Source organism: Leptolyngbya sp. NK1-12 (genome assembly GCF_032598965.1).
Taxonomy (GTDB): domain Bacteria; phylum Cyanobacteriota; class Cyanobacteriia; order Elainellales; family Elainellaceae; genus Elainella.
Genome location: NZ_CP053586.1, coordinates 4,997,605 through 5,458,977 on the forward strand (window position 1 = coordinate 4,997,605; position 461,373 = coordinate 5,458,977).

Genomic DNA, 461,373 nt, shown 5'->3' on the forward strand with positions numbered 1-461,373 from the left:
CAAAAATTGTCGCTGGAGCCAAGCAGCGTCAAGCCGAGGTGACGGCTGGCATCGCTAAACAAAAACACGAGGCTGCCGTTGCCAAAGCGGTGCAAAAAGTTGCAGATACTAAGCTCAGAACCACCAAAGCGGCACAAATTCAGTTGGAAGAAACCAGCCAGAAGCGGCGACAGTTGATCTGGGTTGAAGCAGCTAACCTGCAATTGGGCGATCGCACCTTGATTGAGGACATTCAACTTCAGATTCGGGTCGGCGATCGGATTGCGGTAGCAGGTGCCAATGGATCGGGCAAGTCTAGCCTGGTCAAAGCCATCCTTGGTTTAGATGCGGCTCGGTTGACGGCAGGTGAATGGTCACTGGCTGCAAACCTAAAAGCCGTCTACCTCGACCAAACCTATGCCCTCGTGCAGCGCCACCGCACCGTGCTAGAAAACCTCCAGGATGCAAATCCAGATTTGCCCTATCAACTGCTGCGTCAGCAGCTCGGCCATTTCCTCTTCTTTAACGATCAGGTTTACAAACCGGCGGCGGTATTAAGCGGCGGTGAATTGGCCCGACTGGCGATTGCTATACTCAGCGTTGCTGAACTAGATTTGCTAGTTCTGGATGAACCAACCAATAATCTCGATATCGAAACGGTAGATTATTTAGTGAAAGCAATTAACAACTACCAAGGTGCATTATGGGTGATTTCCCACGATCTGGATTTTCTCAGTCAAATTCAAATTACTCAGGCGCTAAAACTGTCTGGTCAAAGGTTGCAGCCAATGTCCCATCTTCCTCACGAGACTGAGGCATACTATCAAGAGCTATTGGCCGATTTTCATACTCAGATCTAGCCAGGTAGAGCGGGTAATTGGAGCGCTGCTGGAAATATAATCGACTCCGGTTTCAGCAACGACTCGAATTGTGCCTAGCGTAATGTTGCCAGAGGCCTCGATTTTGATGCGATTATTCGTGCTTCGAATCATCTCCACAGCGTGCCGCATTACATCAACTGACATATTATCTAACATGATAATATCAGCATTTTGCTGTAGAGCTGCTTGCACCTGCTCTAGCGTTTCCGTTTCCACTTCAATCGTGAGCGGATAGGGAATGCGGGTGCGAATTTGGGCAATGGCAGCGGCAATACCACCGGCAGCAGCAATGTGATTGTCCTTGATCATCACTCCGTCGTCCAATCCCATGCGGTGATTGGTGGCTCCTCCGACTTGCGTGGCGTATTTTTCTAAGATTCTCAGCCCTGGTGTAGTTTTGCGTGTGTCTACGAGCTGGGTTGGCAGATCAGCAATTTGCATCACGTATTTGTTCGTCAGAGTAGCAATACCGCTCAACCGCATGGCTAAATTCAGCGCCACTCGTTCGCCGGTTAATAGGCAATCCAGCGGACCGGCGAGTTCGGCCACCACCTGCCCCCGCTCGCACCACTGCCCCTCGGCCACCAACGCCGTGAATTTCATTTCTGGGTTAAGCAGCTGAAACACGCGCGCGGCTATGGGAAGTCCGGCAATGATGCCCGCTTCTTTGACGATCCACTGGGACTGCCCCAACGGCGGCTGACTGGAAAATAAACTTTGCGTGGTTCGGTCCCCCCGCCCGATATCTTCTAGCAACCAATCTTGCAACAGGCGGTCGAGCAGCAACAGAGGAGGTAAAACAGCGTTCATTGCCAAACAGGTTAGTAGGCGGACAGCATCCTGATCCTAGCTGATATTGGGAGCAGCCCCGTCTCCTGGCATAGGATAGCTATAGTCTTTCTAGCAATTGATTGTGATTAAAACGAAACGCTTTTGGATCGTTCAGGTCTGGCTTGCTCTGGGGTTGGTTTTGTTTCTGGGGCTGGCTTATAGTCCTGCTGCTGCGGCCACGGTTCTCTATACGGCGGATACCTCCAGTGCTGTGATTGTGCAGTCGCGGCGGACATTGCGAGACCAAGACCACCACAGTTGGCAGGTGATTGGTTTCAAACCTATTCAAGCGGATGGACGCGAAGGTGGGATGGCGCTGAGGTTGGTTGGCTTTCCTGGCGCGGTTGCAATTGACCATGCGCAGCCAATTACCTTTACCGACCCCAAAGGCCATACCCTGCCTGTCCACGACATCTCGAACCAAATTGGCAAAGATGTGCCGCTCCAGCCCCATGTTGCGCAGTACGATCTGCCAGCCGTTTTATCCGAGTTGCCAATCGACTATCGCTTACGGCTGGAAGTTCCCACCCTAACGCCTCCACCAGTAGTGCTGCAAATTCCGCCTGCCTTGATTCAGGAATGGCAAACGGTCGTCAACACCCACAGTCGCGATCTGATTGATGCCTGCGACAAATTTCCGGCAGAGGCTCGTCAGAATCCGGCCTTGCCGGCCTGGGTGGGCTGCTCATCGGATTAGCCTTTGACGCAGACGATTTGCTTCAGCGTCGCCACGACTTCGACCAGATCCGACTGGTTTTCCATCACCTGCTCAATGGGTTTATAGGCAGCTGGAATTTCGTCGATCACGCCTTCGTCTTTGCGGCACTCGATTCCGGCTGTTTGCTGAATCAAATCATCCAGCGTGTAGGTTTTCTTGGCCTTGTTGCGCGACATTAGGCGTCCGGCTCCGTGCGAGCAAGAGCAGTAGCTGGCGCAGTTGCCTTTTCCCTTCACAATGAAGGACTTGGCTCCCATTGAACCCGGAATAATGCCATAGTCGGTCTCCTGGGCACGCACTGCTCCCTTGCGAGTCACATACACCGCTTCGCCGTAGTGGACTTCTTTTTCGGCGTAGTTGTGGTGGCAGTTGACCTGGAGCAGAGGCTTGGTGGGTTTGCCGCCCGCCCCATGCGTTTCGATGATCCGCTGGAATCGGGCCATCATCACCTCGCGGTTGAATTTGGCATAGTGCTGTGCCCATTGCAAATCGTGCCAGTAGGCTTGGAATTCGGCAGTGCCCTGCACAAAGTAGGCCAGGTCGGGATCGGCCAGCTTGGTCTGGCTCAGTTTCATCAATTCCTTTGCGGTTTGGATGTGGTACTGGGCCAACATGTTGCCAATGTGGCGAGAGCCAGAGTGCAGCATTAGCCAAACTTGATCCTCTGTATCAAGGCAGACTTCGATAAAATGGTTGCCTCCCCCCAGCGACCCCATTTGCTTCATCGCTTTGGCTTCTAGATCTTGCACGCCGGGATGCAGATCTTTGAACTCGCGCCAGCCCTGCCAGTTGGTCACGGCTTTCTCCAGGTCTTTGTTCTCATTGAAGCCGACTGGAATCGCAGCCTCAATGTCGCGGCGAATTTGCTTCAGTTTGCCGTCGAGCTGATCCGCCGTGAACGGTGTTTTGATCGCCGACATGCCGCAGCCAATATCGACACCCACCGCCGCCGGCAGAATTGCATCTTTGGTAGCAATCACCGAGCCGACCAGCGCGCCCTTACCGAGGTGAACATCCGGCATTAACGCCACATGCTTGAACACAAACGGCAGCGAGGCAACGTTCTTTGCCATTTGAGCTTCGTTTGGCCCCAGTTCGTGGTTCGCCCAGGACAGAATTGGGGTTGGGGTTGAATAGTTGAGCGGTTCGTAAGGCATGGATGGATTCCTTCCAAGTTCTATCTTCAAATTTTGTTACTGACTCGCAGTCAGAGAAATCGGTATTTTTCCCGTGATACAACGGCTTAGCGATGGTCATATTTGGGATGATGGCGCAAGGATTTTGTGATCTGCTTCCACCGCGCTTTTTCTTCTATCTGCATCCGGTGATCCTGTTTGCGATTGAGGTGGTGAATTTCTTGCTGCAGCTTTTGGTAATTGTGCCAACGCGCTTCATCTAAGCTGCCCTCCTCTAGTGCCTGCTGGATCGCACAACCCGGTTCTCCGGCATGGCGGCAATCGCGAAACCGACAATCGAGCGCCAAAGTTTCAATATCGGTAAAGGTTTCTTGCAGGCTCTCTTCTCCCGCCCAAACCTGAAGTTCCCGCATTCCAGGCGTGTCGATTAGTAAGCCCCCTCCCGGCAAGCGAAACAATTCCCGGTGAGTGGTAGTGTGTCGGCCCCGATCATCGCCCAGTCGAACTGGCTGTACGGCCTGCGCAGCTTTGCTCAACAACTGATTGGTGATCGTCGATTTACCGACACCCGATGACCCCAACAGCGCCACTGTTTGACCAGGTGCAAGATAAGCACGCAACGGCTCCAAGCTCTGATGCTGTAAGGCACTCAAGCAGCAAATCGGCACCCCCAGCGCAATTGATTCTACGTCTTGCACTCTCTGCTCAATTTGATTCGACAAATCGACCTTGTTCAGCACAATCACCGGATTCGCGCCGCTCTCCCAGGCCAGGATTAGATAGCGCTCGATTCGTCGCAGATTGAAATCCTGATCCAAGCCTGATACTAAAAACACAGTATCGATATTGGCCGCCACTACCTGCGCAGTTGTTTTGGCTCCAGCAGTTTTGCGACAGAACTGGCTTTTGCGGGGTAAAACTCGCTGGATGATGGCGGTTTTCTCAGTTGTGCTAGGGGTTTCAGGGATTTCAGACTGAATCGCAGATTGAATCACCACCCAATCGCCAATCGCAGGACGCGCCTCTTGGTGCCGTAATTTGCCGCTGATCGTAGCCGTGAGTTCCCCGGTTGCATTGTACAGCCTGTAGTGGCTTTTGTGTTCTAACGCGACGCGAGCCACGCTGTAGCCAGATGCTAGATCCGATGTATGTTGGGCGAAAAACTCGTTCCACCCTAATTCCTGTAACGTCATAAGATTCCTTGTGAAGTAGTGATATTGATTGCAGGGAAACTACGTTCACAGAGGAATAGCAGCAATCTTCAGGAAACTCTAAGAGGATTTTTAAAAAGTATCAAAAGTTCTGCATTCGCCCCCTAAATCCCCCAATTCTGGGGGACTTCCAATCTGGTTCTCTCCAAAGTTGGGGCCTAGGGGGCAGTTCGGGCACAATTTTGGCTTTTCAAACACTCTCTAAAGTAGCACTAACCGGCTTCTAGATTGCTTTCTAGAACGATCTAAAAAATTTGAGTTGATTCCTCTATGACCGTAGGGAAACTTGGACACTGACCGAGGTATTCATCGATTCAAACATGGCTCCTCCTGATGTAATCTGAATGCTGATAATCTCAGTTGAAAAATTTCCCCTATCCCACCCTCACCAATTGCAACAGACCAGTACGTGGTAGTACGCTGTGCTCAGTACCCGTTAACGTGTGACATCTACTGGGCTACTCTGTCATTTGAACAGCGCCCCGACTGCCACATTCACCGTTCTCACACGGCCTCTTGCATTTACAGATCCATCAAAGAAGCCGTGATTTTGACCAAAGGTGGCCTTAATGACCTCTCTATACAAATTGGATTTGATTCTCAGCGTATCGCGTTCTGCCAAAGCGTCTGCCAGAGTTCCTAAATTAGCAAATGGCGTCTGCGAATTGGTGCGGTTGATCTGCTGGATCAACTGAGTCAGGTTCTCAATAATCCGATCCACTTCAGCTAACAGAGTTTGTGGATCTTCGGCTAGCGAATCGCCTTCTTCCACTTTTACCACTCGCTCTAGCCGCTCACGCAACTGTGAAATTCGTTTCTGACAATCGGCTCTCAAAATCAGGGCTTCTGCTAATTTCATATCGGTTCCTTCGATGCTTAAGACTGACCAAACTTGGAGTCGTTTTTTAATTACTGTGCTTTTTACAACTACGCTAAAACCCGTGTAGAGCCAAGGCTGAGCTTTGAATGACGCCTGATACTATATACTTGTAGTATTTTTGTAGTATTACTGTCAAGAGTGTGTAGCAATTTTTTTAGATACACAATTGGCTCTGCAATTTCTGGAGAAATTCACTACACTGCGGATGGAATTGGAGAGAATTCTTGGAGAGAATTCAATGACCGTTCGCCAAGACACTTTATTCGAGCGCTTCCTTGCTCCCATCTTCGGCTTTTTGATCGACCGAGAAGCGTTATTGCGCTATCGCAACAGCAAAGACTGGGAACGGGAGAGCGAGCGCTTCCGCCAGCCCAATTTCGCTTACCCTACCTACTACAATCAGAACTTTCATGGCGTCAAAAACGGCTATCTCAGCCCCGATGCAGCCGTAACCTACGATCCAATAACCCAATATGTGCTGCCGCCTAACGAAGAATGGGTCCGCAAAGGCTTGATCGAACGAATTCGCTGTCAGCCGCGCCGGATTCTCGATTTAGGTTGCGGTACGGGTTCCACGACGCTGCTGCTGAAGCAAGCCTTTCCCTTTGCTGAGGTGATTGGCATCGATCTGTCGCCCTATATGCTGGTGGTGGCCGCCGACAAAGCCGAACAATCCGGATTAAAGGTTAACCTGAAGCAGGCCAATGCCGAGCAGACTGGATTTGCGGATACTAGTTTTGATCTGGTCACAGCCTCACTTCTGTTTCACGAAACTCCGCCCCTCGTCTCCTGTAACATTCTGCAAGAGGCATTTCGCCTGCTGAAACCGGGCGGTGAGGTGCTGATTCTGGATGGCAACCAGTCTACTTTGCGCCAAACCGAATGGCTGACGCAGATCTTTGAAGAACCCTACATCAAAGACTACGCGGCGGGCAATGTGGGCGACTGGATGCGAACCGCTGGCTTTGCCGATGTGCAGACTGAGGAGGTGTGGTGGGTGCATCAGGTGACGCGCGGCGTAAAGCCGTTGCCCTACCGAAAAGTTGAGTTTGAAAGTACGCAGGTAGAAGGCTCGTGGGTCATGGGTTGAACTAGAAGGAGCGCAACAAGATACTGATGAATTCTTCTGGTGTTGCAGTTGGAGCGGACCGCTCCGGATGCCGGCTTCCCCATAGCCCCGATTGTACAGATCATGAATCGCGTAGGCAATGACCTGTTTGGAACAGAAGAAAGCTGATAGGGAATTGTACCGTTTCCTAGCAATTTGGCTGCACAAATCTAGGGAAGCGCAATCGAGAAGGCATTCCGTCCGAAATGCCCTATAGCCGACGTGAATATCTAAGCAGCCGATTCACTGCATCTGGCGGTTGGAAACGCGAAGCGGTTAATTTGAGGGTGCGCGTAGCTGCAGGGTTTAACCTGTCGGTCAGCTTTAATTCTGGGCAAGCTATGAAAAGTTCTAGCTAAGGCAAGGCCGTTTTGCCTGAAACGCTCCTTTCACAATCGAACTGTTTAAACGATACAGAACCCAATTTCATGACTATGCAATCTCAACACCTGACGAATCTTGCTCGACTTTCTTGTGGTGCGCTGCTCTTAACGAGCCTTGTCAATGGGCTATTCACCCAATCTATTGCTCTAGCCAGCGAACCAGGCAACGTTCAAATTGCCCAATCTCAGCCGCAAGGACGGTTGCGCGTCGCCGTGTTGGATTTTGACTATGCCAGCACCGGAGCTGACTACTGGTGGTACAGCAATCCCAATGCCGCTCAAGGGGTGAGCGACCTGCTGACAACCAAACTGTTCCAGAGCGGCAAATATACGGTGATTGAGCGCAGCCGGATTGCCGAAATTCTGCAAGAGCAAGATCTGGCCGCCTCCGGACGCATTGATCCCAGCACCGCCGCCCAAATTGGCCGAGTCCTGGGCGCAGATGCAGTTGTGATTGGGTCCGTGACCCGCTTCAACTTGGATGAGGAAGGCGGCTCTGTTTCAGTTTTCGGCATTGGTGCTAGCAATCGCACCCGCACTGCCGAAGTAGCGCTAACTGCCCGGATCGTCAATACCACCACGGCAGAAATTGTTAGCGTGGCCGAGAGTTCCGCATCCGCCGATCGCAGCAGTGGCGGCGTTTCGATTTCGATTCTTGGCAGCGGTGGCTCCAGCGCTAACAATGATAGCGAGCTGCTGAGCACGGCAGCCGAACAGGCCGTCAGTGATTTGGCCACTCAACTCGCCTCTGCCGCTCCCCAACTGGCCGCTCTGCCCCAAATCACGCCGGTCATCGACGCTACCGTAGCCGATATTTCCGGCAATACCGTGATCATCAACAGAGGTTCCCAAGATGGCTTCCGCACCGGCATGAGGCTATCCATTGAGCGGGTAGACCGCGAAGTCACCGATCCGGAAACCGGCGAAGTGCTGCGGCGCGTCACCACGCCCATCGGCCAGATCGAACTGACGGAAGTGGATGCCCGGTCCGGCGTCGGGCGCATCATCAGCGGCACTGGATTCCAAGTCGGCGATAAGGCCAGAGCCGTGCAGTAAATCCTGCGATTCGTTCATGAAAACAGGCGGAACCTGTATTTGGTATCTCTGCTGGGCCGATCAAACCGAATGTATACAACTAGATTCTCGGCATAGGGATTCTCGAATCCAACTGTCCGTAGTCTATCGCTACCTTTAAACACTCGACTGCCAGCAAACTGGGGTCTGATGCCCAGCGCCGGAACCGCACCAAATAGAGAATAACGAATTGTGCCTCGATCAACTTTGAATGAATAACCGCCATTGGGTAGCGTCACGCCACTCGGTACAGTGAGAGCGTAGATGTCTACCCGGTCTTTTTTGCCAAGCGTATCGTTAATTTTTAGATCCAGTTTGCCGCCCCTATAGATACCTAAACTGCGGGCTGTAGCGAACCGATTATCTGATTGATTATTATCTGAGCGATTGGTGCTGCTGCGCAGCCGTCCTAGTTGCGAAGCGGGCCTGCTCTCCGATCGGTTGAGCAAACTGAAGTGAGAATTTTGCCAAGATAAACCACGATTAGCCGCTTGCTTAAACGACTGATTAGAAGAGACATCGGTTAAATAATTAGAAAACAGCATTTGAATCTCGCAATCAATAGAAGTGATTATTACAGATCTATCGCAAATTGTCGTGAGCTGACATACTCAAAAAATACTTAAATAAAAAGATGCAGATCCATGCTGCACCTTTTTCTAACATTTGAGATTGAATTACATTGAATTAACTGGTTACAAAATTAATCTGATCAAATCTTGGCTAATTGATCGCTCATTTCAGCAGAATATTGGTCTGCTCCCAAACCCACAATCAAATGTAGTTTGCCGCCCGGTATGCGCAAAATGCCTTGGACTCCGGCGGCTTGCAGTGCTTCCTCATTCACTTTGGCACTATCTGCCACTTCTACCCGTAAGCGAGTCAAGGCAACTGGATCAACCCGGCGAATATTGCCGATGCCACCCAGAGCTGCAATCATGGCCCGCACTTTGGCTGGCGCATCTGGATCGATGGTGGGTTCACTGATCACCGTGCCGACCGAACCCGACATCGATTCGGCTGCTGCAATTTCTGCCATATTCGGCTCGTAGGCTTCGTCCGCTTCGGCTCCAGCATGGCGCAGATACTCGACCATATCGGTCTTGAGACCTTCAGAGCGCGGTCCAAAAATGGCCTGAGCGCTGTTGCCTACCTCCAGAACGCCCGATGCTCCTAACGCCTTCAGGCGCGGCTTGTTCACTTTCTTCATATCGTTGACCGTAATCCGCAAGCGGGTGATACAAGCATCGAGGGTGGCAATATTGCTGCGTCCGCCAAACGCCCGCACCAGTTCTCGGGCCATCTCAGTTGCCCCACCAGACAACTGCACTGCATCCCCGTCTTCCACTTCTTCATCTTCTCGGCCAGGTGTCTTGAAATTGAAGTGTTTGATACCAAAGTAGAAGATCACGAAGTAGAGCGCAAAGAACAAAGGACCGAACGCCAAGATCAACCAGGAGCGAGTGCCCAAACTATTAAATAAGATAAAGTCAATTGCTCCTTGTGAGAACGTAAAGCCCATTTTGCCGCCCATAGTCTGAAACAACCACTGACAAAAGCCAGCGATTAAGGCATGAACGCCATAGAGCAGCGGTGCAACAAACATGAACGAAAACTCTAGTGGCTCAGTAATTCCGGTTAGAAACGAGGTGAAGGCCGCCGAAAACATCAAACCGCTGACTCGGCCTCGATTTTTGGGATAGGCCGCTCGCCACATCGCAATTGCTGCACCTGGTAGCCCAAACATTTTGAACCAGTAGGCTCCACCCAGAATGCCTGCTGTTTTGTCTCCGGCAAAGAAGCGGCGAATATCGCCCGTCACTACTTGATTGGTCGCTGGATCAACAAAGCGGCCAATCTCGAAGAAGAAAGGCACGTTCCAAATGTGATGCAATCCGAACGGCAGCAGCAAACGTTCTACTACGCCATAGACAGCAGCCGTTATGGCTGTGTTGGCACCACTAGCTGTCACATTCGCGGCCACATTAATAGCGTTGCCAATTGGCGGCCAAACCACGCTCATAATGATGGCTAGCAGGATGGCGCTCAGTCCCGTCACAATCGGCACAAAGCGTTTACCCGCAAAGAAACCCAGGTATTGGGGCAACTGAATCCGGAAATACTTGTTAAACAAATAAGCGGCTAGGCAGCCCACCAACAGCCCACCAAATACACCGGTATCCAGGGTATTGATTCCCATTACCGGTTTTAGAACATTGATGGTTTCGGGCAGCCCTTTGGCGACCAGCTCTTCTGGACTCAAGCGCGTCACTGTCGTTGGGTCTAGCCCTTTAGCAATAATGTCCTGTGGCGACAAGTAGCCAAAAAAGGTTTGGGCCGCCGCACCCAGCGCCGCCAGAAACACCGCAAACCCAACGATAGCAGCCAGAGCGGAAGCCCCGTCATTGCCAGTAAACGCAATGACCACTGCAATTGCAAACAGCAGGGGGAGATTGGCAAAAATCGCATCTCCCGATTGTTTCATGATGGTGGCCAACCATTCTGGCATCCACCAAAAGGCTTCTGGCTTACTAAACTTGGCCGAACCAATACCAAGCAGCAGACCAGCAACGGGCAGCACTGAGACCGGCAGCATCAGCGCCTTTCCCATCTGCTGCAACAAGGCAAACATTCGTTTCCACATTTTTTAATCCTCCATTGGCATCAGATCCCGCACTTCCGCACCCGACTGTAGGGTGAGCGCTCGTTCGGCTAGGCGTTGACAGTCATTGAGGCTGAACTCTCGAATCTGGGCTTTGACGCTGGGAATGGTCGGTACACTGACGCTGAGTTCCGTGACGCCCAAGCCAACCAGAATTGGAATCGCCTGGGGATCGCTGCCGATGCCGCCGCAGATGCCGCAGAATTTGCCGTTGGCGTTGGCCGCTCTAGCCGCCATGCCAATTAGTGACAGCACTGCCGGATTCAGACCGTCTACATAGGGAGCCAGTTTGGGATGGCCGCGATCCATTGCCAGGGTGTACTGGGTCAGGTCGTTGGTGCCCACCGAAAAGAAATCGACTTCTTTGGCAAACTGCTCAGCGCTCACCGCCGTGGAGGGCACCTCCACCATGATGCCAGCCGCAATCGGAGCCACACCTAATGCCTGTCGCTCTTCTTCCAGCATTGTTTTCGCCATCCGCCAATCCTCTAGCGTGGCGATCATCGGAAACATGATTTTGACGTTGCCGTGGGTCGAGGTCCGCAAAATCGCCCGCAGCTGGGTGCGCAGAATATCTGGACGGTCAAAGCCAATCCGCACCCCCCGCACGCCCAAGAAGGGATTCTCCTCATGGGGCAAAGGCAGATAGGGCAGGGGTTTGTCGCCACCCACATCCAGTGTGCGGATAATCAAGGGGCGACCGTCGAGGATGCGAGCAATGGTGGAATAGATCTCGGTTTGTTCATCTTCACTGGGGGCGCTGTCGCGTTCCATAAACACAAACTCCGAGCGCAGCAAACCCACGCCTTCACCGCCGAGGGAAACCGCCTTTTCCGCTTCTTCCGCATTGGCAATATTGGCGACTACTTCGATGCGGTGACCGTCCCTAGTCTGAGCGGGCAGATGGGCCGAAGCTAGTTCAGTTTGGCGTCTGGTTTTGAGACGAGCCTGTTTTTGCCGCACCCGCTCCATTTCCTCTAGGGTGGGATGGAGGCGCAGTTTGCCTTTGCTGCCGTCTAGGATTACTGGCGTCCCATCGGGCAGATCCGTAATCCGCGCTTCCGCACCAGCAATCGCTGGGATATCCATTGCCCGCGCCAGAATCGAGACATGCGAGGTGGCTCCGCCGCCTACGGTACAGAAACCCAGCACCTTACCCCGCTCCATGGTGGCCGTATCGGATGGAGTCAGATCTTCGGCCAACAGAATGCAGTTATCGGGATAGGAAACCCCTTCGACCGAGGTACCTGTGAGAATCCGCAGCACCCGTCCGCCTACATCGCGCAGATCGTTGGCTCGTGCCGCCAGGAGTTCGTTCTTTAGCTGGCTCAACTGCTCGGCTTGGGTTGTATAAGCCTGCTTCCAGGCAAAGGCCGCACTTTTGCCCTTATCAATCAAGTTCGTGGTCGTGTCGGTTAATTCCGGGTCTTCGAGCAATTCCAGATGGGCTGCAAAAATGGCGGCTTTTCCGGCATCAGCCTGTCCGTGCACCTTAGCCCGCAGCGCTTCGATTTCGGCCTGGGCCTGCTCGATTGCTCGCTCTAGCTTGCGCCGTTCCTGGTTAGGATTGGCCGCCGTCTCCGTAACGCGGATGTCCTGATGCTGGAGTCGATAGGTATAGCCCACCGCCACACCGGGAGAGGCCGCCACCCCCAGAATCAAATTCGGATCATCGGACCGAGGCCGGGGAGGAGGAGCCGCTGCAGTGAGGGAAGCCACACTGGCCGGAGAGGCTAGTGGTTTCGCCCCTTCTTCACCCAAGCCAGAGCGCAGTGCTTCACTCAGTTCGGCAATCGCGGCATCGGCATCGGAACCGTCGGCAATCAGCTGCACCGTATCACCGTGGTTCACCTCTAGCCCCATCAACCCAACCACGCTGCGGGCACTGACCTCTTTGTCCCCCCGCTTGAGGCGAATATTGGACTTATATTTTTTAGCGAGATTGACCAATACTGCGGCAGGACGAGCGTGCAATCCGGTGGGATTCGGCACAATGATCGGGGCAGAAGTCACCGTTACCCCAGAATCGGCTGTAACGACTGCATCGCTACCGGCTAGAGACAAATCCAAAATCACATCCCGCCCCACTGTGACATTGCCGGAGTATGGCGTGAATTTAGCCACCTGATCGCTGTTGCTGATCACAATTTGTGTCAACAAACTCTTGGCGTGGAGTGCTACATAGTCTGCATCAAAATCGATCAGCGGATCGCCAGCCCGCACCCGATCCCCCACCTTCACCTTGGGATCAAACCCTTCACCCCGAAGCATGACGGTATCGAGGCCAATATGCATCAGCACCTCAATGCCTTCGGCTGTTTTGATCGTCACCGCATGACAAGAGGGATGAAGCTGCACCACCTCACCATCACAAGGAGACAACAGGGATTGGCTGACCGGATCAATCGAGATGCCATCACCCACCATTTTTTCGGCAAACACCGGATCGGGAACTTTTTCAATTGGCACTAATCGGCCTGACAATGGCGCTAGCAACGAAACACCGGCAGCAGTTGTCTGAGCCGATGGAGCAGTATAGGTCATCGTTGTCTCCTTAAACACTGTTTCTTCTATTTCTTCTATGAAGGCAGACGCTCTGCGCGGGGGATGGCAGGGAATGATGCTTAAATTCTTTACCCTTATCGTTAATTGGAAGTTATGGCTGGCCGGAGTTCGTAGATTTTAATGTCTTATTAAGGTTTTATTATTGCCGCCGTTACATCTTGTTAAGCTGTGGTAATTTTCAGTAATGTTGTAAAAGCGTTCTGCTTCAATCCAACAACGTTGTTGATTAGACATCTAAAATGATCTCAATAAATGTCTAAATCTGCGGCCTCAGTGTCAAATTCAGCCTGCTGATGGAATGGCTCGAGTGTTTGTTTGGTAGTTATCGGTTTCACCGTCTTCATCGGTTAGTGAAAGTCCTAAAGAGATCTCCAATCTGCATAGGTACCCAGCTCGTGGGAAATATCAGATAGTAAATCAATCGAATTAGCAGATCAATAGAGTGCAGGCAATTCGCCTGCTGCCAATAAGGCACTAGACCCTAAAGGATCTGAACAAATCATTAGGTTGAGTTACTTAATTGCTTAGCGACAGTCCACTAATCTAATTCACCGCAAACGCCATAGCAAACACTATGTTGATTTTCGAAGAATATTTTCAGGACAATCAGCACAATTGGAGTTCGCGCAGCTCTGATGAATGCAAGCTGGGCGTAGAAACCAATCATTATGTCTTTGAACATAAGCGAACCGGAAATAGCTGGTGGGTGGCCTGGAACTCAGCCGATTTTTTTTACGACAAACCCGATTTCCGCATTCATGTTGTACTGGAGAAGGTATCAGGAGCAAACCACGGCTTCGGCTTTGTCTGGGGTTTGGTGGACACCCACAATTTCTTTAAGTTCGTGATTGCTGACAACGGCCACTACCGCATCGCTAAGTGCGAAAACGGCATTTTCAAAGACCTGGTGCTCTGGAAACGCAGCCACACCATTCAGTATCCCAACGCGATCAACATTCTGGAAATTCGCCGTAATCGAGATAGCGTCGAGTTTTATATCAACAGCACGCGGGTAGAGACGCTGGAAGCCGAGTTGGTAACGCGGGTCGATGACCACAAATTTGGGTTTATTGTTTTTGACAAAATCAAAATCAAAGTGCATAGCCTGCTGATTAGTGTGGCCGACAACAGTACCAACAGTACCAACAGTACCAACAGCACCAACAGTACCAACAGTACTAGCCGGATTAGCCAATCTGATAGCGCTACTACAGCCAGTTTTGCCGAGCATGAACCGCCCGACAACGATACCTTAGAAGCAATTTTTGCCGATATTCGCGCCTTGATTGGGCATGACCACACCAAGCAAAAGCTGTTTGCCCTAACCAATTTTCTCAATGTGCAGACAGAACGCAAAACACGCGGCCTCAAAACCCTAGAACCTTCTCTACACCTTGTGCTATACGGCCCTCCTGGCACGGGAAAAACTACGATTGCTCGCCTAGTAGGGCGTTTGTATAAACAGATTGGCTGTCTGCAGCGCGGCCATGTGGTTGAAACCGACCGGGCCGGTATCGTTGGAGCCTACATTGGTCAAACGGCGATGCGGGTCGATCATGCGGTCAGACAAGCCCTAGACGGAGTGCTATTTATCGACGAAGCCTACACCCTGGCACCCAAAGGCGGCTCATCGAACGATTTTGGTCTAGAAGCGATCCAAACCTTACTCAAGCGCATGGAAGACCACCGCGATCGGTTTGCTGTCATCGTAGCGGGCTACACCGAAGAAATGGAATATTTCATTCAGGCCAACCCAGGACTGCAATCGCGCTTTACTCGCCTGTTCTACTTTGACCACTACAGTCCCAGCGAACTGCTGCTAATTTTCAAAAAATTCTGCATCGACTACGGCTATAGTATCGATCTAGCTGCCCATGGGAAGCTGCAAGCCCACTTCGAGCAAGCCTATGCCCAGCGCAACAAACACTTCGGCAACGGACGCTTTGCCCGCACCGTATTTGAGCGCAGCATCGAACAGCAAGCCAATCGCATCGCCACTTCCCTCAAGACCCTAGACAACACCGAAATTTCTCTGATCACCGCCGCAGACTTGCAGCTAGACGATCTCTAGCGCCGTATAAAAAATCACCTTTGCCTCTGCTTTATTTCTGCTTTATTTTTGCGTAATTTTTTAATGGACTTAGCTTTCAAGCGAATTTGCAGAATTTAATCTGGCTTAGAATTTCCGTACATTCACGGCTATTTCGCAAATTCGACTGCAAAAACTATAGCAAGTTATGAAAGTACGGTATTGCTACGCAAATTTGATGCAGACCAGTTTCCTGTTGATTTCCCTGAGTGCGGCCACAATCCTGAGCTGGGTCATTCTGCAATCATGGTTGGCTAAAGCTGCTTACACCACCGTTCATCCCACCGGCATTCCCTGGCTCGAAACCCAAGCCGACTGCGAGAAAAGCGGTAGAGTGTGGCAAGAAAACAATTGTTGGGATAGCGAGCATGATCCGACATTTTGAGGAGTTAGGAGTTAGGAGTTAGAAGTCAGAATTCGTCGATGACGCAAATCCCTTTCGATCAGTTAGCCAAAGAGTTTCTACAAGAACTGCTGGCTCCATATCGCGATACACCTCTTGACTCCTAGCTCCTAGCCTGCCGTCTGTGGCACTAACCGACTCACACCCTGTTTTACTAAGTTTTGCAAAAATGCCGTCCGTTGGTTTTCTTGGAACACCTGCTTCAGTTTTTGGGTTAGGCGCTCTAGTTTGAAACCAGAGGCCGCTTCGGTTGCTTGGCTTTGCTCCTCGAAATATTCCACCAAGCTCAAGCCTGCCAGTCGCGTTAGATAGGCGGCACTGATGCCTTGGAGCGTACCACCTGCCACATAGGTGAGGGCATGGCTCTTGAGTAGGGGCGTAATTGCTTGACTCGCCATCTCGACTAAGCCCAGTTTCACCATCTGGCTGGCTAGGCTACCCGTGACATTTTTAGCTTGATCTAGCGAGAAGGGCTGCTGATAGAGCGCGCCCAAATCCACAATCATCTGCGCGTTGATCGAAGCGGTTGCCAGCAGATCCAGACTTGGAACTGGGTTAGCAAAGGCTGCGGCTGCCGCAATCCACTGATATTGTTCGATAATGGGTAAGGCCCGTAGGCGGCGCACCTGATTGAGTTGGGTTTGTACCGTCGCGGTCAAAGCCTGAGCTTGCCGATAGGTTGTAGCCAGAATTAGCGACTCGGTTTGGGTCGTCAATACGGTGGCCAACCGTTCTTGTAGAGCGCCTAGATCCGGCTGAGGTTGCTCGATCCGCTCTTGCACGGTTCCATCGGCCTGATGCTGCCGCACCTTCACCGGAGCCGGTTGGGCCGTTACCGCCAATAGATCTTCTGCCGGAATTAGATCCTGTAGCCGCTGACGCAACTGTTGCAAAATCACAGGCCGATCGGCAGGCAAATATTGATCTTGCTTGTTGAAGACCAGCAGCACCCGGTGGTGATTCTGGACTAACTGCTGCACAGTTTGATATTCCGAATCGGTTAGGTCGCCGGTGACGACAAACAAGACGAGATCAGCGTTTACCACCTCCTGATTCAAAGCTTCTTCGGGCCGCAGGGTTGCTTCCGCCCAGTCTGTAGAGGTTTTAGTAGCGGTCTCAGACTGAGAGACATCTAGGTTCAATGCGTTTACCAGGGTCGTTTTACCCACAGCCCGACTGCCCAGAACCGCAAGCTGTAGTTCTTGACGATTGAGTTGAGCTTTCAGCGCGGCGAACTGATGCTGCAATGGCTGGAGAGTTGGATCTGCATCGGTCGTTGCCAACTCTTGCTGCAACTGAGCTAGACGAGCCTCGACCGTTGCAAAGGCTTGTTCGACCAAGGTGCGGTCAATCGTTTGCAGCCGGACTGGCTCAGGCTGAAGCGGCTTCGGCATCTGGGACTTCAACCACCAAATCCCTGAACCCACCGCAATCGCACCCCAAACAGCGGTGCCACCAAAATGCATTACTGCTGGATCGATTCCATGCAGCAACCATGCGCCTGCCGTTAATCCCAAGCCACCAATCAAAATCGGGCGTCGCCACAGATCAAAACTCATCGTGCCTCACCAACTCATGCCAACTCTATCTTAGTGAATCTCTACCGCTTTCATTTGCCTAAAAGCCACCCATTTTTTGGTTGAAATCTCTACTTCGAAGCTGTGAGCAGAACTCGTTAAACCAGATCATTAATGTAAACTTGTCAATGTTTATATGATTAAGAATTAATAACAGAAATCTGTCTAGCGGAGTAGGGCTGGATGCTCGAACCTGTCTAGGATTGGAAATGCAGCTGAATCACTGCTTCTACAAAGCTCAAATTTGGACTACGGCAGGTTTATGGGGTCACCGACTTGAGTTGCTGACTAGGCTAGGGGCCGAATTATTAAGGAGACAGCAGTGAAGAAAGTTTCAATCGGCATCCTTGGTTACAACGAGGAATATGGTATCGCCCATCTGTTAGACTCACTGCAACTGCAAACGCTGCTTCAGCAGGACTACGCTTTGGAAATCATTGTCATTTCCAACGGCTCGCAAGACCAGATGGCAGCGATGGCAAGAGCTAAGTTAGCAGAATTTGACCAGCTTAAAAATCCGATCAAGAGCCAGGTTATTGAACTCCCGATCGCAGATAAATGCGCTGCGTGGAATCACTTCATCCATCAAGCCGCAGATGTCGCCGATTACTATATTTGCCTTGATGCAGATGTGGTCTTGGTGCAGCCTACCGGGCTAGAAGAGCTGCTTCAGACGCTGATTACTCATCCTGAATGCCGAATTTGCGGAGGTAAAGTCCTCAACAAACGAGGCGAAATCACAAATCATCATTTTATTGACGGGAAATGTTATGCCATTCGCGGTGAAATTGCTCGTAATATTTATATCCCCAATGGCGTCATTGCGGACGATGTTTATGTAGCCGCAACAGCCCTAACGAATTGGTATAAAACAACACCAGAAGTTGGAGAAGCCAAGGGTTATACCCGATTAACGGAGAAGCCAGTGGTTCGATCGGGTGATACGCCCCGTGATCGCGACAAGAGCTATTGGATTGCTTGCCGCAAACGGACCATTATGGCCGAATATGCGCAACGCCGCCTCGATTACTGTATGCGCTCAATTTTTGGTGGCGGTGACTTGGCTAAAACGATGGTATTGAAGCTAGCAACGACTCATCCAAACTGGTTTCTTGCCTATCTTCATCAGGTGAGCCGCAGCGATTTTGCTCCCCAGTTCAATCCACCTCATTTGAAACCGCCAATTTCTATTTATCAAGTAGCGCAGTTTTTGGTGTATTGCTATTGCTATTTGCTGTCAGTGTTAGGCATCCGAAACCAGGAATTTGGCCATCTAGCCTGGAAGCTGAAGCATCGGTACTGGTGACGTTTCAAATTAGCCCCATCACCTATCACATAAGGACTGTTGCATCGAGCAACAACAATAAGTAATTCAACTGAATTAAAACCAAGGAGTGTTGTCGCGCCGCCCGAAGGGCGGCGACAACACCTCCTTTGGGTTTCATGTTTAATTATGTTGTTCTACTTAACAAAATTCTGTTTGAGGGCTTACAAGATTGACTGAAAGGCTTGATTGCTCAACTCTGGAGCTGCCCAAACGTCTAAATGTGATAAGTCCCTGCATTCATTACTGAACACAGGGACTGATTCAACGCTTGGTGGCGGGGAGCGGATTTGAACCACTGACCTTCGGGTTATGAGCCCGACGAGCTACCAGACTGCTCTACCCCGCGATGACCTTTCCTACTATAGCGAAGGACTTTCGAAACTGACAACTTAAATTGAAACTTTTTTCAAAGTGGGCGGATGTAGCAGCGACTGACAGAATATTGCTGATAGATTCTATCGATTTACCTTGGCTATGCGTTACCTGTCGTTGACCGGTTTATTGACCGTTGCTCTGCTCACCGTTGTGGGAGTTTCCGCCACTACTCAAGCGCAAAATTGTGATTCGTCCTATCCCACAGTTTGTATTCCGTCTCCACCGCCCGATTTAGACTGCGGAGACATTAGCCACCGCAACTTTACAGTCCGCCCACCAGATCCTCACCGGTTTGATGGGGACAGGGACGGAATTGGTTGTGAAGCATAAAAAAAGCGGCTCGGTTCAACTAAGTTAAACCGCAAGCCGCCAAATTGCAATGGAACCAACAGATGGTTAAGCAGGATATTAGCGAACCGACCCTTCTAGTCGAGCTGTATCAATCGGCTTCATCAGGTAGAGCCGCAGCATGTTGACGGCAATCTTGGCGATGTGGGGAAGCTGCCGGAGGGTTTTGATTGGCTTGGAAGCCGTAGAATTATTCGCTTCCATCAGCTTCAGGTTCGCAGCAGCGGCCTCATCCATCAGCTCAAAGAACTTGGGATGGTCCACATTCAGAATCAGTGGAAAGACGCGGCCTGCCGTTTCGTTTGTTTTACGAATCACATGGATGTCGTAATCACGAGCATCTAGACCCAACGAGGCGTAGAAGCCAGAGCGCTGAATGTCGTTGAGATACATGGTGGCAAACACCGACAGCAGGAAGAAGCGACTCCACAGCCGTGCCTTCCAGTCGTTGAGGAACTGGGGCTGAGACCGCATGATGGCATCGAAGAAATCACCATGCCGGTTTTCGTCTTGGCACCAGTTCTCAAAGAACCGGAAGATGGGGTAGATGCGATGCTCAGGATGGGCCTCTAGATGGCGATAGATCGTGATGTAGCGCCAATAGCCGATCTTCTCCGAGAGGTAAGTAGCGTAAAAAATAAACTTGGGTTTGAAGAAAGTGTAGTTCTTGCTTTCGGTCAAGAAGCCCAGATCGAGCTGCAGCCCAAAGTCGGCCATGGCTTTGTTCAAGAAACCGGCATGGCGCGCTTCGTCACGCGACATTAGCAGAAAACACTCAGCCAAAACGGGACTTCTGTCCTTAAGCTTGCGAGATAGTTCCTTGTAGAGCAAAAAGCCGGAAAACTCAGCCGTACAGGAACGCTCTAGAAACTCGATAAACAGTTGTCTCGTTTCACCATCAATCTGATCCCAAGACTGGTTAAATTCCTCAGTCCGGACAAAGTGATGACGGTTGTAGTCAGTTCGGAATTCTTCTAAAATTGCCCGCAACTCATCCTCGTTTGCGGAGATATCCATCTGCGCCATCTCCTCAAAGTCCGTGGTGTAAAACCGAGGAGTGAGAATCGTATCCTGCGCAGGACGCTTAATTCCGGGGCGCAGCTCTTCCAGTTCTGGTTTTTTGAGGGAATCTACCATGTGTACCGTTTCTCTCGCTTCAAGGATGGGGTTGGACCCCGCAATCTTAAATAACTATAAAAACACTGATGCCATCCACTGGATTGATAGAGCTGACTGAATCGTTCAGATTGAATCGGTTTAATTCAGCCAGTTAATTCAGCCAAATCTGGCCAAACAGTGAATACTCAAGCTTTACGTCCTTTAGTCTACCAAGCTCTGGGACTGGCTCAAAGGCCATAACGTTAAGAGTTGCAACAAAGAGTAAGACTCTATGAAAGAAAGTTTTGAGTTTTAAGGTTTGAGCTGGGGAAGGTTCAAGGTTTGTAGCTTGTTGCTGCATGTCGCGGTGGAAGCAGTAGTGGGAAGCAGTAGTGGGAAGCAGTAGTGGGAGGCAGTAGCAGTGTTTTAGTGCGTACCCTGTGCGTTTAGCCTAGAGCACCTAATCCAACTTCTTATAGCAATTCAGCCCAATCCCCCTGCTCAAAGAAAACAGCAGCCCTCACCAACTCAAAACTTAAAACTCAAACCTCAAAACCTATTGCATGTTTCCAAATTTTGGATAGAGTTAGTGGCTAGGCTTTTTTCGATGGTGAGCGAGAAAAAATTGCAGCAGTCAGGCAGGGTTGAAATCTGTCTGATCTAGTAGCTCTCAAGGGTGCTGGCATGACGGACAACGACTAAGACTTAAGCTTCCAGAATTTACGGTTTGTAGGTGAAACGGCTTTGAAACTCCACTGGCTAGTTCCAAGTTTGATCGGCGCTTTCTGCCTCACAGCTCCAGCCCAAGCTGGGCAACTGACAACCTGGCAATTTCACTCCAACCAAAATCGGCTAGAGTTTACGACCGATGAAGATGTGCAGCCACGGGCGCAGCTTGTGTTTGACCCAACTCGATTGGTGATTGACTTACCGGGAATGCATTTGGGTCAAGAACCAGTTAACCAGCCGATCGGTGGCGCAATTCAAAACATCAGAATTGGTCAATTTGATGCTCAAACCACTCGGATTGTGGTGGAACTTGCACCCGGATATACCCTCGATCCGCAGCAAATCCGCTTTCGCGGTCTGTCTCCAACCGAGTGGAGTGTGCAGTTGCCTCAACCACAGCGAATCGATGCTGCCAATCCACCGGTCCAGTTTCCATCCTCGGCTCAGCCTACAACCGCTTCTTCTGTTTCAGCAGCCACCTCTTTTCCTAGTCCATCCGCAACGGCGGCTGGCTCTACTGCTCCATCTCGCTCACAGACGGCAGTATCCACCACCTCTCGATCCACTGCCTCTCGAGCAGGATCCACAGCTCGGAGTACTTCATCAACCACCCGATCCACCGCCGGCTCATCCACTGACTCCAGTGCAGAATCCATAGCGCAAATTGAATCTGTACAGGTGACTAGCACTGGTTTATTGCTTCGCACTGCCGCAGATGAACCAGCCGGAGATGAACCAAAAGTTTCGATTCAGCGGAGCCGCAGCCGTCGCACCATTACCATTCGGTTGGAGAATGCCCGCCTATCGCCGCGATTGCGCGACCGGGAACGCCAGATCAACCGCCACGGCATTGATGATCTAGAAATCGACCAGGATGCTGATGCTGATACAGTGGTTGAAATTAAGCTGGATGTATCGCGTCGCAGCCCCGACTGGCAGGCCGAAGTTAGCGAAGGTGGCATTTTGCTGCGTCCCGTCGAGGCCGAAACAGCGACTGCTAAACTCTCTGACCCAGAACCGCCGGTCTCGCTGCCTTCCAGTGTCTCCACCAGTACTTCCACCACCGTACCAACTCCTAACGCTCCCACGACCGTAGCCGAGCAGCCCTCTCCGGCACGATTAACGGCTCCTTCTGATAGGTCTAATAGGTCTAATAGTGTTCCAAGGATCCAGACGGCAACCATTCAAGGCGTTGACCTCGACGTGAGCGGCAATCAGCTTTTGATCCAAACCGATCGCCCGGTTGCCCATCAGGCTCGTTGGCAGGGTGGTATGTATATCATTGAACTGTCGCCGGCTCGTTTAGCCGGACGGGTTTCAGGACCCCAACTCACCCCAGCGGATCCACTGCGGCGAATCCGCTTACGGCAGGACGATGAGCAAAAAGTCGTGATCACAATTCAGCCGGCAACGGGTGTCCAGTTTGGTGAGATCAATCTAATCACCCCGCAGATACTGGCCCTAACCATGCAGCGAGCAACCGCACGGACAACCTCTAACAACTCGAGCCGGTCTCTGCCTAATGTTGTTCCCCAAGGGCGGTTAGTGGTGGTGATCGATCCAGGTCACGGCGGAGTTGACGTCGGGGCAGTGGGTGTCGGCAATCTATATGAGGCGGACGTAGTGCTGCCCATCGCCCAACAGGTTGCCACCTTACTACAACAACAGGGAATCCAAGCTGTTCTCACCCGCAATAGCAATGTGGAAATTGATTTAGAACCGCGAGTGCAGATGGCCGAACAAGCTCAGGCTAATCTGTTTGTCAGCATTCACGCCAACTCGATGGGGATGGAGCGACCCGATATCAACGGCGCAGAAACCTACTATTACGCTAGTGGCGAGGCGCTGGCTCAGACGATTCAATCCAGCATCGTCAGCAGTTTAGGCATGAACGATCGCGGGGTTAAGCAAGCTCGCTTTTATGTGCTGCGGCGAACCTCGATGCCATCAGTGCTGGTAGAAACAGGCTTCGTCACCGGCAGCGAAGATGGACCTCGTCTCGCAGATGCCAACTTCCGCAATCAGATGGCTGTGGCAATTGCTCGCGGCATTCTTCTATATATTCAGCAACAGGCAATGGCGGGTAGTCGCTAGGAAAATCCAGGGGACATTGTTTAGGCTGAAGAGCTTTCGCTAAATCGTTTGGTGCGTCTGCAACCAGGTTGTCAGATCAGCCAATGTTGCAAAATCCAGCAGGGCTTCTCCAAGAGCTTCTAGTTGAGGCAGCGACAGAGCTTGAATCTGAGCCTGAAGTTCGGGAGGAACCGTACCAAATCGCCGAGTTAACACCCGCAGGATAATCGACCGTTCTCCTTCTTGTCGCCCTTCCTGTCGCCCTTCTTGATAAATTTCTTGGTAAATTACAGACTCGCGCATAAAGGTGCCTCTAAACACTTGCTGAATTGTCTCCTTCTCAAATCTTAGCCCTGCTAACAGTTGCGTATAGGCAGAGAGGTTGCGCTGCTGTCCAATATCTTCAATACGGCTTACTTGATTCGCTACTTGTTGTAGGAGCGTTGCAGGAGAATCAGTCCGGGCAAGCACGGCTAAGGGCAATAGGGCTGGATCAGCAAGTAGCGGCGTTGGGTCTTGCTCCCACAGGCGAATCACCCGATAGCGATGCAGAGTATTTTCCGCCTCGAACCGCTCCACCTGCAACGCTTCAGATTCAGTGGGCTTCAGGAAAAGCACAATTTGCGTAATTGCACAGCGATGCTGCCGATAGAGCCTGACCCAATAGTCCAACATGCGAAACGGCAGGGGCGGCTCTGACTCTGGCGTTGTTTGAAACTCCAGATGCAGAATCCGACTACTCAGACGCAGAAACGTAACAGCATCAGCCCGAATTGGTTCCAGGCTGAGTTCAGTCTTCAGCACTTGAACAGGATCGGAGATACCAGCTTCAGCCCCAAGCAACCAGCGGACAAAATTGACTGGATATTGCTCCGCCAGCGTTTTGCAAACATTGTCAAAAGGCACCGTCGTTTACTGCATACCAGTTCTATACATTAAAGCGGAACAGCATCACATCGCCTTCCTGCACGAGATACTCTTTGCCCTCACTGCGGACCAAACCTTTTTCTTTCGCTGCATTCATCGAACCAGCAGTCACCAAATCCTCGTAGGCAACCGTTTCGGCTCGGATGAAGCCCCGCTCAAAATCGGTATGAATCACGCCAGCCGCTTGGGGAGCCAGCATCCCTGCCTTGATCGTCCAAGCGCGAGTTTCTTTCGGTCCCGTCGTAAAGTAGGTCCGCAGTCCTAATAGCTCATAGGTCGCCTGAATCAGTGACTGGAGACCACCTTCCTCGACGCCCAGCGACTCCAGGAACTCAGCCCGGTCTGCCTCAGGCAACTCAATCAGCTCCGACTCGACCTGAGCTGACACCACCACCACTTGGGCCTGATCCTGAACCGCCACAGCACGCACCTGCTCTACCCATGCGTTGCCTGTAGCCAGATCGTCTTCCGAGACATTAGCTGCATAGATCACGGGCTTGCGTGTGAGTAGCCCCAGTGGTTTCACAATCACTTCTTCCTCGTCAGTCAAAGCTACCTGGCGGGCTTGCTTCCCTTCGTTGAGGGCAACCTGCAGCTTTTCCAAAATTACCAGTTCCACCTGTGCCTCTTTGCTCGTCTTAGCCTGCTTGCGCGTGCGTTCGATGCGTCGTTCGATTTGGGCCAAGTCAGATAGGGCCAGCTCCAGATTAATCACCTCAATGTCGCGCACTGGATCGACCGACCCTGACACATGGATAATGTCATCGTTCTCAAAGCAACGCACCACATGCACAATCGCATCGACTTCACGGATATTGGCCAGAAACTGGTTGCCCAAGCCTTCGCCCTTGCTGGCTCCCTTGACCAATCCAGCGATATCGACAAACTCAATTCGAGCCGGAACAATTTCTGCTGACTCTGAAATCTGCGCTAGCACCTGCAGCCGCTGATCCGGAACCGCCACCACCCCCACATTTGGCTCGATGGTACAAAACGGAAAATTTGCTGCCTGGGCCTTCGCGTTGGCCACAACCGCATTAAACAGCGTTGATTTTCCGACATTGGGTAGTCCAACAATTCCAGCTCTTAACATGACTGTTTACAAAGCACAATAATCCAATCTTCAGTTTGACAGGTTTTATTAGTTTTGAGTTTTGAGTTTTGAGTTGGGCAGCGCATTAGATTTCATAAAAGAGCTAGGTATTCTACTTCAAGACATAGACCTTATGGTTCTAGCCAGCTACAGGAGTATACAGAACTCAAAACTACGCGCTCTGCTCAACGGCAGCCCATCGCCAATACGCAAACTCAAAACTTAAAACTCAAAACTTAAAACTCAAAACTCCCCTACCCCCACCCCATCGGCCCAGAGGCCAGAAATAGCTCTTTCAGTCCGCCAACGCCAATTTCAATCGCTAGGGCCGCCAAGAGAAAGCCCAGGAGTTGGGTAGCAATAATGGCCCCTTCCGCTCCGATCCAGCGGTCGATAAAAGCCGATTGCCGCATGATGAACCAGGTCACCAGCATGGCCACTACAATGCCAGCCACAACGCTGATGTAGTTGGAGTAGAGGTTGCCACTGTCGTCGGATACCAGCAGCATGACTGTAGTTAGGGTGCCGGGACCCGCCAGCAGTGGCAGCGCCAGAGGTGTAATCGCCACATCTCGATTCGGCTCGGTAATCGGCTCATCTAGTTTACCTCGGAGCATATCTAGGGCAATCAGTAGCAGCAGCAAGCCTCCAGCCACTTCTAGCGACGCCATGCTGATGTGCAGGTAATTGAGAATCGGCTGGCCGATCAGGGTAAAGGTGATTAAAACCGCCGTCGCCACCAGCGCAGCCCGGGTAATCACGCCATTTCGTTCCTCTGGCTCCATGCCTTTAGTAAGAACCAGAAATACAGGCGCATTGCCCAGTGCATCGGCTAAAACAAAAACGGCGATAAACGCTCTGACGAACAGAGATACATCCATTTACGTAGAGGAAAGAGTCCTTGGGCTTGAGTCAGTTGAATTTGGTGATCCTGTAGGGCCTATAAACGTCTCGCTGACGCCAAGATGTTTGCGCTCTGCACAGGCGATGCGAACGCACTGGCTTGATTGTTTGGTTGAATTACTTAGTATCACACTTTGTATCCAAACCGCTGCTGCCATCTCAACTTGTTCACCCCAATCTTCAATCTGGTCAAAAATCCGATCAAGCTATCAACGTCTATTTCACTAGAGCAAATTATGGGCAAACCGTGGACAAACCATGGGCAAATCGAGGGCAAATCAACAGAAGGCAGGAGCATGGCTGGACAAGACCAGACAAGATCGAATAAATGTAATGATTTCTAGACATAACGTAACAAAAACTTAACAAACAAGTAAACTTATATAGAGCGCATCTGAGCTAAATCGTGGCTTCCTAAGCCATATCTATTTTCGAGAGCTAAATCCAGAGCTAAATCTGGCAGTCGGCTGAATCCGTACTTGTCTAGATGCTCAACTAGAAACGCAGAGACGAAGGGAGTATTGCATCAATGAGTCTTCAGTCCGTCAAGGCAAAGTTGCTGGCAGTTAGCCTGTTTGCTCTATCTGCCTGCGGAACAGTGGCGTTGTTCAGCGCTGTACCGGTGATTGCTCGCATCCTTTCGGATGGTGCTCCGTCCACTCCGCCTCAGTTTCAAGCTTTTCCTCAGCCGTCTGTTCGGCCAACCTTACCACCGTCGAGCCGCTCCAAAACCAATGTCCGCTGGTAAGTATCCCCTCCCCAGGTATGTTTAGCTACAGGCGATGAGATAAGATAGCGGAGCAAACGTGAACAGTAGCTTGAGCGGGAAAGTTTGGTGTAATGCCAACGCTGTGCCGCAACTGTGAGAAAAGTTTTAGGTTCTAAGTTTTAAGTTCTAAGTTAGTCATTCAAAACTCAAAACTCAAAACTCAAAACTTTTTTAAGCCAGAACACCGTCTTGCTGCTTTTTCACTCTATTTCCTGCGTTGCACAGGGAAGGAGTCCGCTCTCTCCATGACTTTTACTAATAGTAATCAGTTGATTCAGGTGTTCCCGGCTGACACCTTGCCCTTCATGCAGTCTAATGACTCGATAGAGCTGTCGCCACTGCCGCTCCAGCGTCCTGTCCTGTTGATTGGGCATGGGAGCCGGGATCTAGAAGGACGCCAGGGTCTGCTCGATTTTGCCACTGCCTATCAAGCGCTCGATTCGTCCCGTCCGGTAATTCCCTGCTTCTTGGAGCTAACCGAACCCACGATTCAGCAAGGAGTTGACCAATGCGTTGAGCTGGGCTACACCGATTTATCGGCACTGCCAATTCTGCTGTTCGCGGCTCGCCATAACAAGTTTGATGTTACGAACGAACTGGATCGCGCCCGCCTGCGCCATCCGCAAGTGAAATTTCACTATGGCCGCCACTTTGGCATCACTCCTGCCTTATTAGACCTGTGGCACACGCGGCTGGAGGAATTAGACCGGCCAGAGTGGAACCCCAGAGGCATCGCTCGGCAAGATACGGTACTGCTGTTTGTGGGGCGTGGTTCCAGCGATCCGGATGCCAATGGCGATGTGTTCAAAATGGCGCGTATGCTCTGGGAAGGCAGCGGCTATCAAACCGTGGAAACCTGCTTTATTGGGATTACCCACCCCCGGTTGGAGGAAGGTTTCCGTCGCGCTCGGCTATACGAACCAAAGCGAATTATTGTCCTGCCCTACTTCCTGTTTACAGGAGCACTCGTCAAGAAAATCTTCATGATTACAGCAGAGCAGCAGGAGTTATATCCAGACATCTCGATGGTTTACCTGCCGGAAATGGGGCTGCATCCCCAGCTATTTCAGGTATTGCGGGAGCGCGAAATCGAAACCCAGCTTGGGCAGGTGCAGATGAACTGCGAAATGTGCAAGTTCCGTCTAGCTGCCGTTGGTCAGGGTGGCCATCACCATCATGACCACGCGCACGACGACCATGCGCACCACCACGACCACTCCGATAGCCCGCGCTCCCATAGCCACAACCCCTCTCATGGTGATCGCCATGCCCACAGTCATGACCACGCGCACAGTCATGACCATCCGGCTAGCGACCCCTACGCTGAGCCAGAGCAATATCATCAACGCATCTGGCAAGTACCGTAAGAAACCGTAAGAAAAGTTTTGAGTTTTGAGTTGGTATGTGGCGTACTTCGCTCTGTCTACCACCGGCAAGACATTTGTGAGCATTTATTGTCAGCGTTGTAGGATCTGAATGTAGGCGCTAACCAATTTGGTTCACTGACCTCCTCACTGACCTAACTCAAAACTTAAACCTTTTACTATGTCTGATGCTAAAGAATTTAATGTGGGCGATCGGGTGCGAGTGATTGCGCTGCCTGCCTATGTTAAAACGGCTGAACCGATGCCGATGCTGCGTCCACCCAACGTGATTCAATTGGGCGAAGAGGGAGTGGTGCTAGATCGGCGTCCGGGTGGGTTTTGGGGCGTGCGGTTTGCCAAAGGCGCGTTTCTGATGGACAGTCAGTACATTGAAGCTGTTAGCAACTAGAACAAGCCCAGAACAAGACCCATTCAGCCACAGCAGGTAGGCAAATCCGTACGACCAGAATCGTGCGTTTCACTGTTGTATTCAGGCCATAGCCGATACAATTCAGATAACTATCAATTTGTCGCATCTGGATGGTTTAATACAGTATTCACTGGGGTTATCGGTATATGAATCAAGCTAAAACCGTTGCGCTATTAGGGTTACTGAGTGGGTTGCTGATTGCACTGGGCTACTGGATCGGGGGATCCGGCGGTGCGCTGATTGGGTTGATCATCGCAGCAGTGACCAATTTCGTCTCCTGGTACTCTTCAGACAAAATTGCTTTGGCGGCCTATCGTGCTCAGCCGTTGAGTCAGGCACAAGCGCCCGAACTGTATGCAATGGTGGAGCGCCTATCTCAACGGGCTGGTCTGCCGATGCCGCGTCTCTATGTGGTGCCATCAATGGGAGCCAACGCCTTCGCTACCGGACGCAATCCGCAAAATGCTGCCGTGGCCGTAACGCAGGGCATTGTCAACCTACTGCCAGCCGATGAACTCGAAGCCGTGATTGCCCATGAACTGAGCCACATCAAAAATCGCGATACCCTAACTCAGGCCGTAGCTGCGACCGTGGCTGGAGCGATTTCCTATCTGGCCCAGGTGATGCAGTTCGGCATGATGTTTGGCGGAGGACGAAATCGGGAGGGCGGCAATCCGTTTGGCATGCTGTTTGCGATTATTTTGGCTCCGTTGGCAGCTTCCGTAATTCAAATGGCGATTTCACGGACGCGGGAGTTTGAAGCCGATGCGGGAGCAGCCCGTTTGACTGGAAATCCCCGCGCTTTAGCCAGAGCCTTACAGCGGTTAGAAGCGGGCGCTCGCCAAATGCCGATGCAGGCAAATCCAGCTTTTGAACCGCTGTTGATCATCAATCCGTTTTCCGGTCAGTTTTTGGCCAACCTATTTGCTACCCATCCGTCTACAGAAGCTCGGATTCAAAATCTACTGCGGGTAGAACAGGAATTGGGAATCAGCGCTTAATCGACTCGTCAAGCCTATCGATGCAGGTGGGACCAAGACGACGCAATCGGATCAAAATACTGACCGTGAAAATCGAACGGCAGATGATAAGGCAACTGGACCCGCGCCATTTCATCCCAAGAGTGAGCATTCAAGATTAACAGGAACGAGTTCTGAGTTTGGCTGTCTAGTCCAACCGATAAAATCACTCCTTCATCCTCGGTTGCCGCATCGGGGGCTGCTACAAACACGGGTTCACCAGGATAACAGTCGGATTGATGCCAGATCTGAGCGTTTCGGTTCTGGACATCAACCTTGACGAGTTGATCAATAAAGTGACCTGATTGCGAACACCCAACGCCATAGACAAATTGATACTGGCAGGTATTGCAGCGTTGATAGTGAATTCGAGGTAACTCGATTGGTTCCTCAACAAGCACCTCATAGGTGGCAGTTGCCCGATTAAGCCCCAGATGGTATTGCGGGAGTTCTCCTGCCGCAATCACCTGATCAGAATGATGAAGTAACGGTTCCAAATATAGGGATTGAATCACCGAGGAATCAGGATAGGCCACCAAATCAACCACAATCTCGTTATCCTGCTCGAAGGCATTGACATGGTGAAAGGCAAAAACTGCCTCGCTCTCACCAGTGTGAACAACTTTGCCATCACTTTTGCGAATCACCAAAAAGCGCGTACCTTGCTCTGGCTGCCAGTTGTAGTTTTCAATATAGGGCTTACCGCTAGTACCTTCCTGATTTGCAGCTGCGAAGCCCAATGCGTAAGGAGCAACACCCATAGTCAATTCGTGGCGAAACACTCCGACGCTAGCATTGAAAGATAACAACTGATATGAATCAGAAGATGGATTTATCAACTGGTGCGCCGGACACCAACGTGCTGAAGGCAGAAACCCTAATCAACCTGGCTGCAACTCATCTTGATCGTGATCCAACCGCACTTCAACTTGTGCCGATTGCTACCGGCAAACATAATGCTTCCTTTTGGGTGATTGCGGATTACGATCGCTGGGTTTTGCGAGTTGCGCCCCCCGATTCTACGGGTCTGCTGTTTTATGAACGGCGGATGATGCAGCAGGAGCCGCCCTGGAGACGACCTAATGGGTTAATAATCAAACGAATTTGACTCTCAATATCAATTACTTACAAATCTCAACCTTTTGCAATTTTTGTATCCGGCCTTTCCTGACCTTTTCAGACTGACATAGCCCTGGAAGTCGCTTATCCTATAGATATCAATGATGCAGCTTGGGTTTGATGAATATTAGCTAAATGGTCAGCCTGTTAATCGTCTTTGTGATGATCTGTTAGCAACTGTTGACAGTAGCTCAACGGTTCAAGATCTACAGCCTCTTCCAGGCTAATGAAGTAGAAAAAATGGGGTGCAGGGGCCGTGGCCCTGCGTGGAGGCTTCACCCCACATCCCTCGCACCTTACCAGAGTGGGAAAAGCTATAGTTAGAGTAAATTAGTGAATACCATTTTGTATAAACCAGGAGAATTATTATGACATTATCAAAAGATACCGATTCCGGTCATTTTAATGCTTTTGATGCCAGCTCTGCTCAGAATTCAGCCGAGATTATTACAATTCGCCCTGAAGCTGAGACCTTAACCCGTCAGCGTTTACCCTATTTTGTCGGCGTCTCTAAGGCCACGGTTGGCTCTCAAGGAATCTCGATGAATTTGGTGATTATTCCACCGGGTGGAGCTGCCGAACCCCACTTCCATCGGGATTATGAAACGGCGATTTATCTCCTCAAGGGCCGCGTGGAAACCCGTTACGGTCAAGGACTCAAGCAGTCTGTGATCAACGAAGCTGGTGATTTTATTTTTATTCCGCCAGGTGTTCCCCATCAACCATTCAACTTGAGCACGGATGAACCTGCTCAGGCAATTGTGGCTCGCAATGATCCAAATGAACAGGAGAATGTGGTGCTTTACGATCCAACGTCGGAGAGCTGAGGCATTTCAGACGATAATACAAAAATCGGGATGACTGGATTCGAACCAGCGGCCCCTTCGTCCCGAACGAAGTGCGCTACCAAGCTGCGCTACATCCCGTAAGCAAGTTTTAGATTAATCAAGATCAAGCTGATGCAAGATTGCTATAAGTTTACCTGTTAAAAGGTCACTTTAGCAACCTAGAAGAGAAAGCCTAGAGCCGAGCGGAGGATAACCCTAGCGTCAAGGGGAGACTAGCCCTTCGTTCAAGACGAAGGAGCCGCATGCGATCTACCCATCTTCCTGTTTCGCTTTTAAGCGATTTCTAGCCCCTGTATAGCCTGAGATCCTAGCAGCTAGGGGCCTCGTCAAAACCGCATCAGCGATCATTCGAGCAGCGACAGAAAAGGGGAACCGATTACCCTAAGCATAAACACTCAGTTTACAGAAGTTCACTCTTATCATAGCAACAAGAGGAATTTACAATACTGTCATCAAAATGCTATAGGCTGTACCGAGTAGTTAGAGTTAGCCTTGTTATTGAACCAGCTAAAGGAACTCATCATGGATAGCGATTATGAGGACTTACTCGCTAAACGGGCTGAAACACTGGCAACGATCCGCTATTTGATCGACTACATCCGCTCATTAATTACATCACTTCAAACTGAATTAGAACCTTCCCTTCATGGCTAGAGCCATGAAGGGAAACAACCTGAGCCTGTAAACGAGATTCAACAAATGTGTAACTGTTGCGGTTCGGATCGATATAAGTTTTGAGAGTAATAGATAGGTATTTATTCACTCTTCCTCTTCCTCTTCCTCTCTAGCCAGGTTAAACCGCTCTATCACGGCCTGAATCTCGTCTCTTGAGAGAAAATCAGTTATTGCTAGCTACCGATAGACAACCGGAATCATAATGTCATAGGCTATATTGGCCTATGTCTACTTGCCTACTGCAAATGACAGTAAAGCAGTACAACACTCCATCACATCTGCCTACGGCGGGGCAAAGCCCTACAGCAACAAGTAGGGCCGAAAGTCGTTGAGCATTGGCATGGCAGGCCTCTAAATCGCAGCCTCCCGCTCAAGCACTTCCGCAAAACCGATAGAATTGAGCATGTCCCTTTTGCTCACGACCCATGTCTCAATCCCCCTCTGATGTTGGCATTCTTGCCTCCGCTCCCTTTTCTGCTGCCGAAATTGCTTCCGAAGGCATCAAGCCCGACGAATACGGGGAAATTGTGCGGCGATTGGGCCGCCATCCTAACAAAGCGGAGCTGGGCATGTTCGGGGTAATGTGGTCAGAACATTGCTGTTACAAAAACTCGCGGCCTTTGCTGAAGCAATTTCCCACCAGCGGCGAGCGAATTTTAGTCGGTCCGGGCGAGAATGCGGGTGTGGTGGATATGGGCAATGGGTTGCAGCTTGCGTTTAAGATCGAATCGCACAATCATCCATCCGCCGTTGAGCCGTTTCAGGGAGCTGCGACTGGCGTTGGTGGCATCCTACGCGACATTTTTACGATGGGTGCTCGCCCGATTGCGGTGCTGAACTCGCTTCGATTTGGCGATTTGCAAGATGCCCGCACCCGCAGATTGTTTAACGGCGTAGTCGCTGGAATTGCCCATTACGGCAACTGTGTGGGTGTACCGACTGTGGGCGGCGAAGTGTATTTTGATCCAGCCTATAGCGGGAATCCGTTGGTGAACGCAATGGCGATTGGTTTAATGGAAACCCCAGAGATTGTCAAATCGGGTGCAACCGGAATTGGCAACCCGGTGCTGTATGTGGGTTCCACCACGGGACGAGACGGCATGGGCGGAGCCAGCTTTGCCAGCGCCGAGTTGAGCGACGAATCAATCGATGATCGTCCGGCAGTGCAGGTGGGCGACCCGTTTCTAGAGAAATCGCTGATTGAAGCCTGTTTGGAAGCGTTCAAGACCGGAGCCGTAGCAGCAGCACAGGATATGGGAGCCGCAGGCATCACCTGTTCTACGGCAGAAATGGCCGCCAAGGGTGGGGTCGGGATTGAGCTAGATCTAGACAAAATTCCGGTGCGGGAAACGGGCATGGTGCCCTACGAATACCTGCTATCGGAATCGCAAGAGCGGATGCTGTTTGTCGCCCACCAAGGCCGAGAACAAGAGCTGATCGAGATTTTCCAACGCTGGGGATTGCATGCCGTAGTAGCCGGAACGGTAATTGCCGAACCGATTGTTCGCATTCTGTTCAAAGGTGAAACAGCGGCAGAAATTCCAGCAACTGCCCTAGCTGACAATACGCCCATCTATCACCGCGAACTGCCAGCAGAGCCGCCGGAATATGCTCAAAAAGCATGGCAATGGCAGGCCACGCAACTACCAGAATGTATGATTTCAGGCATCGAAATCAATCATAAATTTTACACCTGGAATGATGTTCTGCTGACATTATTAGACACACCCACAATCGCCTCTAAACGCTGGGTCTATCGCCAATACGACCATCAGGTCCAGAACAACACCGTCCTCGTCCCCGGTGGAGCTGACGCTGCCGTTGTGCGCTTACGTCCCCAAGAAGTTGCTAAAACTCAAAACTTAAAACTTAAAACTCAAAACTCTATATTCACCGGCGTTGCCGCCACCGTAGACTGCAATGCCCGCTATGTCTATCTCCATCCCTACGAAGGGGCAAAAATGGCGGTAGTGGAAGCGGCCCGCAATTTGAGCTGTGTGGGAGCAGAGCCGCTGGCCGTCACCGATAACCTCAATTTTGGCAGCCCAGAAAAGCCGATTGGCTATTGGCAGTTGGCCGAAGCCTGTCGGGGATTGGCTGAAGCCTGCCGCGAACTTTCGACGCCGGTAACGGGGGGCAATGTCTCGCTCTACAACGAAACGTTGGATGCCGAAGGTAAACCCCAGGCAATTTACCCAACGCCGGTCGTGGGTATGGTGGGACTCGTGGCCGATATTCGCAGAGTGTGCGGTCAGGGCTGGCAAGCGGCAGGCGATATCGTCTATTTGCTGGGTTTATCAGTGAGTGGCGATCCCAATAGCACCCCTTCGCTGACGCTGGGTGGCTCCGAGTATCTGGCCATGCTGCACCAAACCGTGGCCGGGATGCCTCCAGTCGTAGATTTTGAGTTGGAACGGCGGGTTCAGGCGGTTTGTCGCGCTGGGATTCAACAGGGATGGGTGCGGTCAGCCCATGACTGTGCTGAAGGTGGACTGGCCGTGGCCCTAGCCGAATCCAGCATCAGCGGTCAACGTGGGGCCGACCTCTGCTTGGTCAGTCTGGTAGATAACGACTCCTGGCGTTGGGATCAGCTTTTGTTTGCTGAAGGCGGTGCTCGAATTGTGGTCTCGGTTGCCCCTGACGCCGAACTGGAGTGGGAATTGTATCTAGAGACCCATCTGAAAGACCATTGGCAGCGGCTGGGTCAAGTTGGAGATGCCCATACGCCTTTGCGATTGACAGTCTCAGTTGGGGCAGCCGAACAGGTTTTAATCGAACTGGATGGGGCAACGATGCGGGATAGCTGGACCAACGCGATTGAGCGACGGTTAGAGGCTTAATGCTCACTGATGAGATTCAAGCTGCTCGTCCCAGAAGGCGGCTTCTATCTTGTGACCATCTGGATCGCGCACAAAGCAGCCATAGTATGGCTCACCGTAGGCAGGTCTGCCACCGGGGGCACCGTCGTCTTTGCCTCCTGCCGCTAATGCGGCCTCATAGAAAGCATGGACGGCCTCTTTTGTCGGAGCAATAAAGCCAATATGGGTGCCATTGCCAACGGTTGCGGGTTGCTCATCAATCGGGGTTCCCACCCAAAATTCTGGGTACTGCTTGCCATAGGCGACGGCACCAGGGTGTTCCATCAACCGCTGACAGCCCAACGTAGGCAGGACTCGATCGTAAAATGCAACTGCTTGTTCAAAATTATTGGTGCCGACCGAGACATGCGAGAGAATGCTAGGATTACTATCCATATTACTATCCATATCTGACCTCTTATCGCAACACTTTTTTGAGATACTGACCTGTATAGGAACGTTGATTCTTGGCAACTTCTTCGGGTGTACCTTCGGCCACAATCTCCCCGCCCCGGTCGCCGCCTTCTGGTCCTAGATCAATAATCCAATCAGCGCAGCGAATTACATCTAGATTGTGTTCGATCACCAAAATCGAATTACCCATATCAGCTAGCCGCTGCAACACATCCAGCAGTTTATGCACATCGTAGAAAGATAGACCCGTCGTAGGTTCGTCGATCAGATAAAGCGTTTTGCCTGTCGCCCGCCGCGATAATTCGGTTGCCAATTTGAGCCGCTGCGCTTCTCCACCCGATAAAGTAGGAGCCGTTTGCCCCAATCGGACATAGCCTAAGCCCACATCCACCATGGTTTGCAGTTTGGCAGCCGCCTTGGGCACATTCACAAAGAACTCTAAAGCTTCCTCTGCCGTCATATTCAGCACGTCAGCAATCGTTTTACCTTTGTATTTCACTTGCAGCGTTTCGCGGTTATAGCGTGCGCCTTTACAAACTTCACACTGCACATATACATCCGGCAAAAAGTTCATCTCAATTACGTTTACGCCCTGACCACCGCAAGCTTCACAGCGACCACCTTTGACGTTAAACGAGAACTGGCCTGACTTGTATCCGCGTGCCTTCGCTTCAATGGTTTCAGCAAATAAATCTCGAATTACATCAAACACACCCGTATAGGTAGCTGGGTTAGAGCGAGGCGTGCGGCCAATTGGCGACTGGTCAATCACAATTACCTTATCGAGCGCATTCAACCCATCGAGGCTATCCATTTCTTTGGGTAGCGGCACTTTGTGACCAAAATGATGCTGTAACGCAGGAAACAGCAATTCATTCACTAACGTCGATTTGCCCGAACCGGATACGCCAGTGATACAAACCAGTTTCCCCAGCGGAATTTCAACGTCAATATGCTTGAGATTATTGCGGTAAGCGTTGCGAATATAGAGGCTGCGGCCATTCCCTTCTCGGCGCTGCTCTGGTGTCCGAATCGCTCGTCGCCCCGATAGGTAAGCCCCCGTCAGTGATTCTTTCGCCCGCAAGATATTATCCAGATTGCCTTCGGCGACGATGCGGCCTCCGTGGATGCCTGCTCCTGGACCGATATCAACCAGGTAATCGGCAGCGCGGATCGTGTCTTCATCATGTTCCACGACCACCAGCGTATTGCCCAAATCCCGCAGCTTGAATAGCGTATTTAACAACCGATCATTATCGCGCTGATGCAAACCGATGCTCGGCTCGTCTAGCACATACAACACGCCAGTCAAACCCGCACCGATCTGGGTCGCCAAGCGAATCCGCTGTGCTTCTCCCCCCGATAGGGTCATGGCCGTGCGGTCCAAGGTCAAATAATCCAGACCCACATCCAGCAAAAATTGCAGCCGCGCTTTGATTTCCCGCAGCACCAAGTCACCGATTTGCGCCTGCCGGGAGGTGAGCTGCATCTCGTTGATCCGCTGCAAACATTCCCGAATCGAAACGCTGGTCAACTCCTTAATTCGATACTGCCCAATCCGCACGGCTAGCGCTTCTGGTTTGAGCCGATTGCCGCCGCACACCTCGCAGGGTTGATCGACCAGATACTGCTCTAATTTTTGCTTGTACAGGTCGGAGGTGGTTTCTTTATACTGCCGTTCCAGAATCGGGATCACGCCTTCATAGCGGCGGTAATAGCCTTTACCATCGCCATAGCGCGAATCGGATTCGATATAAATCTTTTCATCCGAGCCGTATAGAATCACATCCTGCTGATCCGGAGTGAGTTGATTCCAGGGCGTCTGAATCTCGAAGCCAAATGCCTGCCCCAAACTATACAGCATCGAGAAATAGTAGGTATTGTCCTTATCGGACCAGGGAGCAATCGCCGCATAGACAGGCAGTTTTGGATCGGGAACAATTAACTCTGGGGAAAAGGTACGCAGACTGCCCAAACCATGACAGTTGGCGCAAGCGCCGTAGGGCGAATTGAACGAAAACAGGCGGGGCGATAATTCTTCCATCACCGCGCCATGCTCCGGACAGGCAAAATTTTCCGAAAACACCAGCTCAACCGGACTGGGCTTGTCCTCGTCTTTGCCGTAGCGTCCTGCCGGTTCTGCCGCCATGCTGGGTAATACCGCCAACTGCAGGTCAGGATTCAGCGGCACCACATTGTTTTCGTTCGGCATCACTTCGATCACCGCCACGCCTTCCGAGCGCTTCAAACAGGTGGCCAGCGAATCGACCAAGCGCTCCTGGATGCCATCTTTCTTGACTAACCGATCCACCACGATCTCGATATTGTGAAACCGATTTTTGTCCAGCTCAATCGCGTCTGACAGTTCCCGCACCTCGCCATCCACCCGCACCCGCACAAATCCCTCTGCGGCCAGACCAGAGAGCAGCTTTTTATGGGTTCCCTTCTTGCCCCGCACCACCGGAGCCAAAATCTGGAATCGCGTCCGGTCCGGCAACTGCATGATCTGATCCACCATTTGATCGATCGTCTGGGGTTCGATGCAGCGGTCGCAGATCGGACAGTGGGGTTCCCCAGCTCGCCCGTAGAGCAGACGCAGGTAGTCATAAATCTCGGTGACGGTACCCACGGTGGAACGCGGGTTGTGGGAGGTGGATTTTTGGTCAATCGAAATGGCCGGACTCAGCCCTTCGATCGCGTCTACGTCAGGCTTGTCTACCTGTCCCAAAAACTGCCGTGCGTAGGCACTGAGCGACTCAACATAGCGCCGTTGCCCCTCGGCAAAAATGGTGTCAAAGGCCAGCGAGGATTTGCCCGATCCTGACACGCCGGTAAACACGATCAGCCGATCCCGAGGCAGCTCCAGGTCAATATCCTTCAGATTGTGCTGCCGCGCCCCCCGGATTCGGATTACGTTCTGGGCTGCTTTGGGGGTTGATTTGGCCTTGGCTCCCTTCCCGCCATTCGATTTGCTCGCTTTGGCATGATTTCCATTGGTTGACTTGGCGTTAGAATTCACTTCCGAAGCCAATACAGACGCAGGCTGCGTCTCCAGGTCAAAATTATCGTCAGTGCGCTGGGGCATAGGGGCAAGCAAGAGATCGCAGCAGGAATAGTTCGCAGAGATTCTCAACGATTGTACCGCTACTTCTTCTAGGAGTGGGGGTTTGGATATGGAGCTAGAAGCAGAGCGCTACAGCGTTAAAGCTGATCGTGGGAGTTGATCAGGAGTTGAGGGAACCGCAAGTGAACAATATCAGTTGTTTATCCTAGCGCGATTTGCCGATTTAGTACATTCGTCCTGATGCCTGGTTCAAAATTCAGGTGGTTTGCCTTCTAAGTAATTCAGCTTAAGACAGCCTTAAGCCTAAGTAGATATATGGCTTGATCGATGTCTCTTTGATAACCATCATTGGTAGTTATCTATGGCTACAATTTGTGTCTACCTAAATTCAACTAATTTTTTTAATCTAATCTTGTAATTGTAATTCTCGCTTGAACTGTCAAAATTGTATTTTGCTTATCTTAAAGTGTTTCCCAAACTGTTTTACTTCATCCATCTGAAATCTGCTAATCTTGCCTCTCTAACTATTCCTGTGATTGCCACAAGACCTGAAAATCCTGACGAACGGCAAGAATTGTGCGATATCCTACAGTTTTTTCTAGATAGCTGAATTATCGGTAGATGCGGCTTGTTACACCTGCTAATTGCAGCTAATTGCAACTACTATGTCAACCGCAGAATTGTTTGCGGGAATATTACTTACGGAACAAACTCACGCAAATTACTCAACCATCACTTGGACTGAGAGACGTCAGATGGAAATAAGCCAGTTAGCACGACAACGCATGTTGGCATTAGCTCTGCCATTCGGATTAGCAGCGATCTATTACGGCACCGCTAAACTTGGAATGTTAGTTGCGCTACCCATTCCCCCTGGCAATGTGACGCCGATCTGGTTTCCAGCTCCAATTGCCTGGATCGGCATTTTCTGGTTTGGCTATCGCATGATTCCGGCCATTTGGCTGGGCGATTTGCTAGCCAGCACACCGAGCTTTTATCAAGCTAGCCAAAACTGGGGAGTAGCGATTGTCGTTGGAGCAATCTGTGCAGCCAGTCCCGCCTTAGAAGCCGTATTGGGCAATTTCCTGATGCAGCGGCTGATCCCGATGGGGCATTTCTTTAGCTCCATCAACCATGTGTTGAAGTTTGCGCTGATTGCAGCCCTCAGCCCAGCAGTGAATGCAACGATTGGCGTAACGACCTTCTGTATCTTTGGCATGTCTGGCTGGAGCGATTTTGGTTCCGTTTGGCTGACCTGGTGGATTGGCAACATGATCTCGCTGATTGTGCTGCTGCCCATGTTTCTGGCCTGGGACGAGGTATCCAAGGGGCGATCACGCATGGGGCAACTGATCGAGATGCTGCTAATGCTGGCACTGCTGTTTGGAATCAGCAAATTCGCCTTCTGGATGGCCTATCCCGTAGAGTACCTGCTGATTCCCTGTCTAATTTGGGCCACCTTTCGGTTGGGGCCACGGGGCGCGACGACCAGCGTAGTTGTGGTGGTGATGCTGGCAATTTTTGGGACGGTTTACGGCAAAAGCTCCTTCATGCGGGCGTCGTTGAATGAATCGTTGCTGCTTTTACAAACGTTTATGGGCACCGTTGCCATTACCACCCTCGTGTTAACTGCCGTTCTGTCTCAGCAGCGACAATCAGAAGCCGCGTTAGCGACCGCCAATCAGGAATTAGGGTTGCGGGTAGAAGAACGCACAGCCGCCTTCGAGCAACTACAAAGCCAGCAGCGACAGCTAGAAGAAACGCTGCAAGCCCTGAAGCAAGCCCAAACCCAGCTCGTGCAGACTGAAAAAATGTCGAGTTTGGGGCAACTTGTAGCGGGCATTGCCCATGAGATCAACAACCCAGTCAACTTCATCGCCGGGAATTTGCTGCACCTGGAAGCCTATTGTCAGGATGTGATGGCCTTGATCGAATGTGAGCAAGCGGGAGATGGTCAGCAATTTGCAGCTCTCGCCGCCGAGTTTGATCTGGAGTTTCTCAAAGCCGATCTGCCCAAGGTGCTGGGATCGATGAAATTAGGGACCGACCGCATTCAGCGGATTGTTACTTCACTGCGCAACTTCTCACGCATGGATGAAGCCGAGGTGAAAGCGGTTGATATCCATGAAGGCATCGACAGTACCCTATTGATTTTGCAGCATCGCCTCAAAGCGACCTGCGACCGTGCCGCGATTCAGCTAATCAGACGCTATGGAGACTTGCCGCCGGTGGAATGCTATGTCGGCCAGATGAATCAGGTATTTATGAATATTCTGGCCAACGCCATCGACGCTCTAGAGGAAGGCATGAAACGAGGGCAGATCGAATCACCTACTATTACCATCACGACAGAGAAGCGCCATGATGCAGTAGCCATCGGAATTGCAGACAACGGTATCGGCATTCCCAACTCAGCCAAAACCAAGCTATTCGATCCGTTCTACACCACCAAGCCCATCGGCAAAGGCACCGGTCTCGGTTTAGCCATCAGCTATCAGATCGTCACCGAAAAACATCACGGCAAACTCTACTGCGACTCCCAACCCAACCAAGGCACCGAGTTCTGGATCGAGATTCCGGTGCATCAACAACTCGACAAATGAAGGGTTTCTAGCAGAAGTGTTTTAGCAAAAGGGGCTTTAGCAACAGCCACCACCGCTGTAGTGCCAGGTTGAATCAGTGATCAAAATTTCGCCAAAGCGCTCCAACTTCCTCGCCGTTTTGTCGCAGACCGCTGTGGGAATGCCCCTCGGCAAAATATGCCCAGCCTGATCATCAAACGCCGCTTCTGTCCCGGTATAGACCGCCGTTTTTCCCGTAAACACGCAAGCTCCATCGGCGGGAATCGGTACCTTAAACGAAACTGTATCCAGGCTTTCCAGCAACAAATGAGTCTCTAGCCCATAGGTTTGGCGATCCAGCAACCGATAGGGACGACGAGCGCGTACCTCAATTTGCCCGAAGCCAGCTTCAATCAATTGCTGGATGTAATCCTCGTAGGGCAGTGCTCCCGATAGACACATGGCCCGCAGGCGTTCGTCTTGCTGCAAATGGGCTGGAATCGGTCGAGTCGCGATTGGGTCACTCATTAACAGGCGGCCACCCGGCTTCAACACCCGCACCACCTCAGCCAATGCCTTAGCCAGATCCGCTGGCTCAAAGATATTAAATAAACAGTTCTGCGCCACTACATCAATCGAACTGTCGGCTACAGGTAAGGCAAACGCATCCCCAGCCCGAATCTCCACAAAACTCGGCTCGAACCAATCGTTAACGGCTGCCGCTGCCCGCAAATTGTCTGAGGCTGCTCGCCGCATTTCCGCCACGGGTTCAACCGCAATTACGCCTGCCGTTCGCCGGGAAAAATAGGCAAATTGCAGCGCCTCCAGTCCACCCCCCACGCCCACATACAAGACCGTAGGTTGATTTGCCAGTTCTGCCGCGTGCACCGTAGTCCCGCAGCCATAATTCATCTCCTGCATCCGTTCAGGAATCCGCAGCCCCGGAAAATTCAAAGGCGCACTCTGGACGCAGCACAGGCCCACATCAGGGGTTTCGGCAACTTGGGCGTAAAATTGGGCGGTGGTTTCGAGGTAGGTCATGGGGGTGGGGGAGTAGGGGGTGGGGGGTGAGGGAGTAGGGGGTCGAGGTTGCGTTCTGAGTTGGTTGACTGCTTGGATGGGGCTGTTCAGAGTTTTGGGTCAATCCAGGGTTTGACTTCGCACTTCTCCCAGCCGCGAATCCATTGCGGGCTAATCGGGGAAGTTTGCTGTAGGCGCAGCCTTCTCGCAGAGTAGCAGACGAAGCAAGAGGTTCAGTGCACTACCCTGCAGGAACGCAAGCGTATAGTGGACTTGCTTCATTAGCCCGCGATTCATCTGTGGGCTGCGGGCAGCTCAGGCAACGAAGTGACACAGAGCCATTTACAGATCCGCTTGGCTTGCATTTTGCTTGCCTCACTTGCCTACACACTTGACCAACTCAATTGATTGACTAACCAAGTAGCCTCATGCAGTCTAGCCGCTTCTATCCACGCAATTTCTATCTACGCAATAGCACGGCCAAATGCTGTTTCAGCTCGCTCTAGTATCAATGCAACAATTTATTCACCGCATCCCCATTGACTGTACCACCCCAACCTGAGATTTAGCTGAATCCATCCCCCTCACTCCCTCACCCCTCACCCCCCACCCCTCACTCCCTCACCCCTCACCCCTCACTCCCCACTCCCCACTCCCCACTCCCCCTAAACACCTTCCCACCGATCCCCACTCCTGATAGACTTTTGACTAGGCACAAATACTGCCTGTAGACGCAAAATAGCAGTCGGGAGGGAATTTCCGGTGGAAGCGACACTCGGTTTAGAAATTATTGAAGTAGTTGAGCAGGCGGCGATTGCCTCGGCTCGGCTGATGGGTAAAGGTGACAAAAACGAAGCCGATCGGGTTGCTGTGGAAGCAATGCGCGAGCGGATGAACAAGATCTACATGCGGGGTCGCATCGTAATCGGAGAAGGCGAGCGGGACGAAGCGCCCATGCTCTACATCGGTGAAGAAGTCGGGATTTGTACGCAACCCGATGCTAAAAGCTACTGCAACCCAGACGAATTGCTGGAAATTGACATTGCGGTTGACCCTTGTGAAGGAACGAACCTCTGTGCCTATGGTCAGCCAGGTTCGATGGCCGTCTTGGCGATCTCTGAAAAAGGTGGTTTGTTTGCCGCACCAGACTTTTATATGAGGAAATTGGCGGCTCCTCCGGCAGCCAAAGGCAAGGTCGATATCACAAAATCCGCCACCGAGAACCTGAAGATTTTGTCGGAATGTCTCGATCGGGCGATTGATGAACTCGTTGTTGTCGTGATGAAGCGAGAACGCCACGATGACTTAATCAAAGAAATTCGGGAAGCGGGTGCTCGCGTCCAGTTGATCAGCGATGGTGATGTGGGTGCAGCGATCAACTGCGCCTTTTCTGGGACCAATATTCACGCACTGATGGGGATCGGGGCTGCTCCTGAAGGCGTGATTTCAGCGGCAGCACTGCGCTGCATCGGAGCACACTTCCAGGGACAGTTGGTCTATGATCCGGCGATTGTGCGCACCAAGGAATGGGCCAACAAAACGAAAGAAGAAAACCTTGCCCGCCTTAAGGAGTGCGGTATCACCGACCCTGACAAAATCTACAATGCCGATGAATTGGCTTCGGGGCAAAATGTCCTGTTTGCAGGCTGCGGCATCACACCGGGCAACATCATGAACGGTGTCCGGTTCTTCAAAGGCGGCGCTAGAACCCAAACATTGGTAATTTCTAGCCAGTCTAAAACAGCTCGCTTTGTGGACACGATTCACATGTTTGGCAATCCGAAGTACGTGCAGTTGCACTAACAGTTGCACTAACCCGTTGCGCAGAACAAAGCTGCATTTTTAGCAAGGCTTTTAGCCGAGCCTAAATAAATTGACATAATGTCAGAGAGGCGTTGACAATCAGCGTCTCTTTAATTTTGTCAGCCCTTGGAAAACTCGAATTCACAAAAATTTACGCCACAATAACAAATAGAGCCGCGCTTCCTTCCTCAGAGCGTGACATTGAGTTGGTAGACTTTTCTTTAAATTGATGTTTGAGTGATGTATTCACTTACTCTATTGCTGCAAATTGTGCAAACAATTGTGAAAACCCAGTTGATTTATAGCCTGATTAATGGTGGGCATTGCATAAACAAATTCTTTGGGAGGACGGATGAATATTGTTGTTGTCGGACTGAGTCATAAAACGGCTCCGGTGGAAGTGCGGGAAAAGCTCAGCATTCCAACCCCACAAATGGAGGCAGCCCTCGCCCACCTCTGTAGCTATCCTCATATTGAAGAAGCAACGATTCTCAGCACCTGTAATCGCCTAGAGGTTTATGTGGTTGTTAGCGAAACCGAGCAGGGCGTGCGAGAAGTGACGCAATTTCTAGCCGAACATGGCAAGATCCCAGTGCATCAATTGCGGCCTTACCTGTTTATCCTGCTGCATCAAGACGCCGTTATGCACCTGATGCGCGTTTCTGCCGGTCTGGATAGCCTGGTGCTAGGAGAAGGCCAGATCTTAGCTCAGGTAAAACATACCCATAAAGTGGGACAGCAATACAACAGCATCAAGCGGATTCTCAACCATCTGTTCAAGCAGGCGATCACGGCCGGTAAGCGAGTCCGGACCGAAACCAGCATTGGTACGGGGGCCGTTTCGATCAGCTCCGCCGCGGTTGAGTTAGCCCAAATCAAGGTGCAAAACCTGGCTGCCTGCCGGATTGCCATCCTGGGAGCCGGAAAGATGTCGCGTCTGGTGGTGCAGCACCTGCTCTCGAAAGGCGCTACCCAAATCTGCATCGTCAACCGCTCGCTGGAAGGCGCGAGGGAACTGGCTCAACAGTTCAAAGATGTGGAGCTAAAGCTGCATACCCTGACCGAGATGATGCAGGTCGTCACTAGTTCGGAGCTGGTCTTCACCGCCACTGCCGCTACTGACCCCTTGCTGGATCGAGCCAAGCTAGAAGCTTGCTTGGAGCCTCATCAACCCCTGCAGCTATTTGACATTTCGGTGCCGCGTAACGTCCATTCTGATGTCAACGAGCTACCCAATGTGCAGGTGTTCAACGTCGATGATCTGAAAGCCGTGGTGGCTCAGAACCAGGAGAGCCGCCGCCGCATGGCAATGGAAGCTGAGGGCATCCTGGAAGAAGAAGTCGAAGCCTTTGAGAGCTGGTGGCGTTCGCTGGAAACCGTGTCTACCATTAGTAGCCTGCGCGATAAAGTCGAAGCAATTCGGGCACAGGAGCTAGAAAAGGCACTGTCTCGCCTCGGTTCTGAGTTTGGCGAAAAGCATCAAGAGGTAGTCGAAGCCCTGACTCGTGGCATTGTCAATAAAATCCTGCACGAGCCAATGGTGCAACTACGTGCCCAGCAAGACATCGAAACTCGCCGCCACGCCATGCAAACCCTGCGCATGCTCTTCAACCTGGAAGCGACCTCGAATGAGCAGTACGGTTAGAAAATTTTTCTCTCGTCCTTGCTGAATTTGTCATCTAAATGTCATTTCCTGACCATAGGTTTGTCAAATCAGCTTGGTAGTTTAAAACTACAGGTGAATGAATGCTGCGGAGGAGTAGTTCAGCATCAGCCTTAGATCTTTGATCGACGGCTGGGAACTGTTCCTCTTTTTTGTTGCGCTGCTTCAACTCAAAACTCAAAACTCAAAACTCAAAACTCAAAACTCAAAACTCAAAGCTATCCCAACGTCACATCCAGACACATCATCATTACAAACCCAACCATCAGGCCAATTGTGCCGGCCTTTTCGTAGCCCAACCGGTTGGATTCTGGAATAATCTCATCGCTGATCACAAACAGCATGGCACCCGCTGCAAAGCCCATCGCAATTGGCAAAATGGGTTGGGCAATAGTCACCATAACTACACCAACAAGCCCTCCCAGCGGCTCAACTAGTCCGGTTAAGAAGCCAATCCGAATCGCCTGCCATCTCGTGTAATTTTCCGCCACTAACGACAGCGCCACCACCAAACCTTCCGGGATGTTTTGTAAGCCAATTCCAATGGCTAGAGCAATCCCATTAGAGATATTGTCGCCGCCAAAGCCCACACCCACCGCCAGCCCTTCCGGAAAGTTGTGGATCGCGATCGCCAAAATAAACAGCCAAACCCGCTTCAGGTTGACCACACTGCTGCCCTCACGCCCCTTGAAAAAATGCTCATGGGGAAAATACTGATGGGCAAACCACAAAAAGGCTGCCCCTAAGAAGATGCCAAAGGTGACGGCTGTGGCCGCATAAAACGGGTTCTGCGTTGCTGCTTCCGCCGCCGCCAGTCCGGGCACAATCAGCGAAAAGGAAGTGGCTGCCAGCATTACGCCTGCCCCAAATCCCAGCATCACCCCTTGCGTATTGGGTGTAATCTGCCGGATAAACAGAACCGGTAAGGCTCCAACTCCGGTTGCTAACCCAGCCAGGGTACTGCCCAGCAAACCCAGATACAGATTAGAAACGTCCGCCATATCCTCAAGTGATCACAGGCCGCTATTTTAGCGTTCATGCCCCAGACTATACTGCCGCCCCCGCCACTGAGTGGGAGTCCGCAGTGAAGACAACAAAATCCGGTAAACCGCGAGCGGATCGGCTAAGGGTGATAGCCAAAAGGACCAACCCGCATTTGCTTGGCTAAAGTCATACGAGGGCGCAATTCCCCAGAGCAAGGCAAACCGAATTAGCAACAGAGTGGCGTTCATCCCCAGCAAAGCCAGTAGCGGCAGACTGGTGTAGCCCAAGCCGAAACCAATCGCGCTAGTCAGGGTGATGATCAACGGCAGTCCTTGCACGGCCAGTAAGAATCCCAAATCGCCCCATTTCTGTGCGACCGACGAGGCATCCTTCAAATCCAACGAACGACCCCATTCGCGCCAGGTTTCCAATGCGCCTTCGTACATCCGCACCTTTAGGAGCTTGGCTCCATCCAGAAACCCAACTTTCGCACCCAATCGGGCAGCGTTGCGGGCCAGCGTCACATCATCGCAAAATGAATTCCGCGCACTGCTGTATCCACCCAAATCCGTCAGCAGCGACCGCCGACACAGAAAGCATTGCCCATTCGCCATCACCCGATCGGCTGCCTCAGGCGCACTTCCCGTTGCCCCAAACCGATACACGAGCGTGATCAACAAAGCCGGCTGCAGCCAGAACTCGCCCAAATCCTTAAGGATGAACTGGGGCGACAGTGAAATCAAGTCATAGCCCTGCTGCTCGGCGGTAGTAATCAAGCTTGCGACTAAACCTGGCTGGGGCTGCGTGTCGGCATCGATGCCTAGGATCCAATCGCTGTGCTCCGAGCTGTGCAGAAATCCGCTATGTAAGGCCCACGGGCGTCCTACCCAACCTGCTGGCAATGGGTCATCCTGAATCAGACGGAAGCGGGGGTCGACAGCTTGAGTGCGTTTCACCAGATCGGGAGTACCATCGGTGGAATGGCTATCTACCACAATCACCTCTCGTACCTCGTAACTCTGACGGCCCAGCCCTTCCAAGCAAGGCGAAATTCGAGCCGCTTCATTCAAAGTCGGAACCACAATGCTGACCTTGCCCAGTAAATCAGGAGTTGGGGACTGTGGCTTCAGGGGTGGATAACGGCGAGGAGCCTGGAGCAACCGGGCCAAGAGGATGGCAACCGCCGGCAATTGGCAGACTATGAGCAGCAGGGCAATACTACTGATCCAGATCTCTGAGAGGTCTGACGGAGACAAAATCGGCACAGGTTTTTACTCGATGCAACTAGGTAGGTGCAGTTGGGTAGGTGCAGTTGGGTAGGTGCAAGTTAGATAGGCGAAACTAGGCAGCAATTCGCTCAATTCCGTCTTCTAGGGGTTGGGGTTGCGCGTCGGCAACCGCCAGGGAAACAGACGCATGGGGTGACTGTGCCCACTGCCAGCACAGCACCGCTGGAGTTACACCCAGCAGCAAACCTAGCAGCAAAGGAATCCAAAATCCAGCACCGATACTCATGACGGCAGCAAAGGTAAAATTACCCAAATAGACTGCCAGCGGCAAATTCAATTGGGCTGCTCGCAGAGCAGGAGCCTGTTTCCGCCATAGCAGTGCTGCTACGGTCATGAATACGGTTCCGGTTCCCATCCAGCCCACAAAGTTTTGATAAGGCATACCAAAGAAAGCGCCGGGTTGGTGCCAGTACCAGAAGGGAAGAGCCGTCTGACTCATCGCGGGATCAAGCACAAAATCCCAGGAGGTCAACAGCAGCGCGCCCAACAGCACCGCGCCTACCTGTCCCAGCCAACCCAAGCTACCCGAACGACGGGCCGCTAATGCCTGCAATCCCGATTTTGCCAGTAGATAGGACGAGAAACCCAAATAGAACCAGGACAGGGGGATCGTAAATGGCACTAGTCCAGCAATCTTATACCCCAGCCCACTCAGGTAGCTGTAGTCACCAAACGGGAATCCAGTGCTGGTCCCCAGCAATTCACTGCTGAGGGAAATCAAAATCGCCGGCAGCATAAACATCAGCCAACGACTCAGTCCCAGCGTGCGATAGGCGTAGATGGAAACCGCAGCCGCACCCAGCAGAATGTAGACTACGCCGCCGCCCGCCATACTCCAGCGAAATAAAGTCTGTCCTGCTGGAATCAATGAAAGCACTTCAGGATGGGGCATCACCCACAGTAGACCTGCCAACCCAAAAGCCATTGAAACCAGATGTCCAGCTAAACAAATGCGCTCGATCCTAACCAATTGCCTCATGACAGACTCCAAACAAACCTTGATGGCACAATGCGAACTCTTGGAATGGCCCGACAATTTCAATTGTTACAGAATATTACTCAAAATCCTAAGCTTTGTAAATTTAACGCTCAAGCTATCTTGAAGCTATTTTGAAGTTCGGTTGTGCTTGAGTGGTAAAGGGCAACGGTTTTCAGGAAAATTTTTAGAATTACTTTCAGGATTAGGAAGATAATTGCAGCAGCTGCCTGAAGCAGGGTTTTCGAGCAAACTCCTCAGAAAAACTCGGTTTTCATCCTTGTCTTTAATCCTTTTTTAATTTAACTGGGACTATTGAATCGACTCTATACCTATGGATATAGCTTAGGTTCGACGTCCTTTTAGCCAGTAGGTGGGCAGCTCGCCATAGCCGCGGATTAGAAGCATACCCCGTGGCTCTAACCAATAGCGGTGGCACAGCCGCTGATAAACCGAGGGAGAGACCTGAATGTGTCCCGCTATACCTTGACTTTGTAAACGACTTGCCAAATTGACCGTCTCTCCCCACAGGTCGTAGGTAAACTTCTTTTTGCCAATCACACCCGCCACCACCGCGCCTGTATGGATGCCAATTCGCAACTGAAAAGGTTCTCCCTGGTCGGATCGAAACTGTTGGACAATCTGTTGCATCGCTAGGGCCATCTCGGCCATTGCTTCGGCGTGATCGGGCCGGGGAAGTGGCAATCCTCCAGCCACCATGTACTCATCGCCAATCGTTTTGATCTTCTCTAAGCCAAACTTTTCTACAAGCTGGTCGAAGGCAGAGAAAATCTGGTTTAGAAAATTGACGAGTTCAACCGGTGTGACTCGTGTAGAGAAGGCAGTGAAACTGACCAAATCGGCAAATAGTACCGTGACATCAGAAAAACTGTCGGCAATTGTGTCGGGTTTGCGTTTCAACTGTTGGGCAATCGACTGAGGCAAAATGCTCAGCAGCAAGCGTTCTGATTCGCGGCGCTGATAGCGCAATTCGGCTTCAGTTTGTTTGCGTTCGGTAATGTCCTGCACGGTGCCTTCGTAGTAGCGCAGCGACCCGTCTTCAGCTCTGACGGCCCGCACGTTTTCCGAGATCCAGATGCGGCTGCCATCTTTGCGATACACCTGCGACTCGAATTCAGACACTTCTCCATACAGCCGCAAATAGACATCTAGCTCCTCTTGCCGACCCCGACGGACGTAGAAATTGCGGTGGCTATCGGCCATCAGCACTTCGGCAGATTCGTAGCCATAGATTCGAGCCAGAGCTGGATTGGCACTCAGGTAACGCCGATCGGGACTGAGTTGAAAAATTCCTTCCAGGCAGTTCTCGAAAATGCTGCGGTATTTTTCCTCGGCTCGCTGGCGTTCGCGGATCTCGTGTTGCAGTCGGGCATTCTGGACTTCCAGCTCTTGCCGCAACCGGCGAATCGTGAGATGGGTTTCGACCCGCGCCAAGACTTCCGCTAGCTGAAACGGCTTGGTAATGTAATCGACTCCACCAGCAGCAAAGGCTTTCAGCTTGTCTACCACTTCATCTAGGGCGCTGATAAAGATAATCGGAATTTCTCGGGTTTCTGGATTCACTCGCAACTGCCGGCAAACCGTGTAGCCATCCATTTCTGGCATGCAGATGTCGAGCAAAATTAGGTCTGGTTGCAGCTTGGGTACCGTTGTCAGGGCCGCCATGCCGCTCGTAACGGCCTCAACCGCATAGCCCTTTTGCGTCAGCAGGCGGGATAGGAGCACGAGGTTGGCTGGTGTATCATCAACAAGCAAGATCTGACCGAGGCACCCTGCTGAGGCTGTATCCATGACATGAACCGAGAGTAGGGAACTAATGAAGAATAACGAGGCCGAAGCAGACAAACGCCTGGGGCAGCGGGGCAGTCAGCGGTCCTGACGACATGGGGGCAAGCCCAGTCTGTTCGATTTTTATCCCTTACAGTACTGACAGTTTAACGCCCGGAAAGGGTCGGATCAGGGCAATTGGCTGCTGGAATTAAAAACCAAAATTCAAAAACATGCATGCAAAACTCACGCAGTTCTATAGACTGTCTAATGAACAATCATCACTGCTTAAACGCGGTATACAGCTATGGGGATTGCACTGAGCATTTTGGCGCTGTTAATAGGCTTGGCACTGCTGGCTTTCGAGTGGGGGTATCGCCGCCGTGTGGGCAACAAATTTGAGCTGACGCCGGGTAACTGGAAGATTATCACCGACGACCCAACCCACTATGTGGCCCTTGGCAACTTAGAGCTGATCAACCTGACCGAGCGGCGAGAAATCATGATTCCGGAACTGAAGGCAGAAGTGACGCTGCTGTCGAAGGGCAGTCTGGAAGGTATCACATCGAGAGTGCAAGTGGTGCCGCGCCATTACGATATGCCGGCTCGTCCCGATGGCTACTGGTTTGCCTACATTGTTAAGCAAAAACCAACCCATGCTGAAGTGGTATTAGATTTGCGAGGGGAAGACCTATCCCAACTGCAGTCAGCCTGGATGCGGATTCATTACATCACCTATGGACCGCAGGGACGGATCCCCAAAGTGCGACACATTGTTTTACCACTTCAGTTTCCAGCTGTTGAGGACTCCAAGCACTGGCGGTCTGCTGCTAACGCCAATCTGCTACCAATCCGGACTCACCTGCTGACCCATCTCGATCACCCGGTCGAGATCATCAAACGCTATGTGTTGCCCCACGCCCAACCCGGTGATGTGATCACGCTGGGAGAAACCCCGGTTGCTCTGATGCAGGGGCGGTTCCGGCACCCGACTGAGATTCAACCCGGCTGGCTAGCGCGGCGAATTTGCTACTTCTTTTTGCCCACATCGAGTCTGGCGACCGCCTGCGGCATGCAAAGCCTAGTGGATATTGTTGGACCCGGACGAGTTTTGCTAGCGTTTATATTAGGGGCGTTGGCTAAAAAGTTTCTGAAACAGCCAGGGATGTTTTATCAACTCGCGGGTGAGCAGGCTCGTTTAATCGATGATGTTACGGGTACGCTACCTCCCTATGACCAGTTTGTAGTGCTTGGTCCGGATAATCCTCAGCAGGTGGTGGATCAAATTCAGCGAGAGACAGGGCTGGCCGCAGCCATCGTAGACGTGAATGATCTAAAAGCAGTTAAGATATTGGCAGCGAGTCCTGGTGTACCTTCTACTTTTCTGGAACAAGCTTTAGTGACTAATCCTGCTGGTAACGCTGATGAACAAACTCCTTTGGTCTTGATCCGTCCGGTCTGATAGTCCAATGAATTTGCCCATCGCGCCCAGTCCGGTCCTCTAGTCTGACCTTTTACTCCCTCTCACCTATGACTTCGACCATTCCCCAAACCACCGTGATCAATATTCGCCCGATTCAATACCGAGATTTAGAAGACATTGCTCGGTTAGCTGGTGAAGAAGTTGGCGCAGCTGAGAGCAGTAATGTCGTTGATCTAGAGCAGCAACTTCGGCAACTCCGCCGCTGGTACGGGGTGTTGAAGTGTGTCAGCTGGTTCCCCAATCCGCTGCGTTCCTTTTTCTGTGCTTACGTGGCTGAGCAAAACAACCAATTGCGGGGTTTGATTCAGGTCTCACCGTTTAACCGGACGCGTAGCACTTGGCGGATCGACCGGGTCATGGTGGACCGGGCCGCTAATGCCACGCCCAGCGAAATTGGCTCCCAACTGTTGCGCCACTGTTTTCAGGCAATTTGGGAGGCCCGCACTTGGTTAGTAGAGGTCAATGTGAACGACAAAGCAACCTTGGCCCTCTATCGCCAGAATGGCTTTCAGACTTTGGCCCACATCACCTACTGGACGATTTCGCCTGAAATTTTGCAGGTACTGGCCCAGCGCGAGCCAGATCTGCCGAATCTATTGCCGGTCAGCAATGCCGACGCCTGCCTGCTCTATCAACTCGACACCCAGTCGATGCCGTCGTTTGTACGGCAAGTGTATGACCGTCACATCGCAGATTTCAAAACTAGCCTGATGAAGGCGATTGGCAGCGGCGTTACCCGCTGGTTTCGCAAAACCGACCTTGCCAACGGCTATGTCTTTGAGTCGCAACGCAAAGCAGCGATTGGCTATTTTCAGCTCCAGCTCTGCCGCGATGGCAGCCAGCCCCATACGGCGCAGTTGACGGTTCATCCAGCCTATACATGGCTCTATCCAGAGCTGTTGACTCAGATGGCGCGAGTTACTCAAGAGGTACCGGCTCCGCTCCAGTTGACCTCGACCGACTATCAGCCTGAGCGCGAAGAGTTTCTCGAACAAATCGGCGCTACTCGCACCGAGCATACCCTGATGATGTCTCGTTCGGTCTGGCACAAGTTGAGAGAATCAAAGTTTTCCCTAGAGGCTCTCCAATTAGCCGAAGTGCTGCAAGGGCTACAGCCCGCTCGTAAGCCGGTGCCCGGTCGGTTCTCCTTTGCTGAGAATGCCACACCTGCTCAGTTGGACAACCGCGATAGCACGACTCAATCCCGCAGTGATGCAGACGATACCACCCGCTAGTTGAATAGCTATCTAACATATGGTGCAGCGGCGTATATCCGCCTTGGGGCTAGATGTTGGCAGAAAGCGAATTGGGGTCGCTGGATGCGACGGCACTGGGCTGATTGCAACCGGACTCACCACGATTGAACGCGGCTCCTTTCAAGATGATGTTGCCGCGATTCGTACCATTGTGGCAAATCGCCAGGTAGAGGTATTGGTTATTGGTTTGCCCTTCACCATGAGCGGCGAGTTAGGTTTTCAGGCCAAACAGGTACAAAAGTTTGCCACTCGCCTCGCTCAAGCCTTGCAGCTGCCGATCGAATATGTGGATGAACGCCTGACTTCGTTTCAAGCCGAGCAGTTATTGCATGCGGAAAACCGCTCGCCCTCGCGCCATAAAGCGCTGATTGACCGCAAAGCGGCTGCCATTATTCTGCAACAGTGGCTGGACGAAAAACGAGCGCACCGCCGCGACGAAAGCAACGATGGTGCGAACAATGACGGTGAAAGCGACAATGGTGGAAGCAACAGCAATGAAAGCACAAACCTTTAGCAGCGGCTGTATACAGTGAAACTTGCTTTAAAGATCCCATCCTGCGGGATACTTGGGAAATGACTCAATACTAGACTTTTAGCCAAAATGCGATTTAATAGCATGAACAATGCCCGATCCAAAATTGGCTGAGACTCTGGATCAATTTGCCGTTTAACATGATGTGAGCAACCATGACTAGAAAGAACTTCGGAATGGACGAAGCTGCGATGGAAGATGATGTACCCACTCTAAGCCTGATCGATGAAGAGGGCCGGTCACTCCTCTGCTATGTCGAACGGTCGCTCACCGTGAAAGGGACAGACTATGTGTTGCTGATGCCAGTGGACTCGCCAATTGAAATCTTCGCTTGGGCAGCAGACGAAGAAAACGATGACGAAGAAATGTTGATCGACATCGACGACGACGAACTCGATGAAGTGTTTTCCACCGCCAGAGCCGTTTTGGCCGAACAAGACCTGATCTTGCACCGCACAGCATTGACCCTAACAGCCAGCGGCGACCTCCCAGACGTGACCGAAGACGAGTTGATTACCCTCGATATTGAGTCTGATAGCGAACCAAGCTACGAACAGTTTCAGCAGCTAGCCGCCTTTTTCCATGAGGAACAGGAATATGTGGTTTGCAGCCCGCTCGATCCACTGTTGTTTTTTGCCCAGCTCGATGAAAAGGGGCAGCCTCAGCTCGTTTCCTTAGAAGAGCTACAGACCCTACTCGAACTAGAAGAATTCAAGGAGTTGCGGGCACAGCTAGAATCCCAAGCCCAGCTCTTTGAAGACATGGATGATTAGCTCGAAACCTCTCGAAATCTCTCGAAATGATCTCGAAACGGCCATGAAAACGCTCTCTCGAATTTCTAGGTGGTTCTTCTACCTGCTGTTGCTGCCGGTGGTGTTGGGTATCAGCGGCTGGCAAGGTTGGGCTTGGTGGAGTTGGGCGAGTGCACCGCCGATTGCTAAAGCCGATGCGGCGAATGCAGCGAATCCCAACGAAAGCCAGGCCATTCAGATCGAAATTCCGGAAGGCACGACCGCTCAGCAAATCGGTGAGGATCTAAAGTCCGCCGGACTAATTCGCTCGCTTTCGGCTTGGAATCTTTGGACAAAGCTACAAACGCTGCAAAATCGGGACGGCAGCTTTCAGGCCGGGATTTATGAACTGTCGCCTACCGAGCCGATGGAGAACATCGCTAACAAGATCTGGAATGGCGAAGTCATGCAGCGCAGCTTCACCATCCCTGAGGGTTGGTCGATGCAGCAAATGGCCGACTACTTTGCCGGACAAGGTTACTTCACCAAAGAAGCTTTCCTAGAAGCAGCCAAACAAATTCCCCGCGACAAGTTCCCTTGGTTGCCAGCCGATATTCCTCATTTGGAAGGGTTTCTCTATCCCGACACCTACAAATTCACCGGCGAACTGACGCCCCAACTGGTGATCAATCAAATGCTGAGTCGCTTTCAAGAACTGGCGCTGCCGGTCTATGAGCAGGGGAAGGGCACGACGCCCTACAGCCTGTTGGAATGGACGACTCTGGCTAGCATTGTGGAACGAGAAGCTGTCGTTGGCTCAGAACGGCCTCAGATTGCCAGCGTTTTTGCGCGTCGGCTGCGAGAAGGCATGCCTCTAGGTGCAGATCCAACCGTGGAGTATGCCCTCGGCATCCGTCAAACGCCCGATCAGCCTCTGACTTGGGATCAAGTCCGCACACCTTCGCCTTACAACACCTACGAGAATACCGGCCTACCTCCAACCCCCATTTCCAGCCCTGGGATTGCTAGTCTAGAAGCCTCGCTAAATCCGAGCAACACCGAATATCTGTACTTTGTTGCCCGTTACGATGGCACTCATGTCTTCAGCAAGACTCTGGCCGAGCACGAGGCCGCCCAAGATGCGATTCATGACGGACGAGAGGCTGCGCAATCTGAGCCTAAACCTGATGCAAAAAATGCAAACTAAACGCCTGAGGTCAGTTCATCTCAGCCGAATTATTGCAAAATTGAGAAAACCGCGTTTCCTCTGGGGATAATGAGCAAAGTATCCCAAAGGCATTAAGAAGCATCCAAAACTATCTAAGCTGTTTTGCCCTTTTGGGGTTTTGAGTCGAGATTTCCACACCTGAAGCCGGCATCTTTCAGTTCATGGTTTTTCTATCTTGATAGAGTCAACCCACATCGAGTCAACGCACCAAAACCCAATCCTATCTTATGTCCTGGGGCAAATTACTACAGCCTGATTTAATTCTTGGCGATTCCATTCTTAATTTAACGTCAGAGATCCTACAACAGCACAATATCCGGGGGTTAGTGCTGGATGTAGATGAAACTCTGGTGCCGATCAGCATGAGCGAGACCTCACCCGAACTCCAGCAGTGGATTCAGTCTCTCAGCCCTTCCATTCAAGTCTGGTTGGTCAGCAACAATATCAGTCAGATGCGGATTAGCCGCATTGCCAAATCGTTGAATTTGCCCTACATCTTGGGTGCTCGTAAGCCCTCTCGGCGCAAGCTGCGCCAAGCTGTGGACTCTATGGGGCTACCGTTTGAACAGGTGGCAATGGTGGGCGATCGCCTATTTACTGATGTACTGGCCGGCAACCGTTTGGGGATGTTTACCATCTTGGTCGAACCGATGGTCAATCCAGCCAAAATTCAAAACCGCTATCTATTACGCGATATCGAAGTCTGGTTCTCTCAAATCCTGGGCGTCTCTCTGATCCCCTGGCAGCAAATTCAACAGAACATTACAGATCCTGACAGATCTTAATATTTTCTAGCAAAAGGTAATGATTCTGAAGAAAACGTTAAGGAATTCTGATACGGGATGTAGCCCTGCTAACATTTTGGTTAGATAAAACGAGGTCATCTAGTATAAAGACCTTGAGCATAAATCTCCGTAGATACTTCGTAAAGCGTCGGTCCTCACTATATAGAGGGCGGGCGCTTTATGATTTGGATTTATGATCAGGAACGTTGCCTTCGATCCTTTCCCCTATGTCGCAGACGATCGTCGTTAAAATCGGTACTTCTAGCCTGACGCAACCTGATACTGGCTATCTGGCTTTAGCGACTATTGCCCAAGTGGTGGACAGCCTCAGTCGCCTACGCAAGCTGGGCCATCAGGTGATTTTGGTATCTTCGGGGGCTGTGGGTGTGGGCTGCATGCGGTTGGGATTGACGGAACGTCCGCGCACCATCTCGATGAAGCAAGCCGTTGCCGCCGTGGGGCAGGGACGGTTGATCCGCACCTATGATGATTTGTTTACCGCCCTCCAGCAACCCATTGCTCAAGTTCTGTTAACTCGCAGCGATCTGGTGCAGCGCAGCCGCTATGTCAATGCCTATCGCACCTTTCGCCAACTCCTCAAACTTGGCGTAATTCCTATCGTCAATGAAAATGATACGTTAGCCGTTGAGGAATTGAAGTTTGGCGATAACGATACCCTGTCGGCGTTGGTAGCTAGCTTGATTGGAGCCGATTGGCTGTTTCTGCTCACTGATGTCGATCGGCTTTACTCAGCAGATCCGCGCTACGATCCCAACGCCCGCCCAATCGCCCTTGTCAATCAAATTGATGAGCTGGAAGCGCTGCATGTAGAGGTGGGAGACCGAGGTACTAATTGGGGTACAGGCGGTATGGTGACGAAAATTTCAGCTGCCCGCATTGCCACCACAGCCGGAGTCCGAACCGTAATTACCGAAGGCCGTTCACCTCAAAACATCGAAAAAATTCTCCAAGGCGAGGCGATTGGTACCCTATTTGAGCCGCAGCCCCAGCCCTTTAATGCTCGTAAACGCTGGATTGCTCACGGACTGTTGCCAGCGGGCAAACTTTACCTCGATTCCGGAGCTGTTAACGCCATCCGCCAAGCGGGCAAATCGCTACTTGCCGCCGGGATTAAAGAAGTCGAAGGCGAATTTCAAAGTCAAGATGCTGTGCAGCTATGCGACAGCCGTGGACAAGAAATTGCTCGTGGCATTGTCAATTATAGTAGTGTTGAATTACAAAAAATTCGCGGCTGCCGCTCGGAAGATATTCCTAGCATCTTGGGGTATGAAGGAGCAGAAACCGTGGTTCATCGAGATAATTTGGTACTGAGTTAAGTGTGGATAGCTAAACTTGATTTCTGTTGGTTTGCTGAGCATCTTTTTGCAAAGTATTGAAATATTTTGCACTAGCTTGCTTTGCTGGTATCTCTATAATTATTTCGTGACATCCTCCCGACGCTCTACGCCTACGGCGGAGCGAAGCTCTACGGAGTAACGATAGAGCGCGGGGCTTCCCGTCTAATAGCTAAAGTGTTGATAAACAAAATTGCACTTTACAGCCTTTTTCAGGCTAGTGAAGTACGAAAAACGCTGTATATTCATCAAGAAGAATGCTTGCATTCCCTATTCAATTTTTTCACTGCTTTATTAAAACCTTGTGGGCTTGTTTTTTAGTGCTTTTGATTTGGCTCGTTCCCCTCAGCACCATCGCCGCAGAATTACCAACTTCAACGAATCAAACTAACATTGAAACCGAAACCTCTTGGTTGGGGCAAAACTTAGATACCGATGACATTTCTGCTGAGAAAATCAGTCAATTTGTACAGGCTTATTTGCAAGTGCTGAGTTTGATTGAACAGCGAGAGAATGAGTTGCAGGGCGCAGAATTAGAGTCCGAATCACAGCAGATTCAGCAGGAAATTGAAGCTCAGGCTGTGGAGCTAATTCAAGCATCGGGCTTGACATTGCAAGAATACTTGCAGATTTTGAGTTTGACGAATATTGTTCCAGAATTTGGCGAACGAGTTGCCGCTCAGCTGCAAGAAGCCAGCAATTGAACTCAATAAGCGCCCAAACATTCACTCAGCAACCGGTCAAGCATGGTTTCTTGCTGGCCTGTCATGGGCATGGCTTTCTAGTCCTAGCGTGATAGTCACTCCCAATTGGCTTCAACGAAACTTCACCCTAGCTTGATGGAAACCCTACCAACAATTCAATAATTGCGTCAGGAAATAGCGATACAAGTGGTGTAGATGAAGGTACTACCTAGAACCCGATCAGCTCATTAAACCAATTCGTCGGATCGAATTAGCTGATTGCATAGGTGGGTAAGACAATGCTGCTAGGTCAGTTTTGCGGTGAAACTTTCGGCCTCTTTTATGAGTCCTGGTAATCAAACCGCAACAGTGGGAATACTAACAGCAGGCAATGAAACAGCCCCCTTGTTACCTGGAGCAATCGAGATAAGTACTATGCCAGCAAGACCTTTTTTCGCTGATCCAGAATATGACGAGTCCTCTAGCGAAATGCAGTTTCAGCTCAGTGATGGACCACAGCGCGCTGAATTGGAAGCAGAGGGAATGGAAGATCTGGAGTTAGATTATACCGACGCCGCCAATCTTGGTCGTAACGCCGGACGCCGCACAACCGACTTAGTTAGACTCTATCTCCAGGAAATTGGGCGGGTGCGCTTACTTGGGCGCGACGAAGAAGTTTCAGAAGCTCAAAAAGTGCAGCGTTACATGCGTTTAGTGGAGCTGCGCAATCAAGCTGCGGCTGAGAACCCTGAGATTGGTCAATATGTTCACTTGATCGAAGTGCATGACCGTTTGGCTTCTATGCTAGGGCATCGTCCTTCTTGGGAACGTTGGGCCAATGAAGCGGGTGTAACAGTTGCTGAACTCAAGCCCATCCAGGCTGCCGGGAAACGGGCTTGGGCCGAACTGGCAAACTTGTCAGTTGCCGAACTAGAGCAAATCATGTCCGACGGCACCAAAGCCAAAGACCACATGATTAAGGCCAACCTGCGGCTGGTGGTTTCGGTGGCTAAGAAGTATCAAAATCGCGGACTAGAGCTGCTGGATCTGATTCAGGAAGGCACTCTGGGGCTGGAACGCGCCGTCGAGAAGTTTGACCCCACTAAGGGCTATCGCTTTAGCACCTACGCCTACTGGTGGATTCGCCAGGGCATTACCCGCGCGATTGCTACTCAAAGCCGGGCAATTCGACTGCCGGTTCACATTACCGAAAAGCTGAACAAGATCAAAAAAGCCCAGCGCAAAATCTCCCAGGAAAAGGGGCGGACACCTACCATCGAAGACATTGCTGCCGAGCTGGATATGACCGCACCTGCCGTGCGCGAAGTACTGCTGCGAGTTCCTAGAGCCGTCTCGCTGGAAACCAAAGTCGGTAAAGAGCGCGATACCGAACTGGGAGAACTGCTAGAAACCGAGGATGTCACGCCCGAAGAAATGCTGATGCGGGAGGCCCTACAGCGTGATTTGCAGCAGCTATTAACTGACTTAACCAGCCGGGAACGGGATGTGATTCAGATGCGGTTTGGTCTAGATAATGGTCAACCCTACTCGCTAGCAGAAATTGGTCGAGCGCTCGACCTCTCGCGGGAACGGGTTCGCCAGATTGAAGCCAAAGCCCTGCAGAAACTCAGACAGCCCAAGCGCCGCAATCGGGTGCGGGACTATCTGGAATCCCTCACATAAAGCAGGTTAACTGAGTTCACGCTATTCTTACTGGATGCTAAATCAACGGGGATGGAGCCTATTCATCTCCGTTTTTTGTTTGCCTGTGTGTATTCATGTTGCTAACTCGTGGAACAGAATCAATGATGCGAGGAGCTTTGCATTCAGGCTGTTGTCGCCACTACAGCAATACATTCAATTTCGACCCGTACATCCTTAGGTAAACGAGAAACCTGCACACAAGCCCGGGCTGGGGCAGTTGCTTCCTGAAAATATTTGGCATAGACGGCATTCATAGCAGCAAAATCATTCATATCGGCCAAAAAAACCGTAGTTTTGACCACATCTTCGAGTTTTGCCCCGGCTGCTGCCAGAATTGCCGTCAGGTTCGCCATCACCTGCTCGGTCTGCTCAACCACATTACCCTCACCCACAATTGCACCTGTTTGGGGATCCAGTGGAATTTGTCCTGCTACAAAAACCATCTGTCCAGTTGCTGCAATGGCCTGATTGTAGGGGCCAACTGGGGCAGGAGCTTGATCGGTGCGAATAACTTGGTGAGACATGGCAATTTTGATTTTCTAGCTCTTAATTCTGAGTTGATTAGGCGAAGCGGCTTTGTCAGAGGGAAGGTCTTAAGTTCTGAAATTTCTATGGGCTTCAGTATCGTACAAGGCGCAGCTTGGGTAGAACTGCCATCCATGATTTTACTACCAGGGTATTAATTCAAAATTAATTCAAAGCTTAAAACTCCTTGCTCCGTGCAGGCTATTGCCAACGGCAGGCTGCGCTAACAAAACTTGCTACTTCAGCAGCCGTGGTCTTAGGCCGTAATGCCGGTAATAGCAATAATCACGCAGGATGTGGTCGTGGTCGAAGCAGAGCTTGGTCGGAAGCTGCCACAGTTCAAAAACGCCGAGAGCCTTGGCATCGTCTTGGGCTTGGGGTTCACCCTTGGCGATTGCCAGAAACACTACACTGAGCGTATGTTGGCGCGGGTCTCGATTTGGGTCTGAATAGACCTGAAACTGTTCGATTAGCTCGACCTGCAAGTTGGTTTCTTCCTCCGCTTCGCGGCAAGCTGCGGTTTCAACCGATTCGCCATAGTCTACAAAGCCGCCAGGTAAAGCCCAACCAAGAGGAGGATTTCGGCGTTCAATCAGAACAATTGGACGCTGGGGACGATCCACTAATTCGATAATGATATCAACGGTTGGCACTGGGTTGCGATGAGCCACGGTCTTACTCAGATCACTTCCTTTTCAGGATAAGAGGAGTAAGGTTTTGTTTGCACTCAGCTTTTACCGTTGCCTTAACCCGTGAGTATGTACCCTACTGAACTCCCCCAGATGGACGATGAGGCTTAGCTGATCAGCGTGGCACAGTCGAGGAGTTGGTCTAACGATGAACCCTGATGAAACTAGAATGGAACCCTTTACGACCTACCTGCGCGTGCGGCGCTACGAAATGGACGTGCATGGCCATGTCAATAATGCCGTCTATCAGCACTACCTAGAGCAGGCGGCGATTGAACATTCTGAATCGTTGGGGTTCACAGCGGCTCTATACGAGAAATTGGGCGGCACCTTTGTGATGCGGCGAATTACTATCGATTATCTGCGTCCCGCTTTTGCCGGGGATACGCTGGCATTGACGACATGGCTACAAGAAATGCGCGGATCACGGGCCTTGCGTCGCTACGAAATTCGCAGGTCATCTGACTCTGAACAGGAATCAGATCTGATTGTGACAGCAGAAGCACTGTGGGTTTGGGTGGACATACAGACGATGCGACCCAAAGCCATTCCTGACCAAATTCTGGAAACATATGGACTGTTAACCAGTCAAAACCAAGGGCGGAAGTCGCAGCAAATCAAGCAGCAGATCAAAGAGGTGAATTGAGATGACCACTTCCCAATTGCAGCACGAATTTATTGTCAGCAATGGCCTGCGGCTCCACTATGTTACTCAAGGGGAAGGGCCACTGATGCTGATGCTGCACGGGTTTCCTGAATTCTGGTACTCTTGGCGGCACCAAATTCCCGAATTCGCACAGCACTACAAAGTGGTAGCGCTCGATCTGCCCGGTTACAACGAAAGTGACAAGCCCACCAATCTATCGGCCTATCGCCTGAGTGAACTGGTGCAAAATGTGCGCAGAGTGATTCAGGGCTTGGGCTATGACCGTTGTGTACTAGTCGGGCACGACTGGGGCGGTGCGATTGCCTGGAACTTTGCCTACGCCCATCCTCAACTAGTGGAACGCCTGATCGTGTTGAACTTGCCCCATCCGGCTAAATTTGCTGCCGGGTTACGCACGCCGCAGCAGTTGCTCCGCAGTTCCTATATTTTCTTTTTCCAAGTGCCGCTACTGCCAGAATGGGTGGTACAAACCTTTGAGTATCAGCCAATTGCGGCAGGACTAAGCAATGTCGCGGTCAATAAAACCGCGTTTACCGCTGCCGATCTGGAAGCCTATAAGCAAGCCGCTGCTCAGCCGGGAGCCTTGACAGCAATGCTCAACTACTACCGAGCCAACTTCTGGCAGCCAGAGCTAACCTCCCAAAATTGGGGTATGCTGACGACTCCGACGCTGCTGATCTGGGGAGAAGATGACGTGGCTCTGGGTAAAGAGCTAACCTACGGCACAGAGGCCTATGTTGCTGATCTGACAGTGCGCTACATTCCCCAATGCGGACATTGGGTGCAGCAGGAAAAACCTGACCTCGTAAACCAATACATGCGGGAATTTTTGCAGCTACCGCCCGCTTAGCCGCTTCATCTTCCAGACTCCTAACTTTAAAAACTCTAAAATTCGGTGTGAGGAAAAGCCAAATGAGAAATTTGTTGGATTCAATGCGGCAAACTCAACAGCGAATTTATCGAATTTGCCGAGGCCGCTCGACTTGGTTCGCCATCTTGCTAAGTTTGCTGGCCAGTGCGCTAGTGATTAGTGGGCCGCAGACAATTGCTTGGGGACAGATACCTAGCCCCAATCCGACGGAAATTCTGTCTTCCCCGCTGCGTCAGTTAGAAAATCGGCTGCCGGTTCTGGGGGATCTGCTCGATACAGCCGAGATAACTCGTGGGGTCGTGCGTTTGGATGGTCGCCGGCTGTTTACAATCGCGGTTCCTGCGCTTCAGGATCAGGCAGATTCACAGGAAGACTCGGCCTCGCTGCAATCTCGCGTAGAGATTATTGAACGGCGACTCCAGCAAATTGTCGATCGCGGATTTGACCCGGAGAGTTTAGAGATCACAACAGAAACTGACTCTAGCAGTGGACAGCCTGTAATTTATGTCAGCTACCGTCGCGATGGTGAATCCAACTACGATCAGTTACTCACAGTTACGGCGCTTGACGCCCAGATCAACGGTACCAACCCCTCTGCGTGGGCCGAAGAAATTAGCGCCATTGTAGAAGATGCTCTGCTCTCAGCTCAGCAGGAGCGACAGCCGCAGTTTTTACAGCAGCAGGTCTGGTGGGCAGGAGGAATTTTGTTAACTACGGTGATTGGCAGCTTGTTGTTATCGCTCTGGCAGCGCTACTTAAGGGCCAAGCGCAAAAAACTATCGGTTCAATCCCACTCTGAGCAAACCGATTTGTCGGTGGCTGCTAATCCGGAAACCTCGCCTGAAATCACCACGGTTTTACTCCAGCGCCAAGCGCTAGTGCAGCAAAAGCGTCGGTTTAACGACATTCAGTGGCGGCTCTCTCAACTTGCCCAACTGCTGCTTTGGGGCATTGGCTTATTTGTAGTTTTCGGCCTGTTCCCCTACACGCGCTGGCTTCAGCCCGTCATGGTGCAGTGGGTGCAAATTCCGATTCGGCTGTTGATGGTTGTTTTGATGATCTACCTAGCCATTCGGTTCAGCGAGGTGATTATTGATCGGCTGTTTTGGGCACTGCAAAGCAGCACGAGTTTAGCAACGAACACCTCTCAGCGGCTGATGCTGCGATTCACCACCTTTTCGCGAGTCACTAAAAGCATTGCAGTACTGGTGTGGGGCAGTGTGGGCATTATTGCAGCCCTCTCCACGCTGGGAATTGCTATCAGTCCTGCCTTGTTAACCTTAGCTGGGGTGGTGGGTGTGGGGATTTCGCTGGCATCCCAAAACCTGATCAAAGATGTGATCAATGGGTTTCTGATTTTGCTAGAGGACCAGTACGGCGTTGGCGATGTGGTCAAGATTGGCGAGATGAGTGGCTTTGTCGAGAATATGAATCTACGAATTACCCAACTGCGCAGCAATGAAGGGCAGCTAATCACCATTCCCAACAGCGCCATTAGCGTTGTGCAAAACCTTTCTAAAGAGTGGTCTCGCGTCGATTTGGGCGTTAGCGTTGCCTATGAAGCCGACCTCGATCAAGCCTTAGCCGTCACCGAGCAGGTCGCTCAAGCGATGAGCCGCGATCCAGAATGGCAGGAGCTGATTTTGGAGCCGCCGCAGGTTCTGGGGGTAGACAATCTCGACTATGCCGGGGCGACGATTCGTCTTTGGATTAAAACTCAACCGCTGAAGCAGTGGGAAGTGGCTCGCGAATATCGGCGGCGGCTTAAGATTGCCTTTGATCAGGCTGGAATTCCGATTGGTATTCCGCAACAGTCGCTGTGGCTGAGCAATGTGGTTGGCGATGGCGACAGTCAACTTCCCCGCTCCCCTCAAGCAATGACTGGTAAGGGTAAAGGTTGAGCCAATCAACAGCCCAAGGTTGACTGAACTGAGGAACTAGCGGGTCGGGCAATGTAAGCCCGCCAACCGCCCCATGCCGTGATTTCTGGCTGATCTTGACAAATCACTGCTTCTGCTAAAACACCTAAAACCACCTCTCCATCGGCCAGAGCAACTTTACCGATACACAACCCAGCCGGTTCTTGCTGCAAAATTTCGCATAGCCCAGCCGCAGGCACCGCCCAGACCTCAACTGCAATCGCCTGCCCCGCTACGGCCACTCGCTGCATCGCCGGGTAGGAATCGCCAATCGACCAAAGTCGGTAGACTGGAGCCGTCTGGGTCGCTTTGACAAAGGTTGCACCAACCTGTTGCAGATTGCTATTCAGCTCCAAGCCCCGCATCAGCGTTCCATTCACAGCCAACAGCACCGAGTTACTCATAATTCAAACCAAAAATTGCAGATAGACAATGATGGCGTTTGCTGGGTTGATTGTATGCTAATAGTCAAGACGTGAATTAATCTAACTTTACAGATTTCCACTAGCTCTCAATATTTTGTTGCCTCGTCAGCAATATGGCTAGTTACAATCACCCGGATAGACGATGTTGAGCGTAGAGGCTTTGGGCTAATCTACTGCTCACGCCCTGTTTGATTCAGTGTTAATTTAATTTGCGCATTTCAAGTCCTTCTATACTTAACGCAAACTTTTAGCCTTAACGCAAAGCATGGTGCATTTTGGCTAAGTGGTTTGGCTAAGTGGGCTGCTCGACAAACGGTTCTGGTTGTTTTTAATTAATTGGCTTTTGACCCCTGGGGTGTCGATAGCGTGCTGGGTGAACTTTGTAGCATCAATCCCCTTCACTGCCGTCCTCTCCCCCGCTTCCACCCCTCATCTCGGTTTTTCCCATGTTTGTCAATTACTTCATCAAGCGCCCAGTTTTCACCGCTGTCTGTTCGATTGTGATTGTGTTTCTAGGCGCTATCGCTGGATTCACATTGCCCATTGCCCAGTTCCCAGAGATTACGCCGAAACAGGTGGTTGTCACGTCCAACTACACTGGGGCGGATGCGGAAACGGTCGAAAATGCCGTGACTAATGTCTTAGAGCGAGAGATCAATGGCGTTCAGGGCATGCGCTATATCAGCTCTAGCAGCGGCAGTGATGGCACCAGTCAAATCACCGTCACCTTCGGGGCTGATCAGGATCCAGATATTGCAACTGTCAACGTCCAGAACCGGGTTTCCCGCGTGCAGCCGCTGTTGCCCGAGTCGGTGACGCAGACTGGCGTGATCGTCAATCAACAGTCCAGCAACTTCTTGATGGCGATTGCAATCTATCCTGAGGATGACCAGTATGACAGCCTGTTTCTGAGTAACTATGCCGATATCTACATGGTGGACGGGCTGAAGCGGATTCCAGGCGTGGGGTCAATTGAGATCTTTGGCGAACGCAAGTTTGCTATGCGGTTATGGCTAGACCCAGCTCGCCTTGCCAGTCGGGGTCTGACGCCGCAAGATGTTACTGATGCAATCCGCGAGCAAAACATCCAGGTGGGGGCCGGTCAGATTGGGCAGCAGCCGGCTCCAGACGATCAGCAGTATCAGTTCAACCTGCGGGCCATTAGCCGCATGACGGATGTGTCTGAATTTGAGAACCTAGTATTGAGAACTGGCCCTGGTGGAGCCTTGACTCGTCTCAGGGACGTGGGCCGGGTCGAGCTGGGTGCAGAAAATTACGGCACTTTCCTAACCTACAATGGGCAAGAGGCGATTGGTCTAGGAATCACTCAGCGCCCTAACACCAACGCCTTGGAGACAGCTCAAGCCATTCGCACTGAGCTAGAACGCCTGAGCCAAGATTTTCCTCCCGGTCTGAAATACGCCGTCGCCTTTGACACCACCATGTTCGTGTCAGCTTCACTTCGGGATGTAGTACTAACCCTGCTGGCTGCCGTGGCGCTGGTGGTGCTGATTATCTTTGTCTTTTTGCAGGATTGGCGCACGACCCTAATTCCTAGCATCACCATTCCGATCGCTCTGATTGGTGCGTTCATTTTCACCAAAGTCTTTGGCTTTTCTCTCAACACCCTCACTCTGTTCGGCATGACTCTGGCAACCGGGGTAGTAGTAGACGATGCGATCGTTGTGGTGGAAGCGATTGCCACAAAAGTACAGGATCAGGGCATGAATCCGGTTCAGGCCGCAATGGAAGCAATGCGGGAACTGACCGGAGCCGTGATTGCCACGTCCCTCGTCCTGATGGCGGTGTTTGTGCCGGTAGCCTTTTTCCCAGGCACAACCGGAGCGCTCTATCAGCAATTTGCCTTAACGATTGCCTTCTCGATCGCCATTTCTACCTTTAATGCCCTCACGCTAACTCCGATGCTATCAGCTCTGCTGTTACGGCGGCAGCCCGAGCACGAGGGTCCGTTAGCGGGACTGTTTCGGCGCTTCAATCGCTTTTTGGACGCAACCCGGCGGCGCTATCGGCGCTCCTTGGGATTTCTGACGCGGATTCGCGGCTTGATTGTGATTGCATTTATTGCCTTGCTGTTTGTAACGGCTTGGATGTATCGAATTGTGCCCTCAGCGTTTTTACCCGAAGAGGATCAGGGCTACTTCATTACGCTGGTGCAGGCTCCCGAAGGAGTTTCACTCAACTACACCAAGAAAATTCTCGATCGCGCCTCTGAGGAGGTACGTCAACTGCCCGATGTGGAATCCAATTTTGCTGTTACCGGCTTCAGCTTTGCTGGGGTTGCGCCCAACCAAGGTATCATGTTCACCCTGCTAAAACCCTGGGAAGAACGGCCTCGGCGTGAACAACAGGTACAGGCATTGATTCAGCAGGCCCAAATGCGCTACTTCGGCATTCCCGAAGCCAATATCTTTGCCCTCAATCCACCTGCGATTCAAGGACTGGGCAACTTTGGCGGCTTTCAGATGGAACTGCAAGACCGTCGCGGTAATCTGCCGCTGGCAGAATTTGTGGCCAACTTTGGTAACTTCCTGGGCGCAGCTAATCAGAGACCTGAGGTGCAAGGCGTCTTTTCTACCTATGCTGCCAACACGCCCCAACTTCAGGTCACGGTGAATCGGGAGCAGGCCAAGGCGCTGAACGTAGACATTGACACCGTGTTTGAAACGATGCAAACGCTGTTGGGATCCCAATATGTGAATGATTTCACGCTGGATCGGCGCAACTATCGCGTCTATGTCCAGGCGGATGAACAGTTTCGCTCTAGACCAGAAGACATCAACAAACTCTATGTCCGCTCCCGAGACGGCGCGATGGTGCAGTTGAGTAATTTGGTGACGGTTGAGCAAACCACGAGTGCCCAAACCATTAGCCATTTCAATCTGTTCCGCTCGATTTCGGTGCAGGGAGCGGCGGCTCCAGACAAGAGTTCGGGTCAGGCGATTACCGCCATGGAGCAAACAGCGGCTGAAGTGTTGCCCCCCGGTATGGGCTATGAATGGAGTGGCACCGCCCTAGAGGAGATTGAGTCGGGCGGTCAGGCTCCCTTGATCTTCGGCTTGGGCTTGGTGCTGGTATTCTTGGCGCTGGCGGCTCAGTACGAAAGCTTTATTGATCCGACCATCATCATGCTGACAGTACCGCTGGCAATTTTGGGGGCACTTACAGGTGTGTTTGTGCGCGGCATTCCCAATGATGTCTACTGCCAGATCGCGCTGGTGATGCTGATTGGTTTAGCCAGCAAGAACGCGATTCTGATTGTGGAATATGCCAACCAACTGCGCCAAGACGGTTTGACTATTGTGCAGGCCGCCATTGAGGCCGCCCAGGAACGGTTGCGCCCCATTCTGATGACGGCTATTTCCAGCTTGATCGGGTTCTTTCCGTTGGCAATTGCTAGCGGAGCTGGAGCAGCTAGCCGCCAATCCTTGGGTACAGCGCTAGTGGGTGGCTTCTTGATTGCGACATTCCTGAGCTTGTTTGTGGTGCCGATTTTGTACATTGTGATCAAGCAAGGGACGGAGCGGTTTACGCCAACAGGCAAGAAAAAGTTGTCAAAACCAGCTCTGCCTCCAAGCGAAGTGGGGTCGCGCTAGAGCTTGGCCCTGAACCCTGCCGGTTCCAGATAGAATGGGGCAAGGTCGCTGTTATTTTGCTGTAAGAACCCATGACCGTTCCTCCCGATCTAGACGATCTAGAAACTGCGAATTCTACCGCTCAGAATGGTCAATCGATTACCTCCAATGGACCGGTAGATGCCGAGCAGGTGACCCCTGACTCGACCGACCCAGACGACTACCTCGATGAAGTGCCAGACGATATGGAAATGTCGCTGTTCGACCACCTCGAAGAACTGCGGCTGCGCATCTTTTATGCCCTGATTGCAATTGTCTTGGGCATCATTGTCTGCTTTGTCTTTGTGAATCCGATTGTGCGGCTTCTAGAGGTCCCTGCTCAGGGTGCCAAGTTTTTGCAGCTTGCTCCTGGAGAATATTTCTTTGTGTCTCTGAAGGTCGCAGGCTACAGCGGCATACTGGTCGCCAGCCCGTTTGTGCTGTATCAGATTGTCCAGTTTGTGCTGCCCGGTCTGACCCGACGCGAGCGGCGTTTGCTGGGGCCGGTGGTCCTGGGATCTACGGTGCTGTTTGTGGCTGGACTGGCCTTTGCCTACTATGCTCTGGTGCCCGCTGCGCTCAACTTTTTCATTACCTATGGTGAAGGCGTGGTCGAGCAGATGTGGTCGATCGAACGCTATTTCGAGTTTGTGCTATTGCTGATGTTCAGTACGGGCTTGGCCTTCCAGATTCCGATTATTCAGCTTTTGCTGGGGGCACTGGGCATCGTATCGTCTCAGCAAATGCTGACCGGTTGGCGGGTGGTGATTTTAGCAGCCGCGGTGCTAGGAGCGGTTTTGACGCCCTCTACCGATCCCGTCACCCAGAGTTTACTGGCCGGAGCCGTACTGGGGTTGTATTTTGGCGGCATCGGGCTGGTGAAGCTAGTGGGGCGCTAAAATGCTCTGTCGGAGTTGCGCCTGAAGCTGGTCCTCTGAGCGGGCCGGTTCCTGACAGCTCAAGCCCTGGCAAACCATCGCAATCGCCCCGTCTGGCAGGTCAGCCGATCGGTGATACACAACGGTTGGCTGGTACTGAGTGGCAAGAGTACCAATCTGTTCTGATCTGGTACGCACCAATGTAGGATGCTGGAACCAGTCTAGGGCCGCAAACAAACTGGGGCAGGTTTGAGGCCGTTCCTGCATGACCGTGCTGAAGGCTTGCAACGTTTGCTCGGCCTGATCCAGGTAGCTGACCTGTTCCAAACTAAGAAACAGTCGTACTAGATTGGCCACCGCTACACCATTTGCAGAGGGAATGGCATTGTCTTCATAACTGCGTTCCCGCACAACCAGATCGCCACGCGCATCGGTGTTGTAGTAACCGCCTAACTCAATACTCCAGAGAAACTCGTCAAACTCGGTTTGCAACTGTACAGCCTGATCTAACCAATCGGCGGAGATTGCCAAGGCCGAAGCCGCCTGATCCAGATCGAGCAGCGCTTTGATAAATAGGGCATAGTCCTCCGACTGGGCCAAAACGCTCGGCGCACCCTCATAGTTAAGACGATGGAAGCGGCCCTCAACCTGTTGGTGCTCCAGGATAAACTGAGCCGCTGTTGCCGCCAGCCGATAGTAGTCCAATTGCTGGAAGACGGCGGCGGCCCGAGCCAGTCCAGAAACCATCAGGCTATTCCAGGCCACGATCATCTTGGTATCTGTCACCGACGGAATTCGGCCCGGCCAGGATTGCTGTTTGGCTTCCTGATTATTGCGAGCCGGTGGAAAGGTGGACGTAGCGGCAGCAGGTGTACCGTAACGAGCCCTAAATAGTTTGCCGAGAGCGGTTTCTAGCTGGGCAGAAAGCTGCTCTGCATCGCGGCGTTGCAGCACGATCTTGCCCTCGAAATTGCCTTGGGGTGTGATCAGAAATCGGTCGCTCAGTTCGCTTAATTCATTAGGAGTGAGGAGTTGCTCTAGCTCGCTGTAGGACCAGACATAGAAAGCACCTTCTTCTGGCTCAGCTTCGTCAGGTGTGACAAAACTATCGGCATCCTGAGCGGCATAAAAGAACCCCTGCGGTGCGGTCATTTCCCGCTTCAGCCACTGTACTGTGCCCACAATTGCCCGTTCAAAGGCAGGCTCCTGGATACCCACGGCCCAGAGGTCAGCCAGGTATTCAACAATTTGGCCGTTGTCGTAGAGCATTTTTTCAAAGTGGGGCACCGTCCAGGTCGGGTCAACCGTATAGCGATGGAAGCCACCACCCACATGGTCATAAATTCCGCCCAAAGCCAGATCGGTACCGCGTTGTTGACAGACACTGAGCGCATCATAGCGCCGATCGGGAAAGTCAAATCGGTGGCCGCGCAAGGCCGTACCAGCATAGGGAATCATCGGAAAGCTTGGCCCCATGCCTTTGGCCGCCAGAATGCCAGCGCTATACTCCAACCCTAACCGCAGCAAATCTGCCGTTAAGTCCTCACCTTTGGGTAATTGAGTAGACTGCTGGAGCCGGTTCAATAGCCGCGACTTCACCGACAGAATGTTCTCAGCTTCAGTGGTGTAAATGCGGTGAATCTCCTGCAGGAGCCGCAAAAAACCAGGCAGATTGTAGCGCTCTTGCAGCGGGAAATAGGTACCGCCATAGAAAGGAACCAGATCCTCTGGAGCAAGAAAGACATTCAGAGGCCAGCCGCCTTGTCCGGTCATCAGCTGCAACGCCTGCATATAAATACTGTCGAGGTCAGGTCGCTCTTCCCGGTCCACCTTAATCGGCACAAAGTGGGTGTTCATGTACTCGGCAATTTCCGGATCCGAGAAGGCTTCCCCTTCCATTACCGTGCACCAGTGACAGCTCGAATAGCCGATGGATAGGAAAATGGGCTTGTTTTCTTGCTTGGCCTTCTCAAGGGCAGCGTCGCACCAGGGCCACCAGTCGATTGGATTTTCGGCATGCTTGCGCAGGTAGAGGCTTTGGGCTTGAGCAAGACGATTCGGCATGGGGCTAGCTAGAACTCGGCAAGGGTAGATTCCCTCTTTGAGTCTAACCCTATCTCATCCTCCCCTCTCATCCTCAGTTCAAGACTCGGCAGCGGCTCAGCGCTTGATGTAAACTGTCCAACCGCAGCGGTTTACTGAGGTAATCATCCATCCCGACTCGTAAACATTCCTCCCGATCGCCCTGCATGGCGCTGGCCGTTACCGCAATGATGTGTGGACGCGGTTGGGGCAGCCGATTAATTTGCCGAGTTGCTGCTAATCCATCCATTTCTGGCATTTGCACATCCATCAAAATCACATCATAGACCTGTCGAGCCAAGGCATCCAGCACCTCTAGCCCATTGCGGACCACCTCGGCTTGGTAGCCCAACCGTTGCAGCAGCTTGAGAATCACTTTCTGATTCACCACATTGTCTTCCGCCACCAGAATCCGCAGCGGTAACTGCTCAGCTAGCTGTTCTGTTTGCAGCAGAGTGATCATACTAGCGTCGAGGGCCGGAGTTCTGACCAAATTATCCAGCAGCACCTGATAGAACTGGGACTGTTTAATGGGTTTGTGAAGATAGCTGAGATTGGCAGAATCGGTTTCTGATGGAATGTCGGTAGAAGGACCACGGCTGGTTAGCAGAATCAGGGGCAAGTGCTGACCGACAGGAAGTTGGCGAATTGCCTGGATGAGCCTCAAGCCGTCTAGGTCGGGCAGATAGCTGTCAATGAGTACCAGGTCAAACTCCTGTCCCTGTTGCAAGCAATTCAGAGCGTCGGCTGCTTTCGCAAACGCTTGCACACTCATGCCCCAGTTACGGGCCTGGAGCACTAAATTTTGCCGACTGGTACCGTTGTCGTCTACGATCAGCAGTTTTTTATTGAGCAGCAGGGAGCGATGCTCCAGCGGCATAGGGCTGGTTGCAGGCTGGACTGCCGTTGCCACAATTGAAAAACAGAAGGTGGAGCCGCGTCCGAGTTCACTGTCCACCCAAATTCTGCCGCCCATCATCTCGCTCAAGCGCTGGCTAATCACCAGCCCCAAACCGCTGCCTCCGTGCTGACGGCTAATCGAAGAATCCACCTGGCTAAATGGCTTAAACAAGCGATTCAGTTGGTCTGAGCGAATGCCAATTCCGGTGTCTTTAACAGCAAACCGAATCGCGTAGATGCTTGGCTCTGGGCTAGCGCATGAGTTCACGGTCGCAAGTTTAGCCTTTTTGAGTTTGCGGGCTGCCACAGTAATCGTAATTTCACCTTGTTCAGTAAATTTGATGGCATTGCCTACCAAGTTAGTCAAAATTTGCCGCAACCGGGTGATGTCGCCCAAGATCTGTGGGGGTACGTTGGGATCGATCAAATAGGCTAGCTCTAGCCCTTTTTCTGACGCTTTGGGAGCCAATAAATCTAAAACCCCTTCGATGCAGGTGCGCAAATCGAGCGGGCGCTGCTCCAGATCCAACCGTCCAGCTTCAATTTTGGAAAAGTCAAGGATGTCGTTGATGATGGTAAGCAGGGTATCGCCGCTGGTGCGAATGGTTTCGACAAAATCCTGCTGTTGCAGTGTCAATTCAGTCTCTAGCAGCAGTTCGGTCATGCCAATCACCGCATTCATGGGAGTGCGGATTTCGTGACTCATCGTGGCTAGGAAGTTGCTTTTGGCCTGGTTAGATGCTTCTGCTTCCCAGCGAGCCTGTTCCAACGCCGCATTTTTTAACGTCAACTCCTGCCGCTGCCGCCGTTCTTGGTCCAACAATCGGGCTTGGGCAATCACGACACCAACTTGGGCTGCCACTGCTTCCAGTAAATCTACTTCATCCGCAGTCCAGTGGCGGACTCGATGACATTGCTGCAAACTGATTACTCCATTAGCTTCCCCTTGATAGGAGGTGCGAACGGCTAGCAGCGAGCGAATTTGATAGCGATGGCAAACCTGAACCATGCCGTGCAGCAGGGGTTCGGTGGTGACATCCGCCGAGGCAATCGCCTGATCGCCCGCTAACAGTCTGGCGACATAGGTATTATTTGCAACGGGAATCTGCAAGTTACAAGTAGCGTCATAGCCCGATTCCACATACTCGCTAATTACGCTCAACTGAGGTGCGGGGTCACTGGTGTAGCTGTGGATCAGGCAGCGATTCACCTCAAAGGCTCGGCCAATCTGAGTCACCGTCATTTGGAAAATTTTTTGCATATCCAAACTCTGGCGCATAGCGGCAGTAATTTGTTCGAGCAGATGGGTGCGGCGTCGCAGTTGCTGCACTAAAGATCCAGCAGAACCAGAATCAGCAGCCTGCTCAGCTTCACAGCTATTTTCTGAAGCTAGATTAGCAAAGGGGGTGACTGGATTAGCAGTTGCTGGACTCCCTGCAGGGATGGGCAGCTCATCCGCTGAACTAGAAACCGCTACAGCTTGAATGGAGAGTAACGCCTCATAGCCTTCACTTTGGGAAGCTGGTACAGCTGTGATCGTGATTTGACACTGATGGGTAACAGCAAGATGGGGCAAAAATAACGGCAGAAGCTGCTTGAGCGACAGTTTGGTTTTCTCTCCTAGGAAAATAGATTGCAATAGCGCCTGATATTCAGGCTGATTAAAAACCGGAAAATAGGAGCCAATGCCGTGCCCAATGATTTTTGTTCTTGGGAGATTAGTCCACTGCTCCAGACAAGCGTTCCAAAACAAAACGCGATAGTCCGGATCCAGCACACAGGCTCCAATCGGCATTAAATCAAGGAGGTGGTAAGTCTGCTCAGCTTTCTGCAACTGATCCATTGTTACGTTACTTGTTAGATCACGATTTAGATCACGATGGCCGTTTCGGGGCATTACCCGAAAGAATGAACAAATTCTCAGCTGGACCTCGGTGGATACAGGGGGGCATAGATGGACTGATCTGCGATCTCTTTAACTCAAACTGTGTAACTCAGACTGCGTAACTCAGACTGCGTGAAGGCTAACGGTTCGATTGACAATTTGCACCAGCTATTCCAAACCGTTAGCGACCCATGAAGCAATAAATGCTAGAAACAGGGAGGTTAAGTTCTATTGTTCACTGCCTCATCAGTTTTCGATCTTAAGAATTCCACAATTTTACGGAAAAATTTCAGTACAAAGTAAGTCAAATTGCCGAAGCGTTAGAAAGCATGGGTGTTACTGCGGTTTTTTAGATAATCCAATTCAGGGCAACAGGCCACCAATCATGCCACAAGCCAGGCTACAAACCAGAGTTGAGTTTCTGTGGCATGATGAGGCAAAGCATTTGCTGCTCTCCACCCTGAGGTAAGTCATGTCTGACCTGCAACAACCTGAACCCCAGACCTCTGAATTTCAACCATCTGAATTCCAGTCCTCTGAGCTAATGACGCGGCTCGCTGCGATTGAAACCCAACTACAACAGTTTGGTCAAATTCTCACTACCATTAGTGATCGGTTGACTCGCTCAGAAAATAGTTTGATGCTAGTGACCGATGTGCAGCGCTACCAAAAGCTACAGGAGCTGCTAGCCGCAGGGGATTTCCGGGAGGCTGATTGGGAAACCATTCGCGTGATTCAGGCCGTGACGGGTGAGCCTAACCTAGAAGACATTACACCTGATGATATGCGGCAGTTTCCTTGCAGCACGCTGCGAGTGATTGACAATCTCTGGCAGACCCACAGTCAAGGTAAGTTTGGCTTTAGTGTGCAAATTAAAATCTATCAAGACGTGGGCGGAACCCTAGAGACCACCATTGCCCAAGATCGAACGATGATTGAACGGTTCGGTGAACAGGTAGGGTGGCGTGCGAGTGAAAAATGGATCAAATGTGACGATTTAGACTATACGCTGAGTGCACCTCTTGGCTGTCATCCGTCTCGCTGGTGGAACTCACCGTTTGGTTCTAAAATGACCAACTATTTCTTTAATCGGCTGCTCACCTGTGGACTGTAACCTGTGGACTGTAACCTGTGGACTGTAGGATGAACAGCAAAGATTCAACCCACGCCTAGATACCTCGTCAGCTACTCAAAACCAAGCAGATGCACCACGGCCAAACCTGCCGCAAAGGTGGCTCCACCTAGTCCGATGCAAACTGGTAAAGTCAATATCCAGGCCAGCAGAATGTTGCGTACCGTTGTAATTTGCAGCCCCGATCCATTCGCTGTCATTGTACCTGCAACCCCAGAGGAAAGGACGTGAGTTGTGCTCACCGGCAAACCAAACGAATCAGCCGCAATGATGGTTCCCATTGCCACCAGTTCGGCTGAAGCGCCTTGCGCATAGGTGAGATGTTCCTTGCCGATTTTTTCACCGACTGTAACCACAATCCGCTTCCAGCCCACCATCGTTCCAATACCTAAGGCGATCGCGACTGCAACCTTGACCCAGATCGGAATGAACTGAGTTAAACTAGCCAACTGGCAGCGATGGGTTTGCACTAGGTCGGTATCTAAAGCAACTGGCAGTTGGTGGAGCCGCTCCAGTTTTTCCAGCGTGCTTGAGATCAGGTAAACATCACTGCGAAGTTGGGATCGCTGTGGAGTAGAAAGTTCAGTCAAACTAGCTCCAGTGAGCATTTCAGTAATTTTCCTTTCTTTTACGGCTAAGGCTGTTAGTGTATTCTCGCTAATATCTGCGCTCGTTTTCAAGAAGCGAGACAACTCGTTCGTTGCCTGTTCATTAGTTGTGATCTGCGAGTTGTCCACCAGCAAATACTTGATCTCATGTAAATGATCCTGTTCGATTTGTTCGAGTTGATTGACGATGGTTTGCGCAGAGGATGTGAGCTGGTTAACCGCCTCAGGAGTTAGAGTCAGATTTAAGGCATAGAGACCTGGCAGAATGCCAACCAGAATTAGCATGATCAACCCCATGCCTTTTTGACCATCGTTCGAGCCGTGGGCAAAACTAACGCCGGTGCAGGTGAGAATCAGCAAACCTCGAATCCAGAGCGGCGGCGGTTTTTCCTCATCTGGCGCAGCAAAGAGTTCAGGTTGTGGCAACAGGAATTTGCCAATCAGCAACAGCAGTGCCGCGCAGCAGAAGCCAATCAGCGGCGAGGTCAGCAAGGCAATCAATACCTCCTCAGTTTTTGCCCAATTGACGCCCTCGCCAAAACTCTCACCTAGCCAAGCATTTGCCAAGCCCACGCCCAAGATGGAGCCAATCAGGGTATGGGAACTGGAGGCCGGTAGGCCCAGATACCACGTACCCAAATTCCACAGGATCGCGGAAATCAGCAGGGCAAACACCATGGCAAATCCAGCCCCCGAACCCACATTCAGCACCAACTCTGCTGGCAGCAGCGCCACGACGCTAAAGGCCACCAAGCCCGTCGAAGTGAGGACGCCAATCAGGTTCCAGATCCCAGACCAGATCACAGCCACGATGGGTTTGAGACTATTGGTGTAGATCACCGTAGCCACTGCGTTCGCCGTATCGTGGAAGCCGTTGACAAACTCAAAGCTCAACGCCAACCCAATTGCCAACGCCAAAAAGCTGCTGCTAGTTACCGTCAGTTCGCTGCCCATAGGTTTGCTTCTGCCAAGCAGCCATTGAAGCAGTCAGAGTTCAATCTAGCCCAGGCTAGGACTCTTGTAGAATGGCCGCTTCACTACCGTAGCAGGATACAGCTTGCCGCGGATCTCAACGTCTAGCGATTGGTTAAGTTTGGATAGTTCCGTAGGCACATAGGCCAGCGCAATTGGGTAGCCCAGCGTCGGTGAAAGGGTACCGCTGGTGACTTTGCCGATTGTGGCTCCGGCCTGCACAATTGGGTAATCGTGGCGAGCAATGTTGCGTCCACTCAATTGCAATCCCACCAAGCGACGGGTTAGGCCCATCTGCTTTTGTTGCTCCAGCACCGAGCGGCCCATAAACGCCTCCACCCGGTCCAAATGCACCAACCAGCCCAGACCCGCTTCTAAAGGCGTTGTGGTTTCATCGATGTCCTGACCATAGAGCGCCATTGCCGCCTCCAACCGCAGCGTATCCCGTGCCCCCAACCCGCAAGGCACAACCCCAGCAGCCACGAGCTGCGGCCACAATTCCAGTCCTATTTCTGGATCTACCATGACCTCAAAGCCATCTTCGCCAGTGTAGCCAGTTCGAGCCAGGAAACTGGATTTACCCAGTACTGGAGCTTCGATGTGACCAAACCGCTGCACGGCTAACAGATCCGCGTCTACAAACCGCTGCAACTGAGCAATTGCCTGCGGTCCCTGCACGGCTAAAAGCACCCGGTCGGCAGATAGATCGGCTAAGGCCACCTGCTGCGCATCGAGGTGAGCCAGAAACCACTGCTTGTCCTTTTCCAAGGTGGCGGCGTTCACAATCGTCATCACCCGTTCTGTGCCATCGGCATCAGTACCCTGGTAGTAGATGATCAGATCATCAATGATGCCAGCTTCGGGATTGAGCAGCACCGTATACTGAGCTGCTCCGGGCTTCAAGCGGCTTAAATCTGAAGGGACCAGAGCCTGGAGCTGAGCCAGCAAATTGCGACCCCGAAACTGGAACTTGCCCATGTGGGAGATGTCGAATAGACCCGCCTGTTCCCGCACGGCTTGGTGCTCTTTGCTAATGCCGCTGTACTGGACCGGCATTTCCCATCCGGCAAAGGGGACCATGCGGGCGTTGAGTGCCAATTGCGCGGTATAGAGAGGTGTGCGGCGGAGAGGAGTGTCAAGTGAAGTCATACTAAGCATCCGAAAAGGGCGGCAACCAGAAGGGGCGTGTTGCTAATCTGCGCTTAGCCCATTCTTGTCTATTGTCCTCTGGGATGTCCGGATCGCTGCTGCAATTTGGGCAAAATTCTGCAAATATTGCGCCATTCCTGTAAAGGATTTGCCAGATCTCGCGGCACCGGATCTAACAGTGCTTAGCGGCGAAAGGTGGGCTTAATGTCAAAACTGGTTGCTTCAACGGGTTTCAAGGCTAGAGCTAACACACTGCGCCATGTCGCCAGATTGCTAGGAAAAGTCAGAGCTGAGCGTACTCCAGTCGAGATGGCCTGCCAGCGCTGGCCTGCTTGATGCTCGTACCAAGCCCGCCACAGCAAAAACTTTTGGATATGTTGAGCCGCAGATAGAGGACGGCAAGACGGTGAGATTGGCGGCGGTGGTGGCACAATGCCCCGCTGGAGGTCATCCATGCCAGTTGTTTGCCGCTGAGATTGGAATTCGCGGGCAATGGCATCAAAAAACTCGCGTTCGGTCGAACTCTTGGTGTGGGTAATCGAGGCGCGGTGCAGGCGGTAATAGTAGTGGATTCCTGGCTCATACCAGACGCGACAGGCTTCTCCTAGGCGCAACTGGAGATCAATATCTTCTGCCGTCTTGAAGTAGGAACGAAACCCACCCAACGAGCGCAGTACATCGGTTCGGATCGCATAGGTACAAAGATGGGTGCGTGCATAGCCAGCACAAAGCTCTAGGGTAATTTCTTCGGCGATTGGGCTATCGTCGAACTGGACCAGCGGCGATCCTTTCGGGGCAATGGCAGCATACCCACCGCAGATGGCACCAAACTCAGGATTTTGGCTCAACCAATTCACCTGCTGGGCAATTCGGTTCGCAGGGTACAGGTCGTCTGCGTCGCATCGCACCATATATTGACCACGAGCTACAGCCAACCCGGTATTGAGGGCATCGGCAATGCCTTTGCCTTGATTCTCGATAATCCGCAGCCGCGGATCGCCTAGCGCCCGTGCTCGCGTTAGCGAAGCATCGGTCGAGCCATCATTGACCACAATTACTTCTAGGGGTACGGTGTGTTCCTGCAAAATTGAAGACAGGGCAGCAGCAATGTAGCGTTCGGCGTTGTATACGGGCACGACCACACTGACAAGCACCGACTGGTTTCTAGATTGCACCACAGACCTATTCCTCCCTTCCTATTGGGTAGCGGCCACCTGAAAAGCGTCGGAGATAACTAGTAAATCACAAACCCAACTCCCTTCGCCGTGATTTGACGCACTTTAGCTCAAAATTTTTTGCAAGCCTCCCCGTAGATCTACGTAACCAATTATCTAAAAATTAGCATCTACCTTAGGTTATACCTGGAACTTGCGGAAAATCTAAATCTAGAATATAAAATTTTATACAAATACCCTAGTCATATACGGGGGCAAGCAGTGAAATGGCAGCGGCTTCTGGGATTTTTAAGCCATTGGGCTGCCCTGCTAGCTTCATAGCAGTGCTTCATTCCCCAGTTCCTTGCTTGGCTGGCTTCGGTAAGGGCTTCAGCAGGGCGCAGCTCACCAGAATCCATCCGGCGCGATGCCAAGGCAAGGCTCGAATCGCTTTTAGGCCGTAGATCAAAGCCGTTTGGCGCTCACCGCTATTGAAGGCCCACCAGCCATATTGCATCCAGAAGCGGTGTTGCGAGCCATGATCCTTGCCCGGACGCCACAGCTCACCGGCCTCAAACCCGCCCTGGATACCCCGCCGCTGCCACGCTCGCTCACAGGCTTCGAGGGCTTTTTGTCGCTGGAGGGCACAGTCCTGTTCACTGACGGAGTTGGCATGGAGCCGGTATTGCACCAGTGCCTCTGGTAAATTTGCTAACTCACCCACTTCTCCCAACCGCAGCCATAGATCGAGATCTTCAGCCTGGGTCATGGTTTCGTCATAACCGCCAATCTGCAACACCACCGAACGACGCAGCATCGCGCAGGGCTGGAAGATCGCGGCATGTCCGGCCAGGATTTTCGTCTGAATCTCATCGTTGTGCAGCGGCACAGGCAGCTGAGTGAGAAACCGGCCTTTGGCGTCGATCAATTCAAAGGCGCTGCCCAGGCAAACCACTTGGGGATGCTGCTGAAGAAACGCGACCTGTTGGGCTAATCGATCCGGTCGGGCAATGTCGTCGGCATCTAGGATGGCGATCAGTTCGCCGCTGGCTCGGGCAACCAGTTCGTTGCGCGTGCGGGGAATGCCGCGATTCTCCCGGCTGATCAGGCGAATGCGCTGATCCTGATCGGCTAACTGCTGCAAAACCCTGAGAGTCCCATCCGTAGAGCCATCGTTGATAATAATCAGCTCCAAATCCGGCCAGGTTTGATTCAGGATACTGGTAACGGCCTGGGCCACATAGCGTTCGCTGTTATAGGCGGCCATTAAGACAGAAACAAGCGGCATAATCAAAACTTCTAATCTGGTATCGGTTTAATTAACGTGCAGGCCAAAAGCCGCCAGCCATCGGGGTTCCAGGGCATGGTGCGGATGGCTTTGAGGCTGTAGATGAGGGCGTCGGCACGGTTGCCGGCTTTGAAAAACCACCAGCCGTACATGGTGATGAACTGGTGGCGCGAAGCTCGGTCCACCGGACGCCAAGGTGGTGCCTCGTGGAATTGGCCCTGGATGCGGCGGCGTTCCCAGGCTTGCTGGCAGGCATGGCGGCGCTGCTGGGTTTGTTGGGCTTGCAGGCGTTCACTGACGGACTGGTCGTGTTGCCGATAGCGGAGGACGGTCTGCTTCAGATTGGCGAGTTGGCCGATTTCGCCTAGCTTCAGCCACAGATCCAGATCCTCGGCTGGATGCATCGATTCGTCGTAGCCACCCACTTGCTGCACAGCCCAGCGCCGCATCATGGCCGAAGGATGGTTGATTGGGGTTTGGCCGCTGAGGGCAAGCTGTTGAATTTCGTCGTTTTGTTCAGCTTCGGGATGATGCAACAGAAACCGTCCGGCCTCATCGATCCAGTCTTGGGCACCGCCGACGCACACTACGTCTGGGTGCTGTTGCAAAAAGTCCACCTGCTGGGCCAACCGATCCGGCAGCGCGACATCATCGGCATCCATGCGGGCAATCAGTTCGCCTTGCGCCAAAGCCAACATCTCATTCAGAGCTTGCACATATCCGGTATTGGGCCGGCTAATCAGGCGAATCCGGTTATCTTGAGCGGCATAGCGCTGCAAAATCTTCAAAGACCGATCAGTCGAACCATCGTTGACAATCAAAAACTCAAAGTCGCGGTAGGTTTGCTGCAAAATGCTTTCCACAGCTTCAGCCAGATAGCGCTGAGCGTTGTAGACGGGCATTAGAACCGAAACCTTGGGTGGAGTCATACCGATTTTTCTGGCTGTAGGACAGTTTGGAGATTAGAGACAGGTTTGGGAATGGGTTTGATCAAAGCGCAGGCCAATAGTTTCCAGCTTTTCAGCGTGGTGGGTTTAGCGGCAATCGCCTTGAGGCCACACTCTGCTGCCGTGAGCCGAAAACCGTTGCAAAAGGCCCACCAGCCATAGTGATGCCAGAACTGCTGCTGGGAATCTGGCTCTGGCAACGGGCGATACCAGGGCTGGGGCGAATCGTAGTAGCCGCTAATACCGCGTCGTGTCCAGGCTTTCTGACAAGCTCGCTCCGCCATTTGCGACTGAAACAAAATATTTTGGGCACTAACCGAATTGGGGTGAAAGCGGTACTTCAGCACGACGTCCGGCAGGTTTGCCAACTGACCAATTTCACCGAGCCGCAGCAGCATGTCCAGGTCTTCGACGGTTTTCATGTCCGGGTCGTAGCCGCCGATTTGTTGCAGGGCCGAGCGCCGCATCAGGGCACAGGGATGGTTGATAATCGTGCGTCCAATCAGCAGCATCTGCTGGATCTCATCGTTGTGTTCCGGCATCGGAATCCACTGCACCGTGCGGCCTTGAGGGTCAATCAAATCAAAGGCACCGCCGACACAGACTACCTCTGGATGCTGGCGGAGAAACTGCACCTGAAGCGCCAACCGATCGGGCGTGGCAATGTCATCCGCATCCATGCGGGCCAAAAATTCGCCGTTGGCTTGCTCCAGCATTTCATTGAGGGTGTAAATCAGACCTTTGTTCTCACGGCTGAGCAGGCGAATCCGAGTATCTTGGGCTGCATAGCTTTGCAGAATCTCCAAAGAACGGTCGCTGGAACCATCGTCGGTAATCAACAGCTCGAAGTCTGTGAAGGTCTGGGTCAAAATACTTTCGATTGCTGGTCCTAGATAGCGTTCCGCATTGTAGACGGGCAGTAGAACAGAAACAAGAGGCATGGCAGATTCAGGGTTTGACTGGGATGGGCTTAATCAACGCACAGACCAACAGTTTCCAGGCTTCCAGATTCCGTGGTCCTGTGCTGATGGCCTGAATGCCGCAATGACGAGCTACATCGCGCTGGCCGTCCAGAAAATTGTTCCAGCCACAGCGCAGCCAGAATTGATGCTGCTTCAGGTGATCGGCCGGTTGGCGAATGAACTGGCCCTGAATACCGCGTCGTTTCCAAGCTCGTTGACAGGCGGCTAAGGCATCATCAGCTTGTCGCACCTGTTTGGCGTGGGTGATGGAGTGGGGATGGAGACGATAGCGCAGCACGGTATCGGGTAGATTGGCGAGCTTGCCGATTTCTCCTAGCCGCAGCCACAGATCCAAATCCGATGAGGCAATCATAGTTTCGTCGTAACCACCAACTTGCAGCAGAGCCGAGCGTCGCACCATGGCGGTAGGATGATGCAGCAGCGAAATGCCACCCAGCATCAGGGTTTGCAGTTCCTCATCGGTTTGTGGCATCGGACAATGGCCTAGTAGTCTGCCTTTTTCGTCGATCCAGTCCAGCGCGCCGCCCACACATACTACCTCCGGGTGCTGGCGCAGAAACTCCACCTGTAGCCGAAACCGGTCGGGTAGGGCAATGTCATCCGCGTCCATGATGGCAACCAGTTCTCCCCTAGCCTGAGTCAAGAGCTGATTGCGAGTGCGGGGAATGCCGCGATTTTCCCGACTCGTGAAGCAAATCCGAGCATCTTGGGTCGCATAGGTTTGCAGAATTTCAGCCGAGCAGTCGCTAGAGCCATCGTCAATAATCAAGAACTCAAAGTCGCTGAAGGTTTGAGTCAAGATGCTGTCAATCGCCTGGGCCAGATAGCGCTCGCTGTTGTAGACCGACATCAGGACGCTAATCGTGGCAGGGGTTTGATTGTCCTGGAAGCCACGCTCAATTGCTTCACTCATATCAACGCTTCTGAGCTAATTCCTGCACAAACGTATGGAGTAGTCATGGATAGGGTTCTCTGTCTAATAAGCTGCCTATAAATCGTTTTCGGTTAGCCCGGCATCTTTAAGGATGTTCCTTAGAGTTCCAATTGGTAGATCTCGACTGCTATGCACAGGAATAACCAGGATGGTTGTAATGTCCTCTTGTGTGTAAATGTGATGACTACCTGTCACTCTCTTAAGCACCCAACCTCGCTTCTCAACAATCTTATGAGGGACTTACCAGAAACAGATTTCATAGCGATAGCTCAATCAGCTGTTTTTCAGGCTCTAGTTCTTGCTGTTGACTGGCAACATCCAACCATCCTTGAATAGCATCTTCTAACATTTCCAGTAGTTGCTCGTAGCTCTCTCCCCAAGTATGGCAACCTGGTAAAGCGGGAACCGAGCCACACCATACACCATCTTCTTGCCAAATAACTGCTTTAATTTTCATCACCAACTCCTTAGAGCTTGTTTGTAAACAAAGATTGAGATCCCCCTACATCCCCCTTAAAAAGGGGGACTTCAGAGATTTAACTCGGTTCCCTCCTTATTTAAGGAGGGTTAGGGAGGATCAGATGTGAAGTCGATTCTAGCCTCTTAAAATTCATTTACAAACAGTCTCTTAAAGCTAATAATCTGAGGTACAGGAAAAAGGTGTACTTTAATATAATTCAAGGGACAAGAGTGTTAGTTGGTCAGCGCCCTCTGCATCAGCAGCTTCAGTTATTTGCGCGTCGTTCGTTGCATTGATTAGTGGCAAATAGTAGCGAACAGTTATTTGCATTCTAATCTAGGTTACTAATCTGCCATTGGCGCGGCTGATAGTACTGTCCCCGATTCAGCTTGTCCGAGCCATTCACGGTAAAAGGAATCGACTCGTGGGCATCTAGCATATAAAGCGAGCCGTCTTTAACATAGACACTCAGCGTGTAGGAACCGGGCAGCAGTCCCAGATAGGGCAAGTCCACCCGCAGCTCATACTCGCCCGCTTCGACTGCAAAAGTTTCCTGGTCATAGGCACTGCTGAGGTGCAGCACCAAGCTGTTATCTTTGGCGGGCTGGTAGATCGCCACAAACAGGCTGGCAGCTTGAATCGGGCAGCGCACCAGACAGCGGGCACAAATCGACAGCGGTTCGCCACTCACAGGAGTTTCGATCAACTCAGCTTTGGCATCTTTGAAGTAAATCAAGGCCAAATCGGCCCCCGTGCTTTCCGTCGCGGTTTTTGCGGGCAGGGCCAAGGGAAACCGGGTTGCTTGCCGCTTAATCGAAAACAGATCCTGCTCGTAGAGGTCCATAATTTCGCGGGCACTGCCAGCCGCCACCAGATTGCCCTTTGAGAGGTAAATACCCTGATGGCAGGTGTTGAGAATGCCTTGAAAAAAGTGGCTGACCAGCACAAACGAGGTGCCATTTTGCAGCAGTTCGGCCAGTTTGCGTTCGCACTTCGAACGAAACTTGGCATCGCCCACCGCTAGCACTTCGTCGATTAGCAAAATGTCTGGATCGGTATGAATGGCGCAGGCAAATCCCAATCGAGCCGCCATCCCGGAACTGTAGCTCTGCACCGGCGCATCAATGGCGTCCCCAATTTCGGCAAACTCGACCACCTGCTCAAACCGGGCGTCAATCTCTGACTTGGATAGGCCCAAGATCGACATGTTGGCGTAGATATTTTCCCGTCCGGTCAAGATCGGGCTAAAGCCAGCTCCCAGGGCAATCAGTGGCGCGACCCGCCCCTTCAGCCAGATCGAGCCGGTATCGGGCCGAATTAAACCGCTAATAATCCGCAACAGCGTTGTCTTGCCGCTGCCGTTGGCTCCTACTAAGCCCAGCGCTTCGCCGCGTCTGAGGGTAAAGCTGACATCCTTGAGCGCCCAAAACTCGTTATAGCGGAGCTGGGGATTGGGCTGACGCAGACCCACTAGCTCGGTGGCAATATCCTGGATGCCATAGAACAGGGACCGCTTGAGGCTGCGGCAGAACTTTTTGGAAACCCCCTGCACCGACAGCACAATCTCGCTGCTCTCTGGTTGGCCGAGCCGTGAGTCAGACGACGAGTCAGCAGGGAGATCGTTCCAATGGTTAGATGGCGAGTTGGGCACCGGGTAATTTGTCAAACGCTCAATCATGCGCTGATTCGCTCGATTACAAACGGCATGGCAATACGATAAATCAACCAGCTAATCAGCAAGCCTCCCATCGCTAGCAGACTGGCTAGCCAAAAGTGAACGGGAGACGAGACGACTCCGGTTGTGGCTAACTCGCGTACCGTCACCAACAGTGGCGTCACCGGATTCCACTGTACCAGCAGGGCAAACAAACCACTCTGCGGCGGTGGATAGATCACGGGCGTAAAGAACAGCCAGGCGCTCGTTACCAGCGTCAACCCACGGGTCACATCTTCGTACAGCGTGCCGAGCGGAGCCAGCAATAGCCCGATGGCCGTTCCCAAAGCGATCAGGTGAACCAGCGCCACCGGAGCCAGCAGCACCGTCCAGGTTATCGGAATCCGAAACCAGAGAAACATGACCGTAATCAAAATCAGCTTCACTCCAAAGTTGAAGCCGACCTGACCCAACTGGGACAAAATAATTGCCTCGCGGGGAAAATTGATTCGCGCCAACATGGGTTTCGCCGCAATTACCGCCTGCACCGGCCCCGTAAGCGATTCAACAAAGGTCTGCCACAGCGCCATGCTGAACATGACATAGGCCGGATAGGGCAGATCGGTTTCGCCAATATTCAAAATATCAGCATTGTTGGCCAGCGTTAGCCCAATCGCAGCCACAATCGGCGGCACAAAGGCCCAAAACACTCCCAACAGCGACTGTCGGTACTGGCTACTCAAATCCCGCACCAGCAGCCGCCAAGCCAGCTCACGCGATGCCAGCAGATCCCGTTTCATATCACGCCACAACTGTTTGGGATGGCGAATGCGGCTCTCTGGCGTATAAAGAGTTTCCGGTAAATCACGATTTAGGTGACGATTGCGCCCTGTCATGGATTCGCTTTAATAGTCCAAACTAGCTGCCGATCAGTTTGCTGGCTCTTATTCTCAATTTTTCGTCCTGCCTGACCTACCCAAATCAGCACTACTCCTCTGACCTGAGTGAGATTGATTGCAATTGACGTTGAGCTAGGCTCTAAGGGGCATTGACGCTGACCAGCCAGCACCCGTTCCTAGGTGATTGTAAACCTGTCGATCTAGAACTAGGGCAAGCGCAATGTGAAGACTAAATGAACCTCAACCGCAAAATTCCGGAAGTCAAGATTTGTTGACTAGATCGCGAGGATTTGGCAATTACGGGAATCCTGCTTGTAGTAGTATCTGAAGTTACAAAATAATAAATATTAACCTTTTCTCAGAATTGACTGTACATGCGTTTGTCAAGCTAGGTGATGGGAAAGGCATTTTCAAAAGTCAAAATCAATAGAATTTGCAAGGATTTTGCGAACTTCGATAATTCTGTTTAGGTAGCGTCTAGGTTGCGGTAAGGGTTTACAAGCTTTAAGGAAGAGGAAAAATCTGATGAATTCACAGCGTTCTTTAAATAAGTTGATTAATTCTGACATTGGTGGAGGTTATTCCTCTCAACCCGTCGCTACCCCAGAGTTAACTGACGATGCGTCCGCAGACGCTCTCATCGAAGATGCCTCAGCCGAACTCTACCCAACGCTGCCGCCGGTTACGGTCAAAAAACATAGCCCTGACTTCATTTCTCAACGTCTTAAGGTGCGGAAAATTGCCGAAACGCGATTGCTACATCTTGCTGATGAGCTGTCTAAGCTAGCTGATGAAGTGCGCTATCACCATCCGTTGATGGCTGAAATCCTGGATGAGGCCTGGGATGCGACCGAAGAAGCGCTGGCTTTGATGTCGGATGGTGATGCTTAAGCGATTGTTGAGAATGCTAATTGGCTGCTAGAGAGCGGTTGCTAGAGAGCGGTTGCTAGAAAGTTCAAGACCAAACTTCAAATTGTTCACCTGAGCCACGAGCTACCTGCGGTGGGGGCTGGTCCTGCTTCGTAGAGGTAGAGCAACGCTTCGGCAAAGCTATCGCCATTGGGACCGTAGACCTCTAGATAGGCATTGATCTGGTCTGGGCGAGCACCATCCCGATAGATCACATAGGTGTAGCCCTGATTCCGAAAGACTAGCTGACGGGCTTCTTCGGGATTGGCACTCGTAATCCGTAGGCCACTACTGCGATCTTTGGCCTGACTGATGTAATACTTGGGTTGCCAGGGGTCGTATTCTTCCGAACAAATTTGGATTTCGTAGTTGCTACTTTCGGCAAAGGCATAGGGAGCCGAATCTGCTGGACAATTGACAATCAGGCGGCTGGGATCGAGATTGCGGATATGGTCCCGTACTGTCACTCTGCCGGTCGTGGGCAGTGGTGTTGTAGCGGCATAATCCTGTTGAATTGTGGCCCGGTCTACCTGGTTTGCAGGCGGACTCACAACCTGCGCCAAACTGGAATTTGCCACTGGAGCCGCCGGTACAGGAGCGGCTTGGGTTAATTGGGCTGGGGAGATGGGGCTAGGAGCAGAGGTCGGAGTTTGGGAGAGGGTCGGTGAACTACAGCTAACGCAGCCTAGCAACAGGAGCCAAATGGGGTATTTCATATCAACTTTAAGCAACTTATAGGTTAAGCAACTTACAGGCAGAATCACAGTTCGTGAATGAGCATAGCGAGTATCGCTGCAGGTAACTACGGATTCAGAGAAGCTGTTTTCTGAGAACTTGTCAAACGAGCTGCCGAAACCGAATTTTTAAACTGCTTGGGCTGGTGATTCGATTGGTGAATCCGACGCGGTAACTCGATCCGAAACTCCGAGCCTTGACCAACTTGACTTTTGACAGTAATCGTACCCTCCAGTTGCTGCACCAGCGCGGCTGTCACCGCTAGCCCTAACCCAATGCCGCGATAGTGGCGCGTATTTGACTGATCCACCTGACGGAACGGCTCGAAGATGTGGTCTAGCTCTGCCGATTCGATGCCAATGCCCGTATCGCGAATCACAATTGCAATTCGATCCGCACCTACTTCCGCCGCTTCGATTGTGACCGAGCCGGTCGCGGTAAATTTAAGCGCATTGGCAATCAGATTAAAGATCACCTGCTGCAAACTGGTCGGGTCTGTGACAACAATGGGATCTGCCAAATCGAGCTGGAGATTGAGGGCCAAATCCTTCTGAGTAGCAGTTTCTGCCAGTTCTGTCGCCATCGCCCGAATCAAATGCGCTAGATTGAGCGCCTCAGGATGCAGTTCAAGCTGACCGGCTTCAATTTTGGAGAAATTAAGGATTTGGTCAATCGCAGCCATTAACTGTTCGGCGTTCGCCAGAATTCGCTCCACCATATCGCGCTGCCGGGCACTAAGGGCTGCTTGCGTCCGCCATAGCAGTTTGGAAAAACCCAAAATCGCATTCATGGGCGTCCGCAGTTCGTGGGAGACCATTGCTAGAAACTGGCCTTTCACTTTGGTGGCTTCCACAAGCTGCGACTGGAGCTGTCGGATCTGCTGGTCTTGCTTTTCAAGTTTTTGCTGCTGGTACCAGAGAAGCTGGTCATTTCGCCGCAGTCGTTCGCTCGCGAAGTGATACTGCTGCTCTGCCTGCCGCACCCGCATAACGCAGCGCAAGGTTTGACTGAGCGATTCTGATGTGAGCTGAGAGGGTGGCAAAACATCCCATACTCCTGCTTCTCGCCATTGCTCTAGTAGCTGCGAATCGGCGCAGTCGCTAATCAGAACAACGATTGGGGCCGGACGCATCGTTGTTTTCACCTCATGCAGCAACTGTAACGACATGGCCTCGCTCTGAGGCAGATGCCAGAGCACACAGTCAAATGAGTGATGCTCTAGTTGGGCCAATGCCGTGGCTAAGTCAGAAACTGGAATCGTTTCGATGGGTAGGTCACTACCTGCTAGCCCCTCTAGCAATAAATGCAGGCTAGATTGCAGCGTTTTGACATTAGTTTTGTTATCAATGATCAGGACTCGCAACATTGTTCCTATAACCCTTGCAAAATCGACTGTAATTTCCCAAGCTCGAATGCGAGCGAACATCTAGGCTAGGTCTGGAATGCAGCAGAGTTGACTCAGAAATTCAGAAATCTAGAGGTGCCAGCTTCCAATCCCCCATTTTTTAAAGTTTTGTTACTGATAGTACAATTTTGTCGAAAAGTCGCCTGCGTTTACCTCAATCTGGGGTTAGAGGTATGGGCTAAAGTCAGAATGAATGGCAAATTCAGGCGCTTTTTATACCTGGAGTAGGAGAATGGTTGCTAGACCGAACTGATTCTTACCTCTATTGGTGGAGGCAGCAGCTGACAATATCCTCCATAATTCTGATCAGTCTCTTCTAGAAGAGGTATTCATCGGATAGGAGCAATGGGTTAGGAGCAATGGGTGAAATTTCCGTCGCATTAATTGAAGATCACGATTTAACACGAGTCGGTTTAAAGGCTGCCTTACAGCGACAAGAGGGAATTCGCGTGGTAGGCGAAGCAGCCAATGCCGGACAAGGGCTACAGTTGCTGGAGGCATCCAAGCCCGATGTGGCTATTGTTGATATCGGTTTGCCTGATATGGATGGCATTGAGCTAACACGCCGCTTTAAACAGGCCCATGCCGAAGCCGGCGACCAGCGAACCAAGATCTTGATCTTGACGATGCATGACAGCGAGGACTCGGTGCTGGCTGCATTTGCGGCGGGTGCTGACTCTTATTGCATGAAAGATATCAGTACGGATCGTCTCGTAGAAGCCCTGAATGCAACCTATGACGGAAACTCATGGATTGATCCGGCCATTGCGACGATTGTGCTGCGGCAAGTGCGGCAAGCTCCATCGGGAGCCGAGGTAGAGGCAGCCAAGAAGGTTTCGATTGGCGCAGTTGAACCTGAATACGAGCAGCTTTTAGAAAACTATCCGCTGACAGAGCGCGAATTAGAAGTATTGGAGCTGATAGTGGCTGGATGCAGCAATGCCGCCATCGCTGAAAAGCTCTATATCACTGTAGGCACCGTTAAAACCCACGTTCGCAACATTCTCAACAAGCTCTGTGCCGATGACCGCACTCAAGCGGCGGTACTGGCTTTGCGTTCTGGTTTAATTGGTTGATTTGCCTAATTAATCAAGTTGCTTTAGCTTGTCAGGTGCATCGTTCACCAAGCCCGTTGCCCGGTGCAGCGGGTTTATTGTTGCTGGATAAAGTGCGACCTCTGTGTCTCTTGTATCTCTGTGATTTGAGATCCTAAGTGATTTGGGATTCTAGGTGACCCAAAATTCTAAGCCTTAAGGTGAACTGCTAATCTACCGCGTGAGGGATTGGTTAAATAGCATCGCTCGCTACATTAAAGGTATTGCACTTTACTAATGTAGTTTACCGTTATAACACGAGGTAATTATGAGCGCAGAAGATAAAGCAAAAGCAACTGCTAAGAACGTTGAAGGTAAAGTTCAGGAAGCTGCTGGAAACGTAACTGGTGATCCAGAAACTAAAGCTGAAGGTAAGGCTAAGCAAGCCGAAGCCGAAGTGCGTCATTCAGTCGAGAACGTAAAAGATAAGGTCAAGAAAGCAATTGACTAGGTTAATTGCAATTCCGATTCGTCATTCTTATAAGTCAACGGAATGACGAGAGAGCGAAGTACATAAGTGAAAACTGAATTTCCTAGTCTAGGTAGCTTCTGCCTAGACTTTTTGATGTTTGAGTATCCGACTACCCGTCATAAATATTAGTGATTCCAGAGGTCAGGCTAAGTCCAGAAGTAGAGACCAAAGGATAGAGAAATTGTATTTTTCTTAACATATATCTCTAACTCCTGATAGACGAAGCAAATCGGGTTTAAGGAGATGATAAGCGTATAACATTGCAGAATTTGGGATGTATAAACTATGAGCACACATGAAGATGTTTCTGTAGATACTTATGACGCTCACATTGTTCCGGCAGAAACCGCAGCCCGGAAAGAACGTGAAGGTGAAGCATTTAAGCATACTCCTCACCAAGCTGAAGACGAAAGTTTAGACACATCCGCTGGCTACACAGTTGACAAAGAAGGGTTGGTGAACAACTTTGCAATTGAACCGGAAATGTATGTCAATGAGCCGGGTGACCTGCGCCAGGAAGAGGAGGAACTCAAAGCAGAACGTGCTCAAGAAATATCCGAAGTGAACGATACTGATAAGCAGGGTGAATTGACCGAAGACCACGACAGTCGTGGTAAAGGCACAGGCATTATCTAATTCAACTCTTTTCAATCTTTTAGGTTGATGTCCCTTGACTGATTGGGTTTATAGCTTGGATTTACACAGTAGCTGCGGGGTAAAGTTAGGCTTTACCCCTTTTTTGGGTAAAGCAGCCCCAATATTGGTAATTCGCTGGCGTGTCCTCGATGTACGATCTCTCGACACACAATCTAGGGAATTGCCAGTAATGAAACTACTAGAAAACTGTTGCAACCTAAAACAGGTGGATAGATTTACCCACCTGCTCGACAAACAAGATTGCTATTAGATTGTTGCTATCGTTGGATTAAGTTCTCGTTCAAGCCAAGCACGTAAGTTTCGCCATCTAGGCTCAATATGTTTGAGTTGGCGCTCTAGAGTTGACGATTTAGTTGCTGTTCATGCTTCATGATTGCCCAAACGGCATGGATGCTACCTGGGAGCCATCCCAACAACGTCAGCAGCAGATTGATGATGAACGTGGGACCCAACCCAAATGTGAGAAAAACTCCTAGGGGAGGAACAAGAATGGCAAGTAGGATGCGTAGTAAATTCATAGCACTTCCCATGTTGTAGGTGACATTGTTTCATTCTCCAAAACTTCTGCTGAAATGACCTCCCCCAAAGGAATTAATACAGTTTGCTCGCTATTTTGTTCACTGCGCTATTTTGTTCACTGTTTCAGGATGCATCTCGCTCTCAGCACTCGAAACCCATCTCTTTGAACTGAGCAGGCGGCTGGAATTTGCGACAAAGCTGGAACTACCCCCGCTGCAAGCTGGGCTTTGATTGGCTGAGTCTCGACAGGGAATTGGGCAAATAGTTGAGTCAGATAGGATTTGGGATTGTTAAAGTCAGGCTGGAAGGATTCCTGATCCAGTAACCAAAAATCTACGTCATAGCGGTCGATAAACGCTTTTACCTGGTTTAGATCGGGGCTGTATTGGGCTTGAGCGGTATCGAGCAACTTCTGGCTGAGCTGCTGAAAGTACTGGGGATGATAGGGCAGTAGATAGCCTTCGCCGCCCGCTAGCAACGACCGCTGGGAAAAGGTAGGAATTTGATTTGCTGCTTCGCTCAACGAGGCAATTACAATATCTTTGGGTTGATTGGCAAAGAATCGATAGAGGCTAGGAGCATCGCCCGTCACATAGCCCGTCACCGGAAAGGGTTCATGATCGATTTCCAAACTGTAGGGATAGAACACTAGGGTGGCAGCGAGTAGGGCCGTCAGGCCAGTGGCTAGCATTGGCTTTCTAGACAGACACCATTGAAACAGCCTATCCCATAAACTTACTAGCGTCATGCCTGCGGCTAAAGCAAGTAAAATCCGAAAGCTATGTTCGGTATAACGATTCGGTAAATGCAATCGAAACGCTAGAATATGGGCAATTAGAAATAGCCCAATTGATACCAACAGAGCTTGCCAAAGCACTTGCCAATGGTGTGTCAACCGCTGGGCCAACGGAAAGTGATTGCGAGCCAGCAACACCACTGGAAACAGTAACCCCAACCAAACGGAGGGGAACCGTGCTAGCAGCCATGGACGGGCTATATCCTGCTGGTCTTTCGCCAAATCACACCATTCAGTTGGGATCATGCCACTGCGCTTGCCGCATAGCCAAAACTGCACAAAATTATCAGAGAAATAGGCTGACCAGCCAGTGGGAGCAAAGGCTGGTAAGGTTTTGGCTTCAGCTAGGCGGATTACGGCACCAAATTCAGATGATTTGAAGGCATAAAGCACCATTACCAAAAAGGCGACTCCTAAGCCGATCGAGCTGAAGCGGATTTGGCTGTGATTCAGCCGCGGCTTCGTGATGTCGCTCCAATCTAGTAATCGCAACAGCAAAATACCAGCCGATAAAAACACACTCTGAGGATAGAACAGTCCCTGTAATGCTATCGTAAACAGGCAAGGTATTAGCAAACAACGCAGCAGATAATATAAAAACGCCAAAAAAATTGGATAGAAAAAAGCCCCTGGTGTGGCTGAGCTGAGATCATCACGCATCCAGAGATTTTGGTTTAGTAAGGTGGCAGCGGTAAATCCAGCAATGGGTATTGGTAAAATTTTTAGGGCGACACCAAAACAAAACCCTGTAGTAATTAGCCCCAGAATCAGCGGTAGTACTTTACTCAATTCCACCGGATCGATGCCGAACCAGGCAAACAAGCGGTACAGGCTAGCATAACCCCAGGGCGCAACCGACTGAAAGTAGTCGGCCATCAAATCCTGGGGAAATAAGTCCGGATCTAGAAATCGCCGCATCCAAAACACATGCTGTCGCGCATCATCTTGGATTACATATTCGCCGCTCCAGGCTTCTCGCAGAGCCGGAACGCTGTAGACCAATGAAACCAGCAGACTCAATCCCAGCCAAAGCCAGATTTGAGTCCGGGTGGGTTTAGCGGTAAGGAACTGGTAGAGACGAGTTGCGGACATAAATCGAAGATTCTAGACAGCAATTGCAATGCTTCAACGATTATTCAAGCGGGTCGTGCTTGATTGCACCGTTGCCAGATATTGATGCAAAAACGGTAACCCCCCAAGGGCAGGCAGCAGGTAGCGAGAGGTGCACAGTACCCCCAAAGCAGCAGCCGTGGCGGCATCAAAGTAGGGAGCATAGAAGGCAATTAGGGCTGCATCGCGAGTGCCAACCCCGGCAAAGGTGAGGGGCAGCAGTCCAGCCAAGATGGCGAGGGGTGACAAGGCCAAACTGGTGAGAAAGGGCGTCCAAGCGTTGAGCGCCAAGATAAAGAACCAAATTTGCAGCAGGTGCAGAAACCATAAGAAGATCGACGTTGCGGTAATTTTGCCCAGGTTGCCTTTGTCGCGCCAGAAGTAGTCGTGCATTTCCTGCCAGGAGTAGCTGAGTTTACCCAATTTAGCTCGCAGCTTTTTAGGCGCTAGCTTTTGGCTGGTGTCGAAGAAAAATCGGGCAAACTGAGGAACACTGAGCAGTGCTATGCCCAGGACTAACCCCACTACTACACTCACGGTCATGATGGCAAACAACCAGTCTTTGCGGGGGTAGAGCAACAGACCAAAAGCGCACCACAGCAACAGCGATAGCATATCGCAAGCCTTTTCGAACACCACCAACGAGAGCGCTAAGGAGCCACTAAGATGCCCTCGATCTCGCATAAAATAGGCTTTGGCAATGTCACCCATTTTAGACGGCAGCACCATATTCAAAACGCTAGCTGCCAAAATTAATCGGTTTGCCTCCCCAAAACTTAATTGTCCGACTACAGGCATGAGCTGCTGCAATCGCCAAGCCGTAATCATCGTAATTGGCACCACCATACCCAAGCTGATCATCATCCAGAGCCGGTCACAATCACGAAACACCTGGATCAGCCCAGCAAAGTCAATCTTCCAGTAAATTGCCGCCAGGATAATCGCGCTGACCAAAATTGAGAGCAGTCGCTTCATAATCAGTTCCTCACTTGGCAATCAGGAGCGTCATTGGAAGCAGGCATCCCCGAACCAATTGAACTAATCAATAGACTGCGAATTACCGCTAGGGCCATAAGAATCTGGAGTTTTGAGTGGGCTGCTTTCGTAAGATACCACTTGTTGTCATCTAACAGGCACCACTTTCCCAGTTACGGCTATATTTGCCTGCGGGTTGAAAACGCAGCGAGCACAAAACCATCTTGATTTTCTTCTCGATAAACCTTTCGCGTACAACGAGGCTGGCTCTGCTGCGGTTAAGCTTTTGGCTCCAGCGATGTTAGCAGATTGATGGGTCATCGTTGACTGGCATTGAGAATAGTCAATCCAACAATCTCCTCCTCATCGTCATAGCGAATCACAATATCATTGTCGGTCAGTTCGCTGTTACTAGAAGGTTTGGGTAGGCTATAGAAGTCGATGTAAAGGACATCTGCTTCTGAGTCATAGAGCAGCAGAAACGGACGTTTGGGTAAATCCTGTAAAACAGGCAAAAACCTGAGATAGTCCTTCGCTGCTTGAAAGTTGGTTATTGCCATTGTTATCCCACCGCAAACTCGGTAAATTGTCGTTTGAAGGGAGAATGAAACCTCAGCACAATGTCTGCTTTGGGTACGCCTTTTGCGACTAGCTCATTCGCGATACCGCCTTCTGTGCCATCATGCTGAATCCAGATTTTGCCATCTTTGATGTCTAGATGTAGAACACAGCCGTAAACGCGGCGTTTATTCGCCCAGCCAACATGGACAACTTGGTAGTGATCGCGTACTGTATCGAAGATTGCTTCTGCCTCAACTTCTTCGTTGCTAGCTCTGATCTCACTGTATTCCTGTAGCAGTTCTTGAATGATTTGCCGATAGCGTTCTACTTTTTCCATAAGACAATCACCTCTTCTGCGGGTTCATAAACGATCAGATGGACTTGATAGCGCTGAATTAGCAATCGCGGCAACTCTAGCGTGAAGAATGAGTCATGCTGCGTGCGTTTGCGATTAATGCGATAGCCACACGGTTGCAGGAATAGAGCCATTTTGCGACTGCCGTAGCACGGGGTCTCCAGGTATTGCTGGTCAATCAAGCGCAATAACTCTAACTCCTCATCCACAGGAGCTTTCGGCTGATAGTAGAGGCTGGAACGAGCGATTTGGAGCAATTGACATTGTTGGACAAGGCTCAACTGAGGATGGTCAGGCATCACCAAGGCTTTTCTAGCTTCAAGCCCAACTGTGCTGACCTGTTGGCTAAAAAATCCCGCTCCACCTTCAATTGCCCGATTTGTCTATACGGTTCATCAATCTGAGCTTGTTAGTCTCCCGCAGCAGGAGACGATGAGTTGCCCTGTTCAAAAATCTCATCCGCTCCCTCCAACAGTTGCCGTTTCCAGTTATTGATCATCGTGGGATGAATCTCAAACTGGCTTGCTAACTCTGCCACAGTTTTCTCACCTCGAATCGCAGCAAGGGCAACTTTGGCTTTGAACTGAGCACTGTATTGTTTGCGTTTATTTGCCATGAATTTCTCTCCAATTTGGGGAGTATTCAGAGCTTAGCAACCTGTCCAGTTTTTGGGGTCCACTTCAGTCCGCTCCGCCTGTGTGATCAATCTATAACAGCCCAAGCTTTTCAGGATCAGAACAGAGTTCGCAGGCACCGTCTCTATCTTATTTCTTTGGCTAGTGTTCGGGCATATCATACCTGATGCTGCTTCCATCCCAATCCATAGCTTATGGAATGATCAAAGGCTTTAACCTATCAAGCAATCGGTTGGCTATCCTTTTGTAACCGCTCCAGTTAGGATGAACAGAACCATATGGATCTTTCTGAATAGTCACAGAATCTCGAAATGTGTTGACCCACCGTAAATTCTCACTGATAGCATCATCTGTATCTATAGAGCCTTGACAAATACTATGCCCTACAAAGCTATTTGCAATATTATCAACAAGAATCCAGCCTTGATTACGATTATCACTGACTGCGGCTGCAACAGTTCGATTCAGAGGACGAAGGATATTTCTTTCAATCCATTCAGATTCTGCGGCAAAAAGATGCTCCATTGAAGCTCCAACGGGATAATTCCACAGAAGTGGTGGTAATTCATAGCCAATCAGTTGACCGTAAGTGTAATGTTGGGGTGCCACCGTAAAATTGTCTCCAAAGCCTCCTAAGCCAATAGCGTTTTTACCACAGTACTGATTCCGCCCTTTCAATCCTGGGTTTGGATACTCTGTGATCAGGACATACCTTGGATTCAACTCTTCAATTTTCTTTGCTAAACGGTTATAGGCTTCTTGTAGGTTCTCTGCCCCTATTAGTATGGTGTTATTTTCAGGAGCACCGCGTGTTACCCACTCTAATAAACGTTTGTCATTGTCACATCCTAAAGGTGTGAGTGGCCCCAAACAAGATTCAATTGCAGCACCAAAACCTACGTCATTTCCACCAACGCCCACAATTAAGATGTCTAATCGGGGAGCTTGCTTTTCAATCAACCAATCTCGCAGTTGATCGATCTGGGGAGGCAAGGCTGGCCTAACCTCGTAGCCATGAGGCACCCCTCCATAGGGACCCAGCAATCCGACGTTGATCGTAGCTCCAGAACAGGAAAAATCTCCGAATTCAATTTGAATCTTGCTTCCACTCCGACTTAATAGAGTCTTTAAATCGTTGACAGCAACATTTCTACTATTGTGTTTAGAACGATGGCACTGTTCGCTGATCCAAGTGACTGCCCCAGTAGACCAATTTCTTTCAGGTGCACCTTCCCCAGCAGCGTAGGAATCACCGATTGAAGCTATATAGAGTTTACCTTGCACAGCATAACGAGCTGTCGTCACGTCTGAAAATAATTCTTGCGCCACTGGTGGTCTGATTGGAATTCTAACAATGGGCCTACCAGTAATCGGATCTCTTACGACTTCTCTACCATCCTCTGGTTCAATCGTCAATGGAAATGGATCAGGACCTTTCACCTTGAAATAAATTGTTTTTTCTGTAATGCCTGAGCTAAGTATATATAAAATTTCATTTTTGTAGGTTTGCCACCTTGCACCAGAAAAATTTGGAGACTCGCTCACCATGTAATGGGTCACATTCCCTGAGACTTTGGGTTTGAGCAAGACCATTTGATAGCCAAACACATCTCTTGCTTCCGTATTACATTGTCTATTTGAGGAACTACAAGCAACTACATCAAAACGAGTAATTTTGGGGCGAGCTTGTTGGCGCAAGTTGGTGATGACCGATTCAACTCTGGTTCTGACTTCTTGTTCCCTCAGTTGTAAGTCAGGTATACTTATCCCCGTTTGCCCAACTGCAACTTTTGCAATCGATGCCAAAATTAGAACAATCAGAAAGGATCCAAGGATGTACTGGCGAAATCGTGGACGTTGCACGTTTGTGCTCCTTCTGAGGCTAGAAGATAGAAACTGAAAAATCAGATCTGCTTATGTTGGTTCAAGTTCAAGGGCGAGCGTTGGGAGTGTGAATGTTACTTTCTGGCCCATAATTTCCACCTCTCCTAATTTGACTTCATTGATTTTGATTTTGTACCTGTGATTGATGCCGTGAATAATTACGTTTTGAATCACCAAAATTACGAAGATAGCTGTAACCATTGCCGCTATAATTGCGATGATTGCCACGAGTTCAATCGCGGGATTAATGTTCACAACTGGCATACCAAACGCATTCTTCGTTAGCTTCCATTCGCCCTTATTAAATAGGCCAGTTGCAACCAACTGCATTGCAATCTCACCTTCAAAGCACAAAACTATCCGTCGCCGGCTCTGCATTAGTGATGCTAAGCGCTCGGCAGATTGCATGTCCCGGACAAAAAGGACTTCGACATCCGGGGGAGAAGGTCGCGGCGTTTTAGGTCGTGAGTAACCACGCACCTGGTATCGAGTCACTCCACCCGGAGGAACCATATGGTCTATCTTCACTTCAACTTGTCCCTCTGTAGCGATGGCAGATTGGCTGGAAATAGACGCTACAGCACCGGGTGTGGAGGGTGGCAGGGTGATTACCACTGCGCCTTGATACTCATGATCTAAGGGCACTGTCATTTTGAATGTATCAGTCCCGCTATGCGGCAATTTAAATGATTTAGCTAGTCTAACTAGCTCTGCACTGGGTAAGCCTGGGAGAAAAGTTCTACCAGCCGTTATCGGAGGTACATTTGGTAAGGTTGCCGAGGTGGGGTGATAAATAGTCTTGGTTTCCCTAAAAAACTGTGTCGCCATCTACGCCTCCTGTAACCAGTTAGTGAACGTTTATGTGGTAGTTTACGTTGCTTAGTTTCAATGAACAATTGGTCATTTAACGAATTCTTTTATTAAGCAAATGCAACAAAGTTTTGCTTGAATCAAAAAAGCTGAGATAATTACAATATTTTCTTAGAATCGCCGTAATCTCGCTTTTCCTTCGCTCTAAAGGAGAAAATTGCGATGGCACAGCTTTCAGCGCAGGATTATGAGCAGGTACTGATCTTTTTACACGGTTTATATGCACCTGACAGTCTAGCCGACTGGCCAATCCACCTGCCCGTACAGGTCTCCAAGCTGGTTGCAGCGGATATATCTGGCTGTTGCAAGATTAACTTTCCGCAATCTCAATTTATTGATGGGACATCAATTCCTAAAATGCCCCATGAGCAAATTCTGGAAGTCAGCAACCAATACCTGCATGAACATCCATTTGCAACTCACTACTTAGAAACTGGAGATTGTCGGGCTTATAAGCTGTCAGATTTTGTGACTGAGCCACAGCTTCATCGTATGGAGGGAGTTTATCAAAAGTTTCTCCGCCCAATGGGTATGGAAGAACAGCTAAAGCTTACCTTGCCTGACGATAATTCAAATACTGTGGATGTCCTCGTTTTGTTCAGGAACGAAAGGAGCTTTACAGAGCGAGATCGGACGATTCTCAACCTCCTGCTTCCCCATCTAATGCAGGCCCGTCGAACTGCTCAAGTCTTCTCTCAAGTGCATCGAGAGAATCAACAACTGCGCAATTCCCTGAATATAGCTGGAGGTATTGTTATCTCTAAGGAAGGGCATATTCAGTTTATGACCCGGAAAGCAGAGCAGTGGCTACAGCAATATTTTCCGTTTAAACGTCTAGGTCAAGCGCTACCAGACTATCTACAGCGGTGGGTTAATTATCAAAAGTCGTTTTTCGCCAGGTATGGAACGCTCTTAAAACCTCGACTGCCTTTGAAGATAGAGCAGGAAGGAAAGCAACTCACAGCACGCTTTGTCGCTGACCCTGACCAAGACCAATATTTGCTTCTCTTAGAGGAACATCAACAGCCAAAGCTATCGGCTGAGGATTTTGAATTATTGGGCTTAAGCAAGCGAGAGTCCGAGGTCCTATATTGGGTTGCTAAGGGCAAAGAGAATCTGGAGATTGCTACAATTTTACATGTTGGCGTGACTACAATCAGAAAGCATCTAGAGCATATTTACCAGAAACTAGAGGTGAAAACTCGCGCATCGGCAATTGTGGAAGCTTTGAAACGTTTAGGAAAATTGAATTACGAGTAGGAATTCACCTAGGGGTGATGTCCGTGGGTTAAACTGAGCTTCTGTCTTCAGTATCTCGATTTCCATCTCAGCTCGGTCTGATGTTGTGATTGAGGTGGAAGACGTTGTCGGGGTCGTACTTAGCTTTGACGGCGGCTAGTTGCGCATAGTTATCGGCACCAAAGCCAGCGATTACCCGGTCGTGACCTTCGTTGCCGATAAAGTTGAGATAGACAGCACCACTTGCCCACGGCTTTAGATCGGCGCGGAGGTTGTGCACCCACTGTCTGCCGCGTTCGTCGTCGTTGGGGTCTTCCCAGAGGCCGAACGGATGGGCACACCAAGGAGACTGCCGCCACGGAATCGGATAGCCCGATGGTCCCCGTGCGATCAGTCCGCCCTGCGGAATCATCACCTGCTGAGATGGAGACGGTACAACCATGTCCCGAGAGCGGGAACAGAAGAGATCGACCGCCGCATCCGGAAACGCATCCAAATACTCAGCCGACTTATAGTTCCGGTAACCCGGCGGATCGTCTAGCATGCACTGGAGTTCAGCATAGGTCAGCTCGGAAATCAACTCTCCCTCATGGCCCAGGGTGAGCAGCGGAGCTGTAACGTCGCGCATCTCAGCTTCTGGTCCGGCATAAACCACGAGGATCACGAACGCCAATTTGCCAACCAGGTGACTGGGGATGAACTCCTCGGCGGGGCCGGTCACATACAGGGCTGCGCCTCCAACCTTGTCCGGAGCCGATGCCATAAACTCACGGTAAGCACGCAGAAGGTCAGGGGCCATATCGGGTTGCCACAGCAACAGGGCGGCTGTCACCACCGGCAGTTCGTGCAGGCGAAAGGTAAAGGAGGTGGCCACCCCAAAGTTGCCGCCGCCGCCGTGGAGCGCCCAGAACAGCTCAGGGTTCTCGCTCTCGCTAGCCCGAACCACATCGCCTGTCGCAGTGACCAGCTCCACCGCTAAGAGATTGTCGCAGGCGAGACCCATTTTGCGAGCCAGCCAGCCGTCACCGCCGCCCAGGGTGTAGCCGCCAATTCCGGTGGTTGAGACTCGCCCTCCGGTTGTAGCAAGGCCATACGGCTCTGTCGCTCGATCGAGATGGCTCATGGTGGCACCCCCAGCAACAGTAACCGTGCGCGTCTCTGGATCGACCGTCACGGCATGCATCCGGCGCAAGTCGATCACGATGCCGCCGTTGGTCAGGGCCATGCCCGCGACACTGTGTCCGCCACACCGCACTGCAATCTCGAACTCGCGCTCGCGCCCGAATCGGATTGCCCGGATCACGTCATCGACCGTTTCGCATTGGGCAATTACCGCCGGACGCTTATCGATCATGGCATTGAAAATGGCTCGCGCCTCCTCATACCCCGCATCGTTGGGCATGATCAGGGTGCCGCTAAAGCTGTGACCCAGTTCCTGCAACGCTCCATCGTTGAGCATGTGAGATGTCATGGTACGGTTCCTCCTCGTGAGGCTGCTCGTTGACATCATGCTAGGAAACACCCGTGTGAAACAGCGTGTGAAACAGCGTGGAAGAAGGTAAAAGAGCGTGTAAAAGCGTGCGTCAGGCCGATCAGGAACTGGCCGCAAACAGGGCAGCATGAAGAGCCGGATTGTCGATGGTAGCCACTAAATCACGGGCGACCTCAAAAGCAGCGGCTTCGCCCAGACTAGCTCGATGCAGTAGGGCCTTGACGAGGAGTTCGCGCATTCCGCACCGGGCCGCTAGTGCTTCTAGGTCGGCAATCCAGCGAGGGGCCGCCGCTTGGCCCTGCTCAACTGCGACTGCACACAGGGCGTCAAGGCCATAGCCCTCAATCCAGCGATAGCTGTCTGGCAAGCGTCGCGATAGGCGCGGGGCATCAACCAGCAACCGATAGCCCCGGCTGAACTGGCCCTGAGCCACGGCCACCAGCCCCAACCCGCGTATCGCAATACTCTCCAAACAGGGGTCGTCGAGCTGACGTCCCATGACAAAGGCACGCTCGAGTCGGGCTTCAGCCGCTTTGAGGTCACCGGTTTGCATCTGCACTTCAGCTAGCAGGGAATCGGGTAATGGGGACAGCGCCATCCAGCAGGTTCGCGCCTCCCGCCATGCCTGTTCGAGGACCCGCGCTGCATCCGACCACTCCCCCCGCAGCAGGTGCAATCGCCCCATCCAACAGCGGGCAAACACCATCGCCTCGGAAGCATCGGTCTGCTCCGCCCGTTCGAGGGCCGAGCCAAGCACCTCAAACGCCTGACGGTGGCGACCCTGATCGCTCAAGCAGGCACCCGCGATGGATTCGATCCAGGACAGTTCGACGGCATTGTCTGCGGCCAAGCGTGTCGCCCGATCTAAAAACTTCTGGACACGGTCATAGCGCCCCCGCTCCAAGTCGGCGAAGGCCAGTTCCCGATAAGCCGCCGCCGCCACCTGGACATCGCCCGCCTCGAGCGCCTGAGTAGCGGCCTCATGCAAAGCCGCACCGCCTTCCTCATCACCGCCTCTTCCCACATGCACAAGGGCATGGCCCAACGCCACTAGTATTCGAGCCAGCATGGCGCGATCCTGACTTTGGCGGGCCAGCGCAGCCGCTTCGCGCAGAGTTTGCAAGCCCTGGCTAACCGCACCCGCAGCAACTGCCGCCTCTCCCGCCTCAAGCAGCGCCCGTAGGGAGTAAGGACGGGCATCGAACAAATTGAGCGTCAGCATCCGACCCGCCTCTCGCAGCGCCGAACTTGGCTCGATTCCCAGTTCCCGCAGAAAGAGGTCGGTGCATCGCGCCACCTGTTCAGCCGCTCCAGCATGGTCGCCAGCCGCTCGTAAGCACTGCACGAGCAGAACATGGTGGGCCTCGTCGAGGGGGTTAAGGTCCACCAGCCGCCAAGCATAACCAACGGCATCGCTGATCCGCCCTGCTGCTAAACAAGCGAGAGTAGCCTCGTGCAACACTGCTTCCGCCGCACCGCTGAGACGCCGTCTCTCACTAGCTAGCCAAAGATCGTAGGTAGCACTGCCCGATACGCTGACGCCTTCCAGCAATTCCCGGTCCAGGCCGCGCAGCTCAAGCGCTTCGTCCCAGTGACCTCGAAACACCAAATTGACATCAACAACTGCAGTAGACGGCAACTCGATGACAACCGGATCTCCATAGAGTTGGCAGTCTGGACCAAGCACACGGCGCAGATCGGACATGCTCCAGCGCAGAGCACCCAGCGGATCATCAGCCTCAGGAAACAGCAATTCGGCCAACCGCTGGCGTGATGGTCGGTTTGCCAACAGCAGGTAGGCAAGCAGCCCCCAACTCTTGCGGCCCCGAGGCTGCAACTCTACAGCATCGCGTACTATCCGTGGGGATCCGAGCAACTCAATCAAGAGCACCGCACTCATTCCTCCCCGCTAACTTGAACGCAAGTCATAAATCAAGCTTACATGGCCAATCGATGAACAGGGGCAGTAGTTGATTCATATTAATTTTGTATTCCTAGATGTTTACCGCTGATGTAAATTAATATTACATTTGTGTAACGCCATCACCAACAAACCAGTTTCCAACCTAACCTCTACCCTGACAGCGGCATTTCAAATTCATCCGGCCTTCTGGCTCCTAAGCATCAAGAAGCCAGACATTAATTTAAATCTCAACCTCTACAACCAAGAAGCTAGAAGCCAGAAGCTCTCCTGGCTCCTGGCTCCTGACTCCTGACTCCCGTCGGCTGACGCTCTGGGAAGCCTGACTCCTAACTCTTACTCTTGAATCATCAAGGCGAAGTAGAAAGCGTAACCCGGTAGCTGTTGTCGCCGTCAGTGAAGTAGGATTTCAGGTTCAGCATATAGGTTCCAGGTTCCAACTCGCCTGATAGTTCATAGGTTGGTTGGGTCAAGGCATCGATACCAGCACTGATAGAAGCGCCAGCCGAATTCTTCCAGAACAGGCTTTGGGGAGCCAAGCCATCGATCTTGCTCAACTGGTGGTGAATCCGCGCTTTGTCAGTGTTACCAGTTCCCAGCCGCTCAAATTTGATCGACAAGGTTGTTTTGGCCGAGGTCTTGAAGGTGTAGTTATCAGCAATGTCCCCATGACCAACATAGTCAGTAAACGAGAAGGATTGCCCACTTGTATTCAAGGGCTGGAGGTTATTGATAACCAGGGCTGTCTCTTTAGTATGGCCGGCATTATCGGCGATGGGGGTGGCAGAGAGATCGAGATTATAGTTGGCTTTGCTGTTGGGATTGACCGCTCCCACTTTGACAAAATAGTTGCCAGGAGCGAGTCCAAGGTTGGTATTGGCTAGCGGATTGCTGTGGCTATTGTAAGCAACAACATTGGCGACGGGATTCGAGAAGTTGCCAGCGCTATAAACTCGGGCATACACTCCAGCATCACCCTTGAGGGCTAGATTCAGGCGGTTGCTGGAGAATCCAGATTCCCCAATGCTGAAGCTATACCAATCGGCATCATCTCCGCCACCTACCACATCGGTGATTTTAGTTAAGCTGGAGCCGATTTTTCCCCAAGGCGTTGCTGTAGCTGAGGAGTTGCCGCCCAGGTCAGGCTTGTTGATTGGTGCAGGGCTAATTGGAACCGGAGCTTGGGGGGAACCCGGATTGGTAAATACAGGAGAATCCAGGACGATACCAGGCCGGGGTGTGCTGCTGAAGCTGAGGCGATAGCGGGTCTGCTGTCCGCGCTTCAGAATGGCTCGCAGCTTGTAGTTCCCTGGATCTAGATTGGCCTCCAACGTTTCTGGTCTTTTGCCTGGTTTACGAGAAGCAGCGACCACGACGCCTTGCTGGTTCACCAACTCCAAATCTACGTTTGCCTTGCGAGAAATTCCCTTGAGGGAGGCACGAAATTGACTAGTATTCGGCAAATTAACATTGAACACATCAACTCGATTCTTGCGGCTCAATGTATCCAGTATCGGTTGCGACAAACGGTTGCGCAGTTGGGCTTGGGTGTTGCGAGTGGAGTTCATCATAGTGGGCTTATGAAGAGATGCGTGTAAAGGTTTAGCAGGGGGAGACTATTGAACGAATCACTGAACTCGAAAAATAATTTAGAAAAGTAACTCAGCAGTAACGCGATAGGGGAAGCCGCTTTCTGTGGGAAACTCTAATTTAGGGGGTATGATTTTCTACCTTATTCATTGCCTGGGGTTACGTAATCTGTCGTTAGTGGAAGTCCTTGTGTAGCAAAGCTTGTTTTCTAAGAACTAAATCCAAATCCGTTTCAGGCGTTTCCGCACAAGATTCCTAATTTCTCTGTTGCCTTCTTCATTTCTTTAAGTTCGTAAAGGCTTAACCTATTTAGTGCGAACAGCTTGATCTAGGACAATTGAAAAACTGCCACAGTAGGTAAGTGAGCGCTAGCAGCAATGCGCTCCGACCCCTCTCAGCGCGCTCTGCATCATGTCTGAGCTATATCAGGAGAATGCCAAGGTGATAGACTCAGGTATTTTGGCAGACGCTAATACTACTTTAGATTTTGGATCTTTCTTGCTTCTACTTGTTGCCTCTACTCGTCGCTTTGTCGATAGTCGTTGAGTAGGGTAGGCAGATGATCGTAGCCATCAACGCCAATTACAGGAATCAATTGGGGACGCAGCTGCCGTCGCAGTTGCTCAAACCCCACTTCTCCCAACTGGCCCTGCAAAATCGTCAATAAGCCAGCCGACTGCCGCCATTCCGTCGCAGAGATTTGATTCAGCAAATACATGCTGAGGAGTGCCGCTAAAACGGTTTTCTCCCGCTCGTCTAAGCTGTAGTATGCTTCTGCCAAATAGGTCAGATTTAGCCCTTGTAAATAGAGATCACCTGAGGCTTGGGCCGCCTGAACGCCTTTTTCCAGATAGGCAATGGCCTGCTGGGGCTGATTCAGAATCACATAGGCAATGCCCAAACTGTTGTAGCAAAGCGACTGGCTCTGGCGATCGCCCAGCTTCTCCGAGAGCTGCAACCCTTGCTGTAGGTAACCGACCGCCATATCGTAGCGGTCGCTGTCGATCCGATCTAGCTCGCGAGCCGAAAGCACCTCACTGTAGCCAAAATTGGTCAGAGCGTTGGCCTCACCCAACCGATCGCCGACTTGCCGAGCCAGAATTAGGGCACGTTGGCTGTAATTGATCGCCTCAACGTAGTTTTTCTGAGCAACATAGATCCGGCTTAAATGGTTGAGGTTGGCAATTTCACAGGCTTGATCAGCTGCCGTGCGAGCAATTTCGAGGGCTTGCTGATGGAAGCCAATTGCCTGTTGGTACTGACCCAAGGCTCGCTGCGAGTAGCCCAACAACGTCAGGATACGCGCTTTTTCCTGCGTGCCTGCTACCTGTCGCAAGGGTTGATCCAGATACTGGAGGGCATCGGTCAAATAGCTGCCGGAAAACAACGCAAAAATACCGCCATAAAGTGGGAAGTAAGGCTGCTGTGAAAAGCCGCGTAGTACTTGCAGCAATGCTTGAAAACATCCCTGAGCCAATGCTTGGCGACTGTTAGTGTTAAGATTCACAGCTCCACCGATCCCCTGCAACAGCTCACACCAAATAGCGGCAAAGGTGAGGTAGGTGGCAATGGACTGCGTCTTGCCCCATTTAGAGCTATAGGGTTGCTTTTCAAACCAGGCCACCAACGAACGTTGCAGAAATTGCAGCAGCACCGCTAGCTCAATCCATTCCCTGATTCCTAAAGACGATTGATGCACCCAGTTAGCAACGGATTGATTTCCGGCCAGCGTCTGGAAAAGTTGCTTGGGCACAGGGGACTGTACCTGCTCTGCCCAGAGTTTCCAAGGGCCAACCGTGGCACTCCCCTCAAAACCAATGGAGGTGACGGGTTCATAAATCCAGCGAATTAGAGCATCTTCTAACCGCTGGCAGGACACTAGCCCATCGCGGATGCCAGTCGTGAGCAGTTGGATTTCTGAGCTGAGGTTGTCATCCGTCGCCCACTCTCCAGATTGCACCGCCCGATCCAAGGCTTGAGCTAATTGCTTCAGAGCTTCTGGATTAAAGCGGTTTCCTTGATTGGGGTCAACGTAAGTTAACCAAACGCTCAACCGCTCGGTAGATGCAGCCTGCAAAATTGCCTCGGTTGCGCGGGTCAGGGCATTCGATGCCTGCTGCTGTTTCTGATAGCGCTCCCACTCGCCTTGAATTGTCTGCATGGCCCGGAGGCTGCGGCTAGCTCTAGCTTGCTTCAATTCATCATCAGCCTGCTCGACCTGAGCTTGGGTAGCTTCTAATCGTTCGGTCAGGCAGCGCTCAAAAATTTCCCCCGTGCCAACTTCCACTTCCTGCACTAACTGCTGATAGATCTGCTCCTTTGATCGCAGTTGCCCCTTCAGGGTAATTGTCACAATCTGGTCAATCAGGGCGATATATCGATCGCGCAGAGAAGAATTGGGAGTGGAAGAACTTTCCGGTTCTGGGGCCATCGCCTGCTGTCCTCTAGCAAGTGAGCATCTTGATCAATCCTAGCGATCAATGGCTCAGTTTGGGTTTAGCTTGGGCTTGGCTTAGCCTGGGCGCTTAGTCTAGGCTCAGTTGGCGGCAAAACCGGACTGATGTCCCTATCATACTTCCAGGCATTCAGCCGGTCAACTGAGTCGTAATTAACGTAGGTAATAAGTAGAGTCCCTGGAATAGTCTGACCGCTGGCATGGCGTGAGGAAAATCTCAGCCATTGAACTAGATCGCTAAATTCGACACCAAATTTAATAGAACTGACCAGCAACCGCAACTCCCCTAGCTCAGCGGCTCAGCCTAGAATTGAGAACAAGTTAGGGCACTTAGCATTCAGCTAACATTCAACCATCAGCAACCTAATCTATCTTCAACTCTATTTCGAGCAAAACTTGCAACTAGAGGAGTTCGTTGCGGTTCCACATGCCGGTTGATCCTGTAAACGAAGGACACCTCAGCAAGATGCACCGGTGGAAAGATGAAGCGAGATGCACCCAAGCTTTGGGTTAAACTAATGGGTTAAACTAAACAGCGCGACGGGTCATCAAACCCCATAGGAAGATGGCGATGATAGCACCAATCACTGCGATGATTAAACCGGGGATGCTCAGGCCAGTCGCCGCCAATTGCAATGTTCCTGTAGTGAGCAGCGTGTAGAGGCTACCACCAACAAAGGCACCGAGCACACCCAGCACGATAGTTGCCAAGATACCGCCGCCTTGATGTCCTGGATAGATCGCCTTGGCAATTGCTCCAGCCAATAGACCCAAAAGTAACCACGCAATGATATTCATGATTTCACTCCGTTTTAGTTTTCTCAGGTTTACTTACACATCTACGTTACCAATTTTGATGACAAAACCCTTCTACCTCAAGAAGTAACTAGACTCTTGAGCATGCTTCTGGGTATTACCTGGGTATTACAGATAACGTCATTCACACGCACGCTAACTGTGAACCACCGCTCGCAGCGATTCTCATCAGCTCCTTAATTAGTTTTTCAACTAATTCTCTTAACTGTGATACAACCCTGGTATTTGCAAGGGCGTGATTCTCAGGGCGGGTTCTCGTAGCGCGATTCGTATCTATCTATACAGACGACTAGTTTAGCGCTGAAATCCAGTGCCCGTTTTAGACTTAATCTTTTTCTTAGATTTATCTTTGCTGACTTCGATAACTGCTGCTTGGAATAAGTTATGTAAATGAATTGGCACGCTGGCAATCTCAGGTAATTCGGGTTCTAACGGCTTACCAAATTCCTGTAAAACTTTGTCTAAATCCTGCAACAAATTGAAGTCTGGGCGCTCAAGTACCCGACGCAAAACCACCTCAAGCTGGGTCGGATATTGTTCGGCTAACTGATGCCAAACAAAAGCGGGAATCGCTGGATCTTCTAAAAACTTCCGCGCTAATGAGTCTGCGGTTGAATCGGCAGTTGAGTCGGGAGCCGTATTTTCGGTTGAAGGACTGGTCGAATTGGTGGTCAAGGCCGCTAAGCTAGCTTTGAACTGAGCGTAGTGGGGTGAAAACACTTGGCCCCAGCGGGGGTCGGTGAGAACTGTAACTTGTTCTGCTTTTTTCAGAGCAGGTGGCAATTCAACTTTGGGTGCCATCATTTTAGTTGGCTGCTTGGTATCAAGCATTTGGTTGACCACCTTGGCATCGGCTCCCATTGCCGCAGCGGCTTCTTCCAACTCTTCCTGAGAAATGCCTGCTTCTTCAGCTAACTCCTGCACCGATTTAGAGTGATCAATGCCGGAGCGCTCAAGCTGTTTTTCGGTCATCACTTCTTGAAATTCAGCCAGTTTTTTGCTGAGCTGATAGCCCGACATTGTAATTTCGCCACTGCCAAAGAAATCAGTAAAATCTTGATGGTATCGCTCTACCGACTTCCACGCTTCTTCTAATAGATCTGGAGCATCGCTATAGAGGTGCTCTTTATAGTTTTGCTTAAAGTTACCAATCGCCACCGCTAGCTTGGGTTTGCCCAATTTTCCTAAAGCAATCCACTTACTGGATACCATCCAGTCCGAATCGGACAGGGGCACAATTTGGGTCAATAAAATATCCCCTTCTTTTAGTTTGGCGGCAGCTTGTAGCTCTGCCTCAGTCAGCCTGACTGTGTAGGTTTTGGCAGTTGTCCAGTTCATTAACTCCAACCCATCTGGAAGCACCTGGGTCACTGCAAACAAGCCAACAAAGCTACGTTGCCAGCGCTGAAGCAATCGCCGATCAGATTCGGTTAGATCGGCCTCCTGAGCAATAAACAGGTCAATCGGCGTTTGCTCGCCAATCTGGGCTTCCATCAAAAACCGATCGACCACCAACTCCCGCCGGTACAGGTCAGTTTGCTGGCTACGGGAAAGTTGAGCCGCACTGTAGGTTTCTAGGGCTGTTGCCACTTCGTCTTCCGCATCCAAAACAAAGTCTGTCAAGGCCAATTTCAGCTCTTTGGCACGGGTAAGTGTATCCATAATCCCTTTACTCCAATTCGTAGGTCAATTATCAAGCATAGTGTGAGCAATAGTGCGAGCGATAGTGTGAGTGACATAGTGAGCGGCACAGACAGAAATTGAGTACCCAAATTTGGATACTCAATCTTGTCCACCTTCATCTAATCTGAATCAAGCGAATCTTAACGTTCTGGTGATCAGGCTTCGGTTTTAATATTGATATCAGGATTACGCTCAGCAAAATAGCGATTAAGCAGTGTGCTCACAAAGGTAAGCACAACCGGGCCTAGCAAGAAGGCAATCAAACCCTGAACGCTGAACCCCGGAACTAACACCGCTGCCAACCAAAAACACAATCCATTCACTACAAATGAGAACAAGCCAAGCGTTAAAAAGTTTAACGGCATCGACAACGCAGATAGGATCGGCTTAATGGATGAGTTGATTAAACCGATGGCTAAGGCTGCTATCATGGCCGCTGGGAAGTTGGCTAAATCAACTCCAGGAACAGCGAGATCAACGATCAACAAGCTTAGGGCAGTTGCTAAAGTCGTTAAGAAAAATCCAAGCATCTTTTCTCCCTCAATCTAGACGAAAGCGTGGCGCGCCTGTCTTACTATCCACCTAGAGTATTGCCTCAGCTTGGATTTCTTCATCTGCCATCAGGGGGATTAAGGAGATGCGGCTCGATGGCACTCCTGGATAGCCACTCAGATTAGGATCTGTAAATCTTTCTGTGTCGCTCTGTGTCGCTCTGTGTCGCTAGGCTGCCCAACTCGTCCGCATCAGATCCTACCCGATCAACCCTGCTGGCGGTGTAATTTCGATGCGGCGTTGTTCAAGGTCTACAATCGGCACGATGGCTTCGACGAAGGGAATCAGTACTTTGGAGCCGTCGGTGAGGGTAACTTCTAGAAGATCATTACCGGCAGGGATGACCTCGGTGACGCTGCCAATCAGAGCCTCAGTAGTTTGATCAAATACGGCTAGGCCGAGCAGATCCGCAACGTGAAATTCTCCTGCTTCTAGGGTAGGACGATCGGTTTGGGGAACCAGCAGGCGAGAATCGCGCAGGGCTTCAGCTTGGTCACGGTTGGTGATGCCTGCAAAGGTGACGATATAGAGTCCTTTGTTGGCTAAGTACCGTCCTGACAGGAGCTGAATCGGTTCGGGATCGGTTGCGCCCGGACGCAGCAGCCAGCGTTGGCCCGGTTGTTGAAACCGCTCGGGAAAATCTGAGTCGGGATAGACCCGCACCTCCCCTTTCAAACCTTGAGCGGCTACAATGCGGCCTATTTCTAACCAATCTGATGCCGGCATGGAATCAATCAAACCTCTGTCTTACATCACTCGATACACCTCACCACTCTGGATTTTAGAGGCAAATGGGAGCGTTGATGACGGGTATAAGGGAGCAGGCTTTAGAGTAGCTAGGGCCAAATGGGAATCCTACCAGTAGGGTCAGCCAATTATAGGCCAAAAAGCTATAGGCCAAAAAGCGCAATTCAGGTCTAGCCCTGCTCAGGTTGTAACGGAGGCAGTATGTTTCAGGTTGTTGTAGGCCACAGTGAAGATCCGGATTCCCAGGCGGCAGTTGAAGAAGTTTTACTACAATGTCGGCAAAAGCTGGCTGGCATCTCGCCTCAAGCTGGGATCTTGTTTGCGGCGATTGACTTTGACCATGCCGTGATTCTGCGCCAGATCCAGGCCAGCTTTCCAGACCTAGAGCTGATTGGCTGCACCACCGATGGAGAAATGTCCTCCACGTTAGGCTTCCAGCAGGACTCGCTGACGCTGATGCTGTTCTGCTCCGATACGGTCGAAATTCACGCTGGAGTGGGCTATGGCCTGCGGGAAAATCCGGGCACGGCAGCGCAACAGGCCGTAGCACAAGCAACCCAGAAAAGTAGCGCAACGGCTCAACTCTGCCTGGCCTTACCGGCTAGCTATCTGACCGACGGCACCACTACCAGCGGTGGGGCGATTTTAGAAGCGCTCAAGCTGGTCTTGGGCAACCAGGTGCCGATTGTCGGCGGGGCAGCTGGCGATCAGTTTCGCTTTCAGACTACCTACCAGTTCTTTGGCAGCGAGGTATTGACGAATGCTCTGCCGGTATTGATTTTCTCCGGTTCCATTTTGTTTTCCTACGGAGTCGCCTGCGGCTGGCAGCCAATTGGCCGCAAAAGCCAGATTACCCGAGCCGAGAAGACGGTCCTCTACGAAATCGACGGCAAACCAGCGCTGGAGTTCTATCACCGCTATCTAGGCAATCGCCCGCCCACGGCTGAAAACCCACTAGCCGTGTATGAAGATGACAGCGATCGGTATTATATGCGGGTTCCCAACACCTATGATGTTGAGACCGGCAGCATCAACTTTTTGGGAGACATTCCCGACCAGGCTACCGTTTGTGTCACCGAAGCCAGCCGCGATCAGATCGTTGCCGCCGCCGAAAGCAGTCTCACAATGGCGCTAGAGTGCTATCCCGGTACTCAACCTGCTGCCGCTCTGTTGTTCTCGTGCTGTTGCCGGCGCTGGCTGTTGGGGACCCGTGTGAACGAAGAATATCAGCTTGCTCGCAAACGATTGCCCAGCAATTTGCCGATCTGTGGGTTTTACACCTACGGAGAGTTTGCGCCCTTAGAACCCCAGGGCGTCACCTACTACCACCAAGAGACATTTGTGGCGCTGCTGTTGGGTGTGCAGTAGGAACAGGGAGGACTAGGGCGCTAGGGCGAAAGTATGTAGAAGCGAGAAAAGGCTGGATAGAAACGGATGCATCTGACGGATGACGAGGATCAACTCAGGCAGTTAGAAAAAACGGTGCGAATTCTGCAAAAAAAGCTGGAGCGCTCAGAAGCAGACCGACGGCAGCTAGAGCAGGCCAGCGAGTTGAGAGAACTGCTGCTCAAAGCGGTGATCCGCGAGCGCGAAGAGTCCCAACTGGCCCTAGAACAGCGGAGCCACGAACTGGAAACTGCCCTGGAAAACCTGAAGACACTGCAATTGAAGCTGGTTGAATCTGAAAAGATGTCGGCTTTGGGTGTGCTGGTAGCTGGCATCGCCCATGAAATCAACAATCCCGTCAGTTTTATCTATGGCAATATCGGGTTTGCAGAAGCTTATTTTCGTGATTTGCTGGAATTATTGCAGCTATATCAGCAGCAGTATCCTTATCCGACAGCGGTGATCCAAGCAAGACAGAATGCAATTGATTTCAATTTTGTTACCGCTGATTTGAATAAACTGTTGTCGTCGATGCGAATTGGCGCAGAACGTATCTATGAAATTGTGCGCTCCCTGCGGATATTCTCTCGTCTAGATGAATCTGAATACAAAGCTGTAAATATCCATGAAGGCATTGATAGCACGCTTGTAATTCTGAATAATCGCCTCAAGCCTAATGCAGCCTGTCCTACTGGAATTCAAGTTATTTGCGAATACGGAGAACTGCCTTTCGTGCAATGTTTTCCTGGTTTATTGAATCAAGTATTCATGAACATTTTGGTTAACGCTATCGATGCATTAGAGGAAAACAGCAGTAATTGTCAATCCCAACCTCGGATTCGCATCCAAACGACTCAAGTAGGCGACAAGATTACTATCCGTATTACTGATAACGGTCCTGGCATTAGTGAAGCGTTGCGCTCTAAGCTATTTGATCCGTTTTTCACCACCAAAGAAATTGGTAAAGGCACCGGATTAGGCTTAGCAATTTCTCGACAAATTATTGTTGAGAAGCATCATGGCAGCCTGGAAGTCGAGTCAACGCCAGGGCAGGGAGCAACCTTTGTGATTACGCTACCGATTAACAATCAGGCAGACTCAGGTTAGCTGCTACAGGTTAGCAGCTTCTATTCCTGAAGCCGCTTTTCGTACACCACCTCATAAGGTTGATACCCAGCTTTGCGATAAAACTTAGCTGCCGGTTCATTGCTAGCTAGCAATCCCACCCTCACAATGCTCAGGTTCAGCTCTAGGCAATGCCGTTCTGCTGTCTGCATTAACGCTGCACCGATTCCGTGCATTCGCATCTCAGGCATCACATACAGATCAGAAATGTAGCCATATTCTCGCTCGGATTCAATCACATGTAAATCTCCGGCATCCAGCTTTTCTACAAAACAAACAACAAAGCCAAGAATGCCGCTTGAGCATTCTGCAACTGGAGATTCTGCCACATAAATCTGCCCCCGCTGTTCCCGAACTAAGGTTTCCAGATAGGCGAAGTGGGCATCGGCCATTTCAGCTCCTGAGGTTCGATTCGAGTGTAATTTTCGTTCTGTCTCTTGCAGCGCGACCATTAGCCCGACGAGAACCGAGCGATCTTCGAGCTTGGCAAGACGAATTGTGAAATTAGCTGGCATCAGTAACCGCTCATCTAGTAACGCAAAAACTAAAATCAAATATAGGACAAACTCACTAGGCGCTTTTATTAAGCTAGAGCACCTAGAGCACTTTCTAGCAACCATTGCTCTGTATCTGAAACTGCTGTACCAAAGCCAGCTTTTACCCATCCACCCCTTCCCCCAGTCCAGTTATGAGTGAAGCCTCCATTCGTCCCGCCTTAATTACCCATGTTTTGCCCGATTCGATTGCCGCCGAAGTTGGGTTTGAAGCGGGGGATCGTCTAGTCGCGATCAACGGGCAGCGGCCACGGGACTTGATTGACTACCAGTTTCTCTGTGCCGATGAGGTGTTGGAACTAGAGGTATTGGATGCCAAAGGCAAAACCCACACCGTTGAAATTGAAAAGGACTACGATGACGATCTGGGGCTAGAGTTTGAAAGCGCCCTCTTCGATGGGTTGATCCAATGCAACAATCGCTGTCCCTTTTGCTTTATCGACCAGCAGCCGCCTGGTAAGCGACAGAGCCTTTACCTCAAAGATGACGACTATCGCCTTAGCTTTCTCTACAGCAGCTATTTGACCCTGACCAATTTGACTGACCGCGAGTGGGAGCGGATCGCTCAGATGCGGCTGTCGCCCCTATATGTTTCTGTGCATGCTACCGAACCAGAGGTACGCATCCGACTGCTGAAAAATCCACGGGCCGGACTGATTTTGGATCAATTGCGCTGGTTTCAGAGCCAGCGGCTGCAAATTCATGCCCAAGTGGTGTTGTGTCCGGGAATTAACGATGGTCCGCATCTGGAGCAAACCCTGCTGGACTTGGCCCGCTTCCATTCAGGGGATATACCGACGGTGGCTTCGGTGGCGGTGGTGCCGGTAGGGCTGACGCGGTTTCGTCCGCCGGAGGATGAGTTGGTGTCCGTAACGCTAGAAAAAGCCCGCGAGGTGATCGCGCAGGTGCAGGCACTACAAGCTAAGTTTCACCGCCAGTTTGGTACCAACTTTGCCTGGTTAGCGGATGAGTGGTTTCTGATTGCCCAGCAACCGCTGCCGCCTGCTGCCCACTACGAGGACTATCCTCAGATCGGCAATGGAGTTGGCTCGATCCATCAGTTTCTCAGTCAGTTTCATGCTGCTGCTGCCCAACTCCCAGCCCACGTTGATCAGCCCCGCCGCCTGATATGGGTAGTGGGAAATGCGGTAGAGTATGCATTTCAGCCTTTAGTAGAGCGATTAAACCAAGTAGAGGGCTTGACGGTGCAGATGGCAGCACTGCGCAGTCTCTATTGGGGACAACAAATCACCGTAACAGGACTGTTGACAGGTGAAGATTTGTTACAGGGGCTACAACCCCTAGATCTAGGGGATGGGATCCTGCTTCCTACCTTGATGTTGAAGCATGACCAAGCTTGTTTCCTAGATGACATGACGGTGGAGCAAGTGCAGGAACGGCTGAAAACCCGGATTTGGCTGGTCCACAGTGTAGAAGAGCTGCTAGCAATCTGTGTGTCTCCTCAAGAAAAATTGTTAAGGAAGTAAATTTCCATAGACGTTACTTACGATTTGTAGGCCAAGTTGAAGATTGTGTGAGCGGAGGATTAAAGTTCCGCAATTTTTGTGATGTGGGATTACCTTAGGTAGGACTACTATCTTGAGAGTGAAATTTCATAGTGGGGCAACCTTTTCTTCATGACTAGCTTGAAACGCAACGCTAGACAGATTCAGTTTACCGGTGATCCTACTGATATTACAGGCAGACTTGGTAAAAAGAAGGACGTTTTCTACCGATTTAGACTGGCTCGCAGTAGCGATATTTCCTTGACTTTAGATGGCTTTGCAGCCAAGGCGAATGTCGATCTGTTCCTACTAAATCGAAAAAACCGCGTTCTGCGCAAATCCACCAAACCTGGAAATGCGGCTGAATCTATTAGCACTGCCCTGAAGCCTGGCGAATATTTGATTCGAGTCCAGAATAAGCGCAGCAAGACGAAAACCAGCTTTCAGCTCCAAATTGCCACAACGACGCCTCTATCCGCTCCTACGCCGTCACCCTCTACTACACCATCACCAACTGGAGAGGTCAAATCACTGACGGTTCAACGTGGGCAAACGCTTCCGCTCAAGTTCAGTCCCTTGGCCGGTGCTAACCGTTCCGGCTCGGAGCAGCGCTATGTGATTACTCAATCACCCCGCAACGGCTTCCTCCAACTCGATGGCAAACCCCTCGCGGTTGGGCAAAGCTTCAATCAGGCCGATCTCGACCAGGGACGTGTCACCTATCGCAGTGCTAGAGCAGGCGTGACCGTAATCGGCAATGGCACTAAACCGCTAGTCTCTGGCTCCAACATGGTTTGGCAAGGACCAGGTGGCAGTGATGGAGGTGCTGATAACGAAATTTTCTTTTCTGACGGTATAACTACCAAGCAGTTAACCCAAAATGCGGTCGATGACAAAGTGCTGGGCATTAGCGGCAACCGTGTGGTTTGGGCCAGCCAAGTTGGAGCAGCCGACTCAAAAGGAGCCACCTACGAGCTGTTTGAGTCCAATGGCACCACAACTAACCGCCTCACCAATAACGCTGTCAACGAAGAATTTGTTGGGGTTGATGGTGAGCATCTGTTCTGGATCAGTCCAATTGGCCCCTTGAATCAGTACGGCTATCCTACCCATGAAGTGTTCTATGCCAAGAATGGAGCGGTTCGCCAGTTGACAAATAACCGTGTTGATGAGACGGTAAGCGACTTTGAAGCAGGCACAGCCGTATGGGAGGCAGCGCTTGGTCCGGTGAATGCCGGTCGAGCCACGAGTGAAGTCTTCTATTTCAACGGCAATGATGTACAGCAAATCACCAATAACAATGTGGATGACCTCGCTCCACGCCTAGACAATGGCAGAATCGCTTGGTCCTCTAGAGTTGGCGTTTCGGAAGTGGGGGCACCCAGCACTGAGGTGATGCTATTTGATGGCACATCAACCCAGCGGATCACCTTCAACAACACCGATGACTTTGTCAGCGATATGAAGGGGAATCAGCTCGTTTGGTTGAGCCGCAGTGGTCCGTTCAACGGTATGGGTTTAAGAACCTTTGAGCTTTTCCGATTTGATGGAGCTACTACCCAACGGTTGACTACCAATGCCACCGATGAATCGCTGGTCGATATCAGTGGTTCAAATCTGCTGTGGATGGGGGGTGGCCCTGCCGACGCCTCTGGCCGGGGGACAATTGAATTGTTCTTGTTTAATGGCAGCCAAACGCTGCAAATCACCCGCAACCAAGTGGACGATGTGCCAGTCGGTTTGTTTGGTTCTAAGGTCGTTTGGAGTAGCAGAACTGGCCCGAGCGGCCCCCAAGGCGCTCCGGCTCGCAAACTCTTCTACTTTGATGGCACTAGCGCCAAGCCGCTTACCAGCGATGCCCGCAATGATGACACCCCCAGTTTCTCAGAAACCACAATTGCCTGGGCGTCTAGCGACGGAGCGACCTCGCAGATTGTCCGCTATGACTTGGGCGATGAGTTTAGCTTCAAAGCAACCGATCGCCGCAACCAAGCCGGGGCGGATCAGGTCGTCAAAATCAACTTTGTCTAGGGAATCCTACTGAGCTGCGGCAATCATTGACGGGCCTAACTTAGCCAGCCCAACAAGCTTAACAACAAGCTTAACAAGGAGTTTGGTTCAGCCGTTGCCGATCAGAGTAGACTTCTGAACCGACGTCGCCTCTGCGGAATCAGCTTCGATGGGTGGACGCACCGCCAAATAGATCGAGGCTCCCAGCAACGGCACCAAACTGACAGCCCAAAACCAGCGGGAATCCGTGATTCCTCGTCTAGCCAGATCGTCGCCCAGCAAACTGGGAACCAAGAGGCAGAGCAAACAAAAGTCCAAACTCATGACGTGAATAAAGCGATCGGTGCGCCACTGCTGCACAAACTCTGCCCAGTCGCCAGCGATTAGCCCATAGGCCAGCAACCCCACCGTTCCAATCGCCAAAACTAGGCCCGTCCAGCGGGAATCCAGCAGCTTCAGCCACAGGTTCTTTTCTCCAGTAAAGCGAGGATTGGGCTGGCGTAAAGCCAGATAGGGCAATAGCGCGAAGGCTCCCACACCAAACGAACCCACCGCAAACGGCCAAGCCGGAATTTTCTGCCCCCGTCCATCAAAGAACAGCAACCCGCTGTAGATCAAGGGCCAGACGCCCATAATGTTGAACAAGGCGATGATCAATGGATTAATGCCCTGCCATTGCCCGGTCGCCAGTCGTTGAATCAAATCAAATGTGTCGGGCTGATTCGGCGGAGCCAGAAAAAAGGCATAGACAATCAATCCTAACCACAGTCCACCAAACAACAGTTTTCGCATAGGTTCCGCTTCGATATTCGACCAGTTCATTTTGGCAAGTTCATTTTGGATTGTACGATTCAGATCGGCAACGATCTATCTGGCTTAGAGTAGAAGTAGTGCCACATCGATGAGATTAGGTCCGATGGAGCAGAAAGCACAATTTGCACAATTTGGCATTGTTTTCGTCACTGCCGCTTCCCAAGCCGAAGCCGAAACCTTGGCTGATGCCCTAGTGGAGGCAAAACTAGCCGCTTGTGTCAGCGTTCTGCCGATTCGTTCGGTATACACCTGGAAAGGGGAAGTGTGCCGCGAGCAAGAATGGCAGCTCCTGATCAAAACCGATTTGAATCGCTTTGCCGATCTAGAAGCCAAAATTCGCGCCATTCACTCCTATGAAACGCCCGAAATTATCGCTATTCCTCTTGTGGCTGGCTCACAGCCTTACCTAGAGTGGATGGCGGCCCAGGTGCAAGGGGCATAGCGGCTCGCGTTTAGTTTGCTTTAACCGCACCATCGACAGATTTGCCCAATTCTCGGTAAACTAGTGGTAGCACGGATGTGTTTAATTCAAAAATTTTGGCCAAAGCTTTGAGTTAAATGAATGTGACTAGTCAACGCTGTGCTTTTGTGTAGTCAATTGTTGAGTTAAGTAGAATCTAATTTTTATGCTGTCGCTGTTCACGTATGGTCTGACATACGGGGTCGCTGAGGCTCAGTCAGATACAAAGGAACTAGGTCTGAAGCTAACTTCTTTCCGGTCTTTTGATCCATCTACCGACGCTGCTGATTTGGCTAGCGATCGTCCCTCAGAAAGTCCCCGCAACTTCTTTCGGCGTCTCTTCCGCCGCTGGGGTGAGGGAGGTTAATTTATCTCGCTCTGCTCTCGCTTTGCGAAGTTTTTCGGCCACCGCAGGCGGATTGCGATGGCCGGGCTTCGCGCATCCTTTCACCCTAGGCTAACCAGTTTGTCAAACTCCCATGCGAAAAACGTGGGTTACTGAGAAGAATTAGGGAGGCATTGAGGAGTATCAACTTCGGAGTTATGGATCGCCTGTTGTGTGTTAATTTTCGTTCTGATTGATCTGTTGATATATTACTCGCATCAAGTATTGGGCCGTCATTTCTCGAAAGTCATTGTCATTCATGAGGCGCATAAAAGGAATGCCCTCATCTTGTAGTTCAGGAGTTTCATGAGGACCATCAGTTATTGGCAATGCCAATGCAAATTTGATTGGCATAACCGTTCACGTAATTGGAATATCACCCAACCACTCAACCCCAGAATCCTTAGATTCTGTATAAGCCAAATATCCACCCATTTCGCTTCACCGTGCTTCTAGTAACTCTTCAATCGTTAACTCAATATCACTGGCAATCTGCCGTAACAATCGGGGTGAAATATCACGTCCCTTATGGAAAGGAACGGTCGTTGCTCGACCATCTGCATGGCGAAACTGCTTGTGTGATCCCCGCTGACGCACCTCCACAAATCCAAGATTTTCTAAAATTCTGACAACTTCCTGCAGTTTCAGAACTGGAATATTACTCATGATCTAGCCGACTACAATTTGTTGTGTTCCAACAAACTCCGTCTCGAATATAACGGGTTCCTCTTCTAGCAACATCTCAATTACTTCGCGCAGATTTTCTTTTAGCTCATCCAGCGTTTCACCCTGAGAATGCGCCCCAGGAAATCCGGGAACATATCCTACATAAAGATTCGTGTCTAAATCTCGCTCAATAATGGCGGTAAAAGATTGCATAGTGTTCCTTCCTCTTCAATATCCTTCAACATCCTTTAATTGTGCTGGTTGTGCTTTCACTGAGTCAGTTACTCCCTCCAGTACAATTTATTTGTCCCCCTTACCCTGACTAAACGATTGTCCCCAGCATTTTCACTATATCCGCCTCTAGCTGCTTGATGTCGTCCTCAATCTCCTCCAGCGGGCGCGGCGGCTGATAGACGTAAAAATGGCGGTTTAACGGAATCTCATAGCCGACCTTCGTTTTGCTGTGGTCGATCCAGGCATCGGGGACATGGGGCAAAACCTCTGCTTTCAGATAGTTTTCGCAGTGGTCGCGCACCAGATCGAGAAGCTGATCCAGCCCCGTCTGCTTGTCATCGTATCCTAGCGGTAGGGGCAGCGCGATATCGTCAACGGCACAATCTCGGTATCCCGCAGATCCGGGTCGGGTTCCGGGTTGCCGCCACTGTCTAAGCAAACCTCAGCCGTCAGGTCACGATCGCTGAACGCCGCCAGAACTGCTTTCTTCACCAGGGCGCTCAACTTAACACCCGCTCCTTTCAATGCTGCATCCAGCACCTTGAGAAACTGAGGACGGGACTTGTATAGCGTCTCCCCATCCATTTGCTGAAGGGCAGCAACGATCGCCTCTTGCTGCTGTTTCCCCACCTCCAGTTCCATCTGGATCGCCTTGTCATCCTTGCGCTTTTTGCTCGTCGCCAGATTAATAAACGCTGACTGTTCCCAGAGGCGAGCGATCCGCTCCTGGCTTGCCTGAAAGTTCAGCCGTCTGGTTGACTGACAAATCTTATGGCTATGGCGGTTCTAGTAGGTGAGGCTTTAGCCGCCAGCATCCAGAGTTGTGTCAGTCAATCAGGTAATGTATCTCAAAACTGGACGAGAGTGAGAGAGGCAAAAATCAACCTGTGTATACGCAATGATGACGCAGAATGGTACGGATAGGTTATGACTCTGCCTCGATTTGACGAACGACTGTGAGAGCCGAATAGCTAACGCCAGCCGTTCCTTCTCCTGGATGGGTCGAGTCGCCTACAAGCCACAGGTGATTGATCGGGGTGCGGTTAGCAAACCCAAACGGACCGAAGGTGGAAATGCGTTGACCGATACCGCCAACAATGCCCTGATCGCGTCCGGTATAGTGGGCGAATGTGCGCGGAGTCGCGGCTTCTACATGCACAATTGTGTCGGGGGTGAGGTGGAAAAATTGGCCTAGACGCTGAATCGCTGTGTCGGTATAGTGCTGCTTTAGCGATTGGTAGGAGTCCGATGCTGCTTCACCGTTCCACCAAATGGTTGGATGGGTAAACGAAGAGGCAATCACCGTGGCATATCCCTCTGGTGCCCGTCCATCGCCGGGATGACTGACCGAAACAAATAGGGAATTATTTTCGCCAATCGGACCATCATAGTCGTAGAGGAACTGTAAGTGCGGCGGACAGTTGGCCGGAATCGCGTCCTGCTTGACGCCCAGATAGATCACAAAGGCTCCGGAAGCCGTAGGCAGCTTGTCTACTCGCCGGCGATATCCCGTTGGTACAGCATCACCCAGCAATTGCACCAAGTTTTGCACCGTAACATTCGCAATGACGTGATCTGCCGGTTCAACCCAAACGTCGCCTGTTTTTTGATTGCAAATCTCGATTGCTGTGACCCGATTATTCTCAGTCAGAATTCGCTGAACCGTATGCCGCATTAATAGCTTGCCGCCATCGCGTTCTAGTGCTTGCACCAAACAATCACTCAACGCCTGCATACTGCCCTGCAAATGATAGAGTCCCTGTGGCTCCTGGGAAACGCCTAGTGCCGTTGCGGCATAGAGCAGCGCGGTTTCATCGGCATCGACTTGGGAATAGAGCTTGAGCTGTAGGTCCAAAAAAGTCTTGAGGCGACGATCGGTTAACCCATAGGCCCGCAGCATTTGCCCTACAGTGGTGAAGGTATGGGGTAGGGTGAGAAGCGTATCGGGGCGCACCGCCTGCACCAGTTGAGCTAAATCCCAAAGATCGCGCGGCGGCAACACCGGATCACGCGACTGAAAGGCCCAGCTATAGCGAAACAGATCGGCCAGCAACTGCCAAAACGGTTCGCTACCCGGAAACTGACGCTGACGCTCGGCCTGCCATTGCTGCGGATCACGCCAAACCTGAATGGGCGCGGTTTCGTGGGGGAGATACACGGCACAGGCCGGATCGCATGGCGTTGCAGCGGGTGGCTCGATGCCTAGCTCCGAAAAGATGCGGTGATGAATGCCGCCCGGTTCCAGTCCGGCCACCTGAGTTGCACCCACATCGAAGGTGAATCCCTTGCGCTTGAATGTAGACGCACAACCCCCAGGGACGATCGCCTGATCCAATACCAGAACCGAGTAACCGCGATGGGCCAGCAGTGCCGCTGCTGTCAGTCCACCAATTCCGGCCCCAATCACCACTATCCGCTGAGCTTTTGCTTGCCGTATTCCACCAGAGCGCATCGTCTATATCTTTACATTTCTTTACTTTCTATCATACAAGCGTCCTGTCCAATCAGGCGGCATGACTTCAACCGGTTGACTCAGTTTTGATTCCAATGGCCTGTCCAGTTGGGCAAAGGTCCAGCACGGCACAGCGATGGCAAGCCGGACGGCGGTAAAAGCAGCACTTTTGCCCATGCAGCATGAAGACCTCGTGGTGGTCGTACACCTGCTGCGCCGTCCAGGATTCAGGCAGCTGGGCTTCCAGAACCGCATGGGCGGCTGCCACATCAACCTTGGCCGGAATCAAGCCCAACCGCACCGCGACCCGATGGTGGTGACTATCTACTACTAATGCCCGACGGCGTAGCCGACTAAAGCACAGCACGGCAGCACTGGTTTTGGGGCCTACTCCCGGCAGGGATTCCAACCAAGCTCTGGCCTCCGGAACCGGCATCTCACCCAGAAAATCCAGCGACCAATCTGGGCAGCGTTCGCTGACAAGCCGCAGCACCTGCTGAATCCGAGGAGCCTTTTGTTCGGGCCAAGTGCTAGCTGAAATGGCCGCTTCGATTGCGGCGGTAGGAGCGTCGCGGACCGCTTCCCAGGTAGGAAATTGCTGGATGAGCTGCTGAAACGCTCGATGCGAGTCAGCATTTTTCGTCCGGTGAGACAGCAAAGCTGAGACTAACTCACTCAGCGGATCGTGATTGCTGAAGTAGGGAATCGGACAACCAGAGACCCCACAAAGACGCTGATGCACTAATAGCAGCTTTGGCACAGAATGATGGAATTGGTCAGATGGGAATGAGGACAAGATAGGGCTAGGTTAAAACAATCCTATTGATTTTAGTCACCTCTTGAATCAGGTTTCCTCTATCCCCGGAAGCGATTGGCTAAGAAGCACCCATCCACCGTTCGGCTGAGCCGCTCACGGCGAAGCCCATCCACTCATCACAAAGAACGAACCCCTGACAAACCCTTACAATAGAAAAAGCAGAAGGCAGGAATTCGATCGTAATCTCCTTCTCAATGGAGATGAATTCATTGATTTCTATGGGTTCCAATGATATTATTCCTCGCCCAACTGCTTTAACGTTAACTGAATGATTTGCACAGCCTATGCCTCCGCGTTGGTCTCGAATTCCGACTCGTCAAGATCCCGATTATCGTAAGTTAGATGACCGCATGAACTTTGCCGTTCACGTTGCTGTCTTTGCTGCCATTAATTCTGGTGCCTGGTTTGTTCGTACTTTACAGCATCAAGACTGGAGTTGGACCGTTTGGTTGACCGGCATCTGGCTAACGGCATTGGTGGTTCACGCAATCTACATCTTTGCTATAGCAGATTACTCGAAGTGAAGGTAAGGCTGGATCATCATTCAAACTGAACTAGAGGGTCATCATGTCAAGTGAAGCAATTGAAAAACTAGCTGCCTCGATTGGTGAGAACGTCTATATTGATGTGGCCAAATGGCACCTGTATCTTAGCGATGCCCACCTCCACACTACGCTAGCCGAGCAGTTCTATCCGATGCTGCAAAAGGGCAGCGTTTCGGAGAGTGAGGTCAACACTGTGCTGAAAGGCATCAAGGTGAAGCTGGGCGGTGGCAAAGTCGAGCTACCGTTGTCCGATCTGCTGCCGATGCAGTCTCAGGTGCATTTGATGGATGCCCTAGAAGAATTTCAGCGCGATATGTAGGCTTTCACCGCTTCAGCAATTCGTTCGGAGGCATGCCCGTCGCCAAAGGGGTTGATCGCATTGGCCATTTCCTGATAGGCCGCAGGCTGGCTTAAGAGGCGTCCGGCTGCTTCCGCAATGGCTGTAGAGCGAGTTCCCACGAGTTTGGCGGTTCCAGCCATCACGGCTTCGGGTCGCTCGGTGGTTTCGCGCAGCACCAACACAGGTTTTCCTAGGCTAGGAGCCTCTTCCTGCAAACCGCCGGAATCGGTGAGCAGCAGATACGAGCGCTGAATCGCTCCCACCAACTCAGAATAATCGAGCGGTTCAGTTAAAAATACCCGCGGATGATTCCCCAAAATTGCCTGTAATGGTTCCCGCACGGTTGGGTTACGGTGTAGCGGCAGTAACAGAGCTGTATCCGGGAATTTATCCAGAACTTGCAGAAAGCCTTCAGCAATCTCGCGTAGCGGTTCGCCCCAATTTTCGCGGCGGTGTACCGTAGACAGAATCACGCGATACTGGTTCCAATCGAGTCCAGGCACCGGACAGTCAGGATGCCGGGCCGCAACATTGAGGAGAGCGTCAATTACCGTGTTGCCGGTGTGATAAATTTTGCCCACCACGCCCGACCGCTCCAGATTCTCGACCGAACGGGGCGTAGGTGCAAAGTGGAGCTGAGTGATCTGGGAAATCAGCCGCCGATTCGCTTCTTCGGGATAGGGATTATAGATATTGTCGGTGCGCAGCCCTGCTTCGACATGACCCACTGGGATTTGCTGGTAAAAGGCAGCTAGAGCGGCAGCGAAGGCGGTGGTGGTATCCCCCTGCACTAAGACGATCTGCGGCTGAAGCTGCTGAAACAGTTCCTCTAATCCGCGCAAGCTGCGGCAGGTAATGTCGGTCAAAGTCTGACCATGCTGCATGATCGCCAGATCGTGATTTGCTTGTAGATCAAACAAATCCATCACCTGCGCTACCATTTCCCGATGCTGTCCGGTCAGCACCACCTGCGTCTCAAAGGCCGGATCGTGCTGAAAGGTTTGAATCACCGGAGCCAGTTTGATTGCTTCCGGACGGGTGCCAAGGATAATGCAGACGCGCAGGGGTGAGATGGTCATGATAAAACCGGATGAAATCGTGCAATAGCTTAGCAAATTTCAGGTTGGATTGGAGTCTATGATTTTTTTGGGTTCGTTTGTGGCGTCGCTTACCTGTTGACGCGCGGGTGGGCAGTGACGAAGCGAAACAAGAAGCGAAATAATCGGATTGACACAGCCTTCTGCCTCTTGGATGGTGCTGATTTAGTTAAGCTGATGTACTGTCTTCTGAGCGAGTCTGGCTCTCAATCAATTGCAGAAATTGCGAAATTTGTTTCGTTGATTTGATGTGGTAAACCTGTTTGGTACTGCGGGACTGCTCGACATACTCGCGATATTTTGGGGTCAACCGTTTATGGCACAACCAGAGCGCACGGTAGCTGCTGATCGAACTCTTTAGGATTGGACTGTTTTCGGGCCAACCTTCAGGGGATTTAAGGTAGCCCGTCAGCAATCGCTTAGTCACCCACCAGAAATGCACAGACAGCGGTAAATCCACATACACCAAGCTATCGGCTTGATTGAGACGCGGCCAGAGGGTATCGATAGAGCCAAACCCGTCAATGATCCATTGCTCAGTCGCCAAAATGTCCTGATGAATGCGCCTGTAGTCTTCATCGGAAACCTCAGTGCCTCCTGGTTGGAATTTAATCTTGTCCAAAATGTAAAGTGGCAACCCCGTGATTTCTGATAATTGCCTGCTGAGGGTGGATTTGCCGCCGCCAGCATTGCCAAATACAGCTACTTTTTGCATTGTGAACTTTTTCTGATCAGGAGTTGCGCTCATACTGGATAATGGAAGGGTTTTCACTCAATTTCCCACGTTGTAGCCTTTTCAATTTACTGCCATGCGAACCCATTATTGCGGTCAACTTCGGGCCGAACAGGTTGGACAAACGGTGACTCTCTTCGGTTGGGTCGATCGTCGCCGCGATCATGGGGGCGTGATTTTCATCGACTTGCGCGACCGGACTGGGATCGCCCAGATTGTCAGCGACCCAGAACGTACACCGGCGTCCTATGACACTGCCGATGCTCTGCGCAACGAGTATGTGGTCAAAGTGGTAGGACGGGTGACGAAGCGGCCACCAGAGTCGCTCAATCCTCGCATCCCCACGGGCGAAGTCGAAATCTATGCCGATCAGATCGAGCTGCTGAATGCGGTGCGCAAGCAGTTGCCGTTTCAGGTTTCCACTGCCGAGCCAGAGCCGGTGCGAGAAGAGCTGCGCCTCAAGTATCGCTACCTCGATTTGCGGCGGGAACGCATGAGCCAGAATCTGCAGTTGCGGCATCAGGTGGTCAAAGCAATCCGGCGCTACCTGGAAGACGAGCAGGGCTTCATTGAAGTGGAAACCCCGATGCTGACCCGCTCTACGCCCGAAGGGGCGCGTGACTTCCTGGTGCCCAGCCGCGTCAATCCGGGAGACTTTTTTGCCCTGCCGCAATCGCCCCAGTTGTTCAAGCAACTGCTGATGGTGTCCGGCTTTGACCGCTATTACCAAATTGCCCGCTGCTTCCGCGATGAAGACCTGCGGGCCGACCGTCAGCCAGAATTCACCCAGCTCGACATGGAAATGAGCTTCATGACGCAAGACGAAATCATCGAGCTGAACGAGGGCCTAGTTTGCCACATTTTTAAGCAGGTCAAAGGCATCGAGCTGCCCCGTCCCTTTCCGCGTCTCACCTACGCCGACGCCATGGATCGTTACGGTTCTGACAAACCCGATACCCGCTATGGCTTGGAACTGGTGGATGTCTCCGATCTGGTCAAAGATTCCGGCTTCAAGGTATTTTCGGGCGCGGTGGCCAGCGGCGGTATTGTGAAAGTCTTACCGATCCCCGGCGGTAACGAAGCGATCTCGAATGTGCGGATCAAACCCGGCGGCGATTTGTTCAACGAAGCCACCGCAATGGGAGCCAAAGGCTTGGCCTATATCCGCGTGCGCGACAACGGCGAGATTGATACCATCGGCGCAATTAAAGACAACCTCTCGGACGAGCAGAAACAGGAATTGCTCAGCCGCACGGGTGCAGAGGCCGGTCATCTACTGCTGTTTGGGGCCGGTGATGCGCCTACCGTCAACAAAACCTTGGATCGGCTGCGGCAGGTCGTGGCCCGCGAACTCAACCTGATCGATCCCAGCAAAATCAACTTACTCTGGATCGTCGAGTTTCCCATGTTCGAGTGGAACCCGGATGAAAAGCGGCTGGAAGCCCTGCACCATCCCTTCACTGCCCCAATGCCAGAGGACCAGCATGACCTGAAAACGGCCCGTGCTCAAGCCTATGACCTGGTGTTTAACGGGTTTGAAGTGGGCGGCGGCAGTCGGCGAATTTATCAACCGGAGGTGCAGCAGCAGGTGTTTGAAACCATCGGGCTGTCCAGCGCGGAAGCCTACGACAAATTTGGCTTTTTGCTAGAAGCGTTTGAGTACGGCACCCCTCCCCACGGCGGCATTGCCTATGGCTTGGATCGCTTGGTGATGCTGTTGGCCGGTGAAGAATCGATCCGCGATACGATTGCCTTCCCCAAAACCCAACAGGCCCGCTGTCTGCTCACCAACGCACCTTCGCCAGTGGATGTCAAGCAGCTCAAGGAACTGCACATCAACTCAACCCACAAACCCAAATCCTCAGCGTCCTAAACGCTCTGCTCATCCCACCTCTCTCCATTGCCCCTTCTCCATTAACCCATGTACGCCCTGATCTCCCGCGAGCGCATCCAGCTTCCACCCGGAACCGTCGTCCGGATGCCGGGAACTTGGCAGGATTACCGTGCCTTGTGCGACAGTCGCGGCGATGGTTCGATTCCTCGCATCAAGTACCGCAATGGAGAAATTCTGCTGAGAGCGCCACTGCCTAAGCATGGTCGAGAAGCAAATATCGTAGCTGATGTGGTTACAGCCATCCTTGACTAGCAAAACCGCAACTACGAAGCCTTCGATCACCATGGAACTGTCGGAAGCAGGCGGCATCGAGCCGGATTACTGTTTCTATATCGACAATTGGCAAGCTGCCGTAGGCCATGACCACTTGCAGTGGGGCCGTGATCCGGCACCGGATTTGGTAATCGAAATCGACGTCACCACCTACACCGACGCCAACGATTACGCTGCCTACAACGTACCCGAAGTATGGCTGCTGCAAAAAAATCGCCATCTCGCCATCTATGGTCTAGAAGTAAACGCCTACCAACCGCAAACCACCAGCCGTTATTTCCCAGAGTTCGATCTACCCGCTCTAGTTGCTGAGTGCCTGACTGCCGCTAGTGAACAAGGCACCGGAGCAGCCATTCGACAACTGCGACAACGCTTAGCGACCAATTTAGACACAGTAGAGTAGAACTGAGGAAAGGCCAGTTCAGGAATTGGAGGGAATGCGATGGCAACTGCAACCCAATCTCACCAGCCCAACCTATACGAAACCGATTACCTGCAATGGATCGAGACCACGTTAGAAAAGCTGCGCCAGCAAGACTATGCCGCCATCGACTGGGACAATCTAATCGAAGAAATTGCAGACATGGGGCGCAGTGAACGACAAGCGTTTGAGAGTAATTTAATTGTTCTGCTGCTGCACCTACTCAAATGGCAATATCAGCCTTCGATGCGCAGCGGTAGCTGGAAAAGCAGCATTGTCGAGCATCGCAGACGGATTCGCAGGGCTATCCAAGATTCTCCGAGCCTTAAACCCTATTTGGAAAAAGTTTTTTCAGAATGCTATGCAGACGCGGTGGAGCAAGCCAGCGCCGAAACCGGACTGCCAATTGCTTCCTTTCCTAGTGAATCCCCTCATACTCCAGCGCAGGTACTAGATGCCAACTTCTTTCCAGAAGCCTAATTTTGTCAGCTCAGTTACCGTAGGGTAGAACTAAGACGAGGGTCACATCAGGAGTCGGAGAAACGCAATGGCCATTGAAATCCAATCGCACCAGCCCAGCCTATACGAAACCGATTACCTGCAATGGATTGAAATCACGGTCGAAAAGCTGCGCCAGCAAGACTATGCTGCCATCGACTGGGACAATCTAATCGAAGAAATTGCAGACATGGGGCGCAGTGAACGAAAAAGCCTGAAGAGTAACGTAACAATTGTTTTGCTACATCTGCTCAAATGGCAGTATCAGCCCCAATTTCGCAGTGGAAGCTGGAAGGGCAGTATTGTCGAGCATCGCCAGTGGATTCGAGATGACCTGGCTAGTTCTCCCAGCCTCAAGCCCTATCTACACGAAATTTTTTCCCAGTGCTACATCGATGCCACAGAACAAGCCAGTGCCGAAACCGGACTGCCAATTGCTTCCTTTCCTAGCGAATCTCCCTATACCCTAGCGCAAGTTCTCGATGCGGCCTTTTTTCCAGAAGGCTAACCTGAGTTAAACACCCGCTATCCTCTCATCGCTCCGATTCATCCCAAGCACGCCTATACTGGTACCTTGACCTCTGCTGTTATGCTCCATGACTGTGCTCCATGATTAGCTACCTCAAGGGCGTGATTGCCAGCATTCATAAAGTCGCTAGTGGCCGCGTAATTCTGACCCTCGATGTGAATCAAATTGGTTACGATTTGCAAATTACGCCGCGCCTGCTGCAAACCTTACCCGGCATCGGTGAGACTGTGCAAATTTTTACCCACCAGCAAGTCCGCGATGACCAAGTGGTGCTGTTTGGGTTTGGCTCCCTGGCTGAACGAGATCTGTTCCGGCAATTGACCGGCGTCAGCGGTGTCGGTCCCCAAATTGCAATGGCGCTGCTCGACGGTATGGGTCTCCCCGATCTGGTGCAAGCTATTGTCTCTGGCAACACCCGCCTCTTGGCCCGCACTCCCGGCATTGGAGCCAAAACCGCCGAACGCATCGCCCTAGAGCTAAAAAACAAGCTAGCCGAATGGCGGCTACAATCGGGCCTCAGCACAACTCCCGACGCTGGCCCTGCCGGTACGGTGCAGGAAGATGTAGAAATGACCCTGATTGCCCTCGGCTATACCAACAGCGAAATCATGCAAGCCCTGCGAGCAGTGGGGCAAAAAACAGCCCTCTCCAAAACCAACGACGCCGAAGCCTGGATTCGGGAAGCCATCGCTTGGCTAAGCCAATGAGTTAAGTTTTGAGTTTTGAGTTTTGAGTTTTGAGTTTTGAGTTTTGGCTTCCGGTGAGTCAGCCGAACCGAGTTTTGAGTTGATGAACCCCTCGGTTTGGTCTCTCTAGCTGCTAAATCTTGACGCTGCCACCAAAACTTAAAACTCAAAACTTAAAACTCAAAACTTACTATTAGAATAAGCCTGTCGGCCTGCTGTCTGTTAGGAGTCGGGAGTCAACGTAGTGAATCTTGGTCAATGGCTCAGTTTTCTTTGCCTGGTTATTGTGCTGGTGTTTTTGTGGCAGATTCGTCAGGTGCTGCTGCTAGTCTTCACAGCAGTGGTGTTGGCAATCGCCCTGAATGCGGTGGCTCGACAACTGCAAAAACTAGGGATGTCGCGAGGCAGGGCAGTCTTACTGACTGTGAGCTTATCGCTTCTGCTGGCTTTTCTGATTTTCTACTTGATTGTGCCGCCGTTTGTGGATCAGCTCTTGGAACTGGGAGCACTCGTACCAGTTGGCTTCTTGCGGGTGGTGTCCTGGGTAGAAACGTTGCTAAACAATCGCCCGGACTGGTTGACGGATGTGGAATTACCCAGTCCTTCTCGCCTGATCGATGAGATTCAACCATTTTTGCGCGATGTTTTGCCTAACTTTTTCGCTATTTTCTCTGGATCGCTGGCTGTTCTGTTACAGGGGCTATTGCTCATCGTCTTTACCTTGATGTTACTGGCTAATCCATTAGCGTATCGTTATGCTGTTGTGCAGCTTTTTCCAGCCTTTTACCGTGAACGGATCGATACCGTGCTGGGCAAATGCGAAGTGGCTTTAGGAAGCTGGTTAGGCGGGGCCTTGATTAGCTCTACCGTCGTGGCTCTCCTGTCAGCGATTGGACTATGGGCACTGCAAATTGAATTCGTGCTGGCTCAGGCGCTGTTGGCCGGGTTGCTCAATTTTATTCCCAATATTGGTCCGACGCTGAGCATGGTGTTTCCGCTTACAGTAGCGGCTCTAGATGCGCCCTGGAAAGTGCTGGCTGTATTGATTCTCTATATCGTGATTCAAAATCTAGAAGCCTACCTGATCACGCCAACGATTATGGCAAACCAGGTTTCGCTGCTGCCCGCCATGACGCTAGCCGCCCAGTTGGTGTTTGCCCGCTTTTTTGGCTTTCTAGGACTCCTGCTGGCCCTACCGCTGGCCGTAATTGCCAAAACCTTTATTCAAGAAATTCTGGTCAAAGATATTCTGGATCAGTGGCGCAGTCCCAATCACCGCAATCATCGCGATGATTACCCGACCAATCAGCAGGCTAAACTCCACAGCGCCAAATCGACAGCTGAAGTCGAAAATCCGTTCAAACTGCCGCCAGATGACTTGTTTCATGACTGACAGGACATAGATCGATGCCCAGCAGATGCCCAGTAGGTGTCCAGTAGGTGCCAAGGCCGATGAAACCGCTGAATTCTTGGGAATGTTAGAAGTGGTTTTAGCAAACTGGAATTGTTGCCTGCTGCCATGTTACCGACCAGTGCATGTCCCAATCTATCACCTGGCCCGTCACCTGACCTTGTCGGCTACTCCATCGTTGAGCAACTCTATGTCGGGACTCGAACCGTCGTGTATCGAGCCGTGCAGCAGTCCAGTCAGCGCCCAGTGATTATTAAACTGCTGCACCCCGATTATCCTAGCTTCAACGACTTATTGCAGTTTCGCAATCAATACACCATTACCAAAAATTTGGATATTCCTGGCATTGTGCGCCCCTACAGCCTGGAACCCTACCGCAACAGCTACGCGCTGGTAATGGAAGATTTCGGCGGTGTTTCTCTCAGAGATTATGCTCAGGCCCAGAGCCTTTCATGGCCGCAAGTCCTGCATATCGCTCTCCAGCTCAGCCAGATTTTACATCACCTACATAGTCACCGGGTTATTCACAAAGACATCAAACCCGCTAATATTCTGTTTCATCCAGAGACCCAAGAGATCAGACTGATCGACTTTAGTATTGCCTCTCTCTTACCCAAAGAGACCCAGGAGATCAAAAATCCGCAGCGGCTGGAAGGAACACTGGCCTACTTAGCTCCTGAGCAAACCGGACGCATGAATCGCGGCGTTGATTACCGGGCTGATTTCTATGCGTTGGGAGTGACGCTGTACGAACTACTGACCGCAGAGTTGCCTTTTCAGACGGATGATCCATTGGAGTTGGTGCATTGCCACATAGCAAAAGTACCCAACCTTATCCATCAAATGAATTCCAATGTTCCGCCAATCATTTCTGAAATTGTCGCTAAACTGTTAGCAAAAAATGCAGAAGATCGCTATCAGAGTGCCTTGGGATTGCAGCATGATCTGCAAACTTGTTTGGCCCAATGGCAAGCCAACGGCGCGATTCAGCCCTTTGTGTTGGGTCAGCAAGATCGCAGCGAACGATTTTTGATTCCCGAAGCACTCTACGGGCGCGAGCAAGAAGTGCAAGCCCTGTTGGCCGCCTTTGACCGCGTCAGCCACGGCAGTTCGGAATTACTGCTGGTTGCAGGTTTTTCGGGAATTGGCAAAACGGCAGTCGTGAATGAAGTTCACAAGCCGATCCTGCGCCAGCGGGGCTATTTTGTTAAGGGCAAGTTTGAGCAATTTAATCGCGATATTCCCTTTTCTGCCTTTGTTCAGGCGTTTCGGGATTGGGTGGGGCAGGTGTTGAGTGAAAGTGATGCCCAGTTGCAGAGCTGGCGGACCAAACTGTTGGAGGCTCTGGGCGAGAATGGGCAAGTGATTATTGACGTAGTTCCTGAGCTAGAGCAAATCATCGGTCCCCAGCCTGCTGCACCGGAGTTGTCGGGTAGTGCTGCCCAAAATCGGTTTAATCTGCTATTCCATAAATTTATCCAGATTTTGACCACTGCCGATCACCCATTGGTGATGTTCCTAGACGATTTACAGTGGGCCGATTCAGCCTCGCTTCAGTTGCTCAAACTGTTAATGAATGACAGTAGCTATTTGCTGCTGCTGGGTGCCTACCGAGACAATGAAGTGTCACCAGCTCATCCCTTCATGTTGACGCTGAAGGACCTGAAGCAAGCTGGGGCAATCATCAACACAATTACGCTAGCACCGCTGACAATTCAGGATACCAATCGCTTAGTTGCAGATACACTTCATTGTTCCACAGAGCGTGCCCAACCCTTAACCGAATTGATTGATCGCAAAACCCAGGGTAATCCTTTTTTTACAACCCAGTTTCTCAAGGCGTTATACGAAGAAGGACACCTTACCTTTAATCGCGAGCAACGCTACTGGGAATGCGATATGACCCAGGTAAATGCGCTATCCCTCACCGACGATGTGGTGGAGTTTATGGCGCAGCGCTTGCAGAAATTGGCCCCTGAAACTCAGCAAGTTCTGCAATTAGCGGCTTGCATTGGCAATCAGTTCGATTTGGCAACACTAGCCATTGTCTCAGAGCAGTCGCCAACCCAGATTGTTGCCCTATTGTGGGAAGCATTGCAGGACGGCCTCATGGTGCCAACCAGTCAGCTCTACAAATTTTTTCAGGCGGAAGATTCAGATCTGGCTAACCCCCAGAGTTCGATCAATCCCACCTATCGGTTTTTGCACGACCGCGTTCAGCAGGCAGCCTATTCCCTGATTCCAGAACCGCAAAAACAAATCACCCATCTCAGAATTGGCCGGCGATTGTTGCGTGATACGCCTGAAGCCAAACGAGAGGAGCGGGTATTTGTCATTGTCAATCAGCTCAACATTGGGCGTGACTTGATTGACCAACCCAGTGAACGTACCAACTTAGCTCGATTGAACCTGATAGCAGGTCGAAAAGCGAAGGTCTCTACGGCCTATCATGCGGCGTTCACCTATTTGTCGGTTGGGATTGATTTACTGGCACCGGATCAATGGCAAACCGAGTATCCACTGCTGCTAGCCCTGCATCAGTTAGCAACAGAGGTTGCCTTTCTCAAAACAGAGTTTACCCAGATGGAACGATGGGCAGCAACGGTGCTGCAACAGGCAAAAACACTGCTAGAAACCATCAAAATTCGTGAAATTCAAATCCAGTTCTATCAGGCCAATAACCAATTAGAGCAGGCTGTTTGGCTAGCACTAGAGGTGCTGCAACAATTGGGCGTAACGCTTCCGAAACAACCCGACGACGACGCAATTCAATCGGCTTCAGCAGCGCTCCAGGCACGTTTGGCAGGCCAATCAATCGAGAGCTTGATCGATCTGCCGCAGATGACCAAGCCAGAAATTCTCGCGGCGATGCGTCTGCTCTCCTGCATGAGTTCGTCGGCTTACATCGCGGTTCCCCAACTCTTTCCCCTGATCATTCTCAAAGAAATTGAATTGTCGATTACCTACGGGAATGCGCCAGCCTCTGCTCTGGCCTATGCCGACTATGGCGTTACCCTCTGTGGTGTGGTGGGCGATATTGCCACAGGGTATCAATTCGGTAATTTAGCGCTGCAACTTTTGCAGAAAAGCTCTGATCCAACCTATAAAGCCAGCACCCTGACCGTCGTGAATGGCAGCATTCGCCATTGGCAAGACCCGCTAGCCGCAACCCTGACTCCGTTGATCGAGGCTTATACCAGCGGCTTGGAAACCGGAGATGTGGAATTTGCAGCCTTAGCTGCCCACATGTATTGCTATCACGCCTATCTGGTTGGGCGGGAATTGCCAGATGTAGTCCAGGATTTGCAGACCTACAGCGAGGCGATTGCTCACCTGCAACAAAAAACCATTCTTTACTTTAATCAGATCTACTGGCAGACGGTGCTCAACCTGATGGGACAAGCTGAGGACCCTTGCTGCTTGGTGGGTGACGCTTACGATGAGCACCAGATGCTGCCGCTGCACCTCCAGGGAAATAATCATACCCTGTTGTTCTATTTCTATTTCAACAAAGCCAGCCTGCTGTATCTATTTCAAGATTATGCTCAGGCGGTTGAACAAATAGTCTGCGCTCGCCGGTCTCTGCATGGTGTGACCTCAAGGCCGCTGGTGCCGCTCTTTTATGTCTACGAGTCGCTGATTTTATTGGCCGACTATGCGGAACAATCAGAGATAGACCAACAGCAGCGGTTGGCCCAAGTCGTTGCTAACCAGGAACAAATCCAGCGTCACGCCCAGTACGCTCCGGTCAACTATTTGCACAAGCTACATTTGGTCAAAGCAGAACAGGCCAGAGTTTTGGGTCACAGAGCAGCAGCGATTGACCTCTACGATTGCGCCATTGCTGCTGCTAAAACAAACGGCTACCTGCAAGAAGAAGCGCTAGCCAACGAACTGGCAGCCAAATTCTATCTGGACTGGGGTAAAGTTGGCCTTGCGGCTGACTATATGCAAGCTGCCTACTATGGCTATGCCCGCTGGGGTGCCAAAGCCAAAATTCAAGACCTGGAGCACCGCTATCCCCATCTACTCGCGCCGATTTTGCAGCAGCAGCGCATGCCGCTATCAGCGACTGAAACCATGTTTGCCGCAGAAACGCTGTCTCACCTGACGCTTGCCGGTACTCAATCTGCGTCCTCTGGCGGTATCAGTGATTCCGATAGCCTCGACTTGGCAAGCGTCCTAAAAGCCTCGCAAACCCTCTCTAGCGAAATTGAACTCGATCAACTGCTGACCACCTTGCTGCACACTGCGCTGGAAAACGCTGGAGCTGACAAAGGGGCCTTGATATTGCCACGGGAAGATCAATGGTACGTAGAAGCCGTCGCTAGCCTCAATTATTCAGCCCAAGCGCAATCCATTCTCCTACCGAACAGCCACGAGGTGCCTCAGTCCCTGATCAACAGCGTGAAGCGGAGCCTCAAGCCCGTTGTCGTCATCGATGCAGTTATCCATCCCACCCTGGCAACTGACGCCTATGTCGTGCGGCAGCAGCCCAAAAGTATGCTTTGTACGCCAATTTTGCAGCGGGGCGAACTAGTTGCGATTTTGTATCTAGAGAACCAGGCTACGGTTGGAGCCTTTACCAACAATCGGGTTGAAGTGCTGAATGTCCTCTGTGCCCAAGCTGCCATCTCCCTCGAAAATGCTAGGCTCTATTCTCGGGTCCAAGACAGCCAACGCCAGCTAGCGACCCTGTTGAGCAACCTACCTGGCATGGCCTACTCCTGTGCTAACGATGCCGACTGGACGATGAAATTTGTTAGTGAAGGATGCTTCACTCTCACAGGCTACCGGCCAGATGAACTGATCCACAATCGCTGTATATCTTATGGTACATTGATTTGTTCCGATTATGTAGAACTTGTGAATACAGCGGTGCAGATTGCTTTGGCGCACCGCTGCCCATTCCAGATCACCTACCAGATACGAACTAAGACAGGAGTGAAGAAATGGGTGTGGGAACAGGGATGTGGGGTTTTTGACGCCAATGGCAATTTCTTGAGTATTGAAGGGTTAGTTCTGGATATCAGCGATCGGAAAGCGGCTGAGGCTATCAGCCTACAAAAATCGCAAGCTCTAGAGCAGGCACTTCAGGACTTGCAAAGCACCCAGCTTCAGTTAGTGCAAAACGAAAAGATGGCCTCGCTGGGAAATTTAGTCGCTGGGGTAGCTCATGAGATTAACAATCCGGTTGGCTTCCTCAACGGCAGCATCAACAATGCCAAAGACTATGTACAAGACTTACTTTCCCATCTGCAACTGTATCAGCAGCACTATCCACAAGCTGTAGCCTCCATTCAGGACCATGCTGAACAGATTGACCTGGACTTTTTGGCCGCCGATCTGCCCAAGCTTCTAGATTCCATGCAGGCAGCGATTGATCGGATTAAAACGATCAGCACCAGCCTGCGCACCTTTTCCCGTGCCGATACCGAACACAAAGTCGCAGCTAACTTGCATGAAGGGATCGATAGCGCTTTGCTGATTCTCAAATATCGCCTCAAAGCCAACGAGCAGCGCCCAGCGATTCAGATCATTCAAGATTATGGAGAGTTGCCGCTAATTGAATGCTTTCCTGGTCAACTGAATCAGGTATTTATGAACGTTATAGCAAACGCTATTGACATGTTTGATGAACTGGCGCAACAATCCTCGTTTGCCGAACTAGCAGCCAAACCCCAAACCATCACGATCCAAACCGCTGTGCTGACCAATCAAAATGCGGTAGAAGTGCGGATCCGCGACAACGGGAAAGGCATGACCGAAGCGGTGAAAGCCAGAATTTTTGATCACCTGTTTACGACCAAAAGTGTGGGCCAAGGCACTGGATTGGGGTTGGCGATTGCCCGTCAGATTGTCACCGAAACCCATGCGGGTAGCATCGAAGTTCAGTCAGAGTTGGGACAAGGCAGCGAGTTCTGTATCCGATTGCCGATCTCAGGCAGGTAAGTCAGATCTTGCACCATAATGCTCCATCAGGTGATTGTTGACACTGGGGTTTTGATAGCTTTGATTGATCGGCTGGTGGCTCCTGTCTTGCTATTTAGAACAGAAAATAGCGCTGGGCCATTGGCAGCACGGTAGCCGGTTCGCAGGTCAGCAGTTCGCCGTTTGCTCGCACTTCGTAGGTTTCCGGGTCTACTTCCATGCGGGGCATGGCGTCGTTTAGCTTCATGTCGCGTTTCGTGAGCTGGCGAATATCCGACACCGCAACGGCGGTTTTTTTCAGGTTCAGCCGTTCAGGAATATCTTGCTTAAGCGCCGCCTGCGACACAAAGGTGAGAGAAGTGGCGTGCATGGCCCCACCAAAGCTGGCAAACATCGGACGCATATGAATCGGCTGAGGCGTGGGAATGCTGGCATTGGCATCGCCCATCTGTGCCCAAGCAATCAGGCCACCCTTCAGCACCAGTTCGGGCTTGACGCCAAAGAAAGCCGGACGCCAGAGGCACAAATCCGCCAGTTTACCCACTTCTACTGAGCCAACATAGCCAGCAATCCCGTGAGTGATAGCAGGATTGATCGTGTACTTAGCCACGTAACGCTTAGCCCGGAAGTTATCGTTCCTGTCACTATCTTCAGGTAATACACCCCGTTGTTCCTTCATTTTGTGCCCGGTTTGCCAGGTGCGCAAAATCACCTCGCCGATGCGGCCCATCGCCTGCGAGTCGGACGACAGCATACTAAAGGCACCCAGGTCATGCAGAATATCTTCCGCTGCAATCGTTTCTCGCCGGATGCGCGACTCAGCAAAGGCTACATCTTCGGGAATACCGCGATCCAAGTGATGGCAGACCATCAACATATCCAAGTGTTCTTCTAAGGTATTCACCGTGTAGGGACGAGTGGGATTCGTAGACGAAGGCAATACATTCGCTTCGCCGCACACTTTAATGATATCGGGAGCATGGCCGCCGCCCGCGCCTTCAGTGTGATAGGTGTGGATAACGCGATTTTTGAAGGCTGCAATCGTATCTTCGACAAACCCGGCTTCGTTCAGTGTATCGGTGTGGATGGCGACCTGAATATCATACTCATCGGCCACTGAAAGGCAGGTATCGATCGCCGCTGGAGTTGTGCCCCAGTCTTCGTGCAGCTTCAGACCCATTACGCCTGCTTCTACCTGTTCAACTAACCCTTGAGGCTGAGCCGCGTTGCCTTTTCCCAAAAAGCCCAAATTCATTGGAAAGGCATCGGCTGCTTGCAACATGCGGTAGATATTCCAGGGACCGGGTGTACAGGTCGTGGCATTGGTTCCCGCCGCTGGTCCGGTGCCGCCGCCAATCATGGTAGTGACGCCAGAGGCAATCGCCACTTCAATCTGCTGCGGACAAATAAAGTGAATGTGGGTGTCAATACCGCCCGCCGTGAGAATCATCCCTTCACCAGCAATGGCTTCGGTACCGGGACCAATCACGATGTTGATATCGTCCTGAATATAGGGATTACCCGCTTTGCCAATCGCGTAAATTTTACCATCCTTGATGCCAACATCCGCTTTGACAATACCCCACCAGTCGAGAATCAGCGCGTTGGTGATCACCGCATCTACCGCACCCTCGGCATTACTGATGGGAGATTGCCCCATGCCGTCCCGAATTACCTTACCGCCGCCAAACTTCACCTCATCGCCATAGGTGGTATAGTCCTGCTCGACTTCAATAATCAAATTTGTATCGGCAAGACGCACCCGATCACCCACCGTTGGCCCAAAGGTTTCGGCGTAGGCGCGACGGTTCATCCGGTAACTCATAGCAATTTCCTTACTTGCAGATCAATTCTCTGAGCAACGGTAACACAGAGTTAGGTCTGAAAAGGTAGCATTTGAGCAAAGTTTAATTCTTCGACAGCCAAAGTCGCAATCATTGTTTTGATTCCCTCAATTGGTCGTGCAACCTGCGAGCGCTTAGATTTGAATAACCAAGAGCATAATCAGGGGGCAGTTGCTAATTAAAAATTTATTAAATCTCAGTAAATCTTTGTATCAAAAAACACTATCTCCTAGAATACCGTTAGCGCTTCATCAAAGCTGGGCAGACTAGAACCGTTAATTTACCTAAGCAAAGTAGCATTCAACACTATCAAGCTTAGGTACAGTCTAGTTCCCGGTTGAGAGCGGCATGGACTTTTTTAGACGATACAACCGTATTATTGTCAGGACTTCTATCGTTGTTGCGCTGGTCTCGCTCGGCCTGTTTGGATTTCAGTTTCAAGCGCTGTACTCCCATGAGGTGAAAACCATCCGCAGTCGCTTGAATCAAACGGCCAGCAATTTGGATGCAGCTCTGCAAACAACGATTGATCATGTCGAGGTATTGAGAAGTCACGCCGAAGCCAGTCTAGTGCTGCATCCAGTCCAGCCCGCGGTCCATTCACCGTCCTTATTGTTTAATCAACTGCGCGATGGCTTTCCTGAACCAGGCTATTACGCTCTGCTCGCTGGAGGTAAGGCTCAGCGACACGGACTGATGAGCCGACTGGAAGGCAAAGGCAATTTGGTCAATAGCTCTCCCGAACTACGACAAGAAATCGAGATGGCGCTCAGCCTCAATTCCCTTTTCAAAGCGACCATCCGCAATCTTGCCAATGCCACCTGGGTTTACTATATCTCGCAACGTTCGTTTATTAATGTTTATCCATCTCCTCTGCAAGATTTTAGATACAGTGACGATTTTCATACTCAAGATTTTTACGCCCTAGGGCTACCCAACCGTAACCCCAAACGACAATACTTTTGGACAAAAGCCTATATTGATCCAGCCGGGCAGGGTCTCATGGTGACTAACGGTGCTCCCGTCTACGAAGCCAATCAGTTTCGCGGTACCGTTGCGATTGATATTACGCTCAATTTACTCAATAGCTTTATCAAAGATCGGATTTATCCGCAAGGCAGTTTGTTTATTGTTGGCGAAGACCAGCAGTTATTGGCCCATGCCACCCTCGTCAATTCAGCCGACACCGCCGTTAAATCAGCCGTGCTTGCCTTGCCCAAACCGATGCATCAACCCGTTGACCAGATTTTGTCGGGGGCAGCCACTCAAAAACTCGGCTCCTATTTACTGTTTCAGCAGCGGTTGCACAATGCTCCTTGGCAAATTGTGTTTTGGGTGCCCCGCTCGGCCATTGTTAGCTCCCTGCTAGGTCAACTCCTGCTGGGAACGCTAGTGCCGCTGCTAGGGCTGGGGTTGGTGCTGGCTTTGACACACCGATTAACGCAACGAGAATTTATTCAGCCCGCACAGCAGTTGGTCAACCACATCAAGCATGAAAGCCGCAATTCCCGTATGCCCATACCGGCGGTGCCAGCCAATTGGCAATCTGTATTTCATGCCATCTCTACCGCGTTTCAGGAAAACCGCAGTTTGCTAGCAGAGTTGGAGCAGCGGGTCGAAGAACGCACCCAGGCGCTACGAGCCTCAAACGAACAGCTCCTCACCGAAATTGCCGAACGCACCCAAATCGAGACGGCACTACAGCAGCAAACCCGGCAGTTGGAGCAAACCCTGGAGCAGTTGCAATCCACCCAGACTCAATTGATCCAAACGGAAAAGATGTCGAGTTTGGGGCAGCTAGTAGCCGGGATTGCCCATGAGATCAATAACCCAATTAACTTTATCCAGGGCAATTTAAATCCAGCCAGACAGTACATTCAAGACCTGTTGGGGCTGCTGCATTTGTATCAGCTAGCCTTTCCCGAATCAACACCCGAAATTCGCCAGTGGGAAACCGAAATTGATCTGGAATTTTTAGAAGCCGATCTATCCAAGTTGCTCAATTCGATTGCCGTTGGCACGCGACGAATTCAGGACATTGTCAAATCACTGCGCACTTTCTCCCGCCTAGATGAAGCCGACAAGAAAATTGTTGACATTCATGAGGGCATCGAGAGTACGCTAATGATTATTAGAAACAGACTCAAGGCAAAGCCAGATCGGCAGGAAATTTTTATCAACAAGCATTATGCCGATTTACCAAAAGTAGAATGCTATTCGGGCCAATTAAACCAGGTCATCCTGAACTTACTGAGTAATGCAATTGATGCAATCGAAGAGTCTGCCAAATTTTGCTTAAACAACTCAGAACATATAAATAATCAAATAAATAGCAATCAAACAAATAGCCCAGCCCAGCCTGTAATTGCAATTAAAACTGCAATTGCGAATCAGGAGAACCAACAGTGGATCACTATTTCCATTGCAGACAATGGTATTGGCATGGCAGAGGGCATCAGTCAACGCATTTTTGATCCTTTTTTCACCACCAAACCAATCGGCAAGGGAACCGGGCTGGGGCTTTCCATCAGCTACCAGATCATCACCCAAAACCACGGTGGTCAATTGTCTTGCAGCTCCACTCTAGGCGAAGGCAGCGAGTTTGTGATCCAAATTCCCTTACGGCCCCAGTTCCCTCTCACAAAACACCTATCGCGCGATCAGATGCCTGCTCAGATATCTTCAAATAACAGTGACAGTGTGGTTTCTCCAGCAGCGACCTGACTAACGCATTCAGCGCCACCGCGGCTAATAAACCACCGCCCAGAGGTCCGCTTGTAGTGATAAACTCAACGCCTGTTTGCTGCAACCGACGTTTCGCAGCAGGGGCATGGCTGAAACCAATCGGCATCCCAATCACCAAAGCAGGACGGCACTGGTTAGCCTCAATCGCTTGGCACAATCCCATCAGCATCGAAGGGGCATAGCCCACCACCCAAATACAGCCAGCGGGAATTTGCTTCAGGCGCTGCGACCAGTCAGTTTTCTGCCACAGCAGAGTTTCCGCTTCGCTGATCGTGCTAATGTGGGGGTCATCCAGAAAAGCCGTTGCTTGACAACCCAAATGCGCTAACCGCACCTGATCCAACGCCGATAGAATCACGGGTACATCCGTGACAATCTGACAACCCGCCTTGAGGGCTTCCCGCGCCGCTTTGATTGCTAGGTCACTCAATCGCACAAACGCCACGAGGCTGACATCTCCACAGGCCAGCACCAACTGAGACAGCAAATCTACTTCGATTTCAGAACGGTCGCTCAGGTCAGGCAACAGCTTCTGCAGTGCATCGGCAAAGCTTTCGGGATGGTCTGCTGCCGCCGCATCGAGGTGTTCCCAAAACTCGTCTGAGATATTTTGGGCTGCTAGAATCCGAAGCTGAGCCAATGCTTCCGCCTGTACTGATTGACAGTGCCGGTCTCGCCCTAATAATCCTTCTAGAGCCGTGGCGGTTCGCCGCAAGCGCACCATCTGCTGCATCACGGTTTGGTACTGCTGCTGCAATTGCCCCATCCAAGCCTCGGCCGGTTCTGTGGTTTGGTCTGCTTCCAGCACTCGCTGGATATGGGACAACTGAAACCCCTGCTGCTTGAGCGCCACAATCCGCCGCAAGCGCTGCACATCCTCAGAGGTGTAGAGGCGATAGTTGCCTCGCGAGCGTTTCGGTGACGGCAGCAGCCCCAGTTTGTGATAGTGCCGCACCATCCGAGGGGTGACATTGCCAACCGCATCAGTCAGTTCCTTGATTGTGAGGTAAGACATGGGGAGAAGCAACCTCGACACCTTTCAGGATAGCAAGATGCTCAACCCCATTTACCCAAATTTGCCGCTGGCTCGACCAGCCAATTCTTCCCTGCTGTTCCAATTGGTTCAGGAGGCGGGTTACGGTTACACGAGTGGCTCCAATCACATCAGCCAGATCTTGATGGGTCAGGCGCAAATCGATCAGCCAGCCTTGGGTAATGCGATGCCCGAAACGCAGAGCCAGCCACTGCAGCAGGTTTAATAGCCTTGTATCAATGCGGCGGGCATGGACAATTCGCAGCAGTTCTTGAGCTTGTTGAATATGGGAATTGTGGACATCCAGAGCCAATAGTTCTGGCGGGTTTAACGGCTTACAGGACAGCAAGCTAGCTTCCACAGGCGTTAAGCACTCGATTTGATAGGGATTCACCCCAGACAACGCTTGACCCACTACATCTCCCGCCCGCCAAAACCCTAGCGTTACCAGCAGACCTTCCTCATCCCAGGTGATCGTGCGAGCATAGCCGGTCTCAAGCCGCCAAAGCCCTTGTGCACCAAGCGGCAGCAATTCCCGGCGAGCAAAGCGGTAATGTCTGGAATTTGGCAGTGGATTCAGCATCGCGTCACATCCTACCATTCGGCTTAGCGCTTGCAGGTTTGCGAATAGGTTTTAGAACAGGGTAAAGGCGACATCGAACTCGGTACAAAATCCCGACAGTCAATTGCTGCTTCGGTCAGAGCGGTACAGGGGTTGACCGCACATTTGAGGCGATAGTCTCCGGTGAAGTAGCAACAGCGAGAGCAGGGAACTTGGTGCAGCCGCTTCAGACGCACCACTCCATCTCGAACCGCGAGGCCAATACTCCAGAGAAAAACTGTCAGAGAACTCCAAACACAAATTCCTAGAATCGGAGCTGGAATCGGTTGTGATACCTGATTAACAACGAGATAACTCAGCATAAGAATGTAATTTCAAATTGCAGCAGCACGTCAGATCTGTGGTAGGAGCAGCTCAGAAGTTAATCAGAGAAAAATGATTGGAAAGTACCGAAGTCCAGAATTCGATCAGCTTTGTCGCAACTAGCTCTGGATAGGAAAAATCAAAGAAATGGCAGCCATCCGGACAAATCCACAACCGGTCCTCGGTTTTCAGATAGTCTTGCCAGCCGTACAATTGATTCGGATCAACCACAATATCCACTTCACCGCCGCATACCATCAACGGCACCGCAACATTACCAGCCGCTATACTCACTCGCCGAAACAAGCTATGGGGCGATAGCGAGTTTTCCAGATCCCGCTTCAGCATCCGCACTAGCCGGCGAGTTGAAAGCTGCGTCTGCTCTCCAAACAAATAGGGAGTCATCTGCGCCAAAATTGCCTCCTGCTTGCAAGACAGTAACTGGCGATGCACATAGTAATGGGCTTGCCAATCCACCGCAGGATGCACGCCGACCGACAGGAGCGATAGGGTTTTGACATAGTCAGGATATCGACGGCTATACAGCAGTGCTAACAAGCCGCCAGTCCCGTGACCAATCAGATGCAGCGGTTGGTCACAGATTTTGAGATAGTCGTGCAGCAGGGTTATGGCCGTTTCCAGGGAGCAGGCTTCGTCTGGGGTTTGGCAATAGTCCCAACAAGCCACCGTAAACTGGCTAGATAGATGACGCAATAGGGGTTGATGAAATCGCTGTAAACTCGGACTCACATTCAACCAAAGTACTTGCGGAAAATTGCTCATGGTTTGAACCTGGTGAAGAGGAAAGCAACCACCAGAAATCAAAACTAATGGTTCAGTCAGCTCTAATGATTAAGCTAGTCATCAAGCCTTGATTCCTGATGGTATAGTGCTGTTTAGATCATGTTGCTTGTGGAAATTTAGATGGTGAGTCAGGGAACTAGACGCCAAACTCTTGCCGCAGTTGAGCAACCCACTGCTTGATCCGACCTGCCGTTAGCTCTGATTGATTATCGTCATCTAGGGCCAAACCAACAAATTTGCCATTCCGGACTGCTTTTGAGTCACTGAAGTCATAGCCATCGGTGGGCCAATATCCCACGGTTTGACCACCCAGTTCCGAGATTTTTTCTTCCAAAATTCCCATTGCGTCTTGGAAATTGTCGGAATAGCCTACCTGATCACCAGGCCCAAAATAAGCCACTTTCTTGCCGCTAAAATCAATGCTGTCTAGTTCTTCGTAGAAGCCTTCCCAGTCGGCTTGCAGTTCGCCAACGTTCCAGGTGGGGCAACCAATAATCAGATATTCATACTCTGCAAAATCATCGGTGCTGGCATTGGCAACATCATGCAAGTCAACAACATTGCTGCCCAATTCCTTCTGGATCATCTCCGCAGCCGTTTGGGTATTGCCGGTTTGGGTGCCATAAAATAGACCGATCTTAGCCATACTTAACCTCTGTCGCCAACGTTCAAGTAACTTACACAGAATGTACTGAAATAAATTGGTGTAACCTATTGGATAGGAGCAACAATCTGACCACTCCCGGCAGGCCAAACTGCTGCCCTATCCTGCGTCAACCTTGTCTAGACAAGAGTTTCTACTGCGGAAGCAGAGAGAATTTTAGAGAGTTCAATTAGCTTTCAACTGTGCTCAGGGCGCGCTCAACCCGGCGGAAATCGAAGCCCATGGCCCGCAGTGCGTGCCAGAGATGACCTTGCAAGAAGAAGAAAGCTAGGAAGAAGTGGGCATTCGCTAGCCAAGCCCGCGAGGTATGGGCACCCAATGGTAACTCAACCGTATCCGCGAAATAGGGTGTAATCCCCAGCTTCACCTGCAATGGTGCACCGTAGAACTCCACCGGATAGGCCAATGTATTTACAGCACAGAAATAGGCCGCCACAAAGCCAGCTAGAGCAATGCCACCCAGAGAGTAGGACAAAATCGCTTCACCGGAGAAATCGAGTACTTTTTTGGCCCAACCCAGCGGCGGCACCAGAATATGCCACACACCGCCCGCAATCAGCATCAAGCCAACATAGATATGACCACCAACCAAGTCCTCTAGGTTATCTAGGCTGGCAAAGTGGGTCTGGTAGCCGTAGATCACCAGTGGGTCGAGAGTCGGTGCAGTCACAGTGCGAACGGCCTGAATTGTGGGGTCATACAGTCCACCCCAAAACATTGCCTTTGCCACCAGCAGCAGGGCACCAGCTCCCAAGAAAAGCAGGTGATGCCCCAGAATCAGTCCTAACTGCTTCGGATCACCCCACTCAAAATGAAACTTGCGAGCGCGGCCTGTAGCCTGCCTCAAATCTTCAGGAGCCTTGAAGGTATGGAACAGCGCTCCAGCCCCCAGCACCGCTGACGAAATCAGGTGTACCACGCCTACCACAAACATGGGATAGGTGTTTACCACCTCGCCACCTTTGCCGATGCCCAGCCCCAGTGAGGCTAGGTGGGGCAACAGAATCAGCCCCTGCTCTCCCATCGGAACGGCGGGATTGTAGCGGGAGATTTCAAACAGAGTAAAGGCACCAGCCCAAAAAGTAATCAACGCCGCTTGGGCCACATGGGCTGCAATAAACAAGCCTGACAGATTGGCAAACCGGGCATTACCCGCCCACCAATCATATTTCACGCTCGGATTATCGTAGGTTTGCATTCAACAGTCCTCCCAGTATTGGAAACGAGTTTAGAAACAGACCGGCGGCTGCAAGCACAACCGCACCGGTCTGAGGGAGCCACGAACTTCCTGATTTGGAAAATGCCGACATGATGCCAGTCACACTCACAGCGCCAGTAAGCCGCCAGTAAGTTGTTGCAAAGTATCTTCAGGAAGCTTGCAAGCTTAGCTTATCAGAAAATTCGGCACACTTGAGAATTACTCTCATTAATTTCAGATAATATTTTTCTATCTACTCTGGATCTAGGACTAAAATTTGTGATATTTAAGCAGTAAAAGTGCTTCTAATTAAGGATCACAGCGATTTTGGTTACTTGAACACAATTGCGCCATTGCCAGACAAAGGTGCAACTACTGTTAAAGTCAATGGGTAACTACTGCCACTATTCTCATCTGCTCTCATCTGCGCCAAGCACATCTCATTCCTGATCTGCCGATTCCGAGCCATTCTCCAGTCGGGACTCCAATTGACTCAAGGATTGGGCAACGTGACGGCTCTGCATCGAGCGACTGCAAATCCAATCGCGGGGCAAGGTGTGACTCCAACCCTGTTCCATCGCCTCTGGACAGATGACATAGACTGTGAGCTGACAATCCAGCAGGTGGTAGCCTTCGATTTCAGCCTGTTTCGAGCCAATCCGGTCAATCAACTCACTCTCAAACTCCAAGGTTTGGTTACACTGCACGCAAACCAGATGATGATGCTGATGGCGGTTGGGTGCGTTTAGTTCATAATGCTTGTGCCCTTCCGCTAGCTCTAGTTCCCGCAGAATTCCCATGTAGGTCATTAGATGCAGGGTTCGATAAACCGTTGACAAACTGATGCGCTCCCCCTGCCGCCGCAGAATCTGATACAGATCTTCGGCACTGAGATGGTCACCCTGAGATAGGGTCTGAAAGATATGCAGAATTACTTGCCGCTGAGGAGTCAGCCGAAAGCCACGTTCGTTCAAGAAGGCTTTGAGGGAAGCCGGAGTATTAGGAGACATGTAATTCCTCTGGCGGTCTTAAATTGGCAGTCCTTAGATATTCTGATTGACCCGATTTGGGCTGCAGCCAGATCTAATGAAAATCATTTTCATTAGTTTCGGGAATTCTGTAAAGGGCTTGGTGCAAGTTTTTATCATTTGACCTGATTTATGCCTGTGAGAGAAGTCACCCTAGTCGGGTAGCAAAAATTCCAAGATGGAAGCTGGGAAACCAATCTTGGGCATATTGCAAGCAAGGTTTTTCTCGATTTCATCTCTGCTGGTTACGGCTGCCCCCGGCCAACTCCAGCTCTATCGGCGGCAAAGGATTAACGCTATGGCATTTACACTCAAACCCGTAATTGATACCTGGCTCAAACTCAGTACAGCCCAGGGGGCTACCCTTCCCGATGAGCAACGGCAACTGATTGAAGCGGGCACCGTATTGCCCCTCTCCAGCTTTGAGCTAAGCAACGCTGACCATTTGCAGATTACCCTAGGGCGCGACACCCAGGGGCAACAGCTTCAGTTCAAAGGCCGCAACACCTGGTATGTCTACCGCCCCGCCGTTCAAATCCTGCGAGATGGACAAGTCATTGCTCTGCCCGATCCTCCTGCGAGTCCCGCACCTGCACCTGCACCTGCACCTGTATTTGCTCTCAAGCCAATCAGCGATACCTGGTTGAAGCTCAGCACGGCCCAAGGGGCTACACTACCCGATACGCAACGGCAATTCATTCGCGGTGGTGAGGCACTGCCCCTAGAGAGTTACGCCACAGCCCCTGACGATCACCTCAAAGTTACGCTGGGAAAAAATGCTCAGGGTGAACAGGTGTTCTTTAAAGGACGCAATACCTGGTATGTCTACCGTCCGGCTGTGCAGGTACTCCGCAACGGTCAAGTCATTCTAGCTCCCAGCCCTACACCCCAACCTACTCCTCGACCCACTCCTCAACCCACTCCCCGACCCACTCCTATGCCAACTCCCACTGCCACATCCTACGCGCTCAAAACTGTGATTGATACCTGGTTAAAAACAAGTACAGCTCAAGGTTCTGCCTTACCAGAAGACCAGCGCCAGTTCCTCAACAGCGGGACGGTTTTGCCCATTGTCAGCTATGCTCCAGCCGAGGATGACCACTTCAAAATTACCCTCGGTAAAAATGCGCAGGGCCAGCAGATCCAGTTCAAGGGCCGCAATACCTGGTACATCTATCGTCCGGCTGTGCAGATTCTGCGAGACGGCAGGGTGATTGTCGCGCCTCCTGCTCCTGCTCCGACCCCTACTCCCACCCCTCCCGGCCAGCGCAATATCAACGCTAAGGGACTGCGGCTACTGAAATCCTTTGAAGGTTTACGATTACAAGCCTATCAAGATTCGGTCGGTGTCTGGACGATCGGCTATGGCACGACGTCTGGCGTGCGTCCCGGTATGGTGATCACTGAAGCTCAGGCCGAGGCATTATTACGGCGCGATTTGGACCGGTTTGAGCGGGCGGTCAGCGATTTGGTCAAGGTCCCCCTGTCAGATGACCAGTTTTCGGCCTTGGTTTCTTTTACCTACAATGTCGGCGAAGGTGCACTAGCCAGCTCTACCCTGCTGCGACTGCTGAACCAACGCAACTACCAGGGGGCCGCCGATCAGCTACTGCGTTGGGATAAGGCTGGGGGAAGCACCCTCCCCGGTTTGACCCGTCGTCGCAAAGCCGAACGCGCCCTGTTTTTGGGACAAGACTATACGGTGTTTCTTTGATACCGTAGGAAGCGGAGCATTTTGGAATAAATTCGGGATAAATTCCTCCACGTTTCTCTTTTCTGAGAAAATTAGGAGCATCCTAATCATCGGGAGGAATTGCTATGTCTCTAAGAGAGCAGCTTGATGCGATCGTGGCGCAAAAGCACCTACTGACCCATCCATTCTATGTGGCCTGGACCGAAGGAAAGCTGAGCCGCGATCACCTCAAGCAGTATGCCAAACAGTATTTCCATCACGTCTTGGCCTTTCCCACCTACATCAGCGCAGTGCACTACAACACGCCCCACCTCAGCGTTCGGCAAGAACTGCTAGAAAACCTGGTGGGCGAAGAGCAGGGCGAGAAAAACCATCCGGCCCTCTGGCGCAATTTTGCCGTGGCGCTGGGAGCCGGTGCCGAGGAGCTGGAAACCGCTGAGAAGCTGGCAACCACTACCAACCTGATTGACACCTTCCGGCGGCTCTGCCTCCACTCACCCTTTTACGCGGGACTGGCGGCTCTGCATGTCTACGAATCGCAAATTCCCGAAGTGGCAAGCGTCAAAATTGAAGGCTTGAAGCAGTTTTACGGCATGGATAACCCAGCCGACTACGAGTTCTTCAGCGTGCATCAGGTGGCTGATGTTTATCATGCTGAATCAACCGCCAAGCTAATCGAAGCCTATGCCGTTACGCCAGAGCAGCAAGCCGACGTGAAACAAGTGGCCGAAACAGCAGCGACTGCCCTATGGCAATTCCTCGATGGAGTGTACGAAACCTACTGTCAAGACATTGCGGCTGAAAAAGCCGCTGCTTAAAGTGCTCAGGATTTGAAATATCAGGTATCGTTTCTGATACTTGTACTTAATTGATTATCCTGGCTATTCAGCCTGATATTTTCGGTTAATTGGGTGCGGCATTCGCACCTTTTTTATTAAATTCTTTATTGATTTGCTTTCAGCGACAACCTTAATTCTACTTCTTCTATATTGCTTCATCTTTTCTTTATTAACTAATTCACATCAATGAATCAGACGTGAACTTCAATCGCAGTTGATGCAAGTATCATCTAGCACCAGTACAATAATAGAATGATAGAATGACGAAGTTGCGTTCCCCCGCTTCACAACAATTCCCCCGCTTCATAACTCAGTCTTTGGTTCAGCTTCTTTTTACTTAGGGGTGCAAGGTTAATGCACAACAGACGATTATTCGACCGCATTGTTTTCTCCACCCTTGCCGCCTCTTTAATACTCTGGCTGGCATCGAATTTCTTTGTAACCGTTTGGTACGCCAGAACGCCCCTTATAGCAAACGATAGACAAAAGAGAGATGCCTTTGGAGCGGAAACTGCAATTGATAGAGACACAATTGTGGTGGGAGCACCTCGGCATAGTTTTGGTAATGCCGTTGCAGGAACCGCTTATGTATTTGTACGCTCTGGCTCAAGCTGGGTACGGCAAGCAAAGTTGGTTCCGAGCGAAGAAACCCCTTATGAGTGGCAAGGCTTTGGCGAGACTCTCAGCATCAGTGGTAATACAATCGCAGTTGGAATCCGTGGTGTCAAAGGGAAGGTTTACATCTTCACGCGCCAAGGAACCACCTGGACACAGCAAGCCAAGCTTACACCTCCAGCTCAATCTAAGGTTTCTTTTGCTAGTTCAGTAGCCCTCGACGATGACGTATTAGTGGTTGGAGATCTTGGTATGGCTCATGTGTTTCTTCGAGATGCTGCTACGAACAACTGGTCTTACCAAACCACACTGACTCCTAATCCAGTGTTGGAGTACGAAGAAGGGGGTTCAGTTGCTATTAGCAATGGTGTGATTGTGATGAGGGGCAGTGGTAGAGCGCTGGTGTTTACTCGTGCCTCAGATGGCAGCACTTGGCAACAGCAAGCGGAACTCATCATGCCTGCGGGTCGAAAAGCTGGAGTCTGTACCGTTGACATTTCAGGCGACACGATTGTCGTTGGTGCTTGCAGAGAGCATGTTGGTTTTGATATCACATCGATTGGGGCTGCGCATGTGTTTGAGCGTGACCCACAAACCGACAAGTGGACTCACCGAACAAGGCTCACACCACGTGGAGTGCGACGAGGTGAAGCCATCAATGTGACTCGCTTCCTCAGCCCCTATGGATTTGGTAGTAGTGTGGCGATTGATGGAGATGTCATTGTGGTGGGTGCCCAGAACCAAAGCTCCCTGATGCCAAGTCAAGAGAGCGCTGCCTATCTGTTTCAACGCAATCGAACTGGGCGATGGGTGCAACGAGCTAAGCTTTTTGCTGACAACGAGAAAGTTGCGGGTGATGCAATTTGGAATGTCAGTGTTGCCAACAAGGATGTAGTTCTGGGTGGGTTTTGGGGCACTTTTGTTTTGAATATCGATGCTCCATCAGCTTCCAAGCGATGAATCAAGCGACTGAGCAGAGTTGTCATTGATAGAACGAGTTACATCTGTTTTGTAAGTTCTCACCTCCCTGTAATTCATTTCAAATTCCTGAATCCGTTGCAATATTACTTGCTGAAGCAATCTACTGAGCTTGTCTCTTGCTAGTAATAGTTTTGTTCTGCAATGGTTCAGAGTGTCGTGCCTTCACAAGGCATCAAGTTTGTTGTGTCCGTTATCCAATAACCGAACATCTTTAACTGCAAAGATAAGTCATTATGCCATTAGATCCCAACTTTTCAATTGATGCACCCCTTATCGCTACTGGAGGTGATCAGAGTATGCCTCCCTCTGACGTTGACCCACAACAGCGAGTAGTGAGATTAAATTCTTCCAACAACAGTGCAGGTAATCTAAATCAATGGGATGGCAGACGAACTTGGATTATCAGTCATGGCTGGAATGGAAATTACGGAAGTTTTGCAGACCTTGCAGCCAATATTCTCACTTCTAATCCTCAAGATATCCTTCTAGTACTAGATTGGACGCAAGCATCGGGGGGACGTAATGCTGATGGACAAGGTTCCGACGTAGGAAGTATTTACGACGGAGGAGTTTTTGTTGCTGGTAGTTGGATTGCACCTGTCGCTGAAGTAGTTGCCCAGCAGTTGAAGGATTGGGGGATTGATCCTAGTTCACTTAATCTGGTGGGACACAGTTTGGGAACCCTCCTGTGTAGTGAAATTGCTTGGCAACTCAAAAACATACATGGCTTAGGAGATGTTGGTACAATTACTGCCCTTGATCCTCCATCTGCAATTGGGCCGCGTCCACAAGTTCCGGTTATAGATCCAGATACAGGAGAGCCAGTTATAGATTCAATGACAGGGCTTCCAATCACTGTATCTGATCCTAGATATGATCTTGGATATAGGTATCGGAGAACAGGTGAGAGTGTAGATGTTGGACCAGTCAGATTTGATGAAGTCTCTACCTTCTCTAGATCCTTTTTAGGCCGCTCGTCAGTTGCAGGCAATGCGGAGTTTGCAAGTTGGACAGACGAGGCAATTATCATTGATTTTGGTTCTGGTGCTACGGTGAACCCCAATGGACAACATGGTGCCGTTTATCAAGTTTTTAACAGTCTAGTCAACCAAGATCAAACGAGCTTCCATTTAACACGTGGCTTGTTTGGTTCAAAGGACTTCCCCGGACTTCCAGATTATCAACGCAACCCAAGTTTTCAAAACAATGCTTTTGCTGCAAATGGTTCTGGAACCGATTTTGAGGGGATTCTGCTTGCAGAAATTCCTGACGAGAGTGACAATTTTGCTCGTGTTTTCGGTTTTTACGCAGATGCACCTGTAGGCTCAAGCTTTGATCGCATCGTCTATGGTACAGATGGCGCTGACCAAATTGATTCTGAGAAAATTAATGACCGAGAGGTAGACAGAATCCTTGTAGCTCGTGGTAGTGCTGGCGGACTAGCTATTGGTAATAATCTCTATTACTTAGGCAAAGGAAACGACGAAGTTACGGCTGGTAGTGGTGATGACAGTCTCTATGGAGACGAAGGGAATGACATCCTTAACGGTGGTTCTGGCACTGATACCGCCTTCTTCACTGGCAATTTCGAGGATTACGATGTTTCCGTTTCAGAGGCAGCAGGCATAACATATACCACTTTCATTCACCAGCGTGGAACTCTGACTGACGGTATAGATACTCTACGGGATATCGAATTCGCTCAGTTTGCCGACGTTCGCATCCCGCTCATCGGGATCAAGAACGGGATGTTTGAAGATGATCTTGATCACTGGAACGTTGAAGGAGACGCCAAAACGATTGATCAACTGGGGTCTATCTCCACAATGCAAGGGCAGAAGATGGCGTTTATTAGCACGGCGGACAGCCTCAGCTCGATCTCGCAGAGCTTCTTCGTGCCTACATTTGCTCAAGGTTTAGCGTTTACCTACAATGTTATCTCTACCGAACCGTTAGAGTTTGTCGGTACTGAATTTGATGACCAGTTTGAAGCATTGTTGGCTTCAACTACAACCCCATCGCAATCCGTTTCTATTGTTAGAGAAACAATTAACACCTCTAGTTGGCAGCCAATTGATGGCGTTACTTTATCTGGCGATGACACAGTATATCAGGTAGGTACTCGCACTGTTCTATTTGACTTAACTCCGTTTAGAGGGCAAACAGTCAACCTCGTTTTCAAAGTTTTTGACCGAGGGGATGAAGTCTTCGATACAGTCGCGCTAATTGATAATGTCAGTATCACATTTACAGATATTTCAAGCCCCAGGCTTCTCAATGGTACTCAAGATAGGGATGCCCTAACTGGTGGAACAGGAAATGACACAATCAACGCAGAAGGTGGTAACGATACAATCTCAGGTCAAACTGGAAATGACGAGCTGAACGGTGGAGAAGATAATGACACACTTTATGGTGGACAAGGAAATGACTCCCTAAATGGCGGAAATGGGACTGATTCACTTTTTGGAGATTTAGGCGATGATTCCCTAAACGGTGGAAGTGGAGCCGATTGGCTTTTTGGGGGGCTAGGCAACGACCAACTGATTATAGAAGATTCTGGAGAAGGAGATGTTTTAAGCGGCGGATTAGGCGACGACTATTATCGCGTCAATTCTGCCAACCAATTTGTGATTGTTGAGCACAATGGACAAGGCAATGATACTATAGGCACTTTAGTTGATCTGGATCTGAGCCAACTACAAGATAACTATGACAATCCGCTAGAGATTGAAAATCTGGTGGTTGCTCATCCACTCAGCAGCTCAGTTGTGCTGCGAGGAAATCCTCTCAACAATTTGATTACTGCCAGCAACGGCCATGATACGCTCGATGGCGACATAGGCGACGATACATTGATTGGTGGTGCAGGAAATGATACGTATATCGTCGATTCGGTAAACGACATAGTGGTAGAAGAAGCCAACGGTGGTAACGATACCATTCGCGCTAGCTGCAACTACTCGCTAATGGATATAGCTGAGGTAGAGAACCTAGTGCTGATTGATTATAGCTTCGATGGTATAGGTAACACCCTAAATAACACAATCACAGGAAATGCTCGCAATAACTTGCTTTCGGGTGCAGCAGGCAATGATCATCTAGATGGCAGGGTAGGTGCAGATACCCTGAATGGGGGAGTTGGTTCCGATCTGCTAGTTGGCGGAATTGGCGATGATATTTATGTAGTTGACTCCACTAGCGATACAGTTGTCGAAAATGCTAATGAGGGTACAGACATTGTGCAGTCCTCAGTCACCTTTACCCTTACTAGTCTCACCAGCGTTGAAAACCTCACTCTCACTGGCAGCAATGCGATTAATGGCACCGGCAATGCCCTCAATAACGTCCTTAAAGGCAATGCTCAAGCTAATATCCTCACCGGCAATAGCGGCAGTGATACCCTCGAAGGACTAGGCGGAAGCGACACCCTACGCGGTGGTGGCGGCGATGATATCTACATAGTCGATTCAACCAGTGACTTGATTCAGGAAAACGCCAACGAAGGAAACGATACGGTGCGTTCCTCGATGACTTTCACGCTTGCTAACCTAGCCAACGTCGAGAACCTAGTTCTTACAGGCAACAGTGCCATCAACGGCACGGGCAACGATCTCAACAATGCGCTTACAGGCAATGCACAGGCCAATCGGCTCACTGGTGGTAATGGTAACGATGCAATTTCAGGTAACGCAGGTAATGATACATTGATTGGCGGCACCGGCAATGACCTCTATATTGTCGATTCTACTACCGATACGATTGTTGAAAATGCGGCTGAAGGAACCGACACGGTGCGCTCCTCGGTCACTTTCTCGTTAGCAGCCCTCACCAATGTGGAGAACTTAACTTTGATCGACACGGCCAGCAATGGCACTGGTAATACACTCAACAATACCTTGCGAGGCAACACTCAAAATAATACATTGAATGGCGGCAGTGGTAATGATATTCTGGAGGGCAACGAAGGCAATGACAGCTTGATTGGCGGTAGCGAAAGCGACACACTCACAGGCGGGTTAGGAAACGACTCGCTCACAGGTAACGATGGCACAGACTTCTTTGTCCTCAATGCTCCTGGGCAAGGGATTGATACGATTGCTGACTTTCAGGTTGGGCAGGATAAGATGCGAGTCTCTGCGGCAGCGTTTGGTGGCGGGCTAATTTCAGGAACCACAATCACAGCTAATCAATTTCGTGCTGCTGCCGGAGCAACTACAGCGACAAGTGCCGAACACCGTTTTATCTACAACTCAACGACAGGTGCGCTGTTCTATGACGCTGATGGCAATCGAACCGGATTTGGTACTGTGCAAATTGCCACATTGACCACCAAACCGTTGCTCAGTCACAGCGATATTGTGGTTATTGCCTAGCTCCAATACATTTGACTTCCGAGTACAAGCGGTACTTCCTTGACTACTGCTACACCTCCTGCCAAACCGATACCTAATCAACCGAATTTGACCTAACTCCTAACTCCTGACTCCCAGATCCTGCTACAATCTAGTACAAACATTCTACCTCGCCAATCATGCCTACTGAAATCTGCCGCTGCGATTGGGTGCATGACGATCCGCTAGAAATCGCTTACCATGACCTTGAGTGGGGCGTGCCGGTGCATGACGATAGACGCCTGTTTGAATTCTTGATTTTAGAAGGAGCACAAGCCGGACTGAGTTGGATTACGATTTTGCGCAAGCGAGAATCCTACCGAGCTGCATTTGATCAGTTTGATCCAGAGAAAATAGTCCGTTACGATGACGCTAAAATCACGGAACTGTTGGCCAATCCGGGGATTGTGCGCAATCGGCTCAAGGTGGCCGCTGCCATACAAAATGCCCGCGCTTACTTAACCATCCAAGAGCAGTTTGGCAGCTTTGACGCCTATATCTGGCAATTCGTAGAGGAAAAACCAATTATCAACGCCTGGAAAACGCTGGCCGAAGTTCCGGCTGAAACGGCTGAATCTAAAGCCATGAGCCGAGACCTACGGCAACGCGGATTTAAATTTGTGGGGTCAACTATCTGCTACGCTTTCATGCAGGCTTGCGGTTTAGTCAATGATCACCTAGTTGACTGTTTTCGGTATCAAGAGATTCATCATTTTTGACTCTGGTTGTTATCAAACATTGATATACTGACTCACTTCCCAGGAAGTCACCTCAGCATTATGGGCATCCCACTCCTGATATTTGAAATCCAGATAGGTTTTAGCGGCAGCTTCTCCTAACGTTTGCATCAACAGTTCATCTTTCTCTAGACTACGCAATGCTTCTAATAAACTACTCGGCAATGTTTGCAGATCGGTAAACTCAGAACCGCGGACAAACATATTTTCATCGAGACGATCACCGGCACTGAGATTTTGGTTGATTCCCTCTAAACCAGCCGCCAGCAAACCAGCCTGAGCCAGATAGAGCGTAGCAGCACCATCCACCAAACGACATTCAAACCGGCCCTTATCGGGAATACGGATCATGTGGGTGCGGTTGTTGCCACCGTAGGACAAATAGCGCGGACTCCAGGTACTGCCAGATGTAGTCATGGTCGCACCTAAACGACGGTAGGAATTAATCGTAGGCGCACACAGAGCCGCCAATCCCCTGGCATGGTTCAGTACCCCAGCCAAAAAGCCATAGCCCAAGTTAGACAGCCCCATTTCATCGGTTTCATCGGAGAAAGCATTACTGCCGTTGTTCCACAAACTCATGTGCACATGGGCACCATTTCCCGTCAGATGGCTGAAGGGTTTTGGCATAAACGAAGCTGTTAACCCGCGTTGTTCAGCTAGAGTTTTCACCATATACTTGAAAAACACATGCCGATCTGCCGTCGTCAACGCATCGCTGTAGGTCCAGTTTAATTCAAATTGTCCGTTGGCATCTTCGTGATCGCACTGGTAGGGTTCCCAGCCCAGTTGTTCCATATAGCTCACTAGGGTTGCAATCAAATCAAACTGGCGCATCAGATTGAGCTGGTCATAGCAAGGCCGAGCTGCTGTATCCAACGAATCCGCAACCGTATAGCCCTGCTCGGTTTTTTTGAGTAACAAAAACTCCGCTTCTACTCCAGTTTTGTAGGCATAGCCTGATGCTTCACACTGCTGAAGCATTCTCTTGAAAATCACCCGTGGCGCTGCCGCAAACGGTTCACCGTTCATATAGACATCGCTAGCCACCCAACCCACATTTGGCTGCCAAGGCAACACAATTAGCGAATTAGGGTCGGGAATGGCAGCGATATCGGGGACCTCAGGACCCAACCCCAAGTTCGAAGCAAAGGGTGCAAAAAACGCGCCTTCCACCTCAACGCCAGCAATCTTACTGGCTGGAACCAGCTTGGCGCGAGTTCCCCCTAGCAAGTCAGTGTAGGAGACTAAGAAAAACTCCAGACCCAGCGCTTTGGCCTGCTCAACCAAGCTTTGTGATTTCGGTAAGGTTCCAACCATAGGAGTAGCTAAGTGGCTAATAACGGCTAAACACAGCCTGTGGCTTTTAGACAGATAGCTTTCAGTAAAACAACCTTAATGCGGAAAAATTGTATGACTCGATACCTAATCTCAGCCGATCGATCGATTAAAGATCTAATCAATTCAGTAGGATGCATTCAGAATCAATGTTGCTAAAGCTTTCTAGTCACAGACTTACTAATCACAGACTTACTAATCACAGACTTACTAATCACAGACTTACTAGCCACAGACCTTAACAGCCGCACAGAGGATAGCTATGAACCAGAAAGTCGAGCTTAAAACCTTTACCCAGGAAGAGGTGCTGCTAGCTGCGGAAACCTTAAACACCGCAGGGATCGGCAAACGCCGAATCATGCTCACCTCCGAAAGCTTTTCAGCCCTAGAAGACCAGATCCGACAATTACCCAACACTCCCGGTTTACCACCTGGCGAAATCGTGCCCGGCGTCGGAGGCTACCTCTACAACATTCCAGTCTTTGTCGATCCCAACAATGACGGAAATTACATGATTTGAGCACCCATCTACTCTTACAGCCTGCGATCACTACGCACCCAGTCGGCAAACTGATCGGCAGTCAATGCTTCACTGAACAGAAATCCCTGCATTTCGTCGCAGGCATGTTCTCGCAAAAAGGCTAACTCTGCGGCGGTTTCTACGCCTTCAGCCACTACTCGCAGATTCATCTGACGAGACATGGAAATAATCGCAATCGCAATGGCGCTATTTTTAGCGTTGGAGTCAATGTTGCGCACAAAGGAGCGATCCAGTTTGAGGGTGTCGAAGGGCAAGCGATGCAGATGACTGAGGCAAGAGTAGCCCGTACCAAAATCATCCATGGCAATTTGCAGTCCCATCTCCTTCAGCCCTTGCAATTGCTGGGAAGCCATTTCAATGTCTTCGATCAGCGTACTTTCGGTGAGTTCGAGTTCCAACCTTTGGGGATCGAGACCCGTAGTGTGCAGGATGCGTTGAATTTGCTGGTAGAGATGGGGCTGTTTGAGCTGATAACCCGACAGGTTCACCGCGATGGTCAAATCGTCTAACCCGACCTGTTGCCACGCCTTGAGCTGTCGGCAAGCGGTCTGCAAAACCCATTTTCCCAATGGCTCGATCAAACCTGTGACTTCCGCAATAGGAATAAACTGAGCCGGCGACACGAGGCCACGAGTGGGATGCTGCCAACGAACCAGTGCTTCTGCTCCGACGATCCGGCCTGAGAGCAACTCTACCCTAGGCTGATACACTAGATGGCATTCCTGTCGATCCAGTGCCCGCCGCAGATCCATTTCTAGACCAAGATCCTGCTCAAGGGCCGCTTTTGGACGCGCCAAGACTTCACAATTAATCAGCGAATGCAGGTAGTTGAGCTGGTCTTCAGCCGCTCGCAGTTGAGCCGCATAGCGCACCCGGTCAGCAGCCACCGATCGATGTTTTTGCAGCGCTACTTCAATGGTTGTCTTCAGGTCATGGGGCTTAAAGGGTTTGACCAAGTAGCCATAGGGATCGGTTTGTTTCGCCCGTTCCAGGGTTTTATCGTCGGCGTAGGCCGTCATGTAGATCACAGGCAGATGACATTGAGCATTGATGGCACTAGCAGCCCGGACACCATCAATCTCGCCTTGCAGCATAATGTCCATCAAGATCAAATCTGGCTGAGTTTGGGCAGCCTCAGCAACAGCGGCTTCACCAGAATCAACAATGGCAACAACCAGATAGCCTTGCTGATTGAGATGTCGAGCAATGTTTTCTGCGACAATTAGTTCATCCTCAGCAATGAGAATTTTGGGTGGAGTCGCGGGAGCAGTCATATCAACCAGTTAATATCCTCGAATCTCGCAGTTTTCAACCCCTAAATTCAACCTCTACTTCCATTTCTCGCTGAGAAGCTGTTTGAAAAGGATCTTGTCGTCTGGATCCGCCCCCTTTTCTAGGATGCCCGCAGGGCCATAATCCCCCAGAATGGAGGACTTTGGACAGCGACGGTTCGGGAAAGTCCCCCATTCTGGGGGACTTAGGGGGTTTTTCAAACGGATTCTGAAACTCAGCTCCTAGATGTTGAAAACCGGCTAGTGTCACCATTAGCACATCGTGGTCATTATCACTGAGGCTAGTTTTCCCGCAAATTGGTTTCAATCAACCAAGCGGCAATTGAGGAGCGAAACCTACGGAATTTACGGAATCTGCGGACGACAGACCCAAAAACCAGTCGAGTTGGCGGATGGGCTAACTTGCCGCCTGGATATTCAATGAGATACAACTCTGAAAGTGCAGGGTGCACCTCAACTGCTCAGTATTTCATTGCTGCATCTCGGTTTTTTGCATCTTAGTTTTTTGCATCCCATTATCCACCTTGTCTCAGATGAATCCACCGCGCCACTCTTCTGAATCGAATCCATCGAACCGGTTTGTTCCGCCTAGTCGCAAGCCGCGATTTAGCTTTTTCCCAGGGCTGCGAACCCGGATTAACCTCTGGCGTGGTAAAAAAAACCTCAGCGGTGCAAACCTGAGAGGCGCAAACCTAGGCCGGATGCATTTTATCGGCACATTACTGCTGTGGGCCAATTTTGTCTGGGCCACCTTGCTGTGGATGTCGCTGACGGAAGCTCGATTTGTTGGAATTATTTTGATTTGGGCTAATCTGCTGTGGACCATTTTGGTTTGGATCAACCTGCGGGAAACCAACACTCAGCAGATGGGCAGTTGGCTGAAGAACATTATTCTGGTTGGGATTATTCTGATTTGGACGACGCTGATCTGGTCGATTGTGGTCGTAGACGAATCGAGCTATTCATTTCTGGTCTGGGCTAACCCCAATATGGCGTTTATCCTTTGGGCACTGCTCAGCAAAGTCGATCTGAGCCATGCCGACCTCAGCCACACCGATCTGAGTCGAGCCAACCTGAGCCGAGTCGATTTGCGAGATGCTAACCTGACCCATGCCTATCTACAAAAAGCCAACTTGCGTGAAGCCGTTCTCCGGGGCGCAAATCTGAGCCATGCCGACCTGCGCGGCGCTGACCTGAGTGATGCGGACCTGCAAGAGGCGGTCTTGTTTGGGGCCAATTTGAGTGGGGCTGACCTCAGCGACGCCAACCTTAGCGGCACCGATTTGCGCGAAGCCGAACTGCACCGAACCAACCTGAGTGCTGCTAATTTAAGCTGGGCAAGGCTGAGTCGAACCAATTTAAGCTGGGCCAATTTAAGCTGGGCCAATTTGGGCCGGGCCAAGTTGACAAATGCCACACTCAACGATTCAGACCTCAGCGGTGCCGATTTTCGGGAAGCCACCCTTCATGGTGCCACCATGAACCGTGTAGACCTGAGTGCCATTTTGGTCAAAGGGGCAAAGTTTGGCCAGAACGAAGGCTTAAATAATAGCGATCGCATCAAGCTAAAAGCAAGAGGAGCTATCCTGGAAGGGCGGATCAATCCACTCAGGGATAACTCCTAACTGATGCTACTAGGTCGATATCGTAGAGCAACCGACCTAGGATTTTCCAGGCTCGTTCGCATGAATTAGCTCTGGCTCTGCCTCAAGCGACGGACGATTGATCATCTGCTGGACAGAAGGACGCTTTGAACGATCTAGGTCGGCCAGACGTACCGGCTGACCCGTTTTGATCGACTCGTACAGCACTTGAATGATCTGCACATCGATCAGGCCTTCTTGACCCGACGGCTCAGGATCTTTGTTTTGCAGAATACAGTCCGAGAAGTAAATGAATTCGGCTGCCAATTGGTCATGACCGGCAAAGGATTGTTCTTCCGTTTCACCTTCAACCGTAATTCGGTGGCTAATCTCGCCCTGCCAAGTATAGGCCGGTTCAACCTGCAAGTCGCCTTGCGTACCAATCACCCGATAGCTCGATGCCTTTGCTGCGCCAAAGCTAACCGTAAACGTGGCTAGTCGGTCCTGAGGAAAGCGCAGGATGGCACTGACCATTTCATCTACTTCTTTGAAGCGCGCTTCGCCGTTATTGGCACTGGTGGCAAACACTTCAATGGGGTCATCCTGAAACAAATAGCGAGAAGCATTGATGCAGTAGATGCCGATATCATCCAGTACACCGCCACCTACTTCTTTACGTAACCGGATATTATCCTCATCCTTTACCTGTTGCGTAAACACCGAATTAAAGATGCGCGGTTCGCCAATTTTACCAGATTTGATTACTTCAATCGCCCGCAGATTTGCTTCCTCTAGGTGCAGACGATAGGCAATCATCAGCTTCACGTTACTATCCCGGCAAACTCGAATCATCGCTTCGCAGTCTTCTGGCGTCACGGCCATTGGTTTTTCGCACAGTACATGGACACCCGCCTTCGCCGCCCGCTCGGTATATTCTCGATGCAGATGATTCGGCAGTGCAATATAAACCGCATCCACTTCATCGCTGTTCAGGCAAGCTTCATAGTCATCATAGGAATAGGTTTTAGCAATCCCATACTGCTGACCCAGTTCCTGTCGTTTCACTTCGTCATCCGAAACCAAGGCCACCAGCTCCGAGTTTTCTGCGTGGGTAAAGGAGGGCAGCGCTGCCGCTTGCGCAAACCATCCTAAGCCAACCACCGCATAGCGGATTTTTTTGGCGTTTGTTGAATTATTTTTGGGTTTAGCTTGAGTAGATGTCGCCATAGTTCCTGTTTGCCTCCTGTCCTCTAGTCACCCCCATAGTAGGCAGGCAGTCCGTTTTGGTCGTCCAACCAATGAGGCAGAATTTTGAGCGAATTGGTCTATCAGAAGAGAGACCACTGCAACACAACCCAGCTTTTTCATTGCGCTCTAAAACGGCGTGTAGATAATCGAAAAGTAAATGCCGTTCTCTTGCCAGGTCCGCTTTTCCCCTTCCACATCCACCAACGGAATGCCCCAATCTAACCGAGCCGAGAAATCGTTGTGCTGCCAGAGCAGACCCACTCCCGCCCCGATTAGCGTGCTGGGATCCAACTCCACATCTGGGTTGTTCCACGCCGTTCCCACATCAATAAACGGCACAATTTGCAAGACGCCTTGAATTTCGGGCACCCGCAAAACCGGCACTCGTACTTCTGTCGAGAAGAGGGCACCATTGTTGGTCAGGATGGCATCTTGCCGATAGCCCCGCACACTCTGAGCGCCGCCAATGCTGAACTGCTCCAGCGACACTAACGGACTGTCGGACAATTGCACATCGGTACGCACCAGCAGCAGCAGATCGGGAGCCAGCAACCGCACCCACTGGCCCTGCCCCCGCCACGCTAAAAAGCGGCTATCTGCTGTTTCATCACTCACCGTTGCCCCTAGCCAATCCACCCCCAGACTAAACTGAGACCGCACAGCAAACACATGCTGACTGCTGCGTTCCGTCCATTCTTGGAAGAAGCGTAATGCCGAAACCTTGGTGCGGCCCTCTTCGTCGGCATCCAGCGATAGGGGAAACCCTTCTCCGTCAATTTGGGTTTGGCTCTCTTGTCGAGACGCGGTGAAACCGAGCGAGAATTCTTCGGTAGGGGTCTGGATCAGGGGCTGGCGTAGGGTGATTTCGTAGTACTGGGAGGGCGCATCAATATTTAGCTGATCAAAGGGTTCCTCGATCACTTCGCTGTTGGCGCGACCGGCGGCAAGTCTCAGGGTGCCGTTGCGCGGATTCAGCGGCAGAGTGTAGCTGGCATTCACCTCGTTGCTGCCGTCGGTGTTGGTGTAGCCGACACTCAGGGCATCGCCTAAGCCCGTCAGGTTGCCTTGATCAAACTGAATCTGTCGCCGAAAGCTGCCGACGCTGGGTGAGCGACCATTATCAGCACTCAGCTGCACATTAAATGAATCGGCTTCTTGCACTTCGACCTGCAACACGCTTGTTCCGGGACGGGTACCGGCCTGCAAATCGGCAGAAATAGTCTGTATCAAGGGATCCAGTTGCAGCAGCTGTAAGCCTTCTAGCAGCCGATTCTGGTTCAAGGGGGTACTGGCGGCCAGCGCCAAGCGACTGCGGACATAGCCTGGATTTAAGCGGCGGGTACCGGTGACGTTGATTTCTTCCAAACTGCCTTCCAGCACCTGAATCGTCACAACGCCGTCTTCAACCGTTTGGGGCGGAATGAAGGCACCGGAGGTGATGTAGCCTTGGTCCACATAGAGCTGAGTTACCGCTGAGCGGGCTTGCAGCAGTTCGGCAAAGCTAATTTCGCGACCGCTAAACGGAGCCGTAGCCTCAGCCAATTCCGCTTCGGTAAATACGGTACTGCCCACCACGTTGAAGCGCTCGACAAATACGGTGGCCGGCACATCGCCCGGCAGGTCTTCGGGCTGGACGGGGGCAGGCGTGGGTAACAGGTCTTCTGGAGCAGGCAATTGGGGCAGTGGCTGTTCGGGCAAAGGCGGTGTGGGGCGAGGTGGCGTGATGCGGGTAGGCTGATTGGCGGGTAGGTCTATTTCGGGTAGCGGTGCAGAGGGCACCAAGGGATTAACCTGCTGAGCAATATCCTGTTCTGGCAATGGCACAGCTAGTGGAACTGAATTCGGTGATGGAGTAATCGGTAGAACCTGGAGCGGGGCTGATGCCGCTAGAGCCTGAAAAGGATCTAACCCAATTGCTGCCAGTTCAAGCACTACGGTTGTTCCAACTCCCCACCATCGCTGCTCTGACACGTGTTTCTCCTCCTCAGACAGGCTGCTTGTTAGAAATATTACTGTACTGGGAGGGGTTAATAGCAGGACTGAGTGAGTTGGGGAAGGTATTGAGGGGGCAGGAGGCAGGAGAGGGGGTTGACGCTGAACGGTCAACGGAGTATTGATTGACTCAAACTCAGCTATAGAAGTCAAGATAAATGCTGACTCCTAAGCTCTCAATTCTGGTTCTGTGAGGGATCTGTGAATTTTTCTGTGTTGCTTCGCTGCCTGACCCGCCCGCAGATGAATCGCTGGCTAATGAAGCAAGCCCGCTATGAGCAGAAATCAGAAATCAGGAGTGGGGAGTGGGGGGTGGGGGGTGGGGAGTGGGGGGTAGGGCTTTCTAGAACGCCAACCGACATTCTGGCTCCTTTGCTCCTGGCTCCTAACTTCTGACTCCTATCTCCTGATTCTTACCTCTCGCTTTAGCGAATCAACACCGTCATATACTTGCCTTGATCAAACGGCGATGGAATCAATGGACTGAATTTGTTGCGATCGGTGACAAACTTGCGGGCACAGAATTCATTGATCTGGTGATTCACGCGGTCTCGGGTACCGATAATCCAGATTTGCACTTTTTCGTCATCATGGATATTCAACAATTCGTTCAATTCAGTAGTCATCGTAATACAGCCTCGCTTTTCAGTTTCGAGAAGAAACAGCTCAAGGCTTGATGCCCTGACTACTCCTGACCATTACGGTCTGCATCAAGCGAGGCCGCGAGATTGTACAATCAACACAGCCTTGCTCTCTGGTAGGTTCAGAGAGTCAGGTGAGCTGGTCCATGAGTGTTGCGAGCACTTTTGGATCAGCGCCCTAGGTTGTCCTTGAGCTAAATTACTGATTCTCTTTAGGGCAAAGAAAAACCAGTACTGGACAGAATAAAACATACGCTCCATAAACACAAGCGTATTGCAGCAGTTGTTAACAGTTGTTGATTTTGGTTTGCAGTAATGGGAGAGAAAACACTGACAATCTCAGGCAAGGATGGAGATGATGTGCCGCTCTACATAGAAAAACAACATAGAAAAACAACTACAGCGTTTTTCACTCATGTGAGGTATGGGGGTGTGGGGGCAGTGCCCCTGCACCCCGTTTTTCGTACTTCACTAGCCTGAAAAAGGTTGTGGAAAAATTGCTTGCTGAGCTAAAAAATTTAAGTGAGGAGGACTGATGAATCGGTGTAGCATGATCACTCAATGGTCTGATGAAGAACAGCTTTTCTTAGTCACAATTCCAGAGTTTGTCGAGCCAGTTGTGATGCCATGTACATGATGCCATGTACATATGGAAAAACCCGCGAAGCAGCCATTCGTAATGGAGAAGAAGTCATGGAAATGTATCTGGCAGCGTGGCAAGCAGAAGGTGAAGCAATTCCCGAACCTAGCACAGTGCAAGTCCCATGAACATTCGCGTTGCTGAATTAGACGATACCGAAACTTTGTTTGAAATTAGAACCAGCGTGATCGAAAATTACCAATCTCGTGAAGAGATTGCTGCGCTGGGCATTACTCCAGAGTCCGTCGCCCAAATGCTGGAAACTGATTGTTGCGCCTGGATTGCTGAAATTGATGAGCAACCAATTGGCTTCTCGATTGCCAATGCCACGGAAAAAATGAAATCATAAAGTAAACTGTTTGCTCAAACCAATGACGGCTTCAACTCAAATTCTCTCACTTGAAGAGTTCCTCAAACTGCCCTCCATAGGGGATTCTCCAGCATGGGAATATGTGGATGGAGTCGCTGTGCAAAAGCCAATGCCCGAGACTCGCCACTCAATCTTACAAAAGCGTCTTCTGAACACAATTGACAATCATACTGATACATATACTGCTCTACCTGAGTCGCGATGTACGTTTGGTGGGCGTTCGATTGTTCCAGATATTGCGGTAATTGCCTGGAATCGAATCCAAATCAATGAACGAGGTGAACCAGAAGATGACTTTACCGCCGCACCAGACTGGACCATTGAAATTCTTTCACCGGATCAGAAAGTCAATCGTGTGATTGACAATATTCTGCATTGTTTAAGCTATGGCAGTAAATTAGGCTGGATGCTCGATCCAGATGATTATTCTGTTTTAATTTTCACCCCCCAACAGGCACCGAAAGTTTATAGAGGAGAGCATTCGCTCAAAGTAATAGAAGACCTTCAGTTGACCCTAACCGCTCAACAAATTTTTGCATGGTTAAAGGTTGGTCAGAGCAAGTAAAACTAGCAGAACTCCGTGACCTATGCTGATCTACTTTCACGGCGCAAACACCGTCAATCCTCCCGGAATGCATTCAATTTCTACTGGTGTAGTGCCAATGACTTCACCATCAACCACAACTTTTTGCGGCGGATTGGTAGTGACCTTGAGGCGACGCGCTCCCATATGCACAACGTTGGGGCTATTCACTGGTTTCATCAAGGCTGCTCCAAGCAGTTGGGTCATTAACCGAATGGCCTCCAGTTTGCTGCTGGCGCTGGCAATCGTCACATCCAGCAGGCCATCGTCAAATACGACTTGGCCAATCCCTTGAGCCAAAACCGAGGTAATCGGAGCCGCATTGGCAATCGTAATCGCTCCAGCTTGGAAGCGTTCGATCTTGCCGTCCATTTCAATTTCGGTGTCAAATAGCTGCTGTTCATCGAGTTGCTGCCAGCCCGCCATCAGGTAGGCCAATGCGCCCCAACGATCTTTGGTTTCCCGGTCGGCTCGTTCTACTACTTCGGCTTCGAGGCCAATTCCCGCCAGTAATACCATCGGCAGGCCGTTACAGTAAGCCGCATCCACATTACGGGTTTTTCCAGCCAAAATCACCTGACAGGCATTGCGAATCGGCGTCAGGGTGGCAGAAATTCCCAGCGCTGCCGCAAAGGCATTGGCTGTACCGCGAGGAATGATGCCTAACGGCGTTTCTGTACCAATCAGAGCACCCGCCACTGCAGAAACCGTGCCATCGCCGCCGGAAGCAATCACCAAATCGGCATGCGCCGCCACCGCCTTTTCCGCCAAATGCTCAGCGCATACTTCCACGCTGGTTTGGTGCACCTCCAGGTGAAAATGGGGTTCCAGCATCCGCTGAATCAGATCCAGTTCCTGTTCCGAATTGCCCTGTCCCGCAACTGGATTAAAGATCAAATGGGCTACCCGCGTGCGAGCCAAGCTGCCAACAATCGCCATAGCGGTTGCCAAATTGGTGGCTAGCGGCACGTTATGCAAATCGCACATCTGGCGCAGTGTCTGAACTGCCGGATCGACAGATGAGGTTGCAGCGTCTACCAAAAAAATTGCCGCCGCTATATTTCCCGCCGCCACCTCTGCCGCAATCTGGACTTCGCCACCCGACGCCTCGGCCAGCAACAGTTCTACTGCTAAATTCGGCACTGTTTGCAAGCGTTCACCTGTAACCTGGGGAGCCAACAGCCGATAGCGCGCAAACACAGGCTGATACTCGCGCACAAGAGCGACGAGGGCATCACGATGGCGATCATGGGCCAGCAGGGCAAGGGTGGCAGTCATAAAGAGATCAAGAAGGGCAAAAAATAGAGGGAAGATATCTAGATATGTCGTCAGACCAACACTAGGCTTCAGTTTCGCACAGTTTCACAAAAGTTGAGATTTATCTAGAAATCTGTCAATCGAAGGGTGATAAGGTCATTATGAAGAAGGTAGCCGGTTTTGACCATCTGACTGGAGTTGGATTTTGTAGAATGGTTGCCGGCAGCCGCTTTGGAACTGGCTGAATTGAAGTTCATTCCAAATCACCAAATCAACCTTCAAACGCGCTATGCAAGAATTGACCCGTCCTGTAACCCAACTGACCCGTGCCGATTTGGAAGCCTTCTGGATGCCGTTCACCGCAAACCGGCAATTCAAAGACAACCCGCGGCTGTTCGTGGCGGCCAAAGACATGCACTACACCACCATCGACGGGCGGCAAGTCCTAGACGGTACAGCCGGGTTATGGTGCGTCAATGCGGGCCACTGTCGGCCCCAAATCGTTGAGGCGATCCATCAACAGGTAGCTACGATGGACTACGCCCCGGCCTTCCAAATGGGACATCCGGGCGCATTTACGCTGGCCACCCGCCTGGCCGAGCTGCTGCCAGGCGATTTAAATCATGTCTTTTTTGCCAATTCTGGCTCCGAGGCAGTCGATTCTGCCCTCAAAATTGCTCTGGCCTACCACCGTGCCAAAGGCGAAGGCACACGGCAACGCTTGATTGGGCGAGAACGGGGCTATCATGGCGTCGGGTTTGGCGGCATTTCCGTGGGCGGCATTGGCCCCAACCGCAAGTTTTTTGGCAGCCTGCTCACCGGTGTGGATCACCTGCCCCACACCCACAATTTGCAGCAAAACGCCTTTAGCCGCAACCAGCCAGAGTGGGGCGCACACTTGGCCGACGAACTAGAGCGCATTGTGGCACTGCATGATGCGTCTAACATTGCAGCTGTGATTGTAGAACCCGTAGCTGGCTCAACCGGCGTGCTAATTCCACCCAAGGGCTACCTAGAGCGACTGCGGGCGATTTGCGACAAGTATGGCATTCTGCTGATTTTTGACGAGGTGATCACCGGCTTTGGGCGGCTGGGCGCGGGTTTCGCGGCAGACTATTTCGGCGTCATTCCCGATATGATTACCGTCGCCAAGGGCATCACCAATGGCACCGTACCGATGGGAGCCGTATTCGTGCGTCAAGACATCTACGATACGTTCATGCATGGTCCAGATAACGCGATTGAATTGTTTCACGGCTACACCTACTCTGGCCATCCGGTGGCCTGTGCAGCCGCCTTAGCCACTTTAGATATTTACCAACAAGAAGGCTTGTTTGACCGCGCTCGCAGCCTAGCCTCCTACTGGGAAGAGGCCGTGCATTCCCTCAAGGGGCTGCCCCATGTAATTGACACCCGCAACTTAGGGTTAATTGCCGGCATCGAGCTAGAATCGATTCCCGGCAAACCAACCGCACGCGCCTTTGAGTGCTTTTTGCGCTGCTACGAGCGGGGTCTGCTAATCCGCACCACTGGCGACATTATTGCCCTTTCACCCCCGCTAATTATCGAGAAGCAGCACATTGACCAGCTCTTTAGTATGTTGGCCGATGTTTTGAAAGGATTACCGTAGGGTGATATTAGGGAGCCAGGAGTCAGAATACAGAAGGTTTCTTGACTCCTGTACTGGCAGGATTATCCGTTGGTAAACCACTGACCGTTATCTCACGGCAAAACCCGCTCCCAACTCCCAACTCCCAACTCCCAACTTCCCATAAAAAGCTTCCCCAGTTGCCTCCAAATCAAACGATACAATGAAACCATTGCCCCGCCTAAGCCAATCAGACTGGAGCGGGGCGGTTGATTAGTTGGAGTGCTCATGCTGCCGCGAGAAGAACTACTGAAATCAGTCGAAAATCGTGATACGGTGGCCCGCATCATTGATCAGGCTGAACAAGCGATCAAAACCTGGGAAGTGGTTTGCACCGATTTCCTGGCTCCGCCTGAGTTAGCCGAAGTGCAGCAAATGTTTGGCCGCCTCACCGAGGTGCAGTTTTTGGCATGGGGCGGCTATCCACAAGCTGAACGACAGCGCCTTGCCATTAGCCGTGCCGAACTGCCGCTGGATCAGACTCAGGTTGAGGTGGCCGCTATGGAGATCGCGGGCAATTTCTTGTTTGACCCAGCCAGCCATCGCGATTTTTTGGGCGCAATTTTGGGCACCGGCATCGTGCGGGAAAAAGTCGGCGATATTATCGTGCTGGGAGAGCGCGGCGCACAGGCGATTGTGGTTCCCGATATGGTGGAGTTTTTGACGCTGAACCTGAAGCAAGTCCGTTCGGTGCCGGTCAAAACTCAGGCCATCGACTGGAGCGAATTAAAGGTGCGAGAACCAAAGAAAAAAGAGCTGACCACGGTAGAAGCCTCGATGCGGCTCGATGCCGTTGCCTCAGCTGGGTTTGGCATGTCTCGCAGCAAAATGGCCGATTTGATCAACGCCGGGGATGTGCGCGTCAACTGGAAGGAAATTACTCAAGCCAGCTATGTCCTGAAACCGGGAGATCTGGTTGCCATTCGTGGCAAAGGTCGCCTAGAGATCGGTGAGGTGGCCGTTACCAAAAAAGACCGCTACCGGGTGCAGTTAACGCGATTAGTCTAGTGGTTTAAGCGGTCATGAAAACGAACGCAGTTCGCATTCTCGATACCTTGGGCATTGCCTATCAGCTTTTAGCCTACGAGGTTGATCCCAATGACCTAGCGGCAGAAAGCATCGCTGAGAAAGTGGGATTGCCGCCAGAACAAGTGTTCAAAACGCTAGTGACGCGAGGAGACCGGACTGGCGTTTGTTTGGCCGTGATTCCAGCAAACTTACATTTGAACCTAAAAGCATTAGCTAAATTAACCGGAAATCGTAAAATCGAACCCGTTGCCCTGAAAGACGTGCAGCCCTTGACCGGATACATTCGCGGCGGCGTCACAGCCTTGGCCTGTAAACGCAACTACCCGGTCTATATAGACGAAACCATTGGGCTGTTTGAGCAGATTGCCGTTTCAGCTGGAATGCGCGGGTTGATGATTCAGCTCACACCTCAGGACTACTTGCAAGCCGTTAATGGCACGGTAGGAGACATTGCTCAGGATAAAGCTGATTGATTGTATTTCCATAATTAGACTGATCCCAATCCTTACCATCCGGTGGATGCGATATATCTAACCTGTAATTCAGAATAGGACCGCAGGACTAGGCAGGATGAAGCAGGGCTATGGGGTTGAAAACGCGGTTGAAAACCATCGTCGGTTTACTGAAAGAGACGTTTCAAGAATGGCAGACCGATAGAGTGTCATTGTGGGCAGCGGCCTTGGCCTATTACACGATGTTCTCATTGGCTCCGCTGCTGCTGATTGCGATTGCAGTGGCCGGCAGTATTTTTGGGGAGGAGGCCGCTCAAGGCGAACTAGTGACCCAGATCCAAGGGCTAATTGGCCGGGAGGGAGCCGAGGCGATTCAGGCCATGATCCAGAATACACAGCGAACCGAATCGGGTGGTGTAATTGCTACGCTAGTCGGCGTTGGTACTCTGCTGTTTGGTGCATCTGGCGTATTTGGTCAACTGCAAGATGCTCTCAACACCATTTGGAATGTCAAACCAAAGCCAGGATTAGGCTGGAAAAGCTTTGTTAGATCCAGGTTCTTATCCTTCGCGATGGTGTTGGTAATTGGATTCCTGCTGCTAGTTTCTTTAATTCTCTCAGCTGTTCTAGCTGGCATTAGCACCTTTTTTACTAATCACCTACAGGATTTCGCAGCACTAGCTCGTTTAATTAACTTTGCAATTTCATTTGGAATTATCACGCTCCTATTTGCCTCAATCTACAAATTTCTACCAGACGTGCGTTTGCCCTGGAAAGATCTGTGGGTTGGTGCTGCTGTGACCGCACTGCTGTTCAATATTGGCAAGTACCTGATTGGCCTCTATCTGGGCAGTAGCGGCGTTACTTCTACCTACGGAGCTGCGGGTTCCATTGTGATCATCCTGCTGTGGGTCTTCTATTCTGCCCAAATCCTGTTGATTGGAGCCGAGTTTACCCAGGTCTATGCCAGGCGGCGCGGCAGCGGCCTCCGACCCAGTAAACACGCGGTGCGGGTGAAAACTGTAGAAGAAGAGGTACCGCCCAGGGAGGAGGATTGAGCGGTTCTCAACTAAAATCCCGCAGCATTTTCTTGATTTCTAGGTTATGCATTTCCTCCTGCCCAATCATGGAACGAGCGAACTCCTCTAGATAAATGCTGGCGTCCGTTACTACATCTAGCAGCTTCTTGTACAAGTCTAGGGCGCGCTTCTCGTGGTTAAGGCTTTCCTGCAAAATGTCCTGCACCGAGTGGCGATGAGATTCTTCGATTGGGGCAATCCGCAGTGAAGGATGGCCCTCCAACCCGGTGAGGATTTCGCCGACCTGCTGAGCGTGCAGCAACGACTCGGTCGCTTGGGTTTTAAAGAAATCGACGATTGGAATCCGATTGGGTCCTGTGACCATCAGCGAATAGTGGGTATAGCGCACCACTCCCGCCAGTTCAAACTCCATAATCGTATTCAGCAGTTCGGTGGTTTTCTTGATATCTAAATCTTTCATCGCTGGGTGGGTGATCAGGCTCTAAACTACTAACTAACCAGACAGCTCTTCAGCTTATCACCTGATGCTAGCAAACCGTTGGAAGAATGCAATTTCTTTGGATTTCGCATCCACAAAAATCCGCTGTCAACCCTATTCTTTAACCACACTGAGTCGCAGCTGAGGGATAGTTTGAACTAGTGGAGGAGCGAGACCTTCAAATCGCTCCCGCGTGTCCTACTGCTTCACAAACGTCCATTCCAAAACCTTGATCGGCGCTTTCTGCAGCGCTTCCACCAAGGCATCATTGCTGTCATACTTCAGTTCCGAGAGCTGACAGGCTTCTACATTGACGGTAAATTCCTTCTCCCCAAACGGCCAAGGCTCAACTGTGAGTTTTCCATCTGCCAGTTGCCGGACATCATACCGCTGCCCATCGATGCCGCTGGTGATTTCCAAGGCTCGCCCCCCTTCCGGCACCATCCGCTTTGCCAGAATCAACGATAGCTGATCGCACCACAGCATAAATTGATAGGCTCGTTCGGCGCTTTCCGCATCAATGTCTAACTCACGGCAATACTTCTGCTGAAGTTTGAGTTGCTGCTCCAGAAATTCATCCCATTCTTTAGAAGCACCCCGCTGGCTCTGGTTCAAAAAGTAGAGATGCTTGGAGGTGAGAAACGTGACCCAGCGACCTCGATAGCGAGCACTTTCAATTTGTTTTCTTAACTTATCAAGGGAACCATCTTCTACATTTTCCAGCGTGAAATCTAGCGGTGCACCTACTTCAGTTAGATGGTTGCCCTGCCACTCTCGCTCTAAGTCATCATGGTGCGAAATCGCTGCAATGGTTTCATACAGCCGCTCTGGAGCATCAGATCGACGCCAGTGACCAGCAAGCTGCGCTGCTAGCAAGGCATGGGCACGATGATAAATCACTTCCCAGCCGTTTTCGACTAAATTCACGATCATGTAACACTTATTCCTTGAATAATTGAGTCAAATTAATGTTTAATTCCCCCACAGAACAGACGTAGGGGGGAATTAACCTTACACCGGGCAATCGCTTTAACTCGATGCCAATGTTCCTCCTAGAGCTGCTGCCGCAGCCGACACTAAAGCTGTTGCAAACAGCCACCACGCCGCTACTGCTGCCGCCTTACGGGTTTCTTCGAGCTGATGTTGCGCCTGTTGTTTGACAGCCTCTAGCCGACGTTGTGCTTCTAGCTGAATCCGCTCAGCTCGCTGTAGCACACCCGTCCGGGCTGCCTCGATCTGATCGATGATACGGTTAGCGTCGGCTTCGGAAATATCCTCCCGCGAACTCAGCAACGCCACTAGCGTACCTCGGTCAACCTGACTCAATCGAGAACGAAGGGCCTCAAACCCAGCCTGCGGATCTTCAAATAACTGTCCGATATCGTGCTTGATACCGTCGTAGTTCAGTTCTGGACGCTCTAACGAATTGAGGTAGTTGCGAATGCGGGCAAAAATGCCATCGATCACAGCCTGAATTCGTGCCTGTACCTGCTTCACCTGCGCCAGCATCTGATCCCGCACCGACTCAATATTCGAGACAATCCGCTCGGCTTCTTCGGGCGTCATGTCCTGCCGCTGAGATAGCAGGGCAATCAACGTCGAACGATCCATGCGAGACAACCGCTCACCTAGACTCTGCACACCCAGCTTCGGCGACTCGACCAGCAATCGCAGATCGCGCTTGATGCCTTCTGGATTCAGCTCTGCCTTGTTGGTTTTGCGCAGATACTCTTCCAGACCGGCTTCAAAATCAACTACCCGCTGTTGAGTCCGCAACGCTAACCGACGAGGCGAGCGAATGATTTGCTGAATCGATCCTAAAATCTGATCAATGGTGCGGTTGACCTGCTCTTCACTTAGATCGGGTCGTTGACTCAGCAAGCGCACCAACGTTTCTCGATCGATTCTAGATAGTCTCCGCCGCAGAGCTAGCGCACCTTCTTGCGGATTTTCAAATAGTCGCTTCAGATCGCGCTGAATTCCATCCGGATCGAGTTCCTCTAGGTTGGTACGACGTAGATAGTCTGCCAAGGTAGACAACGTTTGATCGTATTGGTCTTTTACCGTCTGCACTACCGTACTCGGGGCATGCACCACGCTATACCAAGTCGATTCCACCTGATCGAGAATTTGATTGATCTCAGTCTCACTCAAGTCTTGTCGTTGATTCAGCAATTGCACCAGTGTATCGCGGTCAAACTGGGCCGCCCGATAGCGTAACGCGGTCATTCCTGTGGCTGGATCGCTAGCCAGAAGCTGCAAATCTCGTTTGATTCCCTCTGGGTTCAGTTCCGATTTGCCGGTGTTGCGCAGATAGGACTCTAGCTGTTGCTGAAATTCGCTGTAGCGTTGCTTGGCTTGATCCCGGAGTGACTGCGATTCAAACAGTACCTGTTCGCGAGTGCGGTCTAACGCATCCAGAATGGCGTTCCGCTCTGAAATAGTTAAGTCCTGACGCTTCAGCAAAATTTGCTCCAGCCCAGTACGGTTGTAGCTCGCCAAACGCTGTTGCAGAATTTCGGGTTCTGCATCCGCATCTTCAATAATGGCTCTAAATGCCGGCAAGGTATCGGGCGAGACCAACTGTTCTTTCGGCGTCACGGTCAGATAAATATCGATGCGCTGCTGCAGGTCTACCGCAATTTCGCGCTCTCGTGCCGCTTGGGCAGTTGACAGAACCTCCCGCCGCACGGCTTCCAACTGGTCAGCAATTTCCTGAATCCGCGACTGGGTAAACACTCCCCGCGAAGTCAACAATTCTACAAACCGACGACGATTTAACCGCGAAACAGCCTCAATTACCGCATTAGGATCGGCAGATGGGTCATACAAAGTATTGCGGAAGTCTCTGTTGATCGAATCCCGATCCATTTCCCAGGAGTAGGTATTCAGCAGATACTGCTCCACATCCGTTTCAATCGGGCTATAGCTCGTCTGGTCACTACCGACCTGCCCCACCAACGACTGGGTTTGGTCCGTAACCTGAGCCGCAGTTGATTGCAGCCGCTTCAAAATGCGCCCCAGATCCATATCGTTGAGATCAGTACGGCCCACCAATAGGCCAATCGCAGTGTTTAGACCAGATTGCAATGTTTGTTGGATCGGGCCAGTCTGAGCTGCATCGGCGGAACTGGTCTGTTGCTGCCGTTCTGCCAACAGCCGATCTACCTTCGCATTAAGCTCTTCTAACCGCAGTTGCCCTGACTGAGTAGAACGCAGATATTCGACCAATTCGGCAGTGCTATCCGAGGTTTTGCGCTGGCCCAAGCTTTGCTGCCAAGCTGCTTCCAGCAGATCGGCCAGTCGATTCACTTCTTGCTTTGATAAATCCGTCCGTTGGCTGATCAGATTGAGAAAGGTCTGCCGATCGATATGGCGCAATTCCCCTTCTTCCGCTAGTCGGGTCACTTCTGGATCATTGAGTAAACTAGTCAACTCGCCCTGAATCCGATTTAGATCTAAACCGGGGCGGCGCAAATTCCGGACATAGGTTTCGATTGAATCTCGAATAGTCTCCGAATCGACACCCGCCCCTAACTCGTTCCGCACCGCTGCTGCTACGGCTTCTGCCGTCGAAACTGCCTGACGTTTGGCAGCCTGTCCACCTAGTGCTGCGGTAGCCGTACCCAATACCGCCTGAAAGCCAGAGGTGGCCGCTTGCACCACTGAGCCAATCAGCGAGCCAACCGTGGTAGAGCTAACCCAAACCAACAGCGAAAAGTAGGCGGCCCAAATCACCAAACCAACAATTGCTCCTAGGTTGGCGCTAGATAACAGACTCAGCTGCACCGCCAAATAACAAGCAAAAAACAGAGCGATGCTAACGCTAATCAGAGTCCAGATGCCGACGCCAAAGCTGATTTTGCGAATTGTGGCCCCCACGCCACTATCGTCGCTGCTAGTGTCTCGACTGCTATCCGAAGAGGATCGGCCTCCTAAGAAGGAGATACCCGCAGCAACAGAAAGATTCGTCAGCAATAGCTGGATCGCGAATGCCAACAAAATTCCTGAAACCAGGGCAATGAAAAATTGCGGTCCTGAAAACAGAACCGACGCAGCTTCAGGTGTACCGATGGCAGGGCCGGGTGCTCCTATTCCAGGAGTCGTGACCTGTGCTAGTCGTGCTCCCCATCTCTCTACACCTAGTGACACTAACATGCTTAAGTTCATATCCTCTCCTATGCGCCAACAATTCGCTCCAACAGAAATCGCCGTAATCAGCAACAAGCGCACCTCTGTAAAACCTGATATGTCTTTAGTCTAAAATTCGCTTGAATCATTGGCTTTAGCATCTTTCTCAAGAGAGAAACCCTCTGATTTTGCTCGAACTGATAAAACTTCAAACACTGCTAGCTATAGACACAAAGCAGCTCTATGGAGAGATACCATCAAATTGCAGATCTGACAGTTCGGCAATTCTGCCATCCGAGAGAGGTTGAGTTGCAGCAATCTGCCTACATTACAGAGCAATAGCAACCAGACTGGCTGAGCAATTTTGGTCAGTTCATTGATGACTGATGTTAGACATAGAATTCAGGAGAAAGCTACGATGCTGACACTAGAGAATTTGCCGCAAGATGTCAAAGAGTCCCTACCGCAGGAAGCCCAAAGAATGTATTTGGCTGCCTATAACAGCTTTCTAGAAAACAGCAAGGATGAACAAGCCGCTGCTCGTGTAGCATGGCAAACCATCGAAATGAATGAACACTACACCCGTGGTGAAGATGGCAAGTGGCATCGACGTAAGCCGGAAGAAGATGGCGGTGCTGGCGATAAAGCCCTCGGTGTAGCTCCTCAGAGCTAATTGACCAACGAACTAATTGACCAGAAAAGTTTGGGACGACCAAGCTGAACTAGCCAGGATTGGTGTTGCTGAATATAGAGTTTTGCCCCTTTCTCCACTCATAACCCCACGGTATCCAGGTCGTGGTATCCAGACGAGTATCTCCGCAAGGGGAAAATCATTACTCTCCATAGCTGTTGCAAGCTTACTCTACGGGAAGCCCGCAACAGAAGAGATTATCTCTCTATAGGCATATTGGAAAAGGGAGCTGGCCGAAAGTTCTAGCCCCAGCGATTTATACTCTAATTCAGCAACGCCTTCTCACGTCCCTCTGAACCAAGTGAAAAGAAGATCGGGTTGTCAGAGTTCTCAACGAAGAACTGCCCTACTCCCCTGGTTTTGATGAACAACCTTACCAACCATATCCAGACGCAACTTCATCCCCCAGACAGCAGCCCATTACACGGTGTAGAAAGGTCAGCTGATTCAGCTAAAGTAGTTATATTATCTGGTTCAGCAAGGTGACATCAATAATGGCATTTGAACAGCAAGGAAGTCTCGCGACCAAGAGCATTGAATTACGTCAAAAGTTAAATGCCTTATTAGAAGCACGCGACTCTAATGCTGCTATTCAATCCGAGCAAATTATTTTCGATCGCTTAACCTCTTCGGAACTAACACTGCTGAATGCGGATGTAATCGTAACCGCCAATGAAGTTAATCAGCGACATGGAACCGGCGTTTTAATTAATAAGATCTTTGGTAGCTGTGCAAATATTTTTTCAATTCGTGCTCACAATCATTATGATGCAGAGCATGATTTCGGCGATCTGAGTGCTGTTATATCGGTACAGGAACTCAGCCGTAAAAATGTATTTTCCAATGTTTTACAAGCTTTTGCTCAGTGTACGCCTCGTCAGGTAATTTGCATTCCGTTTGATCCAGATGAAATTCTAATTGCGATTGCGATTAAGGAATTGTTTGATGTGCCCCTCTGCATGTACATCATGGATGACAACAATATCTACGCCAAAGGCATTCCTGATCCCCTGATGCAAGAAGCACTGACCAAGTCCTCACTACGATTGGCAATTTCCCCAGAGTTACAGCAAGCCTATCAACACAAATACAACCTCAAATTCTGGCTTCTGCCTCCAGTAGTTACAGGCGAATTGATTCACACGGACATAGGCACAGTCCCAAAACCGCGCAATCCCAAAACCGGAATTATTGTTGGCAACATTTGGGGACAACGCTGGCTAGACTTGCTGCGGCAGACTGTCAAAGGCTCTGGTATTACGATTCACTGGTACTGTAATGCAGCGTCTAAAAGCCGATGGTTGCAGTTTGACCCCGCTGAACTAGCACAAGATGGCATTTTCTTTCGCGATCCGCTGCCCGAACCCGAACTGGCCGAAAAGCTGAAAGAATATGCCTTTGCCGTTCTGCCTTCTGGAGTTTTTGACAGTACAGAAACTGAAAATAATCAGGCAGTAGCGAAGCTTAGTTTACCAACGAAGGTACCGTTTATCACGGCAACATCGAATACGCCAATCCTTGTCCTGGGGAGCCGGGAGTCTGCTGCCGCTCGTTTTGTGGAACGCTTCAATTTAGGTATCATTTGCGACTATCATCCCAACAGCTTTCAGCAGGCGATCGAACAGATTACAGGCTCAGAGATGCAAACATTGCTGCGGCAGAATGCGCAGACGATTGCTCCTTCCTTCTCAGACGTAGGTATTCCCCAGTGGATTTTTCAGTCGCTTCAACGAGGTGAACCAATTGACCATCGATTTGAACAGTTCGTATCGCCTCTAGAATCTACCGAATACTAAAGCCCTTCGCTAGAGAAATTCAGGCTACCCTCCCTGACTAAAGCATTATGGGCTAGTTGAATGTGCTACATCGGTGCATTTTGCTCCAGAAGGATGGTCTTTCACGAGTGAAAGACTTTTGGTGAATGACCGAAAGTTGTAAAATAGTCCAGTTTTACAGAACCGGATCTGAGGAGTGAAGGTGCATGTCCACGGTTATTATTACTGGTTCAGCCGGTCTAATCGGCTCGGAATCAGTTCGATTCTTCGCCAATTTGGGATTCAACATCGTGGGTATCGATAATGACATGCGAGCCTACTTTTTTGGTGAGAAAGCTTCTACAGTTTGGAACCGCAATCTGTTGAAAGACACCTATGGCGATCAATATCAGCACTATGATGCCGACATTCGCAATCGTGAGCAGATTGAGGCTATTTTTAAAACCTATTCTTCAGATATCAGCCTGATCATCCATACAGCAGCTCAACCTTCCCATGATTGGGCTGCTAGTGATCCTCATGTCGATTTCACTGTCAATGCTAACGGTACGCTAGTCCTGCTAGAAGCGACTCGCCAGTGCTGTCCCCATGCTGTTTTTATTTTTACTTCTACAAACAAAGTTTACGGTGACACACCTAATTTTTTGCCGCTTGAGGAATTAGAATCTCGCTGGGAAATTTCTCCTGAGCATCCCTACTACATTGGAATTGACGAATCAATGTCAATTGACAACTCCAAGCATTCACTGTTTGGAGCATCCAAAGTAGCCGCCGATGTTTTAGTACAAGAGTACGGTAAGTACTTCACGATGAAAACAGCCAGCTTTCGAGGGGGTTGTTTGACCGGCCCTGCCCATTCGGGTGCAAAGCTACACGGGTTCCTAGCCTATCTGATGCAGTGCACCATTACTGGACAGCCCTACACGATTTTTGGCTACAAAGGCAAACAAGTGCGGGATAATATCCATAGCTTTGACCTCGTCAATGCGTTCTACCACTTCTACCAAAATCCCCGCTGTGGCGAAGTTTACAACATAGGCGGCTCCCGCCATAGCAACTGTTCAATGCTAGAAGCCATCTCAGTTTGTGAAGAACTGGTCGGTAAAAAACTCAGCTACACTTACACTGACGATAACCGTTCCGGCGACCATATTTGGTATATTTCTGACGTTAGAAAGTTTCAGCAGCACTACCCAGACTGGCAGTACAAATATACTTTGCAAGATATTTTGCAAGACATTTATACTGCTCAAGTGCAGCGTTTTTAGAGCTTGTCGTTTCAGCTCAGCAACTTTAGCTCAACCTTTAGCTCAACAATGTTTGATGTGCTTCTACCAAGCTAAATGAGCTGTGGCGCATTAGACAACGTGGATTAAGCAACCTAGATTAACAAACCGGAAATTTGCCCTGCATGGATTGCAGTTGAATTATGAATACGTTGACCCAACAGGCACAGCTACGGCAAAAACTCTCGGCTAGGCTTGAGCAATTGAGAACAGCTCAGCAAAAACCTCAACTCGATGCAATTGTTACCCACTGTGAGATCAACGAACGGCAAGGCGTGGGCATTTTGCTACAGCGAATTGGCGAACAGAACCAAGACATTTTGACCATCCGCTCCCACAATCTCTATGACGGTGTGCAAGACTTTGGTAAGTTCAATTTCTGCTTAAAACACGATAGCCAAAACCAGTTTTATATCCTCAATCGGGTCAGCCAGACACTCAAGGGCCACCAGATCAGAAGAATCCTGTCAGTGCCTTATTTTACAGATGATGTTCTCTCTACAATTGCTCTCAAAGATTTGTACGACGTCCCCCTGTGCACATATTTGATGGACGACCAAAATATTTATGCCAGAAATATTCCTGATCGGTATATTCGAGAACTGCTAGCAAAATCAGATTTGTGCCTAGGTATCTCCAGAGAGCTGTGTCAGGCGTATCAGCAAAAATATCAGGTCCAATTCTGGTGGTTGCCACCAGTCATCCCAGGCAAATTTATTCAACCTCAATCCCAACTGTTGTCATCAGACCGTTTAGCAACTCAGCGTGGAATTATTGTCGGCAATATCTGGAGTCCAGCTTGGCTAAATCGACTTCGGGGTCTGACACGAACCACAAGCATTCCCTTAGATTGGTATGGCAAGCCCAATCGAAACTGGCTGAAATTTGAAGATCATGAGCTTCAGCAAGACGGAATTACCTTTCGGGGTTATCTACCTGAAGCCGAACTGGTGGCTCCGTTGCGTCAAGCTCCTTACGCGGTAGTGCCTACAGGAGCAGGTGACGATGATGACGACAGGCCCGAAATTGCTAAGCTCAGCTTACCTTCACGAATCAGTTTTATTACTGCCGCCGGAAATACTCCTATCCTTGTGGTAGGCCGACGCGATAGTGTAGCAGCCAAATTTGTTGAAGAGTTTGAGATCGGAGTCGTCTGCAGCTACGATGCAAATGAGTTTCAGGACGCAGTCGAATACCTCTGTTCTGCTCAAGTGCAGCAGATTATGCGCAGTCGGATCGCGGAGTTAGCCAGCGCCCTCTCAGCTGATGGCATCGGTGAATGGATTTGGAATTCGCTGGCCCACGGTAGACCGATCAACACTCGTTTTGAAAATCTCAAGCCTCGCCATCAAAATCTGACAGCTGCGAATCAACGCTTGCCCCGGTTCAAGCAAAAACTAACCGATGCTAGTGTCATTATTACCCTCAACGAAGTAACCGAAAAGCATGGTACTGGAGCGTTGGTGAACCGCATTTTTGCCGGAACACCTCGTGTTTTTTCAATTCGCTCCCACAACCACTATGGCGCAGACCACCAGTTTGGCGATGTCAGTATTCAGTTAACCCAAGGCAGTTGCACTCGACATCAAGCGTTTCAAAATATCCTCAATGCGTTGCGCGGTTGCACGGTTGCACGAGCGTTTTGCGTGCCTTATGCTCCAGACGATTTGATCTCGTCTATTGCAGTTAAGGAGCTGTTTAACGTTCCACTGGGCACCTACATCATGGACGATCAGAATATTGTCGTCAAAAGTATTCCCGATCCGCTCATGCTAGAGTTTCTCAGCAAGTGCTCAGTTCGATTTGCTACCCATCCTGAACTCAGAGATGCTTACGAAGCTAAATATAATCTCAAATTTTGGCTACTGCCTGCTATCGTGCAAGAGACCTTGATTAATCGGACCTTGCACCAACCCAAACCGGAATTAGTAGCAAGCAAAACGGGCGTATTAATTGGCAGTATTTGGAGTAAAAACTGGTTTGAAATGCTGCAACAGGCCACCCAAGGAGCCAACATCCATCTCGATTGGTTTGGGCACAACCAATACTATTGGCTGAAAGAATCCCTGGAAAGTATTCGCCAGAAAGGAATTACCTCTCACGGCATTTTACCAGAACCCGAACTGGCGGAGCAGCTCAAATCGTATCCCTATGTAATCGTACCAACCGGCACTTTAGACGAACGGGACGATCGCCAAGAGCTTTCTCGCCTCAGCCTACCCGGACGCATCATTTTTGTGATGGCAACCGCTGGTACACCCGTGATTATCCTGGGCAGCCCCAAGACAGGGGCGGCTCGATTCGTACAGCGATTTGGAATTGGAACGGTTTGCGATTACGATGCTGAACAGTTGCGAGCAGCGGTTGAGCATGTCACAACACCAACGGTTCAGCGCCAAATGCGTGAACAAGCCCTAGCCGCTGGTCCACAGTTTTCTGCCGTTGGGATTCGAGACTGGATTTGGAATTCTCTAGCTAAGGGCGAGCCATCCGATCAGCGTTTCGAGCAACTATTTCCCGATCTACCGGATGAGGTAGAGTAGATTGGATACTTAATCGCGTTGGTAACCATAGGTCAATTTTTATAGGTCAATTTCCAATGTCTGAACAACCGATCCCCCCAGCCGGTCGATCTTCTCTATTCAATCTTCCCTTGGTGAGTCGGGTAAAGGTGGTCAAAGACCTCTTATTGACCAAGCTAGATGGGCTGCACGAGCAACTCCAGGCTATAGACTCTACAGTCCAAACTCTAGATTCCAACTTTAAAGCCCTAGGCACTACTACTAATGACTTGGCAAAGAACGATATTGCTCTGTTAGAAGCAACTATCGGTCTAATTGAAACACTCCAGGAAAACCAACAGTCGATTGAGCAGCAGAACCGCATGATTTTGGCTCTGCTGAGGCAAACCATTGCTAGTATTCAGCACCAAGAACATGTATCGTCACAAGTGCTGCCCGAAGTAAAAACAATTCTGCAGGAGATTCGCCAGCAGGAACAGACAAACCATCAAGCGTTGGAACAATCGCTGCATCAAAATGTAGCGCAAATTACCCAGCAAATTCAGTTAACGGAGCAAAAGATTGATCAATCGTCGAACCAAATCACTCAACAGCTTGAATTAACCGAACGCAAGATTGACCAATCCACTGAACACATCGCTCAACAGCTTGAATTAACCGAACGCAAGATTGACCAATCCGCTGAACACATCGCTCAACAGCTTGAATTAACCGAATGCAAGATTGACCAATCCACTGAACACATCGCTCAACAGCTTGAGCAGACAGAACAAACCGTTAAGCATGTCAGTGAGCATCAATCAGCATCGTTAAAAACAACACTCCACTCCATTCAGCGTCAAAATTCCTCAATCTTGTACTACACCTCACAAGCTTCAAGCAACGGCAATTCTAATCGAGCGAACGGTGCTGATCCTGTGATGCAAACTCCATCAATAGGAGTAGCCACGACCAAGCCATTTTATTTTTTTCATATTCCAAAAACAGCAGGAACGAGTCTACGGTTTTGGCTGCTAGAGTTATTCGCACAGGAGGAATATCTCGAATGTTTCTTCTTGGAAGATCTAGAAAAGATATCGTCAGAAAAAATTGCTCAACATCGTTTCTTTAGCGGTCATCTTGGCTTCAGCCTGTGTCAAGCGTTGCCCCAACAGCCCAATATTGTCACTTGGTTGCGAGAGCCAATAGAGCGAGAAATCTCCCAATATAATTATCTTCGTCAAAAGCGGAGTATGCTGCTGGATCAAGTCACTCAATCCCGTTCGGTTGAATACATTGATGCAGCTTCTCATCTCGGAATCGCAGATCTACTGCAATCAGATCTCCATTTGGGATATTACGATAATCTACAGGTTCGCTATTTATCGGGAATTGCGCCAGGGCAGTACGGTCAAACAGCCAATACTGAGGACGCTGATCGCCTGAGCTTATGGACAAGAGCGGCCAAGCAAAACTGCGACGATGAAATGCTAGCAGCCGCAAAGCGCAATTTACTTGATTTACTTCATTTTGGCCTATGCGAGTCAATGCAGGCTTCTATCGAGCTGCTATGCTATCGGGCGAATTGGGCACCTCGTCAATTTAATCTCCATCTCAACCGCAGCCAAACCGGAGCTAAAGCGTTGGCAGATGCCCTTTCTGCGGAGGAAATTGCCATCATTCGCGACATTAATAAATACGATCTTGCCCTTTATGAATTTGCTAAAGCTGAGTTCAAATTGCGCTATCAAGAACTGTGGGAGGAAAGCCTGAGGGTTAAGAAGCACCATTTTAACCTATGCTCTGATACTGAAAAACTTCCTACCTATATAGATCCCTTTAAACCAGAACCTCAAACCAGCCCAGTTGTCTCTGATTTTCTTGAGGAGCATTTTCAATATCAGCATTCTGGAGACAAGAGATTAGAGCGGTTGAATATCAAATTCTCAGATCCTATATTTATCTCTGGCTGGTATCCCCGGGAATACAACGACTCCCTGAAAACATGGCTGCGATGGGCAGGACCTGACACAACATCATACTTATATCTACCTCTAAAGCCCGGTTCGAGCTATCGAATTAGCTTTTGGGTTTTATTTTGCATGTCTACTGATATTCAAGAATCTATCTCTCTAGAGGTTGAAGGGACACCAATTCCATTGCAATCCCTTTATGTGACTGATGTAAACGATAATGTCCAATCACTATTGACAGGAGTGATTCCGGCTGAATTAATTAACGAAGGCTTTGCCTACACCAAAATTATCTTTAAAACTAATCGAGTTGTCTCTCTTGAAGTTGCTGAATCGGATCCTCCTGTCCGATATGTTAGCTTCGCAACCAACGGACTAGCAGTTGAGCCAGTAACCGACCCCAATTTAGTTGAAGCTTTGCTGCAGACCAATGCACAGCTTCAGAAATTCCAAGATCGCTCTCATCACTTTGAGGCTCAAGTTCAGCAGATTCAAACAGCCCTTCACGACTCCCAAGCACAGGTGCAGCAATTTCAGGCTGAGTTGCAACAATTAAAAGAGCATGCTGCTGCGATTCAGATTAAACAATCATTAGTTGAAGAGCAACCACAGCCTCATGTAGTTGAGGAGCAAATGCAGCTCCATGTTCAAGAAATACTGCAAGAGTCCCAAGTTCAGACGCAGCAACTTCAAAGTGAATTACATCAATCCTGTCAGGAATTAGAACAAACTAAAAAAATTCTGAAAAAGACGCAAAGCAAACTGGAGCGAGTAGATAATAAACGCAAGCAATTCCGTCAACAGCTAGAACAAACTCGATCACAGCTTCAGCAGACACAAGCGGAAGTTGAGGCAATGGAAACCAGTAAGTTTTGGAAGATGAGAAAAACCTGGTTTAGAATTAAACGTTCAATTGGTTTAGGTCATTAGATAGAATCAGATTTCGATAGAGACACGAATCTCAATAAGTCAGATAAGTTAGCACTTTTGCAAAGCGGGTGCTTGTTGAAGCGTTCATTATATTGTTTGAACTATACGCATCAGAAGAGAAATTTGCTAGAGACCTAAACAAAGTTGAGTTAGCTGAGTCCTATGTTATTACCCACCAAACCCTTTTATTTCCTGCATATCCCAAAGACAGCAGGTACCAGTTTGCGAAAATGGTTACTTAACTTTTTTCCAGATTCTGTTTTCCTCGAGTGTTATGATGTTAAAGCCTTAACTCAACTGCCTCCTGAACAAATTGCGCAATATCGTTTCTTTGCAGGCCATTTTGGACTTGAGCTATATAAATTTCTGCCGGAGAAACCTGATACAATTACCTGGCTTCGTGATCCTATCGCTCGTGAAATTTCGCAATATAATTACCTACGGCGAGAGCAGGAAATGCTCCGAGATTTATTCCTCAGCTATTCTGATTTTGGTGCAATCAAATACCTCGATCTAGTTTGTGAATTCTCACTTTTTGATTTATGCAAAACAGAAACAATCAAAACATTCCGTCTAGATAACATTCAAGTTCGTTATTTGGCTGGCGATGCGCCACCCACAAAGGGTAGACCAAGTAGCGAATGTAATGATGAAATGCTAGAAATAGCTAAGAAAAATTTACTTGGCCTACTTCACTTCGGCTTGTGTGAGTGGATGGAGCCTTCCATTGCATTACTGTGTTACCGGGCAAAATGGTTGCCCCAAAAATTCAACATCCACTTAAATCAAAGTGAAAAAAGCAGTGATGATATAGCAGCAACTCTATCTAGTGAGGAACTTGCAATTATTCGCGAAGTCAACAGATACGATTATGAACTTTATGAATTTGCCAAGGCAGAATTTAGATTTCGCTATCAAGAAATGTGGCAAACCTGCTTAAAAACAAAAACCTCCTACTTTGATCCAGTTTCTGATGCAGCAACATACCCCTCGTTTTTGGAGCCAACCCAACAATCAGAGCTGCCTAAAGAATTTCTAAACAGTTTTCTGGAGAGCAATTTTCAGCACAATTCTAGAGTTGAACGATCAGAGCAAATTTTTATTAGATTTTCAGATTCAACGTTTTCTTCAGGCTGGTATCCAAGAGAATACAGCCGAAATTTAAACACTTGGCTATGTTGGGCTGGACCTGAGACAAGCTCTCATATTTATGCTGCTCTAAAATCAGGTTTAGACTATCAAATTAGCTTCTGGCTTTTAAGATGCCAAGCTCTCGACATTCAGGAATCGCTCTCCATAGAAATAGAAGGAGTTCCAATTCAACTGGATCAAATTTCTGTAAAGACTGGTGAAAATCAATTTAAAACATTCATTACTGGCTCAATCCCATCTAAATTAATTAGAGATGACGTTACTTACACCAAGCTAACTTTCAGAGTTAATCGAGTCGTTCAGATCAATTTGTCGAACGGCAACGATTCTCGTTATGTCAGCTTTGCAATTGACGGTTTGTATATTGAGCCAAAAATGGTGACAGGTGTAATCGAAGCTGTCATTCGACTCAGAGAAAACTTTCAAGAGATGCAGCAGCAAGTTTGGTACCTCAACTATAAGATTAATGAGGCAAATGAAGCTTTACAACAAGCTCAAGTTGAGGGGCAGCAACTCCAACAAGACATGGAGCGAGAAAGAGACTATGTTCAACGGATGCAAGCAGATTTAGAGGAGAAACAAAATCAATCTCAGCAACTGCAATCCGAGTTGGCACAAGCTCGTACTGAGCTAGGGCAGTCTCATTCCGAGCTAAGCCAAGTTCGAGAGGAGTTGAAAGAAATTGACAGCAGACGCAAACAACTCGATCAAGAGTTAAAGCAAACCCAAATACAGCTTCAGCAAACCCAAATACAGCTTCAGCAAGCCCAAGCTCGCATTGCTGCCATGGAAACTAGTAAGTTTTGGCATTTGAGAAAAACTTGGTTTAGGCTCAAACAGACCCTTGGTGTAGGGCAAGGTGAATAGATTAGCCGGACTGGGAATAAGGGCTATCCAGTCTGCTAAAAGCTGTGGTAATTGGGTATTAAGTCTAAATCGCTTTAGAATGAAGGCGCTCTATCATCCCCTTTAAAGCTTAAAACCGTGAAAGTTTCGATTATTACCGTCTGCAAGAACTCTGAACACACACTGGAACGAGCCATTCAAAGTGTGGTTCACCAGACCTATTCAAATATTGAATATATTGTGATAGACGGAGGCTCAACTGATAGCACAAAGGAAATTATCAATCGCTATCTTCATCAGATTGCATACTTTGTCAGTGAAGCAGACGATGGCGTCTATCAAGCGATGAACAAAGGCATTCGCTTAGCGTCAGGAGATTGGATTTACTTCGTCAACTCAGATGATTACCTGTTTGATAACAATGTAATTCAAGATTTAGTTGATTTTACCTCTACCTATATCGATTGCAACTTTATCTACGGCGATCACGAAGCTCGTTACACAACCGGCGAATCTAATATTCATAAACCCGTTCCGCCAGAACAGATGCTAGAGGAAATGGTCAGCTTAGGCGAATGCATGATCCAACCTGCCTGTTTCTTTCAAGCTGAGTTGTTTCGTAAACTAGGACCATTCAATGAAACTTACAAAATTGCCGCTGATTACGAATGGTTCGCTAGACTGCTGCAAGATTCTAGCTTAAAGTTATGCTATTATCCACGCACGCTGGTTTCTTATGCTCATGGTGGTTTATCAGGTAACATTCCAGCTTTGTTTGCCGAAGTATTCGCAATTCAGAATTCAATTCCGCTCTATCAGCAAGAGCCTTGGCTCAGCAAACGCAACCAAAAACTCCAGCAATCCTTTATCGAAAAGTACGATCTGCTAGAGCGAACCCATCAACTGTCGATCAAACGCCTGCATCACATCGAAGCCGTAGAAGCCCATGTCAAAAATTTGGAGCAGCAAATCCAAACCTTAGAAGCCAAACTAGCCCAAACGACAGCAACCACTTCATCTCCCGTTGTCCAAATCCAAGCCGAATTTGCAGCACTACAGAACAAAGCAGAGGCTCTGCAAAATCGAATTACAGCAATGGAAACTAGCAAGTTCTGGCAACTCCGCACCGCCTGGTTTAAGCTCAAGCGCCGAATTGGGCTACCTGCCGATAATGAGTAGCGGATTCGGCACTCAGCTAACCGCCTGCCAAATCCGCTCTCGATTAAAATCAATCAATGCCTTTTGTTCTGGCCAGTACAGGTCCGGCAATTGATTGAGTGGAAACCAAGCTAACTGATTTCCTAGCTCTATCCGTTGAGCATTCGGCTGAACTTGACTAGTTGAAAACAAGAAATAATAAACCTTTTTCCAGCGCCGTTTAGAAAAACTGAGTCGCTCCCGCATGCCTAGATCGGCCAGCAACTTTAAATCGGTTAAGCCCGCTTCTTCGGCAATCTCGCGATGGGCTGCCTGCTGAATTGATTCACCCGGCTCTAATCGTCCCTTTGGCAATACAAAAGTAGCAGCACCTCGTTCCTGAATCAGGGCTACATAAACCTGCTCCGATTGGCGCCGTATCACCACACCACCCGCCGAAACTTCCTCTGGAATTCCAGGCAAGCGATGATACCAGCTATCATCAATCGGCGGATATTGAAACGAATATCCCATAGGTTACTGCTTGATAGAACGAAGTTAGCTATTCTGAGGAAAGACGGCGCTTCACCCCTACGCCCAACTTACACTCTATGCTAGAACTGCACTGCCACACCACTCACTCAGACGGCACACTCACACCACCACAACTCGTAGATGCTGCTGCCGTTGCCGGGGTTGAAATTTTAGCGATTACCGACCACGATACGATGTCAGGCTGGGAAGAAGCGACTGCTGCCGCCCGAACTTACAATATCGAGATTGTGCCAGGTTTAGAACTCAGTACCGTTCACAGCAACCGCTCCATGCATATTTTAGGGTTTTATCCCAACCGTGAACGACTTGAGACACCCCTGCAATCACGACTGGCCGGACGGCATCGCCGCGCTCAACAAATGCTGGATAAGTTAGCCGAACTGGGCTATCCGGTTGAGTTAGCCAACTTGAATGGCAGCATGGCTCCCGGTCGGCCTCATATTGCTACTGCTCTGGTGCGAGCGGGCTATGTGCAGTCGCCGCAAGAAGCATTCGAACGCTGGTTAGGTGACGACAAGCCGGCCTATGTTCAGTACGAAAAGTTTTCCGCCGTTGAGGGTATCCAACTGCTGCGTCAGTGTCAGGCCGTGCCAGTTTGGGCACATCCGTTTTTGTTTCGCGGTGGTGATGTGGAGGCCATTTTGCCGGAATTGGTGGCTGCTGGACTTCTGGGAATTGAAGTCTACCATCCCAGTCACACCCCCAGCCAGAGCCGCAAACTGGAAGCACTTTGCCAACGGTATGGGTTGCTGATGACCGGCGGCAGCGATTATCACGGTCCCAGCAAGCAGGACGACCGCCACTCTGGACTCAACCAGCTTCACCTGCCCACCGCGCTTCTACCGCCCCTGCAGCAAGCCGCGCAACAACTGCAATCACAAAATTAGCCGCTGCTAAACTCGCGCTAGCCGTGGTTTCTGGTTCAGCAAGCGACCTTTAAACCGCTAGTTACTTTGTCCTATCTGAGCCACCTGAACAAGCCTGGCACAACTTGAACTAAATGTGCTTCATTATACTAATTTCACACCGAGCAATTATTGATAAAACTTCAGTGAAATACCTATCAAAACCTCCTCAATCTACCAGCAAGCCTTTGTGATTGAGTTATTTTTTATACATTAGCTTCAGTATCTCAGTCACGAAGATGAGTCTTTTTCGAGCGGGTGCTGACTCTGTTTAATCTATTTCAACTCAGGTCATAAAACTCAGGTCATAAAACATGGTCAAAATTCAGTCATTGTTTACTTCATTACTAGTTGTGGGTGCGGTTTGCCTATCGGCACTCGAGGTTAGTGCCAAGCCCGATAATAAAGCTCCTAAGCAGCCTGCTGGCAATCCTTCCAACCAACCGGCTAACTGTACCGCCGGCAGCGTCACGGCTGGTTTACTGACCTACACGAGCTGTATTGGTTCTTTCACAGGTAATGATGTCACCGATGGCGCTGCCGGGGGTGGCGATGATCCCTTGCTCGATCAACTGACCGCCGGAGTTTTTGATGGTTTGACGAATTGGTCCTTGCTAGAAAAGGTTGATGAACCCGGCAACGGCTCCGTTCTTCGCTGGACGGAAACCAGTGAAGGAATCGGCAAATGGAGTGTTTCTACTCCCATCACCAGTCCATTCGTGTTGAGCTTAAAAGCTGGTAACTCCTGGAGCGCCTACTATTTTGCCAATCCTTCCAATCTTTCTATCAGCGAAGGCTTGTGGAACACGCTGGGAGTTTCCCTGGCAGGAAATGGCAACAACGGTAAAGGGCTATCCCATGCCTCAATTTTTGTGGCTCCTGGCGGTGATGATCCAGTCGAAGTGCCCGAACCTACCGTTTTAGCTGGACTCGGTTTAATCGCTGCCAGCAGCTTGAGCCGCTTGAGAAAGAAACCTGCCTAATTCTGCAACGCTCACCTATCCCAGGCCATCTGATGCATCCTGCTCCTCTGAATGCGTTTAGGAGGAGCATTTTTTTCGACAGGTGTAGGCAGTGATGACAGATGATGCGCGCTCCACGGTCTCAATCACGAATCCAGTCTCTTCTAGCATGCGTTCCAGAATCCAGCCAAACGTAGTGTATTCATCTCGAACGTGAGTTTCAAAATCGGTCACGGTCCAGCCTCCACCCATCGGTTTAGCTGCTCGTGCCATCCAGGTTTGGATATGCGCCTGAAACTCAGAGGGCGGAAAGGAAAATACCGTATCCCAGAGGTAAAACACACCATCTGGCCGCAGCATAGCCGCAATTCGCAGCAGCGCCACCATTTTCCAAAAGTCCGGTAAGTGATGCAATGCCGCTTGCGTGACTATAAAGTCAGCCGGCGTCGCATTGTGGTTGTAGGAGAGAAACCCTTGATGGTGAAACTGAATTCGGTCACTTAGCCCTGCTGCTGCGGCTTTCTGCCGAGCATAGGCCAACATTGGTTGAGAGACATCGACGGCATGCACCCTTGCTCCTGTTAGGGCTGCTTGAATGGCAAAGGTGCCGGTGCCACAGCCCAAGTCAATTACCGTATTGCCAGCGGTGATGCCGAGCTGTTCGACCAGGGCTTGTTCTGCTTCAACGGTAGAAGAATGCTGATTGCGATCGTAGGTGGCCACGACGGTAGGATCAGTAAAGTCGGTGCCAACCTGGCGAAATTCGTTATAAAACCAGCTAGGGTTAGGACTTATCTTCATCGATTTACCGCCTCCATCAACGAAGCTGCATAGCGCTCACCCGCTGCCTGTCTAGGAGGCCAAGGGCGGATACTTCTAGCTCACCCAATTTGCGATATTGCATGATTTGACCCCTTTGAAGAATTCCTAACTTTGACGTAAACGTAAATTTCCGAAAAAATTATTTACCTTCGCGCTGGGTTTGCTCCTCAAGCCACTGTTCAATCTGATTGATCTTGGCCTGTAACTCGGCCCGGAATTGAGCCAGAGCCGTTAACTTTTCGTCGGTTTCCTGCAAGTGCGCCTTGAGAATCTCCAGAATTTTCTGCTTACCGCGAATCCGAGTTGGGTCTTCAAAGTAGAGCGGTACGACGCTGATGATTTCCTCTAAACTGAGTCCTAGCTCCTTCAAATCATTGATTTTTTGCAGCCTTGCTAGCTCTGCCTCAGTGTAATAGCGAAATCCCGATCCCTGTCGCTCGCCCGGTTCAAGTAACCCCAAACTTTCGTAATAGCGAACGGTGCGAGCCGTCACCCCAGCTCGCCGGGCAAATTCACCAATTCGCATCTTTTCGTTCACGCAATTATTTATAGCACGACTTTAACGTTAACGTCAATTTTTAGTCGAGAACTGAGCAGCCATATGGAAAAAGCAACCTTTGGAGCCGGATGTTTTTGGGGCGTAGAAGACAAATTTCGTCGCGTCAAGGGCGTGATTTCTACCTCGGTCGGCTATATGGGCGGGCATTTCGAGCATCCCAGCTATCTCGATGTGCTGTCGCGGATCACGGGCCATGCCGAAGTTGCCCAACTCGAATACGATCCAATCCTCATCACCTACGATGACCTGCTTCAAGTGTTTTGGAGCATCCATGATCCCACCAGCTTGAACCGACAGGGCGCAGACCGGGGTGAACAATACCGTTCGGTGCTTTTTTATCACACCCCGGAGCAGCGGTTAGTCGCCGAGCGCTCCAAACGCCAATTAGAGGAATCTGGCCGCTACGACAAACCCATTGTTACTCAGATCCAAGCCGCTTCTGCCTACTGGTTAGCCGAGGACTATCACCAGCAGTACCTAGAGAAAAAGCGGCAAGAGAAGAAGCGACACAGTCAATCTGTGGGCTAGCAGGCTACTGAATATTCGTGCTCGAAACCAACACCTCGCCCTTCAGCATCCGCTGGGCCGCATCCAGCAGCATTTCTTCTAGATAGGGCTTGGTGAAGTAACCCTTAGCACCAAGCTGAACGGCCATCTGACGGTGGCGATCTGCCCCTCTAGAGGTGAGCATGGCAATTGGCAGGTGGTTAAGGTTGGCATCTTTCTGAATCCGCGACAGCAGTTCCAAACCGTCCATTCTCGGCATTTCGATATCACAGAACACCAGATCGCAAGGCAGTCCAGAGCGCAGTTTTTCCCAGGCTTCTTGACCATCGCGGGCTTGTTCGACTCGGTAGCCTACCTTGCTGAAGGTCATGGACAACAGCTCCCGCACCGTAATTGAGTCGTCTACAATCAGCACGGTAGGTTCAGTCTTCGTCGCTGATTCTGCTGGCACTTGAGCTTCGCCCTGATCCCAAAGCGAGCTGCCAGCTTCGCGGCGGATGCGACCTTGCCAGAGGTCGATGAGTTCCAGCACATCAGCAATCGGCATAATCCGGCCATCACCCAGCACCGTTGCGCCCGCCACACCTAGCGGTTTAGGAATCGGGCCTTCGAGCTGTTTGATCACAATTTCCTGTTCGCCCAGCACCTGATCCACCTGGAGGGCCAAGAAATTACCGGCACTCCGCAGCACCACAATCGAAATGATGTCTTCTTCCTGATTGCCGCCGTAGACGCTGCCTCGCCCCAGCACTCGGTTATAGCGTAGTAGCTCCGATAAGGGTTGGAACGGCAGCAAACCATCGCGCCACTGAATGCACTGCCGCCCCTGCTCATCGATCTGAATTCGTTCTTGCGGCACATCGAGCATATCTTCCACCCCATCCATCGGGAAAGCAATGCGGGCACGGTTGCTGATGCAGCACAGGGCTTTCGAGATGCTCAGCGTCAGCGGTAGCCGGATGGTGAAGGTAGTGCCTTTGCCGACTGTGGAATCGATGTTAATGGTGCCACGAATTTCGTTCAGGTTACTACGCACCACATCCAAACCAACGCCGCGTCCGCGTAAATCATCCACCTGCTCCACCGTACTGAAGCCGTGATGGAACAACAGATCATAGGTATCGAGGCGGGACATTTCACGAGCTTGAGCTGGAGTAATCAAGCCTTTGGCCAACGCCTTCGCTCGCACTTTTTCTGGATTAATTCCAGCACCATCATCACTTACCGAAATCACGGTTTGGTTGCCCTGGTGGAAGGCTCGAATGATAATGCGTCCTGTGGGAGGTTTACCAGCCGCAATTCGCTCTTCGGGGGTTTCAATGCCATGAGCAATCGCGTTATTCACCAGATGGGTCATCGGATCATAAAGCTGCTCCACAATCATCTTGTCGATCAGAGTATCTCGACCTTCGATTAGCAGTTCAGCCTGCTTTCCGTATCGGAGGGAGTTGTCACGCACGCCTCGTGGCAGTCGATCAGCGGTTTGAGCAAACGGCACCATGCGAGAACGGGTCAACCCTTCCTGGAGTTGGGTGGTAATTTGCCGGAAGTTGCGCGTTACCTGATCGGTTTCTTCCACCACAAAGTCAATGTCGGAAGCTGACTCTCGCACCCGGACAATCAGCTCGATCATCTCCTGCGATAGCGTATGGAAGCCAGTGAATCGATCCATTTCCAGCGCATCGAAACTCAGCCCTGTGGCGTGATTCGTCTGCCCTAAGCCAAATCCGCTAATCGGAGTGGTTCCCGACTGGCCCCGCCGACTAGAGAGCAGTGAGCTTTCCAAGAGGGAGCGTTCGTATAGGTCTCGCATCCGCTGACCCACATCACTTAACTGCTGCACTTGGTAGAGCAGATTATCCAAAAACTGGCGCAATCGTTCTTCCGCCTGCTCTAGGCTATTGCGGTTCACCACCATTTCTCCAACCAGGTTATTGAGGTTGTCGAGGTGTTTGACCGAAACCCGCATGGTCTGCTCATTCAAACCACTGCGACGATTGGGACGACGATTGCTGACAGCACCAGATTTCCGAGCGGGAGAGGACCCGACCCCCAAGGTTTGGTCTGCATCCTGAAGCAACGCCTCTAGATCACCAAACTCATCGTCCACTGATTTTTCTAGCCCAATCGCTGGAGTCGGCGGTATTTCTGTCGCCGTTAGCTCTGGTGCAAGCTCTGGTCTATCATCTAGCAGCGCTTCCAGGTCAGCAAAATCAGCCGTAGTTTCATCGTTGTCATCATCAAAGGCATCGGTTGCATCTGACTGATCATGAATGGCAGTAACAGAGGCGCTATCTTCAGCCAGCATGGCCTCCAAATCGTCAAATCCAGCAGGTTCTGCTGAAATATCGCCAAACTCAATCACATCCTCCTCTGCTAACAGGGAATTCAATGGATCATCTGCTTCAGCAGAGGCCAGCAGATCGAATGGGGCAGGCTGATTGTCCTCTGAACCGTACATACCAGCGAAGGCAGCTGTATCTTCAAAGGCGAACTCGCTGGCATCAGGGGGTGCATCGAAGCTCAATTCGGTATCAGGCATTGCGGCTTCTAGCTCCGCTCCACTGATCGGTAGATCTGAGCTGGCGAAATTCTCATCGGCGGCCATCAGGCCAGGTACGTCAAACTCGATAGTTGGGTCGAAATCCTGATTAAACTCGTAAATTTCCTGACTCGGCGCTTCGTTGAGATCGGTTGAATCAAACCCTATATCAGCATTAGCGATGCCGATATCTTCTAGCAACAGCTCAGGAACTTGGGCATCTTCTGTCAGCTGCATTGAAGTATCTGTTGAAGCATCTGACTGCGCCAGTAAATCCAGCTCAAATGCGTCGGGGTCACTTTCCTCGTCAAGCAAATCGAGCATCTCCCCAGTTTGTTCAGCGTCCACATCGGTTTCTAAACTGAAATCAAACGGATCGGATGAGTCCAACTCATTGGCAGCAAATGGATGATCGGATTCTGAAGATATGCTTTCGCCCCAGCCCAGCCCAGCATCGCTGTCACTACTAGAGCTACTGTTCAAGCTTTCGTTGAAGCTCTGATCTAAGCTCAGCTCCAGATCTGGAGCCAGTTCATTCAATTGATTCAGCGAATCTTCAGGCTGATCATCTGTTGTCAGGTCTAGTTCAATGCTGGATTCGATACCGGGTTCCATGCCTAGCTGAAAGTCTGGCTCTAGCAATGACTCCGTTCCTGAATCAGCTGCGCCTACAGAGCTGAATTCATCTAGTTCTGGCGGAACAACCGCCGCAGTTTCCGAACTGAAATTCAAATCAAGGCCAGGGATCTCAGATTCATCAATATTAAAGTCCGTTTCAGTCAGGGCGGTTTCAGCTAAGCCATCGGTCACCTGGTGGGCATCCTCAGATAATATGGCATTGAAATCGAAGGTAGACGGACCCGCTTCTAATGTAAATTCAGGTGCTGTAATTTCAGACGCCAGTTCCGTATCTTCATCCGTTTCAAATAGCCCAAATTCCAATTCTGATTCAGCAAACGGATTTTCGGCTTCTGAAGCTGGGACTTGACCCAACTCTAATGGTTCTGCCAAATTACCCAGCTGAGTATTCGGTTCACCTCCTAGCTCGTCATCTGCTGCGACCACGTCCGAGGATAGGAATAGATCATCCAGATCGGAGGCAGCATTCGCAGTCAGAGCGCTGTCAGTTTCAGCAAAATCCTCTGGTAGCTCAAAACTCGATAAGTTAACAGCTTCTACCGTTCCTGAGGCTTCAGTTAGATCAGCTGTAAACAAATCGTTTAGGTCTGTCGGTAAATCCTCAGCGGCAGGTGCTGCCTCAACTGTAGGGCTGTCATCAGAGCTATCATCAGCACTATTGCTAAACAGATTCAGGTCCGAGTCAAAACTAGCATCGTCCTGAATCGGGGATGGCGAGAATTCTGAACTGCTTGAGTCCGAAACTGTCGGGGCACTGTTCTCTACTCCAAAATCGGGCGGCAGTTCCGCTTCTCCAAACAATGCGAAATCCAGCTCATCTGAAGCTAGATCTGAGAATTCAGCCGATGCAGCTACTTCAGTATCAAACGGCAGCTCTGAGCTTTCCATCGCTGAGTCGATGAAGCTGAACTCTGACTCATCCGAGGAGCCTACCTCAGGAAAATCTAATGAGAAATCGGCGCTGTTAGCGTTTTGTTGCTCTGGCTCGAGATCGAGGGCGAACAGCTCAGCTTCGCTAGAATTTTCGTCAGTACTTTCATTTCCACCAAGGTTGGCAAAGGGATCGGCAAGCAAGTCCTGTTCGGATGCTGCCAGATCCAGGTTCAGATTGGACAACTCGGACAGTGTCTCCTCTCCCCAAGGATCAGCGATCTGCCAATTTTCAGGTTCTGATTCGGCAGGTAATTCTGGCTCCTCGCCCAATCCCAGACCCGATAGATCAAATGATTCTTCTGCGCTATCTTCTGAGCCAACTAGAGCGGATTCCAACCCTGCCATTTCAGACGGTGCAGCAGAGTCGGAAAATTCTAGCGTAAAGTCGGGTAATTCCTCTGGCTCTAGATCAACCAGTTCTAGATCAAACAGCGGCGCACCTAAGTCCTCGCTACTATCGACCAGGGCCTGAGGCGGTTCTTCTGCTTCTGTAGAGCCTAAGTCAAATAGTGGTGTATCAGAGTAGTCAGCCTGGAAGTCAGTGGAGGCAGCATCTGCAGCATCGAAACCTGAAGCGTCTAGAGAGCCGAAGGTTGGCTCTAGTCCGGCTAATAACTGGTCTAACCCTTGCGAATCCTCGGTTTGTCCAACTTCACCGGAATCTTCCAAATCAAACAGCGAATCCAGGGAGGCTTCTGCCGGCATTGACTGAGCACTACTGTTGAGCAGCCCCGACAAATCTTCATCGGTACTCTCTAGGGATAATTCGTTGCCCCCTTGGAACAGCAAATCGGAAAAATCAGCGGATTGATCCAACTCTAGGGATTCGGTCGAGTGGTCTGTGGGGCTATCAATAACTTCTTCCTGCCAAGCAAAACCTAGATTGGAGTCTTCTCCTTCAAACAAGTCAGCCAATGTATTCAACTCGGCCATGCCCATCTCGGGACCCGTCTGATTGTTAGTCGAAGCCATCATCGATTCATCGAAATCAGATAGAGCGGCCAGATCGACACTTTCAGCCAATTCGGTGTCTAGCTCAGAGAACAAACCAACCGGCTCAGCAGTGCTATCTTCTGAACTACCGTCCTCTAAAGCAAACAGATCCTCGCTCGCCTCCACTTCATGCTCAGAACCAAATAAATCAGCAAACGCAGCATCGCTGCTGAAATCCAGCTCGATAGGTAGAGGTTGGGGAACCAGGACCAGCAGGTCTTGACTCGCCGCAATATTGGTTAAGTCGCCTGCCAATACCTGCTCTTGTGCCCGCTTGATCTCCTTAATAACTACGGGGGCTAGGATGCGGTAGGTATTATCAGGGTTGGCAATCGCCTGCTCTGTAGTTGCCAGCAACTCACACCAAGCCGGAATATCCAACTGTTCACCTGACTGGGCCAGAGACCGACAAAGCGCTTGCAGGTGCTGACGGCTATCCAGACTATCGGCTTGCTTAAACAGTTGCAGCATCTCCCGCAGCCGCGCCGGAACGTCATTTTGAAAAATAAACCGCAGGGCACTCTCTTCGGTTGTGGCTTGCGCGAGTCGTGGATTGGTCGCAGCAGGTTGCGCTTGGGCAACAGCCGTTCCCGCTAAATTTACATCTTCTGGCGGCTGGGCACCAGACTGGCTAACCAGTTGGCCTAAATGCTGATTCAACTCAGCAAACACTGGTTCGACATTGGCCATTGCTTCTTCAGCCTTGTCATCGGTTAGACCAAAGGGTCCTTGCAGGTGCTCTAGCAAATCGTCCAGCGTATCGTAGACCCGGAGCAACAGCGTTTCTAGTTTCTGATCAATCTTGACAGGGCATTCCTTTAAAACTTTGAAATAATCTTCTAATCGATGAGCCGTATGCTGAATACTCGTGAGACCCAGCATGGCAGCCCCACCTTTCACCGAGTGGGCAGCACGGAAAACTTCATGCACCATTTCTGGGTCTTCGATAGTGGCTTTCAGGTTTAACAACCCCTGCTCAATGGTATTGAGGTGATCCTTCGCCTCCTCAATGAAGTAACCCATGATTCGCTGTTGTTGTTCCGACAGCATACGCAGTATTCCTCTAAAACTTCGGGCTTAGACCCACAACAAGATTCGATCGACTAGAGCAACCTGATGAACCGAGGGGAGGGGTTAACAAACGTGAGCAATAGACCAGAATCAAGGCAGCGAACCTGTTGGATCGCCAATGGACTTAATGTACCCGATTCCTTCAAGAACGACATCAAAATCCGCCTAAAGCAGGTTGATCAGGCATTTAAGCTACGCTTATCGGCGGACTGATACGCACCACGAAGGCTGCTTGTGATCTTGATATTGATTCAACCAGAGTAGGAAAAAAATACCCACTCTGTAATGTTTTTTATAACTTTACGTCGGCTAATCAGCTGCCCATCGCCACTCACACCTCGCTCAAACCGAGTCCTGGATCTGAGCTTGCCAGTCAGGACAGCTAGCGTCCTCCACACCATAGGGATGCATGGCACAAACTAACAGATGCCCGCCATAGGTTCGCCCATGATAATGGCAGCATCCTCGACAAACCTTGGGCATGGGACGAGTATGGGTAACCTGCTCTTGGTTACGCTGTCGCAAAAATTCTAGATAGGCTTCCGCATCAGCAATGCGTCTCTTCTGCTGACGTTTACAGTCGAGGACAAACGCAGTCGATGTGTATCCCAACAGGCCAGCCCCCACAACTGACGCTGTGATTTGAACGACTTGGTTCGAGGAGCGGACAGCAACGAATAAGATCAAGCTGGCACAAATACTGCCTAGCGCTGTTTTACCTGTCATGGATTTGGCGCTCGTCAGGGGCGGTAGGTAAACTCAATTTCTAAACTAACTGAACTGGAACAAAATGACCGTTCTATCAAATGCCCGTTTCATAAAAGGTGATTACTTGACAACTTGCGTTACAACTTTGTGGCGCTAGGTAGAGCCGTTCGAGACAATTCCCCAGATTCCAGAATCGGTGCGAGCTGGCGCAAATAGTCAGACCAAGCTGCCAGAGCCACTGGGTTCGATTCGGCTTGACGACGCAGCAGCACCACACCATCTTGAAAGTCAATCAAACCATATTGTTTGGTCATCAGATCCGTCACTCGTTCTGCCGTCAGCCGCAAACTTTTACGGTAGTCTTCAAAAGCAATCTGATATTGTTCGAGGTACCACAGATCGGCTATTCCATAGTCCATACGCACCACTTTATTCGTGTCATTTCGCAGCCGAATCATCGGAAACCTAAGCACCTCACGCCGACCTGAGAGATGGGCCACAATGTGATCCGTTGCTGTAACACTCGCTTCAGCAGGAATTTGGGCTAGTAAGGAACGCACTGCCTGACCATGCTGCCACTGCCGTGCTGGTGAAACATACACCCAAGGTTGAAAGGAATCCGGAATTAAAAATGAAAGCACTCGGTTGGGATTGGACGTGATCGTAAAGAATAGCGACAGCCCGATGCAAAGCGCCCAGAAGCGGCGAAACCGCAAACGCCGAAATAGATCGGGATGCTGCGTCCACCACAGAATCGCCCCATAGAACAAACCCGGCACTAGCGACATCGCATAGCGGAGATGCAGCGACAGCGATGTAATATCTTCCCGTTGAATCAATAATTTGATTGTCGGAAAACCAGCCAGCAGCCAAGCACTGGGCGAAATCACGGTCACAAAGGCCAGCGGCAGCCACTGCCCTAGCAAATAGCGCAGCGTTTGATTGAAGGGCGTCACAATTTCCACCAACAGGCGCACCGGATTACTGAGAATTCCCCACAACACCTGAAGCGTGGTGGCTTCTTCCGTATCCACAAACTGGCCAAACTGTTCAATCATGAACCGCTGCGAAATATCAGCTGAGAACAACGGCATGATCAGATTGGTCAGCACCAACATATAGCCCAGACTCAGACCACACAAGCCTGTTCCTAACCAGAGATGACGACGGCTAGCGAAGAAATAAAACCCAATCCCAAACAGCACCACACCGCTATCTTCCCGCACCGCCAAGGTGAAAACCGCCAGCAGCCAAACCAGCCACCAAACTCGCTTTTCTAACGCCAGCAGCAGGCCAAAAATATAGAGCGGAATCTGGCAAATATCGTGAAAGTTGGCTACGGTTGGACTGATGACAGCCGTCGCCCCATAGAAACTGACAGCAATCCAGGCCGAGAGCGTTGGCGGGTGGTAGTGACGGGCTAGGGCATACAGCACAAACCCAGCCAGGGTTACCAGCGTCACCTGTAAAACCGACAGTCCTGCTGCCGAAGGAAACAAGGCATAGAACGGCAACCACAGCAGCAGAGCAGGCGTAAAATGCTGCCCCAAGCGCTGGTAGGAAACATCCGGCACCTCTCCCTGCATCACCGCACTCGATTCCGTCGAGGAAAGAGAACTCTCAAACAGGCGACCGTGCAAACTGTTCCAAAAGACCTGATTAAAAATGCCTTGATCAAACGAAACGTAGGTCGGGTAGAAGTTGTAATAACGCTGTAAAACTAGTCCGCAGCAGATGAGCCAAAACAGGGCTGCTGCGACCATTACCAAGCGCAGTTGAGGAGATTTTGCTAGCTGTAACCCAGGCCAAGACATGGAAAAACGTCAATAGAGAAAGAGCAGAAACACTTGAGCTAGCTATAGACCGTGAAGCCTCGCGTTAATCAGTTTGGTCGCCCAAACGATTTGCTTACCCAAACAATAAGAGACGCGAACGATCGCGTCCCCAGGATGAATTATCAGCGAATATCAGCGTTCCCAACCGTTAGGGTTCAGATCAGACCTCAAAAAAATTCAGGAAATCGAAACTGGATTATTTTAGGAGGCCAAAGTAGAAGGCTGCAACCAGGAAGTTACCCAGCAGAAGCAACAGTGCCCAGGAAGCACGAAACGTATAGGGAGGTTTACCCGTTTTTGTGGTCATAGGAATTCAGTGTCTCTCTACTCAAGATTGTTAAGTCAAGTTGACTTTTAAGTATTTATTAATTATCGAACAGAGCGTGACCAATTCAGCCAGCGATTAGAAAAATTTAGCAGGCTAATCCGCCTCACCGGCATGATAGGAACTGCGCACCAGTGGGCCAGAGCGCACATGGGCAAACCCCAACTCGCGAGCAATTTCGCCTAGACGCTCAAACTCGTCTGGCGTCCAGTATTTTTGTACCGGCAGGTGCGCCAACGAAGGACGCATGTACTGACCCAAGGTCAGGCGATCACAGCCGACTGCCCTCAGATTCTGCATCGTTTCGATAATTTCAGCCTCGGTTTCTCCATGCCCCAGCATCAGACCCGATTTGGTTGGAATGGTGGCATCGAGCTGTTTCACCCATTGCAGTACCCGCAGCGAACGATCATACTTTGCGCCGCGTCGTACCGGACCTTGCAGGCGGCGAACTGTCTCAACATTGTGGTTGTAGCAAGCAGGTTGGGCCTGCACAATCGTAGCCACGCGCTCGTACTGGCCAGCGTCTCCACCCGGACCGCCCCAAAAATCAGGAGTGAGTACCTCGATCTGCGTGTCTGGGTTAAGTTGGCGAATTGCGGTCATGGTTTTCACAAACCAACCGGCTCCTTGATCGGGCAGATCATCCCGTGCGACTGAGGTGAGCACTACATAGCGCAACCCCAGTAAGTCAACGGCCTCGGCGACCTTGCGGGGTTCATCGGGGTCGAGCGGCATGGGGGCATGGCCTTTATCCACCTGACAAAAGGCACAGGCGCGAGTGCAGGTCGGTCCCATCAGCAAAAAGGTTGCCGTGCCCTGGGCGTAACACTCCCCCCGATTCGGACAGCGCCCCTCTTCGCAGATCGTGTGAATCTGGCGCTGCTTGATGATTTGTTGCACCGTGGAGATTTCGCTGGCTTTGCCGATCGAACGGCGTAACCAATCAGGTAATTCCACCAGCGCTCGGCGATTGGTTAATTCAGACGATGAGGTCTCAGAAGACTGCATTGAACTATCTAGAGTTGCTATTGGTATATGGCTGCAATTTGAGAGATAGGATTCTTAATCTCAGGGGAATAGTAATACTGGCAATAGCTTTTGTCTCAGGCTAAGATGCGAGCTACGCCGGTTCTGCTTCCCATCCGCTGAAGAAAATAATTCAATGGAAATTACACTAGGTTAAGGTTAACTGAGAGATACAAGCAATCCAACAGGATGCACTTAACCAAAGCTTGCTAAATTTCGACCTCAAGTTTTGCAATTCCTGCAACCAGTTTCTTTTACTCTCAGAAGTTAATAATATCTAGTGTAAGTGAAGCTTCTTCTTTTCGTTCCCACACCAATCGTTCCTACACCAACCCGAGGAGTCCACCGTGGCAAGTCAAAAAATCCTGGTTATCGATGACAGTCGCGTCATCCGCAATATGGTAAGGGACATGCTGCCGAAAGGAAATTTCCAGGTTCTGGAGGCGAAGGATGGCGTTGAAGGCATCAATTGCATTCGTCAAGAACGTCCCAATCTGATTATGTTAGATTTTCTACTGCCTCGCATGAGCGGTTGGGAAGTCTTTCAGCAAATTCAGTCGCAGGCCGATCTGCAAAAAATCCCTTTGGTGCTGATGTCGGGACGACGGGAAGAAGTGACAGAAAAGATTCCCGAACCGTTCGAATACTTTGAATTCATTGAAAAACCATTCGAGCAGAAGGAGCTGATCGAAGCGATTAAGTCAGCCTATGCTAAGTCTCGTTTGCCTCGTGCCGTCTCAGCCGCTCCTCAGACAACAGCCATGCCAGCCGCCGCAAGCGGAGATCTGGAGGCGATGAACCAAAAGATCGAGAAAATGCAAGCCGAGATCGATCTACTGAAGAAACAGCTTGCCCAACTGCTGGCCTTTGTGAAGCAGAAGTTGAAGTAGGCTGCTCGATTAGAGCGGTTTCTGTGTAGGCACACCAATGGCCCGTGGAAAAATTGCGCGAGTGAGTTCCACTTTCTTGAGATAGATGCAATGGCGGACACTCTGGCTCAGCGGCGTTTCAAACCGCTCAATTTGAGTAATGCATCCTCCTAGCTGCTTGGCCGCAATTTGCAACCCCTGCGTTTCTGCCTCCGACCACTGCCCCCGATACAAAACCGCGCTTCCACCAACCTTGAGCAGTGGCAATGTATATTCGGCGCAGACAGAAGCTGTAGCCACGGCTCGAATTAGCGCTAGGTCATATTTTTCTCGATGCTGGACTAGGTGGCCCAACCGTTCAGCCCGATCAGTAATAGCTTCCGCCTTCAGTTGCAGAGTGGCTATCAGATCGGCGAGGAAGGCAATTTTCTTCTGGGTTGAGTCCAGCAGGGTGATTCGCCACTGGGGACAAACAATCGCCACCGGGACACCCGGAAATCCAGCGCCTGTTCCTACATCAATTACCTGCAGCGATCGCTCCGACTGGTTTAACCAGGGTTGAATACCGCACAGCGAATCCCACAGGTGCTTTTCCCAAAATTCTGCCGGATCGGTGATGCGAGTCAGATTCAGCCGTTGATTGCCTTTGAGAATTTCTGTATACAAATTCTGAAACTTAGACTGCTGCTTTGATGTAGGCTGCCAGTTCAATGTGCGTTGCCATACCTCAAGCGCTTCGGGCAATACTACGGGTTCCTGAGGATTGACTAATGGCATGGCTTTGCTCCCGCAACCGAGACCCGGCGATTCATTCCACATTCGCCCCCAGCGGTTGCCGATTAAAAGAAGCTGGATCTACTGGCGTTAATTCACCATAGCTTAGCGTCCAGCAACGATCGGCAATACTAGCCAGTTCTCCTGGTTCGTGGGAAACCACCAGCAGCGTCCATTGTTGCTTGAGCTGCGCGAGTAGACTAATCACCTGCTGACGCATTGACCAGTCAAGGCCGGCAGTGGGTTCATCTAGCAGCAGCAAATAAGGCTGGCGAATCAACTGCACCGCTAGTGCCAATCGACGTTGTTGGCCTCCACTCAAGGAACGGGGAGGTGTCGGCAGCGGCAAATGAGCCAAGCCAACAGCAGCTAGGGACTGATCGAGCCGGTCCTTGCTGAGTTCAGGATGACCGAGCCGCAATTCCTCTAATAGCGTATGACCACAAAAGTGACGCTCTGGAAACTGAAAGACAAGTCCGGCGAGCTGACGCAGTTGATCAGGCGTGAGTTCTTGGTCGCGCCAGAGAATGGAACCTGTCGTTTTGGAGGCTAAACCTGCCAAAATTTCTAGTAGCGTACTTTTTCCAGAACCGCTCGGACCAATCACTAACCCAAGCTGCTGAGGAGCCAACTCTAGATTAATCGACTTCAAAATCGCGGTTGGTGTAGCTGCAGGGTGATAAACCAAATCTTTCAGATAGAGCATTCAGGCACAGGAAATGAAGGAGTTGGAAATAATAGCGATTCCTAGGTTTCTTCTTTATAGCAGTTTGCTTACCTGGGAAGCTGCCGGAACTCACAGGCACCGATCCCGTCAGAACAATGGACTGGTAACAGATCAACGTTTGGTTCAACCCAGGTTTACTAGCATTGACCAAATTTTCCTTCGTCTCAGATTAATTAGACTCAGTTTATTGTGGATTGACGCAGGTTCAACTCCAGAGGTTACAGTACAAAGTGGCGTTCTTACCAAGCATATTTTGACTGCAGGTCAACATCCGTAGTCTACTGCGGAAGTTTAGATTACATGCGGTTTTGTTCCCTCACAATTCGTTCCCTCACAATTCGTTCCTTCACAATCGGTTATGACAAGCATGATCACGCGATTAGCCGCTCCAACCAAACGTTCCCGAAAATTATTATTGTCCCTACGGCGAGTCACTGCGGCGGTGACAGGCGGGTTGACCGTTGCCTTGAGTGTGTGGGTAAACCCAGCTTTGGCGGATCCGTTTCGGACTAATAATCCCCACCAAATCGGCGATCAAACCGAACAAGCCTTCCGGGCGCTGTTTGAGCAAGGAAATTATCAACAGGCAGCAGAGTTACTGCGTACAGCTGAACCGAATGAACCGTTGGCCTACGCCATGAAGGCAGCTTTAGCCTACATCGACGAAGATTGGAACACAATGGGACAAAATGCCCGCCTGACGCGAGAGTCTGCTGAGCAACTCATGGCGACCGATCCGCTGCGCGGCCATCTGTATGTAGCAGCAGGTCAGTTTTTAGAGGGTGCTCACACGTTGTCCACTCAAGGAGCAGTCCGGGCTACTCCAGCCATCCTGAGCAAATTGCAGCAAATTTTCGACAGTTTGAAAGAAGCGGAGAAAATTGATCCCCAGGATCCGGAGCTAAACCTGCTGAAAGGCTATATGGATTTGATGTTGGCCGTTAATTTGCCATTCTCTAACCCAGAGCAGGCAATTGAACGACTGCAAAACTATGCGGCTCCTCCTTACTTAGCCCAACGCGGCATTGCGATTGCCTATCGGGATCTGGACAAACCCGATCAGGCCCTAGCCGCAGTCAATAGCGCGTTGCAGCAAACTCCCAACAACCCAGAATTGCTTTACCTTAAAGCTCAAATTCTCAGAAAACAAGGCAACACTCAGGAAAGCCTGCGCCTCTTCCGCCAAGCTCTAGCCAAGCAGTCTCAGCTTCCTCAGAATCTGGCTTACCAGATTGCCTGGGAACAATGCCGGACCGTTAATCAAGTGCGCAATCGAGAGCGTGACTGCTCCGAAGTAGCTCAACGGCGAGTCGAACAGCCCAATAGCCAGATCGAGGAAGAATAGCCAAGCTAACAAAAATGAGTTGCCTCATTAGCAACCAAGCGAGCATGGGCAAAATGCCCACCGCTAGCAAGACATTGTGTTGACGTGCCCAATACATAGCCACTGCTTAAAACAAGCGCAAATAAGGAGGACATCCAACAATCGTCCTCCTTATTTGCGTTCAATCCGACGTTCAGAACTCACCAAAGTGCAGGGACACTGCGAGGTGGGGTTGCGGGGGGCGCTACGGGACTAGGAGGCGTCGTGGTTTGGCTAGGGGCTGGTGTGACAGGTGTTGTTGTGTCGAGGTTTGCACCAGGAAGTGGCTGTAGCGGGATCGGTTGACCGCTAGGAATGAAGTTAGGCAACACCTCTCGGGGACGATTGGTAGCCGCGATGCAGGTTGTCATCATTTCAGTGGTTGAAAGAGCAGCCTGAGTGGCCAAACCTACAACACAGTTAGAAAATCGGGCTGGCAGCAAACTGCGACGACAGTAGGTCAAAACAGCTTGGGGTTCTGTCCCCTCTGTACTGATTTCCGTAATCCCGACTACGCAGCTCGCTAATTCCTGCGGGCGACGCACCCGCCGACAGCCAGAAAGGGCATCGGTAGCCGACAGCTCTGTTTCAGCATCAATCGTTGTGACGCAGGACGACAAGGCCTTGGGATAAAGGGCAGCAGCACAGGCTGCGGTGGCCTCAGCTTCTCCTAGCCCGGTTCCTAAAAGCCCCTCAGCGCATTTTTCATAGTCACTAACGGAAGCTCGATAGGGGCGAGGATTGTAGTAGGTTGCGGCATTAGCTGGATGGATGGGCAGTCCCGCCAAGGCAAAACCTGCAACCAACAGCGGCAGAGTAGCAACTTGGGTAAAGCTGAGCTTTCGGCCATCGAAGCTCCGTGAGCACAAATCAGGATTACGCATAGTAGGAACTGAGCATAACAATGAGGGGCTGCCAGTAAGGCCACAAATCTGACTTTACTGGCAAAATTCGACCGGCAAAATCTTGGCTGATTGTCTCATATTTGCCAGAATCTGCCATAGGTATACCCCAAAAGTTTTGTTCTGCCTAGGGGTTTATCGAACCAGCAGCCAAAATCTTTAAGTGAGTTCATCACAAATCTTAAAAACGAGAAGCAAGCAGGTGATTCAGGCCAACCATGAGTACGAGTATCCAGCCCATCGCTGATTTTTAGACTATTTCAGCCACGCAAGCAGCTTGAGTTCTCACAACCCCCCTCGCTGCTGTCGCCCCACGTTGATGTTAAGCATTTTTTGTTAAGCATTGTGTTTTCTTAAGCTGTAGAATACTTCTAGACGATCTGCAAACCTTGACTGTCTGCTGATTTGACAAGGCTGCTGATTTGGCAATACCGGCTTTGTATGCTTGGGCGGCTCTACTCTTCGAATTTTTAAGATATTTGTCTGCGTTTTCATTTTTGGGCCGCAGACGCGATCGGGCCAGCGTAGGGTAGATTTCGCTAGAACGTTATTTTCATTAAAACCCCTCTTACATTACGTAACCTTTGTTTAGATCATGTCTCAACTCTCTGGAAATCCTGATGTGCCCGATTTGGGACGACGCCAATTCATGAACCTGCTGATGGTTGGATCTGGCGCAGTCACCGTTTTAGGTGCGCTTTATCCGGTCGTCAAATATTTCATCCCGCCATCAAGCGGTGGCACAGGTGGTGGCGTCACAGCTAAAGATGCACTCGGTAACGACATTGTTGCCAGCGAGTTTCTGGCTAGCCATGCCCCAGGTGAGCGGGTTTTGGCGCAGGGTTTAAAGGGCGACCCAACCTACATTGTGGTAGAAAGCGCGGATGCAATCGCCGACTACGGCCTCAACGCCGTCTGCACCCACTTGGGCTGTGTGGTGCCCTGGAACGCGAATGAGAACAAATTTATTTGTCCTTGTCATGGCTCTCAGTACAACAGCCAAGGCAAAGTAGTTCGGGGTCCGGCTCCGCTCTCGTTGGCCCTGGTTCATGCCTCCGTAACCGATAACGGCAAAATTGCCTTTTCTGCTTGGACTGAGACCGACTTCCGCACTGGTGATGATCCTTGGTGGGCATAGTTCTTAGGGAGTGTTGAGTTTTAGGTGTTGAGTTTTAAGTGATAAGCGGTTCGAATTTGCCGCCGTTTCACAGGAAAAATGAGAACTTAGGACTCAAACCTCAAAACTACGTGCTCCACACAGGCTCTGCCACCAAAACTCAAAACTTATATTTGTACTGAACACCCGTTAACAATGAAGTCAACCGTTTGGTCAATTCTATTTCCCAATAGCGGCCAGGTAATCCTGAAGCGTGCTTTGGTAATTCTCGCTGCACTCGCCCTTTGGGTAACTGCTGATGTTGCCCTACCCCAAACCGCAGAAGCCTATCCATTCTGGGCACAGCAAAACTACGAAAATCCTCGTGAGGCCACGGGCCGAATTGTGTGTGCCAACTGCCATCTTGCCGCCAAACCAGTCCAGATCGAAGTGCCACAAGCTGTATTACCGGATACGGTCTTCAAGGCGGTTGTCAAGATCCCCTATGACACTAGCGTGCAGCAAGTCCTGGGTAACGGCGAGAAAGGCCCTCTGAACGTGGGAGCCGTGCTGATGCTACCTGAGGGCTTCAAAATCGCCCCAGAGGATCGGATTCCTGAAGAACTAAAAGAAGAGGTTGGACCCAGTTATCTGTTCCAACCCTACAGTGAAACCAAAAACAATATTCTTCTCGTTGGTCCGCTCCCAGGCGATCAATATCAGGAGATTGTCTTCCCAGTGCTGTCGCCCGATCCGAATACCGATCAATCCGTTCATTTTGGTAAGTATCAGATCCACTTGGGCGGCAATCGTGGGCGCGGGCAGGTTTACCCGACTGGTGAGAAGAGTAACAATGGCGTTTTTAATGCCTCGGTTGCAGGCACGATCGAATCGATCACCAAGGCCGACGACGGTAGCTATGAGGTGACGATTCAGCCTGCTGAAGGCAACGCGGTGGTTGACAAAATTCCGGCTGGCCCAGAGCTAATTGTGTCAGAAGGACAGGAAATAGCCGCGGGTTCTGCCTTGACCTCTAACCCTAATGTGGGTGGTTTCGGTCAAAGAGACGTGGAAATTGTGCTGCAAAGCCCCAACCGAATTAAGGGATTGGTTGCCTTCCTCGCCGCAGTGACTTTATCTCAGATCCTATTGGTATTGAAGAAGAAACAAGTCGAGCGTGTACAGGAGGCAGAAATGACGTTCTAAGGGCGTTTGTTGTCAACAGAACGTCTATTGGTTTAGAGCCTACCTGAAGCCTCCGAAGGGGGGTTTCAAGTCAAAAACTCTGACGAGTTGACTGACTTGCAGTTAGAGAAAGTTGGATAGGTAGTTAAAGCAAACTCGGTCAAAAAGATAGAAGACACTCCAACCCTCGGAGTGTCTTTTGCTATGAACCCTTGCATGAGGTTCATTATATTCTCTAGCTGCTAAAAAATTCTCGAATCGAGTAAAGAAATGTGCTTGCTCCAGAAACAGGTTGGGAATATTAACGTTAGAGCGCTGATACCAGGATTTGTATGCCAGCTTTGTCCAACCTCACCCTGAAATGGTCATACTTTGCAGGAACAACGCGAAAGGAGGTCCCGGTCTTCGCTTGAACCATTGACACAATGGGCAGCAGCAAGGTCTTCTAACGGTACCTTATAGCTTTGTGCGGAAGCCGCACTATAGCAGCAGTACATCAGGAAGGGCACAACTTGCGAGGAATCCGACTGGGAGTAAGCCACGATGGCCGAGCAGGAACATGTAACGCTACTAAAGCAAGGAGTAGCCATCTGGAACGATTGGCGGCAGCAGCATACTCACATTCACCCCAATCTGAGCCAAATCGCGTTGGAACAAATCAGTTTACGGGAAGTTTGCCTCAGCGGCGCTAACCTCAAGCAAGCGATCCTCAGTCATACTGATTGCTGCATGGCTAACCTGAGCCGAGCCGATCTGCGTCAGGCCAACCTGAAGGCCACCCTACTCTATACGGCAAACCTAGAAGAAGCAGACCTGCGCGGAGCCAATCTAGTCGAAGCGGACCTGCGAGAAGCAAATTTGCAAGGGGCCGATCTCCGCAAGGCAAATCTTTCCCAGGCATCACTCTGCACGGTTAACCTGAAACACAGCCACTTAAGGGAGACCATCTTAAAGGAAGCCAACCTCAGCTACGCCTCCCTTTGCCATGCGGATGGCTGTCTAGCCGATCTTCAAAATGCCTGGTTAAACCATGCTGATTTGAGGTTTGCCCGCTTTTACACGGCCAATTTGAGTCAGGCTACACTCTATGCCGCCAATCTTTGTCAGGCCGATCTACGAGAAGCCACCTTTAGCCAAGCTAATTTGCGAGAAGCCGACTTCCGGGAAGCCGACTTGAGTATGGCGGTGTTTTGTGTTGCTAATTTGATCGGAGCCACCTTTTACAAAGCCACAATGACTCGGGCCAATCTTAGTATGGCCAATTTGTGTATGGCGAATCTGAGCCACACTAACCTGGAGCGAGCCGTGCTAATCGGAGCCAATTTGATTGGAGCCAATCTCTACACCGCCTCGCTCGTCGAGGCCAATTTAACCGAAGCCGATTTACGAGAAGCGTCTCTACGCGGAGCCAATTTGACCAATGCCAATCTGTCGCGAGTCAATTTTGGTATGGCCAACCTATCAGGAGCTAACCTGTCGGGGGCTAACCTCAGCTACGCCCATCTGCGTCAAGCCAATCTCTGGGAAACCAACCTAGAGGGAGCCTGTTTAACCGGAGCTGTCATGCCCGATGGCGAGGTTTACGAATAGGAGAGGGGCATGGAAGTGCTAAATCAACGTGAGTTCGGGATAAGGAAGGGTGGAACAGATACAGTTGAAAGTACCTAATTCTCAACGCATCTGACCACCCTATGCTTAGTTTAGAAGCCCTTTTTTGCCATGTCGATGATTTTTGCCGATGGTTTGAACCGCGCTGGCAGCAGCACTTATTGGGCGAAGGACTACAGCGTCGTTCCCGCTCCCGCAGCCGCAGCTTAAGCGAGATGATGACAATCTTGATTGCCTTCCATCAGTCGGCCTATCGCAACTTCAAGTGGTTTTATACCCAGTTCGTCTGTCGTTACTGGCGCAAAGCCTTTCCTCGATTAGTCAGTTACCAACGCTTCGTGGAGTGGATGCCATCGACCCTCATTCCCCTGTGCGCCTACTTGCGCCACTGCTTCGGACGCTGTACGGGCATCAGCTTTATGGATTCGACCAGTATCAAGGTTTGCCATAACCGCCGCATCGCCTCTCACAAGGTATTCAAGCCTCTAGCTGCTAGAGGCAAAACGTCGGTGGACTGGTTCTTCGGCTTTAAGCTGCATCTGGTGATGAACGAGCAAGGAGAGTTGCTCAACGCGATCCTCACCCCTGGCAATGTCGATGACCGTCAGCCAGTTCCCCAATTGCTGCAACAGCTTTTCGGCAAAGTGTTTGGCGACCGGGGCTATGTCTCCCAGAAACTCGCCCTGCAACTGTGGCACGATTGGGGAATTCAACTGATTACCAAGCTCAAACGGAATATGAAGAACCGCTTGATGCCATTGGCAGATAAGCTGCTCCTACGGCGACGAGCCATTATTGAATCGGTGATTGACCAGTTGAAGAACATTTCTCAGATTGAGCATTCTCGTCATCGTTCACCCGTCAACTGCTTGGTCAATCTGGTCTGTGGATTAATTGCCTACTGCCATCAGCCCAAGAAACCATCCCTCATCCCTGATACCTTTTTGCCTGAGCCTATTTAACCCGAACTCACGTTAAATCAGGTGGGGGGTGGTTGAGGAGTCAGAAGTCAGGAGTCAGAAGCCAGAAGACTATTTGCTGACGACGATGAATAACCGCCAGAGCCTCTTGGCAACTGATACAAGATAGCTTGCTAGGAGGTTAGGGCGTTTGATCGGTAGGCTGTATATTCTGGACTTGGGACATTTGATTGTCCTGATTCTGATTTTCTTGAGTTTCCTGGTTGGCAGCCTGTTTTAATTCCTCCTCTAGCATGGCCTCAAAGATGAACAACCTGGCCAAGCGGTTGTAGGTGCCTGCACCGATGTATTGGGGATAGCGATGCAAGCGGCTATAAATCCAAACGAGATCATCGCCATCAAAGATGCGAATGTCCTGCAGCCAGTTTTTGCACTCAGGCTTCAGTGCATTGGCGGCATCAAGCGCATCCGTCCAACGCTCGAACTCTGCCGAATAGTTGCGGGTAATCACCTTAAACATGTTAGTGCCGGGCATGTTAGTGCCGGGTTAGTATCGGGTTAGTACCGGCTCAACGGAGTGGTTTGTCTCCGCCGATTTTGCCTCTACTATGGCTTTTTCCACTCTGGCAAGGTACGAGGGGTGTGGGGGCTTCGCCCCCACACAGGGGCACAGCCCCTGCACCCCATTTTTTGTACTTCATTAGCCTGGAAAAGGCTGTAAATTCACTTTACTAAATTCAATTGTGGCAGTTTCGCCTACTGTACCTGGATTTTCGCCAGCGCCACCCCAGTGTAGTAATGCAATAAAATTTGCTGATAATTCCAGTTTTGCTGGGCCAGTTTGTAGGCACCGTACTGACTCAAGCCAATGCCGTGCCCATTACCAGCACCACTGATACGAAAGCGTGCTGGAGCCGCAGAAACATTGCCAGCACTGGCAACCGGACTTTGTTCTGCCTCAATTGAGAAAAGTGTGCTCCGCAGCCCTAATCGGTCTCGCACAGCTCGGCCTTCCACTGTCTTCGATCCAGCGCTGCCATCAATGGTAAGGGCTAACACTCGTCCATGTGGATGTCGCTGGACCGAAACCGACGAGACCGTGCCTTCATAACCGAGTCGCTCTGCCAATTCACTGGCCGTAAAGGTGAGTGGATCCCACTGGCACTGAGAAAAATCGCTGTCAGGGCTGGGCACACCCCGCAGATAAGGCAGTGGACTTGTCCAAACATCTTCCACGTTTTCAGTATGGCCGCCAGCGCAAGAGTGAAAGACTGCATTAATGATCTGGCCGCGATAGGTGAGCACCTGGCCTTTGGTGGCATCTACGGCAGCTCGCGTGCTGGGTGCTTCTTTTTCTAAACCGCCATAGACCTGCCAGGTAGTTGTGTCACCCAAATCAAAAATTGTATTGCCGCCGTGCTGACGTTGGTAAAGCGCGTAAGAGCGGGCAGCCACCGCCTGTGATTTTAGAGCTTCCAGACTCCAGCTAGCGGGCATTTCTGCCCCAACCACACTGTAGAGATATTGCTCCATCGGAACGTAATTCACAGCGGTAATGCCACCACTCGTCGGGATAACCAACGTTCGCCCGCGGTACCAGCGCTCACCAATGAAGACATAGCCATCTTCACTCGCTGGCTCAATCCAAAGCTGACTGGTCTGAAGTTGATTGACCGTGACTTTACCATCTTGAGATTGGGCCACCACCGCATTCATAGCTGGAATTTGGGCTAACACCTGACCGGCCCCATCCCGGAGGACCGCCTCGGTTGACCCTCCTACCTTCACCTGCCCCACATCCTGCTCAATGGCCACTCGCAACTCTATTTCGGCCCGCGCTGGCACGATTGCAACCAACCAAAACAGCAGCGTCATCCACCAGGACTTTCTACCGTAGCGCAGGACAAGCTGAATTACCTGCTGAAGCTGGACCGCTAGAGATGGTTTGGGATCTCCAGCCGCGCAGAAATAACCTGTCATTGTTGGCAAACTCCTCACACTGACGATTTAGTATCCGAATCACTTAACTCTTAACTAACGATTTATCTGGGCAGGGATCAGCCTTAAATGGCTCTTAAATAAGCTAACTTTGCATTATATTAAGATAATTTTTACTTTAGCTGAATAAAAATGCGAGGTCAAATCAATATGACTTAGCGATAAATTATCGACGAAGCTAAATGAATTCGTCTTATCGCTGCGTTGTTTTCTCAGTATTTCCTAGCAAGATTTCATCAAGTTCAAGCAGCTATGAATTTGCCCTTGTTCATCTTGACGGGCTAGAAGCATGCAAAAGCTAGGGAATAAACCACGACAAACCAACTTAGCTGGACCAGAGGACGTGTTCAGAGGCTGTCAACAAGTTCAACAATTTGTCAGCAATTCTCAGTATGGAAAATCAACTGGTGTTAGGTGGGATTTCTAGCTCTAAACCCTCAAGCATAAAGGTGAGCAGGTGATCCCAATTGTTGAAATACAGGTAACGGGTCAACGCCCGCAAATCATCAAAAAAGGTTTTGCGAGTGGGCAAATGAGATCGCAACAGCTTGTATTTCTGGTCGAGCAACTCCAGTAAGGTATGAAACAGCAGGGACAGGATGTTGAGGGTAGCGAGGAATGAAGCAAGATGCTGCTTGCCATGCCCAAAATTGTGTTCGAGGTTGTAGCCCTTGGTCTTGAGGGTGTTGTTATTCTCGTTTTCCACCTTCCAGCGGGTACGACCGGCTAGGACGACCTCTGCCACAGTGTCGTCGGTAATTGGATGATTGGTGGCAAAGGAATTTTTGTAGACTACCTTCCCATCTGGGCGGCTCACCGTCAGTTCGCACCAATTCACCAAGAGCGCATCATCCCCATCTTTGAGGGGCACGTCGTTGAGGTAGCGGTAGGTATAGGTTTCCTCGACCTTTCCAGTCCAACGTTTGGTCGTCACTGTCGGTAAATCAATGCCTTCGAGATGCTCATAGAGGGTAGCGTGAGACTCCGGACGGCATACCAGAATGAAGTCGAATTGTTGAGCTAAGAGCTGTTGGCATAAGGGTTGATGACAGTAGAGGTCATCGCCCAAAACCGTTACATTGAAGGCACGGTAGCGTTGTCCGTACTGCAAAAACCACCGTTTGGCGGCTGCATTCTCACAGTCTTGTTTGTCATGCCCATCTTGCGGTACGACAAACTCAGGCACCAATGGAATCACCTGAGATTGACCCGGACAAACGATGACTGGAGTGACCACACTATGAAAATAGTACATCTCTCCTGACTTCAACTGGCGCGTTGAACACTGCGGGCAATGGATTTGGCTCGAACCGAAGTATTCGGTGCCATCGATTGCCATGAGCAGAGTGTCGGCAAACGAGCGCAATCTCTTCAACTGTCCCTGTTGCTCCAACACCTGCAAGATTTCCTCAAAGATGGGAAATACCTGCTCTGGTTTCACCCCATCGAGCAACGCCCGAATCTGGTTGTCACTCGGTATCTGATGTACTCCAAACAGACTTTGGGCATTACTATGACCTTTACTGCCCTCCATCATTCGCTGGTATGCCAGAAATGACGGGGTTTGGGTGAAGAACACGCTAAACGCGCTCAAGGCTGCATCTTCCATCCCATAGCGGGTATTCTTGCCCGTGCGTTTGTCCGGTAGCGAGGACAGGCGCTGGCGAAAGGAACCAACTATTGTGTCAAACAACCCCCGTTCTTTCAACGGTTCTGGCTCTCTTGGCTCTCTTAGATGTTCTTACAATACCGATATTTCCAGGACTTGAACAGCTTTTCGCCAAAATGAGAATTGCTGACAATTTGTGCCTAAATTGATTTACTTAGAGTGATTGCTGTTTCGGTAGGAGATCTTCAGGCTAGACAAATCATGCTTGAGGTCAAACATCTCCTATCGAGTTGTGTCAGTATAGGTGGGTGAGAAATTGCTGAACAACAGGTTGATTGAGTGCAGATTACGTTTTTAGGAACTAGCTCCGGTGTTCCGACCCGCTCACGCAACGTTTCTAGTATTGCCCTACGGTTGCCGCAGCGAGCCGAGGTTTGGCTATTTGACTGTGGCGAAGGCACCCAGCACCAGATTTTACGCAGTGACTTAAAAGTCAGTCAAATTACGCGCATTTTTATTACCCACATGCATGGGGATCACATCTATGGCTTGATGGGATTGCTGGCAAGCTGTGGATTGGCGGGAAATCCCAGCCGGATTGATATCTATGGACCGCCCAAGCTAGACGAATACCTCAAAGCCTGCGGGCGCTATTCCCAGACTCATTTTTCCTATCCGGTCAAAGTGCATACCGTAAAGCCGGGATTGTTGTTCGAGGACGAGGAGTTTTCGATCAGTTGCGCTCCCTTAACCCATCGGGTTCCGGCTTTTGGCTACCGCGTCACCGAAAAAGACAAGCCAGGTCGGTTTGATGTAGAGCGGGCTACAGCGATGGGAATTCCGCCTGGACCAATGTACGGCAGGCTGAAGCGCGGCGAGGTGATGACCCTACCGGATGGCCGCATTGTCAACGGAGCAGAGCTATGTGGTGAAACCCAAATTGGCCGCAAGTTTGTTTACTGTACCGACACGATTTACTGCGAGAGCGCTGTAGAGCTAGCCCAGGATGCAGACGTATTGGTCCACGAGGCCACCTTTTCCCATCAAGATGCCGAATTGGCTTATCAGCGCTTGCACTCTACGTCCACGATGGCAGCTCAGGTGGCACTTGCGGCTCAGGTGAAGCAGCTGATCATGACCCACTTCAGCCCCCGCTATGCCCCTGGAAATGCCATTGTCCTCGATGACTTGCTAGCCGAAGCAAAAGCGATTTTTCCCAGGACGATCATGGCACATGACTTCTTTACTTACGAGATTCCGCGTCGCCAACCAGCTGAATTGGCAGTTGCTTCCTGAGATGCGATCCTGGTCAAAAGCTCTAGGGAAGCTCACAGCCTCGAATAATCTCTGCATCAGAAGTTCAAAGCCATTAGACTAGCTGGAGAGTGGTTTAAAGCAACGCCTGAGCTTATGGACTACATCAGCCAAGGTTAGAGGCCCTTTAAGGTTTATCTCAAAGTAAGGGAGTATAATCTTGGGGTTTAGCGCCTAACGTCATTTCCTATCTCCGCTTAACCCTTGTTTTTTCTTCAATCCCTCAAAGCAACTGTGGCTGCTCCTACCCAATTAATGTGGGCACTAATTGGTCTAATTCTGACCATCGGTGGCACATTACTAGAAGCATTTATTGTGAGTTTTCCCTGGAGTTGGACTCAGCACGGAGTTCAGGCCCACTCACTAGGAGTTACCTGTCAGATTGCGGCTGTGTTGCTCGTGGGTTGTCTCGGAGGCAGCAGTGCGGCAGCTATTTCCCAAATTGCCTATCTGATTCTGGGCTTGACCTGGTTTAATGTGTTTACTCAAGGTGGCGGGTTCGATTATGTCCATCGTCCTAGCTTCGGGTATCTGCTTGGATTTGTGCCTGGAGCCTGGATTTGCGGTTGGTTAGCCTTTCGGCTGCCCCGGCGATTGGAGAACCTGGCACTAAGCTGTTTGATGGGTTTAGCAGCCATTCATGCCACCGGGATCGGATACATTCTGCTGGCCCATGCTGCCAAGTGGCAAGGATTTGAGACCCTCTCTGTGCCGGAAACACTGATGACCTATTCGGTTACGCCCCTGCCGGGTCAGCTAGCCCTGGTCTGCGCGGTCACGGTTTTAGCAGCCTTTCTGCGGCGTTTGATGCTTTACTGAGGGAGGATCGGCTAAATTTGTGAAACGAATTGCCGTCCAATAGTCGAAGAATCAAGAAGTCCAGCGGCTAGCCCAGTGGTAAATTTGTGACTATGAGTTTGAAAAATCGCCTTTTTTGGGTTGCGGCCTTGGTAGGACTGATAGCCGATCAGGTCACAAAGTTTTGGGTGGTCCGCACGTTTGAACTCAACGAGACTTGGCCCCTATGGGAAGGAGTTTTCCATCTCACCTTCGTGACTAACAAGGGAGCAGCCTTCAGTCTGTTTAGCGAGCGGGGAGAATGGCTGCGCTGGCTGTCGCTTGTGGTTAGTTTGGGATTAATTGCCCTGGCGGTTTTGGGGCCGCGAATGAACCGGTGGGAGCAAATTGGCTATGGCTGCATCTTAGCCGGTGCATTGGGGAATGGGATCGATCGATTTCTATTTGGGGAAGTGGTCGATTTCTTAGATTTTCGCCTGATTCGGTTTCCAGTTTTTAATCTGGCAGATGTGGCGATTAATATCGGCATTCTTTGTTTACTGATGGCGGCTCTCGTGCGGCCCCCCACTACAAACGGCAACGGCAAGCGGCCTTCAGTTTAACAGCCGTAGTTCGCTATCTCGCGCAATGCAATTTGCTCAGTCAATTGCAATGGGTTTGGCTTGAAATCGAGCTGCCCAAGTCGGACCGAATCGGTTCTCATCATGGGCGACATTCTATGTCATAATCTTTAACAGAATTTTTAATATTTCTATCTCAAGTTTTCTCCCCCAAGTTTTGTTGTGTGAATGAGTACCACCAATGACTACGGAAGCCGTTGATCTCAAAACTCTCGATCGGTACGAATGCAAGGCTTGTGGTTACGTCTATGAACCTGCTAGAGGGGATGACAGCAACGACATTCCCGCTGGGGTTCCGTTTGAGGAATTGCCTGAAATCTGGCGCTGTCCTGTGTGTGGAGCCAGAAAAACAGCATTCAGCAATGTGGGTCCGGTTGGCAATCCCTCAGGCTTTAAGGAGAATCTGGGCTATGGATTTGGCGTCAATACTCTCACGCCAGGACAAAAGAATATTCTTATTTTTGGCGGTTTGGCTTTGGCTTTTTTATTTTTCATTAGCCTTTACGGACTGAGGTAAGCGGCTGAAAAGCGCTTCTACAAGTCAGTTAAGCTCGTTTGGTGTCTAGATCGCAGTTTTGTTAGTTGGTATCTGTAGTTAAGTCCGATGCGCTCACTTCTAAAGTCCTTTCAAACCGTTATTGTGCTTGTTGTTGCTGTGCTGCTGTGCAGTAGCTGTGCCCGAGGGTTTCTACCTTCAACCAGCTACAATCCCTGGCAGCCAGTTTCCCTACCCACCGAGGAAACCCTTTCCGATGTTTCGTTCATTGACTCAAATCACGGTTGGCTAGTGGGCAAAAACGCCACCCTGCTGGAAACTAAGGATGCAGGAAAGACCTGGGATCTGCGAGCGCTTGATTTAGGCGATGAACAGATCTACAGCTTTCTCTCGGTGAGCTTCTCCGGTCCGGATGGCTGGATTGTTGGTCAACCCAGTATTCTCCTGCATACCACCGATGGTGGCAAATCCTGGCTACGGGTTCCCCTGAGTGAGAAACTGCCTGGAGCGCCCTACAAAATTACGGCATTAGGGTCTCAGTCAGCTGAGATGACAACGGATGTAGGAGCCATCTATCAAACAAAGGATGGTGGAAAGACCTGGAAGGCGATGGTGCAGGAAGCAGTAGGGGTATTGCGCAACATTGCTCGATCGGACGATGGGAAGTATGTCGCCGTGTCCTCACGAGGCAGCTTCTATTCAACCTGGGCACCCGGACAACCCTCCTGGGAACCACACAACCGCAACAGCTCTCGTCGTTTGCAGAATATGGGATTCGGCAAAGATGGACGGATGTGGCTATTGGCGCGGGGCGGAATTGTCCAGTTCAGCGAGGACGATACTGCCGAGTCCTGGGAAGATCCCCTCAGTCCTGAGTACGCCACAAGCTGGGGACTGCTTGATCTGGCTTACCGAACTCCGGAGGAAATTTGGGTGGCAGGCGGTAGTGGTAATTTGCTAGTCAGCTTTGACGGCGGCAAAACCTGGCAGAAAGACCGGGATGTTGAAAACGTTCCTTCTAACTTCTACCGGATTGTTTTTGTGTCACCTGAGCAAGGATTCATTCTCGGTCAAGAAGGTACGTTGCTGAGGTATCAACAGGCGGCTTAAGGCGCTAGGATCGTGGTTAGTTGAGTATTAGTTGAGTGCGGTGTAGTGGTGTAATTAGAGGTGCATTAGTTGCAAGCGTGATCAGACGATTGACCCACAATTCCTTCAATTATTTTGGCGTTCTAGTCGATTAAAATAGCAGGTTGCTTGTGACTGTTTCCGCACTCTCGTATGATGTTAAATAAGCTTTGAGTTGTCATTTACGGGAGGAGACTACATGGCAGGAACAACCGGTGAAAGACCGTTTTCCGACATTGTTACTAGTATTCGCTATTGGGTGATTCACAGCATCACCATTCCGGCTTTATTCATTGCCGGATGGTTGTTTGTCAGCACAGGGTTAGCCTATGACGTGTTTGGGACACCTCGCCCGAACGAATACTATACACAAACTCGGCAAGAGGCACCAATCATCAAGGAACGCTTTGAAGCAAAGCAACAAATCGAAGAATTTTTACAGCAAAAATAGAGCGAATTGAACTCAGAATCCCTATGACAAGTAATCTTCCAAATCAACCCGTTTCTTATCCGATTTTTACGGTTAGATGGTTGGCAGTTCACACCCTTGCTGTTCCAACTGTCTTCTTCTTAGGTGCAATTGCAGCAATGCAGTTTATTCAGCGATAGGAGATCATTGTGGCACCCTTAGAACGTACCCCAAATCCTAACAAGCAGCCTGTTGAGTTGAACCGGACTTCACTCTACCTTGGCCTGCTGCTCATCTTCGTACTCGGTATTTTGTTCTCTAGCTATTTCTTCAACTAGGTTATATCTGGGGAGGAATGCACTCTAAAGCGCTCATTTCCTGCCCAGGTAGCCTAGGGTTAGTAGGCGTTTGTAGTTTGAGGCCTACTCTCGCTGTGGCTAGTTAGGTTACGTAGGTCTTTCATATTTGCGTTTTCAGAATACTAGCAAACCAACTCGTATTAGGAGGTAAAAAGCAATGTTGCAGTCTGGCAGAATTCCCCTTTGGGTTGTAGCAACAATCGCCGGAACTGGTGTCCTTGTTGTGGTAGGACTCTTCTTCTATGGTGCATATGCCGGATTGGGTTCTTCAGTTTAATCGCTTCTAACCACTTTTGCCTGGTTCGTTAGCCTTGAGGTTCAATTCAGCTATTTTGAAACCTGAAAAAGTTTGACTCTGAAGAGAATCCGCTTTAAGCAAAGAAGAACAACTGAAAAAGAACCGCCCTATTTCTGAACCGATGAGGGCGGTTCTTTATTTTAATATTTAGCTGATCTTGATTGACCGCAAAACCTTAGCCATTGTTCGCCTATTAGCTATAGACACGATCTTCTGGAATCAACCGTGCCTACACAAACTAACTGCATGGGCTACTCAGCTCTAATTGAGTTGAATCACCTACTTCAAAGCTACTTTGCAGCTACCTTGATAGCAGATTGAGGAATGACTGTCAAAGACTGGGTATGAGGCTGTTGATTAAACCAGTTCAATCCTACAACGGTATAAATCTCAGAGTTATGATTCTGAAACGTGTCTCCAACCGCAAATGTCTTATCGCTGACTAAGGTACCGATCGGTCTGCGGTGGGTGTCGATTAGCAAGTATTGCATAGAAATACCTCTTGAAATTAGGACGATGAACTACAAAAAACGAACTACAAACTATTCACACGAAATAACAGAAGAGCCACTGAAAAGAAATTGCTAATAGTTAGAAGCAAGAATACTTTGCAACTATAAGCTATAACCACAACTTACAACTATAAATTTGTTTTCCTCCGTCTAACTTCCATTCCAGTTTTCACTCCAGAGCTCTATCTATCAGCGTCAATCCATTAAAGTCTAGATGCATTGAATACTTGCTCAACTACAGGAAAAACCGAGCAGGGCACCTTGTTGATCCCTTTACGTTTGCTTAGGCTTTTTGCTTAAGGTTTCAATCTGTAGAAAACCAGCTATTCAAACAGAAAACTCATGGCCGACCATCATCGGAAAGACAGCCAAAACTATCCCGGCAGGCAGATACAGCCATCCAGCCAAGGACAAACCAATCCAGACCAACAGAACCATTTGACAGTCTTACTCAAGAAGAGCTGAAGATCTAATTAGATCATTTACAAGCTATTTCTAAGCACTAACAGGAAGCAATCCTCATCCGAACAATAACTGCATTACTTACTCAGAACTGCCTTCAGTAATTGACTGGAAGACTGAACCAAATTGTAAGCACTTAAGCGGAAAAATTAACGCCTAGGAAACTATTGAGTGGACTTTTCAAACTATCTGAATCTGTCTGTTTAGCGACTCCCATTCTTATAACATGTCTTTTTGAGAAATGACTAACTTTAAGAAAGTTTATTTTCAACTTGGTTTGAGTTAACAATTCGCCCAACTCCTTACCAATTCTGGAATAGAGCGACTCTAATTTTCTCTTTCAAAAGGAATTTTCTGCACCATACCCTCTTTCAATTAGGATGGTAAACGTTGCAGAACCACCTGATTAAATTCTCATAAAAGAATTTTTGGCACCCTCACTATCCATAGATCAGTTGCTTTTATTTTCAGCTGAACTGGGTGGGTCGAGTTCTAATAACCACCCAATTTGCCTTGCCGTTTAACGGTCTGGGTCGCCCATTGGAACAGGAAAATACCCACACAGAAATACATCGCTCCATTGATCAGCGACAACCCCCACGCCATCCAGTCTAGGGCTGCACCACGGGCCATAACCTCGCGCAATAGACCTGCCCCCGGAGCCATTGGTAGCAACCAGCCAATCGTCCGCGCTGTGCCCGTCCAAGTTTCAACCGGGGTCGTGAACAAGAATAAGAGAGCAAACTGGAAAACACCGAGGAGTTGCTGCACCTGCTTTAAAATCAGCGCCATTGCTCCCATTGCGAACGAGATGCCGTAAGCCCCCAGCAGGACCGTAAACAGGGGAAAAACCAGGCTAGGCGGAAAGCGAAGTTGACTACCTGTTAGGAGCAGAATCAGTAGCAAAATGCCCAGGTTAATCGCCAGATTCAGCAGTAGACTAGCGATTGTACGCATCAGAAATACCGTTGGGGCGCGGTAAGGCGAGAGAAACAGCTGCTCCAAAGTACCTGTGCGTGCTTCTTGTTGGAGTCCGCCAGCAATATCCCCCAAAATGAACAGCATCAGCGTCCAGAGCACATAACCGACAATTATTGAGTCGAGTCGGTCACCCAACTGAAATGCAGGACCAGCGATGTAGCGAGCACTCAGAAACAGGCCGTAAAAAATGATCGTGGTGCCAATCATGCCGCCAATCACCTCGGAGGAATAGCGGACGAGTTGAATCCAGCTTCGTTTGAGTTCAGCGAGAAAAAGAGACATTACCATACCAACTCTCAGTTTTTTTTAGCGGCAGGATGTGCATCACACAGCTAGTTGAACGTTGTGAAGCTGTATCCCAATCACCGGGCAAGGCGATTAGACACTGCCTTCTCGGACTAGTTTGAGGAAGATCTCTGTTAGCTTGGCCTGTTCTTTTTCAATCCGCACAATCGGCAGGGGCCGCAAAATATCCAGTACCGAATACAGTGTTTCGGGATCAGGTAAATGAATCTGGAGCTGATCCACAACGGTAGCTAGGGAGCCAAGTTTGTGGAAGCGCTCTGCATCCAACGGTTGTTCTAGCTCGATCCGGTAGGCAGTTCCAGAAAATTGGCGAATCAGGTCAGTCGTGGGTTCTTCCACCACGATTTCACCCTGGTTGATAATAGCCACCCGATCCGATAGGTCTTCGGCGATGTCGAGTTGGTGGGTAGTCAGCAGGATAGCGCGTCCCTCTGCCGCAATCTCGCGCACCAGTCGTTTAACATTTTCTGTCGCTTCTACATCCAACCCTAAGGTAGGTTCATCGAGCAACAGCAGTTGGGGATCATGGATCAGGGCTACAGCAATAGCTAGTTTTTGCTGCATGCCGCGAGAGAGGGTTTGCGTTAACGCTCGCCGTTTATCTTGTAAATCAAACCGCTCCAATAAGATCTGGCTGCGCTGTCGCGCCACTCGTTGACTAAGGCCCCGCAAAACGCCGAAATACTCCAGATTCTCTTCGGGGGTCAGCCGCCAGTAGACATTGCGATTTCCTTCTAAAACAGCCCCAATTGACCGAAGGGCTTTAGGATCTCGGTGAGGGTCACGCCCGCTAATTTTCACCTGACCTGCATCTGGCACAATTAGCCCAGCGATAATTTTAATGGTCGTCGTTTTACCCGCACCATTTGGCCCCAGAAACGCCAGCACTTCGCCTGCTGAAATCTGCAACGAAACATTCTGTACCGCTGCAACATTTTTTCTCTGGGCACGATAAAATTTTTGGAGGTGAACCGCTTGCAAAACCTGCATAGAGACACAAAACACTTGTACTTTACAGTGTAACGAAAGTGTAATGAGAACCTCTAGTGTAGCGGGCAATTATAGCCAGCGTCGATCGGACGAAAGGGTGATCATTATCTATGCTATCTAGCACCTCATTGGCGCGGAAGTCTGCCTTGTAGTTTTAGGCATTGCTGAATTCAGGGATAATTTTGGGCGTTGCTGAATTGGGGTATGAATTGCCTCCCGAGACCCCCAATGCTGGGGGAAGATCTTTCAAAGTCCCCCAGCATTAGGGGATTTAGGGGGATACCAAAATTACAGCAACGCCACGATTCATACCTCTATTCAGCAACGCCCAAAATCTTCTCTATCATATATAGGTTTATACTATAGAATACGAAAGACAATCATAATTCTTTACTAAATAGCTACGTAAAATGGAATTTTGGATTTCCCTTGATATAAACTCGATTCAGATTGTACTTTATATTTAATATATTCGATTGGTAATACTCTAACAGGTCGTTGAGGCAGTCCATCGTCGAGACAAGTTAGCCAGCAACTCTCTAGCATACCGAAGCAATCCCTGTGGGTAATAACGCAGCAATAGATAGAGGGATTGGGCCGCTAATTGAGGCTGCTTTGTGAGCAAATAGAATTTGATGTCATAGACCATATAGCGGCCATATATCTTGATCCAGTGCTGCTTACCTTGACGATAGGCAGTCTGATATTGCGGATTCTGACGGAGGTGGGGCTGTTGTTTTTTCAAAACTTTCAGAGTAGATGCCAAATGATGCGAAGGACGGGCCGTTGTCGAAGCACTGACATCGTGGGTCCGGTAGGCTACAACCTCTTGATTGTGACAATGACCTGGAAACGCGGCTGCAACCCGCAGGTACATATCATAATCTTCTGCCACCGTCAGCGTCGTATCAAATTTTCCTACTGTTTCAAACACCGAGCGATGAAACAAATGACGAGCTGGTGGATGGACCGAATTGCCTTTGAGAATGTTGGGATAGATAGGCTGAGGATAGGGGTGCTCTAGGACAGCACGATTGGAACCTTGAAGGCGGATTCCATTGGTATCGATGTTTCTACAGACGCCAAACACAAAACCACAGTCAGGGTGCTGGCGAAATGCTGCGAGTCCGGCCTCTAGCGCGTTAGGCAATAGGTAATCATCGTGGTCTAAAAAAACAATATATTCTCCGCAACTGACCTGTAAACCATAGTTTCGAGCAGCAGATACACCTTGTCGAGATTGATAAATATATTTAACTTGCGGATAGCGAGCTACAATCGCTCTGGTTTGATCAGTTGAACCATCATCAACCACAATGATCTCTGTTGCCGCAATCGATTGGCCTAGTGCGCTTTCAATTGCTTCAGCTAAAAATCGTTCTGCGTTGTAGCAAGGAATGATTACCGATACAGTTTGTGAATTCACGTTAGCGTACCCCGAAAAGTATCATCAATCTAAACATTTACATACAATCTTTAAGGTCAAGATACTCAGACCAGAACATTCTTTATCTAGAACAAACCTTCATTCTGATCATAAAAAACTATGCATTCACAATTTAGTTTTCTGGAACCTTTTGGAACACACCTTATTGCGAATTCAGCTAATTACAGATCTAACGACAAACTCATTCAGAGCTAGGATTCGGCTAATTTACTAACGTAATTGATTCAGACGCACCCAACGTTACGACTAGTGGAGCTAGCTCAATTTGACTACATTCACTTGATCTAGAGTCTAATGATTTAGAGCCTAATTAGTATCGCTACTCACAAAACCGTACAAGGATTGCAAGTATGCTTCCAGTCTATCGTGATGCTAGCATTTCTACTGAGATTTTGGCTCAATTTCATCACTACTTTACCGATAGATCTACGGAGGAGAGGCATGGCAGTACTACTCAATTCAATCAGCCTATCGTCTAAAGCGGTTGCAATTAGTCCCGCAATTGGTCCCTGTAACTCTCTACAACTACGCTGAATACCAATCCAGAATCGCAGCAGAATTGGCAAAAACTTTATAATTACCGCATAGGTACTGCGTAATCATCGCCAGCAGCACCGACTGCGTTGCACGGGTCTAGAACTAGGATGAGCGTTACCGCCTAGGTAACGATCCGAGCCATTAACAGGCTAATCGGCACACTAATTGACACACCAACCGACAGACTACAAAATCTGATTCAAATGAGCAAACCAAAAAGAGCAGCCCCATCTACTGGATGCAAGCACCAATATCGATGAGGCTGGAGACGCAGTTAGGAGGTATCTTGAATTCCACATTAACTGCAGAAAGCAAAAATGCCGTTCGTTTTAATAAGTTCTTAAGCTATGCCGACAAAAACAAGAATTTTTTACTGTATTTTGTTGTTTTTCTTACCAAATCATAGAGTTTTATTGAGGTCTACCGATTCTAATTCTATTCTTCGACCCGATAGCCGAGTTCAGACAATTGCAGTCGCGACTGCCGCCACTTGGGTTGCACTTTGACAAACAGTTCTAGATAGACCTTTCCCATCAGCAGCTTCTGAATTTGCTGACGGGCATTTGTGCCAATCGTTCGCATCATGCTGCCCTGTTTGCCGATTAAAATACCCTTTTGCGAATCGCGCTCGACATAGATGGTGGCTAGAATTCGGGTAATCTCCGGATCTTCTTCAACCCGGTCGATAATCACTGCAACTGAATGGGGCACTTCTTCACGAGTCAGCGCCAAGATCTGCTCTCGAATTAACTCACCTATGATGAACCGCTCTGGCTGATCGGTAATCAGGTCAGGCGGATAGTAGTAGGGACCAGCTTCGAGCCGGTCGATCAGGCAAGTTTGTAGCTCTTCGAGACCATCCCCCGTCAGGGCAGAAAATTTAGCAACGGGCCAGCCTTGGGCTGCTGCGAGCTGCTGATAGGATTGATCGAGTTCGGACGATTCTGTCGGCTGCTGGTCAATTTTATTGACGCCGAGGACAACGGGCACCGAAGCTTGGTTGAGCAAATTTGCAATGTAGCGATCGCCTCCGCCCGCAGGCACGCTACCATCAACCACAAACAGCACTAAATCCACTGATTCAATTGCGTTTTGCGCATTGCGCACCAGCACTACCCCCAACTCGTGCTGAGGTTTATGAATACCTGGCGTATCCACAAAAATAATTTGGGCTGTAGGCAGGGTGAGGATACCCCGTAGACGATTGCGCGTCGTTTGGGCTACTGGAGAGGTGATCGCAATCTTCTGCCCTACTAATCGATTCATCAAAGTTGATTTACCGACATTGGGGCGTCCAATAATGGCAATGAAGCCTGACTTAAACCCCGCTGGTGCAGCAGGAATTAAGGAACCTAGCGTGACGAACGGAATAGAAGAACCAGAACTGGAATCATTGGAATCATTAGCATCAAATGTGCTCATATCATGCGGCCTCAGTAGGTTGCACTCAATAGGTTGCACTCAAGGGATAGGTTGAACTGGCCCTGCCTTCTCAGGCTAGCCCAGCCCCGCTTAGATCGACAGCCCCAATCAATCAAGCCAAATCATAGATTGAAATGAATCGATCAGTCGAAAAACTGCATTCTACGACATAACAGAACATTACAAAGTTTCTTTAAGCTAATTTGCTTTGTGGAAAACTCTTAAATTTCTGTGGAAAACCCTGGGGAAAGGGTGGGGAAAACGACCGGTTTTGCGAGAAAAGATTCACTCTGTCTCAACACTTGTGCAAAACTAAATTCTCTTTCCACAGCTTTTTCACAGCCCCGAAAGCGCTGGAAGGCAGGGATATCAATCATCACAGGATGTTTTCCACAGTTTCCACAGCCTCTACTACTACTAGATCTCTTTAAAGTTATTTCAGGATATAAGAATTTGGTGATCCAGAATCGAGTTAGGTTGTCCGGTTCGTGATTCCTAATCTGTAGGCATAAAGTGGACAAACCCCGCCGTTGCTGTCAAAGAAAGCCGTTGCTGTCAAAGAAATTTAGTCTAAAAAATTGCATCTTTTGAAACCAGGGGTGCTAGGATTACGCTTCGAGCTAACCCATGGTTAGAAAAATCGGTTACGATTAACGTCCAAAATCACAAATTTTCCGCTGTGGGCCAGTACACGCAGTCGGAAGCTGCACCAGAAACGACCCAGATCCATGAAACTCATCTGCAACCAAAGCGAACTGAACACCCATCTCTCCCTTGTAAGTCGAGTTGTGCCGTCTCGTCCCAGTCACCCAGTTTTAGCCAATGTGTTGTTGAGTGCTGATGCTGCAACACAGCAGATTAGCCTGACCGGATTTGACCTCAGTTTGGGTGTGCAAACCAGCTTCCCGGCTCAGGTTCAGCAAGAGGGCACCCTGACCCTACCTGCAAAGCTGCTGGGCGATATTGTCTCACGGTTGCCGGAAGGCGAAATCATCCTCGACGATTCTGATGGTTCCGACGGTAAGCCAGTGGGTGAATCGATGGTAACACTGACTTGCTCGTCGGGGCGTTATCAAATGCGCGGCATGGGGGCAGAAGAATTTCCAGAGTTGCCTGCGATTGCCGAAGCGGAAGTCACCTATCTACCCGTTGAGGCCCTTTCCGAAGGGTTGCGCGGTTCTCTGTTCGCTACCAGCTCAGATGAAACTAAGCAGGTGCTAACAGGCGTGCATTTAACGGTCAACCCCGACGGTATGGAGTTTGCTGCGACGGACGGCCACCGGCTTGCGGTTGTGCAAACTAGCCCTGCTGATTTTGCTGACAATGCAGCGGTCAAATCAACGGATGATCAGACTCTCGATGTTACTGTGCCTGCCAAAGCACTACGAGAATTAGAGCGGATGATCCAGCTTAACTCGGTTGCGGACTCGGTTGCGGTGCGGTTTGATCCAGGTCAGTTAGTGTGCGAGTGGGCAAATCAACGCTTAACTAGCCGGCTGCTAGAAGGCCAATATCCCAACTACCGCCAGCTCATCCCCCGTCAGTTTTCGCGTCAAATGACGATAGAGCGGCGGCTATTTGTGTCGGCTCTGGAGCGGATCGGAGTGTTGGCCGATCAAAAGAACAGCATTGTCAAAATCAATCTAGATAGCGTCAAGCAAGAAATTATCCTATCTGTCGATGCCCAAGATGTTGGCAGCGGACGAGAAGCGATCCCGGCTCAAATTTCGGGTGATGATCTCGAAATTGCTTTTAACGTCCGATACTTGCTGGAAGGTCTAAAGGCATTCAATACGACCGATGTCCAAATGCAGTTTAATGCCGCCACTAGCCCTTCGGTGCTGAATCCCATCGGTGGCATGAAGATGACGTATCTGGTGATGCCGGTACAGGTGAGATCCTAAAGTAAGAAAAGGTTGATTGTTGGGTGAACGATAACTTTTCTGCCACGGAACTCTTATGCTTCTAATTGACTTCGGAAAAGTTATGCTAAGTAGGGAAAGCTTTTGAGCCAACTTCCGCAACAAGCTGGCTTCAAAAGACTGATAGTAGACAACTACAGAACCAATGGCAGTGATGTTTTGGGTCAATGAGGCGTTGCTGCGCTGGGGAGAGAGCAGTGGCTTGGTGTGGCTCCTGCACTTCCAATCAAAGTTTCTTAAGGCATTGCACCCGTTCACAAAGTTGGATTTTGTCAGGAGAGCAGCCATATTTTGTATTGTGGAATTTTAGACTCTGTTCGGAGTTAGAATTCTCGATTCAGGAGGCTGACGCTCGGATGCATGAAATCTTGTTGGGAAAATACCTGAGTTTACAAGAATTTTGCACTTGTACGCAAACGTATAGGAGGTATGCTGATCGCATCAATCCATATCCTGCAAATCCGGAAGAAACAATTCCAGCTCTAAAATCTCTCTGTGAACACATCCTTGACCCTGTGATTGCTCACTTCGGAAGGGAACAGTTTCAGTTGACCTATGGATTTTGCTCAAAGGATTTGAAGCGGTTTCTGGCTCAGAAAGACCCGGAGACAGGCAAAAAGAATGGTCGGGTTGATCCAAGCCGAGATCAGCACATGGCGCATGAGAAGAACCGGAATGGCAAGTATTACTGCGATCGCCTCGGTGCTGCCTGTGATTTTCGGATTGTAGGGTTGGAGAGCGCTCGTCTCGTCGAGTGGATTCTAGAGCAGCGATTGCCGTTTGACGCGCTGTACTACTATGGAGGCGATTCTCGTTCCGAGACACTTCGTGAACGACCCATCCACATCAGTTACGCTCCTCAACAAAGGCAAAGTATTTGGACATTCACAGACAGGGGAGTGCCAACCAGAAAAGGGATCGAGCGGTGGCTTGAGCAAGTGGAGCCATGTTTCTCGATCTCTGAGCAATTTCGAGAAACATGGAGTAGCGTTTGAAGAGGCAGCAGAGGTTTTTCTCGATCCCTTTCATGTCGTTGGTGATGCATCAGCAAATGATGAAGCTCATACGGAAGATGAGGTTGCTCAGATTTTGCAGGAAATCCGCTTGGAATCGCAGTAATTTTTTATTTGCAATCCAGAAAAAGCTTCACAATGCCAGCTTGTGAATACTTTTGACCTGAAGACGCGCGGCAAACAGCAGAACGGCAAGAATATCATCTGATTCGAGGTCATCATAGTCAGCAAGAATCTCTTCAGTTGTCATGCCGGAACTCAGAAGTTCAAGGATAAACTCGACAGGATAGCGCAGCCCACGAATGCAGGGTTTACCATGACAGATATCTGGATTATGCGTGATGCGTTGCAAAAGTTTTTTTCCCATAATGAGATGCTAGCCTACGAATTCAGAAGGGGTAGTTGAATCTGAAGTGGAAGTGATTTTCTATCTTGGTAATCTAAAGTCTTAATACCATTCCATTTTTCAACAGTTGGCTTATACCAATAATCTGAATGTACTTCTGGGAACCTCGAAAAATTCAAATCTTATTGAGAATAACTGCACTGTAGCAAGGCTTTCAGAGTCTGTTCATTTGCAATAGGACAATTAATCAAGGCTCCCTTCTTACAATTTTTGCTTTTTACGACAAGATCGGACTAATTTCACCCGATAGGGATTAGCATCTTTCCGCCACACCACCCGTTGGCGTAGCCTTTCCGCAGGAAATTGTCCCTTCAACTCTGCACAGTGATCCTCCAGGCACTTCTGCCAACCTCGGCGATGCGTGCTAACGCACGGGCTGTCACTACCGTCCAGCTAAGCTAAACTTACAGATACTCGTCTTCTGCAGATACGATCATGACCCTCCCCCTGCCGCCAGATTTACAGCAGTTTGCCGATCGCCAAATTGCCAGTGGTAAGTACACCTCACTGGATGAGATGATGCTGGCTGGTCTGCGGATGCTGGCAGAGCAAGAACAAATTTATCAGGGACGGTTTGAAGAATTGCGCTGTGAAGTATTGCTTGGAGCTTTAGAAGCTGAACAGGGAGAGCTTCTGGATGCTACCAGCGAAATCGAGGCGATTCGTCAGCGATTACGCCGACGGCATTCTGGATCATGAGCCGAGCTTGTCGCATCACGCCTCGTGCCAGTCGAGATATTGGAGCAATTGCAGATTACCTTGCCGCTCAAAGCAGTCTAGCCAGTGCTGAAAACTTTCTGAGCGGCATCGATTCAACCCTTCAGCGAATTGCTCAGTTTCCTCAAATTAGGTCGCAAACGCGACGAACTCTACCCTGGTTCCCGCAGTTTGCCCTACGAGAAATACTTAATTTTTTACCGCCTCCTCAATGAGGATATTGAAGTGCTCAGAGTCGTGAGTGGTTATCAGGATTTGACGGCTCTGTTTGAAGATCCACCTTAATCGTTATAAGGCTGCTTCGCTGTCGCTGAATAGACTTCAGCAACTTCACCCGATAGGGATCAGCATCTTTCCGCCACACCACTCGATGTCCCTTTAATTCAGCACAATGCTCCTCTAGACACTTTTGCCAGCCACGATCGTCATAAATCAGGCGCAAATCATCTAGCAAGCCCCACCCTTCCTCCTGCCGGGTCAGCTTCGCGAACTTCTCATACAGCGGATAGTCGGCTGTCACCATTGAATCCTTCTGGTGCAGTAGGGGTGGATTGTCGTTGGAGTCGTAATCCCGGTAATGGACGTGGAGATCCCGCAAGTCGATCTCCATACTGGTGTGCAGGGCAGGATGGGGATCGATGTCAAAATTTGGGTAGAACAGGTAGGAAATCTTGGGTTTACGGAAGTGGAACTTGATGACATTGGCTTCCTGGGGACGACCGATCGTGCGAGAGGCACAACCTTCGTAGAGCCTGAGCAGAGGATCAAGTGCCTCGATCGCCGACACATGCACCCACAGAGAATTCGGTCGCTTCTGCCCGATCGCACTACTCTTACAACGTTCCTCGACGACCTCCAGATTGCCCAAACTCATCAGCATCAGGTCTGCCGCAGCACAGGCTTGCTGGTAGCCCCCAAACAGGCTCTTGATGTCATTCTGAACCACAGGTGTCAAATCCCGAAGCTTGGGACGACGACCAAAATGGCTTAACGCCAAATAAACTAGCAAGTCTTGACGACGACGATCGCTAATCGCATCCCATTCCTGCGGGTTTGTGGCTTGTAGGACGATCTGGAATGCCCGTCGTAGATTGCCAAACTCGGTGCTGAGTGATTCCGTCTCAGGCAGTTCTTCTAGGGTCGGCAGTCGTCCCCGCTCCGTAAAGAATGCCATCAACCGAGTGAGCAGTTCCTTGTAATCTTCAAACCGCTTATTCGCGAGCTGAACTTTGGGGACGGAGACGCGCGACCGAAACCGTGATGCCCGGAAACTCTGTGCCTGTGCCTCGTCCCGAAAAACAAAGTAGATACCCAACCCTGCCGGAACGGCATCGACCCCAAGCACCTGGTCAATGTAAATCTTCAGTTCTTCCTGGTCGTAATACTTCTGAAAAGTATTGCGGCTTGTGATCACCCCATCGCCATAGGCAATCTGGCTATTCCCCTGCGCGATGAGAACCTGGGCAGCGACAATTAGCACCTGCCCGGTTAGCTCCCAGGCTTTAATCAACGCCTCACGCCGCTCTGCCTGCGACTCAATGACGTTGATGACATATCCCAAATTAACGACATCCGCAGCCATCAGGGGAGAATCTGGACGGTAGTAGGGGTCCCAGCCAGCACTCTCATAGCCCAGTTTGCCCACCCGTTCCAAGTCTCCACCCTGCCCGCATCCGTAGTCAAAGAAGGTTGTGGTCTGGTTGAGCAGCCCTGCTTCCAATGCCAAACGCACAGGTTTAGAGAAGTCGTTGCGGCTGATGGCTGCCTTGTGGCGATCGATCTTGACCTGCGTAGACTGGGCGTTGAGGAGCGATCGGTGGATCAGAGTGTGCCCTTGAAAGGCGACTTTGAACTGGGCTAAGCGTTCTTCCCAAGCCAATCGCGTCCCGATCGCTCTCGGATTATCCAGTAGCCCCAGAGCTTCCTCCTGGCGAGTGAGGGCAGCGAATTGCTGGTAGTGCGGATAATCAGTCGCAACAAAGGTTTCTTTCCGGTGAAGAATAAATGGGTTGCCTGCCTCACCGTAATCTCGATAGTTCACCTCACGGCTTTGCAGGTTCACCTGAATGCTGGACTGAAGTGCAGGGTGCGGATCGCTATCAAACTCTGGGTATAACAGGTAGGAGATGCTCGGCTTTTCCAGATTGAACTTAACGAGTGTGATCCTCTCTGGGGAGGCAATCTTTCTGGCTTCATTCTCGTACTCTTGGAGAAGTGGGTCTAATGACTCTAAGGCTGAGACGTGGACATATAAAGCATCCGGCAGGAGCTTACCCACCTTGCTGCGTTGGCAGGTAACGGCGATCGCACTAAAGTCATCAAGGCTACAAAACATCCGCACAAGACTTCATCTGCCTAAGTCGCAATTTGAACCCATTATGCTACTGCCCTTAGAGCTAATTTATAAAGTGAATCTAAAGCTCCGCAACCATTGGTACGGCTTGTTCCCCCCTAGCCCCCCTTCACAAGGGGGGAACTCGACTCCGATGCTCAAGTCCCCCTTAGCAAGGGGGATTTAGGGGGATCGAAACAGTTGTTTACAAATTAGCCCTTAAAGGGTTGATCACTTTGTGCGCTTTATTATTCTGCATCATCCCCGTTCATTAAGGACAATTAAGCTCCTCCCCCTATATATGGAGTAGCATAATAGATGCACGCTATGGCTGGGGCTTTCCAGGACGCTCTGAATCGTAGAAAATGGGTACATTCGTTCTATGGAATTATGACGGTAGAACAAGCGAATCGCAATACAGATACCGGCGGCAATTCTAAAGCCATCGTCTTTGCTCGTCATGAAACGTTTCATCCCCGCTTTGGTTGGTTGAAGAAGGGTTTTGATCGTGCCTCTATCGATTCAGAGATTTTCTTAAGGGAGGATGCCCCTGTTCGACTCGGCGTGGGAAAGAACATGGTGCGTTCCATTCGGTACTGGTGTTCTGCCTTTAAGCTGCTGAAGGATGACCAACCGACAGAATTTGGTCAGCAGCTTTTGGGGCAGGAAGGTTGGGACTCTTATCTAGAAGATCCTGCCTCTCTTTGGCTGCTGCACTGGAAATTGCTAGAAGCACCTAACTTGGCAACTGCCTGGGATGTTGCCTTCAATTATTTTCGTCAGGTTGAGTTTACGACTGAAGATTTGTTTTACCAGCTTTGTGAGTACCGCGATCGCGAAGCCCCCCGTATTTCTGAGTCTTCACTCAGGAAGGATGTGAGTTGCATTTTGCGGATGTATGTCGTGCAGCCCAGTGGTAAAGCTCAAGTCAGCGAAGATTCCTTAGATTGCCCATTTACAGAACTGGGGTTAATTCACACCGCAGGGGATTCTCGGCGCTATATGTTTCGGGTTGGGCAGAAGCCAAGCTTACCCCCAGAAATTGTGATTTACGCTTGCTTAGAGCACCACGCTCGAACAGGTAGCCCCGCCAAAACGATTCCAATTGCCAATTTGCTCTACGACCTCGGTAGCCCAGGACTCGTACTTAAGTTGACCGAGAGTGCCATCTGCGACGCGATCGAAGTCGTAGCCCGACGACGGGATCAGATTCGGCTCTCGGATGCAGCCGGAAAGCTTCAATTTTCCTTTGAAGGGGAGCCACTGAGCCTAGCAGCGGCTATCTTAGACGGGTACTATCGGTTCTCCTCTGGAGACGCTGCGCGAACGGGAAGGTGAGCAAGATGACTGATAATGGCTTCGACGTGAGCGGTTCCGTCGAGCGTCACCGTCGAGACGCTCAGCCGAACGTTCTATCAACCTATTTCAAGCTACACCGCCGCTACTACCGATCCGTCAATTTAGAGAGAGATTTAGATAAGCCTGATGCAGTTCAGGGCTATGTTCCGACTGAGCGATCGGCTGAAGCTTTGCGGCGGATTCTATCTGCCATTGGAGATCCGAATGCCCACCGAGCCTGGACATTAACTGGAGTCTATGGAATAGGAAAGTCAGCGTTTGCCCATTATCTTGCTGCTTTGTGTGCCCCAGAAGAAAGCCCGGTAGCCGATGAAGCCTGGGCGATCGCTGAGTATGCTTTTCCGGTTGACAGTCCGGAAATGGAAGCCATCACAAATGTTCCTGAGACTGGATTATTAAGAGCCGTAGCAACGGCTCAACGGGAGCCTTTAAGCTGGACAATCGTTCGTGCCTTATCGCGTGGGTTTGAGCTTTTTTGGAAGAAGAAGCGGAAGCCAGATTTCTGGATGGATCTTAATGAGTGGCGCTTCCAGGCGGAGGAGGGCAACTGCCAGGTTACCGACCAACAAGTGCTGAAATTGTTTCGAGAGGTCGTCCAAACGGTTGAAACAGATGTGCTGCTCATTATTGATGAGTTGGGTAAGAATCTGGAGTATGCGGCTCATCATCAAGGCATTCAAGATCTTTACTTGCTTCAACAGATTGCTGAGCTAGAGCTTAAGGGAGACTATCAGGTTCACCTGTTGGGCATTCTCCATCAGTCGTTTGCAGGATATAGCGATCGCCTCTCGACAGTAGAACAAAGCGAATGGACAAAGATTCATGGACGATTCACAGATATCGTTCTCACTGAATCGCCCAGCCAGATGACTCGCTTGATTGGGCAAGCGATCGTTCGCGTAGCGTCTCCAGAGGAGAATCGATCGAATGCTGATCCAGTTCTTCACAGCATTCACCTCCAAGCAGAAAGCTGGTTTGATGCGTTGAAGGATGTACTCTCGGAATACGAGATTTCAGCAAAAGTGCTAGCAGATGCTTACCCCCTACACCCCCTGACGGCTCTGGTGCTACCGATGCTCTGTGTGCGTTACGCCCAGAACGATCGCTCTCTGTTTACCTTTCTCACTAGTGACGAGCCTTATGCTTTCAGTCAGTTTCTTAAATCTACTGCAATTCAAGGTGGTCAAATCCCGACATTGAAGCTGTACCAGCTTTATGACTACTTTGTTGAGGCAGTAACCGGACTCGCGTCGCGGCTTAACTTACAACGTTGGGTTGAGGTACAAGGTTTAATCCAGGATGCTAAAGGCCAGAGCCAGGATGTTCTTAAGGTACTGAAAACCATTGGAGTCCTCAATCTAGTCACCTCAACCGGAAAGTTTCGTGCAACGCCTGAATTAGTAGCACTGGCATTGTGCGACTCCCCAGCGGATGAAAAGGGACGTAAGCATTGGCAGAAGACGATCCAATATCTGAAGCAGAAAAAATTAATTACTCACCGCAGTAGAACCCAGGATGAATTGCGAATTTGGCAAGGCTCAGATTTCGACGTTGAAGCCGCAATTCAAGCGCAAATCGAGCAAGCCTACAATCCCTTAGCTGATTTGTTGACCACAACCTATCCGCTAAAACCGCTGGTCGCTCAACGCCATTACACCACAACAGGCAACCTTCGCTATTTTGAGCAACGGTACGTTGATAGCCGGGTTGACCTACAGGCTTTGACTTGTACTACGACCGGGAGTGACGGCTTAATTGCTTACTGGTTAGATACCGCGTCTTTTGAATCAGTTCCATCACACACAGCAGATGGCAAGCCTCTGATTGTAATTACGGTTGCCAATCTTGAACTATTACGGATGCGTAGTGAAGATTTTTTGGCATTGAAGAAGATTTGGAAAGATGCCCCCGAATTGCAAACGGATGGTGTGGCAAAGCGTGAGGTTAGACAACGCCTTGTAGAAGCAGAGCAATTACTGAATGAAACAGTCGCTCTAGCATTCAACTGGTCAGCACAAAAAAATACCTGCTGGATTGATGGTCAACTCACCGCCATTGAGTCCTCCAGAGGCTTTCAATCTGCGCTTTCAGACTTGTGCGATCGCATCTACGACAAAGGTGCAGTGCTAGATAACGAACTGATCAATCGTCGTGAACTGACATCCCAGGGGGCAAAGGCGCGACGCGAATTGATCGAGGCAATGCTCAAGAATGCTGACAAGGAACGCTTGGGTTTAGAAGGTTATGGTCCTGAAGTAGCCATGTATGGGTCAGTGCTGGAAGCTACAGGCATTCATCGTCAGGAGGCTGATGAATGGGGCTTCCATCCACCATTACCCTATATTCCTGGGGCTGCCTTGAAAGGACGATTGCGGAGTGAAACGCCTAAGGCGACGCTATCTCCTACGGAGAGGCGACGCCAACGCGAACAGAGTAGCGAAGCTCCCCTAGAGTCAGCAACCGTTGATGTATCCTTCATTTGGAATGAAATCGAACGATTCTGCACAGAGGCGAAAGATAGCCAGCAAACGCTAGATCTGCTCTACCAGAAGCTAGAGCAGCCTCCGTATGGTGTAAAGCCTGGGGTGATTCCTATCCTACTTGCAGCTTTTCTGCTGGTTCATGTTGATGACATAGGCATCTACAAGGATGGAACCTTTATTCCCGTTCTGGGACCAGAGCATTTTGAGTTATTGGTGAAGGAACCCTCCCGCTTCTCGGTGAAATACTTCGAGATAGTGGGACTGCGATCGCAGGTCTTTAAGGAACTGGAAACTGTTCTGAAGTCTCCAAATGTCAAGGCTCCTGCGGGAGTTCGTAATGCATCATTGTTAGCGGTTGCTAAGCCCTTGTTTGGATTTGTCCGTCAACTGCCGGAATTTACTCAATCGACAAAGCGGCTGAGTGCAGAAGCACGAAATGTTTTACAGGCATTACAAACAGCTCAGGAACCCGATGCTTTGCTGTTTGTCTCTCTACCAGAGGCGTGTGGGTTCAACCCGATGACGCCGGGTAGCGAGGAAAATGAGCAGGAGGCAAAAGCGTTTCGGAAGAAACTGGTGCAATGCCTCCATGAAATTCAGATGGCTTACGACAATTTGTTGACTGACTGCCAGAAGCACCTTTATGAAGCATTTGGGGTTCGCAGCAAGGAAGCCAACTTAAGGGAGGATTTGCGGGTTCGTGCCAGCTACTTGGTAGGGCAATGCATCGATCCTGTCCTACGGCATTTTGTCGCCAAAGCTGTGGAAGAGGATTCGTCTGACAGAGATTGGCTAGAAGCACTAGTCAGGATTGTGGCGGACAAACATCCAAAGGGCTGGATTGATGAGGACTTCAGCCGATTTGAAATTGCTTTGAGCGATTTGGTTCGTCGGTTCGAGAACCTGGAAGCCCTTCGGACTGAAATCAAGCGACAAGGTAAAGGATTTGATGCTCTCAGAATTACAGTGACCGAACCAAATGGACAGGAAGTTCATGAAGTTGTTTGGATTGATGAAGAATATGCGGAGTTATTCGATCAGCTCACCGAAGAGGTATTGAATACGCCAGCATTGAGAGACAATCCCCGGCTTCAGAAGGGCTTTTTAGCAAAGCTCAACGAAAAACTCCTGAGTCGGAAAGATGTTGATTCTCAAGGTGAATTGAGGAAACCTAAACGGAAGCGGGGTCAGTCAGCATGAGCAAGAAGAAGGTGCGGCACATACTAGGTCTCTCTGGCGGCAAGGACAGTACAGCCCTTGCTATCTTTATGCGTCAGCAATACCCTGACCTAGAAATTGAGTACTTCTTCTGCGATACCCATAAGGAACTGAAGGAAACTTACGAGTATCTAGGGAGAATTGAAGATTGGCTTGGTATTAAAATTCATTACCTCGAAGCAGAGCGAGGGTTTGACCACTGGTTAGATGTGTACGGTGGAGTATTACCATCCCCTAAGATGCGGTGGTGTACCAAGCAGATGAAAATCATTCCCCTAGAGAAATGGGTAGGGGATGACGAGGTGATTACCTATGTTGGTATCCGTGCCGATGAGAATCGTGATGGTTACATCTCGACCAAACCCACTATTACAGCTAAATTTCCCTTCAAAGAACACGGACTCGTTAAAGCTGACATCATCCGTTTACTTGAAGAAAGCGGCATTGGAATGCCTGATTATTACCGCTGGCGATCGCGATCGGGCTGCTACTTTTGCTTCTTCCAGCGCAAGTACGAGTGGGTCATGCTAGCACAAGAGCATCCTGACCTTTTCCAGAAGGCAGTTGAATACGAGCAGAATCATCGAGATGGTAGAACCTACACCTGGACTCAAGGTGAAACGCTATTAGAGTTGCTAGAGCGCAAAGACCAAATTATTGCTGATCATCACAAAGCAATGGCGCGGGCAGCCCAGCAAAAGTCTGATCGTCCGTTGGTGGAAGCCTTAGAAGCTATCCTGGATGAAGAGGACGACACCTTGCCCTGTCTCGCCTGCCATTTATAAGCTGAAATTAAGACATTTAGTATAGTCCGAGATGCTATCCAGGAGGCCTGATGATCACTACCGCCATCAAACCCAATCAAACCCCTCATCCCGTGCGATTTACGGTGCAGGACTATCACCGTTTAATGGCATTGGGCTTTCTGGGCGAAGATGACCACATCGAGCTAATTCGGGGGGAGCTTATTCAAATGGCAGCAAAGGGAACTGCTCATGAAACCTGTATTACTCGATTGCTCAGGGTCTTACTCCCAATCATTGGAGATAGGGCGACTCTTCGGTGCCAGTCTCCCATTACGCTTGCGTTCGATGGAGAGCCAGAGCCAGATTTTGCGATCGTGCAAAACCGGGATGATGATTATGAATCAGCCCATCCAACACCTGCGGAAATGCTCCTGGTCATAGAAGTAGCAGATTCGTCGTTAGAGTACGATCGCACGGTCAAGCTATCTCTTTATGCCGAGGCAAGCATTCCCCACTATTGGCTGTTCAATGTAATTGATCGCATTTTGGAGACATACAGCGAGCCATCTCAAATTACAGCAAGTCAGTTTGGGTATCTGAATAGAAGAATCATCCCATCAACTGGAGTTGTGGAATTTCCACCGTTCCTTGAACAAGTGCTTGAGCTTACCTCAGTTTTTCCAAACATTTAAGAATTTCTAGTCCCAATCTAATGCCATTTCAATCCTCACCCTGTTCAGCCTCAGAATGGATTAGCTTCTTGCGACAGTATGGACCAATTCCTCGTAACGACAATATGTACGACGAGGTTATTCAGCGGACTTTGCGGCGTAAGAAGCTACAACCGATCGCTTTTGAAACTGAGTATTTAGGTGAATTACTTGATAACTTCCGTTCAGCTTCCCCCAAATCGGTCATCTTAACGGGGACGGCTGGGGATGGGAAAACTTACTATTGTCGGCAGATTTGGGAAGAGTTTGGTGGGTCTGTTGACGATTGGCAAAAGGATAGCAAGATTCAACGCTTGGTATTGGGCGATCGCCAGCTAATCATCATCAAGGATTTGAGCGAACTTACTCTGGAGGAGAAGCAGTCGCTTCTACCACAAATAGCAACTGCCATCTTGGGTACGGACACTTCCAATGTCTATCTGATTGCAGCGAACGATGGACAGCTAGTGGAAGCATGGGCAGAAGCAGCACAGATTAAAGAACTTGAGCCAGTACGAAAGGCGATCGAAGATCTTTTAGTGGGAGACTTACGTGAATTAGAAGGCTTCCAAGTCAAACTCTACAACCTAAGCCGCCAAAGTGCTGCCGTCTTGTTTCCCCGGATTCTGAAAGCCGTTCTGGAGCATCCGGGTTGGGGCGACTGCAATCAATGTGCTTATCAAAGCCAAGGCTGCCCGATTTGGCAAAACAAACAGCGTCTAGAAGGAACTGATGCGGATCGAACCACACGAAAGCGGTTGACCGATCTGCTCGAACTGTGCGAACTGAACCAGATGCATCTTCCAGTTCGCCAATTGCTCCTGTTGGTTGCCAATGCACTATTAGGTCACCCAGAGGCAAAAGATCGGTTACTCAATTGTCGGCAAGTTCCTGATGTTATTGCGGCTGAAACGACATCGCGTGCCAGCCTCTACCGCAATATCTTCGGCGAGAACCTACCTGAGCGGCGGCGTGAATCAACCGAGGTCTTTAAAGTCTTACGTGGCTTTGGTATTGGCGCGGAAACCAGTAATCAGATTGACAATATTCTGATCTTTGGAGCAGACGATCCAGAACTACAGCCGCTCTACACTGACTTAGTATTATCTGATTCATTCTACGGAGCCGATTTAAAGTACCAAGCTCAACAGCGCTCCTATTTGGAAGGGGATGCTGCTAAGGGACGAGAAGAGTTTCTTGGCGTTCTTCAAGCCCAACGGCAGCGGTTGTTTTTCAATATTCCTGGCGATCGCACAACAGACATGAAGCTCTGGGATCTCACGATTTTTCAGTATGCCGGGGAATATTTGAACGACCTTTACAGGGTTTTGCAGGAAGGTAAAAAGGTTCCTAAATCGATCACTTCTCGGTTGATCAGGGGACTCAATCGTATCTTCACAGGCTTGCTGGTCAGCAATCAAGACGAACTCCTTTTAGCAACCTCTGGGAGCTACTCTCAAGCCCGAATTAGTAGGGTGTACGAAGAATCTGTCTCTGTCGCCCGGAAACGGGGTGAAAGTGTGTCAGTGGAGTTAGATAAAAGCCGCAAGAAGCCAAGCTTAGTCGTGAATCTCTCTCCCGATGTTGAGCCAATTCGTTTCAACCTAACCCTAACTCGATACGAATATTTGAGCAGAGTTGCCGAAGGTGCTCTTCCAAGTAGCTTTTCGCAAGAATGCTACGAAGACGTACTTGCCTTCAAAACCCAAGTATTTAAGCAGCTTGCAGTCCGCCAGTCTATGGATGACGAGGATGAGGACGGAGAAGAGGCGATGAATATTCGGCTGCTGGAAGTGAATAGTGCTGGTATCGCAAGTGAACGAACGCTTGAGGTTTACTTCTAATGCTTGAAATTCTCCCACGCCCTCAACAGATCGAGCAGTCTCAACTCAATATGTGGGTTGATGAGTCCATCTGGGGTCATCGGCTGTACGATGAGCAAACCCCGTGGCTTTGTATTCTGGAAATGCTCTGCATTACGCAATCAGAAGCAAGCAACGGACGGGCTTTTGTGGAGAACAAGCTGAACGATTTACGGTACGAAATTTACCCGCGCCTCTACCTTCGCAATATCTTGTTCAACAACCCTCACATCGAGGCGATCGCCACAGAAGGGTTGGATGACAACGAACGGTGGCAGATGTGGATGGATGCGATCGCTAGTAACGTGGGCGGGCTAGCTTCACCTGACTTTAGCTACCTGAAATCCCGTTTTGAATCCTTCAAAGACTTTGCGGAAATCGTCAAATTCCTTCAATCAAGTGCCATTGAGGGTGACAGTAACAAACGGTGGAGTTCTAAATTCGTTTTTCCATACGGTCCCGATTGCTTGTATGAAGACTTAAGGGTAACTGGCGAAAAAGTGACAAACGATCGTCGCTTCTTTGGAAGAACGGGCGAACTTTTATATCTCATGCTGTGTCGGAGCGGGCGGGGCGAGGAAATTCTTTCCCATTTAGAAAATACCGGAATTATTACCCACAACTACTCAAGTGAGTATCGAGGCTCCAAATGGAATCAGCTAGTCCTTGCGCTTCAATCTCCTACGGATCGAAGCGCACCCAGAACCAGTGGCAGTCCACCCTATCTTCCCTACGAGAGGCTTCCCGAATATGAACAACTAGCTGACGACTGGCTCAATATCTTACGTTGCGATCTACCCGACTACGATTCCCTGCCTCACATTGTCACCATTACTGGGTTGCACCTGATTATCTATCTGTTAAGCCGCGCCAAGGCGACATTGGGTGAGTCTACCCCACCACAGTTTGTATTAGAGATTGTCGCACCTAAGAAAACAACAGTGCGTGAGTTGGCTTCAGACGAATTTCAGAAGAACAACAATCTACCTCAACGGGCGATCGAATACACCATCCGTAGCATCGCTGATTCACTAGAGTGGCAGGCGTGCCTCAACTCCTATACCCCGATTGAAGATGCGATCGATTTGCTACACGAACGTTTTGCCTGGTCTGCAAAAGACGACGATTCAGATGGTTCAGGTTCACCAGCAGATCTTTTAAGTTCACTACGAGAGAGGGCAGTCAAGCGGCATCAGCAACACCTCGGCAAGTTTCATGGAACTTGGTCACGCGAAATCGGGTTGTCGTCCAGTCGGGGCAGCCGTCGCACTCGCTATGCACCGACTGATTCGTTGCTGAGGACGTTGGTACTTGCCTCTGTACCAACTCGTATGGAGTTTCAAGAGTTTTTGGCGAAACTGCATCAGAAATATGGGTTTATTATTGGCGATCGCCAAGCCACAGATTTGATCAACTCCGGTGATGCTGATCGCGAAGATTTTGTAGCCAATGCCGAACGGTTGGAACGTCGCCTTGCCAGCATTGGGCTGCTCAAACGCCTTTCCGATGCTTGTGCCTACGTTCAAAATCCCTTTGCCTCGGAGGTGAGATGATGCAAACCATTGAACTGATTGGTCAAGTTGCGGCTGACTTCCTGAAACGCTCAATTCAAACCGACGAGACCAACGAGGGAGTTGCCCGGTTTCTGCTAAATCGGCTCACCGCCCAGCAGGTTGCTGCTGTATGCCAAACCATTCTCCATGATTCTGAACTTGCCCCGCTCATCAAGATTCAAGTTCCACGAGATCTTGTAGGAGCTTTTGGGTTACCTGACGAAATTTTGACCGATGAACGCACAGTTCACCTGCGTCACTCAGCTTGCGATCGCCCTGCACTACTACTTGCTAACATTAGCGACGACCAAGCCCAATCTCTAAATGACATCACCTCGGTTGGCGCTCAAGAACTGAAGGGGCAGATTGAGTGCTGGATTAACCTGGCTGCAAAAGACCTGGCGATTCCTGCTGAGCAGATTGAATACTGGCGTAAAGCCCTAAACGGACTCCAGAGAGTTGGTACACCCAGCCTAGAAAATTTTGCGGAATACATTGTTCAAACACGATCGCGCGTCCTTGAAGAAAGCCTTCCAGTCATTGATGCACTTGGATGGGCGCTTCCCGCTCTGCGGCTCCCCCGTGATTCTGGCTACTTCCGTGCCATTCCTGAAACCCAGTTAGGACAAACCCAACGATGGGAAAAGCTGTTTCAGCAAGCCTTTGCGAAACGTGCATGTTTGCTACTGAAGCAAACCCCCAGCCGCAAACCAATCGATGAGCAGGATCTTCAAACTGCCTTTGACAAGGTGAAGGATGATATTCCTGCGATCGCCCATCCTACTATTCATTCCTTTATTGGCAGTTCTGCTGGCTGGACTCCTGAAGCTGAAGCCCTTTCTAAGTTTGAGTGGGAATCGGATAATATCAACACGCTGTTTTCTGGGCTACAAGCTCAAAAGACAGACATTGCTTCTCTCACCCTAGATTTCTTTAATGATGAGTATCCCGATACCCTAACGGAGTCAGAAACCCAGTACATCAACGCCTTGAAAAAGCGCAATAAACGTGAGGCGTTAGACGAGGATCGGGAATTTTATGACGCGCACCGTCAGGAACTTGAAGGCGATCGCAAACTCAAAGCAAAGTGGGATAAATTCGTCTACGGGCAGCCGATTGAGTGTACAGATTTTTTAATTGGCTTACTACAAGCCTTTGAGAGGCTTTTTGACCAGGCGGAGACGGTTGCTAGCGTCAAATCCCTCAAAATTGAAACCCAAAAAAAAGCTGCCAAAAGCAAATGGTTGGAACTCAATGCTGATGTGGGTCGGTATTTCTGTACCCGCTACCGAGGTATTGAGCAACTGACCGCTCCTCACATTGAGTGGGAAACTCACTGGCTGTTCAAATACGACAGGCTATTAGAAGAGACGCAGAAAAAACAGAAGGCAAAGTACCGCGAGAACACCTCTACTGCAAAAACCGCAACAGAAATCAAATTTTACGTTGAGATGCGGGATAACGCCCAAGCTCTTATTGCTAAGACTCAATTGGTTTGGCGGTGTAATCCAAATTCAATTGGGATGGAATTAGGCAATGATATTGAACGGCTGCTTAAAGACTCACCTTTCCAGCTTTCTCAGGTATCAAGAGAGCTAGTCAGTAAAAAGGGGCGGTTACAGGGTATTGCTCTGTCAGACGTTGGCACCCTGATGGCAGCATATCGCCAAGACCGGGGTTCCTTGGTCAGTAAGTACGATCGCAAGAGCGACCTGAACAAAACTCTTCCCGCAAAAATCAAACAAGCTGTCGCGGATGGTCGTCTCTCGAAGAATGCGGGTGAAGCAATCACCGCCGCCTGGAAAACTTTCGCAGAACGATATAGGGCAGCGATCGCCAGCTTTGCCAACGAAGGGCAAGGTATTGCCAGTCCGGAACTGTTGCACCAGTGTGAAGCCTATGGCGACCTACTCAAGACTGTTTTAGAACACGTCAAAGGCGATCTCAATCGCATTGACTTCTATCAACCTATCTTGCGCTTGGGCTGTATCCGAGTTGAACGCGGTAAACCTGCTGCCATCATCGCCCCCTGGCATCCACTGCGATTAGCCTCGCTAGCCGTCAAAACCCGTCAATTAGCAGGACTCCTTCGGTACATCATCTCTACACCAGAGGTCAACTTTGGCGATTCCCGCCTATTTTTTGCTGATTTGCGGAACGAACTCGACCATCCTTACTATCCTGAGGTCTGTGTTGGCTACCAAGGGCAGCAACCCGAATTGCTTTCTGTCTCTGATACAGTCAATGACTACAGCCTAATGGAGCGCCCCACACGAGACGAGAGCGATCGCACGACCAACGAAAATCCGGCTGAAGCAGCCGACCGCTTGCTAGGGATCATCCGCCGCTACGTAGAACTGTTGCCCCACGAGAAAACGAATCTGAGCGTCGTTCTATACCAAACTGACTCGATCAAGCTACCTCAAGCGATCGTTAACAAGCTGAGTGAACAACTGCAAGACGATCGAGAAGAAGTCCGTTGTCAGGTTATTTTACGCCATCGAAATGGACAAAAACTCGCTCAACTCTACGAGCAGATGTTGGAAAGCTCTGACGCTGACCCCGATGCCTTCATTGCCAGTGAGGTTTCTCAGGACTTTATGGCAAGACTGCGGATCTCAGTCATGTCCAACGACGTTCCTTCCACAACCCCTACAGAAGGCAAATTTGCCGACATTGTGTTTCTGCAAGATGCAATTTCACGGCAGGCGAAAGTAGTTTGGCAGCCTTCACCGTTTGACAGCAACACAGCCGAAATCTTAATCCATTCTCCTGCTCGTTGGGCACGGAAACGCCCGTCTGCTAAAGACGAACTTAAATCCACCGTTTATCTCACCTGTCCCAAGCAGACGGTGGTGGGTCAAGCCTACCTCGATATGGTGTATAGCCTAATTCAAGGTGAAGATTGCTCTCCTGACCAACACTTTTTACCTGCCCGTCAGATCTCCTTCCAAGAAGAAACTACAAAGACAACCTTCGATGAAAGCCACCGTTTAGGGGAGTGGGTAGTCAATTACGATGATTTGCTGGAACGACGACAACTCGTTAACCAGGGCGTGAAGGTCATTCGCTATCAACAGAATCGTACCGATGAGCGAAACTTCCTCGTCTCTTCGAAGGCATCTTTGAATGTCCTCAAAGTGCTAATCAGAAAACGCTTAGAAGCCTTGAATTTAGGCTTGGAAGGCAACAAAATCGACAAACTGGTAGAACGCCTAATTAACGAAGCTAACGCCGTTTCCGGTGACATCGTGTTACGAGCAGCAAAATGCGGCAGATTCGCCAGCGAGCTAATGGGCGTTGTTCTAAGTAAAGCCTTAATTACAGCAGAGATGGGAGCGCAAAACCCGATCGGGTGGTACTTTCTGGATGACTACGCTTCTTGGTTAGGACAAAAAGAAGGTCAAATTGCTGACATCATGGCAATTTCACCTCAGTATGTTGATGGTGAGTCTATTCTGAAAGTCATTGTTTCTGAGGCAAAATACGTTGATGTAGCTGGCTTGGCTGATGCTCGCAAGACTTCACAGAACCAACTCCGGCAAACAGTCGATCGCATTGCCGATGCCCTCTTCATTAGTCCGGGTCGTCTTGACCGTGACCTTTGGCTATCTCGCCTTAGTGATCTTCTACTCGACGGTATTGAATTTAGTTCCGATAACAAACTGAACGTTGAGCAATGGCGCGAACAAATCCGTTCAGGGACACTTCGGATTGACCTATCTGGTTACTCCCAAGTTTTTGTGTCGGGGACGAATGAGAGCAATGTGGAAGGGGAGCGATCGCCGATTCCTAAAGTCGAACGCTGCTTCCAAGAAGTGTTCGATCGAGAATCTGTCCGTAAACTGGTTCTAGCCTATGAATCAGGACAACCGCTCTTCCCCATAAGGGAACAGCTTGGCGATGACAAACCCTGGACAGTAGCAGAAGCATTACAACCTGCGGATCGAGTCACATGGGTTTTAGAAATTGGGAAGGTAGATGCAGCAACGCCTCCCCCAGCAACATCTACAAAAATTAATCCGCCTGAGAATCCTGACAGTCCACTTCAGCTAACCCTGTCTGACCAGCCAATTGAACCTGAAACTACTATCTCTCCAAGTGCCTTCCCTATTGAAAGCGTAGATAGTTGGGCAAGTCCAGCACTGGTTTCTTGGTGGCAGCAGGGACAGGCACAGACCAGTCAAGGCGATGCAGCGGCAGAGAAATGGCTGGAGGAAGCGGCTGGAAAACTGCGGACGGCTCTGTTGGGATACAACCTGCAAGCCAAAATTGAAGGTAGACGACTGACTCCAAATGCCGCAATTGTCCGATTCAAAGGTTCAGACAATTTGAAGTTGGATGACATTGAGAAGAAGCGATCGCAACTCCTGACCACTCACTCTCTGAACGTTATTAGCGTTTATGGTCAGCCTGGTGAAATCGTTGTCACCGTTGCCCGTCCCCAACGCCAAACGATTTCCCTACGCGAAGTGTGGGCAAAACGAAAAATCAATCGATCGCCTTCGGGTGTTAACCTCAGCTTTGTCATTGGGGTTAAGGAACTCGATGGTGAACTGCTTTACCTCAATCTAGGCAGTAGTTTCGAGAATTTAGAACAACACGCTCCACATACGCTGATTGCTGGCGCTACAGGCAGCGGTAAGTCAGTTCTGTTGCAAAACCTCCTTCTCGATATTTGTGCAACGAACTCTCCCAAACTGGCAACTATCTATCTGATTGACCCCAAAATGGGCGTTGATTATGCCAACATCAGCGACCTACCTCATTTCAAAGAAGGAATCATTATTGATCAAAATCGTGCGATCGAGGTTTTAGAGCTTTTGGTCGAGGAAATGGACAACCGATACCGCAAGTTTCTTCCTCAGAAAGCGAAATCGTTGCAGGACTACAACAGTAAAGTGCCTGAGCAGGATAGGCTTCCGGTACTATGGCTAGTTCACGATGAGTTTGCTGAGTGGATGCTAGTCGATGAATACAAAGCGGCTGTATCGGCAGCAGTACAACGATTAGGGGTAAAAGCAAGAGCCGCAGGGATTTATCTTATCTTTGCTGCCCAGCGTCCTGATGCGAATGTCCTTCCGGTACAGCTTCGAGACAACTTAGGAAATCGTTTAATCCTGAGAGTCGAGAGTATCGGCACCTCAGAGATCTCGCTTGGTCAAAAAGGAGCAGAGAACCTTTTAGGTAAGGGACATCTAGCAGCTAGGCTAACCAATGAGTCAGGCATTATATACGCTCAAGTTCCATTTCTACATGACGATGATTTTCTATCATTAGTAGATTCAATCAAAGCTAATTCTTAATAAGAGCTACTGGAGCGAACTTTGAGTACTAATTAACTGAACAAGAGGGAGGAATTATGGTTCGTTGGGATAGTACACAAATGTCTATCGGAGATATTCGTGATTTAACTAATTCTAATCGTCTTGAATTACGACCTGACTTTCAACGGCAGGAAGTATGGGCTGTAGCAGCAAAAATAATGCTGATCGATTCAATCCTCAAAAATATACCAATGCCTAAGTTCTATTTGCTTAGGGATATTCGAGGAGAAGCTACTTTCCGTGCAGTAATTGATGGTCAGCAAAGACTCAGAGCAATTCTTGGTTTTATGAACAATGAGTTCGCGCTTAAAGCTCCTCCTTGTGAGGCTCACCTTCATAACAAGTATTTTCAAGATTTAGAACAGCCAGATCGAGATAAATTTATCAATTATCGAATTGATATGTATGAAGTTACAGATGTCACAGATGCCGAAGTGCGACAGATGTACTCTCGTGTTAATAAGTATGTGAAGGCGCTTAATAAACAAGAATTAAGACGGGCTGATTTTCCTGGAGATTTTCTCACTGCTGTAGAAGATTTAGCCTTATTGGATATTTTTGATGATTTCAAAATTTTTACTCCTGCAAATCGACGTCGGATGGCTGATGTTGAGTTTATATCTGAGCTTCTTGCTTTGATGATTCGAGAAACTCCGCTGGATAAAAAAGAACAATTAGATGCAGTTTATGAAGAATACATGGAATGGGCTGAGCCTCAGCGTAGTGAAACTATAGAATACTTTAGGCAAGTACTAAGTGATTTTCAGTGCCTTTTTGATGGAGATGGATTAGCTACCGTTAGCTCTACTAGATTCCGTCAAAAAGCTGATTTTTATTCATTATTTGGAGCCATCTATAGTCTTCGTCGTAGGGGAGGGAACATAACTAACAGGGACTTAAGACCCCTCCGTGCTGATCTATCTCTTCTCAATTATCATATTGAACCCTCGTCATATATCAACGTTTTACGAGAGTATGCGATTCGTTGTGTATCAGATGCCAATTCTGCATCAAGTCGTCGTTGGAGAATCAATTTTTTAGAATCTATTCTTCAGGGTACTTATTTGAGAGAAATATCAGGAAATACTGCTCGTTTCTTCTCTCAAATTCTTTATGACACCATCTATGGCAACGGATTATGTCCACCAAGAACTGAGACTTGCCTACTAACTAATGAAAGTTTTGAGCCAACGGAAGAGAATTCTGTCGTGGCATGGCAATTAGGAAACTCTGTTTTCCAAATGGAAAATGCTGGATTTATTAAAAGAGAGGTTTTACAAGAAATAGATCATAGTATTTGGCTAATTGTAGATCCACTGTCTCAAGAACCAGATCATGGGGAAGCTCAGTTGGAGATTGATTTATGATCAGCATTCCATTTAACGGACAGACGTATATCTTGCCCGATGAGATTATAGGAATTGACAATTCTAAATATAGAATTTTAGAGATGTTAGGTAGGGGAGGTAATGGATCTGTATTTGAATGTGAAAATGCTGCTACTGGTGAAACATTTGCACTGAAAGTCCTTCTTAATCTAAAAACTCCTAGATCTGAAAGATTTGAAAGAGAAATTCAAGTAATCAGCCGTTTGAGTCACGAGCATATTGTCACCTATATAACTCATGGTAGGATGTCAATTTCCTCTGCTTCTAGACGTGAAACACGTCATAGGAATAGGAGCTATTCAAGCCAATTCGATGTCTCTTTCATAATTATGCGTAAGGCTGATTCTAATTTAAGGGAGTTCCTTACCCAAAGTTCTTCTCCATTACGATTTGAAGATTATTATGGACAATTTGTTGGTCTTGCCAAAGCACTTGAAAAGCTACATGCTGTCGCCATGCATCGTGACATCAAGCCAGATAACATCTTGATTAGTGCTGATGTTTGGCAGATCTCTGATTTTGGTTTGTGTGCATTAATAGAGGAAACTAAAGAACAGCTTACTAAAGCTGAAGAAGCTGTAGGACCGAGATATTGGATGTCACCTGAAGCTGTCTCAAAGGCAATGGGACTTGGAGACGTGATTAATTGCTGTTCCGATCTCTTTCAACTTGCCTCAGTATTTTGGTTCGTTGTGACACGGCGACCACCAATCGGTATCCTAACAATGGATGATTGGTCCGGACCGCCATCCCTTGGTCAGCTTCTCTTAGACACTCTTCAACACAATCCATTACGCAGACCTAGATCCACTACTGAATTTCTCCAAAAGCTAGAAGAAGTAAAGTTCAGCTAGTGTATTAGCTTGTGTATTTACAATATTTAAGCGATGGTTGGCTCTTCCAATTCAAAACCTATCTACTTGGACTACTACGCGACTACACCTACACGCGAGTTGCCATGCACTGCATGACCGAAGAGTTTGGCAACGCTAGCAGCATCGATCATGAATGGGGCGAGTTCCACCGCAACGGCCAGTCAAGCCTACCTTGTTAAAATACAGCCATGACCTCCCCTATCCGTCACCTGCCATGACGACTGAACAATTTGTGAAGCTGCCCCCCCTGGAAAATGGCGATCGCCTCAGCCGCGCCGAATTTGAGCGTCGCTATGCCGCCATGCCCCGCCTCAAAAAAGCCGAACTGATCGAAGGAGTCGTTTATGTGAGTTCCCCTGTCCGTGTGATTCATAGCCAACCCCACGCCGACTTCATGACTTGGCTTGGCTTATACCGTGCCGCAACCCCTGGCGTTGCCTGTTACGACAATCCCACCGTGCGTCTGGATGCCGACAACGAACCCCAACCCGACGCGGTGCTGCGATTAGAACAGGGAGGAACCTCTAGCATCAGCGACGACGGTTATCTGGAAGGTGTCCCAGAACTGGTGGTCGAAATTGCTGCCAGCAGCGCCTCCTACGATTTGCATGACAAACTGCGCGCCTACCGTCGCAATGGCGTACAAGAATATGCAGTGTGGCGCACCTATAACCCACAGATCGATTGGTTTTACCTGGAGGCAGGGGAATACCGCACCCTGCAAGCTGATTCAGACGGGGTACTGCGTAGTCAGCAATTTCCAGGACTCTGGTTAGCGGGCGATCGCCTCCTGTCCAACGATCTCGCTACCGTCCTCGCGGTGTTGCAACAGGGCACTGCCACGCCCGAACACCAGGCGTTTGTCGCAGCCCTCCAGCCACCCCTCCTGTGATTTACCTTGACTACCACGCCACCACACCGGTTGACCCACGTGTCGCCGATCGCGTCTATCACTCCATGACGCAAGAGTTTGGCAATGCCAGCAGTGTGGATCACGAGTGGGGCGATCGCGCTGAAGCTGCCATCAAGCAAGCTGCCAAACAAGTTGCAGACCTCATAGAAGCCTCACCGAGAGAAATTGTTTGGACATCGGGTGCGACCGAGAGCATCAATCTGGCAATTCAGGGGAGCCTAACCCCTAACCCAATGAAACCCCATCGCATTGGCTTAATGCCGATCGAACACAAAGCTGTCCTCGATACCTGTCGGGCTTTGGAGAAGCGAGGTTGGGCTGAACTGATTTATCTGCAAGTAGATTCCAGAGGCAGACTCGACCTGGAACATTTAGAGCAAGTCTGCGCTGAGGGGCTGTCTCTGCTCTGTGCCATGGCAGCTAACAACGAGATTGGCAACATCTACCCGATTCAGAAGATTGGGCGGATTGCTCAACACTACAGCATTCCTTTTCTATGTGATGGCTCTCAAGCAGTCGGCAAGATTCCCATTCAATTTGAAGAGTGGGGCATCACCTACCTAGCAATCTCTGCCCACAAGTTCTACGGCCCCAAAGGAGTTGGGGCACTAGCTGTTCGTAGGGGCTATCACTTGGAGCCGCTTATATTTGGTGGCGGTCATCAGCGAGGAATGCGATCAGGTACCCTTAACGTTCCAGGGATTGTAGGGTTGGGAGAAGCTTGTCGGTTGCGATCGCTGGAAATGGAAGAAGATGAACGGGCGATCGCTAGTAAGCGTGATAGATTGCAAAAAATGCTTCTGGAGAAAGTTCCTAATCTCGTTGTTAATGGCGATATTGAGGATCGACTAGCTGGAAGTCTTCACATCTCGATCCCAGGTATTCCTAACAGTGCTGTGATTGCTAGAATTCGTCACAAACTTGCGATCTCAACAGGTTCAGCTTGCTCATCGGGTGTTGAAGCACCTTCTCATGTTCTGCAAACACTTTGCTTACCCGAAGAGATAGTTGATGGTTCGCTTCGTATTGGGCTAGGAAAATTTACCACTGAAGAAGAAATAAATGGTGCGGCGGAGATTCTCTTAGAAGCTGTTACTAAGATTCAACAGCTGTCTTAAGCCAAATCTCTAAAATTAAGAAACTGAACTACCCCAATGGTTACTGGTCTGACTGTAGCTACTGGATCTACTAAAGCTCCTATAAGATGAGCTTATACTTCCATCGGTGCTAAAAATGCTGAATTTGAGGATCGAAGGAATCGGAGTTCTAGAGTTTGTGGCGGAAAAGTTATGATTCTTGTGGCGGAAAATTTATCGTTCACTCGACATAGATGAATTCAGAAAAGTGGTTAGAAGCGATTTTCAAGCAACGATTTGCCCCTGACAAAGCTTGGCGGTTGTCTCAACTAATACCATTTCCCTTTGATTGAGCTACAGATTATTGAGCTACAGATCCCCAAGCTCAACAGGCTACATTGCGCAGGTTCCGTAACTTAAAACTCAAAACTAAGAACTGGTATAACCACTTTTTTAAGGAGAGATTCTACAGAGAACCTGGGTCTACACTCATACCACGAGCAACTGCTGATACATAATCAGCTTGGATTTGTGCTGCTATCTTTGGATTAAAAATCACATCTGGTGCTGGACCAGGGATGAGATGAGGAGGCAACCTAAATAGTCTGCTAATCAAAGCTTCATCGCGGGGATTGATTTCCTGCACCTCAGTTCGTTCGCCTTCAGCCCGAAGCGCTTTGCAGGCTAACATCCAAATTCCCCGTGCATCTGTAACTTCAACGCAGAGCATTTCGTTGAGCATGGTACCGTGGGTTGTTGTTAAAGTGCAGCGGCTCCCGTCTACTCTGTAGCGAAGCGTGCCTTGAGTTACCGGGATCTCACCCTCATAGTATAAACGCACCCCATTCACAGTCCACAAGAACCGGAAGGGGGGTGTTAAGTGAACTGGTACAGCCTCGAATGTTCCTTTCCAAGTTAAGCGGACCCGATTGAATGGAGGAGCTGAAGTCGATAGATACTGGCGATCGGTAATTCGCAACTCGCCTCGTAGGTTTACATAAGCGACCTCTAAGCGCGAGACAATGACCAGATCATCGAGAAGCACATTTTGAGTCATCAATTCACTGGGAGAGAGTAGGGGCAATGGAAATAACGGCGTTCCGACCAGCCCTCTAGCTGTTCCAGTGATGCTCATGTTTGCAATGGTTCTGGTAATTTCCTGCACAATATTTGCAGCAACTACTCCGACTGCTGCGCCTACAACACCTCCGATAACCACACCAATCAGTGCTGTTCTGAATTCATTGAACTCTGCAACTGTTACACCTGCGGCTGCTAAACGATTACGTACCTCCTCGGTGAACCTAGTCGTATTAACTTCCAGGCTGGAATTTTCTAAGTTGAGTCGCACTCGTTCGGCTGTTCCTACTGATTCGGTTTCGAGTTGACCGATTGTGGTGTAAAACATCGAGACATCGTTGAGATTGACGATTAGATCAGCCCTCAATTGTTGCGCATTGCCTTGAATAAATCTCACTGCGGGAATGTGAATGGCAGCGCGAATGCTGGAAAAGCTATCAGGCAAAGGATCTAGAGATCTAGTTGAACCACGAAATTCCCTATTAAAGAAAGAGCTGATCTGAGCATTCAATGCCGTTTCATCTAGTTCAATCGCTACATCCCATCCTTGAATTCCGGTACCAGACATGACAAACTCCTTTTTGTAGTTATTACTGTGATTATTAAATCGACGTTGCTTGTAGGGTGGCGCTTTCGATCTCGACTCCTGACAATGCTGCAAAACCAGGAGAAGCTTTCATTAATGTCTCTAACTTCTCAAGCAGCGCTTCATCGCCCAAAACCCCTGACCGTCGTAAGGCAGACACTGGGTTAACTGCAAACAGCGCCGCATGCTCTTTTGATGAATCAATCCACTTTACGATCTCAGCTTGAATTGCCTGCAATGTGCGCATTTCATCCAAAGTGATTGGAAAGGGTTCGTCTCCAGCGGCTTTTGAGAGGGCTGCATGGAGTTCGGCAGGGTCAATTTGGTTTGAATCATTCACGTGGATTTCTAGCGCCACCTTAATCGGCAGTTTTTCTGGTTCTGCGGTGGCTTTTTGAGCTTGCTCCATTTGCGCTTGGAGTTCCAGTAATTGCTCACGAGAAAGGTTCTTCAATGATTCTGAAAAATCCAAGAAATCTGGCATGGTATATCTCCTTTGATGACTATTGATTGATTTGACAAGCTTTACGATAGATATTCTTAAAACGGCCTTCAAAAGTTACTCGAAAGAGTAGGTTAAATATCTATTGATAGGCTTTAAACCAAGATGGCAAAGCAAAAATCTACCTGCAATACGCTGATCGGCGTATAGAATCGTTAAGAAATAGAAACAGGATCCGAAATCAAAAAACAGAGCTGAAAAGTTGAGTAGCCCTCTATTTTTCTTTCTGGAAAATGTCACTTTTAACCCAAAAAGATCTACGAGATTTGCTCAAGTTTCTACGCGAATTATATATTCTCTATAATCTCGAAGAGTTTCCGAATTACGTTATTTCACTAATTCCAAAGATCGTTTCTTCGGACTTGACTGGTTTTAGTCCTATCAATTATAAAAAATTCAGTCTCTTAGTTGGTTCTATATCACGCTCCATTGATCACTTAAATGTTGAACAAGTCGCCCAGCAACATTTTTGTGAGCATCCTCATAACGCCTATTATTTGCAAACAGGTGATGGCAAAGCTTGTAAAATCTCAGACTTTTGGGATGAAGACCAGCTTCACTGTTCCGAAGGGCTTTACCACAAATTCTTACAGCCTTTAGGATTGGAAGATCAGATGGGACTTATCCTACCTACTTCCCAGCTTGCCAGAAAAAAACTGCCTAGAGATCTAGAGCCAGATATGACACTCTCGCTCCATCGAACTGAGCGAAGTTTTTCAGAACGAGATCGCCTGGTTCTCAACTTACTGCGTCCTCATATCTTTCAGGCTTATCAAAATGCTCAGGCTCTAACTCAAATGCAGCAGGAGTTAGCGCGATTGGAGCGTATTATAGAGCAATCGAATATGATTATTCTCACAGCTGATGGAGTGGTTGACTTGATGAGTCAACAAGCGTGGACGTTATTAAAACAGTATTTTCAGCTTCCTCACTTACCGAGTGCTCGGTTACCGGAACGTCTGCATCAATGGGTTAAATCTCAAATCGCTTCATTAACTCAAACCAGCGATATTCCATCACCTCGTTTGCCGTTACGGTTAGAGTGGCAAGGACAACAACTTCTGATTCGCCTGATTACCGATCAGTCCGGAGAACAATACTTGCTGCTGCTCGAAGAACAGACTGCGAGTTCTCTTTCGTCAAAATCAATTGAGTTGTTGGGCTTGACCAAGCGTGAAGCTGAGGTTTTGTCTTGGGTGACCCTGAGTAAAAGCAATGCAGAAATCGCCGACATTCTCGGAATTAGTGAACTAACGGTCAAAAAGCATTTGGAGCACATTTATCAGAAGTTTGGTGTGCAGGGACGGATAGCTGCCGTGACCTATGCTTTGGATAAACTGGGAGTACTTAGAGCCTAACTAAAGAGCAGTTCTTTGAACATTGAACTAATTAATTTGTCTAAACGCTCTGACAACTTGCGAGCGGGACTCAATCGCGGCACATTGAAGCAGCGGAGCCAGATTGATGCGTCGGATAAACTGGCTCTCGCCTGCTAAAGCCGTTTGGAGTAGGCTGATAAACGCTGATCTCAATGACGCTTGCCACCATGTGTAAATAGGAGCTAGAGCCGATTGTTTGAATCCCTAACCTTGACAGATCCTGCGGTTGCCTTTTGACCGGAGCCTTTCGAGTACATAGAACGTGACAAGACTCGCCATGAGCGGAAAACGGTTGATTCTTCTTAGAAGCTGGTGACAGGATTCGAACCTGCGACCGGCTGATTACAAATCAGCTGCTCTACCAACTGAGCTACACCAGCAGAGGCTGTACGGCACTCAATGTACGGTAAATCTGTTGCAGTTCAAGGATTTCCGGTACATTTGCAGTACAGCTTTAAATTGTAACCTACAACCGATTGTGCTTACAAGAGTCTCAAGCAAACCCCAGCAATTCTCAGTATGGAAATTCAACTGGTGATTAGGCGGGATTTCCAGTCCAAACCCTCAAGCATAAAGGTGAACAGCTGATCCCCACTGTCGAAGGCTAGGTAATGGGTAAAGCAGCTATGGCGTTGGCTTCAGCACACCATTGGCATCGCGCCGTAGGGGATGAGGCTGTTTCGGCAGAGGTGCGCCCGGTGCTTCCAAGACAGAGACGCCGTACTGCCAGTCAGGCGGACAAATTGCGATATAGCGAGCGTAGCCGCCGGTACCGCCTTCCGGTTTGGCAAAACCAATCGACACTAGTGCACCTGCTGCTGGGACTTGATCCAGATTAGCCACGCCTTCGGCTTGGGTGTAGTGATTGTGCAGCAGCCAAGCTTCGCCTTCCAGGTTGGGCGTGGTGTCTGTATCGAGCGGCTCGTGGCCGTGAAACAAAATTTGGCGTTCCAGGTGCAAAAATTGCAGCGCATCTAGCTTTACGCCTGGAAACGGTTTTTGGTTAAATCGAGCGGTTTCCGTAAACCACTTTTTGTACCAATCCGAGCGGATCATGACCACAGCGCCCTCTGGAATCGTGCCGTGTTTTGCTTCCCAGGCTTTGATGTCGTCAATTGTGGCGTGGTAGCCCGGATCTTGCGCTACTTTTTCGTGAATGTCGATCACTACGAGTGGTCGCACTGCGAAAGTAGCGGGCAAATCGCTGATCGTCGCGCCGTATTCCTCCCAGTGGGCCGGTGGGTCAAGTTGGGTACCGTACTGGTCTGTAGGCAGCTCGTAGGCTGTGGCAATGAAGCCGTGGGTGCCGTAGGTGTACTCTTCGCCGACTTTGACGTAATCTGGGATGTCAGCTCCGGCCACTGCGGGCTTGAATGTGGCTTTGCCAAAGCCTTGCCAAACGGGAATTGTAGGACTAAACGCGTGGGTCAAGTCTACATATTTAGCTGACTTCAAGCTCGTTTCATAGACCTGCCAGAGAGCGTTACTCTGACTTTTGGCTGGATGAATTGTAAGCGGAAGTAGAAACGTTAGAGCAGTAATGGTAGCGGCGATTGGCACAAACCAGCGTCTAAACATGGGCGAAATACCTGATTCATGGGTTAATCTATGGATTGAGGAATTATAGCAGGATTAAAATAGGAGCTAGGATTCGGGAGCCAGGAGACAGAATAATTTTTGTTTCCTGCACGGGCGGGTTGCTATAGCCGCAGTCAAAACGGTTAGGATTGTTCCCAATCTCCTGGGCTGCATCCGTTCGAGGGGTTTAGCCATCCCAGTGGTTCTACAACGGCAAATTGAGCACGAATCCAGGTAATACCTCTTCCCCCGATAGCCGTACTGGAAAACCCAACATTTCTGGTGCTTGGTTTGGACGATAGATTTCTACCTGCTGATCTTGAGGGTTGATCAGCCAGCCGAGCCGCAGACCGCTATTCAGGTACTCCTGCATCTTTTCGCGCAAGGATTCTAGTGAGTCAGTCCGAGAGCGTAGCTCGATCACAAAATCGGGACAGATGGGTGGAAATTTCTCCTGTTCTTCTGGAATCAAAGCATTCCAGCGCTCTAGTTGCACCCAGGCCACATCTGGAGAGCGGTCGCCGCCGTTGGGCAGTCTGAAGATGGTTGAGGAACTGAAGACCTTGCCTAACCCGGTTCGACGATTCCATGTCACTACATCTGCAATTAAATCGGCTTCTCGATTGCCGCTGACTCCTCCGACGGGTGGCATAATCACTAATTCTCCTTTGGCCGTTCGTTCGAATTTCAGCTCGTCATTGGCCTGACAGAGGTGGTAGAACTGGTCGTCGGTCAACTCGACGGATTGCAGATGTAAGATCAGCGGCTCGGTCAGCATGGCGGTAAGTTTGCGGTGGATGGGTGACGGGTACTCCAAAGTGCTCTAGTTAGTAGATTGGCGCTGGTCCCAGGCTTTCATTTTGCCGGGGTTGAGTAGGCCGTGGGGATCGACCATTTGCTTGAACTCTAACTGAACTGGATCAATCGTTTTGCGTCCACCGTCTTCCAGAATGTAGGTGTGGGGATTGGCGATAAATGCACCATTGTCTTCGTGGTATTTGATAATTTCCTGTAACCGTTCTAGTGTGGTATAGCGAACGATTTGTAGTGCTGCCGGTATTGCAGTGCCGTTCACGCGCAAATATTCTAGATGCATCATCACCTCATCTCCGAAATGATGATACATATGTTCAACCAGCTTGAGTTCCTTGTCGGGCGGAAACAGGGTTTGCAGATAAGTGAGGGTTGGATCGACGCTACGGGCGTGGAGTGTGGTGTGGTTCCAGGTGTATTCGTAGATGGCGGTGCCTTTGCTGGCTTCCTGGGCTGTTTTCTGGTAAACTACGGTGCCATTAAATTCTTTCACGAGTTCCTGAAATAGCTCCAGGCAGGATTCGGCGATCATCAGCAAGGCACAGTGACTATCGGACGGAATCACTGTGCGGAAGGCGGCGAAATAGTTAGGAATAGGTGCAGCGCAAATGCAGATTAGTTTTTTGATTAGGCCATCGGAATCGCCGAGCACCTGACCAAACCGAGCGGCGGTCATGAAATCGGGAAAGGTGACAATCAGCTCTGCCCAGGGATAGGCCGGACCGAGGGGAATTTCTAGTTCGGTAATGATGCCGTTGGTGCCGTAGGCGTGATTCACCTTTTGCACATCGTCGCCCCGCAGCTCAATCACTCGCGGCTGGTCTTCCATCGTCACGACGCGCACCGCATGCAGATTGCCCCGATCACGCAACTGACCGTAGGTAATTGACCCCATGCCGCCACTGCCGCCGCCAATGAATCCACCAATCGTAGCCGTGCGATAGGTAGAAGGAGCCATGCGAATTTCCCAGCCGGTTTCGCGAGTTTGTTTATCAATCGCGGCTAGTTTGGCTCCCGGTTCTACACAGGCTGTTCCGGGTTTGATCCACTTGACGGCCTGCATCTTGCCCATATCCAAAATCACGCCGCCCTGCAGCGGAATGCACTGGCCGTAGTTGCCGGTTCCGGCTCCGCGCACCGTCAGAGGCACCTTGTATCGAACACAGACTTCTGCTACTTGCAGCACTTCTGCTTCGCTGGCAGGCCGCACTACGAGGTCGCCTACCTTATCAGCCAGCAGGGATTGCAAGATTGGACTGTAGGAATAGTAATCCTTAGACAGTTTTGCTACCTGTCCCGGATCGCGGATCACTTCGATGCCATTCAGGGCGGCGACAAAGTTGTCCCAGTTGATCGATTGCGTTGCGGCTACAGTCATCCCTTGCTCTCCATGCGTTGTATCCAGTGGGGACAGTCTAACAAACCCCTCCTTTTTACTCTACCGAGCCGGAAGGAATTTTTTCCGTATGGAGACGCGATCTAGCTGGGCAACGCATGGGCTATGTGGAACTGGCATCACCTCCATCGTGCCTCAAGGCTTCTATCTGCTGCACAGAGAGCTGTAAGGCGTCTGCAACTTGCTCAACGGTTAATCCCAGCGCCAGTAAGCGTGGTACTGCTAATCGTCTGGCCTGTTCGGCTTGGTCTCTGGCCTGTTCGGCTTGGTCTTTGGCTTGTTCGGCTTGGTCTCTAGCCTGTTCAGCTTCCTCTTTGGCGAGTTCGGCCTGTTCTTTGGCGAGTTCCGCGAGTGCTCTAGCCTGTCGGGCTTCTTTGTAGTTGGGCAGTTTCTCTCCGGTATTGGGGTCGAAAAAGCGCAGCTCGCGTCGAATCGCATTGCCATTGTCAAAATTGAACAGCAGCGAGAATTCGGATTCGATTAACCACAGCTCTAGCCCTAACACTTGGCTGGGAATGCAGAGTAGCGCATTGGGACGGGTTTCTGCCGGAATTGGCTGATACTGGCCTTCCACTAGTCGAAAGCCTTTGAGCTGAGGCTGAAGATAGTCTCCGGTTGGGTCGTATTGAAAATATTCCTGCACGCCAAGCTGGGCATAGAGCGATGGCTTGTCCCGTTCGTCTTCAATTCTTGTTGTTTTGGAAGTAATTTCCATGACAAAATCAGGCAGCTTGTTGTTCTCTTTCCAGGCTTGGTAGCTGCGCCGCTTGCGTTTACTGGCACCAAACACCACAAACACATCCGGAGAAACCACTGCCTTTGGATCGCCCTGCCGATAGTAAACAAATAGATTGCCTGAGACGTAGACGTTTTCCCGGCTCTGAAAATAAAGATCTAGCGCTTCTACGCAATACACTAGATAATCGCGGGTTGGATCACTTTCCGTCATGGGTCTGCCATCAGACTCTGGATATTCAATTAGGTCAAGCTGGTGATCGGTGGGCATAACCGCTATCCCTCCTAGCAAATGGACTGGGATGATTTTCTAGTATGGTGCAAGTATGGTGCAAAACGACAAATTCGCCTTTATTGAGTCAGCGCTAACCGAGAGAGTGCAAAGCCAACGCTTGCGATCGCTCCAACCGCTCCAGCCGATTGACGCGGTGCATGTGGTCCGATCTGGCCAGGTGTTGCTCAACTTTAGCTCAAACGACTACTTGGGGTTATCGAAGCATCCAACCCTGATTGCGGCAGCTCAGCAGTATACGGAACAGTATGGCACTGGGGCAACCGCATCTCGACTGGTGAGTGGCACCTACGAAATTCACCAAAACCTAGAGGAAAAGCTGGCGCTGGCCTGTGGACGAGAGGCAGCATTACTGTTTAATTCTGGCTTTCAGGCCAATTCAACAATTTTGGCGGCGCTCTTGGATCGGCAATCCTTGGTGCTGTGTGATCGGTATGTTCACAACAGTTTGCTACAGGGCATTCTTGCCAGCGGTGCCAGGTTTAAACGCTATGCCCACAATGATTTGCATCAACTAGAAGCCGGATTGCAGCAGGCTCAGCAAACCTTCAGCCGCATTTTGATTGCCACCGAAACGGTGTTTAGCATGGATGGAGATCGCTGCGATCTGGATGCTCTGATTGATTTGGCTGACCGTTATGGTGCCATTTTGTATCTCGATGATGCTCATGCTGTGGGGGTTTTGGGGCAAGACGGGATGGGACTAGCAGCGCATCGGGCGGGTGTGGATCTGGTAATCGGCACGTTTGGTAAAGCGTTTGGGACGTTTGGAGCGTTTGTTACCTGTTCGAGAAAATTGCGTGATTATTTGATTAACTATTGTCCTGGTTTCATCTACACTACAGCCTTGCCACCAGCCGTGATTGGCGCGATCGAAGCAGCTCTATTTTTGATGCCAACTCTAGAAGCAGAGCGGCAATTTTTGATTCAGCAATCGAATCATTTGCGAACTCGGCTACAATCGTTTGGTTACGATACCGGTGCATCTGGCACGCAGATTATTCCGGTCATTTTGGGTGCAGAGGAGAAAACCCTATCCTTATCGGGCTGGTTAGAACAGCAGGGCATTTTAGCGACTGCGATTCGCCCTCCGACAGTTGCCGCAGGAACAGCACGAATTCGATTAGCGCTATCGAGCTGTCATACACCAGAGCATTTAGATAGATTGATTGGAGCAATTCAAACTTGGAGTATTCTGTAGTTATTGGCTCTAGTCATTGGCGCTATGGTTAGGTTGATTCTATGTGCTTGATACATGTTTTCTAGCAATCGTTCTCTGTCTAGATCTGAGGTTCTCGCCTATCACGGGTGGGGATTTGATCATTCTTGTTGGCAAGGATGGCAGGAATGGTTAGAACAACAGAGTTGTGACCTGAAAACTGCGGATCGAGGATACTTTGATGCTAGCAATTCAGTGAATTGCAAAGATGATTTATTTAAGGTCATCTTTGTTCACTCCTACGGATTGCATTGGTGCCCGGTAGAGCAACTCAATCAAGCCGATGTGTTAGTTATTTTCAGCAGTTTTCTTGAATTTCATCCCGAACCACCCAATCTCAAAAAACGCTCACAAACAACGATTCAACAAATGCTGGGTCAGCTCTCCTCGGACGAAGTCAGGGATTCAAGTAGTAATCCCCGGTTGATGTTGCAAAAGTTTCTGACGAGAAGTTATCATCCGATCGCTTGGCATGGCCCAATACCAGAAACGCTCAACATTGAACGACTGCGACAGGATTTGCAGCATCTCAACATCGCTGTGATTGATCCAGCCGTTTCACGTTCGGTGCCCCAAGTTGTGGTCTTACATGGCTCAGCCGATCGAATTGTTTCAGCCACGAAAGGAAAGGCGCTGGCCGAACAGTTGAAATGTCCTTATTTTGAGATTCCCACCGCCGGCCATGCACTACCGTTTACCCATGCCGAACATTGCCAAGCGATTCTCCAACCCATTCTAAACGCACGGTTAGATCCATGAGTTCACCCACTGAGGAACGCCACAAGCAACAAATTGCCAAAAGCTTTGGGCGAGCGGCCATAAGCTACCATGTCTATGCTGGTTTGCAGCAGAACTGTGCCCAGCATCTACTCAACTTGATCACCACCTATCAAGCTAAGTTACCAGAGGGAAAAATCCTGGAAATCGGCTGTGGCACTGGATTTATCACTCAAGGTTTACTGCAATGTTTTCCTCGGCGTTTGTTGGAAATTACTGACTTGTCTTCAGAGATGATTGAGTTTTGTCAATCTCAGTTGATAATTCCTGATCCACAGAAATCTTTCGTTTCATTTCAATCGATCGACGCAGAAAATTTATCTGACTCTACTGAATTCTATGCGGCAATTGTAGGTGGTTTTGTAATCCAATGGTTTCACAATCCGATTCAAGGCCTGCGTCGGTTGTTAGAAGCTCTTCACCCCAACGGCATGTTGTTTATTTCCTTTCCCACTTGCCACAGTTTTCCAGAATGGCGACAGGTGTGCAACCATCTCAACCTCCCCTTCACGGCTAGACCCCTGCCCGATCCAGAAATTCTACTGTCAGCTTTACCTCAGGCTCAGCTTTGCTATGCAAATGTGCTTGACCTCAGCACCACTCATGCCAATGCCGCCGACTTTTTTCGCAGCTTGAAGGCGATTGGAGCGGGCGTGAATCCGGCTCAGCCGCCATTGCCTCCAAAACAGATGAAAACCTTGCTTCGGCACTGGGACGCTCAAACCGCTGGTCCTGTGCAGGTGCATCACCAAATTGCCTGCTGGGCGCTGCAACGCAAATCGAGCTAGCGTTAGAGAAACACCAGGAGTTGGATATGGCAGAACCGCAAACCCAATTACCCGCTACTTTTATAGACTGGGAGCCGCCTGCGCCACCCACCAATCTGATTTTTGACGATGGAGAACCCTTGGAAAGCAATCGCCACCGTATCGCCATGAATGCCCTAATTCGCTCAGCTCAGCAGGCCCTGGCTGGACGTTCGGATGTGTTCATCGGCGGCAATATGTTTGTTTATTACAGCAGCACCCAGGCCATGAATCGCGATTTCCGAGGCCCGGATTTCTTCGCGGCCCTAGAGGTAGACGGAAGCCGCGAGCGCAAAGGCTGGGTGGTATGGGAAGAAGAAGGGCGCTATCCCGATGTGATTATCGAACTGCTGTCTGACAGCACGGCGGCGGTTGACCGAGGCGTCAAGAAACAGCTCTACGAAAAGGTGTTCAAAACTCAGGACTACTATATCTACGACCCGTTCAACCCCAACTCGCTCGAAGGCTGGCATCTAGAAGGGCGCAGCTATCAACCCCTGACTCCCAACGAAAACGGCTGGCTCTGGTGCGAAATGCTACAGCTCTGGTTGGGCACTTGGGAAGGCGCGATCGATCGGGAACCTCCGACTGGAACCTGCCATTGGCTGAGGTTTTATGATCCGCAAGGTAGGCTAGTTCCTTTGCCGGAAGAAGCCGCCCAACAGCAGGCCGAACTCGCCCAACAGCAGGCCGAAATTGCTCAACAACAAGCAGAACTCGCCCAACAGCAGGCCGAACTCGCCCAACAGCGAGCAGAACGCCTAGCGGCTCGATTGCGAGAATTGGGAGAAAATCCGGATGCGCTGTAACGAACAAATTACAAGAAGAATTCTTAACCAGTCTCCCAGGACTTGCTAACCTGTCACCCGATTCGTTTTAGAGTGAGACTATAACTATAGTCCTATTTTTCAGGTATTTCATGATATGCATCTGAGTGAAATAACCCATCCGAATCAACTGCATGGGCTGTCTATCAGTCAACTTCAGCAGATTGCTCGGCAGATTCGGGAGAAGCATCTGGAGACGGTCGCAGCCAGCGGCGGCCATTTGGGACCAGGGTTGGGCGTCGTTGAGCTGACCTTAGGACTCTACCAAACCCTTGACCTGGATCGCGATAAGGTGATCTGGGATGTAGGGCACCAAGCCTATCCCCACAAGCTGATTACCGGACGCTACGACCGCTTCCACACGCTACGCCAAAAGGATGGAATTGCCGGATATCTCAAGCGCTGTGAAAGCAAGTTTGACCACTTTGGCGCGGGTCACGCTTCTACCAGTATCTCTGCTGCCTTGGGGATGGCTTTAGCTCGCGATTTGCAGGGCGAAAAATACAAGGTTGTAGCGGTGATTGGGGATGGGGCGCTCACGGGCGGCATGGCGCTAGAAGCGATCAACCATGCCGGACATCTGCCCAGAACCAATTTGCTGGTAGTGCTGAACGACAACGAAATGTCGATTTCGCCCAACGTGGGCGCGATTCCCCGCTACCTCAACAAAATGCGCCTCAGCCCGCCCATGCAGTTCCTCACCGATAACTTGGAAGAGCAGTTCAAGCATTTGCCGTTTGTGGGTGGTTCGCTGACGCCCGAACTCAACCGGATCAAAGAAGGGATGAAGCGATTGGCCGTTCCCAAAGTGGGTGCGGTGTTCGAAGAACTGGGTTTCACCTATATGGGACCGATCGACGGCCACAACCTGGAAGAGCTGATCGCCACCTTCCAACTGGCCCATAAGCAGCCCGGTCCGGTGCTAGTGCATGTAGCAACGGTGAAAGGCAAGGGGTATGCGATTGCTGAACAAGATCAGGTGGGCTATCACGCCCAAAATCCGTTTAACCTGGCAACCGGCAAAGCAATTCCGGCTAGCAAACCCAAACCGCCTGCCTACGCTAAAGTGTTTGCCCACACGCTAACCAAACTGGCAGAAAACAATCCCAAAATTATCGGTATTACCGCCGCGATGGCGACCGGCACCGGTTTGGACAAACTCCAGCAGAAATTGCCTCAGCAGTACATCGATGTCGGGATTGCCGAGCAGCATGCGGTCACATTGGCGGCAGGGTTAGCCTGCGAAGGCATGCGCCCGATTTGCGCCATCTACTCTACCTTTTTGCAGCGCGCCTACGATCAGGTGGTGCATGATGTTTGCATTCAAAATCTGCCGGTCTTTTTCTGTATGGATCGAGCCGGAATTGTGGGGGCCGATGGTCCTACCCATCAGGGCATGTACGACATCGCCTATCTGCGCTGTATTCCCAACATGGTGCTGATGGCTCCCAAAGACGAAGCCGAATTGCAGCGGATGATCGTTACCGGCGTCAACTACACCAATGGTCCGATTGCGTTGCGCTATCCCAGAGGCAATGGCTACGGGGTGCCGCTGATGGAAGAAGGCTGGGAACCCCTCCCCATCGGCAAGGGAGAAATTCTGCGTCAGGGTGATGATGTGCTGATGGTGGGCTACGGCTCGATGGTGTATCCGGCGATGCAAACGGCAGAAATTCTCAGCGAATATGGCATTGAAGCTACCGTGATCAACGCCCGGTTTGCTAAACCGATTGACACCGAACTGATTGTGCCAATTGCCCGTCAGGTGAAGCGGGTGATCACGCTGGAAGAAGGCTGCCTCATGGGTGGGTTTGGTTCTGCCGTGGCCGAATCCCTGCTCGATCACGAAGTCATGGTACCCGTGACGCGACTGGGTGTGCCCGATCGCTTGGTGGATCACGCCAAGCCGGAACAATCCTTTGCCGAGCTGGGTCTAACTCCGCCCCAAATTGCCGATCGCATTCGTCAACTGATGCAGCCGCAGCCGACTCCGGTGCATTGAAGTGGCAGCAATTGCTGGTTACTAATCAGCGCGGCCTTTTTACCTGCGCCACTCCCGGCCCCCTAAATTCCTCAAGCTTGAGGGACTTTGAAAAACCACCTGCCCTTTGGGTCTTTGGCTCGAAGTTTGGCGATCTGCTCTGTTCCCTGCTGCCCAGAGTCGGTTCGGGCGTTCCTCATTATTGAAGGGGTTAGGGGGCTAATCTTGGGTTCTTTGAAATTCGCTTTCAAGCATTGTGCTCCAATATGCGCTCCAAGAACTGTGTCGATTTGATTGATTGTATTTAGATTCGATTCACCTGCGGACCCATTGAGATCTGTTCTAATGTGCATCTCTAGTATGCATCTGCTCTGAGATGCCTTTTGCAGTAAGCGACATTCAATAGGCTTGACACGCGGCTGTATTGCTTATATCACCTGAATATTGACCTACATTCACCATTTCGTATCAGATAATCTCGGACCGGACGCATTAGTCAAACATTCACTTGGCATTCCTGTGTCTGCACCTAATGTTTATGCCTGTAAATGTTTATCCCTATCCATAAAAGCAGTGACCGCGAATTCCAGCAGCAAAACCATTTGAATCGGTATCGTTTTATACTTGAACAATTTTCGGTAACTGCTTGAGCGACAAGGCCCTTCTTTTAGCTACAATTTGGCCTTGGAACTTTTGATGGCAAGATCGTCAAAAGTCGAGTATAACGGCAACGAACCAGACTCACGCAACGAACCGCAAGCAGACTAGGCAACCAACCGGCTGAGTAACGAAGCTAGCCCCTCGGACTCAGCAGGCTCTCCGCCCCCCATCCCCTACCATGATTGAAGTTGAACATCTGAGCAAAGTCTACGGCTCTACACCCGCGATTCAAGATATCACCTTTTCCGTCGAAAAAGGAGAAATTCTTGGCTTTCTCGGTCCCAACGGTGCTGGCAAAACCACCACGATGCGCATCCTGACCGGCTATTTGCCTGCCACCAGCGGTACGGCCAAAATTGCCGGATTCGATGTCCACGAAAACTCGATGGAAGTGCGGCAGCGGATTGGCTACTTGCCGGAAACGCCGCCCCTTTATCCTGATATGACGGTGGAAGGCTTTCTCACCTTTGTGGCCCGGATCAAAGGCGTCGCAGCAGGTGACCGGAGCCAGCGAGTAGAGTCGGCCATGAAGCGCTGCAATATTCTAGAAAAGCGCAAGGTGCTGATTCGCAAGCTGTCAAAAGGATTTCGGCAGCGGGTCGGGATTGCCCAGGCGATTGTGCATGATCCGCCAGCGATTGTGCTGGACGAGCCAACCGTGGGGCTTGATCCGCGTCAAATCATTGAGGTGCGCAATTTAATTAAGAGCTTGGCTGGCGAGCATACGATTATTCTCTCGACCCACATTTTGCCGGAAGTCAGCATGACCTGTAATAAGGTGGCAATTATCAATCGCGGTCGGGTTGTGGCGACCAATACGCCCGAACAGTTGATGACGGCCCTGGCCGGTGAAAGCGGCTATGAGCTAGAAGTCGAAGGCAGGTTTGATCAGGCGCGGCTGCTGCAAATCCCAGGCGTCAAGGCAGTGGATGCGTTGGTCGATGAGACTCTACCAGAAAACCGCTCCAAACTGCGGCTGACGCTAGAAGCCGGTCACGATCCGGGCCGCGAGATTGCCGCCATGATCGTGGGTTCGGGTCTGGGACTCTACGAATTGCGCCGCACCCGTGTCAGCCTGGAAGACGTGTTTCTGGAACTTACCACCGAAGAAAAAACGATTAATCTGGCTGAGGCGGACCAAGCCTATGAACGAGCACAAGCGGCTCAACGAGAACCATCAGAACCGGCTGAGGCAGACAATTCAACCTCCCAACGGTCTGATCCTGACCCAACCGCCATCAATCCATCCCCAGCCGACGCTGACCCAGAAGGAGACGCCCGATGAACACCATCGTTGCTAACGTAATTGCCATCTATCGGCGCGAGCTGCAAAGCTATTTTGCCTCCCCCTTCGCCTACATCATTGCTGCCGTGTTCTGGCTGCTGAGCGGCTTTTTCTTCACCGCCATCTTGATGGGACCCGAAGGGTTGATTGCCCAAGCCAACTTCCGCGACCAGATGGGCATCACCACCCCGCCGATCGATGTGGCCTACCAGTTTCTTAGCTATTTCTTAGGCATTTTAGGCTCCCTGTCGCTGTTCATTCTGCCGATGCTGTCGATGGGGCTGTATGCCGAAGAACGCAAGCGCGGCACGCTGGAGCTACTCGCCACTTCTCCTCTGACCAACTGGGTGGTGGCGCTCGGCAAACTGCTGGGCGTGCTCACCTTTTTCCTAACGATGGTGCTGCCGCTGCTAATTTATCAGGCAATTGTCTTAAGTGCGGCTAATCCACCCGCCTCACCCACCGTAATGTTTCTGGGCCACTTTGGGCTAATTTTGATGGCGGCTGCGATTTTGTCGCTTGGCATGTTCATCTCGTCGCTCACCGACAGCACGATTCTGGCCGCGATTCTCACCTTCGCGCTAATTCTGTTGCTCTGGGTGGTGGACCTGATTGCCAATAGCTTAGCTGGCCCGATTGGCGAAGCCCTGAAGCACCTGTCGCTGATCAAAAACTACACGACTCTCACTCAAGGCATTTTCGACAGCAGCAGCATCATTGTCTTTATCACCTATATTTTGCTAGGGCTATTCCTCACCGCCCAATCGATCGAAGCCTTCCGCTTCCAACGGTCTTAGAAAATCTCCTAAACCTCCCCACCGCCTACACCACCCCTTAAAACTTAAAAACTCAAAACACTGCTACTGCCTACGGCAACGCTGCGCGACACCCAAAAGCAAGCTACAAAACTCAACTTCCCTTCCTAAACAGATTGGCCCCCTAAATCCCCCTTTCTGGTATGCCCGTTAGGGCTATAGATTGGGGGACTTTCAAACCAAGCCCCCTCTAACTCAAAACTCAAAACTCAAAACTCAAAACTTATCAAGCCTCGCCATGAAACTCACCTCCACCCAAACCATCCTGAAGAAATACTGGAAATACTGGAAGTATCTATTCTGGCTCGCTCCGGTGTTCATCATCATGGGGCTAACGGCAGGTGCCATCGCCGGCTGGGCAGTCATGCCCTTGGCGTTGATCGGGATCGGTGGGGTACTGCTGCTGCTCTGGCTGCTGACATCGGGCTTTACCCAGGCCAGTTTTTGGAACCGACGTTCGACTCAGGCAGGAACCAACGCCCTGATTGCCACGCTGGCCGTACTGGCGATTCTAGGATTCGTCAACTTTCTGGCCGTTCGCTACAACACGCGAGTGGACCTGACCGAGAACCAAATTTTTACCCTAGCGCCCCAAACGCAGGACGTGCTGCGAGAGTTGGACCAGCCGGTTAAAGCCTGGATCTTTAGCCCCAATCCGAGTGCGGCAGACCGGCAGTTGCTCGATAACTACCGTCGCGAAACCGAGCAGTTTAGCTTTGAGTTTGTCGATCCGCAGGCGAAACCGGGTGTGGCGCGCGAGTTTGGTGTGCAGTCGATTGGCGAGCTGTATCTAGAAGCGGGGGAAAAGCGGCGTTTGGTGCAAACCGTTACACCCCAGGAACGAATTTCCGAACGCAAGCTGACCAACAGTTTGGTACAGATCACCAATACCGAGCAGCAGAAGGTTTACTTTTTACAAGGCCACGGCGAACGCAGTCTAGAACCAGGCCAGGGAGCCTTTTCCCAGGCCAAAACTCGCCTCGGTGAAGAAAGCTTTGCGGCGGAACCGCTGAATTTAGCCACCAATCCCAAAATTCCCGATGATGCGGGCGTGGTCGTGATTGCCGGAGCACAGCGTCCCCTGCTGGATGTGGAGCTGACCGCCCTCAGGGACTACCTCAAACGCAAAAGTGGCCTGATGCTGATGCTGGATCCTCAAACCAATTCCAATTTAAATACTCTGCTGAAGGAATGGGGCGTGACGGTGAGCGACCGGCTGGTGACCGACCCAGCAGGCCAATCTTCCGGCCTGGGAGCGGGTGTAGTAATCGTGAATCAGTATGGCGACCATCCGATCACCCGTGGGTTTAGCAACGGCATTTCCTTCTATCCCCTGGTGAGTCCGCTGCAAATCCAACCTGTTACCGGCGTGCAGGTCACTCCCCTCCTGATCACCGACCCGCGCACCTCCGCCCAACAAATTGCCGCCTCGGGAGAAGTCCAATCCACGCCAGAAGACCCCAAAGGCCCCTTCGACATTGGCGCTGCCCTCAGCCGCACCGTCGCCACTGAAACCGCCAAACCCAGCCCTAGCCCATCGCCATCACCACAAGCTGCATCTCCCTCCCCCTCCCCCTCTCCCCCACCTTCCCCCTCTCCCTCCCCCAGCCCAGAAGCCGAACAAAATACCCCAGAAGCGCGGCTGGTTGTAATCGGCGGTTCCAGCTTTGCCACCGATGGCTTGTTCGATCAGCAGTTGAATGGTGATGTGTTCCTGAATTCAGTGAGCTGGCTGAGCCAGCAGGATGATCAGGTGCTGTCGATTCGACCTAAAGAGGCGACCAATCGACGGATTGTCATGTCGGTGGGACAACAGTTGAGCGCGGTTTTGCTCGCTTTGGTGTTATTACCGCTAGTAGGGTTTGCAAGCGCAGCCTTGGTGTGGTGGCGAAGACGGTAGGGGAAGTTTTGAGTTTTGAGTTTTGAGTTTTAAGTGCTGGTGAGCCATGAAGATAAAACCTTCGACGTTGGCATTGGTGTTGGTGGCGCTTGGGTTAGGAGGCATTGTCTTACTAGTGCAGCAGCAGCCTGCGCCGCAATCGTCTAATTCAGAAGCGGGAGAGCAGGTCGTTTCGGAGGAAGAAAAGCCGATTTTTGGATTTAAGGAAGAAGATATCCAGGCGTTTACGCTGCAAACCCGGCTGCGCACCCTCAGGTTTGAACGCGACAAAGACGGCAAATGGCAAATGCTGGAACCGGAAAAAACCGCTGCCAGCGATCCATCAATTGCGTTTTTGCTCGATTTGGTTGCGACAGGCAAAACCCAGCGCACGATTACGGCTCCGGCTAGCGATCGGGAGCAGTTTGGGTTGCATCAGCCTCTGGCAACGATCGACCTGACGCTGAAAGACCAGAAAACCCACAAGCTGGTGATCGGTGAATATGACTTCAACCGCAGTTTTCTCTACGCCCAGGCCGATCCGCCCGCTGAGGCCACCGACTCGCTGAATCTGCTGCTGGTGTCGCCAAATTTTGACAATGCCGTGAACCGACCCCTAGACGAATGGAAACAGCCCGCCACCGCTGGCAAATCCTCTCCGGCTCCAGCCAGTCCAAAAGCCTCGCCCCAAACTTCACCAGCGGCATCTCCCTCTCCTAACCCTGCTGCGTCTGAGTCTCCTTCAAACTAGCCGTAATCAAGCGCGGCCAATGGCTCAGGCATTTGGAACAAAGAGCCGGGAGAAAAACTAGGCCAAATTTTTTGAAGTCTTCCGTAATTGGGTCTGCTGCCGCTGTAGGTAGCAATAGTCAATCAAACTAGCTCCCCAGGCGCGTGGTCTGCGCCTTTTTAATTGGCTATTCTCAGAATTTAGCGGATGTCATAGCCAAATAGATTGGGATCGACTTCGCGAAGCTGCAAATCGGCCAAACCATACTCAGCCCAGCGCCGGTCTACCATTGCAGCCGTATCGGGATCGGGCAGTAACATGTCGGCCCAAGGACGGTCGGTTTCAGGATAGATTTTCGTGGTGGCATCGATGCCCATTTTGCTGCCCAAACCGCGCTTTTCGGTGGCAAAGTCGAGTGAGTCAAATGGGTTATCGGGCAGAATAAACACATCTCTGGCTGGGTCTACCTTGGAGGTAATGGCCCAGACTACCTGACGCGGATCGCGGATGTTGATGTCTTTGTCCACCACGATCACAAACTTGGTGTAGCTGAACTGGGGCAAGGCACTCCAAAAGGCTAGTGCTGCCCGCCGCGCTTGACCAGGGTAGGCTTTGTCAATCGAGATCACCGCCGCTTTATAGCTCAAGGCTTCCATCGGCAAAAAGAAATCGACAATTTCTGGAACTTGCTGACGCAAAATCGGCGTATAGATGCGGTTGAGCGCAATTGCCATCATGGCATCTTCTTTCGGCGGACGACCGCTAAACGTCGTCAGGTAGATCGGATTCTTGCGGTGAGTCATACAGTGGAAGTGAATTAAAGGCGCTTTTTCGTTGACGCCACCGTAATAACCCATGTGATCGCCAGCTGGGCCATCGATTCCTGTCTCTCCTGGCGTGATCGTGCCTTCTAGGACAAATTCTGAATCTGCCGGAACTTCCAAATCTACCGTCTTGCATTTAGCTAACGGCACACCTGAACCGCCGTAGATGCCAGCAAACAGCCACTCAGATAGATCGACTGGCAAGGGAGTGGCTGCTGCCAAAATAATCAACGGATGTACCCCAATTGCCACCGCCACCTCTAGCTTTTGTCCGCGCTCGGCGGCTTTGCGTAAGTGACGAGTCGCACCCCGCACCGAGAGCCACTGTACCGTCATCGTGTTCTTCGACTGAAGCTGGAGGCGATATACGCCAACGTTCACAATCTTGTTTTCTGGATCTTTGGTGATCATCAATCCTAGCGTAATCACTTTGTCGGCATCGCCGGGATACACCCGCAGCAGCGGCAGTTGGGTTAAATCAACGGCCTCATCCTTGAGCACCACCTGCTGACAGCTTGGCAAAAAATCCCGGCCCGGTTTGGCCTTTACTACATCAAACAGTACCCTGCCTAGCTCAATTGCCTGGGAAAGTTTTTTGGGCGGACGCGGCTGGTAGAGAATTGCTAGCTTTTTGCCCAGTTCCTCTAATTCTGCCGGATGCTCCATCCCTAGGCCCCAGCAGACTCGTTCCACGGTGCCCATGACATTGACCGCGACTGGATAGGGGGATCCCTTGACATTCTCAAACAACAGGGCCGGACCGCCTTGTTGCAGCATCCGATTGGCAATTTCGGCAATCTCTAGATTGGGATCGACTAGCGCCTGGATGCGCCGCAACTGCCCCCGCTGTTCGATGTCGTTCAGATAGTCCCGCAGGTCTTTCGCCATGATGAAGGAATGTAAACTGCTTCTCATTCTATTATGGCGGAGATGGGACAGTAGAAGCCCATAAGGCTACCACAACTTCTCGCTTAAGAGTAGATCGCTTTCGCGACTGAATTGCCATTCATCGGGAAACTCAGTATCAGGATAGTCTTCTCGCGCATCGGCCAAGGCATTGACCCACAATTCAGAGAAAGTCTCCATCCAGGAGTTGCGTAAACTGGGGGATTGTTTCAGCAGCTTCTGTAACTGCCTGCATTGCTCGCGAATGGTTCGTTCCCAACCTCGATAATTGTTCGGTGAGTCAACATACATCCGCTTCAACAAATGGTTCAGCAATATTTCTAAACAGCTCTCCAATTCCCGCCGGTCGTGCCCTGCCAACCCCTCGATTTCCTCAATTAAACTATCAATATCAATTTCAGAAAAATTACTTGCTTTGAGTTTAGCAACAGTGTCACTGCACCATGCTACTAGGTCTTGTTGGTAAAGTTCTTTAGAGCCTATCGCTTTCGTTGTTTTTTGCATTACAACTTCTGTTGGCTGAATGCTTTTGTAAGATTGGTGCTTATGGAGCAGCTCAGAAAAATAGCAGTCATGAGACAGATAAACTGATGCAGCACGGCTCTGGGCTAAAGAAATACCGACATGGTCATTCCTGCCTCTTTAATTGTAATGGTGATACTCAATCAGAAATCAGAAATGAGTTGCTCCCAACGCACTCCAGGGCTTTCGACACTCAACGCAAGGGGAGATCCCCCTAAATCCCCCTTGATAAGGGGGACTTCAATCCCTGATTGGTAGGTGCTGCGCACAGGCTTCGCCTCCGATTCCCCCCTTATTTAAGGTCCGATTCCCCCCTTATTTAAGGGGGGTTAGGGGGGATCCTCGACGTGGGGACACCGTAGTGTATCAGGGAGGAATGGGGGGATCTAGGTATGGACGGAATATTTCTGATGCTCATCTACACCGAGGAGCCAATCGACGTGGTTTGGGGCAGGCACTCCTGATCGGCAGCTTCGGCAATCGCAATTGGTTTGACCTGAACGGCGCAGGCTTTTAGCTCAGGCTGGTGAGAAGCAGGGCACGATTCCGGATGGGTGAGGGCATTTACCTCGGCATCATCGGCCCAGAGCGAACCCCAGTGCATCGGCATAAATACCGTACCGGGGGCAATGGCCTGAGTTACCTTGGCTTTGAGGCGAGCCATGCCGCGACGGGAGCGCACTTCAACCCAGGTATCATCGGCAATGTGCAGCTTTTCGGCATCGCGGGGATGGATTTCCAGAAACGGATTGGGATGCATTTTTTGGGTTTTTTCCACGCGCCCGGTGCGGGTTTGGGTATGCCAGTGGCCGTAGAGTCTGCCGGTGGTCAGTACCAGCGGATAGTCAGGATCGGTGGGTTCGGCCAGCCCCTGGGAATGGTAGGCGGCAAAGCGAGCGCGGCCATCGGGAGTGTTGAACCGCAAGTCTGTGTAGAGACGGGAAGATGGGGCTTTGGAAACGTCAGACTTTCGGGAGGTTTTGCCGCTCGCTGGGGTACTTGGTTGAGCAGAAACTTCCTCCTGGGCAGGGCAGGGCCATTGCAGGGGACCTTCTCGCCGCAGCCGTTCGTGGCTGATGCCGCTCATATCGCAGGGGCGGCCCCGCGTCAGTCGGACAAACTCCGCATGCACCTCGGCTACATTGTTGAAGGCAAACTGTTTGCCAAAGCCGAGCCGCTGCCCTACTTCAGCAAAAATCACCCAATCGGGACGCGCTTCGCCGGGGGGCGTGCGGAACTGGGGACAGAGGGTGACGCGGCGTTCTGAGTTGGTCATGGTGCCGGGAGCCTCACTCCACTGAGCGGCGGGCAGCAGCACATGGGCAAAGGCGCTGGTTTCGGTCGGATAGTAGGCTTCTTGGTAAATCGTGAAGGGAGAGCGACGCAGAGCCGCCTTGGTGCGCTCCAGATCGGGCATGCTGACCACCGGATTGGTGGCGGCGATCCACAGTAGCCCAACTTCACCAGTTTCGAGGCCACGAATCATATCCCAGGCGGTACGGCCCGGTTCCGGCGCAATCTGGCCGGGTGGCAATCCCCAAAGCTGCTCGACCTCGGCGCGGTGCTGGGGCACTTTAACCGTGCGGTAGCCCGGTAACAGGTGCGACAAGCCGCCCGCTTCCCGTCCGCCCATCGCATTCGGTTGGCCGGTAAGCGAAAAGGGACCTGCACCCGGTTTACCAATATCGCCGGTCATTAGATGTAAATTGATCAGCGTCCGCACTTTGGCCGTACCTTCCGCCGACTGGTTCATGCCCATCGACCAGAGCGACAGCACCCGCTTCGACTCGCCCCAAAACCGCGCTGCTTTCTCCAGCTCATCTAGGCGAATCCCGCAGCGGCGGGCCACCAGTTCCGGCGGGTAGTGGCGGATTACCTCGGCATAGTCGGAAAAGCCGGTAGTGCATTCGTCGATAAAGGCCGTATCGAGATAGTTCCAGCGCATCAGCAGGTGGGCGATGCCGTTGAGCAAATCAATGTCGGTACCGGGTTTGATCGCCAGGTGCAGATCCGCTGCTTCCGCCGTGGGGGTTTTGCGCGGGTCCACTACAATCAGCTTGACGTTGCGGTTTTGCTTGTGGTGTTTCCGCAGCCGGTTGAAGATGATCGGATGGCATTCTGCCGTGTTGGTGCCGATCAAAAAGGCGCAGTCGGTTTGCTCCAAGTCCTCGTAGCAGCAGGGGGGACCATCGGAACCGAGGCTTTGGGTATAGCCTGCCACCGCCGATGACATGCAGAGCCGCGAATTGGCATCAAAATTGTTAGTGCCCAAGCAGCCTTTGACCAGCTTTTGGGCCACATAGTAATCTTCGGTATTAAACTGCCCAGAGCCGTACATGCAAATCGCATCAGCTCCCTGAGTCGAGATTACGGTCCGGATCCGATTGACAATCCGCTCCAACGCCTCGTCCCAACTGACGCGCCGAAAGGGTTGATCCAGCGAATCCCGCAGCATCGGGTAAAGCAACCGATCCTTATGCAGCGATTCGGCAATGGTCGCTCCTTTGACACACACCATGCCCTGACTCGATGGGTGGGCGCGATCGCCTCGCACCTGCCAGATCGGGGTACCCTGACTATCGCGGTTAACGGCTTTACCAGGCTGAGCAGGCGGTAAGACTTCTAGGCCACAACCAACGCCACAGTAGGGGCAAACAGTTCTTGTTGGTTCGGACATGATTCGATATACCAGTTTTGGATGGGTGGGAAAGGGTGGATGAGGAGTAGCTTGCTTCTGCGTGTCGCGCAGCGTCGCCGTAGACAGTAGCAGTTAGGTGGATGGGCAGGAACGATAAAGAGCTGTAATAAAGAGCTGTGTTGATTGTTTGCTTGAAAAGCAGTCTGGAAATAGCCTGGTTAATAAGGGTTGGATGCTCTCAAGAGAAGGAGGAAGAGAAGTAGTGGTATTGGCAAATAATAGTAACCGTTGGGTTGAATGCCTTCAGTATTATAGGAACTATTGAATTAAGCTGTTCCAAATCGTTTAAGAGATAGACTACAGTAATCGTTAGCGGCGGTTTAACTCCTAGAATCTCATAGTATGGGGGTAGTATGGGGGTCAAGTATCCGCATATTTTTGAATGGTTTGAATCGAATAAATTTAACTAATTTAATTGAGCCGCTTCTGAGTTAGAAAGAGTAAGAAAATCAGAGGACAGCAGGCGATCAATAGAATTCATTAACTCTTCCTATTGTTGGCCTGACCATCCTCTAATATCTACCTCATCTATCTATTCCATATTAGCTGCTCTCTTCACTCATCTATCTATTCCACATCATCGTGAGCACAGCGCCGGTAGAGGAAGTCCAGCGCATAGTTACGCAGTTCGTAATAGAGGGGAGACTCCATGACGCGGCTGCGGTTGCGGGGGCGCGGGAAGGAAATTTCTAGAATTTCGCCGACCTTGGCGGCGGGGCCATTGGTCATCATTACCAGGCGATCGGCTAGCAGCAGGGCTTCATCGATGTCGTGGGTAATCATCAGCACTGTCACCTGATGCTCGGTCCAGATCTTCAGCAGTTCCTCTTGCAGCTCTTCGCGGGTGATCGGGTCTAGGGCACCAAAGGGTTCGTCCAGAATCAGCACCTGAGGCCGCAGGGCCAGCGCTCTAGCAATGCAAACCCGTTGTTTCATGCCGCCAGAGAGTTGCTTGGGCTTTTTGTCGGCAGCTTCTGCCAAACCAACTAGGGCGAGGTGATCGCGAGCGATTGCTTCTTTTTCGGCCTTGGGTTTGTTGGGCCATACCGAATCGATGCCCAGGTAGATGTTTTCAAAAGCAGTGAACCAGGGCAACAGTGAATAGTTTTGAAACACCACCATGCGGTCGGGACCCGGCTTGACGATTGGCTCAGACTGGAGCCGCACCTGCCCTTCGGTGGGTTGCCGGAAGCCAGACACCATATCTAGCAGAGTTGACTTACCACAGCCAGAGTGACCGATGATGCAAACAAACTCACCTTCGCGAACGCTGAGGTTGACACCATCTAGAACGACGTGGGGGCCATTGGGAGTAGGGTAAACCTTGGATACATTGTCGATGACCAGAAAGGCGTCCTGGTCGAGAGGAGCGTCGTTCAGTTGAACGTTGATGTTGGATAGAGTCTGCATATGAGGTAGAAGGTCAGCGAAGAAGAATTTGTGGACTTAAGAAGAAACAGTTGGGATGAATGCAATCAGAACTAATCGGAGCTAATCAGACAGAAATCGAATAAACGAGAGAGGGATTCAGGACGGATACGGTTTCGATCAGGCCGCAACCACAATCGCTGGATGGTCGATGTCGATTTCCTCGATGCGGATTTCGCGCTTGATTCGGAGGCTGTTGAGATAGCCAATTGGGTCATCTGGATCAAAGACAGTGCCATCGAATAGGGCGAAGGGTTCGCGGTTGGGTTCTAAGTCGGGGAAATCGAGCTGGCGGGCGGCTTCACCGTAAACATCCATGCGGCGGACGCGGTCGAGAATCTCGATCCAGTTGCGCGGGAAGGGAGTGATGCCCCAGCGAGCCAGTTGGGTGAGAATCCAGAGTCCTTCGGCGCGATTCGGACAGTTGGTGATATCGATGTGGAACTGGTTGAACCGGAGCAGTTGTTCGGGTGGTTTGCCGTCCCCGCGATCGTAGGGATCGAGGAAGCCAGCGCGAATGTACTCCAGTTCGGCACCCACATACTCAGGCTTGGCAAGCAGTTCGGCAATTTGGGGCCGATTACGGCGGTCGTCGCAGTACTCGCAGGCTTCTAGGAGTGCTTTGACCAGCGCCAAGTGGGTTTGGGGATACTGATTGGCCCAGTCTTCCCGCACGCCCAGCACCTTTTCTGGGTGGCCGATCCACAGATCCAGGTCATGGGCAATCACAAAGCCGATGTTTTCCTTGATCGCATGGGTATTCCACGGCTCGCCCGCACAGAAACCATCGATGTTGCCGGCCTTGAGCGTCGCGACCATCTGCGGTGGCGGAATCACCGTCAGGTGCATATCGTGATCTGGGTCGATGTCGGCAGAGGCCAACCAATAGCGCAGGATCAGATTGTGCATCGAGGCGGGGTGTACCGTTGCCATCGTGTGCACCCGATCCGGAGCCGCGGCCAGTGCTCCCTTCAGGTCGGCCAGGTTGCGGACGCCCTCATCGTAGAGCCGTTTGCTGAGGCTAATCGCATTGCCATTGCGACTCAGCACGACCCCTGTGACAACCGGCGTTGGCGCTTTGCCACCCATGCCTAAGGTGAGAGCCAGCGGCATTCCGGCTACCATTTGGGCCGCATCCAGTCGCTTAGACGTGACGCCTTCAGCAATGGCCTTCCAGCTTGGCTCCCGCGAAAGAGTGACTTCCTCTAGGCCATGCTTCTGGAAAAAGCCCATCTCCCTCGCGACGACCAGCGGCGCACAGTCGGTAAGGGGAACAAACCCAATTTCCAGGTTGATTTTCTCCAGACCATTGCGGGCAATCGCGGCCTGCTTGACCTTGCGCTGCTTCGCTCTTTTTTGCTGGTTCAGGAAGTAGACAATCTCGCTGCGCAACGCATAGTAGTTGGGATGGTTGACCACCGCCATGCGCTCACGCGGACGCTCAAACGGTACGTCAATAATTTGGCCGATATAGGATTCGGGACCGTTGGTGAGCATGACAATCCGATCCGACAGCAGCAGGGCTTCGTCTACATCGTGCGTCACCATAATGCAGGTGAGGTGGTGCTCTTGGGCAATCTGGATTAGCTGATCCTGCAAGCCGCTGCGGGTGAGGGCATCCAGCGCCCCAAATGGTTCATCGAGCAACAGCAGCTTGGGCCGAATCGCCAGGGCGCGGGCAATCGAGACCCGCTGTTTCATCCCGCCCGACAGCTTGCCAGGGGTTTTATCCGCCGCTTGGCGCAGCTTCACCATGTCAATATGCTGTTCCACAATATCGCGCCGTTCTTGAGCAGGCAGGTGCTTCATCACCTCATCGACGGCCAAGGCAATATTTTGGCGCACCGTCAGCCAGGGCAGCAGCGAATAGTTTTGGAACACCACCATGCGGTCAGGGCCGGGTTTGGTTACCTGTCGTCCTTCTAGCAGCACGCCGCCAGCAGCAGGTTGGGCCAAGCCGGCAATAATATTGAGCAAAGTTGACTTACCGCAGCCCGAATGACCCAACAGGCTGACAAACTCGCCCTTTCGAATTTCCAGATTGATATTTTTGAGCGCAATATAGGATTGGCCGTTAGGCAGTGGAAAAACCTGATCGACGTGATCGATAACAACAAAGGCAGTCATAGGCTGGGATGAGGTGTGAAGTATGTAGGAATAGCAGAGAGATGCAGCGGTGAATCGAAGTTTTCTAGCTTCTAGTCTTCTGGAAGTACGAGTTTGCCGATAAACGTGACCAACTTATCGAGTAAAAGGCCAACCAAACCGACGTATAGAATCGCTAGAATCACTTCGCTAATTGCGCCGCTATTGTAGGCATCCCAGATAAAGAAGCCAATACCAACACCGCCCGTTAACATTTCAGCCGCAACAATAGCCAACCAAGACAAACCAATCGCGATCTTCAGACCAGTAAAAATATAGGGCACGGTAGCGGGCAGCAACACCTTAATAAAGTACTTCGGCTTAGAGAGTTGCAGCACCTTAGCCACGTTATTGTAATCTTGTGGAATATTCTGCACGCCAACGCCAGTGTTGATGATGATTGGCCAAATAGCCGTGATAAAAATCACGAAAATCGCAGCCGGTTGAGCATCGCGCATAGCTGCTAGGGAGATGGGCAACCAGGCCAGTGGCGGAATCGTGCGCAACACCTGAAAGATGGGGTCGAGGGCACGAAACATCATAGTGCTAACGCCAACCAGAATGCCTAGGGCAATTCCGACAATCGCAGCCAGGAAGTAACCAATTGCAACCCGCTTCAAGCTAGCGGCCAGTTGCCAAAATAGCCCTTGATCGGTGCCATCGCCTTGGAAGAAGGGATCAATAATCAGCGGATCCCAGGTGTCTTGCAGCACTTGGATGGGGCCGGGTAGGGTGGCATTAGGGCCGGAGCAGAGCAGTTGCCAAATTAGTAGAAAGACCGCAATGGCGACAAGCGTTGGCACAAAGTTGGTTAGAGCTTTGATGATTTTGCTGCCCCAACTGGGAGCATAGGGATTGCTGCGCGGACGAGTACTGATGTTTGTTGCCATGGGCTGGACTTCCTTCTGCGTTTGCGTGGATGAGGTAGTAGATGAAATAACAGACGGTCAAACGAAAATAGAGTGGAATTAAGCGAGTCCGCAAAGGAGAGCCGCCTCTACGGACCCAGACAAACCTAGATTTTCTTGATCTCAAGGCTCTTCAGATAGGCTTCTGGCTTCTCAGGGTCAAACTTAACGCCATCAAAGAAGGTTTCAATTCCACGAGAAGTGCTCTTGGGAATGGCAGCTTCCTGACCAATTGCCTTGGCTGCTTCGCGCCACAGATCTTCCCGGTTCACGGCTTGAATCAGCGCCTTGGTATCGGTGTCTTCTGGCAGGTAGCCCCAGCGCATATCCTCCATCAGGAACCAGAGGTCATGGCTCTGGAAGGGATAAGAGGCCGAATCATTCCAGAACTTCATCAGCAGATCGCTATTTTCCAGCGTGCGGCCATTGCCGAAGTCAAAGTTGCCCTTCGAGCGTTCCAGAATGTCCTCTACAGGCACCTTAAACCACTGGCGACCAGAGACAATCTTGCACATTTCTTCTTTGTTACCCGGATCATCGCACCAGATTTGCGCTTCCTGCACCGCCATCAGGATAGCTTTAGCGGCATTGGGGTTCTGCTCTACCCAATCGGCCCGCATGGCTAGCGCCTTTTCCGGATGGTCTTTCCAGAACTCGCCGGTAGTAATGGCTGTATAGCCAATTTTTTGGTTCACTGTTTGAGCATTCCACGGTTCACCCACACAGAAGGCTTCCATGTTGTTGACCTTGATGTTGGCCACCATTTGGGGCGGTGGAACTACAATCGTTGAGACATCTTTGTCGGGATCGATGCCGCCTGCGGCCAGCCAGTAGCGCATCCAGAGGTCATGCGTACCACCAGGGAAAGTGACCGCGCACTTCATTTCCTTGCCGCTGGACTTACCCTTAGCAAAGGCTTCCTTCAAAGGACTGCTGTCGGCGCTGACTTTCAAATCAGTGTAGGCATTTGATAGGGAAATGCCCTGCCCGTTGACATTGAGCCGCGCCAAGATATTCATCGGCACTTTGGCCCCGCCCTTGGTGATTTTGCCAGCTGCCATCAGATAGGGCATGGGTGTGAGAATGTGGGCACCATCGATGCCGCCTCCGCCCGAACCCAGTTCCAAATTGTCGCGTGTCACAGCCCAAGACGCCTGCTTCACCACTTCCACATCGGGCATGCCGTACTTGGCAAACAGCCCCTTTTCTTTAGCGATGATCAGGGGAGCCGAATCGGTGAGGGCGATGAAGCCCAGCTTAGCGGTGGTGACTTCCGGCGTATCGGCAGCGGCAACCGGGCTGGGGGCTGGAGATGAACCGCCAGCAGACTCACCCGATTTGGTTGAAGAACTGCTGCAACCATTCACAATCAACGTTGCGGCGGTGGTTGCTCCAGCAGTAATCAGGAAATTGCGTCTAGAAATTTTCGACATGGTTGGCTCTTCTCAGGGATTTTGAAAGTAAAACGGGGATCAAGATTTTGGGCCATTGAGGCACTAGGGTTAGGCACTCAGTTTCGATTGTTTAGTTTTGGGCGATCTGACTTAATCAGACATGTCTCAGTTACAACAAACGAGAAACATCTAGATACGTATCTGGCTAGGCATCGATCACGACTCGGCCAACCGGACGGGCACTGCAAGTCAGCACCCAACCTGCGGCTTGCTCGGCTTCGCTCAGCGCCTGCGGTGGTTCGGCATAGGTTACGGCTCCTTCGACCAACTTTTGTTTACAGGTGCCGCAAATCCCGGACCGACAGTTGCTGTCTAATTCCAGTCCTGCTTGTTCGGCCACGTCCAGAATTAAATCATTCGTGGTGCAGGCGATTTCCTTGCCCGACTTGGCAAACGCAACCGTTGCGGGTTGGGCCGCTGGAGCTTCTGGGGTTGTCTCTTCCTCAACGGCGGGCGTCCACTCGCCTTTGGGTTTGGCCCCAAATTGCTCGATCAGCAGATCGCGCAGCATCGGCTTCAGGTCATCACAGGCAATGCCTTTCTGCACACAGGTGCCGAGATGGGCATCTTTGCCAACCTTGCCGCCCATGTACATATCGACACCATCCACCGCCTTGCCGTTTTTGCGGGCTTTAGTGCCCATCAGGCCAATATCGGCAACTTGGGGCTGACCGCAGGAGTTGGGGCAACCCGTCCAGTGGATCCGCACCGGGCGAGTCAGTTCCACCATCTCATCGAGTGCTCTAGCAATCTCCAAGGCGCGATTTTTGGTTTCAATGATGGCAAAGTTGCAGAATTGCGCTCCCGTACAGGACACCAGCGACCGCACCAGCGGCGTCGGTTCAATCGAGAACTTTTGCAGCAGGGCTTCTTGCAGCAGGGCGTCTAGACGAGAATCAGGAACATTGGGAATGATTAGATTCTGCTCAACGGTGAGGCGCAGTTCACCATTACCGTAGACTTCAGCAATTCTGGCTAGTTCAAACATGTCTGCGGCATAGAGCCGTCCTACCGGAACATGCAGACCGACATAGTTTAGACCCGGCTGCTTCTGACGATGCACCCCGATGTGATCACGCTTTTCCCAGTCAATTTCGTCTTTCGCTGCTGCCGGACTGAGGGGACGCCCCAACTGCTTTTCCACCTCAGCTCGAAACTTGTCGAGACCCCACTCATCGATCAGCCACATCAGGCGAGCTTTCTGGCGATTCGCCCGCAGGCCGTGATCCCGATACACCACCAAAATGGCGCGGCACAGGTCTACCACGTCTTCAGGCGGCACCCAGGCGTTGAGCGGAATCGCCGCCTCACAGCGCTTAGCCGAGAAGAAGCCACCAACCACCACGTTGAACCCAAGTTGACGAGTCGGTGTGGCAGGAGCAGGCGTTGAACCGTTGGCTAACTGCGTCTGCTGGTTATAAATGGCCCAGTATCCAGCCGGCTGATCGCGCCATGAGCCAGATTCGTTAGATGGGGACGGTTGAGACGAATCAACATCATCCGCAGTATGAACTGAAGTATGATCTGACTCAATCTCGTTGAATGCGGGCACAAAGGCAATATCGTTAATTTCGGCGTGAACTGAATTATCTCGTCCACCTTCAATCGCGATATTGAACTTACGGGGCAGATTGGTAAACTCAGGATTTCCTTCACCGTTGTTGGTGATCATGTCCTGTACCTGCTGCACCAGTTCCCGCACGTCAATCAGTTCGTTGGCGTCTAGTCCTGCTACCGGCGAAGCAGTGATGTTGCGCACATTATCCATGCCAGACTGGACGCTGGTCATGCCCACTTCCTTCATCCGATTGAAGATGCTGGGAATATCCTCAATTCGGATGCCTCGAAGCTGGAGATTTTGCCGGGTTGTGATATCGGCATTGCCGTCTTCACCGTACCGCTGCACAATCTCGGCCAGAACCCGCATTTGCTGACTGGTGATAATGCCGCTGGGCATCCGCAGCCGCATCATGAACTTGCCAGGTGTAACCGGACGAAAGAAAATGCCCAACCACTTCAGCCGGTGATCGCGATCGGTGGCATCAATGGCTTCCCATCCAATCTGAGCAAAGTAATCCAGTTCATGCTTGACAGCTAAACCGTCTTTTTCGGCTTTGAACTTTTCAAACTTGTTCTGACTGGCGGCTTGATTGGTGATAACGCTGGTCACGGTTCTATCCCTCGCTGGATCAAGATTGAAGCTGCCTTGTAGGACTCATTTGCAAGACAGATTAGGAAAAAGACAGGGGTGGTTTCGTAACTTAAGTTACAAAAATTTGCAATTTATGTTCTTTCTGCATTTTGATCATGCAATTGCTGCATTTAGAGCTGGTTTCGTAGCTGTTTTTACAAAACTGAATTGGTATCAGCTAACGCTTCGAAGCAAGCGGTTTCTATCATCGGAATCGCTGATCGCTAAGATAAAAAATTGCTATCTTTGGCGTTAATTGCTCAGATTAAAACCGGATTCAGGTTCAAAGCAGCAGCAAATGCTACCGATTTGAGGAAAGGAATCGTTAGATTGAATCGAGCTAAATTCTGCCATTGGTTTTTCTCGATATTTGAATCGAGTTTTGCACTAGCCTGGACTAACTTCTGGCTCGTCTCTGACTTAAACTGGGCATAAAACTGTTAAAAATTCCTGCCCAATTTGACCCGCTTTACCGCTACCCTTCGTCTCCAGTTCGGTTTGCCAATCCAGCTAATGCGAGTTAGATGTAGAAATATGGCTGGATAACCAACTAATTTCTGTAGTTAGATTAGCGATTTTCCGAATGCAAATTGGAAAAAATTATTAAAAATAGTTTTGCGTCTCAGCAGCTCTCAGCAAACTATGGCTGTTTCGGCTAAATTTTATCGAAATAGCTCGAAGGCACTGCAACTCAATTCTCTCAACCGAAATAGCTCCGGTCTGGGAAACTTGTAGATAAAATGCTCTGCTGCACAGATTGAATTCGGATAGTGCTGCTTTTCGCTTCAGCAAAATAGGCCAAGCTGAAATAGGGAAATTTCGTATCTAAAACTACCGAATATTAACAACTATGAACATCTTGACGTTTCAATATGCAAAAACTGCATAAAATCCTCGCTTTTCACTCAAGCTTGTCTGACTTGGGGTGGTTTTAGAGATCAGATCAAAGTAGACTCAGCTGTGAGTAGACCTCTGCAACTGGGTGTAGCGTCATGCAGCTTCATGCAGCAGTGGCAGCATATGGATGCCCCATAAATGCCCGGTAGACAGGCCCGATAAATGCCCGATTAGATACCCAATAGACGCCCAATTTTCTTCGGACTGGCCTCTGATTAATTCCACATCGATGAATAAACTAACGCATCTAGACAAACCAGCGAACACAGCCGCGGATATGCCATCAGATATCCCTGCAAGCATTGAATGTTCGGCATCGCTGACAGCCGTGTTGCATAGCCTACAAACCGGAGATTTTCAAAGTCGTTGGGAGGCTGCTAAACTAATTCCGACCTTTGGAGAAGCGGCGATTCTGCCTTTACTAGAATTGCTGCAACAGGTCCAAGCAGGGGGTGATTCTTCCGATGATGACGACGATGATGACGATGACGATTGGCAATTGCTTTGGTTTATCGCTCGGATCCTAGGACAGTTTCAGCATCCGTTGGCTATTAGTGCCTTGGTTGAAATTTTGTTCACAACTGATGACACCGAAACGCTGACGATGGCGGCGATGACCTTGGCCACAATTGGACCGGCGGCGATCTCACCCCTGAGCGAGCTACTGGCTCGTCCTTCTAGTCGCTTGATTGTGGTGCAGGCGTTGGCTCAAATCCAGCATCCAAATGTCATTCCTGCCTTACTCAGTGTGATGGAGGATGCCAACCCGCAGGTGCGGGCAGCAGCCATGGAAGCACTGAGTCACTTTCGCAGTTCGGCGATCACAGCCATGCTAGTGGCGGCCTTACGCGATCCGAATGTGCCCGTGCGACGTGCTGCCGTCGTTGCCTTGGGCATTCAGGCTGAGACAGACTCGCCAGTTGAGTTAGTCGAGCATTTAACTCCGCTGCTGTGGGACCTGAATCTGGACGTCTGTCGGCAAACGGCAATCGCGCTGGGACGAATCGGCACAGAAGCGGCAATTCATGTGTTGGATCGGGTCTTGCAGTCGCCCCATACCCCAGTTGAACTGCAAATGGAAGTAGCGCGTGCCTTGGCCTGGATCGATTCGGCCTTAGCCTTGCAGCCACTGAAGACTTACCTAATCCAAACTGCAGCTTCTGGCTCAGATTCGCTGATTTTGGCTCAAGAAATTGTGGCGGTTTTAGGGCGAGTGGAATCAACTGAGTCGCGCTCGATGGCGTTGGAAATTCTGCTGAGTCTACTTCATACCACTCATCCAATCTCCCAAACTCCCTCCGGCAAGCAGCAAATTGCCCTCAGTTTAGGTCAGCTCCAGGATGCTAGCGCTATTGATGCTTTGATTTCCATGCTGAGTGATGCCAACGCGAGCGTGCAGTTTCATGTGATTGCGGCGCTGAAGCAACTTGCCGCGCACGGAGCCTATGACCGTCTGCAAACCTTACTAGCTTCAGATGCAGTGCCCCCTGACCTGAACGCTGGCATTGCTAATGCGCTACGAGAATGGCAGATTCATACGGGGTTGTAGGGTGGTGAATGGATTGGGGAGCCAGGAGCACTGCTGTGGGATAAGTGGATTAAGCTAGCGAAAGTAGATTCCAAAAGTAGATTCCAACAGCCTGGGTGAGAAGACACGATGCCAACTCCAGCTACCTCAATGGATGGTCCTTCTACTGACAGCTTTGCGATCGAGCAGTTCGTGACCCGACTGTTTGCGGTAAAGCATTGGCGCTTGGCGATGGGGTTACAGCCGCTGCGGTTGGAGGATTGGATTGAACTTGGCCCAGATTGGGCAGAGCAGTTACAGCAAAAAGATGAACTGCTGACTCAGTGCTATTCGGAGGTGTTTGCTAGCCTACCGGGCAGTGAAGCAGCTCAGCAAGAAGTTTTGGATTTACTGGTAACGCATTTGCTTCAATATTTTCCGCAACATTATCAGCAACAAGACGATTGGCTGATTAATACCTCCACAGGACAACGCTGGCGCTGCTCTGAGTTTGCAGATCAGCCCCTGGATTTAGCTGGTAGGCTGGTGCAGGAAGATCTCTGTTTGCTGTTGCCGAGTGAAGCAGGTTACCAGTTGGCCGCCGCCTCAGTTTGCTTTCCCTCGCGCTGGTCGATGCCCGAAAAACTAGGCTGCCCAGTAGCTGAAATTCACCAGCCCGTTCCCGGTTATGATCGCAAGTTGGCGCGCCCAGTTAACCAGGTTTTTCAGCGGCTTCAACCTGCTTATCCTGGCTATCGCTTCAACTGGAGTATCGTCGATTCACCAGCTTTGTTCTTACCTCCTACCATTCATTCAACCGAAAATTCTGCTTTGATTCATCCGACTATTACTGCTGAAAATGCTGGTGAGCAGCTTTGGTTGCGCATAGAGCGCCAAACCCTACGTCGCTTATCGGTCAGCGATGGCATTCTATTTACAATTCACACCTCTATTTATCCATTGGTTGAAATCGTTGCCTATCCGACTGTGGCAGGTAATTTGGCCGCTATACTTCGGCAAATGCCATCAGAGATGCAGCAATATAAGAGCATTTTGCCATTTCGGGATGTCCTGTTAAATTATCTAGAATCGATTAGCTTCTAATTGAGTAGACATGTTCTGACCGACAATAGAGAATAGACTCCTGCTTTCAATCAACTTCGATAGGGTTTGATAGACGTTGCATGAATCTTGACGCCAGACAATATGCACCCGCCACAGAGCGCAACCGCGAGCCGATCCTAAATGTGCTGCTCCAGGTGTTACCGCCAGCTACTGTGCCAGCCACCGTGCTAGAAATTGCCAGCGGCACCGGCGAACATGCGGTCTTTTTTGCCCCTCGCTTCGCTCCTCGCAATTGGATTACCTCAGACCCCAACCCAGAGGCACGAGCCAGCATTGCCGCATGGCAGAACCATTTTCCAGCGCCTCACCTGTTTGGGCCAATTGCGCTCGATGTGCATGACGCAGTTTGGAGCGTCGAGCAGCCCAACTTACCAGAGCCACTGGCTAACCTTGACCTCAACCGAGCACCTATCCGAGCAATTGTTGCAATCAATATGATTCACATCGCGCCTTGGTCCGCCTGTTTAGGCTTGATGGCTGGTGCCCAGCGGATTCTGCCAGCGGGCGGCATTCTCTATCTGTATGGCCCGTTCATGCAAAGCGGTGAACATACAGCTCCCAGCAACGCGGCCTTTGACCAAAGCCTACGAGCGCGAAATCCACAATGGGGTGTGCGCAACCTAGAAGATGTGATTGCCGTTGCCGAAGACCATCAGCTTGCGTTCGTCCAAACCTACGCGATGCCGGCCAATAATCTTTCGGTAGTGTTTCAACGGCAGTTGACAGCCTGGGGCTGAATTACCGAAAATTATCTGATTAATAATAATTCTCATTGCTAAACGCAAGGAACACTACCGTGGTCAGTCGGGCTTGGATCGTGGGGTTGTTGGGAAGCGGGTGCTTGTTGGGTCAAGAATTGTTGAATCAGGAGCTAGCCGCAGCGCGTCCGGCTGCTGTGTTTGGGCCTTACATCTATCAGATTCGGCAGGAGTTGCCGCCCAGCTATGAAATGCGATTGCCAGCAGAGGTGATCTTGACGGCAGGCCCGGGACTAGATCCGGAGGAATTGATCATTAAACTGCTGCCCTCTTCTAATCCAGGTCGGTTGACCGTCGGGCTATTTACCTGTGAGCGCAGTCCCTTTCCGTGTCTGGTCGGCGGATTTTCGGTCGAGGCGAATCGTTCGCTCAGCGCCCAGCGGGAACTGCAACGCCATCAAACTCAGGGCAATCCGATTACCCTAGCCCAAGGCGTGCGGGGCTATCTGCGGGAAGGGCCGTCGCTCAGACCCGTTTCCGAGTTTTCTTCGCTGATGTGGGAGCAGGGCGGCATGATTTACACCATCAGCTTTCTGGCGGCTGAGCGGGAAAATATCCTAACGATGGGCCGCTCGATGGCCAATCAACCGCCGCTGCGTTCGGTGCAACCTCCCAATTCGTCACCAAATGAGTAATAATTCTTAGTGGACTTGTTTCACATTTCTTTAATTGTTCGCATTCAGTGCTAATCTGAATAGTGGCATTTTTAAGCGTGCAAGTATTTGACAAGTATTTGAAAAGCTGATCACACATAGGCGCAAGCATGGTCACCACAGCAGAAAAAACCAACATTGGCTATATCAGTCAGGTCATTGGTCCCGTTGTCGATGTTCGATTCCCAGCGGGACAGATGCCCAAGATCTACAATGCTCTTTCCATTAAGGGCACGAACTCGGCAGGGCAAGAAGTTTCCGTTATCTGTGAAGTACAGCAGCTTCTGGGCGACAACCAGGTGCGGTCGGTGGCAATGAGTTCCACAGACGGTCTGGTGCGCGGCATGGAAGTGGTTGATACGGGTGCTCCGATTAGCGTTCCGGTCGGTACCGCTACCCTGGGCCGCATCTTCAACGTTTTGGGTGAGCCGGTCGATAACAAAGGTCCGGTAGACACTAGCGAAACCTCGCCGATTCACCGGCCTGCACCCAAACTGACCGAACTGGAAACCAAACCATCGGTATTTGAGACCGGCATCAAGGTGATTGACCTGCTGACGCCCTATCGTCGTGGCGGCAAGATTGGCTTGTTCGGCGGTGCGGGCGTCGGCAAGACCGTAATTATGATGGAACTGATCAACAACATCGCCACCCAGCACGGCGGTGTATCGGTGTTTGGCGGTGTGGGCGAACGGACCCGCGAAGGCAACGACCTCTACAATGAAATGATCGAGTCGGGCGTAATCGACAAAGACAACCCGGCCAACTCCAAGATCGCGCTGGTCTACGGTCAGATGAACGAACCGCCCGGAGCCAGAATGCGGGTCGGTCTGTCGGCGCTGACCATGGCTGAATACTTCCGCGATGTCAACAAGCAAGACGTGCTGCTGTTCATCGACAATATCTTCCGGTTTGTACAAGCCGGTTCTGAAGTGTCCGCGCTACTGGGCCGGATGCCGTCTGCGGTCGGATACCAGCCTACCCTCGGTACCGACGTGGGCGATCTGCAAGAGCGGATTACCTCGACCACCGAAGGTTCGATTACCTCGATTCAGGCTGTTTATGTGCCAGCCGATGACTTGACCGACCCCGCTCCCGCCACCACCTTTGCCCACCTGGACGGAACCACCGTACTCTCGCGTGGTCTAGCCTCTAAGGGCATCTATCCAGCCGTGGACCCGCTGGATTCGACTTCAACCATGTTGCAGCCCAGCGTGGTTGGTGATGAGCACTATGGCACAGCACGAGCGGTGCAGGCGACGCTACAGCGCTACAAAGAACTGCAAGACATCATTGCTATTCTTGGCCTCGACGAGTTGTCGGAAGATGACCGTCTCACCGTGGCACGGGCGCGGAAAATTGAGCGCTTCCTGTCTCAACCCTTCTTTGTGGCCGAAGTCTTTACTGGCTCTCCGGGCAAATATGTGCCGCTGGAAAAAACCATCAAAGGCTTCCAGATGATTCTGTCGGGTGACCTCGATGAACTGCCAGAGCAAGCCTTCTATATGGTAGGCGACATCGATGAAGCCATTGCCAAGGGTGAAAAACTGAAGGCAGAAGGGAAATAAATAAGTTTTGAATATTGAGTTTTGAGTTTTGAGTTGGAACTGATTGTAGGGCTGTTCTGAGAGGCTGTCCTAACTAGAGGATGGCTTCAGAGGAAGTGAGCAGAATTTACAGCACTCAAGCTAGTTCCAATCGTTCAAAACTCAGAACTCAAAGCTTAAAACTTAAAACTTGGAGAGAAACTATGCCATTAACAGTTCGTGTTGTTGCTCCTGACAAAACGGTTTGGGATGCAGCAGCTGAAGAAGTGATATTGCCCAGTACGACAGGTCAGTTAGGGGTGCTACCGGGTCACGCACCGCTCTTGACTGCTCTGGATGTCGGCGTCATGCGCGTCCGGGCAAATCGGGAATGGTTGGCAATTGCCCTGATGGGCGGCTTTGCTGAAGTAGAAAACGACGAAGTCACCATTCTGGTGAATGCCGCAGAACGAGGCGATGCCATCAACCTAGAAGAAGCACGTACTGCTTACACCGAAGCTATGCGTAAGTTCGATCAGGTCGAGAGTGGCGATAATCGTCAGGCCAAACTTCAGGCTGAACGATCAATGCGGCGTGCTCGTGCCCGGTTCCAGGCGGCTGGAGGCATGGTGCAGGTTTAGGTTTGAAAACCAAATCGCCTGCATTTTGCTTGCAGGAATTCTGTGAATACAGCGGACAAATGCAAATACAGTGAAACCCAACGGCTGATGAGTCAACTGTTGGGTTTTGCACTTTAATTGTGGAACATATAGAGATTCTCAGTAGATCAAAAATCCTGTTGAGATCCCCCCTAGCCCCCCTTACAGAAGGGGGGAACCATAGGCGAAGCCTGTGCGCAGCACATAACCAATAATAGTTTGACGTCCCCCTTATTCTACGCCGAAGGCGCATTCCCGTAGGGGCTTAGGCGGATTTGGCTACGCACATGCTGCGCGAACAAACCCATTACCCGCGCCCGCGTCTCGCTGGCACTACGGATCGTCAAAGTGAACAATCTAACAGAGTATCCACTCGCTTGACCTATTCCTAGCAGCTAAAGCCAATTCTGGCTCCTGCCTCCTGACTTCTTACTGCTCCCCTTCTGGGTTGCTGCTAGACGCGGTATCTACCCCGCTCGTTGCATCAGCCGGACGAATTGCGACAATTTTGCCGCCCATGCGCGTAATCCGCTGCATTTCCTGATTCATGCGATTGTAAGGCACTTGAATAAAAATACTGCTGCTGGTACGCATTGCATAGTTATTTTTATCGGTTTGATCGTTTTGGCGTAAGCCAGTTACCTCATAGACAAAAACGCGATTTTCAGCTGACGAGGAAGACGGGTTTGTTAATACGGATTGTCCCAACATGGTGATCAGTCTCCATCAAGAATTCATCCAGGTTGATACGAAATTGGCGTTGCTGGCAGGAGATTGGAACTGTGGGGTCACGAGCAAGATACCCTTATGAATCTTTAGCTGATTCAGCTCAGGAAAACATCCAGCCTCTATCCTCAAAAGCACCAATATCTTCAGCAACGCCCTATGTTTGATTACAGCTTGAGCCGAAGCTCAATATACGCAAAACTGTCCCTGCCTAGTGGGCCAGCGTTACACTCGCAACCTTGCCTCCCATCTTGTTAATCTGCTGGAGGGTGCTGGAGAGCTGCTCATAAGGCACAATAAATTCCCGGTTGCTGCGGCGCACCTTGGGATATCTCGGCAGGCTGATGCCGGCCACCTCAATGCGGTACAACCGCTCTGAAGTACCCGGTACGGCGCTACCAAACACCCGATTGGGTACCACACTCCGCTTAGACGGCAGATAGGCGAAGCCCTCACTGCCACCCGAAGGCGCAACTACGGCTGAAGCACTATTGCGAGCCAGTTCTGCGGCCAACCGAGGTGACGTACCCCCGATCTGTGCCCGGTCGCTATTGGCATAGCCGCGATAAAGGCGGAACATGCGGGTAAAGCCGACAGTTTTTTGCCCGGTTTGGGTTGCAAAACCGCGATAGTAGGGCACGATGGAATCGCCAAAATTCATCTCGTACTCTTCCGAGTCGATGTAGGAATCGATGTCGGCCTCGAAGCCTTCGTTTTGGTAACGGTCGAGGTGCTCGATCACTTCCGCTTCGTCGTAAGGAGCACGACCCAGCAAATGCTTGATGTTTAGCTCGATCACCCGTGTTTGGAAGTGGGGATAGAGGAATTTGCGCTTATAGAGTTCCGATTTAGCAACGGCTCGCACAAATTCCCGCACGGTTAGCTGCCCATTCTTGAGCAGCGACTCCAGACTCGTCAGGCGTTCCGATTCCATCAGGTAATCGTTGCCTAGCACCTGCCGATAAACAGCATTAATGACAGTCTTAGCATCCTCCGGCGACCAGTTTGGCCGCAGCTCAACTGGCCTCGTTTCAGTGAAGCCACTTGTTCCCAAACGGGATGCTCCGGTTGTAATTGCCACAGATGATTCTCCTTCAATAGAGTCCGATCAATCAGATTCGATGAGTATTAGGCTGGGGAGATGTCAACCACGCGGCTGCCTCGTTGGTTCAAGCGCTGGAGCGTAGGAGAAAGCTGCTCGTAGCTCACCAGAAACTCACTGGTACTGCGCCGAATTTGAGGGGTGCGTCCGCTAGCGGCTTGGGTGACTCGCACCCGGAAGAGTTGACCGCGATTGCCCCGATTCGTGCTCGCCAACCCTTTGCCAAACCCAGGGGTTCTAACCGGTGTTGCCGAATTCAGAGCTAGTTCCTGAGTCAGTGCGCCAGCCTTGTTTTTACCCTGAGAGCGGTCACTGTTGGCATAGCCCCGGTAGAGCTGGAACATGCGGTTGAAACCAACCGTTTTTTGGCCGCGCTGGGTTTCAAAGCCGCGATAGTGGGGCACAATCGATTCGCCAAAATTTTCTTGATATTCGATGGAATCAATGTAGGAATCAATTTCAGCTTCGTATCCCTGCTGCTGATACAGATTGACATGGGCAGCAATTTCCGCCTCGTCGTAAGGGGCACGGCCCAGCAGATGTTTATAGTTCAACTCAATAAAACGAACTTGGGGAGTCGAATAGAAAAACTTTTTCCGATAGAGTTCAGATTGAGCCAAAGCCCGAACAAAATCCCGCACGCTGATACTGCCCCGACGTAGCAGTGACTCTGCACTCGTCAACCGCTCCGACTCCATCACATGATCATTGCCAAACACCTGCCGATAGGCAGCATTGATCACGGTTTGGACATCATCTTCGCTCCAATTTGCCCGCAGTTCTACCGGCGGAGTGTCAATAAACGGCTCCACGCCGAGCTGCCGAGCTGCCATAGTACTTGTCATCGCTCAGATCCTCAATTGCAATTAGAGAAACAGGAGAAAACAATGCCAGGACAACAGCCTAATACACGCCGCACGCGCTACACGCCGCACGCGCATTATGCCGCTGTCCTGGAGGCAAAAGAGCCTTAGCTCAGAGCATTGATGGCATAGTCAATGTAGGAATTGGCTTCTACCGCTGGGTCGCCAGATAGGCCGTGGTTTGCCTTGATGTGCTTCAGAGCTTCCACATACCAGCTGGGAGACAGATCAAAGGTGCGGTTGATTTCAGCCAAACCGGAGATCAGGTAATCATCCATTGGACCCGTGCTGCCTGCAACTAGACAGTAGGTGATCATGCGGATGTAGTAGCCGATGTCCCGCACACACTTCGCACGGCCCGTGTTGCTGGATGCATAGTTGGAGCCTTGCATTTGCGTGGTGTAGGGGAACTTCTGATACACCGCGTTAGCAGCGCCTTCAGCCAAGCTTTGCGCCTTGGAGCTGAGAGATTTTGCAGCATCTAGGCTAGCTGTAGCTTGACGCATCCGACCAAATGCGACCTGAAGTTCAGCCGAGCTGAGGAAACGGCCTTGAGAATCTGCGGTTGCGACTGCCTCTGTTAAAGGAGTTTTCATACTGGATGACCTCTCAATAAATGTGGAAAAGTGTGCAAAGTGTAAGCGTCGATGCTTGATCAGATAGAGTTGCCTTATTTGCAATTAGGCAAACCCTAAACAAGTAAGCGACAAAACGAGCAACGAGCGCATTAAGCAACAGCCGCAGCAGCCCGATCAAAGTAGCCGCCCAGCTCAGACATCAGGGAGCTGCAATCGCCACGAGTTACACCATTGGGGTCGTTAGCAATTGCAATGGCTGCATCCTTCATTTTTTGTACGCCAACAGCCACCGAAGCACCGGGCACACCTAGAGCCAGGTAGGTCTCGCGCAACCCATTCAGGCAGCGATCATCGAGGACGCTAGCATCGCCAGTAAAGGCTGCGTAGGTGACATAGCGCAAAATGATTTCCATGTCGCGCAAGCAAGCTGCCATCCGCCGGTTGGTGTAAGCATTACCGCCCGGAGCGATCAGCTGAGATTGCTCAGCAAACAGAGCACGAGCTGCATCGGCCACGATCTTGGAGGAATTGGAGGTGATACGGTTAACCACATCCAAGCGCTTGCTGCCTTCAGCAACCATGTTCTTCAGGGCATCAATTTGCGAATCACTGATGAATTCGCCGCGAGCATCCGCTTGAGCAACCACTTTAGTGAAAGCGTCTAGCATTCTAGTTATCTCCTAATCATTGACTTGAGTTTGGATTGGCTCAAAGCCTACGTGATTGATTTTGCTTGTCCGCCATCATTTCGACCAGAGATTGACACACGAATCTGTGCGATTTAATAAACCGTCGCAGTCTCGGCGTCAGGAACAGATTCATTGAGCTATGTTCGTTTAGCTACATCTGAACTATCTCTGATCAGTCAAACTATTTGGCGAGGCAAACAATCCCAACGAGTGTCCGGACCTCACCCTACGGTCATCTCAATGGAGTATTTCAAATCGGTCATCTTAATGGCGTTCGAGTGAGTTTTTAAGAATCCTGACCCCCGACCTAAACAGCCCGGAGGCCAGTTGCTTTTGGACCACCATCGATTAAAGCAACCTGTTTGTGCAAACTTTGTGCAATTCTAGCAGCATTAAATCACAATCCGGTTAAGAAATGTTGAGAACGCCGCAAACTCTCTCAGCGCAAGCAGTTCCAGGTTTGCAGTGAAATGAAATAGCCGTAATCTATCTTTACATTGTTTTATGTCTTTTAACAGTAATGAGGAATGATTGTAGGGGGCAGGGGGTGGGGAGTAGGGAGTAGGGGGTAGGGGGTAGGGGGTGGGGAGTAGGGAGTAGGGGGTAGGGAGTAGGGGGTAGGAGTTGCAAATTTAGTGAGTCTGTTCAGGATTCTGTGTCAATTTGTCAATTGAATGGTTCAAAGAAAGTGTCTCAAATTCCATCCCACTCGCGAGTGAACAGCGGGCTGTAGAGTAACGTCTGGCCGTCCAAATTAGGGTAAGCACTGAGTGCACTCCTACGGCAGCCCTGAAGAATCACAGCTTGGACTCCCCGCCCGCAGACTAGGGCAACGCAGCGCACTTGTAGTGTACTTCCAATAGCCTGCAAATCAATTGCGGGTAAGCCTCCTGCCTCCTCAAGTACTTCCTCTAGCTAAAATAAACTTTTGTAAACTCAATTCATCAAATTTGAAGTTTTACTGCAATCGCTAAAGCTAGGATTAAGGAGTTGATTGGAGTATAAGTCGGTGCTGTGCTTTTTGGCGGCATTTTGAGTGCTGCTGTTTGATAAATATGTTTTTGAAGTTTACTTTATAAACTTTTGTGTAGTGCCACGATGACCAGCCAACGGCAAACCCAGAAAGGTGCCCTTTCCCCCGCGTCCCCAAAGACATCTCCAAAGACGTCCTCAAAGGCAGCGTCCAAAAGGCGGGATAGCATTGCGGATGAACTGCGGCGGCAGCGGCAGCGGGTCGAGTTGTTTGCCGAGGTGACGCTGAAAATTCGCCAATCCTTGCAGCTCAAGGAAATTTTGCGAGCCACCGTCACCGAAGTGCAGCGGATTTTGCAGGCCGATCGGGTGTTGATCTATCAGGTGCTGCCCGATGGTACCGGCAAGCCGATCAGCGAAGCCGTGTTACCTGCCTATCCCGAGATCCTGGGAATGGAGTTTCCAGAAGAGGTGTTTCCCAAAGAATATCAGCAGCTCTATGCCCAAGGTCGGGTGCGGGCGATCGCGGATGTGCGGGACCCGGCAGCGGGATTGGCGGAATGTTTGGTGGAGTTTATCGAGCAGTTTGATATCAGGGCCAAGCTGATTGTGCCGATTCTGCAAAACTTGAACTCGCCCCAGATCAATGCATCAATTCCGGAGAACCAACTTTGGGGTCTGTTGATTGCCCATCAGTGCAGCCAGCCCCGCCGTTGGGATGACTTTGAGCTAGAGCTGATGCAGCAGTTGGCTGATCAGATCAGTATTGCTTTAGCGCAAGCCCAGTTGCTTGGCCACCTTGAAGAACTAGTAGAAATGCGCACGGCAGAACTGCGAGAAGCAAATCACAGCCTTCAGCAGGAGATCAACGACCGGATGCAGGCAGAATTTGCTTTACGGCAAAGTGAGGAACAGCTCCGTTTGATTACCAATGCTCTGCCGGTGTTGATTGCCTATGTAGATGACCAGCAGCGGTACCGCTTTAATAATCAAGCCTATGCTGATTGGTTGGGTCAACCGCCAAGCCAGATCTGCGGCTGCCATCTGCAAACCGTCTGGGGCGAAGATTGCTACCACCGTATGTCTCCCTATGTAGAAGAGGCGCTTTCCGGTCGAGCCGTGGTTTACGAAACGGAAATCAAAATCAAAACGGGAGCAATCCGTTCGGTTAATGTCACCTACATTCCCCATCTGGACGAGCAGCAAACGGTGAAGGGGTTCTTTGCACTTACGAGCGATATTAGCGAGCGCAAGGCAATTGAACGCATGAAAGATGAATTTATCTCAGTCGTCAGCCATGAGCTGCGAACGCCCCTTACCTCGCTGCATAGCGCCCTGAAGATTTTAACCACGGGCCGCTTGGGTACTCTTTCCACCGACGGGCAGCAGATGCTAGAAATTGCCGATGAGAACACTGACCGATTGGTGCGCTTGGTGAACAACGTGCTGGACTTGCAGCGGATCGAGTCGGGCGAAGTACGGATGGAAAAACAATCCTGTAATGCGGCAGATTTGATGATCCAGGCAATCGAATCAATGCAGCCGATGGCCCAACAGCATGAGGTAATTCTGTCTAATCATCCGGTAGATATCCTGATCTGGGCCGATTCTGACTACATTGTCCAGGCGCTAACCAATCTGCTCAGCAATGCCATCAAGTTTTCGGCACCGGGTGACACGGTTTGGTTGTCGGTCGAGTATACCGATTCAGCCCAATCCGCTAAATCATCGGGCGCTCGGTCGGTGATCCCTGCTGCGCGGCGGAAGGGGCGCAAGTCGGCCAAATCCCAACCCATTCCTGCCGAGGTCCTGTTTCAAGTACGCGATCAGGGACAGGGAATTCCGGCTGATAAACTCGAAAGTATCTTTGAGCGATTTCAGCAGGTGGATTCGTCGGACTCGCGGCGCAAGGGCGGTACTGGGCTGGGATTGACGATTTGCCGCAAAATTATCGAACAACATGAGGGCAGAATTTGGGCCGAAAGCAAACTCGGTGAGGGCAGTACTTTCTTTTTCACCGTGCCGGCGTTGCAGCAGCGTTGAGTGGATGCATGGTAGCTCGCTTCTGCGGGTCGCGCAGCGTTGCCGTAGGCAGTAGCAGTTGAGTGAATGAGGTGAGTGGTTGAAAAAGCTATGGCAACCAAGCGTGTTTTGATCATTGACGACGAAGAAACGATTCAGACCGTGGTGCAGTTTGGCATTCGCTTGACGGTTGGCTGGGATGTGATCACTGCCAGCTCTGGCCCGACGGGAATTGATACTGCCAAAACCGAACGCCCGGATGTGATTCTGCTGGATGTGATGATGCCAGAGATGGACGGCATCGCTACTTTCAAAGTGCTCCAGGCGAATCCAGAGACCGAACAGATTCCAGTCATTTTTTTGACAGCAAAAGCCCAGGCTGCCGAGCGGCGGCAATTCAATGACTTGGGTGTGAGTGGAGTGATTACTAAACCGTTTAATTCACTTGATTTACCAGAGCAAATTGCCAAAATTCTGCACTGGCCGTTGGAATCATGAAAATCCTGCTGATCGAAGACGATGAGGCATTGATTGCCGCCTTAACTCGCAGTTTATCTGCCCAGCACTATGTGGTGGATGCGGTGAAGGATGGCGAGAGCGGCTGGCTCTATGGCTCTACGTTTGAGTATGACCTGATTATTTTGGATATCATGCTGCCCAAGCTGGATGGGATTAACCTCTGCCAGCGATTGCGGGCCGAGGGCTACACGATACCGATTTTGCTGCTAACCTCCCAAGACAGCAGCACCGCCAAAGTGGAAGGACTGAATGCCGGAGCCGATGACTATGTGGTGAAACCGTTTGATCCGGCAGAGCTGATCGCCCGCATCCGTGCCCTACTGCGACGAGGCAGCGCTAACCCACTACCCATCCTGGCCTGGGGCGATTTGCTGCTCAATCCTAGCACCTGCGAAGTCACCTACAACAATCAGCCCCTCACCCTCACGACTAAAGAATATGACTTGCTGGAACTGTTGCTGCGCCATAGTCAGCAGGTGCTCTGTAGCGACGAAATTTTGGATCGGCTCTGGTCGTCGGAAGAGTTCCCGGCTGAAGCGACGGTGCGCTCCCATATTCGACGGTTGCGGCATAAGCTGGCGGCAGCGGGCGCTCCATCCGATTTCATCAGCACGATGCACGGACGCGGCTATTACCTGAAGGGGCTAGATGCTTTACCTGAATCGAAACTGCCTCTCCGTTCGCAAAGCACAAACTCATCCCAGGCCGAACCTGCGACCGCTGCAAACCCGCCCAGCACTGACTCAAATCAAGAAGTAGAGCAGGCTCAACAGCAGGCCCAATATGCAGAATTTTTAAATCGTACCTGGCTTACCACTAAGCCCAAATGCCTCAGCCAGCTAGCAGATCTGTTGCAGATGGTGCAGGCGCTAACGTCAGCCCCTCCCCTTGCTAGGGCCAAATTCCTGAGCCAAGCGGAGCAACAGCAGGCCTATCAAGTGGCTCACAAGCTGATCGGCACATTGGGAATTTTTGGCCTCAAGGACACGGTAGATAGGGCACGTCAGTTGGAAACTCTGTTCAGCGCTGACCTCGCTCCTGCTCAAGCAGCTCAGGCAGAAACCTTGATTGTCAGTCTCCAGCAGGCTATCCAGAACATTGATGCCATTCCCTCTCAACCATCCTCAAAGCAGTCTCCCGCCCAGTCGTCTAAATCTTCTGCTAACGAAAAATCTCACACCGCCTCCGCCACCAAAGTCATGATCGTTGATGATGACCAGGACTGGTTATGTACCCTGCCCAAACTCCTGAATCCCTGGGGGTTTAAAGTGACGACCTTGGCGGATGTGCAGCAATTTTGGACGGTACTGCGGACAGTTTGCCCAGATGTTTTGGTGCTGGATGTGAACATGCCCCAGTTCAATGGTTTGGAGCTTTGCCAAATGCTAAGGGATGATCCCCACTGGCAGCGGCTACCCGTAGTGTTTGTCAGCGTTTTTGACGATGCGGCGACTCAAAATCAAGCCTTTACGGTAGGGGCTGACGACTATTTGTGTAAGCCGGTGCGGGCGACTGACTTAGCCAACCGAATTCTGAATCGACTGCGACGAATGCGAGCTTGGGCCAGTTGATCTGACCTCAGGATCGTAGAATAGGATGTGCACACATTTTGCACGAGCTATAGGCGAATCTTAAGATAAGGAATATTTAGCCTGGTAGGACGCTATGTCAAATTCTCTCAATCCCCCTCTGCGCAATCAACAGCATGCTTTGATTCAAAAGCTGGCGAATGGAATTGAACGAATTTGGCAACAGTATTTGGATTTATCTCCTTACCAGGTGCCAGACGATCTGGGATACGTTGAAGGATATCTAGAAGGCGAGCGGTTGGTGATTGAAAACCACTGCTACCAAACGCCTCAGTTTCGCAAATTGCATCTAGAGCTAGCTCAGGTGGGCAAGGGATTGGATATTCTCCACTGCGTTATGTTTCCCAACCCAGCCTATGCCCTGCCGATTTTTGGGGCAGATATTGTCGGCAGTCGGGGAGAAAAGGCTGCCATTAGTGCCGCCATTGCGGATCTATCTCCGGTGAGTGCCGATCGCTCTTTGCCAGCGGTCTATCAGGCTCAGTTGGCTGAACTACCGCCGCTTCAGTTTTCCCAACCGCGGGGCTTACCGCCCTGGGGCGATATTTTCTCGGAGTTTTGTTTGTTTGTGCGTCCGGTGACAGCTGAGGAAGAAGCGGTGTTTCTGGAGCGGGTGCTGACTTTTTTGACGATTCACTGCCAAATTGCTAGCACTGCCACCCCGTTGCAGGCTTCGACTGAGGTATCCAAGGTTCTAGCTGGCCAGCAGCGCTATTGTACCATGCAGCGGCAGAATGATAAAACACGCCGAGTGCTGGAGAAATCCTTTGGTACCGAATGGGCCGAGCGCTATATGACAACCATGCTGTTTGACTGCGTTGCGGTTTGATCAACCCAATCCTTCTGAACCCAATCCTTCAGCGCCGGTAGGCGAGCACAAATCGCTCCACCCCTGCCAGGTCAGGATGAATGGCAATGGATTGGTAGTCGCCCTGGGCTTGCAGCAGCGTCGCTACGGTTTTGGCTTGGCCCGCCATCAGTTCAACGAGCCAAATTCCACCCGATTGCAGGTAAGCTGGCGCATCACTAATCAACTGACGGACGCAATCTAGACCATCTTCGCCACCGTCAAGGGCAAGCTGTGGCTCATGTTGGGCTACTTCGGGCTGGAGGTCAGAAATCTGGCTACGGGGGATATAGGGCGGATTGGAAACCATGCCGCTGAGTTGACCGCGCAGGTGCTGGAGCGGGGCAAACCAGGAGCCTTGATAAAACTGAATACGGGACGCCATCCGGAACTGCTGGGCGTTCTGTTGGGCAATCGCCAACGCAGCGGCACTGGTTTCGACAGCATGAATCTTGGCCTGGGGCAAGGCATCGGCCAAGCCCAGCGCAATCGCCCCGCTGCCAGTTCCTAAATCAGCCCAGTGGCCCTGTCGCGGCTCAGAACATGCAGACTGCTCAACGGCTGCCAGTGCTAGATCAATCAACAGCTCGGTTTCGGGGCGGGGAATCAGCACTGCTGGTGAAACGGTCAGGGAAAACTGTCGCCAGGGAACACAACCAGCTAAATACTGCACAGGAATTCGCTGCTGAAGTCGGCGTTGCCAGAGTTGGTCTAGATCGGCAGGGGAGCAAGCCAGGGTGATTTCGGGTTTGGTCTGGAAGGTTTCTAGCCGCAGGGCCAGCCGATCTAGGTCAGTTAGGGCTTGTAGCAACCAATCCACTTCTACTACCGGAACCTCGGCTGCAATCGCTTGAGCTTGGGCCTGTTTGCGCCAGTGATAGAGCACTGGCCCAGAGATGGTGTGGGTCGGACTGGGAGGAAAATTAGCCATGAGTGCGGACTAGGTTGAGGGCGGAGGGGGCGGCTTGAGCGTCAACTGCATACCTGCTGCATTCGTTGCAGCTAAGTCAAAACGATGCTTGAGAATAGAGCTAGAGTTGCGTATGAGCCGTAGGATCAACAAGATCATGATTGCCTTGCGGCGCGTTAGCGCTATCGTACTTCAAACGAGGGGTTGGAGGTGAGGATGGGAACAGCTTGGAGATACTGGACCCATACGCGGCTAGAGGGTTCTGGGAAGCTGAGACGGCAGGAAATTCTGGTTGCCCAGGCGTTTTTTCAACAGCAGTTTCCCGACTTGCTAGAAGCTGAGGATCTGCCCGATCTGCTGATCCAACGTCAGCTAGTTGCAGTTATGCAGGAGAGCGGCGAACGGGGCCAATCCTCTCGATTAGCCGAAGCCTGTCTGCGCTGCTTTGTCTCGCAGCAGATCCCGCAAATTTGTTTGAATTTAGAACGTCGCTTTGCCACTCAGGGCCAGTTTAGCTGCCAGGATCTACTGCCCTATGTCCTGGACGATGTCGATCCGCTCCAACCTTGCGATGATGGGCTCGGTTCCCCCGCTGTGGCCACGCTACGCCATCAGCCGTTGGCCGTCAAGATTGTCCAGAGCTTTGATCCCAGGCAAAGTAATTTGAGCACCTGGACAAAGCGGCTTGTGCTCCAACAAAAATTGCTGAATGCGGCCTTGACCGAGTGCGGCATCTACTTAGCCAGCGATTGGGCTATTTTGAGCCACACCACCCCGGTCCGGTTACAGCGGCTGTTGGCGGATGGGGTGTCTCCGGCAGAAATGGATCGAGCCTGTCAGTTACTGAGTAGCTTTCACGCCATCTACCGAGCCGACCGGATGCAGCGTCGCGCCACCAACCCCGGCCAACGGTGCAGTGAGCCTAGCGAAGACCAGCTCAACCGCATGGTGGACTATTTAACGCAGCAGAGGATTTCCGGCGACTCGCCAGCGCGGGTATTGCGAGAGCTACGAGACTTGGCCCAGAAGCTGCGGCAGGGCAAGAGCAAGGCGACGCTATCGCTTGATGATGAGCAGATCCGATTTCTAGCTAATCAGCAGCAGGTGCAGTCTGCTGAACCAGACGATGGGCAGGATGCGTTTCTGAGACGCTATCGGCAACAATCGGAACAGTGCCTGATGCAGGCAATCCAGCAGGCGGTTGACAATCGCCTCGCCTATCTGCGCAGCAAAAAACCCCCTAAAGATCCAGAAGCTCTGCCGGACGATCGGGCATTTCTGAAAGCGCTGCGGCTGTTCTATTGCGAAAATAAGTCGATGACCGAAATTGCGCCCTTGGTGGGCAAACAAAAACAGTTTCAGGTGACGCGCCTGCTGAAACTGGACGATTTGCGAGCCGATGTGCGCATGGCCTGGCTATTCCTGATGGTGGACCAACTGGATCAGGTGTTACAAGAGTATCTCAGTACTGACCAACTCCAGCACTTGCAGCAACGCCTCAAACAAGAGCTATGGGCCGACATCTGCCAAAAGTGGCTGCTGATGCTGGGCAATCAGCCGGATGTGCTGCTGAAAGACTACCTGAATCAAGGTGAGTTTTTGCTCGGTGAGCTGATCGACCGCATTCTGAATCAGGACGTGACCAGCACCTACAGCAAAAAATCCGTGCCCCAACCCGAATCGCAAAATCCCTATGCCCGTTGCTTCTGCCAGTATTTGCATCTTTTGGAGACCTAAACCATGAACTTTTTTCTCGACGACGAATTGATTACCGCTCAATTACTGTCCCCTGAGGGGATTTCCCTGGCTCCTGAGCAGATCAACTGGGCGCTAGAGCTAAGCCAACAGGCAACCACCGAGGCCGAACGCTGGCAAACCTATCTGAGTGGACTGGCCCTGCTGGGGGTTCAGGAATGGCTGCAACAGCGCTTGCCCGATTTGGCCCTCAAGAGCGACTGGCTGCCGGGCCGCAACCTGTCTGTAACTAAGGCAAAGCAGGCTGCACTGAGCCAGCAGGTCTGCCAACTGCAGATCGGTGAGTTTAGGCTGTACTTACTGTTAACTGATTGCCTCGAAGACCCAATGGTGGCAATTCCCAAAGCGATTGTTGATCTGACTGAGTTTGCTGCCGATTTTTATCTATTAGTAGAAGTGCTAGAGGAACTGGCGGAAGTGCGGGTTTATGGTTATTTGCCCGGTAGCCAGCTCATCGCTCGTGCCCACCAACAAACCCCAACTATCCAATTCGATCCTCAGCTCGATCCGGAGACCATGCTGCTGCCAGTGGATCAATTTACCCACGAGGTAGACACCCTGTTGCTGCACTTGCGCCACTCAGATGCAGCTGCTCTCAGAACCGCCTCAGCTGCTTCCCGGTCTGCTTCTCCCCATTCTCCACTCTCCCCATCTCCCGCCATTAATGTTGGCGCTTGGTTACGCAATCGGCTGGACCAGGTAGCAGAAGAACTGTCCTGGTTGCTGCTGCCGCCGGTTGCCTTCAACCTAGAAGGAGCAATGATGGCGATGCGCTCAGCCCGTTCGCCGATAGAAGACCTGGATGCGGTGATTACCGAGCTGATCCGCGAACATCGACTAGAGATTTCGCCAGAAGCCCGCTCTGCCTACTGGGATTTTCAGGTGGGTACAACTGCATTGCGGCTCTATGTCCTGGGCTGGGCCTTGGCATCTGCTGCAGACTCGCCCGAATGGTCGCTGCTGCTGGTTCTCGGTGCCCAACCTAGCACCCATTTGCCATCCGGAACTGTGCTCAAGGTGGAGGACGCCATGCAAGTGCTGGCCGAAGAGCAGCTCGATCAATCGCCCTACCTCTATGCGCAAGTTGCAGGCACCTGGGATGAACAGTTTCGAGTCACGGTTGCTTTGCCCAATGGAGAATCGCTGGTCTTGCCACCGTTTGCCTTCAATCCAGACGCAATTGATCCTAGACCTGCGTAGCTGCCAGTGTTGGTTTTGCTGCCTCAAGCTCAGTGTCTCGTCTACAAATCGCTCTGGCGCGTTTAGCTGTATCGTAGTAGGGCAACCTTCATGGTGCCTCGAAACATATACAATAATATTTCCAAATTCATGTACAAATACATCATCAAAAAGTAACCTGTAAAATATACTACTTGTATGCTACTCTTAAAACGTTTTGCTAGCTGGTGATACATCAGCGCATACCATCTTCAGCCTATAGCTTCACCTCTCACCTTGCCATTTTGTCACCTATTGCGCTGCCCGTTATAATGGTTTGGTCCTATCGTTCTACCAGCCCTGTTGCAAAAAACGACTGTAGAAGTCAATGTGTAGAAATCAATATGTAGAAATTAATTTGAGACTTGTATACACTCGCATACAGGTCGCATACAGGTCGCATACAAGCAGCCAAATATGAGGCTAGAGCAGCCTTACTTGTAGTTTTGCCTAGACTATTTCCCCTTTCTTCTAACATCCTGGCAAAACTATCATCCTATTTGGGTGTACGCCATAGTTCAACTCCTGGGAACCTATTGACGGAACCGAAAGTCAATGGGCAAGGTCTGAGGATTGGCTGTTTGACGACTGATTAGTTCAGCAAAACTTGCCACCAGAATTTGCTCCAGAATCTCCCTCAGAATCTGCATATATCTGCGTGGATGAACACTAAATTCTGCTAAATCCCCTAGTCGTATAAGCTCAGATCTATGTTGGATGCTTCTCTCACTCCCTTCAGCAGTGGTGATATCACTGCCAGCAGCTCTGGGTTGCTTAATCTTAACCAGCGCGACATCCTTGCTCCCCAGTCCAGATCGTCTCTAGCACCGTTGAGTCTGGGGTTAGAGTCAGGTCAACCCTTGATCCTTCGCAGTCAGACTTGGGATTGGTTGGACAGTGGCTTCGCTCCGATGCCGCGCACCTCTGATTTGGGCTGGGAGCAACTCAGAGGCAAATCTGCGCCGCTTGCCTGCGATCGCTTGACAGGTCTGACCTTGGATCAACCCTGGGTGGCCGCTAACAAAGCAGCACGATTCCAGAATTCTGAATTTCTGCATGCCGACCGCCTGCAGGCTGAGTCAACCACTAAACGAGCGGTCAAACGCACAACACCAACGAGACGAGTGGCCATACGTCTCAATGCCGAAGCATTTGACAGAATCAGGGGGTACGGGTTGGTCAATGCAGCGGCGGCTGTTGCTAGATCAATTGATGCACCGAGGTTTGCTAGCCTCGCGGATTTTGGCGGCAACAATTGGAACTTAGATGCTGTTCAGGCACCGGATGTTTGGGCCAGAGGATTCACAGGCCAAGGGGTAACCGTTGCGGTGATTGATTCCGGTGTGGATATTACCCATCCCGATTTGAGAGACAATATTTGGATTAATTCGGATGAAATTGCTGGTGATGGGATTGACAACGATGTGAATGGTTACATCGATGATATCAACGGCTGGAATTTTGGTATCGGTCAAAACAACGCCAATGTATCCCCCGGTACCAATAACTCTGGACAGGAGCATGGCACCCATGTAGCAGGCACAATCGCTGCTAGAAATAATGGAAGCGGCAATACGGGCGTTGCTCCCGATGCCAAAATCATGGCATTGCGGTTGGGCGATGTAGCAGATGGCTGGTTTGTGAATGGCGGCAGTTTGCCGGAAGCGATTCGCTATGCTGTGGACAATGGAGCACGGGTCATTAACCTCAGTTTAGGCAGTGCGGATTCTCCCCAACTCCAGAGTGCCTTAGCCTATGCTGCCTCACGCAACGTAGTTACGGTCAGTGCCTCTGGCAACGAAGGCTTATTGAGTCCGGGAGCACCCGCTCGCTATGCCACCCAGTATGGCTTGTCGGTTGGTGCCGTTAACCGGGAGCGCTCAGTTGCTCGCTTCTCTAACCGGGCTGGAGGTAGTCCACGGCTGCGGCATGTGGTGGCTCCAGGCGTACAAATTTATTCAACTCTCCCTGGTAATTCCTACGGTTTTCTCAGTGGCACCTCGATGGCAACTCCCCATGTGGCTGGCACCGTTGCTCTGATGCTCAGCGCTAATCCTACCCTAACTCACAGTCAGGTGCGACAAATTCTGACGGATACGGCAGTCGGCTGAAGCGGATGCAGTCAGATATGCCACTATGATGAAAACGAAGATGAAACCGAACGTCGGCACCGTCAGCAATTTCAGCGAAAGGAAAACTGGGTGACTATGGAACAGTGGACAGACAACAAACTAGATAAATTGGCCCATACAGTGGCGCAACTAGCCGAACAGATGCAGCAGATGCACCGTCAAATCGGTCAACTGAGCCACCAGGTTCAGCAAACCTGTAGCAGTGTCGATAGTTTGGCGGCTGTGCTTAAAACCCAACCCCTACTGCTGGAAACTCCCTACCTAGACAATTCATCTAATTCATCCAACGTTCTGGATGTGGATTGGCCGACTCGCCTCGCTACGGTCGAACAGCAGATGCAGCAGCTAACCCAGCAAGTGCAGCAGCTAGAGCGACGCATCGCCACCCACTACACCACCAATTACAATCTCGCCAATCTCAGTCTTGCCGTTGCGGCTCCCTTGTCCGGCCCCTTACCTGAGGATGAGGTGGAGGATGAGCCTGATGAGATTTTGTGGGATTTTATGGAACCATCCAATGACCCATAATCGCAACTGCTTCGCAGCAGTTGCCAATAACTCTGATGGTTCAGTTAGAGCAATTGGATCGGCTCTACTGTCGTTCATTCTTCATATTTCTATTCGTGCGTTTAATTAGCAAATAGCTTACCGAGAGGGCCAAAATTGCGCCTCCTAGGGCGAGCAGGTCTAGATTATTGTATTTACTGAAGTCAAAAATAATGATTTTACGAGCAACCGCAATCAGCGAAGTCACAATCACCAATTCAACTTGAACAACATGCTTTTTTAAATAAGCGGTGATATTTTCTAACAGCTCCAGCGCAATCAGAATATTTAGAAACAGACCGAAAATATCAATCAGCGTTTTATCAAAAAAACCAACTGGGTCCGCCATTAGATCCCGAACCAGCAAAATCACCAAATCAGTGAGCGAGATCAGAATCACTAAACTCAAAGCAACAGCCAAAACCTTGGCGGCAATATTTTCTACCCAATGGGCAACGCCAAGAAAATTCTCGTCTTGACCTGCTTTGCTAACTTTCTTACTCAGTTTTTCCCAGGGAGAGATCATAGTCTGCTGCTAAATAGAAAAACACAGGTGATGTAGATAGCTAAGCAAAATCAGCACAGTTAAATCCGCCAGTCACTTGTCCTGTCAAGCTGGGACATCCAAACTGGGACATCCAAAACTGGGACATCAGCTTTTTAGCAGGCTAACCGGCGACTGAATCTATTGAATTTATAGATTCAAAACTATAAGTCAACAGGGCACCATAGAAGAAATTCTATTATTGACTGGACTAATTGGCAAGAATAAATCTGTTCTTTTCTTGTAATTGCTCTGATTGCTTGTCCCGATCTCTTGCCCCTTGGTAACTAATTAATCGGGTACGGATATCTGAACTGCCCGCAGGTTGTGCGACGCACAGCGACACAAGACCGATCACAAACTCCAAATTGGGGCTGAAAGCTAGATAGAGGCAGAGGCAGCTTCTGTAGCATGCTTCTGTAGTACTTTGTCAGTTTTAATACATTAATCCATTCGTCATTGTTGTACACCAAGCACAATCTTTATTGTTGAACTCTATGTCTACCTTGCTTGTTAAAAATATCCATACCTTGGTCACAATGGATGCAACTCGCCGGGAAATTCGGAATGGAGCATTGCTAGTCCGAGACAACAGGATTGAACAAGTGGGAACAACCTTGGCGTTGCCTCAAACTGCTGATGAAGTTTTGGATCTACAAGATCGTTTCGTTGTACTTCCCGGTCTTGTCAATACGCATCACCATTTTTACCAAACCCTGACCCGTGCAGTTCCAGCCGCTCAGAACTGTGATTTGTTTAACTGGTTGCAAACCCTTTATCCTATCTGGGCCAAGCTCACGCCAAGGGCCGTGTATGTCAGTGCGCAAATGGCTGCCGCCGAGTTGATATTATCAGGCTGTACAACGGCTAGCGACCATCTCTATGTCTATCCAAACGGCAGTAGATTAGATGACGAAATTCAAGCCATCCAGGAAATTGGGCTGCGCTTTCATGCTAGTCGAGGCAGCATGAGTGTTGGGCAAAGCCAAGGGGGATTACCGCCTGATTCTGTAGTTGAGCCAGAAGCAGAGATTTTGAAGGACAGCCAGCGCCTGATTGAGCAATATCATGACAACACTCGGCATGCGATGCTGCGAATTACCCTAGCACCCTGTTCCCCCTTTTCCGTGTCTCCGGATCTGATGCGGGAATCGGCAGCGCTGGCAAGAGCGTATCCCGGTATTCGCCTGCACACCCACCTAGCAGAAAACAAGTCCGATATCGAGTACAGCTTGGCGACCTTTGGCATGACGCCAGGGGACTATGCCGAATCTGTCGGTTGGGTAGGGGCGGATGTTTGGCATGCTCACTGTGTTCAGTTGGATGATCGGGCGATCCAGCAATTTGGCAAGACCGGAACTGGGGTGGCCCATTGTCCGTGTAGTAATATGCGTCTGGCAAGCGGTATGGCTCCGATTCGAAAAATGCTGAATCATCAAGTTCCCGTAGGTTTAGGAGTCGATGGCTCGGCCTCGAACGACACCTCAAATCTATTGAATGAAGCCCGTATCGCTTTTCTGATGGCGCGAGTTCGCGAGCTGGATGCCTCGGCTATGACTGCCCGCGATGCCTTAGAACTGGCTACTCTGGGAGGAGCAAAGGTCCTGGGGCGAGACGATGTTGGCTCTTTGACGGCTGGTATGTCAGCCGATTTCATTGCTATCAATCTGGATCGGCCCGAATTTGCTGGTGCTCTCCACGACCCAACTGCCGCAATGATTTTCTGCCAGGTCAATACGGTCGATTACAGTTTTATAAACGGTCGAAAAGTTGTGGATCAGGGACGAATAATCACAATTGAACTGGAACCGTTGGTGGAAGAACACAATAAATTAGCAGCTCAACTGATCCATAGTTGATCCACCTAAAGTTAATCCATCTAACGCTTAGGTTTGGCAACTCTAGAAAATAGAGAATTAGACTTGGGCCGGACCGGAACTTTTTTATCACACAGCAATGCCCATGTGACAGAATCCACGATGCCGTCGTCTCGCAAATGGTGCTGACGCTGAAACGCAAGCACAGCCGCCTTCGTTTCTGCATCATACATGCCGTTTCGCTGCACCCTATAGCCATTCACCTGCAGCAGCCCCTGTAGCTCATAAACATCTGCTCCTGCATAGCCTTGACGCAGGGTTCGTGCTCCAGGCTTAACCGTTGCCATCAAGGTGCTCCAGGTCTCAGGTCCCACTACTCCATCGATCCGCAACCTATGCCGTCGTTGAAAGGTTTTAACGGCTACTTCGGTACGCCAACCAAAATCGCCGTCCACTCGTAGGCTGAAGCCATGAGCGTTGAGCAGTTCTTGCATCCGCGCCACGTGGGGTCCCACATCCCAGGGATAAAGAACGGGTGGGGCAGAAGGAACACTACTGGACTGGTGAGGTAAATCGGAGAGATGGCTGTCCATAATCGGCTGTCCACAATCGGCTGTCCACAATCAGCTGTTCACAATCAGCTGTTCACAATCGGCTGTTCACAATCGGCTGAGGAGCACCACAATACTGCTTCTTCTAGCATAATCCTATGCAATCAACCGCTAAGCAAAGCACTTCTTCTGGCTGTGACCAACTTTTACCAATCAGATACCAATCAGATACCAATCAGAGTACTTCCTAGCACCCCTTATCCTTGGTTCGAACCCCATAGCGCAGACATCTGATTCGTTTAGGCCAGATGCCTACCCTGCGTTTGATGCTAATTTTGCTTATCTACCCAACTTCTCAAGCTGAGACTAGCTTTTGCTTCAACCAGATGTCTTCTCTGGCGTGCAAATAGCGCGGATCAGGATGGATCGTGATAGCCCGCTCGTAGGATTCCAGTGCGTTACCGTAGGCCATCATTTCGGCCAGCAGCAGTCCTCGGTTGAACCAGGCTTGGTGGTAGTCAGGCCGCAGGGCTACAGCTTTATCATAGGAGGCCAAAGCCTCGGCATAGCGCTTCAGGCCGCACAAGGCGTTACCACGATTATTCCAAGCGGAACAATAGGTAGAGTCGAGAGCAATGGCTTGATCAAAGGCTGCCACTGCATCGGCAAATTGCTCTGCTTCACAAAGGCTGCACCCTTTACCATGCCAAAAGTCTGAAGAATTTGGATCGGGATCGAGAGCCATCATTGTATTAATCCTCGCTAATCGATGAAATTGGTTGGTACAACTCCATTGTGAATTGCTTCAAACTAAAGCAGGGGGCGGATTCTCACCCCATAAAAGTTCGGTTGAATACCAGGGAGAAATTTAGATAGAAACTAGTTGAATGTAGAGTATATAAAATCACCATGCTGTAGGACAATCACAAGCAAAAAAACGATCCCCGTAGGAATCGTCTAACACAAGTCTCTTGAACTTAAGTATTTGCTTAAGTATTTGCTGGAGTATCTGCTGAAACTATTACTCAGCTTGCCTTTTCCACGTTTTGCTCAGGCTCCAGCGTTGTGCTAGCTGTGCCACCGCCCAAAATGCCAAATCCTTTTTCAGCAAAATACTTGTTGAGCAGTGTACTGACAAGAGAGAGCACAATCGGACCAAGCAAAATTGCCACAATACCTCGGACCGCAAATCCGGGCACCAAAACTGAAGCTAGCCAGAAGCAGATTCCGTTGACGACCAAAGAAAACAAACCCAGCGTCAGGATAGTAATGGGGAGCGACAAGAAAGCCAAAACGGGTCTAATCAACCCATTCACCAAGCCGATCGAAACGCCCGCCAGCATAGCTGCCACAAATGAATTAATGTCAACACCTGGAACAATCAGATCGACAATCAGAAGGCTTAGAGCCGTCACCAAAATTGTTAAAAAATATCCGAGCATTGTAATCTCCTTTACTGAATTGAATACTGAATTGAAGCACGGACCGAAACCATCAGGTTGTGAATTTGACCAAATGATCGGATCAGAGCAAGCCGTTTATATCCAGTTCCAAGTTCTTTCGATAGTGTGTGTAGCTGCTTAGCAGATGATTGGGCGTTTTGCCTACTAATCTATCAATTGGTTTATCCGAGTCGTTAGTTGACCTATCGATAGTCTTGACTACAGATCCAACTACTGCCTAACCACAGATCTAACTATTATTTGATCTACTCATTCAGCTACCGATTGCTCTGTTTACAATCTATCTGCTTACAATCTATGCCACTAATCTATTTGATTTAGTAAAAAAATACCAGAAAAATTTAGGATTGAGTGTTTACGCCAACTGGAGAGGCATGGTACTTTAATTTTGACAAAGCAGTTGGTACGAGTACTTTTGTACGAACTTGACGAAAGTTTGTGCAGCTTTTTAGTACTGGCTGCCTTTAAAGTCAGTTTATAGATTTGGTTCTGTGCCGATAAATTTGTATCGATTTGTATCGATAGCTTGGTGTAGGTAAAAACGGTTTTTCTGGTCTGCTGGAGGTTCAACAAGCGAGCAGTTGAGCAGCTATCAAGCTCTAGCGTTTTGGCAGTTAAAGCGTGCTCTCAGCAGTTTTTTTCGGTTGCTTTGCTTGCTATCGATCCAAAAGCTCGTCAGAGTTTTTGAATTTCAAAACCCCGAGGGGATTTGGGGCTTTCTGGATAGGTTTTTAGTTGAACGGCTGTAGAAGTATCAGCAAGATTGTTGAGAAATGAACGATTAGTAGGTAAAAGTGGTTAATAGGTGAATAGCTAGGTGATTCATATGAAATTTACACGAATTCTACTCGGTATTCTCTTGCCACCCGTTGGGGTTTATTTGACTTTTGGATTCGGCACCACATTGCTGATCAATATTCTGTTGACTCTACTGGGTTGGCTGCCTGGTAGCATTCACGCGCTATGGGCGATTCTGAAGCACGAAGAGCAAGCCAATCAAGCTTCTAGCTGATCTGGAGCTTCATCGGAGCAGGCCATTCCGGGCTTGCTCGTGCAGTCCTCAACCGATGAAAAAAGCTGCCCTAGGGCAGCCGATAAAATTATTGCGCTAGTTCAAGCAGGCGTTGAGTGTCAGATCAGCAAAACCTGTTGAGGTTCCTTCAGTGTCAGCCTAGTTTCTGGCCGTTTGCCACACTTCTTTCAGAAGCTGCTTGATCTTTTGCTCCTTCTGAGCAATGGTAGCGCCTGTTTCGCCCATTTTGATTTGCAGCTCAGATTGCTTCTGTTCTACCCAGCTTGTTCCGCGTTCTGCATCGTTGGCTTTGGTGTTTTCATACCAAACCTTAGCCTTAGCCATGTCTTGCTGAAACTCTTGCTTAAATGTTTCGTAGCGTACACCATAGCGGCCTGTCAGTTTTGCATCCAGCATCGCCAGCTTTTGCTTCACTGAAGCACTGACAGAGGCATAGGTTTCACTCTCCTGAATCGTCCGTAACAGCCGCTCAGCCAAGGTTTTCAGCGAATCAGCAAAGGAACCGACTTGGGGCTGGCTGGTTTCTTCGTCTGCAACTGCAGTCGGTACAATTGGCGCTTCGCTCGTCTGTGCTGCTGGCTCAATAATTTCAACGATGGGTTCAGCAACTGGTTCAGCAACTGGTTCAGCAACTGGTTCAGCGACCGGCTCAACGACTGGCCCAATTACCGGCTCAACAGATTGCTCAAAGCTTACAGGAGTCGTCCCCATCGGCTCTACCGCGAGTGGTTCCACTGTGGACTCTAGAATGGGTGATGCTTGATTGATGGAGGGCTGAACCTCTACAACCACGTCGGCGGCATTTGCTTCCGGCGTTGCTACCAAGTTCTCGTCATCATCATCGATTTTTACTTCTACAGGCGCAGCAGCGGGTTGCATCGTCTCGCTTTCAGCTTGGCGCTTTTCTTTCAAAGTGCTAATTACGGTGCTGGTTGATTCTTTAGCAACCGAGCCAATTTCATTCGCGCCTGCTTTCAGCTCGGTAACGGTTTGGGAAAAAGCATCCTGGAAGATCTTGCGAATTCGCTCAGCGCGGCTACCACCAAGAGCTTTGATTTTCTCTAGTTCGGCAGCGATTTGGTCTTTCTTGGGATTGGTCATGGTCTCCTCCTACGTGAACTAGCTCTTTGGCTAGGATTATTGGTTAGGATCAAATTGGGCGATTGTAGTGAGCTTGTAAAGCCACCCGATTCAGATGGCTTACCACTCATGCACTCATGCACTAGGGACAAACATCACGCGCAAACATCAGGCGTAAACATCAGGAAACAGACGAGCTTGCCGTAGTCTTCTCTTTCCGCGCTTTGCGTTGTTCAATCAAAAACTGAGAAACTTCGGTTGCCAGCAAGGTTACAATCACACCATCATCTAACCAACCCAATACCGGAATCACGTCAGGAGAAATGTCAAGGGGACTGATCAGATACACAAGCGATGCTGCAATTAGCAACCAGCGATATTTAGAATTGCGAAGTGTTTTGCGAATAAAGTTGTACACGAATTGGTTTAAGAATTTCATTCCGTTGCCCTCCACTACAAGATCATCATGCCAGATACGGCTGAATCCGTCTGGTGTGGAAAACCCACGGTTTTAGCGTAGTAGTCCCATCATCCGATTGGGTGAGAGATTGGGTGAGAGAAAATTCGCGATTGATTTGTTGATTATTTGTGATTGATTGTTTGTGATTGATTGTTTGTGACTGAATTGGGCATCCCTGCTAGGATCTTTGAGGCGTGGCTGTATCTGGCAAGAACTCATGGCAGAGGTGTTGGGTGCTGTTCTGATTTTTGTAGTTTGTCCACTGTTGGGTGGGTTGCCGCTGATTGGCTGGATTGTCCAAGCGCTGACCGGGCGCGATCTGGCGAAAACCGGCACTGGAAATGTCAGCGTTTCGGCTGCGTTTTACCATGGTGGCAAGCGGGTCGGGGTGCTGGCGGTTTTGTCAGAAGCTTTTAAAGGAATTGCGGCGGTGCTGTTGGCCCGCAGCTTTTTCCCAACTGAGCCAGCCTGGGAGATTGGAGCGCTGATTGCTCTGGTGATGGGGCGCTACTGGTTTGCCAAAGGAGCTGGAACCACGAATGTCGTCTGGGGTTACATTGTTCACGACCCGATTACGTCGCTGTTGACAGCCATTATTGGCGGGATTGGCTTTACCCTGCTGCGGGAACGTCAGGCCGGTAAGTATGGTGTTTTGGTGCTGCTGCCCTTGATCACGGCACTGCGCTATCCCCATGCCGGTGAATTGATTGGCGCTAATATTGCCTTGAGTATCCTATTAGGTTGGATCTATCAAAAGATTCCTGACGACCTGAATCTGCCTGTTGATCAAGTCCAGTCGAGTTCTAAATCCATGTTTCGATTTTTCCAAGGAGATCGCGCTCTGCTGCCGCTGGATCAATCGCTGCAAGCCGAAAAAGTAGGGGCGAAAGCGGCCACCTTGGCGCAGCTCAAACGTTGGGGCTATCCCGTACCTCCTGGCTGGGTACTGCCGCCCGGTGATGATGCGGCTCCACTGCTGGCGCTTCTGCATCCGTTTCCCGACTATCCAATCGCCGTGCGCTCTTCGGCAATTGGAGAAGACGGAGAAACCGCGTCGGCGGCTGGACAGTACGAGTCGCTGCTGAATATCACTAGCCTGCCCGCTTTGGAACAAGCGATTTTGCGCTGTCAGGCGTCCTACAATTTGCCGGCGGCGGCTCGTTATCGACAGGACCGAGGGGTTGCTGCTGGCGGCATGGCAGTGATTGTGCAGCGCCAAATCCAGGGGGTGTTTTCGGGTGTAGCCTTTAGCCGCGACCCGATTGCTCGTCAGGGAGATGCTGTGGTGATTGAGGCTTTGCCTGGGATGGCAGCAGCCGTGGTTTCTGGACGCCAAACTCCAGAGCAGTACCGCGTCTGGATCGGTGAACCCATCTCGACCGCAAGCGGGCAACAGCCCGCTGATTGGCAAGCCACCGTCGAAGGAGGAGTTGACGGTGGAGTTGAGGGAGAAGGAAACATACCGCTCCAATTAATTCAGCAGGTGGCTTATCTGGCGCGGCAGATCGAGGCTCGCTACCATGGCATTCCGCAAGATATTGAATGGACCTACGACGGCGAGCAACTCTGGCTGCTGCAAGTCCGGCCAATCACGACTCTACTGCCAATCTGGACGCGCAAAATAGCGGCAGAAGTAATTCCCGGCTTCATTCATCCCCTCACCTGGTCGATTAACCGTCCGCTCACCTGCGGCGTTTGGGGCGAGATTTTTACCCTAGTTCTGGGTGAACGAGCCAGTGGTCTTGAGTTTGAGGAAACCGCTACCCTGCATCGCTCGGCGGCCTACTTCAACGCCACCTTGCTGGGCGACATTTTTCGACGCATGGGCTTACCAGCTGAAAGCCTGGAATTTTTGACCAGAGGTGCCAAGTTCAGCAAACCACCCCTGAGTGCCACGCTGCGCAACCTACCAGGGCTGCTGCGCCTCGTCCAAGCAGAATGGCGTCTGCCGCAGGAGTTTGAGCGAGATACAAAGCAACTTTTTGCTCCCGGCTTCGCGGCCCTCCAGGCTCAACCCGTCGCGACCCTAGCGCCTGAGGCTCTGCTGGGCCGAATCGAGCAAATTCTGGCCCTGCTGAAACGCGCCACCTACTACAGCATCATGGCTCCTCTGAGCGCGGCCCTGCGGCAGGCTATTTTTCAGGTTCAGCAAACTCAGCTCGACAACAGCCAGATGCCCGAAGTTGCCGCCATTCGCTCACTGCAAGCCCTTGCAGTAGATTGTCGATCCAGTTTGGCTACTCTCAATCTCCTACCCAACGATTCAGATCAATCCCGTCAGACCTGGTCTGAGCTATCGGCTCAGTTAGCAGCAACCCCAGAAGGACAAGCCGTGCTGCATCAGTTCGAGCAATGGTTGGGGCAGTATGGCTACCTCAGCGAAGTGGGTACCGATATTGCCGTCCCCACCTGGCGAGAAGATCCCGGTCCGGTTCAGGACTTGTGGCTTCAGTTTGTGCAGCATCCCCCCGATTCTCCAGCGGCTGCGATAGCTCCGAAGCAGAATGGGAACAACTGGAAACTGCGCCAAGCCCAACAGCGGCTGAACTTAAAAGGTCAAGTCACCGCCTGTTATAGTCACCTACTGGCCGAATTGCGCTGGAGTTTCGTCGCCCTGGAGCAGTGTTGGCTGCGGTCTGGCTTGCTGGAGCAAGCGGGCGATCTGTTTTTTCTGGAATTCGACGAAATTCAGCAGCTAGTTGCTGACTCCATCTCGATTCCCGACCTGTCTCACCGGGTTGCCCAACGCCGCTCTCAGCTAGAGCACGACCGGCAGCTCACCCCACCCCTGCTCGTCTACGGCCATACCCCACCGATTCTGTTCGATTCAGCTCCAATCGCCAACGCCAAACAGCTCCAGGGAATTGCAGCCAGCCCCGGCCAGGTAGCAGGACAAGTGAGGGTGCTGCAATCCTTCCAGGACAGTCAAAACGGTGTTGCTATTGACCGCAACACGATTTTGGTCGTTCCCTATACCGATTCTGGCTGGGCGGCGCTGCTGGCTAGAGCTGGTGGTCTGATTGCCGAAGTTGGCGGTCAGCTCTCCCACGGTGCAATTGTGGCCCGCGAGTATGGCATCCCAGCCGTGATGAATGTGGCCAACGCCACCCGAATTTTGCAAGACGGTCAGCCAATTCGCATCGACGGAGAGACTGGAACCATCGAGCTGCTGAGCGAGGAGTCGCCTACCTAAAGTAAAGATTTTTTCTACCGAAAGTTACACTTCATTGCGAATTGAAATTTAGGTCCACCGGAATATGTTACGTTCAATAGCGTTCTGTTAACTATGCAGCGTTCCTGAGAGGGAAGAAACCTTGGTTAGCAATTTTAATGTGATCTCTCATGCTTCCGAACGTGAAGATCTAAGCGAGTACGTCGCTCACCTCCAACTTCACATGGCGTTACAAGCTCGTAACTTAGTACCTGCTCTGACTAATACATCCGACAGTCGGCAGCAGCTGCTACACCAAACTCAAGCAGACTTTGAGAAGTTCGTCTCGCGCCAGTCCAGACTCATCAGTTTAGATTAATCTGGATTAGCCAGCGATTTCGCTAGATGAAATCAACCCGCAAGGGTATAAAATCAAACTTAATTAGCTATGCTTAATATCAACCTTGTCAAGTCAGAGCCTAAGCGCTCTGATTTTTTGTGCGTATGAGTTGAACGGGGCAGTCTAACAGGTCCGGCTGAACTTTGCTTTTCTATATAGTTCTATACAATAAGTTTGAACTCAGCTCCTGACTCCTGACTCCTGCTCCTAGCTTCCCACCCCTGCTGCAACCGGAGCTGGCTCATAGAGATACTCAAACCAATTGCCTTCCGGATCGCGCCCGTAGAAAGAAGCAGTGCCGTCACGGTGCTCATGGATCGAGGTGAGGTGGACATCTGCCGCCTTTAGCTGCTCATAAGCAATTTCAATTTCCGCCCGGTCGTGAAAAATAAAGCCAAAATGGGGACCTGCTTGCTTATACTGGGGACTCAACAGCGCCAAACCATCGTCGCCCGCTTTTAGGTAGGCCCAGTCCGCATCTTTCCAAACCAGCTCCATGCCCAAATTTTGATAAAACTGGGCGGCTCGATCGAGGTCTTGAACGCAAATGGCTACATGCCCGATTCGCTTAAGTTGCATACTGTTTCGAAACTCCCAAACATTGCTCTATCTAGCCTTATTTTAAACACAGCCTCCTGAAATCGCTGGAGCTGAAGCAGATGCGATTCACGGGAAACGGTTCACGGTAAGCTGAGGAATGATAATACATAAGGAATAGTTTATGAGTTGGTTGATCCCAGTCCGGCCCTTGGCATGGGCTATCGCTGTGTTAATTTGGCTTTGTAGTTGGAGCATTGCCCCCGCTGCCCTAGCCCTGATCCAAATTAAGCTGACCAATCTGTCCTATCACGAATGCCCGCCTGAGTTGGCAGAAGGAGCGATTACATCGGGTGGAACCAGCATGGCAGCTAATTGTTTTATTGTCACTGGCAAGGCAGAGAACTCTTCTGGCAAACCGATTATCAACGCCGACATCTACGGGCGGATCTACGACGCCAATGATAACCCGATCTTGCAAAACCGGACTCGCCTCGGCTCCATCGACGAGGTTCCTCCCGGCATTAGCGACTTCGAACTGAGGATTTCTGTACCGGCCAACCAGCCAACGCCTTTGAAGCTAAAGCAATTCAAAGCTTCTGGGTTTACCGGAGTAGTGCGGCGCTAGCACCGTAGGTGATTTTGTCTCTAGTTGGCCCTATTTGGCTTAGATTAATCGCTATTATCGCTATTTGTGCCTGGCTTATAAATAGAGCGCTATGACTGAATCTGAACTCGCCCAACTGGTTGACCTGATGGCTCAACTCCTGCAATTGCCAATCGATCCGGAGCACCGACCGGGCGTAATCGCCAATCTGGGCAGAACCGCCGAAATTGCTCAACTAGTGATGGAGTTTCCCTTGCCTGACGAGATAGAAGCAGCTCCTTTATTTGAGCCATAGCCCACAGCCTATTCCCCTATATCAACTTGGCCTAGCTCCATGAGATTCGATAGTAACTTCAATCGCGAATTAGCCGATGCGGTGGCTATTGCTGCCGCCGTTCGAGCCAAACAAGTGAGTGCAGAAACCGTCGTCAGAGCGTCTCTCGACCGCATCAGTGCCCTGGATTCGCGCCTCAATTGCTTTACTGACCTACTGACTGAGCAGGCCATCGCAGAAGCGCAGCAGATCGATCAGCAAATTGCTCAGGACGAAACAGTTGGAGCACTGGCAGGTGTGCCGTTTGCGGTCAAAAATCTGTTTGATGTGACCGGCCTCAAAACTCTAGCAGGTTCTAAAATCAATCAGTCCCATCCACCTGCTCAGCAGGATGCAACAGCAGTAGCGGCTCTGAAACGGGCTGGCGCTATCCTGGTGGGCACGCTAAACATGGACGAATACGCTTACGGCTTTGTCACTGAAAATAGTCACTACGGAGCTACCCACAATCCCCACGATCTGAGCCGCGTTGCGGGCGGTTCTTCGGGCGGTTCAGCCGCAGCTGTGGCCGCAGGCATGGTTCCGCTAACGCTAGGTTCCGATACGAATGGCTCAATCCGAGTTCCGGCAGCATTTTGCGGCATTTTTGGCTTGAAGCCCACCTATGGTAGATTATCGCGGGCTGGAGCCTATTTATTTGCTAGCAGCCTCGACCACGTAGGCCCGTTTGCTCGCTCGGTGCGGGATATTGCCCTCACGTTTGACCTGATGCAGGGGCATGACCCACGCGATCCGGTCTGTACATTTCGCCCGCCCGAACCCTGCTCACCTTGGCTGAATCGCGGGATTGAAGGGCTGCGAATTGCCGTTGCGGATGACTATTTTGCCAGAGGCGGAGATCCAGAGGTCTTTGCCGCTGTAGAGCTGGTAGCTAAGGCTTTGGGAGCCGATCGGCAGATCACGATTCCCCAAGCCCACCGGGCTAGAGCTGCCGCCTACGTAATTACCGCTAGTGAAGGCAGCAACCTGCATTTAGAAAGCCTCAAAACTCGCCCGCAGGATTTTGACCCGGCTACTCGCGATCGGTTTATTGCTGGGACAATGATTCCCAATACCTGGTACCTCCAGGCCCAGCGGTTCCGCCGTTGGTATCGCGATCAGGTGCGGCAGCTATTTCAGCAGGTGGATTTAATCCTTGCGCCGAGTACACCCTGCGTTGCGCCAAAAATTGGCCAGCAGACAATGACGCTAGATGGCGTAGAAGTGTTGGTACGGCCCAATCTGGGACTTTACACACAGCCCCTTTCCTTTATTGGTCTGCCGATTCTATCTGTGCCAATCCAGCGTCCCGGTGAGTTGCCTGTAGGCGTGCAGATTATTGCTGCGCCCTACAACGAAGCCCTAATCTTGCGAGCAGCCGCCTTGTTAGAAGCAGAGGGAATTGTAGCTGCTCCAGTGGCTACCCCTTTGACTTAATCCGCCAAGTTGCACCAATTGCGGCCCCTGCGCCAGCAAATAACCCCATTCCCATCCCTTCGAGCCGTTTCAGCGTTGGATTTTGCGTCAAACACTGGTGGGAGGGATTTTCTGCTGCCAGACATTGATTCATTTCAGCCTGACTAGCAGTCGCGCCGAACACGAGTCCGAACACGCTACATACGACGATCACGAGAGGAAGCTGATTTGTTTTTCTACCCATAGAAAGATGCGGAGCAAGAACCAGTTTGTCATTAGATACTCTTGCTGATTTTAGGGGAGAAGGACAGGCGTATTTTCTCGGATCTTGCAAAGATTTAGTGAAGCTAGTCCGACAGTATGCAGACAAACCGATTTTAGAATCGGCATCCTACAGCTCTTGAGCCAGCGTGCCAAGTACCGGCCAGAACCTCAGCCTCCAACCAAATTTATCCGCAAATCAAATGGAATCAAATCAAATGCAGCAGCGCCTCGATCAGGATTTGATTTTGCTCTTCGGTGCCAACCGTAATGCGCAGTTTGTCATCGAGTCCGAGCTGCTTGAAGTAGCGCACTAAAATACCCCGTTCTTTCAGGGCCAGATAGATGGCCTCGGCGTTTCCCTTCGGTGGTCTGGCTAATAAAAAATTAGTTTGGGAATCAGGCACCTGAAAGCCGAGCTGTTTCAGATCAACCGTTAACTGAGCGCGGCAGGCTTTCACCTGAGCAATGCACTGCTGCAAATAAGGCTGATCTCGCATTGCAGCTGCTCCTACTGCGCAGGCAATCGCGTCGATGTTGTAGCTGTCTTTCACCTTAAACAGACCGCTCAGCAGCTTGGGATTGGCAATCCCAAAACCCAACCGTAATCCCGCCAACGAATAGCCCTTTGACAAGGTGCGGCTGATCATCACATTCTCGAATTCCTGCACCAGCGGCAGGGCGGTAGAGTCGGCAAAATCCACATAGGCTTCGTCGATTAGCAGCACACCCGTGAGCTGGGAGGCCAACTGGCGCAACTCCTGATTGGACACCACATGCCCCGACGGACTGTTGGGCGAGGCAATGAAGGTCACGGCTCCGTTGGCGGCAACTAATTCGTCAATCGGCAGCCGATTGTTTTCGCCATAGGGCACTTCCACCACTTCGGCGGGCTGCATTTCTGCCAGCGTCCGGTACAGCACATAGGTCGGCGTCGGATACACCACCTTGCGCTGCTGCTCGGCACAGGACCGCACGATCACATTCAGAATTTCGTCGCTGCCGTTGCCGGCCATAATCCAATCCATCGGCACCTGCAACACTTCGCTAATCGCCTGTCGGAACTCGTTGGCAAACGGATTGGGATAGCGCCGCAGCCATTCGCCATCGAAATTGCGCAGCACATCCATTGCAGCCGGCGAAGGCGGATAGGGATTTTCATTGGTATTGAGTTTAATAATGCGGGTGCCGGGCTTGGGTTGCTCACCGGGCACGTAACCGGCCATCGCGTCGATGTTGGGACGGAAGTAGCTGCTCATGGAATTGCTAAAAGAATGACAAAAAGGGATGACAGAAGCGAACCTTCTTATCTTAGAACAGCACTACTCGTCTCTTGTCAGCCCCTCCCCTCGATTCACTTCAATTCCAACCAGAATCGAAAACAGAGGATCAACAAAATTTCTGTAGAGCATCAAATAGCCAGGTAACAATACCCAGAACAGCAGGAGGATAAAGGGCAGCACGAGAACGAGCCTGTAGTCTGTTTGACAGAAAGTCTCTAGACAACTAAATTAATTTTCTTTTTAAACTACGGTTTATTGATAGACTTTTCGGTGTATCTTGATTTGAGAGCCAGTTCAACCACAAGCACTCCGTAGAAACCACTTAACCCTCAATTCTTAGGACATATCCATGAGAAGACGTTCTGTACTCCATGCCGCGTTATTTGCAGTCGGGCTTTGGATAGCTGCCTGCACACAAGCCCAGCAGTCGGGACAAGGGGGGCAAGACCAAGCTGCTGAAACCCAAACGGCAACGCAAGCCGCTCAATCGCCTGCTGCCGTGGAGCTAACCCTTGTTTCCTATGGCGTAGCCAAGCCGCTGTACTCCAAAATCATTCCGGCATTTCAAGCAGAATGGCAGGAAAAGACCGGCCAGCAAGTGACATTTAAGGAATCCTATGGCGCTTCAGGTGCCCAAACGAGAGCCATTCTCGGCGGGTTGGCAGCAGATGTGCTGGCTCAAAACTTGCAAAGCAATCTGGATCCGCTAGTTGAAAAAGGATTTGTGAATGGAAATTGGGCTGAGCGCTTACCCAACCAGGCATCGCCTGCCAGTACGGTGATGGTGTTAGTAACCCGGCCTGGAAATCCCAAACAAATCCGCGATTGGCAAGATCTAGCCAAAGATGGAGTGTCGATCGTGGCGATCAATCCCCAAACCTCAGGGAATGCTCGATGGGGCATTCTGGCCGGTTATGGAGCAGTGCTAAAAGACGAAGGCGAACAGGCTGCTAACGCTTATCTGAATGGCTTTGCCAAAAATATTAAAACTCTAGTGAGTAGTGGACGAGAAGCTACAGATGCATTTGTGAAGAACAAGATTGGTGATGTGCTGGTTACATTCGAAAATGAAATCATCTTCACCAACGACGCGATTCCTGATGATTATCCTTATGTGGTGCCAAGCCGCAATATTCGGGTTGATTTTCCGGTTGCTGTAGTCGATAAGATCGTTGATCAGCGCGGCACCCGTGAGGTAGCAGCAGCCTTTACCGAATTTCTGTTTACTCCCAAAGCCCAGGCCATTTTTGCCCAAGCTGGATACCGGCCAATCGATCAGCAAGCCTATGCCCAAAAATCTAGCCAGTATCAACCAGTAGACAAGCTGTATACAATTGCTGACTTTGGCGGCTGGCAAACGGTGAACAAAAAACTTTTTGCGGACGGTGGCTTATTTGATGCGGCTCAAGCGGCCCGTAGCCAGTAATGATGACAATTCGTGTTTCAACCCCTCGACATGCAGGTCGGGTGTTATTTGTCGGACTAGTGCTGACCTACCTCAGCTTTATCTTACTGTTACCGTTGGGGGTGATCTTCTTAGAAGCTTCTAAGCGTCCTTGGTCCGAGCTATGGCAGGTGATAACGGCTCCGGTTGCCCTAAAGACCTATCAACTTTCTTTTACGGCGGCTCTGCTGGCAGCCACTATCAATAGTGTGTTTGGTGTGATTCTCGCCTGGATTTTGGTGCGCTATGACTTTCCCGGCAAACGTTTTGCCGATGGCCTGATCGATTTACCGTTTGCGATGCCAGCCGTGGTAGCGGGCATCGCCCTTGTCTCACTCTATGGTCCCGATGGTGCTGTGGGTCGATATCTCAATCCTGGAACCGTCCTGGGAGATGGTTTACAGCAGTTGGGAATTGATTCGGTGAATCTAACTTCATCGGTGATTGGCGTTGTGTTTGCCAAGGTTTTTGTCACCCTTCCCTTCGTTGTGCGGGCCGTGCAGCCGGTTTTGCTGGAAATCGAGCCGGAGGTAGAAGAGGCAGCTCAGCTCTTGGGAGCCAGCGACCGACAAGTATTCTGGCGCGTTATCTTGCCACAACTACGGCCTGCAATTTTGACGGGCTTTTCCTTGGCCTTTGCGCGAGCTGTGGGCGAGTACGGCGTCGTGGTGCTGATCTCTGGCAACATTCCCTACGAAACGATGATTAGCTCGGTCTACATCTATCGCCGCCTAGAAGAATATGACTATGCCGGAGCAACGGCAGTTGCCATTGTGCTGCTGGTTGTTTCCCTGGTTGTTCTCGTTTGTACTAATTTGCTGCAATGGTGGAGTCGTCGCTATGCTGCTTAGGTTTCAGTTCAAGTTCATGCTTCGGTTCCAGCAGCTACCCTGGGAGCGGTATTTACTCATCGGATTGGGGTTATCATTTCTGATGGTTGTGGTGCTCTTGCCGCTGCTGATCGTTTTTTATCAAGCGTTTGCTAGCGGTATCGCTGCCTATTGGCAGGGAATTACAACGCCTGAAGCCCAACATGCGATTGCGGTAACGTTCATCATTGCCCTGCTCACCATTCCACTCAATACCGCCTTTGGAATTGCTATCGCCTGGATCTTGGCTCGTTATCAATTTCCGGGCAAAGTGGCGCTATTGGGGTTGCTAGATTTGCCGCTCGCTGTTTCGCCGGTGGTTGTGGGGTTGATGTTTATTCTGCTTTATAGTCCCACGGTTGGCTTGTTTGCCCATTGGGTAACAGCCTTTAACCTGAAAGTCATTTTTGCGTTACCCGGCATGGTGCTTACAACGTTGTTTATCACGTTGCCATTTGTGGCACGAGAAGTGTTGCCGGTTTTGCAGAACATGGGACTGGAAGAAGAGGAAGCCGCACAAACACTCGGTGCCAATGCTTGGCAGACCTTTTGGCGTGTTACCTTTCCGACCATTCGCTGGGCGCTGCTTTATGGCGTGATTCTGTGCACCTCCAGAGCAATTGGTGAATTTGGAGCCGTCTCGGTGATTTCTGGAAAATTAATTTTAGAAACCAACACGCTGACGTTACACATCGAACAAGTCTACACCGAATATCAAACGGTTGCGGCCTTTGCCTGCGCTTCGCTGTTGGCCCTTCTAGCACTGCTTACGTTAGCGGCTCAGGCATTATTGCAGATGATTGATCATCCCCGCTCTCTTTTGCCGGCTCAGGCATTGACACCCAAAAAATAAGCTAAAGGAATCGAACAATGGACCACAGCCTCAATGATTTAAATGATTTAGGAGAATATGTACATCCGCAGGGGTATCTGGAATATGTACGTAGCCTGCCGTTTTTAGGGCAACTTCACTGTTCGACTCAGAGGATTGAAGCCGGAAGTTGGCAGGAAATTTTGCTGGATTATCAGGTAGGCGCGTCTGGAATTGCTGATGGAGCCTGGATCAAAGTCACCTTCAAATTTTATTCCGACTGGGGACTGTTTCAAACCGAAGACCCGACTGCGGCCAACTATCTCTCTGCTGAATATCAGGCGCGGCCAACGCTGCCCGGTGAAAGTCCTGCTACGGTGCAATCGCTCAAGCTGCGGTTTGATCAAAAAGGGCATGAACGTCCTTTTCAGAAGGCAATTATTATCGATATCGTAGATGGCTACCTCAAACCCGGCGATCATATCCTGATTCGCTTGGGCGACCGTCGTGCTGGTGGACCTGGAACCCGCGTTCAGACCTTTGTAGAACAGGGCTTCCGCTTTCGGGCCTATATCGATCCGGTCGGGACTTCTCGCTTTGCCGAAATACCAGGCGATGTGGTGCTAGATATCGTGCCGGGAACTGCCGCAAAACTGGTGATTACTAGCCCGCGCTTGGTTAGAACCGGGACGGCTTTCCCACTGCGCGTTCGAGTCGAGGATCGGTGGGGCAATACTTGCTGGGGTCTAGGCGGCCAGTTGCAGCTAACCCGCCGAGATAGAACGGGTGTGCTCACTCAGCAGCAACTCTCTCTACCGGAGCAGGGCTGGGCCGTCGCCAGAACCGATGTGATTTTAGAAGCAACAGCAGAAATGCTGTTTCAAGCCAACCTCCTGGGAACAGAATTACAGAGTGATTTAACCCCTGTCACGGCAGAACCAGACCTAGCCTGTCCGCGTGCCTTCTTCGCTGATCTGCATGTCCACTCTAACAATACCGTTGGCACCAACAGCACCGAATATAACTTCACCTATGGGCGAGATGTGGCTGGCTTAGACATCCTAGGCTACACCGCCAATGACTTTAACATTACGAAAGAACGGTGGCAGGAGGATGTCAACCAATGTCGAACCATCACGCAAGAAGGCGAGTTTCTCTGCTATCCCGGAACTGAATGGTGTGGTAACTCCGCAGCGGGAGGCGATCGCAATGTAATTTTTTTAGGCGATGAGGTGCTGTTTCCCTACGATCGGCAGGGTCGGCATGTGCGGTCGTTTGAGTGGAATGAAGAGATGCAAGGGAACGCGCTGCTGCCAGGAGCATGGCCGGTGGATCGGCTGTTTGCCGCCTACATTCACGACCCAACCCAGCATTTGCTGATTCCCCATGTAGGTGGACGGCGGGCCATTCTAGATTGGCACCATCCTCGCTTAGAGCGGTTGGTTGAGATTGGCTCCGCCTGGGGACATTTCCCTTGGTTTTATCAAGATGCGATTCGCCGGGGTTATAAGGTTGGTGTTTCTGCCAACGGCGATGAGCATCGAGGCCGCTGTGGAGGTGGAGTACCAGGAACCGCCGTCTTTGGGGTCAAGGGGGGACTGACTGGTGTAATTGCATCCTCCCTAACGAAAGCAGCGATTAATCAGGCGCTGCGGTCTCGGCATACCTGGGCCACGACGGGCGACCGTTTGGTGGGGTTGCTTTGGTCAGGTGCCCAGATTCAAGGTGATGAGTTTACTGCATCAGAGCCAGTTGAAGTGCACTATCGCTTTCTAGGAACAACTGGCTGGGATGAGATTGTGGCCTACACTGATGCAGGAGTGCTATGGCGGCGTAACCTTCAGGCCGAGGCGGGTTATTCACCCCATAAAATTCGTCTCCGCTGGGGTGGGGCGCGGATTCAGGACCGCTATCGTTGGGCCGAGTGGCGGGGCGTTTTGGAATATGCCAATACGCTGGTACACAGTTATCAAGCCTATGGCCTGGAACACCCTGAGGAGTATGTGAGGCGAGCGGATCCCTTAAGCTTAGAGTTTCGTTCTGAGACCTACGGTGATGCGGATGCGATCGAGTTGGAGTTGTCTGATCTGGCCCACGCCCGCTTTCGGCTGCATGGGCAAATCGGTAGCTACACCAAAGTGGGTAGCCCACTCCAGCCCAATCCATACATTCATTGCCCGGAGTTTACTTGGGAATTTACTGGTCAGGAGCTGCTAAAGCACCATCATTTGCGCCGAGATCTGGGCGGAGCCGAGTTATTTCTTGCCGTAGACCAAATTAGTCAGCAGGAAATGCCGCGTGATATCAAAGGTTGCTTTGTGGTCGAGCCGCAGTCCAGTCCTCATGGTTTTGTGCCGGTCTATCTGTTTGGGCGACAGGTGGATGACTCGAAAGTGTGGACCAGCCCACTGTTTATTGAATTTGATGCGTGACGAACGGCGGCAAGCATTCGTTATTTAATATTACGAACCATCACAAAAAATCACGAAGTCTTACCTATTTTTTTCTCTGTTGATCACTGAATCCTATAGACCCAAGTTGGAACGCTGCTCTTTAGATTTATCTTTAGATTTAACAGTTATGAAGCGGCAAACTTGCTGATATAAATTTTCATAAAACAGCGCGTCGATTCAGATTATCAACAGGTTAATCTTAATTTATTGCGGCAAGATTCGATGAATTGATCAGAGTTTAATTAAGCCATTGATCAAGTTGAGTCAGCGCTCCTTCAATTGCTGAGCAACTCCTTTTATTGATCAAACTTGATTGAAACTTGATTAAAATCCGATCAAAATCTTAAGTCCATTAGCTACTCGCATTCCTTCCGGCAATTGGCATCTGTCCACCTCTACAAAATTTATTGCTTTAACCTTTTCATTCCGCGTTGAGCCGATCAGCGCACCCTTGCTAATTGCCCTTTTTTGATGCCGAACCTTTCGCCTCGTCTGCTGAGGATTTGCAGTCAATCAGCTAGTTAAGCCAGTTAGAAATTACGGGAACTAACGGGTTCGCTAGCTAATGAACTGTCGAGTTTTGCTGCAAGCTTTTGTTAATGAACATCAGCAAAACAAGTGAGTGGTCCTATGAATGAAAAAGTTTTATCCGGCTCACGAAATGTGGCGATTGTGGGTCCCTATCTGAGCGGCAAAACGACGGTGCTGGAAAGCATTTTATCGGTCACAGGAGCGATTACCCGCAAGGGCAAAGTGACGGATAAGAATACGGTCGGAGATGCCTCGCCAGAAGCCCGCGATCGCCAAATGAGTGTTGAAGTCAATGCCGCTAGTACCGAGTATGGCGGCATTTGTTTTACGTTTTTAGACTGTCCCGGTTCGGTCGAATTTGCCCAAGAAACCTATCATGCGCTGATGGGCGTCGATGCGGCTATCGTCGTTTGTGAGCCGGACTGTAATCGCGTTTTAACCTTGGCTCCCCTGTTTCAATTTTTGGACGATTGGGAAATTCCCCATCTGGTTTTCATCAACAAAATGGACCGCTGCCACGACTCGTTTGCGGACATTTTGCAGGCGTTAAAAGCCGTTTCTAGCCGTCCGCTCGTGCCGCATCACTATCCGATCGGACAAGGCGAGAACATCCGTGGCTTTATTGATCTGATCAGCGAACAAGCCTATCAGTACCATCCTGGTGCTCCTGCGGACCCCATTCCTCTGCCGGACGAATTGAGAGCTGTAGAACAGGCTACCCGCACTGAGATGCTGGAAACCCTGGCCGATTTTGACGATCACCTGCTGGAAGAACTGCTGGAAGACATCAATCCATCGCAAGACGAAATTCTGCAAGACCTGAAGATGGAGCTAGGCGCAGACCTGATTGTTCCAGTAATGATTGGGATTGCGGATCAGGATTTTGGCATCCGTCCACTGCTGGAAGCCCTAGTGCGAGAAGCACCCGAACCCACGGTCATGGCTGAGCGTCGCGGTATGTCGAGCGACCGCTCTACCCCGATTGCCCAGGTGCTGAAAACCTATTCCACGTCCCAGGGCGGTAAGTTGTCGCTGGTGCGCGTTTGGCAAGGCACCCTCACCGATGGCATCGTGCTGAATGGCGTTCGGACGGGTGGTGTCTATCGTCTCATGGGCCAGCAGCAGATCGCCCTCACCCAGGCCGGAGCAGGCTCGATTGTGGCGTTGGGTCGGATGGAAGGCATCAAGACCGGAGACACCCTCAGCACCGAGTCAGTGAAGTCCTTACCGAAAGCCGAGCGCCTGGAACCCGTCTATGCCCTGGCCATTACCCCCGAAAAGCGGGGCGATGAAGTGAAGCTGAGTAGTGCCCTCAACAAGCTGCTCGACGAAGACCCGTCTCTAGTTTGGGAGCAGCACGGCGACACCCACGAGATTATCCTCTGGGGCCAGGGTGAAATCCATTTACAGGTGGCCCTGGATCGCTTGCGCCGCAAGTACAGTCTGCCCATGACAACCCATCTGCCGCAGGTGCCCTACAAGGAAACAATTCGCCGATCTGCCAACTCCATCCACGGACGCTACAAGCGCCAATCCGGTGGGCATGGCCAGTTTGGGGATGTGTACCTGGATATTAAGCCAATGCCGCGCGGCACTGGGTTCAGTTTCAACGAAACCATCGTGGGTGGTGTGGTGCCGAAACAGTACATTCCTGGCGTGGAAATGGGCGTGCGGGAATATCTTACCCACGGGCCGCTTGGGTTTCCTGTCGTAGATGTGGCCGTCACGCTCACAAATGGCTCTTACCACACCGTAGACAGCTCCGAGCAAGCCTTCAAACAAGCTGCTCGTCTGGCCATGCAGGAAGGCATGGCCAAATGCGAACCCAGCCTGCTGGAACCGATCCTGGCGATCACGATCTCCGTGCCCAACGAATTTACCGCCAACGTGCTGCGCCTGATCAACGGCCATCGCGGGCAGGTGCTGGGCTACGAAGCCAAACCTAACTGGCGCGGCTGGGACGAAGTGCATGCCCACCTCCCTCAAGCTGAAATGCACACCCTGATCGTAGAGCTGCGTTCTCTGACCATGGGGGTCGGCACCTTCCGCTGGCAGTTTGACCATCTGCAAGAAGTCCCGGATAAGGTGGCTGAGCGGGTGTTAGCGAAGACTGGCAACGGGAATGGCAATGGGAGCTGAGTAGGTAGGAGATAGGAGTCAGGAGTCGGGAATCGGGAATTAAAGTCAGGCGTCTAAACTGCTCACACTCCTGGTACCCATTCACGATTGGATTGCCGCTCATTTAAAAGCATTCCACCAAAGGATTGGTCAAACTCCTAATCTCCTATCTCCTGACTCCTACAAAAACCTACAAAAAAAGGGGCTAAAACGGCCCCTTAACTATTGTCGAATTCTCTCAAAACTCGATTACACCGGAACGGCTTCAGGAGCCGCCAGCGCCAGGATATGGTAACAGGAAGGCGTTTCTTGTCCTAATACTTCGTTGATCCGCTGGCGAATTTGGATATGCAGGGCTTGGATTGAGTCGTCAAAGTTGTGCTTCACATGCAGAACTGCCGTTTGCTTGTGAAAATCTTTGCCGTAGTAAGCCACAAAATAGGTGTAGCGGTTCGCGTTCGGTGCATCCAAAACAAAATCTTTCATTGATCCGTATCTCCCAATTAAACGGCGGGCTATGGGGGTTCTCTGGGGTGTGAAGCTTTCGGTCAGGTTTGGGTCAAGAACAGCCAGGCTCTATAAACACAGATACCGTAGCGAGTTCGAGGTTTCCGGGTAAATCAGTTACAACTGTGCAACTTCGCTCTGTAGCTGCCTTGAGGGTAAATGAAGAAGCTGATCGGCTCCACAGTATTTTTACTCTAGTGATAAAGATGTAGCGATCGATAGTCCGTAAAACCTAGGAACGTTACATCCTTAGACAGTGTAGACGAAATTGGATGGCTTACTCATTTATTTTCTCGATAGTTCTGATCAGTTGGCATCGCTCCATCAGGTGAACTATTCGGATCAATCCTGAGTGATAAACTATGATTCACTGATCTATCAGTGATCGATCTTGGTAGATCGATCTACCAATGATCCACCAAAGGTGAGGCCAAGGTCAGCGTTCAAGCGGGTTGGGTGTAGCGCATGATTTTTCCAGATTTTGCTCAGTTTTCGCAATTAGCGCAGCAGGGAAACTTTGTCCCGGTCTATCAGGAGTGGGTGGCCGACCTGGATACGCCGGTTTCAGCCTGGTACAAAGTCTGTGCCGGACAACCCTACAGCTTTTTGCTGGAGTCAGTCGAGGGCGGTGAAACGGTCGGCCGCTATAGTTTTGTGGGTTGCGATCCGCTCTGGGTTCTGGAAGCCCGCGGTAACCAAACCACGCAGACCTATCGCGATGGCTCGGTGCAGGTGTTTGAAGGCGATCCATTTACCACTCTGGCGGCCTGTTTGGAACCCTTCCGCCCGGTCAAATTATCCCAACTGCCACCCGGCATTGGTGGCCTCTTCGGCTTTTGGGGCTACGAGCTGATTCACTGGATCGAACCGCGAGTTCCCATCTACACGGCTGAACCGACCGATCTGCCCGATGGCCTCTGGATGCAGATTGACCATCTGATGATCTTCGACCAAGTCAAGCGCAAGATCTGGGCAATTGCCTATGCCGACCTGCGCCACCCCAACACTGACCTAGAGCAAGCCTATCAGCAAGCCTGCCATAAGGTGAGCCAGATGGTGGCTAAACTTCAGCTTCCCTTGACTGGCAAAGACACGATTCTGGAATGGACGCCGCCCCAAACGACCCAGCGCCAGAACGGTTCTAAATTTTCCTACAGCAGCAACGTCACCCAGGAGCAATTCTGCGCCAACGTCGAAAAAGCCAAAGCCCACATCCGCGCTGGCGATATTTTTCAGGTGGTGATTTCCCAGCGGCTCTCGACCCAGTATGCTGGCGATCCGTTTGCCCTGTACCGTTCGCTGCGATTGATCAACCCTTCGCCCTACATGGCCTATTTCCATTTTCAAGACTGGCAGATTATCGGCTCTAGTCCTGAAGTAATGGTGAAGGCAGAGCGCACTGACGCCAACAAGCCCCTCCTCGCCACCCTGCGTCCGATTGCCGGCACCCGCCCCCGTGGTAAAACCCCCAAAGACGATGCGGCTCTAGCAGAAGACTTGCTGCAAGACCCAAAGGAAATTGCCGAGCATGTGATGCTGGTCGATTTGGGCCGCAACGATCTGGGCCGGGTCTGCGCCAGCGGCACAGTGAGGGTCGATGAGCTGATGGTGATCGAGCGCTATTCCCATGTCATGCATATCGTCAGTAATGTGATTGGCGAATTGGCTCCTGGCAAAACCGCCTGGGACTTACTCAAAGCCTGTTTTCCAGCCGGAACCGTCAGCGGTGCGCCCAAAATTCGGGCGATGGAGATTATCCACGACTTAGAACCCTGCCGCCGAGGGGTGTATTCTGGCGTCTATGGGTACTACGACTTTGAAGGTCAGTTGAACACCGCCATCGCAATTCGCACTATGGTTGTGCGCAGCCAGCCCAATGGCAGCCACTTAGTCAGTGTCCAAGCCGGAGCTGGATTAGTGGCGGACTCTCAGCCGGAGCGGGAGTACGAAGAAACTCTCAACAAGGCTAGAGGAATGCTAGAGGCGATCCGCTGTTTACAGTAAGCAAGTCAACCTATATGATTTGAAGACTCTCGCAGTAAATGCTCTCATAGTGCCAATCAGACGTTAGCATCACTAGATCACCTCTCTTTTTTGTCCAATTCTGCTGACTTGCTAGAGGACTGCATAACAGACCCTACTTCGCATTCGACTCATCTTCCTAATTTACTTCTCTCTAGTATTCGTTATAATCAGCAACTTATTTAACTAAAACTTAATCTTGGTATGACTATTTCATAACCCAGTGATTACCCCCCCTTTAGCTGAGGCTTTTATTGTGGTGGTCAGACCTTAACTCTTGTGATCGCCATGCTTAATACTGCTACCCTGGAAGCGAACTCTAAGCCTGAGCTACGTCAAATCTTAGAGGAGCTTTACAGAGGTCGAGCTTTACAACCCTACAAGAGCGGTCAGCCGATACGCCTGTTGCCCGACGAGGTTTTGATTGTCTGTCGCGGGGTAGTGCAGCTCGGAACCCTATACGACAGTGGTGATGAAGCGCTACTTGGTTTGGCTTGCCCTTCGATGCCGTTTGGTCTGCCGCTCTCGTTGATTCGTCCCTATCAGGCTGCTGCCCTCACTGATGTTGATTTGATGCGCCTGACGATGGCGGAAATCGAACAGTCACCCATGCTGGCTCAGAGTATTTTTCGGCATCTAACGCGTCGCTTGCAACAAACCGAAGCTGTGCTGGCGATGGTCGGCTACCGGCGAGTTGAGGATCGGCTGCGTCACCTGTTGCTGTTGCTGAAACAGGAAATTGGCCAGCCGGCTACCGCTAACGGAACTCGTCTTGGCATCCGACTAACCCATCAACAGCTAGCGAACGCCATTGGCACAACTCGCGTCACGGTAACTCGTCTGCTGAGCCAGCTGCAGGAAGAGGGTTGGCTGACTGTCGATAGCACCCGTCATATTGTGCTACCTCACCAGATGGGGAGAACAAATGGCGCGATTAGCTCTGGGCATTGATGGCTTCATAGCATCTTGGAAAACATGCTTTTATAAGCCCTTTTTGCCGATCATGAAGCAGGACAACAAGTAGTCTTGCACTCAGCATCAATGGGGCTTAATCAGTCGTTTTGCGCTTAACAGTTCGGTGTAGTAAAAGTTAGCTTGAGCTTCTAGTGCTAAATGACTGATAAACAATCAGCCAACCGATGACTACTACTAGCGATGACGGCAAAAAAAATAGCTGCTCGCCAATTAAACCAACCAGAAATGCAAGCGGAGACCCATAACCATCGGCTCTTTCCATTCCCCCATTTGCGACAACAAATTGAATTCTCTGCACTGTTCTTGCGAGCAGCAGTAGCCAGAGAGCGGTTGTGGGCAGCAAGGAAAGCCAAAACGTAATTTTTTTGTTCTGTTTAATACCTAAATAACTTCCCCATACAACCAAAAGCACAGCGCCCCAGAACAATAGATGGGGAATACTCAGTTTGCTAATGCTAACTAAAAATAAAAATGCTGCCGGTACAGAAACTAAAATAGCAAATAACAAAAACGCAGTACGGTAACGTTTTATCCATTGATCACGGCTGCGACTCATATATTTCGGTATATTCACTGACTGCTGATAGACTTTCACATTCTAGATATTCTATGTATATGAACTAGCTAACGGTTCTAGCGAGGGATTGCCAATATGTTTGCAATATCACAAGCAGTTTCGTTTAATTTGCTGCACTAGAACGATTAGATGATTAATTGGTGTTTTGCAGTTGCGCTAACTCAACAAATCTCTGAATGGCTTTTAGATAGGATTGCTCTCCAGGTTGATAAATTCTCACATGGTCAGCACCAGAGATCACAAACAATTGTTTTGGTTCGGGAGCAGCATTATATAATCGTTGACTCATTTCTGATGGAACAACCGAATCAGCACTTCCGTGCAAAAACAAAACAGGAACTCGGAGTGATCGAATCTTGGAGAGCGAATCAAACTGCTCAGTTAGAAGCAGACCAACCGGAAAAATTTGCAGAAAATTTCTGCGCCTAATAACCTCTGCCATTGAGGTAAACGAACTTTGCATGATTAACCCACCTGCTTCTGGATGCCTGACTGCTAAGTCCAAGGCAATTGCTCCTCCTAGGGACTCGCCATAAATAAAGATTTGCTCAGGCGGGATCTGGCGCACAGTTCGCAGATAATTCCAAGCGGCTTGGCTATCCTGATAAACCTGCAACTCATTCGGAAAGTCGCCCTTACTCAGACCATACCCTCGATAATCAAACACGAGTACCGAAAAGCCTAACTGCCGAAAGGCTGACACGCGAGCCAGATAATTGTAATCTCCCATGTTTCGGCCAACTCCACAAAGATACAACATCACTTTAGAAGAGGAAAGAATGTTTGTAGGCTCATTAGGTAAGAGAAAAAAGTTTTCCTGTTTAGTAGGAGCCGGAATCCACCAACCATGTAGTTGTGCTTGAGAATTCGTGATGGGTATCCAGACATCTTTGTAAGGGAGGTTGAAGTCTGAGGCGTCAGGTCGCATCGACAGTTCTGAGGCAGGGCGGTAAATCAGATAACGCTGCCGCAAAAGTAGAAATAAGCAGGTTGACAAATAAGCGAGTGCAACAACTGCTATTGCGACAGTTAGTAACTGTTTCCGTTTTTGAGAGTACTGACTCAATCTGCTAATCACAGCCTTTACTTTAGATCTACTCGATAAACATCATGCCAGGATTATCCAGCAGATCTGCAAGATAAGACCTGAATTGTAAGGAATTAAACAGGAATTTTGCAGATGAAATTTGAGATTCTAGGCTGTTATCCTCAGCCACTTCTACTGGCTCAAGTCAGGCAGCAATTTATGATATTTCAGCCACAAAGCCGAGGTAAACCTAATTAAAGATAACGTTCACCTTACTCAGCGCTTATACTACGCCTGAGATTCCGATGAATTCAGATTGTAGATCGAATAAAGTGGTCAGCGCTTGCGCAATCGTCTTTCGCTTGCTTAAAACTTCTATTCTCGCCTTTTTCACTTTTCTATCTGCTTTATCGAATTCTCCATTATCTACCATGTTTAAGGTTTCCTCTGCCTGTCGAGATAACCAAAAGGAAACTTCATCAATCGCGGCAATCATGTGAGCATCAGATTCGGCAAGGGCTTCGAACAATTCTCGCATCTTCTGCGATTCTTCCTGGGAAAGGACATTATCGAACCAAGTGACAAGGTATTTGTCATAGATGTTGATAATTTTCCTGCAATGGCCGCGAGCCCGTGCCATACGTGCGCTAATCTGCCCCCCTTCAAGCTCTACAAGATGTGCTCGTTCTTCCGCCCTTTCTTTAAACTCCTGGCCATCATAGAAGGTGACAGACAAATATTTAGACATCTCAGAGTTAAGGGCTTCAAATACTTTTGCTAATTCTTCTAATGCCGTTATTAACTTATCTGCGGCAGGATCAGGACGTTTGATTAATTTATCTTTGACAGCTGTTATGATGCCAAGTTTGTCAGCAAGATTGACTAAGGCGTCAACACCGATCATATTAACTTCCTCGTTCTTCATATTCACCATGTCTAAACTGGTACTGTCTTCTATAGAGTCAGCGTTCACTGTACATTTCCTCTTCATGAAATTGCTGACCGTTGACACAATCCTAGGTGACCCCCGTGTGAAAGAGCGTGTGAAGCCATCAGGTGCTGACTCGATCAAAGTTAAAGCTGGATGATCTTCTACCCAGATGAGCCTGTCCTAATCGGTAAATTCGCGTCCGCCAGTGCTTTCGGTCTGCAAATCTCCCAGCAGTGCTTCTAGCGCCACGGCCTGAGCAGTGGGCATCTGTCCATAAGAAAAGGCGTAGGGAATATCTGGGGCGAACTGAAACCGGGTCAGTATGTGGTCCATCACATAGGGACTGCCGTAGATTACAAGTGCCTGAAGCTGGTCGGTATGCAGCAAAGATTGCAGCCAATCTTCAGCAAGCTGGATCAAGCTGGCGCTGCTGCGAAAGGGATTGCCGCGAATAAAAAGCTGGAGCAGAGTAGGAGCAGGTTCATTGGGGAGTGAATCTGGATGGGCTGGCGTGTAACTGTCTACCACCTGCAAGTGATAGCCGAGCTGGGATGGAATGGTAATCGCAGGAGCCTGACGGTTCAAGCAGGTGCAGTTGAGCGCATCATCCACGAGAATCAGGTTCCGGGCTGGAGCGGAGATCTCTAAGCGGGAAGGATGAGGACGATGTAGACGCAGGGAATCCCGCAGAATTGCTTCTACGGTGGCGATGGTTTGGGGTTGGGCTAGCTGCTCCAGCTGGATTGGCGGCGGCGGCAGCTGTTCCCAAGCGTGGCTGGTGTCTCCGTCCGATAAGGGCTGCGCTTTCTGCTTGGCCTGCCAGATGCGTTCTAGCGATGCTTGAATTTGAGTGATTGGGATTTGTCCGCTTTCTATCGCCGCACAGATCGCCTCGATCGCCCCTTCTGGGTCAGCCGGCATCATTAGCACATCGGCTCCAGCGGCCACAGCCCGTACCGCGGCTTCGTTGGCCCCATATTGGCGGGTAATCGCGCCCATCACCAGCGCATCGGTGACAATCAGGCCCGCAAAGCCAAGTTGGTGCCGCAGTAGATGCGTCAAAATTGGGCGAGACAGAGTAGCCGGAGCCTCTGGATCCCAGATCGGAAGCTGCAAATGGGCCGTCATCACCGCATCGACGCCAGCCGCAATCGCCGAGCGAAAGGGAGGGAGTTCTACGGTTTCTAAGCGGGTTTTGTCATGGTTGATCAACGGCAGTTCCAGGTGGGAATCGACAGCCGTATCGCCATGACCGGGAAAGTGCTTGGCCGCCGTCAGCACCGGATACTGCTGAGCACCCCGAATAAAGGCTGCCGTGAGCTGACTGACCATTTCCGGCGTTTCGCCCCAGGCTCGCACGTTAATCACCGGATTGGCCGGATTGTTGTTGACATCCACGACCGGCACCAGCACCCAGTTGATCCCAATCGCCAAAGCTTCTTGGGCAGTCGCGGCTCCCATCTGGCTGGCGTAGGTTAGAGCACGGTCCAAATCCTGTGCAGCAATCGCGCCAATCGCCATTGGGGGTGGGAACCAGACTGCGCCCGCAAACCGTTGCCCAACGCCTTCTTCCACATCGGCAGCTACCAGCAAGGGAAGCTTGGCCCAACTCTGAAGCTGCTGTGTGCGTAAGCCCACCTCTGCCGCACTGCCGCCCAGTAAGATCACACCGCCCACGCCCAGATCATGCAGCCAACCCTTCAGCCGAGCTGCGGGAGGTTCCCAGAGCGGATACTGGATTTGGTGATCAAACAAATGCCCAGAGGCGCGGACAATCACCATCTGGGCAACTTGCTGAGCTAGTGAAAGTGACTGCCAGTCCGGAAGTGGGGTCATGGTTCATCCGTCGGGCTACTTTGTTCGCTGGTTTCACCTATTTCATCGTCCGGCTTGCGTTCCTGACTGAGGCGGTTGATCAGCGACAGTACCTTAGTGCCCCGTTCAATCGAGCGGTCTTCCAGAAACACAATTTCGGGCGTGCGGCGTAAGCGAATCCGATGACCCAGTTCGCTGCGGACATAGCCGGTTGCCGACTTCAAACCCGCCATTGTTTCGGCTCTCGCTTCTTCGCTGCCGTAGATACTGACAAAAATTTTGGCGTGCTGCAAATCTCCGGAAACATCCACATCGGTGACGCTGACCATGCCCATACCGACGCGGTCATCCTTAATCCCGGAGAAGAGGAGCTGGCTAACTTCCCGCTTAATTAATTCGGCCACGCGAGCCACGCGACGATCTGTAGCCATACGACTCTCCTTCTGATTGAACAAATGCGTGCTGTCAGCCCTGATCTGGGACAATAAGTTACCCAAAATCTGGGGACATATTGGTATTAGTACAATTGCTTAGACTGCATCCAACCCCAGCATGGCGCGTAGGGTAAAACCAATAAAGAATAGAAATGCTACTAGAGCAGCCACGGTAACAATAGCAGTTGAGGGCCGTCTAAACAGAGGCAAAAGGGGACTCAGAGCAGTAAGAAAAACCCCTAGCGAAAAGGAAATTAAATAGCGCGGATAGCGCGAAACGTTATTAAAAAACTCTTCCATTGGTATCTGATCTGTAGCAGTAAATAGGCTCTGGGTGGATTAGAAATGGTTTGGCTGGGCTGGGTTTTGACGGGTCTCGTCTTTGACGGGTCTCGTTTTATTGTAAAGGACAACATTCCAATCGGCAGTGAGTTTTGGTGTGATCTTTGGCCCCCGATTAGACCCCTCGTTCGGCAGAGCTGCTTTGGGGTTCGGAGCCGTTCCAGGACGGCATCGGTCGGTTGCGACGGCTGCCAAACAAATAGGCATACACATAGGTCAACTCGCAGCCAAATAGAAAAATCTGACAGGTGAGAAAAATCCACAGCAGCAGGATCATGACGCTACCAATCACGCCATAGGACAGAAACCGGCTGCCGATCGTGATCACGCTATTGCTGACCAACTGCTGCAACCCAACCAGCAACAAAGCGGTCAGCAACGCCCCCAGCCAAACATCGCCCCAGCTCACATAAACCATTGGCAAAATCTTAAACAAAATGCAGGCTGCCAGCGCCAGAATCAACAGTGACGAGCTAGTTTGAAGCCCACGAGTCAATTGCAGTTCATCGATCTGAAGAAAAGCAAAGGTTTCTTGGAAGGTGGTGACTAATTCCAGGATCGTCTTGATGGCAATCTGGACCAGCAGTGAGGTCAGCAGCAGCAAGGCGGTTCCTAGCACCAGCAGAAACGAAAACAGCTTGTTCATCACAAAAAACAGCACCATTCGATGCACCGAACCCGTTTCCGAAGCCCGACTGGGTGACTGCCAAATCCGGTTAACCGAATTCCGGAGGATGCTAAATACCGCACTGGCTGACCACAGCAGAAACCCAAAGCCAACGATGCCCGCTCCGACGCTGTTTTGGTTCAGAGCAATCACGGTGCCTTTGATCAAATCATGCACTTCCGGTGGCAGAAATCGCTCCACATTCATTTGAATCGCATCAAAGGCTTCGGTGTTGGGGCCAATTAAAGCACCGATCACGCTGACAATCAGCAGCAGCAGCGGAAACAGAGAAAAGAGCGCAAAATAGGACAACGAAGCCGCCATTCCAGGGCAGTTGTCCCGGTCCCACTTCATTCCGGCCTGAATCAGGAGCTGAGCGGGTTTTGAAGGCAAAATTTTGGTGCGGAGAAATTGAAGCATAGAAGCTGGAATAGGGCGATTACTGGAACAAATTCGACTCAGTGACCTCAATATCAAATCTGACTAAATGCCCTAATTGAAATGCTATATTGTACAGCGTTTTGGCAAAATGCCTCCGATTGTACAGGCGTTTTGCCAAAATCTGGATTGTACAGGCGTTTTGCCAAAATCTGGATTGTACAGGCGTTTTGCCAAAACGCCTCTACGCAAACGCTGGCAGAATTAATATTCCCTCCAGTATTACCGATTCTTAATCACCCGCCCCGGACTCACAAACGACAATCCTTGATTGCCAAGCGTATTGATCATCACCGCCTCGACCACGGGAGCAGAAACGGTTGTTTGCGCCACCCACTCGACCACAAACGATGCTCCCACCCCGCCGCTTCTGTCGGCTTGAGCGACCACAAATTCAGTGGCGGCAAGCGGGTTGAGTTCCACCGGCTGTTCTAGGTAGTTGCGCACGAGTGTACCGTTGCCAGCAAAATAATCGACTGAGCGAATAATGATGGGATGGGTTTGGTCGGTATTGCGCACACTCAGGGTGGCGGTTAGATCCCAGGTGCGGTTTTGCTCGCCGGTATAGATGTAGGCATAGACCGGCACATACAGAGTTTGACCGGCAACAATTTTGACGCTGTCGTCTAGAGTGACCACCTTCAGGTCTGCCGCAGCGGGTGGGGGTGGCCCCGAAGCAGCAGTACAGGCCGTCAGGCAGGCGACGGTGAGCACAAACCAAAACCGGAGAATGAACGGCATAGGAGGCTGGCGATTAAAGCGCATTAAAGAGCAGGAGATTCGCAGCGAGCCGAATTGGGGAAGTTCAGCATTTCTCCCAGCGAGAAACAGACAAATGGGTTCTCTGGCACAGGCGGCGATCCTCCAGCCACCCAGAGCAGCAGTTTATCTGGATCGTAGAGTCCCTGTCGCAGGGAGCCGTTGCCACCCGGACTGGCATCGTCGTCAAAGACCTCTAGGGGAGTGACTTCTAAGGTATCGGGATTGACCCGGTCCCGTCCGATGCGCACCATCCCCGCTGGGTCGAGGTTGCCATAGAGCGAGCTAATGCCATCGGGTTCCATGAGCTGGGAAAATCGCCTGAAGCGGGTGAGGCTCGATTCGCTGATCGGGAAGCGCTGCCGGTCAAACATTTCTTCCAGCACGATGTGATTGGTGACATAGAGGACATCGTTCTCCTGGAGTTCTCGCACCCCCAGGTTTCTGCCGGTGAACTCAAACACACCTGCTTCCCTGGATTTGCCGTCGGTGATCATCACCAAATCGGCATGAACACGGGGCTGGGTTTCCATGATCTGGCGGGCTTCGGCAAAGCTCGTGGCCGTTTTGAGCACTTGTCCCAAAATTTGCACATTGCTGCGCCCATGCATCGACAGTTCACCGGGGCCGGGATGGACTGTATCGAGTCCCAGAGTGATACCGGCCACATTCAAGCCCCAGTTGGGCCAAACCACACCGGGATAGGTGATAAACACATGGGGCAAACCGTCGTTGGGCTGGCGGATAAACACAACTGGATTGTAAATGATGTAGTTGATCGGTTTTTGGTCGTTATCCAGCGTACTGCCGTGATAGAGGCGGCCATCCATGGTAGCTTCTCCGGTGGCAACCCACTGGCTACAGCCATCCCAGAACAGAATATCGGGCAGCGTGCTGGCAAAAATTTCCTGATAGACATCGCCATAGGCCAACACGAGGCAGGCGTCCATTGTCATGCCAATGTCTTGCGTTGCATCGGCCAAACCCCGGCACTCTTCTACTTTTTCTGGATAGGAGCGCAGGGCAGACAACCGACCGAGGGCCAGCCCCCTGCCGGCAAATCGAAGTGCCCCAATGATGTCGCTGCCCAGAGAGGCGATCTCGTCATGCAGGTACTGTCCATGCTGATAGCCCATCTCATAGGGGCTACCCTGCAACCACACGACTTTGATCACGCCGTAGTCTTGGCGATGGGGTGCAACCGGCTGCCAGTTAGGAGGTAAAAATTGGGCAATCTGGTCGGGCGAAATTGTGGGAGCAGGCGGCAGAACTACTTCCGCAGCGCTATCTGGATCGCAGGTACAGAGATTTTCAGCAGCCGAAGCTTGCAGTTCCACCAGCCAATCTTCCAGACTGAGGACGGCTCCCCGGACACCGCCACTGGCTTGAAAGCGGCTGGCATTGCGTCCAAGGCGGGCCAGTCGTACCCCGTCAAGATGAACCTCACGGGTCGGATACTGTTGCAAAATCTCCAGCAGCGACAGGCGGTTGTCATTGGCGGCGAATAGGCTCGCGGCTCGCAGGGCTTGAATATTGGCCGTCTTGGATGGCGTATGCAGGTATTTCCCGACCTGGTAGAGCAAAAATTCACCCAGTAAGTTATTCAGGGTTTTATCCAAAAAGCTGGGGCTGACAGTAACCTCCTGCTTGAGGGCCGTGCGCACGGCTTCTGGATTCACTCCGGCTACGTTGAAGAAGAATTGCCAACCTCTGGGAAGTGCACCAGTTTGGGCAAAGCGAGTCAGCTCTTGCAGCGACATTGAGCGGCCCAGTGGCCCAAACTGAATCACCAGACGTTTGTTGGCTAAGTCTGGTGTGGTGCTGGGTCTGAGCCGATTGGTGAGCGGGGCAAGCAGAGAGGGAGTCGTTCCGCTAGGCGTTGCTTCGTTTCCAGGCAGGCGGTTTCGGATGGCATCGCGAGTGGCCGCGTTTGCCGCTTGAGCTGGGTTTGGAGGTGCAGCAGCAGTATTAGATTCAGTATTAGATTCAGTATTAGCCGTTGTATTGACGGCAATATTACAGTCACAGACTAATTCTGGAAGCAAGGCTTCTGCTGTTTTCAAGATTGGTTCAATGCGCGTTACCAGTAAATTCACGTCGGTATAAACTTGACCTAATCGGCTGACTTCTAGCCGCACTTCACCTCTGGGATAGTTTTGCAGAATTTCGAGAATCGAAAAAGAGCGATCGGTTTTGAAGGTTTTGGCAAAGGCCAGTCGCAGTGGTTCCAGATCCTCGCGCCCCAAGGAATCGCCGACAATTTTGTTGATCTGCAGCAGGGTAAAGTCAGACGAAATTGCCTGGAATTGTTCGGGAGCGGTGATTTCGGTCGTTAGCCAGCGCTTGACATCGGCTGGTTTCTGTTCGCTGTCTTGCCAAAACTGCTGGAGTGCCGGTGAGGTGTCCTGATCTGCTACAAAGGCTTGCAGTTCGGTTAAGGAAACCGGCAGCTTTAGATCGCGAGATTGCAGCAGAACGGTTGTTGAGGCATGGACAGGAGCAATCAGAAACAACAGACTGAGTCCCAGACCGATCAATAAATAAATGCCTGAGCGTCTGAGGCGAGTAGTAAGGCGGAAGAAAATAGTGAGTAGGCTAAGGAATATCATCTTGAATTTCAAATTCTAGATTATTTTAGAGCTTGTTTGTAAACAAGGATTGATCCCCCTGAATCCCCCTAAACCCCTGCGGAGATGCGCCTTCGGCGTAGAATAAGGGGGACTTCAGAGATTTGGTATATGCTCCGCACAGGCTTCGCCTAAGGTTCCCTCCTGTTTAAGCCTACGGTGTTTACACAAGTCGAAGATCCCCCCAACCCCCCTTAGAAGATCCCCCCCAACCCCCCTTAAATAAAGGGGGGGAACCGGAGGCGAAGCCTGGACGCAGCCCATACCAATCAGGGATTGAAGTCCCCCTTGATAAGGGGGATTTAGGGGGATCGACCCCTTGCATTGATTCGCGATCGAGATCGGTGTACACGGTAGCCTTAAAGAGGGTTAGGGAGGATCAGGCAGAGAGCCGCTTCTAGTTTCTTACAATTCATTTACAAACAGTTTCTTAGATTTATGGCCCTTTTGTGCGGTTGAGTAGTCAAGTTGAAACAGTCAAGTGGTGTTTGAGCGTAAGCGCAGGTCATCAAATCAATCATGCGTTTTCTAGCGGTTGGGTGTTAGTGTTGGTGGCGGCCAGCGTCTTTGTCTCCTCTGCCGCTTGCATCCAAGCTACGATCATGCCAGCGATCGGAATTGAGAGAAAGATGCCGAGCAACCCCGCTACCCGTTGCCCAATAAATAGCGCCAGAAATAGCAGGACCGGATTTAATTCCAATGCATTGCCCATCACTTTAGGGCGCACATAGTTGTCCTGAATTTGAATTAGCAGAACCGAGACGATCACGACTCGCAGGGCAATCGCAGGGCCTTGCGCTGCCAGCACCAGAAATGACACAACCGTGACGCCCAAGGTGGCTCCAATGCCGGGAATCGCATCGATTAGCCCGACAATTACGGCCAAAAGCAAAGCATAGTTGACGCCCAACAATGGATAGATCATGAGCGTGGTGCTGGACAAAAACAGCATCAGCAGCAACTGACCGCGCAAAAAGCCGAGAAAACTACGCTGAAAAATCGTGGCAAAGCGCTGCCGAGAATCAGCGGGAATAAATTTGAGGAAGCCCTGCCAGAGCTTACCGCCATCAATTAGCATATACAGGCTAATCACTGCGCCGAATATGCTAGTAAATACGCCAGAAAAGATACCTCGCGCAATGGACAAGCCTGTTGTTAAACCCGATTGTAGGGTGCTAATAATCTGACTGATGTCTAGCTGGAAGACATCCTGAAACGGCACGATGCTGCCTTGTGCCAGAGCCGCTGTGAGCTGACTCATTAACCCCTGCCCTTGACTCAACACTTGCAGCCCTACAACGGTGACTAGAGCCAGCAAAAGCGCAATGGTGGTTAGAAACGTAATAGTGATCGCCCATCCTCTAGAAATATAACGCGACAACCAAACCACCGGATAATTCAGCAACGCTGCAAAAATACCGGCGGCTGTGAATAGGGCAATGGTGCTGTAGAAGTAATTGATCAGAATAACCGTGATCCAACCACAGCCAAATAGCATGATGTAGCGTAGAAGGATAGAGTTATTTAGATTCTGCCACAATCGAGCAGATGGCTGAGGAAGTGGTGGAATCATAGTGAATAGTAGTGCATAAATCTAAACTTCTTGAATGCTTGTCTTTCTAAAGGATGTATTGGTTCATCCCAAAATTGGAATCCGATTGATGGCAGCATATAGATTGATCACCAATTTAATCATCAATGGAATTACAGTGTTATCGCGTCCATGCGAACTTCCCAGTCAAGACATTTCAATCCCCATATAGCCCTGGTTGTAATAGAATCTACCGTTGACCAGCGTTGGGTCGTTGGCAAAAGTGAGAAAGTCTTCCCAGTCAGCGGCAATCCAAGTATCGGTGGGGACGGTGGTAATCTGCGGCAATGGGTTCACCATCGGTTTGACTCCTAGCAGTTTTGCCTTGTTCATCACTTGTTCATCACTTGTTCATCACTTATTCATTACTTGTTCATCACTTGTGGCTTTTTCACCTGACATTGGGCCAAGGGAATGCCTCTAAAGCGTCATCGGTGCAATCGGTTCAATATCCGGGTCGTAGCCACCAACCTGGTTCGTGCGCAGCACCCAAACCGAGGCTCCTTGCTCTAGAAACACCTGCACCACCGTGTCGCTGGCTTTGCGGGGTAGCAGCGTCCGCCAACTGCTGAGGCCCATCCAGAGGTTGCGCAGTGGCTCGTCTTCTAGCGTGGTGCCCAAATTAAATTCATTGCTTTCCCAATCGGAACGGGGAGACCCTAACGTTTGCAAGCGCTGGTACAGTGTGTCCTTCAGCTTCAAGAGCTGCTGATAGCGCTGGGCTTGAGCCGGGTTATCCGCTAACCAGCTTTGCAGCAGGGTTTGATGTTCCTCAATCGACTCAGAAAGCGAGCGGAGACTGGCAAATAGAGCCTGATTCGCATCCTGAGCGCAGTTATTGGCTGGTCCGACATAGGTAGCGCCGGTGCCGTCCCCAGTCCGATAGCGAGCGGTCATGGCTTCGAGTTGGTTCAGCATTCGATTAAGTGCCGAAACCCGTGTTCCGTTGATGTCGAAGTAGCCGGTAAACGGCTCAAACTTGATCAGAATGTCGCAAACGGGGCGAGTCCCTAGCCAGCCAAACTGCCGGTCGCCCATATAGCGAGACCAATGCAGCGTTCCTGCCGTTAAACCATCGGTGTTGTGGGTATAGACCTGGTAATACTGAATCTCAAATCGCCGTTCACCGCTGAGCGGATCGTGAACGACCGTGGCAAATCCGTAGGCAAAATGGCCAAAAAAGATGGGAGTGGCTGCTGCTGGCTCCTTTTTGTTGCCGCCAATGCCGCCGTAAACATGCAGCAACAGCGCCCGGTCACCGACTTTCCAATCGTCAATCGCAGGCCGGATCTGTTTGATCTGCCGATTGCCAACGCACAGCACCGAAGCAACTTTACCCTTCTGCGCAACTGCATCCGCCCAAGATTCGCGCCGAATGTAGCGATAAGATGCCTTGTTGCCAAACACCACCCGGTCGGGATCGAGCCGAAACAGCGAGCGGGGACCCAACGACTGCACCACAAAGTAACCCGCCGCATCTTTGGCTCCATAGATGTACCATCCGGCTTCGTTAAACGGAGACTGCTCCAACTGATTTGTGGTAGACGGATAGCTGCCATAGCACTGGGCCATCACCACCTGCGGCAGCCGCACCACCTCTGTTGGTCCATCAAACTGGCGAGTTCTAGCATTGAAATGCCGCACCTGAAACCGATCTGTGCCGCTAATTGGAGCCTCAAACCGCACCAAACCATAGTAGCGGCCCGTAATCTCAACCGGCTGATGGCGGGTATACAGCGCCGTTCCAAAAAGCCGACCAGCATCACTCCTGACTCCTGACTCTCTCACTTCCACCTCTCCCGCCAACATCACAATCAAATCATCTGTCGGATGGGAGCCAGCCAGCGACTCTAGCGGGCCGACCTGCTGCCAGTGGTTCAGCCGTACTGGGTGAATGCTGCCACCATACTGGCTAGAATATTCGGCATCGACGCTGAAGTTAACATCGCGGGTGACGGCTCGCACTCGTTGTTTGACACTTGGGATTTCTGTCCAGCGCAGCGCCACAGTTTGCCCAATTAGCGATTCGTATCCCTTCGGCACATGATGCACCTCGAACCAAACGCCTCGCAACTGACGCCGTTCTGCGGGTTGGGGTAAAATCAGCCGTCCCATCCAGTCGCCAAGCGGGCGGTACCACTGCGGATCCACCGTCTGCGTTAAGGGATAGTAGGTGTAGTTGTTGAAGTCAGCTTGTTTGTAGAGTTCGTAGTTGCTGAGCTGGCGGGGCCGGGTTGGGGTGGCTCCCACTAGCTGGCCCTCCAGGATAGACAGAATCACGCCAATCGTATGCTGCAAATGGCTTTCCCCATTAGGCAAATACGCTTTGGGGTCCATGATGCCACCCGGCACCTGATGCCCCATCGGACCAAGATTAATCTCGGTGATTTTGCCCTTCCGCATCGCCCGGTTCCAGTAGGACAGGGGAAAGAATTTTCGGCGTCCGGGAAACAGAATTGGCCCCAGTGCCGCCACCACATCCTTTTCGCCCACTAGATGGTAAAGGTGCTCTAGCTTCAGAAAGTTATTGTTGGCGCTCATCACGCCACCCAGGGAAATCACCTGGATGTTGCCTCCCAAGACCCGCTTCAGGTAAGGCGCAATTGCTACCGACATATGGGCACCGCCGCTATAGCCAATCATTGTGATGGGAGTGCCGTCATTGGGCTGGTAGCCGTGTTTCAGCAAGCCGTCATAAACCACCTGAGCAATCCCCTGATTGTAGATGGGGCCATAGCGCTTATCGGCTGACACCGCGACCGCCCACGCATTCCGCACATTCACCAGTAAGCCCAAGACCGCCATTGGATTGGCCCAGCGCATCCGGTCCGCCGTTCGCCACAGCCACGCCAGAGGCCGATTTTCCCGCAGCGAGCGGTTTCCCATCGAGTAGAGCATCAACCCCTGCACCAGGGCCATATCCTTCGGTAAGGCAGGTGCCAAGGCGGTCAGAAAGTCCACGATATCCGGCGTGTATTCCTCGCCCGACTGTCCTACGCCATCCATGTAAACGACATAGCGAGACGGGCGATCCTCGATACTGACTGGACTAGAGATCCGGTCAACCGACGGCTCTAGCGACACCGTTTCCACCTCATCACCGTACCAGCCGGCCCACCACCCCAGTGCTTCCAGCGGAGCCAGCAAGCCGGCAAAGATCAGCGCCACAATCCCGATCCAGCTCAGATCAAACACCCAGCGCACAAAGCGGGGCAGACTGTCATGCCAGATAAACAAACTATCCCGCACCGGACGCAGCAGCACCACCACGACCATAAACAGCACAATCATGCCCAGCAGGATCAACCCCAGCCGGATCACCTGGGGAATCCTCTGGAACTCGTGCTCTAGGCGAATACCAATGGTCTCGGTGTCTTTAGTTGGTATCTCTAGAGCCGCCACTCCTGAGGATGAGACGATTGAGCTGTTCTCAAATGGCAGGACGGATGATTGGGAGGACGTAGCGAACGCTGAGTTGCCCGCTGTACTGGACGAAGGGGTTCCTGCTGAGGCAATTCGCGTTTCCAGTCCCGCATCCACCAATTGCTTGAGTTGGGAACGCTGACTGACCACATCCACCCCAGCCACCCGGCGCATCAGGCGGCCTCCCAAATTGGCAATCGGCTGGCCAATCGTGCCCTTGAGGAGCTGAAGCATCACCCAGCCAAACATCACGTAGACTACAGCATTGGAGAGATTTTGGGGCGTCAGGGCGCTCACGGCTACGACCATCGCCAGCAAATGCCAGACCGAAAGCAAATTCAAAATCGGCACGCCAGCATAGGGCATTGCTCCCAAAAAACTAAGCAGTAAGGGCGCGTAGCTTAACCCCAATGCTCGCACCAATGATCCCCACGGCAGCCGCGCGAATCCGGGCAGCCAACCAACCAACCAGGTGCTGAACACCAGAAACAGAAAGCCAAACACGAACAGAATCGCCATCAACACTAGGCTGAACACAAACCGAAGCGGCTTGATTTGGTTAACGAACAGAATAATGCTCTGTCCGATGGCGAGGGAAAGACCGGCCAGCAATACTACCAGAATTGCCAGAGTTTGGCCCTGCGGTAACCTGACAACGGTGCGGAAGGCATCTTGGCTGAGCAGGAAGGCTCCACCTAGCAGATCGCCAAGGGAGTTAAATAGAGGATCAGGCATGGTCAGTCTCCTGGGTCAATCCTTTGATCAGGCAAGGGTAAGGTAATACAAATTCGGAATTCGGGCCAGTTATACGATGGGAATAGCGTGGAAACGGGAAAACGCTAACTTTGCGGAACACGCTGTTGCCCAACCTGATACAGCAATAACAATGACACGATCGTTCCGACCAAACCAGCCGCAATGGCGCTAATCATGGCGTGAATCGCAATCATATTAGAAGGAGTAATCAGCGTCCCTGCGGCTCCCAAGGTTGTACCAATTTGATTCGGAGCTACTACGGTGGCCCCTTGCGGCAGAGTCAGCATCTTCAAGGTCAAGGCACCCACCCGCGACAGGGCAATCACAACTGCAATTGCCATAATCCCAATGTTGGCAACCAGCCCCAACTTCAAATCGCGAATCACCTGAGCCTTAGCTGGGCGCAAATCCCGATCTTCCAACCGGGATGCCAACCGCGTGTAGCGAAAACACCAGTAGATGCTAAACAGCAGCACAATCAGGCACAGGATCGCTAACCAGACGCCCAAGGAAAGCATGGTCATTGGCTGAGCGGTCCTGGCTAGAACCGAGGTCAATACAACTAGGATTGGAATAAACCCCAGCAGAGCCTGCAACCAAAAGCCAGCCCAACCCAGCCAGCGCAATGAACGGGCTACCTGTTGGGGAGTAGAGCGGGCAGATTCGGGCTTGAGGAAATCAAACATAGGTGTAGGGGATTAAAAGGAAGCACTACAGGCAATTCAGGCACGATCCAACATTCAGTGGCTCGGCATTTGGCGGCTCAGCATTCGGCTGATCAGCCTTTGAGTACCATGAAAATCTTATAATCTGAAAACGCAATTACTGGAATGCCAAGGGAATTTCTTAATCCAATTCTCGTTCATATTAGTTTCTTACTTTTTTTTTCTAAGCTAAAACTGAATTTAGTTGGTTAGTGAGCAGGGGAGACTCATGCTCCTGGTTTTTCCTGCTTACCTATTCTTAGGAACGCTAGAAGCCATACATCAACCTATCTTCTAGCGGTTATGGGTGTGAAGTAGCTTCTCTGAAAATTGCAGGCTCCTGTGGACCGAACTCTTAGTTTTTAATAGTCATCTTAATAACCATAGAATAATTGCAGGGTTGGCTATCGGTATGAGCTAAAAGCTGGTTTACAGTCTTTTTCAGGCTAGTGAAGTACGAAAAACGGGGTACAGCGGCACTGCCCCTGCGTGGGAGCTTCGCCTCTCGGCCCTCTTTTATGGGATATCCGCAGGGCTATAATTCTCCAACGTATAGCCCTAACGGGCAGCCCAGAGAGGGAGCTTTGAGTCGTTCTAGCCCTCAGTACTAGTCCCTAATACAGCTCTAACGGGCAGAAGGGGTGGAGGAGGGCAAAGTCATACTAGGTTCAGTAACGCCGGAAATTAAACAGATCTCAAAATCCAATATATCAAACGCTAATATATTAGATGCTATCGCAGATATATAGACAAACTTATTCAAAATTGTCTACATACTAGCTTGCAACTTATTTATAAGCTGATGTAGTCGAAATACATCATAATTGCTCGCTTTCATAGATACTAAGAGTAGAGGATTGTAGGCAGCGTTAAATCGCAAAATCGTAGACTGACCAAATCGAGTAAGCGCGAATTGATTGGTGTACTAGCTAGGCTATTGTTGTGACTTGTGGTTTATCAACTCGAGCGCATCTAAATTATTGGACATATATGGTGAACTATAGGGAAATATTAGGAAAGTAGAAAAAACAGTTTTATATAAAACTGTTGTTGAAACAAGTATCAATAAGTTTGTTGTTAACTATTCTGCTTCGTGTCAATAAACTGATTTATTTTATGTCTGCTGTACTGAGCTTTGCAATTACTGTCAGCTTTGCGGCTTGTGCTCAGAGTGAACGACCTCAACCTATGATGGAAGGTTCCCGGTAACGAATCTGGTTCTGCAGCTCTAGCCTCGGTAGAATTGCCTGAAAATTTAAGGGTATTCATCACCGGGATTCGGTGCACAGAGGGTGTTGGATGGCATACTAGTTCGATATGGCTTGGGGAGGAAACTCCAAGAACTGAGGGGCGGGGCCGCCAATGTGATCCCAGGTTGCTTTGGAGCCAACGAAAATGTGCATCTCAATCTGGACCCCTGGATCCCCATCGATGCTTCCGAGGGTCACTCCATGCACCTTGCCGTTGGCCGTACCACACAGCGTGGTCCCACAGGTCCGACAGAAGCACAACCCCCATCCGGGCATTGTTTCATAGAAGGTGAGATTCTCATCACCGCTGAGCCAGAAGAATGAACCTGGTGCAACTTCAGCGTAAGCAGATCCTGCCCCACTAAATGCCTTTCTACAGCGAGAGCAGTGGCAGCTGCGCCCTGGCCCCAGTGGTGCATCAATTCGGTACCGAATCCGTCCACAGAAGCAACATAAATTCTGGAGACTACTCAGCCGCTCAGCAGCGCTTCTACAAATTCGTAACTAGAGAAGGGTCGCAGATCTTCGATCCCTTCACCCGCGCCAATAAACCGGATCGGCAGACCGAGCTGCTGCACCACGGCTAAGGCAATTCCGCCCTTGGCGGTTCCATCCAGTTTAGTCAGAACCACCCCGCTCAGCTTCGCCACTTCAGAGAACACTTCGGCTTGACGCAGACCATTCTGTCCCAGGGTTGCATCCAGCACCAGCAGCGATTCCACATTGGCGTCGGGAGCCTTTTTGTCGATAATCCGGCGAATTTTGCTCAGCTCTTCCATCAGGTTTTTCTTGTTCTGCAACCGTCCGGCAGTATCCACCAACAGCAGTTCAGTATCACGTGACTCGGCTGCCGCAATTGCATCAAACACGACAGCGGCAGGGTCGGTATTCTTGCCGGGATTGGCAATCACTTCTACTTGGCTGCGCTCACCCCAGACTTTCACCTGCTGTACAGCGGCGGCTCGGAAGGTGTCGGCAGCGGCAATCAAACAGCGATAGCCGGATTTTTGAGCAATGTGGGCCAGTTTGCCAATCGTGGTGGTTTTGCCTGCGCCATTCACGCCAGTAATCAACCAGATATTCAGCTTGTCTTTCTCCGGCACAAAGGAAAGGCTGTGGGAATCACCCAGCGGTTTGTCTAGCATGTCCCGCAGCAGGCTCTTCAGGTAGGAGATCGCTTCCTGGGGCGGCAGGGCTTCTTCTTTCAGTTTGTTTTGCAGCGATTCGATGATGTAATCGGTGGCTTCAACTCCCACATCCGCCTGCAATAGCAGCGCCTCGATCTCCATTACCGCATCTTGGTTCAGCGGACCCTGGCCCACAATCGAGCGCAATTGGTTGACCAGACCGCGACGGGTTTTGTCGAGTCCTTGCCGCAACCGTTTCAGCCAGGTAATTTCTTCAATTGAGACCTGATCCGGACGGCGTCCTTGGGCTGCCAACACCTCAGCGGACCAAACAAAGGCTTCGTCTAAAACGAAGTCAGGAATGGTTTCCGTTGGTTCCACCGGAGCAGCGGGTGCCTGGGTAGATTGGGCAGCTTGCTCGGCTTCGGCTTCCTGCTCGGCTTCGGCTTTCAGACGCTCCAAACGGGCTAAGCGCTCGGTTTCGGCCTGCATCCAAAACGGCAGTGCTGCGGGTGCCGCAGTCGGTTCTGGACTCGCTTCCGGGCTAGGAGTTTCTGGGGTCTCCGGTTCTGTCTCCAGCTCGGCTGGTTCAGCTGCTGATTCAGTCAGAGGCGCTTCAGCCACTGACTCTGGAGCACCCTCATCTGCTGCAGGTTCAGTTTCCTCTTGTTGCCGCTTGCGGATATTCGCGTAGGCAGCCTTGGCCCAGCTCAAATAGTCTTCGTTGACGGCAGCTTCCTCAGCAGCGGATTGTGTCCCTGATTCAGCAGCTTGCGTCGCTGACTCGGTTGTTGCCTCTTGCTGCGCTGCCTCGTCCTCAGCGGCTGGCTTGTCATCATATTGACGATTGAACCAATTGAAAGAACCCATACCACCTGCCTGCGTTTTTACCCTAATTATTGCCCTAATTATTGTCCTACTGTTGGCCTATCCTTGGCCTGGCCTTAGCCTCAATTATGCAATCCAACCTTCTGGTCAAACGGCTGCAAAGCACAGCCCTAACCGATTTCACCCTCTGCAACCCAGTTCTCCCGATCACGGACGCAATACTCCAATAGCACCATAATACATACAAGCACCAGCACCCGCTAAATACACCAACCAGGTGAGGAAAAACCCAATCGCGCGTCCCGGTGAGGGGCCATAGGTTTTAATCACTCCCCAGGCATGAGCCACACGACCCACAGTCAGCGCGCTGCCCAACAGCCATAACAGCCCTGTTCCTGCCTGCATCAATTCCAGCGTCAACAAGAACAGCAACGCTAGCGGCACATATTCGATGAAATTACCGAAGGCCCGCACTTTGCGCTGCAACAGGCCATCATCCGTGGTTTTAGCCGCGACTGATTTTTGCGTATAGCGTTCAACAAACGCGGCCCATTTACCTGGGTTCTCTAGATAATCAGGTTGGTTTGATACATCGGCTTGCGACTCTCCATGCCAAACTCTCGTGCTGGTTCGCTCCATCACCACCATGTAAGACAAAGCAAACGCGATCAATCCATTCAGTCCAATAAACAGGGTTGCAATCGGAACCGGATTGTTCATCGACATTTGCTCCAAACCAATTCGCCTTTGATTATGGCTTTAACTCGAAGTGGAAACGGCCAGATTTTGCTGATCGTTCGTTCAACCATTTGCTTCAAGTCATTTAAGCCAGCGATGATCCTGACCGAAGGTGTTCATTTCGCTGTTCACGGTTCGATTCGTTCTGATTGTTTTCTTCGTCCTGCGAGTTGTTCGACTCAGCTTGGCCGTTGATTTGTTCACTGACGCGCCGCAAGACTCCATTCAGGAACCGATAGCCTTCTTCTCCGCTGTAGCGTTTCGCTAGCTCAACGGCTTCGTTAATCGCCACCTGTTCCGGCACACCCAGCAGCCACATTTCCGTTACCGCCAGTCGCAGAATATCCTGATCAATCCGAGCCAGCCGGTGCAGTTGCCAATCGACCATTGATTGATTTAATAACCGATCAATTTCTTCCCGATGGGCTTGGGTTTGGGTCAGTAACTCCATCGTGTAGGCCCGCACTTCTTTTTGATTGGCGAGCTGAATGAATTCTGGTAGTTCCAGGGCGGCCCCAACGCGGTTAATTGCGGTTTGGGTCAAATCAATGGCATCGTTGACCATCGCTCTGGCGCTGTTGATGCTGCCGGCTCGCGTCTCGCTATTCAGCAACCGATCGCTGCTACGACTCAACTCGGCTGAAGCGGCTTCTAGGGTGTCTTGCACTTCGGTAGTCAGGGTCCGCACCGCCGCTAAAATTACATCCTGGAGCGGTTGGGCTTGCAGCTTGTCGGGCTTGGCAGGAAGCTGACCGATGCTGAGCAAAGCTAATTCGCGGGCAATTCGACGGGCTTGCATGATGTTGAGTTGGCTAGGTTCAGAGCGACTGGGCTATTGTAGCAAGGTTTGAGGGGGAGTGGGGGTAGAGGAGTGGGGAGTGGGGGGTGGGGAGTAGGGAGTTAGGATCTGCGGGGAACGGTGATGCGGGCGAGGCGGAAGACGCCAGCGTCGGCAATGGTGTCGTATTGGTCGGGGGTAATGCCGGCATCTTCGAATTTGACAGGGCGGCCAATTAGCAGCAGGGAGCGGACTTTGGAGCGGGGGCGAGATAGGCGACGGGTGAGTTTTTTGAGCTGGTCGGGGACATCGCTGAGGGCGGCGATGAAGGTAATCGGGCGTTGGGTGTAAAACACGAGGCTGGGTTTGCGCAGGCCAATCATTAGGATGGGTTCTTCGGGCTGTTGAACCTGCACAATTGTGGTGGCGAGCTGGCGCAGGGGAAGCTGGCGTTGGGCATCCACAATTGTCATGGCGGGCAGCAGGGTGATCAGCAGGAAGGCTAGAAAGCCAATTAATTGAACGCTCCAAATCCAGCGGCTCTGGCGGCGGAGCAGCAGCCCCAGTTCAACGAAGGCCACCGCTAGCCAAATCAAACTTCCCCAGAGCGTAATTCGAGATTGGCGCACGAGTTCTGCAAGCTGGGGCATTTCTGGCTCATTGCCCATCCAGTTGGGGCTGTAGAACACCACTGCCGCCAGCAGCAAAATCAGGCCCAAATTGGCGATGTGACTGATCCAAACGCCTCGACTGAGTGACTGCTTTGACCGAGGGCCAGGGGGCCGAGTCATTTGATCGCTCCAGAACAACCCCACCAAAATGGCGGCGGCGGGCAATAGCGGAATCGTGTAGCTGGGCAGCTTGGTCACAGCAATCGTGAAAAAGCCGAAGATGACGGCAAACCAGAGCAGGGCAAATAGCCCTAGATGGGTCGAGCGGGGCTGCTGTCGCCAGCGCTGGAGCTGCCAGATCCGCAAACGGGCAATCGCAATCGGCAGGTAAGCAGACCAGGGCAAAAACGCCAGCGGCACCACGGCAAAATAAAACCAGACGGGAGCCGAGTGGTTATTGACTACGCGGGTAAACCGCTCGACATTGTGATAGCCAAAGAACGATTCGATGTAGTCTGCTCCGTTGGCCCAAATCACCAGCCCATACCAGGGCAGGGCAATCGCCAAAAACACTAAACTGCCTCGCACCAACCGCATTTCCCCCAACACGGACCGCCAGGTGCCCGTGTAGAGCAGAAAGGCAAGAATCACTAATCCGGGCAGTACGATGCCGACCGGCCCCTTGGCCAGCACGGCCAAAGCACTCAGGATATAGAAGGCCAGATACCAGCGGTTTTGGGCCTGGGGCTGGTTGGGCTGAGCATAGCCCCAAAAAAACGCCAGTAGCGCACTGCCGATGCAGCCGTTCAGCAGCATATCGGAGACGCCAATTCTGGCCCAGGCGATAGTTTGAACATTCAGAACGACCAGAGCAGCCCCAATCCAGGCGGAGAGCCAGAGAGCTGTGGGTCGGGAAGGCTCTGTGACATCGGCTGATGCAGATGATGCAGATTGCTGAATCGCGGGCCGAGGCAAGCCAAACCGACGCAGTGTCACCAGGGTGAAAATCGCTAAACCCGTCGCAGCAAAGGCCGAAGCAAAGCGGGCTGCCCATTCGTTGACGCCTACCACCTGATAGGCAATTGCCGTCAGCCAATAGATCAGGGGCGGTTTATCGAACCGGGTCGCTTCGTTGAAGTAGGGGGTGATCCAGTCGCCGGTCACGGTCATCTGCCGAGCCGCTTCCGCAAACAATGGTTCCGTCTCATCGAGCAATCCGGTGCTGCCCAGGCGAAGCCAAACGGAAATTCCCGCCAGCAGTGCCAGCCACAGGGCCGACAGCAGCCACAAACGGTGAGGGTACTTTTCCCAGCGCGACACGAGCGGCAGCAAAACAGGTTGCGAGAAGCGAGATTTCCAGTTCATGCGGTCGTTTGGTTGATCAGACTCAGACCTTACTTTACCTGGAAACCTGTCGAAAAAATGGCGTTGAGGTGGTGATTGGTTTTTGGCCGCTGGTGCTGCGGTTTAGCTGGTTGGAAGCTGCGCAAGAGCCGTCAAGCCGCTAATAGCTAAACAAAATCACGGCTGTAGAATTAAAGACCATTCCTTCTCAGCTGCACTCCAATTTGGAGCAGGTGTTCGACCGACAACATAGGGACCCCAATAGCGCCGGGAACCATCTTGCGCAAACGCCACCAGCACATCTCCGGCTTTTAACCGCAGGCTGCCCTCAGGTAAGGACAAAATCAAGCCTTTGGCTTCTCCTTCTTCCGGGGCAAAGTCCCAATGCACGGGCTGCTCGTAGGTCACCTGTTCGGGCGGAACATCGGCTGCTGTGGCTTGATGCAGCAGGGCAATCCGGACCGGAAAGGTCGTGCGATTGCTGACTCGCAATCCGCCTTCACTGGGCGCAGCTGGCGCTGGGGCTATCACGGATGGAGAGGGGCTGGGAATAGGAGTTTCGGCTTTGGGTGTGGGTGAAGGTGAAGCTGTCGGGGAAGGCTGCGGCGCAGGTGGAACCGGACTGGGCGACCTTTCTCTCAACGGCACCAAGTCTGCTGGAGGCACATCGCTTGCCACCTGGATCTCTAGTCGCGACATCAGGAGCGCCACCAAACTTAAGCCCAGAATGGCAATGACAGCAGGATAGATTTTTAGCTTCAGATCGTCCGTCAAAACACCCTATTCCCTTTCGCTGTCCTCATCTACTACTCTAGACAGTGATTGGCGCGTTTGGGATGCATTTCCCGCCAGTTTTAGACAAGATTTTGGGGATCGCTAGGGATCGGAGGGCTGCCATGCAAAACACCCGCTTTAGTACCTTACTTGACCGTTTATCAGGGCGATTAGTCACGTTTTTGCGCAACCCCTGGCGACGCACCTCGGTCCTGATCATCAGCTTGTTGAGCGGCAATTTTATGGCCACTACCATCTCAACCGTAGCGGGACAGCGAGCCAATCTGGATGTGATTGTGTCGTTGCTGCTGGTGTTTTTGAGCGAAGTGATTAGCTGGATCGTCTACCGCAGCGATCGGGGGCGGCCCAGTGAGCAACAGCGGACGCTTCTGTTAGAAGCTATCAACGGGTTCAAGATCGGCGTCACCTATGGGCTGTTTGTAGAAGCGTTTAAGCTGGGCAGCTAGGGTCTAGAAAAATTCAGAATTCAGAACAATTCAGAACAATGAGCGCTCACCGCATTCACTTCGGCCCGCTAGCAGCCGTTTTGCCAAAGCTGACCCTCGGCGCTGGAGTTCCCCTGACATCGCAGGACCGTTTCCATCTCCGGGCCAGCCTCCTGGACTCATGGCAAGCGGCAGCATTTACGATTACTAACGACACGGTAGAAGCCGCACTAGAGCAGCGAATCGAGGATTGGCGACTCGTGTATCCGGCGGTGGCGCAGTTTTGTCAGCAGTTGGGATGGCCGCAGTGCCCCTTAGAGGTGCTGTGGCTGCTGTGGTTGCCGCTAGCCGAACAGATAATCCAGTGGCGCAGGTCGCTCTCTCGTCCGCTGGTGCAGGGCATTTTGGGTGTACAGGGAACTGGCAAAACCACGCTCACCCGAATTTTGGCCGTGATTTTGGGCCAACTGGGATGGCAGGTCTGCGGCCTTTCGATCGACGACCTCTATAAAACCTACGCCGAACGTCAACAGTTGCAGCAGGCTGATCCGCGCTTTCGCTGGCGGGGTCCACCGGGTACGCATGATCTAGAGTTGGGGATGAAGGTACTCAGTCAACTGCGGCAAGCTCAATTCCCGGTGGCTCTGCCCCGTTTCGATAAGTCAGCCTACAGTGGGGCAGGCGAGCGCACCGCACCAGAACTAGTGACTGCCGCTGATGTGGTGCTATTTGAAGGCTGGTTTGTCGGCGTGCGTCCGATTGACCCACAGCAACTGACAACCGCCCCTGCCCCCATCACCACCGAAGCCGACCGCGCCTTTGCTCGTGAGGTGAACTCTCGTCTCCAGGATTACTTACCGCTATGGCAGCAGTTGGATCAGTTGATTGTGCTCTATCCAGCCGATTATCGCTTCAGTCAACAATGGCGACAGCAGGCCGAGCAGCAAATGCAAGCCAGCGGCAAAACCGGCATGAGCGCCACCGAAATCAACCAATTTGTCACCTACTTCTGGCGTTCCCTGCACCCCGACTTATTTATCCGCCCCCTGCTTCAGGATCCCGACTGGGTCGATCTAGTGATCGAACTCGACCGCGAGCATCGGCCTACAGCCATCTATCAGCCCGCCTCTCTACTTTGAAAAAGTCATTTTAATAAAGTCCCCTCCACCCCTCACCCCTCACCCCTCACTCCTCACCCCTCACCCCTCACCCCCTCACCCCCTCACCCTCCCAACGACTGCATTAACCGACTGGCCCGTTCCCGAATCAGATCCCAATCCTGGTTGCGCAAGGCTTGTTGGGGAAATAGCTGACCCGCTAAACCAACGGCTACAGCTCCGGCGTCAATAAAACTCCTGGCATTGTTGAGCGTTACGCCTCCGGTAGGAATCAGGGGAATCTCTCCCAGCGGTCCTTGCAAATGGCGAATATAGTCAGCCCCGCCTACGGCCTGAATCGGAAACACCTTGACACAGCTCGCTCCCGCCTGCCATGCCGTCAAAATTTCGGTGGGCGTCAGGGCACCTGGAATAATCGGCACTTGCTGCTGTACGGCTTGTTGAATCAAATCTAGGCGCGTGTGGGGCGTGAACAAAAAATCGGCTCCGGCAGCGATGGCCGCCTGTAGCTGATCGAGGTCTAGCAGCGTCCCTGCCCCGATCCAGCAGTCGGGCAACTCGGCGTGCAGCGCATAAAGCAGCTTCACAGGTTCAGCACTATTCCAGGTAACTTCAATCAGCTTCATGCCGCCAGCCGCCACTGCCTTTGCCATCGCAATCCCGATTGCGAGATCTGCCGCCCGAATCACTGCAATCGCCTTCTGAGACTGCACCAGCGGCAACCAAAACTGAACCATGACCACACCCTTGCATCGAGAACAGCGAATCTGATCTTGCCACCGCCAAACTAATTCGACACCCAGTCTGGGCCAAATCTCTATCGGAATCGCTGAAACCCTTAACCTAACAGTCTTGACTGCGTTGTGAACGTTTCCACAGTTTCCACAATGTTTGAGAAATCGCTTGAGAAATCGCTGTAAAGTAGTGGCTGACTAAAAGTCGAAACACCCCTTCACTTGATAGTTTAACGGTTAAACAATTGACCCAATTTCTACAAGACCAAGATCCTGACAACACCTGGGACGAGGCAATTAATATCTACGCCACTAGCCTCAAGGAGGCACAGGCAGAGGCTGAAGCAATCGCACACTCTAGAACTCAGGAAGGTACAATAGTGGCGTGCATTGGGTGTGTCAAGATGACAAAGGGCAGCGCCAAGAGACTAGCACGATACTCCTGCACCTTAAGGATTGAAGCGAGGCAAAATGAGTCCGTCACAAACCCAAACCTTTAATCCGCTGAGAACCGAACCGGGAGAGTTCAGGGTTGCTTTGCTGGTTTCAGAACTGGGAGACAAAGCCCTAGAAATACTAAAGCTGGCAGAGTCATTAGGCTTTGCAAACCCCAAGTTTGTCACCTATACCCGCCTATCTGGTGTAGTCGAGGTATGGGCCATTCTCTTACAGCAGTTTCACCGCTATGATGCTGATCCATCTCTGGTTGTGGATGTTTGGGATGAGCAACTAGAGCAACTGTGGCAAGCCTGTGAACCAGCCGCTCACACTAAACTGCTCATCGCGTCTAACCTGCAAGATTGCAAAACGACCTAGTCTCAGTAGATCGAAAATGAATCGTTTGAGTCCTTGATCTATCTTGATCTATAAAGTTCAATTATTGTTCAACCGCATTTTCTCCTAGCAAAGCTGAAAGAACTACATCAGGACTTACGCATGCGCCCCCTAAGTCTCCCAATTCGGGAAGACTTCCAATTTGTTTCCCCCAGATTCGGGGGGGCTAAGGGGGCAGAAATTGCTGAACTGCGTAATTCCTGTACATTTCCGCCAATTGAATCACCGCAATTGCCTTCTGAAACTACACCAAAACTGAACCATGACCGAACCATAATCACACCCTTGCATCGAGAACAGCGAATCTGATCTTGCCACCGCCAAACTAATTCGATACCAATCTAATTAGATACGCGTTAAATTAGATGAATATCGAATTAACACTGGCAATTATGTCTACCGTCTCCTCTCCACCCGATTTTTCGACCCTGCTGCAATTCTTCAAGGCGTTAGCCAACGAAAGCCGCCTGAAGCTAGTGGGAATTTTGGCCCAGCGCGAATGTAGCGTTGAGGAGCTAGCCGCCCTGCTGCACCTAAAGGAACCGACGGTGTCTCACCATTTGACCAAGCTGAAAGAACTCAATCTCGTGCAGATGCGGCCCGATGGCAACACCCATTTCTACCAACTCGATTCAGAGGCGCTGCTGGCGTTGAACAAAGCGATTTTGACCCAGGATCAAATGGCGTCGCTCGTGAATGGGGTTGAGGCGGAGGTATGGGATGAAAAAGTGTTGAAGAGCTACCTAGAAGCCGGTCGGCTGAAGGAAATTCCGGCCAGTCGCCGCAAGCGCTTGGTGATTCTAAAGTGGCTGGTGCGTCAGTTTGACGAGGGCATCACTTATCCAGAAAAAGCGGTGAATCAGCTTATCCAGCAATATCATCCCGATAGTGCCACTCTGCGCCGAGAGTTGATTGGCTATCGCATGATGCAGCGCGACAAAGGCATTTACTGGCGCTTGCCTGAAACTGAATGGCAGGAAACCGCTTAACCAGCAACATCTCACCTGCGAATGAGTTGTACAATGGTCGGTTGTATTTTTTGCATAAGAGCCTTGATAGAACGCTATACCCTGCCCGAAATGGGCGAACTGTGGACCGAACACTATAAGCTCAAAACCTGGCTGCAAGTCGAGATCGCGGTTTGCGAGGCCCAGGCAGAACTAGGCTACATTCCCCAAGCGGCGGTGGATACGATCAAGGCCAAGGCAAACTTTGACCCGCAGCGGGTGCTAGAGATCGAAAAAGAAGTCAAGCATGATGTGATCGCCTTCCTGACCAATCTGAACGAGTATGTTGGGGATGTGGGGCGCTACATTCACCTGGGCATGACCAGTTCCGACATGCTAGATACGGCGTTGGCGCTGCAATTGGTTGCCAGTTTAGATGTGATTTTGGGCCAGATCGAGCATTTGGTACAGGCGATTCGCTATCAGGCTCAGCAGCATCGCGATACGGTGATGATCGGTCGCTCTCACGGGATTCACGCCGAACCGATTACGTTTGGCTTTAAGTTGGCCGGTTGGCTGGCGGAAGTGCTGCGGCATCGGGAGCGGCTCTGTATGCTGCACCAGCGGATCGCTGTGGGCAAAATCTCTGGCGCAGTGGGTACCTATGCCAATATAGACCCGCAAATCGAGGCGTTGGCTTGTCAGAAACTGGGCCTAGAGCCGGATACCGCTTCGACGCAGGTAATCTCTCGCGATCGCCATGCGGAATTCATCCAGGCGTTAGCGTTACTGGCTGCCTCGATTGAGCGATTTGCTGTCGAAATTCGCAACCTCCAGCGCACTGATGTCTTGGAAGTGGAAGAGTTTTTCTCGAAAGGGCAGAAAGGCTCGTCGGCGATGCCCCACAAACGCAACCCAATTCGGTCGGAACGGCTGACTGGCTTGGCCCGGATTATTCGCGGCTATGCCATGTCGGCCTTAGAAAACGTCGCCCTCTGGCACGAACGCGATATTTCCCATAGCTCGGTTGAGCGGATGATGTTTCCCGACTGCTGCACCCTAATTCATTTCATGCTGGTGGAAACGACCGATTTGGTGAAAAATCTGCTGGTCTATCCAGAGAATATGCAGCGGAATATGAACGTCTATGGCGGAGTGGTGTTCAGTCAACGGGTGCTGCTGAAGCTGGTCGAGAAAGGACTGACTCGTGAAGAAGCCTATGCTGTGGTGCAGTCCTGTGCTCACCAAGCCTGGAATCAGCCCGACGGAGATTTTCACGGCTTGATTGCCCAAGATCCGAAAGTTACTGCTGTGCTATCACCGGCAGAAATCGAAGAATGCTTTGATTCGCAGCAGCACCTGAAGAATTTGAATGTGGTTTATCAGCGGCTGAATATTTAGGCTGAATATTTAGTGGATGGGAGTAGCTAGCTTCTGCACGTCGCGCAGCGTTGCCGTAGGCAGTAGCAGTAGGGTGGATGGGCTTCGCCGTGAGCTTCAGCCGGATGTCTGAACGATGAATGGGTGATGTGCCTGTATCGGAATTAATTCTGATACAGACAAACGTTCGACCTGCTGTATGGAGGATGGCTGTGCTCTACATAACCATCTCAGTCACATGAATCAGCATTTCGACAAGCCAACCATAGACTTACGCCAATCGGAAACGTGAAACTATAAGCTGGGTAAGGTTTTCTGATTTTTGTAAAAATTTGTTTCTTTTTAATAAGATTTGTTATAGTTTGTAACGAAGAGTTATGACATGTGCCCGATGGCTCCAGGTTTCTGGTTTGGCCCTCCGGGTTGACTCTTGTCGATTGCCAATTTGTTTACTGAATCTGACGAGGTAGATCAGTCCTATGCCATTCACGATTGAATCAGCTCGTGGTATTTTTCCTGGCACCCTTGCTGCGGATGCCGTTCCTGCTACAGTCGCCAGATTTAACCAGCTCAGTGCTGAAGATCAGCTTGCTTTAATTTGGTTTGCCTACACCGAAATGGGCAAAACTATCACGATTGCCGCTCCCGGAGCCGCCAGCATGGTGCTCGCTGAGGGCCTGTTGAACCAAATTCGTCAATTGTCTGCACTGGAGCAGACCCAGGTGATGTGTGACCTTGCAAACCGGGCTGATACGCCGATGTGCCGTACCTACGGTACATTCAGCCCCAACATCAAGCTGGGCTTCTGGTATCAGTTGGGGCAGTGGATGGAGCAGGGCATTGTTGCCCCCATTCCCGAAGGATATAAGCTTTCTGCTAACGCTTCTGCCGTTCTGCAAACCATTCGTGAGTTAGATGCCGGTCAGCAGATCACGGTTTTGCGCAATGCCGTAGTTGATATGGGCTATGACCCCAGCAAGTTGGCAGGCTACACTCCCGTAGCAGAACCCGTTGTGCCGCCTAAGTCAGTCGCGCAGCGCACCCAAGTCAGCATTGAAGGGGTGGATAACCCGACCGTGTTGGGCTATATCAACAATATGAACGCCAATGACTTCGATGCGGTCATCAACCTGTTCACCGAAGACGGAGCGCTCCAGCCGCCATTCCAGCGTCCGATTGTGGGGAAAGAGAATGTGCTGCGCTATTTGCGAGAAGAGTGCCAAAACCTGAAACTAATGCCAGAGCGGGGAGTGGCTGAGCCGGCAGAAGATGGGTTTACTCAGGTGAAGGTGACGGGTAAGGTGCAAACGCCTTGGTTTGGTGCCAAAGTGGGCATGAACATTGCGTGGCGCTTCCTGCTCGATCCTCAAGGCAAGATTTTCTTTGTTGCCATTGATTTGTTGGCATCGCCCAAGGAACTCTTGAATTTAATTCGCTAATCAGATATTTGTTAGTAGAGCACTCGGCTAGATGTTGAGTTAGTTTCATCGCCTGATCTTTAGTACTAGGGGTCAGGCGATTCTTACTATCGACTCAACGCTAACCGTCAGCTTTTGATTTACCAGAAATTCGCTGTAGTCAGCGATGGTGTCCATCCCGGCAGAACTGAGGATCATCTCAGCGATTACCCAAAGAACGGCTTCAATCCAGATATTACGACGGCGGCGGCTCATAGCAGTGACTCCCAAATCGGCTGTTCTGGAATTACTGTAAAAAATTCCGCCCAGTTCCACAGCCTGAAAAGGTCAGGCGATGGGTCACAAAAAGTCAGATGTTCTAGCTCAGCGCATTCATCGCAGCAATCGTAGTCCGCTCAGCGTTACCAGTACGGTTGAACCTTCGTGCCCAATCACGCCCAGTGGCAGGGAGATCTGACCGGTGAAGTTAGCCAGCAACAGCAGCGCAATAAAGCTCAAGGCAAAGACAATATTTTGCTTAATCACACGCTGAGACCGTCGCCCTAACTGAATTGCCGTCGCCAGTTTCTCTAACCGATCGGTCATCAGCACAATGTCTGCCGTTTCCATCGCAATATCGCTTCCAGCGGCCCCAATCGCCACTCCAACCGATGCCTGAGCCAGAGCAGGAGCATCATTGATGCCGTCCCCAATCATAGCAACCGCACCATAACGCTGCTGTAGTCGTTTGATTTGCTTAACTTTATCCTCGGGCAGTAAGTTAGCATAGACCTGATCAATTCCAACAGCCTGAGCAAGCTGATTTGCAGTACGTTCGTTGTCTCCGGTCAACAGAATGACTTGCTTGATGCCCAGTTGTTTCAGTTCGCGAATGGTCCTCTGAGCTTCGGGGCGAACCGTATCGGCAACGGCCATTAGCCCTAGAAGTGCCGTGTCAGCCGCTACCCAAATCACGGTTCTACCCTCTGATTCCCACTGTTGGGCCTGTTGTCCGAGGATAGGGGCGTCGGCGTTGGCAGAGTTTACCTGAGGCAAAACAAACTCGGCTTTTCCGACCCACACCGGTTTACCTTCAAACAGACCGCTGATCCCTTTGCCGATCTGGGCCTGTACCTGGCTGGCCTCTGACCAACCAACCGACTGCTGCCGGGCCAGCCCTACAATTGCCGCTCCAATCGGATGCTCAGAACGGCTCTCAAGGGCAGCAGCTACCTGCAACAGTTCAGCTGAGCTAAACCCCGGAGCGGTAATCAGGTCTACGACTTGCAGAGTGCCGGTGGTGAGGGTGCCGGTTTTGTCGAAAGCGATGGCCTGCACCTGACCCAAGGTTTCGAGCTGAGCACCACTTTTGAACAAAATGCCCTGCTTGGCTCCATTGGCAATTCCTGACAGCAGCGTCGGCATGATTGCCGCCATTAGAGCACAGGGAGAGGCCACCACCAGAAAAATCAAGGCGCGGTAGATCGTCGTTTCCCAATTCCACTGCCACAGCAGGGGCGGCAACGTCGCTAACAGCACACCCACCACCACAATTACCCGAGCATAGCCCCGCTCGAAGCGTTCGATAAACTGCTGGGAAGGCGGTGTCTCGGTTTGGGCGGCTTCCACCATGCGGATGACCCGCTGCAACAAACTGCTTTCTGGCGGCTGGTCGAGTTCTACCACTAGGGCACCGGTTCCATTCAAAGTTCCACCATAGACCGGATCACCCAGAGATTTCTCGACTGGAATCGATTCGCCGGTAATCGCGGCCTGATTCACCGTACTTTCTCCTTCCACTACACGCCCATCGGTGGGAATCAGCTCACCGGGCTTGACGAGAAAACGGTCGCCCAACGTCAGGGCAGAGATGGGAACTGTTTTTTCTTGCCCCTGCTCGATCTGACGAGCTGTTTCGGGTGTGAGCGTCATCAAGCCGCGAATACTGTGCTCGGTTCGCTGCATGGCATAGCTTTCTAGTGCCCCGCTAATGCAGAAAATCAAGATCAGCACTGCCCCATCGATAATTAGGTGGTACTCTTGTCGCCAAAGCCCCAGCCCTGCCGCACCCAGCGCCGCCACAATCATCAGCAGATCAACATCGAGTTCTTTTTCCTCAACTAGGGTGGTCAATCCTTCGCGGGCGCTATCGTAGCCCCCTACTCCATAGGCCACGGCCAAGCTCAGCAGCGCCAACCCGATCCAGTTCCAATGCAGCAACAGCCCGCCCAACAGAATCAGCAGACTACAGGCAATCGCCGCCAAGGCTTCGGGATGCTGAGACAACGCCCTGAAAAACCGGGGTAGTTTGGCCGCAGAGAGATTCGAGAAAAAAACCGCCATTGATTTAACTTGTAAGCTAACTTGCTAGATACACCAACCATTGGCAGCTTAAACCTTAACATCAGTGTCAATGTCAAGCGGTGAAGAATGTCAAGCGGTAAAGTGGGACGGAGTGTCAAGTAAACGGAGAGATAAGTAAACGGAGAGGCAAGTAAGTAGATCAACATCCTTAATTTGACGATCCGTAATGCCAGTGTTTCGCTGGTGCGGGCATCTTACCTATACTGCATCTACCGTTTAATCTGATTGACCTACCTAGATGGGAATAAGTAGGAAACAGGTGAAAATAAATGTCCCTTGTGGCAGAGGAAAAGTCGAGGTACATCTTTGTAAAATCTAGCGGTAGTGACAAATACTGTTTGCTGAATGCAGATTGCTGAATGCAGATTGCTGAATGCAGATTGCTGAACGCAAATTGCTAGACATGGCTTGACACAGCTTGCCAGATACAAACTTCTGGAAGGTTGGTCTTTCATGCGATGTGTAACTTTATTTGTCTAGTGGTAAAACCGCAACTACACAAACAATATCCGCATAAACAATGTCTGCGAAGGCAGACTTAAGCTAACCTTTTAATTTGCCATGCTGGGTGACACACTGCATAATTTCTATTCACCCGATATGAGCTGGAGTAGTAGCTCAGCGGTAGCGAGTCAAATCATCGCAGCGTTAATTGTTGGATTACTAATTGCCTATGGCGTTCAGTTGATGCTGACCAACCTAGGCGTTGCTATTGGTCTGAGTCTCTATCGATTTGGCAATACGGGATTGAGCAGCAAATCGAAATCGCCACTAGAGACACCGCGATTAATTCCCAGTATGGCTACCCTAACCGGTCTGGGAATCTTACTTACCATCGATGGCGTGTTATTTGTCGCCTGTTTTTTGGCGGTGCGCTTTGCTCAGGTGCACGACTGGTTTGCAGGTGTGGTTGTGGGAATGGTGATTTGGGCCGCCTATTTTGCAATTTTGCTGTGGCTGAGCACGGCTGCGATCTCCACATTAGTCAGCCAGCTTCTAGGATTTACCGTAACGGGTGTGAGGGGCTTGCTAAATCTAGTGCGGTATGGCTTGGGTTGGAATCAGATCAGCCTAGACCGAAAAACAATAGCGGCACTGCGGCAACAGGTGCAGGTAGTAGTGGATACGAGCGAACTACAGCAAACGCTAGAGAATTATTTAGCCAAGTTGCCCCTGCTGAGTTTGGAGACGATGCGGCAAGATTTGAAAACCTGGCTTGAACAGTCCCCTGAACTGCGGGGTTCTGGTTCGGCTCAACCCTTTGATGCAGCGATGACAAAGCAGCGAATAAAGCAGCGCGCTCAGGTCAGTGATGCAGCCTTGCAACAAGCAGTGAATGTTTTGCAAGAGGTTTGGCAGGAAGTCATTGCGCAAAAGGCTGAACAATCTACTCCAGGTGAGCAAAATGAGTCTGAGAGTGAATTAGAGGATGGGAAGCTTGAACGTAATGAAGAACTGCAAGATCAAGCAAAAGGGAAAGATTTTGTAACGCAGAACACTGACCAAACCCGTCCACTTTCCAGTCAAGTTGAAACACTTAGTGAATCACCAAATCAGCTAATCAGTGAATTATATAGTCAATTAGAGTCCTATCTTCGTTATACTAATCTGAAAAAGTTGACGCCTAAGCGAATTGAACGCAAGCTGAAAAAGCTGTTGACCATAGCGAAAACCCAACTGGCGTCGTTTGAGCTGCCTGCCTTTGACTCAACTAGCCTTGCTGCTATACTGAGTCGCCGTAAGGGTCTGAGTAAAAAGCAGCGGCAGCAGATTTTGCAGAGTATCGAACGAATTTGGACACGAACGGCAGTTGTTGCTAATGTCATGGATGTTATGACAAATCAACCCCCTTCTGCCGAATCCATCTCAGAACCCGATCCGGAAAACTCTTCAACGCTTCCTCCCGATGCCTTGATCGAGAAGCTGGCTGCTTATCTGGAGTCAACGCTGGACCTCCCCAACGCAACCGATCAGCTCAAGCAAAATTTGATTCATTGGTTGGCTCAGTTTCAGTCTGAGCAGTTGGTCAAGGATCTATGGCATACCCTGCGCCAGCCCATGAGCGAGAAAACGCTAACGGCTGGATTAGAGCAGTGGCGGCAATCCTTAACCCAACTATGGCAGGAGCAACTCAGACGAGGTGAAGCCGTGCTGCTAGAAGGACTACCATTATCATCCCTGCCTTCATCTACGCAAACTGTCCTCCAGTCCCAAATTGGCTGGGTAAAGCAACAGACGCAGCATTATCTTGAAACGGTACAACAAACCATGCAATCGCAGCTGCAGCAGTGGCAACAGCAGGTTGAGCACCGTCTGGAATTGGCACGAAAAATGGCGCTTGTGGCAGCTTGGTGGCTGTTTTTGATCACCCTAACTGCAGCACTCAGCTCAGCCGCCGCCGGAGGATTGGCAGCCGTAGGCTAAAAACTTAGCCAAAAAGTCACGGTAGTGAACGAATTGCTCGTATTTCTGCAGCATTATTTAGATTTTTGAGTCAATTTTTGCAGAATACTCACCGATGTGCTGTAACTTATTTCTCATCGGTCTTTTTCATAAGCTACAGCTTTACATGGATTACTAGCTTTACATAGATTCAGTAGATCGCAAACCAACAATGATTGGCCGTCTCCCTTATGAAGCTACCGTGTACACAGATCTCGATCGCGGCTCAATGCAAGGGTTTGATCCCCCTAAATCCCCCTTGATAAGGGGGACTTCAATCCCTGATTGGTATGGGCTGCGCCAGGCTTCGCCTACGGTTCCCCCCTTTGGGTAAGGGGGGTTAGGGGGGATCTTCGACTGGTGTGGACACCGTAGCCTTATGAAGGGGGATTGGGGGGGAGCCAACCCAAGTCTAGTGATCCAAATGAATTCAGCTTTGATCTACTGAGATTGCTAGAGGTTAACTCCTTGAGCAACTGGTAACGCCAAAAAATTCTTTTAATCGGAGTACAAAATCTAATGGTGAAATCTGCTTCTGTTCAGCAGGCCTATGATGGATCCAACGTCTACTTTCAGTTACTGCGGGCCTGCGGTTGGGGAGAACTGCTCAACCTTGGTTACAGTAGGCCGTGGGACTGGTTTATTTATCCCTTTCGGGCTGATATTGCGCAAGAACGGCTGGTGCAACGATCGATTAAACTTCTGCATCTAGAAGCTAATCAGCAGGTTTTGGATGTAGCTTGCGGAAAGGGTAAAAGCTCCTTTTTGCTAGCAATGCAATATCCAACGGCAATGATTACAGGACTGGATATGCTAGCAGGCCATGTTGAGGTTGCCAAGCTGCAATATGGCAACACCCGCAATTTGCAATATCAAGTCGGTTGTGCTGAAGCTCTACCTTTCGCGGATCAGTCCTTTGAGCGAATTCATTGCCTAGAGGCGGCTTTTCATTTTGATCGGTTGCAGTTTCTTCAGGAAGCTAATCGCGTGCTCAAGCCAGGTGGCCGCATCGTAATTGTAGATTTTATGTGGAACGATGCCAGTTCCAGGCAATTGTTAGAAACACCAGATGGCAAGGTAGTTCAATCCATTTGGCAGTTCGACGACCTATGGACAGTTGCAGAATATTTAGAAGCTGCGACAAAACTAGGATTTCACCAAACCGAACTGATCGATTGGACGAAGCCAGTAGCCCAAATGAGCTACAAGCGAATGCAAAATCTTGTCCAAGCTAGTTTGAATCCTGCTCAACTCGAAAAATTTTGCCAATTTCACCCGCCCCTGCGCCATTTCTCGGCGGACGACTGGGCAATTCTTCGTCACTACAGCGATGCTCATACTTCCTTGCAGCAAGTTTCCCGCTATGTGGCGCTTGTGCTTGAGAAATAGTGCAGCTGACTTGGAGGTACAACCAGTCCATAGATTCAACAGATTCAACCCAATTTTTGGATTGCAACTCCTGCGTGCACTGCCATGCCAACTGCGGGGAACTCTAAAGCTGGACTGCCAGCACGGCACCCAGTTAGATTGACACCCCCTTTAGCCTCACGTTTGGCAAACCGCTAGCGCAGAGAGACGGTGATGAAGACAATTTTGGTGATTGAAGATGATCCTTTTATTCGCGAATCGATTGGCGACGTGCTGGAACTGGAAGGCTATCAGGTTGTGACGGCTGCTAATGGCGCTATTGGTGTCGCACTGGCTTTCCAGCATCTGCCTGATCTAATTCTCTGCGATGTATCCATGCCCGAAATGGATGGCTTTGAAGTGCTGGAATCGCTGCAACAACATCCCGAAACCAACACGATCCCGTTTGTGTTCCTGACGGCTCGCACCACCAAGGCCGATCAGCGTCAGGGCATGAACTTGGGAGCCGATGACTACTTGGCAAAGCCTTGTACTGTCCCTGAACTACTCAACACGATCAGCCGCCGATTCGAGAAGCGGGCTGTTGTGCAAGCCAAGTCCGAAAAACAGCTGGAAAACGTGCGGCTCAACATTGCTCAATCTCTGCCCCATGAGCTGTATACACCACTGAACGGAATCCTGGGATTTTCTGAGCTGCTGCGCGACTACGATAGCCTCGATCAGGCTGAAATTCAGGAAGTCGGTGAGGCGATTCACACCTCAGCACTGCGACTCCATCATCTGCTAAAAAATTTTGTGCTCTACAGTAAACTGGAACTCATTGCCCATCATCCAGAACAGGCACAATTCTTGCAAATTCCAAAGGTGCAGTCTGCCGCGGCGATCATTCAAGCCACCGCTCAACAGGTTGCTCAGCAAACAGGCCGCCTACTCGACCTCCAGCTGCAAACCCATAGCGATCCAGGCATTGGCGAGGTGCCTATCGGTGAACCATATCTGCAAAAAATTGTGGAGGAATTGGTAGATAACGCCTTTAAGTTTTCCGCTGCCCAGACGCCTGTAGTTGTGGAAATCACCCAGAAGGCCAATGAGTTTGTGCTGCGGGTGACAAACCAAGGGCGGGGCATGACGCCAGAACAAATTGCCAACATCGGGGCCTATGTTCAGTTCAACCGGAAGCACTACGAACAGCAAGGACTGGGGCTAGGAGTCATTATCAGCAAGCGTATCACCGAACTCTGTGGCGGCAGTTTCCACATCTACAGTATTCCGAACCAAACTATTACAGTTCAGGTCCGGTTTAGGGGTGATTTGCTTGCGAGGCCGTTGACGGATCCGATGCGAGAGTGGGCACGGGTGCAGGATTGGCAAGTAAGTTAGCAATTGCGGCCACCAGCATTTCCGGCTCTACAGGTTTCGCAATATGGAGCTGAAACCCTGATGCCAAAACCTGCTGATGATTGTATTCACCGGCATAGGCCGTCAATGCAATCGCCGGCACCTGTCCACCCAGTTCTGGGACCAGCGTGCGAATTTGCCGCAGCAGCCGATAGCCATCCACATTGGGCAACCCAATATCGCTAATCAACACATGCGGCTGAAACCGAGGCAGTTTGGCCAAGGCTTCTCCAGCCGAGCCAGCCAGCACCACCTGTGCTCCGGCCATTTGCAGCACCACCTCCACATACTCCCGCATATCCGCATCATCATCTACAACCAGAATTCGCACCTGGTTTAGTCGCTGAGCCACTGCCGTAGAAGGAATAGGCTGCCTTACTGTCGAAGCCCGCCGAGTCGATTGCAACAGCGGCAACCAGACGCGAAACGTGGCTCCCTGCCCTTCCCCTTGGCTCTCAGCCTGAATTGTGCCGCCATGCAGCTCCACCAAATGCCGCACAATCGTCAATCCCAGCCCCAAACCACCAAACTGGCGCGTAATCGTACTATCCGCCTGTCGAAAATAATCAAAGATATAGGGCAAAAACACCGGATCAATCCCTTTCCCCGTATCGATGACGGCGATTTGAGCATAGCAGGAGGGCGAGACCGTAGCAGGAGAAGAAGCCAAGGCTGAAGAGACGGCTTCCCTATCTCCCTCATCTCCCCCACCCTTCCCGACCTGCTCCAGCCGCACCTCAACCTCCCCACCACTGGGGGTAAACTTGACGGCATTGGAGATCAAATTCCAGATGATTTGTTGCAAGCGAACGGCGTCGCCAGCGACACAAAGCGCCGTTGTTGCTTCGCTCAAAAAGCGGAGGTGAATCGATTTGCTCTCTGCTGCTAACCGCACCGACTCCAGTGCGGCTTCGATCACTGTCCTCAGATCCACAACAGAGATATTCAGCCGCAGCTTGCCCTGCAAAATGTGGGATATGTCCAGTAGGTCTTCAATTAGCTGCACTTGCAGTCTGGCATTGCGCTCGATGGCTTCTAGAGCGCGGTTGGTCATCTGAGCATCAAACTGACGCGACCGCAGCATTTTAGTCCATCCGAGGATGGGGTTGAGTGGCGACCGCAGTTCATGGGACAGCACGGCCAGAAACTCATCTTTGACTCGATTAGCCGCTTCAGCCGTTTCACGGGCTAACCGTTCTGCCTCGTAGAGCTGGGCGCGCTCTAAGGCTTGGGCACACTGGCGAGCCAGCGTCATCATGAAATCCCGGTCGCCTTCATCAAACTCCTGCGGTTGGGCAAAGCTCCAGCCGAGCGATCCCATCACCTGACCATTGATGACCAGCGGCAGCGACACCAGCGATTGACTGCCAGAGGCCATAAATTGCTCAATTAGGTCTGGATAGTGCTGACGGTATTCTTCTAGAGAACGAACCAGCACCATCTGCCCAGTTCGGATCGAGTCGGTAGCTGGTGTTGCCTGACTCAACCGCACCGAGCGGTAGGTTTCCATTTCCGCTGGCGAACAGCCGATCGTTTTAATAATTTCAATCGTTTCGGGATCAGCGCTACGCTGAGCTACCCAGCCCCGCACTGCCTTCAGGGCGATCAACCCCTGGTGTAAAAGAATATCGACAATTTCAGCGGTTGTCAGGGCACCAGCCAAAGATGCCATCAACTGCTGCAATAGCGAAATTCGCCATGTGCTCAAATCGGCTAATTCGCGATTCCCCTGGTTCAGCTTTTGGTGGGGGGATCGGGTTAGATCGGCGATGCCCTGCTCAAGTTCCACAACATGCTGGCGCAAAATGGCTAATTCGCTTAGCAGTTGCTCTCTGGTTTTATGGGCATCTGCTGCTAAATCATGTTTAGACACCATAAAACGGTATCTCCATCCATTTCTTATGTTGGTCTTACGTTGAATACGTTGAATAATTCACGGTCTCTAAAAACGGTTTCAAAATCAGGCTTATGGTCGATTTCAGCAAACAAAACGAACCGCTGATTGACTTGCTAACTAGCTAAACCCGCCAGAAACAAGCATTGCCAAATCAACGATCACACGGTTCAGACCGTTTCTATCCTAATTGGCCTCACCTAGCTTGACATTCATCGGAAGAAAGATTTGAGCTAAATTTGCAATTTTGTCAGTCAAGCGTCGCGACTGAGGGTTGGGGAGCGATTTATACCAATTCTTAGTTTTAAGTTTTGAGTTTTAAGTTTTGGTGGCGGAGCCTGCGCATAGCGCGTAGTTTTGTAGCTTGCTTCTGTAAAGCAGTATGACGGAAGCTGCATACCGCAACCCATCGAATGCTGTAATCTGTAGCCCGATTAAAGGGAAATGGTATTACGACGTGCTGCAAACGCTTTCAGGGATGCTGAATTTAGCTTGCTGCTTGATTTTCCTGCCCCTCCTATCCTGCGGGAAGGCGATGTCTATCAAACCTATCAAAGGGGGAGAATCGATCTCAAACGCTCAAATTTCCTCGGCTAGGAAGTGGAAATAGGAAGTGGAAAACCCAGTTACAGCGTAGGAAAAAACAACTGCCGATAGCCGGAAATTAACGCCTGACCGAAAAAGGCAGCCAGTACCGCACCCAGGGCTAAAAATGGCCCAAACGGCATCGGTTGGCGACGGCTAATCAGTCCCAGCGCCATCGCTGCTCCGCCCACAAATGCTCCTACCGCACAAGCCAAAAATCCGGCCAGCAGCAGCAGCTTCCAGCCCAACCAGGCTCCCATCATTGCTGCTAATTTGGCATCACCGCCGCCCATCGCCGGTTGTCCCAAGGCTACAGAGCCAATCAGCGTAATTAGATCCAGCAGCCAGATGCCGACCACCGCCCCTAAAATGCCCGTCATCAACTGACTGGCGACTCCAGCCCAGCTAGCGCTCGTCCACCAGCCGCTGATCGCTTGAAACAGTAATCCAACAATCAACCCCGATTGGGTGAGGGAATTGGGGAGGATCATCGTATCCAGGTCAATCAGGGCCAGCGCCAACAACCAGCTAAAAAAGGCCCAGTATCCTAGCGTTGGCAATGATAGATCAAACGCCCAAACCACCAGCACAAACAGGATGCCCGTGGCAGCTTCCACCAGCGGATAACGGATTGAAATCCGAGTTTTGCAAAACCGACAGCGCCCCTTTAGCCACAACCAACCCAGCACCGGTACATTATCGTAAGCCTTTAGCCGCCTGAGGCAATGGGGACAGCGAGACGGCGGCCACAGAATCGACAGTCCTGCAGGAACGCGGTAGATCACCACATTCAGAAAGCTACCCACCGCAGTACCGAGTAAAAAGACCAGCAGCCCAACAACGGCAGAAACCATCAATTCCATAGCAACTACTCTGACTGATTCGTTTTGAGTATGACCGATTTCTGGTCTGTGCTATCGGTTGGTTGTGATTTCCCCTCACTGAAGCGTGAGAAACTTCTCCAGCGCCTGCACCATTGCCGGAGACCAGCGCCGCGTATGGGCTACCCAATCCAGATCTTTGTAGCGCCTATCCAATCCCACGGCAGCCACCCAGTTGCTTTCAGCTTCACCCCGGTCACCCCGCACCCAGAGTGCCGCCGATAGGGCCGCCCGCATATCTGCAAATTGAGGATACTTGCGCACCAGGTTTTTCATCTGCCGAATCGCCTCGTCGGTCTGACCCGTTTGGTAGAGGGCTAGGGCGTAGTTGGCGCGGGCAAAGGCAAAATCGGGCACCAGTTCTGCCGCGTGCTGGTAGTCGGCTAGCGCTTTGTCCCATTCGCCTAGTCCGGCTTCGGCATTGCCCCGGTTGTTGTAGGCGGCAGCATCGTTGGGATCCAGTTCTAAAACGTGATTGTAATCAGCAATGGCATCCTGCCAGCGTTCCATGCCCTCTAGGGCGGCTCCCCGGTTCAGGTAAGGATCAGGTGCATCAGGAGCCAGCTCGATCGCCCGCTCATAGTCGGCAATCGCCGCTTCTAGCTTGTTCTGACTGACTCGCGCATTGCCCCGATTGCTCCAGATCGCCGCCTCGTTGGGAAGCTGATCGAGCAATTGAGTCCAGTAGGTTTCAGCCGTCGCGAAATCGGCCCGATTGGTGGCATCAAAGGCTTTTAGCCGCAGATTGGCAATTGTTTCTGGCGATTCTGGCGCTGGTGTGTCGGCATAGCAGGGCAGCACCGGACCTGCTCCGACCCAAACCGTCACCGTAAGCGCCAATAAAAGTAGCAACGCAATAAACTTCCTCATGCTTTGATCATGACAGGCCGAGGCGGTTAGAGCAAATAGGGTGTTCCTACATCAACGTCAACTGGCTCTCCGGCGGCTGATAGCCGAGGTGTTTCCAGGCGGCAGGGGTAGGAATTCGGCCTCTAGGGGTGCGTTGCAGGTAGCCGATTTGCAGCAGGTAGGGTTCGTAGACTTCTTCGATAGTTTGGGGATCTTCGCCGGTAGCTGCTGCCAGCGTATCCAAACCTACTGGACGCCCAGCAAAGTTTTCGATCATCACGGCCAGCAGGCGACGGTCCGTCCAGTCGAGGCCGCAGGGATCCACGTTGAAGAGTTCCAGGGCTTCTGCCGCCAGGAATTCGGTGATTTCAGACCCGGTGGCTTTGACTTCCACATAGTCCCGTACTCGCCGCATCAGACGATTGGCAATTCGAGGCGTACCGCGAGCACGACGGGCAATTTCGGCAGCACCCGCTTCGGTGATTGGCGTCGAGAGAATCTCAGCCGTGCGGAGCACAATCCGGGTCAGTTCGTCGAGTTCGTAGAACCGCAGCCGCTGCACCAGGCCAAACCGATCGCGCAGGGGAGAGGTGAGAGCACCGACGCGGGTTGTAGCTCCGACCAGCGTAAACCGATTCAATGGCAGACTGCGGGTTTTGGCACTCTGGCCTTTGCCAATCGTGACATCCAAACGAAAGTCTTCCATTGCCGGATAAAGAATTTCTTCGGTGACGCGGGGCAAGCGATGAATTTCGTCGATAAATAGCAGATCCCCCGATTGCAGGCTGACCAACAGGCCAGCAATGTCGCGGGGCCGTTCCAGAGCAGGAGCGGTAGTAATTTTGCAGTTCACTCCCATCTCGGCAGCCAGAATCAGTGCCATTGTGGTTTTCCCCAAACCAGGAGGACCGTAGAGCAGTAAATGGTCCAGCGTTTCCTGCCGCGACTGGGCGGCCCGAATCGCAATATCCAACACTTCCTTTAGCGCCTTTTGCCCCACATACTCCGACAGCCGCTGCGGACGAATTTTTTCTTCTTGCCTGCCGGTTTCATCGGGCTTGGCATCCGGCTGCAGCAGCGATTCTTCGTCATCTGCGTGGGGTGGTCGTGGCACCTTGACCGAACGAGCTTCAGGTTTATCTGTCTGACGCTGCTCTAAAGCAAGGTCTGAAGCAAGGTCTGACTCTGGCTCTGGATTGGAGGGCTGTGGCTTGGAAGAAATAATCGCCATAGGGTCTGCTTCTGCCAACAGTACAGTTGGACTATTCTCCCACCCATCTTAGCGTGATTACGCGGAGCAAAACCTTCAGGCTCGGGTCAGGAATCCTCAAATTTCTAATCTCGGCTGCGTTCAGATGTGGCTCTGCCTTGGCAGAATAAAGCTAGGCTCAACCATTACAATCACACGCTGAAGCGAATTGAAGCCATGACTGACGCTATCTCTGTTCCCGCCAATATCAGCTTTGAGCAAGCCATTGCCCTCACCGAGACGCTAATGGCACAGATGCAGCAGCAACAGCTCACCGAACCTGCCTTAGAAGCCACGCTGTCTGCCCTAGTTAGCACTGAGAATGGCGCTCGTGGGTTTTTTGTCACCTACCTGACCGATGAGCGTTCTCTGGCCGATCATCCCTCGGATGCTGTGATTCGGGCCTTGCAGTCTTCTCCAGAAATTGTCTCCGAACTGCTGGTCAAAAATCTGGCCATGTCTTCGGCGATGGCGGTTGCTCATCGGCGCAACCAAAATGAAGAGATGGCTCAAGGGTCAGATCGGGTACAAACTCGCACAGCACAGCTGATCGAGCGGCTCAAACTGCCGGAAGTCACAGACAAAGCCCAGAAGCTACACGCTAGCGCTGCTACCGGCACCGGCGACTATCAAGCCTTTTTGGACCGCTGGGGCTATGATGCCGAACAGCGAAAGGTGATTCAACAAAATATGGAACGGGTATTGGGGGCAGAACCGTAATGTTTCAGTGGGGGTTCAAAGACAGCATCGTCAATGGCCTGCTTGATTCGCTGCTGACCCCAGTGCAGGATTGGCTGAGTCAGTATCCCACACTGCTGTGGTTGGCAATGCATCCGCTCTGGTTGCTGGGCACCATCTTGCTGCTGCTGTTTTTGCTGTCGGGGCTGCTGCGGGCGATCGCCAGAGTAACCGAGAAACTGTGGTTGTGGCTGCTGATGTTTCCGGTGACGCTGGTGCGGTGGCTGTGGCAGGGGACGCTGTTTTTGCTCAGTCGCCCGTTTTCTGGCAAATCTTTGCCGCAATCTAGCTTTGTCAATCCACCCGCGCTTGAGACGCCTGACCGCCTCACAGAAGTTCTCAACCGATTGGAAAGTTTGCGGCAGGAGCAGAATGAATTGCTTCAGGAAGTGAAGGTGTTACTGGCGAAAGAACAAAAGAAGGAATAATCAACATTAGCTATCAAACGTGGAGCAGTCATCCTGCCTGCTGGCAGGAGTTCCACACTATAGGCTTACCGGACATTGGGTTGAACTACTGCGGCTGCCAAGTACCATCTGGCATACAGATCAGAGGACCTACTGTATCGCCGGTTTGGTAAGTTTCGCCTTCGTAGACGCATTCGGCTCGTGCGGGGGAAGCTGTAAAAACTTGAGCTAGCAGCGCAATTAAAATGCTGGCAAACAGTAGCAGCAATGAGTTTTTTTTGTTGTGGGAATCATTTATTTTCGTAGACATGGCTATCAATTCCTTGTAAACTTCTGCATTAAATAATTTCTTGATATTCAATGTGGATACACTAATCTAGGAATCGGTTATTTATCTGTGTTTTATGCAGCGCAGATTCTAGATAGATTATTCTAAAATCTTCGGTTTTCAATTTCGTTAACTTAACTGTAGCTCTTTAGTTCAACAGAATTACTATTTTTCAACAATTCTCTAGATTCTCACTTAATCTATTGGCAATATTCCTTCAGTTTATTTGAGTTCTTATCGTAGACCATAGTACACCGAAGCATTCCTGTTTTATCTATACCCTCGGGCAGTACTGTTTTGTAATTGTATTTAGCTCCTGTTAATTTTGCTTTGTGCAAATCAGCATCTTTTAAGTTGGCACCTCTTAAATTAGCGTTTACTAAAGTGGCTTCTCTTAAATTGGCACCTTTTAAATCGGTTCCGATTAGTAGTGCTTCAGTTAAATCAGCTTTTCTCAGATTTGTTCTCTGCATATTGGCATCAGTCAATACTGCCATAGATAGAGCAGCCTCCTGCAAAGTAGCTCCCTGCAGATTCGCCATATTTAAGTTCAATCCCGATAGCTTGGAATTAGACAAATCAGCTCCAGAAAGATCGATTCCTATTAAACGTATTACAGGCCGCTCCATTATCATTTCATTCAATTTGATGGTGCTAAGCTTAAGTTCAGCAGACTTACATTTGGCTTTGTCCACTTTCAGATTCTTATCAATCGGGCATCCGCCAATCAAATCAGCTTGATAGAGAAATTTGACTAACTTTCCCTTATGTTCCCCATTTGGATTTGGCTGTTGTAAAAGTTTAGATAGCCAAGATTGATTCTCATATAGTTGGCTTGCTGCATTTAGGGTAATGGCCTCTGCCATCCGCTTTGCTTCATTCCTTTGTGCTTCTTTTTCTTCTGATGCAGCATCATTGGAAGTATCCTGACCACGATTGGACAAGCGTAGCCCTTTATCAACCAGTAGATCTTTCATTTCTTCAAGATAGGTTGACATGATTTCATGGCGCTGTTGATTGGAGGCAGCGTCCATTTGTTGCAAGGTTAAGAAAGTAACAGAAATGGGCACTGCGGCAGAGGCTGTGAATTTTAGCCAACTGAACGAAGATTCTCTGCGAATCCCAGCACAAAACCAATCCCAACTTCTACCAATGAATCCTTTTTTTGCTTCTGAGGGTGATGCTGCGTGTTCTGCTCTTTGGTCATTCACCTGATCGTCGTCATCGTCATCATCAAAAAGCGGATCTATGTCAATGATTGCCATCCTGGTAGCCTTCTAGAGAATTTGTTGATGGTTTTGTCAATAAGACAGCAGGCCAAAATCACACCTTTTGGGTGTCTCCCCAGCTGAGGGTGAAATTGAACTGATTACTCGGCTTTCCAGGAGCCGTCAGGCATACAAATTGAAGAACCTACTCTTTCGCCAGTCTCAAATCTCATACCTTCATACCAACATTCTGCCCGCGCTGGCAAAGCGAAGAGAAACGGTGCAGCAACGGCAACAAGAACGCCAGAGAGAAGGAGAAATAATTTAGGGCGTTGAACAGAAGCAATTTTCGTAGACATGGGTATTGGCCTTGAAATTTGAGAACACAGGAGCAATGAGAGCACCAAACCGTGGGGCGAATCAGGCAAATGTCGAAGCTGGTAGATTGGAGTGAGCGAACAGAACTATCAATAACTTCCGTAGATCTACGGGTTGATCCGAATATAATTCAGAAATCTTTGCCTTATTTTTAGATTTTCGTGAAGTAGGACGGCTGTTTTCTGAGCGGCTGATGAAGACTGATAGTGTCTGGGTTGTAAAGGGCTTGGCTAAATCAACCCATGCGATCTAGCCAAGTGCAGCCGTCTATTTCTGCATACCTTTACCTTTGCGGTCAAAGCCGGTGGGAAACTCGGTGTTGTTGTCCCATTTAGCGCCCTTTAGGTTGGTTTCAGTCAGAATAGCGCCCGATAGGTCAGCCCCGCTCAAATCCGCGTTTTCCAGATTGGCGCTCGTCAAATCGGCCCCCGTCAGTTTGGCTTCCTTCAGATTCGCGCCCGCCAGATCTGCATTGTTCAGGTTGGCGTTCTTCAGAATCGCCTTTTGCAGAATGGCTTTGGTCAACGTAGCGTTACTGAGGTTGGCGTCCTGGAGGTCAGCTTGGTCCAGCTTCGCTTCCGTTAGGGTGGCACCACTCAGATCGGCTTTTCTCATGAAAGCACCGTTTAGTGTGGCTTTATAGAGATTGGCATCCTTCAGCACCGCATTCACCAACTGTACTTTCACCATTTGGGCTTGATTGAGAAGCGCTTCAGTTAAATTTGCACCTTCCAAGGTGGCATTTTGGAGCTGTGCCCGCGACAAATCGAATTTCGGCAACTGAGCACCCGGCAAAAAGGCAGCAGTGAGGTTGATCCCCGGCAGAGGCACCGGCTGATCAAATGTGGTTTCGTTCAGGCGAGCGCCATTCAGATCCAGCACCGAGACTTGGCAGGCCGTAGGCTGTCCTGGTTTAGAACTCAACTTGCATTGACCGATCAAATTCGATTCGTACAGAAACTTGAGCAACTGACCTTTGCGTTCTCCATCGAGCTGCCGCAGCGTACTCAGGGTTCTGGCCCGCGCCATCGACTGTACTTTAGAGTTTTGCTCTGGTTCACCCAGGTTTTTGTTCAACATCAGCTCGGTCATTTCGTCAAAATAGTTCGACATCATCTCGTGACGCTGCCGATCATCCGCTGTCTTCGCCTGCTGGTAGGTGAGCAACGCCAGAAATACAGGTACGGCAATCGAGGCACCGAGCAGTTGCAGCAGATCAAATAGGGTTTTGTCTTTGAGGCCAATCCAACTCCAAAATCGCTGAGGCAAATGTGTTCGTTGCTGCATTGCTTGCACAGGCAAGGCCGGAAAAACCGCAACCTTGGCCTTTGGAGGCTCAGTTGCAGCAGCAGGGGCAACGGACGATTCTCCTAACCTTTCTCGTGGTTCTGGTTCAGTGAATGGGCGTTCGTTAGATTCAGTGACGTAGGGGGGCTGGGGATCAAGGCAGGGGCTTTCTTCGTAGGACACGATCGGTCTCCTTGAAATAGGGCAATGTTCCCGAAACAAATCCAAAATGATTGAGCTACTTGTTGAGCTGCTTGTTGAGCTGCTTATTGTGGTTGCCAGCTACCATCAGGCATGCAAACATAGGGACCAACCGTTTCGCCCGTCTCGTAGATCTGGCCTTGGTATTCGCAGGTTGCTTGGGCAGGTGTTGTCATGAATACTTGAGTGATCACGATCGTAAACAGACCAGCAAAAATTGGTAGATATAGGTTGCGAACGCGGGGGGAAGTTCTAGTAATCATAGTTGCCGAGTCCTGATGATATGAAGAAACAAAATCTTGAAGCAAACCTGCATATTAGTGATGCAGTCTTGGTTTGTATCTGCGGAGATCTACACTAACGTTTCACGAATTTACTGAGATCTTCAAGTGAATTTCACGCTGGTTTGAGGACCTATCTGCATGGGCATCCCTCGTCCACCGTTCGGCTGAACCGCTTACGGCGAAGCCCCTTCACTTATTTCGGAATCCATCCATCTTAATCGGGCGATTTGCCGGTGTCAGTCAGTTGAAGTCAGAAAAAGGTCAGATGCCAAGTCAGGAAAACAAGTCAGAAAAACAAATCAGAAAAACAAGTCAGAAAAACAAGTCAGGAGACCTGCTAGCAAACTGTCCGCAAACCAATCGGTAATTTCTCACCTGGCTTTCAGGTGGAGCTAGGTTTGCCGATCTATGATGGAAGTTAAGAAGCGTAAAGATTTTCAGAAAGCTAGGTTTTCATTATGGTCCTGTTTGGATTTGGTAAAAAGCTAACCATTCCCACCCCTGAAGCAGCCCTGCCTGGACGCGCAGAGCCGATGCCCGTACCCGACCGGCATTTTGTCAATGGGCATCCCCTCAAGCCACCCTTTCCCGCTGGAATGGAGTTGGCCATGTTTGGCTTGGGTTGCTTTTGGGGCGCGGAGCGCAAGTTTTGGCAGCAGGAAGGCGTCTATTCCACCGCTGTAGGGTATACGGCAGGTTCTACCCCCAACCCCACCTATCGAGAAGTCTGTACCGGCATGACGGGGCATAACGAAGTGGTGCAGGTCGTATACGATCCCAAGTTAATTAGCTATGAGTCCCTACTCAAACTCTTTTGGGAAAGCCACGATCCTACCCAGGGCATGCGGCAGGGCAATGACGTAGGCACCCAGTACCGCTCTGGCATCTACGTTTACTCGGACGAGCAGCGCCAAGCCGCCAACGCATCGCGGGATGCCTATCAGCAGGCTCTGAGCAAGGCAGGTTACGGCACCATCACCACCGAAATCCTGGACGCGCCAGAGTTTTACTACGCGGAAGACTATCACCAGCAATATCTGGCGAAGAATCCGGGTGGCTATTGCGGTTTGGGCGGCACCCGCGTGTGTTTCCCGGACGCGATTCAACTGCCTGAACAGGCATAAAACAGGTTTGGAGCAAAGAAAGCAAATGGGGCAGAGAAACCAATGCGATTCCTTGCCCCAACTTGGTCTAATTTAGATTTCTACTGATTCCGCTTTCTCACGACTCCTCCGGCTTCGGGCGTCGCTTGATCGGTTTGGGTATAGGCCGGGGGTTAGAGGAAGCCGCTGGACGGTCCGACCGCTCTGGACGATCACTCCGCATTGGTCTGCTCGATGACTGCCCGCCCTCACGATTATTATCCCAGCGTTTTCGGGGCGGACCACCTGCCTGACTGCCACCTCTGCGAGGCGGACCACCGGGTCCCCGACGTCTGCCACCGCTGCCGTCCCGCTTGCGTTTCTGAGGAGGTACCATGCCAATCTGGGTCGCCTCTTTCACGACTAGCTCATTTTCCTCACGCTGAACATGGAGATCCCAGAAGTAGCCAAGCGCTTTGCCAGCCAAAGTACCTTTGAGGCCGACTTTGAAGGCTCGTGCCTGGGCTGTACCCTGCTTAGGAGCACGGCGAATCTTCACTAGCAACCGCTGCTCTTCTTCTGATTGATAGACCACTTCTCCGCGTACAGAAAAGTAGCGATCATTCAATTCTTCGGGAGGAGTCAGGGCAACGCCCATAGCGGGTGCGGTCGCAGCATCTGCTGTCTCGCTCGACTCGGCCTGAGTTTGCTCGGCAGCTGATTCGGAGTCCGATGCTTCAGCGTCTTCCTGCTCGACTGGCTCCGAATGATCGAGTTCGGCTTCCAGCTCGGTTTCAGACTCCAGCTCTGCATCATCTGCATCATCTGCATCATCTGAGTCATCCAGATCATCGGCCTCATCCGCGTCATCCGCGTGGGCAGCACTATCCATACCCAGACCACCAGCCCGGTTCAATTTCTCTGGCTCCCACACGCCCACAATCTGCATGTGCAGTTCTAAATCCCTTTCTCTAGTGCGGGGATAAACCACCCAGAGGTGGGATTCGTCCAGGTTGATGTGCTTCTTGACCAAGCTCATGACCCGTCCCAGCAGAACGGCGTCAATGATCACTCCATCATCGGTCAAAATCGAACCCCGGGTGAACTGCTCCTCAGAGGGAGTATACTTGCCGCGCACTAAGCCAATTGCCCGATACTGCATCGGCTCACTGGCCGGAGGAATGGGCTGTTGCCGCAGAGGTGCTGTTTGGCTATCGGCTTGATGATCGGTTGGATTATTGCTTTGACTATCGCTATCGGACGAACTGCCAACCTCAGAGCTGTCAGAATTGCGAATTGGGTGCTTGGCCTCAGCAGACTCCGCTTCGGCAGTGGCCTGACTGGCTACGGCTGACTCAGCAATTGGCTCAGAACTTGATTCAGAAGGCTCAGTAGGGTTGACCTCAGCGGCTGAATTCTGCGAAGCGGTCTGATCAGAATCAGTAGAATCGCCAGAATCTTCAGGCGTTTCAGGCTCTGCTTGCATTATAGGTGCAGGAATGTCATCAATGGCATGATCAGAGGGTTGGCTAGACCCAACAGCGTCTGGCCCATCGGGTTTGGATACGGCCTCGTCGGATGTGGTCATACGAGTGGGAGGAGTAATTAGCGTTGCTTTAGAAGATTGGTCGGTCATGGTTTCCGCTGGTGAGGAAGTTTCGGGGGCTAAATTGGCCTGAGCCTCCGTCCGCGATTTGGGGGACGAAGCCGATTTAGACGACTGAGAGGATTTGTTCGGGTCAGGACTCATAGAACCTCCTTGACAGCGGTAATAGAACCACCTACCGTTGAGCACTACAGCAGATCTGCAAACTGACACACTACAGTCTAGTGTGAATTTAACACTAGGGTAGCACTCAGATTAAATGCGCTCTGCTGTTGAGTACATATGTTGAGCACATAGTTGGGTAGTTGGGCTGGTCGGGCTATGAGATTCTTGACCTTCAGATTCGTCCATTCTGTTTATACAATCGCAATTGTCAACATCAGGGATCTCTGTAAAGAATTCTCTCAGCGTTTAAATTACTCATACTAAATTAAGCGATCAGAATTTGCCAAATTTAGGTAAAACAGATGTGATGAACCTGTAGAGTTTGGGAGCTGCTCGTGTCTAACAAGCGTAATCGCTGGCTGACTGGTTTGGTGATGGCAATTGGGGTACTCGCCTTTGTCGGGTTCTCGATTATTTTGCCCTTTAGCGGTGCGTTTCAGCAAAGCCAGAAGCCTGCCGGTTCTGCGACGCCTTCGCCTCGGCCTAGCGGGTCGCCAAGTGCCGATCTAGAGGCGCAAGCTAAAGGATACGAGCTAGTGCTGCAACGTGAGCCAGATAATCAAACCGCCCTGCGGGGCTTGGTCGAAACCCGAATTCAGCAGGGCAAGCTGGAAGAATTGCTGCCGCCGCTGCAAAAGCTGGCCGACCTGAATCCCGATCAACCTGACTACACGGTGCTGCTAGCCCAAACCAAACAGCGATTAGGCGACCGAGAAGCCGCCGCCGAGCTGTATCGCTCTACCCTGGCCAAGCATCCTGGCAACATCAATGCCCTCAAGGGGCTGTCGGATTTGCTGATTGAGCAAGACCGCCCTGAAGCCGCCATTGGCCTGCTGCAAGACACAATCAAAACGGCAGATGAAGCCAACAAAGCCCAACCTGGTTCAGTTGATGTGGTACCAGTCCAGCTTTTGCTGGGTGAGGTCTATGCTCGCCAAGACCGCTTTGAGGAAGCGATGGCGATTTATGATCAAGCGGCCCAGGTCAACCAGCAAGATTTTCGCCCCATTTTGGGTAAGGCATTAGTTCTGAAGGCTCAAGGCAAAACCGAGGAAGCCAAACCTCTATTCACCTCAGCGGCGGCTTTGGCTCCAGCCCAATTCAAGGATCAAATCAACAAGCTCGCAGCGCTGCCCTCTCCTTCCCCCGCTCCGGCCAGTCCAGCAGCAGAAAGCAGTCCGGCAGCAGAAGCAGAACCCGCCCCAGCAGAACCCGCTCCAGCAGAACCAGCCCCTCAACCGTAGAATCGCAAACCGTAGAATCGCACTCCATCAGCGAAGCAGCTAGCTAAAAAAGCTTAATTCTGGCTCCTGGTTGGCTCCTGTCTCCTGTCTTCCCCTCACTCTTCACCCAGATACGCCTTCCTGACGGTTTCGTTGACCTGAAGCTCCTTGGCACTGCCGGTGAGGACAATTTCTCCGGTTTGCAGTACATAGCCTCGGTTGGCTACAGTCAACGCCATGCGGGCATTTTGCTCAACTAGCAGAATCGTAGTGCCCTGATCGCTAATCTCATGGATAATCGAGAAGATCTGGTTGACCAGCATGGGGGCCAGTCCCATACTCGGCTCATCCAGCAATAGCAGCCGCGGACGGGCCATTAGGGCGCGAGCAATTGCCAACATCTGCTGCTCACCGCCGCTAAGGGTGCCGCCTTTTTGCTTAATGCGCTCCTGCAACCGCGGAAACAGGGCAAACACCCGCTCCATATCGGCTTGAATACCCGCTTTATCTTGACGATGGAATGCGCCCATCTCCAGGTTTTCCAGCACCGTCATGCGGGGAAAGATCATCCGCCCTTCTGGGCTTTGGGCAATTCCTAGACGTACAATCTCCGGGGAAGAGCTGCTGCTGAGGTCCTGCCCTTCAAACAAGATTTTGCCTTGACGCGGACGCAGCAAACCCTGGATGGTTCGCAGCGTAGTGGTTTTGCCAGCGCCGTTACTGCCAATCAGCGTCACCACTTCACCGGGTTCAACGTGGATAGAGATGCCCTTTAGCGCCTGGATATTGCCGTAGTAGGTATGAACATCGATCAGTTCAAGCATGGAGGATCACGATGAATAACAGGTCAAATAAGGTCGAGGAAATCCACCGCTAGTTCTCGTCTAATTCAGAAGGCACCGTTCGCTGCGGATCAGTGCGGTGGTTGAGGTCGGGTTCGGGCGGGCCGGTTTCAGTTGAGGGACTGTCTTCTTTGCCCAAATAGGCTTCGATCACGCGCGGATTGGCCCGCACTTCTGTCGGAGTGCCTTCGGCGATTTTAATGCCGTATTCCATAACGCTGACCCGGTCTGAGATGCCCATCACCACCTTCATGTCATGCTCAATCAGCAGGATGGTTAGATTGAGTTCATCGCGGATGCGGTAGATGAAGCGCGTCAGATCGGCAGTCTCGTTCGGGTTCATCCCTGCCGTGGGTTCGTCCAGCAGCAGCAGCTTGGGGTTCGAGGCCAAAGCACGGGCAATTTCTAACCGCCGCTGATCGCCATAGGACAGATTTTTGGCAAACTCGTTGGCCTTTGCTATACCTAGCCCCACATAATCCAACAAATTCAGGGCGGCTCGGCGGGCTTCGGCTTCTTCTTGTCTCACCGCAGGCGGGCGCAGCAGGGTGCCCACCAGCCCAGTTTGCAGGCGGCAATGGCGGCCCACCAGGACGTTTTCCAGCACCGTCATGTTGTTGAACAAGCGGATGTTTTGGAAGGTGCGGACAATGCCGAGTTTGGTCAAGCGGTGAGGCAGAGTACCGGTGATGTCTTGGTCTTCAAAGAACAGACGACCAGAGGTGGGAACATAGATGCCCGTGAGCATATTGAAGAAAGTAGTTTTACCAGCTCCGTTGGGACCAATCAGGCTGGCAATCATGCCCGGCTCTAGGATGAAGTCTACGGCATTAACAGCAATCAGACCGCCGAAGCGCATGGTCAACTGCTGAGCTTCAAGTAGAGACATCAAACACTCCTTACGTCTGCAAGCGACTCATTCACCACCGGATCTTCAGAGCGGAGTTCGGCTTTCCGGCGAGCACTCGGCACCAATCCCTCTGGCCGCACGATCATCATCACCACCAGCACCAGGCCAAACAGGAACAGCCGCATTTGAATTGGGTCAAAGCTGATGGCCAGAAAGTCTCGCAAGGCTGGATTGGCAATATTGGGCAGCACTGTGGTATTGAGAAAACCCTTCAGCACTTGCGCCAACTGTGGCAAGAACAGCCGGTCAGCTCCCATGATGATGACGCAGCCCAGCAGCACGCCCGCCATGTTGCCCAAGCCGCCTAGAATCACCATACAAAGAATAATCACCGACACCGAGAAATCAAACACACTGGGGAAAATTGCCGTGATGTAGGAGGCGTAGAAAGCGCCCGCAAAACCGGCAAACGTAGCTCCCATGGCAAAGGCCAGCAGTTTGACATTGACGCGGTTAATCCCCATGGCGCTAGCCGCCAGCTCATCTTCCCGAATCGCGGTCCAGGCCCGACCCAAGCGCGAGACCCGCAGACGGTTGATCATGAATACTGAGAACACTACCAGCAGCAGCACCAGATAGTACCAGGGCAGGTAGTTATCCGACCGAAAGGTGCCAAGAAACGGCAGAGAAGGGCGACCAATCGGGTTGATGCCCGCTTCGCCATTCGTTAGGTTCAGCGGCTCTTCGCAGCCCACCAGACAAATCGCCAACTCCGGTCGGTTGAGTAGGGTGGCAAACAAGCCAGAAATCGGCTCAACGATTCTAATTGCCGTCAGGTTGCGAAACACGATCGGCACGATTTCGCCAAAGCCCAGGGTGACAATTGCCAAGTAGTCGCCGCGTAGGGGCAGGGTGGGCGATCCCAAAACCAAGCCAGCGATGGCGGCCACGGCAGCAGCAATCCAGATCACGATCCAGAAGTTCCATTCAATGCCTAGGTGTGGTGAGGAGAGCATCCCGGTGGTGTAGGCTCCAATGGCAAAAAAGGCGGCATAGCCCAAGTCGAGCAGTCCGGCATAGCCGACCGTAATATTGAGTCCGAGAGCCAGCATGGCAAAAATGAGAATCTGAATCACGGTGGCGATCCAGCCGGTGGCGGCTCGCTGATCCACCATCGGAAACACGACCAGAAACAGCGCCATTAACAGCCAGGTCATGCGGCGTCGCTGCACTGGGTCGGTGAGGCTCTGAATGGTTGACATCACGGTGGACCAAACCACGGCCATCCCCAACCCCAGCAGCCCGTACTGCAACGCCTGAGGAAAGGAAATGGCGGCTTGTCCCGATAAGGGGCGCACAATCAAGCCTTCCACCAAACTGGCTACGGCCAGCCAAATTCCCAGGATCAACCCGGCTTTGGCTCCCATCTGCGCACCAATTTTCGGTTTAGGCCAGAGGCCATCGTGGCTGCTCGTGTAGCCGGCAGCGGTTCCCAGCAGCCAGCCCACCACCGCACTGCTCCAACCGCCAAACAGCAGAACCGTCACGGCTCCAATTGCCCCCAAAATACTGCTTGCCCGCAGTGCTTTCCAGAAGTTCTGCATCGGTTTCTCCTTACACCTTCTCTTGGAGGTTTTCACCCAGTAGCCCACTGGGCCGGAAGACCAAAATCAGCACCAATACGCCGAACACCCAGGCATCGGTCCAACGGCTCGACAGATACTGATCGCTGAGGGCCGACAGTAAGCCAATCAAAACGCCTCCCAGCATCGCGCCGGTAATGTTGCCAATGCCGCCCAACACTGCAGCAGTGAAGGCTCGCAGTCCGGCAGTGAAACCCATCGTAAACACAATCGTATTGTTGTATAGCCCGACGAGTAAGCCCGCCGCTCCAGCCAAGGCACCGCCAATCAAGAAGGTCAGCACAATCACCCGATCCACATCAAGGCCAACAATTTTGGCCGCATCGCGGTTTTGGGCCACGGCCCGCATTGCTTTGCCCGCAGATGTGTTTTGCACAAACCAGTTCAGGCTCACCATCAGCACAACCGCTACCACCAGCACGATCAGGTCCTTGGTGGTGAAGTCCACTTTGGTGTCAATCCCCAGCGAACGAAAGATATCGATGCGGGGTAACAGGTCAGGAAAGCTTTTAGGGGCCGCGGCAGTGTTGCCCATAATCGGAATAAACGACCGTAAGCCGCCCCAGAATAGCCCCAGATTTTGAAAGATAAACGACATCCCAATCGCTGAAATCAACGGAGCCAAACGCGGAGCGTTGCGCAGGGGCCGATAGGCATAACGCTCGGTTAACACATTCAGCCCGGCACACATGCCCGCAGCGACCAAGAGGGCTACCAGCATCGGGATGATGGCGCTAATAAACGGTGCACCATCCTGCATACCAAAGGCTCCTACCACCGTCAAAGCCGCAAAGCCACCCAGCATGTAGAGGTCACCGTGGGCAAAATTGATCAATTCGATAATGCCGTAGACCAGGGTGTATCCCAGCGCAATGATGGCGATGATCGCACCGTTGATCAGCCCAACCAGCAGTTGCGTAATTAGTAGCGACGGACTCTGAGCAATTTCCTTAAGAATACGGGGTAGATCTAAGCCAGCAATCGGACCTAATAGCAGGACAAAATAAACGATCGCTAGATACAGAACGATTTTCTGCCACGGTTTCATAAATATTTGTAATAGTGAACCGACGGATGGAAATGAGTAGAAGAGTAGTAACTAGGCTAAGCTCTATCCGCTTACAGGAGAGGTTTGGACGTTAAATAAAGACTATAGGACATTTCGACTCGTTCAGGACTCCGGTTCACCAATCGCAATCATTGCTAATTGCTGTTGAAATCCGCTTGGGAAACGGTTTGAACGCCTGATTCGGGTCTCCACTCAGTCTAGAGGCTAGGTTTCGCCTTCTGCGTAACTTTGACTACAAAGTTTTAACGACAAAGTATCGAAGCTGGGCGCTTTGGCCATTCTAAGCAATGGGTACAAGAAAGGGGCGAACGCTAGTAGCATCCGCCCCAATGATTGAGGAATAGGTTAGAAAGCAGCTTATTTGGCCTCTAGGGTTTCAGCAAACGCCCACTTGCCGTCTTTCACGACATTACCGGACATGGTGGTGCTGGTGGTGTCGCCGTTTTCGTCAAAGCTCCAGGTACCCAGCAGGCCAGGAAAATCCTTGGTGGCCAGTACGGCTTCGCGAATCTTGTCGCGATCGGCTTCACACACTTCGTTGAGGGCATTCAGCACCACTTGAGCCGCTTCATAGCCATAGGCGGCGTAGGGTTCCGGCTCAGTGTTGAACTTGGCTTTGTAGGCGTCATACCACTCTTTACCTTTGCCGGTCAGCTCCTTGGGAGGCACCCCACCAAAGGTGGCATAAATGCCTTCGGCATCCTTTCCTGCCGCGTCAATTACGGCCTGTTCAAAGATGCCGTCTGGCCCCATGAACTTAACATCGGTCATGCCGACGTTCCGCATGTCTTTGATCAACTGACCGGCGTTGTTTTGGGTGATACCAGCAAAGTAAATCAGGTCCGGTTCCAGATCTTTGATCTTGTTCATCAAGGCGCGATAGTCGCTAGCTTTGGGGTTAATGCCTTCGTGACCCAACACCTCTAGACCGATTTCCTGGGCAGTGGCTTTATAGACATCGGCAATGCCCTTGCCGTAAAGTTCCTGGTCATCCAGAAGATAAACCTTCTGGGCACCGAGCGCCTTGGACCAGTTGGCCGCCATTACTCCTTGCAAATCGTCGGCTGGCACTACTCGCGCATAGTTGCGTTTGCCGCTGGGATAGTAGGTATCGGGTTCGTTCTTTTCGCCTTTGCCAGGTTTGGTCAAACCAGGATAGGTATTCGCTGGGCTGACCATGACCAGATCGGCCTGATTGAAAATCGGAATTGCTAGCTTGGCTGCTCCAGAGTTGAACGTTCCGAGTACCGCCACGATTTTCTGGTCGGCCACAATCGCATTGGAGTTGGATGTAACCTGAGCGGGATCCCATTTGCCTGCTGCTGCCGTAGCGTCATCATAGGTTCTGAAACCAACCTTGAGCTTGCCGTCACAGACAGTGGAATCCACTTCCTCTAGAGCAAGCTGGATACTGTTAACGATGGTCTGGGTTTGGCCCAGCGCACTACCCGTCATCGGTAGGCTGGACGCAATGATCACATCGCCATCGGTGGCAATGGTCGGAGCAGAAGCCGCCGCCGTTGGACTGGCGTCTGGACTGGCTGCTGGACTGACTGGGCTTTCCGAAGTGGCCGTGGTTGTACCAGCGCAGCCGACACAGAGGGAGAGCAAGCTCAGCACCACAGCCGAACGTTTGAGAGATGCCTTCATGGGCGAATACCTTTGTTAAAAAGTAAATTTCTGTATTGGTCAGGGTTTTAGCTTATTACTTTTATCACAACTGTACCGCTTAGAAAAGCAGCAAATTTAGCCAGTCTCAGTTTTGCTGATCCAACCCCCTTGCTAGAGTTTCACCTGCTTCAAGCTACTGCGCGGATCCGAGGTGCGATTGGCGCGAATCTTTTCGTACAGCTCCCGTTCGGTACTGCTGAGGTCGGTGGGCGGTACAATCATTACGCGAACGAGCTGATCACCCCGTTCTCCATTGGGGTTGCGCCAACCTTTGCCCCGTAGCCGCAGGGTCTGACCAGAGCGAATTCCGGCTGGAATATTCATCGTCACAGTGCCGTCTGGGGTTGGAACCTCAATCGCTGCGCCCAAGGCTGCTTCGTCAGGAGCAATCGGCACTTCGCACATTAGGTTATCGCCTTCAAATTTGAAGAAGGGATGGGGAGTAATTTCCACGACCAGATACAGATCGCCACGCCGACGGCTGTAGGGATTAATTTGGCCCTTTTCCTTAACGCGAATCCGACTGCCCGGTTTGGCTCCGGCTGGAATCCGAACGGTGATCACCTCGTTGCCCAGATTCAACCGCTTTTGCACACCCTTAAAGGCTTCCGCCAAACTCAGCTTGATCGTTGACTCCAAATCTTGTCCAGCCGCCGAGGTGTCCTTGTAGCCGGTATAGTCATTGAAGCCGCCAAACCCAGAGGGGCTAGTGCCGGTGCGATAAGAGGAATAGGTGCGTCCAGCGCCCGGAGTGCCGCCAGCAAAGCGACCTAATAGCTCATTAATAAAATCGTCAAAGCTGCCGTACTGGCTGAAGTCAAAACCGCCAAAGTCAGCGCCACCCGCACCACCTGGCCAACCAGCTGACTCAGCACGGTTCCAATACTGGCCAAACTGGTCATACTTGCGCCGCTTATCCGGATCTGACAGGACTTCGTAGGCTTCGTTGATTTCTTTGAATTTGGCCTCAGCCGATTTGTTGCCTGGGTTGACATCCGGATGATACTTGCGGGCCAGTTTGCGGAACGCCTGCTTGATCTGATCCGCCGTGGCAGATTTGCTAACACCTAAAGTGGCGTAATAATCCTTAAAGTCGGTTGTTGCCATCAACCCAATTCCTCTAGAAAGTTAGAATATCCTACCCCTAACGCTAGCAATCACAACAGAAAACTTGGGTTCGGTTCTTGCCGTTGACTTGGAGCAATTTCCGTACTTTCCCGAAGCTTACTGGTCGCAGCAGCCTGAGGCTGAACGAACTGGAGTAGCAGCTCTGAGTTAGGAGCAGTCGTGCCATAGTGTAGCAGCAGATCGATGCCTTCGCGCAACCGGGGTGGACTACTCCACAATTGACGATACATGCGTTGGATCACCGCCTCCGGAACCTGTCGCCCTCGCTGCTGATTGCGCCAGCAGCAAAGCTCTAACGGTGGATCGAGCCACACGGCTACAATGCGGCTGAACCCGACCGAGCGGGCCAGAGCAATCAGGTCGCGGCGGACGCGGCGGCGCGTATTCGTCGCGTCGTAAATCGCAAAGTCGATTTGCCCGGTTTGGATTTGGATTATAGCTTCCCGCAACTGCCGATTCACTTCTCGCCAGACTAGCAACCAGGGGCCTTGAATCGCCTCATCGCCAAACAGCTGGGCGCGAATGCTATCGGTAGAAATGATGCGGCAAGCTGAGATTTGCTGGAGCTGAGCCGCTAGAGAAGACTTGCCGCTTCCCGGAATTCCGATCAACAACAGCAGGTTCACCAGCTCCAAACTTCCTAGATAATCGTGCCGTCGGGAATCACCGCATTCTTAATCGTCACTACCACGCCGCTGCGAATGTAGAAGCCCATGTCTTCCCGCTCGGCTTCCTGGACCCGCTCCTTGTTGATAATCTGGACATCACAGCCGATGTGGGCGTTTTTGTCGATAATCGCGCCCCGAATCGTAGTGTTGGCCCCAATGCCGAGGGGAATACCTTTTTCCTGACAGTTGGTTTGCCGCTCTGAGAAGGGCTGGTAGTAGTCTGCTCCCATGATCAGCGCATCTTGAATCGTGCAGCCGGACTCGATCCGCGTCCGAATGCCAAGCACCGAATGGTGAATCTGACAGTCTTTGAGGATGCAGCCATCGCCGATCATCGACTCGGTAATCGTGCTGTTGAGGATCTTGGTGGGTGGCAGCGAGCGGCCTCTGGTGTAGATAGGAGCTTTTTCGTCGTAGAAGCTGAAGGCCGGCTGCGGCTGTTGGGTCAGGGCCAGATTTGCTTCATAGAAAGCCTTGATGGTTCCAATGTCTTCCCAGTAGCCGTTGAACAGGTAGGCTTGGACATTGTGCGTATCCGCCGCGGCTGGAATAATCTCTTTGCCAAAGTCGGTTTGTTCAGGCGAACGTTTCAGCAGATCCATCAGCACTTCGGACTTGAACACGTAAATGCCCATCGAGGCGATGTAGGGATTCAGCTTCGCTTCTTCAGGGGATAGTCCTAGTGTGGTTGTATCCACCTGGGCTTTTTTCAGCGCTTCGCCTTTGGGCTTTTCGCTAAAGGAAACAATTCTGCCGTTATCGTCAATTTTGATCAATCCGAAGTCGGAGGCACGGCTCTCATCCATCGGCACCACCGAAATCGTGATATCGGCATTGGTTTCGCGGTGGCGCTGCACAAACTGACTGTAGTCCATCCGGTACAGGTGGTCGCCAGAGAGAATCAGATATTCTGAGACATCCCAGTCTTGGAATAACCACAGATATTGCCGTACAGCATCCGCAGTGCCCTGGAACCAGTTGGGATTTTCCGGCGTTTGTTGCGCAGCCAGAATTTCCACAAATCCTTCGTTGAACCCAGAAAAACTGTAGGTGCGAGAAATGTGACGGTTCAGCGAGGCCGAATTGAATTGGGTCAATACATAGATCTTGTAGATCTCGGAATTGATGCAGTTGCTGACCGGAATGTCAATCAACCGATATTTACCGGCAATCGGCACTGCAGGTTTTGCCCGCAATTTGGTTAATGGATACAGCCGGGTGCCAGCACCTCCGCCTAGAATAATTGCTAGTACCTTTTTCACAATGACCTCTTAACTGCCGCTTAACAACCATTCAACTTCCACCTACAGTGTCTGATGGTCGGTAGCAGTTGGCAAGGGTCTAAAGGCAGAAGATTTGGAAATGGGATCGAGAAAGAGAATGTGGGGATCAGGAAAATTGTTAGTTTTTGGGAAAATCTGGCATTGGAGTTGCCTAAAATGAAAAACTAAACGGATCGTTTCGGCAATGGACCCCCAACCCCAACTCACCCCCGAAGAACTCCAGGAATGGCAGCGCTGTATTGCAGAAGCCAATCGCCACAACATCTGGTGCCACTGTCGGGACTGCGATCGGGAATGGGTCGCCTCTTCAGAAGTGCCCTGTGAGTGCGGCAGTAAACGGGTGGAGTATATTGCCTGCTGGCAATTTCCAGATGACTAGCGCCTGCTGGCAATTTCCAGATGACTAGCGCCTGCTGGCAATTTCCAGATGACTAGTGCCTGCTGGCCAGATAGCCGTTCGGGGCACAGTCACCCTTTTCCAAACGGCCTCCTAGACTTGGTTTGATAATCTATATACTTTTTCAGATAATCATCGTACTTTGCGCCCGTTAAATCAGCCTCACTGAAATCAACGTCGCTACTTTCATCTGACTTACCATCACCTAATTTGACATCACTAAGATCGGCTTCACTCAGTTTTGCACCTCTAAAGTTTGTGCCTTTCAAACTTGCGCCTCTCAGATTAGCTCCACTGAGATTGGCCTGACTGAAGTCTGCTTTACTCAAATCTGCTCCGCTCAGGTTTGCCCCGCTCAAATTCGCTGCAACTAACCTAGCACTGCTGAAATTAGCCTTATCCAGTTCTGCATCGTTGAGATGAGCCTCGCTCAGATCTGCTCCCTCCAGGTTTGCTTCTGTCAGGGTGGCTTTGCTCAGATCCGCTTTGCTCAAATTTGCTTCATTCAGTTTTGCCTCTAGCAACTTTGCCCCGATCAATTTGGCGTTACTCAAGTCTGCCTTTTTCCTAAACGTGGCTTGAACCAAGTAAGCGTTACTCAGATCAGCGCGTCTTAACTTAGAGGCATCCAAGTTGGCTTCCCGCAAATAGGCATTGAACAAGGAAGCCCCGTTGAGGTTCGCTTTTTCGAGTTCAGCTCCGGCTAGATTAGCCTCACTCAGATCCGCTTCGGTCAGATCGGCTCCGTTCAGCTTAGTTGCGCTCAGTTGGGCTTTACTCAAATTGGCCTTGCTGAGACTAGCACTGTTCAAATTAGCCTGACTCAGATTGGTTTCACGAAAATTCGAGTTTCTTAGCTCAGCTGCTTGTAAATCAATGCCTTTTAAGCTGGCTTTTGCTAAATCTTGACGGCTCAGGTTTTGTTTTGCGCGGTTTGCCGCCTCCAGTTTTTGGAACAGATCCTGATCGGATGCGGTGCGTTGATTATGCTCGGCTTCTCGGATTTCTCGCTCGCGTTGTATCGCTGCTTTCAGTTCTTTTTGCAATTCTGCAAGCTCAGATTTAATCTCTTCAAATCTTTTGCCAGTCGATATAGGCTCTATGTAGATCGGACTTTGCTTTTTCAAGGCTTCCAGTAGGTCTATCTTGATCTGGTCCACGGATTTCTGAAGCGCTACCTTTCCCTCTAAGCCATCTAAGCTAATCAGTTTCTTGCCAAGCTCTGTATTCAGCTCGTTTATTTTATCTTTGATTTCTTGTTTCACTTGATCTTGAATTTCTTTTTCAGTAGCAGCTTGGGCATGCCGAACTGTTGCATCAACTGTTCAGAAGTTATAAAACACTAGCATAATCAAAACCTGAACGTTAGGTAAATAGCACCGTCGTCAACTGCTGCAAATACTTTAATCCTTGCAGGGAACCATGAATCAGCCGCAATCCACTCACCGGATGGGTCATTAAGCTTGTCACTAACGGCAGGAGCCGCAGCTCGCCTTCTGCACTGATGGCCCGATCGAGGTTGGGTAAATTGTGCTGACAGTCATCGCTGACAACACGTAGGGTAGCAATTCTCGCAGTTCTGAGCGTAGTGAGAATTGCCTTACCTTCCATATCCACAACATCCACGCCATAGGTTTGTCTGAGCTGCTGTTTTGCAGTTCTAGAGTTGACAAACTGTTCGCTCGTCCAGCTTTGCACCAACGGTACGGCAGGCAGTTGCAATTGGAGGGATTGAGTCAGTGCTGCATCACAGAGCCAATGCCCGACTTCGCGACCAATCATGGCTTTGACGCTGCAATATAAAACCGCTGTCCCCACCGGGTAGGATGGTTGCAAACTGCCGCACAGACCCATCACCAAAATTGAGCGGCGGTCAAGCTGGGGCTGCTTGGCCAAAAAACGCTGTACCGGAGCTGTTCCGATGGGGATTGGCAAAACACTTGGCGGCGATTCCACATTCTGCAAACCGCGACAAACCGCCTGATATTCAGCACCTTGCGCAACGAGGATGGTATCAATCAATGGGGTTGGCACGGCGATTGGTTGAGCTAGAGCGGGTTATAGAAAGCTTACAAAAAACTGAGACAGGAGCGGAGATAGATTCCCGCTCCTATTGATCGTTAACCTCTTACAGCGATTAGCGTTCCAGCACGGTCATGTATTTGCCCTTGGCAAAGGGAGCCGGAATAATCGGAGTGAACCTGGCCCGGTCCGGCACCAGGTTGCGGACATAGAACTCGTTCATCTGATGAATCACCTGGTCGCGAGTACCGATAATCCAGATCTGTGCTCTATCGTCTCCGTAAGTGTGATCGATCACGGTCAACGATTCGTTGCATTCAGTATTCATTGGGTTTAGCCTCGTTTGTTTGATTTCGCTCAAGAAATCGCTCAAGGCACCATGCCTGACTACAGGACGCATCAAACGAGGCTGCCTAGACGGTACCGCTGCACAGTACAATCAACACAGCCTTGCTCTCTGCTCCGATCAGAGAGTCAGGTGAGCTGATCCTTGCGTGTTGGTAGCACCTTGGATCAGCGCCCGAATCGCCTGCCTTGAGCGGCCCACTAGCCCTCTTCGGGTCCGAGAAAAACTAGTATCGCAAAGCATAAACTAAAGCGTAGTAAAACACAAGTGTGTGGCCGTAATTGTTCACAATGCATGAACGTTGCTTGCAGTAAAACCACTCGCTCAGCTCAACCCACTGCTGCACAGATACCGTCTACCAACTCAAAACTCAAAACTCAAAACTCAAAATTACATGCTCTGTGCCCCAGCAATTCCTGCACAGTGCGGATGTCGTAGCCCATACTGAGGTTGTTTTGCTCGAACGGCATCAATGCCGGACATTTCCAGATTGAGCACTTCCCGATAGAGAAACAGCAAGGCACTGAGAGCTTGATTCTGGGTTGAAGCTGAAACCTGCCCCTCGACGGCTAGATGGGTGAGAAATGCTTCAATTTCAGCGTTGCCCATCTCCTTGGGATGGCGCTTATTGTGAAACAGGATGTAGCGGCGAATCCACTGCACGTAGGTTTCTTCCGTGCGGTAGGCGTAGGGCTTGAGACGAATCGCATCCCGCAGCTGATCCAGCAATTTTTTAGGCGGTGGCTGCATAGAGGGAAGTAGATGTACTGTGTATCTAATAGTACACCTGATCACATCCGTAAGGAATCTGAAAATATGGGGAAAGAGTCTCGCGAATCAGTTTAAACGGCGTATTATACGGAAATAATCGGCATAAGTAGTAATTTGGGATCTTAGGCGGAAACATTCTGCCTATCCGCCCATTTTGGGATCTTAGGCGGAAAAATTCCGTCTATTAATAGTTGGGCTGCATTGAGTTATCGGTGGGGTCGCCCTTGAAAGTTATCGGTTAGTATCTAAGGCTGCATCGATCCATCTCTTGAGTGGCAACTAAGGCGGCAGTAGGTATTCAATCAGTATTGGCTACAAGCTTGCAGGTTGAGCTATCTTGGGTAGAAGCTCTTAAGCCTTTGCTAAATCGGGGTTTTGGATATGGATTTCTCTCAACTCAAACGACCAGCGCGTAACACTAAACCATTAGATCCGATTGCTATCTTTGAGCGAAGACCAAGCTTACACAATACTCCAAATGACCTGTGGAGAGGGCAAACTGAGGCACTGAGCGAATGGCATAAGAATCGTAAGAAGCCTGATGTGTTTATTGCGTTAAACACAGGAGCAGGAAAAACCCTGGTTGGATTACTGGTAGCTCAAAGTTTAGTAAATGAAGGGATTGAAAACGTTACATATGTTTGTGGGACTAAAGATTTAGTACTTCAAACCCAGCGCGAAGCTACTAAACTTGGCATTGAATGCACTCTGCGAACAAGCGGCGATTTTAGCAATACACTCTTTGAAACAGGAAAAGCATTTTGTATTACGACTTATACCAGTCTATTCAATGGGTTAAGCGTTTTACAGCGTGATTATTTTCCGGGCGCAGTAATTTTTGATGATGCTCATGTAGCTGAGCGAATGATACGCGAATCATTTACTGTGAAAATTACAGCACCAAACCAAACGGAATTACTTAAAGAAATTAAATCTCTCTTTGAACCTCACTTCAAAGAAGCTGGTAAGCTTCCCTCCTTGGAAAGTGCCATTGATAGTCCCTTTGAATCTCCAATCATGGCAAGTCCAAGTGCTGTGAAAGAGGTTTCTGGACGGCTTTACAATTTATTGGTTGACTCTGGCATCAAAAATGATGCCAATCTCAAATACTCATTTAACCTGCTCAAAGAAAATTTAGAACATTGTGCTGTTGTCTTTGGCTATGGAACAGTAGAAATTGCTCCTCCATTTCTACCTCTCTTTAGTCTGCCCATCTTTTTGCGAGGAGATGTTAGAAGAATTTATTTATCTGCAAGCCTCAATTACAAATCAGATATTGCTAGAGCTTTTGGACGAATTCCCGATCCTTGTATTGAACCTAAAAACGATGCAGGAAACGGGGAACGCCTAATCTTATTTTCAGACGAAATTCCTCGGAAGAAAATCGATCCTGTATTTGTTAATTCATTATCGGAGAAACATAAAGTTCTCATTGCTGTCCCATCATATCGTCAAGCTGAAGTATGGAAAAAAGTAGGAAGCCCACCTTCTCCTGAAGAATTTAGTGATGAGCTTCAAGAGTTTCGTGAAGCTGATTCTGGTGTTTTCATTCTGGTTTCTAGAGTGGATGGGATTGATCTTCCTCATGATACTTGCCGTGTAATGATTTTTGATGAGTTACCCACAGGTGCGTCTACATTAGAGAAGTTTCAGTGGGATACTCTTGATATGAAAAACTTTCGTGCCACCAAAGTTAGCAATCAAATTATTCAACTGTTTGGACGCATTAATCGAGGTCGTAACGACTATGGAGCATTTATCATCAATGGTCGTAGCTTAAGTAGTTGGTTAAAAAATGACCGTAAACTCGCTTTATTGCCAGACTTGCTGAGAAAACAAGTTCGATTAGGGTTATATCTTCATGAACAACAGAAGTTGTCAGACGTATCTCAACTTATTGATGTCATTGATTCAGTTTTGAGCCGTAATCCATCTTGGATTGATTTTTATGGTGAAAGTATCAATGAAATGGGTTTAGATACAGAGGCATCTGAGCGAACCCAAGAAATCGAAGAACGAATGACCCAAGCTGCGCTAGCTGAAGTTCGTTTCATGAGTGCCATTTGGGATCGTGATTATGCTTCTGCTCGTCAAGAACTTGAAGCAGTAATTCAGGAAACTGCAAGGGCAGATGAAAAACTTTCAGGGTGGCATAATCTGTGGTTAGGGATGTGTTTAGAGTGTGAAGAAGATTACGAAGCTGCACAGGAGGAGTATCTTCGTGCTTACCAAAGACTTGCTAAAAGAATAATTGTTCCAAGAAAAATTGGCACTGATTCTCATAGTGTGGTTGTCACACCCCAAGCGTTAACTGATTTCGAGCGACAAGTTGATTTAATTGTTGAGCGTAAATCACCAGAGAGTTATCAAAAAACCTTTCAGCGTCTTCGTAGCTCTGTCACAGGACTTGATGATCCCAATGCTTCAATAACACAACAAGAAGAAGCCCTTCGCGCTTTGGGAGAATATTTGGGCTTTACATCAACTCGTCCAGACAATGACGATGGAACTGGACCTGATGTGCTTTGGGTCGATGAGGATTCTCAGAAATGCCTTGCATTTGAAATGAAGACAGGTAAGAAGAGTAATCCTATTTACTACAAGAAAGATGTTGAGCAAGGGCATGATCACTTAGAGTGGATTCGACAGAATTATCAAAGCCATATATGTTTGGGCTTAGTTTACGTTGGCTCTTATGGAAAACGAGATAAAGCAGCTAATCCATCTTCAGAAATGTACTTGTGCGATACATCAGTTTTGATTGCTATTAGAAACCAATTAATTGCAGGAGTTGAAGACTTGCGGGCAATTACTCCAACTCAACGAAGAGGTAAGGTGTCAGAGTTTTGTTCAGGAGTGCAATGGAAACTTGAAGGTCTTGCTTCAAAAGTCAAAGTGAAGCCTATGCAGGCTCTTGAAGTGACAACCTGAGTATCTCTTACGTGCCATACAGCCCAACACTGCGTTGGTGCGGACGGAACAGAGGTTATCGGTGGGCAGTCGAGGTTATCTGCCGCCGCACAACTCCAACGTTGGGCTGCTTGAGGTTGTCGGTTGGACAGTGCATCAAAATTCTCTGTCAATGTTGAGTATTAAGTAAGATTGGCGGAGTTCTCAAGGATCGAAAGCACTTGACACGTGCAAACTATATGTATATACATATTTTATGAGTAATCAATCTCCCAAAATTAAACTAACTGAAGTCAGTCAAGTGCCTGCAACCTGCATGGGAATGCATATTCGTCGAGCATCACGCATACTGACGCAGGTGTATGATGCTGCATTGCGTCCTGTGGAGTTGGTATTAAACCAATTTACGCTGCTAGTCGCCATTCACCTGGTTGAGTCTACGCCCATCACTCGCTTGGCTCAAGAGTTGTTCACTGATCAAACAACCTTAACTCGGAATCTCAAGCTGCTAGAGAAACGTGGGTTAGTAGCGATCGAACCGGGTGAGGATCGACGGGTTAGGTGGGTATCCCTAACACCTGAAGGTCAGACTATTCTAGCTCAGGCACTCCCTTTATGGGAGCAAGCTCAAGCGGAAGTAATGCAGCACTTTGGGCAACAGCAATGGCAAACGCTCCTATCGTTGTTGTCTGAGGTCAAAGCTGTGAGATAGCCTAAAAATTTACCCAAAACATGTATATACATATAACACTGTGAACCTTGGAGGTTTCAATGGCTAAATTTGATAACCACCCTACCGTGCGGTGGTGGCGTGAGCAGTCTACAACTCACCAACCGACAAAGACAGCCACCCTGAATTCAGACTCGCTCCGAACGCTCTGCTTGGAGATGGGTGCTGATGATGTAGGATTCGTGGAAATTAACCGACCTGCGATCGCAGATCAACAGTCAGACATTTTGGCAGCATTTCCACCCACCAAAACATTGATTAGCTTTGTCTGCTGCATGAATCGGGAAAATGTTCGCACGCCAGCCCGATCGATCGCAAATCTCGAATTTCACGCGAACTACGATCATGCTAATGAAGTCGCACGAAACCTTGTCAAAGCTCTAGAGCAAATTGGTGTGCGAGCGTTGAATCCATCATCAGCGTTTCCAATGGAAATGGAGCGGTTTCCTGGTAAAGTTTGGGTCGTGTCTCACAAGCCTGTGGCTGTTGCAGCCGGATTAGGGCATATGGGAATTCATCGAAATGTCATTCATCCAAAGTTTGGTAACTTCATTGCACTCGGAACAGTCTTGATCGATACCGAAGTAACGGAGTACACACGCCCAATTGACTACAATCCCTGTATCGAGTGCAAATTATGTGTTGCCGCCTGCCCAGTTGGAGCAATCGGGACTGACGGTAGCTTCAACTTCTCAGCGTGTTATACGCACAACTACCGCGAGTTCATGAGCGGCTTCACCGATTGGACTGAGACAATTGCCCAGAGCAAAAACGCTCAGGATTATCGCAAAAAAGTCAGTGCTTCTGAATCCGCCTCCATGTGGCAAAGCTTGTCTTTCAAGGCGAACTACAAAGCCGCTTACTGTATTGCCGCCTGCCCTGCGGGAGAGGATGTGATTGCGCCTTTTCTGAGCGATCGTAAGGCATTTATTCAAGAAGTGGTCAAACCATTGCAGGACAAACCCGAAACAATCTATGTAGTACCAGGATCGGACGCAGAAAGCTATGTGGCAAGACGCTTTCCTCACAAAACCGTGAAACGAGTGAGCAGTGGCATTCGCCCTCAATCCATTCAAGGCTTTCTCTTCGGATTACCATTACTCTTCCAACGCAATCAGTCAGAGGGATTGAATGCGACTTACCACTTCACATTTACAGGTTCTGAGTTCCGCCGTGCGACGGTGATAATCCAGGATAAAACAGTACAAGTGCAAAACGATCATCTTAGTAACGCTAATCTTTCGGTCACAGCAGACAGCGAAACATGGTTAGGTTTTCTTGCTAAGGAACAAAATCTAATTTGGGCGCTGTTGCGGCGAAAGATTCGAGTCAGAGGCTCACTTAAACTCCTTCAGGCATTTGGTAAATGTTTTCCTGCTTAATGGTGTCGCTATTACGTATTGAACTGAACAGTAAGACAAAATCACTTAAGGAACCGCAATGGAAAGAACACGCTTGAGCCTATTCTATCTGGTGGGATATCTAATTCCGAGCGGTATCATGCTCTTGATTGCGCCACGCTTCGCCTTAAAACTCTTGTTGTCAAATGGGGATTATGGAGATGTCTTTCCTCGCGCGGCAGGAATGTTAGCGGTGGGACTAGGGATTATGCTTGTTCAAATGTTACGTCTGCGTTTGAGTGATCTGTATTCTACGACTCTCATTGTGCGGAGTTTCTTCTTTGTTTGTTTACTCAGCCTCTACAACCTCAACTATGATCCATTCTTCCTAGTCTTACTGGTTATTCTCAGCATTGGCATTGTTTTGACGACAACTAGCTACATTTTAGATAAGCAGGATGCATCGAAGTCAAATCAAGAATCATAGACGAGTTTTCAATCAGGAAAATTACATGCTCCGTTGTCTATGCCAGCAGCCCAACATTGCGGTGGAGCGGCGGGCACAGTCTTTTCACTTCGTTTCTAGTCTTCTCATCGCCGCTCACCTTCACCGTTAGACCTACAACTAACGGAGAACAAAGCAAACATGGCAAACACGGAAGCATACGAGAAAGTCGCTAGCGTTGTTGGCGAGGAGATGGACAAAGCCTGGAAAAATATCATGAGTAAACTTGCTAGCAGTAACGTTTCAGGTATTGCTGCATTTGACGGAGGCTCTCTAACATCATCTGACTTGAGTGACTTTTTTGAGGTTCTTGGTGGTGCACAGATAGCAATCACATTTGCAAGTCGTCAACCTAAAGGCGAACGAATTCGCTCAACATCGCTTGACATTGAACCGCAAACTGGTAGCCCCGCAACTCTGATTTCGGGAGAAATCTCTATAGGTGGAACGATCCGATTCTAAAGACTGGTAACAAAGTGCGGAGCTAGAGTGCTTACGGCTCTGGCTCCCATAGAAGAATTAATTCACGAAGCTTTTAGAGACGGAGCAGGTGCACCACGCAACATCCCTTCTGTACTCAGATCCTCATCGATCTCCTCCCAGTGAATCCCATAACCACCTCCAGAAACTGCCCAATTTGCGCGTTGGTCAGGTGTAGCGTTAAGCAGCCTTGGATACCAAACCAGAGGCACAGTAATTGTTCGCCCGTCCATTAAATCGACGCTAACAGTTTCTTCAGTGAAGTGGACATTCTTAACTCTCTCATCCGCTCGAATTGCCAAAATACCCATACCAAGCCTCCAGTAAAATTTCTTGATTTTCTTGAACGATCGATTGCAATTTACGAAGTTCTTTAGGACTAAAACCAATGTTGTTGGCTAAACTGACTGGTTCCAGCCAAAACTTAGCCGATGAATCATCGCGATCAATATGTATGTGCGGTGGTTCATTCGGTTCATGACTGTAAAAGTAAAAACGGTAAGGACCGATACGTAAGACTGTTGGCATACTATAGATTATAAGCGAGTCACTAGGTCTAACAACCCCCTTCAGCGGCGGCAAGTAACCTTTGACTCAGTATCAGTAGCTTTCGACCGTCCGCTGCAAGGGGGTTGTTGGGCTGCTTAAGTTATCGGTGGAAGAGATCCCTGAAGACTGTCTGTGGTGAAACCTGATCCTGGTCGATGCTGAGTGTTGTGAGCGTTGAGTTCAGTTCCGCAATGAGCGCAAACGACTATGGGTTCAGTTACAACTCCACAGGTGGTATGAATAATTTCCAGAGGCACACCATTCTCGGCTGTCCAGCGATCACCCCACCGCATCAAAACCAACAGAACTGAATAGAGTTCCATCCCTTTTTCAGTCAACCAATACTCGTACCGCTCTGGACGTTTTTGATAGCGTCGCCGTTCCAATATTTCTACGGCAACCAGAGATTCCAATCGCTCAGTCAACACCTTGCGCGAAATTCCTAAATCTTGTCTAATTTCCTCAAACCGTCTGATTCCCAAGAAAATGTCGCGCACAATGAGAAGACTCCACCATTCGCCAATCAGGTCGAGTGTGCGGGCGACTGAGCAACAGATATGAGAAAAGTCAGTTCGTTTCATGCAGGTATACGTTCACGATTGACAGCGTAGCAAGAGTCATTATAGTCTCTTAAGGAGATTGAGTCAGTTTCCTGAGGAGACTAACATGATTTACGTCATTGGGCTGATCACCACAACAATTTTTGTGGCGCTATCGACTTTACATATTTATTGGGCGTTTGGCGGAAACTGGGGAGCAACAGCAACAGTTCCTAGCATTGACGGTCAACCCCTGTTTGAACCTGGACTTTGGGATACGCTGGCAGTGGCAATGGCATTATCCATTGCAGCAATTATCTGTTTAGGAACCTTAAACTATCGTCTGCCGTTTTTACCCACCTGGATTTATCGAACCGGGATCTGGTGCATCGCATTGGTTTTTCTACTACGTGCTATTGGCGAATTTCGCTATCTCGGATTCTTCAAACAGTTTAACGATAGCTTGTTTGCACATTGGGACACCGTTTTGTACACACCATTATGTCTAGGGTTAGCAGTTTGCTGTATCGTTCTTGCGGTTAATGCCCCTAATTTCTGGACATCACCAAATTAGCAGGCTATAGCTTCGATGCGGTTAGCCCCATTGCACTTCTTTCTACCCCGTGTTGCGAGCGATACAGAGTTAAGGAATCGAATATTATCCCAAATAACCAGCTGCCCAACAACCCGATTGGAGCGGACTTGCAAAGTTGGTCTGTGTTGTGGCAAAGGTTATCGGTAGCCGCTCAACCGGAACGACTATGAAGCCGTGTCTATGTCAAGCGGGTTTTGGGATTTGTGCGTGAGGGAGTTCTGCAATTTAGCCGAACGAAACCAATCATCCAAGGTAATAGGATGAGGTTTAGTCTTTATAACAGCTTCCTCAAGATGCGACGGATTGAGTTCTAAACGACTATCCGAGGTGTCAATGCAGTTCGTATTTCTAGTTCTAGAGGTACAACTTGAGCATTGTCTCAATTATCTCTGCAAAATTACTTGTCTTATTCGTTAGATCAACAGTGTTTCATGTTAGTTCCCAGGTTCAAGTTCAAGCTGACAGGAGCTATGAGCTGGGTGATGTTGAGGCACTCAATAGAGGCGTGCTATCTTGCCAAGGTTGTTTGTGCCTCAACATCGCCCAGCAGCGCACTAAACGCTTTCGGGCTACGGCAATAATAGCGATTTTCTTACGAGTTTTCTGTCCGCCATAAATTCGCTGATAAATACTCTCTGCCCACGGGTTGTAACGCAGCATCACCCAGGCCACCTCAACGCATGCACTGCGCAGAATGCGGGAGCCTCGACAGGTAATTCTGCCCAAGCGATTGGTTTGACCTGATTGTCTTTGGTCGGGAACCAACCCTGCATATGCCGATACCTGACGGGCATTCTTGAAACGGTGAGGATTATCCAACGCTGCAACAATGACCTCTGCCGTTCTGCGTCCCACCCCCGGTATGGTTTGCAGAAGTTGCACCTGTTCATCTTGTCTCGCCACCTTTTCAAGCTGCTCATCGACTTGTTGTAATTGTTGCCAGAGGGCATCAAGGCTCTGCAACTCCAGGTCAAGTTCACCTCGCCAAAATTCATTCAGTTGACACTCTGCCAGAGGTTTGCGGTATTGACTTAAGGTTTCAATGCCTGCGGCAGTCCAAGCTTTATGTCCACTGGGAATGCTGATGCCCTGATGGTCAAACAACGCTCGAATGTGATTCTGAATGCGGTTGATACGATTGACCAGGGTTTTACGGTACTTCACTCCTAAGCGATATTGACGACGTTCTGCCACCGGACCATGAACCGCTGACACTTGCTCAAGGGCAGTGAGTTTCGCCAGTTTGAGCGCATCATCTTTATCGGTTTTGCGTTTGACATGTTTCCATCGCCACGCCTCGGCACTGGGATTGGCGACTAAGACCTGGTACCCCAAGCTTTGGCAAAAGTCATGTACCCAGCCTGTAATTGAACTGGTCTCTATTACGATTTGGTCAGGTTTGGTTTGATTCAATAGCTGCTCCAATGCCCACCGTTGAGTGGCGATTGTCTCGAACTCACTCTGGTTTGGGGTGGTGTTGAATAAGCAGGCAACGGAATTGTATTTACCCAGGTCAATTGCCAGAATCTTCATGCTATCCTCCGGGTGTGGGAAGGTGGTTTGAGTGGTTTCTTCTACTTTCCCACGGCTTACATAGATTCTTGAGCTGGCTCCGCAAACAGTCCTTCCACTCGTTCACAAAGTCACATCGTCAAGAAGCAAAGCGCCGCGCAGTGGGCAGGTTGAGACCGTAGTATGAGGGAGTCTGTGGTGTCGCAAAGCACCCAGAGTCCGGTAGGTGAGGACGGTAGTTTTGGGATAGGTTGGGAGTGGCAAAGTCAGAGTTAGCCAAGCCCGTTGGTGTGTGCTCCAGCTGACCACGCTGTTGCAACGGATTGCTGGTTCTGGTTCGTGGAGTGGCAAAGTCAGTTTGCAACCGCTGAACAGCACCGTTCTGCCGCTTCGTTTAGTCGTGTTGGTGGTATTTCAAAGCGATCTGTTAGTGTTGGGATGCAAGAAACTTATTCAAAACTTCGACTAATTTATACACCAACACTAAACCGTAATCGTGTCGATCTTGATTCGTGATTGCAGCGATCGTCATTTGCGATCCGCCTAGATTTGGAAAGTGAAAAGCGGCAACTGAGTAGCCTGGTCCTTCGCCTGTGTGTCCAGCCACCAGACCATGAGGTGACTCTAAATCAATGAATAATCCCAGCCCATAAGCTAACTTTTCAAATCGAGGATACTTTCCCAGGATGTGAACAGGGTAAAGCATTTGTTCAATGAGGGCAGAGCTAAGAATCTGGTTGAGAAACAGAGCCTCAATCATTTTGGCAAGTTCTGGTGCTGTCGAGATGACGACTCCATGTGATACCCAACCTGGATGATAGAGAGGAGACATATCTTGCAATTCAGTTCCGCTAAAAAATGCTGTATATCCCGGTGTGAGGACAGTCACATCGTCGAGCGTATTGGGGACAAAAGTGCTTTGCAAAGCAAGGGGGCTAAAAATGACTTGATGCAGAAGTTGCTGCATCGATAGTCCTGTGATGCGTTTGAGGATGCGCTTCAAGACGAGATAGCCAATATTGGAATACTGCCAGTCTGTACCCGGCGGGAGGCACCGTTCTTGGGTAACAAGGTTGAGAAAAGTTTCTTCTGACCAAGGAACAGTGGGTGCTGCTTTGAGCGCATCAAAATAGGTAGACATTCCACCATAATCAGGTAATCCACTGGTATGACCTAAAAGATGGCGGATTGTAATTGAAGGATCTAAAGAAAAATCAGGCAGATGATGCTGTACGGAATCATCAAGATTGAGAATTCCTTTACCAACCAGATCTAGAGATGCAGTCGCTAGGAGACTTTTCGTGACGCTGTAGATATAAAAGCTTGCATCCTTGGACAAGGGTTGAGTATAGTTCAGGTCTTGATAGCCAACGCCCATTTCACAGAAGGGTTCACCATTCAGTCTGATAGCAACAGCAGCACCGGGAGTTTGAGATTTTCTCAAAGAGTGTTCAATGGCAGATTTGAGTTCCTGGTGAAGAGTTTGATTCACGGTAAAAAGTCTAGAATATAAACCAGTTCAGCTTTCATGATAAGGATTTGTGGTGGCAGCGGCAGAACAATCCCAATGCACCGGAAAAAAGTCAATTGGTCGGTGAGTTGCAGAGGTTGTTTGTATCCGGTGATGGGGGTCGTTATGCCGCAAGTTCTCGGTGAAGGCATGAGCGAAATCTTATCTGTTCGTGTTTAAGGTCAGAGTTGACGGGATGTTGTCGGTTAGGCCGTAGTTTGGAAGTTATCTGTTGATGTTTAGTCATGGTAGTTACACAGCATCAGGCATATGTTGATCAACTTAAGCAAGCAGGTTGGATTCGCACGCCATCTGTAGAAGCTGCCTTTCGCCGTGTCCCAAGGCATCATTTTCTACCCAATGTTCCACTTGTTGAAACTTATCAAAATCAGGCGATCATCACAAAGCGATTGAATGGAAAATCAGTTAGCTCATCTTCTGAACCTGGACTCATGGCGACCATGCTAGAGCAGCTTGATCTAAAGCCAGGTCATCGAGTGCTAGAAATTGGTGCAGGAACAGGCTACAATGCCGCTCTCATGGCACACATCGTTGGTGAAACAGGACAAGTCATCAGCATCGATATTGATGAAGATATTGTAGAAGCTGCCCATCAACATTTAGCAACGGCTGGTTACCCGCAAGTACAAGTCGTGTGCCGTGATGGAGGAAATGGTTATCCAGATTTCGCGCCTTATGATCGCATTATTCTGACGGTTGGAGCCTGGGATATTGCTCCAGCTTGGCGAGAACAGTTAAGCGCTAGGGGTCGCCTTTTACTCCCGCTCCGCATCAAAACTCGACAAGTTTCGATCGCATTTGAACCTGCTGACAATTATTTGGTGAGCATTTCCGTTGTGCCTTGTGGTTTTATGGAGTTAAGAGAAGTACTGGCTGAACCAGACATGACACCGCTGGAGTGGCTACCCAAACAAGTTTGGAATCTTGGGCTGTTACCTCAGCCATTGATTAACTGGATAGATTTTGGACGTTTAACCCTAGAGGGGTTGCGAATTAGAGCTTATCCAAAGGAGAACAAGTATGTTCCTTTATCTCATGAGTTAACGATAGACAAGAATTGGAATAAGCTTGTGCTTGATTATTCGGAGTAGTTGCGGCGGCATAACGACCCGCTTGCACACCGACCGTATCAAGATGGTTAGTTGAGTCCGAAAGTTTGTTGGCGGCGGGTGAAGCGGGTCGTTATGCCGACTATGAAGCCGTGAGCCTGTCAACAGGATTTTAGCTTTCGGTCGTTAATCAAATATCAACTTTTTGACAGCATTAAGTTCTCATCTTTTACCAAGATGAATACAGTCAATGTATTTCAAGTTCACAATTAATTGTGTCAGGTTGTTTCTAACCGACTATCCGAATTGTCAATGCTGTTTACATTTTCACATTTGAAGCTGTAATCACTGCATTGTCTCAAGAGTCTTTGCAAAGTGCGTGGCTTATTCGCTTAGTCAACTTCTTGTAAGTTAAGCATAACTGCAAGCTCACGCACTCAAAAATCTCACCTAACCCATCAATCATCAACTTCTTACCCAGTCAGTTTCTTTCCACCAACGCTCAATCACCAAACACTCATCATGCGTTGCTAATGCTTAGATTGTTTATCAGCTCTGGGTTCCAAGGTTGTTTGTCTCTCAGCATTGCCCAACATCTCACCAAAAGCTTTCGAGCTAGCGCCACAATCGCCGTCTTCCTGCGAGTTTTCTGCCCTCCACAGATACGTTCGAAGGTCTGTCGTGCCCAAGAGTTGAAGCGAATCAGCATCCATGCTACCTCGACTAATGCTCCTCGTAGTAACCTGGACCCTCTGCGCGTAATCGCTCCTAATCGATTCGTTTGCCCCGATTGTCGCTGGTCAGGCACTAAGCCTGCGTAGGCAGAAACTTGCCGAGCATTGGCAAAGCGCTCCGGTTTATCCAACGCGGTCACAATCACTTCTGCGGTTCGTCGTCCCACTCCTGGAATTGTCATCAACAGTTGAACCCGTTCTTCTTGTTTGGCAAGTTGATTGAGTTGCTTCTCAACTTGGTCGTGTTGCTCTTCCAACGTATCGAGCAGCGTCAATTCCACATCCAGCTCGCCTTTCCATAACTCGTCAATCTGGCACTCGGCTAACGGTTTGCGGTGTTTGCTCAACTCTGCCAACCCTTCCAGCGTCCAGGCTCTGGCACGAGCAGGCAGGGTTAACCCTTGTGCCATCAAGAGTGCCCGAATGCTGTTCCTGATTTGGTTCATTCGCCAAACCAGAGTTTTGCGGTATTTCACCAAGCGGCGGTACTGGCGGGTTTGGGCGGCTGGAACATACACTGGGCTAATTTGCTCAAGCGCAGCAAGTTTAGCGAGTTTGAGCGCATCATCTTTGTCCGTTTTGCGCTTCACGTTGCGCCATTGCCATGCTTCTTGATTCGGGTTAGCTACCAAAACTTCGTAGCCGTGTTCCTGGCAAATATCATGAACCCAGTTGCTGTTGGTACAGGTTTCAATCACCACCTTCTGCGGCTGTTTCCGTTGCAGCAAGTCTTCAAGCGCAACTTGCTGCATCGCGATCGTCTCATACTCGGCTTGGTTGGTTTCGGTATCGAACAAGCAAGCCACGCTCTTGAATTTTCCCAGGTCAATTGCGAGAATCTTCATATCAGCCTCCGAGGTTTATCGTTGAGTGGAAGTGAAACGTCCTATCCTCAAGGGTATCGGAGGTTTCTTCTTACCTCTCACGGCTTGCATAGATTCTCTTAGTCCTCGGTAGGGGCGTGACCGCTATCTCATTGGCTAGGGTTAAGCTTTATGCTGTCGTCAGTGTTCAATTAGCTAGTATTTCCATTCTGACGGTAGGGAAAACCGTACTCGAATATGTGGGCGTTGTATAAAAAGTACGAGTATACTAGCGATCAATCTTTAAAGCGTTAAAAAAGTTTAACTATGCCAAATTGCCCATACTGTGATGTTCTAATTGACGAGGCTTATAATTTCTGCGTTAGTTGTGAGCAGCAGGTCAAGTGTCTGGTATGCGGCAGTTACCTAATTAAGGATAAGAGTAAGTGCCTTAAGTGCGGTACTTCTCTAAGCGTGTCTCAGACTATTGCCACTCCTATGAATAATTTTTCACTAGAGGAGGAGCAAACAGAAAGCAATTACTCAAGAAAGCTAAATCTATCGTTCACTGATACTGCTATTGATAAGGTGGCATCTGTTTTGGGTGGCTATGTTCCTCTGACTCCATCCCCAAAAACAAGAGAAGTTGCACAACCTCAGCAACGGCTTGTACTACCGTTTTCACCAACTACGATGGAGAACGAGCAATCTGAGGAACAAGAAGACCTGAATGGGGAAGTTGTAGAGGCAATATCTCAAGATGTTACAAATGATAAGTCTCCCTTAGATTATTTTGAGAAAGATGGACAAGGGTTTTTAATGTCAAAGAACCCTGATTATCGGGGAAAGGACAAAAAAACTCAGCAAGAGCGATTCATACTACTTTATGTTTGGGCTTATAACGCAATTTTTCAAGAGCCAGTGCCCAGCAAAAAACATCTAAGCTCCGCAGCCAAAAAAAAATGGAATATATAACGCAAATTTTTCTACATACACAAATGACATCTCTAATCGTTTCTTTATTAAATCTGATGGTACTTTGAAGCTGAACCCCACTGGATACAGAGAGGTGGAGAAAGTTATTGCAGAAATGCAAGATTCAGACTTAAAAGGTATAGAATATTGGTCTTCTACGAGAAGAAACTCTAGCCAAGGTTCTCGAACAACTAGAGAAGAAATTGAGAAAATTAATCAATGGATACAGAAGCCATCTAGATTTGATGACTTTGATGTTAGGTCACTAAGCAATAAATCTCATCTTGTTGTTCTCGCTTTATATGACATTACAAAAGAGTTGAAAGTTGAGATTGCAATGAAGCCTGCTTTAGCATACGAGTATCTGATTAAGAGGTATAAGATCGTTTCGGCAACTAAGAAGAGCTTTGGCGAAACATTAGCAACAAAAGGCAACAAAAAATATTTTGAGAAAACACCCGAAGGATTATACTATCTCACGCAAGAAGCTGAAAAGCTTGCAGAAAGTTGGGTTTCCCAAAGCTAAATTCATATCGTACAATCCGCACAAAGATTGAAAATGAGTGTTCAAAAATCTCAAATCGAGTCAGCTTTGTCAGCGCAGCTTCCAAAAGATATCATAACTGAACTACTTAATGAGTACCAACATATTAAGCAACAGTTTTTCCTAAGAAAATTTCAACCAGCAGAACTAAATGCTGCCCGATTCAGTGAATGTGTTTTGCGTTTAATCGAGTTCTTAGATACAGGTAACTATACTCCTTTTGGAAAACAGTTAAATACACAAAATATTATAAATCGTATTTCTAATAATACTGGCTTGCCAGAAGGTGTTCGATTTTTCATTCCTCAACTTACAAGAGTTCTTCTTGATATTAGAAACAAAAGAAACGTTGCTCATGTTGGTGGAGAAGTGAATCCTAATTATTCTGATTCTCTGCTTGTCTCTCATTCCGCAGACTGGATTTTAATTGAACTTATTCGTAATTACCATACAAATAGCATTGATGAAGCAAGAAAAATTGTTGAAAGTATTAATGAAGCTAAAATTCCTGTAATAGTAGAGGTTGGAAGCTTTGTACGGGTTCAAAACACAAAGCTCAAAGCTGATCAAAAGACTTTACTTATTCTGTATTACAAACAACCAGATAAGGTTAGTGATGCGGACTTGATCAAATGGATTAAATATTCAAACGCCAGTAGATACCGAACTGAAATCTTAAAAGTATTAGATGATGAGGCTCTAATTCATTACGAAAATGGTTTTTGTACACTTCTTCCCAAAGGAATTATTCATGTCGAGAAAAATATCAGTCTCGAATTAATCGTTTGAATTTGATAATTTACTCGTCTGCTTCATTCAAAATATATTCATAGAGTTGTTTGCTGATTCGGAAATTTGCTTGACTTGTCAAATCATCCATTATAAGTTTAACTGTCTTGATTAAATTTTGGCGTTTTGCTAACAGCAGAATTCCCAAAACACCAGTAATCTTTAGACCAAAATCTTTCGCGGCTTGTCTACCCAAACGCTCGTCGATTAATAATCGGCTTGCTCCCACTTCAACAGCAAGTGCAATTGCCTCCGCTTCACCGATATTAACGCGGGTTCTTAACTCAGAAACCAATTGTTGATTTTGTACTGAATGAATTTCCAGCCAAGTTGCTGATTGAACTGCTGTAACCACAGTTTCTCCGGCTCTTTCATCCAGTAATTCTTCACGCACCGCATATGGAATCAAAATTCTTCCATAGACTTTTTGCATTAAACTTAATTGTCCAACTTTTGCCAAATTTGAAATGGGTGAGGTATTACTTACTATGATCACCGCTAGTTCGCATCCTGTAGAGTATTGAGATCGTCTTGAAACTCAGCGACATCATAATGAACACAGATACCTCGATCTGCTAGCAGTTTTTGAAACTGCATCCGATGCAGTCCTACTAACTCACTCGCTTTTCCCAAACTAATTTTGTCTTGTCGAAACAGCATAAGCACAATTTCCAGAAATAGCTCGTTTTCTGAAAAGCCACTGGCTCTTACTAGATCGTCTGAAATCACCAAACTCATGCTTCTCCCTCCAACTCTTAAATCTTCTGCCTAGATCGTAGCAGCCAAAGTAAAAACAGGTTAAGCTCCTGGCAGTTCTAGCTCTTGTGGCGGCGCGGCATAATACTGCGTTGGTGCGGACGGTACAGAGGTTATCGGTGAGAGTTCAAGCTTGTCTGCCGCCGCACAACTTCACCGTTAGACCGCTAAGTTGCTGGTAGACGCACAACATTACTTGGAGACACAAACTGATGTATATAAAATTTGCCAAAACTGTATTGCTTGCCACCCCGCTTGTTGGCCTACTAACTCTTGCGCCCAGTTCTGTTCAAGCGCAAAACTCAGGCGTTGAGCAGATCCTGTATGCCATCAACCAAGATCTGATGGTAAATAAAAATACTATCGATACTATGTGCTATGGTTTGCGAGATGAAATTTCCTGTATTGGAGCTAAAGGCAACGCTTGTACTATTACAATCTTGCATATTGCTAACTTGCAGGATTTGATTAACCAGGGGGCATTATTGCCACAAAACAGTGCATATCAACAGGTACTCTATAATATTGGGGAACTTCGCGATTATGCTGAGTGTGCTTCATGATAGTAAGGCTCCATAGCTGCTCTGGTGATGGAAAAATTAGCCTTTAAGATGGATAATTTGCCTAGAATGAAAGGCTAACAATCCCTATTCATATGAGTGAAACTGTCTACATTGAGACCAGTATCTTGGGCTACCTCACTGCGAGATCAACCAAGAATTTAATTTTGGCAGCGAATATTGAGATAACCAGAGATTGGTGGGAGTCTCGTCGTAGCGCTTTCACACTTTATATTTCAAAAGTTGTTTTGGATGAGGTGTCACGAGGAGATCCTGAGATTGCCGCTGATCGTCTAGAAATCTTCAGTGGAGTCCCCTTGGTTGAACTCAATCAATCCGTACAAAATCTAGCAGCCCAATTTCTCTCTCGTAGCAATCTTCCTCCCAAGGCTTCTGATGATGCGGTTCATATTGCTGCTGCCACCATCCACGGCTTGGATTACCTGTTAACCTGGAATTGTAAGCATATTGCAAACGCACAGATTCAAAGGAAACTTGAAGAGATTAGCTTTGATTTCGGATACCAGTTACCTGTAATTTGCACGCCCTACGAACTGTTAGGAGATTGAGCGATGTGGCAAGATGAAATTCTTGATGAAATTCATAAAATCCGTGAAGAACACGCCAAGTCTTTTAATTACGACTTGGATGCCATGTTTGCAGACTGGCAAAAAAGACAGTCAGAAGGTGGAAGAGAAGTTGTCAGTTTGCCGCCGAGGCGCGGTCTAATCGGGTCGAGGAGAGCATTTAACTCTCCCCTCCCACACCACCCATCATGGGGGTCCGCAATGGGCGGTTCATGAAGACGCGCAAACAACACTGACAGCTAAGCGTAGCCCTGAACTTTCATCCAGAGCTTGCGAATCGATAACAATCCCTGCTGTTCCAACCACTCGTTGGTCATTCCCGTTTGCGTCGCTAACGTCTTTGACAACCGCCAATAGCCTTTACGACTAATGCCCGTCAAAATTGCGTGACGCTTGGTTGTCCCAAGCTTGAGCAAATTGGCAATGCGCGTTCTCGGTCTGCGCCACGGCTCGACTGAGCGCTCGCCGAAGTCTGTTTCCAATAACACATCCGTATCCGTCGCCTTAACCACCCATCTAGCTCTTCGATTGGACTGTAATGTTGGGAAATACCAACGTAGTTCATCCACCCTTGTAAGTATCGGTTCAAGCGCAAGAATCGCTCTGCCATTGAGACTCCCCAACTGCGCGATGTAAGTCCACGCAGTCGGTGTTTGAAGTTGTCTAGCGCTTGCTGGGATACGAAGAGACGAATCCCTCGGAAGGTAAAACCGAGATAGTTCAAATCTTCGATTTTCACCACTCGACTCTTTTCCCGATTCACTTTGAGCTTCAGCTTTTGGGTCAAGTAACGGCTAATCTTTGCCATCACTCGTCGCCCTGCTTGTCGGCTTTTGACAAGGATAACCAGGTCGTCCACAGGTCGTCCACATAGCGAACAAAGCGATGTCCTCTGGCTTCTAGCTCCTTGTCCAAAGCATCCAACAGGATATTGGACAACAAGGGGGACAGCGGGGAACCTTGTGGCGTTCCCCAGTCGGTTGGTTCAATCGTGCTCCCCACCAGAACCCCGGCTCGCAGGTAGCGACCAATGAGCCGCAAAAGCACTTTATCAGTTACTTTACGGGCAACGCGGGACCTCAGGAGATCATGGTTCACGGTATCGAAGAATTTCTCTAGATCCAAATCCACCCCAATGCGATACCCGGTTTTCACAATCGTTTTCACCTGTTGGATGGCTCCATGAGCCGAACGATTCAGACGGCTGCCAAAACTAGACTCAGAGAACTCTGGGTCAAAGATGGGCGTGAGCACTTGTAAGATGGCTTGTTGGATCACTCGGTCTACGACACAAGGAACCCCCAACTTGCGCTCTCCCTTGCCTTTGGGCTTGGGAATGACCACCCGAGGCACGGGGCGCGGTTGGTAGCTGCCATCGAGTAAGGATTGGCGAATCTCACTCCAATGCTCGCGGGCATAGGCAGGAAAGTCTGCTAAGGTCATCCCGTCACTGCCGGGTGCGCCTTGGTTAGACTTCACTCGTTGCCAGGCTTTCTGAACATTGCCTGGCTCTAAGATGCGCGCCATCAGGTTGTCTAAGGCTGGCTCTCTGTCAGCACGCCAAACCCTATCTCCCCCATCCGGGTTCATCGACGAGTCTGAGTTGTTCATGGCTCCTCCTTAGTTCGTTCATGTTCGTCCCTTCGTTCTGTGAGAACTACTATGGACTCTGCTGACTTCTGGACGGTGAACCCTTGAAATTACTCTCAAGGGCGCTGTCTTGATGGCTTTAGGGTTCTGTGGCTCCCTCGCCGTTTCCCGCGAGACCTCAGTCAGACTCCCATCACCAACTTGACCGCAACCGTACAGACCTCCCCAGATAAGAACGTGATCTCTCCCGCCGCAACCGCGTCATTTACGATGCCCCTTGAACCGAGGGTTTCGTTGTGTTGTGCCAACTCACCCAGGGGTCTTCGCCTTCTATGACGTTTCTGTTCGTCGGCTCGTCGGTTTGCTGCTGGCTTCCTCCAGACCTTCCCTCACGGGAACGCCTTTGCCTTAAGCTAGTGGGTATCGTCACTCGGAACTTTGGGGTTCATTTGGACGCTGGTTCCACCACAGGGGACTTTCACCCCATCAGATCACGCCCATGCTGGGCGTACACAACACCCATGCACACCGACCGCCGAGAGTTGTCGGCTATGACGCAGAGGTGATCTGCGGCGGGTGATGGGCAACGTTGGGCTGCTTCATATCTTGGTAGGGGTGGTACAGCAAGGCTATCTGTAGGCATCAAAAGCTAATCTACTTCGAAGGTTGTCTGTGTGGCATTGCTTTGAAAGTCACAGGAGGCGATTCTCTTCGAGACGGCAAAGCCGAACGCACAAACAGGAATTACGGCATAAACTTAAGGTACGGTCTCATGCGACAGATATGCTAAAACTAGACATCTAAAAAGCCAGTTTTAGTCAAAACAATGTGTTCTCACAATCATACATCAATTTACTCAGCTACTGTCTCTTTTCCTTCTTTTTGTTGTTCCTTCCACTGGTTCTCAAACTCCATTGGTTCTAGATAACCCAATGAAGAATGGATTCTCTTCTTTGTGTATACATCATCCAGAAATTTTTCAATCTCCTGATACGGCTCCTCGAAATAGCAGTGTATTTGCGCTGTTTGGCTGCCATAGCTTTGCTCCCTCACTTGGACTCAACTTTACTCTCTCCTCTCTGTCCAGTTTTAGGGATGCACTACAGTTTCTTTCTAAGTGAAAGCGTTTCATCTACAAAACAGTTTCCTGTAGTGTTGTCCTTCCCGAACATGGCATGGGATTGCATGACAGCTGGCAATTAGCTCGTCTAGCTTAGAGCAGATGCATTTTCCCGAGTTGAAGGTGTATATTGGCTACTGTATACTCGCCATTGGCAGTTTGGAAGACTGAGCATGCAGCAAATCCCACCTCTCCCTGCAACAGAAATAGCTTTAGGGGATGTTCGTTCCCTGGAAATCAATCCCCACTGCTGGTATGTGGTCGCTCGCAGTGCAGAGGTTAACACTCAACCCTACGGCATCACGCTGTGGCAGCAGCCCATCGTGCTGTTTCGGGATCGCAATGGTCAAGTGCAGGCTGTAGAGGACCGCTGCCCGCATCGGCAGGTAAAACTGAGTCATGGCAAGGTGATTGGCGACCGATTGGAGTGCGCCTATCATGGCTGGTGTTTTGACGGCACGGGTCGCTGTGTGGCGGTCCCCTATTTGAGCCAGCAGCAAAAGTTGCCCAACTGTCAATTGCAGTCGTATCCTCTCAAAGAACAGGATGGGTTTATTTGGTTGTTCCCTGGCGACGCGGCACAAGCGCAATGGGTGCCGCTCTTAGGCGTACCAGAGTGGGACCATTTGAATTACATTGCCACCGTCTCGGTGATTGAATGTGAAGCGCACTACTCGTTTTTAATCGAAAATTTAATGGACATGTACCATGGCCATCTGCATGAAGAACATCAGGCATGGGCCAATCCAGTCCTGCAAGATTTGTCTGAAACTGACAATCGAGTAGATGCCTATTATCAGGCGCAAAGCTATTACCGGATTGATCACATTTGGTCGATTGCTCAGCTCTTTTTCCCGGCCCTGCGGCAACTTCATCCCGAACCGCTGCATGTTAGCTATGCCTATCCTCACTGGATGGCAACGCTCGGTCAGGATTTCAAGATTTATTGTCTGGTATGTCCTATCCATGCCACCGCGACACGCGCCTACCTGGTGCATTTCACTTCGTTGAATGCCTTCGATAACCTGCACCGCATGCCAATTGCCTTTCGGCGATTCCTGAAAAATCGCCTGTTTGGCTCGGCTCAACGCATGTTAGATGGCTTGGTAAAACAGGATGTGCAGATGATCGAAGAAGAACAGCAGGCGTATTTGAACAACCCCCATCAGCGCAACTATGAACTGAATCGAGCGATTCCTGCTGTACAGCGCTTGATACGTCACCAAGTAGCCAAAGCTTACGAAATCGCAACAGAATAGGGAACAGCAAAAAATCAGCTAGCAAGATAAATTAGGAAATTGAGGCGATGCTAGGAGATGCCATACGGCTCGGAGTAGGAAGCTTGATCGGAACGTTGATTGTGCTGCTTACAACAACTCCAGCCCAAGGTGCCGAGCGCATCTATCTCAAGTATGGTCCGCTGCTGTTTTCACTATCGGTGGAATCATTAGTAACTTTTGTGCATACGGGAGAAATAACCCCCGAATTGGCTCGCTATACCAGTCAGTTGGATCAAAACACCCGCCAGCAGCTCCGCCAAGCCTTGCAGCAGCCCTATAAAATGGATGAAGTTGCCGTTTATCGCATGACCGAAATCCCAGTAGTCGTGGATTTTCTTCAGGGATTGGGTGAAGTGATTAACACCCCTTCTGGGTTGAATGGCTTTTATGCAATTCGCAGCGCTTTGGTGTTGGCGGCAGCCGAGCCGGGTGATTGGACCATGATGGATGTGATTCACCACTTCCCCACCGATATCCGGATTGATGTGGAACGAGCTATGCAGCGATTTCCTGTAATGCCATGAAACGCCGAGATTTTCTCACAACGACTGTTTCTGTTGCGGCGTTGACTTATCTATCGCGCCAAGCAGAGGCGTGGTCTCAGAACCACCATCTGCTTCACAGTAGCCAAATTCACAGAACCTATCCGAGCTGGGCGAGTCGTGATCTGTTTTTGCAGGGCATCAACGCGCCGGTGTTTCAAGAAGTGGATCTGGATAACCTGCCAGTAACGGGAGAAATTCCGCCCGATTTAGCTGGCATGTACGTTCGCAATGGCCCGAATCCCATGTTCCAGCCCATTGCCTATGCCTATCCCCTAGAAGGCGACGGCATGCTGCATGCAGTTTATTTTGAGGCCGGTAAAGCCAAATACCGCAATCGCTGGATTTTGACCAAAGGCTTAACCTATGAGATGCAGGCTAAGCAAGCCTTACCAGAGCTGCGATTCCGCAATTACGCCAATACCCATATCATCGCCCATGCCGGTAAATTATTGGCGCTCTACGAAACCGGATTGCCCTACGAAGTGTCACGCGATTTAGAAACTATCGGTGAATGGAGTTTTAACGGTAAACTTGAACAGGCAATGACTGCCCACCCTAAGCTGGATATAGACACTGGAGAACTTCACTTTTACCGTTACTCTTTTTTTACTGAACCCTATTTAACATACTATGTCGCGAACGCTGCCGGAGAAATTACTCGCACAACAGGAATTGAGCTACCTCAACCGGCGCTGCTACACGATATGGCCCTCAGCGACAATTACGCCATTTTTTGCCATTGCCCCTTAGTGTTTGATTTTCAGCAGGCCATGCGCACTGGAATTCCCTTAGTTTGGCAACCAGAGCAGGGAGCCAGAATTGGTTTGATTTACCGTCACGACTTAGACCGGCAACCGATCTGGATAGAAACCGAAGCGTTTTGGGTCTGGCATTTCATGAACGCATTTGAACAAAATGGGACACTTGTAGTTGACTGTGCCTACTATCCTCAGATGATACTTGAAAATACATTGTCAGCTATTTTGAGTAATAGATCTCAGTTCCAGCGCCTAACGATCAACCTGGACGATCGAACGATTACCCATCAGGCCCTGGACGACCGCAACGTAGATTTCCCTAGTCTGGATCGGCAACAAACCGGGAAACCCTATCGATTCGGCTACATGCCCCATATGGATTTAGAACTGATTGCCCAAAAGGCTATCCCCAATTACTTTCCTGAATTGATTCAATATGATCTGGTGAACCAAACCAGTCAGGTGCACCGCCTACAGCCCGGATGCTACTGCGGCGAAGCAACGGTTGTGCCCAAATCCAACGCTACATCTGCGACAGACCATTACGTTCTGACCTGGGTGTTCAATGAAATGACCCAAACCAGCGATCTGCTAATTTTAGATGCCGCTAACTTTACTGCCGCACCGCTTGCCCAGATCCACCTGCCGGTACGGGTACCGATGGGAACGCATGGGAGTTGGATTGTCGCCGGTGAAGCAGCTTAACTCAACTGCACCACAGGCCGATCATTGATCAGAGTGCGCAGAGTCAGCATGTCTTCGACCGTGATGCGGAGAAAGCGGGATTCATCCACACGAAACAGCACCTTGATCCGATCAGCGCCTGGATAGCCTGGAGGCGTAAGTTGGGCAATTGTTTTGGCATTGCCCTGATCGTTCAAGGGTTTCACGGCAGTTTGTCCGCCGGCCAGTGCACGAGTAACAAGACGGTCGCCATCAAAATAAACCTCGGTGCTGCTGGTTTCGGTGCCGAGTTCGCCAATTACCAACTCGATGCTAGGCTGGTTTTCGGTCGAGGCACCCAGGATCAGCGCCACCGGTTCTGGCATCGGATAGGGCTGGCCTTCTTTAATTAGCGGATGCCAATTGTGGCAGTTGTTGCGCCGGTCCCAATAGCGGATGCCATAGCTGTGATAGAGAAAATCCTTGATTTCGATGCCGCGATTGAGCTGAAGCGCGCCTTGGGCAATCGCCTCAAATGGTTTTTCGGCTCGGATCTTTTCTTCGGGGAAATACTGGTTGATCCAGGTTCGGACTGCCGGAATCTGAGCGGTGCCTCCCACCAGCAGCACGGCATCGATCTCGTCAGAGGTGAGTCCCTGCCGCTGAGCCTGCTGCAACACCTGAGTCATCGAGGCATCCAAGCGCTCGAAAAACTGATGCTGGCGTAACAGCTCGTCAAATTGGTCTCGATTGAGGTGCAGTTCGTAGCTGTCTAGGGTTTCGTCGTTGAAGTAGACTTCGGTGGCTTCGAGTTGTTGCGAGAGCTGGATTTTCAACCGTTCAGCAAGGCGGAGCGTCAAGGGCGACACGGCCAATCCCTGGGTGGCAGCAAAGTGTTCGAGCAGCCAGTGGTCAATATCGGCTCCGCCCAGATTTTGTCCAGCTTTGGCTAACACCCGCGCCAGTTTGGGCCGCTGAGCCGATTCTTCCAATACCCGCTGGCCCCACTTGAGCAAAAAGCCGACGGGCTTGGTCTTGGCTTGCCGGTCGCCCTCTAACCGCACCAAAGACAGATCAAGCGTACCGCCGCCAAAATCAATCACCAGGATATTGCCCTGCGTCGTTAAGCCATAGCCCAGTGCTGCTGCGGTCGGTTCATCCAGCAAACGCACTTCGTTGACGTTGAGCGAGTAGCAGGCTTGGGTCAGCCAGTTGCGATAGGCTTCAAAGCTATCCACCGGCACCGTAAAGACAATCGAATCGACATCATTGTGGGTGGCCTGGAGTTGCTGCAACACCGTTGCTAGAAACCACTGTCCGGCCTGTTCAAAGCTCACGGTGCGTCCATCCAGATCGGGTAAAAAGCCCTGGATATCGGCCCCGATGCCACGCTTAAAGTTGCGGAAAAAGCGCGGATTGCTGCTCAAATCTAAGCCGCGGTCGCGCACGGCCTGTCCGGCCACCACTTCGCTGAGCGTCGCATCTTCCACATAAATCAGGCTGGGAATCAGCGGCGGATTGTCGCCCAGCTTTTGTGATAATCCCGGCAGGGCCAAGGTTTCTGCTTCCTGGGTAACGGCATTCCAGCGAACAACGACCGTGTTACTAGTACCAAAATCAACTGCGTAAACCATAACCTTTCAGACAGCCAACAATCCGAACAGTGCCTTTCCTATTGTTGCAGTGAAAGGAAACAGTGAATACGAATTTGTCCTGGCGAGCCAAGCTCAGCGGGACTGAGTCATCAGCCAATTGCCGACCTGCGACTGATCCTGTTCTCGGCTGAGCCGCAGTGCCTGTTCCAGAACATCCATTGTCAATCCAGGCAATAGCTTCGATTGGTCGATCCGCCGACTGCCGCGTTCAATCATCTCAAAGGCGTAAATAATCATCTGCTCCACATCCACGGCCCAATATTCGGCAACTCCGGCTTCTTCATATAGGGTTCGCTTGACGGTACGGTCATCGACAATCGTGGTTTTGCCAATTTCAATCACTAAATCCGGCGGACCATAGCAGTCTAGATCGACAATATTAGTCCCATTCGGAATCAATTTTGCTCGCGCCCCAATGTAGTACGCTAAATCCGGCTGAAACTCCTGCTTGCCCTGCTTGCGAAACGAACAATTATCTAGCACCGTCAGCGGAATGCCTTTGAGAACCGAAAACAAGTAGACGCCAAAGCTAATCGTGCCATGGTCTCTTCCGTGGTCGAATCCAACTGGCAGCATCTCAATCCTCATCCACCCGTCTAAATAGTAACCCTTTGCCTTCTCGTAACCCGGTTGCTCTACCTGCTGGAGATATTCCTCCCAGGTGGCCTGGACCCAGGTATCAGTCGGCAGAGTGGTTTGTAGCTCGTTCATCGCATCAACTTCACTATCACAAGTTCATGATCACCAGCAGCTGGATCGAGAAATATCGAGAAATCGAGTTGGCTTACAGTGTAGCAATCGCTCTCAGTCCTTGCACCAATCGTCCCATGCCTTCAGCTACCGTATTGGGCTGTAATGCTCCGTAGGCCACCCGCAGGTAACAGCCCTGTTCCATGCCAAAGGTTGTACCGGGAATCACCGCGACCTTGTGCTCACGGATCAACCGTTCTACCAGTTCAAACGCATTGAGCTGAGTATGCACCTTCAGCAGAAAATAAAACGCCCCCTTGGCAGGCGGAATCAGGCAAATATCCCGAATATCTGCTAGTTGCTCTAGACTGATCTGCCGCACCTGAGCCAGTGTTTCCAGATGACGACGGCAATAGTCTACACCCGCCTGCAACGCTCCTACCGCCGCGTACTGAGAAATGACTGACGCACAGATCACAATCGTATCTTGAATTTTCTCGACGGATGTAAGGAGCTGGGCTGGCAGCACCATATAGCCAATCCGCCAGCTCGCAAATCCATAGGCTTTGGAGAGGGAAAACAGCGAAATGGTATGGGCATTACTGCCAGGAATCGAACCAGGAGAGAAAGGGGACACACCATCGTAGGTAAAATATTCGTAGGCCTCATCGTGAATGTGATAGAGTCCCTGCCTTCGACACAGATCGTTCACCGCTCGCAAATCAGCCTCTGGATACACAACGCCGGTGGGATTGTTGGGAGAGACCGTGACAATCGCGCAAGTTTTGGGAGTAATGGCGGCTTGAATTGCCTCTAGTCGCAGTTGGTATTGCTCGTCGGTGGCAACCACAACTGGATGACAGTCAGCCATTTGTACCGCCATTTCGTGATTAAAGTAGAAGGGCTTTTGCAGAATTATTTCATCGCCAGGATCGGTAATTGCCATGACTGCATTGACAAATCCCATATTGCTGCCTGCGGTCACTACAACTTGGCTACCTTCATCTACTGCAATGTTATTTTCTGTTTTCAGCTTTGTTTCAATCGCATGCACAAGATCTGGGATGCCAACTACCGCTTGATATTTATGATGCTCAGGCTTTGCAAGAAAGCGATTAATTTGGGCAATTGCTTCGGGTGGAGGGCCATAGGACACGACGCCTTGCCCCAGCGAAATGGTGCCCGGATTCTGTTTAATCAAATTTCCAACCACTGGAATGATCGGTGATTGCACAGCCTGCATCCGCAATGATTCGCGATTTGTCATGCTTCCTCCCGATCGCGTCCAGTGCCGACCATCCTACTACATTATTTGAGCAAATTAATCCATCATTAGTCAGCAGCTCAATCAATTATTGGCTAGATCCCAAAATGCCTTTACCCCAACTCAATCCGGCGGATGGGCTGGATTGGTTTAGGCTGCACCAACTCAGCGGTTAAATTCACCTGAGCAGAAGATCGGGGTGATTCTAGCTGAATCGAGCGAATGAATCGAACGGGTTGGGGCGCTTGAGCCATCAACTGCATCGGATGCCGATCAGGATCAGTTGGAGCATTGGTGGTGATTAGAGATGGTTGAGAGAGCAAAAATAGGGTGGAAAGCAGAAGTGACGGTTTCATAAGTTTTGCCTCGATCTGGGGTAGAGCTTGCAACAAGGGATGAATATTGAATACTATGAAGGGAAGAAATTGGGTGATATTTAGCTGTAAATTGGTGGAGCTGTGCTGCTCTGGATTGCACTTAATTGGCACTGTACGTTTACCGTTCTCATCTAATCAGAGATACGTTTCATTTACCGCTCATTCCGTATATCGCTAGCGATTCCTGACCTTTCCCTGACTTTCTGTTCAGGCAGGTTTGAACCTGACTTCTGACCCCCGACTTCTGACTTCTGACCCCCGACCCCCAACCCCTGACCCCCAACTCCTGACCCCCTCACTGTAAAGTCAGCTTAAAGTCAGGCAAAAAGTCAGGTTTAGGGGGAAGCGCTCTATTTTGGCTGAAGAGATGAAATAGAGGAGTGTTACCAATTCCGGAATATGTGAATTTTCTGTGTGTCTACGTCTATAGGTCCAGATTTTAGTGTTTAGGTTTGTAGGAAATCCCCCCTTCCGCAGCAACATTTACCCCCATACGGCTGGAGTCCGTCACTTAATGAAAGAAATTAATATTGAAACTGCCTTGGCGCTAGTCCGAGAGATTTTGGGACAGAATCGTCTGACTGAGGTGCAAGAGGCCGTTTTTCGGGGCGTGTGGAATCATGCTTCGTATCAGGAGATCATCGATGCAGCGGCAGAGCATGGCTTCTACTATAGTTTGGGACATTTGAAGAATACCGGCTCTGAGCTGTGGCAGGCGTTATCAGAAGCGCTTGGTGAACGAGTCACCAAAACCAATTTGCGAGAGGCACTCACTCGTTATCAACAGCAGCATCACCATACTACTCAACAGGATTGGGGTGAAGCCGTTGCCCCGGCGAGCTTCTATGGTCGCGTTGAGGAATTGGCAACGCTGCAACAATGGTTGGACCACTGCCGCGTGATTAGCATTCTTGGCATGGGCGGCATGGGTAAAACCTCCCTGGCGGTTCGGTTGGCGGAAACGGTTCTAGAATCTCCTGGAGTAGAAACTTCTGACCATTCCCCAGCTCGTTTCTCGAAGCTCTTCTGGCGTTCGTTGATCAATGCTCCACCGCTAGAAGAAATCCTGAAGGATATGCTTCAGTGTATTTCTAATCACCAGGAGCTTGAGATTCCAACTACGCTAGAAGGAAAGCTGGCTCAAGTACTACACTACCTGCGGCAAAATCGCTGTCTGCTAGTGCTGGATAATCTGGAATCGGTGTTGCAGAGCGGCAGTTCTGCCGGGGCATACCGTCCGGGCTATGAAGACTATGGCCTGCTGATTCAGAAAATTGGCGAAGCTGAGCATGCAAGCTGCCTGATTTTGACCAGCCGCGAAAAACCGCGTGAAGTGGCCCGATTAGAAGGACTCAATTCGCCGGTCCGCTCTTTTCCGCTCAAGGGCCTGACGACTACCGCCAGTCGAGCTATTTTTGACAGCAAGGGCTGCTTTGGCGCGGGCGAAGCCGACTTGCAAACGGTCTGCGCTCACTATGCTGGCAATCCATTAGCGCTGAATATCCTAGCCTCAGGCGTGCAGGAACTGTTCGATGGCGATATGAGCGAGTTAATGCCATTTCTGCACCAGGGCTATCTGCATTTCGACGATATCAACGATGTACTCACTCGCCAATTTGAGCGCCTGTCCGTCGCCGAACAGGACGTGATGTATTGGCTGGCCGTGAATCGGGAACCTGTTTCCCATGCAGAATTAGCGGCGGATATTGTCGCTGTTCCGGTGAAGCAACAGCTCCTGGATGCGCTGCAATCCCTAGGACGGCGCTGTTTGGTGGAGCGGAGTGAAAAACAGTGGTCGTTGCAGCCAGTGGTGATGGACTATGTCACCAATCGCTTGATTTGGCAAATTTGCCAAGAAATTCAGCAGCAGCGGTACCAGCTCTTCGGCAGTCATGCTCTGTTAAAAGCGCAGGGGAAAGACTACATCCGGCAAGCCCAGAGTGCGTTGATTCTTCAACCTTTGATTGACTGCTTGCTGTCCCACCTCGGCAGTCACAAAAACATCGAGTATCAGCTCAAGCAGTTACTAGAAAAACAGCGGGTAGAAGCACCCCTACAGCCCGGTTATCTGGCTGGAAATGTGCTGAATCTGTTGCAGCAACTAGGAGCCGATCTGAGCCGCATCGACTGTTCCTATCTGGCGGTCTGGCAGGCTGATTTGCAGGAAGTCAAATTACATCAGGCCAATTTTACCCAGGCATCCTTTCACAAAACCGTGTTCAGCCGGACGTTCGGTACCGTACTAGCGGTGGTGTTCAGCCCTGATGGTGAAACGATGGCAACCAGCAACGCCAACGGCGAGATTCATCTTTGGCGCGTGTCCGATGGGCAGTGTGTGCTAACCTGCAAGGGCCATACCAACTGGGTCCGGCGCGTTGCCTTTAGCCCTAGCGGCAGAATCCTTGTCAGCGCCAGCGAAGATCGCACGATTCGCCTTTGGGATACCCAAACTGGGCACTGTATGCGCACGCTTGTGGCAGAAACCCACTGTGCCTTTTACGTAGCGGCCTTCAGTCCCGATGAACAAATCTTGCTCAGCGGCGGGGATGACCAGATAATTCGCTTGTGGGATTGGCAAACGGGCAGTTGTCTGAGGAAATTGCGCGGTCATACCGATTGGGTGCTATCGGCATCATTTAGTCCAGACGGTTCCCTGATTGCGAGCAGCGGTGCCGACAAAACGATTCGGCTGTGGGATGTTGAGAACGGCGAATGTCTGCGGGTGTTGACCGGCCATACTAACTGGGTCGTACCCGCTTCGTTTACTCCCGATGGTGAGCGCCTCGTTAGCGGTAGCCTTGATCAAACCATTCGCATCTGGGAAGTACAGACCGGCCAGTGTCTGCGGGTTCTGCGGGGCCATAGCCGCTGGATTTGGGCGGTGGCATTGAGTCGGGATGGGCAGCGAATTGCCAGCGGCAGTGAAGACCGCACGATCAAAATCTGGGACATGCAGGGCAACTGTTTGCGCACGATTCGCGGCCATACCGAACAACTCTGGACGGTCAGTTTCCACCCCGATGGGCAACGGCTGGCGAGCTGCGGCGAAGATGGCACCGTGCGGATTTGGAATGTTCAGGATGGTAAATGCCTGAAGGTGATTCGCGGCCATAGCGACTGTATTCGCTCAGTGGTATTTGATCCCAGCGGTCGGCAATTGATTAGCAGCGGTAAGGATCAGCTAGTGCGGATTTGGCATCTGCCTTCAGAGCAATGTCTGCATACCCTGGCCGGCCACACCAGTTCGGTGCTGTCGATCGCGCTGAGTCCAGATGGCAAGACTTTAGCAAGCTGCGGTGAGGACCACACAATCAAGCTGTGGGATCTGGAGCGGCGGATCTGTCTGCGCACGCTGACTGGACATCATGGCGGCGTTTGGTCGGTGGCCTTTAGCCCCGATGGTCGCACGCTGGCGAGCGGTAGTTTTGATCAAACCATCCGGATTTGGGATTGGCAAAGCGGTACCTGTTTGCAAGTGGTGGAGGGGTATGTGACGAAAACCGGATTGATTTCCTTTAGCCCCGATGGTACCTATGTGGCCGCTGCCAGTAACAACCGCAATATTCACATGCTCAATTTGCAGGATAGCAGCCAGTCCTATTATCTGGAAGGGCATGTCAACTGGGGCCGAACGGCAGTTTTCAGTCCAGATGGCTCGCTGCTCACCACCGGTGGCATCGATGAAACGATTCGGATTTGGGATCTGTCCACTCGTCAATGCATCAAAATCCTGACAGGGCACCAGGGTTGGATTCTAGCCGTCGCCTTTAGCCCCGATGGACGCTGGTTAGCGAGCGCTAGCTGTGACCATACGGTAAAAATCTGGGATGTGCAGCGCGGTGAGTATGTCAGAACCCTGAAGGGCCACAGCAACTGGGTCTGGTCCGTTGCCTTTAGCCCCGATGGCGGTCTATTAGCCAGCGCAGGCGAGGACGGCATAATTCATCTTTGGGATTGGCAACAGGGCCATTGCCTCACCAGTCTGCGGTCGAAACAGCTCTATGAAGGCATGAACCTGACTGCAGCCACCGGACTTACCTTGGCGCAGCAAGTAGCGCTGAAAATTCTGGGTGCGGTAGACCTACCTGGCCAACATCCGCTCGCAGCCCATCCCACAGAACAAACCATTGGAGCCTAGCTGCGCTCAACTCTCACACTGTTCATCTGTCACACTGTTCACCTGTAGGATGATTCACCATGAAAACGTTTGTCCCCACATCGGTCAGCAAGACATCTCGGCAGGAAGACACCTGGACGCTAGTGCCCAAAGCAAACCAACCCTTACCCGCAGGGCTGAACGGCCATGTGTTTGTCGTTGCTCCGCTACCTCCCCCAGAGGATCAGCCCAAACGGGGAGAACGGGCCTTTCCTAACGGGGATGGCCTGATCTACCGCCTCAGTTTTGAGAATGGAACGGCTAAATTAACGACGGCGATTGCTAAAACACCCTGCTACTATGCCGATCTGGCAACCCAGTATGACAAACACTACAAATCTCTGGCCTTCCGCGATGGCGGCGTAGTGCGGATGAGTTTAGCCCTGGGTTCACGCAATCAGCTCAATACCGCGTTCCTAAAGATGAACCGACGGCTGCTGATCACCTATGATGCCGGTCGTCCCTACACGCTTGATCCGCAAACGCTAGAAGTTGTAGAGCCGATTGGAGCAACCAAAGACTGGATCATAATTCTGGGTGGACTGCTGCCAATTTCCAATATCTTTCAGCCCTATTCTGGGTCAGCCCATCCGGTTTGCGTGCCGCCCAAACAGCCGAACAGCGGACAACAGCCAGATGAAGGGTTTATCGTCAACTATTCATCGGGCTATAACGGTAAATTCAAAGTTCCAGTCAACAGAGTCCTGAATCGATTTTTTGGAGGAATGAATCGGCTCAAGCTGGAGCGCAAACGCCTGCTCGAACATGACGAGAAAATGGATAGTAACGAATATTGGGGCAGGTTTACTGATTTGATTCGCTATAAATCTGTTGCAGATGCCGATCAGACTCAGCCCGAATACGAGGTTGAACGCTGGCGCTTACAATTGCCGAATGGTCAACCAGTGGTGATCAAGCAGTCGGTGCATCAGATGGGCATTACCGAGAAGTTTATCATTCTAGGCGATCTGCAATTTGGTTTAGAATATTCTCAAATCTTTTCGCCCTATATTCTCAGCTTTATTTGGTCGCGTGGCTTTAATCGTCTCTCCCATTGGATTAAAAATCCACTCGGTGAATGGTTGTACTCGGTATTCCTTCAGTTGCTTGAGTCTGCTCCTTTCACAGATTTCTATCTAATCCGCCGCGATCAGCTCGATGATCCCAAGTATCCAAGCTGCCAAGCAAATCAGCCGCCCCAGCCGCTAGTCGCCACCAAGATTTCTCTGCCGCGCACGGTATCTCATTTTGCGGTTGACTATGCAGATTCAGAGAAACTAATTTTCCATGTCGGACACCACAACGGCCTCGATCCAACCGAATGGATCAACCAATTTGATCAGCCAGTCACCCGCCAACCCGGGAAAGATTATCTACGCAAAGATTTGCAGGGATTCTTAGTTGGCACCACCGATCTGGGTTCGTTTGCTCGCTATGAATTTGATCCTGAAACTGGTGCACTATTGAAGTCTGAAAGTGTGAGTGACGCTGGTCTGGATGAATCGGAACCGAACTCGTCGCTGCCTACTGGGGCTAATACCTGGCTACCTTCGGTCTACACCCATCGGAATTTATTGGATCAAGCGGATTCGAATACTGTGCAACATATCTATTGGACAAGCTGGGGTTTCTCTTGGGAACTGATTCCGCAGCGGATTTATGATGCCTATCGAGACCGCGAGTATCGGGAAATTCCCTTGGAACAGTTGCCCGATCACGATGTTCCGCCGACACTTTTGTGTTTAGATACCACCAGCATGACGATTGCCGATGCCTATGCGTTTCCAGAAGGCCATGCGGCCTATTCACCGCAGTTTATACCCAGTACTGTGGAGTCCCAGGGTACACCAGCTTCGCGGCATGGGTTCATCGTTTGCGTGGTGCTGAGCGATCATCCAGACGATCCGGAACAGCCCCAGGATGAATTCTGGATCTTCGATGCCAGTTGTCTGCACCAAGGCCCAATTTGTAAACTGCACCATCCTGCACAACCGCTCAATTTAGGCGCAACGCTGCACTCGACTTGGCTTTCTGCGGATGAATTTGCGACTTATCGGTATTCTGAACAAGAGCGTTTACATCGGCGGGAACAATCGGTAAAACAGGATTATCAAGAGGCAGTTGTAATTGCCGAATCGCGAGGCAAACAAAGAATCAAAGATCTGTTTGAAACGATTATCTACCCCCACTTTGTTGCCCAAACGAGCGAAGCCAAGCTGATCGCGCATCTCAAGCATTCAACTCAATCTGCATCAGCAGATGTAGCACCCGCTGACGATAGCTCAGCCTACTCCGCCATTCCCCCAAACGGATCTACGCCTGCTATCTCCGAAAACGGATTAGTCAGTTCAACTACTGATGCTGCCGCAACAGCTGATCAATAAAATGCTGCTAAGTTGAATTCGGCGTCCAGATTCTGTCAAGGTCTTGCTTCGCGGTAGCTGCATCAATTTGTTCACGCTGATGATACTATTAACGTTGCGTTTACCTTCTTCGGAATCATCTCTATCTCTATAATAGGTACATGCAGTATATACAAGTAAGCCTTGATGATATCCCTCATCCATCACACTGGCGAGAGTAAGATTAGGGTAATATCCTCACATGAGGTGGTTGTGATGGTAGACGCTCCCCTGTATCTACTGTTCGCCTCGTTGATAACTACTGCCGAGCCTACAAGTACTTGTTCAGCGATGTCCGTAGTTTTGAAGCCTTTGAGTATCTACACCTGGGCTTGGTTGCCCCCCTGCCCCGCAAGACGCTACGGCATCAAAGGTTAATTCACGTGCCCAGGAGCAGATAGTATTCCAATTGCCACGGCTGTGCTCAACGCCTTACGGCATCAAAGGTTAATTCACACCGAGCCTGTCGCCGGTGAGCACACCTGATTTGAGGGTGCTCAACGCCTTACGGCATCAAAGGTTAATTCACAATAGCCGACTTTAATTTACCCATTTTTTTATGATGTGCTCAACGCCTTACGGCATCAAAGGTTAATTCACGTTCTTATATTGGCTGGTTAACTCTGTCAAAAATCCGTGCTCAACGCCTTACGGCATCAAAGGTTAATTCACCTGCTCTCTCATAGCGGCCGCTTGGTCGTTTGCCGGTGCTCAACGCCTTACGGCATCAAAGGTTAATTCACACCAGAAGGATGTGATTGCTCTGATTCGGCAATCCTAGGTGCTCAACGCCTTACGGCATCAAAGGTTAATTCACTGCCAGCCCAGCTTGGCGAAGGCCCGCCGCAGTGGTGCTCAACGCCTTACGGCATCAAAGGTTAATTCACCCCTAGACGTGTTTGATACGATTCGCGGCTCTAGTGCGTGCTCAACGCCTTACGGCATCAAAGGTTAATTCACCAGCAGTTGATTGTCTAGGGCTACTTGGTTCATCTGTGCTCAACGCCTTACGGCATCAAAGGTTAATTCACATGATGAGTTAGCAATGGTAATCGCTTTCCTTGCAGTGCTCAACGCCTTACGGCATCAAAGGTTAATTCACCGAAATGGTGAGATTTTATACGGAATCCGACTATAGAGTAACACTATAGAATGAAGGGATGGGACGCACAATTACGCTAAAAAATCACCTCAGTGACGAGGAACTCAAAGCTCGCTACCAAAGTAGCACCGACCCCGTTGAGTCGCGACGCTGGCACTTACTATGGTTAGTTTCACAACGATGGTATCTCCTCGATGCTGCTGAAAGTGTGGGTGTGAGCTATTCTTACGCTCGTAAAGTTGTTTACGCATACAACCAAGACGGGGTTGAAACGATTGCGAATCGACGACGAGGACGACAAATGACCCGTCGTGCCCTCTTGAGTGCGACGCAACAAGCAGAACTCGACCAAGCGTTGCAATCTCCTCCTGCTGATGGTGGGCTATGGAGTGGACCGAAAGTGGCACAGTGGATTGCCCAGAAAACAGGACGAGCGCAAGTTCACCCGCAGCGAGGATGGGATTACTTGCAACGACTTCACTACAGCGGGCAGCGCCCACGTCCTCGTCATGCCAACGCGGATGAGGCGGCTCAAACTGCCTTTAAAAAAACTTGCCGCACCGAGTCGAGCAGTTGAGACAAGCGTATCCAACGGCTCAAGTTGAAGTATGGGCATTTGATGAACATCGCTTGGGACTCAAACCGATTCTTCGTAAAGTCTGGTCGAAACGAGGACAACGCCCAATCGCAACAGTGCATCATCGCTATCAATGGCTCTACCTGTATGCGTTCGTTTGTCCTCACAGTGGATTGACCCAGTGGTTTATCCTCCCCAGAGTGAGTGTGGCTTGGTTCAACCGAGCCTTGCAGGAGTTTGCCGAAGCAGTCGGGGCAGGAGACAACAAACAGATCTTATTGGTGATTGATGGAGCTGGGTGGCATCGAGCTAAACAGGTTGTGGTGCCACAAGGCATTCATCTGGAATTCCTGCCTCCCTACTCTCCAGAGTTACAACCGGCCGAGCATTTGTGGCAATTGAGTGATGAACCGTTAGTCAATCGCAAGTTTGAGAACTTGGATGCACTCGAAGAAGCTTTAGCATCTCGTTGTAACATCCTTTCAGCCATGCCGGAAGTCATTCGTCGGCACACGCTATTTCACTGGTGGAAGGAGGCATAAAATAGTGTCACTTTACTACCCGGATTCCGTATTAATATTTTAGGTTAGATTCGTGCTCAACGCCTTACGGCATCAAAGGTTAATTCACAATCAATATAGCCCAGTCTCTATATACCAGTGAAATGTGCTCAACGCCTTACGGCATCAAAGGTTAATTCACAGGGGCGGAATGGGTCGCGGTTCACGTCGATTGGGGTTGTGCTCAACGCCTTACGGCATCAAAGGTTAATTCACGCTGGCAAAATAGCGATCCAGCCAATGCGAATCCAGTGCTCAACGCCTTACGGCATCAAAGGTTAATTCACATCCGCGAACCGTTCCGCCTTGTTCGCCCAGTGGGTGCTCAACGCCTTACGGCATCAAAGGTTAATTCACGGGTGTACTGGGATGTCAGGCAGAATACCTTTATTGTGCTCAACGCCTTACGGCATCAAAGGTTAATTCACTGTTAGGGACTCTCCCAGTACGTACTTACCCAACAGTGCTCAACGCCTTACGGCATCAAAGGTTAATTCACGCGTGGAGTAGTGGCGTATTGTTTAACGGCTCTAGCTAGTGCTCAACGCCTTACGGCATCAAAGGTTAATTCACTCGTATGTTCCGTTGTTAGGTACACGAACAACCTGTGCTCAACGCCTTACGGCATCAAAGGTTAATTCACGATCAACTACCCTATAATCCGCCAAATTCATCTGGTGCTCAACGCCTTACGGCATCAAAGGTTAATTCACCAGTACTCGGCATTACTGAGGCTAGCACCGGCGATGTGCTCAACGCCTTACGGCATCAAAGGTTAATTCACTCTGGTGTGAATTTTCGTACTATTGGTTTGGGTAGAGTGCTCAACGCCTTACGGCATCAAAGGTTAATTCACTTAATAAAATAATGTGGACGCAACCTGGCTCAAATGTGCTCAACGCCTTACGGCATCAAAGGTTAATTCACACGGGGGAAACATGGCACGACCGGAAAAACTGAAAGTGCTCAACGCCTTACGGCATCAAAGGTTAATTCACGGTAGGCAATGCCCTGGAGCGAATAAAGAGAATTGTGCTCAACGCCTTACGGCATCAAAGGTTAATTCACCGATCAAGTCGTTGTTTACCTTTGCTGCCAAGTTGCGTGCTCAACGCCTTACGGCATCAAAGGTTAATTCACGAATAGATTATCACAGAACTTGCTCCAAAGATCATGTGCTCAACGCCTTACGGCATCAAAGGTTAATTCACAATGTGCCGGATGCAAAGCCAATGGCAGGACTGATCGTGCTCAACGCCTTACGGCATCAAAGGTTAATTCACGCAATGGTCAGGAGCTTGCGTCTCGATTTTTTATAAGTGCTCAACGCCTTACGGCATCAAAGGTTAATTCACCGTAACAACCTGTCTAAACAGGGTATATACCAACTCGTGCTCAACGCCTTACGGCATCAAAGGTTAATTCACAAAAACGATCCGGTGTACCCAAGGATAACACGAGATGCTCAACGCCTTACGGCATCAAAGGTTAATTCACTCCGTCGAGACTGCCGATCGAAACATGCGCGTCAGATGCTCAACGCCTTACGGCATCAAAGGTTAATTCACCCCTGCGGTCGTAAAGGGGTTGATCGGCTGAAATCATGCTCAACGCCTTACGGCATCAAAGGTTAATTCACCTTCGTTTTCAGGCTCTTCACTTCGCCCAACAACTATGCTCAACGCCTTACGGCATCAAAGGTTAATTCACTCGCCACCCTGACGCACCTGATAAAGCGCCGAGATATGCTCAACGCCTTACGGCATCAAAGGTTAATTCACGGAATGGTTCCGGCACTAAACGCTGCGGCCTGCTATGCTCAACGCCTTACGGCATCAAAGGTTAATTCACCTGATCTGTTAGTGCAGACTTAATCGACTCCTTAAATGCTCAACGCCTTACGGCATCAAAGGTTAATTCACCCTATGATTGCCAAAGTCTTAGGTTGGTTGATAAAATGCTCAACGCCTTACGGCATCAAAGGTTAATTCACTCCGGTAATCTTTATGGCACTAACGGCAGTACAAATGCTCAACGCCTTACGGCATCAAAGGTTAATTCACCTGATTAGTGCTTCTCGTAGTCTGCCTTGAGTTGATGCTCAACGCCTTACGGCATCAAAGGTTAATTCACTTTTTCTGACGACCAAAAATCCAATATGGAGCTTTTATGCTCAACGCCTTACGGCATCAAAGGTTAATTCACGTTTCGGGTTTATAGAGTCGCTGCGCTGCCAGCAAATGCTCAACGCCTTACGGCATCAAAGGTTAATTCACTCCTTCAAGCCAACCCGTATAACCCTGAGTCAGGATGCTCAACGCCTTACGGCATCAAAGGTTAATTCACAATTGCCGTTTTTCTGACTGAAAATTCCAGCATTCTATGCTCAACGCCTTACGGCATCAAAGGTTAATTCACCACGGGGACAGGCTGATCGTTCCGTTTGGTATCGGTTAATGCTCAACGCCTTACGGCATCAAAGGTTAATTCACTTGTTAAAAACTGCCCGCTCCAACTTGGTGTAATTATGCTCAACGCCTTACGGCATCAAAGGTTAATTCACTCCTGCAATATTTAAAACTCGCTGAGTCTCAACATATGCTCAACGCCTTACGGCATCAAAGGTTAATTCACATACACGTTTTGCCAAAGCAGTTTCGCGCCCGTGGATGCTCAACGCCTTACGGCATCAAAGGTTAATTCACCGCTAGACGAGGTTTTAAGCCCCGTCCAAAAATAATGCTCAACGCCTTACGGCATCAAAGGTTAATTCACTTGACGCCGAATTGAGCAAGTGAGTTTGCAATATTATGCTCAACGCCTTACGGCATCAAAGGTTAATTCACCTTCAACAATAGGAGGGAGTTCTAAGGGGTCAATAAATGCTCAACGCCTTACGGCATCAAAGGTTAATTCACTTCCACGTTTTCTTTTTCTTGAGATCTATAGGTAATGCTCAACGCCTTACGGCATCAAAGGTTAATTCACCCAAAGCTGCTTGTTAAAAAGTCCAACATCAACAATGCTCAACGCCTTACGGCATCAAAGGTTAATTCACAGCTTGTCTGCTGTTTCGTTAACCCAATGCGTAATATGCTCAACGCCTTACGGCATCAAAGGTTAATTCACCCCATTAAATACCCATCTTTTGCAGATCGTGCGTATGCTCAACGCCTTACGGCATCAAAGGTTAATTCACACGGGGTCAAGTCGAGGTTGTGAAGGATCACGAGATTATGCTCAACGCCTTACGGCATCAAAGGTTAATTCACCACTTGAAAAACCACAATCCGAAAACACGCTAGAATGCTCAACGCCTTACGGCATCAAAGGTTAATTCACAATTGCCAAGTCCAATATCAAAAATCTGAGCCAGATGCTCAACGCCTTACGGCATCAAAGGTTAATTCACCAGTGGAATATCATTACGAGTTTGTTCAATTACCTATGCTCAACGCCTTACGGCATCAAAGGTTAATTCACGTCACCCGCACCGAGCAGGCAGGCAATGAGACAATATGCTCAACGCCTTACGGCATCAAAGGTTAATTCACGGCGCGTCTTGGACCTTGCTTTCTGTCTAGTTTTGACAGTAGATTTTCAAGGTTCAGGCGCATCATTATCATTTCACGAGCTACTGTTTTATTTTAACCGAAATCCCATCCTCACGATCCAGTATTCATCAGCCTTTCACCTCCTTCAAGCATCTCCATCGGTCTATAAACTCCTCAAACCTAGACAGAGCAACCCTTTGCTCAGACGAGCTTGAGCCGTTGATGCAAACATCCAGAGGTGCTTGCATCAAAAAATCCGGTGGCAGTCTTCAGGAATCACCCAGCTCTCTGGACGATTGCAGCTTTGAATCCGTTGCACACAGCGATCGCACAATCCAGCAATCAGCAGACTATCCTCCTCCTTGAGAATCTTCTCCAGTTCCCAGCGTAGCTTTTCCCGGTCGCGCGTCGTCAAGCGGCAGCGGAAGATCGAGTATTGCAGACTTTCACCATAGCCCTTCAGCAGTTTAAACACTCGTCGCCAGCGTTTTGGGTCACGGATATCGTAGCAGATCAGGTAATAGTTTTTAGTTTCTGGCATAGAGCACCTCAGCGAATCACCAGATGACCAAACAAGTTCCCTTCATCCATCCATTCCTTCTCCAGCAGCCGCACCTCCAGCTCCATCAAGCGGCGATAGGTGAGGGAATATTTGAGAATTGGGTGTTTCCAGGTTTCCTGCTTGCGGCGCTCATACAGATTAATAAACTTGCGGCGTCCGCTGTCGCTCAGCCACACCTGATTTCCGTGCACCTCAAAATCCTCCTTAATATCCCACTGTCCTCGATTCACCGCTCCTATCACCGGCATATCCACCAGCGGCACCCGGAAGATTTCCATCAGATCCAGTCCCAACGGCGGCGCTTGGGTACGCGGTTGATGATAGAAGCCAAGGACAGGCTCCAACCCCACCACCAGAATGCTGTTAATCACATCCTTCAGCAGCAGCGCATAGCCGAAGCCCAGCAGCGCATTAAACCGATCCCGCGGCGGGCGACGATTGCGACCATTAAATCGCAACTCCGCCGGAACAGGGTCTCCAATCAAACAAGGTAAAGCTCCGAAGTAAAGCGATGCCAAATTTCCTTCTAGCCCCAGCAGCCGGTCCAACGATTCGGCTTGCGGCACCAGTCTCAGCAGTCGCTCCATCTGGTCAATCGTCTGCTGCAATCGCTCCGCGGCCTGATTCAGATTGCGCTGTCCTCGCATCAAGAATCGGCGTTGGCTTTGACCACGACACAACACTAGTTGCCGCGCCAGCTTCAAACTCATATCCGGCTTGCTCAAGGCTCGGTACTGCCGGATGCGCCGCTGAATACTGCCCTGTCGAGTATTAAAACTGCCGAGATAGCGTCCGCCGCCAGAAATAAAATGCACCCCAATTTGCTGCTCGGCACAGAAATACAGCGCTTGGGTTGAAATCTGCGAGTAGCTGTGCAGCACAATCTGCCCCACCTGCCGCGCCGGTAAGGTGATTGCTGATTCATCCTTGCGGTTGATTTTAATCTGGTCGCCACTCCTACCCACACAAGCGCCCGGTTCCAGGATATGAATAATCTCGCGATCATCATCTTCGGGAAACAGCCGCGTCGGTTGCGTTGCTTCATCTTGGGTAAATTGGGCAAATTGGGCAAATCGCGTTTCTTCCGGTAGACAAACCGGCGCCAGCGAACAGCGAACACATAAACGCTCATTGCTCGTCACGGGTGGACGCTCGGTAGAACAACGCAGTTGACGAGCCTGTTGAATTGCCTGCCGCACCTCCTGCCGTCCCTGCTCATCCAGCGGTACCTTCACCAGCACATTATCGGCATGGTAACGAATTCGACCTTCTGTCACCGTGATGCCCAGAGCTGCTTCAATCAAACAGGCATAGGCAAGAATTTGCAGCCGGTCGCTGTCCCATGCTTGCGGTTGATTATGTTCATCCCGACGACAGCGTCCCCGCTTATGCTCGTAGGGAATCGTTTGACCGCTGCGGGTTCTGAGGGCATCCACCTTGCCTCGTAGCCCCAGCGCTTCACTTTCCAGCATCAAAGATTCATACTCATCCCCTTCCTCTTTTTCGATCTCCACATGCAGCCTGCGTCCGGCAAATACAGCATCATCCTGCGCGTAGAGTTCTTCCACTTCTTCGAGATAAAACAAACGCGGACAGTAGGCTAGGGCATGTAGTGACGATACTCGCAGCGTTTCTTGCCCAGAATCAGGTAACTCTAAACCATTCATAGCGAAAAATAATTTGGGAAAATAATAAGAACAAAAGAATGAACTATAGTTGATTGACGATTAACCAATACAGAAACGAATCAGATGATTCCGCAAACAGCAATTCTGTAATTCTACGGTTTTTAAGATAGTAAATACAAATGTATTTCTGTAGACTCAAGCTTGACAATCGCAAATCACTGGCTTCTTACCCTTGAAACTGCTGCATCAGCCACTGCCCCACCTGTGACTGATCCGTCTCCCGGCTCTGCTGAAGCGCTTGCTCCAAAATCTCCATTCTCAATCCAGGTAAAACCTTCGATTCATTAATGCGGCGACTGCCTCGCTCGATCATTTCGTAGGCTAAAATCTGCACCCTCTCAACATCCAAAACCCAATACTCAGCGACACCGAGGCTTTCATAGAGTTCGCGTTTAGCGGTACGGTCATCAATGATGCTGGTTTTGGCGATTTCAATTACCAAATCTGGAGGCGGATACTGATCGAGGTCGATTATTGTCGTACCGCTAGGAATAATCCGAGCATTTTCCCTTAGGTAATAGGAGACATCCGGCTGACATTCCTGCTTGCCTGCTTTGCGATAGGTACAGTTGTCTAACCTTTCGCAGCAATGCTTTTCAGTGTTGCAAATAAACTAACTGCAAAGATAATCAGAGTATGATCGCCTGCGTGATCACTGCCGACTGGCAGTATCTCAATCCGCATCCACCCGTCTAGATAGTAACCCTTCGCCTTTTCGTAACCTGGCTGCTCGATCTGCTGCAAATAGTCTTCCCAGGTGGCTTTTACCCAGGTATCAGTAGCGGGTAAGATTTGAGCGTTAGTCATGGCATAAATTTCACGCTTGGCATGCCGGAGAATTTGCTTATAGTGTAGCAAGGTAAGCTGCAAAGCAATGAACAACGCCTGATGGCGATCAGAGGTGTAATACACAGAAACACTATGATTAGCTCGATTTCTTGCTGCGTTTGGTTTTAGTAGCAGGCGCTGCGGGTGGTTGAATGGGTATCCAACATGCATCTGTGAATGCATCACCAGGTTCAGCAATTGAGAAGCGCTGAAATATTCCTTGCGTCGTTTGGCGATTGATCCAAACGGGTAAACTGATCAATCCACGTAGGTCTTTAACCAACCAGCGAATCTCACCATCCGCCTCTCGATAGGCTCGAATCCCATTTACCATTGCCCAAGATTCACCCAAGCTCAGACCACCGAAACGAGTGATTTGTTCTGGTGTAGAGAGGGCGATAGCAACCCGTTCCACTAGCTTTAAGGTGGCTGATTCTTCACTAGAGTCGATCTGAACCACTGCCTGTAAATCGGTTAGCAGTTCGTGGTAGTTCGGCTTGGAGAACTTGCTGGTGGGATAGATACCCATGTGATCACGGCTGAATTTGTGATGACGTTGCTTACGCACAATGCGCGAGATGGGTGGATCATTCCCAATCATGCCAATCGCCAGTTTCACCCCCACATGCGCCATCATGTTCACTTCACCAACGAGCGAGAGCAACAATCCGTAAACGGTGGAGGGAGGTGGATAGCGATAGGTTTCCTTAAAGTCTCTAGCAAAGCTGCGCGGAAAGCTCGTACAGGGACAATCGAGATAGAGTTGCATAGTTTGATTTATCTTGATTACTGGTAAACGTTACAACGATGACCAATTTTGATGACTAAGATGACTAGCTGGTCTTCCTCAAGGCGGTAAATGATCCGATAGTCTCCCACTCGTATGCGCAGTCGCTCATTCCCGTTTTTCAGTTTTTTGCTGTCTGGAGGACGAGGATCAACTGAAAGGGCGTCAATTTTGGCCGCAATACGTCGTTGAACATCCTGCGGGAGTTTAAGCAGTTCTTTTTGGGCCGTTTTCAAAAACTCAATACGATAACGGCTCACAAGTTCAACTCCTGCTTAACCTCTCCCCAGGAGACCCGTTCTTGGTTATTGGGATCGGCTTCTGCCAAAATGGCATCTTTTACATCCAGCAAGTCTTCTAGCTCGTCAGCGTCAATAATGACCAACTTGCCCTGAATAATTTGAGTTAGAAACTCCTCAGTGGGTAAGTTAAACTGCTGGGCTAGAGCAGTGATACCATCCAAGACTTCACTAGAAACAGATAGGGAACTCATGGGACAGACTCCTAAGTTAAGCAGTTTGAGGAATCGTTAGCTTTTGTTTCGCTGCCGCGATCGCTTCTTTGACTCCACGATAAACCTTTACCTCCAAGTCTGCTAACATTTCCCCATAGGGCGTATCTGCAATTTCGCCACCGACAATCAATTCGTTCGCTTTCACATCACCGACTTCCACCAACCGCACCAAGCGAGTACATCCTACTGAATCTCCGACTCGCTTGAAGATATCCATAATCCAAGGGCTGGGATCTTCCGTAACGCGAATCACAATCGATTCAGGACGGAAATCGTACAGAAACCGGGCATGATTACCGCCAACATGACGCACAGCTCCAATTGCATCCAATGCCAGTGCAGCTCGGTTCGGGTCTTTCAAGCTATCAGGCGTGAGGGCAATCGTGTACTGATAGGCCGTGCAGTGGACTTCGGTGCTGTGGATCGAAGTTTTGCCTTTCTCACCACCCTTGGAGCCAAAGGCAATGTCGCCCCAGTAGGGGTCAAGGCTAATGGCACGGCTGATTTCTAAAGCACCACGGCGCTTAGTAGTGGCATCTTTATTATCTTGCCCCTTCTTAGCATCCATATAGCCAAACAGATCATCGTCAATATATTTCTCAGCACTAAACTGCTCACTCTTAAAGCTGTATTTATCCCTGTCCGAATCGAAAGTGCGGTTAGTGGCAGACTCATTGTGGTTCTGAAAATACTCCCGCAGTCCCCAACGAATTGCTTCTGCACTCACCGTAGTGTACTGATCATTGCCACGAGTAATTTTTTGCAGCGTTGATAATGTACTGCCGTCTCCTTCTCCTCGGTTATTGGCAGCAACAGCCGTAGCGGTGACAATGGTGGCAAACAAATGCATAGACATGATAATTTCTCCTAATGAATCAATTGAATAAATTACAGAACGTTAGCGGTTTCTTCGATTGGTTGCTCGGTCAATTCTTGTTCAATCACAATTTCTTCCTCTTTCGATTTGCCTTTGTAGGTAGCAATCGCTAGCAGTGTCAAATCCCGTGCCTTCCGCCAGTTTGCTTCTTGGTGCAGCCACCAAAAAATCTGGGGTCCTGACGCTCTCGCGGCTTTACTGCGGAACTGGCTCAAGAAATCTACCAGTGCTGTGGCAAATTCCTGCTGCGTGCTCGGACGCTGCAAGCGATAGATTACCTTATCGGTGACTTGTCCATAGTCAAGCGGTCGTCCTTGCCGGTTAGCTTGTTGAATTTGATCTCGCAGATAGGCACTAAAAGCACCCTGCACTGCATCAAACAGCACTTGTTCATCGGGCGTTAAGTGTTCAGTCATCACAATCAGTCCTCTTCGATCTTCTGGATAAATTGGGGTTGCTTTGCGAAACTCGAAAAAGCCGCTGTACCAAGCTTGGTTGGCAATCAAATTGTCGCTAATCCAAGCTAGGACTTTGGATTCTGCCAGCCAGGTGCCGTTACCGTCTTGCCGCAGTTTGACCCTGGGCGGTAGCAGGCGGGAGGCAATTTCATACAAGCCCAAAACTTGGTCGCTCACCTGCACTCGATGCACCACTTGCTTCAGGTAAGATTGATTGCCATCCCAAGGCTGGCTACCCAATTGATACACTTCACAGTAATCCACCCGAAACAGTTGGGAATCTTCCACCAGCTTTTCCTGTAACAAAAAGTGCAAAGCAGATTCCCCAGCACTGCTGGAGCGAAAACTGCGATAGGTGCGTCCTGGCATTCGCCGCCGTAGGTTAACCCATTGCTTCAGGTTGCGGACTTCCGGAATCACCAAGGCTGAACGATATCCTGGCAGTTGGTAATAGCCACAGGCAAGCGGCAGAAACAGCAACGCCAGAAACCCGGTGGGCGATTCCATGTAAGCCCCGTTCACGAAGCATTCCACTAATCCGGGTAGATGATGCCCCTTGAGCGGAATTTCTGATTTGAATGCGCCCTTACTGTTGAACGCTTCTTTAACATCACGGGTGTAGTAGCAATCAATTACGGGACGATAATCAATCCGAATTTCTGGCTTATCCTCTTCGATGAGGAATGTGAGCGGAACAGTTTGTTTCTCTCGATTACGCTGTTTGCTGTGCTGCAAAAACGTGGCCATCACGCCTTCGGTGAAGATGTAGCGCCCCTGCTCATCTAGTTTGAGGGCAGGCACTTCTAGATACCCCTGTTCTGCACGATAGGTTTGTTGCAGCAACCATTGCACCGCTTCCAGATCGCTGCCTTCCCAGGCTAATGTCACAGCATCTTCTGTAACCTGCCACTGCAACGGTGCATTGGATGGGTTCATCACCGATAAGGCTAGCGCCAACCCTGCAATTCCAGCTCGGTGGGGTAATAGCGTGTTGGAGTCAAAAATCGATAGCGTAAGTTCTGACAAAATAATCACCTCCAGTCATTACGATCGGATTTACTGGATTAGCGCATAAATTGCTATTCTTCAGGCTTGCCAAATTACCGAAGATCGTCTAAGGCTTCGCCAAAATCCAGATAGCGGTCAATTCGGTATCGCAAGTAACCGTTTTCTTCTTCAATGAAGGAAAGCCTTTGTACTTTGGAATCGAGCCAATCAAAACGCTGCCAAAATTCTCGGAATTTGCTTTGGCAATGGGGGCACAACAATTCAACCTGATAGGCTTCCTGCCCAATTTCGTGAAGCTCTTTCCGAATCCTCGGCAAACTGTCTTGATCGCCCATTGCAATCTTCCTGAAGTAACGATTAGCCTACTCCAGAATTCTAGCTCAATTTTTCTTGATGAGGTAAGTTGCACCCTAAAGCTGAATCGCCTTAAGGCATCAAAGGTTTCGAAACCTAGTGAAGGTTCTAGATTCCAGGGTGCAACGTACCTGTGCCCAACGCCTTTTGGCATTGAAGATATGCACAAATTCATCATACCTTCCTCCTTTTACAGTGAATACGCCCCAATCTCTGCTGAATAGCCCCAGGCATCCGCCGGAGCGACCGGATAGCCCCGACATCGTTTCCAGCCTTTGGTTTGCTTGCTGTTCACGACCAACGGCACGGTATAGCGCGGCAGTAGTTTTGCCGGCAATTTCTCTACTGTTTTCACGTCCTGTTCTAGGAGCACGGTCGTGGTGTAGCCAGCTTGCCGCAGCGAGGTTGGATAGGTGCGCCACTCGCCATCAAGCCATACAGAGCCGTAATCTGGATGACCCTGTATCGCTGTTTGTGCTAGCCACCGTGCCAAATCTGCCTGACAGACTTCCTTGCCAAAACGTTGAACCAGGGCTGTCCCTGCATCAAGCTCATCCTGTGTGTAGGGGAATCCCACTTTTTCGTCGGGGTAAAACAACGCATCGAGCGCATGACCACAATAGCGACGATTCAGCCGTCCTAGCCGTTGGATCAATCCTGCTGGATCCGCAATTTGTGACACTAGCAAGGTGGCAGACAAATCTAATGACATCTCGGCAACCTGGGTAGCAATTGCCATAACCGGACCCGCTTGCCTAAACCGATCCACCACGTCCCGATGATGATTAACGCGATCACCATATTTATAGCGACTGTGATAGAGCAACGGTTTCAAGCCGCGCTGTTGAGCTTCCTGATAGACCGCGATTGCCGTGCTCACCTGATTACACACCCAGAGGATTTTGCCGCCCTGCTGAAACTCAGCTTTGACGCGATCCCAGTTTGGGGCATCAACATAATGAAACCAATACCGAGGCTGAATCTCCAGTTCCTTTGGTCCTTGAATCATCTGGACAGACTCACCTACAGTCGTTTCAATTGCCTTTACCTGCCAGGGCAGAAACGAGGCTGACATCAGCAGAATCGGTGCTTTTACAACTTCGAGGAATCGCAGCAGAGCGCCAAACAACTTGTCGTCATAGCAGTGCACTTCATCGAACACAAACGCAGCTTGGGCGATCGCTGGAAAACAATACATCGGGCGACGATTGCATTGCAGCAGTCCCAATACGGTGTCTACGGTGCAAATGCTGACCTTGGTGCTCCATGCCTTGAAGGATTCTAATTTCGTTTCCAGATCATCGTCATCGCCGGTTGAATGCAAGTCTAGATGTTCCAAGTCAACGGCGGCGCGAGTATGCAGTAAGGTGGAATCTACTTTATCGTGAACATAGTCGAGAAAGCCTTCGGTACTCGTACCCGTGGTGGGATAGCAGAAAAACAGCTTGCGCCCTATAGCATGGCGTTTTGCCCAGTTGTAGGCTCCTAGCGTTTTACCAGTGCCACAACCCGCTCGCGCCAGCGTTACCCGTGAGGTCGTGCTTTCTAACTGCTCTTGAAAGGGACGCAACGGGTCGCCCCGCAATCGCTCATCCACCACATGCTGTAGCTCTGGTTCCGTGAGCGTGTAGCGAATTTGAGTTTGAATCCAGGGTTTGATCGCTAAATCGTTGGCTGGTAGTGCCGAACCGCTCGTATCGCCTGCCACAAGCAACGCTTTGACAACTGCTGTCAGGATTGGATCGGCATCCCAGGTGGCGAACTCTTGTAAGAGCTGTTGCCGCCGCTGCTTCAGGTCTGCAATGGTCCAGGTTGTCGGTAAGGTTTGCGGCAGGTTGGCAGCCAGTCCACAAATCTTCTGTCCGTAGCGCAGTAGCCCGGTGAAGTGTTGATGGTTCGTGTACAGCAAAACGCGATCGCCCCTAGTCCATGCATCCACTCCGGAATTGCGAATTTCACCTACCTGATCGGTTTGTTTGCCGCCTTCACCACCCAGCTTGAGGTGATGTCCGCCTGCGGCTGCCAGCGCAATCTCAAAATCTCCATCACCGCTTGCTAACCAGTCACGCATTTCCCATGCCAGCAAGACCGACAATGCCTCATGTCGCATAAGCTGTGGATTTTCGATTGGGTTTTTCAGCTTGTAAACAACCGCCTGAAAATGGTCGTTGGCTTTGCCTAAATCATGCAGAAATGCTGCTAACCGAGCTGTTGCCCGTAGCGTTTCGCGTTTTTGCTGCAACCCAAACTGATTGATTAATTCGTTCCCCAACTCATCGATTAGCGTAGTCACGGCTTCAACCACAGATGCCGTATGCCCAGCTAAGGTATATGCTCCTTTCCAGGGGGTTTCCTTTGATTTTGCCAGCAGCAATTTCGGACGTAAGGGTTGATGCTTCACAGAGCGCTTAACTATCATTGGCTTCCTCCCGCACTGGGTAAAACCAACCACAACCAAAATGCTGCCGCCCTCCTAGCCCATGCCATTGCAGCTTTAGCGAATCGTCGTCGCTCAGCCCTTCGACAATCACACCGTAGCCCAGGATTTTCTTGTCTTTAACTTGCAGCGTTCGTCGAGCTAAATCCCCTGCTGCTGTGCTGTCAATTGAGGCTTGGGCACGAATTTCTAAGCGTTCTAATCCTTTTTTACAGGATTCCAAAAAGTAGTACGGCACCTCTGCATGGTCAATTGCCTCTAGCTTAAATGTGACCAATCGGGCCTTGAGCGTATCGCTGGGTTGGGGCAACGTCAGCCGAGGCTGAACCAATCGAATCAAATGCCCGCGAATATCAAGCACCTGATTTTGCAGCAGGCGATACCAGAATTGCACCTGCTCAGCCGGACATCTTAACCGCATTCGTGAACCGCGATGCAAATAAATCATGCCATCTTTATCAGGAATGCCAGGGATGCTGCACAGTCGAACATCGGCTGGAAGATTGATGGGAATTACTGATTCCTCTGATTGCTGATTTTTCTGAGCGTAGCTCGGTAGCAATTGTTTCACGGCTGAATAGAGCGCATAGCTATGATCTGCCGGTAATGTTCTTCCCCGTAGAGCAAATTGAACCTCTAGAAAATTCACGTTGAATCTCCTTCTGCACTGACAAATTTGAATCGCTGACTCACTGCTTTTCGCTTCTCTACCGACCCCCCCACCTTCGAGAATTCCCGCTTCATCGTTTCTTCACACATGTCCTTCGCTTCACCTCCATCACCTCCAGAATGGTAAAGGTTAGATCAGGAAAATTGCTGACATTCTACGCTTCACCGGTCCGTGGTGGTCGCATCGTTTGCAGCATGGTTTACCTCGTATTGGCAATACATAACAGCAACTTCCTCGCGCACCATTTGCACCAACTCTGGTGGAGCTTTCACGATTGCCCCTTTCCCATATCCCAGCACCCATCGCTTCAGATCGTTCAGTCCGCGGACGACCAGGTGCAGCGTCATCGAGCCGTCTGGGTGTTCCTGGATGTCCTGACTCGGATGCCAGCGGCGCTCTCGCACATAGGGAGCCGTCTTGGCGTCAAACCAAATCACCACCGACTGCGGTATACCGCCTGCCTCGTGCTGAAAGATTAGCGCCAGATGGTCTTTGGCATCAAAGGTGGGGTCGGGGACAAAGCTTTCCTGCAAAACAGTGAGCGCCTTGATTCGGTCTACCCGAAACCAGCGAATCTCCTGCCGCTGATGGCAGAAGCCAATCACGTAAGGGTTTGTACCTCGATAGATGTGCAGGATATAGGGGTCCAGCTTGCGTTCAGAAGTATGGTCGCGGCTGGCGGTGTAGTAAGTCATCTGCACGGTTTTTTGCGTGCGGCAAGCTGTTTCTAACTGGTGCCAGACATCCGGGTCAAGGTCGATTGTGGCTCCAGCACGAAACAAAATGCGTTCATCTGCAACCTGCTGAAGATCGACCCAGCTTTGTTCGGGCAACCGTTCCGCCAGTCGAGAAATTGCTGAGCGCAGTTCGGTGGCATAGGCAGACCCCGCATAGGCTTCGAGCATCCTGGCTCCTAGCGTCAGGGCAAACAGTTCGCCTTGGCTGAGGGTAATGGTCGGCAACCGCCATGCCGGGTCAGTGTAGTAGTAGCCTTGCGTTTTGTTGAATTCCAGCGGTGCGTGGTAGCGGTCGCGCAGAAAAGCGAGGTCACTGCGGATCGTGCGTTCGCTGACTTCTAAGGCAATAGCCAGAGTTTCAGCTGTGTGTCGTTCGCGGGAGCGCAGCAGAGCATCGAGCTGTAGGAGGCGTTCGAGGTGGCGAGACATGGTTCATATTGTTGAAGCTGCTCCTATCCTAGAGAAGCAACCCGGCAAAAATGCTGCCGCCTTGCAAAAGAGATGCAAAGTTTTTGAAAATTTTGGCTCTGGGCTGGCTCTTTTTTGTAGCTTGGCGTAGGTGATGCTGTGGATGTTCTGCGATTCGGGGGGATTTGGCTGCAATTTGGGGAGGAGCGATTAGGAACCACAGAGGCACGGAGGGCGTTTAATTTTTGTCTTGGCTTCTGCCTTCTAATCGACGCTGCCATTCTGCATCAATTTTGTCGGCTTGCAGTAGCTCCTGTTCGGTTAGCTCCTGTTCGGTGGTGTAGGCCAAATCGGCTTCGCTGACTACGGTTTCGGCGGCAAACTGGCGGGCAAAGCTGAGTTTTTGCTGCACCGTTTCGTCGGCTTGATTCAGAGCCATCGCTCGCAGTTGGCGCTGATCGTTGCGCGTTTCAATTTTGCGATTGCGGCGCTGAATCCAGAAATAGCGAGCGAGCGGAATGCCCAAGAAACCTGTGCCGTACCCCAGCAGTAGCCAGTAAATACTGGCAACAAAAGCCACCAAACCACCCAACTCCTGTGCGATCGCTCCATCCCCCAACAGTTGGCCCAGCGCCAGAGCGCCGATCAAGTTGATGCCGCCCAGCCCAATCGCCAAGATAATTTGACCGCTGCTGGCCTGACTGAAGCGCCACGGTAGTTCCTTTAAGTAGGCCGACACCGGATGTGGCTTGGAGCGAGTGGCGGTAACTTGCAGTTCCGGAAAGTAATAGACAATTTGACCGGTGGGGCTAACTTCTGGCCGTCCGTTGAAGCGGCTGAGCACCGGCAACATGTAGTCTTCGTATTCTTGTTGCGACTGATGGCCCAAATCATCCAGGTAAGGGGCAATCTGTTCCGCGACGACAGCTCCACCATTATTGCGAATCACGCTAGCAATCGTTTGCCAGCGGCGTTCGTCTAGATCCGCATTGGGGTTGCCATCGCCAAACAGAAACGAGAAAATCGCCTCCAGGAAATTCATCGATTGGTTAGATTCATAGCCTCGGCTGCCGCGTTTGACAGCACGTGGTCGCCCGTAGCGGCGCGGGCCGTAATAGTCTGGCATGAAGAAAAAGAACCAATTTCCGCCAAACCCACCTGTTGGAATGAATCCTCCCCCGGAGTCACCGCCGCCACTGTCGCCATCGCGACTGCTGCTCAGCGCCACCAAAATGATCATGATCGCGATCCCGATCAGCGCAATCGAGGCAATTAAATAGATCCCAAAGGAAATTCGAATCAAGTAGAAAATGAAATTCCAAACTTTCCCAAGCCGCTCTTGCCAGCGCAGTCGCCAAGATTTGCTGCGGAGAATGTCGCGAAAATGGCGCGGAAACAAGTAGGCAATCTCGCCAGATTCCGTTACCTGCATGTGACCGCCTGCTTCCGAGGCCAAAGCTAGCAGATCGCGTTCAACCAGTTTGACATCTAGACCAGCCTGCGAGGCAACATCACCTGTTGTCACCCGGTAGCCTAGCGTTTCAACGGCCCGCATAATGGCGGGATTTGCAGCCATACTCATCGTCGAGAGTCCTTGAAGGGATATCTACCTCCAGTATAGGAGTCTCGATTTTGAACGTCCGGCCAGCTGCCTACCCGAAAACTTCTTTCGAGTTTTGAAATTCAAAAACTTTGGCGAATTTGCAGATAGGGCCTAAAGAAGCAGGGAAGTCCGAGATAGCAGGCTCCGACCTCCCTACGCTGTAGATGCACCCTGATTTGGTTGCGAGATTCAACATCAGAACATTCTCTGAGGTGGTAATCCGCTTCCGTGTTCTCACGTGAGTAGTATCTCGGTTTTTACAAGACAAGGGAGTGATAGCCCCAACATGATTCCTGTGATTATCCTGCGACATCCAGGTGACAGGACGGTCCAACTCGTGTGATTAAACGGAACTGAATTTGTGATTCCGGTCACGACCTGCGAAATTGATTTGAAAAACGTCGCATTGGGACGGTCTTGCGGGACACGTTCCACCGAAACGTTCTTATGGGACACATTGTATTGGAACGTTCTTATGGGAGACGTTCCATCGGAACGGGTTTATGGGAGACGTTCCATCGGAACGGGTTTATGGGAGACGTTCCATCGGAACGGGTTTATGGGAGACGTTCCATCGGAACGTTTCTACTAGAAATGCACTATGACGGGGGTGCCGATGCTGGCCCAATTGAATAACCATTCGGCATGATTGACTGCTACATTCACACAGCCATGGCTGACTGGGGTGCCAAAACGATGATGCCAATAGGCACCATGAATCGCGTAGCCGCCGTAGTAATACATCGTAAACGGCACATCGGGAACATCGTAGTCGTCTCCCTGCATCCGGGCTGTGCGGTGTTTTGACTGAATTGTGTAGGTACCGGGCGGTGTGGGATGGTCATCTGTGCCAGTGGAAACAATCACAGCATAAACGGGGACTCCGCCTTCCCAGGCAATCAGCCGCTGCGTACTCACATTCACCTCAATCCAGCGGGTTGAAGACTGTTTTAAGGCGGCCATTTTGGTGTCGGTGGTTGTTTCAGCTTGAACGGGCACTATTTCATGAGCGATACTAGCCCCCCAGATCAACAGCGATAGCCCTAGCATGGCTGCGGTCGGTCCCAGTTGATGCTTGGAATGAGTGCGGCTAGTCATGGTCTTCTGCGGAACTGCCTGAGCGATATGGAGCAATATGGAGCGATATACATCAATTTTGCTAGATCAACCGGAATTTTGCACTTAAAGAGCTAATTTTTTGCTTGAGTGTGTTTTGACCAGTTGAAGCATATTTTGTAGATTGAGGCTTCGCGTCACCGTTCTTCAGTTAACCGCCGAGTAATATTACCTTTAGCATTAACTAAATTATTCTAGTTTGATTTTGCTCTGTATCATATTTCTTGCTAAGGCTGATGCAGTGATTGGGGTCAAGATTCTTACACCAGAAGCGGCAGGTGAAATTACCCTGCATGTAATAATGCTGGTGTTACTTGTCGGTCCGATATTACAGCCTGCCAATCGTTTACCAGAAATTGTGCAATTCTTGAAAGACTTAAGTCTGACCTATGCTCCATCGACCTTGCAGCAAACTCGGTCGAAAGCTATGACTTAGGAATTGACTAATTTATTGGTTGATTTATTGGTGGATTCGAGAAAAGTCTTGTATTATTAGTGTAACCTGAAATAATACAATCTACTTTGACCACTCTTTTGCTCATTTTACTGCTATTCCCTAGACTAGGACTGTCCCGATTATCCTCTTACTAGCCGGAGCGCCTTAGTCGGCGTTACTCTAGGCTCTGAACTCTAGACTCTGACTGCTGCGCAACTGACCTATCCGCCATTGACCGCTCCCGCTGGTGGTAGTTCACCACCCAGAGAAAGGATTTTGTTTGCCATGAGATCTATTCCGTCTACTCAAGCTGGGTCTGAAAAGCAATCGGCTGAAATGAGCGTGCAACAAATTTTTGGGCGCAGTGTGGCACTAGTGCTGCGAGCAGCTCCGCGAGAACTGATCAATCTACTGCTGCTGAACTTAGTGCTGGGAGCAGGTCCTTCGATTGCACTCTATTTTGGCAAAGTTGTAATTGACGAAGTGATCCGATTACTGACGGTGAATACAACCGATGATCCTCTGTCTATTTTGCTGAATAATCAGCTGCTGCTGACAGCGATCGTGATCACGATTCTGTTGAATATTGTTGTAGATTCACTTCAACCAATTCAGACAAGCATTGTTGCCGCCCTGCGCGATCGAGTTAAAGGCTATGCTCAGGGACAAATGATCGAAAAAGTGGCAACCTTCGACGATATTGCTTTATTTGAGACACCAGAGCGGCTAAATCTGATCACATTAACGAAGGAAAAGAGCCTGCCGAAGCTGCAGGAAATTACATTCAAGCTGCTTGAGATCATGATCTCAATGTTGCGGTTTGTGCCGTCGGTGCTGCTGTCGGTGTCGATTGCCTGGTGGATTCCGTTAGTGCTTGTGGTCGGGTTTGTGCCAACGATGTATTTTGATGTTAAACATCACAGGCAAAGTTGGCGAATCGAAGAAACCCAGGCCAGTTTGTCTCGCCAAATGGAAATTTACGCCAAAGTTTTGACCGAGGATACCTATGCCAAGGAACTGCGGCTATTTTCGCTGCAATCGATTTTGCTGCAACGATGGCGCGATCGGTTTGAACAGATTTTTCAGGCTATGCAGCAGGTGCGGCGTCAGGGCGCGATTCAAACGATGATCTGGTCCTTAGTCAGCGGTGTTGGTGCAGCCATTCCCTATGTCTACATCATCCTCGGTGTGCTGGGGCGTCGCTATACTTTTGGCGATTTGGCTCTGTTTACCGGACTGATCCTGGAACTGCGGCAGAGCGTGTTTTTTCTGGTTTTTGCGTTCACCGGCCTCTATGATGCCTCGCTGGGCACTCGGCCCTTTTTTGAACTGCTAGATTTACAGCCACAGATTGTCAGTGGTCCTATACCTGAACCGCTCCGTCTATCGGCTTCAAGCACCAGCGGCATTCAGGTTAAAAATCTCAGTTTTACTTACCCCGGTAGCGACACGCCCACCCTACAGCACATCAGCCTGACGATTGCTCCCGGAGAAATGATTGCTCTAGTGGGTGAAAACGGAGCCGGAAAAACGACCCTAGCCAAACTGCTCTGTCGCCTCTATGACCCAACCGAGGGCGCAATTCTCTGGAACAATCACGACTATCGCGATCTAGATCTCAACGAACTGCGGGCAAAAATTGCGGTAGTGATGCAGGATTATGCTCGCTTTCCGGCCACGCTGCGCGAGAATGTTGGCTGGGGCGATTTGTTGCAACAAAATTCTGATCGCGCCATTCAAACGGTGCTGGAAGAAGCCGGAATCGCCCACCTGCCTCAAAAACTCAGCCATGGACTTGACACACCTCTAGGCAAACAGCTTGAAGAAGGCATTGATCTATCCGGCGGGCAGTGGCAGCGCATCTCCATCGCCCGATCTCTGCTGCGCTCCCAGGCAGAACTGCTGGTGTTTGATGAGCCGACTGCCGCCCTCGATCCGAAAAACGAACACGAACTCTATCAGATCTTCCGCACAATTGCCCAAGGCAGAATCACCATCGTGGTCAGCCATCGGCTTGCCCTCGCTAAGCTCGCCGATCGCATTGTTGTTCTGGAACAGGGCAAAATCCTGGAAATCGGAACCCACACCCAACTGATGGCAAACGGCCAGCGATACTGCGAGATGTTTACGCGACAGGCCAGCAGCTACCTGGAAACCTGAGGTAGAGGCACTGAGAGCAAAGGCATCAGTTCAAGCGCTGACCGATTTTGAGCAAATTCCCGTCCGGATCAACAACATAAAACTCTCGCATTCCCCACGGCTTATCGTCTAGATGACCAATACGAGGAATGCCTTTAGCA

395 protein-coding genes, 3 tRNA genes, 3 pseudogenes, 2 CRISPR repeat arrays and 1 riboswitch (2 of these 404 cut by a window edge) are annotated in these 461,373 nt (G+C 50.5%); of the genes and pseudogenes, 190 read left to right on the forward strand and 211 right to left on the reverse strand.

Annotation, left to right across the window (positions count from 1 at the left end; genetic code table 11):
- A protein-coding gene (abc-f, locus tag HJG54_RS21185) for a ribosomal protection-like ABC-F family protein (protein WP_316431240.1) crosses the window boundary here: on the forward strand, nucleotides 1–839 show its 3' portion. Its footprint begins 772 nt before the window's first position; 839 of the gene's 1,611 nt are visible here — the last part of the coding sequence; its start codon lies off the left edge, out of view; the stop codon is at nucleotides 837–839.
- Here the strand turns inward: abc-f and nadC are convergent.
- Entirely contained in the window at nucleotides 810–1,670 is an 861-nt protein-coding gene (gene nadC / locus HJG54_RS21190) for a carboxylating nicotinate-nucleotide diphosphorylase (RefSeq protein ID WP_316431242.1), read from the reverse strand. The two genes, abc-f and nadC, sit on opposite strands and share 30 nt — an antisense overlap.
- A gap of 103 nt (nucleotides 1,671–1,773) precedes the next feature.
- On the opposite strand from nadC, the gene HJG54_RS21195 reads away from it, so the two are divergent.
- Nucleotides 1,774–2,388 (forward strand): DUF3122 domain-containing protein, encoded by a 615-nt coding sequence (locus tag HJG54_RS21195; protein ID WP_316431244.1) that lies wholly within the window; start codon nucleotides 1,774–1,776, stop codon nucleotides 2,386–2,388.
- On the opposite strand, the gene HJG54_RS21200 is transcribed toward HJG54_RS21195, so the two are convergent.
- The 3 genes from HJG54_RS21200 to HJG54_RS21210 form a co-directional block, all read right to left on the reverse strand.
- Nucleotides 2,385–3,566, reverse strand: coding sequence for an RtcB family protein (locus HJG54_RS21200; RefSeq protein ID WP_316431246.1), 1,182 nt, complete (start codon nucleotides 3,564–3,566; stop codon nucleotides 2,385–2,387). The genes HJG54_RS21195 and HJG54_RS21200 overlap by 4 nt on opposite strands.
- Nucleotides 3,567–3,652: 86 nt before the next feature.
- On the reverse strand, nucleotides 3,653–4,738 hold the full coding sequence (gene rsgA / locus HJG54_RS21205; protein ID WP_316431248.1) for a ribosome small subunit-dependent GTPase A: 1,086 nt from the start codon (nucleotides 4,736–4,738) through the stop codon (nucleotides 3,653–3,655).
- 484 nt (nucleotides 4,739–5,222) lie between these two features.
- Entirely contained in the window at nucleotides 5,223–5,615 is a 393-nt protein-coding gene (locus tag HJG54_RS21210) for a DIP1984 family protein (RefSeq protein ID WP_316431249.1), read from the reverse strand.
- A 259-nt stretch (nucleotides 5,616–5,874) separates the two neighbouring features.
- On the opposite strand from HJG54_RS21210, the gene HJG54_RS21215 reads away from it, so the two are divergent.
- Both HJG54_RS21215 and HJG54_RS21220 read left to right on the forward strand, forming a co-directional pair.
- Nucleotides 5,875–6,726 (forward strand): class I SAM-dependent methyltransferase, encoded by an 852-nt coding sequence (locus tag HJG54_RS21215; protein WP_316431250.1) that lies wholly within the window; start codon nucleotides 5,875–5,877, stop codon nucleotides 6,724–6,726.
- Nucleotides 6,727–7,178: 452 nt separating this feature from the next.
- Complete coding sequence (locus tag HJG54_RS21220; protein ID WP_316431253.1) at nucleotides 7,179–8,183, forward strand: CsgG/HfaB family protein; 1,005 nt, start codon at nucleotides 7,179–7,181, stop codon at nucleotides 8,181–8,183.
- Nucleotides 8,184–8,197: 14 nt separating this feature from the next.
- Here the strand turns inward: HJG54_RS21220 and HJG54_RS21225 are convergent, their stop codons facing one another.
- The 3 genes from HJG54_RS21225 to ptsP all read right to left on the reverse strand — a co-directional run bounded on the left by HJG54_RS21225 (nucleotide 8,198) and on the right by ptsP (nucleotide 13,407).
- Entirely contained in the window at nucleotides 8,198–8,746 is a 549-nt protein-coding gene (locus HJG54_RS21225) for a hypothetical protein (RefSeq protein ID WP_316431254.1), read from the reverse strand.
- Between the two features lie 167 nt (nucleotides 8,747–8,913).
- Nucleotides 8,914–10,845 (reverse strand): glucose-specific PTS transporter subunit IIBC, encoded by a 1,932-nt coding sequence (gene ptsG, locus HJG54_RS21230; RefSeq protein ID WP_316431255.1) that lies wholly within the window; start codon nucleotides 10,843–10,845, stop codon nucleotides 8,914–8,916.
- A 3-nt stretch (nucleotides 10,846–10,848) separates the two neighbouring features.
- Nucleotides 10,849–13,407: a phosphoenolpyruvate--protein phosphotransferase gene (gene ptsP / locus HJG54_RS21235; protein ID WP_316431256.1), complete on the reverse strand. Its 2,559-nt coding sequence runs from the start codon at nucleotides 13,405–13,407 to the stop codon at nucleotides 10,849–10,851.
- Between the two features lie 595 nt (nucleotides 13,408–14,002).
- Here ptsP and HJG54_RS21240 point away from each other — a divergent pair.
- Complete coding sequence (locus tag HJG54_RS21240) at nucleotides 14,003–15,499, forward strand: AAA family ATPase (protein WP_316431257.1); 1,497 nt, start codon at nucleotides 14,003–14,005, stop codon at nucleotides 15,497–15,499.
- A gap of 196 nt (nucleotides 15,500–15,695) precedes the next feature.
- Nucleotides 15,696–15,902: a hypothetical protein gene (locus HJG54_RS21245; protein WP_316431258.1), complete on the forward strand. Its 207-nt coding sequence runs from the start codon at nucleotides 15,696–15,698 to the stop codon at nucleotides 15,900–15,902.
- A gap of 128 nt (nucleotides 15,903–16,030) precedes the next feature.
- Here HJG54_RS21245 and HJG54_RS21250 read toward each other — a convergent pair whose 3' ends face one another.
- Nucleotides 16,031–17,479, reverse strand: a complete 1,449-nt coding sequence (locus HJG54_RS21250) for a DUF697 domain-containing protein (RefSeq protein WP_316431259.1) — start codon at nucleotides 17,477–17,479, stop codon at nucleotides 16,031–16,033.
- Between the two features lie 340 nt (nucleotides 17,480–17,819).
- Here HJG54_RS21250 and HJG54_RS21255 point away from each other — a divergent pair, with 340 nt between their 5' ends.
- A complete protein-coding gene (locus HJG54_RS21255; RefSeq protein WP_316431260.1) occupies nucleotides 17,820–18,803 on the forward strand; it encodes a glycosyltransferase family A protein in 984 nt (327 codons plus the stop codon).
- Nucleotides 18,804–19,093: 290 nt separating this feature from the next.
- Here HJG54_RS21255 and HJG54_RS21260 read toward each other — a convergent pair.
- Nucleotides 19,094–19,170 (reverse strand) — tRNA-Met (locus HJG54_RS21260).
- Between the two features lie 128 nt (nucleotides 19,171–19,298).
- On the opposite strand from HJG54_RS21260, the gene HJG54_RS21265 reads away from it, so the two are divergent.
- Nucleotides 19,299–19,529: a calcium-binding protein with excalibur domain protein gene (locus tag HJG54_RS21265; protein ID WP_316431261.1), complete on the forward strand. Its 231-nt coding sequence runs from the start codon at nucleotides 19,299–19,301 to the stop codon at nucleotides 19,527–19,529.
- Between the two features lie 78 nt (nucleotides 19,530–19,607).
- On the opposite strand, the gene acsF is transcribed toward HJG54_RS21265, so the two are convergent.
- Entirely contained in the window at nucleotides 19,608–20,684 is a 1,077-nt protein-coding gene (gene acsF, locus HJG54_RS21270) for a magnesium-protoporphyrin IX monomethyl ester (oxidative) cyclase (RefSeq protein WP_035998244.1), read from the reverse strand.
- A gap of 705 nt (nucleotides 20,685–21,389) precedes the next feature.
- Between acsF and HJG54_RS21275 the strand changes: the two genes are divergently transcribed.
- Entirely contained in the window at nucleotides 21,390–23,468 is a 2,079-nt protein-coding gene (locus HJG54_RS21275) for an N-acetylmuramoyl-L-alanine amidase (protein ID WP_316431262.1), read from the forward strand.
- A 39-nt stretch (nucleotides 23,469–23,507) separates the two neighbouring features.
- Here the strand turns inward: HJG54_RS21275 and HJG54_RS21280 are convergent, their stop codons facing one another.
- The 3 genes from HJG54_RS21280 to HJG54_RS21290 form a co-directional block, all read right to left on the reverse strand.
- Nucleotides 23,508–24,353 carry an Rpn family recombination-promoting nuclease/putative transposase gene (locus HJG54_RS21280; protein WP_316431263.1) on the reverse strand — a complete coding sequence of 282 codons (846 nt, stop codon included), beginning with the start codon at nucleotides 24,351–24,353 and terminating at the stop codon, nucleotides 23,508–23,510.
- A 22-nt stretch (nucleotides 24,354–24,375) separates the two neighbouring features.
- The gene (gene ychF / locus HJG54_RS21285) at nucleotides 24,376–25,467 is read right to left on the reverse strand and encodes a redox-regulated ATPase YchF (RefSeq protein ID WP_316431264.1); all 1,092 of its coding nucleotides are present in this window, start codon (nucleotides 25,465–25,467) and stop codon (nucleotides 24,376–24,378) included.
- A 254-nt stretch (nucleotides 25,468–25,721) separates the two neighbouring features.
- Nucleotides 25,722–26,348, reverse strand: a complete 627-nt coding sequence (locus HJG54_RS21290) for a MarC family protein (protein ID WP_035998256.1) — start codon at nucleotides 26,346–26,348, stop codon at nucleotides 25,722–25,724.
- A 551-nt stretch (nucleotides 26,349–26,899) separates the two neighbouring features.
- Here HJG54_RS21290 and HJG54_RS21295 point away from each other — a divergent pair.
- From HJG54_RS21295 to HJG54_RS21310, 4 genes are all read left to right on the forward strand, one after another.
- The gene (locus HJG54_RS21295) at nucleotides 26,900–27,118 is read left to right on the forward strand and encodes a hypothetical protein (protein WP_316431265.1); all 219 of its coding nucleotides are present in this window, start codon (nucleotides 26,900–26,902) and stop codon (nucleotides 27,116–27,118) included.
- 31 nt (nucleotides 27,119–27,149) lie between these two features.
- Nucleotides 27,150–27,348, forward strand: a riboswitch (cobalamin riboswitch).
- A 36-nt stretch (nucleotides 27,349–27,384) separates the two neighbouring features.
- Nucleotides 27,385–28,506 carry a sirohydrochlorin chelatase gene (locus HJG54_RS21300; protein WP_316431266.1) on the forward strand — a complete coding sequence of 374 codons (1,122 nt, stop codon included), beginning with the start codon at nucleotides 27,385–27,387 and terminating at the stop codon, nucleotides 28,504–28,506.
- A gap of 178 nt (nucleotides 28,507–28,684) precedes the next feature.
- Nucleotides 28,685–28,912 (forward strand): regulatory protein SipA, encoded by a 228-nt coding sequence (gene sipA / locus HJG54_RS21305; RefSeq protein WP_035998262.1) that lies wholly within the window; start codon nucleotides 28,685–28,687, stop codon nucleotides 28,910–28,912.
- Nucleotides 28,913–29,079: 167 nt separating this feature from the next.
- The gene (locus HJG54_RS21310; protein ID WP_035998266.1) at nucleotides 29,080–29,934 is read left to right on the forward strand and encodes a M48 family metalloprotease; all 855 of its coding nucleotides are present in this window, start codon (nucleotides 29,080–29,082) and stop codon (nucleotides 29,932–29,934) included.
- Nucleotides 29,935–29,948: 14 nt separating this feature from the next.
- On the opposite strand, the gene HJG54_RS21315 is transcribed toward HJG54_RS21310, so the two are convergent.
- The gene (locus tag HJG54_RS21315; protein WP_316431268.1) at nucleotides 29,949–30,713 is read right to left on the reverse strand and encodes a carotenoid oxygenase family protein; all 765 of its coding nucleotides are present in this window, start codon (nucleotides 30,711–30,713) and stop codon (nucleotides 29,949–29,951) included.
- 65 nt (nucleotides 30,714–30,778) lie between these two features.
- Between HJG54_RS21315 and HJG54_RS21320 the strand changes: the two genes are divergently transcribed.
- On the forward strand, nucleotides 30,779–31,060 hold the full coding sequence (locus tag HJG54_RS21320) for a hypothetical protein (RefSeq protein ID WP_316431269.1): 282 nt from the start codon (nucleotides 30,779–30,781) through the stop codon (nucleotides 31,058–31,060).
- 379 nt (nucleotides 31,061–31,439) lie between these two features.
- The gene (locus tag HJG54_RS21325) at nucleotides 31,440–31,898 is read left to right on the forward strand and encodes a cupin domain-containing protein (protein ID WP_316431270.1); all 459 of its coding nucleotides are present in this window, start codon (nucleotides 31,440–31,442) and stop codon (nucleotides 31,896–31,898) included.
- Nucleotides 31,899–31,923: 25 nt separating this feature from the next.
- Here HJG54_RS21325 and HJG54_RS21330 read toward each other — a convergent pair.
- Nucleotides 31,924–31,997, reverse strand: a tRNA-Pro gene (locus tag HJG54_RS21330).
- 444 nt (nucleotides 31,998–32,441) lie between these two features.
- Between HJG54_RS21330 and HJG54_RS21335 the strand changes: the two genes are divergently transcribed.
- Nucleotides 32,442–32,573 carry a hypothetical protein gene (locus HJG54_RS21335; protein WP_316431271.1) on the forward strand — a complete coding sequence of 44 codons (132 nt, stop codon included), beginning with the start codon at nucleotides 32,442–32,444 and terminating at the stop codon, nucleotides 32,571–32,573.
- Nucleotides 32,574–33,019: 446 nt separating this feature from the next.
- Nucleotides 33,020–35,434 carry a phosphoribosylformylglycinamidine synthase subunit PurL gene (gene purL / locus HJG54_RS21340; RefSeq protein ID WP_316431273.1) on the forward strand — a complete coding sequence of 805 codons (2,415 nt, stop codon included), beginning with the start codon at nucleotides 33,020–33,022 and terminating at the stop codon, nucleotides 35,432–35,434.
- A gap of 3 nt (nucleotides 35,435–35,437) precedes the next feature.
- Here the strand turns inward: purL and HJG54_RS21345 are convergent, their stop codons facing one another.
- Both HJG54_RS21345 and uvrA read right to left on the reverse strand, forming a co-directional pair.
- A complete protein-coding gene (locus HJG54_RS21345) occupies nucleotides 35,438–35,848 on the reverse strand; it encodes a VOC family protein (protein WP_316431274.1) in 411 nt (136 codons plus the stop codon).
- Nucleotides 35,849–35,870: 22 nt separating this feature from the next.
- On the reverse strand, nucleotides 35,871–38,951 hold the full coding sequence (uvrA, locus tag HJG54_RS21350; RefSeq protein ID WP_316431275.1) for an excinuclease ABC subunit UvrA: 3,081 nt from the start codon (nucleotides 38,949–38,951) through the stop codon (nucleotides 35,871–35,873).
- Nucleotides 38,952–39,685: 734 nt separating this feature from the next.
- On the opposite strand from uvrA, the gene HJG54_RS21355 reads away from it, so the two are divergent.
- Nucleotides 39,686–41,533, forward strand: coding sequence for an MASE1 domain-containing protein (locus HJG54_RS21355; protein ID WP_316431277.1), 1,848 nt, complete (start codon nucleotides 39,686–39,688; stop codon nucleotides 41,531–41,533).
- Nucleotides 41,534–41,569: 36 nt separating this feature from the next.
- Here HJG54_RS21355 and arsM read toward each other — a convergent pair whose 3' ends face one another.
- Nucleotides 41,570–42,532 carry an arsenosugar biosynthesis arsenite methyltransferase ArsM gene (gene arsM, locus HJG54_RS21360; protein ID WP_316431278.1) on the reverse strand — a complete coding sequence of 321 codons (963 nt, stop codon included), beginning with the start codon at nucleotides 42,530–42,532 and terminating at the stop codon, nucleotides 41,570–41,572.
- A 741-nt stretch (nucleotides 42,533–43,273) separates the two neighbouring features.
- On the opposite strand from arsM, the gene glpX reads away from it, so the two are divergent.
- Together glpX and HJG54_RS21370 are read left to right on the forward strand one after the other, a co-directional pair.
- Complete coding sequence (gene glpX / locus HJG54_RS21365; RefSeq protein ID WP_316431279.1) at nucleotides 43,274–44,314, forward strand: class II fructose-bisphosphatase; 1,041 nt, start codon at nucleotides 43,274–43,276, stop codon at nucleotides 44,312–44,314.
- Between the two features lie 352 nt (nucleotides 44,315–44,666).
- Nucleotides 44,667–45,959 carry a glutamyl-tRNA reductase gene (locus HJG54_RS21370; protein WP_035998286.1) on the forward strand — a complete coding sequence of 431 codons (1,293 nt, stop codon included), beginning with the start codon at nucleotides 44,667–44,669 and terminating at the stop codon, nucleotides 45,957–45,959.
- Nucleotides 45,960–46,195: 236 nt separating this feature from the next.
- On the opposite strand, the gene HJG54_RS21375 is transcribed toward HJG54_RS21370, so the two are convergent.
- The 4 genes from HJG54_RS21375 to HJG54_RS21390 form a co-directional block, all read right to left on the reverse strand.
- Nucleotides 46,196–46,978 (reverse strand): ZIP family metal transporter, encoded by a 783-nt coding sequence (locus tag HJG54_RS21375; RefSeq protein WP_316431282.1) that lies wholly within the window; start codon nucleotides 46,976–46,978, stop codon nucleotides 46,196–46,198.
- A 27-nt stretch (nucleotides 46,979–47,005) separates the two neighbouring features.
- Nucleotides 47,006–48,226 (reverse strand): 2'-O-glycosyltransferase CruG, encoded by a 1,221-nt coding sequence (gene cruG, locus HJG54_RS21380; RefSeq protein ID WP_316431283.1) that lies wholly within the window; start codon nucleotides 48,224–48,226, stop codon nucleotides 47,006–47,008.
- 76 nt (nucleotides 48,227–48,302) lie between these two features.
- Nucleotides 48,303–49,229 carry a gamma-carotene 1'-hydroxylase CruF gene (cruF, locus tag HJG54_RS21385; protein WP_316431284.1) on the reverse strand — a complete coding sequence of 309 codons (927 nt, stop codon included), beginning with the start codon at nucleotides 49,227–49,229 and terminating at the stop codon, nucleotides 48,303–48,305.
- Between the two features lie 342 nt (nucleotides 49,230–49,571).
- On the reverse strand, nucleotides 49,572–51,038 hold the full coding sequence (locus HJG54_RS21390; protein ID WP_316431285.1) for an adenylate/guanylate cyclase domain-containing protein: 1,467 nt from the start codon (nucleotides 51,036–51,038) through the stop codon (nucleotides 49,572–49,574).
- Between the two features lie 283 nt (nucleotides 51,039–51,321).
- Here HJG54_RS21390 and HJG54_RS21395 point away from each other — a divergent pair, with 283 nt between their 5' ends.
- The 9 genes from HJG54_RS21395 (at nucleotide 51,322) to sigC (ending at nucleotide 60,750) form a co-directional block, all read left to right on the forward strand.
- Nucleotides 51,322–52,476, forward strand: a complete 1,155-nt coding sequence (locus tag HJG54_RS21395) for a F420-0--gamma-glutamyl ligase (protein ID WP_035998300.1) — start codon at nucleotides 51,322–51,324, stop codon at nucleotides 52,474–52,476.
- Nucleotides 52,477–52,544: 68 nt separating this feature from the next.
- Nucleotides 52,545–53,732 (forward strand): GNAT family N-acetyltransferase, encoded by a 1,188-nt coding sequence (locus HJG54_RS21400; RefSeq protein ID WP_316431286.1) that lies wholly within the window; start codon nucleotides 52,545–52,547, stop codon nucleotides 53,730–53,732.
- A gap of 19 nt (nucleotides 53,733–53,751) precedes the next feature.
- Nucleotides 53,752–54,267, forward strand: coding sequence for a Holliday junction resolvase RuvX (ruvX, locus tag HJG54_RS21405; RefSeq protein WP_316431287.1), 516 nt, complete (start codon nucleotides 53,752–53,754; stop codon nucleotides 54,265–54,267).
- Nucleotides 54,268–54,440: 173 nt separating this feature from the next.
- Nucleotides 54,441–55,058: a DUF3727 domain-containing protein gene (locus HJG54_RS21410; protein ID WP_316431288.1), complete on the forward strand. Its 618-nt coding sequence runs from the start codon at nucleotides 54,441–54,443 to the stop codon at nucleotides 55,056–55,058.
- A 43-nt stretch (nucleotides 55,059–55,101) separates the two neighbouring features.
- Nucleotides 55,102–56,223 (forward strand): endolytic transglycosylase MltG, encoded by a 1,122-nt coding sequence (gene mltG, locus HJG54_RS21415; RefSeq protein ID WP_316431289.1) that lies wholly within the window; start codon nucleotides 55,102–55,104, stop codon nucleotides 56,221–56,223.
- Between the two features lie 248 nt (nucleotides 56,224–56,471).
- Entirely contained in the window at nucleotides 56,472–57,029 is a 558-nt protein-coding gene (locus HJG54_RS21420; protein WP_316431290.1) for a YqeG family HAD IIIA-type phosphatase, read from the forward strand.
- A gap of 227 nt (nucleotides 57,030–57,256) precedes the next feature.
- Nucleotides 57,257–58,366: a glutamate 5-kinase gene (gene proB / locus HJG54_RS21425; protein ID WP_316431291.1), complete on the forward strand. Its 1,110-nt coding sequence runs from the start codon at nucleotides 57,257–57,259 to the stop codon at nucleotides 58,364–58,366.
- 344 nt (nucleotides 58,367–58,710) lie between these two features.
- Nucleotides 58,711–59,088, forward strand: coding sequence for a DUF4168 domain-containing protein (locus HJG54_RS21430; protein ID WP_316431292.1), 378 nt, complete (start codon nucleotides 58,711–58,713; stop codon nucleotides 59,086–59,088).
- Nucleotides 59,089–59,502: 414 nt separating this feature from the next.
- Nucleotides 59,503–60,750, forward strand: a complete 1,248-nt coding sequence (gene sigC / locus HJG54_RS21435; protein ID WP_316431293.1) for an RNA polymerase sigma factor SigC — start codon at nucleotides 59,503–59,505, stop codon at nucleotides 60,748–60,750.
- A gap of 143 nt (nucleotides 60,751–60,893) precedes the next feature.
- On the opposite strand, the gene HJG54_RS21440 is transcribed toward sigC, so the two are convergent.
- The gene (locus HJG54_RS21440; RefSeq protein ID WP_316431294.1) at nucleotides 60,894–61,295 is read right to left on the reverse strand and encodes a RidA family protein; all 402 of its coding nucleotides are present in this window, start codon (nucleotides 61,293–61,295) and stop codon (nucleotides 60,894–60,896) included.
- 237 nt (nucleotides 61,296–61,532) lie between these two features.
- Nucleotides 61,533–61,967, reverse strand: a complete 435-nt coding sequence (locus HJG54_RS21445) for an NUDIX hydrolase (RefSeq protein ID WP_316431295.1) — start codon at nucleotides 61,965–61,967, stop codon at nucleotides 61,533–61,535.
- A gap of 166 nt (nucleotides 61,968–62,133) precedes the next feature.
- Between HJG54_RS21445 and HJG54_RS21450 the strand changes: the two genes are divergently transcribed.
- From HJG54_RS21450 to HJG54_RS21460, 3 genes are all read left to right on the forward strand, one after another.
- Nucleotides 62,134–62,631 carry a thioesterase family protein gene (locus HJG54_RS21450; protein WP_316431296.1) on the forward strand — a complete coding sequence of 166 codons (498 nt, stop codon included), beginning with the start codon at nucleotides 62,134–62,136 and terminating at the stop codon, nucleotides 62,629–62,631.
- Nucleotide 62,632: 1 nt separating this feature from the next.
- On the forward strand, nucleotides 62,633–63,502 hold the full coding sequence (locus HJG54_RS21455) for an alpha/beta fold hydrolase (protein ID WP_316431297.1): 870 nt from the start codon (nucleotides 62,633–62,635) through the stop codon (nucleotides 63,500–63,502).
- Between the two features lie 62 nt (nucleotides 63,503–63,564).
- Nucleotides 63,565–65,424, forward strand: a complete 1,860-nt coding sequence (locus HJG54_RS21460; protein WP_316431298.1) for a mechanosensitive ion channel family protein — start codon at nucleotides 63,565–63,567, stop codon at nucleotides 65,422–65,424.
- Nucleotides 65,425–65,429: 5 nt separating this feature from the next.
- On the opposite strand, the gene HJG54_RS21465 is transcribed toward HJG54_RS21460, so the two are convergent.
- A complete protein-coding gene (locus HJG54_RS21465; protein ID WP_316431299.1) occupies nucleotides 65,430–65,846 on the reverse strand; it encodes a glutamyl-tRNA amidotransferase in 417 nt (138 codons plus the stop codon).
- A 467-nt stretch (nucleotides 65,847–66,313) separates the two neighbouring features.
- Here HJG54_RS21465 and HJG54_RS21470 point away from each other — a divergent pair, with 467 nt between their 5' ends.
- Nucleotides 66,314–69,481, forward strand: coding sequence for an efflux RND transporter permease subunit (locus tag HJG54_RS21470; RefSeq protein WP_316431300.1), 3,168 nt, complete (start codon nucleotides 66,314–66,316; stop codon nucleotides 69,479–69,481).
- A 71-nt stretch (nucleotides 69,482–69,552) separates the two neighbouring features.
- Complete coding sequence (tatC, locus tag HJG54_RS21475) at nucleotides 69,553–70,398, forward strand: twin-arginine translocase subunit TatC (protein ID WP_316431302.1); 846 nt, start codon at nucleotides 69,553–69,555, stop codon at nucleotides 70,396–70,398.
- Here the strand turns inward: tatC and HJG54_RS21480 are convergent.
- Both HJG54_RS21480 and HJG54_RS21485 read right to left on the reverse strand, forming a co-directional pair.
- Entirely contained in the window at nucleotides 70,384–72,441 is a 2,058-nt protein-coding gene (locus HJG54_RS21480) for a thioredoxin domain-containing protein (protein ID WP_316431303.1), read from the reverse strand. The genes tatC and HJG54_RS21480 overlap by 15 nt on opposite strands.
- 73 nt (nucleotides 72,442–72,514) lie before the next feature.
- Entirely contained in the window at nucleotides 72,515–75,202 is a 2,688-nt protein-coding gene (locus HJG54_RS21485) for a response regulator (RefSeq protein ID WP_316431305.1), read from the reverse strand.
- A 514-nt stretch (nucleotides 75,203–75,716) separates the two neighbouring features.
- Here HJG54_RS21485 and HJG54_RS21490 point away from each other — a divergent pair.
- Nucleotides 75,717–76,358, forward strand: a complete 642-nt coding sequence (locus tag HJG54_RS21490; protein ID WP_316431307.1) for a GUN4 domain-containing protein — start codon at nucleotides 75,717–75,719, stop codon at nucleotides 76,356–76,358.
- 71 nt (nucleotides 76,359–76,429) lie between these two features.
- On the opposite strand, the gene HJG54_RS21495 is transcribed toward HJG54_RS21490, so the two are convergent.
- The 11 genes from HJG54_RS21495 to HJG54_RS21540 form a co-directional block, all read right to left on the reverse strand.
- Nucleotides 76,430–77,938, reverse strand: coding sequence for an inorganic phosphate transporter (locus HJG54_RS21495; RefSeq protein ID WP_316431309.1), 1,509 nt, complete (start codon nucleotides 77,936–77,938; stop codon nucleotides 76,430–76,432).
- Between the two features lie 45 nt (nucleotides 77,939–77,983).
- Nucleotides 77,984–79,105 (reverse strand): glycine cleavage system aminomethyltransferase GcvT, encoded by a 1,122-nt coding sequence (gene gcvT / locus HJG54_RS21500; RefSeq protein WP_316431311.1) that lies wholly within the window; start codon nucleotides 79,103–79,105, stop codon nucleotides 77,984–77,986.
- Nucleotides 79,106–79,287: 182 nt separating this feature from the next.
- Entirely contained in the window at nucleotides 79,288–80,283 is a 996-nt protein-coding gene (locus HJG54_RS21505; protein ID WP_316431313.1) for a glycosyltransferase family 2 protein, read from the reverse strand.
- Between the two features lie 325 nt (nucleotides 80,284–80,608).
- Nucleotides 80,609–81,547 (reverse strand): glycosyltransferase family 2 protein, encoded by a 939-nt coding sequence (locus HJG54_RS21510; RefSeq protein WP_316431314.1) that lies wholly within the window; start codon nucleotides 81,545–81,547, stop codon nucleotides 80,609–80,611.
- Between the two features lie 11 nt (nucleotides 81,548–81,558).
- Entirely contained in the window at nucleotides 81,559–82,476 is a 918-nt protein-coding gene (locus HJG54_RS21515) for a glycosyltransferase family 2 protein (RefSeq protein ID WP_316431316.1), read from the reverse strand.
- On the reverse strand, nucleotides 82,473–83,435 hold the full coding sequence (locus HJG54_RS21520; protein WP_316431317.1) for a glycosyltransferase family 2 protein: 963 nt from the start codon (nucleotides 83,433–83,435) through the stop codon (nucleotides 82,473–82,475). The genes HJG54_RS21515 and HJG54_RS21520 overlap by 4 nt, the downstream gene beginning before the upstream one ends.
- 7 nt (nucleotides 83,436–83,442) lie before the next feature.
- The gene (locus tag HJG54_RS21525; protein ID WP_316431319.1) at nucleotides 83,443–84,390 is read right to left on the reverse strand and encodes a glycosyltransferase family 2 protein; all 948 of its coding nucleotides are present in this window, start codon (nucleotides 84,388–84,390) and stop codon (nucleotides 83,443–83,445) included.
- A 75-nt stretch (nucleotides 84,391–84,465) separates the two neighbouring features.
- Entirely contained in the window at nucleotides 84,466–84,618 is a 153-nt protein-coding gene (locus tag HJG54_RS35515; protein WP_420717274.1) for a type II toxin-antitoxin system HicA family toxin, read from the reverse strand.
- A gap of 49 nt (nucleotides 84,619–84,667) precedes the next feature.
- Nucleotides 84,668–84,868, reverse strand: a complete 201-nt coding sequence (locus HJG54_RS21530; protein WP_316431321.1) for a type II toxin-antitoxin system HicB family antitoxin — start codon at nucleotides 84,866–84,868, stop codon at nucleotides 84,668–84,670.
- Nucleotides 84,869–85,202: 334 nt separating this feature from the next.
- Entirely contained in the window at nucleotides 85,203–86,549 is a 1,347-nt protein-coding gene (locus HJG54_RS21535; RefSeq protein WP_316431323.1) for an ABC transporter ATP-binding protein, read from the reverse strand.
- On the reverse strand, nucleotides 86,546–87,421 hold the full coding sequence (locus HJG54_RS21540; RefSeq protein ID WP_316431325.1) for an ABC transporter permease: 876 nt from the start codon (nucleotides 87,419–87,421) through the stop codon (nucleotides 86,546–86,548). Before HJG54_RS21540 ends, HJG54_RS21535 begins: the two co-directional genes overlap by 4 nt.
- 528 nt (nucleotides 87,422–87,949) lie before the next feature.
- Here HJG54_RS21540 and HJG54_RS21545 point away from each other — a divergent pair.
- A complete protein-coding gene (locus HJG54_RS21545; protein ID WP_316431327.1) occupies nucleotides 87,950–88,315 on the forward strand; it encodes a hypothetical protein in 366 nt (121 codons plus the stop codon).
- Nucleotides 88,316–88,401: 86 nt separating this feature from the next.
- Here HJG54_RS21545 and HJG54_RS21550 read toward each other — a convergent pair whose 3' ends face one another.
- Nucleotides 88,402–89,049: a hypothetical protein gene (locus tag HJG54_RS21550; RefSeq protein WP_316431328.1), complete on the reverse strand. Its 648-nt coding sequence runs from the start codon at nucleotides 89,047–89,049 to the stop codon at nucleotides 88,402–88,404.
- Nucleotides 89,050–89,135: 86 nt separating this feature from the next.
- The gene (locus HJG54_RS21555) at nucleotides 89,136–90,434 is read right to left on the reverse strand and encodes a HAMP domain-containing sensor histidine kinase (protein WP_316431330.1); all 1,299 of its coding nucleotides are present in this window, start codon (nucleotides 90,432–90,434) and stop codon (nucleotides 89,136–89,138) included.
- 398 nt (nucleotides 90,435–90,832) lie between these two features.
- Between HJG54_RS21555 and HJG54_RS21560 the strand changes: the two genes are divergently transcribed.
- The 3 genes from HJG54_RS21560 to HJG54_RS21570 all read left to right on the forward strand — a co-directional run bounded on the left by HJG54_RS21560 (nucleotide 90,833) and on the right by HJG54_RS21570 (nucleotide 92,675).
- Nucleotides 90,833–91,549: a response regulator gene (locus HJG54_RS21560; protein WP_035998350.1), complete on the forward strand. Its 717-nt coding sequence runs from the start codon at nucleotides 90,833–90,835 to the stop codon at nucleotides 91,547–91,549.
- 286 nt (nucleotides 91,550–91,835) lie between these two features.
- Nucleotides 91,836–92,018: a CsbD family protein gene (locus HJG54_RS21565; protein WP_211628022.1), complete on the forward strand. Its 183-nt coding sequence runs from the start codon at nucleotides 91,836–91,838 to the stop codon at nucleotides 92,016–92,018.
- Nucleotides 92,019–92,324: 306 nt separating this feature from the next.
- A complete protein-coding gene (locus HJG54_RS21570; protein WP_035998356.1) occupies nucleotides 92,325–92,675 on the forward strand; it encodes a hypothetical protein in 351 nt (116 codons plus the stop codon).
- A gap of 356 nt (nucleotides 92,676–93,031) precedes the next feature.
- On the opposite strand, the gene HJG54_RS21575 is transcribed toward HJG54_RS21570, so the two are convergent.
- The 9 genes from HJG54_RS21575 to HJG54_RS21615 all read right to left on the reverse strand — a co-directional run bounded on the left by HJG54_RS21575 (nucleotide 93,032) and on the right by HJG54_RS21615 (nucleotide 100,359).
- Complete coding sequence (locus tag HJG54_RS21575) at nucleotides 93,032–93,214, reverse strand: YqaE/Pmp3 family membrane protein (protein WP_035998359.1); 183 nt, start codon at nucleotides 93,212–93,214, stop codon at nucleotides 93,032–93,034.
- 116 nt (nucleotides 93,215–93,330) lie between these two features.
- Nucleotides 93,331–95,103 (reverse strand): hypothetical protein, encoded by a 1,773-nt coding sequence (locus HJG54_RS21580; protein ID WP_316431332.1) that lies wholly within the window; start codon nucleotides 95,101–95,103, stop codon nucleotides 93,331–93,333.
- A gap of 33 nt (nucleotides 95,104–95,136) precedes the next feature.
- A complete protein-coding gene (locus HJG54_RS21585) occupies nucleotides 95,137–96,096 on the reverse strand; it encodes a lysylphosphatidylglycerol synthase transmembrane domain-containing protein (RefSeq protein WP_316431334.1) in 960 nt (319 codons plus the stop codon).
- 317 nt (nucleotides 96,097–96,413) lie between these two features.
- On the reverse strand, nucleotides 96,414–96,656 hold the full coding sequence (locus HJG54_RS21590) for a DUF2283 domain-containing protein (protein WP_316431336.1): 243 nt from the start codon (nucleotides 96,654–96,656) through the stop codon (nucleotides 96,414–96,416).
- A gap of 2 nt (nucleotides 96,657–96,658) precedes the next feature.
- A complete protein-coding gene (locus HJG54_RS21595; protein ID WP_316431337.1) occupies nucleotides 96,659–96,994 on the reverse strand; it encodes a XisI protein in 336 nt (111 codons plus the stop codon).
- Complete coding sequence (locus tag HJG54_RS21600) at nucleotides 96,982–97,311, reverse strand: hypothetical protein (protein ID WP_316431338.1); 330 nt, start codon at nucleotides 97,309–97,311, stop codon at nucleotides 96,982–96,984. The genes HJG54_RS21595 and HJG54_RS21600 overlap by 13 nt, the downstream gene beginning before the upstream one ends.
- Nucleotides 97,312–97,421: 110 nt before the next feature.
- On the reverse strand, nucleotides 97,422–97,628 hold the full coding sequence (locus HJG54_RS21605; protein ID WP_316431340.1) for a transposase: 207 nt from the start codon (nucleotides 97,626–97,628) through the stop codon (nucleotides 97,422–97,424).
- A gap of 211 nt (nucleotides 97,629–97,839) precedes the next feature.
- The gene (locus tag HJG54_RS21610) at nucleotides 97,840–99,510 is read right to left on the reverse strand and encodes a GDSL-type esterase/lipase family protein (protein WP_316431342.1); all 1,671 of its coding nucleotides are present in this window, start codon (nucleotides 99,508–99,510) and stop codon (nucleotides 97,840–97,842) included.
- Nucleotides 99,511–99,561: 51 nt separating this feature from the next.
- Nucleotides 99,562–100,359 carry a hypothetical protein gene (locus tag HJG54_RS21615; RefSeq protein WP_316431344.1) on the reverse strand — a complete coding sequence of 266 codons (798 nt, stop codon included), beginning with the start codon at nucleotides 100,357–100,359 and terminating at the stop codon, nucleotides 99,562–99,564.
- 204 nt (nucleotides 100,360–100,563) lie between these two features.
- On the opposite strand from HJG54_RS21615, the gene HJG54_RS21620 reads away from it, so the two are divergent.
- A complete protein-coding gene (locus HJG54_RS21620) occupies nucleotides 100,564–101,661 on the forward strand; it encodes a response regulator transcription factor (protein ID WP_316431345.1) in 1,098 nt (365 codons plus the stop codon).
- 67 nt (nucleotides 101,662–101,728) lie between these two features.
- Here HJG54_RS21620 and HJG54_RS21625 read toward each other — a convergent pair whose 3' ends face one another.
- The 8 genes from HJG54_RS21625 to rimM all read right to left on the reverse strand — a co-directional run bounded on the left by HJG54_RS21625 (nucleotide 101,729) and on the right by rimM (nucleotide 112,875).
- Nucleotides 101,729–103,111 carry an FAD-binding oxidoreductase gene (locus HJG54_RS21625; RefSeq protein WP_316431346.1) on the reverse strand — a complete coding sequence of 461 codons (1,383 nt, stop codon included), beginning with the start codon at nucleotides 103,109–103,111 and terminating at the stop codon, nucleotides 101,729–101,731.
- A 121-nt stretch (nucleotides 103,112–103,232) separates the two neighbouring features.
- The gene (locus HJG54_RS21630; protein WP_316431347.1) at nucleotides 103,233–105,032 is read right to left on the reverse strand and encodes an AfsR/SARP family transcriptional regulator; all 1,800 of its coding nucleotides are present in this window, start codon (nucleotides 105,030–105,032) and stop codon (nucleotides 103,233–103,235) included.
- Between the two features lie 371 nt (nucleotides 105,033–105,403).
- Nucleotides 105,404–106,624, reverse strand: coding sequence for a hypothetical protein (locus HJG54_RS21635; RefSeq protein ID WP_316431348.1), 1,221 nt, complete (start codon nucleotides 106,622–106,624; stop codon nucleotides 105,404–105,406).
- 536 nt (nucleotides 106,625–107,160) lie between these two features.
- On the reverse strand, nucleotides 107,161–109,074 hold the full coding sequence (locus HJG54_RS21640; protein ID WP_316431349.1) for a tetratricopeptide repeat protein: 1,914 nt from the start codon (nucleotides 109,072–109,074) through the stop codon (nucleotides 107,161–107,163).
- Between the two features lie 552 nt (nucleotides 109,075–109,626).
- Complete coding sequence (locus tag HJG54_RS21645; RefSeq protein WP_316431350.1) at nucleotides 109,627–109,896, reverse strand: GlsB/YeaQ/YmgE family stress response membrane protein; 270 nt, start codon at nucleotides 109,894–109,896, stop codon at nucleotides 109,627–109,629.
- 312 nt (nucleotides 109,897–110,208) lie between these two features.
- Complete coding sequence (locus tag HJG54_RS21650; RefSeq protein WP_316431351.1) at nucleotides 110,209–111,576, reverse strand: hypothetical protein; 1,368 nt, start codon at nucleotides 111,574–111,576, stop codon at nucleotides 110,209–110,211.
- Between the two features lie 176 nt (nucleotides 111,577–111,752).
- Nucleotides 111,753–112,127, reverse strand: a complete 375-nt coding sequence (locus tag HJG54_RS21655) for a phage holin family protein (protein WP_035998392.1) — start codon at nucleotides 112,125–112,127, stop codon at nucleotides 111,753–111,755.
- A gap of 220 nt (nucleotides 112,128–112,347) precedes the next feature.
- Complete coding sequence (rimM, locus tag HJG54_RS21660; RefSeq protein ID WP_316431352.1) at nucleotides 112,348–112,875, reverse strand: ribosome maturation factor RimM; 528 nt, start codon at nucleotides 112,873–112,875, stop codon at nucleotides 112,348–112,350.
- 222 nt (nucleotides 112,876–113,097) lie between these two features.
- Between rimM and HJG54_RS21665 the strand changes: the two genes are divergently transcribed.
- Together HJG54_RS21665 and HJG54_RS21670 are read left to right on the forward strand one after the other, a co-directional pair.
- On the forward strand, nucleotides 113,098–114,264 hold the full coding sequence (locus HJG54_RS21665) for an FIST signal transduction protein (RefSeq protein ID WP_316431353.1): 1,167 nt from the start codon (nucleotides 113,098–113,100) through the stop codon (nucleotides 114,262–114,264).
- 66 nt (nucleotides 114,265–114,330) lie between these two features.
- Entirely contained in the window at nucleotides 114,331–115,389 is a 1,059-nt protein-coding gene (locus tag HJG54_RS21670) for a sensor histidine kinase (protein ID WP_316431354.1), read from the forward strand.
- A gap of 20 nt (nucleotides 115,390–115,409) precedes the next feature.
- Here the strand turns inward: HJG54_RS21670 and HJG54_RS21675 are convergent, their stop codons facing one another.
- The gene (locus HJG54_RS21675) at nucleotides 115,410–115,922 is read right to left on the reverse strand and encodes a GNAT family N-acetyltransferase (protein WP_316431355.1); all 513 of its coding nucleotides are present in this window, start codon (nucleotides 115,920–115,922) and stop codon (nucleotides 115,410–115,412) included.
- A gap of 173 nt (nucleotides 115,923–116,095) precedes the next feature.
- Here HJG54_RS21675 and HJG54_RS21680 point away from each other — a divergent pair, with 173 nt between their 5' ends.
- Together HJG54_RS21680 and HJG54_RS21685 are read left to right on the forward strand one after the other, a co-directional pair.
- Complete coding sequence (locus HJG54_RS21680; RefSeq protein WP_316431356.1) at nucleotides 116,096–117,448, forward strand: TIGR03279 family radical SAM protein; 1,353 nt, start codon at nucleotides 116,096–116,098, stop codon at nucleotides 117,446–117,448.
- Nucleotides 117,449–117,598: 150 nt separating this feature from the next.
- On the forward strand, nucleotides 117,599–119,497 hold the full coding sequence (locus HJG54_RS21685; protein WP_316431357.1) for a cadherin-like domain-containing protein: 1,899 nt from the start codon (nucleotides 117,599–117,601) through the stop codon (nucleotides 119,495–119,497).
- A gap of 87 nt (nucleotides 119,498–119,584) precedes the next feature.
- Here HJG54_RS21685 and HJG54_RS21690 read toward each other — a convergent pair whose 3' ends face one another.
- Nucleotides 119,585–120,268: a DUF2834 domain-containing protein gene (locus tag HJG54_RS21690; protein WP_316431358.1), complete on the reverse strand. Its 684-nt coding sequence runs from the start codon at nucleotides 120,266–120,268 to the stop codon at nucleotides 119,585–119,587.
- Between the two features lie 124 nt (nucleotides 120,269–120,392).
- Between HJG54_RS21690 and cutA the strand changes: the two genes are divergently transcribed.
- Nucleotides 120,393–120,731: a divalent-cation tolerance protein CutA gene (gene cutA / locus HJG54_RS21695; RefSeq protein ID WP_316431359.1), complete on the forward strand. Its 339-nt coding sequence runs from the start codon at nucleotides 120,393–120,395 to the stop codon at nucleotides 120,729–120,731.
- A gap of 844 nt (nucleotides 120,732–121,575) precedes the next feature.
- On the opposite strand, the gene HJG54_RS21700 is transcribed toward cutA, so the two are convergent.
- The 6 genes from HJG54_RS21700 to HJG54_RS21725 form a co-directional block, all read right to left on the reverse strand.
- Nucleotides 121,576–121,800 carry a type II toxin-antitoxin system HicA family toxin gene (locus tag HJG54_RS21700; protein ID WP_316431360.1) on the reverse strand — a complete coding sequence of 75 codons (225 nt, stop codon included), beginning with the start codon at nucleotides 121,798–121,800 and terminating at the stop codon, nucleotides 121,576–121,578.
- A gap of 3 nt (nucleotides 121,801–121,803) precedes the next feature.
- Nucleotides 121,804–122,013 carry a type II toxin-antitoxin system HicB family antitoxin gene (locus HJG54_RS21705; RefSeq protein ID WP_316431361.1) on the reverse strand — a complete coding sequence of 70 codons (210 nt, stop codon included), beginning with the start codon at nucleotides 122,011–122,013 and terminating at the stop codon, nucleotides 121,804–121,806.
- A 109-nt stretch (nucleotides 122,014–122,122) separates the two neighbouring features.
- The gene (locus tag HJG54_RS21710) at nucleotides 122,123–122,473 is read right to left on the reverse strand and encodes a hypothetical protein (protein WP_316431362.1); all 351 of its coding nucleotides are present in this window, start codon (nucleotides 122,471–122,473) and stop codon (nucleotides 122,123–122,125) included.
- Nucleotides 122,380–122,676, reverse strand: coding sequence for a hypothetical protein (locus tag HJG54_RS21715; protein ID WP_316431363.1), 297 nt, complete (start codon nucleotides 122,674–122,676; stop codon nucleotides 122,380–122,382). Before HJG54_RS21715 ends, HJG54_RS21710 begins: the two co-directional genes overlap by 94 nt.
- Nucleotides 122,677–122,959: 283 nt before the next feature.
- Entirely contained in the window at nucleotides 122,960–124,486 is a 1,527-nt protein-coding gene (gene crtD, locus HJG54_RS21720; protein WP_316431364.1) for a C-3',4' desaturase CrtD, read from the reverse strand.
- A gap of 67 nt (nucleotides 124,487–124,553) precedes the next feature.
- The gene (locus tag HJG54_RS21725; protein ID WP_316431365.1) at nucleotides 124,554–125,246 is read right to left on the reverse strand and encodes a hypothetical protein; all 693 of its coding nucleotides are present in this window, start codon (nucleotides 125,244–125,246) and stop codon (nucleotides 124,554–124,556) included.
- A gap of 341 nt (nucleotides 125,247–125,587) precedes the next feature.
- Between HJG54_RS21725 and HJG54_RS21730 the strand changes: the two genes are divergently transcribed.
- Nucleotides 125,588–125,827: a 2TM domain-containing protein gene (locus tag HJG54_RS21730; protein ID WP_316431366.1), complete on the forward strand. Its 240-nt coding sequence runs from the start codon at nucleotides 125,588–125,590 to the stop codon at nucleotides 125,825–125,827.
- Nucleotides 125,828–125,870: 43 nt separating this feature from the next.
- Nucleotides 125,871–126,167 (forward strand): DUF3181 family protein, encoded by a 297-nt coding sequence (locus HJG54_RS21735; RefSeq protein ID WP_316431367.1) that lies wholly within the window; start codon nucleotides 125,871–125,873, stop codon nucleotides 126,165–126,167.
- On the opposite strand, the gene wecB is transcribed toward HJG54_RS21735, so the two are convergent.
- Together wecB and HJG54_RS21745 are read right to left on the reverse strand one after the other, a co-directional pair.
- Nucleotides 126,152–127,267, reverse strand: a complete 1,116-nt coding sequence (gene wecB, locus HJG54_RS21740; RefSeq protein ID WP_316431368.1) for a non-hydrolyzing UDP-N-acetylglucosamine 2-epimerase — start codon at nucleotides 127,265–127,267, stop codon at nucleotides 126,152–126,154. The genes HJG54_RS21735 and wecB overlap by 16 nt on opposite strands.
- Before the next feature lie 187 nt (nucleotides 127,268–127,454).
- Entirely contained in the window at nucleotides 127,455–128,033 is a 579-nt protein-coding gene (locus HJG54_RS21745; RefSeq protein WP_316431369.1) for an adenylate kinase, read from the reverse strand.
- A 61-nt stretch (nucleotides 128,034–128,094) separates the two neighbouring features.
- On the opposite strand from HJG54_RS21745, the gene aspS reads away from it, so the two are divergent.
- The 8 genes from aspS to HJG54_RS21785 all read left to right on the forward strand — a co-directional run bounded on the left by aspS (nucleotide 128,095) and on the right by HJG54_RS21785 (nucleotide 139,682).
- Nucleotides 128,095–129,891 (forward strand): aspartate--tRNA ligase, encoded by a 1,797-nt coding sequence (aspS, locus tag HJG54_RS21750; protein ID WP_316431370.1) that lies wholly within the window; start codon nucleotides 128,095–128,097, stop codon nucleotides 129,889–129,891.
- A 48-nt stretch (nucleotides 129,892–129,939) separates the two neighbouring features.
- Nucleotides 129,940–130,164, forward strand: coding sequence for a hypothetical protein (locus HJG54_RS21755; RefSeq protein ID WP_316431371.1), 225 nt, complete (start codon nucleotides 129,940–129,942; stop codon nucleotides 130,162–130,164).
- A 31-nt stretch (nucleotides 130,165–130,195) separates the two neighbouring features.
- Nucleotides 130,196–130,588: a Uma2 family endonuclease gene (locus HJG54_RS21760; RefSeq protein ID WP_316431372.1), complete on the forward strand. Its 393-nt coding sequence runs from the start codon at nucleotides 130,196–130,198 to the stop codon at nucleotides 130,586–130,588.
- Nucleotides 130,589–130,627: 39 nt separating this feature from the next.
- The gene (locus tag HJG54_RS21765; RefSeq protein ID WP_316431373.1) at nucleotides 130,628–131,086 is read left to right on the forward strand and encodes a DUF29 domain-containing protein; all 459 of its coding nucleotides are present in this window, start codon (nucleotides 130,628–130,630) and stop codon (nucleotides 131,084–131,086) included.
- 67 nt (nucleotides 131,087–131,153) lie between these two features.
- Nucleotides 131,154–131,612 carry a DUF29 domain-containing protein gene (locus HJG54_RS21770; RefSeq protein ID WP_316431374.1) on the forward strand — a complete coding sequence of 153 codons (459 nt, stop codon included), beginning with the start codon at nucleotides 131,154–131,156 and terminating at the stop codon, nucleotides 131,610–131,612.
- A 101-nt stretch (nucleotides 131,613–131,713) separates the two neighbouring features.
- Nucleotides 131,714–132,340 carry a Holliday junction branch migration protein RuvA gene (gene ruvA / locus HJG54_RS21775; RefSeq protein ID WP_316431375.1) on the forward strand — a complete coding sequence of 209 codons (627 nt, stop codon included), beginning with the start codon at nucleotides 131,714–131,716 and terminating at the stop codon, nucleotides 132,338–132,340.
- Between the two features lie 223 nt (nucleotides 132,341–132,563).
- Entirely contained in the window at nucleotides 132,564–133,712 is a 1,149-nt protein-coding gene (locus tag HJG54_RS21780; RefSeq protein ID WP_316431376.1) for an AI-2E family transporter, read from the forward strand.
- A gap of 126 nt (nucleotides 133,713–133,838) precedes the next feature.
- Nucleotides 133,839–139,682, forward strand: a complete 5,844-nt coding sequence (locus HJG54_RS21785) for a trifunctional serine/threonine-protein kinase/ATP-binding protein/sensor histidine kinase (protein WP_316431377.1) — start codon at nucleotides 133,839–133,841, stop codon at nucleotides 139,680–139,682.
- A 94-nt stretch (nucleotides 139,683–139,776) separates the two neighbouring features.
- On the opposite strand, the gene ureC is transcribed toward HJG54_RS21785, so the two are convergent.
- Nucleotides 139,777–141,486 (reverse strand): urease subunit alpha, encoded by a 1,710-nt coding sequence (ureC, locus tag HJG54_RS21790; RefSeq protein WP_316431378.1) that lies wholly within the window; start codon nucleotides 141,484–141,486, stop codon nucleotides 139,777–139,779.
- A gap of 367 nt (nucleotides 141,487–141,853) precedes the next feature.
- Here ureC and HJG54_RS21795 point away from each other — a divergent pair, with 367 nt between their 5' ends.
- The gene (locus HJG54_RS21795) at nucleotides 141,854–144,229 is read left to right on the forward strand and encodes an ATP-binding protein (RefSeq protein ID WP_316431379.1); all 2,376 of its coding nucleotides are present in this window, start codon (nucleotides 141,854–141,856) and stop codon (nucleotides 144,227–144,229) included.
- On the opposite strand, the gene HJG54_RS21800 is transcribed toward HJG54_RS21795, so the two are convergent.
- The 7 genes from HJG54_RS21800 to HJG54_RS21830 all read right to left on the reverse strand — a co-directional run bounded on the left by HJG54_RS21800 (nucleotide 144,144) and on the right by HJG54_RS21830 (nucleotide 149,884).
- Nucleotides 144,144–145,265 (reverse strand): precorrin-8X methylmutase, encoded by a 1,122-nt coding sequence (locus HJG54_RS21800; RefSeq protein WP_316431380.1) that lies wholly within the window; start codon nucleotides 145,263–145,265, stop codon nucleotides 144,144–144,146. The two genes, HJG54_RS21795 and HJG54_RS21800, sit on opposite strands and share 86 nt — an antisense overlap.
- The gene (locus HJG54_RS21805) at nucleotides 145,234–145,866 is read right to left on the reverse strand and encodes a Crp/Fnr family transcriptional regulator (RefSeq protein ID WP_316431381.1); all 633 of its coding nucleotides are present in this window, start codon (nucleotides 145,864–145,866) and stop codon (nucleotides 145,234–145,236) included. The genes HJG54_RS21800 and HJG54_RS21805 overlap by 32 nt, the downstream gene beginning before the upstream one ends.
- A gap of 23 nt (nucleotides 145,867–145,889) precedes the next feature.
- The gene (locus tag HJG54_RS21810) at nucleotides 145,890–146,207 is read right to left on the reverse strand and encodes a hypothetical protein (RefSeq protein WP_316431382.1); all 318 of its coding nucleotides are present in this window, start codon (nucleotides 146,205–146,207) and stop codon (nucleotides 145,890–145,892) included.
- A 52-nt stretch (nucleotides 146,208–146,259) separates the two neighbouring features.
- Nucleotides 146,260–146,991 (reverse strand): alpha/beta fold hydrolase, encoded by a 732-nt coding sequence (locus tag HJG54_RS21815; RefSeq protein ID WP_035998449.1) that lies wholly within the window; start codon nucleotides 146,989–146,991, stop codon nucleotides 146,260–146,262.
- Between the two features lie 157 nt (nucleotides 146,992–147,148).
- On the reverse strand, nucleotides 147,149–147,658 hold the full coding sequence (gene fldA / locus HJG54_RS21820; RefSeq protein ID WP_035998451.1) for a flavodoxin FldA: 510 nt from the start codon (nucleotides 147,656–147,658) through the stop codon (nucleotides 147,149–147,151).
- Between the two features lie 187 nt (nucleotides 147,659–147,845).
- The gene (locus HJG54_RS21825) at nucleotides 147,846–148,874 is read right to left on the reverse strand and encodes a chlorophyll a/b binding light-harvesting protein (RefSeq protein ID WP_316431383.1); all 1,029 of its coding nucleotides are present in this window, start codon (nucleotides 148,872–148,874) and stop codon (nucleotides 147,846–147,848) included.
- Between the two features lie 440 nt (nucleotides 148,875–149,314).
- Nucleotides 149,315–149,884, reverse strand: coding sequence for a Fur family transcriptional regulator (locus HJG54_RS21830; protein WP_316431384.1), 570 nt, complete (start codon nucleotides 149,882–149,884; stop codon nucleotides 149,315–149,317).
- A gap of 196 nt (nucleotides 149,885–150,080) precedes the next feature.
- Here HJG54_RS21830 and HJG54_RS21835 point away from each other — a divergent pair, with 196 nt between their 5' ends.
- From HJG54_RS21835 to HJG54_RS21855, 5 genes are all read left to right on the forward strand, one after another.
- On the forward strand, nucleotides 150,081–151,616 hold the full coding sequence (locus tag HJG54_RS21835; RefSeq protein WP_316431385.1) for a lysozyme: 1,536 nt from the start codon (nucleotides 150,081–150,083) through the stop codon (nucleotides 151,614–151,616).
- Between the two features lie 104 nt (nucleotides 151,617–151,720).
- Nucleotides 151,721–152,413 carry a CADD family putative folate metabolism protein gene (locus tag HJG54_RS21840; protein WP_316431386.1) on the forward strand — a complete coding sequence of 231 codons (693 nt, stop codon included), beginning with the start codon at nucleotides 151,721–151,723 and terminating at the stop codon, nucleotides 152,411–152,413.
- A gap of 375 nt (nucleotides 152,414–152,788) precedes the next feature.
- Complete coding sequence (locus HJG54_RS21845; protein WP_316431387.1) at nucleotides 152,789–154,009, forward strand: hypothetical protein; 1,221 nt, start codon at nucleotides 152,789–152,791, stop codon at nucleotides 154,007–154,009.
- Nucleotides 154,010–154,326: 317 nt separating this feature from the next.
- Nucleotides 154,327–158,406, forward strand: coding sequence for a hypothetical protein (locus HJG54_RS21850; protein ID WP_316431388.1), 4,080 nt, complete (start codon nucleotides 154,327–154,329; stop codon nucleotides 158,404–158,406).
- Nucleotides 158,407–158,564: 158 nt separating this feature from the next.
- Nucleotides 158,565–159,143, forward strand: a complete 579-nt coding sequence (locus HJG54_RS21855) for a DNA-3-methyladenine glycosylase I (RefSeq protein ID WP_316431389.1) — start codon at nucleotides 158,565–158,567, stop codon at nucleotides 159,141–159,143.
- A 12-nt stretch (nucleotides 159,144–159,155) separates the two neighbouring features.
- On the opposite strand, the gene glnT is transcribed toward HJG54_RS21855, so the two are convergent.
- Nucleotides 159,156–160,481, reverse strand: coding sequence for a type III glutamate--ammonia ligase (gene glnT / locus HJG54_RS21860; RefSeq protein ID WP_316431390.1), 1,326 nt, complete (start codon nucleotides 160,479–160,481; stop codon nucleotides 159,156–159,158).
- Nucleotides 160,482–160,761: 280 nt separating this feature from the next.
- On the opposite strand from glnT, the gene HJG54_RS21865 reads away from it, so the two are divergent.
- Complete coding sequence (locus HJG54_RS21865) at nucleotides 160,762–161,019, forward strand: hypothetical protein (RefSeq protein ID WP_035998469.1); 258 nt, start codon at nucleotides 160,762–160,764, stop codon at nucleotides 161,017–161,019.
- 14 nt (nucleotides 161,020–161,033) lie between these two features.
- Here HJG54_RS21865 and HJG54_RS21870 read toward each other — a convergent pair whose 3' ends face one another.
- Nucleotides 161,034–162,314, reverse strand: coding sequence for an EAL domain-containing protein (locus HJG54_RS21870; RefSeq protein ID WP_316431391.1), 1,281 nt, complete (start codon nucleotides 162,312–162,314; stop codon nucleotides 161,034–161,036).
- A gap of 551 nt (nucleotides 162,315–162,865) precedes the next feature.
- Here HJG54_RS21870 and HJG54_RS21875 point away from each other — a divergent pair.
- Complete coding sequence (locus HJG54_RS21875; protein WP_316435654.1) at nucleotides 162,866–163,957, forward strand: pentapeptide repeat-containing protein; 1,092 nt, start codon at nucleotides 162,866–162,868, stop codon at nucleotides 163,955–163,957.
- A gap of 36 nt (nucleotides 163,958–163,993) precedes the next feature.
- Here the strand turns inward: HJG54_RS21875 and HJG54_RS21880 are convergent, their stop codons facing one another.
- Both HJG54_RS21880 and HJG54_RS21885 read right to left on the reverse strand, forming a co-directional pair.
- Complete coding sequence (locus tag HJG54_RS21880) at nucleotides 163,994–165,142, reverse strand: Gfo/Idh/MocA family oxidoreductase (protein ID WP_316431392.1); 1,149 nt, start codon at nucleotides 165,140–165,142, stop codon at nucleotides 163,994–163,996.
- 147 nt (nucleotides 165,143–165,289) lie between these two features.
- Nucleotides 165,290–167,134, reverse strand: a complete 1,845-nt coding sequence (locus HJG54_RS21885) for a ShlB/FhaC/HecB family hemolysin secretion/activation protein (protein WP_316431393.1) — start codon at nucleotides 167,132–167,134, stop codon at nucleotides 165,290–165,292.
- A gap of 222 nt (nucleotides 167,135–167,356) precedes the next feature.
- Here HJG54_RS21885 and HJG54_RS21890 point away from each other — a divergent pair, with 222 nt between their 5' ends.
- The gene (locus HJG54_RS21890; RefSeq protein ID WP_316431394.1) at nucleotides 167,357–167,551 is read left to right on the forward strand and encodes a hypothetical protein; all 195 of its coding nucleotides are present in this window, start codon (nucleotides 167,357–167,359) and stop codon (nucleotides 167,549–167,551) included.
- Nucleotides 167,552–167,580: 29 nt separating this feature from the next.
- Here HJG54_RS21890 and HJG54_RS21895 read toward each other — a convergent pair whose 3' ends face one another.
- Nucleotides 167,581–167,781, reverse strand: a complete 201-nt coding sequence (locus HJG54_RS21895; protein ID WP_316431395.1) for a hypothetical protein — start codon at nucleotides 167,779–167,781, stop codon at nucleotides 167,581–167,583.
- A gap of 648 nt (nucleotides 167,782–168,429) precedes the next feature.
- Between HJG54_RS21895 and HJG54_RS21900 the strand changes: the two genes are divergently transcribed.
- Genes HJG54_RS21900 through HJG54_RS21910 form a run of 3 tightly spaced genes read left to right on the forward strand, consistent with a single transcriptional unit; the run spans nucleotide 168,430 to nucleotide 169,371 of the window.
- A complete protein-coding gene (locus HJG54_RS21900; protein WP_316431396.1) occupies nucleotides 168,430–168,564 on the forward strand; it encodes a hypothetical protein in 135 nt (44 codons plus the stop codon).
- The gene (locus HJG54_RS21905) at nucleotides 168,561–168,785 is read left to right on the forward strand and encodes a hypothetical protein (RefSeq protein WP_316431397.1); all 225 of its coding nucleotides are present in this window, start codon (nucleotides 168,561–168,563) and stop codon (nucleotides 168,783–168,785) included. The genes HJG54_RS21900 and HJG54_RS21905 overlap by 4 nt, the downstream gene beginning before the upstream one ends.
- A 22-nt stretch (nucleotides 168,786–168,807) precedes the next feature.
- A complete protein-coding gene (locus HJG54_RS21910; protein WP_316431398.1) occupies nucleotides 168,808–169,371 on the forward strand; it encodes a Uma2 family endonuclease in 564 nt (187 codons plus the stop codon).
- A gap of 36 nt (nucleotides 169,372–169,407) precedes the next feature.
- Here HJG54_RS21910 and HJG54_RS21915 read toward each other — a convergent pair whose 3' ends face one another.
- Nucleotides 169,408–170,667 (reverse strand): methylglyoxal synthase, encoded by a 1,260-nt coding sequence (locus tag HJG54_RS21915; RefSeq protein WP_316431399.1) that lies wholly within the window; start codon nucleotides 170,665–170,667, stop codon nucleotides 169,408–169,410.
- Between the two features lie 268 nt (nucleotides 170,668–170,935).
- Between HJG54_RS21915 and HJG54_RS21920 the strand changes: the two genes are divergently transcribed.
- The 4 genes from HJG54_RS21920 to HJG54_RS21935 all read left to right on the forward strand — a co-directional run bounded on the left by HJG54_RS21920 (nucleotide 170,936) and on the right by HJG54_RS21935 (nucleotide 174,833).
- On the forward strand, nucleotides 170,936–172,276 hold the full coding sequence (locus HJG54_RS21920) for an aspartate aminotransferase family protein (RefSeq protein ID WP_316431400.1): 1,341 nt from the start codon (nucleotides 170,936–170,938) through the stop codon (nucleotides 172,274–172,276).
- Between the two features lie 246 nt (nucleotides 172,277–172,522).
- A complete protein-coding gene (locus HJG54_RS21925; protein ID WP_316431401.1) occupies nucleotides 172,523–173,302 on the forward strand; it encodes a photosystem II S4 domain protein in 780 nt (259 codons plus the stop codon).
- Nucleotides 173,303–173,316: 14 nt separating this feature from the next.
- A complete protein-coding gene (ybaK, locus tag HJG54_RS21930; protein ID WP_316431402.1) occupies nucleotides 173,317–173,796 on the forward strand; it encodes a Cys-tRNA(Pro) deacylase in 480 nt (159 codons plus the stop codon).
- A gap of 110 nt (nucleotides 173,797–173,906) precedes the next feature.
- Nucleotides 173,907–174,833 carry a YihY/virulence factor BrkB family protein gene (locus tag HJG54_RS21935; protein WP_316431403.1) on the forward strand — a complete coding sequence of 309 codons (927 nt, stop codon included), beginning with the start codon at nucleotides 173,907–173,909 and terminating at the stop codon, nucleotides 174,831–174,833.
- Nucleotides 174,834–174,840: 7 nt separating this feature from the next.
- Here the strand turns inward: HJG54_RS21935 and HJG54_RS21940 are convergent, their stop codons facing one another.
- From HJG54_RS21940 to HJG54_RS21950, 3 genes are all read right to left on the reverse strand, one after another.
- Nucleotides 174,841–175,275, reverse strand: a complete 435-nt coding sequence (locus HJG54_RS21940) for a ferritin-like domain-containing protein (RefSeq protein WP_035998497.1) — start codon at nucleotides 175,273–175,275, stop codon at nucleotides 174,841–174,843.
- A 216-nt stretch (nucleotides 175,276–175,491) separates the two neighbouring features.
- Nucleotides 175,492–176,226: a DUF3891 family protein gene (locus HJG54_RS21945; protein ID WP_316431404.1), complete on the reverse strand. Its 735-nt coding sequence runs from the start codon at nucleotides 176,224–176,226 to the stop codon at nucleotides 175,492–175,494.
- Between the two features lie 96 nt (nucleotides 176,227–176,322).
- Complete coding sequence (locus HJG54_RS21950) at nucleotides 176,323–179,451, reverse strand: MFS transporter (protein WP_316431405.1); 3,129 nt, start codon at nucleotides 179,449–179,451, stop codon at nucleotides 176,323–176,325.
- Nucleotides 179,452–179,842: 391 nt separating this feature from the next.
- Between HJG54_RS21950 and HJG54_RS21955 the strand changes: the two genes are divergently transcribed.
- From HJG54_RS21955 to HJG54_RS21985, 7 genes are all read left to right on the forward strand, one after another.
- On the forward strand, nucleotides 179,843–180,097 hold the full coding sequence (locus HJG54_RS21955; protein ID WP_035998504.1) for a ChaB family protein: 255 nt from the start codon (nucleotides 179,843–179,845) through the stop codon (nucleotides 180,095–180,097).
- 512 nt (nucleotides 180,098–180,609) lie between these two features.
- Complete coding sequence (locus tag HJG54_RS21960; RefSeq protein ID WP_316431406.1) at nucleotides 180,610–181,911, forward strand: hypothetical protein; 1,302 nt, start codon at nucleotides 180,610–180,612, stop codon at nucleotides 181,909–181,911.
- A 185-nt stretch (nucleotides 181,912–182,096) separates the two neighbouring features.
- Nucleotides 182,097–183,158, forward strand: a complete 1,062-nt coding sequence (locus tag HJG54_RS21965; RefSeq protein ID WP_316431407.1) for an NAD-dependent epimerase/dehydratase family protein — start codon at nucleotides 182,097–182,099, stop codon at nucleotides 183,156–183,158.
- Nucleotides 183,159–183,319: 161 nt separating this feature from the next.
- Nucleotides 183,320–185,719, forward strand: coding sequence for a hypothetical protein (locus tag HJG54_RS21970; RefSeq protein ID WP_316431408.1), 2,400 nt, complete (start codon nucleotides 183,320–183,322; stop codon nucleotides 185,717–185,719).
- Nucleotides 185,720–186,192: 473 nt separating this feature from the next.
- Complete coding sequence (locus HJG54_RS21975) at nucleotides 186,193–188,580, forward strand: hypothetical protein (RefSeq protein ID WP_316431409.1); 2,388 nt, start codon at nucleotides 186,193–186,195, stop codon at nucleotides 188,578–188,580.
- A 162-nt stretch (nucleotides 188,581–188,742) separates the two neighbouring features.
- Nucleotides 188,743–190,599 carry a hypothetical protein gene (locus HJG54_RS21980; protein WP_316431410.1) on the forward strand — a complete coding sequence of 619 codons (1,857 nt, stop codon included), beginning with the start codon at nucleotides 188,743–188,745 and terminating at the stop codon, nucleotides 190,597–190,599.
- Nucleotides 190,600–190,716: 117 nt separating this feature from the next.
- Nucleotides 190,717–191,757, forward strand: a complete 1,041-nt coding sequence (locus HJG54_RS21985; protein ID WP_316431411.1) for a glycosyltransferase family 2 protein — start codon at nucleotides 190,717–190,719, stop codon at nucleotides 191,755–191,757.
- A gap of 12 nt (nucleotides 191,758–191,769) precedes the next feature.
- Here HJG54_RS21985 and HJG54_RS21990 read toward each other — a convergent pair whose 3' ends face one another.
- Nucleotides 191,770–192,249, reverse strand: coding sequence for an NUDIX domain-containing protein (locus HJG54_RS21990; protein ID WP_316431412.1), 480 nt, complete (start codon nucleotides 192,247–192,249; stop codon nucleotides 191,770–191,772).
- Between the two features lie 77 nt (nucleotides 192,250–192,326).
- On the opposite strand from HJG54_RS21990, the gene HJG54_RS21995 reads away from it, so the two are divergent.
- Nucleotides 192,327–193,157 carry a PHP domain-containing protein gene (locus HJG54_RS21995; protein ID WP_316431413.1) on the forward strand — a complete coding sequence of 277 codons (831 nt, stop codon included), beginning with the start codon at nucleotides 192,327–192,329 and terminating at the stop codon, nucleotides 193,155–193,157.
- A gap of 332 nt (nucleotides 193,158–193,489) precedes the next feature.
- Entirely contained in the window at nucleotides 193,490–194,158 is a 669-nt protein-coding gene (locus tag HJG54_RS22000; RefSeq protein WP_316431414.1) for a PEP-CTERM sorting domain-containing protein, read from the forward strand.
- A gap of 57 nt (nucleotides 194,159–194,215) precedes the next feature.
- Here HJG54_RS22000 and HJG54_RS22005 read toward each other — a convergent pair whose 3' ends face one another.
- Together HJG54_RS22005 and HJG54_RS22010 are read right to left on the reverse strand one after the other, a co-directional pair.
- On the reverse strand, nucleotides 194,216–194,938 hold the full coding sequence (locus tag HJG54_RS22005) for a class I SAM-dependent methyltransferase (RefSeq protein WP_316431415.1): 723 nt from the start codon (nucleotides 194,936–194,938) through the stop codon (nucleotides 194,216–194,218).
- Nucleotides 194,939–195,098: 160 nt separating this feature from the next.
- Complete coding sequence (locus HJG54_RS22010) at nucleotides 195,099–195,497, reverse strand: MerR family transcriptional regulator (protein ID WP_316431416.1); 399 nt, start codon at nucleotides 195,495–195,497, stop codon at nucleotides 195,099–195,101.
- A gap of 63 nt (nucleotides 195,498–195,560) precedes the next feature.
- Here HJG54_RS22010 and msrA (HJG54_RS22015) point away from each other — a divergent pair, with 63 nt between their 5' ends.
- Complete coding sequence (gene msrA, locus HJG54_RS22015) at nucleotides 195,561–196,046, forward strand: peptide-methionine (S)-S-oxide reductase MsrA (protein WP_316431417.1); 486 nt, start codon at nucleotides 195,561–195,563, stop codon at nucleotides 196,044–196,046.
- Between the two features lie 4 nt (nucleotides 196,047–196,050).
- On the opposite strand, the gene HJG54_RS22020 is transcribed toward msrA (HJG54_RS22015), so the two are convergent.
- The 5 genes from HJG54_RS22020 to lipA all read right to left on the reverse strand — a co-directional run bounded on the left by HJG54_RS22020 (nucleotide 196,051) and on the right by lipA (nucleotide 206,082).
- Entirely contained in the window at nucleotides 196,051–202,182 is a 6,132-nt protein-coding gene (locus tag HJG54_RS22020; RefSeq protein ID WP_316431418.1) for a response regulator, read from the reverse strand.
- A gap of 363 nt (nucleotides 202,183–202,545) precedes the next feature.
- Nucleotides 202,546–202,929 carry a hypothetical protein gene (locus tag HJG54_RS22025; protein ID WP_316431419.1) on the reverse strand — a complete coding sequence of 128 codons (384 nt, stop codon included), beginning with the start codon at nucleotides 202,927–202,929 and terminating at the stop codon, nucleotides 202,546–202,548.
- 119 nt (nucleotides 202,930–203,048) lie between these two features.
- Nucleotides 203,049–204,725 (reverse strand): DUF2079 domain-containing protein, encoded by a 1,677-nt coding sequence (locus tag HJG54_RS22030; RefSeq protein WP_316431420.1) that lies wholly within the window; start codon nucleotides 204,723–204,725, stop codon nucleotides 203,049–203,051.
- Between the two features lie 217 nt (nucleotides 204,726–204,942).
- The gene (gene psaX / locus HJG54_RS22035; RefSeq protein ID WP_035998540.1) at nucleotides 204,943–205,053 is read right to left on the reverse strand and encodes a photosystem I protein PsaX; all 111 of its coding nucleotides are present in this window, start codon (nucleotides 205,051–205,053) and stop codon (nucleotides 204,943–204,945) included.
- 114 nt (nucleotides 205,054–205,167) lie between these two features.
- Nucleotides 205,168–206,082 (reverse strand): lipoyl synthase, encoded by a 915-nt coding sequence (gene lipA, locus HJG54_RS22040; RefSeq protein WP_316431421.1) that lies wholly within the window; start codon nucleotides 206,080–206,082, stop codon nucleotides 205,168–205,170.
- Nucleotides 206,083–206,447: 365 nt separating this feature from the next.
- Here lipA and HJG54_RS22045 point away from each other — a divergent pair, with 365 nt between their 5' ends.
- A complete protein-coding gene (locus HJG54_RS22045; RefSeq protein WP_035998546.1) occupies nucleotides 206,448–206,990 on the forward strand; it encodes a response regulator in 543 nt (180 codons plus the stop codon).
- A 9-nt stretch (nucleotides 206,991–206,999) separates the two neighbouring features.
- Here HJG54_RS22045 and rsmG read toward each other — a convergent pair whose 3' ends face one another.
- Nucleotides 207,000–207,746, reverse strand: coding sequence for a 16S rRNA (guanine(527)-N(7))-methyltransferase RsmG (gene rsmG, locus HJG54_RS22050; protein WP_316431422.1), 747 nt, complete (start codon nucleotides 207,744–207,746; stop codon nucleotides 207,000–207,002).
- A gap of 31 nt (nucleotides 207,747–207,777) precedes the next feature.
- Complete coding sequence (locus HJG54_RS22055) at nucleotides 207,778–208,449, reverse strand: ABC transporter ATP-binding protein (RefSeq protein WP_316431423.1); 672 nt, start codon at nucleotides 208,447–208,449, stop codon at nucleotides 207,778–207,780.
- Nucleotides 208,450–208,828: 379 nt separating this feature from the next.
- Between HJG54_RS22055 and HJG54_RS22060 the strand changes: the two genes are divergently transcribed.
- Complete coding sequence (locus HJG54_RS22060) at nucleotides 208,829–209,815, forward strand: Sll0314/Alr1548 family TPR repeat-containing protein (protein WP_316431424.1); 987 nt, start codon at nucleotides 208,829–208,831, stop codon at nucleotides 209,813–209,815.
- Nucleotides 209,816–209,994: 179 nt separating this feature from the next.
- Here HJG54_RS22060 and HJG54_RS22065 read toward each other — a convergent pair whose 3' ends face one another.
- Nucleotides 209,995–210,717 carry a hypothetical protein gene (locus tag HJG54_RS22065; protein WP_316431425.1) on the reverse strand — a complete coding sequence of 241 codons (723 nt, stop codon included), beginning with the start codon at nucleotides 210,715–210,717 and terminating at the stop codon, nucleotides 209,995–209,997.
- A gap of 613 nt (nucleotides 210,718–211,330) precedes the next feature.
- On the opposite strand from HJG54_RS22065, the gene petC reads away from it, so the two are divergent.
- From petC to HJG54_RS22085, 4 genes are all read left to right on the forward strand, one after another.
- Nucleotides 211,331–211,873 carry a cytochrome b6-f complex iron-sulfur subunit gene (gene petC / locus HJG54_RS22070; protein ID WP_316431426.1) on the forward strand — a complete coding sequence of 181 codons (543 nt, stop codon included), beginning with the start codon at nucleotides 211,331–211,333 and terminating at the stop codon, nucleotides 211,871–211,873.
- Nucleotides 211,874–212,047: 174 nt separating this feature from the next.
- On the forward strand, nucleotides 212,048–213,037 hold the full coding sequence (gene petA / locus HJG54_RS22075) for a cytochrome f (RefSeq protein WP_316431427.1): 990 nt from the start codon (nucleotides 212,048–212,050) through the stop codon (nucleotides 213,035–213,037).
- 522 nt (nucleotides 213,038–213,559) lie between these two features.
- Nucleotides 213,560–214,606, forward strand: coding sequence for a pentapeptide repeat-containing protein (locus HJG54_RS22080; protein ID WP_316431428.1), 1,047 nt, complete (start codon nucleotides 213,560–213,562; stop codon nucleotides 214,604–214,606).
- A gap of 101 nt (nucleotides 214,607–214,707) precedes the next feature.
- Nucleotides 214,708–215,586: an IS982 family transposase gene (locus HJG54_RS22085; protein WP_316429998.1), complete on the forward strand. Its 879-nt coding sequence runs from the start codon at nucleotides 214,708–214,710 to the stop codon at nucleotides 215,584–215,586.
- A gap of 139 nt (nucleotides 215,587–215,725) precedes the next feature.
- Here HJG54_RS22085 and HJG54_RS22090 read toward each other — a convergent pair whose 3' ends face one another.
- The 3 genes from HJG54_RS22090 to HJG54_RS22100 all read right to left on the reverse strand — a co-directional run bounded on the left by HJG54_RS22090 (nucleotide 215,726) and on the right by HJG54_RS22100 (nucleotide 219,223).
- Nucleotides 215,726–216,079: a hypothetical protein gene (locus HJG54_RS22090; protein WP_316431429.1), complete on the reverse strand. Its 354-nt coding sequence runs from the start codon at nucleotides 216,077–216,079 to the stop codon at nucleotides 215,726–215,728.
- Between the two features lie 221 nt (nucleotides 216,080–216,300).
- Complete coding sequence (locus HJG54_RS22095) at nucleotides 216,301–217,524, reverse strand: SpoIID/LytB domain-containing protein (RefSeq protein ID WP_316431430.1); 1,224 nt, start codon at nucleotides 217,522–217,524, stop codon at nucleotides 216,301–216,303.
- A 418-nt stretch (nucleotides 217,525–217,942) separates the two neighbouring features.
- On the reverse strand, nucleotides 217,943–219,223 hold the full coding sequence (locus HJG54_RS22100) for a transposase (RefSeq protein ID WP_316435595.1): 1,281 nt from the start codon (nucleotides 219,221–219,223) through the stop codon (nucleotides 217,943–217,945).
- A gap of 267 nt (nucleotides 219,224–219,490) precedes the next feature.
- Between HJG54_RS22100 and HJG54_RS22105 the strand changes: the two genes are divergently transcribed.
- The 9 genes from HJG54_RS22105 (at nucleotide 219,491) to HJG54_RS22145 (ending at nucleotide 224,552) form a co-directional block, all read left to right on the forward strand.
- Nucleotides 219,491–220,447: a ribonuclease Z gene (locus HJG54_RS22105; RefSeq protein WP_316431431.1), complete on the forward strand. Its 957-nt coding sequence runs from the start codon at nucleotides 219,491–219,493 to the stop codon at nucleotides 220,445–220,447.
- Between the two features lie 222 nt (nucleotides 220,448–220,669).
- Nucleotides 220,670–221,284 (forward strand): biotin transporter BioY, encoded by a 615-nt coding sequence (locus tag HJG54_RS22110; RefSeq protein WP_316431432.1) that lies wholly within the window; start codon nucleotides 220,670–220,672, stop codon nucleotides 221,282–221,284.
- Nucleotides 221,285–221,376: 92 nt separating this feature from the next.
- On the forward strand, nucleotides 221,377–221,865 hold the full coding sequence (gene lspA, locus HJG54_RS22115; RefSeq protein ID WP_035998567.1) for a signal peptidase II: 489 nt from the start codon (nucleotides 221,377–221,379) through the stop codon (nucleotides 221,863–221,865).
- 199 nt (nucleotides 221,866–222,064) lie between these two features.
- Nucleotides 222,065–222,400 (forward strand): rubredoxin, encoded by a 336-nt coding sequence (locus tag HJG54_RS22120; RefSeq protein WP_035998570.1) that lies wholly within the window; start codon nucleotides 222,065–222,067, stop codon nucleotides 222,398–222,400.
- Nucleotides 222,401–222,487: 87 nt separating this feature from the next.
- Nucleotides 222,488–223,489 carry a photosynthesis system II assembly factor Ycf48 gene (locus HJG54_RS22125; RefSeq protein WP_316431433.1) on the forward strand — a complete coding sequence of 334 codons (1,002 nt, stop codon included), beginning with the start codon at nucleotides 222,488–222,490 and terminating at the stop codon, nucleotides 223,487–223,489.
- 217 nt (nucleotides 223,490–223,706) lie between these two features.
- Nucleotides 223,707–223,958, forward strand: coding sequence for a cytochrome b559 subunit alpha (psbE, locus tag HJG54_RS22130; protein WP_035998578.1), 252 nt, complete (start codon nucleotides 223,707–223,709; stop codon nucleotides 223,956–223,958).
- A gap of 23 nt (nucleotides 223,959–223,981) precedes the next feature.
- Complete coding sequence (psbF, locus tag HJG54_RS22135; protein ID WP_072009709.1) at nucleotides 223,982–224,116, forward strand: cytochrome b559 subunit beta; 135 nt, start codon at nucleotides 223,982–223,984, stop codon at nucleotides 224,114–224,116.
- Between the two features lie 9 nt (nucleotides 224,117–224,125).
- Nucleotides 224,126–224,254, forward strand: coding sequence for a photosystem II reaction center protein L (locus HJG54_RS22140; protein ID WP_072009710.1), 129 nt, complete (start codon nucleotides 224,126–224,128; stop codon nucleotides 224,252–224,254).
- A gap of 178 nt (nucleotides 224,255–224,432) precedes the next feature.
- Nucleotides 224,433–224,552 carry a photosystem II reaction center protein J gene (locus tag HJG54_RS22145; protein ID WP_072009711.1) on the forward strand — a complete coding sequence of 40 codons (120 nt, stop codon included), beginning with the start codon at nucleotides 224,433–224,435 and terminating at the stop codon, nucleotides 224,550–224,552.
- Nucleotides 224,553–224,863: 311 nt separating this feature from the next.
- Here the strand turns inward: HJG54_RS22145 and HJG54_RS22150 are convergent, their stop codons facing one another.
- The 5 genes from HJG54_RS22150 to era all read right to left on the reverse strand — a co-directional run bounded on the left by HJG54_RS22150 (nucleotide 224,864) and on the right by era (nucleotide 231,230).
- Nucleotides 224,864–225,064 carry a hypothetical protein gene (locus tag HJG54_RS22150; protein ID WP_316431434.1) on the reverse strand — a complete coding sequence of 67 codons (201 nt, stop codon included), beginning with the start codon at nucleotides 225,062–225,064 and terminating at the stop codon, nucleotides 224,864–224,866.
- A gap of 975 nt (nucleotides 225,065–226,039) precedes the next feature.
- A complete protein-coding gene (locus HJG54_RS22155) occupies nucleotides 226,040–226,810 on the reverse strand; it encodes an ABC transporter permease (protein ID WP_316431435.1) in 771 nt (256 codons plus the stop codon).
- A 96-nt stretch (nucleotides 226,811–226,906) separates the two neighbouring features.
- Entirely contained in the window at nucleotides 226,907–227,824 is a 918-nt protein-coding gene (locus HJG54_RS22160) for an ABC transporter ATP-binding protein (protein ID WP_035998584.1), read from the reverse strand.
- A 487-nt stretch (nucleotides 227,825–228,311) separates the two neighbouring features.
- Nucleotides 228,312–229,250 carry a glycosyltransferase gene (locus tag HJG54_RS22165; protein ID WP_316431436.1) on the reverse strand — a complete coding sequence of 313 codons (939 nt, stop codon included), beginning with the start codon at nucleotides 229,248–229,250 and terminating at the stop codon, nucleotides 228,312–228,314.
- Between the two features lie 993 nt (nucleotides 229,251–230,243).
- Complete coding sequence (gene era / locus HJG54_RS22170) at nucleotides 230,244–231,230, reverse strand: GTPase Era (RefSeq protein WP_316431437.1); 987 nt, start codon at nucleotides 231,228–231,230, stop codon at nucleotides 230,244–230,246.
- 728 nt (nucleotides 231,231–231,958) lie between these two features.
- Between era and dnaN the strand changes: the two genes are divergently transcribed.
- Together dnaN and HJG54_RS22180 are read left to right on the forward strand one after the other, a co-directional pair.
- Nucleotides 231,959–233,134, forward strand: a complete 1,176-nt coding sequence (gene dnaN / locus HJG54_RS22175) for a DNA polymerase III subunit beta (protein WP_316431438.1) — start codon at nucleotides 231,959–231,961, stop codon at nucleotides 233,132–233,134.
- A gap of 533 nt (nucleotides 233,135–233,667) precedes the next feature.
- Entirely contained in the window at nucleotides 233,668–234,147 is a 480-nt protein-coding gene (locus tag HJG54_RS22180; protein WP_316431439.1) for a hypothetical protein, read from the forward strand.
- 151 nt (nucleotides 234,148–234,298) lie between these two features.
- Here HJG54_RS22180 and HJG54_RS22185 read toward each other — a convergent pair whose 3' ends face one another.
- A complete protein-coding gene (locus HJG54_RS22185) occupies nucleotides 234,299–234,532 on the reverse strand; it encodes a DUF433 domain-containing protein (protein WP_316431440.1) in 234 nt (77 codons plus the stop codon).
- 474 nt (nucleotides 234,533–235,006) lie between these two features.
- Here HJG54_RS22185 and HJG54_RS22190 point away from each other — a divergent pair, with 474 nt between their 5' ends.
- Complete coding sequence (locus tag HJG54_RS22190; RefSeq protein ID WP_316431441.1) at nucleotides 235,007–235,270, forward strand: ribbon-helix-helix domain-containing protein; 264 nt, start codon at nucleotides 235,007–235,009, stop codon at nucleotides 235,268–235,270.
- Nucleotides 235,267–235,573: pseudogene (locus tag HJG54_RS22195) on the forward strand (type II toxin-antitoxin system RelE/ParE family toxin). Before HJG54_RS22190 ends, HJG54_RS22195 begins: the two are co-directional and overlap by 4 nt.
- Here the strand turns inward: HJG54_RS22195 and HJG54_RS22200 are convergent.
- Nucleotides 235,518–237,623, reverse strand: a complete 2,106-nt coding sequence (locus tag HJG54_RS22200; protein ID WP_316431443.1) for a DNA phosphorothioation-associated putative methyltransferase — start codon at nucleotides 237,621–237,623, stop codon at nucleotides 235,518–235,520. The pseudogene HJG54_RS22195 and the gene HJG54_RS22200 sit on opposite strands and share 56 nt — an antisense overlap.
- A 387-nt stretch (nucleotides 237,624–238,010) precedes the next feature.
- On the opposite strand from HJG54_RS22200, the gene HJG54_RS22205 reads away from it, so the two are divergent.
- Genes HJG54_RS22205 through HJG54_RS22260 form a run of 12 tightly spaced genes read left to right on the forward strand, consistent with a single transcriptional unit; the run spans nucleotide 238,011 to nucleotide 257,172 of the window.
- Nucleotides 238,011–238,958, forward strand: a complete 948-nt coding sequence (locus tag HJG54_RS22205) for a DUF4007 family protein (RefSeq protein ID WP_316431444.1) — start codon at nucleotides 238,011–238,013, stop codon at nucleotides 238,956–238,958.
- Between the two features lie 5 nt (nucleotides 238,959–238,963).
- Nucleotides 238,964–242,662 carry a hypothetical protein gene (locus HJG54_RS22210; protein ID WP_316431445.1) on the forward strand — a complete coding sequence of 1,233 codons (3,699 nt, stop codon included), beginning with the start codon at nucleotides 238,964–238,966 and terminating at the stop codon, nucleotides 242,660–242,662.
- Nucleotides 242,659–243,465 carry a phosphoadenosine phosphosulfate reductase family protein gene (locus HJG54_RS22215; RefSeq protein ID WP_316431446.1) on the forward strand — a complete coding sequence of 269 codons (807 nt, stop codon included), beginning with the start codon at nucleotides 242,659–242,661 and terminating at the stop codon, nucleotides 243,463–243,465. The genes HJG54_RS22210 and HJG54_RS22215 overlap by 4 nt, the downstream gene beginning before the upstream one ends.
- 50 nt (nucleotides 243,466–243,515) lie before the next feature.
- The gene (locus HJG54_RS22220; protein ID WP_316431447.1) at nucleotides 243,516–244,118 is read left to right on the forward strand and encodes a Uma2 family endonuclease; all 603 of its coding nucleotides are present in this window, start codon (nucleotides 243,516–243,518) and stop codon (nucleotides 244,116–244,118) included.
- A gap of 20 nt (nucleotides 244,119–244,138) precedes the next feature.
- Nucleotides 244,139–245,980, forward strand: a complete 1,842-nt coding sequence (locus HJG54_RS22225; protein WP_316431448.1) for a hypothetical protein — start codon at nucleotides 244,139–244,141, stop codon at nucleotides 245,978–245,980.
- Nucleotides 245,980–247,551, forward strand: a complete 1,572-nt coding sequence (locus tag HJG54_RS22230; protein WP_316431449.1) for a hypothetical protein — start codon at nucleotides 245,980–245,982, stop codon at nucleotides 247,549–247,551. Before HJG54_RS22225 ends, HJG54_RS22230 begins: the two co-directional genes overlap by 1 nt.
- Nucleotides 247,548–252,857 carry an FtsK/SpoIIIE domain-containing protein gene (locus HJG54_RS22235; protein ID WP_316431450.1) on the forward strand — a complete coding sequence of 1,770 codons (5,310 nt, stop codon included), beginning with the start codon at nucleotides 247,548–247,550 and terminating at the stop codon, nucleotides 252,855–252,857. The genes HJG54_RS22230 and HJG54_RS22235 overlap by 4 nt, the downstream gene beginning before the upstream one ends.
- Before the next feature lie 56 nt (nucleotides 252,858–252,913).
- Nucleotides 252,914–254,245, forward strand: a complete 1,332-nt coding sequence (locus tag HJG54_RS22240) for a DUF262 domain-containing protein (RefSeq protein WP_316431451.1) — start codon at nucleotides 252,914–252,916, stop codon at nucleotides 254,243–254,245.
- On the forward strand, nucleotides 254,242–255,120 hold the full coding sequence (locus HJG54_RS22245) for a serine/threonine protein kinase (protein ID WP_316431452.1): 879 nt from the start codon (nucleotides 254,242–254,244) through the stop codon (nucleotides 255,118–255,120). Before HJG54_RS22240 ends, HJG54_RS22245 begins: the two co-directional genes overlap by 4 nt.
- An 11-nt stretch (nucleotides 255,121–255,131) precedes the next feature.
- Nucleotides 255,132–255,320 (forward strand): hypothetical protein, encoded by a 189-nt coding sequence (locus HJG54_RS22250; RefSeq protein WP_316431453.1) that lies wholly within the window; start codon nucleotides 255,132–255,134, stop codon nucleotides 255,318–255,320.
- 35 nt (nucleotides 255,321–255,355) lie between these two features.
- Complete coding sequence (locus tag HJG54_RS22255; RefSeq protein WP_316431454.1) at nucleotides 255,356–256,033, forward strand: Uma2 family endonuclease; 678 nt, start codon at nucleotides 255,356–255,358, stop codon at nucleotides 256,031–256,033.
- Nucleotides 256,030–257,172, forward strand: coding sequence for a cysteine desulfurase family protein (locus HJG54_RS22260; RefSeq protein ID WP_316431455.1), 1,143 nt, complete (start codon nucleotides 256,030–256,032; stop codon nucleotides 257,170–257,172). The genes HJG54_RS22255 and HJG54_RS22260 overlap by 4 nt, the downstream gene beginning before the upstream one ends.
- Nucleotides 257,173–257,596: 424 nt before the next feature.
- Here the strand turns inward: HJG54_RS22260 and HJG54_RS22265 are convergent, their stop codons facing one another.
- Both HJG54_RS22265 and HJG54_RS22270 read right to left on the reverse strand, forming a co-directional pair.
- Nucleotides 257,597–258,778: a hypothetical protein gene (locus HJG54_RS22265; protein ID WP_316431456.1), complete on the reverse strand. Its 1,182-nt coding sequence runs from the start codon at nucleotides 258,776–258,778 to the stop codon at nucleotides 257,597–257,599.
- 34 nt (nucleotides 258,779–258,812) lie between these two features.
- Nucleotides 258,813–259,352 carry a hypothetical protein gene (locus HJG54_RS22270; RefSeq protein ID WP_316431457.1) on the reverse strand — a complete coding sequence of 180 codons (540 nt, stop codon included), beginning with the start codon at nucleotides 259,350–259,352 and terminating at the stop codon, nucleotides 258,813–258,815.
- 179 nt (nucleotides 259,353–259,531) lie between these two features.
- Between HJG54_RS22270 and HJG54_RS22275 the strand changes: the two genes are divergently transcribed.
- Together HJG54_RS22275 and HJG54_RS22280 are read left to right on the forward strand one after the other, a co-directional pair.
- Nucleotides 259,532–260,656, forward strand: a complete 1,125-nt coding sequence (locus HJG54_RS22275; RefSeq protein ID WP_316431458.1) for a LuxR C-terminal-related transcriptional regulator — start codon at nucleotides 259,532–259,534, stop codon at nucleotides 260,654–260,656.
- 15 nt (nucleotides 260,657–260,671) lie between these two features.
- Complete coding sequence (locus HJG54_RS22280; RefSeq protein ID WP_316431459.1) at nucleotides 260,672–260,794, forward strand: hypothetical protein; 123 nt, start codon at nucleotides 260,672–260,674, stop codon at nucleotides 260,792–260,794.
- Between the two features lie 190 nt (nucleotides 260,795–260,984).
- On the opposite strand, the gene HJG54_RS22285 is transcribed toward HJG54_RS22280, so the two are convergent.
- The 5 genes from HJG54_RS22285 to HJG54_RS22305 all read right to left on the reverse strand — a co-directional run bounded on the left by HJG54_RS22285 (nucleotide 260,985) and on the right by HJG54_RS22305 (nucleotide 265,470).
- Nucleotides 260,985–261,057: transfer RNA gene (locus HJG54_RS22285), tRNA-Thr, on the reverse strand.
- 244 nt (nucleotides 261,058–261,301) lie between these two features.
- Nucleotides 261,302–262,255 (reverse strand): cyclase family protein, encoded by a 954-nt coding sequence (locus HJG54_RS22290; protein ID WP_316431460.1) that lies wholly within the window; start codon nucleotides 262,253–262,255, stop codon nucleotides 261,302–261,304.
- A 205-nt stretch (nucleotides 262,256–262,460) separates the two neighbouring features.
- Nucleotides 262,461–263,033, reverse strand: a complete 573-nt coding sequence (locus HJG54_RS22295; protein WP_316435655.1) for a Uma2 family endonuclease — start codon at nucleotides 263,031–263,033, stop codon at nucleotides 262,461–262,463.
- A 45-nt stretch (nucleotides 263,034–263,078) separates the two neighbouring features.
- The gene (locus tag HJG54_RS22300) at nucleotides 263,079–264,446 is read right to left on the reverse strand and encodes an FAD-binding oxidoreductase (protein WP_316431461.1); all 1,368 of its coding nucleotides are present in this window, start codon (nucleotides 264,444–264,446) and stop codon (nucleotides 263,079–263,081) included.
- Nucleotides 264,447–264,567: 121 nt separating this feature from the next.
- The gene (locus tag HJG54_RS22305; RefSeq protein ID WP_316431462.1) at nucleotides 264,568–265,470 is read right to left on the reverse strand and encodes a Uma2 family endonuclease; all 903 of its coding nucleotides are present in this window, start codon (nucleotides 265,468–265,470) and stop codon (nucleotides 264,568–264,570) included.
- 55 nt (nucleotides 265,471–265,525) lie between these two features.
- Here HJG54_RS22305 and bioF point away from each other — a divergent pair, with 55 nt between their 5' ends.
- From bioF to HJG54_RS22350, 9 genes are all read left to right on the forward strand, one after another.
- Entirely contained in the window at nucleotides 265,526–266,692 is a 1,167-nt protein-coding gene (bioF, locus tag HJG54_RS22310; RefSeq protein WP_316431463.1) for an 8-amino-7-oxononanoate synthase, read from the forward strand.
- A 54-nt stretch (nucleotides 266,693–266,746) separates the two neighbouring features.
- Nucleotides 266,747–267,469 carry an alpha/beta hydrolase gene (locus HJG54_RS22315; protein WP_316431464.1) on the forward strand — a complete coding sequence of 241 codons (723 nt, stop codon included), beginning with the start codon at nucleotides 266,747–266,749 and terminating at the stop codon, nucleotides 267,467–267,469.
- Nucleotides 267,466–268,275, forward strand: a complete 810-nt coding sequence (locus HJG54_RS22320) for a methyltransferase (RefSeq protein ID WP_316431465.1) — start codon at nucleotides 267,466–267,468, stop codon at nucleotides 268,273–268,275. The genes HJG54_RS22315 and HJG54_RS22320 overlap by 4 nt, the downstream gene beginning before the upstream one ends.
- Nucleotides 268,276–268,301: 26 nt before the next feature.
- Nucleotides 268,302–269,102 carry a Uma2 family endonuclease gene (locus tag HJG54_RS22325; protein ID WP_316431466.1) on the forward strand — a complete coding sequence of 267 codons (801 nt, stop codon included), beginning with the start codon at nucleotides 268,302–268,304 and terminating at the stop codon, nucleotides 269,100–269,102.
- Between the two features lie 115 nt (nucleotides 269,103–269,217).
- The gene (dxs, locus tag HJG54_RS22330) at nucleotides 269,218–271,122 is read left to right on the forward strand and encodes a 1-deoxy-D-xylulose-5-phosphate synthase (RefSeq protein WP_316431467.1); all 1,905 of its coding nucleotides are present in this window, start codon (nucleotides 269,218–269,220) and stop codon (nucleotides 271,120–271,122) included.
- A gap of 817 nt (nucleotides 271,123–271,939) precedes the next feature.
- On the forward strand, nucleotides 271,940–273,046 hold the full coding sequence (locus HJG54_RS22335; protein ID WP_316431468.1) for an ABC transporter ATP-binding protein: 1,107 nt from the start codon (nucleotides 271,940–271,942) through the stop codon (nucleotides 273,044–273,046).
- A complete protein-coding gene (locus tag HJG54_RS22340) occupies nucleotides 273,043–273,843 on the forward strand; it encodes an ABC transporter permease (protein WP_035998643.1) in 801 nt (266 codons plus the stop codon). Before HJG54_RS22335 ends, HJG54_RS22340 begins: the two co-directional genes overlap by 4 nt.
- 256 nt (nucleotides 273,844–274,099) lie before the next feature.
- Complete coding sequence (locus HJG54_RS22345; protein ID WP_316431469.1) at nucleotides 274,100–275,761, forward strand: Gldg family protein; 1,662 nt, start codon at nucleotides 274,100–274,102, stop codon at nucleotides 275,759–275,761.
- A gap of 46 nt (nucleotides 275,762–275,807) precedes the next feature.
- Nucleotides 275,808–276,491, forward strand: a complete 684-nt coding sequence (locus HJG54_RS22350; protein WP_316431470.1) for a DUF4340 domain-containing protein — start codon at nucleotides 275,808–275,810, stop codon at nucleotides 276,489–276,491.
- A 179-nt stretch (nucleotides 276,492–276,670) separates the two neighbouring features.
- On the opposite strand, the gene HJG54_RS22355 is transcribed toward HJG54_RS22350, so the two are convergent.
- The 8 genes from HJG54_RS22355 to HJG54_RS22390 form a co-directional block, all read right to left on the reverse strand.
- Nucleotides 276,671–278,182 (reverse strand): UbiD family decarboxylase, encoded by a 1,512-nt coding sequence (locus HJG54_RS22355; RefSeq protein WP_316431471.1) that lies wholly within the window; start codon nucleotides 278,180–278,182, stop codon nucleotides 276,671–276,673.
- A gap of 66 nt (nucleotides 278,183–278,248) precedes the next feature.
- Nucleotides 278,249–278,704 (reverse strand): DUF29 domain-containing protein, encoded by a 456-nt coding sequence (locus HJG54_RS22360; protein WP_316431472.1) that lies wholly within the window; start codon nucleotides 278,702–278,704, stop codon nucleotides 278,249–278,251.
- A 436-nt stretch (nucleotides 278,705–279,140) separates the two neighbouring features.
- Complete coding sequence (locus HJG54_RS22365) at nucleotides 279,141–281,399, reverse strand: molybdopterin oxidoreductase family protein (RefSeq protein WP_316431473.1); 2,259 nt, start codon at nucleotides 281,397–281,399, stop codon at nucleotides 279,141–279,143.
- Nucleotides 281,400–281,987: 588 nt separating this feature from the next.
- Entirely contained in the window at nucleotides 281,988–282,830 is an 843-nt protein-coding gene (locus tag HJG54_RS22370; protein ID WP_316431474.1) for a nitrate ABC transporter ATP-binding protein, read from the reverse strand.
- Nucleotides 282,831–282,968: 138 nt separating this feature from the next.
- Nucleotides 282,969–284,975, reverse strand: coding sequence for a nitrate ABC transporter ATP-binding protein (locus tag HJG54_RS22375; protein WP_316431475.1), 2,007 nt, complete (start codon nucleotides 284,973–284,975; stop codon nucleotides 282,969–282,971).
- 71 nt (nucleotides 284,976–285,046) lie between these two features.
- Nucleotides 285,047–285,883: a nitrate ABC transporter permease gene (gene ntrB, locus HJG54_RS22380; protein ID WP_316431476.1), complete on the reverse strand. Its 837-nt coding sequence runs from the start codon at nucleotides 285,881–285,883 to the stop codon at nucleotides 285,047–285,049.
- 125 nt (nucleotides 285,884–286,008) lie between these two features.
- A complete protein-coding gene (locus HJG54_RS22385; protein WP_316431477.1) occupies nucleotides 286,009–287,334 on the reverse strand; it encodes a CmpA/NrtA family ABC transporter substrate-binding protein in 1,326 nt (441 codons plus the stop codon).
- A 166-nt stretch (nucleotides 287,335–287,500) separates the two neighbouring features.
- Complete coding sequence (locus HJG54_RS22390) at nucleotides 287,501–289,525, reverse strand: 2Fe-2S iron-sulfur cluster-binding protein (RefSeq protein ID WP_316431478.1); 2,025 nt, start codon at nucleotides 289,523–289,525, stop codon at nucleotides 287,501–287,503.
- A gap of 1,147 nt (nucleotides 289,526–290,672) precedes the next feature.
- Between HJG54_RS22390 and HJG54_RS22395 the strand changes: the two genes are divergently transcribed.
- The 6 genes from HJG54_RS22395 (at nucleotide 290,673) to atpC (ending at nucleotide 296,653) form a co-directional block, all read left to right on the forward strand.
- Nucleotides 290,673–291,992: a HEAT repeat domain-containing protein gene (locus tag HJG54_RS22395; protein ID WP_316431479.1), complete on the forward strand. Its 1,320-nt coding sequence runs from the start codon at nucleotides 290,673–290,675 to the stop codon at nucleotides 291,990–291,992.
- Nucleotides 291,993–292,100: 108 nt separating this feature from the next.
- Nucleotides 292,101–293,054, forward strand: coding sequence for a DUF3445 domain-containing protein (locus tag HJG54_RS22400; protein ID WP_316431480.1), 954 nt, complete (start codon nucleotides 292,101–292,103; stop codon nucleotides 293,052–293,054).
- A gap of 80 nt (nucleotides 293,055–293,134) precedes the next feature.
- The gene (locus HJG54_RS22405; RefSeq protein ID WP_316431481.1) at nucleotides 293,135–293,812 is read left to right on the forward strand and encodes a DUF938 domain-containing protein; all 678 of its coding nucleotides are present in this window, start codon (nucleotides 293,135–293,137) and stop codon (nucleotides 293,810–293,812) included.
- A gap of 59 nt (nucleotides 293,813–293,871) precedes the next feature.
- Nucleotides 293,872–294,468, forward strand: coding sequence for a hypothetical protein (locus HJG54_RS22410; RefSeq protein WP_316431482.1), 597 nt, complete (start codon nucleotides 293,872–293,874; stop codon nucleotides 294,466–294,468).
- A gap of 128 nt (nucleotides 294,469–294,596) precedes the next feature.
- Complete coding sequence (gene atpD / locus HJG54_RS22415; protein WP_035998675.1) at nucleotides 294,597–296,054, forward strand: F0F1 ATP synthase subunit beta; 1,458 nt, start codon at nucleotides 294,597–294,599, stop codon at nucleotides 296,052–296,054.
- 182 nt (nucleotides 296,055–296,236) lie between these two features.
- A complete protein-coding gene (gene atpC / locus HJG54_RS22420) occupies nucleotides 296,237–296,653 on the forward strand; it encodes an ATP synthase F1 subunit epsilon (protein WP_035998678.1) in 417 nt (138 codons plus the stop codon).
- A gap of 447 nt (nucleotides 296,654–297,100) precedes the next feature.
- Here atpC and HJG54_RS22425 read toward each other — a convergent pair whose 3' ends face one another.
- The 5 genes from HJG54_RS22425 to HJG54_RS22445 form a co-directional block, all read right to left on the reverse strand.
- The gene (locus HJG54_RS22425) at nucleotides 297,101–297,382 is read right to left on the reverse strand and encodes a phycobilisome linker polypeptide (RefSeq protein WP_035998680.1); all 282 of its coding nucleotides are present in this window, start codon (nucleotides 297,380–297,382) and stop codon (nucleotides 297,101–297,103) included.
- Nucleotides 297,383–297,608: 226 nt separating this feature from the next.
- A complete protein-coding gene (locus HJG54_RS22430; protein ID WP_316431483.1) occupies nucleotides 297,609–298,478 on the reverse strand; it encodes a phycobilisome linker polypeptide in 870 nt (289 codons plus the stop codon).
- A gap of 47 nt (nucleotides 298,479–298,525) precedes the next feature.
- Nucleotides 298,526–299,344, reverse strand: coding sequence for a phycobilisome linker polypeptide (locus HJG54_RS22435; protein ID WP_035998686.1), 819 nt, complete (start codon nucleotides 299,342–299,344; stop codon nucleotides 298,526–298,528).
- Between the two features lie 125 nt (nucleotides 299,345–299,469).
- Nucleotides 299,470–299,958, reverse strand: coding sequence for a phycocyanin subunit alpha (gene cpcA / locus HJG54_RS22440; RefSeq protein WP_316431484.1), 489 nt, complete (start codon nucleotides 299,956–299,958; stop codon nucleotides 299,470–299,472).
- Between the two features lie 131 nt (nucleotides 299,959–300,089).
- On the reverse strand, nucleotides 300,090–300,608 hold the full coding sequence (locus HJG54_RS22445; RefSeq protein ID WP_035998691.1) for a phycocyanin subunit beta: 519 nt from the start codon (nucleotides 300,606–300,608) through the stop codon (nucleotides 300,090–300,092).
- A 1,119-nt stretch (nucleotides 300,609–301,727) separates the two neighbouring features.
- On the opposite strand from HJG54_RS22445, the gene HJG54_RS22450 reads away from it, so the two are divergent.
- From HJG54_RS22450 to HJG54_RS22465, 4 genes are all read left to right on the forward strand, one after another.
- Nucleotides 301,728–303,644 (forward strand): ATP-binding protein, encoded by a 1,917-nt coding sequence (locus HJG54_RS22450; protein WP_316431485.1) that lies wholly within the window; start codon nucleotides 301,728–301,730, stop codon nucleotides 303,642–303,644.
- A gap of 90 nt (nucleotides 303,645–303,734) precedes the next feature.
- A complete protein-coding gene (locus HJG54_RS22455) occupies nucleotides 303,735–304,121 on the forward strand; it encodes a response regulator (protein ID WP_035998694.1) in 387 nt (128 codons plus the stop codon).
- Nucleotides 304,118–305,713: a response regulator gene (locus tag HJG54_RS22460; protein WP_316431486.1), complete on the forward strand. Its 1,596-nt coding sequence runs from the start codon at nucleotides 304,118–304,120 to the stop codon at nucleotides 305,711–305,713. The genes HJG54_RS22455 and HJG54_RS22460 overlap by 4 nt, the downstream gene beginning before the upstream one ends.
- A 94-nt stretch (nucleotides 305,714–305,807) precedes the next feature.
- Nucleotides 305,808–306,560: a phycocyanobilin:ferredoxin oxidoreductase gene (locus HJG54_RS22465; RefSeq protein ID WP_316431487.1), complete on the forward strand. Its 753-nt coding sequence runs from the start codon at nucleotides 305,808–305,810 to the stop codon at nucleotides 306,558–306,560.
- Nucleotides 306,561–306,588: 28 nt separating this feature from the next.
- Here the strand turns inward: HJG54_RS22465 and prmC are convergent, their stop codons facing one another.
- Nucleotides 306,589–307,509, reverse strand: coding sequence for a peptide chain release factor N(5)-glutamine methyltransferase (gene prmC / locus HJG54_RS22470; protein WP_316431488.1), 921 nt, complete (start codon nucleotides 307,507–307,509; stop codon nucleotides 306,589–306,591).
- A 195-nt stretch (nucleotides 307,510–307,704) separates the two neighbouring features.
- Between prmC and HJG54_RS22475 the strand changes: the two genes are divergently transcribed.
- The 4 genes from HJG54_RS22475 (at nucleotide 307,705) to HJG54_RS22490 (ending at nucleotide 313,121) form a co-directional block, all read left to right on the forward strand.
- Entirely contained in the window at nucleotides 307,705–309,225 is a 1,521-nt protein-coding gene (locus HJG54_RS22475) for a hypothetical protein (RefSeq protein WP_316431489.1), read from the forward strand.
- 3 nt (nucleotides 309,226–309,228) lie between these two features.
- Entirely contained in the window at nucleotides 309,229–310,443 is a 1,215-nt protein-coding gene (locus tag HJG54_RS22480; protein WP_316431490.1) for a DUF1822 family protein, read from the forward strand.
- Between the two features lie 728 nt (nucleotides 310,444–311,171).
- A complete protein-coding gene (locus tag HJG54_RS22485) occupies nucleotides 311,172–312,572 on the forward strand; it encodes a S8 family peptidase (RefSeq protein WP_316431491.1) in 1,401 nt (466 codons plus the stop codon).
- A gap of 96 nt (nucleotides 312,573–312,668) precedes the next feature.
- A complete protein-coding gene (locus HJG54_RS22490; protein WP_316431492.1) occupies nucleotides 312,669–313,121 on the forward strand; it encodes a hypothetical protein in 453 nt (150 codons plus the stop codon).
- Between the two features lie 64 nt (nucleotides 313,122–313,185).
- Here the strand turns inward: HJG54_RS22490 and HJG54_RS22495 are convergent, their stop codons facing one another.
- Nucleotides 313,186–313,665, reverse strand: a complete 480-nt coding sequence (locus tag HJG54_RS22495; RefSeq protein ID WP_316431493.1) for a phosphate-starvation-inducible PsiE family protein — start codon at nucleotides 313,663–313,665, stop codon at nucleotides 313,186–313,188.
- A gap of 515 nt (nucleotides 313,666–314,180) precedes the next feature.
- On the opposite strand from HJG54_RS22495, the gene HJG54_RS22500 reads away from it, so the two are divergent.
- Nucleotides 314,181–315,542, forward strand: coding sequence for an 8-oxoguanine deaminase (locus tag HJG54_RS22500; protein ID WP_316431494.1), 1,362 nt, complete (start codon nucleotides 314,181–314,183; stop codon nucleotides 315,540–315,542).
- 20 nt (nucleotides 315,543–315,562) lie between these two features.
- Here the strand turns inward: HJG54_RS22500 and HJG54_RS22505 are convergent, their stop codons facing one another.
- The 3 genes from HJG54_RS22505 to HJG54_RS22515 all read right to left on the reverse strand — a co-directional run bounded on the left by HJG54_RS22505 (nucleotide 315,563) and on the right by HJG54_RS22515 (nucleotide 317,493).
- Nucleotides 315,563–316,093: a peptidoglycan-binding domain-containing protein gene (locus HJG54_RS22505; RefSeq protein WP_316431495.1), complete on the reverse strand. Its 531-nt coding sequence runs from the start codon at nucleotides 316,091–316,093 to the stop codon at nucleotides 315,563–315,565.
- A 313-nt stretch (nucleotides 316,094–316,406) separates the two neighbouring features.
- Nucleotides 316,407–316,799 carry a tetratricopeptide repeat protein gene (locus tag HJG54_RS22510; protein ID WP_316431496.1) on the reverse strand — a complete coding sequence of 131 codons (393 nt, stop codon included), beginning with the start codon at nucleotides 316,797–316,799 and terminating at the stop codon, nucleotides 316,407–316,409.
- A gap of 277 nt (nucleotides 316,800–317,076) precedes the next feature.
- Nucleotides 317,077–317,493 (reverse strand): phage holin family protein, encoded by a 417-nt coding sequence (locus tag HJG54_RS22515; RefSeq protein ID WP_035998712.1) that lies wholly within the window; start codon nucleotides 317,491–317,493, stop codon nucleotides 317,077–317,079.
- Nucleotides 317,494–318,340: 847 nt separating this feature from the next.
- Here HJG54_RS22515 and HJG54_RS22520 point away from each other — a divergent pair.
- On the forward strand, nucleotides 318,341–318,526 hold the full coding sequence (locus HJG54_RS22520; RefSeq protein WP_035998716.1) for a YqaE/Pmp3 family membrane protein: 186 nt from the start codon (nucleotides 318,341–318,343) through the stop codon (nucleotides 318,524–318,526).
- A gap of 159 nt (nucleotides 318,527–318,685) precedes the next feature.
- Here the strand turns inward: HJG54_RS22520 and HJG54_RS22525 are convergent, their stop codons facing one another.
- Nucleotides 318,686–319,648: a hypothetical protein gene (locus tag HJG54_RS22525; RefSeq protein ID WP_316431497.1), complete on the reverse strand. Its 963-nt coding sequence runs from the start codon at nucleotides 319,646–319,648 to the stop codon at nucleotides 318,686–318,688.
- Between the two features lie 160 nt (nucleotides 319,649–319,808).
- Nucleotides 319,809–320,066: a YkvA family protein gene (locus HJG54_RS22530; RefSeq protein WP_316431498.1), complete on the reverse strand. Its 258-nt coding sequence runs from the start codon at nucleotides 320,064–320,066 to the stop codon at nucleotides 319,809–319,811.
- 238 nt (nucleotides 320,067–320,304) lie between these two features.
- On the opposite strand from HJG54_RS22530, the gene HJG54_RS22535 reads away from it, so the two are divergent.
- Both HJG54_RS22535 and HJG54_RS22540 read left to right on the forward strand, forming a co-directional pair.
- Entirely contained in the window at nucleotides 320,305–323,280 is a 2,976-nt protein-coding gene (locus HJG54_RS22535) for a glycerol-3-phosphate acyltransferase (RefSeq protein WP_316431499.1), read from the forward strand.
- A gap of 121 nt (nucleotides 323,281–323,401) precedes the next feature.
- Complete coding sequence (locus HJG54_RS22540; protein ID WP_316431500.1) at nucleotides 323,402–323,617, forward strand: hypothetical protein; 216 nt, start codon at nucleotides 323,402–323,404, stop codon at nucleotides 323,615–323,617.
- Between the two features lie 228 nt (nucleotides 323,618–323,845).
- Here the strand turns inward: HJG54_RS22540 and HJG54_RS22545 are convergent, their stop codons facing one another.
- Nucleotides 323,846–324,217: a VOC family protein gene (locus HJG54_RS22545; protein WP_316431501.1), complete on the reverse strand. Its 372-nt coding sequence runs from the start codon at nucleotides 324,215–324,217 to the stop codon at nucleotides 323,846–323,848.
- A gap of 142 nt (nucleotides 324,218–324,359) precedes the next feature.
- Here HJG54_RS22545 and HJG54_RS22550 point away from each other — a divergent pair, with 142 nt between their 5' ends.
- The 3 genes from HJG54_RS22550 to HJG54_RS22560 all read left to right on the forward strand — a co-directional run bounded on the left by HJG54_RS22550 (nucleotide 324,360) and on the right by HJG54_RS22560 (nucleotide 326,532).
- Nucleotides 324,360–324,803, forward strand: a complete 444-nt coding sequence (locus tag HJG54_RS22550) for an FxLYD domain-containing protein (RefSeq protein WP_316431502.1) — start codon at nucleotides 324,360–324,362, stop codon at nucleotides 324,801–324,803.
- 91 nt (nucleotides 324,804–324,894) lie between these two features.
- Nucleotides 324,895–325,077: a DUF4089 domain-containing protein gene (locus HJG54_RS22555; RefSeq protein ID WP_316431503.1), complete on the forward strand. Its 183-nt coding sequence runs from the start codon at nucleotides 324,895–324,897 to the stop codon at nucleotides 325,075–325,077.
- Nucleotides 325,078–325,116: 39 nt separating this feature from the next.
- Nucleotides 325,117–326,532: an AtzE family amidohydrolase gene (locus HJG54_RS22560; RefSeq protein WP_316431504.1), complete on the forward strand. Its 1,416-nt coding sequence runs from the start codon at nucleotides 325,117–325,119 to the stop codon at nucleotides 326,530–326,532.
- Here the strand turns inward: HJG54_RS22560 and HJG54_RS22565 are convergent.
- Both HJG54_RS22565 and hisC read right to left on the reverse strand, forming a co-directional pair.
- Entirely contained in the window at nucleotides 326,516–326,755 is a 240-nt protein-coding gene (locus HJG54_RS22565; protein WP_035998738.1) for a hypothetical protein, read from the reverse strand. The genes HJG54_RS22560 and HJG54_RS22565 overlap by 17 nt on opposite strands.
- Nucleotides 326,756–326,981: 226 nt before the next feature.
- Nucleotides 326,982–328,031, reverse strand: coding sequence for a histidinol-phosphate transaminase (gene hisC / locus HJG54_RS22570; RefSeq protein WP_316431505.1), 1,050 nt, complete (start codon nucleotides 328,029–328,031; stop codon nucleotides 326,982–326,984).
- 373 nt (nucleotides 328,032–328,404) lie between these two features.
- On the opposite strand from hisC, the gene HJG54_RS22575 reads away from it, so the two are divergent.
- The 5 genes from HJG54_RS22575 (at nucleotide 328,405) to HJG54_RS22595 (ending at nucleotide 336,302) form a co-directional block, all read left to right on the forward strand.
- Complete coding sequence (locus HJG54_RS22575; RefSeq protein ID WP_316431506.1) at nucleotides 328,405–329,481, forward strand: sulfate ABC transporter substrate-binding protein; 1,077 nt, start codon at nucleotides 328,405–328,407, stop codon at nucleotides 329,479–329,481.
- Nucleotides 329,481–330,350 (forward strand): sulfate ABC transporter permease subunit CysT, encoded by an 870-nt coding sequence (gene cysT / locus HJG54_RS22580; RefSeq protein ID WP_316431507.1) that lies wholly within the window; start codon nucleotides 329,481–329,483, stop codon nucleotides 330,348–330,350. Before HJG54_RS22575 ends, cysT begins: the two co-directional genes overlap by 1 nt.
- A complete protein-coding gene (cysW, locus tag HJG54_RS22585) occupies nucleotides 330,340–331,221 on the forward strand; it encodes a sulfate ABC transporter permease subunit CysW (protein WP_316431508.1) in 882 nt (293 codons plus the stop codon). Before cysT ends, cysW begins: the two co-directional genes overlap by 11 nt.
- A 17-nt stretch (nucleotides 331,222–331,238) precedes the next feature.
- On the forward strand, nucleotides 331,239–333,611 hold the full coding sequence (locus tag HJG54_RS22590; RefSeq protein ID WP_316431509.1) for a DUF3604 domain-containing protein: 2,373 nt from the start codon (nucleotides 331,239–331,241) through the stop codon (nucleotides 333,609–333,611).
- A 651-nt stretch (nucleotides 333,612–334,262) separates the two neighbouring features.
- Nucleotides 334,263–336,302 carry an elongation factor G gene (locus HJG54_RS22595; RefSeq protein ID WP_316431510.1) on the forward strand — a complete coding sequence of 680 codons (2,040 nt, stop codon included), beginning with the start codon at nucleotides 334,263–334,265 and terminating at the stop codon, nucleotides 336,300–336,302.
- A 228-nt stretch (nucleotides 336,303–336,530) separates the two neighbouring features.
- On the opposite strand, the gene HJG54_RS22600 is transcribed toward HJG54_RS22595, so the two are convergent.
- The gene (locus HJG54_RS22600) at nucleotides 336,531–336,767 is read right to left on the reverse strand and encodes a hypothetical protein (RefSeq protein WP_035998744.1); all 237 of its coding nucleotides are present in this window, start codon (nucleotides 336,765–336,767) and stop codon (nucleotides 336,531–336,533) included.
- A gap of 486 nt (nucleotides 336,768–337,253) precedes the next feature.
- Here HJG54_RS22600 and trpE point away from each other — a divergent pair, with 486 nt between their 5' ends.
- A complete protein-coding gene (gene trpE / locus HJG54_RS22605; protein ID WP_316431511.1) occupies nucleotides 337,254–338,792 on the forward strand; it encodes an anthranilate synthase component I in 1,539 nt (512 codons plus the stop codon).
- Between the two features lie 306 nt (nucleotides 338,793–339,098).
- Nucleotides 339,099–339,761, forward strand: coding sequence for a Crp/Fnr family transcriptional regulator (locus HJG54_RS22610; RefSeq protein WP_316431512.1), 663 nt, complete (start codon nucleotides 339,099–339,101; stop codon nucleotides 339,759–339,761).
- 139 nt (nucleotides 339,762–339,900) lie between these two features.
- Here the strand turns inward: HJG54_RS22610 and HJG54_RS22615 are convergent, their stop codons facing one another.
- From HJG54_RS22615 to HJG54_RS22700, 18 genes are all read right to left on the reverse strand, one after another.
- Nucleotides 339,901–340,341, reverse strand: a complete 441-nt coding sequence (locus HJG54_RS22615; RefSeq protein ID WP_316431513.1) for a hypothetical protein — start codon at nucleotides 340,339–340,341, stop codon at nucleotides 339,901–339,903.
- A gap of 154 nt (nucleotides 340,342–340,495) precedes the next feature.
- Nucleotides 340,496–341,290: an alpha/beta fold hydrolase gene (locus tag HJG54_RS22620; protein WP_316435656.1), complete on the reverse strand. Its 795-nt coding sequence runs from the start codon at nucleotides 341,288–341,290 to the stop codon at nucleotides 340,496–340,498.
- Between the two features lie 382 nt (nucleotides 341,291–341,672).
- On the reverse strand, nucleotides 341,673–342,362 hold the full coding sequence (locus HJG54_RS22625) for a hypothetical protein (RefSeq protein ID WP_316431514.1): 690 nt from the start codon (nucleotides 342,360–342,362) through the stop codon (nucleotides 341,673–341,675).
- A 138-nt stretch (nucleotides 342,363–342,500) separates the two neighbouring features.
- Complete coding sequence (locus tag HJG54_RS22630; RefSeq protein WP_316431515.1) at nucleotides 342,501–344,156, reverse strand: glycoside hydrolase family 3 N-terminal domain-containing protein; 1,656 nt, start codon at nucleotides 344,154–344,156, stop codon at nucleotides 342,501–342,503.
- On the reverse strand, nucleotides 344,153–344,566 hold the full coding sequence (gene rbfA / locus HJG54_RS22635) for a 30S ribosome-binding factor RbfA (protein ID WP_316431516.1): 414 nt from the start codon (nucleotides 344,564–344,566) through the stop codon (nucleotides 344,153–344,155). Before rbfA ends, HJG54_RS22630 begins: the two co-directional genes overlap by 4 nt.
- Nucleotides 344,567–344,665: 99 nt before the next feature.
- A complete protein-coding gene (locus tag HJG54_RS22640) occupies nucleotides 344,666–344,869 on the reverse strand; it encodes a DUF751 family protein (protein ID WP_035998765.1) in 204 nt (67 codons plus the stop codon).
- A 157-nt stretch (nucleotides 344,870–345,026) separates the two neighbouring features.
- The gene (locus tag HJG54_RS22645) at nucleotides 345,027–345,998 is read right to left on the reverse strand and encodes a YihY/virulence factor BrkB family protein (protein WP_316431517.1); all 972 of its coding nucleotides are present in this window, start codon (nucleotides 345,996–345,998) and stop codon (nucleotides 345,027–345,029) included.
- Between the two features lie 240 nt (nucleotides 345,999–346,238).
- The gene (locus HJG54_RS22650) at nucleotides 346,239–346,757 is read right to left on the reverse strand and encodes a DUF3124 domain-containing protein (protein WP_316431518.1); all 519 of its coding nucleotides are present in this window, start codon (nucleotides 346,755–346,757) and stop codon (nucleotides 346,239–346,241) included.
- Between the two features lie 23 nt (nucleotides 346,758–346,780).
- Nucleotides 346,781–349,384, reverse strand: coding sequence for a C45 family autoproteolytic acyltransferase/hydolase (locus HJG54_RS22655; RefSeq protein WP_316431519.1), 2,604 nt, complete (start codon nucleotides 349,382–349,384; stop codon nucleotides 346,781–346,783).
- Nucleotides 349,385–349,919: 535 nt separating this feature from the next.
- Nucleotides 349,920–350,975: an AI-2E family transporter gene (locus HJG54_RS22660; protein WP_316431520.1), complete on the reverse strand. Its 1,056-nt coding sequence runs from the start codon at nucleotides 350,973–350,975 to the stop codon at nucleotides 349,920–349,922.
- Between the two features lie 165 nt (nucleotides 350,976–351,140).
- Complete coding sequence (locus HJG54_RS22665) at nucleotides 351,141–351,326, reverse strand: hypothetical protein (protein ID WP_316431521.1); 186 nt, start codon at nucleotides 351,324–351,326, stop codon at nucleotides 351,141–351,143.
- An 87-nt stretch (nucleotides 351,327–351,413) separates the two neighbouring features.
- On the reverse strand, nucleotides 351,414–355,151 hold the full coding sequence (locus HJG54_RS22670) for a CAAX protease (RefSeq protein WP_316431522.1): 3,738 nt from the start codon (nucleotides 355,149–355,151) through the stop codon (nucleotides 351,414–351,416).
- Nucleotides 355,152–355,255: 104 nt separating this feature from the next.
- Nucleotides 355,256–355,858 (reverse strand): DUF3611 family protein, encoded by a 603-nt coding sequence (locus HJG54_RS22675; protein ID WP_316431523.1) that lies wholly within the window; start codon nucleotides 355,856–355,858, stop codon nucleotides 355,256–355,258.
- Between the two features lie 1,325 nt (nucleotides 355,859–357,183).
- Entirely contained in the window at nucleotides 357,184–357,624 is a 441-nt protein-coding gene (locus HJG54_RS22680; RefSeq protein ID WP_316435657.1) for a GFA family protein, read from the reverse strand.
- A complete protein-coding gene (gene ftsY / locus HJG54_RS22685; RefSeq protein WP_316431524.1) occupies nucleotides 357,597–359,123 on the reverse strand; it encodes a signal recognition particle-docking protein FtsY in 1,527 nt (508 codons plus the stop codon). Before ftsY ends, HJG54_RS22680 begins: the two co-directional genes overlap by 28 nt.
- 165 nt (nucleotides 359,124–359,288) lie before the next feature.
- On the reverse strand, nucleotides 359,289–359,801 hold the full coding sequence (locus HJG54_RS22690) for an MAPEG family protein (RefSeq protein ID WP_316431525.1): 513 nt from the start codon (nucleotides 359,799–359,801) through the stop codon (nucleotides 359,289–359,291).
- 103 nt (nucleotides 359,802–359,904) lie between these two features.
- The gene (nusB, locus tag HJG54_RS22695; RefSeq protein WP_316431526.1) at nucleotides 359,905–360,618 is read right to left on the reverse strand and encodes a transcription antitermination factor NusB; all 714 of its coding nucleotides are present in this window, start codon (nucleotides 360,616–360,618) and stop codon (nucleotides 359,905–359,907) included.
- 101 nt (nucleotides 360,619–360,719) lie between these two features.
- Nucleotides 360,720–362,573 carry an ArnT family glycosyltransferase gene (locus HJG54_RS22700; RefSeq protein ID WP_316431527.1) on the reverse strand — a complete coding sequence of 618 codons (1,854 nt, stop codon included), beginning with the start codon at nucleotides 362,571–362,573 and terminating at the stop codon, nucleotides 360,720–360,722.
- Between the two features lie 8 nt (nucleotides 362,574–362,581).
- Here HJG54_RS22700 and HJG54_RS22705 point away from each other — a divergent pair, with 8 nt between their 5' ends.
- Nucleotides 362,582–362,716 carry a hypothetical protein gene (locus tag HJG54_RS22705; RefSeq protein WP_316431528.1) on the forward strand — a complete coding sequence of 45 codons (135 nt, stop codon included), beginning with the start codon at nucleotides 362,582–362,584 and terminating at the stop codon, nucleotides 362,714–362,716.
- Nucleotides 362,717–362,729: 13 nt separating this feature from the next.
- On the opposite strand, the gene HJG54_RS22710 is transcribed toward HJG54_RS22705, so the two are convergent.
- Complete coding sequence (locus HJG54_RS22710; protein ID WP_316431529.1) at nucleotides 362,730–363,326, reverse strand: hypothetical protein; 597 nt, start codon at nucleotides 363,324–363,326, stop codon at nucleotides 362,730–362,732.
- Nucleotides 363,327–363,448: 122 nt separating this feature from the next.
- On the opposite strand from HJG54_RS22710, the gene HJG54_RS22715 reads away from it, so the two are divergent.
- Both HJG54_RS22715 and HJG54_RS22720 read left to right on the forward strand, forming a co-directional pair.
- Nucleotides 363,449–363,793, forward strand: coding sequence for a DUF565 domain-containing protein (locus tag HJG54_RS22715; protein ID WP_316431530.1), 345 nt, complete (start codon nucleotides 363,449–363,451; stop codon nucleotides 363,791–363,793).
- Nucleotides 363,794–363,831: 38 nt separating this feature from the next.
- Nucleotides 363,832–364,911 (forward strand): glycerate kinase, encoded by a 1,080-nt coding sequence (locus HJG54_RS22720; RefSeq protein ID WP_316431531.1) that lies wholly within the window; start codon nucleotides 363,832–363,834, stop codon nucleotides 364,909–364,911.
- 83 nt (nucleotides 364,912–364,994) lie between these two features.
- Here HJG54_RS22720 and HJG54_RS22725 read toward each other — a convergent pair whose 3' ends face one another.
- Complete coding sequence (locus HJG54_RS22725; RefSeq protein WP_316431532.1) at nucleotides 364,995–365,627, reverse strand: bifunctional 4-hydroxy-2-oxoglutarate aldolase/2-dehydro-3-deoxy-phosphogluconate aldolase; 633 nt, start codon at nucleotides 365,625–365,627, stop codon at nucleotides 364,995–364,997.
- 468 nt (nucleotides 365,628–366,095) lie between these two features.
- On the opposite strand from HJG54_RS22725, the gene HJG54_RS22730 reads away from it, so the two are divergent.
- The 4 genes from HJG54_RS22730 to HJG54_RS22745 all read left to right on the forward strand — a co-directional run bounded on the left by HJG54_RS22730 (nucleotide 366,096) and on the right by HJG54_RS22745 (nucleotide 370,224).
- Entirely contained in the window at nucleotides 366,096–366,440 is a 345-nt protein-coding gene (locus tag HJG54_RS22730; RefSeq protein WP_316431533.1) for a hypothetical protein, read from the forward strand.
- Between the two features lie 383 nt (nucleotides 366,441–366,823).
- On the forward strand, nucleotides 366,824–367,447 hold the full coding sequence (locus HJG54_RS22735; RefSeq protein WP_316431534.1) for a metalloregulator ArsR/SmtB family transcription factor: 624 nt from the start codon (nucleotides 366,824–366,826) through the stop codon (nucleotides 367,445–367,447).
- Between the two features lie 63 nt (nucleotides 367,448–367,510).
- Nucleotides 367,511–368,806 carry an adenylosuccinate lyase gene (gene purB, locus HJG54_RS22740; protein WP_316431535.1) on the forward strand — a complete coding sequence of 432 codons (1,296 nt, stop codon included), beginning with the start codon at nucleotides 367,511–367,513 and terminating at the stop codon, nucleotides 368,804–368,806.
- Between the two features lie 458 nt (nucleotides 368,807–369,264).
- A complete protein-coding gene (locus HJG54_RS22745) occupies nucleotides 369,265–370,224 on the forward strand; it encodes an orange carotenoid-binding protein (RefSeq protein WP_316431536.1) in 960 nt (319 codons plus the stop codon).
- Nucleotides 370,225–370,296: 72 nt separating this feature from the next.
- On the opposite strand, the gene HJG54_RS22750 is transcribed toward HJG54_RS22745, so the two are convergent.
- Together HJG54_RS22750 and HJG54_RS22755 are read right to left on the reverse strand one after the other, a co-directional pair.
- Nucleotides 370,297–370,458, reverse strand: a complete 162-nt coding sequence (locus HJG54_RS22750) for a hypothetical protein (protein WP_316431537.1) — start codon at nucleotides 370,456–370,458, stop codon at nucleotides 370,297–370,299.
- A 117-nt stretch (nucleotides 370,459–370,575) separates the two neighbouring features.
- The gene (locus HJG54_RS22755; protein WP_316431538.1) at nucleotides 370,576–372,525 is read right to left on the reverse strand and encodes a heavy metal translocating P-type ATPase; all 1,950 of its coding nucleotides are present in this window, start codon (nucleotides 372,523–372,525) and stop codon (nucleotides 370,576–370,578) included.
- 582 nt (nucleotides 372,526–373,107) lie between these two features.
- On the opposite strand from HJG54_RS22755, the gene HJG54_RS22760 reads away from it, so the two are divergent.
- The 3 genes from HJG54_RS22760 to HJG54_RS22770 all read left to right on the forward strand — a co-directional run bounded on the left by HJG54_RS22760 (nucleotide 373,108) and on the right by HJG54_RS22770 (nucleotide 377,736).
- Nucleotides 373,108–374,970 carry a hypothetical protein gene (locus HJG54_RS22760; protein ID WP_316431539.1) on the forward strand — a complete coding sequence of 621 codons (1,863 nt, stop codon included), beginning with the start codon at nucleotides 373,108–373,110 and terminating at the stop codon, nucleotides 374,968–374,970.
- A gap of 537 nt (nucleotides 374,971–375,507) precedes the next feature.
- Nucleotides 375,508–376,377, forward strand: a complete 870-nt coding sequence (locus HJG54_RS22765; RefSeq protein ID WP_316431540.1) for a class I SAM-dependent methyltransferase — start codon at nucleotides 375,508–375,510, stop codon at nucleotides 376,375–376,377.
- A 192-nt stretch (nucleotides 376,378–376,569) separates the two neighbouring features.
- The gene (locus HJG54_RS22770; protein ID WP_316431541.1) at nucleotides 376,570–377,736 is read left to right on the forward strand and encodes a hybrid sensor histidine kinase/response regulator; all 1,167 of its coding nucleotides are present in this window, start codon (nucleotides 376,570–376,572) and stop codon (nucleotides 377,734–377,736) included.
- Here the strand turns inward: HJG54_RS22770 and HJG54_RS22775 are convergent.
- From HJG54_RS22775 to ruvB, 4 genes are all read right to left on the reverse strand, one after another.
- Nucleotides 377,657–379,630 (reverse strand): ATP-binding protein, encoded by a 1,974-nt coding sequence (locus tag HJG54_RS22775; protein ID WP_316431542.1) that lies wholly within the window; start codon nucleotides 379,628–379,630, stop codon nucleotides 377,657–377,659. The two genes, HJG54_RS22770 and HJG54_RS22775, sit on opposite strands and share 80 nt — an antisense overlap.
- A 644-nt stretch (nucleotides 379,631–380,274) precedes the next feature.
- A complete protein-coding gene (locus tag HJG54_RS22780) occupies nucleotides 380,275–381,096 on the reverse strand; it encodes a prepilin peptidase (RefSeq protein ID WP_316431543.1) in 822 nt (273 codons plus the stop codon).
- Between the two features lie 75 nt (nucleotides 381,097–381,171).
- Nucleotides 381,172–381,984 carry a tetratricopeptide repeat protein gene (locus HJG54_RS22785; RefSeq protein ID WP_316431544.1) on the reverse strand — a complete coding sequence of 271 codons (813 nt, stop codon included), beginning with the start codon at nucleotides 381,982–381,984 and terminating at the stop codon, nucleotides 381,172–381,174.
- A 46-nt stretch (nucleotides 381,985–382,030) separates the two neighbouring features.
- On the reverse strand, nucleotides 382,031–383,194 hold the full coding sequence (ruvB, locus tag HJG54_RS22790) for a Holliday junction branch migration DNA helicase RuvB (protein ID WP_316431545.1): 1,164 nt from the start codon (nucleotides 383,192–383,194) through the stop codon (nucleotides 382,031–382,033).
- A gap of 195 nt (nucleotides 383,195–383,389) precedes the next feature.
- Between ruvB and HJG54_RS22795 the strand changes: the two genes are divergently transcribed.
- Nucleotides 383,390–383,932, forward strand: coding sequence for a hypothetical protein (locus HJG54_RS22795; protein ID WP_316431546.1), 543 nt, complete (start codon nucleotides 383,390–383,392; stop codon nucleotides 383,930–383,932).
- The gene (locus HJG54_RS22800; protein WP_316431547.1) at nucleotides 383,932–384,378 is read left to right on the forward strand and encodes a hypothetical protein; all 447 of its coding nucleotides are present in this window, start codon (nucleotides 383,932–383,934) and stop codon (nucleotides 384,376–384,378) included. The genes HJG54_RS22795 and HJG54_RS22800 overlap by 1 nt, the downstream gene beginning before the upstream one ends.
- A gap of 85 nt (nucleotides 384,379–384,463) precedes the next feature.
- Here HJG54_RS22800 and HJG54_RS22805 read toward each other — a convergent pair whose 3' ends face one another.
- From HJG54_RS22805 to HJG54_RS22825, 5 genes are all read right to left on the reverse strand, one after another.
- Entirely contained in the window at nucleotides 384,464–384,667 is a 204-nt protein-coding gene (locus tag HJG54_RS22805; RefSeq protein ID WP_316431548.1) for a hypothetical protein, read from the reverse strand.
- Between the two features lie 218 nt (nucleotides 384,668–384,885).
- Nucleotides 384,886–385,950 (reverse strand): pentapeptide repeat-containing protein, encoded by a 1,065-nt coding sequence (locus HJG54_RS22810; RefSeq protein WP_316431549.1) that lies wholly within the window; start codon nucleotides 385,948–385,950, stop codon nucleotides 384,886–384,888.
- A 104-nt stretch (nucleotides 385,951–386,054) separates the two neighbouring features.
- Entirely contained in the window at nucleotides 386,055–386,252 is a 198-nt protein-coding gene (locus HJG54_RS22815; RefSeq protein ID WP_316431550.1) for a hypothetical protein, read from the reverse strand.
- Nucleotides 386,253–386,538: 286 nt separating this feature from the next.
- Entirely contained in the window at nucleotides 386,539–387,741 is a 1,203-nt protein-coding gene (locus HJG54_RS22820) for a pentapeptide repeat-containing protein (RefSeq protein WP_316431551.1), read from the reverse strand.
- Between the two features lie 83 nt (nucleotides 387,742–387,824).
- Nucleotides 387,825–388,022 carry a hypothetical protein gene (locus tag HJG54_RS22825; protein ID WP_316431552.1) on the reverse strand — a complete coding sequence of 66 codons (198 nt, stop codon included), beginning with the start codon at nucleotides 388,020–388,022 and terminating at the stop codon, nucleotides 387,825–387,827.
- A 479-nt stretch (nucleotides 388,023–388,501) separates the two neighbouring features.
- Here HJG54_RS22825 and msrA (HJG54_RS22830) point away from each other — a divergent pair, with 479 nt between their 5' ends.
- Entirely contained in the window at nucleotides 388,502–389,167 is a 666-nt protein-coding gene (msrA, locus tag HJG54_RS22830; protein ID WP_316431553.1) for a peptide-methionine (S)-S-oxide reductase MsrA, read from the forward strand.
- 97 nt (nucleotides 389,168–389,264) lie between these two features.
- On the opposite strand, the gene HJG54_RS22835 is transcribed toward msrA (HJG54_RS22830), so the two are convergent.
- Nucleotides 389,265–390,875, reverse strand: a complete 1,611-nt coding sequence (locus HJG54_RS22835; RefSeq protein WP_316431554.1) for a hypothetical protein — start codon at nucleotides 390,873–390,875, stop codon at nucleotides 389,265–389,267.
- A gap of 356 nt (nucleotides 390,876–391,231) precedes the next feature.
- On the opposite strand from HJG54_RS22835, the gene HJG54_RS22840 reads away from it, so the two are divergent.
- Entirely contained in the window at nucleotides 391,232–392,140 is a 909-nt protein-coding gene (locus HJG54_RS22840; RefSeq protein ID WP_316431555.1) for a tetratricopeptide repeat protein, read from the forward strand.
- A gap of 95 nt (nucleotides 392,141–392,235) precedes the next feature.
- On the opposite strand, the gene HJG54_RS22845 is transcribed toward HJG54_RS22840, so the two are convergent.
- From HJG54_RS22845 to HJG54_RS22880, 8 genes are all read right to left on the reverse strand, one after another.
- Nucleotides 392,236–392,943 (reverse strand): ABC transporter ATP-binding protein, encoded by a 708-nt coding sequence (locus HJG54_RS22845; protein WP_316431556.1) that lies wholly within the window; start codon nucleotides 392,941–392,943, stop codon nucleotides 392,236–392,238.
- Between the two features lie 49 nt (nucleotides 392,944–392,992).
- Nucleotides 392,993–393,850 carry an ABC transporter ATP-binding protein gene (locus HJG54_RS22850; RefSeq protein WP_316431557.1) on the reverse strand — a complete coding sequence of 286 codons (858 nt, stop codon included), beginning with the start codon at nucleotides 393,848–393,850 and terminating at the stop codon, nucleotides 392,993–392,995.
- On the reverse strand, nucleotides 393,850–395,415 hold the full coding sequence (locus tag HJG54_RS22855; protein ID WP_316431558.1) for a branched-chain amino acid ABC transporter permease: 1,566 nt from the start codon (nucleotides 395,413–395,415) through the stop codon (nucleotides 393,850–393,852). The genes HJG54_RS22850 and HJG54_RS22855 overlap by 1 nt, the downstream gene beginning before the upstream one ends.
- A 10-nt stretch (nucleotides 395,416–395,425) precedes the next feature.
- Nucleotides 395,426–396,502, reverse strand: coding sequence for a branched-chain amino acid ABC transporter permease (locus tag HJG54_RS22860; protein WP_035998833.1), 1,077 nt, complete (start codon nucleotides 396,500–396,502; stop codon nucleotides 395,426–395,428).
- A gap of 378 nt (nucleotides 396,503–396,880) precedes the next feature.
- Nucleotides 396,881–398,173: a branched-chain amino acid ABC transporter substrate-binding protein gene (locus tag HJG54_RS22865; RefSeq protein ID WP_316431559.1), complete on the reverse strand. Its 1,293-nt coding sequence runs from the start codon at nucleotides 398,171–398,173 to the stop codon at nucleotides 396,881–396,883.
- A 132-nt stretch (nucleotides 398,174–398,305) separates the two neighbouring features.
- The gene (locus HJG54_RS22870; RefSeq protein WP_316431560.1) at nucleotides 398,306–399,301 is read right to left on the reverse strand and encodes a DnaJ C-terminal domain-containing protein; all 996 of its coding nucleotides are present in this window, start codon (nucleotides 399,299–399,301) and stop codon (nucleotides 398,306–398,308) included.
- Between the two features lie 50 nt (nucleotides 399,302–399,351).
- Nucleotides 399,352–399,948 (reverse strand): AAA family ATPase, encoded by a 597-nt coding sequence (locus tag HJG54_RS22875; RefSeq protein ID WP_316431561.1) that lies wholly within the window; start codon nucleotides 399,946–399,948, stop codon nucleotides 399,352–399,354.
- 14 nt (nucleotides 399,949–399,962) lie between these two features.
- Nucleotides 399,963–401,252, reverse strand: coding sequence for a glucose-1-phosphate adenylyltransferase (locus HJG54_RS22880; RefSeq protein ID WP_316431562.1), 1,290 nt, complete (start codon nucleotides 401,250–401,252; stop codon nucleotides 399,963–399,965).
- A 205-nt stretch (nucleotides 401,253–401,457) separates the two neighbouring features.
- Between HJG54_RS22880 and HJG54_RS22885 the strand changes: the two genes are divergently transcribed.
- Entirely contained in the window at nucleotides 401,458–401,652 is a 195-nt protein-coding gene (locus HJG54_RS22885; RefSeq protein WP_211622625.1) for a hypothetical protein, read from the forward strand.
- 89 nt (nucleotides 401,653–401,741) lie between these two features.
- Here the strand turns inward: HJG54_RS22885 and HJG54_RS22890 are convergent, their stop codons facing one another.
- From HJG54_RS22890 to HJG54_RS22905, 4 genes are all read right to left on the reverse strand, one after another.
- A complete protein-coding gene (locus HJG54_RS22890; RefSeq protein ID WP_316431563.1) occupies nucleotides 401,742–402,716 on the reverse strand; it encodes a pentapeptide repeat-containing protein in 975 nt (324 codons plus the stop codon).
- Between the two features lie 319 nt (nucleotides 402,717–403,035).
- Entirely contained in the window at nucleotides 403,036–403,704 is a 669-nt protein-coding gene (locus HJG54_RS22895; protein WP_316431564.1) for a phosphorylase, read from the reverse strand.
- A gap of 103 nt (nucleotides 403,705–403,807) precedes the next feature.
- Nucleotides 403,808–404,020, reverse strand: a complete 213-nt coding sequence (locus HJG54_RS22900; protein ID WP_316430628.1) for a hypothetical protein — start codon at nucleotides 404,018–404,020, stop codon at nucleotides 403,808–403,810.
- A gap of 408 nt (nucleotides 404,021–404,428) precedes the next feature.
- Entirely contained in the window at nucleotides 404,429–404,788 is a 360-nt protein-coding gene (locus tag HJG54_RS22905) for a phage integrase N-terminal SAM-like domain-containing protein (protein ID WP_316431565.1), read from the reverse strand.
- A 402-nt stretch (nucleotides 404,789–405,190) separates the two neighbouring features.
- On the opposite strand from HJG54_RS22905, the gene HJG54_RS22910 reads away from it, so the two are divergent.
- The 5 genes from HJG54_RS22910 (at nucleotide 405,191) to HJG54_RS22930 (ending at nucleotide 410,756) form a co-directional block, all read left to right on the forward strand.
- The gene (locus HJG54_RS22910; protein ID WP_316431566.1) at nucleotides 405,191–407,740 is read left to right on the forward strand and encodes a DEAD/DEAH box helicase family protein; all 2,550 of its coding nucleotides are present in this window, start codon (nucleotides 405,191–405,193) and stop codon (nucleotides 407,738–407,740) included.
- 235 nt (nucleotides 407,741–407,975) lie between these two features.
- The gene (locus HJG54_RS22915; protein ID WP_316431567.1) at nucleotides 407,976–408,431 is read left to right on the forward strand and encodes a MarR family winged helix-turn-helix transcriptional regulator; all 456 of its coding nucleotides are present in this window, start codon (nucleotides 407,976–407,978) and stop codon (nucleotides 408,429–408,431) included.
- Nucleotides 408,432–408,490: 59 nt separating this feature from the next.
- Nucleotides 408,491–409,831: an SCP2 sterol-binding domain-containing protein gene (locus tag HJG54_RS22920; protein WP_316431568.1), complete on the forward strand. Its 1,341-nt coding sequence runs from the start codon at nucleotides 408,491–408,493 to the stop codon at nucleotides 409,829–409,831.
- Between the two features lie 58 nt (nucleotides 409,832–409,889).
- Nucleotides 409,890–410,276 (forward strand): hypothetical protein, encoded by a 387-nt coding sequence (locus HJG54_RS22925; protein ID WP_316431569.1) that lies wholly within the window; start codon nucleotides 409,890–409,892, stop codon nucleotides 410,274–410,276.
- Nucleotides 410,277–410,435: 159 nt separating this feature from the next.
- Nucleotides 410,436–410,756 (forward strand): hypothetical protein, encoded by a 321-nt coding sequence (locus tag HJG54_RS22930; RefSeq protein ID WP_316431570.1) that lies wholly within the window; start codon nucleotides 410,436–410,438, stop codon nucleotides 410,754–410,756.
- 62 nt (nucleotides 410,757–410,818) lie between these two features.
- On the opposite strand, the gene HJG54_RS22935 is transcribed toward HJG54_RS22930, so the two are convergent.
- The 3 genes from HJG54_RS22935 to HJG54_RS22945 form a co-directional block, all read right to left on the reverse strand.
- The gene (locus HJG54_RS22935; RefSeq protein WP_316431571.1) at nucleotides 410,819–411,085 is read right to left on the reverse strand and encodes a DUF2442 domain-containing protein; all 267 of its coding nucleotides are present in this window, start codon (nucleotides 411,083–411,085) and stop codon (nucleotides 410,819–410,821) included.
- Nucleotides 411,057–411,302: a DUF4160 domain-containing protein gene (locus HJG54_RS22940; RefSeq protein ID WP_316431572.1), complete on the reverse strand. Its 246-nt coding sequence runs from the start codon at nucleotides 411,300–411,302 to the stop codon at nucleotides 411,057–411,059. The genes HJG54_RS22935 and HJG54_RS22940 overlap by 29 nt, the downstream gene beginning before the upstream one ends.
- Nucleotides 411,303–411,418: 116 nt before the next feature.
- Nucleotides 411,419–411,904 (reverse strand): winged helix-turn-helix transcriptional regulator, encoded by a 486-nt coding sequence (locus HJG54_RS22945; RefSeq protein WP_316431573.1) that lies wholly within the window; start codon nucleotides 411,902–411,904, stop codon nucleotides 411,419–411,421.
- Nucleotides 411,905–411,989: 85 nt separating this feature from the next.
- Here HJG54_RS22945 and HJG54_RS22950 point away from each other — a divergent pair, with 85 nt between their 5' ends.
- A complete protein-coding gene (locus tag HJG54_RS22950; RefSeq protein ID WP_316431574.1) occupies nucleotides 411,990–412,436 on the forward strand; it encodes a DUF3995 domain-containing protein in 447 nt (148 codons plus the stop codon).
- Between the two features lie 489 nt (nucleotides 412,437–412,925).
- Here HJG54_RS22950 and HJG54_RS22955 read toward each other — a convergent pair whose 3' ends face one another.
- Together HJG54_RS22955 and HJG54_RS22960 are read right to left on the reverse strand one after the other, a co-directional pair.
- Nucleotides 412,926–413,990 (reverse strand): IS110 family transposase, encoded by a 1,065-nt coding sequence (locus HJG54_RS22955; RefSeq protein WP_316431575.1) that lies wholly within the window; start codon nucleotides 413,988–413,990, stop codon nucleotides 412,926–412,928.
- 406 nt (nucleotides 413,991–414,396) lie between these two features.
- Complete coding sequence (locus tag HJG54_RS22960; protein ID WP_316431576.1) at nucleotides 414,397–415,461, reverse strand: serine hydrolase domain-containing protein; 1,065 nt, start codon at nucleotides 415,459–415,461, stop codon at nucleotides 414,397–414,399.
- A 263-nt stretch (nucleotides 415,462–415,724) separates the two neighbouring features.
- Between HJG54_RS22960 and HJG54_RS22965 the strand changes: the two genes are divergently transcribed.
- On the forward strand, nucleotides 415,725–416,591 hold the full coding sequence (locus HJG54_RS22965) for a methyltransferase domain-containing protein (RefSeq protein ID WP_316431577.1): 867 nt from the start codon (nucleotides 415,725–415,727) through the stop codon (nucleotides 416,589–416,591).
- 478 nt (nucleotides 416,592–417,069) lie between these two features.
- Here HJG54_RS22965 and HJG54_RS22970 read toward each other — a convergent pair whose 3' ends face one another.
- Nucleotides 417,070–418,128, reverse strand: coding sequence for an IS110 family transposase (locus HJG54_RS22970; RefSeq protein ID WP_316431578.1), 1,059 nt, complete (start codon nucleotides 418,126–418,128; stop codon nucleotides 417,070–417,072).
- Between the two features lie 456 nt (nucleotides 418,129–418,584).
- Between HJG54_RS22970 and HJG54_RS22975 the strand changes: the two genes are divergently transcribed.
- The 3 genes from HJG54_RS22975 (at nucleotide 418,585) to HJG54_RS22985 (ending at nucleotide 420,394) form a co-directional block, all read left to right on the forward strand.
- Nucleotides 418,585–419,061, forward strand: a complete 477-nt coding sequence (locus HJG54_RS22975; RefSeq protein ID WP_316431579.1) for a hypothetical protein — start codon at nucleotides 418,585–418,587, stop codon at nucleotides 419,059–419,061.
- A gap of 94 nt (nucleotides 419,062–419,155) precedes the next feature.
- Nucleotides 419,156–419,587: a hypothetical protein gene (locus HJG54_RS22980; protein WP_316431580.1), complete on the forward strand. Its 432-nt coding sequence runs from the start codon at nucleotides 419,156–419,158 to the stop codon at nucleotides 419,585–419,587.
- 33 nt (nucleotides 419,588–419,620) lie between these two features.
- Nucleotides 419,621–420,394: a hypothetical protein gene (locus tag HJG54_RS22985; RefSeq protein WP_316431581.1), complete on the forward strand. Its 774-nt coding sequence runs from the start codon at nucleotides 419,621–419,623 to the stop codon at nucleotides 420,392–420,394.
- Nucleotides 420,395–420,404: 10 nt separating this feature from the next.
- On the opposite strand, the gene HJG54_RS22990 is transcribed toward HJG54_RS22985, so the two are convergent.
- Together HJG54_RS22990 and HJG54_RS22995 are read right to left on the reverse strand one after the other, a co-directional pair.
- Nucleotides 420,405–420,854: a DUF3368 domain-containing protein gene (locus HJG54_RS22990; protein ID WP_316431582.1), complete on the reverse strand. Its 450-nt coding sequence runs from the start codon at nucleotides 420,852–420,854 to the stop codon at nucleotides 420,405–420,407.
- Nucleotides 420,855–420,892: 38 nt separating this feature from the next.
- Nucleotides 420,893–421,132 carry a UPF0175 family protein gene (locus HJG54_RS22995; RefSeq protein ID WP_316431583.1) on the reverse strand — a complete coding sequence of 80 codons (240 nt, stop codon included), beginning with the start codon at nucleotides 421,130–421,132 and terminating at the stop codon, nucleotides 420,893–420,895.
- 230 nt (nucleotides 421,133–421,362) lie between these two features.
- Between HJG54_RS22995 and HJG54_RS23000 the strand changes: the two genes are divergently transcribed.
- The 3 genes from HJG54_RS23000 (at nucleotide 421,363) to HJG54_RS23010 (ending at nucleotide 422,513) form a co-directional block, all read left to right on the forward strand.
- Nucleotides 421,363–421,713, forward strand: coding sequence for a hypothetical protein (locus HJG54_RS23000; RefSeq protein ID WP_316431584.1), 351 nt, complete (start codon nucleotides 421,363–421,365; stop codon nucleotides 421,711–421,713).
- 92 nt (nucleotides 421,714–421,805) lie between these two features.
- Nucleotides 421,806–422,279, forward strand: coding sequence for a type II toxin-antitoxin system VapC family toxin (locus HJG54_RS23005; RefSeq protein ID WP_316431585.1), 474 nt, complete (start codon nucleotides 421,806–421,808; stop codon nucleotides 422,277–422,279).
- 3 nt (nucleotides 422,280–422,282) lie between these two features.
- A complete protein-coding gene (locus tag HJG54_RS23010; RefSeq protein WP_316431586.1) occupies nucleotides 422,283–422,513 on the forward strand; it encodes a hypothetical protein in 231 nt (76 codons plus the stop codon).
- Between the two features lie 23 nt (nucleotides 422,514–422,536).
- Here the strand turns inward: HJG54_RS23010 and HJG54_RS23015 are convergent, their stop codons facing one another.
- The 3 genes and pseudogenes from HJG54_RS23015 to HJG54_RS23020 form a co-directional block, all read right to left on the reverse strand.
- A complete protein-coding gene (locus HJG54_RS23015; RefSeq protein WP_316431587.1) occupies nucleotides 422,537–422,809 on the reverse strand; it encodes a hypothetical protein in 273 nt (90 codons plus the stop codon).
- Nucleotides 422,810–422,820: 11 nt separating this feature from the next.
- Nucleotides 422,821–423,105: pseudogene (locus HJG54_RS35520) on the reverse strand (group II intron maturase-specific domain-containing protein); the annotation flags it as partial.
- On the reverse strand, nucleotides 423,105–423,908 hold the full coding sequence (locus HJG54_RS23020; protein WP_316431588.1) for a reverse transcriptase domain-containing protein: 804 nt from the start codon (nucleotides 423,906–423,908) through the stop codon (nucleotides 423,105–423,107). The pseudogene HJG54_RS35520 and the gene HJG54_RS23020, both read right to left, overlap by 1 nt.
- A gap of 1,272 nt (nucleotides 423,909–425,180) precedes the next feature.
- Between HJG54_RS23020 and HJG54_RS23025 the strand changes: the two genes are divergently transcribed.
- The 3 genes from HJG54_RS23025 to HJG54_RS23035 are packed head-to-tail and all read left to right on the forward strand — an operon-like array spanning nucleotide 425,181 to nucleotide 428,295.
- Nucleotides 425,181–426,266, forward strand: coding sequence for an aromatic ring-hydroxylating dioxygenase subunit alpha (locus HJG54_RS23025; protein ID WP_316431589.1), 1,086 nt, complete (start codon nucleotides 425,181–425,183; stop codon nucleotides 426,264–426,266).
- A gap of 47 nt (nucleotides 426,267–426,313) precedes the next feature.
- Nucleotides 426,314–426,811 carry an alpha/beta hydrolase gene (locus HJG54_RS23030; protein ID WP_316431590.1) on the forward strand — a complete coding sequence of 166 codons (498 nt, stop codon included), beginning with the start codon at nucleotides 426,314–426,316 and terminating at the stop codon, nucleotides 426,809–426,811.
- Nucleotides 426,808–428,295: a carotenoid oxygenase family protein gene (locus HJG54_RS23035; RefSeq protein WP_316431591.1), complete on the forward strand. Its 1,488-nt coding sequence runs from the start codon at nucleotides 426,808–426,810 to the stop codon at nucleotides 428,293–428,295. The genes HJG54_RS23030 and HJG54_RS23035 overlap by 4 nt, the downstream gene beginning before the upstream one ends.
- Here HJG54_RS23035 and HJG54_RS23040 read toward each other — a convergent pair.
- From HJG54_RS23040 to HJG54_RS23055, 4 genes are all read right to left on the reverse strand, one after another.
- Nucleotides 428,292–429,887, reverse strand: coding sequence for an Hsp70 family protein (locus HJG54_RS23040; protein ID WP_316431592.1), 1,596 nt, complete (start codon nucleotides 429,885–429,887; stop codon nucleotides 428,292–428,294). The genes HJG54_RS23035 and HJG54_RS23040 overlap by 4 nt on opposite strands.
- A gap of 93 nt (nucleotides 429,888–429,980) precedes the next feature.
- Nucleotides 429,981–430,619 (reverse strand): Uma2 family endonuclease, encoded by a 639-nt coding sequence (locus HJG54_RS23045; RefSeq protein ID WP_316431593.1) that lies wholly within the window; start codon nucleotides 430,617–430,619, stop codon nucleotides 429,981–429,983.
- A gap of 73 nt (nucleotides 430,620–430,692) precedes the next feature.
- The gene (locus tag HJG54_RS23050; RefSeq protein ID WP_316431594.1) at nucleotides 430,693–431,865 is read right to left on the reverse strand and encodes a pyridoxal phosphate-dependent aminotransferase; all 1,173 of its coding nucleotides are present in this window, start codon (nucleotides 431,863–431,865) and stop codon (nucleotides 430,693–430,695) included.
- A gap of 110 nt (nucleotides 431,866–431,975) precedes the next feature.
- Nucleotides 431,976–432,218, reverse strand: coding sequence for a hypothetical protein (locus HJG54_RS23055; RefSeq protein WP_316431595.1), 243 nt, complete (start codon nucleotides 432,216–432,218; stop codon nucleotides 431,976–431,978).
- Between the two features lie 535 nt (nucleotides 432,219–432,753).
- On the opposite strand from HJG54_RS23055, the gene HJG54_RS23060 reads away from it, so the two are divergent.
- The 5 genes and pseudogenes from HJG54_RS23060 (at nucleotide 432,754) to HJG54_RS23075 (ending at nucleotide 441,018) form a co-directional block, all read left to right on the forward strand.
- Complete coding sequence (locus tag HJG54_RS23060) at nucleotides 432,754–436,377, forward strand: NB-ARC domain-containing protein (RefSeq protein ID WP_316431596.1); 3,624 nt, start codon at nucleotides 432,754–432,756, stop codon at nucleotides 436,375–436,377.
- A 59-nt stretch (nucleotides 436,378–436,436) separates the two neighbouring features.
- Nucleotides 436,437–438,779 carry a carotenoid oxygenase family protein gene (locus HJG54_RS23065; RefSeq protein ID WP_316431597.1) on the forward strand — a complete coding sequence of 781 codons (2,343 nt, stop codon included), beginning with the start codon at nucleotides 436,437–436,439 and terminating at the stop codon, nucleotides 438,777–438,779.
- A gap of 242 nt (nucleotides 438,780–439,021) precedes the next feature.
- Nucleotides 439,022–439,159, forward strand: a pseudogene (locus HJG54_RS35525) (IS701 family transposase); the annotation flags it as partial.
- A 58-nt stretch (nucleotides 439,160–439,217) separates the two neighbouring features.
- Nucleotides 439,218–439,900: a CRISPR direct-repeat array (repeat unit 36 nt; unit sequence GTGCTCAACGCCTTACGGCATCAAAGGTTAATTCAC).
- Nucleotides 439,901–439,957: 57 nt separating this feature from the next.
- Nucleotides 439,958–440,476 (forward strand): helix-turn-helix domain-containing protein, encoded by a 519-nt coding sequence (locus HJG54_RS23070; RefSeq protein ID WP_316431598.1) that lies wholly within the window; start codon nucleotides 439,958–439,960, stop codon nucleotides 440,474–440,476.
- A complete protein-coding gene (locus HJG54_RS23075) occupies nucleotides 440,473–441,018 on the forward strand; it encodes an IS630 family transposase (RefSeq protein WP_316431599.1) in 546 nt (181 codons plus the stop codon). The genes HJG54_RS23070 and HJG54_RS23075 overlap by 4 nt, the downstream gene beginning before the upstream one ends.
- A gap of 52 nt (nucleotides 441,019–441,070) precedes the next feature.
- Nucleotides 441,071–444,590: a CRISPR direct-repeat array (repeat unit 36 nt; unit sequence GTGCTCAACGCCTTACGGCATCAAAGGTTAATTCAC).
- A gap of 247 nt (nucleotides 444,591–444,837) precedes the next feature.
- Here the strand turns inward: HJG54_RS23075 and cas2 are convergent.
- The 13 genes from cas2 to HJG54_RS23140 form a co-directional block, all read right to left on the reverse strand.
- The gene (gene cas2 / locus HJG54_RS23080; RefSeq protein ID WP_316431600.1) at nucleotides 444,838–445,131 is read right to left on the reverse strand and encodes a CRISPR-associated endonuclease Cas2; all 294 of its coding nucleotides are present in this window, start codon (nucleotides 445,129–445,131) and stop codon (nucleotides 444,838–444,840) included.
- An 8-nt stretch (nucleotides 445,132–445,139) separates the two neighbouring features.
- Nucleotides 445,140–446,819 carry a type I-MYXAN CRISPR-associated endonuclease Cas4/Cas1 gene (locus HJG54_RS23085; protein ID WP_316431601.1) on the reverse strand — a complete coding sequence of 560 codons (1,680 nt, stop codon included), beginning with the start codon at nucleotides 446,817–446,819 and terminating at the stop codon, nucleotides 445,140–445,142.
- A gap of 187 nt (nucleotides 446,820–447,006) precedes the next feature.
- The gene (locus tag HJG54_RS23090; RefSeq protein WP_316435659.1) at nucleotides 447,007–447,450 is read right to left on the reverse strand and encodes a Uma2 family endonuclease; all 444 of its coding nucleotides are present in this window, start codon (nucleotides 447,448–447,450) and stop codon (nucleotides 447,007–447,009) included.
- Nucleotides 447,414–447,752 carry a hypothetical protein gene (locus HJG54_RS23095; protein WP_316431602.1) on the reverse strand — a complete coding sequence of 113 codons (339 nt, stop codon included), beginning with the start codon at nucleotides 447,750–447,752 and terminating at the stop codon, nucleotides 447,414–447,416. The genes HJG54_RS23090 and HJG54_RS23095 overlap by 37 nt, the downstream gene beginning before the upstream one ends.
- Nucleotides 447,753–447,765: 13 nt before the next feature.
- Nucleotides 447,766–448,437, reverse strand: coding sequence for a CRISPR-associated protein Cas5 (gene cas5 / locus HJG54_RS23100; RefSeq protein ID WP_316431603.1), 672 nt, complete (start codon nucleotides 448,435–448,437; stop codon nucleotides 447,766–447,768).
- Between the two features lie 17 nt (nucleotides 448,438–448,454).
- Nucleotides 448,455–448,715, reverse strand: a complete 261-nt coding sequence (locus HJG54_RS23105) for a type II toxin-antitoxin system RelE family toxin (protein WP_316431604.1) — start codon at nucleotides 448,713–448,715, stop codon at nucleotides 448,455–448,457.
- A complete protein-coding gene (locus tag HJG54_RS23110) occupies nucleotides 448,712–448,948 on the reverse strand; it encodes a hypothetical protein (RefSeq protein ID WP_316431605.1) in 237 nt (78 codons plus the stop codon). Before HJG54_RS23110 ends, HJG54_RS23105 begins: the two co-directional genes overlap by 4 nt.
- A gap of 16 nt (nucleotides 448,949–448,964) precedes the next feature.
- Nucleotides 448,965–449,825: a type I-B CRISPR-associated protein Cas7/Cst2/DevR gene (gene cas7i / locus HJG54_RS23115; RefSeq protein ID WP_316431606.1), complete on the reverse strand. Its 861-nt coding sequence runs from the start codon at nucleotides 449,823–449,825 to the stop codon at nucleotides 448,965–448,967.
- Nucleotides 449,826–449,857: 32 nt separating this feature from the next.
- Nucleotides 449,858–451,330: a type I-MYXAN CRISPR-associated Cas8a1/Cmx1 gene (gene cas8a1 / locus HJG54_RS23120; protein WP_316431607.1), complete on the reverse strand. Its 1,473-nt coding sequence runs from the start codon at nucleotides 451,328–451,330 to the stop codon at nucleotides 449,858–449,860.
- A gap of 74 nt (nucleotides 451,331–451,404) precedes the next feature.
- The gene (locus HJG54_RS23125) at nucleotides 451,405–451,647 is read right to left on the reverse strand and encodes a hypothetical protein (RefSeq protein ID WP_316431608.1); all 243 of its coding nucleotides are present in this window, start codon (nucleotides 451,645–451,647) and stop codon (nucleotides 451,405–451,407) included.
- Between the two features lie 209 nt (nucleotides 451,648–451,856).
- On the reverse strand, nucleotides 451,857–454,085 hold the full coding sequence (gene cas3 / locus HJG54_RS23130) for a CRISPR-associated helicase Cas3' (protein ID WP_316431609.1): 2,229 nt from the start codon (nucleotides 454,083–454,085) through the stop codon (nucleotides 451,857–451,859).
- Nucleotides 454,075–454,752 carry a type I-MYXAN CRISPR-associated protein Cas6/Cmx6 gene (cas6, locus tag HJG54_RS23135; protein WP_316431610.1) on the reverse strand — a complete coding sequence of 226 codons (678 nt, stop codon included), beginning with the start codon at nucleotides 454,750–454,752 and terminating at the stop codon, nucleotides 454,075–454,077. Before cas6 ends, cas3 begins: the two co-directional genes overlap by 11 nt.
- Nucleotides 454,753–454,934: 182 nt before the next feature.
- Nucleotides 454,935–455,939: a helix-turn-helix transcriptional regulator gene (locus HJG54_RS23140; RefSeq protein ID WP_316431611.1), complete on the reverse strand. Its 1,005-nt coding sequence runs from the start codon at nucleotides 455,937–455,939 to the stop codon at nucleotides 454,935–454,937.
- Here HJG54_RS23140 and HJG54_RS23145 point away from each other — a divergent pair.
- The gene (locus HJG54_RS23145; protein WP_316431612.1) at nucleotides 455,938–456,069 is read left to right on the forward strand and encodes a hypothetical protein; all 132 of its coding nucleotides are present in this window, start codon (nucleotides 455,938–455,940) and stop codon (nucleotides 456,067–456,069) included. The genes HJG54_RS23140 and HJG54_RS23145 overlap by 2 nt on opposite strands.
- A gap of 87 nt (nucleotides 456,070–456,156) precedes the next feature.
- Here HJG54_RS23145 and HJG54_RS23150 read toward each other — a convergent pair whose 3' ends face one another.
- Together HJG54_RS23150 and HJG54_RS23155 are read right to left on the reverse strand one after the other, a co-directional pair.
- On the reverse strand, nucleotides 456,157–457,500 hold the full coding sequence (locus tag HJG54_RS23150) for a hypothetical protein (protein ID WP_316431613.1): 1,344 nt from the start codon (nucleotides 457,498–457,500) through the stop codon (nucleotides 456,157–456,159).
- 609 nt (nucleotides 457,501–458,109) lie between these two features.
- Nucleotides 458,110–458,619 (reverse strand): L,D-transpeptidase, encoded by a 510-nt coding sequence (locus HJG54_RS23155; RefSeq protein ID WP_316431614.1) that lies wholly within the window; start codon nucleotides 458,617–458,619, stop codon nucleotides 458,110–458,112.
- Nucleotides 458,620–458,878: 259 nt separating this feature from the next.
- On the opposite strand from HJG54_RS23155, the gene HJG54_RS23160 reads away from it, so the two are divergent.
- Entirely contained in the window at nucleotides 458,879–459,073 is a 195-nt protein-coding gene (locus HJG54_RS23160) for a hypothetical protein (RefSeq protein ID WP_316431615.1), read from the forward strand.
- A 285-nt stretch (nucleotides 459,074–459,358) separates the two neighbouring features.
- The gene (locus tag HJG54_RS23165) at nucleotides 459,359–461,233 is read left to right on the forward strand and encodes an ABC transporter ATP-binding protein (protein WP_316431616.1); all 1,875 of its coding nucleotides are present in this window, start codon (nucleotides 459,359–459,361) and stop codon (nucleotides 461,231–461,233) included.
- 25 nt (nucleotides 461,234–461,258) lie between these two features.
- Here HJG54_RS23165 and HJG54_RS23170 read toward each other — a convergent pair whose 3' ends face one another.
- Nucleotides 461,259–461,373, reverse strand: the 3' portion of a protein-coding gene (locus HJG54_RS23170) for a bleomycin resistance protein (protein ID WP_316431617.1). The gene runs 266 nt beyond the window's last position; only the last 115 of its 381 coding nucleotides appear in the window; its start codon lies off the right edge, out of view; it ends in the stop codon at nucleotides 461,259–461,261.

Coding starts and splice junctions, on each gene's coding strand:
- nadC (WP_316431242.1), bottom strand. CDS start 1,670: ATGAACGCTGTTTTACCTCCTCTGTTGCTGCTCGACCGCCTGTTGCAA.
- HJG54_RS21200 (WP_316431246.1), bottom strand. CDS start 3,566: ATGCCTTACGAACCGCTCAACTATTCAACCCCAACCCCAATTCTGTCC.
- rsgA (WP_316431248.1), bottom strand. CDS start 4,738: ATGACGTTACAGGAATTAGGGTGGAACGAGTTTTTCGCCCAACATACA.
- HJG54_RS21210 (WP_316431249.1), bottom strand. CDS start 5,615: ATGAAATTAGCAGAAGCCCTGATTTTGAGAGCCGATTGTCAGAAACGA.
- HJG54_RS21215 (WP_316431250.1), top strand. CDS start 5,875: ATGACCGTTCGCCAAGACACTTTATTCGAGCGCTTCCTTGCTCCCATC.
- HJG54_RS21220 (WP_316431253.1), top strand. CDS start 7,179: ATGCAATCTCAACACCTGACGAATCTTGCTCGACTTTCTTGTGGTGCG.
- HJG54_RS21225 (WP_316431254.1), bottom strand. CDS start 8,746: ATGCTGTTTTCTAATTATTTAACCGATGTCTCTTCTAATCAGTCGTTT.
- ptsG (WP_316431255.1), bottom strand. CDS start 10,845: ATGTGGAAACGAATGTTTGCCTTGTTGCAGCAGATGGGAAAGGCGCTG.
- ptsP (WP_316431256.1), bottom strand. CDS start 13,407: ATGACCTATACTGCTCCATCGGCTCAGACAACTGCTGCCGGTGTTTCG.
- HJG54_RS21240 (WP_316431257.1), top strand. CDS start 14,003: ATGTTGATTTTCGAAGAATATTTTCAGGACAATCAGCACAATTGGAGT.
- HJG54_RS21245 (WP_316431258.1), top strand. CDS start 15,696: ATGCAGACCAGTTTCCTGTTGATTTCCCTGAGTGCGGCCACAATCCTG.
- HJG54_RS21250 (WP_316431259.1), bottom strand. CDS start 17,479: ATGAGTTTTGATCTGTGGCGACGCCCGATTTTGATTGGTGGCTTGGGA.
- HJG54_RS21265 (WP_316431261.1), top strand. CDS start 19,299: ATGCGTTACCTGTCGTTGACCGGTTTATTGACCGTTGCTCTGCTCACC.
- acsF (WP_035998244.1), bottom strand. CDS start 20,684: ATGGTAGATTCCCTCAAAAAACCAGAACTGGAAGAGCTGCGCCCCGGA.
- ychF (WP_316431264.1), bottom strand. CDS start 25,467: ATGTTAAGAGCTGGAATTGTTGGACTACCCAATGTCGGAAAATCAACG.
- HJG54_RS21290 (WP_035998256.1), bottom strand. CDS start 26,348: ATGGATGTATCTCTGTTCGTCAGAGCGTTTATCGCCGTTTTTGTTTTA.
- HJG54_RS21295 (WP_316431265.1), top strand. CDS start 26,900: ATGAGTCTTCAGTCCGTCAAGGCAAAGTTGCTGGCAGTTAGCCTGTTT.
- HJG54_RS21300 (WP_316431266.1), top strand. CDS start 27,385: ATGACTTTTACTAATAGTAATCAGTTGATTCAGGTGTTCCCGGCTGAC.
- sipA (WP_035998262.1), top strand. CDS start 28,685: ATGTCTGATGCTAAAGAATTTAATGTGGGCGATCGGGTGCGAGTGATT.
- HJG54_RS21310 (WP_035998266.1), top strand. CDS start 29,080: ATGAATCAAGCTAAAACCGTTGCGCTATTAGGGTTACTGAGTGGGTTG.
- HJG54_RS21315 (WP_316431268.1), bottom strand. CDS start 30,713: ATGGGTGTTGCTCCTTACGCATTGGGCTTCGCAGCTGCAAATCAGGAA.
- HJG54_RS21320 (WP_316431269.1), top strand. CDS start 30,779: ATGGATTTATCAACTGGTGCGCCGGACACCAACGTGCTGAAGGCAGAA.
- HJG54_RS21325 (WP_316431270.1), top strand. CDS start 31,440: ATGACATTATCAAAAGATACCGATTCCGGTCATTTTAATGCTTTTGAT.
- HJG54_RS21335 (WP_316431271.1), top strand. CDS start 32,442: ATGGATAGCGATTATGAGGACTTACTCGCTAAACGGGCTGAAACACTG.
- purL (WP_316431273.1), top strand. CDS start 33,020: ATGTCTCAATCCCCCTCTGATGTTGGCATTCTTGCCTCCGCTCCCTTT.
- HJG54_RS21345 (WP_316431274.1), bottom strand. CDS start 35,848: ATGGATAGTAATCCTAGCATTCTCTCGCATGTCTCGGTCGGCACCAAT.
- uvrA (WP_316431275.1), bottom strand. CDS start 38,951: ATGCCCCAGCGCACTGACGATAATTTTGACCTGGAGACGCAGCCTGCG.
- HJG54_RS21355 (WP_316431277.1), top strand. CDS start 39,686: ATGGAAATAAGCCAGTTAGCACGACAACGCATGTTGGCATTAGCTCTG.
- arsM (WP_316431278.1), bottom strand. CDS start 42,532: ATGACCTACCTCGAAACCACCGCCCAATTTTACGCCCAAGTTGCCGAA.
- HJG54_RS21370 (WP_035998286.1), top strand. CDS start 44,667: ATGAATATTGTTGTTGTCGGACTGAGTCATAAAACGGCTCCGGTGGAA.
- HJG54_RS21375 (WP_316431282.1), bottom strand. CDS start 46,978: ATGGCGGACGTTTCTAATCTGTATCTGGGTTTGCTGGGCAGTACCCTG.
- cruF (WP_316431284.1), bottom strand. CDS start 49,229: ATGAGGCAATTGGTTAGGATCGAGCGCATTTGTTTAGCTGGACATCTG.
- HJG54_RS21390 (WP_316431285.1), bottom strand. CDS start 51,038: ATGGATACAGCCTCAGCAGGGTGCCTCGGTCAGATCTTGCTTGTTGAT.
- HJG54_RS21395 (WP_035998300.1), top strand. CDS start 51,322: ATGGGGATTGCACTGAGCATTTTGGCGCTGTTAATAGGCTTGGCACTG.
- HJG54_RS21400 (WP_316431286.1), top strand. CDS start 52,545: ATGACTTCGACCATTCCCCAAACCACCGTGATCAATATTCGCCCGATT.
- ruvX (WP_316431287.1), top strand. CDS start 53,752: ATGGTGCAGCGGCGTATATCCGCCTTGGGGCTAGATGTTGGCAGAAAG.
- HJG54_RS21410 (WP_316431288.1), top strand. CDS start 54,441: ATGACTAGAAAGAACTTCGGAATGGACGAAGCTGCGATGGAAGATGAT.
- mltG (WP_316431289.1), top strand. CDS start 55,102: ATGAAAACGCTCTCTCGAATTTCTAGGTGGTTCTTCTACCTGCTGTTG.
- HJG54_RS21420 (WP_316431290.1), top strand. CDS start 56,472: ATGTCCTGGGGCAAATTACTACAGCCTGATTTAATTCTTGGCGATTCC.
- proB (WP_316431291.1), top strand. CDS start 57,257: ATGTCGCAGACGATCGTCGTTAAAATCGGTACTTCTAGCCTGACGCAA.
- sigC (WP_316431293.1), top strand. CDS start 59,503: ATGCCAGCAAGACCTTTTTTCGCTGATCCAGAATATGACGAGTCCTCT.
- HJG54_RS21440 (WP_316431294.1), bottom strand. CDS start 61,295: ATGTCTCACCAAGTTATTCGCACCGATCAAGCTCCTGCCCCAGTTGGC.
- HJG54_RS21450 (WP_316431296.1), top strand. CDS start 62,134: ATGAACCCTGATGAAACTAGAATGGAACCCTTTACGACCTACCTGCGC.
- HJG54_RS21455 (WP_316431297.1), top strand. CDS start 62,633: ATGACCACTTCCCAATTGCAGCACGAATTTATTGTCAGCAATGGCCTG.
- HJG54_RS21460 (WP_316431298.1), top strand. CDS start 63,565: ATGAGAAATTTGTTGGATTCAATGCGGCAAACTCAACAGCGAATTTAT.
- HJG54_RS21465 (WP_316431299.1), bottom strand. CDS start 65,846: ATGAGTAACTCGGTGCTGTTGGCTGTGAATGGAACGCTGATGCGGGGC.
- HJG54_RS21470 (WP_316431300.1), top strand. CDS start 66,314: ATGTTTGTCAATTACTTCATCAAGCGCCCAGTTTTCACCGCTGTCTGT.
- tatC (WP_316431302.1), top strand. CDS start 69,553: ATGACCGTTCCTCCCGATCTAGACGATCTAGAAACTGCGAATTCTACC.
- HJG54_RS21480 (WP_316431303.1), bottom strand. CDS start 72,441: ATGCCGAATCGTCTTGCTCAAGCCCAAAGCCTCTACCTGCGCAAGCAT.
- HJG54_RS21485 (WP_316431305.1), bottom strand. CDS start 75,202: ATGGATCAGTTGCAGAAAGCTGAGCAGACTTACCACCTCCTTGATTTA.
- HJG54_RS21490 (WP_316431307.1), top strand. CDS start 75,717: ATGTCTGACCTGCAACAACCTGAACCCCAGACCTCTGAATTTCAACCA.
- HJG54_RS21495 (WP_316431309.1), bottom strand. CDS start 77,938: ATGGGCAGCGAACTGACGGTAACTAGCAGCAGCTTTTTGGCGTTGGCA.
- gcvT (WP_316431311.1), bottom strand. CDS start 79,105: ATGACTTCACTTGACACTCCTCTCCGCCGCACACCTCTCTATACCGCG.
- HJG54_RS21510 (WP_316431314.1), bottom strand. CDS start 81,547: ATGCCGCTTGTTTCTGTCTTAATGGCCGCCTATAACAGCGAACGCTAT.
- HJG54_RS21515 (WP_316431316.1), bottom strand. CDS start 82,476: ATGACTCCACCCAAGGTTTCGGTTCTAATGCCCGTCTACAACGCTCAG.
- HJG54_RS21520 (WP_316431317.1), bottom strand. CDS start 83,435: ATGCCTCTTGTTTCTGTTCTACTGCCCGTCTACAATGCGGAACGCTAT.
- HJG54_RS21525 (WP_316431319.1), bottom strand. CDS start 84,390: ATGAGTGAAGCAATTGAGCGTGGCTTCCAGGACAATCAAACCCCTGCC.
- HJG54_RS21530 (WP_316431321.1), bottom strand. CDS start 84,868: ATGAAAATTAAAGCAGTTATTTGGCAAGAAGATGGTGTATGGTGTGGC.
- HJG54_RS21535 (WP_316431323.1), bottom strand. CDS start 86,549: ATGATTGAGCGTTTGACAAATTACCCGGTGCCCAACTCGCCATCTAAC.
- HJG54_RS21540 (WP_316431325.1), bottom strand. CDS start 87,421: ATGACAGGGCGCAATCGTCACCTAAATCGTGATTTACCGGAAACTCTT.
- HJG54_RS21545 (WP_316431327.1), top strand. CDS start 87,950: ATGAATTCACAGCGTTCTTTAAATAAGTTGATTAATTCTGACATTGGT.
- HJG54_RS21550 (WP_316431328.1), bottom strand. CDS start 89,049: ATGAAATACCCCATTTGGCTCCTGTTGCTAGGCTGCGTTAGCTGTAGT.
- HJG54_RS21555 (WP_316431330.1), bottom strand. CDS start 90,434: ATGTTGCGAGTCCTGATCATTGATAACAAAACTAATGTCAAAACGCTG.
- HJG54_RS21560 (WP_035998350.1), top strand. CDS start 90,833: ATGGGTGAAATTTCCGTCGCATTAATTGAAGATCACGATTTAACACGA.
- HJG54_RS21565 (WP_211628022.1), top strand. CDS start 91,836: ATGAGCGCAGAAGATAAAGCAAAAGCAACTGCTAAGAACGTTGAAGGT.
- HJG54_RS21570 (WP_035998356.1), top strand. CDS start 92,325: ATGAGCACACATGAAGATGTTTCTGTAGATACTTATGACGCTCACATT.
- HJG54_RS21575 (WP_035998359.1), bottom strand. CDS start 93,214: ATGAATTTACTACGCATCCTACTTGCCATTCTTGTTCCTCCCCTAGGA.
- HJG54_RS21580 (WP_316431332.1), bottom strand. CDS start 95,103: ATGTCCGCAACTCGTCTCTACCAGTTCCTTACCGCTAAACCCACCCGG.
- HJG54_RS21585 (WP_316431334.1), bottom strand. CDS start 96,096: ATGAAGCGACTGCTCTCAATTTTGGTCAGCGCGATTATCCTGGCGGCA.
- HJG54_RS21590 (WP_316431336.1), bottom strand. CDS start 96,656: ATGGCAATAACCAACTTTCAAGCAGCGAAGGACTATCTCAGGTTTTTG.
- HJG54_RS21595 (WP_316431337.1), bottom strand. CDS start 96,994: ATGGAAAAAGTAGAACGCTATCGGCAAATCATTCAAGAACTGCTACAG.
- HJG54_RS21600 (WP_316431338.1), bottom strand. CDS start 97,311: ATGCCTGACCATCCTCAGTTGAGCCTTGTCCAACAATGTCAATTGCTC.
- HJG54_RS21605 (WP_316431340.1), bottom strand. CDS start 97,628: ATGGCAAATAAACGCAAACAATACAGTGCTCAGTTCAAAGCCAAAGTT.
- HJG54_RS21615 (WP_316431344.1), bottom strand. CDS start 100,359: ATGGCGACACAGTTTTTTAGGGAAACCAAGACTATTTATCACCCCACC.
- HJG54_RS21620 (WP_316431345.1), top strand. CDS start 100,564: ATGGCACAGCTTTCAGCGCAGGATTATGAGCAGGTACTGATCTTTTTA.
- HJG54_RS21625 (WP_316431346.1), bottom strand. CDS start 103,111: ATGACATCTCACATGCTCAACGATGGAGCGTTGCAGGAACTGGGTCAC.
- HJG54_RS21630 (WP_316431347.1), bottom strand. CDS start 105,032: ATGAGTGCGGTGCTCTTGATTGAGTTGCTCGGATCCCCACGGATAGTA.
- HJG54_RS21635 (WP_316431348.1), bottom strand. CDS start 106,624: ATGATGAACTCCACTCGCAACACCCAAGCCCAACTGCGCAACCGTTTG.
- HJG54_RS21640 (WP_316431349.1), bottom strand. CDS start 109,074: ATGGCCCCAGAACCGGAAAGTTCTTCCACTCCCAATTCTTCTCTGCGC.
- HJG54_RS21645 (WP_316431350.1), bottom strand. CDS start 109,896: ATGAATATCATTGCGTGGTTACTTTTGGGTCTATTGGCTGGAGCAATT.
- HJG54_RS21650 (WP_316431351.1), bottom strand. CDS start 111,576: ATGGATACACTTACCCGTGCCAAAGAGCTGAAATTGGCCTTGACAGAC.
- HJG54_RS21655 (WP_035998392.1), bottom strand. CDS start 112,127: ATGCTTGGATTTTTCTTAACGACTTTAGCAACTGCCCTAAGCTTGTTG.
- rimM (WP_316431352.1), bottom strand. CDS start 112,875: ATGCCGGCATCAGATTGGTTAGAAATAGGCCGCATTGTAGCCGCTCAA.
- HJG54_RS21665 (WP_316431353.1), top strand. CDS start 113,098: ATGTTTCAGGTTGTTGTAGGCCACAGTGAAGATCCGGATTCCCAGGCG.
- HJG54_RS21670 (WP_316431354.1), top strand. CDS start 114,331: ATGCATCTGACGGATGACGAGGATCAACTCAGGCAGTTAGAAAAAACG.
- HJG54_RS21675 (WP_316431355.1), bottom strand. CDS start 115,922: ATGCCAGCTAATTTCACAATTCGTCTTGCCAAGCTCGAAGATCGCTCG.
- HJG54_RS21680 (WP_316431356.1), top strand. CDS start 116,096: ATGAGTGAAGCCTCCATTCGTCCCGCCTTAATTACCCATGTTTTGCCC.
- HJG54_RS21685 (WP_316431357.1), top strand. CDS start 117,599: ATGACTAGCTTGAAACGCAACGCTAGACAGATTCAGTTTACCGGTGAT.
- HJG54_RS21690 (WP_316431358.1), bottom strand. CDS start 120,268: ATGCGAAAACTGTTGTTTGGTGGACTGTGGTTAGGATTGATTGTCTAT.
- cutA (WP_316431359.1), top strand. CDS start 120,393: ATGGAGCAGAAAGCACAATTTGCACAATTTGGCATTGTTTTCGTCACT.
- HJG54_RS21700 (WP_316431360.1), bottom strand. CDS start 121,800: ATGAGTAATATTCCAGTTCTGAAACTGCAGGAAGTTGTCAGAATTTTA.
- HJG54_RS21705 (WP_316431361.1), bottom strand. CDS start 122,013: ATGCAATCTTTTACCGCCATTATTGAGCGAGATTTAGACACGAATCTT.
- HJG54_RS21715 (WP_316431363.1), bottom strand. CDS start 122,676: ATGGAACTGGAGGTGGGGAAACAGCAGCAAGAGGCGATCGTTGCTGCC.
- crtD (WP_316431364.1), bottom strand. CDS start 124,486: ATGCGCTCTGGTGGAATACGGCAAGCAAAAGCTCAGCGGATAGTGGTG.
- HJG54_RS21730 (WP_316431366.1), top strand. CDS start 125,588: ATGCCTCCGCGTTGGTCTCGAATTCCGACTCGTCAAGATCCCGATTAT.
- HJG54_RS21735 (WP_316431367.1), top strand. CDS start 125,871: ATGTCAAGTGAAGCAATTGAAAAACTAGCTGCCTCGATTGGTGAGAAC.
- wecB (WP_316431368.1), bottom strand. CDS start 127,267: ATGACCATCTCACCCCTGCGCGTCTGCATTATCCTTGGCACCCGTCCG.
- HJG54_RS21745 (WP_316431369.1), bottom strand. CDS start 128,033: ATGAGCGCAACTCCTGATCAGAAAAAGTTCACAATGCAAAAAGTAGCT.
- aspS (WP_316431370.1), top strand. CDS start 128,095: ATGCGAACCCATTATTGCGGTCAACTTCGGGCCGAACAGGTTGGACAA.
- HJG54_RS21755 (WP_316431371.1), top strand. CDS start 129,940: ATGTACGCCCTGATCTCCCGCGAGCGCATCCAGCTTCCACCCGGAACC.
- HJG54_RS21760 (WP_316431372.1), top strand. CDS start 130,196: ATGGAACTGTCGGAAGCAGGCGGCATCGAGCCGGATTACTGTTTCTAT.
- HJG54_RS21765 (WP_316431373.1), top strand. CDS start 130,628: ATGGCAACTGCAACCCAATCTCACCAGCCCAACCTATACGAAACCGAT.
- HJG54_RS21770 (WP_316431374.1), top strand. CDS start 131,154: ATGGCCATTGAAATCCAATCGCACCAGCCCAGCCTATACGAAACCGAT.
- ruvA (WP_316431375.1), top strand. CDS start 131,714: ATGATTAGCTACCTCAAGGGCGTGATTGCCAGCATTCATAAAGTCGCT.
- HJG54_RS21785 (WP_316431377.1), top strand. CDS start 133,839: ATGTTACCGACCAGTGCATGTCCCAATCTATCACCTGGCCCGTCACCT.
- ureC (WP_316431378.1), bottom strand. CDS start 141,486: ATGAGTTACCGGATGAACCGTCGCGCCTACGCCGAAACCTTTGGGCCA.
- HJG54_RS21795 (WP_316431379.1), top strand. CDS start 141,854: ATGGACTTTTTTAGACGATACAACCGTATTATTGTCAGGACTTCTATC.
- HJG54_RS21800 (WP_316431380.1), bottom strand. CDS start 145,265: ATGTCTTACCTCACAATCAAGGAACTGACTGATGCGGTTGGCAATGTC.
- HJG54_RS21805 (WP_316431381.1), bottom strand. CDS start 145,866: ATGCTGAATCCACTGCCAAATTCCAGACATTACCGCTTTGCTCGCCGG.
- HJG54_RS21810 (WP_316431382.1), bottom strand. CDS start 146,207: ATGCTGAGTTATCTCGTTGTTAATCAGGTATCACAACCGATTCCAGCT.
- HJG54_RS21815 (WP_035998449.1), bottom strand. CDS start 146,991: ATGAGCAATTTTCCGCAAGTACTTTGGTTGAATGTGAGTCCGAGTTTA.
- fldA (WP_035998451.1), bottom strand. CDS start 147,658: ATGGCTAAGATCGGTCTATTTTATGGCACCCAAACCGGCAATACCCAA.
- HJG54_RS21825 (WP_316431383.1), bottom strand. CDS start 148,874: ATGCAAACCTACGATAATCCGAGCGTGAAATATGATTGGTGGGCGGGT.
- HJG54_RS21830 (WP_316431384.1), bottom strand. CDS start 149,884: ATGTCTCCTAATACTCCGGCTTCCCTCAAAGCCTTCTTGAACGAACGT.
- HJG54_RS21835 (WP_316431385.1), top strand. CDS start 150,081: ATGGAAGCTGGGAAACCAATCTTGGGCATATTGCAAGCAAGGTTTTTC.
- HJG54_RS21840 (WP_316431386.1), top strand. CDS start 151,721: ATGTCTCTAAGAGAGCAGCTTGATGCGATCGTGGCGCAAAAGCACCTA.
- HJG54_RS21845 (WP_316431387.1), top strand. CDS start 152,789: ATGCACAACAGACGATTATTCGACCGCATTGTTTTCTCCACCCTTGCC.
- HJG54_RS21850 (WP_316431388.1), top strand. CDS start 154,327: ATGCCTCCCTCTGACGTTGACCCACAACAGCGAGTAGTGAGATTAAAT.
- HJG54_RS21855 (WP_316431389.1), top strand. CDS start 158,565: ATGCCTACTGAAATCTGCCGCTGCGATTGGGTGCATGACGATCCGCTA.
- glnT (WP_316431390.1), bottom strand. CDS start 160,481: ATGGTTGGAACCTTACCGAAATCACAAAGCTTGGTTGAGCAGGCCAAA.
- HJG54_RS21865 (WP_035998469.1), top strand. CDS start 160,762: ATGAACCAGAAAGTCGAGCTTAAAACCTTTACCCAGGAAGAGGTGCTG.
- HJG54_RS21870 (WP_316431391.1), bottom strand. CDS start 162,314: ATGACTGCTCCCGCGACTCCACCCAAAATTCTCATTGCTGAGGATGAA.
- HJG54_RS21875 (WP_316435654.1), top strand. CDS start 162,866: ATGAATCCACCGCGCCACTCTTCTGAATCGAATCCATCGAACCGGTTT.
- HJG54_RS21880 (WP_316431392.1), bottom strand. CDS start 165,142: ATGGCGACATCTACTCAAGCTAAACCCAAAAATAATTCAACAAACGCC.
- HJG54_RS21895 (WP_316431395.1), bottom strand. CDS start 167,781: ATGACTACTGAATTGAACGAATTGTTGAATATCCATGATGACGAAAAA.
- HJG54_RS21900 (WP_316431396.1), top strand. CDS start 168,430: ATGATGCCATGTACATATGGAAAAACCCGCGAAGCAGCCATTCGTAAT.
- HJG54_RS21905 (WP_316431397.1), top strand. CDS start 168,561: ATGAACATTCGCGTTGCTGAATTAGACGATACCGAAACTTTGTTTGAA.
- HJG54_RS21910 (WP_316431398.1), top strand. CDS start 168,808: ATGACGGCTTCAACTCAAATTCTCTCACTTGAAGAGTTCCTCAAACTG.
- HJG54_RS21915 (WP_316431399.1), bottom strand. CDS start 170,667: ATGACTGCCACCCTTGCCCTGCTGGCCCATGATCGCCATCGTGATGCC.
- HJG54_RS21920 (WP_316431400.1), top strand. CDS start 170,936: ATGCAAGAATTGACCCGTCCTGTAACCCAACTGACCCGTGCCGATTTG.
- HJG54_RS21925 (WP_316431401.1), top strand. CDS start 172,523: ATGCTGCCGCGAGAAGAACTACTGAAATCAGTCGAAAATCGTGATACG.
- ybaK (WP_316431402.1), top strand. CDS start 173,317: ATGAAAACGAACGCAGTTCGCATTCTCGATACCTTGGGCATTGCCTAT.
- HJG54_RS21935 (WP_316431403.1), top strand. CDS start 173,907: ATGGGGTTGAAAACGCGGTTGAAAACCATCGTCGGTTTACTGAAAGAG.
- HJG54_RS21940 (WP_035998497.1), bottom strand. CDS start 175,275: ATGAAAGATTTAGATATCAAGAAAACCACCGAACTGCTGAATACGATT.
- HJG54_RS21945 (WP_316431404.1), bottom strand. CDS start 176,226: ATGATCGTGAATTTAGTCGAAAACGGCTGGGAAGTGATTTATCATCGT.
- HJG54_RS21950 (WP_316431405.1), bottom strand. CDS start 179,451: ATGTTAGTGTCACTAGGTGTAGAGAGATGGGGAGCACGACTAGCACAG.
- HJG54_RS21955 (WP_035998504.1), top strand. CDS start 179,843: ATGCTGACACTAGAGAATTTGCCGCAAGATGTCAAAGAGTCCCTACCG.
- HJG54_RS21960 (WP_316431406.1), top strand. CDS start 180,610: ATGGCATTTGAACAGCAAGGAAGTCTCGCGACCAAGAGCATTGAATTA.
- HJG54_RS21965 (WP_316431407.1), top strand. CDS start 182,097: ATGTCCACGGTTATTATTACTGGTTCAGCCGGTCTAATCGGCTCGGAA.
- HJG54_RS21970 (WP_316431408.1), top strand. CDS start 183,320: ATGAATACGTTGACCCAACAGGCACAGCTACGGCAAAAACTCTCGGCT.
- HJG54_RS21980 (WP_316431410.1), top strand. CDS start 188,743: ATGTTATTACCCACCAAACCCTTTTATTTCCTGCATATCCCAAAGACA.
- HJG54_RS21990 (WP_316431412.1), bottom strand. CDS start 192,249: ATGGGATATTCGTTTCAATATCCGCCGATTGATGATAGCTGGTATCAT.
- HJG54_RS21995 (WP_316431413.1), top strand. CDS start 192,327: ATGCTAGAACTGCACTGCCACACCACTCACTCAGACGGCACACTCACA.
- HJG54_RS22000 (WP_316431414.1), top strand. CDS start 193,490: ATGGTCAAAATTCAGTCATTGTTTACTTCATTACTAGTTGTGGGTGCG.
- HJG54_RS22005 (WP_316431415.1), bottom strand. CDS start 194,938: ATGAAGATAAGTCCTAACCCTAGCTGGTTTTATAACGAATTTCGCCAG.
- msrA (WP_316431417.1), top strand. CDS start 195,561: ATGGAAAAAGCAACCTTTGGAGCCGGATGTTTTTGGGGCGTAGAAGAC.
- HJG54_RS22020 (WP_316431418.1), bottom strand. CDS start 202,182: ATGCTGTCGGAACAACAACAGCGAATCATGGGTTACTTCATTGAGGAG.
- HJG54_RS22025 (WP_316431419.1), bottom strand. CDS start 202,929: ATGACAGGTAAAACAGCGCTAGGCAGTATTTGTGCCAGCTTGATCTTA.
- HJG54_RS22030 (WP_316431420.1), bottom strand. CDS start 204,725: ATGTCTTGGCCTGGGTTACAGCTAGCAAAATCTCCTCAACTGCGCTTG.
- psaX (WP_035998540.1), bottom strand. CDS start 205,053: ATGACCACAAAAACGGGTAAACCTCCCTATACGTTTCGTGCTTCCTGG.
- lipA (WP_316431421.1), bottom strand. CDS start 206,082: ATGCAGTCTTCTGAGACCTCATCGTCTGAATTAACCAATCGCCGAGCG.
- rsmG (WP_316431422.1), bottom strand. CDS start 207,746: ATGCCATTAGTCAATCCTCAGGAACCCGTAGTATTGCCCGAAGCGCTT.
- HJG54_RS22055 (WP_316431423.1), bottom strand. CDS start 208,449: ATGCTCTATCTGAAAGATTTGGTTTATCACCCTGCAGCTACACCAACC.
- HJG54_RS22060 (WP_316431424.1), top strand. CDS start 208,829: ATGACAAGCATGATCACGCGATTAGCCGCTCCAACCAAACGTTCCCGA.
- HJG54_RS22065 (WP_316431425.1), bottom strand. CDS start 210,717: ATGCGTAATCCTGATTTGTGCTCACGGAGCTTCGATGGCCGAAAGCTC.
- petC (WP_316431426.1), top strand. CDS start 211,331: ATGTCTCAACTCTCTGGAAATCCTGATGTGCCCGATTTGGGACGACGC.
- petA (WP_316431427.1), top strand. CDS start 212,048: ATGAAGTCAACCGTTTGGTCAATTCTATTTCCCAATAGCGGCCAGGTA.
- HJG54_RS22080 (WP_316431428.1), top strand. CDS start 213,560: ATGGCCGAGCAGGAACATGTAACGCTACTAAAGCAAGGAGTAGCCATC.
- HJG54_RS22085 (WP_316429998.1), top strand. CDS start 214,708: ATGCTTAGTTTAGAAGCCCTTTTTTGCCATGTCGATGATTTTTGCCGA.
- HJG54_RS22090 (WP_316431429.1), bottom strand. CDS start 216,079: ATGCCCGGCACTAACATGTTTAAGGTGATTACCCGCAACTATTCGGCA.
- HJG54_RS22095 (WP_316431430.1), bottom strand. CDS start 217,524: ATGACAGGTTATTTCTGCGCGGCTGGAGATCCCAAACCATCTCTAGCG.
- lspA (WP_035998567.1), top strand. CDS start 221,377: ATGAGTTTGAAAAATCGCCTTTTTTGGGTTGCGGCCTTGGTAGGACTG.
- HJG54_RS22120 (WP_035998570.1), top strand. CDS start 222,065: ATGACTACGGAAGCCGTTGATCTCAAAACTCTCGATCGGTACGAATGC.
- HJG54_RS22125 (WP_316431433.1), top strand. CDS start 222,488: ATGCGCTCACTTCTAAAGTCCTTTCAAACCGTTATTGTGCTTGTTGTT.
- psbE (WP_035998578.1), top strand. CDS start 223,707: ATGGCAGGAACAACCGGTGAAAGACCGTTTTCCGACATTGTTACTAGT.
- psbF (WP_072009709.1), top strand. CDS start 223,982: ATGACAAGTAATCTTCCAAATCAACCCGTTTCTTATCCGATTTTTACG.
- HJG54_RS22145 (WP_072009711.1), top strand. CDS start 224,433: ATGTTGCAGTCTGGCAGAATTCCCCTTTGGGTTGTAGCAACAATCGCC.
- HJG54_RS22150 (WP_316431434.1), bottom strand. CDS start 225,064: ATGCAATACTTGCTAATCGACACCCACCGCAGACCGATCGGTACCTTA.
- HJG54_RS22155 (WP_316431435.1), bottom strand. CDS start 226,810: ATGTCTCTTTTTCTCGCTGAACTCAAACGAAGCTGGATTCAACTCGTC.
- HJG54_RS22160 (WP_035998584.1), bottom strand. CDS start 227,824: ATGCAGGTTTTGCAAGCGGTTCACCTCCAAAAATTTTATCGTGCCCAG.
- era (WP_316431437.1), bottom strand. CDS start 231,230: ATGAGCACATTTGATGCTAATGATTCCAATGATTCCAGTTCTGGTTCT.
- dnaN (WP_316431438.1), top strand. CDS start 231,959: ATGAAACTCATCTGCAACCAAAGCGAACTGAACACCCATCTCTCCCTT.
- HJG54_RS22185 (WP_316431440.1), bottom strand. CDS start 234,532: ATGGGAAAAAAACTTTTGCAACGCATCACGCATAATCCAGATATCTGT.
- HJG54_RS22190 (WP_316431441.1), top strand. CDS start 235,007: ATGACCCTCCCCCTGCCGCCAGATTTACAGCAGTTTGCCGATCGCCAA.
- HJG54_RS22200 (WP_316431443.1), bottom strand. CDS start 237,623: ATGTTTTGTAGCCTTGATGACTTTAGTGCGATCGCCGTTACCTGCCAA.
- HJG54_RS22205 (WP_316431444.1), top strand. CDS start 238,011: ATGACGGTAGAACAAGCGAATCGCAATACAGATACCGGCGGCAATTCT.
- HJG54_RS22210 (WP_316431445.1), top strand. CDS start 238,964: ATGACTGATAATGGCTTCGACGTGAGCGGTTCCGTCGAGCGTCACCGT.
- HJG54_RS22215 (WP_316431446.1), top strand. CDS start 242,659: ATGAGCAAGAAGAAGGTGCGGCACATACTAGGTCTCTCTGGCGGCAAG.
- HJG54_RS22220 (WP_316431447.1), top strand. CDS start 243,516: ATGATCACTACCGCCATCAAACCCAATCAAACCCCTCATCCCGTGCGA.
- HJG54_RS22225 (WP_316431448.1), top strand. CDS start 244,139: ATGCCATTTCAATCCTCACCCTGTTCAGCCTCAGAATGGATTAGCTTC.
- HJG54_RS22230 (WP_316431449.1), top strand. CDS start 245,980: ATGCTTGAAATTCTCCCACGCCCTCAACAGATCGAGCAGTCTCAACTC.
- HJG54_RS22235 (WP_316431450.1), top strand. CDS start 247,548: ATGATGCAAACCATTGAACTGATTGGTCAAGTTGCGGCTGACTTCCTG.
- HJG54_RS22240 (WP_316431451.1), top strand. CDS start 252,914: ATGGTTCGTTGGGATAGTACACAAATGTCTATCGGAGATATTCGTGAT.
- HJG54_RS22245 (WP_316431452.1), top strand. CDS start 254,242: ATGATCAGCATTCCATTTAACGGACAGACGTATATCTTGCCCGATGAG.
- HJG54_RS22255 (WP_316431454.1), top strand. CDS start 255,356: ATGACGACTGAACAATTTGTGAAGCTGCCCCCCCTGGAAAATGGCGAT.
- HJG54_RS22265 (WP_316431456.1), bottom strand. CDS start 258,778: ATGTCTGGTACCGGAATTCAAGGATGGGATGTAGCGATTGAACTAGAT.
- HJG54_RS22275 (WP_316431458.1), top strand. CDS start 259,532: ATGTCACTTTTAACCCAAAAAGATCTACGAGATTTGCTCAAGTTTCTA.
- HJG54_RS22290 (WP_316431460.1), bottom strand. CDS start 262,255: ATGTTTAGACGCTGGTTTGTGCCAATCGCCGCTACCATTACTGCTCTA.
- HJG54_RS22295 (WP_316435655.1), bottom strand. CDS start 263,033: ATGCTGACCGAGCCGCTGATCTTACATCTGCAATCCGTCGAGTTGACC.
- HJG54_RS22300 (WP_316431461.1), bottom strand. CDS start 264,446: ATGACTGTAGCCGCAACGCAATCGATCAACTGGGACAACTTTGTCGCC.
- HJG54_RS22305 (WP_316431462.1), bottom strand. CDS start 265,470: ATGCCCACCGATCACCAGCTTGACCTAATTGAATATCCAGAGTCTGAT.
- bioF (WP_316431463.1), top strand. CDS start 265,526: ATGGTGCAAAACGACAAATTCGCCTTTATTGAGTCAGCGCTAACCGAG.
- HJG54_RS22315 (WP_316431464.1), top strand. CDS start 266,747: ATGTTTTCTAGCAATCGTTCTCTGTCTAGATCTGAGGTTCTCGCCTAT.
- HJG54_RS22320 (WP_316431465.1), top strand. CDS start 267,466: ATGAGTTCACCCACTGAGGAACGCCACAAGCAACAAATTGCCAAAAGC.
- HJG54_RS22325 (WP_316431466.1), top strand. CDS start 268,302: ATGGCAGAACCGCAAACCCAATTACCCGCTACTTTTATAGACTGGGAG.
- dxs (WP_316431467.1), top strand. CDS start 269,218: ATGCATCTGAGTGAAATAACCCATCCGAATCAACTGCATGGGCTGTCT.
- HJG54_RS22335 (WP_316431468.1), top strand. CDS start 271,940: ATGATTGAAGTTGAACATCTGAGCAAAGTCTACGGCTCTACACCCGCG.
- HJG54_RS22340 (WP_035998643.1), top strand. CDS start 273,043: ATGAACACCATCGTTGCTAACGTAATTGCCATCTATCGGCGCGAGCTG.
- HJG54_RS22345 (WP_316431469.1), top strand. CDS start 274,100: ATGAAACTCACCTCCACCCAAACCATCCTGAAGAAATACTGGAAATAC.
- HJG54_RS22350 (WP_316431470.1), top strand. CDS start 275,808: ATGAAGATAAAACCTTCGACGTTGGCATTGGTGTTGGTGGCGCTTGGG.
- HJG54_RS22355 (WP_316431471.1), bottom strand. CDS start 278,182: ATGGCGAAAGACCTGCGGGACTATCTGAACGACATCGAACAGCGGGGG.
- HJG54_RS22360 (WP_316431472.1), bottom strand. CDS start 278,704: ATGCAAAAAACAACGAAAGCGATAGGCTCTAAAGAACTTTACCAACAA.
- HJG54_RS22365 (WP_316431473.1), bottom strand. CDS start 281,399: ATGTCCGAACCAACAAGAACTGTTTGCCCCTACTGTGGCGTTGGTTGT.
- HJG54_RS22370 (WP_316431474.1), bottom strand. CDS start 282,830: ATGCAGACTCTATCCAACATCAACGTTCAACTGAACGACGCTCCTCTC.
- HJG54_RS22375 (WP_316431475.1), bottom strand. CDS start 284,975: ATGACTGCCTTTGTTGTTATCGATCACGTCGATCAGGTTTTTCCACTG.
- ntrB (WP_316431476.1), bottom strand. CDS start 285,883: ATGGCAACAAACATCAGTACTCGTCCGCGCAGCAATCCCTATGCTCCC.
- HJG54_RS22385 (WP_316431477.1), bottom strand. CDS start 287,334: ATGTCGAAAATTTCTAGACGCAATTTCCTGATTACTGCTGGAGCAACC.
- HJG54_RS22395 (WP_316431479.1), top strand. CDS start 290,673: ATGAATAAACTAACGCATCTAGACAAACCAGCGAACACAGCCGCGGAT.
- HJG54_RS22400 (WP_316431480.1), top strand. CDS start 292,101: ATGCCAACTCCAGCTACCTCAATGGATGGTCCTTCTACTGACAGCTTT.
- HJG54_RS22405 (WP_316431481.1), top strand. CDS start 293,135: ATGAATCTTGACGCCAGACAATATGCACCCGCCACAGAGCGCAACCGC.
- atpD (WP_035998675.1), top strand. CDS start 294,597: ATGGTCACCACAGCAGAAAAAACCAACATTGGCTATATCAGTCAGGTC.
- atpC (WP_035998678.1), top strand. CDS start 296,237: ATGCCATTAACAGTTCGTGTTGTTGCTCCTGACAAAACGGTTTGGGAT.
- HJG54_RS22425 (WP_035998680.1), bottom strand. CDS start 297,382: ATGTTGGGACAATCCGTATTAACAAACCCGTCTTCCTCGTCAGCTGAA.
- HJG54_RS22435 (WP_035998686.1), bottom strand. CDS start 299,344: ATGACAAGTACTATGGCAGCTCGGCAGCTCGGCGTGGAGCCGTTTATT.
- cpcA (WP_316431484.1), bottom strand. CDS start 299,958: ATGAAAACTCCTTTAACAGAGGCAGTCGCAACCGCAGATTCTCAAGGC.
- HJG54_RS22445 (WP_035998691.1), bottom strand. CDS start 300,608: ATGCTAGACGCTTTCACTAAAGTGGTTGCTCAAGCGGATGCTCGCGGC.
- HJG54_RS22450 (WP_316431485.1), top strand. CDS start 301,728: ATGACCAGCCAACGGCAAACCCAGAAAGGTGCCCTTTCCCCCGCGTCC.
- HJG54_RS22455 (WP_035998694.1), top strand. CDS start 303,735: ATGGCAACCAAGCGTGTTTTGATCATTGACGACGAAGAAACGATTCAG.
- HJG54_RS22460 (WP_316431486.1), top strand. CDS start 304,118: ATGAAAATCCTGCTGATCGAAGACGATGAGGCATTGATTGCCGCCTTA.
- HJG54_RS22465 (WP_316431487.1), top strand. CDS start 305,808: ATGTCAAATTCTCTCAATCCCCCTCTGCGCAATCAACAGCATGCTTTG.
- prmC (WP_316431488.1), bottom strand. CDS start 307,509: ATGGCTAATTTTCCTCCCAGTCCGACCCACACCATCTCTGGGCCAGTG.
- HJG54_RS22475 (WP_316431489.1), top strand. CDS start 307,705: ATGGGAACAGCTTGGAGATACTGGACCCATACGCGGCTAGAGGGTTCT.
- HJG54_RS22480 (WP_316431490.1), top strand. CDS start 309,229: ATGAACTTTTTTCTCGACGACGAATTGATTACCGCTCAATTACTGTCC.
- HJG54_RS22485 (WP_316431491.1), top strand. CDS start 311,172: ATGTTGGATGCTTCTCTCACTCCCTTCAGCAGTGGTGATATCACTGCC.
- HJG54_RS22490 (WP_316431492.1), top strand. CDS start 312,669: ATGGAACAGTGGACAGACAACAAACTAGATAAATTGGCCCATACAGTG.
- HJG54_RS22495 (WP_316431493.1), bottom strand. CDS start 313,665: ATGATCTCTCCCTGGGAAAAACTGAGTAAGAAAGTTAGCAAAGCAGGT.
- HJG54_RS22500 (WP_316431494.1), top strand. CDS start 314,181: ATGTCTACCTTGCTTGTTAAAAATATCCATACCTTGGTCACAATGGAT.
- HJG54_RS22505 (WP_316431495.1), bottom strand. CDS start 316,093: ATGGACAGCCATCTCTCCGATTTACCTCACCAGTCCAGTAGTGTTCCT.
- HJG54_RS22510 (WP_316431496.1), bottom strand. CDS start 316,799: ATGATGGCTCTCGATCCCGATCCAAATTCTTCAGACTTTTGGCATGGT.
- HJG54_RS22515 (WP_035998712.1), bottom strand. CDS start 317,493: ATGCTCGGATATTTTTTAACAATTTTGGTGACGGCTCTAAGCCTTCTG.
- HJG54_RS22520 (WP_035998716.1), top strand. CDS start 318,341: ATGAAATTTACACGAATTCTACTCGGTATTCTCTTGCCACCCGTTGGG.
- HJG54_RS22525 (WP_316431497.1), bottom strand. CDS start 319,648: ATGACCAATCCCAAGAAAGACCAAATCGCTGCCGAACTAGAGAAAATC.
- HJG54_RS22530 (WP_316431498.1), bottom strand. CDS start 320,066: ATGAAATTCTTAAACCAATTCGTGTACAACTTTATTCGCAAAACACTT.
- HJG54_RS22535 (WP_316431499.1), top strand. CDS start 320,305: ATGGCAGAGGTGTTGGGTGCTGTTCTGATTTTTGTAGTTTGTCCACTG.
- HJG54_RS22545 (WP_316431501.1), bottom strand. CDS start 324,217: ATGCAACTTAAGCGAATCGGGCATGTAGCCATTTGCGTTCAAGACCTC.
- HJG54_RS22550 (WP_316431502.1), top strand. CDS start 324,360: ATGAGTTGGTTGATCCCAGTCCGGCCCTTGGCATGGGCTATCGCTGTG.
- HJG54_RS22555 (WP_316431503.1), top strand. CDS start 324,895: ATGACTGAATCTGAACTCGCCCAACTGGTTGACCTGATGGCTCAACTC.
- HJG54_RS22560 (WP_316431504.1), top strand. CDS start 325,117: ATGAGATTCGATAGTAACTTCAATCGCGAATTAGCCGATGCGGTGGCT.
- HJG54_RS22565 (WP_035998738.1), bottom strand. CDS start 326,755: ATGGGTAGAAAAACAAATCAGCTTCCTCTCGTGATCGTCGTATGTAGC.
- hisC (WP_316431505.1), bottom strand. CDS start 328,031: ATGAGCAGCTACTTCCGTCCCAACATCGACGCGATGGCCGGTTACGTG.
- HJG54_RS22575 (WP_316431506.1), top strand. CDS start 328,405: ATGAGAAGACGTTCTGTACTCCATGCCGCGTTATTTGCAGTCGGGCTT.
- cysT (WP_316431507.1), top strand. CDS start 329,481: ATGATGACAATTCGTGTTTCAACCCCTCGACATGCAGGTCGGGTGTTA.
- cysW (WP_316431508.1), top strand. CDS start 330,340: ATGCTGCTTAGGTTTCAGTTCAAGTTCATGCTTCGGTTCCAGCAGCTA.
- HJG54_RS22590 (WP_316431509.1), top strand. CDS start 331,239: ATGGACCACAGCCTCAATGATTTAAATGATTTAGGAGAATATGTACAT.
- HJG54_RS22595 (WP_316431510.1), top strand. CDS start 334,263: ATGAATGAAAAAGTTTTATCCGGCTCACGAAATGTGGCGATTGTGGGT.
- HJG54_RS22600 (WP_035998744.1), bottom strand. CDS start 336,767: ATGAAAGATTTTGTTTTGGATGCACCGAACGCGAACCGCTACACCTAT.
- trpE (WP_316431511.1), top strand. CDS start 337,254: ATGATTTTTCCAGATTTTGCTCAGTTTTCGCAATTAGCGCAGCAGGGA.
- HJG54_RS22610 (WP_316431512.1), top strand. CDS start 339,099: ATGCTTAATACTGCTACCCTGGAAGCGAACTCTAAGCCTGAGCTACGT.
- HJG54_RS22615 (WP_316431513.1), bottom strand. CDS start 340,341: ATGAGTCGCAGCCGTGATCAATGGATAAAACGTTACCGTACTGCGTTT.
- HJG54_RS22620 (WP_316435656.1), bottom strand. CDS start 341,290: ATGCGACCTGACGCCTCAGACTTCAACCTCCCTTACAAAGATGTCTGG.
- HJG54_RS22630 (WP_316431515.1), bottom strand. CDS start 344,156: ATGACCCCACTTCCGGACTGGCAGTCACTTTCACTAGCTCAGCAAGTT.
- rbfA (WP_316431516.1), bottom strand. CDS start 344,566: ATGGCTACAGATCGTCGCGTGGCTCGCGTGGCCGAATTAATTAAGCGG.
- HJG54_RS22640 (WP_035998765.1), bottom strand. CDS start 344,869: ATGGAAGAGTTTTTTAATAACGTTTCGCGCTATCCGCGCTATTTAATT.
- HJG54_RS22645 (WP_316431517.1), bottom strand. CDS start 345,998: ATGCTTCAATTTCTCCGCACCAAAATTTTGCCTTCAAAACCCGCTCAG.
- HJG54_RS22650 (WP_316431518.1), bottom strand. CDS start 346,757: ATGCCGTTCATTCTCCGGTTTTGGTTTGTGCTCACCGTCGCCTGCCTG.
- HJG54_RS22655 (WP_316431519.1), bottom strand. CDS start 349,384: ATGATATTCCTTAGCCTACTCACTATTTTCTTCCGCCTTACTACTCGC.
- HJG54_RS22660 (WP_316431520.1), bottom strand. CDS start 350,975: ATGATTCCACCACTTCCTCAGCCATCTGCTCGATTGTGGCAGAATCTA.
- HJG54_RS22665 (WP_316431521.1), bottom strand. CDS start 351,326: ATGAACAAGGCAAAACTGCTAGGAGTCAAACCGATGGTGAACCCATTG.
- HJG54_RS22670 (WP_316431522.1), bottom strand. CDS start 355,151: ATGCCTGATCCTCTATTTAACTCCCTTGGCGATCTGCTAGGTGGAGCC.
- HJG54_RS22675 (WP_316431523.1), bottom strand. CDS start 355,858: ATGTTTGATTTCCTCAAGCCCGAATCTGCCCGCTCTACTCCCCAACAG.
- ftsY (WP_316431524.1), bottom strand. CDS start 359,123: ATGGGTTCTTTCAATTGGTTCAATCGTCAATATGATGACAAGCCAGCC.
- HJG54_RS22690 (WP_316431525.1), bottom strand. CDS start 359,801: ATGAACAATCCGGTTCCGATTGCAACCCTGTTTATTGGACTGAATGGA.
- nusB (WP_316431526.1), bottom strand. CDS start 360,618: ATGCAAGCCCGTCGAATTGCCCGCGAATTAGCTTTGCTCAGCATCGGT.
- HJG54_RS22700 (WP_316431527.1), bottom strand. CDS start 362,573: ATGAACTGGAAATCTCGCTTCTCGCAACCTGTTTTGCTGCCGCTCGTG.
- HJG54_RS22715 (WP_316431530.1), top strand. CDS start 363,449: ATGCAAAACACCCGCTTTAGTACCTTACTTGACCGTTTATCAGGGCGA.
- HJG54_RS22720 (WP_316431531.1), top strand. CDS start 363,832: ATGAGCGCTCACCGCATTCACTTCGGCCCGCTAGCAGCCGTTTTGCCA.
- HJG54_RS22725 (WP_316431532.1), bottom strand. CDS start 365,627: ATGGTTCAGTTTTGGTTGCCGCTGGTGCAGTCTCAGAAGGCGATTGCA.
- HJG54_RS22730 (WP_316431533.1), top strand. CDS start 366,096: ATGAGTCCGTCACAAACCCAAACCTTTAATCCGCTGAGAACCGAACCG.
- HJG54_RS22735 (WP_316431534.1), top strand. CDS start 366,824: ATGAATATCGAATTAACACTGGCAATTATGTCTACCGTCTCCTCTCCA.
- HJG54_RS22745 (WP_316431536.1), top strand. CDS start 369,265: ATGCCATTCACGATTGAATCAGCTCGTGGTATTTTTCCTGGCACCCTT.
- HJG54_RS22750 (WP_316431537.1), bottom strand. CDS start 370,458: ATGAGCCGCCGCCGTCGTAATATCTGGATTGAAGCCGTTCTTTGGGTA.
- HJG54_RS22755 (WP_316431538.1), bottom strand. CDS start 372,525: ATGGCGGTTTTTTTCTCGAATCTCTCTGCGGCCAAACTACCCCGGTTT.
- HJG54_RS22760 (WP_316431539.1), top strand. CDS start 373,108: ATGCTGGGTGACACACTGCATAATTTCTATTCACCCGATATGAGCTGG.
- HJG54_RS22765 (WP_316431540.1), top strand. CDS start 375,508: ATGGTGAAATCTGCTTCTGTTCAGCAGGCCTATGATGGATCCAACGTC.
- HJG54_RS22770 (WP_316431541.1), top strand. CDS start 376,570: ATGAAGACAATTTTGGTGATTGAAGATGATCCTTTTATTCGCGAATCG.
- HJG54_RS22775 (WP_316431542.1), bottom strand. CDS start 379,630: ATGGTGTCTAAACATGATTTAGCAGCAGATGCCCATAAAACCAGAGAG.
- HJG54_RS22780 (WP_316431543.1), bottom strand. CDS start 381,096: ATGGAATTGATGGTTTCTGCCGTTGTTGGGCTGCTGGTCTTTTTACTC.
- HJG54_RS22785 (WP_316431544.1), bottom strand. CDS start 381,984: ATGAGGAAGTTTATTGCGTTGCTACTTTTATTGGCGCTTACGGTGACG.
- ruvB (WP_316431545.1), bottom strand. CDS start 383,194: ATGGCGATTATTTCTTCCAAGCCACAGCCCTCCAATCCAGAGCCAGAG.
- HJG54_RS22795 (WP_316431546.1), top strand. CDS start 383,390: ATGACTGACGCTATCTCTGTTCCCGCCAATATCAGCTTTGAGCAAGCC.
- HJG54_RS22800 (WP_316431547.1), top strand. CDS start 383,932: ATGTTTCAGTGGGGGTTCAAAGACAGCATCGTCAATGGCCTGCTTGAT.
- HJG54_RS22805 (WP_316431548.1), bottom strand. CDS start 384,667: ATGTCTACGAAAATAAATGATTCCCACAACAAAAAAAACTCATTGCTG.
- HJG54_RS22810 (WP_316431549.1), bottom strand. CDS start 385,950: ATGGCAATCATTGACATAGATCCGCTTTTTGATGATGACGATGACGAC.
- HJG54_RS22815 (WP_316431550.1), bottom strand. CDS start 386,252: ATGTCTACGAAAATTGCTTCTGTTCAACGCCCTAAATTATTTCTCCTT.
- HJG54_RS22825 (WP_316431552.1), bottom strand. CDS start 388,022: ATGATTACTAGAACTTCCCCCCGCGTTCGCAACCTATATCTACCAATT.
- msrA (WP_316431553.1), top strand. CDS start 388,502: ATGGTCCTGTTTGGATTTGGTAAAAAGCTAACCATTCCCACCCCTGAA.
- HJG54_RS22835 (WP_316431554.1), bottom strand. CDS start 390,875: ATGAGTCCTGACCCGAACAAATCCTCTCAGTCGTCTAAATCGGCTTCG.
- HJG54_RS22845 (WP_316431556.1), bottom strand. CDS start 392,943: ATGCTTGAACTGATCGATGTTCATACCTACTACGGCAATATCCAGGCG.
- HJG54_RS22850 (WP_316431557.1), bottom strand. CDS start 393,850: ATGTCTCTACTTGAAGCTCAGCAGTTGACCATGCGCTTCGGCGGTCTG.
- HJG54_RS22855 (WP_316431558.1), bottom strand. CDS start 395,415: ATGCAGAACTTCTGGAAAGCACTGCGGGCAAGCAGTATTTTGGGGGCA.
- HJG54_RS22860 (WP_035998833.1), bottom strand. CDS start 396,502: ATGAAACCGTGGCAGAAAATCGTTCTGTATCTAGCGATCGTTTATTTT.
- HJG54_RS22865 (WP_316431559.1), bottom strand. CDS start 398,173: ATGAAGGCATCTCTCAAACGTTCGGCTGTGGTGCTGAGCTTGCTCTCC.
- HJG54_RS22870 (WP_316431560.1), bottom strand. CDS start 399,301: ATGGCAACAACCGACTTTAAGGATTATTACGCCACTTTAGGTGTTAGC.
- HJG54_RS22885 (WP_211622625.1), top strand. CDS start 401,458: ATGGACCCCCAACCCCAACTCACCCCCGAAGAACTCCAGGAATGGCAG.
- HJG54_RS22900 (WP_316430628.1), bottom strand. CDS start 404,020: ATGAATACTGAATGCAACGAATCGTTGACCGTGATCGATCACACTTAC.
- HJG54_RS22905 (WP_316431565.1), bottom strand. CDS start 404,788: ATGCAGCCACCGCCTAAAAAATTGCTGGATCAGCTGCGGGATGCGATT.
- HJG54_RS22910 (WP_316431566.1), top strand. CDS start 405,191: ATGGATTTCTCTCAACTCAAACGACCAGCGCGTAACACTAAACCATTA.
- HJG54_RS22915 (WP_316431567.1), top strand. CDS start 407,976: ATGAGTAATCAATCTCCCAAAATTAAACTAACTGAAGTCAGTCAAGTG.
- HJG54_RS22920 (WP_316431568.1), top strand. CDS start 408,491: ATGGCTAAATTTGATAACCACCCTACCGTGCGGTGGTGGCGTGAGCAG.
- HJG54_RS22925 (WP_316431569.1), top strand. CDS start 409,890: ATGGAAAGAACACGCTTGAGCCTATTCTATCTGGTGGGATATCTAATT.
- HJG54_RS22930 (WP_316431570.1), top strand. CDS start 410,436: ATGGCAAACACGGAAGCATACGAGAAAGTCGCTAGCGTTGTTGGCGAG.
- HJG54_RS22935 (WP_316431571.1), bottom strand. CDS start 411,085: ATGGGTATTTTGGCAATTCGAGCGGATGAGAGAGTTAAGAATGTCCAC.
- HJG54_RS22940 (WP_316431572.1), bottom strand. CDS start 411,302: ATGCCAACAGTCTTACGTATCGGTCCTTACCGTTTTTACTTTTACAGT.
- HJG54_RS22945 (WP_316431573.1), bottom strand. CDS start 411,904: ATGAAACGAACTGACTTTTCTCATATCTGTTGCTCAGTCGCCCGCACA.
- HJG54_RS22950 (WP_316431574.1), top strand. CDS start 411,990: ATGATTTACGTCATTGGGCTGATCACCACAACAATTTTTGTGGCGCTA.
- HJG54_RS22955 (WP_316431575.1), bottom strand. CDS start 413,990: ATGAAGATTCTGGCAATTGACCTGGGTAAATACAATTCCGTTGCCTGC.
- HJG54_RS22965 (WP_316431577.1), top strand. CDS start 415,725: ATGGTAGTTACACAGCATCAGGCATATGTTGATCAACTTAAGCAAGCA.
- HJG54_RS22970 (WP_316431578.1), bottom strand. CDS start 418,128: ATGAAGATTCTCGCAATTGACCTGGGAAAATTCAAGAGCGTGGCTTGC.
- HJG54_RS22975 (WP_316431579.1), top strand. CDS start 418,585: ATGAATAATTTTTCACTAGAGGAGGAGCAAACAGAAAGCAATTACTCA.
- HJG54_RS22985 (WP_316431581.1), top strand. CDS start 419,621: ATGAGTGTTCAAAAATCTCAAATCGAGTCAGCTTTGTCAGCGCAGCTT.
- HJG54_RS22995 (WP_316431583.1), bottom strand. CDS start 421,132: ATGAGTTTGGTGATTTCAGACGATCTAGTAAGAGCCAGTGGCTTTTCA.
- HJG54_RS23000 (WP_316431584.1), top strand. CDS start 421,363: ATGTATATAAAATTTGCCAAAACTGTATTGCTTGCCACCCCGCTTGTT.
- HJG54_RS23005 (WP_316431585.1), top strand. CDS start 421,806: ATGAGTGAAACTGTCTACATTGAGACCAGTATCTTGGGCTACCTCACT.
- HJG54_RS23010 (WP_316431586.1), top strand. CDS start 422,283: ATGTGGCAAGATGAAATTCTTGATGAAATTCATAAAATCCGTGAAGAA.
- HJG54_RS23020 (WP_316431588.1), bottom strand. CDS start 423,908: ATGAACAACTCAGACTCGTCGATGAACCCGGATGGGGGAGATAGGGTT.
- HJG54_RS23025 (WP_316431589.1), top strand. CDS start 425,181: ATGCAGCAAATCCCACCTCTCCCTGCAACAGAAATAGCTTTAGGGGAT.
- HJG54_RS23030 (WP_316431590.1), top strand. CDS start 426,314: ATGCTAGGAGATGCCATACGGCTCGGAGTAGGAAGCTTGATCGGAACG.
- HJG54_RS23035 (WP_316431591.1), top strand. CDS start 426,808: ATGAAACGCCGAGATTTTCTCACAACGACTGTTTCTGTTGCGGCGTTG.
- HJG54_RS23040 (WP_316431592.1), bottom strand. CDS start 429,887: ATGGTTTACGCAGTTGATTTTGGTACTAGTAACACGGTCGTTGTTCGC.
- HJG54_RS23045 (WP_316431593.1), bottom strand. CDS start 430,619: ATGAACGAGCTACAAACCACTCTGCCGACTGATACCTGGGTCCAGGCC.
- HJG54_RS23050 (WP_316431594.1), bottom strand. CDS start 431,865: ATGACAAATCGCGAATCATTGCGGATGCAGGCTGTGCAATCACCGATC.
- HJG54_RS23055 (WP_316431595.1), bottom strand. CDS start 432,218: ATGAAACCGTCACTTCTGCTTTCCACCCTATTTTTGCTCTCTCAACCA.
- HJG54_RS23060 (WP_316431596.1), top strand. CDS start 432,754: ATGAAAGAAATTAATATTGAAACTGCCTTGGCGCTAGTCCGAGAGATT.
- HJG54_RS23065 (WP_316431597.1), top strand. CDS start 436,437: ATGAAAACGTTTGTCCCCACATCGGTCAGCAAGACATCTCGGCAGGAA.
- HJG54_RS23070 (WP_316431598.1), top strand. CDS start 439,958: ATGGGACGCACAATTACGCTAAAAAATCACCTCAGTGACGAGGAACTC.
- cas2 (WP_316431600.1), bottom strand. CDS start 445,131: ATGCCAGAAACTAAAAACTATTACCTGATCTGCTACGATATCCGTGAC.
- HJG54_RS23085 (WP_316431601.1), bottom strand. CDS start 446,819: ATGAATGGTTTAGAGTTACCTGATTCTGGGCAAGAAACGCTGCGAGTA.
- cas5 (WP_316431603.1), bottom strand. CDS start 448,437: ATGCAACTCTATCTCGATTGTCCCTGTACGAGCTTTCCGCGCAGCTTT.
- HJG54_RS23110 (WP_316431605.1), bottom strand. CDS start 448,948: ATGAGTTCCCTATCTGTTTCTAGTGAAGTCTTGGATGGTATCACTGCT.
- cas7i (WP_316431606.1), bottom strand. CDS start 449,825: ATGTCTATGCATTTGTTTGCCACCATTGTCACCGCTACGGCTGTTGCT.
- HJG54_RS23125 (WP_316431608.1), bottom strand. CDS start 451,647: ATGGGCGATCAAGACAGTTTGCCGAGGATTCGGAAAGAGCTTCACGAA.
- cas3 (WP_316431609.1), bottom strand. CDS start 454,085: ATGATAGTTAAGCGCTCTGTGAAGCATCAACCCTTACGTCCGAAATTG.
- HJG54_RS23145 (WP_316431612.1), top strand. CDS start 455,938: ATGGTTCATATTGTTGAAGCTGCTCCTATCCTAGAGAAGCAACCCGGC.
- HJG54_RS23140 (WP_316431611.1), bottom strand. CDS start 455,939: ATGTCTCGCCACCTCGAACGCCTCCTACAGCTCGATGCTCTGCTGCGC.
- HJG54_RS23150 (WP_316431613.1), bottom strand. CDS start 457,500: ATGAGTATGGCTGCAAATCCCGCCATTATGCGGGCCGTTGAAACGCTA.
- HJG54_RS23155 (WP_316431614.1), bottom strand. CDS start 458,619: ATGACTAGCCGCACTCATTCCAAGCATCAACTGGGACCGACCGCAGCC.
- HJG54_RS23165 (WP_316431616.1), top strand. CDS start 459,359: ATGAGATCTATTCCGTCTACTCAAGCTGGGTCTGAAAAGCAATCGGCT.